This is a genomic window from Solidesulfovibrio sp. DCME (assembly GCF_049995385.1).
Taxonomy (GTDB): Bacteria; Desulfobacterota; Desulfovibrionia; order Desulfovibrionales; family Desulfovibrionaceae; genus Solidesulfovibrio.
This window is the reverse complement of sequence record NZ_CP188261.1, coordinates 111,222-572,594: the sequence shown is the minus strand read 5'-3', so window position 1 is coordinate 572,594 and position 461,373 is coordinate 111,222. Positions and strand designations below refer to the sequence as shown.

Genomic DNA, 461,373 nt, shown 5'->3' with positions numbered 1-461,373 from the left:
TGAGCACGCCGGCCAAGGCGGCCACGTCCTCGGGCGCAACGAGGTAGCCGGTGCGGCCATCCTCCACCAACTCCTCGTTGCCGGCAATGGCCGTGGCGGCCACGGCCAGGCCCGAGGCCATGGCTTCGAGCACGGCGTTGGGCATGCCCTCGTCGCGGGAGGGAAAAACGAAGGCGTCGGCCCGGCGCAGCAGGTCGGGCATGTCGTCCCGCGACGCCCAGCCCAGAAAACGCACGGACCCAGCCAGGCCCAGGCGGGCGGCCATGGCGGTCAACTCCGCCCGCAACGGCCCGTCGCCGATGATGGCGACCTCGAAGCAGGCCTGTCGCGGCAGCCGGGACAGGGCTTCGAGCAGGATATCCAGGCCCTTTTGCCGCACCAATCGGCCGACGAAAACAAAGCGCACCGGGCCTTCCCGAGAAACCGCCTCGGACGGGGAAAAACGCCTGGCGTCGACGCCGTTGGGGATGAGCAGGATGGGCGTTGTGCCGGCGGATTTCGCGGCCAGCCCGGCCAGCCCCCGGCTGTTGGCCACGACATGGGCGGCCTGGTTCCAGAGAAAGCGGATCAGCGGCCCGGTCAGGCGATGGTAGGCGGCCAGGTCGTAGGGCTGGAAGCCCGGCACGTCGCCGCCGCGCAGGGAAACGACGTAGGGCACGCCGCGAAGGGCCTTGAGCGCCCAGGCCGCCGGCCCGCAGGGGATGCCGAAAAAAGCGATGCAGGCGTCGGGCCGCCAGGACCGGGCCAGGGCCGGCAGGGCGACCATGGCGCTGGCCAAAAACGACAGCATCTCCAGGGGTGAGCAGTGGTCGGCGTGGCGCCGCACGGCCGGGATGCGCCGGACCGCGAAGCCGTCCACGCGCTCCCGGCGCGGCAGGTCGCCAAAAGCGGCCGTGACCACGCGCACCTCGTGGCCAAGGCCGGCCAGTTCCCGGGCCAGATTGGCCGTGGCATTGCCCGCCCCGCCGCCGATTGGGGGGTACTCGTAATTGAGCAGAAGAATGCGAGAGAGGAACCCTTTTTGGGAAAAAGGGTTCCTCTCTCGCGCTCTCTCCTCCCCAAAACTTTCAAAGGGGGGTTGTGTCGTCATCACGTCCCCTCGCCTTCCCCCTTCAAGGGGGTCCGGGGGGGATTATCCCCCCCGGTGGAGGGGTCCCGGGGAGGCAAAGCCTCCCCGGGCCGCCGGAGGCACCCCACAAGCGTCACCCGCGTGACGGCGAGCAGTGCCGGGTCGCGGTCGGCGTAGTCGGGGTGCAGGCGGTCGGCCACGGCGGCGAAGGCCTCGGCGTCGGTTTCGTAGGCGGCCACGTCCACGTCGAAGCCGGCGCCGGTCAGGGCGGCGATGTGGTCGTCGCAGCGCCAGGGGCTGGCCTGGGCGCGCAGCGGCGACCATTTCCCGGGCTGGCGCGCAAAAAGCAGCCGATGATAGGGATAGCGCAGCAGCGGCGCCCGGAAATCCGCCTGATGGACGACGAGGCCGCCCGGGGCCAGCAAACGGCGCAAAGCGGCCACCCGGGGCGTCGGGTCGTCCGTGGGGCTGGTGGCGGACAGGCTGGCGTCATAGGCGGCATCGGCCAATTTTTCCAATTGGGCCGCGCGCTTGACAATGGAAAATTTAACCCCTGGGAAACGCGTGGCCAGGCCGGCCAGGTCTTTGGCGTCGCGGCCCACGTCAAAGGCGGCGGTCGCGTCCTGGCAGACGACAAACGCCGCACCCATGGCCGCCAGGGCGTAGCCCAGGCCGTTGGACGGGCCGCAGCCCACGACCAGCAGCCTCGCGCCGGCCACATCCCGGCCGCGACGGGCCAGTGCGGCGGCGGCCCGTCCGGCCGTGGCCCAGGGGTCCGGTTCCTCGGGGACGCGCAACCGGCACTGCGGCACCCACCGGCCCCATTTGGCGAAGCGCTCGTCGCCGGCCAGGCGCCGCAACCGGCACAGGGCGAGGTAGCCGAAAAGCTCGCGATCCATGTCAGGCCCCCGCCAGGTTCATATGGCGCAGCACCCAGAGGTTCCAGAGAAAAAGGCGATGGTCCGCCTCGCCCGCTCGATGCTCCCGGATGCGGGCATCGATGTACCGCCCGTCGAGGGCCCGCTCCAGGGAGGCGGCTTTCCCCATGGCCAAGGCCCCGTCGGCCAGCCAACGGCCCACGGGCACGCCGAAACCCTGCTTTTTGCGATAGATGACCTGCCGGGGCAGTATCCGCTCCAGGGCTTTTTTCAGGATGTACTTGGTGGTCCCGTGACGGAACTTCAGGGCATGGGGGATGGTGCGCACGAAATCCACCAGTTCGATGTCGAGGAAGGGGGCGCGCACTTCCAGGGAGTGCATCATGCCGGCCCGGTCGGTTTTGACCAGGATGTCGTCCTGCATATACAGGCGCGTGTAAAATTCCATGGTCTTGTCCACCAGGTCGCGCGAAGGGCAGGACTCGAAGACGTCGATGGCCTCGCTGTAAAGCTCCTCGGTGTCCACGGGTTCGCCAAAGAGTTCCGCGATGCCGGCCGGGTCCAGGGGACCGAGCCAGACCGGGTTCCACAGCCGGGCCGGATGGGAAAGCCCCCGCAGGAAGCGGTTGATTTTAAAGCTCGCGGCCATGTAGCCGTGGCCGACGGGCAGCCGGGCGGCCAGCAGGCACAGGGCCCGATGCACGGGCCGCGGCGCCCACCGGGCATAGGCCTCGGCCGCCCGCAGGGCCTTGAAGGGATCGTAGCCGGCGAACAGTTCGTCGGCGCCGTCACCGCCCAGGGCCACGGTGACGTGTTTGCGCGTCTCCCGGCACAACAGCGCCGTGGGCACGAGCGACACGTCGCCCATGGGCTCATCCAGGCGGCCGATGATGTCGGGCATCAAGGCCAAGGCTTCGTCCAGGGTCAGGGTCGTGACCGTGTGGGCCACGCCGAGGGCGGCGGCGGCCTCCCGGGCCTTGGCCGACTCGTCGAAGGCCGGATCGGTGAAACCGATGGAAAAGGCGGCCACGTCCGGGGCGCGGCGGGCGGCCAGGGCGGTCACGGCCGAGGAATCGACCCCGCCGGAGAGAAACACCCCCAGCGGCACGTCGCTCATGAGCCGGCGGCAAACGGCCGCGTCGAGCAAGTCCAGGAGCCGCTCGCCCCAGCGTGTTTCGGCATCGGCCGGCACGGCGGCGGTGGGCTCCAGGCAAAACGACCACCAGCGGCGCCGGCGGACAGCCGCCGTGGCCACGTCCACGAAGAGGTTCTCGCCACCGGGCAGCTTGTGCGTGCCGTCGTAGAGGGCGTTGGGCGCGGGAATGAAGCCGTAGGCGAAATATTTGCGCAGGGCCGGGCGCGAGAGGCAGGCGTCGGCCAGGCGCGGATGGGCGATCAGGGCCGCAAGCTCCGAGGCGAAAGCGAAAAAGCCGGGTCGGACGGCGTAGAAAAAGGGCTTTTTGCCGAAACGGTCCCGGGAGCAAAAAAGCAGGCCCCGGGGCTTGTCGTAGAGGGCGAAGGCCCACATGCCGTTGAGCTTGGCGGGCAGGTCCTCGCCCCACTCCCGCCAGCCGTGCAGGAGCACTTCCGTGTCGCTATGGTCGGATAGGAAGCGATGGCCCTTGGCTTCGAGCTCCCGGCGCAAGGCGGCGTGGTTGTAGACCTCGCCGTTGTAGCTGACGACCAGGCCGCCGTCGGCGGTGGCCATGGGCTGGCGGCCGCCTTCCAGGTCGATGATGGCCAGGCGGCGGTGGGCCAGGTGGACGCCGGCCGGGGCGTCGAGGAAAACACCCTCCCCGTCCGGGCCGCGCCGGGACAGGCGGCCGTTCATGGCGGCCAGGGCGGCGGCGTCCCCGGGGCCGACGAAGCCGCAGATGCCGCACATGGGGCTAGCGCTCCGTCCCGGCCGACGGCGCCTGCCGGGAGTTGCGGCGGATGGCGGTCATGGCTGCCCCTTCCCTCACCGCGCGCCGTCGGGTTGGGCCGCAACGCAGGCGTCGGGTTCCTTGCAGTTGCGCGTGCAGTCCACGATATAGGTCGGCTTGTCCTGGGACTCGTGGTAGGTGCGCATGAGGATCTCGGCGATAAGCCCCATGAGGATGGCCATGATGCCGATGAGCATGAACATGACCACGGCCAGGGGCAGCGGGGTTTCGATAAAGCTCTTGCCGAGGAAGAACTTGCAGTAGAGCATGAACAGGAAAAAGCCGATGGAGGCGGCGATGCTGGCCAGGCCGAAGCCGCCGAAGAGGTACATGGGCTTCTGGGCGTACTTGTCCAGGAACTTGACGGTCATGAGGTCGAGGATGACCTTCACGGTCCGCTCGATGCCGTACTTGGACTGGCCGTGGATGCGCGGATGGTGGGTGACGCCGACTTCGGTGACCCGGGCGCCCTGCCAGGCGGCGTGGATGGGGATGAAACGGTGCATCTCGCCGTAGAGCTTGACGCCTTTGATGATCTCGCGGCGGTAGGCCTTGAGCGAACAGCCGTAGTCGTGCAGGTGCACGCCGGAGATGGCGGAGATGAGCCCGTTGGCCACGCGGCTGGGGAAATTGCGCTTGATGGGGTTGTCCTTGCGGTCCTTGCGCCAGCCCGAAACCACGTCGTAGCCTTCGTCGAGCTTGGCCAGAAGCCGCGGGATATCGGCCGGGTCGTTTTGCAGGTCCCCGTCCATGGGGATGAGGATGTCGCCCCGGGCCAGGTCGATGCCGGCCATCATGGCCGCGGTCTGGCCGAAATTGCGGCGCAGGTGGACCACACGCAGCCGCGTGTCCCGGCCGGCCAGGACGTCCAGGCGCTCGCGGGTGTCGTCGCTGGAACCGTCGTTGACGAGGATGACCTCGTAGGGATGGCCCAGGGACGGCAGCACGGCGTCGAGCTTGGCGTAAAGCGGCTCGATGTTGTCCTGCTCGTTAAAAAGCGGAATGATGATGGAGAGCATGTCGGACATGGTTTACGACCTGTGCGGGAGGCGGTTTCGGCGCATGGCCGCCCTTTATGGCGCACCGGCGGGCAGCTTGTCCAAAAGCGGCCGCAGGTCCACCAGACGCACGCCGGGTTCGGGGCTGGTATAGGGGAAAAAGGCGGCGTCGAGAAGGGCGAATTCACCGGGCCGCTCGGCCAGGGCCTTGATGCGGGCGTCCAAGGGCGCAAAAAGCGGCCCCTTGGCCACGGCTTCCGGCGTCAGGTCGGCCTCGCGCACCACCATGTGGCTGACGCCGTAAGCCTTGGCGAATTCCAGCACCGCCAGCGGGTCCTTGGCGTAATAGGCATCGGCCTGGTGGGCCAGGCGCGGGAAATAGCGCTCCCAATAGCCGAGGCTCCAGGGATGGGCCAGCTCGAAGGACGCCAGCACGTTGCGTTGGCCAAACGTCAACACCGTGTCCAGGAGCTCGGGGTTGCCGGCGACCAGCGCATCCTTGGGCAGGGCTCGCACGGCGGCATAGAGCGGTGCGTCGGCGCGGTAGTCGTAGAGCCCGACCCCGCTTAGGCGCCACAGGCCAAGGCCAAGGGCCACGGCCAGCAGCACGAAACGCCCCAGGCGGCGGGAAAGGAGCCCGGCCAGGGCATGGCGCAGCACCACGGCCAGGCACAGGGCGTAGAGCAGGTTCACGGTGTAGGTGATATAGCGGTCGGGCACGAAGAGCTTGAGCGCCACGATGCGGGCCAGGGCGTAGAGGAGCAGCGAACCAGCCAGCAGCATGGCCGCCGGCCGGCCGGCGGTGGCGGCAAGGCCTGGCCAGGGGGCGCGCCGGGCGCCGACGATGACGAACGGCAACAACACGGCCAGGCTGACGATGCCGGCCACAAGGCCGATGTCGAGGAAAAGGCCGATGCTTTCGAAGGGCCAGTAGACCAGATCGAAAAAGGGGTTGGGCAGGGGATAGAGTTCCAGGCGGCCGGCGGCGGAAAATTCCGGCCCGGCGGCCAGGGCGGACCGGCCGACCAGCGGCCCGAAGCCGGCCACGTCGAGGCCATGGCTGAACGACCAGACCAGGCCGGCGGCCAGGACAAGGGCCAGCCCATGCCAGGGCCGGGCGGGAAAGGGGCCGGCCGGGCGATCCACGATGCGGCACAAAAAGGCGTCCAGGCAGGCGCAAACGGCGCACAGCACGGCGATGTAGGGGATAAAAAGCGCCTGGGCCAGCAGGGTAGCGGCCATGGCCCCCCCCGAGCGGCGCAGCCAGGCCAGGAAAAAAAGCGCCAACAGCGGCGGGGCAAAGGAACGCGACAGGCCTCCGGAAATGCTTTTGAGGAAATACGGCAGGCACCAGGCCATGGCCGCGCAGGCATAGCCGAGCACACGGCCCTCGAGGACCGTGCCCAGGCCGAAAAAGGCCAGGGCCAGGGCGACGAACAGCCCGCCGGTCAGGAGCTTGGAGAAAAGGATGGGGTCGCAGCCAAAGCCCTTGGCGGCCGCGAAATAAAGGGCCTTGAGCGCGGCGGGCACGTAGGCGGCGGCGTAGTCACCCAATAGGTCGGGCGGATACAGGCTTGGGTCCAGGAACCGGGCCATCCAGTAGATTTGCTGGCGGACATCGTCGTTGACGACATAGGGCGAGGCCAGGCCCAGGCGATGGGCCACGGCAAAGACACCAGCGGACAACAACCCGACGAAAAGCCAGTCCCGGCCGCCAGCCGGACCGTCAGATGGCCCGGTCATAGAGGCGGAAGACCTTGTAGCGCTCGCCGCCGTAGTCGCGCAGGGTCTTGTTCCACTGTTCCAGGGATTCCGGAATCAGCGAGCAGTCGCAGTATTCCATCCTGGGGTGGTTTTCCAGGAAATTGATCATGATATTGAGGATGATGGCGTGGTGCAGCCGCTTCCACTGGTGGCTCTTGGCCACGCCCATGATGATGGCCCGGCAGTGGGTCAGCGGGCGCACCCGGCAGTACCACAGCAATTGGAGCTTCTGCCACCAGCCGAACTTGCCGTTGAATTTCTTCACCGCCCGGTTCATGTCCGGCGAGACCACGGAAAAGGCCACGATGTCGTCGCCGTCGAGGATCATGCTTTCGAGGTCGGGGCGCACCAGCGGTTGGAGGGTGACGAAGATGTCCTGGAACTGGCGGTCGGTGAGCGGAATATGGCCCCAGTTCTTGCTCCAGATGTCGTTGAAAAGTTCCTTGATCTGGGGGCCGCGCTTGGCGAAATCCTGGCGCTCGATGGGCAGGATTTGGCAGTGCTGGCGCTTGAGGATGCTGTCGCGCATCAGGGCCAGCTTTTTCGGGTCGAGCTCCGTGTTCCAAGGGATCTTGTAGGCGTACCAGTCGTAGGTCTTGCCAAAGCCCCAGGAGGTGACGAGGTCCTCGTAATAGGGCGGATTGTGGGTGTGCATCATGCAGGGCGGGGAATCGAAGCCCTCCACGAGCAGGCCGACCTCGTCGTAGATGGAAAAGGACAGGGGGCCGTGGAGCCGGGTCTTGCCGTGGTCGCGCACCCAGTCGGCGGCGGCGTCGAACAGGGCGTGGGCGGTCTCGCGGTTGTCCTCGCACTCGAAAAAGCCGAAAAACCCGGTCTCGGCGTCGTGATGCTTCTCGTAGAGCCCGTTGACATGGGCGCTGATGCGCCCGACGATGCGTCCGTCCCGCTGGGCCAGGAAATACTGGGCCTGGCCGAACTCGAAAAACGGCCCCTTGTCGGGGTCGAGAATGTCCCGCTGCATGGGCAACAGCGGCGGGACCCACAGGGGGTCGTCGCGGTAGATCTCCCAGGCGTAGCGGATGAAACGCTCCCGTTGGGCCTTGCCGGCCACGGGCGTCACAACGAGGGGGGAAGCGGACATGGCGATGGACGGGCCTTATTTGCCGGGCTGGATGACGATCTGGCCCTTGAGGCCTTCCTTGAGTTCCTGATTGGGGTTGGGGATGGTCAGTTCGATGTCGTAGTACGAAGGCTGCTGCAAGGCGGCCGGGATGGGCGCCCAGGGGATGCGCGATACCGAGGCGGCGAACGGCTTGCCGGGGATGGAATCGAAGGTGACCGTGGCGGACATGCCTTCCTTGAGCTTCTGGGCCTCGATTTCATGGACCTGGGCCCGGATGATCATGGGGTCCAGGGTACCGACCTGGAAGAGCTCGGCTTCCTTGGCCAGCTTGACACCGTTGCGCAGTTCCGGGTTCATCCACAGGACGAAGCCGTCGATGGGGGCCTTGATGATGCCGTCCTTGGGCATTTTACCCACGCCCGCCCCCTTGCCGAAACGGTCCTCGGCCAGTTCCACCCGGTCGCTCAGCAGGTCCCGGGCCAGGGCGAGCTGTTCGGAGACAGCCGTCTTTTCCTTGCGGAACACCTCGATTTCCTTGGCGTTCATGGAAATGGACTGCTGGGAGGCCATGCTGCGCTGGCTCATGGCTTCCAGTTCGCGGGCCTTGGCCGAAAAGCGGTCGATCTCCTTGTCGGCGTTGGCGAGCTTGTGTTCGAGCTCCTTGATGTTGGCCGGCGAGAGCTTGGTCTTCTCGTCCATGCGGGTTTCCAAGGGGATCTCGTAGGTGGCCAGCACTTCACCGCGCTTGACCTTCTGGCCGATGTGGCCGGACAGCGTGGTGATCTTGGCATTGTACGGCAAAAAGACCGACAATTTGACGGGGCTGTAGAGCTTGCCGGAAAAGCTGATGTCCGCCGGCCGAAACGAGGCGCCGGGCTGCGCGGCCGGGGCCGGAGCCGGGGCGGCCTTGTCCTGGGCCGGGCTGGGAGCGGCGGCCAGCACCAGGCCGGCCGCCAGCAACAAGGCGAAAAACCGCATCTAGTTGTTCTCCATGACAGTGGCGTTGATGTAGCGGTCCTGGAAATCGCCGGACAGGCCCCGGACCTTCAACATGGCCACATCGCGATCGTACTGCTTGAGCAGCAGGTTCTGCTTGCTGTCGAGGAACTCGCCCATGCTCTTGACGATGGCGTCGTATTCGGCCTGGCCCGATTCGAACCGGAACTGGGACTGCTGGACGGTCAGCTTTTGCAGCTCCACCGAGGACTCGGCGAATTTCACTTCGGAGTTGGCCGAACGCAGCTTGGCCAGGGACTGCTGGAACTCGCTCATCAGCGAAAACTCGATGTTGCGGCTCTCGACGTTGAGCTGGGCCATCTTCTTGTACTGGCGGCTGACGTCGCGGCCCTTGGTCCACCAGTCGAAGGGGAAATTGAGCGTCAGGTTGGGGTACATAAACGGCAGGGACGAGGTGTCGTCCTTGTAGGCGTTGCTGCTGCTGTTGAGCGTGGAGATCGAGGTGAAGCCGAAGGAGAAGGTCGGCAGGAAGTGGATGTAGGACAAGGCGATGTTCTTGCGCTGCAGCGACTTCTCGTATTCGTGGATGCGCAGCTGGAAGGAGTGCTTGCGCAGGGAATCGTCGGACACGTTGGCCGGGTTGAACTCCTCCAGAACCTGCCGCGAGGCGTTGTCCAGGGTGAGTTCGACCTTCTGGACGAAGGGCACGCCCATGAGGAACTTCATCTCGTCGAGGAGCACGGACTTGGTGGTCCGCATCTTCTCGGCCTCGGCCTTGGCCAGGTTGATCTTGGTCTCGGCGATGCGCACGTCGAGCTGGGCGCCCTGGCCGAGGCCGGCCTTGGTCTTGACGTATTCCAGGTTCTTGACGGCCAGGTCCTCTTTTTCCCGGGCCAGCCGGATGATGGATTCGACCATGCCGAGCTGGAGGAAGGTGGTGCCCAGGCGCTGCAGGCCCTGGTCGATGACCTTGAGGTGCGACAGCACGGCGATGTTGACCATCTCCTTGCGGGCTTGGACCTCGAAGGCGGTCAACAGCGGGTTCCAGGCGCCGGTGGAGAAATTCAGGTCGTATTTCTTGCGGTTGCGGTTGTTGGAGTTGCCGGCGTAGACGGTGTTGGCGGCGGTGATGGAGTTGGCCAGGTTCTGGGTCGGGTCGGACGAGGCGTTGTTGAACACGGACTGGTAGGCGGTGGCGGCGGCCGTGTTCTTGTATTCGGGCAGGCGCAGGTAAAAGGTCGTGCTCAGCACGATGGTGGGGATGTACTGGGAATAGGCATCCCCCACATCCAGGCGCTTGGATTCGATCTCGATGGAGCTTTTGGTCAGGATCGGCGACTGGGCCAGGGCCACGCGCACGCATTCCTGGAAGTCGGCCGGCGAACGCACGGTGGTCGGCCCCAGGGCCATGTTGGAGGCGGCCTTGGCGAAGCTCGGCGCGGGCTCGTCATCCATGGCCTTGCCGGCGGGCTCGGGCGCGGCGGCGGGCGCCGCAACCGGCGCCGCGGCCGGCGCTCCCTTGACCTTATCCTTGGTGTAGCGGTCCGCGGTACCGGCACTGGCCGGCGCGGACACAAGCGTCGCGACAAGCAGGAGCAGCACCGCTACCCAGGCTCGGTTCCCCCCCCGGAACGTGGCCTTCTCGCGGGCGCCCCCCCCGGACGCCTTCCCCCCCAGCCCGTTGGTCGAATTCCTGGCCATGCGCTCCTCCCCGTCGAGCGTTTAACCGTTGAGGTAGCCGTCCGTCAGGACGCATTTTCTCGTGCAATGCTCGGCCGTCATCGCGTCGTGGGTGACCACGACCATGGCCGTGCGGGCTTCTTCCGTGATCTTCGTGAAGTACTCCAATACACGCAGGCTGTTTTCCCGGTCAAGCTGCCCGGTGGGCTCATCCGCCAAAATAAACTCGGGTTCGTTGACCAGGGCCCGGGCGATGGACACACGCTGGCGCTCGCCGCCCGACAGGCGGTTGGAGGGCTGGTGGATCCGGTGTTCCAGGCTGACCATGCGCAGGGCTTCCTTGATGCGCTCGGGCCGATCCCGGCGGCGCACGCCGGCGTAGATGAGCGGCAGCTCGAGGTTTTCGTACACGGTGGAGTTTTCAAGCAGGTCACAGGTCTGAAAAACGAACCCCAGCATCTCCCGGCGGAAAATCGCCTGCTGGTCGCGCGAAAGCGACAGCACGTCCACCCCGGCCACCTTGTAGCCCCCGGTCGACGGCGGCTGGAACAGCCCCAGGATAAAAAGGAGCGTGGATTTGCCCGACCCCGACGGCCCCATGACCGCCACCATCTCGCCCCGCCGCACGTGCAGGTTGACGTCCTTGAGCACCCGGATCGGTTCGAGTCCGGAGTTGTAGGTCTTGGTCAGCCCGTTGATGTCGATGACGAGGGCATTGTCGTCGTAAACGTCCGTCTGGTTACTCATAGCGCATGGCGTCCACGACCTGCATCCGGCTGGCCCGGATGGAGGGATACAGTCCCGCGCCGATGCCGAGCACCGCCGCGAAGGTCAGGCCCAAAAGCAGGCAGAACCAGAAAAGGCCCTCGGGCGGGCTCGAGCCGAGCATGCGGCTCATGTAGGCGATGCCCACCCGGCCGAGGATGACGCCGATCACCGACGAGGACAGGGTGACGCATAGGGCTTCGAACAGGAACTGGTAGAGGATGTCGGTATCGAGGGCGCCCATGGCCTTTTTCAGGCCGATTTCGCGCGTGCGGCTGGTGACCGTGGCCATCATGATGTTCCAGATGCCGAAGCCGCCGAGGATCATGGTGGCCACGATGGAGCTGTAGATGAAAAGCTCCACCCACCAGAAGATGCGCTGCACCTGCTTAAGGGGCTCCCAGGCCACGTTGACCCGCAGCCCCCGGTCGGGCTGGTTGGCCTTGACCACGCCGGGCACGGCCTTGGCCACCGGGGCGACGTCGTCCCAGGTGGCGCAGCGCACGTAGGCGCTGTAGGGCATGGAGATGCCCACCACGCGCGCCCGGGCGGTGGTGATGGGCAAAAACACGAACTGGCTGCGGTCGCCGGCGCGCACGCCGCCCAGGATGCCGACGACGGTGTAGAGGTTGTCGTCGATGGACAGGACCTTGCCCAGGGCCTGCTTGTCATCGCCGAACATCTGGCGGGCCAGGTCGGCGCCGACCACGCACACCCGGGCCCCCTCGGCCACGTCGCGCTCGTCGAAAAGGCGCCCGGCGGCGGCGTTGAAGGAAAACACCCGCCAGTAGTTAGCCTCGCAGCCGACAAGGTTGAAGCCGAAGAGCCGGTCCTGCCAGGTGGTCAGGGCGCTGGTCTTGAGCGCCACCTTGGTGATGTCGGTCACGCCCGGGATGCGCCCCATGGCCTCCAGGGTGCGGTCGCGGAACCATTCCTGGCGCTCAAGCGGCAGCTGCTCGAACATGACGTTCATGATCGTGGCGCCGCCGAGCAGGTCGAGGTCGTTGTTGAAGTTCTTTTTCAGGTCGTTGCCCATGGTGATGATGACGATGAAACCCGCCATGCCCAGGGCAATGGACGCGAGCACGCCGATGTAACGCCGGCGCTTGCGCAAGACCTCGCGCACGCTGACCCGGACGAGGTCAAAGTAGCGCAAAGGACCGGCGCCGCGCCGACGGATACGGTCGAGCTCGGCGACAGTGATTTTTTTCCGTTTTCCTATGGCCATAATAAAGATACCGGGGAGCGTCGCCAGGACGCTCCCGCGCCTATACCGAAGGCGTCGGCGCTTTACAAGTACGACAGCCGGGAGCGGCCGGCAGCCTCGGCCTCCTCGTCGGTGCGGATCGCGTCGGGCACGTCGGGCAGGTCGCACTCGCGCACGCGGAACTCCCGGGCCAGGCGGTCCAGCACCGACAGGACGACGTCGAGCTGGCGGTCCTGGTGGGTGCTCATGTAGGCCGTGCGGATCAGGGCCTGGCCGCGGGGCACGGCCGGGTAGACCGCCGGCAGGGCGAAGATGCCGGCCTCGAAAAGCGCCCGCGAGAACTGGAAGGCCTTCTCGTCCGAGCCGATGATGATGGGGATGATCGGCGAGGCCGACCCGCCGATGCGCAGCCCGATGTCCTTGTAGGCCTGGCGCATGCGCAACGTGACCTCGTGGAGCCGGTCCACGCGCTCGGGCTCGCGCTCGAGGATGTCCAGGCAGGTGAGCACGGCCACGGTGTTGGCGGCCGGCAGGGCGGCGGAGAAAATCTGGGTGCGCGACTGGTAGCGCAGGTAGCGCAGCATGTCCTCGTCGTCGGAGGCGATGAAGCCGCCGATGGAGGCCAGGGACTTGCTGAAGGTGCCCATGATGAAGTCGACCTTGTCCGTGACGCGGAAATGGTCGGCCGCGCCGCGCCCGCCCCGGCCGAACACGCCCAGGCCATGGGCGTCGTCGAGGTAGAAGACCACGTCGGGATGGGCGTCCTTCACGGCGGCCAGTTCGTCGAGGACGGCCAGTTCGCCGGACATGCTGAACACGCCCTCGGTGACGAGGAAGACGTCGCCGTCGGGGCGCGACGCCTTGGCGTCCTCCACGCGCTTTAAGGCCTGGGCGGCGTCGTTGTGGGCGAAGGTGACCTGCCGGGCCTTGGTATTCTTCACGCCTTCGAAGATGCTGGCGTGGTTTTCCCGGTCGCAGATGACGGTGTCGGCCGGTGTGACCAGCACGCCCAGGGCGCCCATGTTGGTGCTAAAGCCCGTGACGTGGACCACGGCCTGCTTCTTGCCGACAAAGGCGGCCAGGCGCTCCTCCAGGCGGTGGTGCAGCACCATGTTGCCGCTTAAAAAGCGCGAGCCGCCGGGGCCGGTGCCCCAGTCGTAGACGGCCCGGGCCGAGGCGTCCATGACCCGGGGGTCGTGGGACAGCCCCAGGTAGTCGTTGGAGCCGATCATGATCAGACGGCGGCCTTCGACCTCGACCTCCGTGCCCCAGGTCTTGGCGATGGGACGGAAGTACGGATTGATGCCCAGGGCCGAGATGCTCGAATGCAGGCTATTGAAGTGCTCGCAGCGTTGGCGAAGTCTCATGGCGTTCGTCATTTCCTCGCGTGGGGTTGGAGAAGGCGGCGGCGCGGACAGGATTGTGCGGTGCGCCGCGCCGACAGCCGTCAGGCCGGGCCGGTCTTCCGGCACATGGCCGGAAAACTCGCCAATACGTCAAAGGCCCGGGGTTTGCAAGCCTTGGGGATTTCGGGCGAAGGCCCGGGTTTCGCGCAGGTGGGAGCGCAGCTGGCCGACAAGCTTGGAAAGCGCCAGCCGGGCCCGCTCGACCTGGCCCGGGAAGGTCCGGGTGAAGTAGAGCTCGTCGTCGGGGGCGGCCAGTTCCAGGCTGTAGTTGCGCAGCCACTGGCCGCGCTTGTTGCTCCACTCCAGGTAGACCCAGTAGAACGTCGTGGCCCCTGCGGCCGTGCGGCAACGGGCCGCGCCCCAGGCATAGGCCTCGCCGCCGCGCTGCACGCTGCGGAATTTCCGGAAGTCCCAGTCCTCGAAGGTCAGCCCGTCGGCGGCGGTCATGCCGCGCACGGCCAGGTCCATGGCCCGGGCCGGATCGCCCTTGGGGATGCCGGCCAGGCCCAGGGCCGGATAGTGCCAGGCCCCGAACCAGATGAGCGCGGCCACGGCCAGGACGACAAGCCCCAGGCCGCTCCACAGGCACACGCGCACGGCCTTGCCCGCCCGGCTCACGGCCTGCCCTCCGCCGCCGGGGGGCAGCCCAGGCCCAGGCGCCAGCCGGCCGCCTCCAGGCGTTTGGCCCGCTCGAGCTTCTCGAAGGCCCGCACCTCGTCGTCCACGGCCCGCTCCCGGGTGGCCTGGTCCTTGCGGATGGCCCGGACCAGGGACTCCTCGGTGATGATCAACCCCGGGGCCGGCTTGTAGACCCCGGCGCGCAGCTCGCTCAGGCGCACGCGCACGGCCTTGTCCGTGGCCTCCAGCACGTCGCGGTGGCGTTCCTTCATGATGGCCGTATTTTCGCCGTCGTTGACCAGGCCCTCGTAGAAGCCGGCGGGCCTAAGCCAGGTGGCGCCCTCGGGGGTCTTGAGAAACCCCTTGTAGATGGTGCCGCCCAGGGCCACGAGGAGCAGCAGGCGCACGAGGTTGTCGCGGGTAGCAAGGCGCTTCACGGTGTCGCCTCCTTGCGCCGCCAGACCTCCAGCTCCTTCTGGGGCGCCTCCACAGGCACGAAGTAGTGGTGGTTGGGGTCGTCGGTGCGGTTGCCGAAGGTCTCGTCCGGGAAGGCCAGGGGCACGCGTTCGTAGTCGCGGGCAAAATCCAGGCTGTCGGTGAATTCCCGGGCACCGAACAGGAAGCGGTCCCGGTTGACCCGCACCACCCGCCGGCGCAGCACCCAGTCGGGCTTGGTGCCCTCGGGCACCGGCCCCTGCAGGCCGCCGATGACGCGCAGGCCATCGACGTAGAAGGCCAGTGGCAGTTCCCCGTATTCGGCCAGGACCGTCTGGCCCGGCTTGGCGTGGGTCCGGAAAAATTCCACGATGGCGGTATTGACGTCGGGATAGCCGCAGACCAGCTCGGTGACGAAGAGCTTGATGGGGAAATTAAGCGAGGTCAGCATGCGGAAATCGTTTTGCCACGGCCGGTTGACGATCTTGAGCCGCTCCATGGGGTAAACGGCCAGCCAGTTGGTCGCGGCCAGCAGGAAAAAAAGCATGGCCGCGGCGGGCCGGGAAAAGCCCCACAACCGGCGCACGCACCAGGCGAGCAGGATGGCGCACAGCGGCAGCAGATGGGCGATGTAGCGGAAAAAACGCTGGGGCACGAGGCCAAGGAAGGCCAGGCTCAGGATGATGAGCACAGCGCAAAACAGCACGAACCGCTCGCCGCCGTCGGCCGGCCGGCGCAGGCGCGTGAAAAAGCCCCGCCAACGCCACACCAGGGCCACGGACACCGGCAGGGGAATACAGAACATGCACAGGTCGGCGAAATAGAGCATCAGGTTTTGCGGCACGAGCAGGATGTCGAACATGCCGCTTTGCCGGCCGATGCGGTAGAGGAGGATGCCCGGGATGACGGCCACCAGCGTGGTCAGCCCGGCCAGCAGGCCCAGGCGCTTGACCGCCAGGCGCTCGGGAAAGACCAGGGCGGCCGCGACCAAGGCGGTTGGGGCGAAGCTCAAAAAGAGCAGGTAGTTGGCATGGAAAAGCAGCACCATGCCGGCAAACATCGCCCACCAGGCCCCCCAGCGGCGCTGCCAGTCGGAAAAAAAGGCGTCGAGCGTCCACAGGACGAACAGCGTGCCCGGGGCGTAGTAGCGGGCCTGGCGGCCGATGAGCAGGTAGGGCACGCTTAGCGTCAGCAGGGTTGCCGCCAAAAGCGCCCAGTTGCGGTCGCCGAAATGGCGGCGCACCAGGCGGTAGGTCCAATAGATGGCCACCAGGGCGGCCAGGGCGAAGGGCACGCGGCCGGCGGCGGTATCGAGCCCGCCGACGGCAAAGCCGCCGGCCTGCATGTAAATTTGAATCCAGGGTGACCAGCGCCAAAGGTAGCCGCCGGTCTTGTCGAATTCGCGCTCCTCTTCCTGGGAGACGACGTTGACGCCGTCAAAGGCGTAGGGGAGGCCCGCTTTGAGGACGTTTTTGGCCAGGCAGGCGGTTTCGGCCTCGTCCTGCCAGAAGGGGCGCTGGCCCAGGTTGTAGAACAGGAGCCAGGCCGCCACGATCAGGATGGCGACGAGCGCCCAGTCCAGGCGGGCGAAAAAGCCCGGGCGCCCGGGCGGCGCGGCCTGGGCGGGGCCGGCGGTCGTCGTGGAAGTGGCGTGATGCATGCTGATTGGGCCGGGCCAACGCCGGCGCTTGGGCGCTTACTATGAACGCTGCCGGAACTCAAGCCGCGCATCGCCCCTTCCGCCTTTCCGGCCGGGCGAGGACGGTTCGTCCGTATCCGCGCCATGGCGGTCCGGAACACCCGTACAACACCTCCTCCGGCTTGACGACCCTATTTGAAAACCATACATTATTCCCCAATAATCGATTTGTTTTTTCGATCATCTTTTTTTCAGGATTTCGTACTGCGCCCCTCGCTTGGGCATCGCCACCAGATGAGACTGGCTGTGCGCCTGCTCCGGTGACGGTATTGCCAAAACGACATGAAGACAAACGACACAGCCGCCGCCACATCACGCCAACCGATCCTTGCGAGACACATCATGCGAAAAATACACCTTGCCGTGCTTGCGCTTGCCATCTCGCTTCTCCACGTAAACGGCAGCCAGGCGGACATCCTCGAATTCATGCCGGCCGTTTTGGCCGGGGCCAATGCCAAGCCTGTGCAAATCAATGTCATCCCCAGCGGCCCAGGCTCCTTTTCCTCGGATTCCATTCTCTCCTACGATTACGACACTGGGGCCGGCATTACGGCAAATGCGTATCAGCAGGATCAGGATAAGCGTATCACCTTGACGGCGCAGCCCAAATCCGGCGCGACCATCATGTCCTGGGAAGGTTGTGAATCGGTTTCCGACGACTTGACCCAGTGCACGGTCCCCTTGCTCCAGGACCGGACCATCCTTGTCCATTTCGCGTCTTCGGCCATAGACTACAAACCGGTCAACTTGGTAGATTTGTCAGAGGCCCGCGTCACGATTTCATACGACAGCACTTATATCGTGTCGGGAGATAAAACCAACACTGCCCTCATGGCGAAGCTTAAAAAGCTCAACTCGGGAGATTACATTATAGGGCACAATAATCCCGCTTTTTTTCGACGAGTCACATCCGTTGTTCATTCTGTGGCTGGCGGCCTCCTGGCCTCGACGGAAGCCTGCACGCTTGAAGATGTCATTGCCTCAGGCACGTTGTACGCTTCCAAAAAAATGACTCATTCCGATTTGGTTTCTTCCGAAGGCACGATAACTACATCAAACGGAAAAAAACTGCGCATCAAGTCCGCTCCATCTGACAGTTCTGTTTTTACAATATATTTCAGCGAACCGACCGACGAGGGCGGGGCTTCCTTCGAGAACTGTTTTTCATACGAAACTGATGCCGGATTGAACGCAAAAATTTGCGGAAAAGTCGAGCTTGAGTTCAATCTTGCCTATTCTGCCGATTTTTCCCTCTTTGGCTTGAAACAGTTTCGATTTATACCGGAAATAACACAGACAAGCGAATTGTCTATTACCGTTGAAGGCACACCGGATGCGCTAACAAAAGAAGTATATATAGGCACATTACAGTTTGGAAAAATTTTTAGCGGGCCATTTTGGGCGGATTGTAATATCGAGATGTGGATAGGTTTCGCAGGTTCTTTCGGAGTGTCCGCGAAATTTGCCGATGTAATACAAGCAAAAAATGCCGCTGGACTGACATATGATGCAGATTGCTCTCCAGCCTGGGCGCTTGTCAATACCTCTCAATATAACAACAATTTCTCGAAACCAGAAGTCAGTGTCGATACCAAAGCAAAAGTCTACTTCAAAGCCACACCAATGCTTAAAATAATGAGCCTAACAGGTCCGGCCATTGACGTACAACCCTACGTTGAAGTGGCAACCCAGTTCGCCTTTGTGGGTGGCTGCAAGGGGCTTACGGGCAAGGCGACATTCGGCATCGACGGCTATTTTACATGGGTCATGCCTGGAAGCATCTTGGGAAACACCCTCGGGAACGATGACCTGAACGATACATTCAAGTTCAAAATCGGAGCACTTTACGAAAATACGCTCTTGACCTGGAGCATCGACGGCACCTGCGCCAATCCGGACAAACTCAAAGTCCAGGGCAAGAACTTTTATATCGCTCAAAACGAAGGGATCGATAAAATCTACAGACAGACATATACATTAACAAACGACGGGGATACCGATGTCAATTGGTCGTTCGACACGAAATCGACACTTATCAACCCATCCCAAGCACAGGGAACGGTGGCAGCACATTCGAATGCAAATGTGGAAGTGACCGTATCGCCTCAAATACTCAAGCAGGGTGTCTACGATAAATCTTTTTCATTCAAAATGGCACAAGAAGAAAAAAATTATTATGCACATATAGACATTTCTGCACCAATACTCGAGTCGCCAAGTATCACAGGTGCCCAGTATAGCTCTTCACACATCACTTTTGACTGGAACTATTATAACGATATTCTTTACAAATACGTTCAGGGCTATGAAATATACCAATCATTGGACGGAATAAACTATACGCAAATCGCCATCATCAGCGACAAGGCCGTACATTCCTATTCGACGAACATTATCCCCCCTGGCGTGGAGCACTGGTATGCCCTCGTCGCCTACGGCACCAACGGACTCCGTTCCGAACGTTCCAGCCCATTGACCATCTTCGGTGAAAATAAATAGCCGCCCCTGGCCAGGCTGGCCCGCATCGCCACTGACTGGGAACGGTGCCTATCACCCGGTTTGAATCACGCTCCTGTTCTTTCCGGCCCGCTTGGCAGCGTACAGGGCATTGTCGGCGACGGCGAACAGGTCCTTGACTTCCGGAGTCGCGCCGCTCACCTGGGCCACGCCCAGGCTCACGGTGTAGCGGACGGCCGTGCCCGCGCCCAGGTTCACGGCACTGGCCGCCACCCGCTCCCGCAGCCGCTCGGCCACGACCAGGGCCGCTACGGCGTCCGTTTCCGGCAGGATCACGGCGAATTCCTCCCCGCCGATGCGGTAGGCCTCGTCCACGGAACGCACCATCGAAAGCGTGAGGCGCCCGAGTTGGCGCAGGACCTCGTCGCCGAGCTGATGGCCGTAGGTGTCGTTGATCCGCTTGAAGTCGTCGATGTCGAACAGCACCAGGGAAAACGGCGTGCCATAGCGCACGAACCGGTCCAGCTCGACCTGCATCTTTTCGTTGAAGCAACGCCGGTTGCGCAGCCCGGTCAGGCAGTCCTGGCTGGCCAGGCGCTCCAGGGCGTCATGGGCCTCGCGCAACTCGCCGACCACCCCGGAAAGCTGGTCACGCTCCCGGCCGAGCGTGGCCATGGCCACGGCCAGGTGTTCGTTTTTCTCGTGCAACGTCCGCGACATGGCCACCAACTGTTCGCCCAGCAGCCCGATCTCGTCGTGGCCGAACCGCGGCGGCAACCGGCAGATCTTGTCTTCGGTCAGGGAGACGGCGAACCCGGCCAGGACTTCCAGCCGTCGCCCGATCCGCCCCCGCCCCAGGACCACCACCAGGCCGACGGCCAGGCACAGGCACACCACGGAAACCCCGGCCGAAACCAGCAGCATGCCCCGGGCCTGGCCCATGGCCGCGGCCACCGGCATGCCGACCAGGATCAGGCCGTAGGGCTTGGTCGCCTCGCCGTCCAGGCGCAGCGGCTTGAAGGCGCGGATCATGGCCAGCCCGTTTTCCTGGCCGGTCTGGGCCACCCCGCCGCCCGGTTCGCCGGCCAGGGCCTGACGGACGAACTCCCGGCGCCAGGCCTCGGCGGGAAAGGCAACCCGCTCGGGAAAGCGGGCCAGGATGTTGCCCCGCGTGTCCAGGGTGGCGACCCGGACGTCGCCGGGCAGCCCGAGCCTGGACAACGAGGCCCCCAGGGCCCGCAGGTCGAGGGAAACCACGGCCACGCCGCGAACCGCCCCGCCCGCCCCCGGAATGGCCAAGGCGAAATGCAGCACGGGATTGCCCGTCACCCGGCCGATGAGATAGTCGCCGGCCACCAGCCCGGCAGCCCCGACGGCATCGCGAAAATAGCGTCGATGGGCGCAATTGAGGCCGGCGAACGGCTTGCGGGCCGAGGCGACCACATCGCCGTTGCGGTCGCACACGAACATATTGCTGACGCTGGGCCTTGTTTCGATCAGCCGCCCCAGGATCGCGTCCAGGGCCGGGACGTCCATGTCCTGGACCTCGGGCATGGCCACGAAATTGCGCAACAGGCGCGTGAGGTCGTGGACCATGGTCTCCTGGGCGCCGGCCGCCTCGTAGGCGATCCGCAACAGCTGTTCACGGCCATGATCCACGGCGCTGTCGCGGACATGCACGTTGAGATAGGCGATCACCACGACAAGAGGCAACAACGCCAGGAGGAAAATGCCAATGATCTTCGTCCCGATGCGGCTGAAAAAAGGAATGCGCTTCATGAAAGAAATTATTTCTTTCTCAAGAAACGCACTGTCACGCACCCACTGACGCGGAGTGCTTCGAGGCAATCCCGAGGTCGTTACACCGACACAAACCCGTCTTTCGATTCGAAGTCTTCCAGGGCAAAGGGCACTCCACCACCATTCCGGGCGATTTCCCGCCAAGAACGGCCTGTATCCATGGGGCCGCAAGGTTGTATGGGAAAAGCCCTAGCGCCATACACAAGTACGGGCCAAAATTCAAGCGGACGACGGATTTTTCTCTTTGCCCCGCCAGCAAGAAGGATTTGGTCGTATGCGCCGGCGCCATCGGCCGCGCCTTCGCCTCCCATCCAAACGGCGTTCGGACCCGGACACCGAGGGAAAGCCCGGCCGAGGCCGTGGCAACCTGGGGAGAAAAGGGCCGCGATTCGCAAGCAGCGCTTCCTTACAAAACTATAACATGAATTCCCGCGAAGGAACGTTCAAAAATGTAATTTTGCAATCCTCGGCACTTCGTCTATTGCAGGCCTGTCGAATTCTCCACACCAGATTTCCCCTCCCGCACATCTTACAGGTCAGCAATCCTATGAAGAGAAAGTATACCCGCATCGACGCGATGTATCTTGCCGTCCTCCTTGTTACTGTCCTGGCCAGCGGCTCCACCTTGACTGCCCTTATCGGCGAAGAGGAGGCCGTCGCCTGCCTGGCCGCGTATGGCGACCTGTTTTCCTATACCGCCCTGAGCCTGGGCCTGTCCCCGCTGGCGGCCGCCCTGCTCGCCTGGCGCATCTGGCTGGTCTGGCGCTACCGGCCCTACGCCGCCCTGCCCGATGCCCGGCTGCCCCTGGCCACCGTGGTCATCCCGGCCTACAACGAGGGGCGCCAGGTGCTCGAAACCGTCCGCTCGGTCATGGCCAGCGACTATCCCGCCGACAAGCTGCATATCCTGTGCGTGGACGACGGCTCGGCCGACGACACCTGGCAATGGATGCGGCTTGCGGCCAGGGAATTCCCCGGCCGCCTGCGGCTGTTGCGCCAGCCCCGCAACATGGGCAAGCGCCATGCCCTGCTGGCCGGGTTCCGCCAGGCCCGGGGCGAGGTGTTCGTCACCATCGATTCGGATTCCCTGGTCCTGCCCGGGACCCTGCGCGAACTGATAAGCCCCTTCGCCGCCAGCCCCCGGGTGGGGGCCGTGGCCGGCAACGTGCGGGTGCTCAACCGCGAGGGCGGCGCCATCCCCAAGATGCTCGACGTGTCCTTCACCATGTCCTTCGATTTCCTGCGCCGCGGACAAGGGGCCTACGGCGGCGTGCTGTGCACGCCCGGGGCCCTGTCCGCCTACCGCCTGGGCGCCCTGGCCCCGGTCATCGAGGGCTGGGCCGAACAGACCTTCATGGGCCAGCCGGCCAACATCGGCGAGGACCGGGCGCTGTCCAACATCATCCTGGGCCAGGGGCTGCGCGTGGCCTATCAGAAGGACGCCATCGTCCTGACCACGGTGCCGACCTCCTACAAGGGGCTGTACCGGATGCTGCTGCGCTGGGCGCGCAGCAACGTGCGCGAATGCCTGGTGATGCTGCGGTTTTTGCCCAGGCGCTTCCGGCGCGGCGACAGCGGGGCGGGCTGGGTGCGCCTGGCCGGGTTTGCGGAACTGCTCCTGCTGCCGGCCACGGAGATCGTCAAGGTCGGCGGCCTGGCCGTCCTGTGCCTGGCGCCGGTTGCGGGCTTGTCCGGCCTGCTTGCCGGCTGCCTGGTGGCCGCGGCCGTGCCGGCCGTGACCTACCAGTTCCGGGAGCGCGGCGCCTTCGGGCTCATCTGGGGCGTGGCCTACTGCTTTTTCTGGGTCTTCGCCCTGTCCTGGATCACCTTGTGGGGGCTGGTCACGGCCGCCCGCTCGGGCTGGCTCACCCGCGACCTGGAAACCCCTGCCGGCGCCGCCCCGGGCCGCGAGGAAAGCCTCGACGCAGCCTGAGGCCTGGCCCGTTCAGGCCGGCTCCTCGAAAAACGGCTCGTGGCCGCCCCGGGCCATCAGCAGGCGGAAGGCCAGGAAATAGAGGTAGTGGCTGGGATTGGCCACAACAGCCAAGGAAAGCCGCTCGGCCAGGTGCGCCGTGGCCGCCGTGGCGCCGTCGACGTCCACCGCGACCGGTGGCAGCGCCGCCTCGATGCGCAGGGTCAGGTGGCCGTTTGCCGCCCGCTCCATGAAGCACGGCAGGACCGCGGCCCCCGTCTTGCCGGCCAGCAGCATGGGGCCGAGGGAAAAAAAGGCCCGCCGGCCCAAAAAAGGCACCGCCGCCCGCCGCTCGCCGCCGCCGCCGTCCACGGCCACGCCCAGGACATGGCCGCCGCGCAGGCAGGCGAAGGCTTCCTTGAGCCCGCCGAAAATATTGACATGGGTGACGGGCAGGGCCTGCTCGTGGGCCCAGCGCAGCTCGCGCGTGCGCCGCACGACCCGCCCCCTGGCCTCGGGCAGCTTCTCGTTGAGCACCGTGGCCGGGGCGGACAGCTGCCACATCCGGTAGCCGGCGTGGCCAATGGCCGCCATGACCATCTGGTTGGCCCCGTAGTGGCCAAAGGCCAGCATGGCCCCTCGGCCGTTCCCCAGGGCGGCGTCCAGGTGTCCCCGGCCGGCGATGGTCACCAGGGCGGCCGTGCGGGCTGGCGTGAGGCGCGGGAAAAGCAGCACCTCCAGGTCGGTCTGGCAAAATTCCACCAGGGCCTTGCGGGCCAAAGCCAGCCGGGCCACCGGATCGTCCGGCACGCCCGGCACGTAGCCCGCCGCCTCGGCCATGCCGGATATCCGGGCATTGGGCACGCGGCCCAGCGCCCGCCCCAGCCACCGGGCCAGCCCGTGGGCCGCCCCGTCCGGCAGCGCCCAGACAAGATGCTTGAACGGATGCCAGTATCCCCAGACCAACGCGTCGCGCAGCATTCGCATGACAAAACCTCGCCCAGGCCCGGGCGGTAGCACGGCTGGCGGGTGTCGGGCAAATGGTGTATGGCCGGGCCACGCGACCCTGTCGCCACCACTCCACATACAAGGACAAACGCATGCGCATTCTCGTCACCGGCGGCTTCGGCTATATCGGCAGCGTGCTCGTGCCCGAACTGCTGGCCCTGGGCCACGAGGTCACGGCCTTCGACATCGGCTGGTTCGGCCGCCACCTCCCCGACCACCCCAAGCTCACGGCCGTTGCCGGCGACACCCGGGACATCGATTCCGTGCCCGTGGCCGGCCACGAGGCCATCATCAGCCTGGCCAACGTGGCCAACGACCCCTGCGGCGACCTCGACGCCAAGCTGACCTGGGAGGTCAACACCCTGGCCATCATGAAGCTGGCCGAAAAAGCCGTGGCCTGCGGGGTGAAGCAATTCCTCCACGCCTCCTCGGGCTCGGTCTACGGCGTCAAGGACGAGCCGCAGGTGACCGAGGACCTGCCCTGCGTGCCCATCTCGGACTACAACAAGACCAAGATGGTCAGCGAGCGCGTCCTTTTGAGCTACGCCGACAAGCTCGCCCTCCAGATCATCCGCCCGGCCACGGTGTGCGGCTACTCGCCGCGCATGCGCCTGGACGTGGCCGTCAACCTCCTGACCATGCAGGCCCTGGCCAAAAAGCACATCACCGTCCTTGGCGGCGACCAGACCCGGCCCAACATCCACATGAAGGACATCGTCCGGGTTTTTCTGCATTTCCTGGAAACCGGCGACAAGTACACCGGCATTTTCAACGCCGGCTTCGAAAACATCTCCATCCTCGACCTGGCCCAAATGATCGTGGAGGTGGCCCCGGCGGAAATCGAGATCAAGCCGTCCAACGACCCCCGGTCCTACCGCCAGAATTCCGACAAGCTCCTGTCCACGGGGTTTACGCCCAAATTCGGCGTGGCCGACGGCATCCGCGACGTGGCCGGGGCCTTCGCCTCGGGCGCGCTTTGCGACGAGGACCGCTGGTACAACATCCGCACCATGAAAACCCTGCCCCGGTTGTAGGCCCGCCCCGGCCCGGGCCGCCAGCAAGTGGCCCGGGCCGGGCGACAAGGAGCATCGCCATGGAAAAAAGGGAGTTCCCCTGGGGACGCGTTGTCACCGCCGGCGTTATGCTCCTCGTGCTCAACCTGGCCGGCGTCGTCTGGCTGAGCCTGTCCCAGGAGCGCCTGCGCACCGACATGGCCGCCCTGGACCGGGACGTGCGGGCCATCCCCCCGGCCGCGCCCTGCGGCGACACCGAAGCCCTGGAATCCGAAATCGCCGCCCTGCGCCAGGCCATCTCGGGGCTGGCCGCCAAGGCCGACAGCCCGCGCCCGCCCAAGGATGACACCAAGGCCCTGGACCGCCTGGCCGGGGAGGTCAAAGGCCTGGCCGCCAAGGTCGACGCCCTGGCCGCCGCCAAGGCACCCCCGCCCAAACCGGCCAAAAACGGCAAAGCGGACCAGGCCACGCCCCGGCCCCAGGCGCCCGCCGCCCCGGGCACGCCCTATTACGGCCCCGGCTATCCGGGCTGGCCGGGGTATTAGGCCCGCGGCCGGCGGCCAGCCATGACGGCCCACGCCCTCGCCCCCCCCCGCCCCTGGCCGGTGGCCCTGGCCCTGGCCGGGCTGGCCGCGGCCGCCACGGTCCTGTTCCAGGACTGGCGGCTGGCCGCCGGCGCCGGGGGGCTGGCCGTATGCGCCGCCCTGTTGCGCTTCCCCTTCGCCGGCCTGTTGTGCACGGCGGCACTGTTGTTCGTCGGCACGCCGTCGCTTAAAATCGTCCACGCCCCGGGCGTGGTCAGCCAGTTCTTCCCGGCCATGCTCATGCTGCCGCCGGTCGTGCTGGGCTTTCTGGCCAAGGCGGCGGACGGTCCACGGCGCACGCCCCTTCGCCGCCAGGGCGTCACGCCCCTGGCCCCGTTCGTCCTGGCCGTGGTGACGCTCCACCTGGCCGGGCTCGCCTGGGCGCCTCACGTCAATTTCGCCCTGGGCCAGGTGGCCACGGTGTGTTTCGACGCCGTGTTCTTCTGGGTCCTCGTGGCCGCCGTGTCCGACGCGCGCCGGCTGCGGGCGCTGTGCTTGGCCATAACCGCCTCGGCCGTGCTCGTGTGCGCCACTATGGTCTGCGGCGCCCTCTACGACTGGGCCGGCACCATCCGTCTGGCCACGGGCATCAGCCTCAATTTCGAGCTTTTTTCCGAAGCCCGCTGGGGCCGCATCGGCGGGCTGTGCTCGGCCAATCAGTCCGGCGGCTTCCTGGTCTTCGCCACCTTCGTGACCATCGGGCTGGCCCTGCTCCACCGCCGGCTGGTGCGCCTGCTGCTGTGCCTGCTGGCCCTTGTCTTCCTCACCTTCGTGGTGGTTTCGGGCTCGCGCGGGGCCATCCTCGGCTTTCTCGGCGCGGCCGGCACCTTCATGGCCCTGCACGAACCCACCCGGCGCCGGCTGCTCAGCCGTTCCACCCTGCTGGCCCTGGCCCTCGTCGCGGCCATCCTGTGCGGCAAGCCGTCGTTTATCGACCGCATGCTGGTCGGTTTCGGCTACGACGGGCCGCTGATTTTCTCCCAGAAAAAAAAATCCGAATCCTCCTCCAACGTCAGCGGCTCGGGGGCGCGCTTTCGCATGTGGAAGCAGGCCCTTTCGGTCATGGCCGACCGGCCCGAACTTTTCGTTCTGGGCCTTGGGCCGGGAGGGTTTATCTGGCACACCCGCGAACCCGAGGTGCACAGCCTCTGGCTGGCCTTTTTCTTCGACCTGGGCCTGCTCGGGGGGCTGGCCGGCCTTCTGGGGCTGGCCGTTTTGGCCGCCTCGGTGGTCATGGCCCTGCGCCGGGCGCCGCCGGGGCCGGTGCGGACGCTTTTTGTGGCCGTAGTCGTGGCCGCCGTGGCGGAAGTTGGCCTGCACAGCCTCATCGACCACGACTTGACCTCGCCCGTGTCGCGTTTCGCCTGGCTCTACGTCGCCGTCCTGGCCGCCGCCCTGCGGGTCGCGCGCACATTGTCCGCGAACCTGCCGCGTTCGCGTGGAGGAAACGCCCATGAGACGCCTTGGCCGCCTGGCCCTCGCCGTCCTGTGCCCGTTGGCGCTCCTGGCCCTTGTGGCGCCACGCCCCTGCCCGGCCCAGCCGGACCCGGAGATGCTGGTCCGCCAAGCCCACCAACTGGCCGCCCGTGAGCGCGCCGAGCCCACCACCGCCGCCAACGCCGCCGCCCGCCTGCGCGAACTCCAAGGCCTGCTCGGGGCCATGCGCTTTTCCGGCGCCTTCACGGGCCTGGAGCAGATCTGCCCGCCGGTGTCGCTGGCGGCCATGATGCGCGAGCAGGCCGCCGGGCGCCTCGACGCCCTGCCGCCGCTGCTCGCCCCCTGCCTGCTGGCCATGGGCAGCCTGGGCCGCCTGGACGCGACGGCCGCGCCACCGCCGACCGAAGCCGCATCCCGGCCCGGCGCCCCGGCCGCCCGACCGGCCGTGCCCGGGCCGGGCATTCCCCCGGCCGCCGGCCTGGGAACACTCCCCGGCCCGGGGGCGGGGACGGCCGTCGCTGCGGGAAGTGCCCCGTCAGGCCCCGGGCCGGCCGCCGTCGCCCCGCGCCCGGCCGTGGCCGTCACCGTGGAACTGCCGAGCACGGCCAAGCGGCTGACCGTCTCCCCGGCCGTCCCCACCCAAACCGACGGCGCCGGGCCGCAATTCCCGGCCACGGCCCTCACACCCCAGGCTGGCCGGCTGCGCCTGACGCTTTCCGACATCCCGGTCTACATCGAGGAAACGCCGCGCGAAGCGCCGCCAAGCCCGGCCGAACGCCTGCGCTCGCCCTTCGGCGCCCATCCGGCCACGTATCGGGGCGAGGACCCGCCCTTTGCCCTGGCCCGGGAACTCGGCCTCGGCTGGCACCGCGGCGTGGCCTGGTGGGTGGATATCCAATCCGACGCGGACCTGGCCGCCGGCCGGTTCGACTTCTCCCGCCTGGACGCCCAGCTCGCGGCCATGGGGCCGGGCCTGCAGGCCATGCTCACCATCATGCTGCCGACCCGGCTGCGCCAGGACACCACGGCTGGACCCGCCGGCCCGGGTCTCCCAGGAGCCGGTCCGGGGCTCGGCCCGGCTGAGGGTGGCGCCGCACCGGGTCTCGGTGCGGCTGTGGCGGGAGCCGGTCCGGGGCTCGGGCCGGCCATCGGACCGGGCGCGGCCCCGACCGCCGGGCCGGGCGGACCGGGATTGCCCGCCCCCCCCGCTGTCAAGGCCGACGGGTCCTGGGCGCTGGGGCCGCCCCTGGCCGCCTACGACGCCTTCATCACGGCCCTGGTGACCCGCTACGGCCTGCGCCCGCCGGCCGGGGTCCCTCGTGTTTCCTGCTGGCAGTTCGAAAACGAGCTGGACCTGTCCCGGGCGCGCAACGACGCCGCCGGCTACGCCGCCCTGCTGTCGCGCACCGCCCGGCGCATCAAATCGGTGGACCCCAAGGCCACGGTCCTGGCGGCCGGGGTTTCGGGCGAGGATTTCGAGCGCAACTTCCAGGCCTCTTACCTGCCCATGCTGCGAGCCCTTGGCGGGCAAGGCTTCGACGCCTTCGACCTGCACGCCTTCGGCCGGGCCGGGGACTACAAGGAACTGGCGGCCATGGCGGCCGTGGCCAGGCAGGCCCTGGACGCCACCGGCTTTGCCCGGACGCCCATCTGGCTGACCGAGACCGCCACCTACAGCGGCGCGCCCACCGCCCCGCCGGGCCTGCCGCCGCAAACCGAGGCCGACCAGGCGGCGGAGCTCGTCCGGCGCGGGGTGTTCGCCCTGTCCCTGGGCATCCGGAAGGTCTTCTGGGCCATGGTGCGCGAGGGTTTCCATTTCCGAAACGGGGTCTTCGACCACGTGGGCCTGACCACCGACGCCCGGGTCAGCCCTAACCGCCCGGACGGCACGCCCAAGGCGGCCTTCTTTACCTATCGCCGGCTTTGCGCCAAACTGGCCGGGTGCGAGCCGAGGCCCGAGCGCCTGGCCCTGGGGCCGGACGTTTACGCCTACCGTTTCCGCGCCCCGGGCGGCCGGGCCGTCATCGTCGCCTGGGCCGATCCCGGGCCGCCCCCGCCAACCCTGTCCCGATGAGCAAAAGGAACCCAGCATGCCCCATTCCGACGCCGGCCTCTTCGATACCGCCGCCTACGCCGAAGCCCTGGCCTTTGCCCGAAGCCTGCGCGACCCGGGCAAACCCCTCGATTTCCCGAGCTATTCCGATTATGTGCGACTGGTTGCCGAACGCGTGGTCATCGACCTCGATGCCTTCGACCCGGATATGGCCGATTTCCACGAGCTGCCCGAGACCTACGAGCTGGCCTACCTGACGGCCCGGCTCGAACGCCTGCGGGCGCGCATCGCCGCCGAGCGCGGCCTGGATGTGAGCGTCCTGTAGCGGCTGTTGCCCGTACTGCCCGGGAAGGCTCGGGCCGGGGTGCCCGCGGCCCGGATGGGCGCGCCCCGCAGCGGTAGCGGGCCTTACGCGGCCACGTTCGGGGCACGCCGGCGGCGCAGGCGGGACAGAATGGCCCGCCACTGCTCCCGGGGCGAGAGGTCGTCGGCCGGCACGCCCGAAAGCACGGCCAGGGGCGCCCGGCCGCAAATCGCGCGGCCGGCCTCGGCCGCCTCGGCCACGGCAGCCGTGCGCGTGCGGCCAAGCCCGGCCACGAGCACGAGCTCCCCGGCCGCCCGGGCCAGGGTCAGGGCGTCGTCGCAGCGCCCAAGCGGCCCGGCCAGGACCAGCACCCGGGGAAAACGCCGGCCAAGGACCCCCAGAACCGCGCCGGGGCCAGGCCCGTCCAGCAGCCGGTCCGCCGCCACCTCCGGCACCCCCCGCCCGGCCGGCAGCACCGTCAGCGCCGCAACCGGCCCCGGGACCAGCACCGCCTCCAGGGCCACTTCCCCGGCCAGAACCTCGGCCAGCCCCGGGCCGGACGGCAGGCCGGCCAGATCGCCCAGGGCCGGAGCGCGCAGGTCCGCGTCGACCACCAGGGTCGGCGCGCCGGACCGGGCCACGACCTCGGCCAACTCCCAGACCAGGGACGGCGTGCCGTCGGCCGGCGCCAGCCCGGCCAGCACCACGACCCGGCCGGCGCCCTCCCCGGCCGACACGGACATGGCCGGCGCGGACGCGGCCGGAGCGGACGCGGCCGGAGCGGGCATGGCCGGAGCGGACGCGGGCGCGAACAGCGTCTCGCGAAGCCGCCGCAAGGCCTGGGCCCGGGTCGTGCCCGAGCGCTCCGGCACGGCCGCCAGCACCGTCATCCCGGCCGCTTCCAGGTGTTCCCGGCAGCGGACCGTATCGTCGGCCCAGGCGGCCACAAGCGCCGCGATCACGGCCAAAAAGAGCCCCCCGGCCAGGCCGACCGCAGCCATGAGCGACCACTTGGGCCGCATGTAGTCGTCGATCTTGCCCGGCCAGATGGCCGGATCCACCAGGTGGGCGATGGACAGGTCCAGGCCTTCGCCGATACGGGCCATGGATTCCAACTGGTTGAGGCTGGCCATGAACGTCTGGTTGGCGTCCACCCGGGCCGAGACCAGGGCCGAGGCGGCGGCCCGGCCGGGAAAGGCGTCGGCCCTTTTCTCGACATCGGCCACAAGCGCGCCGAAGGCCGCGTCCTGGCACTCGTAACCGGCCACCTGGGAGGTGTATTCGGCCGCCCGTTCGCTCAAATAATTGTAGGTCGGGTCCGTGGACACGGTTTCCGAGCCGAAGACCTTTTGGGCTTCGCCCTTGATGATGCGCTTGGCTTCCTCGATCTTGTTCTCGATCTCCCGGACCTGGGGATGTTCGGCGGTCAGCCGGCTCTTGGCCGCGGCCAGATCCATGTAGAGGTCGCGCAGGGTGAGCTTGACGGAATCGATCAGCGACGAGCGCTGGGTGGATTCGGACGTCTTGCGGAACTCCGGCCGCTTGGCCAACTGGGTCTTGACGTTTTGCAGCATGCCCTGTGCCCGGATCAGGCTCAGGCGGTTGGAATCGCGATCCGCCGTCAGGGTATAATAGCGCGAGACGAGCTGCTGGCCTTCGGAGGTGAGGTCCACGATCTTTTCGGCGCGGCGCACCTCGCGCTGGTCGGCCAGGGCCTGTTCGTAGGTGGCCTTGGCCGCGGGCATTTCCCGGGCCACGGCCTCGGCCAGGGAGCGGCACTCGTCCTGGCGCATGGCCGTCTCCCGCTCCACGAAGGATTTGGCCGCCGCGTTGGCCAGGTCCATGGCCAGTTGCATGGACGCCGCCGAGGAGGAAAATTCCAGGATGTCGGAATCCTCCATCATGGCCGCCTTGAGGTACGGCCGCGGAAAGATCAGGTGGACCAGGGACTTGTTGGTCAGCTCCTCGTAGGTCATGGGCCGAAGCCCCAGGCGGGGGGCGAAATGGTCCACGAGCAGGCGGACGAAGGGAATAAATTCCAGCAGTTGCAGCGATTTGCGCTTGCGCTGGAGGTCGAGGCCCTCGATCACCGGCCGCAGCACCGGCACGGTCGCGGCCAGGTCCTCGTAGGTGGCCCGTTCGGTGTCGGTCAGGGAGGCGGAGCTGACCATGGCCGAGTCCAGGGACACCCGGCCAAGCAGCGTGGCCTTGGTGGAGGAATGGTACAGGTAGACCTTGGCCGAGGCCACGTACTGGGTCTCGCACAAAACCGTCAGCAGCACGAGGACGCCGAACACCGAAACGAACGTCCAAGCCGCAAGCGCCCGGTGACGCCACAGGACGGCGAGAAGCTGGCGAAGTTCCACTATTGCACCGTGAACACGCCGCCCTGGCTGTTGCTCAAGACTTCGCCGGCCACGGGCTGGGACTGGTTGACGATGGTCGTCGAGGTGGTGACCGGCCCCTGGAAGAGGTCGTTCACCGCGTCGCGCAACTGGGGCAGGAAGATGACGAAGCGTTCGGCGTTGATGACGGCGTTTAGGGCTGCGGTCAGGTGGCCCATGAATTCCTCCACCGTGGCCCAGGTGCTTTTGGGTACATAGAGGATGTCGCCGCCTTCGAGATAGCGGTTGAACCCCGTCACGCCCTCGCCCACGGACGTGCCCAGGCGCATGTCGAGGATGTAGGCGTGGGGCGTGTCGCCCTCGGGGCGCAGGAGCACCACCGTGGAGCGGCCGGCGTTGTCCGTGAAGCCGCCCGACCGGGCGATGGCCTCGAACAGGTTCATGTCGTGGTCCACGGACACCACGCCCTGGGTCTTGACCTCGCCGAGCACGATGGCCGTCTGGCTGCGCAGCGTGGCCACCGTCACCGTCACCTGGGGGTCGACGACATACTTGGCGTAGGCCCCGGCCACGGCCGCGCGCAACTCCGAGACCGTGCGCCCGCCGGCCTTGACCTCGCCGGCCAGCGGCAGGTGGATGTTGCCGGCCTCGTCCACGCGCACGGCAGTCTTGAGGTCCTCGTTGCGCCACACTGACACCGTGACCTCGTCGCCGTAGCCCAGGGTGGCCCGGCGTGCGGCCAGGGCCCCGGTGGCGTCCCGGGAGGTGGCCACCGGCGGGGGCGACGACGGTTTGGTACAGGCGGCGGCCGCAAGCAAAACGGCGACCGCGACCGCCAGAAGCCCGAAACGGCCACGGGCGCGCGAGGCGAAGGAAACGAGGGCTGCCGGCATGGGGCTCCTTGCGGGGATACCGAAATGTCCTTTCTTAAGGAATTCCGGGTCCGGGTGCAAGACAGGCCCGGGCGCGTTGTGGTCCGGGCCGACATGCGGTAGAAGCGTCCAGGCCGCCCGCCGCAGCAGGCGCCATCCGGCGGCAGCGCCGCCAGCAACCCCACAAGGGCCATCCAGGCAATCTATGACACGTATGAAATCCCTTTGCGGCCTCCTGGCCGTCCTGGTCGTCGGGCTGGCCGCGACCGTGCACGCCGAGACCGTGACCTTCCTCGGCAAAAGCTACTGCCCCATCAAGTACGACATCACCTGGCCCTTCGTCACCAAGGCCGACAAGGGCAGGATGCAGGGCAGCGGCGTGACGGCCAACGTCTACGAACTGCCCAAGGAACAGGCCGTCGAACAGAAATCCGCCATCGAGCTCGGCTCGGACATGAGCCGCCTGCTCATCCTGTCCGCGCCGCTCAAGGTCGGCGACCCGGTCTCCGAAGACCAGATCCTGGTCGCCTACGAGTTGCCGCTGGAAAACCTCATGGCCGAAAAGCAGGCCCTGTCGCGCTCCGAGCTCAACAGCCTGGAGCACGGCCTGTCCATCGTGGAAAACCAGCTGGCCCAGGTGCGACAGCACCAGGCCGACCTGGAAAACATGGCCGCGGACAAGGCCGTGGCCCCCAACGACGTGCGCTACAACGCCCAGGAAATCGAAGCCCTCATGCTCCAGCGCGACTACCTCATGGAGGAGCGCGAACTGGCCAAGCAGCGCCATGACAACGCCGTCATCATCGCCAAATCCAAGTACGGCAAGGACCAGGACATCCACAAGCTGCCGCGCGTGGGCTACATCCGCGCCCCCTCGGCCGGCTACGTCCTGTGGACCAATTCCAGCCTGGTGCCGGGCATGGCCTTCACCAAGCAGGCTTCGCTGATGTCCATCGGCCGCATGGACCCCATGCTGGTGCGGGCCTCGATCCACGAAATCCTCGCCCAGAAGCTCAAGGTCGGCGACCCCGTCACCATCGCCTTCCACGCCCTGCCCGGCAAGACCTTCAAAACCACCATCAGCAAGGTGGATTTCGTGGCCCAGCCGGCCATGCTCCAGCAGCCCTCCTTCTACGAGATCGAAATGAGCCTGCCCAACCCCAACCAGGGCATCAAGGAAGGCATGCGCTGCGACGTGTCCGTGGAGTTGGCCAACTGACCACGGCCCGGGGGGCGGCCGGCTTTTTGCGGGCCGCAGTTTACGGGTTCCCCGGCCCGTGCTACAGGGCGGAGGTGTTTTGCGCCCCGCGCCATACCGAGGCGAGGCCCGCCGCGTGACGCCGCCGCGCCCCTCCCTGGCCCGCAACTTCCTGGCCCTGGCCGTTTCCCGCGCCGTCCAGATCGCCAGCGGGTTTTTCGTGCTTCTGGCCGTGGCCCGGGGACTGCCCCTCGACGCCTACGGCGAATACGCCTCGCTTTCGGCCCTGGCCGGGGCCGTGGCCGCCATGACCTATTTCGGGATCCAGCAGATCATGATCCGGGAAATGGCCGCCAGCCCGGCGGCCGGGGCGGCCCTGGTCGGCCAGGCCCTGGCCTTGCGGCTGGCCATGATCGCCCTGGCTGGGCTTGGGCTGGCCGCTTTTGCCGTTGCCGCCGGCTACGGCCGGCAGGCCCTGATCGGCCTGGCCCTGGCCTTTGCCGTGGAGGCCTGCCGCTCCCTGGCCATGCTCGGCTGCGCCGTGTTCCAGGCCAAGGAGCGCATGGGCTACGAACCGCCCCTGTCCATCGTCGCCGGCCTGGCCGCCATCGCCTTCGTGAGTGCGGCGCTGTGGCTGCGCCTGGGCTACACCGGCGTCCTGGCCGGCCTGGCCCTGGCCTCGGGGCTGCACATGGCCCTGGTGTGGTCCGTGGCCGCCGGGCGGCTGGTGCGCCCGACGTTTCGGTTCGAGAAGGCCGCCCTGTGGCGCATGTGCGCCGCCTCGGCCGTGGTGGGGCTGGGCATTTTCTTTCACCAGAACCTGTTTCGGGCCAACACCCTGGCCCTGTCCTGGTGGGCGGGCCTGGCCGCCGTGGCCGATTTCCAGGCGCCCCACGAATTGATCCTCAAGCTCGAGATCCTGCCCCAGGCGCTGATGCTGGCCGTTTTTCCGGCCCTGTCCCGGCTGGCCCCCATCGACCCCCTGGCGGCGCGGCGGCTTTTCCGCCTGATTTTCCGTCACACCCTGCACGCCATGGCCCTGCCCTCGATCCTGCTGGCCTTTTTCGCCGAGCCGGCCTGCCTGCTGCTTTTCGGGGAGAAGTTCGCCGGGTCGGCCATGGTCCTGCGCCTGCTGGCCCTGGCCCTGGCGCCGCTGGCCCTGGACATGCTCGTCAACAACGTGCTGGTGGCCATCGGCCGGCAGCGCTACGCGCTTTATTACGCGGCGGCCGCCCTGGCCGCCAACGTCGCCGGCAACTGGTACGCCGTGCCGCGCTACGGCGCCGTGGGCTCGGCCGTGGTGGCGCTTTGTTCCTATCTGTGGCTGCTGGTGTTTTCCAGCCGCTTCGCCGCCAGGCACGGCTTCCGGGCCCACGGCCTGGGGGCGCTTTTGCGCGTGTTGTGCGCCGGCGGCGCCTGCCTGGGGGCCTGCTTCCCCCTGCGCCACCTGCCCCTGGCCGGCCTGGCCGCCGGCACCGTGGTCTATTGCGCCGTCCTCGTGGGGCTTAGGGCCTTCGGCCCCCATGACCTGGCGGAACTGCGCTCCGTCATGAAACCCCGCCCCCAGGCGGCGGGACGTCCGGGAGAACAGGCATGAACGCCGCCCGCATCGTGGTTGTCGGCTGGGACGGGGCCACCTTCGACATCATCAAGCCCCTGGTCGCCGCCGGGCGCATGCCCGTCCTGGCGCGGTTCCTCGCGGAAGGCGCCCACGGGCCCCTGTGCTCCACCGTGCCGCCCGTGACCCCGGTTGCCTGGACGAGCTTCGCCACCGGCGCCTCGCCCGGCCGCCACGGCATCTTCGACGCCCTGACCCTGGACCGGGATACCCACGAGGTGCGTTTCGTCTCGGCGGCCATGCGCCGGGCCGCGCCGGCCTGGGCCATCCTGTCCGGGCGCGGCCGGCCGGCCGGCGCGGTCAACGTGCCCGTGACCTGGCCGCCCGACCCCGTGGACGGCTTCGTCATCCCGGGCATGTTCACCCCCACCGACGCCACGGCCTTCGTCCACCCGCCCGAACTCCAGGCCGAAATCGAGGCCCGCTTCGGCGTGTGCCGCGACTCGCCCAAGCTCGACCCCGACCCCGGGCGCTACCTGGACAACCTGCTTGCCGGCGTGGACGCGCGCTGCGAGCTGACCCTGTGGCTCATGGCGCGCCGGCCCCTGGACTACTTCTGCTCGGTATTTATGGAATCCGACCGGGTGCAGCATTTCTTCTGGGCCTACCGCGACCCGGCCCATCCGCTCCACGCCAGGCTCGGGCAGGCCATCGAGGCCGTCTACGAACGCCTGGACGCCGCCCTTGGCCGCATTCTCGACGCCTGCCCGCCGGACACGGCCGTGGCCCTGGTGTCCGACCACGGGGCCGGCCCCCTGCGGCGGGCCATTTTCCTCAACCGCTGGCTCATGGACCAGGGCCTGCTGGTGCTGTCGGGCGACCTGGCCGCTTTGGCCGGGCGCCAGCCCTCCCCCGCCCGCCGGGCCGTGGCCGCCCTGGCCAGGGCGGTGCTGCCCGAATCCGTACTGGATGCCCGGCGGCGGGCCAAGTCCAAGGCCCATGCCCGCATCAACAACCTCTTTTCGGCCATCGTGGACTGGGAGCGCACGGCCTGCGTCTCCGAGGGCATTGCCGGCGGCATCTTCTTCAATCCCCGCGTGGTGACCGACCGGGCGGCCCTGACGGCCCGGCTCAAGGCCGGGCTGCTGGCCATCGTCGACCCCGAAACCGGCCAGCCGCCCTTCATGGCCGTCCATGCCCGGGAGGAGCTTTACGACGGGCCGGCCCTGGGCACGGCCCCGGACGTGGTGACGCTGTGCGGCCCGGGCTATCAGGTGCTCGTGCCCCACGAAATCGCGCTGTACGGCCAGGGCGCGCCGACCGGGCTTTTCGCGCCCCACAAATGGAGCGGCCGCCACGAGCAGCACGGCATCTTCGCCCTGCGCGGCCCGGGCGTGGCCGCCGGACTTGCCCTGGCCGACGCGGCCATGCCCGACGTGACGCCCACGCTGCTCTACGCCCTGGGCGAGGCCGTGCCCGACACCATGGACGGCCGGGTGCTGGCCGCCGCCTTCACCCCCGAAACCCTGGCCGCCCGCCCGCCGGCCGTGGCGCCGGGCGCGGCCACCGAGGCCGCCGCGACCGCTACCGACGGCGAGGCCGCCGCGAGCCTGGCCGACGAACTGTCGGACCTCGGCTACATGTAGGCCGCCCCCAGCCCCTTGCCTCCGGGGCGGTTGGGCCGTAAGTTCGACCGGCGCGTCGCGGCGCGCCCCCTATGGCCGAAGAAGACAAAATTTTCGAACTGTTCGCCGAAAGCTGCCTGGAGCAGTTGCGCGGCATCGAAGCGGCCATCCTCGACCTGGAAACCGCCGGCCCGGGCGTGCTCGACGCCAATGTTGCGGCCGTCTTCCGGGCCGCCCACACCATCAAGGGCGATGCCGGCGCCGTGGGGGCGGCCCCCCTGGCCGAGCTGTGCCATGCCGTGGAGTCGGTCCTCGACACCGTGCGCCAGGGCGGCCGCCCCGTGGGGCCACGGCTCATCGGCGAACTGCTGGCCGTCTTCGACGTCATCCGGGCCATGGCCGAGAACCCCAAGGCCGCCAAGCAGCGCGACATTGCCCCGGAAATGGCCCGCATGGCCGCCCTGCTCGGCCCGTCGCCGCCGGATGGGGGTGCCGTGGATGCCGCGCCGGCCGCCGCCCCTGTCGAAGACGCGCCCCCGGCCGAGGCGAACCCCGACGAACGCATCAAGAAACTCGCCATCCCGGCCCGCGAACTCGACATCCTGGTGGACCGGGTGGGCGAACTCGGCATCGCCCAGGCCAGGCTCGCCTCCCTGTCCCAGCGCCGGGCCGACGTGGAACTGCGCGACGTGGCCGAGGAGGTCGAGCGCCTGGCGGCACTGCTGCGCGACCAGGTCCTGGGGCTGCGGCTTTTACCCATCAAGGTCAGCTTCCCCAAGTACCGCCGGCTGGTGCGCGACGCCAGCGCCGCCCTGGGCAAGGATGTGGAACTGGTCATGGACGGCGAGAACACCGAACTCGACAAGGCCGTCATCGAACAGCTCAACACGCCCTGCATCCATCTGCTGCGCAACGCCGTGGACCACGGCATCGAGGCCCCCGACGTTCGCGAAGCCCTGGGCAAGCCCCGGCGGGGGACCGTGACCCTGTCGGCCCGCCAGGAAGGCAACGACGTGGTCATCGCCATCCGCGACGACGGCGCGGGTATCGACGGCCGCAAACTGTGGCAAAAGGCCGTGGCCCAGGGGCGGCTCGACCCGGCCAGGCCCTACGACCCCGCCGCCGCCCTGGAACTCATCTTCCTGCCGGGCCTGAGCACGGCCGAGGCCGTGGGCGCGGTCTCGGGCCGGGGCGTGGGCATGGACGCCGTGCGCGACGGCATCAGCGCCCTGCGCGGCCGCGTCGACGTGGCCTCGGCCGTGGGCGCGGGCACGGTCTTCACCCTGCGCCTGCCCGTCTCCCTGGCCATCATCGACTGCCTGGAGGTGCGCCTGGGCCAGGAAACCTATTTCCTGCACCTCGACTACGTGGAAGAATGCCTGGAACTGCCGCCGGGCCTGCACCTGCGCCAGGGGCGCGGCGTCATGGAGCTTCGCGGCACGGCCATGCCGCTGGTGTGCCTGCGCCATTTCTTCGGCCTTGACGACACACCGCCCGCCTGTTCCCATGTGGTGACCGTGCGCCGGGAGGAAGGCCGGGCGGGGCTGGTCGTGGACGGCGTGGTCGGCCGGCGCCAGGCCGTGCTCAAGCACCTGGGCCGGGCTCTGGGCAAGGTGCCGGGGGTCCTCGGCGGCACGGTCACCGAGTCCGGCGACATGGCCCTGGTGGTGGATGTTCCGGAATTGCTGCGCGCCGCCAAGGCCACGGACGGCGGCGCCTGATGCCAAAGAGAAGACATGGCGATCGTTTTGTTTTGAAAAAATAATCAAATCAGCATGTTATATAAACGATTCTGCCTTTGAATTTGGATTGGAACGAGACCTCAAGACCTGGAGGGCCGACCATGCCGCGCGCGCTCATCGTCGACGACAGCCGCTATCAGCGCTTCCTCATCATCCAGGCCCTGGAAGGCCTTTTCACCACGGCCGAGGCGGCCAACGGCCGCGAAGCCGTGACCCTTTTCAGCGAAGCCCTCGACCGGGGCGAACCCTTCGACCTCGTCGTCATGGACATCCTCATGCCCGTGCTTTCCGGTCACGACGCCCTGGCCGGCATCCGCCGCGTCGAGGCGGCCAAGGGCCTGGCCGAGGAAAAACGCACGCCGGCCGTCATGCTCTCGAGCCTCGACGACCCCGGCAACATGCTGCGGGCCCAATTCGAGTCCGGCGCCCAGGCCTACGTCACCAAGCCCTTTTCCCCCAAGACCCTCCTGGAAGCCCTGGCCAGCCTGGGCGTGGTCGACAACCCCTTAAGTGACGACACCGCGGACCTGGAATTTTCATGCAAGGCCTTCTAGAACGCTTTCCCGACCATTGCCTGGCCTTTCTCAACGTGGCCCAAGGCGGGCTTTACGAACGGCCGACCATGGCCCACACGGTGCTCGGCTCCTGCGTGGCCGTCACGTTTTTCGCCCCGCGCCACGGCTTGGCCGGCATCTTCCACGCCTTGCTGCCCCGGGCCGCGGAGTACAGGCTCCACTCGCCGGAGCAGACACCCTACAAATTCGTGGACACGGCCATCACCACCTTGGTCCACCGCCTGACCCGCCGGGGCGTGGCCCTCGGCGACATCGAATGCAAGGTCTTCGGCGGCGCCAGCGCCCTGTTTGCCGGGGACATGTCCGTGGGCCGGCGAAACGTCGAAGCGGCCTTCGCCACCCTGGCCGAACTGGGGCTGCGCGTGTCCGCTTCCAACGTGGGCGGCGAACGCGGCCGCAAGATCGTCTACGCCTCGAGTTCGGGCGAAATCTTCGTGCGCATGCTCAACAACAACGTCGCCAACAGAATCGGCGAGACCCCGCGCTGAGCCCATGCCCGGCCGCTTCCGCCGCTGCGCCGTCCCCTGGCTGCTGGGCCTGTCGGCCGCCCTGGCCCCATGGGGGGCCGTCGGGGTCATGGCCGCCCCCTGCCCGGGGCTGCCTGCCGACGCTCCGGCCAAGGACCTGGTGCAAGCGGCCTTCGCCCGTCTGGAAACGCCGTCCGCAACCCCGCAAGCGGCCCGGGAAGCGGCTTTTTGCCTGGAAGCGGCCTTTGCCGCCGGCGACCCGGGCGCGGCCGCCGCGCGCGGCCAGCTGGCCGCCTCGGGCCGCGCGGGACCGGTCGATCCGACCCTGGCCGCCCACTGGTACCTCCAGGCCGCAAAGGCCGGCTCGCCTCAGGGCCACCTCGCCCTGGGACTGGCCCTGGCCAGGGGCGAAGGCCTGCCCCGGGACCCCTACTGGGCCTACTGGCGCCTGGGCCGGGCCATGGCCCTGCCGGGGCTGACCGCCGCCGAACGCGAGCTGGCCGGCCGCGAGGCCGCGGCCGTGGCCGCGCAGCTCAGCCCGGCCGAGCGCACCGCCATCGAGGCCAACCTGGCCCCGCCCGCCGCGCCATGAGCCGTTTTCCCCGCCCCGTCCCCGGGCCGGGCCGGCCGGACCGGCTGGAATGGGCCCTTGTCGGCGCCGTCACCCTCCTCGGCCTTTGCCTGCGCCTTTTCGCCGTGGACGTGGTGGGCCTGTGGTGGGACGAATTCGTGACCCTGGGCCGGGCCGCCTGGCCCCTGGCCGACCTGCTGCCGTCGCTGGCCTTCCAGGGGCCAAGCGACGTGAGCCTCGACTCCTCGCCGCCGCTTTTCCATCTGCTCGTCCACGCGAGCCTGGCGCTTTGCGGCCACAACGACGTGGCGGTCAAGCTGCCGAGCCTCGTGGCCGGCACGCTGACCATCCCGATGGCCTGGCTGCTCGGCCGGCGGCTTTTTTCCCGGGCCACGGGCCTGGCCGGGGCGACCATCACCGCCGTGTCCCTTTTTCATATCCACTACTCCCGCGAGGCCAGGCCCTACGCCCTGTACCTGCTGTGCGCCCTGCTGGGGCTTTATTTCCTGCTGCGGGCCATGGACTCGGGACGGCGCCGGGACTGGCTCGGCTTCGCCCTGGCCAATGCCGCCATGTTCTATGCCTCCTACCTGGCCGCGGCCACGTTTTTCGCCGAAGGCTGCATCGTCTGCGGCCGGGCGGCCCTGAGCTGGCGCCACGATCGGGCCGGGGCTTGGCGCCTGCTCGGCCAGGCCGCCCTGGCCGCCGCCCTGGTGCTACTCGCCTACCTCCCCTGGCTGCCCGGCCACCTCTTCCAAGTGCGCACCATCCACGCCGACGGCCCCACGGGCGACCGCTTCGATTCGGCCGGCTTTTTCGCCGTGCTCAAGGCCTTTACCGCCATGCACGACCAGTCCGGCCAGCCCTGGCCGGCCCTCCTCGGCGGCCTGTCCCTGCTCGGGCTCCTGCGCCATCTGCGCCAGGGCCGCTGGCGGGCCGTGGCCGCCCTGGCCGTCTGGGCGGGCAGCGCCTTGGCCATGGCCGCCGTGTTGCCCACGCAAATCCACGTCTCCATCCGCTACCTGGTCAACCTGTTTTTTTTCTACGCCTACCTGGCGGCCGGCGGCGTCGAGGCCCTGACGGCCGTTGTCCCCCGGCGCCTGCCCCGGGCCGTGCCGGCGGCCCTGGCCGTGCTGGCCGGCCTGGCCTGCGGCTGGCCCATGGTTCAGGCCTTGCCCGTCTACGTCAAGCGCGACAGCCCGAGCATCAAAAGCGTGCTGGCCGACCTGGCCCTTTCGCGCGACAATGTGGATTGGCTTTTGTATTACCGCAACCGCCACCTCAAGATCGTGGCCGACTGGTACCTGGGCGGCACCTTCCGCACGGCCGCGAGGCTCGGCGACCGGGCCTACCGGCGCTTCTACTTCCTGTCCCCGGGCGAGGCGGCCGACAAGCGGCCACTGCCCGGGCTCGTCCCCGTGCGCCGGACCTTCTGGGCCGACATCGACAAGGGCGGCTGCGTCAACCGCGCCCCCCTGCCCCTGGACGTTCCCTACGTAGCGGATTTTTCCGGCCTGACCTTCTACGCCGAGGTGTTCGCCGCCGAGAACATGGCCCCGGACCAGGGCTACGACACCCTGGGCCTGTACGATTGCCGCCGGCCCGGCCGGGCGGTCTTCGCCTTTGCCGTGCCGCCGGGCACGCGGGCCGGCCAGGCCCGGGCGACCGTGAGCCTGGACCTGCGGCCGGGCAAGGGCGGATTGCCCGAATCCAGGGCCACCATCCTGGCCGGGACGTCGCTGGACGCCCTGCGCCCGGTGGCCACGGCCACCGCCCGGGATTTTCCCCCGGGCCAGTCCCGGCTGGACCGCGCGGTCGCCCTGCCGACCCCGGACCCGTCAACGGGGCTGGTATTCCTGGCCGTGGAACTCGTGGCCGGCCGGGTGGACGGCTTTTTGGAAATCGCCGGCCTGCGCCTCGATCCGCCGGCGGACCTGCGCCTGGCCGAAGGCGCCGCGCCCTTGTGGCGGCGCCGGGCGGCGGCCATTGCCGCCAACACCCGTATCCTGCCGGGCCTTGGCCCGGCCGGGCAGGCCCTGGGCGGCACGGCCCTTTACGGGTTCGCCGCAGTGCCCGAGCCTGCCCTCGGCCTGGGCGGCCCGGAAGACCTGGACGCCTACCTGCGCGCCTATCCCGACGATCAACCGGTGGCGGCCGTTGCCGACGCAAGCGGGGCCGTGCGGGCCCGCTACTTCGACCCGGGCCTGCGCCGGCCCTTCACCGGCCTCAAACCCGGGGCCTGCCTGGTTGCGCCGGGATTCCCCGGCCCGGTCACGGCCCGGGGGCTCGTGGCCGCCAGCCCCGTGGCCGGGCAGCACCTGACCGTCGGCCAGGCCACGGTGGCCTTGCCCGTCGGCGGCCCGGACGGCGCCAGGCTGCTCCTTGGCGACGACGGCACGGGCCTGCTCCATTTCGCCCCGACCTTCGACCGCCCCCTGGCCGCCGTCACCGGCGCCACCTTCCTGGCCGACAACCTGGCCGCCGTGCCCGGGGCGCCGGCCGTCACCTGCGCCGGGGACGCCCCCTGCTTCCTCGCCTATGCCGTGACCGCCCCGGCGGACCGCCCGCAGGCCAGCCCCATCACCGGCTTCCGCCTGGCCTGGTATCCCCGGGTGCTCACCGACAACACCGGCCACAACCGGATAACCGCCGCCTATTCCACGGACGGCGCGACTTATAGACCGCTTGGCGAACTACGCAGCGTCGGTGATTTCTTCTGGTACGGCGGGGCCATGCGCATGGTACGGGAAGTGCGGTTGGCGCAGCCGGCCGACAGGCTCTACGTGCGTTTCGCCCTTTCCGGCGGCGGGGCGCAGCTGTGGAGCGCGCCGGGATCGCCCCTGACCCTGGACGTGGACCTGGCCGGCACGGGCTTTGCCGGCCTGGCCCTGCCGGCCGGGGCGATCCCGGCGGCCAGCCCCGACGGGGCGGCCGCGATCTTGCCGACCCTTGCCCCGCCGCCCCTGGCCCACGGCCTGCGGGAGCACCGCTAGTCCGCGCCCCTGAAACCACGGAAGTATTTTCGAGAAAAGCGTTATCCTCAGCTGTCGCACCGGAAAAAGCCCCTCGCTTGTGCAGGGTGCGACAGGCGCCGCCGCATCCGGCCGCGGCCGGGCTGAGCGGCAGGCAACGGTTGACAGACACCCCGATTTCGGGATTAGTGCGACGTTTGGCCGCGCATCCCATCGCGCGGCGCACTCCGCCGGATCGCACACGATCCGGCGATCCCCCTGGAGCAACACGCCCATGATGCACGGAAAAAAAGTGGTGGTGGTCATGCCTGCCTACAACGCGGCCTCCACCCTCGAACGGACCTATGCCGAAGTGCCCAAGGACATCGTGGACGAGGTCATCCTCGTCGACGACTGCAGCCGGGACAACACCATCGAACAGGCGCAACGGCTGGGCCTTCGCTGTTTTCGCCACCACCGCAACTGGGGCTACGGCCGCAACCAGAAGACCTGCTACGCCGAGGCCTTAAAAACCGGCGCCGACGTGGTCATCATGGTCCACCCCGACTACCAGTACACGCCGAAGATCATCCCGGCCATGGCCAACCTGGTGACCTGCGGCGAGTACGACGCGGTGATCGCCTCGCGCATCCTCGGCGGCACGGCCCTGCGCGGCGGCATGCCCCTGTACAAGTACGTGTCCAACCGCTTCCTCACCGCCAGCCAGAACCTGCTGCTCGGGGCCAAGCTGTCGGAATACCACACCGGCTACCGGGCCTTTTCCCGCGAGGTGCTCGAAGCCCTGCCGCTTTGGGAAAATTCCGACGACTTCGTCTTCGACAACCAGATGCTGGCCCAGACCATCTACTTCGGCTACCGCATCGGCGAGGTGTCCTGCCCGACGAAGTACTTCGAGGAAGCCTCGTCCATCAACTTCCGCCGCAGCTGCACCTACGGCATCGGCGTGCTCCAGACCTCGCTGCAGTTCCGCCTCCAGAAATGGGGCCGCAAGCAGTACGCCATCTTCGACGGAAACGGCCGCGGCCTGTCTAGCCCCAATCCCGAGTACTACGCCGACGAGACGCCGAGCTGCGATCCGGCCAATTAAACGCCGGCCCGGCCAGCTCTCCCAGGGTCACCCCCGCCACGTCATAGGTCCGCCGCAGCCAGCCGGCAAAGCGGCGGACCTTTTTCAGGAACGCCTCCACCGCCGCCTGGTCCGGAAAATGCGGGCTGGCCCCGGGCAACAACTCCGAGGAATGCCAGAAAAGCGTCACCACCCGCCCGCCCCGGCGGACATGGGCCCGCACGGCCAGGCGCATGGTGGCTTCAGGCATCCAGACCGGATTGACGCCGAGGACCAGGGTCCGCATGAAGGCGGAAAGCACCGCGTCGCGGGCCTTGGCCGGCAACCGGCCGGCCAGGGCCGCCACAGCCGCGGCCGAGCCGGGGACCAGCGGCACCTGGGTGGTGGGCGCTTCCAGGAGCCTGGCGCCCCCGGCACCGGCCGGGCGCAGCCAGTAGGGATCGGCCGGGGCCAGAAAGTGGTCCGGGCCGCCGGGCACGTGGCGCAGCGGCGCCACGCTCGAATCCACGACGAAGCCCGCCTCGGGCAACACGGCCATGGCCCGCTTGAAGAGGTTCCACCGGCCCATGCGAAACGACACGGCCCGCCGGCCCGCAAAGGCCGCCACGGCCTCCTGGAGGGCCTCCAGCTTGGCCCGGAAGGCATCGAGGGGCATCACGGCCGTGGACACGGGTTCGGGCCAGGGCATGTCCGGAAAGGGCGGCGTGTTCCAGGGGTGCAGGTGGGCGCCGAGTTCCCCACCGTCCGCCGCCAGCAGGCCTTCCAGCACCCCCAGGCTCGGGGCGTGGGTCAGCACCGGATAGTCGCACAGATAGGTCAGCGGCAGGCCGAACTCCCGGGGCAGGAAGGCCAGGCGGCGCAACAGCGGGATGTTGGTCAGGCCGGCGCCGCTTCGCGGGTAGGCGCCGGAAAAAAGCCCCTCTTCTTCCACGTCGAGGCTGACAACCAGGGCAAGTGTGTGTTGCGGCATGCGGCAAACTCCCGGCGGGCATCCTAGCCGTGGCCAAGGAAATGTACAGTGCCGCGTGCCGCACGCGCCCCAAGACCAAGGCACGGACATTGCATTAGAATTTGTACGGCCCCTGTCATGAAACACCTTTGCCTGGTGATTTTCCTCGATTTCCTTGACTGCCTCGTGTAATGCTTATTTTCAGGATACCGCCGGTTGCCCGTGCGTTCCCGGGATCACGATATGAAAAAACGCCTGCCTTATTCACAAGTTACCGCAGGAATGCGGCTGGCCGAGCCCTTGTGCCGCCGCGACGGCGCCCTGCTTTTGCCTGAAGGCGTCGTGTTGACGCAACGCCACCTGCAGCTCTTCCCGGTCTGGAACGTCGACGCGGCCGTGGTGTTCGCCGATGCGCCGGCCCCGGAAAACCTGCCCGAAGCGCCACGGCCCGAACCGGGGTTCACGCCCGGGGACATCGAAGCCGCCCGGGAGGCCTTGCAACCCCGCTTCGCCCATGTGGACCCGACCTTTCCGGCCATGGCCACCCTGATCGACCTGGCCGTGGGCCGGGCCGCGCCGCTGCTGGCGCGCCGGGGGCCGGCCGCCCTGACCCTGCCCGGACCCATTCCCGAAGCGGCCCTGCCGCCCGTGCCGGACACGCCGCCGCCCGGCCCCATGGCGCTGATCGAGGCCGACCCCAAGCTCACCTCCCTGCCCGACGTGTTCGTGCGCATCAACGAAGTCTTAAACGACGCCCACAGCACGGCCAAGGAGGCGGCCGAGGCCATCGGCAAGGACACGAGCCTGTCCACGAAACTCTTGAAACTCGTCAACAGCGCCTTCTACGGCTTTCCGGTCAAGGTCGACACCCTGTCCCGGGCCGTGACCATCGTGGGCAGCCGCCAGCTCACCACCCTGGCCCTGGGCATTTCCGTCATCGCCCTGTTTAGGGACCTGCCCGGGGGGCTGGTGGACATGCGCTCGTTTTGGAAGCACAGCATCGGCTGCGGCGTGTTCGCCTCGACCCTGGCCGACCCGCAGGCCGGCGGCGAGGTGGAACGGCTGTTCGTGGCCGGGCTGCTCCACGACGTGGGCCGGCTGGTGCTCTACCGCAACGTGCCCCGCCACGCCGCCCATGTCCTGGCCGCCGCCCGCCGGGAGCGCATCCTGCTGCGCGAGGCCGAGCGCCGGGTCTTCGGCTTCGACCACGCCACCCTGGCCGGCATGCTCCTGCGCAAGTGGCGGTTCCCCGAAAGCCTGGAAAAGGCCGTGCGCCACCACCACGGCGGCCTGGCCCACCTGTCCATGACCATGCCGGCCACGATCCACGTGGCCGACGCCATCACCGGGGCGCTCGGCATCGGCAGCAGCGGCGAAATCTTCGCCCCGCCCATGTCCCAGGCCGCCTGGGGCGCCGTGGGCTTGCCCCCCGACCGGCTGCCCGACGTGACGGCCGCCTCCATGGTCCATATCGAGGATATCAGCCAGGCCTTTCTGGGCGAAGAGGCCTAGGTCAGGCCGCCGCGCCGTCAAGCGATTCCAGGACGCGTCGGACCCGGTGCCGGTAGGTGTGCCGCGTGGCGATGCACTCCCTCCAGGCGGCGACGAGGCCTGGCCGGTCGCCTTGCACCTCGCGGGCCAGACGGGCGATGTCCCGGGCCCGGGCGTAGGTGACCGGCCGGGTCAGTTCCTCGGGGAAAAGCGACAGCCCCGACGTGGCGTCGGTCAGCAGGCAGCCGCCGGCCGCCCAGACATCGAAATGGCGCTGGGTGAGCCCGCGCGGCAACAGGGGGCTCACCGCCCCGACCACGGCCCGGGCCGAGGCGTACAGGCCGGCCAGGGCCGTTCCGTAGGGCACCGGCGGCAGGTAGGTCACGGCCGGGCCAGCGTATTCCCGCCAGGCCGCGTCGCCGCACACGGCCAGCCGGCCAAAGCGGGCCGCCTCGGCGATGACCAACCGCCGCCAGGAAAGCCCCGCCTCCTCGGCCCCGATGCCCACCCGCCGGGCCGCCTTGCCCGGCCACAACGCCGCGACACCCAACCGGTGCGCCCACCAGCCGTAATCGGGGCGCTGCCCGCGGCCGAGCATGGCCAGGGCCTCGGCCCACAAGGCCGGGTCCGGGCGCAGGCCGGCGAAAAACCGGCCCTTGTCCGCAAAGGCGCTGTGGCCGACGAACAGCAGGCTTTCGGCCAATTCGGGCCGGTCCGGGCGGGCCTCGAAAAACACCGCGTCCGCGGCCAGGGGCAAATGCTCCACCCACCTGGCCCCGTGGGCGCGCAGCGGCCCGACAAACCAGTCGTCCGTGACGAACAGCCGCAGGTCGCGCCAGGCCGGCGTGCGCACGCCCGACAGCACGTGGAAGGGATTGTCCACGCACCAGGCGGCCACGGGTACGCCGGCCCGGGCCAGCAGGGCCTGGACCTGGCCGAAGCGGTCCAGGCCCTGGAAGTTGACGGAAAAAAACAGCCGCGGCCGCTCCCGCTCCAGGCAATCCAGCAGCCCCTCCCGGGAAACGGCCCGCACGGCCAGGCCCTCCAGGGCAAAGGCCCGGGCCAGGGCCGGATAGAGGAGGCTGCCCGGGACGTCGGGCACAAGGACCGTCCCGGCCAAGGCCTCGGCCGGGCGCGGCAGGAGCAGCCCGGCCATGACCGGCGCCCAGAAGTCGGGGAAAAGCTCCAGGGCCTGGCGGTAGGCCAGGATATTGACGCCTTCCAGCGCATCGAAGGACTCCACCCGCCGCCAGGTGGGCGGAATGGCCGCCCGCCAGTCGGCGCCGGCCTGGTCGATGAACGCCGGGCACTCCAGGTACCGGACGGACGCCTCGGCCGGCAGCCGTCCGGCCAGCCCCCGGGGGTCCGGCCCCAGGCCGAGCAGCAGCCAGTCCCGGCCGCCGGGCAGGCAGACCGCCTCGTGGCCGTCGGCCAGGGCCCGCTCGAAGCCCAGGGCGTCAACCAGGCGCGGCCGGGGGCGGCGCGGTTCCATCAAAAGGCCCCCTTGTTGCCTGCTTTTTCTATCATCCGTGGAACGGCGGCCGGCTCAGGGCCGGCACCAACGCGGCACGATGCCACCCACGCGTTCCCGATAGCGGTCGTAGGCCTGGCCGAACACCCGCCTCAACTCGGCCTCCTCGTGGGGAATGCACAGCCGGTAGAGGATCGCGGCCACGACCGGCGCGCCGAGGGTCAGCGGCGTGCCCTGCAGGAGGGCGAAGCCCGGCACGAGGCACCAGACCCAGGCGGCGTAGAGCGGGTGGCGCAGCACGCCGTAGACGCCGCGCGTGGCCAGTTGCCGGGCGTCCACGGCGGCGTAGACCGCGAACACGCCCAGGGTGTACAGGACAAGCCCCAGCAGGACGAGCGTTCCGCCCACGGCCAGGGCCAGCCGCTCGGGGACGAGCCGGTCGCAGAAATGCCCGATAAGGATCGTGTCGTAGAGGATCGCCAACAAGGCGTACAGGATCGTCCCGCGATACAGCATCGTGCCCATGCCCCAGCGGTTCATGGCCCACCTCCTCGGGTCATGGCTCCATGGTGACGGAAAAACGGCCCGTGTCAAGGGCAGGCCTGGCGGGCGCGGCCCGGGGCGCATCGCGGGCCGCATTGACAAGAGGCAACCGGCCGGGCAACCCTTGGCACACGGGAGGCCGCCGCTCGCCACGTTCCTTGACGCCAGCTTCCGGACTTTCCGTCGCGTCCGCGCCACCCACCCCCGACACGCCCGGCCCGGCCGGGAGGAGGCCCGCCATGCCCCTGTCGCCGTTTGCGACCGATGACGCCCTGGCCCTGCACGAAGCCCTGGGCCTGTCCGAGGAGCCCTACGGCATCCGCTATGCCGCCGAGGCGCCGGCCGAGGGCCTTTCGCCCGATCCCGGCCCGGCCCTGTCCCTGGAGCGGGAAAAAGCCGGGGAGATCCCCTGGCCCGAAGTCTGGGAGAAGTTTTCCTGCGTGATGGGCAAGCTGTGGCTGGCCCGCAAGAAACGGACGGCGGCCTTTTTCGAGGCCGCCCGCTACGGCTGCCCCGGCGGTTCCTTCTACCTGGGCTTCCACGCCCCGCAGCTCGATTTCATCACCTGCTACGTGTCCACGGGCATCCCGGGCACGCCGGTTGCCGGCGAACGCTATCTGCCCTCGCCGGCCTCGGCCAGGCGGTTTTTCACCGACATCCCGCCCCGGCCGGCCCCCCAACGCTTTTGCGTCATGGAGCCCCTGTCCCAGGCCACCCAAGGGAATCCGCCGGAACTCGTCACCTTCTTCGCCCGGGGCGAGGTGCTCACGGGCCTGGCCAACCTGGCCGCCTTCGTCACGGACGACGTGGAGGCGGTGGCGGCGCCTTTTGGCGCCGGGTGCGGCTTTCTGGTGAGCTGGCCGCTGTATTACCTGGCCAAGGGCCGGCTGCGGGCGGTGCTTGGCTGCGGCGACCCCTCGGCCCGCAAGTGGATGCGCCCCGACGAGATGACCTTCACCGTGCCGCGCGCCCTCTACGACCTGTTCGTGACACGGTGGCGCGATTCGTTTCTGACCACCGAGACCTGGGGCCGGGTCCGCCAGAAGATCGCGCGCAGCCGCAAGGCCTGGGGCGAGGACTGAACCGGTCGCCACGATACCGGTTTCCGCAAGGCCGGCCGCCTGTTTGTTTGTCTTGTGCGGCCGGCCCCACCGGCCGCCCTGCGGCCATCGCCCAGCGACCTGCCGGCGAGGCCCGGACCGCAAGCGGGATCGCCCCATAACGCCAGGCGCGTCGATGGCCTCACATTGCAGCGCACTGCCCTCTTACTTTCTTCCCACCCAAGCATTCCATTGCCGTTGCCTACGATCCTGTCCGAGATGCGTATGCGCTTCGATAACTATCAATAGTTTTCGCCTCGCTCACCAAGCACACAAGAATTGAATCCCTGCAACACCTAGCGCGAAGCGCATCGGCTACTGCAACCCTGCGGCTGGCTTAAACAACGTCCAAGAAAAACCTTTCCCCGCATACCGTTTCGTCTCTTGCGTTCTCAAACTGGAGAGCGTAATTTTTTTCTTAAAATACCTTTCGCAGAGCGCCTCTGGAATTGTATCCCGATACAGGAGGTTGTATGTCGGCCGGAAGTACGCATTCCGCTGGAGTGACTCCTTGGCTGCGGCAAATTTCCATCACCTGGCGATTCGTGTTGCTGCTCGGTTTGTTCACCGTGTTTATCTTCGGCGTCGTCGCCACCTTCTACTTCGGCCTGGAAAAAATCCTGGATCACAACACCCGGGCCGCACAGGACATTTTGCTGCGCGGCCAGAAGGACAAGCTGATCGTGGCCTCCAACGCCCTGGCCAGCGCCATCGGCGAGGCGGTCAAGGACATCCCCGATCCGGCCGGGCGCATCGCGCTGATCCGCAAGATGGTCGACACCTTCCGCTTCGAAGAAGACAAGTCCGGCTACTATTTCGTCTACGAAAACACGGTCAACGTCGCCCTGCCCATCGCCAAGGAACGGCAAGGCAAGGACCTCGACGGGGCGAAAGACAAAAACGGGGTCTCTTACGTGCGCGAACTGCTGCGCCAGGCCACGGCCGGCGGCGGCTTCGTGGAATACGTCTTCCCCAAGCCCGGCCAGGGCGACCAGCCCAAGCTCGCCTATGCCACCATGATCCCGGGAACGAGCATGTGGCTCGGCACAGGCGTCTACATCGACAACGTCGAACGGGAAAAGGCCACCATCCGCGCCGACAGCCTGTCCCGCGTCCACAGCCTGCTCACGGGCATCCTCACCGGCATCGGCCTCGGGCTCGTGGTGCTCATCGGCCTTTGCCTGCGCATCATCGCCAGCATCACCCGGCCCATCCGCCAGGCCACCGAGGCGGCCGCGCGCTGCGCCGGCGGCGACCTGGACGTGAGCCTCGATGCCGCGGGCAAGGACGAGGCCGCCCGCATGCAGGGCGCGCTCAACACCATGGTCGCCACGCTGCGGGCCAACATGACGGCCATCGAAGCCAAGACCCGGGAGAGCGACGACAAGGCCCGGGCGGCCGAGGCCTCGCGGCAGCAAGCCGAGGCGGCCATGGCCAAGGCCGAGGCGGCCACGGCGGCGGGCCTGCTCCAGGCGGCCGAGCGCCTGGGCGACGTGGTCCAGGCCCTCTCCGGCGCCTCGTCGCGCCTGTCCAACCAGATCGCGGAATCGAGTCAGGGTTCGGAACACCAGTCCCGGCGCATGGCCGAAACGGCCACGGCCATGGAGGAAATGAACGCCACGGTGCTGGAAGTGGCCAAAAACGCCTCCAACGCCGCCACCACCACCGAGGCGGCCCGGGACAAGGCCAATGCCGGCGCAGGCGTGGTCGGCCGCCTGGTGGACAGCATCGGCCGGATCCGCGGCCAGGCCCAGGCGCTCAAGGACGACATGGGCCGCCTCGGCGCCCAGGCCCAGGACATCGGCCGCGTCATGAACGTCATTTCGGACATCGCCGACCAGACCAACCTGCTGGCCTTAAACGCGGCCATCGAGGCGGCCCGGGCCGGCGAGGCCGGGCGCGGCTTCGCCGTGGTCGCCGACGAGGTGCGCAAACTGGCGGAAAAGACCATGACCGCCACCAAGGAAGTGGGCGAGGCCATCACCGGCATCCAGCGGGGCACCCAGCGCAATGTCACCGGCGTGGAACAGGCGGCCGGCTCCGTGGAGGAGGCCAGCGGCCTGGCCGGACAGGCCGGGCAGGCGCTGTCGGAAATCGTGGGCCTGGTGGACAACGCCTCGGACCAGGTCCGCTCCATCGCCTCGGCGGCGCAGCAACAGTCCGCCACCAGCGAAGAGATCAACCGTTCCATCGAGGACGTCAACAGCATCGCCGCCACCACGGCGAAGGCCATGGGCGAGGCCTCCGACGCCGTGGACGGCCTGGCCCGCCAGGCCCGGAACCTGGCCGAACTGACCCGGGAACTCGAGGCCGAAGGCCGTTCGGCCGGCCACAACAGGCTGCCGCGCTCGGGAGCGTCGGTTCAACGCCCCTGATGGCTTGACCGCGCCACTTTGCCCGTGGTGCGGTCAGACCATGACCCGGCGCAGCCAATCGACCGCCCGGCGCGGGTCCTTGAAATCGTCGAGGCTTCGGGCCTGGGCCTCGGGATGCCGTTCCAGAACCATGTGGCTCAGGCTCGCCCCCGGCCCCAATTCCAGAAAGACGCCGCACCCGCGCGCCACGGCCGCCTCGATGGCGTCGCCAAAGCGCACGGTCCGCTCGAGCTGGTCAGCCAGCGCCTTTTTGGCCTCGGCAGGGTTCCACACCGGGCTGGCGGTCACGCCCGAGAGAATGGCCGCCCCGGGCAGGCGGAAGGCAAGGGTGTCCAGCACCGCGCCGAAACACCGGCTCGCCCCGGCCAGAAGGGGCGTGTGCGAGGCCAGGGGCACCCGCAGCCGCACCAGGCGCGTGGCCCCGGCCTGGGCCAGCCCCTGCTCCAGCCCCGGCAGGTCGGCCAGGGCCGCGCCAACGATCACATGCTCCGGGCCGTCGACAATGGCCACATGGCCGCCATGCGCGGCGCAAAGGCCGGCCACGGCCTTTTCCGGCAGCCCGAGCACGGCCGAAAGCCCGGACGGGACCGTGGCCGCCGCATCCATGCAGGCAGCCCGCTTGCCGGCCAGACCGAGCAGCGTTTCGGGCGCAAACACCCCGGCCGCGCCGTAACTGGCCAGCTCGCCCAGGGAATAGCCGGCGAAAAGGCTGGGCTCGGGCAAATCCTCGCCCAAAACGGCCATGGCCAGCATCTGGGCCAGGCACAAAAGCGGCTGGGCCACGGCGTCGGTGAAAAGGCCGGCCGCATCGGGCCGCTCCAACCAGTCCCTGGCCGCCTGGGGCAGGGAGGGCCGGCAGTGGGCCAGCAAGGCGTCGGCGCGCGGGTCGCCGGCGTACCGGTCGAGCATGTCCGGGCGCTGTTCGCCCTGGCCGCTGCACAGGATGGCCAGACCGCTCATGGGGCCTCCTCCAGAAAGTGGCAGAAATACGTGGCCGCCAGCAGATCGGCCGCGCCGCCGGCACTCAGGTTTCGGGCCACGAACACCTGGTGCAGCGCCCGGGCCCGCCCTTTCCAGCCCGGTGCCAGCACGCCGCCCGCGGCCAGGAATTCCCGCGCCCGGGTTCGGGCGAAGTCCTGGCCGGCCAGACCGCCCCGGCGCAGCAGGGTCGTGTCCTCGATGTGGGCCAGAAGGGCGAAGTGGGCCTGCACCCCGGCCGTGACCGCATCGACCCCGGCGGCCAGCGCCGCGCGCAAGGCGGGCAGGCCGTGGGCGACCAGGCAGGGAAAGCCCAAGGCCGCCTCCCGGCGCACGCCGCCGATGCCGTGGGACGTGTGCAGGCGCTCGCCGTGCGTCGTCGGCACGGCGGGATAGGAGGCGAGCAGGGCTGGGCCGAAGGCTTTTGCGACCTGGCCGCACAGGGCCGTGGCCGCGACTGGGCCGCCGGCCGGGGCCAGGGCGGCATGGGCGGCGGCCAGGAGCCCGAGGATGAAGATCGCGCCCTTGTGGGTGTTGACCCCGCCGGTTGCCGCGAGCATCCGCGCCTCGGCCCGAAGCCCGATGCGGCGCAGGTCGGCCAGGCCCGCGCCGGCGGCGGCCGCCCGGCGGATGCGCCCCACGGCCGGGGCCACCACGTCCAGGGAAGCCAGGAACGTGGCCGCGTCCATGTCGCGGTGGCTGCCGCTGTCCACGAAACTGACCAGCCCCGGCTTGGGGTAGACGGCCAGCTCCATAAACAGGGCGGCGCGGGCCGTTCCCGTGACCTCGGCCCGGCCCGGCCCGGCCTCAGGCCGGCAGGGCGCCGACCAGGGCCTGGTGATCGGCCAGAAACACCTCGGTGTCGGTCTTGACCAGGAGCTTTCGCGGCAAGCCGGCATATTCCCTCCAGGAAAACGACGCCCCCCCGGGCAGGCGGACTTCGGCGTCCAGGCGCGGGCAATGGCGGGTTTGATGGGCGCGAAGCAACCCGGCCAGGCGGGTCAGGGCCTCGCGCCGGTCGATGGGAACCACCAGATCGACGTCGGAATCCGGCCCCAGATAGGCCAGCCCGGTCAAATGCTGCCAGGCCAGGCTGCCCACGGCCCGAAACGGCGCGAACCCGCCCGCCCGGGCCTCGGCCACCAGCGCCCCAAGCCCCTCCCGCCAGGCGGCCGGAGCCGCGCCCAGGCAGTCGGCAAGCAGCGGCGGCGGTTCGAGGCCGGCCACGGCCGCCAGGGGCAGTGTCAGGGAAAGCCGCAGCTTGCCGTCGGCCGGCGGCGTGGGCAGCCCGCAGCACAGCCTGCCCGCCGCATCGAGGCACGGCCGGCGCACGATCAGGGGGCGGCCGGCCCCGACCCAGGCCCGCACGTAATCCGCCACCGGGCCGCCGGCCCCTTCCAGGCGCAACGCCCCATCATCGAGGGCGCCCGGCCCCGGCCGGACGATGGCGTGCCGCGTCGGGGGCGTGGCCGGGGTCACGGGGCCGTGGCCACGGCCTCCAGGACGGCCTGGGCCATGGTGCGGCCGTTTCGCTGCCGCCCCAGCCCGGCCCGATTGTCGTCCGTGCCGTGTGCGGCCAGGGCCTTGGCCAGGCAGGCGGCCTGGTCCGCGCCCCAGATCTCGTGGATGCCGCCCATGCGGAAAAAGGGCTCCAGCCCGGGGGCGAACACGGGCAGGGACTTGGCCATTTCCGTGAGCTTTTCCTGGGGGATGTGGGTGACGCGGGCCATGGCCGGCAGGCTCATGACCGAGCAGTTGGCGTCGGCCAGGGCGTAGACGCGGTCGGCGCACAGCCCCCAGGCGATGAACCCGCCGGCAATGGCGTTGCCGTAGAGCACGGCCAGCAGCGCATGCCCCTTGTGCCGGGCCAGGGCGGTCAGGCCGACCAGATGGCCGATGTATTGCGGCAGGGCGAGGAGTTCCTCGCGCAGGGCCATGCGCTGGCCGTTGTTGTCGGCCAGCATGATGACCGGGCGGCCGGGGGTCTTGTCCATGATGTCGATCAGGCGCCGGCCAAGCTCCAGGATTTCCTCCAGGCCGATGAAGGTGGCGTCGGTGGTGCCGAGGATGGCCACCGGGGTTTGGGCCACGGCGGCCTGGCCGAACACGACGTTGCCGGCGCGCTCAAGGGAGGCTCCGCCGGGGAAAAGGGCCGCTGTGGCCTCGTTGAGCTTCATCGCCTGCCTCCGGGGAGTTTGGCGGCCAGCCCGCACAGGGCCGCGACGGAAATTTCCGGGATGCGCTCCGGCTCGGGCAAACCCATGGCCCGCCAGATGTCCACGGCGTCGCCGGCCTGGCCGTAGGCGGCCAGGCGCGCCTCCAGGGCCTTTTGTTCGGTCGGTGCCGTTTCCAGGGGCCGGGTGAAGCCGCCCTCCAGCAGATCGACCAGGGCCTGGCGGAAGGCCGGCAGGTCGTCCGGGACCAGGGTTTCGGCCATGCCGCACAGATAGCGGTTCTTGCCGCCGGTGGTGCGCCACACGAGGGCCCGATCGCGGGAGTCGAAGGCCTCCACGCCCATGGTGGTCTCGATGACCTCGGGGCCGGACACGCCGATGCGGCCCTGCTCGGAGACGACGAGGGCGTCCAGGCAGCCGGCCAGGATGCCGGCCCCGCCGAAACAGCCGCAGGAGCCGCCGATGAGCCCGTAGACCGGGATGCCGGCGGCGCGCGCGTCGAGCACCCCCCGGATGATCTCCGTGGCCCCGATCTCGCCGGCATTGGCTTCCTGGAGCCGCACGCCGCCGGAGTCCAGCAGCAGCACCACGGCCTTGGGGCGCCTGGTCAAGGCCCGGCGCAACAGGCCCGTGACCTTGGCGGCGTGGACCTCGCCGAACGCGCCGCCCATGAATTTCCCTTCCTGGGCGGCCACGGCCACGTCATGGCCGGCCACCCGGGCCACGCCGACCACGGCGCCGTCGTCGAAGGCCGTGGGCAGGTCGAAGGCCGCAAGCGTGGGGCTTTGCAGGCGCTGCCCGGGCCCGGCGAATTCGCGAAAGGTGCCCGGATCGACCAACCCGTCCAGACGATGGCGGGCCGAGGCCTCGAACCAGCTTTTTCTCGGTGTGAACATGCCGCGCCTGTGCCTCCCGTGGCGTTGCGTAAAAATATGGAGATATTTTTACGGAAACACTGCTTGCAAATGATACTCGTCGAAATCCGTGGGCACGAATTCCGGGAACGCGACACTACCCGTCCATGGCGTCCAGGGCCTGGGCCAGGCGCAGGGCGACCACGGCCGGGGGAGCCCCGTTGTCGTGGATGGAAAAAAGAAGGTCCCCGGCCGGGTGCTTGGCCAGGAAGTCCTCGATCACCGCCTGCCAGATCGGGCCGAACCCCTTGGCCGACGTGTCGACCACGAAACGGCACTTGCCGCCCAGGGCAGCCTTTTCCACCAGCACCTCCAGGTTGCTCGAGGTCACCACGCCGACCAGGGCCCAATCCCTGGCGGGCGTCGTGCCCGGGCGGCCCGGCAGTTCGTATTCGAGATGTTCCATGTCGCTCCCCTTGCTCCCGGCGCCTACCAATTGCGGAAACGGCTGGGCGGGTCGTACAGGCCGCCCGACCAGTCCACCAGGTCCTTGATGCTCTTGGCGGCGAGCAGGTCGCGGCTGGCCTGGCTTTCCTTGATGCCGAGGTCTTCGGGCCAGGCCACGGCCCCGCGCTCGCGCAGGGCATCGACCATGGCCCGGTCGCGGGCAAGGCCCACGGGCGTGTAGCCGGCCACGCCCCGGATGGCCTGTTCGCGTTCCTGGGGTGTGCGGCACAGCAGCAGGTTGGCCACGCCCTCCTCGGTGACGATGTGGCTGACGTCGTCGCCGTAGATCATGACCGGCGGGTTGGCGAAAAAGCCCTGCTGGGCGAATTCCCAGGCATCGAGCTTTTCCACGAAGGTCGGCTGCATGCGGCCGTGGTAGGTTTCCACGATCTGGACCACGAGCTTGCGCCCCCTGGGCATGGGGGCGCCGGCGTAGGCCTCCTTGCCGGCGGCCAGCCAGGCCGGGCTGGCGTAGCGCCGGCCCCGGGCGTCGCAGCCGAAGTTGGGCGCGCCGCCGTAGCCCACCAGCCGGCCCGAGGTGACCGTCGAGCTGTTGCCCTGGATGTCGATCTGCAGGGTGGAGCCGATGAACATGTCCGCGGCGTAGTGGCCGCACATCTGGCTGAAAAAGCGGTTGGAGCGCATGGTGCCGTCGAAGCCGATGGGGAAGATGTCGGGCTTGGAATTGACGTAGGCCTCCATGCCGACCTCGCCGCCCACGGGGTAGATGGTTTCGACGAAGCCCGATTCCACGGCCGGGATCATGGTCGGGTGGGGATTGAGCGCCCAGTGGGTGCAGGCCTTGCCCTTGAGCCCCAGCTCCAGGCCGTAGGTGGGGAACAGCAGCTCGATGGCGGCGGTGTTGAAGCCCACGCCGTGGTTGACGGTGCGCGGCAGGTATTTGGCGTAGATGGCCCTCAGCGCCATCATGGCCATGAGCACCTGCAACTCGGTCATTTGCCCGGGGTCCTTGGTGAAAAGGGGCTCGATGTAAAAGGGCCTGGGGCTTTGGACGATGAAATCCACCCAGTCGGCCGGGATGTCCACCCGGGTCAGGGCGTCCACGACCTCGTTGACCTGGACCACCACGATGCCGCCCTTGAACGCCGTGGCCTCGATGAGCGCCGGCGTCTCTTCGGTGCTGAACCCCGTGTAGACGTTGCCGGCCTTGTCGGCCTTCTCGGCCACGAGCAGGCAGACGTCGGGCAGCAGATCGGCGAAGTAGCGGGTATAGAGCTCGACGTAGGTGTGGATGTCGCCGATGACGAGCTTCTTGTCGGCGAGCATACGGAAGAGGCGCTCACCCTGAGGCCCGGCATAGGCGAAATCGATACGGCTGGCGATGCCGCGCTCGAAGAGGTCCAGATGTTCGGGCAAGATGATGGAGGACTGGCACATGTGCAGGTGATGCACCTTGGCCGGGTCCACCCCGAGGAGGCATTTGGCGAGAAAGTCCGCTTGCTTCTGGTTATCGCCCTCGATGATGACCGTATCCGTCGGGGCGATGACGGCTTCGAGGAGTGGGGTCACTGCATCGGGGGCAAGGAATTTTCCCTTGGCGATGGCGTGCGCGGCTTCGAGTTTGCGAGCCCGTTTTTGGGATCGGGCGTCGAAACGGGCGTCAGGGGGCATCGGCGGCTCCTTTGCCGGAACAACGGCAAGGCAATGCGATTCGTTCCGGCGGCATGCGTTGCCTGGCCTTGCCAGGGGCAGAACCTTTCACTCCTTTCATAGTCTTCGCTAACAAAAAAAAACCTCTCGATCAAGGCCTGCTGTTGCGTAAGGACGAAAGCCGCGCGCGGATCCAACGGACAAGCCGTCCGCTGCACAGGAACACCCCTCCTGAGCAGGCGCCCATGGATGCGTTGACATGTTCTTGTTTCCGTGACACACGATATACTATCTTTAAAAAAGCAGACGAGAAACAGGCCCATGCAGCACCGCGCTGAGACGTTTTTTTCGCCGAAAAGGTGTGTTGCACAGGGGAACCGTGAGAAAAATGGCAGGCTTCCGGCTCCCCTTGACGGGGCCGAATCACGGCCGACCGAGATGATCAGTAATACTGTGAACGGGTACTGCAATTCACCTCAATGGAGTGGATCATGATCCGGACAAGACAATGTATCGTGTTGCTGTTGGCCGTCTTCTTCGCGGTGACCGCCGAGTGCTCTGGGCAGAGTAGCGACCTGCTCGAATTCATTCCCGAGATTCTCAGCAATTGCCCCAACTGTGTTCCCCGCCTCACGGTCGTCAATAATTGCACGGACAATGTCGAGCTCCTGTGGAAGGTCACCGACAATAGACAGTGGGACTTCTTGATGGGCCAGGGCGCACAAAAGATTTATACCAACGAAGCCACGAGCAGCGGCGACATGTTCTATCGATTCAAGCTCGGTGGCCAGGGGGCGGCCGACGCCCAAAAGACGTTTCGCATCCCCGAAAAAGGGGCCAGCTCCGGAATCATGTACTTCATGCTGGGCTGTACGCCCACGGCCGGCTCTTCCTGGGATACCTGCAAAATCGGCGGCGTGCCGTTCACGACGTTTTTCAGCGCCGTCCCGGCCTACGAACCCACCTTCGGTTGCAGCGCCGCCATCACCAACAGGGAGAACTGCAACAAGAACCCGGTAAACGACACGCCATTGACGGCCGTTGACTGGTTCGACTTGAGCGCTGTCAACTACTACGCCATTCCGTTCCAGTTGGCCTTGGTCGACAGCACCGGATACAATTGCAATGCCAGCGGCAAGGCCCTTTCCGGCATCGACGCCCATATGCTGGATCTGGCCAGCTGCCCCGGCGAGGACGCCACGACCATGGACATGACCGCAGCCGACCAGACGACGTATGCCAATACCTACAGCGTCATGCAGTCCGGCTTCTCCCTGCTGTCCACGGGAACCGACGGACCGACCAGCTACAACAAGGTCTGCGCCGCGCCCCTGTCCTGGCTCAGCACGCCGGGGATCGGCAATCCCAGCCAGCCCAACGCCCTGACCAGCAGCGACAACCCCATCAACACCTTCGACTGGTACGGCTCCGTCGGGACGATGGGCCAGGCCCTGACGTCCTCGAGTTGCGTCTCTCCCGGCTGCGGTGGCCCCCAGGCGTACAAGGGCATGCGGGGCGACTACACCCACTCCATTCCCCTGACGAATTACGTCAAGCGGCTCAAGGAAATGGGCTATACCGCGGCCTATACATGGCAATACGACGACGCGTCCGGAAACATCAACTGCACCCAGGGCGTCAAAACCATCCTCACCCTGTGTCCCCAGGGCGGCGCGCCCTACTCCCAGTCCAACACCTGGTGGTATGACACCGGCGCCGGCACGAACGCCTGCGTGCCGGTCGATGCCTCCACGCCCTCCGGCGTCACGCATTACGCGTCCCTATTCCTCTGCCAGCAGCAGGGCATCAACCGCTACGCGCTGATCAAGGAAACCCTGACCAGCCCGAACCCGTCCATGCTCAGCCAAGCCATCTATTACTGCACGACGTATCCGGTCACGGACGGCACGACCGTGTACACCTACGCCGACTGCCAGACGAACGTCGCCAACTGCAACAGCGCGAGCACGGGCGGCGGGTCGCTGCCGCCCTATTGCCCGAATTCGTAACCGGCTGCCGGCCCCTCGCGACCCGCGCCGCCATGTCGCCAGCCGACCTGGCGACAGCCGGCCCAGCCGTTTCGATTTCGAGCGTTTCATGGACGGCGGGACGCCCCGGGGCGGCATCTGCGACCAGAGGCAATGGCCTTGCCCCGGCAAGGGAAAGGCGGCCCACCTTCCCCAGGGAAGCAGGCCGCCCCTTTGCTGCTGCACACGCGACAAGGCCCTTTTGGCCGGCGCGGCGTCAGGATTTCCGTGTCATCCACCCGTGTTCGCCGCCAAGGGCCACCGACCCGCTCGCCGGATGCCAACGGCGTGCAATGGACGCAACCGGCCGACTTTGCCCTGGTTGCTGTACGGATTGTCTTGATTTTTTTAGAGTCTATCGGGGGAGAGTCCGTCACATTAATGCGGCATCATTCTTTTATTTATGACTTTTTTAAATATGAAACTTCTGGCTGCCCCCAAAGTTGCCCCCAGCGCGGTTTCGTTAAAACTAATTTGATGCATTGCTTCTCACCTTTCATCCCGCTCGGCAACTATGTGCAACTAAACGGATGAGTGCTGGAGTTGTCAAGTAAAGCGAGTAGTTGCGAACCTCTTTGTGGCTGTGTTTTTACGTGAAGTGAGATATAAAATATCGCAGGTGTTCTGCTCCATTGTTTTTGAAATAATCTGCCAGTGGTAAGAAATCAAAATAAACGAACAAGTATTTTTTTAGTGTCGGAAAATTATTTTTTATTTGCAGAAGTACGTAACATCAATTCTCATTATCCTTGAGTCATATGGGGCACATTGGTTGTGGTCTGCGATTAGTTTCTGAGGTTAAATACTTTTCGTTGCGCTATGATTTTATTGTCTAAGCTGCCCATTGCGCAGACAATGCTTCTGCTTGCTGGAGTACTGTTTGAATAGCTGTGTCTTGAAGGTCAGGCGGATAGCCATGTTTCCGCAAAATCCGTTTCACAAGAATACGCATCCTGGCCCGAGCGCTTTCCCGATGTGCCCAATCGACTGTGATGCTTCCTTTTAAGCTAGTGAGTAGCTCGTGTGCTATGACACGCAATGAAGCGTCACCCATCACTTCAACAGCGCTTTGGTTCTCGGCCAGGGCATCATAGAAGGCAATTTCGTCCTCGGACAGCCCGCTTTCCTCTCCGCGCCGTCGGGCGTCACGGATATCCTTGGCGAGATTAATCAGCTCCTGGATGACCTCGACGGTACTGACGGCGTTGGTATGGTACCTGGCAATAGCTTGCTCAAGACGTTCCGAGAATTTTTTGATTTCCACCACATTGGTCTGGCTCCGGGATCGTATCTCATCGTTGAGGAGCTTTTTGAGCGCCTCCAAGGCAAGATTTTTCTTCTCCATCTTCTGGACGTCAGCCAAAAATTCTTCGGACAAGATGGAGATATCAGGGGTCGCCAAGCCGGCAGCGGCGAGGATGTCCACGATCTCGGTCGAGGCTACTGCCCGGTCGATAATTTGCTGCACCGCGAATTCACGCTCAGTTGAGGTCCTCCCCCCAGCTCCGTTCCCCGTTTTGGTCAATGCGGCCCGAACGGTCTGGAAGAAGGCCACCTCATCTCGGATGTCCCTTGCCGCATCACTGGCCGCTGCCAGGGCAAACGCCTTAGAAAGGGCCAGCACCGCGTCCTGGAACCGTCTGTGGGCCTGCTTCTTGGCCTCGTTTGATGTCTCCTTCGCGGCGGCCTCGTGCTGCCGTTCTAAAATCCAGTTGAGGGCCTCGGCCATGACCTGGAGACGCTCATGGGCTGTGCCGGCGAGTCCACGGCGGTAGTCGAAGCCGTGGAACATCGCCGTCACGATCTCGTATTTTTCCACCATGATGGCGACGGCTTCGGCTTCGTCGATGCCCGCCTGCCGCCTGTCCGAGGCGGAATACTGTCCCAGGGCGTTTTTGAGGTTCTGGCCAATGCCGATGTAGTCGACGATGAGCCCGGCTGGCTTGTCCCGGAAGACTCTGTTGACGCGGGCGATGGCCTGCATGAGGCCATGGCCCTTCATGGGTTTGTCCACGTACATGGTGTGCATGGACGGGGCATCGAAGCCGGTCAACCACATATCCCGGACGATCACCAGCTTGAGCGGGTCGTTAGGGTCCTTGGCCCGCTTGGACAGGAGTTCCCGGCGTGCCTTGTTGCCAATATGCGGCTGCCAGTCGGCCGGATCGGAGGCAGAGCCGGTCATGACGATCTTGACCGCACCGGCATTGTCATCGTCACTGTGCCATTCCGGGCGTAGGGTTCTTATCTCATTGTAGAGGGCGACGCAGATACGACGGCTCATGCAGACCACCATGGCCTTGCCGTCCATGGCCGCCACCCGATCTTCGAAATGCCGGACAAGGTCCCGGGCCACCAGCTTGAGGCGTTTATCTGCCCCCACCAGGGCTTCAACCGTGGCCCACTTTCGTTTCAGGGCCTCTTGCTCCGTGACGGCATCGTCCTCGGTGAGTTCTTCGATCTCGGCGTCGATCCTCGGCTTCTCCTCTGGGGGAAGCTCGATCCGGGCCAAGCGGCTTTCATAGTAAAGGGGCACGGTTGCCCCGTCCTCGACGGCGCGGCTGATGTCATAGATGTCGATGTAGTTTCCGAAAATCGCCGGGGTGTTCACGTCGTCCTTTTCAATCGGCGTCCCAGTGAAACCGATGAAGGAGGCGTTCGGAAACGCGTCACGGAGGTATTTGGCAAAGCCGTAGGCGATTTCGCCCGTCTTCTGGGCAACCCTGGCCTTGAAGCCGTATTGGCTGCGGTGCGCTTCGTCGGCGATGACCACTACGTTGCGGCGATCCGTGAGCACCGGGTATTCGGACTCGCCTTTCTCTGGCGAAAATTTCTGAATGGTCGTGAAGATCACGCCGCCTGCGGCCCGGTGCAGTGCTTGTTGCAAATCCGCCCGGCTGTTGGCTTGGATCGGCGTTTGTCGGATAAGGTCCCGGCACATGGAAAATGTGTTGAAGAGCTGGTCATCCAGGTCGTTGCGGTCGGTGATGACAACAAGTGTCGGATTTTCGAGTTCAGCTCGTCGAACTAGTTGGCCGGCGTAAAAGGCCATGAGCAAGCTTTTTCCCGATCCCTGGGTATGCCAGATGACGCCGACTTTTCGGTCACCCTGCGGCGCGGCGGCCTGGACGGTTTGGGCCACAGCATGTCGCACGGCATGGTACTGATGGTAGCCGGCGATGATCTTTACGATGCCCGAGCCGGTATCCCCAAAGACCGTGAAATCCCGGAGTAGGTCTAGGAAGCGGCGTTTCTCGAAGACGCCCTCAATAAGGACGCCAAGTTCCGGTAACCCCTTGTGCGCGACAGCCTGCCCATTCGTGGTGCGCCAGGGCATGAACCTTTCCTGGTTGGCCGTCAGCGAGCCGATGCGGGCCTGGAGTCCATCGGATGTGACGAGGACGCCGTTGGTGCGAAACAGGGACGGGACCTGAGCCTTGTAGGTCTGGAGCTGGTTGAAGGCGGCTTCCAGGTCGGCCTCTTCGGTGCCTGGGTTCTTGAGTTCGACAACGCCGATGGGTAGGCCATTGACGAAGATGACCACGTCAGGGCGGCGGTTGAACCTGCCCTCGATGGCAGTGAACTGGTTCACGGCCAGCCAGTCGTTGTTGTCCGGGGTGTCAAAGTCGATTAGGCGGACCTTGTCACCGGCAATGGAGCCGTCGTCTCGGGGGAACTCCACGTCCACGCCTTCGACCATCATGCGGTGGATACGGCGGTTTTCCTCGGTCAGGTTAGGAAACACCGTCGCAGTGAGCGCCCGGATGGCGTCCTGCCGGGCTTCGAGGGGGATGTGGGGATTGAGGGCCTCGACGGCGGTCTCCAGGCGTTTTTGGAGGAAGACGTCCGCGTACGCCTCGCGCTCCGGGACGAGCCCGTCGGGACCGATCCGGTTGTCGGAGGCGGTCGCGTACCCGAGTCGGTCCAGGGTCGCGAGAAAGACTGCCTCGACATCCGCTTCGGAGATAAAAGCCATCAATGCGCCCTCGAACCAGGGCCAAGGACGAAGCGTGCCCGTTCCAGCCGGAGCATTTCGTATGGGGTGACGCAGCGTAGCCCCAGGCCCATACAGGCATTGGGGATTTTGATCTTGCGAGTAGAATTTACAGGGACTTCATGCGTGACGACAATCAAACCATGGGCAAGGGCGTGGGCAACCAACCAGTAGTCAGCTACCTGAAGGAATGTCGCAACGGCAGCGGAGTCATACTGTTGGCTTGTTGCCCAAGTGCTCACCCGTGATAATGCCGGCAGTACCGCGTCGTCGGACTTGAGGAAAAAATCGTCGCCACGCGCAGCCGCCCAGATGGCGAGTTCGTCGCGCCCAGCTTGCAATTCATCACCGATCTGCTCGATGCTGCCCACTACCCCATCACGATTCTTGACAATTAACCATTCCCAAAAAGCCGGACAAAAATCAAACCCATAATGCCGGTTCTTCGCTTCAATAAAAGTGTTGGAGTCGAGCAAGTAGTGGGGCATTATTGCAAACCGACCTCCCGAGCAATGTTCATGAATATTTCTGTCTTATTAATTCCAAGCATTCTGAATGCGTCTCGATACAGCGTTTGTCCTTCGAGAGTGCTTTCCGCGAGAGCCCGCGCAAACCGACGGCTTGTTCTCGTCATGGTCGTTTTGTAAAAATCACCACCACCGGAACGTGCCTTTCGGAATCGTCTAATCTCAGCCCCCCATGCGGCATCAAATCGGCTTCGGTCTATTTTCCCCGTGTCAAGAAGACGGCGAAGAACGACAAGGGAACTCACCTTGAAGAAGTTACCGAGCCTTTTCAACGCTTCGTCGAGCAGTTCGTTTGCATCGAATTCGCTGGCCAATGTTTCTGCTGGAACGAGATATTCCGCCGCGACCTTGTTGCACCAGACTTCTTCGATACGTTGTCCTGGACGCGGTGCGGCACCCATGTCGGAAAGCGCGGTGGTCCCCAGCCACAGGTGGGCCAGTTCATGAGCCAAGGTGAACATGCGGGCCGCTTTGGTGTCGTTTCCATTAATGAAGACCAGCGGAGCCAACCGATCCGCCAGGGAGAATCCCCGGAATTCTTCCGGGTCGAGCTTGCGTTTGGTATTGTTTCCGACCACGCCATTCACCATGACCAGCACGCCGGCCTGTTCAGCGTGGATACAAAAATACCGCAGGGATTCTTCCCAGTTTCGGCACGTGCGTCGGTCTTCAAGGTCAAAGTTAAGCGTGCGGCCCATTTGAAGCGCGACAGCCTCGGGCGGCGTATGGACCGTCGCGCTGCCGACGAACGCTACCTCGGCCTGCTTGGTGTACTGAGCGAATTCCCGATACCAAGCTTGTTTTTCTTGACAGGCATGAATGGTGTCCAGCAAGTTTGGGCTTGGCCGCAGGATGCTTTGTCCAGCGGGTGTTCGAAAATCGGGTATGGGTAGACGCTCTTCCGGTGGGGTGGGCAAAAAAAGGTAGCCCACAGGCACATGCACAGCCTGGGCGAAATGTTCCAACTGGCGAAGGGTTGGCTGTTCCTCGCCTTGCTCCCACGCATCGAGTTTCGGAAAGCGCAACAGGAGATCGGCCACCTCCAGGCCTGCTCGTTGTCTTGCCCAGCGCAAGAGCGTGGGGTGAACCGGGGCGCGCAACATAGGGTACCCGTATCCTATATCGCGAGGCTTTTCATCACTCTTTTGCCCAACGAAGCCGGGTGGGAAGGCCAAGCCGGCACTTCGCCAGGGGAGGGCTTCACGGAGTTATAAGGCTCGTTCCACGGCTTTCTCGGCGTCCTTGACCCGGATTTCGCCGGACATAAGCTTGGGAAGGAGCAAGTCGCGGGTTTGGGCGAGGGTGCGGGATTCGTGTCCGTTGAAGGTTGCTCTTTCTCGTAGAGGGAGAGTAATGGGATCAAATGCAGTGATTAATGCGCTGGAGGGCAGTAAAACGTCTAACTGAGCCAATCTGGCGCGCGATAACTCTGTTTGCCCTGTGCTACCTTCGCCAAGCGCTTCGATCTCAGCTTCGCGTCCAGCAAGATTTATCCCGATATAGTTCCATGAAACAAGAGCATTGTTTGCTCTTACAATAGTAACATGAGAGTCGACGATTGTATCCTCTTCAAGTGACATCACCTGCGCTACCCGACCAAGGGTACCGACTCCCGTTGAGTTGACAAGCACATCCCCTTTTTGAACAAACCTCCCGGCAACGGACCTTTTCTTTGGGTTATGCCGACGCCCCATCGATGAATCTACACGTCTATCTCGGATACACTTTTGATTGAGGACCAATACCCCATCAGATTCACTATAATGCGGTGATATCCCTCGGCTCAGATAGTCGCTTATCCATTTGTTCGGATTGCAGGATGACACTCTCGCCGTAACCATGACCGAAGGCCTCGTCAGGAAGAACGAACTGTCCATTGTGCCATCCTATACGGTCTACGCAGCGTACGCGGCCTAAGGGGCGGCACGATGAAAGAAGCATATTTAAACGGACTGGGCCTTTGTTTGGTGCAATGCGCAATCCCATGGAGAGAAGCACCCTACGGCATTCTTCGCCGGAACCTGCAAGCAGTTCCATGGGCATGGCCCATTGATGTGTTCGCCCGTCTGGGTCGGTAACTACAATGAGGCGTCCCCATTCTCGGCCATCGCCATTTCTGGTCAGGGCCAAGACACGCAGGGGAGAGCAGACCCAATCCCACGAGACATTCCCTTGGCTGTCCTCGACGCGGTAGTATATGCCATCGGGTTTGGCCAAAAAGCCAGTCGGCAATATTTCTTCCCTGCCGAGCACAATTGGGGACTTGACTCGCTCGGGACAGCCTTGGCAATATGTATTGCCAAAATTGGCCTTTATGTCGTCGCATGTTCGAGGGCCAGCCTTGGCCAATGCCTGTTGCAACTTTAGGTCAGTCTCTGTTGGATTGTACTTTTTGTGGCCAGCACTCCATTCGTGCGCGATGTTGTATCCATTTTGACATCGTGACAGGATTGAAAGCATGGCGTACCATTCCGGTTCAGGAAGGGAGTCCGCGTGGTCGCGACAATGGCGCATCCAGCTACACCTCGCCACAATCGGGGCAAGGTCCGCGTCTACTTTGTCGTAGCGGGATTCGACTTGTGACGAATTAGTTTGTAACGGGCCTTGGTTAGCTACTGGTTCCGGTTTGGGAGCAATAAGTTCAAGTAGCCACGTTGGGGGCTCAGCAATCTTTGCGCTGTTTTTTTTCCGGTAGCGTCCACGGAGGTGGTGTAAATTCTGAAGTCGTCCAGGCCGGGGGAGAGCCTCCGGCCCGGACGGAATGGGCGAGGTGGCCATCGGGTCAATTGGCTGTAAGGTGAAGTTACGACGCCGCACCTGCAACCAAAGGAGACCACGATGGCCGAGGACAGCATGGCATTAATCGAGCTGATGCAAAAGGCCGACGGCGGCGATTTTCTCCGCTCCCTGGCGGAAGCCGTCCTGCAGCTTCTCATGGAAGCCGATGTGGACGGCCTCATCGGGGCCAGCCGCCACGAGCGAAGCCCCGAGCGAGTCAGCTACCGCAACGGCTACCGTGACCGCAGCCTTGATACCCGCATCGGCTCCTTGCAACTGCGCATCCCCAAGCTGCGCCAGGGCAGCTACTTTCCGCCCTTCCTGGAGCCACGCAAGACCAGCGAACGCGCCTTGGTGGCCGTCATCCAGGAAGCCTGGATCGGCGGCATCTCCACGCGGCGCGTGGATGATCTGGTCCAGGCCATGGGCCTTTCCGGCATCTCCAAGTCCCAGGTGTCCAAGCTGTGCAAGGACATTGATGAACGGGTCCATGCCTTTCTTTCTCGGCCGCTGACCGGCGAATGGCCCTATTTGTGGCTGGACGCAACCTACCTCAAGCAGCGCGAAGGCGGCCGGGTGGTCAGCGTCGCCGCCATAATCGCCGTGGCGGCGAACACCGAAGGCCGCAGAGAAATCGTGGGACTGCACATCGGCCCCAGCGAGGCCGAGCCGTTCTGGTCTTTTTTCCTCAAAAGCCTTCTTCGTCGGGGACTTGGCGGCGTGAGGCTTGTCGTCTCCGACGCCCATGAAGGCCTCAAGGCCGCCATGGCCAAGACGTTCGGGGCCACGTGGCAACGCTGCCGGGTCCACTGGATGCGAAACGCCTTGGCCCGGGTTCCCAAGTCCCAGCACGCCATGGTCTCGGCCGCCCTGCGCCAGGCCTTTTTACAGCCGGATGCGGCCAACGCCAGCCAGACCTGGCGGCATGTCGCCGATCAGCTTCGTGGAAAATGGCCACGGCTCGCCAGCTTCATGGACGAAACCGAGCACGACGTGCTGGCCTACATGACCTTCCCGGCGCAGCATCGGGTCAAGCTGCACAGCACCAATCCGCTGGAAAGGCTCAATAAAGAAGTGAAGCGGCGGGCGGACGTAGTCGGCATCTTCCCCAACGAACAGTCCATCATCCGGCTCATCGGGGCCATCTTACTGGAGCAAAACGACGAGTGGCAGCTGCAAAGCCGCTACATGCAGGTCGAGGCCATGGCCGAACTCAACACCCAACCAAACGAGGCGCAGCCAGCCCAAATTCCACCAAGAGCAGCCTGACCGAGGGCCACCTCAAGCACACCAGAATTTACACCACGTTGACGGACGTGACCTTTTTTCCAGGTATAGTGTCCTCCCGATGGATGGCCGGATGGAGGCACGATGACATAGCCGCCGGCACCTCTGATATCGAGCCCCAGTCCGAGCTTGCCAACACTGTTTCTCACACCGGGGCCAGCTTTCGGCCACTTGAAGAACAATTGACACCCACCACTCCCGGTGGTTTGCTCCAGCGTGGACGGTAACGGGCCGTGTTTGGCTTCAAGGGTAGCGAGGCTATTGGGCCCGTCGGGCAGGTCTATATCCAAGACAAATGCGTCTATATCTGGTCCTGTCGGAATGCCTATGGAAGCATTTGGCCACTTTTCCCACCAAGATCGGATTTGTTCTTCATCCGTAGTTGCAGCATGAAACCCATTTTGCACTAACGGTTTTTTGTCGATTCCGCATGGAAAAACAGGATGGCCTCGGCGTGCATAGTTAAGTGCGTCGTTAAGCATTATATTCCTCCTTCATACTGAGTTTGTTTATTAGGTTTTTAATATCGTCTGATCGCCAAGCAACAGAACGTTTTCCAAGTCGAATGGGACTTGGTGCCTTTCCTTCTTTGACCCATTCCCACCATGTCGATTTTGATACCGGAATGATGGGCTGTATGCCACGTTTATGGTCCCCAATGATTTGATTTAGTCTTAACAGTTTTAATGTTGAAGACGGTATTGCCTCTGACATGTTGTGAATAGCTCCTTTCTGGCAGAAACTTGTCTGCCACTGTTTTCTTGTTTGAGAAGATAGGTCGCGTGATAAATAAAAAAAAGTCTCTGAGACGTACTTAATGCATCTGGAACGTAAAAAAATCCCCTAGCATCGTTTACGATGCCAGGGGATTTCTGACGATCCTGGGTGATATCTGGAGACTGGTTAACGCGTTGGTTTATTTTGGTTTTTGCGATGTCTCGGGTTTGGCGTTAGGCACTATCGGGCGGGCTCCAGCCGTCTTCTTCACCAAATCATCCGGCATGCCCTCTTTGAAGAACTTCAGACGATCCCCTCTGAGAGTGACGCCAAGATCGTTGGCCAACTGGCATACCTCCGCTGTTGTCCAGGGGTTGCCGTTCCCCTTTGGTCCTTGCCGCGCAAGAGCACAGGCTAGCTTTACAGCTCCAACGTAATCAGACTTTAGTTCCTCGTAGTCTTTTTTTGCTTTAGCAAGAGTAGCATTACATGTTCTTGGAGTTGCGTCCTTCTGCACTTTTCTGAGACGCTCATTTTCTAGTTTGAGCTCGTCTATTTTGGTTAGAAGGGCTGCGTTCTCTTCCTTATATAGGAAAATGTTGTTTAAAAGTTCTTCGTTTCTATTTTCAAATCCGTATCCTTTGACGGATGTAATTTTGCCATTGTCGTCTAATGACAAATAAATATTCTTTCTCTCTGCATAACGAAGCAGAGAAACGACGCTAACCCTCGTTTTCTGTATTATTTCTGAAGTAAAATATCTAAACCTTGAGGAGCTATTGTTTTCCTTTTCCCATTTACTGAAAAGCTGTTCGCGTTCCTCTTCCCTGTCTGTTTCGATTTTCCCGCGATCGAGAATGCTACGAAATTCGTATGGAGTTAAGCCCAAGAGTGCTCCGGCCTCACGTGCTGAAATATATTCGGGCCAAATATTATTTGCCATGCCAGAAGCCCTCAATGCTTTTAGTGAGTTCATGAAATAGGTTAGCTACTGGCTTAATCACCTGTAGCGCGCCGCAGCGGAATGGTATCTGTCCCTTCCTTAAGATTATCCAAGTAGTCAGCCCACGCCTGCATCATGCGGCGACGCTCTGGCAAGAACTCGGCGAAGTTGTAGGCGGCCCGTACGGCATTACGTTCGGCATGGGCAAGCTGGCGCTCGATAGCATCCCGGTTCCATCCCATCTCGTTAAGTAAGGTCGAAGCCATGGATCGAAAACCATGGCCGGTCATTTCATCCTTGGTGTAGCCCATGCGGCGTAGGGCGGCTAAAACGGTGTTTTCGGACATGGGTCTTGTCGAGGTCCGAACGGACGGGAACACGTACTTGCCGCTGCCGGTCAGGGGATGCAGTTCCCATAGGATGGCGACTGCTTGCCTGGAAAGAGGGACTATGTGCTGTTCCCGCATTTTCATTTTTTCGGCAGGGATGCGCCATTCTGCCTTGTCTAGGTCAATTTCCGACCATTCGACATGGCGCAGTTCGCCGGGGCGGACAAAGACAAGCGGGGCGAGCCGCAACGCACAAAGGGCCACGAAAGAGCCGCGATAGCCGTCAATGGCCCGCAGAAGTTCGCCTATGGCCTTGGGATCGGTAATGCTCGCGTGATGCCTTTCTCGCGCAGGAGGTAGCGAGCCGCGTAGGTCAGAGGCTATGTCATGGCTGGCCTGCCCTGTGGCAATGGCATAGCGAAAGACTTGCCCACACATTTGTAAAACTCGGCGGGCGCTTTCAACTGCGCCCCGTCCTTCAATGAGACGGATGGCGGCCAAAAGCTCAGGAGCTGTAATCTCACGGATGGGATGGGAGCCAAGCTGGGGAAAGATATTTTTTTCAAGCCGCTGGATTATGTCCAGGGCATGAGAGGCGGACCACTTGGGTTTAAATCGTTCGTACCAATCGCGAGCCACCTTCTCGAAGGTGAGTGTCTCGGCGGTGGCTTCCGCCTTTTGCTCTTGTCGGGCTTTGCTCGGGTCCACGCCCTGGGCAAGGAGCTTGCGGGCGTCATCGCGGCGTTCTCGGGCGTCCTTCAGGCTTACGGTAGGGTAGACGCCAAGGGAAATCCTCTTCTCTTTACCTGTATGACGGTACTTGAGCCGCCACCACTTGCCCCCAGCGGGGGCAACCTCAAGGTAAAGACCGCCGCTGTCGAATAATTTTTGCGTCTTGGGACCGGGCTTTGCGTTGCGTATGGCGGCGTCGGTGAGCATCGGGGGCAACTCCTTCGGCACGTCGAGACGTTGCCCCCATTATTGCCCCCACTTGCCCCCGGATGTCAATGGACGTCATCGGACATCTCTGGACATGAATCTCTGTAATTGTCTTGTCATTATGAGACTTTTTGGATTTGAACGGACTTGATCGGACTAGAATTTGGCGGAGGGAGAGGGATTCGAACCCCCGGACGGGTCGCCCCGTCAATGGTTTTCAAGACCACCGCCTTAAACCGCTCGGCCATCCCTCCACGCAACGCGCTACCTAAAGACCTTTGGCCCCACTGGCAACCTCGAAATCCGCCGGTTCGCAGCCGAGCTGCCGCAGCTCGGCGTCCAGCGCCTCCGGAATGTCCTCAAATGCCAGCCCCACGCCAGGCACGACCCGCCGCGAACCCCACGGTTCGTACCAGGCCACGCGCACCCGCAACGCCTCGGCGCTCACGTCCGGGAATGCGATCCAGGCCGCCTCGCCCTTGGCCCACGGCGTGGACGTGAAGACGAAGCAGCCCAGATAGGAGATGTTGAGCGTGCACGTCTTCTCGCCCGCCCCGCCCTCGTCCGGCCGCCCGCGCCACAGCACCGCCGGCAGGTGCGCCTCCACCCGCTCCCCCCGGCGCAGGCCCCGCGGCAGGAAATCCCGGCAGGCGGCCACGAACACCGACAACCCGTCACTCACACCCGGGCCGGCCTCGGTGCCCAGGGCGTAAATGACATCCGTGGCCGGATCGTATTTGAGGCGCGTCGTGGGATAGATCTCGGCCAAGGCCTGCAGCAGCCGCCGGTCCAGTTCCTTGGCGCGAATGAGGGTCGGTACGTCGAACAGCACCCCGTTGTACCGGGCGTGCCGGGTGGCGGCCAGCAGCTCTTCCGAGGTCCTGGCCACGTCGCAGTCGGCCCCGAGCGCGGCCAAGGCCTCGATGAACCGGTCCTTGGCCCGGCCGTCGCGGGCCACAAGCAGCATGCGCATGGAAAAACGTCCCACCTTGCGCCAGGGTTTGCAAACAACCGACCCCGTGCCGCCCGGGGCAGCCAACGATCCGCGACGCCGGGGCCGCTACTGCCGCCCCGAACGGCACCGCGCCCGGCTTACCGACGCTCCTCGATAAGCTTGCGCGCCCGCTCGGCCAGGGTGCCGACCTCGGGCTTGGTCACCTGGTCGTCGGCCCCCACCGAAAGCCCCTTGTGGTAGAGTTGGTCGTTGATGAGCGAGGAGAACAGCACCACCGGCAACCCTTTGAGCACCGGATCGTCCTTGATGTTCTTGCACAGCGTATGGCCGTCCATGGACGGCATTTCGATGTCGGTGACCACCAGGTTGACGTTGTCCGTCAGCGCCCGCCCGCCCTTGACCACCTCCTCCTTCCAGGCCAGCAGGCGTTCCCAGGCGTTTTGCCCGTTGATGTCCTGCATGACTTCGAAGCCGTCCTTCTCCAGGTAGGAGGCAATCAGCCGCCGGATGGAGTTGGAGTCGTCCACCACGAGCGTCTTGTAGGCCGATCGGTCAGGCTCGGGAATGGAGGCCTCGGCCTGCTCCCGCTGGGTTTTCATGGCCAGGGTGGGGTTTAAGTCCCAGATGATCTGCTCCATGTCGAGCAGGAGCACGATGCGGTCGGAAAATTTCACCACACCCGTGAAATTGTTGGCCGCAAACGAGGCCACGTAGCCCGAGGGCGGCTCGACCTCGGCCCAGCTGAGGCGGTGGATGCGCGTCACGCCCGAGACCATGAAGGCGTTTATCACCTTGTTGAATTCCGAAACGATGACCTTGGTGTTGGCGTCGCGGGCCATGGGCTTGCCGAGCCACAGGCTCAGGTCGATGAGCGGAATGACCCGGGAGCGCAGGTTGAAGGTGCCGATCACGCAGGGGTGCGGCGTCTGCGGCATGCCCGTCACCTTGGGCAGGCGGATGATCTCCAGCACCTTGGCCACGTTGACGCCGTAATGGGCCCGGTACGGCTTGGCGCCCGGTTCGGTCGCCTCATCGATGTAGAATTCGATGATCTCGAGCTCGTTGGTCCCCGTTTCCAGGAGAATGTTGGTCTGCGCCATGGCGTCCTCAGAATGACCCGTTGCGTTTGCGCCCAAAAATCCACCCAACCCCAGCCATCGGCCCGGATACGCCGCGCGCGGCATCTCCCGAGCCTATGCTTAGCCGCAAGCCGGCCGGGGCGCAAGCTGTTTGCCCGAAAGACCGTTCCCGACTTTACAGCCCGCCGCTCCCTGGACTACATAGCCGCCGGTGCCCTTCATCAGCCAAGCCCCCATCAGGCGAGCAAACGATTTGAGCCTTCCCAAGACCGCTTATATCCTGTTGTGGTATCCGCTGCCCTCGGAGACGTTCATCTTCCGGGAAGTGGAAAACGCCAAGGCCGCCGGCATGCCCTTTGCCGTCTACGCCCTGTACGGCGAGGTGGCCAGGAACCTTTCGTCGCCGATGCGCGCCGCTTCCCCTTCCGTCGCCCGCCTGGGCCTGCGGGCCATCCCGCGCATCCTGGCCGACATGGCCTGGTGGGCGTTGCGCCGCCCGGTGGAAACCGCCCGCATCCTGGCCGGCGTGCCCTTCCGTCGCTGGAGCTGCCTGGAGGTGGCCGGGGAAAACGCCTGGGCCATGTGCGCCGGCTTCAGCCTGGCCCGGCGGTTTTTAGCCGACGGCATCCGCCACATCCACGCCGGCTGGGCCAACGGCCCGGCCACGGCCGCCTGGGTGGCCTCGCGCCTGTCCGGCATCCCCTTTTCCTTTTCCGCCCGGGCCGGCGACATCTACCCCCAGGACGGGGCGCTGCCCGACAAGATGCGCGCGGCCGTGGCCATCCATACCAACAACAAGGCCAACATCGCCTACCTGCGCGACGCCTCCCCGGCCGACGCCGGCAAGGTCCGCCAGATCTACAACAGCCTGACGCTTTCCGGCAAAAGCCGTTCCCCGGTCCACATGGAGCCGCCCTACCGCCTGCTGGCCGTGGGGCGTTTTTGCCGCACCAAGGGCTTCGACGTGCTCATCGACGCCTGCGCCATCCTGTCGCGGCGGGGCTTCCCCTTCCAGCTCACCCTGGTCGGGGCCGGCCTGCCCTGGCCCACGGCCGTCATCCGCCGCCGGGTGCGCATCCACGGCCTGCGGGCCCGGGTCTTTCTGCCCGGCTTCGTCAGCCACGACCGCATGGCCGAACTGTATGCCGCCAGCGACATCTTCGTCATGCCAAGCGTCGTCCATCCCTCGGGCGACCGCGACGGCATCCCCAACGTCATCATGGAGGCCCTGGCCCACGGCATCCCCGTGGTGGCAACCGATGTCTGCGGCATCCCCGAAGTGGTGGAAGACGGCCTGACCGGGCGGCTGGTGCGCCAGCGCGACCCCGAGGCCCTGGCCGACGCCATCATGGACCTGGCCGGGGACCGCGGCCGGGCCGTGGCCATGGCCGAAGCCGGCCAGGCCCGCGTGGCCGCCATGTTCGACCCCGAGGCCAACACCCGGTCCATCCTCGAATTTTTCGCCGCGGCCACGGCCAAGGGCGGGCGCTGACATGTGCGGCATCGCCGGGTTCGTCTGGCCGGGGCAGGGCGCCCTTCCGCCCGAGGCCGAGCGCCTGGCCTGGCTTGGCGCCGCAACCGGGGCCCTCAGCCACCGTGGCCCGGACGGCGAGGGGCTCGCCCTCGAAGGCCCCTGCGCCCTGGGCCACCGCCGCCTGTCCATCATCGACCTGGCCGCCGGCTCCCAGCCCATGGAGGACGCGGACTGTCGGGCCGTGGTCACGTTTAACGGCGAGATCTACAACTACCGCGAACTCAAGGCCCGCTACGCCGCCCGGGGATTTAGGTTCCGCACCCACTCCGACACCGAGGCCATCCTGGCCGCCTGGCTCCTCGACGGCCCGGACGGCCTCGACGCCCTGGAAGGCATGTTCGCCTTCGCCCTTTGGGACAAGGCCAGCCGCACCCTTTTCGCCGCCCGGGACCGCTTCGGCAAAAAGCCCTTCTATTACACCATTCAAAACGGCGTGTTCGCCTTCGCCTCGGAACTGACGGCCTTCGAAAAGCTGCCCTTTTTGCGCCTGGAAACGCCGGTTGCGGCGCTGATGCGCTTTGCCGCCTACGAGTACCTGCCCACGCCCGAGACGATCTACAAGGACGTCTTCAAGCTGCGCCCGGGCCACAGCCTACTGTGGCGCGACGGGCAGCTCACGACCGCCCCCTACTGGGACATGCCTCTGCCCGGGCCGCAGCCCAAAGCCTCGGAAGAGGACCTGTGCGCCGAACTGCGCCTGCTTCTGGCCCAGTCCGTCAAGCGCCGGCTCATGGCCGACGTGCCGCTGGGGGTGTTTTTGTCCGGCGGCATCGACTCCTCCACCGTGGCGGCGCTGACGGCCGGCATGGTCAGCCGCATCAAGACCTTCAGCATCGGCTTTTCCGAGGCCTCCTACGACGAGTCGCGCTACGCCCGGCTCGTGGCCCGGCGTTTCGCCACGGACCACCACGAGCGCATCCTCTCGGCCGACGCCTGCGGCGCGCTTCTGCCCGAGATCGTCGCCCGCTTCGACGAGCCCATGGCCGACCCGTCCATCGTGCCGACCTACCTGCTGTCCCAGGTGACCCGCGAAAACGTCACGGTTGCCCTTGGCGGCGACGGCCCGGACGAGCTTTTCTACGGCTACGAATACTATCCGGCCTTCAACCTGGCCGCGGCCTACGACAAGCTGCCGGCCTTCGCCCGCCGCCGGGTCATCGAGCCCCTGGCCCGGCTGCTGCCCCACTCGGCCGGCTACGTGAACCCGCGCTTCGTGGCCGACACCTTCCTGGCCGGGGCCACGGCCCCGCAGTGGCTGCGCGTCCAGACCTGGCTGTCGGCCTTCACGGCCGAGGCCCAGGCCAACCTCTGGCAGCGGCCGGTGCCGCAGCTCCTTTCGCCCCAGGGCCTGTTCGCCCCCACCCGGGAACTCTTCGAGGGCTTCCCGGCCGACGATCCCCTGGCCCGGGTGGGCTACGTCTTCGCCCGGCAGTACATGCTCGACTACATCCTGGTGAAGGTCGACCGCTGCTCCATGATGCATTCCCTGGAGGCCCGGGCACCGTTCCTCGACCGCGACCTGGCCGAGTTCGTCTGCCGGCTGCCGGCGCGCTACAAGCTGCGCGGGGCCAGGCGCAAATACCTGCTCAAGAAAGCCGTGGCCGACCTTTTGCCCAAGGAAATCCTCGGCCGGGGCAAGCGCGGCTTCCTCATCCCCGTGGCCTCGTGGCTGCGCGGCCAGCTGCGGCCCCAGGTGGACGCGCTGCTTGGCGAAAAGCACCTGCGCGAGCAGGGCATCTTCGACCCCAAAGAGGTCGGGCGCCTGGTCGCCGAGCACACTTCTGGCGTGGCCGACCACCGCAAGAAACTCTGGACGCTGCTCGTCCTGCAACTGTGGCTTGCCCGCCACAAACCGAGCCTCATCCCGTGAAACCCCACCTCGATCCGGCCCGGCCGGAATACGGGCTCACCCGCACGGCGCTTCGCGCCTCGGGCCGGGCCGACATTTTGCTTTTTCTGCTGGTCTCCACCATCGCCTCCAACGCCGGCATCCAGGCCTGGCAGACGCTTATCAACAACTTCGCCGTGGAATCGGCCCACCTCGGCGCCGACGCCATCGGCTTCATCCAGTCCATCCGCGAGGTGCCGGGCTTTCTGTCCATGCTCGTCATCTACGTGCTGCTCGTTTTCACCGAGCAGCGCGCCGCCTCCCTGTCCATCCTGGTCCTGGGACTGGGGCTTGCGGCCACGGGCTATTTCCCGAGCTTCTGGGGCCTGACCGCCACCACGCTCATCATGTCCACGGGCTTCCACTACTACGAGCCCCTCAACCAGTCGCTGACCCTCCAGCACTTCAACACCTTCGAGGCCCCGGTGGTGCTCTCGCGCATCCGGGCCGTGGCCGCCCTGGCCAACATCGCCGTGGGCGTGCTCATCTATTTCCTGGCCGACGCCATGGGCTACACGGGCATCTTCGCCCTGGTCGGGCTGCTGGTCGGGCTGGTCGGCCTGTGGGGGCTTTTCAAGAAACCCTGCGAAACGGACGTGGCGCCCCAGAAAAAGAAGATGTATCTGCGCCGGCGCTACTGGCTCTACTACCTGCTCACCTTCCTGGAAGGCTCGCGCCGCCAGATCTTCATCGTCTTCGCCGTCTACCTGCTGGTCAAAAAGTTCGACTACTCCATCCAGGCCGTCACCATCCTTTTCGTCATCAACAACGCCATCAACTACTTCCTCAACCCCATGATCGGCCGGGCCATCAACCGCTTCGGCGAACGCCAGCTCCTGTCCATCGAATACGCCGGCATGATCGCCGTGTTCCTGACCTACGCCTACACCGACTCCCACATCGTGGCCGGCATCATGTTCGTCCTCGACTACCTGCTGTTCAACTTCAACGTGGGCGTGCGCACCTACTACCAAAAAATCGCCGCTCCCGAGGACATGGCCTCGGGCATGGCCATGGGATTCACCATCAACCACATCGCCGCCATCGTCGTGCCCGTGGTCGGGGGCCTTTTGTGGATGGTGGACTACAAGATCCCGTTTTTCATCGGCGTGGGCCTGGGCGTGGCTTCGCTGGCCTTCACCCAGTGCATCCGCCTGCCGGCACCCAAGGCATCGGCGTCGTAGCGGGAGACGCGGACGGGGAAGGAGACGGGGAAGGTCGGGGCGCTGCCCCGAACCCCGCTGGGGCGCCGCCCCAGACCCCGGCAGGGCGCTGCCCTGCACCCGCCGGGGGGCGTGACGCCCCCCAGGCCCCCCCGGCGGCGTCGGTGGGCGATGCTGGCTGCGGTCACCGGAAGGTCGGGCGCGCGCGGCGCGAAGATGCGAGGCCGGAATTGCGCCTTTCGATGCCGTCGCTGCGCTCCAGGCTCGAAAGGCGCAATTCCGGCCTCGCCCAGCCGTCGGCCCTTCGGGCCGAGGTCGTGGAATTTTGCTGACAAGATGAGGGTTTTGCAAAAATCGGTTTTGCTAAATAATCCTGCAAAACCGTATGGATAGGAGTAGAACGGAAGCTGGTTATGTGGTAGTTTGAGTTCACCACAAACCTAAACTAAAACCACACGAGCCAGCTTCCATGAGACTCCTATCACGCATCCTCGGTGCCATACAAGGTTCTTTGATTCCATGTTTAGAAGAAAAGTTTGGTTCTTTGACAGATAAGCAGAAAAGACTCGTTGAGATTATTGAGTTGGTTCGCATAGAAGATCATATTTCGGATTTGCCTCGATTCGGAAGAGGTAGGCCATCATATAGTCGCGCAGCTATTGCCAGAGCGTTTATTGCGAAAGCTGTTTTAAATTTTCCTAACACAAGGGCTCTCGTTGAAGCGTTGCAATTGATGCCAAGTCTTAGACGGATTTGCGGTTTTGAAGAACACAAAACTATTCCGCATGAATCTGTATTTAGTCGTGCATTTTCAGAATTCTCTTTAAAAGGTTTGCCTCAAAATGCCCATGAAAGACTTGTCAGGCTACATTGTAGCGAACGATTGATTGGGCATATTAGTCGTGATTCGACAGAAATTAACGCCAGAGAAAAACCAACTAAAAAAATGAATCCGCCCAAACCCAAAAAACGCCGCCGCAGGGGGCGGCCGATTAATAGCAAGACAAAGCCAAAGACAAAGAAGCTACTTGAGCGACAGATAGAAATGACTAGCGACGAAGCCAGAATGACTCTTCCTATGGCATGTGATATCGGTGCTAAATCTAGCAGTAAGGGGCATTTTCGTCGATGGATTGGATATAAATTACATATTGATTCGGCGGATGGTCAAATTCCTATCAGTTGTATACTTACTTCTGCTTCACTACACGATAGTCAGGCAGCCATACCGTTGGCAAAAATGTCCGCTGAACGAGTAACAAGTCTCTATGACTTGATGGATTCAGCGTACGATTCCAAAACAATTCGCGACTTTAGTCGTTCATTGGGGCACGTTCCGATTATTGATTTTAACAAAAGACGCAATGGAATAAAAAAAGAAATGGAGCCAGCAACTAGCATTCGATACAGAGAAAGAACTAATTCTGAACGTGTTAACAGCCGTCTTAAAGATGATTTTGGCGGAAGAAGTCTTATGGTTCGCGGTGGACCTAAGGTCTTTGCTCATCTTATGTTTGGCATCCTTGCGTTGACAGCAGATCAATTGATTCGTTTGTTGACAGTATAGCAACAATATGATTTTGATACTCATAAATCAGGATATTCGTTTCTGAATTATGTGCAAAATAGAAACACGACAGCATTAAAACACATTAGTGTTTAAAAATGAGCACTCATGCCCGTTGGAATGTGTTAATTCTGTAGCTCGTATTATTTTTGCAAAACCCTCAAGATGTTTTTAAGATGCGGCGCTTCGCCGCTGGCGCCCGTGGTCGCGCAATCGTCCCGGGCGAGCTGGCCGGCTTTGCGGCCTGCACCGCCCGGGGCGATTGCGCGACCACATGGACCGACGCCCCGCCGCTCGACGTTGTCCCCGACGTTCCACTCGCCCCGTCGGGGAGGGTCCGGGAGGGGATCATCCCCTCCCGGCGGGGTACGGGGCAGAGCCCCGATTCCTCTTCCTTAACCTACTAACCGACCAACCTACCGCCTACTGTCCCCGGTTGCCGGTGCCGCAGCCGGAGCGCACGGACTGACAGTAGGCGACGCAGGCCCGGTCGCCGCGGCACTTGGCTACGCAGTCCTGGTACTGCTTGGCGCACATGGCCGGGGTTTCCGGGGCCGGGTTGCCGATGCGCTGGAGCATCTGCTGGGTGACCTGCACGGTGGGCACGCCGGCGGCGACGGACCGGCCGTCCTGGAGCTGGAGCACGGCGCCGCAGGTCAGGTAGCACTGCGGCACCACGGCGTTGCAGATCACGCTCGGGTCGTGCTGGGTGCCGTAGGGCAGCACGATGGCGGCCACGGCGGCGCCGTCGGGTTTGACGCAATACATTTGCGTCTGGGCCGAGGCGGCACTGGCGCCGGCCAGGCACAGGGCCAGGATGGCGAACAGGAACAAACGACGCTTCATGTTTTCCCTCCTTGCGGGCAAAGACTTCCGCTATGACGACCCCTACGGGATTTTTCGGGTGTTGTCATTGGGACAATCACAAAATCGGGAAACCGGCCCGGGAAAAGTCTTGTGGCGGCGGGGTATCGGGCGTAAACGACCGCGTTGCCCGGCCGGCTGGAAGGCGGTTGAAAATGCGCCGGCCCCGTTGACTTTTGCCGGGGGGCCATGCTAGTCCATCGCGACTTGTGAACTTGTGCACGAGCGCCCGCGCCATCGGGACGGGACCCGGCGGGTCCGGACTGTCGCCAAGCGGAGGGGAACGGGGTGTTCGGCAAGCTCATCAAGGACAAAAGCGTTCGCGAGTCCATCGCCTCGGCTTCGGTGGTGGGGCTCAATCTTGTGTCGGCCACCTTTGTCGGGCTTTTCATCGGCTGGTGGCTGGACAAGTGGCTGGATACCAAGCCGTGGCTTCTGCTGACGTTTCTGGTGCTCGGCATCGCGGCCGGCTTCAAGAACGTCATGATCGAGGTCCGGAAGATCCAGAAGGCCGATGCCGGCGAACGCGAGGGGCAGGACGGGGATGATCAAAAACCTGAGGGATAGGCTGGACCGCTGGTTGTTGCGCCGGGGCTACACGCACCCCGAGGTGCGCGAGCTCGTGCGCAACCAGCTCGTGCTGACCGCCCTGGTGCTGGCCGGCACGCTGCCTTTTTCCGGGATATCCACCGCGGCCTGGTCCCTGGCCGCGGGCACGGTCATCATCTCGGCCAATTTTTGTTCCCTGGCCAGGTTCGGCCAGCGGGTTACGGGTTTTTCTGACAGGCGCGAAGCCGTGGCGGCCGTGCTGGCCCGGTTCTACTTCCGGCTGGCCCTCTCGGGAGCGGCGCTTTTCGCCTGCATCGTCTGGTTCGGGGCTGCGCCGTTGCCGCTTCTGGCGGGCATCACGACGGTGGTGGTTAACTTCCTCGTCTGGGGCGCCTGGCGCCACGTCGGCTCCAAGACGCACCAAACGCTTACGGGAAAGGAGGCTTAGGACATGGCTGGTGGGTTGCCGCATCCGATTCTGCTCGTCGACGAGGCTGCGAAGGCTGTCGGGCTGTACAAGCTCAACGACGTCTTCCACGCCCAAGTCATCGATTCCAACGTCATCTACGCCTGGTTCGCCATGATCCTGCTCATCGTCGTGGGCATGCTGGCCACCCGCAAGCTCGAGATGGTGCCCGGCGGCTTCCAGAATTTCTTCGAGGTCGTGGTCGGCGGCCTGGAATCCTTCGTCGTCGAGAACATCGGCGAGAAGGGCCGCAAGGTCTTCCCGTTTCTGTGCGCCCTGTTCCTGTTCATCATCACCGGCAACCTGATCGGCCTGGTCCCGGGCCTCGATTCGCCGACCAACAACGTCAACACCAACGCCGCCATGGCGCTGACCGTGTTCGTGTACTACAACTTCTGGGGCATCCGCATGTGGGGTGCCGGCTACATCAAGCACTTCATGGGCCCGTTCTGGTGGCTGGTGCCCCTGATGCTGCCCATCGAAATCATCTCGCACCTGGCCCGGCCGCTGTCGCTCACCCTGCGTCTTTTCGGCAACGTGCGCGGCGAGGAAATCGTCCTGGTGCTGCTTTTTGCCCTGGCTCCGGTCGTCGGCACCTTCCCGATGTACTTCCTGTTCTCGCTGGCCGACTGCATCCAGGCCTTCGTGTTCTTCATGCTGGCCATGATCTACCTCAAGGGCTCGCTGGAACACGCCCACTAGAATCCGGGGGAAATGGTCCTTAGGACCGTAACTTTAAACACCTGTTCTCAGGAGGATCGACATGCGTAAGGCTTTCATGACCATCTTCTCGACCGCCGCCCTGCTGGCCCTGGCCTCCGTCGCTTTCGCCGCCGACACCGCCGGCGCCATGGGCGCCATCGGCACCATCTCCTGGGCCACCGCCATCGGCATGGGCCTGGCCGCCGCCGGCTGCGGTCTTGGTCAGGGTCTGGGCCTCAAGGCCGCCTGCGAAGGCACCGCCCGCAATCCCGAGGCCGGCGGTAAGATCACCGTTACCCTGATCCTTGGTCTGGCCTTCATCGAATCCCTGGCCATTTATGCCCTGGTCGTCTGCCTGATCCTGCTCTTCGCCCACCCGTTCGCGAAGATGATCACCGGCTAACCACGACAATCCGGAAAGGAGGCCGGGCTTCCGGCCTCCTTTCGTTTAAACGCCAAGAGCACGTACCAAAGGATGCCGCCTTGAAGAGCGAACACATCCCCAAGGCCACCATCAAGCGCCTGGCCATGTACGTGCAAGTCCTCGAAACCCTCAAGCGCGAGGGCTCCCAGGTCGTCTCCTCGGAGCTCCTGGCCCGAGCCTGCAGCGTCAACCCCTCCCAGATCCGCAAGGACCTCGCTTACTTCGGCGAATTCGGCGTGCGCGGCGTGGGCTACCACGTCCAGGACCTCATCTACTCCATCAAGCATTCGCTGGGTGTGGACCGGGTCTGGAAGTGCGCCCTGGTCGGCGTGGGCAACCTGGGCAAGGCGCTGCTGCGCCATCAGGACTTCAAGTTCCGCGGCTTCGACATCGTCGGCGCCTTCGACTGCGACCCCTTCAAGATCGGCGAGGAGGTCTCGGGCCTCGAGGTCGTGTGCACAAGGCGCCTCAAAGACGCCGTCAAGGAACTCGGCATCGAGATCGGGCTGATCACCACGCCCGTCAACCGGGCCCAGCGCGCCGCCAACTTCCTCATCGAGGCCGGCGTCAAGGGCATCATCAACTACTCGCCGGCCATGCTGTCCGTGCCAAACGACGTCTACGTCGAGTACGTCGACTTCTTCCACCACTTCTATTCCGTGGCCTTCTCCATCACCATCGACCGCAATCAGGACCGGCCGGCCTTCGGCGCTGCCGGCGACGACGACTAGCCCTTTCCGCCACTTCCGCGGTGCGGTCATCCGGTACCACCGAGCCATGGGCCATTTTGCCCTTGTCCCGGTTTTGCGCCATCGCCGTGTCGCGGCCATCCGGCGCCCCTTTCGGGGCGTGGTGCTGTTCGCGGGCTAGCGCCCTCCCACGCCGTGAAGGGTGAAGCGTTGGCGCTTGCCTTCCTTGGCCGCTTCCCAGCTCGGTTCGGCCCAGCCCAGGGGGGTGGCGCGGCTTGGCGTGACGCGCACCGGCGAGGCGGGAAAACCGGCCACGTCCACCTGGACATCGCCGGCCGTGGCCATGGCCTTGGGGTTGAAGGAGGCGACGAAGGCGGCGGCATCGGCCACCGTGGCGGCGTCCCAGGCGCTCCCCGGCAGCGGCCGGGCCACACCCAGCGGCCCGGGCAGGTAGCGGACCTTGAAGACGAGGTCGCCCGGGGCCACGGCCCGCTCCAGCCGGGTGTTGTCGGACTGGTTGCGGCCGATGGCCAGCCAGCGCTCGCCGGCCCAGTACTGGCGGCCGATGTTGGCCAGCTCGAAGTCGGCCGGCACGGGCGCGGCTTTGTGCGCAAACAGCGGGAAAAACCGCTTGGCCGAAGGCTCTTCGGTCAGCAGGCAGCCGCCGGCCGGGGTGGGGATTTCGGCCAGGGCGTAGCGGGCGGCCAGGGCCATCTGGTCCTTGCGGCCGCGTCCGCTGATGGCGTGCAGCCGCTCCCGGTCGACCAGCCCCGAGAGCTCGGCGTCGGTTTCCGGCAACCGCTTGGCGCACAGCGGCCGCAGCAGGATGCCCTTGGTGCCGGAGTCGCGGATGATGATGTTGAGCGCGTCCAGGCGCTGGGACATGGGCCGCTGGCCCACGACCTCGCCGGAGATGATGAACGAGGCGCCGTATTCGGCCAGAAGCACCTTGGCCCGGCGCAGCATGAGGATCTTGCAGTCCACGCAGGGGTTGAGGATCTTGCCGAGGCCATGGGTCGGCCCTTGCGCCATCATGGCCACGTAGGCGTCGGCCACGTCGACCGGGATGATGTCGAGGCCATAGATCTCGCGCCAATGGGCGATCTTGCCGGGCTTGCCGAAAAAGGGGCTGGTGAAATGCAGGCACAAGACGGACAGCCCCTGCTCCATGACGGTCTTGGCGGCCAGGATGCTGTCGAGGCCACCGGAAAAAAGGGCCAGGGCGTGGTAGGATGGCATGGGGGGTAGCTAAGGGTTCGCCGGACGGCTGGCAAGGGGTTTGCGCGCCGCCGCCGAAGTTGCCGAGCGGCAAGGATTTTGCTATAGCTCCGCCCTCGCGCCCATACACCTTTTCGCAGGAGCATGGCCAATGGCCCGCAAACCCGCCCAGTCACCCGAGGAATTCCGCAACGAGGCCCTGGCCACGGCGCTGACCACCATCGAGCGCAAACACGGCCAGGGCGCGGTCATGCGCCTGGAAGACTCGGCCCATGTAAAAATTCCGGCCATCCCCACCGGGTCCATCGGCCTGGACCTGGCGCTCGGCATCGGCGGCATCCCCAAGGGACGCATCACCGAAATCTACGGCCCGGAATCCTCGGGCAAAACTACGCTGGCCCTGCACATCATCGCCGAATCGCAAAAGCTCGGCGGCACGGTGGCGTTTATTGACGCCGAACACGCCCTGGACATCAACTACGCCAGGCGTCTTGGCGTCAACACCCCGGAACTGCTGATTTCCCAGCCCGATTTCGGCGAGCAGGCCCTGGACATCGCCGATCTGCTCGTGCGCTCGGGGGCCGTGGACGTGGTGGTCATCGACTCCGTGGCCGCGCTCATCCCCCAGGCCGAACTCGAAGGCGAGATGGGCGAGACGCAGGTCGGCGGCCAGGCCCGGCTCATGTCCCACGCCATGCGCAAGCTGACCGGCACCATTCACAAATCCAATACGTCCGTCATCTTCATCAACCAGATCCGCATGAAGATCGGCATGACCGGCTACGGCAGCCCGGAAACCACCACCGGCGGCAACGCGCTCAAATTCTACGCCAGCGTGCGCCTGGACATCCGCAAGATCCAGACGCTCAAGGACAAGGAAGAGACCTACGGCAGCCGCTGCCGCGTGAAGGTGGTCAAAAACAAGGTCGCGCCCCCGTTTCGCGAGGCCCTTTTCGACATCCTCTACGGCACGGGCGTCTCGCGCGAAGGCGAGCTCATCGACATGGGCGTGGAGGCCGGCATCGTGGACAAGTCCGGGGCCTGGTTCTCGTTTGGCTCGGAACGCCTGGGCCAGGGCCGCGACAACGTCCGGGCCTTCCTCCAGGAACATACCGACATCCGCGACCTGATCGAAACCAAGCTTCGCGAGCACCTGGGATTTCACGACTACGTGCCGCCCGCTTCCCCCGAGGCCATCGAGGAAGAAGACGGGATGTAGGAAAGTCCGGAGGGAAGATGCCTCCGGCGGCCAGGAGGGGATGATCCCCTCCTGGACCTCCCCACTGGTGGGGCCGAAAGGGCGTGGCCGCGTTGCGGCGGCCACGCCCTTTCGGCCAAACAGCAGTGGGCGGGAACCGAATTTATACCCCTAACCCCATCGAGGGGGTTCGGGGGGGATCATCCCCCCCGATGGGGTGGTCCAGGAGGGGCAACGCCCCTCCTGGTTCTTCTCTTGTTACATCGAGGAAGATGCGGGGGATGCGTCCTTTGGTCTTCCATCCCCATGCGGAGGCATACGAGATGATGACGGCCAATGAGATTCGCGCCAAGTTCCTGGACTACTTCGTCGCCAACGGGCACCAGATGGTGTCCTCCTCGCCGCTGGTGCCGCGCGAGGACCCGACACTGCTTTTCACCAACGCCGGCATGGTCCAGTTCAAGAAGGTCTTCCTGGGCCAGGACAAGCCCGGCTACAAGCGGGCCACCACCTCGCAAAAGTGCCTGCGCGTGGGCGGCAAGCACAACGACCTGGAAAACGTCGGCCGCACCGCCCGACACCACACCTTCTTCGAGATGCTCGGCAACTTCTCGTTCGGCGACTACTTCAAGGAAGACGCCATCCGCTTCGCCTGGACCTTCCTCACCGAGGTCATCGGCCTGGACAAATCCCGGCTCTACGCCACGGTCTACCTCGACGACGACGAGGCCCACGAGTTGTGGAAAAAGATCGCCGGCCTGACCGACGACCGCATCTTCCGCCTGGGCGAGAAGGACAACTTCTGGTCCATGGGCGACACCGGCCCCTGCGGCCCCTGCTCGGAGATCATGTACGACCGGGGCGAGGCCATCGCCTGCGGCCCCGACTGCGGCATCGGCACCTGCGACTGCGACCGGTTCCTGGAAATCTGGAACCTGGTCTTCATGCAGTACGACCAGATCGAGCCGGGCAACCGGGTGGGCCTGCCGCGCCCCAGCATCGACACGGGCATGGGCCTGGAGCGCATCGCCGCCGTGGTCCAGGGCGTGCACTCCAATTTCGACATCGACCTGTTCCAGACCATCATCGCCACGGCCGCCGAAATCGCCGGCGTGACCTACGGCGCGGACGAGGAAAGCGACACGGCGCTTCGCGTCATCGGCGACCACAGCCGCTCGGTGGCCTTTCTCCTGGCCGACGGCGTCATGCCCTCCAACGAGGGCCGGGGCTACGTGCTGCGCCGGCTGATCCGCCGGGCCTTGCGGTTCGGGAAACTCATCGGCCTGTCCGATCCGTTCCTCTACAAGACCGCCGGCACGGTGGTGGACGTCATGGGCGAGGCCTATCCGGAACTCGTGGCCAGCCGCGAATTCATGGAGCGGGTGGTGCGCGAGGAAGAGGAGCGCTTCGGCGTGACGCTCGACAAGGGCCTGGCCATCCTGGCCGAGGAGCTCGACCGTATGGCGGCCGCCGGCGAGGCGGTCATCACCGGCGCCTTTGCCTTCAAGCTCTACGACACCTATGGCTTTCCGCTCGACATCGTCAACGACGTGGCTGGCAAGCGCGGCATGGCCGCCGACGAGGACGGCTACCGCGCCTGCATGGCCGAACAGAAGGCCCGGGCGAAAAAAGCCTGGAAGGGCAGCGGCGAGACCGACCCGGCCGTGCTGTTTTTGGAACTGCTTGAATCGGGCATGCAGTCGCGCTTTGTCGGCTACGAGAACCTGACTGCCCAAAGCCGCGTCAATGCGCTCATTTCCGCCGACGGCCAGGCCGTGGAGCGCCTGACCACCGGCCAGACCGGCTATCTGGTCTGCGCCGTCACCCCCTTTTACGGCGAATCCGGCGGCCAGGCCGGCGACGTGGGCACCATTTCGACCCTGACCGGCGACGCGGCCGTCACCGGCACCATCAAGGCCGGCCCGGAACTGACCGCCCACCATATCACGGTGGAAAAGGGCGAGATCCTCCTCGACCAGGAAGCCGACCTGGCCGTGGACGCGGCCGTGCGCCAGGCCACCGCCCGCAACCACACCGCCACCCACCTGCTCCACAAGGCCCTCAAGGAAGTGCTCGGCAACCACGTCAACCAGGCCGGCTCGCTGGTCACCCCCGACCGGCTGCGCTTCGACTTCACCCACGGCGCGGCCATGACCGCCGAGGAACTGGCCAGGGTCGAGGACGCGGTCAACGCGGCCATTTTGCTCGACGCCCCGGTCACGACCGAGGTCCTGGCCATCGAGGCCGCCCGGGCCAAGGGTGCCACGGCGCTTTTCGGCGAGAAATACGGTGATACGGTGCGGGTGGTCGCGGTGCCGGGCGTGTCCATGGAATTTTGCGGCGGCACGCACTTGCGGGCCACGGGCCAGGCCGGCAGCTTCCTGATTCTGTCCGAATCGGGCGTGGCCGCCGGCACGCGCCGCATCGAGGCGGCCACGGGGTTCAATGCCCTGGCCCAGATGCGGGCCATGCGCGGCGAACGCGACGAGGCCCTGCACGCCGTCAAGGCCCGGCCCGGGGAACTGGTTTCGCGCGTGAAAAAGCTCCAGGACGAGATCAAGGCCCTGGGCAAGGAGAAGGAACAGCTGGCCGCCAAGCTGGCCTCGGGCCAGGGCCGCGACCTCATGGCCGGGCTGGAGGAGATCGGCGGCGTGCAGGTCCTGTGCGCCCGGGTGGACGCGCCCAACGTGAAGGCCCTGCGCGAGGCCATGGACGACCTGCGCAGCAAGCTGCCCTCGGGGGTGGTGGCCATCGCCGCCGAGCAGGACGGCGGCAAGGTGAGCCTCATTGTGGCCGTCAGCAAGGACCTGCTCGGTCGTTTCACCGCCCCGACGCTGATCAAGGACGCGGCGGCGGCGGTGGGCGGTTCCGGCGGCGGCCGGCCGGACATGGCCCAGGCCGGCGGCACCAACCCGGCCGGCATCGACGAGGCCTTCGCCAAGGTCAAGGCGGCCGTGGCCGGCTAGGCGACGCCCCTTCGCTCCAAACGTTCAGGGCGGCCCCGCGCGGGGCCGCCCTTTTTTTGCGCCGGTTGCGGCTCTGGCGCATCAGGCGCTGGCCGTGGCGAGCCGGTCAAGCCCCGTTCACCCGGCCGGGGCGGTGTGGCGAGCCGGTCAAGCCCCGTTCATCTGGCCGAGGGCGGTGCGGCCGTGGGCGGCGCGGCAGCGTGACAGCCGCCGTCGCTCCCGCGATGCAAAAAACCAGGCCAGGGCCTGTTCCAAGTCGGACCGTGAACATGGTAGGCATGCGCAAAGACCGCTGCGCCTTCCCGACAGCGGAGCAACACAACGTAACCGCTCACGGGATGTTTGCCATGCCGTATTTGTCGTGTCGTTTCGCTTTGGCCCTTTGCCTTGGCATCGCCGCAACCGCCACGAATGTTGCCGCAACCGCCACCCCAAAGGCCACCGCCCCCCCGGTTTCCGCACAAGCCTTCACCGGCTCGGCCAGTTGCCGCGACTGCCACGAAAAATTCTACAAGCTCTGGTCCACCTCCTTCCACGGACTGGCCATGCGGCCCTACGACGACACCGTGGCCGCAACGCTGCTTGGCCCCCAGGACGCGGACATCGTCATCGGCCAGGCCGCCTACCGCATGCGCCTGGGCGCCGGCGAGGGCTTCATGGAAGAACGCATCGACGGGCAAACCAAAACCTATCCCATCGCCCAGGTCCTGGGCGGCAAAAACGTCTTCTATTTCCTGACCCCCCTGGAAAAAGGCCGGTTGCAGACCATGCCGCTGGCCTACGACGTGCGCCGCAAGGAGTGGTACGACATGGCCGGCAGCGCCATGCGCCATTTCCCCAGCGGCCCAAGCCAGACCCTCCATTGGAAGGAATGGCCCTACACCTTCAATACCGGCTGCTATGGCTGCCACGTCAGCCAGCTTTCCACCAATTACGATCCCCAAACCGACACCTACGCGACCACCTGGACCGAGCCCGGCATCAACTGCGAAACCTGCCACGGCCCGGGCCAGGAACACATCCGCGTCTGCCTGGCCGCGCCCAAGGACAACCCGCCCAAGGACATGAAGCTCATCCGGGGCGGCAGTTCCTTCACCCATGCCCAGCAAAACGACCTGTGCGGCATCTGCCACGCCAAAACCGTGGCCCTGACGACTTCCTTCGGCCCCGGCGACCGCTACTTCGATCACTTCGACCTCATCGGCTACGAAAACCCGGACTTCTATCCCGACGGGCGCGACCTCGGCGAAAACTACACCATGACCTCCTGGGCCCGCAGCCCCTGCGCCCAGTCGGGCAAGCTCGACTGCATGCACTGCCACACCTCCAGCGGCCGCTACAAATTCGCCGACCCGGCCAAGGCCAACGACGCCTGCAAGCCCTGCCACGCCGACCGGGTGGACAACGCCCCAAGCCACACCCACCACCCCGCCGGCAGCCCCGGCAACCGCTGCGTGTCCTGCCACATGCCCGCCACCGAATTCGCCCGCATGCGCCGCAGCGACCACTCCATGCTGCCGCCCACCCCGGGGGCGACCATGGCCCACGGCTCGCCCAACGCCTGCAACCTCTGCCACGCCGACAAGGACGCGGCCTGGGCCGACGGGCAGGTCCGGGCCTGGCACGCAAACGACTACCAGGCCCCGGCCCTGGCCAAGGCCGAACTGGTCGCGGCCGCCCGGCGCGGCGACTGGTCGAACCTTCCGGCCATGCTCGATTTCGTCGCGGACGGCAAAAACGACGCCGTCTACGCCGCCTCGCTCCTGCGCCTGCTGCGGCCCTGCCTGGACGGGCGCAAGTGGCCGGCGGCGGTGGCCGCCACCACCGCCCCCTCGCCCCTGGTGCGGGCGGCGGCGGCCGAGGCGCTCACCGACGGCCCCACGCCCGAGGGCCAGGCGGCCCTGGTGCGGCTTTGCGGCGACGAGTACCGGCTCGTACGCGTGCGGGCGGCGGCGGCCTTGTCCAATGTGCCCCGCGACAGCCTCGACCCGGCCGCCCGGGAGGCCGTGGACCGGGCCACGGCGGAGTTCGTGGCTTCGCTGGATACCCGGCCGGACCTGTGGACCTCGCAGTACAACCTGGGCAACCATGCCCTTGGCCAGGGCCATGCGGACCAGGCCGTGGGGTATTACGAAAAGGCCCGGCTTCTCGACCCCACCGCCATCCCCCCGCTGATCAACCTGTCCATCGCCCTGGGCCGCCTGGAGAGGCCCGAGGCGGCCGAACAGGCCCTCAATGACGCTTTGCGCCTGGCCCCGGACGGTGCGGCGGCTCATTTCAACCTGGGCCTGCTGCTGGCCGAGCGCCACGATCCGGCCGGTGCGGAAAAACACCTGCGCGCGGCCTTTCGGGCCGATCCCAGCCTGGCCGAGGCCGCCTACAACCTCGGCATCCTGCTGGCCGCGACCAACCCCGAGGACGCCTTGCGTTTCGCCCGCAAAGCCAGTGGTCTGCGCCCCGGCAACCCGCGCTACGCCTATGCCCTGGCCTTCCTGCTGGCCCGGTCCGGCCAGTCCGGCGAGGCCTTGGCCGTCCTGGGCCCGGTGGTCGCAGCCCGGCCCGACTACACCGATGCCGTGCGCCTGTACGGACAGTTGCTGCGCCAGGCCGGCCAGAAGCCCTGACGGTGCCCCGACGCCGCGCCGATGCACCGCCGGGGCTGCTCGTGGGGCGAGCCCCTTGACCGCACAAGCGCGGCCTTGGCCGCAGGGCAATCGGGCGGGCGTGTCGGTGGAGCCCCTTGACCGCAAGCGCGCAGCCTTGGCATCATGGCCGCAATCGGCCCGCCCGGAAGTTCGCGTCCTTCGGACACGGCGCGCCATGCACGGCCGCCCCTCGGCCCAAGCCCGGGAGAGACCATGACGACCTGCTTCAAGGCCCGCCTGGAACAGATCGCCGAACGCCTGGACAACATTGGCGAGGCGGAAGTCCTGCAGGACGTCCTGGCCATTCTCGACGCCCCGCGCCTGTCCCTGGATTTCCTGTGCCACCTGCGGCTGTACGCCGAGACCCTGCCCCGGGCCGAGGACTGCCCGCTGACCCCCACCCAGCGCCATTTGCACTTCCTGTGGGATGCCTTCGACAAGCTGCCGCTTTCGCTCATCGTCCCCTTCGCCATTCCCCTGCGCCGGCTCATTGCCCACCGGCTGTTCGGGGCCTGCGGCAGCGCCTTCACCGCCGAGGAGAACCTGCGTTTCAATTTCGGGCCGCTGCTGCGGGTGGGCGCCGGGGTGTTCATCAACCGCAACGTCTTCCTCGACACCAAGGGCGGCGTCAGCCTCGGCGACGGCGTGGCCCTGGCCGAGGACGTGCGGGTGTTTACCCACAGCCACGGCGAGGCCTCGCACATCGAGCGCACCTACGCCCCGGTGGTGGTCGGCGACTATGCCAAGGTCTATTCCGGCGCGGTCCTGCTGCCAGGCGTGACCGTGGGCCGGCAGGCCATCGTGGCCGCCGGGGCGCTGGTTACCCACGACGTGCCGGAAAACATGGTCGTGGCCGGCCGGCCGGCCACGGTCCTGCGCGAACGCCGCAGCGAGGGCCGCCACGGCGAGGAGCTGGAGCACATCTGGCTGTTCTAGGCCGCCTGTGGCCACCCCGGCCCGGGCTTACAGATTGCCCTCGTTGAAGGCGTCGAGCGCCGCCAAACCGCTTCCCGAAGCGACGTAACGGCCGGTCGCCGCGTCGAAGCGGGAGGTCGCGGCAAAGGTGCGCGCCCGCACGGCCGCCTTTCGCCCCCCGCAACCGCTGCACGGCGCAAGCCGCACCCTGGCCGTCACATCCGGGTACGCCGTGCCCGGGCGCGGCGCCGTGCGCCAATCCAGGGTTTCGGTGAAGCACTGGCGGCAGTCGGCCCGCACCGCCAGGGTGAAGACCTCGGCGATACGCCGCAGCCGCCCGGACACCACGTGATAGAGCCCGGTGGAGAGGTAGCTCTGGTTGGAATTGCTGTGGTGGTTGCGGATGAAAAAAGCCTCTCCCGGCCCCAGGGGCAACGTCTTGCCCTGGAGGGCGTCGCAAAAGGCATCGGTTTGCACGGCGACCACGTCGCAGGGTGCCGCCGCGCCCTCGGGAAACAGGGCCAGCACGGCCATCCCGCCCCCGGGCGTGTCCGCCTCCCCTGTAAACGACCACAAGGTGACGCCAAAGGCCTTGCCTTGGCCGCGCACGGCAAAGGCCTCGACCCCGGTCAGCCGCGACCCGGCCGGAAGGGTTGTGCGCTGCCTGGTCCCGGGCTGGCGCAGGACCTGTTCCCGGGTCGTGACCCAGGTCTCGGCCTGGCCCGGCCCATCGATGCCCGCGAAGACCGCCCGGGCGAGCGCGGCGTAGGTCACGGCCGCCCCCGGCCACGCCGCCTGGTCCAGATGGGCCACGTTCACGGCCAAGGCCGGCGCCGGCCAGACGGCCAGGCCAAGCCACAACAACACGACACGCCCCATGGTTCCTCCCCGGCGGTGCCGCACGTGGCCTATTCGGCGGCCGCGCCCAGAAAAAGGCGCGACACCCGGCCCCCCTTGAAGCGGAACATCAGGCCGTCGTAGACGGAGCCGGCAACGAACGCCTCGCCGGCCCTGGACAGCCCCTCTTCGTCCTGGAATCGGCCGTAGGCGGCCCGCACCGCCGCTTCCGTCGCGCCGATGCCCACGCCCCGGCCGGTGGTCAGGGCGCACGGGGCCGTCACCGTGACGGCGGCCACCGTTTTCGGCCCGCCCTTGCGCGGCCCGGCCATTTTGAGCCGCAGCCCGCAACCGGGGAAATCCAGGTCCTGCACGAAATCGCCGGTCGCGGCCTCGAAAAATTCCCGCCCGGGCCGTGGCCGGCAGGAAACCGCCCGCCTGGCCGCCGCCTGGCCAAGCCCCAGGCGCAACGGGCCGATGCGCTCGGCCCGGGTGTCGAAGGGCGCCCCCCGGCGCGCGCCCTGGGCCCAGGCGGTCGCGGCCAGGCCGCACAGCAGCAACACCACCGCCGCCCCCGTAAGGCCCAAGCGTTTTTTCCCCGTCATGTCGCACCTCCCCTTCCTGGCCCGCCCACCCAGGGCGCCGGCACCGTCCGAAACCCGGTCACTCCCGGGTATCACCACAAGCCGGCCCGGCCGTCCAGACGAACTTCCCCGCCAGGGCCAACCGTCCGCCCGTGCCATTGACGCCGGGCGCCCGGCCACATACACGTCCCTGCAACCGCCGCCCGGACTCGGGCGCGGCCCTTGCCGGAGGACAGCCCCAACCATGGCCCGCATTCTCTACGGCGTGCACGGCACCCAGCACGGCCACGCCATCCGCGCCCTCATCCTGGCCCGCCACCTGCGGGCGCAGGGCCACGAATTCCTGTTCGTTTCCAGCGAGGAGGGGGCGGGGCTGCTTTCCCGCGAGTTCCCGGTGGAGCGTTTCGAAAACCCCGGCACGCGCTACAAAAACCAGAAGCTCGACACCCCGGCCACCCTGCGCCTGGCCGGCCGCACCCTGGCCCGGCGCGGCGCGGAGCTGGCCCGCCTGGCCGCGCTCATCGCCGCCTTCAAGCCCGACCGGGCCATTTCCGACTACGAATACTTCGTGCCCATCGCCGCGAAAAAAGCCGGCATCCCCTGCCTGTCCATCGACCACCAGCACGTCGTCTCCTGCTGCGACCACGACGTGCCCTGGCGGCTTTTGCCCGACTACTGGGGCATCCGGGCCTCCATCCGCTTCCTTTTTTCCGCCGCGACCGACTACCTGGCCATCTCCTTCTACCAGCCGCCCCCCAAACCCGGGGCAAGGGCCCGCCTGGCCCCGGCCATCCTGCGCCAAAGCGTCCTGGAGCGCCGCCCCACCGACGGCAGCCATATCCTGGTCTACCAAAGCTGCGGCATCCGCGACGCCTTCGCCCCCTACCTGCGCCGGCTGGACCGGGAGTTTCGCGTCTACGGCTACAAGATGGACAAGGTCGACGGCAACCTGACCTACCGCGACTATTCCGAGGACGGCTTCCTCGACGACCTGGCCTCCTGCGCCTACGTCATCTGCGGCGGCAGCCACAACCTCATGAGCGAGGCCCTTTTCTACGGCAAGCCGGTCCTGTCCTTCCCCGTGGCCGGGGCCTTTGAACAGCAGCTCAACGCCCTGTACCTGGAGCGCCTGGGCTATGGCCGCATGGCCTCCATGGATCGGCTGACGCCCGCACTGCTCCCCGATTTCGAAAAAGGACTGCCCGCCCGGCGCGACCGCATCGCCGGCGGCCATTTTTGCGGCAACGAAACCGTCTTTTCCCTGGTCGAGGATTTCTTGCGCCACGGCCTGCTGCCGGGACGGTCCTGAAATGGCCCGATGCCCCTGGCGCAACGCGCCCGCTTTTTTTACACTGCCCGCACCGAAACGCCCAAAGGAGAACCGCATGCGCCCTGCCCGCTTCCTCCCGGCGATCCTGGCTTTGTGCCTGGCCTTCGCCGCCTCGGCCCTGGCCGCCGAGACGCCCCTGACCTTCGGCTTGCTGTTGGTGGGGCCCTACAACGACAAAGGCTACAGCCAGGCCCAGTACGAGGGCGGCAAATACATCGAGGCCCACCTGCCCGGCGCCAAGATGCTCTACCTCGACAAGGTCAACCCGGCCGACCGGCCCGGCGTGACCATCCCGCAGGTGGTGGACGACCTGGTGGCCAAGGGGGCGACGCTTATTTTCGCCGGCTCCGACGACATGAAGGACGGCATCCGCGAAGCCGCCGAGCAGCATCCGGAACTGACCTTCGTCCACATTTCCGGCGACGACGTGCTCACGGGCAAGGCTCCCAAAAACCTGGGCAACGTCTTCTCCAAGATGGAATACGCCAAGATGATGGCCGGCTTTGCCGCGGCCATGACCACCAAGACCGGCAAGATCGGCTTTCTGGGGCCGCTGATCAACGACGAGACCCGCCGGCTGGCCGACGCCGCCTACCTCGGCGCGCGCTACGCCTGGGAGACGGTCCGCGGCCAGAAACCCGAGGCCTTGTCGTTCAAGGTCACCTGGATCGGCTTCTGGTTCAACATCCCGGGCGTGACCTCCGACCCCAACCAGGTGGCCGGGTCGTTTTTCGACCAGGGCTACGACGTGGTCATTTCCGGCATCGACACTCCCGAGGCCCTGACCGTGGCCTCCACCCGCCGCAAGGCCGGGGCCGACGTCTACGCCCTGCCCTACGACTTCAAGGACGCCTGCGGCGGCGCGCCCGAGGCCTGCCTGGGCGTGCCCTACTTCAACTGGGGCCCGCCGCTGCTCGGCATCGCCAAGGCCGTGGCCGCGGGCAGCTACAAGCCCGCCTTCGAGTGGCTCGCCCCGGATTTCGCCGCCCTAAACGACCCGGACAAGAGCCCGGTCGGCTTCATGCCCGGCCAGGCCCTGGCCGCCGAGAACAAGAAGGCCCTGGACCAGTTCGTGGCCGACCTGGGCTCGGGCAAGGTGAACCTCTTCGCCGGCCCCCTGGCCTACCAGGACGGCACGGTCTTCGTGCCGGCCGGCCGCACGGCCACGGACAAGGAACTGTGGTTCTGCCCGCAGTTGCTCAAGGGCATGGAAGGCGCCAGCGCCTCGAAATAACGCAAGATTCGGAGTCGCCCCGTGGATGTCGTCCTTTCCCATATCGTCAAGCGCTTCGGGTCGCTTACGGCCAACGACGACGTGAGCCTGACCCTGCGGGGCGGGCGCATCCACGGGCTGCTCGGGGAAAACGGCGCCGGCAAGTCCACGCTCATGCGCGTGCTGTGCGGCCAGCATGCCCCGGACGGGGGCGCAATCGTCGTGGGCGGCGTTGCCCGGTCGCGGCTGACCCCGGACGAAGCGGCGGGCCTTGGCATCGGCATGCTGCCCCAGGACCCGCTGGATTTCCCGCCCCTTCGGGTCTGGGAGAACTTCGCCCTGGGCGGCGGCCCGGTGCTCGGGCGGGCCGAGGCCCGCAGCCGGCTCGGGGCGGTCTGCGACCGCATGGGCTTTTGCCTGCGCCCGGAAGCCGCCGTGGCCGACCTGACCGTGGCCGAGCGCCAGCACCTGGAACTGGCCCGGCTGTTCGACCGCGACGTGCGCCTTTTGATCCTCGACGAGCCGACCTCGGGCATCTCCCCGGCCCAGAAGGAAACGCTGTTTGCCGTGCTGCGGGCCTTCGTTTCCGACGGCCAGCGCCTGGTCGCCCTGGTCACCCACAAGCTCAACGAAGCCAAGGAACTGTGCGACGAGGTCTTCATCCTGCGCCACGGCAGGCTTGCCGGCGCCTTTGCCGCGCCCCTGGACGGCCAGGCCATCCTGTCGGCCATGTTCGGGGCCGAGGTCGCCGCCCTGGCCGAGGCCGCCCCGCCCCCGCCGCCCCGGCCCGTGGCCGCGGCCGCGCCCGTGCTGCGCGCCGAGGGCCTGGTCATCGCCGACGACAAGGCCGTGCTGACCGACGTGAGCCTGGAGGTCCTGCCCGGCGAGATCGTGGGCCTGGCCGGCATCTCCGGCGGCGGCCAGGAGGCGCTGCTGCGCGGCCTGGCCGGCATCGCCCCGTGCGTGGCCGGTTCCCTGGAAGTTTCCGGCAAGGCCCTGGCCGGCAAGCCGGCCACCGGTTTCCTCGCCGCCGGCGTCCACTACCTGCCGGCCGCCCGCATGGAGGAAGGGCTTTTTGCCGGGCTGACCCTGCTCGACCACGTGCGCCTGGCCTTTCCCGACCGGCGCAAGGAGGCGCGGACGATTTTCGCCGAGCGCTGCGTGGGCCGCTTTCGCCTCACCAACACCCCGGACGCCCGGGCCGATTCCCTGTCCGGCGGCAACCAGCAGCGCCTGCTGTTGTCGCTGATCCCCGACGACACCAAACTCCTTTTGGCCGACAACCCCACCCGGGGCCTGGACGCCGCCTCCATCGCCCATATCTGGGACCATTTCCGGGAGCGGGCCGCGGCCGGCGCGGCCGTGGTCTTTTTCTCCGAGGACCTCGACGAACTGCTCGCCCATGCCGGCCGGGTGCTGGTCTTCTACAACCGCGACATGGCCGCCGACCTGCCCGCCGCCAGCCTCGACCCGGCCAAGGTGGGCGACCTCATGACCGGCCGGGCCATGGCCGGGGAGCACGCCGCATGACCGCCCGCCTTGGCCTGCTTCCCCGGGCCGGCTTCGCCGCCCTGGCCGCCCTGGGCGTCACGCTGCTCATCCTCGTCGCCGCCGGCGCGCCGCCGCTTTCCACGCTCGCGGTCATGCTGGACGGCGGCCTGGGCTCCCAGGCGGCCCTGCTGCGCACCCTGGCCGCCTTCACGCCGCTGCTGTTGTGCGGCGCGGCCCTGTGCGTCACCTTCGCCGCCAACCTCTGGAACATCGGCGTGGAGGGCCAGATCACGCTGGGGGCCATCTGCTGCCAGGGCTACCTGCGCGCCGCCGACCCCGGCGGCGGGCTGCCGGCCGCCCTGGACCTGGCCCTGGGCCTCGGGTTCGGCGCCCTGGGCGGCCTGGCCTGGGCCCTTGTTTCCGGCGTGCTGCGCACCCATGGCCGGGTCCACGAGATCTTTTCCGGCCTGGGGCTCAATTTCGTGGCCATGGGCGCCTCGCTGTGGCTCATCCTCGGCCCCTGGAAACGGCCGGGCATGGCCTCCATGAGCGGCACCGAGACCCTGCCCGCCGCCGTATGGCTGCCGGCGCTTGGCGGTCGGCCCATGAGCACCGTCGGGCCGATCCTGGCCGCCATCGCCTTCGCCGCCGTGGCCTGGCTGCTTACGCGCACCTTTTTCGGCCTGACCCTGTCCGCCGTGCGCCAAAACCCCCTGGCCGCCACCCGCCTGGGGCTTCGGCCCAAAGCCCGCATCCTGGCGGCCATGGGCCTCTGCGGCGCCCTGGCGGGACTTTCCGGGGCCGTCCTCGTGGCCGGCCTCTACCACCGGCTCATTCCGTCGATTTCCGGCAACTACGGCTACACCGCCATCCTGGCCGTGTTGCTGGCCTCCGGGAGCCTGCCCGCCCTGCCCCTGGCTTGCCTCTTTTTCGCCGTGCTGACGGTCGGCTCCATCCAGCTGCCCCTGTCGCTGACGCTCGATTCCTCCCTGGCCGGCGTCATCCAGGGCGTGCTCGTGCTGACGCTTTTCGCCGCCCGGCGCGCCTGGCCCAGACACGGCGGAGGGGCAAAATGACCTACGACTACGCCGCCGCCCTTTTTGCCGCGGTGCTCTTTGCCGCCGCGCCGCTGATCCTGGCGGCGCTGGGCGAGACCGTGTCCGAGCGGGCCGGGGTCATCAACCTGTCCATGGACGGCACGGTCCTTTTTGCCGCCATGGCCGCCTTTGCCGTGGCCCGGGCCTGCGGCAACCCCTGGATCGGCCTTGTGGCCGGTGCCGGGGCCGGGGCGCTGGTGGCGCTGGTTCTGGCCGTGTTCGGCCTGCTGCTCGGGGCCTCGGAGCTGGCCGTGGGCTTCGTGCTCACGCTTTTTTGCCGGGAGCTGGCCTATTTCATGGGCCACGGCGTGGCCCGCCAGCCCGGGCCGGACCTCGGCAGCCTGTCCCTGCCGGTCATGTCCGACATCCCGTTTGTCGGCCCGGCGGTTTTCGGCCAGAGCCCGGTGGTGCTTTTAAGCCTCGTGGCCGTGGCGGCCGTGTGGTGGCTGCTCATGCGCACCCGGCCGGGGCTGGTGCTGCGGGCCGTGGGCGAATCGCCCAAGGCGGCGGCCAGCCGGGGCGTGAACGTCAAAAAGGTCCAGTTCCTGTGCTGCCTGGCCGGCGGCGCCCTGGCCGGCCTGGCCGGGGGGGTGTATTCGCTGTCGGTCAAGCCCGGCTGGGGCCATCCGCAGGGCTGCGAGGGCGCCGGCTGGATCGCCCTGGCCATCGTCATCTTCGGCGGCTGGAAACCGGTGCGCGTGGCCTTGGGCGCGCTGTTCTTCGCCGCCATCCAGGTGGCCGGCATCGCCCTCCAGGACGCCCTGCCCGGGCTTTCCGGGGCGCTGTTTCAGATCGCGCCCTTCCCGGTCATGATCCTCACCCTGCTCGTGGTCAACCTGCGCCGCTCCACGGCCTTTCGCGAGGCCGCCCGGCGCGTGCCGCTTCTGGGCCACCTCATGCCCAAAACGGCCGGCGGCGCGCCCGGCGCCGTGGTCGGCGCCCTGGACCGGGGATTTTAGCCGCCCGAGGCCTGCGGCGGCTCGCGCGGTTGCCACTGCCGCCTATTTGCGATAACGCAACGCCGAGTCGCGAGCCAAGCGGCCAAAACCCCCGCAAAACGGACCGGAGCGCCATGAGAAAACGACCGTTGACCCCGGGAACGTATTATCGTTTGCCCTGGAACCTGGCCGACAACGCCATCACCTGGCTTGAGCCCACCACCAAGTGCAACCTCTATTGCGAGGGCTGCTACCGGGAAAACGATCCCGACGGGCACCGGCCGCTCAGTGACGTTATCCGGGAACTGGAGACGGTCAAGAAGCTGCGCCGCACGGACAACATCTCCATCGCCGGCGGCGAGCCGCTGATCTACCCCGACATCGTGCCGCTGGTGCGCTACGTCGCCTCCAAGGGCTGGAAGCCGGTCATCAATTCCAACGGCCAGGCGCTGACCCCCGAACTCGTGCGCGAGCTGTACGCCGCCGGCGTGGTCGGCTTCACCATGCACGTGGACTCCCACCAGAAGCGCCCCGGCTGGAAGGGCGCCACGGAAAAGGACCTGTGCGAACTGCGCCTCAAGCTCGCCGAGATGATCCACGAGCACGGCCAGGGCCAGATCGCCTGCTCCTTTAACGCCACCATCTACCGCGACACCCTGGCCGATATCCCCATGCTCACGCGCTTTGCCCACGAGCATATCGATATCATCCAGACCATGGTCTACATCCTGTTCCGCTCGGCCAGGAAGAAGAACAATTTCGACGTCTTCGTCCACGGCAAGCCCGTGGACGTCGGCGACCTCGTCTACCAGCTCGACCATCAGGAAGACCACCAGGACCTGGTCTCCCAGGAGATCGCCGACGCCATCCGCCTGGCCTACCCCGACCACGAGCCCTGCGCCTATTTAAACGGCACCGAGGACCCCCTGTCCATGAAGTGGCTACTGACGCTTCGGGCCGGCACGAAAGACGAGATCCTCGGCTACCTCGACCCGAAATTCGCCGAATGGACGCAGATTTTCCATCACCTCTTCTTCGGCACCTACCTGGCCTACTCGCGGCCGTGCTGGATGCAGTGGCTGCAAAAGCTGGCCCTGGTGGCGCCATTCAACGGCAGCCTGCGCAAGATCTTCGGCAAGCTGCTTACCAGGCCCAAACTGTGGTTCAAGCCCGTCAACATCCAGTCCATCATGGTCATCCAGCCCTGCGACCTCTTCGACGACGGCCGCCAGAACATGTGCGACGGCTGTCCCGACGCCATCCTGCACGACGGCAAGATGGTCTGGAGCTGCCGGGTGGACGAGTTGGAGAAGTTCGGCGCCTTCATCCAGTGCGCCCCGCGCGGCGGCTGCTGCGGCGGCAAGGCCGCCCCGGCGCCCCAGGCCGCGCCGCAGCCGGAACCTGCCCCCGAGCCCGTCAAGGAGCCCGAACCGGCGCCCGCGCCACAGCCCGAGCCGACGCCGGAACCGCAGCCCGTTCCCGAGCCGCAGCCGGAGCCGACGCCCGAACCCGTTGTCGCGCCCCAGCCGGAACCGGTCGCCCAGCCCGAACCCGAACCGCAGCCTGAGCCTGAACCGGTTCCGGCCCCGCAACCAGAGCCGCAGCCCGAGCCCGAGCCGACGCCGGCCCCGCAACCGGAACCGCAGCCCGAGCCGGCTCCGGCCCCCGAGCAGGCCCCGGCGGCCGGAGCCGTGCCGGCCCCGCGCCAGGAAACCGCGCCGGTAGCCAAGGAAATGCATCAGCCGGCCGTGAAGGTCGACCTCCCGCCGGCGGTCGTCACCCCCGAACCGACGGCCGAGGCGCCAAAGCCCGAACCGGTTGCGCAACCGGCCAAGGCCGTCGCGGCCGAACCCGAACCGACCCCGGAACCGGCCAAGGCCGAGGCGCCCAAGCCGGCCGCACAGCCGGCCCCGGCCGCCGAACCGTCCCCCATCCTGACGGCCAAGCCGACCAAGGCCGCCAAGGCCGAGCCCGCCAAAGCCAAGGCCGCGCCGGCCAAAAAAGCCGGCAAGGCCGCCAAGAAGAAAGCCAAGGCCAAATAGCCGGACCGATCCTTCCCTCCCGGCCGCCCAGGCGGCCGGGAGGGGGAATCCCCCATGCCCAAAGACGTATCCCCTCCGCCCGGCAAAGCCGCCCGCCCGTCCTACGGTATCGTTTCCAAATTCGCCCACCTGGCCGGCGCCCAGTGGATTCACGACGCCCTGCACACCTTCTTCCTCATCTACCTGGCCCGGCTGTCCACCAGCGACTACGGCGAATTCATGGTCGCCTTCGGCCTGGCCTCCATCATCCTGTTTCTGGGCGAATTCGGCCTCAACCAGCCCCTTGTCGCCTCGCTGAGCAAGAAATACAGCCACAAGGGCGACATCCTGGCCCAGTATACGCTCTTAAAAAGCGTGCTGCTGGTCAGCGGCTGGCTGGGCGTGGTGGTCTTCATCTACTGGCAGGGCTACACGCCGGGGCTCAAAAACCTGGTCATGGTCATCTCGGCCGGCGTGGGCCTGGAAGCCATCGCCAGCTCCTTTTTCGTGGCCATCCGGGTGGAGGGGAGGCAGGACCTGGAAGGCCGCATCCGTGTGGTTTCCGGCATCCTCGGCTACGGCTACGCCATCTCCCTGCTGGCAATGGGGGCCGCGCCCCACTGGATCGCTCTCTTTAAGGTCATCGAGAACGTCTCCAACCTGGCCGGCGGCGTCTGGATGGCGCTCAAGAAGACCGATTTCGCCGGGCTGACCCTCAAGCGCAAATCCCTGGCCCGCACCTGGGCCACGGCCAAACACGGCACCACCTTCGTGCTCATGGCCCTGGCCGCCATCCTCTACAACAAGGCCAACCTCTACTTCCTGCAAAGCCAGGGCGGCCCGACCAAGGTGGCCCAGTACAGCGTCACCTGGGAGCTGGTGGACGGCATTTCCATCCTGGTCTCCAACCTGCTTTTGCGCAGCATCCTCTATCCGCTGTTCGTGCGGCTGTGGAAAAGCGACCGCCGCGAGTTCCAGCGGCTGGCCAACAATTCCGTGCGCTGGCTCATCGGGGCCTCCATCCCCATCATGTTCGTGCTTTTTATCGAGTCCGACCGCCTCATCGGGCTCATCTACGGCGGTGCCTACAAGGACGCCATGTGGATGCAGAAGTGGCTGGTGGGCACCATCATCTGCGGTTTCGTCCACAACCTGGCCGCCTACCTCATGATGAGCCAGGGCAAACAACGCCTGCTCCTTTTCATCTACATCGGCGGCCTGGCCGTGAACCTGGCCCTGTGCGCCACGCTCATCCCGACAGATCCGCTGCTCGGGACCTGCCTGGCCATGCTCATCACCAAGGCGGCCGTGGCCGTGACCACCACCAGCTACTGCCAGGCCACCATGCGGGTGATCGACGTCAAATCCATGTGGCGCATCGCGGCGGCCTGCGCCTGCGGCGCGGGGCTCTACTGCGCCACGGCGCCGCTGGGCATCCGCGAGATCCCCGAAGCCCTGGCCCTGGTGCCCTTCATCTACCTGGGCTTCCAGTGGAAAAAGGAACTGGCGGCCCAAAAAGCCCAGGCAGGGACGCGCTGAGGGCGCCCTGGCCGCGCTTTTCCGATCTTTCCATTGCACTTCGAAAATGGCCCTATGCTGCGGAAGGGATTGCGAACCTTCCTCCGGACACGGCCCCCAGTCCATGCCGCCCGGGCAACAAAAAAAGGCCTATAAGCCGGCCAAGAAAAAGCACCGTCACGGCCCGCCCGATCAGGCGCCGGCCTGGGACTACCGCAATCAGCAGCAATAGGGCCTGCGCCGGCAAGGCCCGATTTCCCCGGGCGTTCGCCGGCCTTGCCGCCAAACGCCCGAAGCGATGCGCCGGGGAACCGTATCCCCGCCGACCCGATTCCCCGGCCCGGCGCTTCCGGCCACGTAAAAAAGGCCGCTTGCCAGGCAAGCGGCCTTTGTTCGGTTGCCCGTCCTTACGGTCAGGCTACTTCTGGCGGAACACCCGGGTGACCACCCCGCCCCAGCCGACCTTGTAGGCGATCCCGCGCCAGGACATGGTGTTGGTCGTAAAGGTGCGGCCGAAACACCAGGCCAGCATGGCAAAGGTGGCCGCGTAGCCGCGCAGCCAGGGGAGCACCCCGACCCGACGCGGGCATAACCCCCGGTAGGCCAGGCCCAAGCCCAGGAACGCGGCCCAATAGGCCACGGCGCCAAGGGCCGCCAGGGGGCAGGCCAGCCCGCCCAGCCAGGCCGCAAAAAGCCCCAGGGCCAGCACCGGCGGCGCGGACAGCACGAAAACCGCCAGGATGGACACCAGCCAGCCCGGCGGAATGCAGAATTTCAGGTAGAGCAACTGGCGGGTGAGCCAGCCGTCCCAGCGCGACAGGGACATGCCGGCCATGGGCGTGTCCAGGCAGGCCGCGGCCACGGGCCAGGCGGCCACGCCGAAACGGTGCAGGTGCGGCCCCATGGAGAAGTCGTCCACGATGTTTCGGCCCCAGAGTTCCCGCAACCCAAAACGCTCGAAGGCGGCCCGGGAAATGGCCATGGCCCCGCCCCAGGGCTGGGTGATGGCCCGGATGGGCTGGAGCAGGTGCAGGGCCAGACAGGTGATGGCCATGCCGATGGTGCCGGTCGCCCCGTCGCCGGGCACGATCCGGTGGAAGCCGCTGGTCATGGGCGCGTCGCCCCGGATGATGGGCGCGGCCAGGTTGGTGACGAAATGCCGGTCGGCCAGGTGGCTCGAATCGCAGAAGACGAAGATTTCGGCCGTGGCCGCGGCCCGGATGCCGGCCAGGATGTTGTGGTTTTTCTGGCCGCAGCGCTCGGCCGGGCCGGCGGTGACCATACGCGCGCGCGGGTCGTCGCCGGCCACGCTCGCAACGAGCCCGACGGCCGGGTCATCGGCCGTGGCCGTGGCGAAAACCACCAGGAAATCCGGATAGTCCTGGTCGAGCAGCGAGGCGATGGCCTCGCGCATGCCGGGATGGTCGCCGGTGACGGGCACGATAACGGCCAGGCGCGGACAGGTCTCCGGCCTGGGCTCGGGTCCGGCCCCGCCCAGGACATGGGCGCGGCCAAGCAGGTAGAGCGCCGTCAGGACCGCCAGTTGCACGGCCATGACCGCGAAAACGAAATAGAGCACGGCTCCTCCCGGAAAATGGAAAAATCAGCCCGGCCGACGGCCCCCGGCCGCGGCCGCGCCCTCGACCGGCGCGTTGGGTGCCGGCGCCGGCACCACCTTGGTCGCCTCCAGCTCCAGCTTGCTGCCGCCCTTGGTGGTCAGCACGCCCCGCAGGCAGCCGTCGCGGGCATCGCCCTCGAAGACGTGGCCGCTGCCGTGGACCATGTAGACATGGCCGTTAAAGATCGCCCCGACGACATGATAGATATTGGTTTCACCGGTCATGGCCACCACCACCACCTCGCCCTTGAGGTGGTGGCCGTCCTGTTCCAGCCGGGCCTGCAGGTCGGAACCGTAGAGCGAGCCGCGCCACAGCCCCGACATGTCCGGCTCCCCGGCCAGGGCGCCCAGGGCCGGCACGGCCACGAGCAGCAACGCCAGCAGCACCGGTTGCACGAAAAGCATCATCGTCCGCCCCCTCGCCATGACCATCGATCGCCCCCGAGGCCGATCAGGCGCTTTGTTTGCCGTCGGCAAACGGACAGCCGCCCGTCAGCGCCCGGCCGCTTGGGCCAACACGTTTTCGAAAACGGCTTCGTGACGGCGCACCATCGTTTCCATGGAAAAATGTTCCAGCGCGCGGGCCCGGGCCGCCTGGCCGAAGCGGCGGCGCAGCGCCTCGTCGGCCAAAAGCCGGGCCAGGTTCTCGCCCAGGGCCATGGCCTCGCCGGCCGGAGAGAGCAACCCCGTCTCCCCGGCCACGACCAGGTCGGGCACGCCGCCCACGGCCGTGGCCGCAACCGGGATACCCATGCTCATGGCTTCGAGCAGCACGTTGGGCGTGCCCTCGCGCACCGAGGACAGCACCACGACAGAGGCCTGCTGGAAAAAGGGCCTGGGGTCGGGCGCGGCCGGATAGGTGCGGATGGCGCCGCGCGCCGGGCTGCGCGCGGCCAGGGTGCGCACCCGGGTGCGCAGCGGCCCGTCGCCCACCAGCCACAGTTCGGCCCGGGGGCGCTTGGCCACCGTATGGGCGAAGGCCTGGATCAAGGTCTCGTGGTCCTTGTCCTGGCAAAACCGGGCCAGGCACAGCACCACCTCGCGCACGGGGCGCAGGTCGTCCGGCGGCGGGGCGAAATGGGCCGTGTCCACGCCGTTGGCGATGCAGGTGACGGCCGCCTCGGGCCGGCCCAGGCGCACCAGCTCCCGGCGAAGGGGTTCGCTGTTGACGATGTGGTGGGCGGCCAGGCCCTTGAGAAACCGTTCATGCTGCCTTTTTATGGCCCCGCCGCCCCGGCAGGTGCCGATGACGGCCTTGAGGCCGGCCAGGCGGCCGAACACCCGGCCCCAGATGTTGGGCACGGCGGTCAGCGGCACAAGGAGGTCCGGCGGGTCAGCTTTGAGCTTCCCGCGCAGCGCGCCGAGGGAAGCCAGCCCGACCGTGGGCGCCTCGGCCAGCCAGGCAAGCGCAATGCCGGCCGCCGCCGCCCGGGGGGCGAAATCGCGCAGGCCCGTGAGCATCCAGAACTCCGGGGCGAAACGGTCGCGGTCCAGGCGGGCCGCCAGTTCCAGGGCCTGGCGCTGGGTGCCGCCGAAGGCCAGGTCCTGGAGCAGCATGACCAGGCGGGCCGGGCGGCCCGGACGCGGGGACGCGGGCATCAATACCCCATCAGCCCGCAACAGCGGGTGCACGACGGCATGAGCCCCTCGGTGTGCAGGCTCGCCCGGAAGCGGCGGTAGGCCTCGGAGTTCCACAGCTCGGTGATGGTACTCTCCCGCACGTTGCCCACGATGTAGTCGTGGTAGTCGCGGCAGGGCGACATGTCGCCGTTGGAATCGAGCTCCACGGCCTGGTAGATGGAGATGCAGCGGTTGTAGCCGAAGGTGGCCTCGTGGTTGCTGTAGTATTCCTTGAGGTTGTCCAGGCCGGTGACGTTGGGGATGATGGTGACGGCCGGCTTGCCCAGGCCCTTGGAGCGGCGTTTGACTTCCTTGAGCTGCTTGTCGAGGGTCTCGTAATCCTTGATGGTCCAATCGCCGACCCAGCCCCAATGGAGCTTGGGCGTGAAGCCGAAGCGGCGGGTGAAATCCTCGTCGTGGGCCTTGGCGCTTTTTTCGTCGATCCACCAGGACAGGTAGTAGACGAACAGGTCGACCCGGTCCTTGTAGGCCTCGTAGATGTCCACGAGGTGGTTCACGTTGGCGCTGGAAATGGTGGTCAGCGATGCGACCAGGGGCAGCTTGGTCTTGTGGGCCCGCTTGGCTTCCTGGACGGCGGCCAGGGCGTCCTGGATGACCTTGTGGCTGTCGCCGGTGCCACTGGCCGAGGGGCGGGCGGCGTTTTGGACCGCGGCGCTGTGGCCGTCGATGGAGATCTGGAGCAGGAACAGGGGCGCGGCGGCCAGGCGGTCGGCGGCGGCCACGAGCTTGGTGGCGTTGGTGACGATGGAGGTCGGCATCTTCAGTTCGGTGGCCCGTTCGACGATCTCCAGCCAGCCGTCGTACATGGTCGGTTCGCCGCCCCAGAGGTAGACCGAGGGATGGTGGCCGTGGCGGGCTAGGTCCTCGAGCAGGGCCAGGTAGCGCTCGGGCGAAATTTCCTGTTTCTTGAGGTCCTTGAGGTTTTTGCCGTGCAAAAACCCGTGGTCCCCCCACTGGCCGCAGGTGTGGCAGCGCAGGTTGCACATGTCGGTGATGCGAATGGACAGCTGCCGGATGCTGCGGGCATGGCCCAGTTCGGCCTGGGGATTGAGGGCCGAAAAAAATATCTTCTCTTTTTCCAGAGCCGCCAGCCGGCCGGCCATCCAGGGATAGCGGCCCACCTTGACGGCTTGTTTGATGATCGTATCAAGCGCGACGCTGCTGCGTTTGCTCATGAAGCCTCCAGTGCCGAGTCGGCGACCCTGGCCATACGCCGAAAAGCCGCCTCCTTCAAGCCTTGGCCCCCGGCAGCGCCGGCCCCGCCCTTGCCTGCCGGCCCATCCGGGGATAGATTGAAATCACGGCGGAAAACCCACGGAGGAACGCTCCCATGTCGCCCCAGGTCAAGACCATCCTGCTGGCCGTGGATTTCTCGGAAGCGGCCCAGTACCTGGCCGAATACGCAACCCTCTTCGCCAGGGGCCTCGATGCCCGGCTGCTCGTGCTCTACGTCTCGCCGAGCATGAACCGCTACGCCAGCCTGTACGTGCCCACGGAGAACATCAAGGCCCTGGTGGAACAGATCCTCGAAGGGGCCAACCGGGTCATGGGCGAATTCATGGCCGAGCGCTTCGTGGGCGTCGCGGCCGAGGGCCGGGTGGAATACGGCTATGCCCCGGAAAAGATCCTGGAGACCGCCCGCAAGGTGGCGGCGGACATGATCATCATGGGCACCCACGGCCGGCGCGGCGTGGAGCGCATCCCCTTCGGCTCGGTGGCCGAGAAGGTGGTCAAGACGGCCAGGATCCCGGTCTTGACCGTGCGGCCGGCCTGAGGCGGCCCTCCCCCCGCAACCGGCCACGATGTCGCTCGCGGCGATTGCCCCGAGCCCCCGGGTCGGGTATACACCTGAGCATATTCCCGACACGGAAGGCACACCATGGCCGACGACGCTTCGCGACAATACCTGACCTTGACGCTTGGCGGCGAACGTTTCGCCCTGGAATCGTCGGCCATCGCCGAGGTGCTGGACACGCTGCCCGTGACCTGGGTACCGTTTTCCCCCGAACATTTGCGCGGCGTGGTCAACCTGCGCGGCAACGCGGCCTCGGTGGTGGACCTGCGCCGCAAGCTCGAACTGGGCGAAACGGACGCGGCCGCCTCGTGCCTGGTCGTGGTCGAGCGCGACTTCGCCGGCGAGACCCTGGCCATCGCCGCCCTGGCCGACGCCGTGCACGAGGTGGTGGAGATCGCCGACCGCGACATCGCCCCGCCGCCGGACATGGGCCTGTCCGTGCCGGCCCGCTTCGTCAAGGGGCTGGCCCGCCTGCACGACGCCTTCGTCATGGTCCTCGACGCGGACCGGCTGTTCTCCCTGGAGGAGCTGGCCGCCCGTCAGCGGCCGTAGAGCCTCCCGTACATCATGGCATTGGCGTCGATGCGCCGCACGTAGTCCCGAGTCTCGGTGTAGGGGATCAGCTCCGTGAAAAGCTCCTCGCCCAGGCCCCCGAAGCCGCGCATCCAGACCGCCGCCCGGTTCTGTCCGGCGTTGTAGCCGGCCAATGCCGCCGCCAGGCTCCCGGCCGCCTCCACGCGTTCCCGGAAAAAGGCCACCCCGAGCCGGATGTTGACGGCCGGGTCGAACAGCGCCTTGCGGTCGGCCTTGATACCAAGCTTCGCCCCCACGGCCCGGGCCGTCTCGGGCATCAGCTGCATGAGCCCCACCGCCCCGGCCCCGGAGACCACGTCCGGGTCGAAAAAGCTCTCCTGCCGGATCAGCGAATAGACGATGTCCGGGTCGATACCCGAGCCGGCCAGGGCGGCGGTGACCAGGCCAGCGTGGGCGCGCGGGTAGAGGGCCTGGCGCAAGGGCTGCAAATCCTCGGCCGTACCCCGGGTGAGGCAGCCGCCGAAGGTGCGCCAGGCCGTGCGCAGGACCGCGCCGCGCCGGCCCATGGCCTCGGCCATGGCGATATGGGCCATGGCCAGGTCGGCCCGGTCGGGCATGGCCTTGGCCGCGAAGTCGAGCTCCATCTCGCCAAGGGCCGGCAGGCCCGAATCGGCCAGGAGCCGGGCCTTGGCCAGGGCGTCGGCCGCCGCGGCCGACGGCGGTTCGGCCCGGCCCGGGCAGCGCGGCCCCTCGCGCACGGGCGAGGCCACCACCCCCGGCCCCACGGACCGGCCCATGGCGGCCAGGGCGGCCTGGGCCCGGCCGCCGTAATAGCTGTTGGGCCGCCGGGACAGGACGTCCAGGTAGGCCTTGGCCGCCTCCTCGGGCTTGCCCATGGCGGACAAGGTCTTGCCGCGCCAGTAGCGCGCCCCGTCGGCCCAGTCGTCCTCGGGGAAGCGCTCGGCGAAGGCGGCCATATCCGCCGCCGCACCGGGGAGGTCGCCGGTGACGAACCGCAGCAGCGCCGCCAGCGACGCCCCCTGGGCGGCCAGGTCGGCCGTGACGGCCAGGCCCGTCAGTTGGCTGGCGGCGGCCAGGGCCTCGGGGAAACGGCCGCGCTCGACCAGCAGCAAGGCCAGGTGCCGGGCGGCCACCTCGCGCAAGGGGTCGTCGCGCCACGGCCCGGCCAGGACCTGGCGCAGCAGCGCCTCCATGCGGTCGAGGTCGGCAGCCTCGAAGGACCGCCACAGGCAGCGCGCCTCGTGATAGCGCGCCCAGCCGGCCAGGGACGCCGCCGGATCGGCCCCGGCCGCCCGGGCGAAGGCCTCGGCCCCGGCCTTGAACCGGCGCAGGCGGTAGAGGGCCTTGCCCCGCACGTACTCGGCCCGGGCGGCCTGGCCGGCGTCGAAGGGCCATTTGCCCTCCAACAGCTTGAGCGCCGATTCGGGCGCGCCCTTTTCCACCATGGCCTCGGCCCGCAAAAGCACATTGGCCGGCGAATCGGGGTCATAGCAGGCCGTTTCCCCGACGCCCTGCGCCATGGCAACGGCCTTTCCCCCCTTCGGGGAGGTCCAGGAGGGGCCCCGCCCCGCCTGGCCGCCGGAGGCTTCCCCCCGTCCCATCTCCCGCCCCGTCTCCCGCTCCACCTCCCCGCACATCGCCCGGGCCAGGGCGTTGCCGGCCTGGGCGGCCTTGGCGTCGGGCCAGGTCAGGGACAGGTGGCGCAGGAAATCGGCCGCCTTGCGCCGCTTGCCCAGGGCCTGGGCGGCCACGGCGGCCCGCAGCCAGACCTCCGGGGCCAGCCACGGGTCGGCCTCGGTCAGCCAAGCCTCGGCCAGGGCCAGGGCGCGGCCATGATCGCCGGCCCGGGAAGCGGCCTCCAGGGCCAGGTACTGGGCGTCGCGGCCCAGAAACGAGGACCGGGGCGCCTCGGCCAGGCCGGCCAGGGCGGCCAGGGCTCCGGCTGCGTCGCCGGACAGGAAGCGGCCAAGGCCCAGGTAGTAGGCAGCCACATCGGCCCACGGCCCGGCCCGGCCGACCACGGCGGCCAGCCGGGCCGCACCTTCCCTGGTGCGGCCGGCCAGGACTTCGGTGACGCCGCGCACGGTCTCGTAGCCGGTTGCCGCCCCGGCCTCGGCCGGGGCCGCCTGCCCCGCCGTTTTCCCGGTCCGCTCCAGGCTGGCGCCGAACTTGGCCGAGCGCGGCAGGGGGGTGTCGGCCGGGTTGGCCGACGGGCTCCAAGCGGTTGCCGGGACGGCGGCGACAGGTGGCGGCGCCAGGAGCAGGGCCAGGAGCAGGGCCAGGAGCATGCGGGCCGCGCAAACCCAACCAATTTGATCGGAGTAGGGGTTGATTCCCATCCTTCGCATGGCGGAATATCCTACCTTTTCGAGTCATATATGGCGATATTACTAGATCTCTTGAAAGAAGAGAGGCCTTGACTAATCGTGAAATTCGTGACTAACTAGGGGGAGTCACATGGGGTCTCGTTGCAGCAACAGGGCCGTGCGCTCACGCGTGCGGTCCCGCGCGTCTTCCACCCGTCAAGGAGGTCGGTATGTCCGTCGCGCAGTCCTGGGATTTCACGCCAGGCGCCCGCGTCGTCGTGGACGATTTGGGCAAATGTTCGCGTGAATACGAGTGGCTGGAGGAACCTTACGTCTCGCCGGATGGCGAGGCCGTGGCCATGGTCGCCGCTTTGCCGGACGCCGAATTTTCCATGGCGGTCAACGGTGAGGTTTGGGAAGAAACGTTCGACAAGGTCTGGTATCCCCGTTTCTCGCCCGACGGGCGCCTGACGGCGCTGGTCCAGTCGGCCGGGGACTGGACCATGGCCGTGGACGGCGAGGCCTGGGAAACTTCCTACGGCTACATCTGGGGCACGCTTTTTTCCGCCGCCGGAGACGTGATCGCCGCGCCCATCCAGGCCGACGGCCAATACGGCCTGGCCGTGGACGGGCAGGCCTGGGAGACGCTGTACGAAAACGCCAACCAGGTGACCCTGTCCCGGAACGGCAAGGCCACGGCCGCAGTGGTCCAGGCCAAGTCCCTGGCCCAGGCGGACATCGAGACCTTCCAGCAGGGCATCTTCACCGTGGCGGTGGCTGGCGAGGCCTGGGACAACATTTTCGTCAACTGCTGGAATCCCGCCTTCGACGCCACCGGCACGCGCGTGGCCGCCACCGTGCGCCGCACGCTTTACGACTACACCATCGCCGTGGACGGCAAGGCCTGGGAAGGGGCCTATGCCTGCGCCTGGGGGCCGATCTTCAATCCGGCCACGGGACAGGTGGCCGCGCCCGTGCGCAAGGCCGGCGCCTGGGGCATGGCCATCGACGACAAGATGGCCTGGGAGCCCCGCTTCGCCCAGGTGTGGCATCAGGCCTACACGCCTGACGGCTCCAAGCTCGCGGCCATTGTTGCCCCGAAATTCGGCGAATTCACCGTGGCCGTGGACGGCGCACCCTGGGGCGTGACCTTCCCCGTGGTCACGGACCTGGCGGTAAGCCCGGCCGGCGGGCGTGTGGCGGCGCTCGGCAACGACAACAACACCAATTTCGCGATCCTGTGCGACGGCAAGGTCTGGGCCGGCCGCTACGACATGGCCTGGACCCCGGTCTGGAGCCCCGACGGCGCCCACCTGGCCGTGAACGTGGAGCGCGGCGGCAAACACACCGTGGTGTGCGACGGCAAGGCCTACGGCCAGAGCTTCGACAAATGCTTCGCCCCGGCCTTTTCGCCGGACGGCTCCAAGGTCCTCATCCGGGCCATCGCCGACGGCAAGCTGCACCGCATCGTGGCCCCGGTCACGGCCTTCGCGGGTTAGGAGGGAGACTGTCATGCACGCCCTGTACGATCTCGCCGTCGGCCCCCTGGCCTGGCTGGCCTTCGCCGTCTTCATCCTCGGTTCGATTTACCGGCTGCTGTCCATGCGCGCCCTGGCCTTCAAAAAGGACGGCGCCTTCGTGGCCTACATCAGCTGGCCCCACGCCCTCAAATCTTTGGCTCACTGGTTCACGCCCTTCGGCGCCCTGGGTTGGAAGGAAAACCCGGGCGTGACGGCGGCCACCTTCGTGTTTCACATCTGCCTGTTTCTGGTTCCCATCTTCCTCATGGGCCACATCGTGCTCTTCGACACCTTCCGGGGCTGGTCCTGGCCGGCCCTGCCGGGCGGCCTGGCCGACACCCTGGCCATCGTGGTGGTGCTGATTTGCGCCTATTTCCTGTGGCGCCGCCTGAGCGTCCCGGAAGTGCGCTTCGTCACCGGGCCCCAGGACATCTTCGTGGTGTTGCTGGTCGGCCTGACCTTCCTAACGGGCGTTTTGGCCTATCATCGCATCGGCGACAACCTGCTTTTGACCACCCTGCACATCCTGTGCGGCGAGGCCATGCTGGTCGCCATCCCGTTCACCCGGCTCTCGCATATGCTGTTCGCGGTCTTTTCGCGGGGCTACATCGCCTCGGAGTTCGGGTCCGTCAGACACGCCAAGGACTGGTAGCCACCGGAGGATTGCATGAGCACCATTGCCGATCGTTTGATCGAGGATACTGGGCTGCGGCGCGGGGTTTCCCGCCTGACCCCGGAGAAGATAGAAAAAGTCTTTAAGGAGCTCGTCGCCGGCGAATGCGGCGCCAGGCTCAAAACCTACGTCGAGACCTGCGTGCGTTGCGGCATGTGCGCCAAGGCCTGCCATTACTACATGTCGCACAAGGACCCGAGCTACACGCCCGTGGCCAAGGTCAGCCAGACCATGTGGCGGCTTCTGGCCGCCGGCGGCCGGGTCGACCCGCAGGTCATCTATGAATGCGCCCAGGTCGCCTACACCGAGTGCAACCTCTGCCGGCGCTGCATCCACTACTGCCCCCTGGGCATCGACACCGGCTACATCATAAGCGTCGTGCGCCGGCTGTGCCACAAGCTCGGCGTGACACCGCAGTACATCCAGGACACCGCCCACAGCCACTCGGCCACCCTCAACCAGATGTGGGTCAAAGACGACGAGTGGCCCGACACCCTGCAATGGCAGGAGGAAGAGGCCCGCGAAGAATTCCCCGGGCTGCGCATTCCCCTGGACGTCGAGGGCGCGGACTTCATGTATTCGGTCATCGCCCCGGAACCGAAATTCCGCACCCAGCTCATCTACCAGGCCGCGGCCATCTTCAACGCCGCCGGCCTCAACTGGACCATGCCGGCCACGCCCGGCTGGGACAACTCCAACATGGCCATGTTCACCGGCGACGCCGAGATCATGGCCCGGGTGGAGCGGGCCCACTACGAAACCGCCCAGCGCCTTCGCGTCAAGCGCATCGTCATGGGCGAGTGCGGCCACGCCTTCCGCGCCGTCTACGACGTGGGCAACCGCTGGCTCGGCTGGAAATGGACGCCCGTCCCCATGGTCCATTCGATCGAGTTCTTCTGGGAGCTCATCCAGCAAGGCCGCATCAAGATCACCCACAAGTACGCCGACCCGGTCACCATCCACGACCCCTGCAACGTCATCCGCGGCCGCGGTCTCATGGACAAACTGCGCGATGTGACCCACTTCCTGTGCGAAAAGGTGGTTGAGATGTCGCCCAACCGCGAACACAACTACTGCTGCTGCGCCGGCGGCGGCGTCATCAACTGCGGGCCTCCCTTCAAGAATGTCCGCATCGTCGGCAACTCCATCAAGGCCGAGCAGCTCAAGGCCACGGGCGTGCACACCCTGGTCGCCCCCTGCCACAACTGCCACGGCGGCCTGGAGGACATCATCAGCAAGTTTGGCCTCGGCATGCATACCAAGTTCCTGGGCGACCTCATCTACGAGCTCATGGAGAAACCCGAGGCCGAGTAACCCCGGCGCGCAGGAGAACCAGCTATGAAACGACGCACGATACCGCTTGCGCTTGTGGCTCTCGCCGCCGCCCTGCTCCTGGCGGCCCCGGCCATGAGCCAGCAGGACATGACCACGGTCCCGGCCGAGGGGCTGGCCACCAAAACCCGGTTGCCGGCCGTCTTCCCCCACGATACGCACAACGAGAAGGCCGGCATCAGCGAATGCACGGCCTGCCACCACGGCGAAAAGGACGGCAAGCGCGACCCCGAGGCCGACACCGCCGGCATCCCCTGCTCCGACTGCCACACGGCCGCCGGCAAGCCCGGCCGCACGCCGCTGATGCGCGCCTACCACAAGCAGTGCATGGGTTGCCACATGGACAAGAAAAAGGGCCCCGTCAGCTGCGGCGACTGCCACAAGCCCGTCAAGTAGCCAGGCGGACCGCGACCGCTTACTGGGGGCGCGGCCGGGAAACCGGTCGCGCCCTTTCTTATGCCGGGGTAGGCTCGGAAAACCGCGTCACCGTGATCGTGCGCCCACTCGCCGCAGCACTGGCAAAGTCTAACTGCAGTTGCAACCGGAATCGCCTTTTCGGCGAAGAGCCGAAGGCACTGAAAAGGCGAATGGCCCTTTCAGGAGAAACGCCACTCCGACCTCTCAACGGTTCAGAGAGCGCCTTGCGCCTCACGCCAGGCCCTTTTGCCGCGGCGGCAACGGACCGCCCGAAGGGTTCAAGACACTGCGCCCTAATCATCTCCCCCGGATGCGGAGGATTGTGCATCGTACATAACTTTACAAGCTATGTATCGCATTGGCCTTCCAGAGTTCACCCTCGCTGAAACGCCTTGATTCCTCTTTACTCAAGCCAGTGGGCGATGGTATCTGAAAGAATAATGGCAAAGAAATCGTATGCGCTCACAGGGTAACCAGTTCTTTACCGGCAACCCAAATTCGTTCTCGGTCGGTTCAGCCATGAGTTGGCTCATTCTTCGGCATTTGTTCACTCTTTAACTTGATCAGATTACTCGGAGGAAGACAGACGCGTCATAAGAATTCAAATCAACAAGGAGACACGACATGCACCTTTTCATAATGATCATGTCCAGATGCCTCAGCATTCTGCCGCCATCGATTGCTTTCCCCGCATTTGTCGCGGCGCTTCTTATCCCTGTCATATCCCATGAGTCCATGGCCTACAGTCTCACGAAAACCGGTATCTCCACCTGCTACAATAACACGACACAGATCGACTGCCCGTCCCAAGGTCAGGACTTCTACGGCCAGGATGGAACGTATCGTACGGGCAAGGCCTTGTCCTACGCCGTTGACGGCGACACCGTGACGGACAAGGTCACGGGGCTTGTCTGGCAGGCGGCGGACTCGGCCGGGACGCTCGACTGGGATGCCGCCGTCTCCTTTTGCGAGAATCTCGATCTGGCTGGACACACCGACTGGCGGCTTCCCACCCGCAAAGAACTCTTGAGCATCACCGACGACGGCCAGGTGAATCCGGCCATCGATCCGGCCATTCCCAGCGCCCTGGAGCGGTACTGGACCGTATCCAAGGACGGCGATCCGTACACGACATACCGTTATTTCGTGAATTTCAGCGACGGACAGTGGGGAAAGGCAAATTACTCCGAATTGTTGCATGTCCGTTGTGTACGCGGCGGCGCCATCCCTGAATCCACATACGCCGTGAATCCCGACGGCATAACGGTGCGGGACACCACCACGGGCCTTGTCTGGGAACGCGCTGGAAGCGACGCCTTCATGAATTGGAAAGACGCCATGGCCTGGTGCGAAGCCCAGGACACGGCGGGCAAGACGGACTGGCGACTGCCCAACAAGAAGGAACTGGAGACCCTGGTCTACGACGCGGGAGTGCCTCCCCTGGCCATTGCGCCGGAATTCATCGAACCCAGCACCGGCCGCCGCTACTGGAGCGGCTCGCCCTTCGTCGGCCCCCGCAACGAGTCCTGGACGATCCACTTCGATTACGCCAAGGGTGTTTATATCGGCAATCTTCGAGAAAGCAGGTATTATGTGCGCTGCGTTCGCGGCGGGGAAGCGGCGGCCTCTTTCACCCCGGCGAACGCCCTGCTGTTGTACGAAAACTGACCACAGGCGATACTTGGCGACACGTCCCACGCCCGGCGGATCGCACGTGGAAACGGCCGACGATGGACTGGAGCCCGTTGTTGCCATTGGCCGAGGACAACAGGGGGAGATCCAGGGGCAGCGGGCTCGCGCCATCAGGCCAGCACAGGCCGAGCATGTGAAAGCCTTCGAGGACCGGGACACCTCCTGCCGCGGAACGGCTTTTGCTAGCCTCGGCCCAACCAAGGAGCCTGCCATGCGCCGCCTGTTGCCGGTATTGGCCCTGATCTTCGCGCTTTTCCCGTGTCCCCTGCCGGCCCAGGAGCCGTCGGCCGCCGGGCCGCAGTCCGCCGCGCCGGGCACGGCCGATGGCCTGCGGCGTCAGGTTTCCGACGAACGCGTCTTCTCCAAGGCCACCACCTGCTTCTACGGCCCCCACATGGACCAGGCCCAAGCCAAGCGCCTGTGCGCCCAGCAGGCCCGGGGCCGGCTGCTGGACGACGCCGCGGCCGCCCTTGCCCGCGATCCGGCCCTGGGCAACGCCCACCTCTCGCCCGGGGACCTGCGGGCCTTTGTCGACAGTATGCTGGCCGTGGCCGTGGCCGACGAGGAGGTGCGGCAGGTGCCCGACGGCCTGGCCGTGCGCCTGACGCTGCGGGCCAAAACGCCCAATGCCGCCCTGGGCGACCGTTTGATGGCCTTTGCCTCCAACCCGGAGCTGCGCGCCGCCGCCCTGGCCGAGACCGCAACCCGGGACCGGCAGGCGGCCGAGGCCCGCATGGCCGCCATCCCCTTCGGCGCGGACCGGGAGTTCCGGGCCAAGGAAATGGAAAACGAGATGCGCGAGGACGCCGCCTTCGCCGCCCGGCGCGTCGTGCCTGGCATGTCCATGGGCAGCGTCAAGGAACTGCTCGGCGACCCGCCGGCCATCAAGCAGTCGGTGATCGGCCCGGAAACCTACGTCTGCGCCGGGTACGGCCGGGTCTGGGTGGTCTTTCGCGACGGCGTGGTCTCCTGCCTGCGCTCGCGCCTCGACTATGTGGCCCGCTACGCCACGGACTGCCACTGCGCCGGGAACTACGCGACGATACTGAAAAATGATTAGCGGAGACTCGTTCTTGACACAGGTGCCGCCCGGTCAGTAGGGATAGTCGACGTAACTCGAAGCCCTGTTCCGTGATCCAGCAGCAGCCGGAGGCGCCATGCGGGCACTCATTGTCGACGACGACTTCTACAGCCGCAGCTTTCTGGAGTACATCCTCCACCCCTATGCCGCCTGCGACGCGGCGGTCAACGGCGAGGATGCCATCATGGCCTTCAAAAAGGCCCTGGAGGCCGGCGAGCCCTACGCCCTGGTCTTCATGGACCTGCTCATGCCGGTCATTGACGGCCCCCGGGCCCTCCACGAGATCCGTGAAATCGAGAAGGATTTCGGCCTGTCCGAGGATACCTGCTGCAAGATCGTCATCACCTCGGTCCTGGAGGACGGCGAGGACACCCACAACGCCATGTACCTGGGCGGTGCGACCTCCTTTCTGCAAAAACCCGTGGACGAGAAGTCCATCCTGGCCGAACTGACCCGACTGGGCGTCCTCGCACCAGAAGCCTAGCCCGGCGTCCTCGGAAAAAATGCATGCCTGCGCACGCGCAACCCCTGGCCGTCATCGCTTCCCCGTAAAAAGCACGCCCGTATTTTGAAGGGCCAGACACCAGTGTGGCGTTTCAACGACAAAATGAAATTGCTTGTGACTGGAAAGACGCTTGCGCCCACTCTCGTGTTCGCGAAATGCGCAGCCGCGGATTTCGAGAAGGCGACACGCCGCCGTCCCCTCGTGAGCACGCCCGGGCACCCTCCGGCCAGGCGGCGCCCGCTCCCCAGCCACCTTGCCCGGCCGGGCGCCTCCCACGGTTTTCCCTGCTCCGCTTCGTATCCGCTCGAAAACGATTGGAACAAGCACCGTGAACGTTTCTTGGCCCCGAAGGCAGGGAGGGAATAAGCATGTCGGGTAATTCTTCCATGGTTACCATAGAGGGTATTGACGGCACCTACTACAAAACGACCCTCGACTTCACGAAAGGCTCACACTTCGAAGTCGTCCAAGCATATGCTAAAGAAATAGTCAATACATTGCCCACCTACGGGGCCACCATCGACCTCTTTTTGCTCCTGTCCTCGGAAGCCTCCCCGGAGCATCCCGAGTTTGCAACGCTCATAACACGAGCCTACGACCTTATTGCGGGCATGCCGCAAGACTACAAAAACGAACTGGCCGGAATGGCCACCGTTTTTACTTATCCGGTCGACAAACTCGGTGATGGCATATTGTCGACCAACGAACTTCTCGTGTTCGAAGTGTTGCACGATGTCATCGATCCAGGCAGTTGCTCCGCGGCAGCCGTGTATGGGGCCGCATCGGCAACGGGTGCGACCATTGTCGGGCGCAATTTCGACTGGTACGACATGCCCGGCGTCTCGCAGCTCCACAACGTACAACGCTACATCAACGCCGACCCCGCGTACGACATCGTCGGCATCGGCTTTCTTGGCCAACTCTTCCCTGCTTCCGTTTTCAGCGAAAATCACCTCTCCGGAGCGCTCCTCGATAGCGACATGAAAAGAGGCTATTTCACGTCCGCCGGCGCCGACTCCTATCCCGCCGATTTTCGATATGCCTTCGAACATTACGACAACGTCGCCGACGTCGGGTTCTATCTCCTCAATCAGCAGGACACGCACTCCTATATTGGATTTTTGGCCGACACGACTGCCGCCTATGTCCTGGAAAACGACCTGGAGCACCCCGCCGCCCGGGGGCTGCGAACAGACGATTCATTCTTGCGCGAGGGCGTTACGTGGGGAATCCCCAATACGGTTGCCGCCGTGAATTCCTTCCTCCTGCCGGGGACCACTGACGAGTTCTCCGGCGATTTGGCCAATGAAAAGCGCTTTGACAGCTACAAGGCACTCCTCGAGTCGAAACTGGCCGAGGAAAACGTTCTCGGCATGCAGGACATGCAAGACGTCATCGCCTTCACCGGCACGGATGGCATCGCGAAGAATTCCGGCGCCATTTATCGGGCAACCAACGATTACCCGACCTACCAATCCTACACGCTGGATATGGGCTCCCTGGAATTGGTCGCCAATTTCGGGCCGACACAGGGCAACCCTCCCTCCCCGACCTATACGCAGGTTTTCGCGTCCAATCCTTTTTTGTAACGGCCCGCGCCTTCCCCCGGCCGGCCCGTTGCCCTATACGAAAGCATGCGCAGCCATCTCGTCCTTTGCGGCGGCGGCCATGCCCACCTGTTCACCCTGTCGCGGCTCGCGGCCTTCCGTGACGCCGGCATCGACGTCACCTGCCTGGCCCCCGGCCCGTTTCTCGCCTATTCCGGCATGGGGCCGGGCCTGCTTTCCGGCCGCTACGCCCCGGCCGAACTGCGCTTCGATGTGGAAAGGATGGTACGGGGAGCCTCCGGCGGGCAGGGGCGCCGCCCCTGCACCCCGCCGGGGGGGATCATCCCCCCCGGACCCCCTGAAGGGGGGGAAAAGGGAGTAGGGGCGTTCGTGCGGGGGAGCGTGGCCGGGATCGATCCCGAGGCGCGGCGGCTGCGATTGGCGGACGGCCGGGAGATCGGCTACGACGCCGTGAGTTTCGGCCTCGGCAGCCGCGTCATCCCGCCCTTTCCCGTGGAGCCCGCGCCCGGGGTGGGCGTCTATCCGGTCAAGCCCATCGAGAACCTGCTGGCCGCCCGGCTGGCCATCGAGTCCCGGGCCGAGGCCGGCGAACCGGTCCAGGTGCTGGTGGTGGGCGGCGGGGCCTCGGCCTTCGAAATCGCGGGCAACGCCTTGGGGCTGTTGACGGGGTTGGGCGTCAGGAAACCGCTCGTGACCGTGGTTACCGGCCGGGGGCTCCTGTGCGGCTGGCCGCAAAGGGCCAGGCGGCTGGCCCATGCATCCCTTGCCCGGCGCGGGGCGCGCTGCATCGCCGGCCGGGTGACGCGCCTGCGAGGCGACCGGGCGGAACTGGCCGACGGCGGCGGGGTGCGCTGCGACGTCTGCCTGGTGGCCACGGGCACGTCCCCGCCGGAGCTTTTCGCCCAGGCCGGCCTGGCCCTGGGGCCGGACGGCGGGCTTTCGGTCAACGCCTTCCTGCAAAGCCCCCTTCACCCGGAGATCTTCGGCGGCGGCGACTGCATCCATTTCGCGCCTGCCCCCCTGCCCCGGGCCGGGGTCTACGCCGTGCGCCAGGGGCCGGTGCTTGGCGCCAACCTGCTGGCCTTCCTCACCGGCCGGCAACTGTCGCCCTTTGGCAAGACGGGCCGAAACTTCCTGTCCCTGCTCAATTGCGGCGACGGCCGGGCCATCCTGCGCAAGGGGCCGCTCGTCCTCGAAGGCCGCTGGTGCCTGGCCCTCAAGGACGCCATCGACCGGCGGTTCATGCGCCGCTTCGAGGCGCGGGCGACGCCCGCCGCGCCCTGACGGACCGCACCTCCGAGGGCTCCCTCTCCGTCGGGCTCCCCGGTCAGGGGCGAAAGCGAGCCCGGTCCGCCCCTGGCTCCCGGATGGGCAGGATGCCGATCTCCCGGGCCGTTTGGATGTTGATCAGCCCCACCTCGTCCGGGCCGCCTTTTTTCCGCGGCCGCTTGTCGCGCCAACGGATGCGCGGATCGGCCTTGAGCCTGGCCTTGTACTGCTTGTGGATCTTCTCGCCCTCCTCGGCGGCGTCGTCGAAGGAGGAGTCCGAATCGCCCAGAAGCGTGGTCTCCAGATAGAGGTCCTCGTCGCCGTCCTCGTCGAGGTCCACGGCCACGAGCATGTGGTCGGGCAGGTTCACGAGCGAGGCATTGAGCCCCATTTTCGTAAAAACCGAGGCCAGCAGGCAGGCCCCTTCCACGCAATTGGCCTGGCGCGCCGCCAGGGCCTCGCCGAGAAGCCGCACGTGCTGGCTCCAGATGTCGGGCGACTCGGCCGAGGCGGTCTTGATGCTCGAATAGCGGATGCGGCGCCGGGCCAGGGCCGTCCACACGGCCTCGACCTCGTCGCGCACGTCGTCGGCGTCGCCCTGGTAGCCGGCAATGGAATCCACCTGACCCGTGGCCAGGGCCTCCTTGAGGATGGCCTCCACGGCCGGGTGGTTCTCGTTGACGTAGGCGGCGAACAACCAAGACGTGTCGTTGAAGCGGCCATCCTCGTCGTAGCCGTAGACGCAGTCGTTGATCGAGCGCACGGTGACGCGGCCGGTCTTCTCGCCCTGGGGCACGCCGTCGAGGCTCAGTTTGCCCGTGACCGCCTCGGCGAAGGGCTGGCGGATGAGCACCATCTGGTCGGCGTTGTACTTGATGTAGGGATAGACGGCGTAGCGCACGCCCTTCCTGGGCAGGCTGACGCTGATGGAACTGGGCGCGACCAGGCCCGAGGCCGAGGCGATCTCCACCTGCGCCTTGGCCCCGTCGCGGGGGGCGACGACCGAGACGCCGAGCAGGCCGTTGACGTCGCCGAGTTCGCGGGGATCCGGCCCGGTATCCAGGCGCAGGCCGGCCGTGGCCACGGCCAGGGACGGGAAAAAGGTGGCGTCCGGCCCCAGTTCCAGGGCCCAGCCGTCATCCCGGGCCGGGGCGGACGGGGCGGCCGGATACGACGCGGCGGGCAGGCCGAGGCCAAGACAAAGCAGCAACACCACAAGGCGCTTCATGACCAGCCTCCCTTGTTTTTCCGTTAGATGGCCGTCTCCATGGCCTCCTCGGCCGGCTTGGCCGGGCAGGCCGGCATCTCCCGGCCGGGCAGGCCGGCCACCGTCACCAGGTCGTCCAGGATCTTGCGCTTGTAGCTTTGCACCATGGCCTCGTTGTGCATGATCATGTCGAGCTGGCGGGTGTGCATGAGCATGTAGCCGATGACCTTGAGGGCCGTGAGCATCTCCTCTTGCGGGCCGGCGCTTATGCGGGCGAACGAGGCGTCCTCGCTGACCTCCACGGTGAAGCCGCGGATTTCCAGGATCTCGGCCACGAACTCGGCCCGGCGCCGCCGCCGGGAAAATTCCGCCGCCCCGCCCTTGAACTGGAAACTCACGTAGTTCTCCTGCGGCCGGTCGCCGACCAGGGCCTCCACCGTGCAGAAATGGAAGCCGAACCGGGAGCTCAGGCACAGGTAGTTGTGCGAGACCATGAAGTAGTTGCGTTCGGCGAAGGACGAATGGGCGGCCGCCTCCAGGTGCGGGTTGGTCGAGGCCTGGGCGATGATGGACATGAACCCCCGGCCGTCCATGGGCGGCGGCCCCTGCCAGGGGATGGCGATGATGCCGTCCCACAGCGCTCCCACCGGAATGGAGCAGATCTCCTCCAGCTTGACGTACTGGCCCGGCACGTCGTGGGTGAAGCCGTCGTCGAGGTTGATGAACCACCATTTCATGGCCGTGCCCTTGTACTTGAGCTGCTTGGCCGCCCGCTTGGAGAAATGGAACTCCTGGCCGAAGGTGAACATCTCGGTCACGGATTTCTCGTGGCAAAAGCGGGTGATGTCGTGCAGCGTCCGGCAGTTCTCCGGGGCGAACTCCGGCACGTTGGGGTCGATGAGGTGCAGCGGCGTGATCTGGTCCATGACCCGGCGCAGGATGGCGTGCATGGGGGTCTGCCGCTCGGGCGCGGGCTGGCGTTCGGCCTCCCAGGCGTCGAGGAGCTCCTGGAGCCGGCCGGGGTAGACCGCCCGGCCGTCGGCGTCCACCGTGACCTCGGCGTCCTGGGCGAGCAGGGCCGTGGCCCCGGGCACGGCCATCAGCGCCGGCACCCGGAACTCCCGGGCCACGTTGGCCAGATGGCCGGCCGCGCCGCCCTTTTCCGTGACGATGGCCGCCGCCCGGTCGATGACCGAGGCGTAGCGCGGCATGGCCTCGCCGGCCACCAGCACCCCGCCCCGGGGAAACCGCAGCAGGTCGGCCTCCCGGCGCACGACGCACACCGGGCCGCAGCCCACGCCCGGGCTGGCCGTGACCCCGTCGGCCAAAAGCGGCTCCCCGTGCACCCGGCGCGGCCGGTCGGCCGCCCCGCCCGGCAGCTGTACCAGCTCCCGGCACTGCAAAAAGGTGATGTCCCCGGCCGCGTCCACGGCCCACTCCACGTCCACGGGCGCGCCGTACATGGCCTCGAGCTTCACCGCCGCCCGGGCCAGGGAAAGGGCCTGACCGTCGGTGATGCTCGGCGCGCCGGCCCGGTCGCCGGCCGTTTCCGTGCGGCACACGCCCTCGCCCGGCAGGCACACGAACACCTGGTCCTTCTGGCGGATATGGCGCTCGGCCAAAACCGGCGGCTCGCCCCGGCGCACCACGAACTCGTCCGTGGCCACCGACCCGTCCACCACGGACTTGGGCAGGCCCAGGGCGCTGTGGATGCGGATGGCGTCGTCGCGGATGTCCAGGGGGTTGCGGGAATAGATGACCCCGCCGGCGGCCGCCTCGACCATGGCCATGACCCCGACGCACATGGCCACGTCCTCGTCCGGGATGCCCTTGTTGAGGCGGTAGGTCATGGCCTGGGGGCTGTATTTGCTGGCCAGGACTTCCTTGTAGGATTGCAGGATGTCGTCCGGGGCGACGTTGAGCTTGGAGGAGAACTGGCCGGCAAAGGTCTGGCCGGCCTCGTCCTCGCCAAGGGCCGAGGAGCGAAGCGACACCGGCACCGGTCCGCCAAGGGGCGCGCACATGGCCTTGTAGGCCGCCTGGATCGCCTCGGCCACGTCGGCCGGCACGTCGGCGTCGGTGATCCTGTTGCGGATCTGGGAGCTTAAAATCAGCAGGTTGCGCTGGTCGTCGGGGCCGGCGGTCTGGAGCAGGCGGTTGATCTCATCCTTGAGGTCGTTTTCCTCCATCAGCCGGCGGTAGGCCCGGGCCGTGACGGCGAACCCCGGCGGCACGGGCAGGCCGGTGCGGCGCACGATCTCGCCCAGGCCGGCCATCTTGCCGCCGACCTGATCGGCCAGGTCGCGGCCGGCCTGGCCCAGGGGAACGACCAGGGCGCTGGCCTCGTCGTCGCCGCCGTGGTGCCAGCACTCGCCGATGCGGCGCTGGATGTCCTTGATGCTGTTGTAGAGTGCGGCGTACTTGCCCGGGGCGATGGCGTTTAAGTGCTCGACGATCTTGTAGACGTTGACCGAGGCGGCGGTGGAGTGGGCCCGGATGAAGGCCATGCCGAAGGCCCGGCGGCCGTTTAGGGCCTCCTCCATCTCGGACATGATCTCCAGGGCCTTCTTGTTGGCCGTCAGCAACAGCTTGAAATGGTGGTAGCGCTTCTTGAATTCCGTCTGGATCTGCTCTTCGGTCAGCCCCTGGGCCGCGTCGGTATCCTTGCCGGAAAAAAGCCCCGCGATGGCGCGCTTGATGGTGCCGAACACGTCGCCCCCCATGGCCGGCGGACCGGCCGGGTTATGGTCCGCTGTCTGGGATACCTTGTACCGTTGCGATACAAGCTTGGCAACGCACCGCAAGCCCCGCGCAGCGGACCCTGGCCCGGTGAAGCGACGGCCGAGAAGGCCCTGTCGTGGCTATCGCCGGCAGGGCTGGCACTGGCACAGCCGGTTGGTGAGCATGATCGCGTCATTGCACGTGCACAGCTTGATCAGGCTGCCGGCACTGTTTTCGTAGATACGGGAGGCATAGTTCCGGCATCCGGGCAGGCTGGTGTCGACGCCGGCGAAATCCACGTCCACGGAACCGGAGACGCCGCCGGACGGTGCCGCGTCGCGCGACAGTTCGCTGTCCGCCACGGTGACGTAGTCGGCCTGGGCCGTTTCCCCGGCCTTTTGCAGCAGGCGTTGGACACGGTCCGAGGGAATGGCGAAATTGAGGTTTTGCGAATCCGCGCGCTGGGCCACCACCACGCCCACCACCTCCCCCTGCATGGTGAACACCGGCGACCCGCTGGAGCCGGGCGAGACGGCGATGGAAATCTGCATCCGGCCGTCCTTGCGCTTCTGGCTGAGCATGCCGTTGGTGATGGTCTTCTCGTAGCCCTGGGGCGACCCGATGGCGAAGAGTTCGGCCCCCGGGGAAACGCTGTCGTAGTCGCCCAGGCGCACGGGCTTTCCGGGCTTGGCGGCAAGCAGGATGACCAGGTCGTTGGCGGCATCCACGGCCACCACGGACGGTGCGGCCGTGCCGCCGTCCGCGTAATTGCTGTAATACGTGATGGAACGGCTGCCGCGAACGACATGCAGGTTGGTGACGATGAAATGCGGCGCCACATAAAAGCCCGTCCCGATTTTGCTGCCGGCGCGGATGGTGACCACCGAGGCTTCGTTGGCCTGGAACAAGGTGCTCAAATCCGAGGCTTGCAGGCAGCCCGGCCACAGGCACACCACCAGCAACGCTCCCAGCACCTTCCGGATCGCTTTCATGCCCATCCCGATCTCCGCTGGCAAGCGACCAGTTCCAGGCCAGGCGGCTCGCCCTTGCCCGGCCAAGCCGCCCGCGCTTGCGACGCCACGGTCGCCCACCCTTTCCGGCCGGCCAATCACCTTGGCCGGCGGCCCCAAGCGCCTTTCCGTTCTGTCACAGGTGCGCCGGCTTCGCAATCACACCCCGCCCCTGCCCGTCCCCGGCGCCGCGCCGGCAAACCCTCGCCCCGGCCGTGGCCGCCCGTGGCGGCAGGCCCCGCCGGCCACCGCCCCGTGCCGCCACCGGCCGCCTTGGCTTGCCGCAACCGCCGAGGGACAATGCTGCTATTTACATCTAGCTGTATTTTACACTATACATCTTTCGACAGCCGTCAGGAGGCCTTGCCATGGCATCGAAGCACCCTGATCGTTCCCGGCCCGCGCCGGCGTTATGGCCCCTGTCCCCGGCCCCCTGCCCCGGATACGCAGCGGCGCGCGGCATCCGCCCGCCGGCCCTGGCGCCCCAGGCCGGCCAGCGGCAAGCCATCCCCTGCGGGTGCGACTCTTGAGGCCGTTTTCAGGCAACGCCCTGCCACTGCTCAAAAACGAATCCCGAGGCTGCCATGCAACGAACCGCACCCGACACCCCCGGCCGTCCACCGGCCTTCCTTTCCCTGGCCCCGCGCCAGGGCATCGCCCTGGCGGCGATCCTCGCGGCCGGCGTGGCCCTGCCCTTGGTGCCGGCGCCGCCGCAGTCCCTGGCCCGGCCGGCCATCGTCGTCCTTTTGGGCATCGGGCTTTGGACCACGGGCTGGCTGCCGGAGTGGCTGACCGCCCTGGTCTTTTTTTCCCTGTGCATGATGGGCAAGGCGGCCCCACCGGCCGACGTGTTCGCCGGCTTCGCCTCCTCGGCCACCTGGCTGGTGCTTTCCGGCGCGGCCATCGGCCTGGCTATCCAGCACACCGGCCTCGGCGTGCGCCTGGCTTCGGGGCTGGCCCCGCGCATCGGCCGGTCGTTTCCCCGGGCCGTGATCGTGGTGACACTGTTCGGCCTGGCCCTGACCTTCGCCATGCCCTCGGCCATGGGCCGGGTCATGCTGCTGCTCCCCATCCTCACCGCCCTGGCCGACCGGCTCGGCTACCGGCCGGGCAGCAAAGGCCGCCGGGGCGTGCTCCTGGCCGGCATCTTCGGCACCTACCTGCCGGCCTTCGCCGTGCTTCCGGCCAACATCCCCAACACCGTCTTCATGGGCACGGTCGAAGCCGCCTTGGGCGCGCCGCTGCGCTACGGCGCCTACCTGCTCCTGCACTTTCCGGTCCTGGGGCTGGCCAAGGCCGCGCTGCTCGTCCCCCTGCTCATCGCAGCCTACCGCGACACGCCCCAGTTGGAACCGAACCCGGCCGGGGCACCCGTCGGCAAGGCCTCGGCCCGGGAAATCCATCTGGCCGTGGTGTTGGTGCTCGCCGTGGGGCTGTGGGCCACGGACGCCTGGCACGGCATCCCGGCGGCCTGGATCGGCATGCTGGTCGCGGTCTGGTGCCTGTTTCCGGGAAGCGGGCTGACCGGGAAAAACCCCTTCAGCGCCCTGAAGTTCGAGCCGATCTTCTATGTGGCCGGCATTGTCAGCCTGGGCGCGGTGGCCGACCACAGCGGCCTGGGCAGGCGGGTCGCGAACGGAGCCCTGGCCGTGCTGCCCTTTGCCCACGACAGCCCGGCGCGCACCTTCGGCCTGCTTGCCGGGCTGTCCACCCTGGTGGGGCTGGTGGTGACGCTGCCGGGCGTGCCCCCGGTCATGACCTCGCTGACGGGCACCCTGGCCACGGCCACCGGCTGGTCCCCCCAGGCCGTGGCCATGACCCAGGTCCTGGGCTTTTCCACGGTCATCCTGCCTTATCAGGCCCCGCCCCTGGTCGTGGCCATCCAGTCCGGCGGCCTGGCGGCCGGGGACGTGGCCCGGCTGTGCCTGGTCACGGCCGCCCTGACCATGGCCGTGCTGTGGCCGGTCGATTACGCCTGGTGGTCGCTGCTGGGCTGGGCCGGCTGAGGCTCGGGCAGGGAGCCGGCCAGGCGCCAGGCGTTGCGCCCGGCGTTTTTGGCGGCGTACATGGCCGCGTCGGCCAGGCGCAGCAGGTCTCCGGCCCGGCTGGCGTCGTCGGGGAAAAGGGCCACGCCCACGCTCGCCCCCAGAACGGCCCGCTGGCCCTGGACGAGGAACGGCGCACGCATGGCCGCCACCAGCTTGCCGGCGATGAGGCTGGCATTGGCCACGTCGCCCACGCCCGGGGTCAAAGCCACGAATTCGTCGCCGCCGAGCCTGGCCACGGTGTCGCTGCGGCGCACGCAGGCCGACAGCCGCCGGGCCGCCTCCACCAGGACCCGGTCGCCGGCCTCGTGCCCGAAGGCGTCGTTGACCGCCTTGAACCGGTCGAGGTCGATGAAATAGACCGCCGCCTTTTCCCCGGACCGTTCGGCCAGGTGCAGCGTCTGGCGCAGGCGGTCCATGTAGAGGGCCCGGTTGGGCAGGCCGGTGAGGCCGTCGTGCAGCGACATGCGGGTGATGAGCTCCTCGGCCCGCCGCCGCTCGGTGACGTCGTTGATGATGCCGTCGTAGGAGACGACGGCGCCCGAGGCGTCGTGGTGGACGACCGGGGTGTTGCGCACGTAGCGGATGGAGCCGTCCTTGTGGAGGATGCGGTGTTCCAGGGGGGCGGGGTCACCGGCCATGACCCGGGCGGCGTGGGCGACCACGGCCGGCCGGTCCTCTTCCGGGACCATGGCCAGCCACAGCATGGGGTTGTCCCGGTATTCCTCGGCGGCGTAGCCGGTGACGGCCAGGCAGTTGGGGCCGTGGACCGTGGAGGCGGCCAGCCCGTCGCGCACGGCCACGGTGTAGACATAGTCGGTGACGCTTTCCAGGAGCCGGCGGTAGCGGGCTTCGTTGCGGCGCAAGTCCCGCTCCGACTCCAGGCACTGGGCGTGCAGCTCCTCGAGTTCGGCGATGCGGCGGGTAAGCGCCGCGACCTCGGCCGCAAGCCGCTGCTTGGTGCGGGTTTCGCTTGGCATGGGGCACACACCTCGTCCCCAGGCTAGCCCAAAGCGCCCCGGTTGTCATGGCATCCTTGCCTTGCCAAGTGCACAGCCACAGGATACCAGCGGACAGGATCAACCCGAGCCGGGGAGCGAGCCATGGCCGTTGGAAGCGACTACGCCGACGATCTCAAGCAGGAACTGCTGACGGAAATGGCGGACAACTTCTTCTCCCGCCGCCGCCGCCTGGACGAGCGGCTGGAAGCCTTCGCCGCCCAGCGCGACAAGGTCGCCCGCCAGGGCCAGCTGGCCCTGGCCCGGTGGCGGGCCTTCCGGGCGCTTTTGCTGGGGGGGCAGCGGGCCGACGCCTTCCTGGCCGGCCTGGGCTTCGATGTGGCCGCCCTGGCCGCCTTCGCGGACACAGGCGCCTTGCGGCCGCGCATCCGCACCGCCCTTGGCCTGACCACGGCCGGCCGCTACCGACGCACCGTGCGCAACGCCTACGAGGACCTGCGCCGGGAGCTGGAACTCTACAACGACGGGACCTACGTGCCCGATCCCCGCGACCCGCGCCGCAAGGCCCGCGTCCCGGGCTTGGGCCGCCTGCTGGAAACGGTCGCCCAGCTCAACGCCGAGATCGCCTCGGTCAACTCCTGCCAGTGCCCCTCGGACATGCTGCGCTTCACCAAGTCCCTGGACCCCCAACTCCAGGAACAGGAGCACACGTGCGGCGGGGTGGGCGACGCCTGCCGCCTGGACAACGACCTGGCTTATGCCTGCCTGGACGCCTCCTGCCTCGGCGTTCCGATCCTGCCCACGCCGCCGCCTCTGGACGACCTCATCGACCGCCTCGACGAACTGGCCGACGCCCTGTGCCGGGACGATCCGGCCGGCGTCAAAGCGGCCCTGGCGGCGGGAAGCGGGGACGAGGCGACCGCCTGACGCGGCCGCCGCCCCAACCCGGGACGGCGACGCGGCCGGCGGCCGGGAACCGGGGCCGGGCGCCCCGTTACGGCATGCGCAGGTAGCGGGCGTCCATCCAGCCGGTCACGCCGGAATCGGACACCACGATGCGCGCCCAGCCGTTCTGGTATTCGTACACGCGCAGCCCCTGGCCGCGGTAGACCACGGTGCGCACCTCGCACTGGGGCGACGGGCAGACCCGCACGTTGACCGAATCGGCGCCGACAACCCGGATGTAGCCGGCCGGGGGCGGCGGCGTCAGGTCGATGGACACGCTGCACCCCACGACAAGGACGGACAACAGCAGGAGCAGGCCGCAGACGCTTCGCAATGTTCCGTTCATGGTTCCCCCTTGGGCAAGGCTTGGCGAACTTTCCGTTTTCATGCCCGACCAGGCATGCTTTGTCCAGGATTTCCTTGACTTTTTCCCGGTTTATGACCACATGCGGCCATGCGGCTGACCGTTCTCGTGGACAACAACACCCTCACCGACCGCTACCTGCTGGGCGAGCCGGGGCTTTCGCTGCTGCTGCGCGACGGCGGCCGCCGGGTGCTGTTCGATTGCGGCTATTCCGACGTGCTGTGCGTCAACGCCGGCCGCCTGGGCCTGGACCTCGGCGCCCTGGACGTGGTGGCCCTGTCCCACGGCCACCTGGACCACACCTGGGGCCTGGCCCATCTGGTCACCCTTTTCACCAACCGGGCCACCGAAGGCCGCCCGCCCGGCCGGCCGCTGCTGGTGGCCCATCCCGAGGCCTTCGCCCAAAGGCGCTTAAACGGCCTGACCATCGGCTCCATGGTGCGCGAGGCCACACTCGGCGACCATTTCACCCCGCGCCTGACCCGGGAGCCGCTGCGGCTGACGGATTGGCTCTTTTTCCTGGGCGAAATCCCCCGCCAGTTCCCCTTCGAGGAGGCCCCGCCCGTGGGCGTGCGCCTGACCGAACACGGCACCACGCCCGACACCCTGCCCGACGACACCGCCCTGGCCTATCTCGGCGAGGAGGGCCTGGTCATCGTCACGGGCTGCTCCCACGCCGGCATCTGCAACATCGTGGCCCACGCCCGCGAGGTCACGGGCGAAACCCGGCTGGCGGCCATCGTCGGCGGATTGCATCTCCACGACGCCTCCCCGGACCGGGTCCTGGCCGTGACCGACTGGCTGGCCGAGGCCGGCGTGTGCGCCCTCTACCCCTGCCACTGCACGGGGCTGACCGCCAAGCTGTCCCTGGCCGCCAGGCTCCCCGTCCACGAGGTGGGCGTCGGGCTGACCCTGACCTTCTCCTAGCTTGCCGCCCCTTGAAAAGACGCGCGTATTTTCAAATAAAAATTTATTATTCTCGTGCGTTATCTCTGAAAAATGTCTAGGCTCCCTTCGAGGACGCGACACCGGGCGGCATTTGCCCGAAGAAACCCTTTTGATTATGCCTTCCGCCAAGGCCGGCCCGCCAGGCGGCCGGTTCAAGGAGCGCCTGACCATGTGGGACGCCAAGCCACCCCGCCACGACGTATCCAGGCTGACCGAACACGACGTCTACCTCTTCAAGCAGGGCAACCATTTCGACCTGCCCGACAAGCTCGGTTCCCGCCCCATGGCCGTGGAGGGCGAAGACGGCGTGCATTTCGCCGTCTGGGCACCCAACGCCAAGTCCGTGTCCGTGGTGGGGGATTTCAACGACTGGGAGCCCGGCCGCCACCGCCTGGCCGTGCGCCACGACGCCTCGGGCATCCACGAAGGCTTCGTCCCGGGCCTGGGCACCGGCGCGCGCTACAAATACCACATCCACTCGGCCGTGGGCGACTACCGGGCCGACAAGGGCGACCCCTACGCCTTCTACTGGGAGACCTCGCCGAGCACGGCCTCCATCGTCTGGGACCTGGGCTACGACTGGGGAGATGGGGGCTGGATGGCGGCGCGCCACGAAAAAAACGGCTTTTCCGCGCCCATTTCCATCTACGAGGTCCACCTGGGCTCGTTTCGGCGCGTGCACGAGGACCGCTACCGGTCCCTGTCCTACCGCGAACTGGCCGACAGCCTCACCGAGCACGTCTTGCGGGCCGGGTTTACCCACGTGGAATTCCTGCCCGTCATGGAGCACCCCTTCTTCGGCTCCTGGGGCTACCAGACGCTCGGGTATTTCGCCCCGACCAGCCGCTTCGGCACGCCCCAGGACTTCATGGCGCTCATCGACCGGCTGCACCAAAACGGCATCGGCGTGGTCCTCGACTGGGTGCCCTCCCATTTCCCCACCGACGGCCACGGGCTGTCCTTTTTCGACGGCACCCACCTCTACGAGCACGCCGACCCCAAAAAAGGCTACCACCCGGACTGGAACTGCTACATCTTCAACACCGGCCGGTTCGAGGTCCGGGCCTTCCTCATCTCCAGCGCCCTGTTCTGGCTTGGCCGCTACCACGTGGACGCCTTGCGCGTGGATGCCGTGGCCTCCATGCTCTACCTCGACTATTCCCGGCGCGAGGGGGAATGGATTCCCAACATCCACGGCGGGCACGAGAACCTGGACAACATCGACTTCCTGCGGCGGCTCAACGAAATGGTCTACACCCGCTTCCCCGGCACGGAAACCATGGCCGAGGAATCGACCTCCTGGCCCATGGTCTCCCGGCCGCCCTACCTGGGGGGCCTGGGCTTCGGCATGAAATGGAACATGGGCTGGATGCACGACACGCTGCACTATTTTTCCCGCGACCCCATTTTCCGCAAATACCACCACGGCGAACTGACCTTCAGTATCTGGTACGCCTTCTCGGAAAACTTCGTGCTGGCCCTGTCCCACGACGAGGTCGTCTACGGCAAGAAGAGCCTGCTTTCCAAGATGCCCGGCGACGACTGGCGGCGCTTCGCCAACCTGCGCCTTCTTTACGGCTACATGTTCGGCCATCCGGGCAAGAAGCTCCTGTTCATGGGCGGCGAGTTCGGCCAGTGGCAGGAGTGGAACCACGACGCCGAGCCCCAGTGGGAACTGCTCGACAGCCCGCCGCATCAGGGCATCCTCCAGTGGGTGGCCGACCTCAACCACCTCTACCGTGCCCAGACGGCCCTGTGCGAGCGCGATTTCAAGGCCGAGGGCTTCGAGTGGATCGACTACCGCGACGCCGAAGCCAGCGTCCTGGCCTTTTTGCGCCGGGGCAAGCGCCACGACGACGTGGTGCTCGTCGCGCTCAATTTCACGCCCGTGCCCCGCGAAGGCTACCGCATCGGCGTGCCCATCCCGGGCCTGTGGACGGAGCTTTTAAACAGCGACGCCAAGATCTACGGCGGCTCGGGCCTCGGCAACGCCGGCGCGGTCATGGCCGAGGAGATCGAAAGCTTCGACCACCCCTTCTCCCTGACCCTGACCCTGCCCCCCCTGGCCGCCGTCTTTCTGTGCCCGGCGCGGTGACGCTGACGGTAGGGTGAGGGTAAGGGTCAAGGGAAGGGAAAGAAGCAGGGGGAGTGGTAGGGGCAGGGGGAAAAGCCTCCGGCGGGCAGGGCGCTGCCCCTGCACCCCGCCAGGCGGGGCGTTGCCCCTCCTGGACCTCCCCACTGGGGGGCGTCACGCCCCCCAGGCCCCCCGTCCGGCTCAGGCGGGCGGGAGAGGCGCCCGTCACTGGGAGACGGGACGCGCCCGGCGCGAAGATGCGAGGCCGCAATGGCGCCTTCGCTGCCGCCGCTGTCGCGGCAGGCTCGAAGGCGCCATTGCGGCCTCGCCCAGCCGTCGGCCCTTCGGGCCGAGTTCTTGGAATATTGCTTTGAAACCTCTTCAAGAGGCATTCAAAGGACTCTTTTCTTCAAATGCGGCGCTTCGCCGCTGGCGCCCGTGGTCGCGCAATCGTCCCGGGCGAGCTGGCCGGCTTTGCGGCCTGCACCGCCCGGGGCGATTGCGCGACCACCACGGCCGACGCTCCGCCGCCCGCCGTTCCCGACCACGCCTCCACCCGCCTCTGCCCCGTCGGGGGGGACCGGGGGGGATCATCCCCCCCGGCCGCCGGAGGCATTCTTCCCCCACCTCCCCCCGCGCTCCCGCACTCCCGCGTCCCGCTACAGCATCGCCACCAGCGCGCCGACGTCCGGGGCGAGGTAGTCCGGCTGGTGGCCGGCCAGTTCCTCGAGAGAGGTGCGGCCGCTGGCCACGCCGGCCGTACGCGCCCCGGCGGCCCGGCCCGTGGCGATGTCCATGGGATGGTCGCCGACCATGAGCGACCGCTCGGGCCGCGCCCCCAGAACCCGCAGGGCGCCCAGCAGGTGGCGCGGGTCGGGCTTGACGCGGCTGGCGTCGTCGCGGGCGACCAGAACCCCGGCATAGTCGGTCAGGTCGGGAAAGACCGCCAGCACCGCCGCCCGGCAGTTGCGGGTGATGACCCCGACCTTGACGCCGGCCCGGGCCAGGCGGGTGAGCGCCGCGCGCGTGGACGGGAAAAGCCTGGCCTCGGCGGCGGCGGCGATCTCCTGCTCCCGGATGCCCATGGCCACGTCCCGGGTGAAGGCCGCCACCGCCTCGGGGGAAATCGCGGCGATGCGCCCGGCCAGCCGGCCGGCGTATTCCAGGGCCGGCAGGCCGTCGGCCGGCGGCACCTCGGCCAGGTGCCCGGCGGCGAAACGGGCCACCATGTCCTTCATGGCGGAAAAATCGATGACCAGTTCGGCCAGGGTACCGTCGAAATCGAAAACCACGGCGTCGAGGGGGATGCGGTGCGTCACGGGCAACAAGCCTTGGTTGCGCATTGCCCCGGGGGCGGGCAGCGGTTATGGTCCGGGGTATCGTTAGCCGGCAGGCCCCCCGATGGCAACCCGGCGCAACCTCTAGCCGCAACCATTCCTCATGACCGAAACCCATGACGTCGTCATCGTCGGCGCCGGCCCCGCCGGGTCCACCGCCGCTCATGTGCTGGCCCAAAAGGGCGTCTCCGTCCTGGTCCTCGACAAGGCCGCCTTCCCCCGCGACAAGCTGTGCGCCGGTCTGCTCACCTGGAAGGCCGTGGACGTGCTGGAGCGCGTCTTCGCCGAGACCGCCGAGGGCCTGCTGGCCACGGGCGTGTTCAACGCCGCCGTGGCCGGCTACCGCATCCGCTTCCGCGACCGCACCATCGCCGCCGGCGAGACCTTCTACCCTTTCCATTTCACCGCCCGCCGGGTCTTCGACAAGCACCTGCTCGACCGGGCGGTCAAGGCCGGGGCCGACGTGCGCCAAGACGCCCGCGTTGCGGCCGTGGACCCGGCCTCGGGCCTGGTGCGCCTGGCCGACGGCCGGGAATTTCGCGGCCGTTTCGTCATCGGCGCCGACGGCGTGGCCAGCCTCGTGCGCGCCGCCTGCCCCTTCGACCGGACCGCCTGGAAGGCCGGGCTCGGCGGGGCCATGGAGTTCTCCCTGCCCCGCGACGACGCCCTGCTTTCGGGCCGGGTCCACCAGGACCTCCACGCCCCCTGCCCCACGGTCTACGCCGGCTTTCTGCGGGCCGGCTACGGCTGGGTGTTTCCCCACGCGGACAGGCTGGTCATCGGCATCGGCGGCCACATCGCCCGTCATGCCAAGGATTTCAGGGCCATGTTCCGCGAGTTCGTGACCTTTCTGGGGCTGCCCGGGGAACTGGCCGACCGGGCCAAGGGGCACGGCCTGCCCTACGGCAACTATATCGAGCGGCCCTGGCACGGCCGGGTGCTGCTGGCCGGCGACGCGGCCGGGCTGGTGGAGACACTTTTCGGCGAGGGCATCTACTACGCCCTGCGCAGCGGCGAACTGGCCGGCCAGGCCGCCCTGGCGGCGCTTACGCGCGGCGCCGACCCGGCCGCCGTCTACGGCCAGGGGCTAAAGCGCGACATCCTGCCCGAGCTTGTCTGGTCGCGCAAACTGCGGCGCCTGCTTTACGCCAGCCAGTCCTGGGGCTTCATGCCGCTTCTGTGTTTCGTGCGCGGCGGCGGCAGGCTCCTTGGCGAGATGGTCCACGGCGTGCGTTCCTACCGCTTCCTGCTGCGCCGGGCCGCCGGCCCCCGGGCAAACGGCGGCCAGGGCGCCGGGTAGGCCGAGGCGAACGTCATGCGCCGGCTGCCCGTCCTTTTCGCCCTGCTGGCCCTGGTCCTGGCCCTTGGCGCCTGCGCCGGCGCGTCCAGGAAAAAGAGCCCGGCGCCGAAGCCCACGGGCTTCGCCTCGGCCGACGCCAAAAACGTCCACGACTTTCTGGTGAAATACCCGGCCGTGGTCATGGGTGGCGACGTCAAGGCCAATTTGCGCCTGTATGCCGACGGCGCCCGGATCGTGCCCCTGCTCGGCAACGCCGTGCGGCCCATCCGGGGCAGCGAACTGCCCCAGCGCCTGCCCGAGGTGCTGGAGGAGCAGCGCAAGGCCGGGCTGCGCATCCAGTTCCTGGAGCCCATGCAGATCGAGGCCAAAAACGAGAACGCCTCGGCCCATCTGGTGGCCAAGCTCAGCTGGCAGGAGCACGGCAAGCCGCGCCAGGCGGCCATGAACTGCTATTTCGCCCTGGTTCGCGACGAAAACCTGCTGTGGAAGATCAAGGAAGCCCATGCCGAGCCGGTGACGGCCGATTTCAACCTGCCGGCCAAACCGACGGCCAAAAAGCCCCTGCCGCCCCGCGACCCCAAGCTTCGGGGCAAACGCGTCATCAGGGGCGAGCCGCCGCCGTCCCCGCCGCCGGCGAACCCGGCGGAACCGGCGACACCAACAGGGCCGCCCGCCCCCCCAGACACGGACGCAACCGGGCAACCGGCCGGCCCGCCGCCCGAAAAAGGCCCACAACCCCTTTTCTAGCCAGGAAGTCCCGATAATTGCGGGAGTGTTCGGCCCCGGCCAGGCGCTCGGCCAGCCCGACCAGCAGGCCCATGGGCGAGGGGGGAAGCCCGGCCAGGTAGTCGGCCACCAGCACGTGCCCGCCCGGCCGGGTCACCCGGAACAGCTCGCCGAGCACGGCCAGGCGGTCGTCCGGGCCGTTTTCGTGCAGGGCGAAGGTGGTGACGGCCGCGTCGAAGGTCCCGTCGGCAAAGGCCAGCCGCCGGGCGTCCTGGCGGGCGACGGGTATCGGCAAGGACAGCCCGGCCCGACTCGCCCGGGCCAGCATGGCCGGGCTGGCGTCGACCCCCACGGCTTCAAGACCCGACCGGCGCAGCACCCCGACCAGGCGCCCCGTGCCGCAGCACACGTCGCACACCCGGCGCGCCCCGAGCCCGACCAGGGTGTCCCGGACCAGCCGTCGCACCGGATCGAGGAAGGCCGCCGTGACCGGATCGTAGAGCCCGGCCACGGCGGCGTAGGCGTCGCGGCGGGTCAATGGTTGCGGCCGAAAATTTCGGTCAGCCCACGCAACCGCTCGGCCAGGGCGTCCTCGAGCTGCTCGTCCGTCACTCGCCAGCCCCAGTTGCCCGCCGCCACGGACGGCATGTTCATGCGCGCCCCTTCGCCAAGGCCCAGCAGGTCCTGCATGGGGGTCACGGCCGTGGCCGCCGCGCTGCCCATGACCAGGCGGATGAGTTCCCAGGGGGCCTGCTCCGGGGCGACCTCCCGGCCGAGGTAGGCGAACAGCGCCTTGCGCCCCGCCTCGCCGGCCTCGCCCGAGCGCGCCCAGCCCAGGGTGGTGTTGTTGTCGTGGGTGCCGGTGTAGGCCACGCAGTTGCGCTCGTAGTTGTGGGGGGCGTCGCGGTTTTCGGCGATGCCCGGGCCGAAGGCGAACTGGAGGATCTTCATGCCCGGAAAGCCGAAGGCGGCCATGAGCTCGCGCACCTCGGCCGTGATGACGCCCAGGTCCTCGGCAATGAGCGGCAGCGCGGGAAAGCGCCGGCCCATGGCCTTGAACAGGGCCAAGCCCGGGGCCTTGACCCAGGTGCCGCGCACGGCCGTCTCCTCGGCGGCCGCGATCTCCCAATAGGCCTCGAAGCCCCGGAAGTGATCCAACCGGATGACGTCGTAGAGCTCCAGGTTGTGCCCCAGGCGCGTGAGCCACCAGGCAAAGGCGGTGCGCTCGTGGGCCGGCCAGTCGTAGACCGGGTTGCCCCAGCGCTGGCCGGTGCGGCTGAAGTAGTCCGGCGGCACGCCGGCCACGAACACGGGGTTTTTGCGGGCATCGAGCTTGAAGAGTTCCGGGCTGGCCCAGACGTCGGCGCTGTCTTGGGTCACGTAGATGGGCATGTCGCCGATCACCTGGATGTCGTTTTCGCGCAGATGCCGGCGCAGGGCCTGCCACTGGGAAAAGGCCAGGTACTGGGTGAAGCGGATGCGTTCCACCGCGTCGGCCAGGCGTTGCCGGGCGGCGGCCAGGGCCTCGGGCCGGCGGTCGCGCAGCTCGGCCGGCCAGTCGGCGAAGCCCTGGCCGCCGCGCTCGGCCTTGATGGCCCGAAACAGGGCATAGTCGTCGAGCCAGGCGGCCGCGACATGGCAAAAAACCTGAAAACCGGGGTGATCGGCCAGTTTTTCGCGGTTGCCCTCGAAGGCCCGGCGCAGCAGGCCGTCCTTGTAGGCCTCCACGGCCGGGTAATCGACCCGGGAGGGCGAGCCGGCCGGGCGGCCCGCCTCGATGTCCTGCGGCTCGATCCAGCCGTCGGCGGCCAGCTGTTCGGGGCTTATGAGCAGGGGGTTGATGGCAAAAGCCGAATCGGAGCTGTAGGGCGAGCTGCCGATAAACGACGAGGTCGGGGCCAGGGGCAATATCTGCCAGTAGGCCTGGGCGGCCCGGGCCAGGAAACGGGCGAAACGCCGCGCGCCCGGGCCGAAATCGCCGATGCCGCAGGGGGAAGGCAACGAGGTGATGTGCAACAGGACGCCGCTGGCTCTGCGCTGCATGAGGGAGTCTCCTTGACAAAAAAGGATGCCGGGGCCGACAGCCGCTTCCCGACGCGCAACCCGTCCCCGCAAGGCATTGGGACGCGTGCGTCCCCGGGCGGGCCGGCCGCGCCGCGGCCAGGCCGGGAAGATGGCGGACGGCGGGACAGCCCAGCCGTCCGCCTTCCCGGACCGGACCCGACTGTGGCAAACAACCGCCGTGCTGTCCATGCGCCCCGGGCCGCGACCAGGCGCGCCGCAACGGACCGGGCATTGACGCCGGGCGGGCAAACCTGGAACAAGAAGGCCCGACCGTCACCACAAAGGAAGAAACCGCCATGGATGTTTCCGTCGTCCAGCGTGCCCTGGCTTGCCTGGAACTGGCCCCGGACACCGGCCGTGGCCTCGATGGCCTGCTGGCGCGCCTGATGGAGGCCCTTTCCGGCCTGCCGGGCCTGACCTGCGCCGCCGTGGTCCTGGCCGACACGGACCATGCGCCGTCCATCCGGGCCCAGCTCGGCGCGCCGGACGTCGGCCTGCTGCTCGGGGCCGCCCTGGAGCGCGGCGAGGCCGGGGCCTGTCCCCGGGTCCTGCGCCGGGACGGCCGGGCGGACACGGCGGCCATGCTGGCCGCGCCCGTGTGCGCCGGCAGCGACATGCCCTGGGGCTGGCTTTTCGTGGACGGGCCGGTCGGCCCGCTCGATGCAGCGGCGTTGCGCCTGGTGGCCCTTTTGGCCGAAGCGGTGGCGGCCATGGTGCGCGTGGCGGCCCAGGGCCGGGATCGCAACCGCAGCCTGGCCCAGGAAGTCGCCTTCCTGCGCTCCAAGGTGTCGTTGCGCTACCACCATGTCTTTTCGACGGGGATAAGCCCCCTGCTGGACCCGCTGCGCGCCGCCGTGGACCGGGCCGCCCTGGCCGACGGATCGGTGGCCGTTCTGGGCGAGGACGGCAGCGGCCGGGGCGTGCTGGCCCGGCTCATCCACGAGCTTTCCCCCCGGGCGGTGCGGCTTTTCTCGGTCTTCGACGCGGCCGGGGCCCAGCAGGCCGCCTTGCGCCTGTTCGGCGGCTCCCGGGGCCTGGACAAGCCCGGCACGCCGGGGCTGCTCGAGGAGACCGACGGCGGGACGCTGTTGATCGAACAAGCCCACCGGCTGCCGCCCGAGGTCTGCGAACGGCTTTGCCGCTATCTGGCCGACGGCTCCTTCAACCGCCTGGGCGGCGGGCGCAACCGCTCAAGCCGCACCCGCGTCCTGTTCACGGCCCCGCCCCAGGGGCTGGGCTCCGAACTGGCCGCAACGCCAGCCCTGGCCGTCATCCGCGTCCCGAGCCTGCGCGAGCGGCCCGAGGACATCCCGGCCCTGCTCGACGACCTGCTGTCCCAGGAATCGGCCCGGGACGGCCGGCGCCTGTCGCTGACGCCCAAGGCCCTCAAAGCCCTGGAAGCCTACGACTGGCCGGGCAACATCCGCGAGTTGCGCGCTCTGGTCAGCCGCCTGGCCGTGACCGCGCCCGAAGACCGCATCGACATCGCCGACATCCCGACCGAAATGCTGGCCGAGGGCGAGCGGCCCCAGGTGCTGCCCGAGGACGCGGCCGAACTGCGCGACATGGAACGCCAGCAGGTCCTCAGTGCCCTGACGCGCCACAACTGGGTCCAGTCGCGGGCCGCCCGGGAACTCGGGTTGACCCTGCGCCAGATCGGCTACCGCATCCGCAAATACGGCCTGGCCCGGGAAGACGACGAGACCGCCTAGCCCGCGCCCGGCCCCGCATCGTTTGGTAACGGAGAAAGGACATGCCCCAGGGATTCAAGGACGTCGTGGACGTCGCCTGCAAACTGGCCGCCGTCGCCGCCCTGGCCGCGGCGGCCTACGGTTTTCTCGCCAATCGCGGCATCGGCCGCTACCAGTACATCGCCAACGGCGAACTGGAATACGTCATGGACACCACCACGGGCGTCATCTACCAGGGCGGCTTTTCCATGAACCACGTCACCGGCCAGGAAACCGGCGGCAAACCGAAAAAATAACCAGCCATGTCACTATTAACATAAGTTATTTATAATATTTGCGATTGTCTCCCCAAACACCCCCGTGGTATCGGAGCGCTTCGGGCGCGGCATCCCCGCCGACGCCACGGGAGGAACCATGAACGAAACGCGCGACGCCGCCATCCTGTACCTCGGCTTCGACGATACGGACACCAAGGCCTCGCCCAAAGGCACGGGCCGCACCATCCGCGACTTCTGCGCCGCACTGCCCGAAACCTACCGGCTGCGCGCCGTGTTGCGCCACCAGCTGCCCAAGCTTCCGGAGATTCCCTACACCAGCAACAACAGCTCGGCCTGCGCCATCCTGGAAACGGACGACCCGACCCTGGCCAAGCCGCTTTTCGAGGCGGCCGCCGCCTATCTGGCCGAAAACGCCCCCGACGGCAGCGACCCCGGGGTGTGCCTGGCCGTTTCCAGCGCCGTTGACGCCGGACTGGTCGATTTCGCCCTGTCCTGCAATGGCGGCCGGGTGAGCCAGCAGGCGGCCATGACGGCCGCAACCGGCGTGTTCCTGGCCGGCGTCGGCGGCACGAACGACGGCATCATCGGCGCCACGGCCGCCGTTGGCCTCACGCGCCACGGCTGGTGCGGCCGGTTCATCGAACTGGGCGACATGCGCCGCCTGCCCGAGACGGTGGCCGTGGCCGAACTCCAGCGCCGGGGCATCGAAGTGGTGTCCGTGGACCGCGACGCCCTGGTGCCCATGCCCGGTGATGCCATTGCCACGGGCGGCTGGCTGCGGCCGTCGCTGTGGGCCGGCCGGCCCGTGCTCCAGGTGCGCGCCCAGGGCCTGGGCCGCTGGACGGCGGCACTGGGCAAGCGCGACGGCAAGGCCGCCTGACGCGCCCGGACACCCCCTATTCCCGGTCCCGGTAGCGCTTGGCGAAGGCCGTAAGCGCTGCCGCCTGGCGCTCCATGTAGCCTACCCAGGCGTCGAGCACCTCGCGGCCTTCGTCCGTGACGGCGTAGACCCGCTTGGCCGGCCCGGAGCCGGTGGCATCCCACTGCGAGGATACCAAACCCTCCTCCTCCATCTGGCGCAAATGCCGGTAGATCATGCCCGGCGGCGCATCGCCCTTGAGAAATCCATACTCGGCAATATGTTGCAACAGCTCATAGCCATGGGACTTCCCGTCCAGCAAGGCCATGAGGATAGAGGGTTGCATGTAGCGGTCCGGTTTCCCGGGCCCAATTTTATCCGACATCGGGACTTCTCCTTGACATAGATGCTTATAGCACATATGTTTTGATCAACATCAATCAGGGCAAACCGCTCACCATGGAGGTGGACCGTGTCCCAGATTTTCGCGCGCGAGCGCCGCAAGATCGAAAAGGGCGAAAAAAAGCCCCGCTACCGCGTCGTCGCTGCCACGGGCGACATCAAATTCTTTGCCGAGCATATCCGCAAGCGCGAACTGGACGCTATCGCCCAGGCCATCGGCGCGCAAGTCGTCTACCTGCCCACCGACCCGGCCGGTGTCGGCGGCGAGAAGTAGACGCGGCGATAAAGCGGCAGACTGAAGAGGCAAGAGGCCTCCGGCGGCCGGGGGGGATGATCCCCCCCGGTCCCCCCCGACGGGGCGGGTGGAGGCGTGGTCGGGAACGGCGGGCGGCGGAGCGTCGGTCGTTGTGGTCGTGGAAATGGGCCGGCCGACACTGGCCGCAAAGCCGGCCAGCACGGCCGGCCCATTTCCACGACCACGGGCGCCAGCGGCGAAGCGCCGCATTTGAAGAGTGAAATATTCCCTTCCATCAGCCTTTAAAACCATTTCCGGACCTCGGCCCGAAGGGCCGACGGCTGGGCGAGGCCGGAATGGGGCCTTCGAGCCTGCCGCGACAGCGGCGGCATCGAAGGCCCCATCCCGGCCTCGCATCTTCGCACCGCGTACGCCAATCGTCCTGGTGACCGTCGCCGTTCCCGCCCACCTAAGCCGGACGGGGGGCCTGGGGGGCGTGACGCCCCCCAGTAGGGAGGTCCAGGAGGGGCAACGCCCCACCGGCGGGGTGCAGGGGCAGCGCCCCTGCCCGCCGGAGGCATCCCTTCGCCCGTCAATCCTTGTACACCACCGTGCCGACGTGTTCGCCGTCCAGGGCGGCCAGGATGTGTTCCGGGTGGCGCAGGGCGTCGATGATCTGGAACTCCTTGATGGTCTTGGCGTGTTTGAGGAAACGCAGCACGGGCCGTTCCACGATGAGGTCGTCGAGGTTGAGGGCGATGAGTTCGTCCACGGACAAGCGGCTGTAGAAATCGAGAGCCTCGCGGTCCTTGGCCTTTTTGGGGTCGTCGCTGTAGAGGCCCTTTTCGTCCTTGAGGTAGAGCAGCGACTTGGCCCCGATGTTTTCGGCCAAAAGGAAGGCGCCGCAGTCGGTGCGGTGCGGCGGGATGAGCCCTTCCTCGGCCGGGTGCTCGAAGAACCCGTAAGGCGGGATGCCCGGGGTGATGGGCAGGTAGCCGAGCTGGCAGAACATGGTCAGCTGTTCGAGGTGGTCGCCGTGGCCGATGCGCACGCCGCCGTGCTTGGACAGCAGCACGGAGAGGATCTCGGCGTTTTGCGAGGCCACCTTGTCGCCGAGCTTGGACAGCACACCCGTGGGCATGCCCAGTTCCAGGCCGATGTTGTAGATATGGCGGGCGCGCGTGCCGCCGCCGGTCATGAGGATGATCTTGTGTTTTTCCTTGGCCGTAAGCAGCACGTCGATGATCGGCAGCAAAGCCTTGGCCCCGCGGTCCATGATGGACTGCCCGCCGATCTTGAGCACGTTGACGTCGGGATGCATCCGGAAGACTTCCTGTCGCTCCATGCCCGACAGCAGCGCCCGGCTGACCAGCGATTCGCCCATGAGCGGCGAATCGATATGCAGCCGCCCGCCTTCCTGTTGTTCCTTGACCAGCTTGCCCATGGCGTCCCCCAGAAAAGTTTTTGCTAACATAGGTCGATGGGAAAGCTATATGCTCAAAGAGCATATCTGGCAAGAGACACTGACACGTTTTTTCTAAAATTCGTGTGATTACCCACCAAGGGCCATGGCGAACAGCCGGGCCAGCATGGCCGCCGGAAGGCGAGAGTCCCAATATCCCAGCACGTTGGCCGCAACGAACACCGCGCCAAAGACGGCGCAGGCCCCCACGGCCGTGAGCCACCAGGGCGCGCGAAAGCCCAGAAAACGGAACGCCACCGCCCGGGCCGACCGGGGACAGGCCACCACGCACGAGGCGCAGCCCGAGCAGGCCATGGGCCGCGCCCCGGCATCCAGGGGCAGGTCCACGGGGCAGGCCTTGCGGCAACGGCCGCAGCCCGTGCAGGCGGCGGCGTCCCGGGACAGGGCCGTGGGGCCGGCCTTGGCCAAAAGCCCGAGCAGGGCGCCGTAGGGGCACAGCCAGCGGCAAAACGACCCCCGAAACACCAGGCCCAGCATGGCGAGCACAGCCAGGACGACCAGCGCGGTCAGGCCTGGCCGCGTGAAAAAAAGGAGCATCCGGGCGTCGGCCGTGATGTTGTAGGACGAACGGGAGAAGGCGGCCACGGCGGCGGCGTCCATGGCGAAAAAGGTCGTGTAGAGGAAAAAGGCCAGCAGCAGGTATTTCGGCAGGCCCAGGGCGGCGTCGAGCCTGGCCGGCACGGACCGGGCCAGGCCCAGGCGTTGGCCGAACCGGCCCAGGCGCGTGGCCACGAATCCCACCGGGCAAACATGGCCGCAAAAGGCCTTGCGCAGGGCGAAGGCCATGGCCAGCGCCCCCAGGAAGATGGCCAGCCCGGCCGGATGCACCGGGTCCCAGGCGCCGGTCGTTGCGGCCACACGCGCCCCGAGCAGGGCGCTGATGGGCAAAAAGCCCTCCACCGCCGCCGGCCGGGCCGCCTCGGGGCCGGCCCCCAAGGCGTAGCGGCAAAAGCCGTAAAACCGCCAGCCGATGACCAGCGTGGACAGGAAAAAAAACCATTGGGGCAGCCGGGACAGGAACTTCGGATCGGATAAGCGCGACAACATCGGTGAAACTCTGGTGCGAGGCCGGGTTACGGGTTTGGGGAAACGCGTGCGGCAACATGGCCAGGCCTGACAGCGGCAACGGCTGGCGGCCCTTTAACGGGCGGTTTCGACCAGGATGTGCCGGATACGGTCATAGGGAAGGCGGCGCGGCGGGCAAGGCAGGGGCACGGGCACGGGCGAGGCAACGGCGCCTGGGGACCAGGCCTGTCCGGGGGATCGACCGACGAATCGTCTTCGGCGACACCGCGCGGGGGTGACCGGCGGGGTCGGCGAACCGACGCCGAGTGCCCTGGCGCCGGAAGGTGCGTCGGTTGGCCCCGGGTGCCGCTACGCCGCTCGTCCCCCCTGGCCGGGCTCAACCGCCGGCGGCGCCGGGCAGGATCTCCCGGATGGCCCGCCAGAGGTCCTCGGCGGTGAAGGGCTTGACCAGATAGCTGCTGACCCGGGCGGCGTCGGCTTCGGCGATGTTGCTGGCCAGGGCCTCGGCCGTGACCATGATGAACGGCGTATTGGCGTGGGTCGTCCCGCCGCGCACACAGCGCAGCAGATCGATGCCCTTCATGCGCGGCATGTTCCAATCGGAAATGATGCAGTCCACGGCATGGGCCGACAACAGCTCCAACGCCTGGCGGCCGTCGGCCGCCTCGAAGACCTCGGCCCCGTCCTGGGCAAGCATCTTGCGGATTATCCCCCGCATGACCTTGGAATCATCCACGACCAGGACCTTCAAACCGCGCTCCTTTCCCGTTGTCGCCCTCTGACACACCAGTCGCCCGCGTCATGCAACGGCTTTGCTTGAAGCTTTTTCCCTCAAAAAGCAAGCCCGGCCAGGGCCGCATGGCCAGGGGGCCCGGCCGTTGCCGGCAGCCCGCGCAAAGGCCCCGTCGGCAGCGGCGCCTCGCCTCGGCTCCTCGAAAGGAACCTGTGCGTTCCCAGGCCCAGCACCAGCGAATACTTCTTTTCCCTCAATAAATACGTTCGTATTTTTCAGGAATGCCGCATTAGCCGCGCGGCGCCACGGTCACGGTGCACTTTTTCAGGAAACCGGAGGGATTGTAGGACAGCTTCGCCTTGCGCAGCCCCTCGTCGCCCAGGTCCTGTTCGCGGTTGACCAGCGCATAGCCCGCCCCGGCGTCGGCCAAAAACATCTGGTTGATGGCCTGATAGACGCCCTTGAACCCGGGGCGGCCCTTTTCGAAATGGATGACCAGCATCTCCGGGGTCAGCGCCTCGGCCACGGTGTAGGCGATCATCTCGCCGTCCACCCGGATGGCCCCGCCCATGAGCCCGGGCATGCGGTCCCAGTTCTGGAGCACCCGGACGATGGCCTGGTTCTCGGCCAGAAGGGCGCCGGACTCCTCGGGGTCGCGCCAGGAAAACCACTGGCGTTGCAACTCCAGGGTGTCCTCCACGCAATCCGGGGTCAGCGGCTTGTATTCGTAGTCGTAGGTCCGCAGGAACTGGCTGAGGAGGTTCTTTTTCTTGTGAAACTTGTTGCCGCGCAGTTCCACGAGTTCCGGCACGCTGTAGACATAGTCGGCGTGGTCCCGGGAATCGCTGGTGGACACCCGGTCGGGCATGGCGTCGCCCAGGACCTCGCACAGCCGCTCGGGCACGCGGATGAAATCCAGGCCCTGGGACAGGCACGGGCAGGCATTCCAATCCACGTCCAGCCACGGCCCCACCGGCGCCCAGAACACCTCCACCGGCCTGGATTGCAAAATCCAGACATGGCTTTCGCCAAAGCGCCAGGACAGGCCGTATTCCTCGGCCCAGCCCCAGAGGTTGCCGAAGCTGTAGTCCGACACCTTTTGCGGGCAGCGGGCCAGCCGGTCCAGGTACTCTGCCCGGCGCTCGAGGCTGATGGGCTCGAAACCGTCTCGCATCTTACTTCCTTGGTTTACCGCCGCCCATGCCATAGCGCGCCCAGTGCACGTACTGGTAGACGCCAAGGGTGGCCATGGCTTGCACGGCCTGGGAAGCGAACATGGACATCCACACCCCTTCGGCCCGGCCAAAGAGGCTATGCCCCAGATACAGGGCCAAGGGCAACCGCACGAACCAAATGGAGGAGCCGGTCACGCACATGGTCAAAAACGTGGCCCCGGCCCCGGTCAGGGCGCCGATGAGGATCAGGCCGCCGACGGTAAAGGGAATGGCCGCCACGTTGTAGCGCAGATAGGACACGGCCTGGGCGGCCACGGCCGGCTCCGGCGAGAGCAATGCCGCCGCCTGGGGCAGAAACGGCCACAAGGCCAGGCCCAAAAGCGTCACGGACACCACCCCGGCCGCGAAAATGCGGTACCCCACCCGCTTGGCCTCCTCGGGCCGGCCGGCCCCGAGCAGGTTGCCGACCAGGATGGAGGCCGTGAAATTGAAGGCCATGGGCGGCAGAAACAGGATCGATTCCACGCGCATGCCGGCCGACATGCCGGCCAGGGCGTCGACGCTGCCCGTGGGCAGGGAGCCGGTGATGGCGAAAAGCAGCAGGTAGCCCGTGTGCCACACGACCTGCATGAGCCCCGACGGCCAGGCGACCGCAAGCAGGTAGCGGCTGGCGCAGCGTATCCAGCGCCAGGCCGGGAAAAAGGCCCGGCGCAGCATGCCCGCCCGGACAAGTGCGGCGAAGTTGAACAGCATGCCGGCCGTGACCGAGAAAAACGTGCTCCAGGCCACGCCGGCATAGCCGAGGTTGGGCAGGCCGAAGGCGCCGAGCCCGAACCCGAAGTCGCCCAGGGCGTTGAGCACCGCGGCCAGCCCCCAGGCGTACAACGGGACCATGACCAGTCGCCTGGCCCGAAACAGCGCATTGGCGATGACGAAAAACGACTGGATGGGCAAAAGCCACAAGAACACCGTCAGGAAATACCGGGCCGTGGGCAGCATGGGCTCGGGCACCTGCAACAGGGTCAAAAACAGCGGCCGGCTGGCCAGCCCGAAAACCAGGATGGCCAGGGAGGCGGCGACGCCGAGCAGCAGGCACAGCCAGACATAGCGGTCGGCCCGGGCGCTCCGGCCGGCGCCGTCGGACTGGCTGACGGCGGCCACGGCGCCGTTGGCCACGGCCGAGGCCACCACCTGGAAAAAGAACATGGCCTGGGTCAGGACACCGATGGCGGCTTGCGTTTCCCGATCGATGCGGCCGCCGACATAGACGTCGACGATGCCGATCAGGAAATTGAGCAGCATCATGAGAATCTGCGGCCAGGCCAGGGACCAGATTTCGCCGTATCCCGCCACCTGCGCCGCGCCCGTGTCGCGACGTTGCATGAAACCTCCGCCGACGCACGCGCCGACCGCCCCTGTCCGGGGCAGGGGACTGGCGATACGGGAGGCCGGCTTTGCGGTCAACTCCCCCCTTGGCATGGCGGCCCGGCAAAGCTAAGACTTTTTGCGCCGAAGGGAAGACTCGGGTATGAAGCCCAGGGGGGAACGATGCAACAAATCGAGGCCGTCCAACGCCTCCACCTGTGGCTGGAGACCGGAGAAGGCATGCTGCTTGGCCTGGGCCGCATCCAGTTGCTGGAACTGGTGGAGGAACTCGGTTCGCTCAACAAGGCCGCTTCGGCCATGGGCATGTCCTACCGGGCCGCCTGGGGCCGCATGAAGCAGACCGAAACCGTCATCGGCGCGCCGTTGGTGGAGCGCTCGGGGCCCAAGAAAGGCTTTCGGCTTACGCCGCTTGGCCACGACATCGTGCGCCAGTTCCGCACCTGGCACAAGGATGTGGAGGATTTCGCCCTGGCCCGGGCCCGCGAGCTTTTTTCCTGGAACACCAGCCCGTTTTTCGAATCCTCCCCCAGGCACGGCCCGCTGGACTGAGGGCCTGCCTGTGTTTTTGAGCCTGCGCATCGCGCTCAAGTCCCTGGCCACCCACAAATGGCGCACACTTCTGGCCATGCTGGGCGTGTTTCTGGGTGCCTTCGCCCTGACCGGCGTGCTGCACGTCTCCCTGGCCATGGAACGCAAGGCTGTGGAGGAGACGGAAAAACTCGGCCCCAACCTCCTGATGGCCATGACCGGCAACATCCGCTTCCGACGGGGCGACCTGCGCGCGGACGCCGGCAACACCCGCTTCAAGCTCCCCGACGCCGAGGCCCTGTTGCGCGGCCTGCCCTCGGTGGTCGAGGGCGTGCCCTACCTGGCCTTTGCCATGCCCATCCGGGCCGGGGACAGAAAAACCATGTGCCAACTCGTGGCCACCTGGCCGGCCTATCCGCGCATCCGGGGCGGCGCCCCCCAGTTCGGCCAGTTTTTCGACCAGGACGACGAGGACGAAAAGGCCTTTGTCTGCGTGCTCGGCCCGACCATCGCCACGCGGCTGTTCGGTTCGCCCGAGGCGGCCGTGGGCCAGTCCGTCCTCATCTTCCGGGCCAGGCTGCGCGTGGTCGGCGTCATGGAGGAAAAAGGCGCCGACGTCACCGGCGCCAACCAGGACGAGCAGGTCTTCGTGCCGCTGTCCACCTACATGCGCCGGCTGGCCAACCGCAACTACATCCACGGCGTGTACATGCAGATGGCCGACGGCACGGATTTCGAGGCGTCCAAGGACGCGGCCCAGGCCATCCTGCGCCGCCGCCACGACATCAAGGCCGACAAGGGCCAGCCCGACGACTTCCGGGTGCTCACGGCCAAGGACACCATGAACCTCAAGCAGCAGGCCTTGGACCTGGTGCGGACCCTCGGCTACATCAGCTCCTCGCTGTCGTTTGGCATCGGCGGGCTGGGCATCCTGTCCATCATGATCCTGCTGGTGCGGGCACGGCGGCTGGAGATCGGCGTGCGCCGGGCGGTCGGGGCCAGGCGGGCGGACATCGTGCGGCAGTTTTTGCTCGAATCCGGGGCCATGTCCGCGGCCGGTGGCGGGGCCGGGACGGTTGCCGCCTTGTTGCTGTTGGTTGTTGTTTACAGATTGGGGGATTTCCCCGCGGTTTTCAGCCCCTGGCTCATCGGCGGTTCGCTGTTCGGTTCGGCCGCCCTGGGCCTGGTCGCCGGGGCTTATCCGGCCTGGTCGGCGGCCCATGTCGCCGTCTTAAGCGTGCTGCGCGACGAATAGGCACCACCCCGGGCGCAACACGGGCGCGGCCGCGACGTTACGACCATGTCGCGTTACATTTCGCCAGGCACCGCCATCCCTCTTGTGCCACCCGCACCCGCTCGGCTAGAGTCGCATCCGGTCTTTCAAGAGACTCCCCGCCCCTGCCCGGATGCGGTCAGGCAGCGCATACGGCCATTTGTCCACAACCATGCAAGGAGACCTTCATGCGATCACTCCTGAAGAAACTGGGTGTATGTGCCTTTGCGCTCCTGCTCGCTCCCGTTTTCGCCTGGGCAAGCCCCACGACCGCCCAACAAGCCGCCCAGGTGGTGGAAGGCTGGCTGCAGCTTGATAGCGTACCCCTCGGCGCCCGCCTGTCCGCGCCGACGACAACAGTTCAGGCATACAATGACGACAGCGGCCAGGCCGCCTACTACATCGTATCCCTCAGCAGCCAGGGCTACGTCATTGTGCCGGCCGACGACGAGGTCGAACCCATCCTCGGCTTTTCGCCGGACGGCGCCTACGATCCCGTGACCAGCAACCCGCTTTTCACCCTGGTGACGCGGGACGTGGCCGGCCGCCTGGCCCAGGCCCGCGGCTCGGCCGGCAAAAGCGCGGCGGCCGACGGGCCGGGGCTTGCGGCCCAAAGGAAATGGAACGACCTGACCGCGGCGGCCGGGGCCGCGCCGACGGCGAAAAGCGGCGTCGGTTCCGTTTCCGATGTCCGCGTCAGCCCCCTGACCGTGAGCACCTGGAGCCAGTCCAACGACGGTTCCGGCAACCCGCTCTACAACGTCTACACGCCCAACCACTACCTGACCGGCTGCACGGCCACGGCCATGGCCCAGCTCATGCGCTTCCACCAGTTCCCGGTGGCCAGCGTCCCGGTCAACACCTATTCGGTCTGGGTGGACAACATCCCGCAATCCATGATCATCCGGGGCGGAGACGGTTCCGGCGGCCCCTACGCCTGGTCCCAGATGACCCTGAGCCCCGGCTCGTCCACGGCCACGGCCAACCGCCAGGCCATCAGTGCCCTGATGGCCGACGCCGGGGCCTCGGTGAACATGAGCTACACGGCTTCGAGTTCCGGGGCCTGGTTTTCCACGACCTCGTATATGAGCCAGTTCGGCTACGCCTTGGCCAGGGAGGGCTGGAGCTACCCGACCAGCATGCCGAGCGCCTCCTGGATGAAAATGTTCAACCCCAACCTGGACGCCGGCCTGCCCGTCAACCTGGCCATCTTCAACAGCGACCTGAGCTCCGGGCACTCCATCGTCTGCGACGGCTACGGCTACGACACTTCCACCCTGTACCACCACATGAACATGGGCTGGTCCGGTTCGTACAATTTCTGGTACAACCTGCCCACCGTCGATTGCGGCTACAATTTCACCCTCATCAACCAGATCATCTACAACCTCTACCCCTACGGCAGCGGGGAAATCATCAGCGGCCGAGTCGTCGACGCCTCGGCCAACCCCATTTCCGGTGCCCGGGTGACCGCCACTTTGTCCGACGGTGGGCTCTATTATACCACCACAAACTATCGGGGCATCTACTCCATCAAGAACATCCCCTCCGGCGCCACGGCCACCCTCCACGTGACCAAGCCCGGCTACCAGTTCACGGACAGCCAGGCCACGGTCGGCACGTCCGTGGACGGCGGCACCGTCGTCGGCAACACCTGGGGCGGGGCGGCAGACTTCATCGGCACCGCCGTCAATCTCGCCGGCGCCGCCTCGAAGATCGCCGTGGGCGGCAGCCACAGCCTGCTCCTGGCCGCCGACGGCACGGTCTGGGCCATGGGCGAGAACACCTACGGCCAGCTCGGCACGGGCAACACTATCGCCCATACCCTGCCGGTCAAGGTCTCGGGCCTGCCGTCCGGCAGCCCGGCCGCGGACATCGCCGCCGGCAGCAACCATTCCCTGGTCCTTCTGGCCGACGGCACGGTCTGGGCCTTCGGCGCCAACACATTCGGCCAGCTCGGCCTCGGCACGGCCCTGGACGCCACGCCCCACCCCACGCCGACGCAGATCGCCACCCTCAGCGGCATCGCCGGCATCAGCGCCGGCGCCTCGGACTCCTCCCTGGCCCGGTCCAACGGCGGCCTGTGGACCTGGGGCAAAAACGACGCCGGCCAGCTCGGCACCGGTGACACGGCCACCCGGAGCCAGCCGGTCCAGGTGCTCACGACCGCCTCTTCCCCCTACGTCAAGGGCGGGGCCATGGGCCGGGACCATGCCCTGATTTTCCTGTCCAACGGCAAGGCCTGCGGCTGCGGCGACAACAGTCATGGCCAACTCGGCACCGGCGACACCACTGCCGTGCGAGACATCAGCACGGCCTTGGCCGTGAAGGGCCTGACCGGCGTCAAGCAGGTGATGGTCGGCGACGGCTTTTCCCTGGCGCTCAAGACCAATGGCCTGGTCTACGCCTTTGGCGCCAACAACCTGGGCCAGCTCGGCACCGGCTACATGGTCGCGGAGGACCAGACCCAGCCGGTGCTGGTCCCCGACCTGTACCAGGTGGAAACCATAGCCGCCGGCTACGCCTTCGTGCTGGTGCGCCGGGCCGACGGCACGGTGCGAACTTTCGGCGACAACAGCTCGGGCCAGCTCGGCCTGGGAACGATCGGGGCCATCTCGCGCAGGCCGATTGCCGTGTCCGGGCCGTCGGCCATCGTGCAGGCGGCGGCCGGCGGCGCCGCCGCCCTGGTGCCGAGCCAGACCGGGGCCGTCTGGGCAATCGGCGACAACAGCCATGGCCAACTGGGCACGGGCAACACCACAAACCAAAGTACGGCCGTGCGCATCACCTTCAATATCGAGGAACCGAGCGGCCCGAACGGCGTGGCCGCCCCGAACATGCTGCTGTTGCAGAACTGACCGCCACCACGCCAGACACGCAAAAGGGCCCGCATGATCACGGGCCCTTTTTTCATGGCCTTTGCCTGTCATGCCGCGACGGCGGACATGGCGGCAATGGCTCTGGCATTGCGGCAACGTCCGTCAGGCGTTATTGACGATCTCCATTTCCCGCGCGGCAATGGCCGCCCAGTCGAACACGGCGGCGCGCTGCCGGGCGGCAGCCACGGCAACGTCCCGGCGCGCCGGCTCGCCGAGCAGCCCGAGCACCACGTCGGTAAAGGCGCGGATGTCCTCGAAGGGCGTCTTCACCATGCCGGTGGGGAAGATTTCGCGGTAGATGGGCAGATCGTAAGCCACCACCGGCAATCCCGAGGCCATGGCCTCCACGGCCACCTGGCCGAAGCTCTCGTAGTGGCTGGGCATGAGGAAACAGCCGGCCGCCTTCAAAAGGCGCACCTTGTCCGCACCCTGGCGAAACCCGAGCAGGTCGACGACGTCGGTGAGCCCGGCCGCGGCGATCTCCTGCTGGAGCTTGGCGAACCACCAGTCGCTGCCGCCGCCGATGATGCCAAGCTTACTCCCCGGCCGGGCGTCACAGACAAGCCGCCAGATGCGCACCAGGTCGAACAGCCCCTTTTGCGGATGCAACCGGCCCAGGAATAGGCCGTCGTACACGGGTGTGTCGGCGGAAGGCGCCACGCCGTCGAAAAAAGCCATGTCCACGCCCATGGTCACCACATGGACCTTCCCGGCCCTGGCCCCCATGGCCGTGAGGGCGTCCTTGTCGAGGGAATTGAGCACGAGCAGCGTCGCCCCGGCCGCCCTGGCCAGGGCCACCGAAAGCCACTGGGCGGCAAAATAGAGCAGCCCGCGAATCGTAGGCAGCTTGAAGCCCTTGCCCAGCACTTTTTCATAGCCCTTGAAGGGGTTGGGCGCGATGAGGAAGACGCACACCACCAGCTTCGCGTGCGGGTTGCGCCAGCGGCACAAAAGCGCGGGCAGCAAGTCGAACAGAAAGTCCGACGGCGCGTAGATCGCGTCCACCCCCTTGGGATAACGGGCGAAGGGACAGGTCAGGATGCGCCACAGATAAATGGCAAGCACGTTCCACAGCCTGTCGGATTCGCTGGCAAATGGCTCCCAATGCACGCGCCAGTTGGCCCGCACGCCCTGGCTCTCCAGCACCCCGATTTCCCGCCGGGGCAGCAACAACAGCAGCTCCACGCCCTGGGCCAGCCAGCGCCTGGCGATCTCGGCGAAACGAACCTCGCTGCCGTCGCGGTTTTTCGTATTGACCCGCCCCATGGCCGGCACGAATATGCGCATGATGAAGATGCCTCCGGCGGCCGGGGGGGATAATCCCCCCCGGACCCCCTTGTCGGGGGGGCGCGGCGAGCGGGGCTGCAAAGCCAGCCCCGCTCGCCGCGCCCCCCAGGCAAGGGAATCCAGGAGACATTGTCTCTCCCGACACGGCTTTCAGTAGTATTGTTCTTTCTTATGGCCTTAAAGAAGCTTTCAAAGCAAAAATTCCAAACCCCTCGCCCCGACGGGGCGACGGCCCTGCGAGGCCGGAATTTTCCCGGCGAGCCTGGAGCGCAGCGACGGCATCGCCGGGAAAATTCCGGCCTCGCCGACGGACAACCGCCCGCCGACCAAGCCTCCACCCGCCTGCCGCCTCCCCGCGATCCCGCTTCCCCGTCGAGGGGGTCCGGGGGGCATCATGCCCCCCGGTGGGGTCCAGGGGCAACGCCCCTGGCCGCTGGAGGCATCTTCCTCTCCCTTCTCTCCCTTCTCTCGCTTATCCTGCCTAGCCCGCCAGCGTCCGCTCGTAGACCGCTTCCAACCGCGCGGCCACGGCGGGCCAGTTGAGTTCCTCGGCGATGAGCCGCAGGGCGTTGTCGTGTTTGCGTCGGCGGCCGTGTGCATCGGTCAGGGCCGTGACAATGGCCTGGCCGAAGGCGGCCGTATCGGCCACGGGGGCGGTGTAGCCGCAGTCGTGCGTCTCCATGATGCGTTTGATTTCCCCCACGGCATTGGACACGACCGGCACGCCCGAGGCGAGGTAGTCGCCGAAGCGGATGGGGAAGCGGGCCTTTTCGATGGGGTCGTCGTCCATGGGCAAAAGCAGCGCGTCGCTGGCGGCGAGGTAGGTCGGCACTTCGGCGGACGGCTTTTCGCCGACCTTGACGATATCCGGGGCGAAGCGCTCCTCGTAGACGGCCATGCGGGCCTTGAAGTCGTCGGAGATGTGGAGCTTGCCCAGGAAGTAGAGCTTGAGGCCCGGAATGGATTGCCGGGCTTCGGCGTAGGCGTCGAGGAGCGCAAAAAGCGATTCCGTGTAGGTGTGGCCCATGGACAGGGCCATCTTCGCGTCCGGGGCGAGCCCGATGGCGGCGCGGGCCTGGGCCTGGTCGGGCATGGCCGTGGCCAGGGTCGGGCAGTTGGGGATGTAGTGGATTTTGTCCTCGGGCAGGCCGGCGTCGCGGAATTTCCGCATGAGGATGGCGCTGGCCGCCGTGGCCCTGTCGGCCACGGCCGGCAGCCGGTCCTCGGTGAAGTCGTAGACGGCGCGCACGGGCCTGGGATGGTGCAGGGTGAAGCCGCCCTTCCACATGTCGTCGTGGTCGAGGACGATTTTCACCTTGGGCCGGGCGATGGACGTCAGGAACGTCGGGAAGCTGATGGGATGGAGCGGGAAGGCGAAGGCGTGGAGGATGTCCATCTTTTGGGTCAGGCATTCCCGGGCATTGAGGAACATGCGCAGGGTATGGCCGGTGTGGTAGGTGGCCAGGTTCACGCGCGGCAGGATGCGGATGGTGAGGTTGCCTTCAGTGCGGTCGCGGATGGACAGCGTCGGTTCGCGCGAGGCGCAGAGAAGCGTCACTTCGTGGCCGCGCGCGGCGATATGCCGGGCGAGGTGGTAGCAACGGAAATAGGTGCCGTAGCCCTCGGGATTGTGATTGAGGTAGAGGATTTTCATTAGAGATTGGTTCTCACGAAGAGTTTTTCGGGCAGCGCCCGGACCAGGGCCATGATGGGCCGCCAGAACCAGGGGGTATAGACCGTGCCGCCGGCACCGGCGGCGATGGCCTGGCGGATGTCGGCGGCCACCCGGGCCGGGCTGGCGGTCAAGCGCTTGGGCGTGGGCGCGGCGGCGGTCATGCGGGTTTGCGTCCAGCCGGGCAGGACGGTGAGCACGGCCACGCCGGATTTGGCCAGCCGGTGGCGCAGGCCCGAGAGGTAGGCCGTCAGCCCGGCCTTGGCCGTGCCGTAGAGGTAGTTGCTCTTGCGGCCGCGCTCGCCGGCCGGGGAGGACAGGCCGACGATGGCGCCGCCTCCGCGCCGTTCCATGTCCCGGGCGGCGATTTCGAGGATCGAGACCGCGCCGGTCAGGTTCACGTCGAGAATGGCCCTGGCCAGGGCGAAATCGCGTTGCGCTTTCTGCTGGTCGGGATAGAGGCCGAAGGCCACGACCACGATGTCCGGGGGCGTGTCCAGCGAATCGTAGAAAGCCTGGTGGCTGTCGGTTGCGGTGGCGTCGAAGGCGCGCACGGCCACGGGCGTACCGAAGGCGGCCCTGATGTCGGCGGCGGCCTGTTCCAGGCGGGCCAGGTCGCGGGAAGCCAGGGTCAGGCGGGCGGCGTCCTTATGGGCCAGCTCCCGGGCCAGGGCCTGGGCGATGTCCGAGCCTGCGCCGAGGATGAGCACATGGGGCGGTTCGGTGGCGGCGCTTCGGGGCCTCCTGGGCGGCAGGAGGGTATTTTTGAGCAGCCGCAAGCCGAACCGGGCGTAGTTGGCCACGATTTTCGGGTTGCCGCCGGCTTGCAGGAGCTTGCGGCCGATGTAGGCCGGGCGCAGGTGGAAATCGAGGAGTGTTTTTTTGCGGAAGGCCTCGATTTCCTCCATGGAAAGCCGGGTGGTACCCACGGTCGGGGCGTTGAAATAGTCCTTGCCGAGCACGGAGCCGGGCAGGAGCCCCTCTTCCCGGGCGATCTCGTTTAAGCGCGTGCCGTAGTACGGAATGGCGATGTGCAGTTCCAGGAAGTCGTTGTCGAGCTCGAAGATGTGCTGGCGCGTGGCTTCGAGGTGTTCGCGCCCTTCCCAGGGCAGGCCGATGAGAAAGAAGCCGAAGGTCAAAAGCCCGGCTTCCTTGGCCCATTTGGTGGCCTGGAGGTTGTCGGCGACGGTGGTGTGCTTGCGGATGCGCGAAAGCGTCTCCGGGCTGCCGGATTCGTAGCCGAAGGCCACCAGCCAGCAGCCGGCCTTTTTCATGCGAAAAAGCGTGTCGCGGTCCAGGGGCTTGACCTTGGAATTGGCCACCCAGCGGATCTTGCCGGCCAGGGGTGAGGCCAGGATGGCGTCGCACACGGCCCCTGTCCAGTCCCGGTCGAAGGTGAAGGTGTCGGACTTGAAGAAGAAATCCCGGATGCCGTGGGTGAAGTAGCATTCGGACAGTTCGGCCAGGATGTTTTCCGGCGAGCGCAGGCGCAGCTTCTTGCCGGAGATCTTCGGCGTCATGCAGAAGATGCAGGCCGAGGGGCAGCCGCGCGAGGTGGCGATGGTGGCCTGGGGCTCGCCGGTGTCGGGCCGGGCGTAGAGGGCATTGTTGATGAGGCTTCTGTCCGGGAAGGGCAGGCTGTCCAGGTCGGTTTCCCAGGAGGCGAAGTCCGTGGGTGTCCACACACCGTCCTTGTTGTAGAGGATGCCGCGAATGGTGGGCACGGCGGCCGGGTCGCCGAAATGGGCGGCGGCGAGTTTGCCGACGATGAAATCCGATTCCAGGCCGATCAGGTAGGTGACGTCGGCCAGGTCGAGCTGGTCGAGCAACGCCTTATCCGGGGCGAAAAAGATCGCGCCCTTGAGCATGACCAGCAGCCCCGGCTTTTTGGCCGCGAGCTCCCGGATGAGCTTCAGGTCGTCGAAGATGGTGGAATTGGTGATGCTGACGAACACGCCGTCCGGGTTCTCCCGGTCGAAATCGGCCAGCAGCTCGGCCGGGGCGGCCCGTTCGGTCTGGTAGTCGCGCAAAAAAACGGCGAAGCCTTCCTTTTGCAGCGTGGCGGCGGCGTAGCCCAGGTCGTTGGGGGCACGCATGGAGGTGGCCGTGGACTGCTCGACGTTGCCCTGGGAACGGTCCTCGCCGCGCTGGTAGAAGCGGCCCGGCGGGTAGAAGAGCATGATCTTTTTCATGGATGACCGGAACGCTCCATGTAGAGGATGAGGTAGCAGCTGACGATCCACAGGGCGAGCGAGGCCTGGATGAAGCCGTCGCGCAACAGGACCAGGGTCGGCGAGCCGCTTTTGCACTCGACCAGCGTGATCTGCAAGTAGCGCAGCACGCCCATGATGACGAAAATCGCGGTCAGATACAACTTGTCCGAGCCGTGCTTGGCGATCACTTCGGGCGAGACGGTGTAGAGGATGTAGCTGACGATGACCACGGCGGCCATGATCATCATGGCGGCGGACACGAATTCCAGGTTGTAGCCGTCAAGCGACCGGCGGGTTTTCTCGCAGCCGGCGGCGGACAGCAGCAGGTCGTCGCGGCGCTTGGCGAAGCCGAGGAACAGCGCCAGAAGGAAGGTCATCAGCACGATCCAGTGGCTGGGCGTGATGCCCGTGACCACGCCGCCGGCAAAGACCCGCAGCACGAAGCCCACGGCGATGCAGCCAAGGTCAATGAGCGCCCTGTGCTTGAGGCCGAAGCTGTACAGCAGGTTGATGGCGAGATAGACGGCCAGGATGCCGGCAAAGGCCAGGTTGCCCAGGGTCACGGCGAAAACAAACGCCCCAAACAGCAGCAGCCCGGCGAACAGGATGCCTTCGGCCGGGCGCAGCGCCCCGCTGGCCAGAGGGCGGGTGCGCTTGGTGGGATGGGCCCGGTCTTCCTCCACGTCTTTCAGGTCGTTGACGACGTAGACGGCGCTGGCGGTCAGGCAAAAGGCAATAAAGGCCACGATGGCCCGGGCCAGGGCCTCGGGGCCGGCCAGTTTCCAGCCGAAAAAAAGCGGCAGGAAGACAAAGGCGTTCTTGATGTACTGGTGCGGCCTGGCCAGCCGTAGACACGAAACCAGGCGCGACGGGCGTTGTTCCATACTGCTCCGGATGGCCGGCCGTGCTTGGCCGGCGGGCGGCGACACCATAGCCGGGTTGCCCCGACGCATCAATCGTCCTGGCGGCCGTCGCCACGGACTTCGTTGTGGCCGTCGCCACGGCCGTCGTTGTGGCCGTCACCGCGATCGTCGTTGCGGTTGTCGCTACGACCGTGGCCTAGGCCGTCCCTGCGGCCATTGTCGCGGGTGTCGCCATGGCTGTCATTGCGGCCATCGTCGCGGCCATTGTCGCTGCCGGCCACGGGGGCCGCGCCGACGGCTTGGGGCCGTGTCCTCGGCCATGGGACGAGCAGGGCCAGGCAGGCCAGGCCCAGGACGATCCAAGCGCTATGCACCACGGGCAACATCCGGGCCATGATGGCCTGGTCGCGGAAAACGAGTTCGGCCTTGCCCACGGCCCCCGGCGGCAGGGGGAAGGCGTTTAAAAAGCCATACCCCTTGATGGGCGCGACCTCGCGAGCCCCCAGGCGCAGCCGCCAACCCGGGTGGTAGGATTCGGCGAAAACGAGCATTTGCCCGCCGCTGCCCGGGGGCAGATCCAGGTCGTAGCGGCCCGGGTTGACCCGCGTATAGCCCAGGGCCGGCGGCGCCCCCGGCGGCACCGGGCCGGCTGTCAGGGACAGGCGGTCCAGGGCGGCGGTCGGCGGGCCGGAAAGGGCCAGGCGGAGCCGGCCGGCCGCGTCCGTGGCCAGGGGCAGGCCGGTCACGTCCAGGGCACCGTCCCGCTCGAAAACGCGTTTGGCCCCGCCCGGCAGGGTCACGGCGTCGCCGGCCCGGCCGACCAGGCGCAGGGAAGCCGCGTAGGTCCCGGGGACCGGCGCAGCCAGGTCGAAGGCGGCCGGCAGCCGGGCCGCCGCGCCGAAAGACAGGGTCGCCCCGCCCGGCACCGGGGTTTCGGCCACCAGGCGCATGGGGCTGTTGGGGGCGTTGGCCTGGGAGGACAGCTGGGCCTGGCGCATGACGAAGCGCACGGTGACCGTGGTGGCCGGCCCCAGGATACGGTGGACTTCCTTGCGGCCGTAGACATCCTCCCAGCGGCCGTCGGGCCGGCCTTCCACCCGGAAAAGCGGCGCAAACGAGCCGCCGTCCACGGACACCGCGGCGTCGACGTACGACGGCGCGGCCTTGTCGCCAAAAAGCCGGGGATAGGCCTCCAGGGTGACATCCCGGGCCGGCACCGGGAAAGCGGCGGTAAACGAAACGGTGCCCGGAGCGTCGCCTTCCACGGAGACCGTTCCGCCACCCGAAACGTCAACATCGCGCAGGACGGCCCCGGCGTTTTCGACGGCCACGCCGGCCTCGCCAGCCAAAAGCGGCACGGTCAGGCGCGGGGCCATGGGCGAAACCGGCCCGACGACGGCTTCCTCGGCCTCGGCCGCCAGGCGCGCCCCGCCCGAGCCGGCCAGCGCCGCCAGGCGCTCCCGGGCCTCGTCGAAAGCCTCCTCGGGCACGGCCAGCAGGCCCGATACGACCACTCCCCGGCCGGAGGCGGTTACGGTCAGGGCATGGGGCGGGCCGGGCTCGAAGGTGGCCGTGCCGCAGTCGAGCCAGCCCAGACCCTTGCCCAGGGGGCCGGCATCGAGGTGGGCGATGGCCGCGCCGTCCAGGGAGATGGTGGCGCGGCCGGCGAAAGGCCCTGCACCCAGGCGGACAAAGACCCGCCAGGAGCCGTGGCCGATCAGGGGAAATTCGAGGCTGCCCGGCCCCTTGGACACGAGCCCCCCGCCGTCGAGGGCCGCGCCGCCGAAGCGGATGTCATCCAGCACCCTGGCGGACAGGGGTTCGAAATCGCCGCTGCGGCCGGTGCTGGCCGCCGCCTGGAAGGACCCGTCCGGCAGGTACGGCAAGGCCAGTTCCGGCCAGGACCGGCCGAAAGCGACCAGGCCCGCCAGGCCCTGGCCCAGGCGGTCGCGGTCGGCGGCGGGCAGGTCCGCGCCGCCATAAAACACCTGGCCGGCGAAACCGGGATGGTCGCCGGCGGCCAGCGACAGCAGCAGCGGAAAGCCGCCGGCGGCAAGCGCCCCGCCGGAAACCAGGCGCAGGCGGGGCAGATAGTCGGTGTTGGCGTAAACCTCCAGGGGCGGCGCCTGGATGGCGGCATCGGGCCGCAGGTCGGCCTGGGCGGCAACAAAGGGGGCCAGGATGTTCCCGGGGTCGAAGAGCGTTTCCGGGCCGCGCTTGGTGGTCGGCATCCAGCCGAAGGAACCGTAGGACAGGTAGGCCACGCTCGGGTCATACACGACGTTGCGTACGGCCATGAGCCCAAGCAGGCGGCCGAAATCGGCCGTGACCGGCCAGGGCCGCATGAGCACGGACAGCAGGTAGCGGGAGTAGGGTTCGCCGAAAAAGGTCGGGCCCATCACCGCGTCCTTGCCGAGCATGGCGAAGTTGCGGGTGACGGCGTTTGGCGGCGGGGCCGGCACGTCGCCCGTGGGGCCGGCGATGGTCGGCCAGACGGTCAGGCGCCAGTCGCCGGGGTCGGCGGCCAGGGCGGTGACCAGCGCCCGTTCGGCCGGGGAAACCGGCTGGGGCATGAGCGCCATGGTCTGGGTGGTGGCGTTTTTGGCCACGGCCAGGGAACCGCTCAGGTAGGGCCAGAGGTAGACGGACAGGCAGGCGACGGTGAACGCACCGGCGGCAACATCCGGCAGCCGGCTGCCCCGCCAGAAGGTGCGCCGGGAGACCACGGCCAGGCCCATCCCGGCCAGCAGCGCCAGGCCGGTGAAATAGAGCGGCAGCCACCTTGCCGGCCGGGCCATGAGATAGAAAATCATGGGCACCCGGGCCAGGAGCTTTTCGTAAAATACCGCCCCGGCCAGGGTCTTGGCCCCGGCCATGCAGCAAAACCCGGCCAGCAGGCAGGCGGCGGCGTACCATTTGAGCTCCCGCGCCCGGCCCTTGGAGGCCAGGCCCAGCAGGGCCAGGGCGAAAAGCCCGGCCGCGGCGGCGACCCAAACGGGGTTGTCCTTGAAATTGACGGGATAGGCGTATTCCGTGCCCATGCCGTAGTTGTCGGTGTGGCCGAGCATGGCCTGGCGCAGGGGCGTGGAAAAGCGGCGGTACATGCCGAAGTAGTTCTCGCGCACCTCGTCGGCCGTCTGGTGGTATTTGACCGTGGCCCCGCCACCGGCCATGGACACGGCGGCCGGCACGAGCCAGTGGAGGCTTAGGACCACGACCGTGGCCCCGGCCAGGCAGAAGGCGGCCAGGGGCTTGCCGTTTCTGCGCACGGCCGTGGCCGCCAGGGTGAAAAGCCCGGTTGTGGCGGCGAAAAAGACGATGCCAAAGGGCGAGGCCGAGCACACCAGCGCCCCGAGCAGGCCGGCGGCCAGGGCCAGCCCGGCTGTCCGGCGCCAGCCCGGGGCCGCGGCGGCCTTGGCCAGCAGCCAGACGACCCAGGGCAGCAAGGCCAGGGCGAAACCGGTTTCCTGGATGTGGCCGCTGATGGCCAGGGTGTACTGGCGGGGATTGAAGGCATAGAGCGTCGCGGCCAGGCAGGCCGGCCAGGCGCCCAGGCCCAGCAGGCCGCACAAGGCGGCGATGCCGCCGGCGCCGATGACGGCATAGGCCGGGCCCGTGGCCTTGACCAGCACCGTGCCGCCAAGGGGAGCCAGAGACTCCCGCACCACGATGTCGAACCAGCGGTTGATGGCCCCGAAGGCCCCGGGCGCGCCGCCGTCGAACAGTGGGTTCCAGCCGTATTGGGAAATGGAGGCCAGGCGCCGGTTCTCCTCGGGAAAGGGGGGCGTCACGTTGTCCCAGTTCTGGTAGACATGCCCCGGGGCGAAAAGAATCCCCCGGTAGGCGAGAACGGCCAGGGCGGCAACCACGGCCAGGACGAGAAGTTTTTTGCGCATGGCTTGCCGCCGCTACAGGTAGGCGCGCAGGCGCCGCCAGCCCAGCCGCAGGGCCGACAACCACGGGTTGCCCCCTTCCAGGGGTTCCATCAGGCGCACGTAGCGGTGCAGCGAGGCGGCCAGGCCGAACACCCGCTCGGTCAACCCTCCGCCGTGCCGGGCCAGCCAGAAAAGCGGCCGTCGCCATCGCGGCAGGCGCACCATCCAGTAGAAGCAGGCGTTAAAGGCCGTCAGGGCCTCGGTGTCGGGCTGGCGCAGCACGGCCTGGTGGAACAACCCGGCCTGCATGGCCTCGCCGGAAGCCAGGCCGCGTTCCACGATATGGTCGAACACCCGGGTGCCCCGGTAGGGCTGCAAAAGCCCCGACCAGGGGTGGTTGGCCGGCCCCAGGCGCAGGTTGAGGCCCAGGGTCTTCTCGGCCAGGGCCAGGGTCTCGCCGGGCAGGTTGAACATGTTGAAGGTGGAAAAGCGGATGCCGTGGGCGGTGAGCAACTCGGCCGTGCGCAGGATCTGCTCCTCGCTGATCTTTTTGCCCAGCACCTCGTTGCGCAACCGCTCGTCGCCGGATTCCAGGCCAAAGGAGACCACCTTGCAGCCCGAGGCCGAAAGCTCGCGCACCAGGGAGGCGTCGACCAGGTTGGCCCGCACGGCGCAGGTAAACGGCAGGCCGACTTCCGCCCGGTAGCGGGCCAGGAACCCTTCCAGCCAGTCGCGGTCCTGGATGAACAGGTCATCGACGAAGCCGACATAGCGCACGCCGCCGGGCCGGTCGCGCCGCTCGCGGGCGATCTCCTCCAGGAGCCGGTCGTGGCCGTGGCGGCGCACGTAGCGGCCCTTGCCGGCGTAAAGGCGGCGCAGGACGTGGTTGTAGCAAAAAGAGCAGCTAAACGGGCAACCCCGGGCGGCCAGGACCTCCACCCCGCCCCCCTCGACCAGCTCGGGGTAGCGGCGGCGGTAGAGCCCCCGGTCGGGCAACGGAAGGCTGTCCAGGTCGGCGCGCAGCGGATACAGTTCGTTTTTGACCAGGCCCGAAGGGGTCTTGACCCAAAAACCCGGCACGCCCGCGCCGTCGCCGCCGCCGGCCAGGGCCTCAACGAAATCCGGCAAGGCGTCCTCGGCCTCGCCCCGGCAGACGGCATCGAGGCCGGGCTCGGCCACGAACTCCGGGAAAAACGTGGCATGGGGGCCGCCGGCCACGACCGGGCCGTCCCAGGTAGCCTTGACCCGCGAGGCGGCCTGGGCCGCCCAGCCCTCCAGGCCGGTCATGAGGGAAAAGGCCACGACATCGGGCCGCAGTGCCCGGGCCTTGTCGTAAAACGAGGCCTTCTCCTGGGATTCCACCAGCACCTCGGCTTCGTGGCCCCGGGCGGCCAGGGCCGCAGCCAGGTACATGACACCGAAAGACTCGTAGCCGTCGCGCTGGAGGAAAAGGATCTTGGCCATGGGCCGGGGCCGCCTAGCCGGCCGACCGGGAATCGAGGATGTCCCCGGTGTAGACGGCCGCCTCTTTCTTCATGATCTCGCGCCAGTCGAATTCCCGCACCACCAGTTCGCGGCCGGCGTGGCCCAACCGGGCGGCCAGGCCCCGGTCTTCGATGAGGCGCAGGAAGGCCTGGGCAAAGGCGTCCACGTCGCCGCTTTTGGCCACCAGGGCGTTTTCGCCGTCCCGGGCGACCTCGCCGATGGCCTTGAGCCTGGTCACCACCACCGGCTTGCCGCAGCCCCAGTATTCAAAAAGCTTAAACGACAGGTAGTGGTCGTGGTTGAGGGTGGCCCGCAGGGTCATGGCCCCGATGTCGCAGGCGCACAGCACCGCCGGCACTGCGGCGTGGGGGATCCAGCCCGGCAGCACGACATTGTCCGCAAGCCCCAGGCGGGCGATGAGCGGCCGGCAGACCTCGTCGAAATAGGGGCTGCCGCCGCCGAGGACAAGCAGCCGCACGTCGGGGCGCACGGCCGCGACCTTGGCCAGGGCCTCAAGCAGGATGTCCACGCCGTCGTCGTGCTTGATGTCGCCGTGGAAAACCAGCACCGGCGCCTCGGCCGGGATGCCGAGCTTCTCGCGCACGCCGGCCGTGGGCACGTCGGGGCGGAAGGTTTGCGAGTCCGTGCCGTCGGCCACGATGTGGATCTTCGCCTGGGGCAGGCCGTGGACGCGCACGAGGTGTTCCTTGAGCTGGCGGCTGACCACGAAGACATAGCGGGCCTGGCGCAGGACGTAGTTTTCCAGCCAGACGAGGGGCTTGCTCAAAAACGGCATGTCCGTGCGGGCGATGTCGGAATAAAAGTCCGTGAAATCGACGAAAACCGGCCGGCGAATCAGTTTGCCGGCGATGACCGCGGCCAGGCCGGCCAGGGGGTTCCAGGCGTGCAGGGCGGCGAACCCCCGGCCGTAGGACCGGCGGTACCAGACTTCCAGGATGGCCAGGGAGATGATGGAGGCCAGGAAATGCCAGATGCGCACGGGCAGGCGCCAGGAGGAATACAGGTGTTTGGCCCAGCCCGGGAACTGGTTCATCCAGATCCATTCCACGAAATAGGAGCGCCGGCTGGACAGGTCCTTGCTTGGCGAGACCATGTTGACCATGACCCGCTTCTCGGCGATCAGCGCCTTGGCCAGCCAGTACATGCGCAGATTGGCCCGGGACACGGGCGGAATGGTGGTCTCGACCAGGATGCCCACCTTGGGCCGGCTGTCCAGGTCAAAGCCTTCGGGGATGACAGGGGGGGGGCTTTTTCGCAAAAAGAACATGGTTTTCCCTCAGGCTGGCAATAGAGCGGCGCAAGCGGCGCGGCGACTGTAGCGGGAAGGCGGCGCGGAGGCAAGCCAGCGGCCTGACAGCCAGCGACCTGGCCCGGCCGCCGGGGCCGGCCGTGGCCGGCCGCCTTACGAGCGCTCCCGCGCGAACCGGGGCGCGTTCTCGAAACCCATGGCGGCCAGGGTGCGGTCGTAGATGGCATCCCACAGATTGTCACGCGAAGCGGCCACCACCCTGTCGCGCATCTTGAAATACCAATCGTCATCGGTGAGCAGGCGCACGGCGGTTTCGGCCAGGGCGCCGGCCTCGTAGGGAATGACTACGCCCAGCCCCCCGTCGCGGACCTCGCGGTGGGACGGCGGCACGTCCGTGGTGACCACGGGCAGGCCGCAGCCGATGGCCTCGCGAATCTTGATCACGTCGCCGAAACGCTTCACGTTTTCCGGAAAGGGCGCATAGGGGGCCAGGGCGGCCGTGGCGCCCAGGGCGGCCCGCAAAATCCTGTCCCGATCCGTGACGTAGCCGTGCCAGACGATGGCCCGGGATACGCCCAGGGCCTCGGCCCGAGCCCTCAGTTCGGCCAACTGCGGACCGTCGCCGAAGATGTCTATGGTGGCGTCGGGCACGGCGGCCAGGATGGCCGGCAGGGCCTCGACGATCAGCGCCACGCCGTTTTCCCGGCAGATGCCGCCGCTGTAAAAGAGCCGCCGGCGGTTGACGGCCCCGTTTGGCGGGATGACGACGCCGTCGGGGATGAAGCCGAAGGGCACCCACAGCTCGCGGCCCAGGCGCGACATGTCGTAGCCCAGAATGTCGCGCCTGGCGTCGCTGATGGCGTAGGTGAAGTTCCAGATGAAATCCGAGCGCTGGCAGGCGGCCTTGTCGAGCCAGATGTAGAAGTCGTTTAAAAGCTTGTTGTCGAACTTCCAGGGCGACCAGTCGGAGATGTAATAGGCGCTTTCCTTGACCTTGCCCCGGACCTTGAGCGCGCCGCCGCACAGGGCCAGCAGCGATTCGACGCCGACGAACAGGTCGATGGCGCCGGGGGTGGCCGCCGCGGCCCAGAAGCAGGCCACGATGTCGCGAAACTTCAGGCGGAAATAGGTCTTGGGCAGGGCCTTGTCCGGGGCCACGGCAAAGGGGGCGGTCAGCCAGGCCGGCCAGGTGCGCATTTCCCGCAAGGCCCCCCGCTCGAAAAACGAGGCCTGGGGCCGGGAGACCATGCCCGGCCGGGGCACCGAGAGTTCGAGCACCGTCAGGCGCTCGGCCCGGTCGCGAAAATACTCGAGCATGGGCCAGGCCGGGCAGTTGTGGCGCATGCGCTCGCCCGTGGCCGCGTCGGTGATGTCGGAAATGGTGGCCACCAGGACCGAGGACAGCCGCTTCATGGCCTAGGCACCCCCTTCCCGGCGGGCCAGGACCACGTAGTGCTCCTGGCGGAAGACTTCGACGAAACCCGGGATGTCGAGCTCCTCCAGGCTGACGAATTTGGTGCTGACCAGGAAGTGGGTGAGCCCGTAGCGGTCGGCGATCTCGGCCAGAGGCTTTTGCAGGTGGGGCCAGAAATCCACCAGTTCGTAGACGCCCACGGAGTTGTCGGAAAGGAGCGCCTTGCCGTTTTTGAGGAAGTAGGTGACGGCGTCGGCCAGGCCGTGGGGGATGCAGGCGATGCGGACCTCGCCGGGAAAGGCATTTAAGTGCGCGAGCACCGCCCACAGGGCCGGGGTCACGGACTTATCCGGGTTTTTGACCACGAGCTTGACCTGGAAATACAGGATCACGCCCAGGCAGCCGAGCCCCACCAGCCAGGGGGCCGCCTTGACCACCGCCCAGGCGGCCGGGTCGGCGGCGAACTTGAGGATGCAGGCGGCTGCGGCGGCGGCCGCCGCGCCGGTGGCGTATTCGAGGTAGCGCGGCCCTTCGCCGAGGAAGCGCATGTATTTGGTATTGAAGAGAATGCCGAGAACGAACAGAATGACCGCCCATTTGACGACCACGGGAAACCAGGGCGAGGTGGCGGCCAGCTCCCGGTAGTCCGGCAGCAGGAGGGCGGCGAAGGCGTAGAGGGTCCAGGGATTGACGGCCAGAAACGGCAGGACCGGAATCTTCTGGATGAGGTATTCGATGCGGCGCACGAAATCGGTATGCTGTTTTTCCTTGGTGGGCAGGCCGCGAATCTGATGGGCCAGGCGGTTGTGGATGTTGTACATCCAGAAGGCGATCAGAAGCAGCTGGCCGCGCAGGGACTTGAGGTAGGCACCCTTGAAGGCGAAAATGGAAAACAGCACACCGGCCAGGAAGACCAGCAGGCAGCGGGCGTTGTTGTCCACGACGGTGAAGCCGATGATGCCGAAAAAAAGCACCTGCACGGCCATGCGGTGGGTGAAGGTCAAAAGCGTCACCCCGGCCAGGCCCAGGGCGAACGTCCAGGCGTTCGGATGCAGGGCGTAGGCCTGGACGGCGAGCATGGCCCACAGGAAAACGAGGCTGCCGGGCGTGCGCAGGCTCAGGTTGCTGGCCTCCAGGGGCACCACGGGCGTGAGCATGTAGAGGACCTGGGCCAGATGGCCGCCCACGGGCGCGCCGGAAACGGCCCAGCCCAGGGCAAAAACGGTCAGGCTTTGCAGCACGTCGAAGGCCGGGGAAACGAGCCCCTGGTTGCGGTCGAGCCAGTCCTTGGAAAAGCGCGAACAGACAAAGGGCAGAAACGGCGGGTTGTCCACCGAGCCGGGCACGAGGTATTTCTCGGGCACGCTGTCCGGGTAGCGGCCGTGGCGGCGGATGGCGTCGGCCAGAAGCGCGAAACGCCAAGTGTCGATGCCGAAATAGCGGTTTATAAGCCGCGGCCAGACTTCGAGGCCAAACCCGGCCAGGGCGATGGCGACGGCGATCAGAATGTCGGTCATAAGCGCTCTCCTCGGGGGCTTTGCGAATCGGCTGTACCGGCCCCGAAAACGCGGCCGGCCGGAACACCGGTCCCGGCCGCCATCCGAAGGCTCCTTAGCGCCCCCCATCAAAATCCACAACCCCACCCCCTTTCGAGGGGGTCCGGGGGGCATCATGCCCCCCGGCGGGGCCCGGGGCAGCGCCCCGGTCTTCTCTTCTCCCCTACTCCCGGGCGATGCGCTCGCGCAGGACCGAGGCGATGAGGTGCACGAGCATCATGTGCACGTCCTCGATGAACTGGTAGTTGTCGCTGGGCACGATGAAACACTCCTCCACGGCGTCCTTGAGCTTGCCGCCGGAGAAACCGGCCATGCCCACCGTGCGCGCGCCGCGCTCCCGGGCCAGTTCCAGGGCCTTGAGCAAGTTGGGCGACATGCCGCCGCCGGAGATGCCGATGACCACGTCGTGGGGGTTGAGGAGGTTCAACAGCTGGCCGTAGAAGATGTTTTCGAAGCCGGCGTCGTTGCCCCAGGCGGTCATGAGCGGAATGTTGTCGGTCAGCGGCACCACCCGAAAGCCCTTCTTGCCCGGGGTCAGCGTGGTCTTGGACAGGTCGGAGCAGAAATGGGAGGCCGTGGAGGCGCTGCCGCCGTTGCCCATGATGAAGATCTGGCGGTCCTGCTTGCGGGCGTCCCAGATGATGTCGGCGATGCGGCCGATCTGCTCCTTGTCCAGGCGGCTGACCACGGCCCGCATGCCCAGCAGGTAGCCTTCGGGGGTGATGGTGGCGCTGAAGCGGCCGGTGTGGTCCAGTGTCAGCTGGGCGCCGCCGGCCTCGAAGCAGAAGGGCAGGCGCTCCAGGCCCATCTCGGTCATCTGCTCGATGACCGCCTCCTGGTCGTCCACCGGGCAGTAGAGCAGCAGAAAGCCGCCGCCGCCGGCCCCGGCGATCTTGCCGCCGAGCGCCCCCCTGGCCTTGGCCGCGGCGTAGTAGCGGTCGATGGCCGGGTTGCTGATGTTTTTGGCCAGGCTTTTCTTGAAATGCCAGCCTTCGTCCAGGAGGCGCCCGAAACCGTCCAGGTCGCCGACGGCAAGGGCGTCGCGCATGCGGTAGGCCTGTCCCTTGAGGCCGTCCAGGGCGGCGATGACGCCCGTGTCGCTGGCTTCGGTGGATTTCTTCTGGCCGGCCAGGATGGAGGCCGAATCGCGCGAGGCGCCGGTGTGGAACAGCAGCAGCCGGCGCTCCAGGGTGGCGACCAGCCCGGGGTCCAGGCCCAGCGGGGTCACTTCCACGCCGTCCTTGGAGAAGGTCATGAAGTTGAGCCCGCCATAGGCGGCCGCGTACTGGTCCTGCATGCCGATGGGGCGCCTCAGCGCCCCGATCTCGATTTCCGAGGCGATGGAGGCCAGGTCGGCCTTGCCCGGGTTTTCGCCCATGAAGGTGGCCACGGCCTGGACGATGCTGACCGTGACCGTGCCCGAAAGCCCCAGGCCCGAACCGGTGGGCACGTCGCCCTTGAGCGCCATGTACACGCCCCCCGTCACGCCGTAGCGCCGCAGCACCGCCTTGGGGATCTTGAGGGCGTCGCCCAGGTTGGCCTTGGCCATGTTCTGGATGCGCTGGTGGAGCTGGTAGTCCGAGGACACGATCTCCACCGGCCCGTCCTTGGTCGGCTCGATGATGGTGTAGAAGTACTTGTCGATGGTGACGGAAAGCACGGCGCCGCCGTGGCGTTCGTAGTAGGCCGGCAGGTCCGTGCCGCCGCCGCCGAAGCTCAAGCGCACCGGCGCCTTGGAAATGATCATGCGTCCCTCTTTTGCATGGTGCCCCCGGGCGCGGCGTAGTGGAAACGGGAGAAATACGCCTCGGGAACGAATCCGTTTTTCGCGTACATCCGGCAAGCCGGCTGGTTTTCGATCTCGGTAACCACGGTCAGCCGGTCGCAGCCCGCCCGGGCGGCGGCGCCAAGCACCCGGCCCATCAGCGCCGAGCCCAGGCCCCGGCGGTGTTCCAGCACCGAAACCAGGTCCACGGCGGCCGCGCCCCCGGCCAGCTTGAAACTCACGAAGCTCGCCCCGGCGTAAACCTTGCGGATGGCCGGGGAGGCCAGCGTATTGCCGATCCAGGCCGCCTGGAAGCGGTCGCGGCCGGCTTTGGGCGCAAAGGCGTCCAGGCCGAAGCGGTCGTAGCGGAAATTGGCCACATGCCGGGCAATGTCCCCGGGCGAAAGCCTGTTTTCCCCCGTGTCCAGCGGGTCCGGGCCGTCGGCCAGGCGAGGGTCCACGGGCGCGGCGTAGCGCACCTGCACCGTGACCTTGCGAAAGCCCTGGGCCTGGAAAAACCGGTCGGCCGGGAGGTCCTCGGCCGCGATGCGGGCATCGGCCATGACGCGCGCCATGGCCCGCAGGCGCGGCAACTCCTCGGCCAGGACGGCATAGTCGTAGTCCGTCACCCGGTAGAAATCGCAGCCGAACGCCCGCGAATCGAAGTCCTGGCGCACCAGGCAGGTAAAGCTCATGGCTCCCCGCCGCCCCACCGCTTCCCGCCGCCGGCCACGTGGGCATTGGCCTTTTCCAGCTTTTGCGGAGAACCGATGTCCATAACATAGCCGTCCAGCACCTGGCCGTAAAGCGGTTCCCCGGCGGCGAGCAGGGCCGGGAAGACGTCGTGGCCGAAGTCGCAAAAGCCGTCTTCCGGAATATAGTCGAGGACTTTGGGCGACAGGGCGTACACGCCGGCATTGGCCAGGTCGGTGAAGGCCACGGGCGGTTTTTCCACGAAGCGGGTGATGCGGCCGTCCGGGTCGCGGTCCACCAGGCCGCATTCCGTGGGGTTGTCCACCCGGTAGAGCCCCACCGTGGCCACGGCGCCGCTGGCCTCGTGGGCGGCGGCAAAGGCGCGCAAGTCCACGTCGAGGTAGACGTCGCCGTAGAGGACCAGGAAAGGGGCGGTAAAAAAGTCGCGGAAGTTGTTGACCGCCCCGGCCGTGCCGAGAAGCTCGGGCTCCAGGCCGTAAAGCAGACGCGCGCCGAAGGCCCCGCCGTTGCCGCAATGATCCATGACCACATGGGGCAGGTGATGGAGGTTAATGGCCACGTCGGCGATGCCGGCCGCGACGCACAGCCGCACCAGGTGCTCCAGCACCGGCCGGCCGGCCACGGGCACCATGGGCTTGGGCATGACGTCGGTGAGCGGTTTGAGCCGCGTGCCGAGTCCGGCCGAGAGAATGAGCGCTTTGGATATCATGTGGGATGAAGCCTCCGGCGGCCAGGAGAGGCGAGCCCTCTCCTGGACCTCTCCCTTAGGGGGACCATGGGCGCACTCGCCCTGGGTGGGATCACCATAGATTGAGAATCTCTCTCACCCCCGCCGCCGTGTCGTCCCCTAACCCTTTCCCCTCGTCAAGGGGGTCCGGGGGGGATTATCCCCCCCGGCCGCCGGAGGCATCCTAAAAACCCACCTCCAACGGCGGGTTGACCAGGCACGGGCCGGCGTCTGACAGGTCGGCCAGGGCCAGGCCGGCCGGGGCCAGGCGGGTCTTGCGGCCGTCGATGGACAGCCGGCCGGCGGCCAGCCAGGCCACGGCCTGGGGGTAGATGCGGTGTTCCAGGGCCAGGATGCGCGCGGCCAGGCTCGGCCCGTCGTCGCCCGGCAGGGCCGGCACGGCGGCCTGGATGACGATGGGGCCGTTGTCCATCTTCTCGTCCACGAAATGGACCGTGGCCCCGGCGATGGTCACGCCGTAGGCGGCCGCGTCGGCGGCGCCGCGGATGCCGGGAAAGCTCGGCAACAGGGCCGGGTGGATATTGAGGATGCGGTCGCGGAAGGCGGCGATGAACCGCGGCGCGAGCAGGCGCATGAACCCGGCCAGAATGACGGCCCGGGCCCCGCTGTCCCGCACGGCCCCGAGCAGGGCCGCGTCGAAGGCGGCCCGGTCCGGGAAATCGCCGTGGGGCAGGGTCACGGTGGCCAGGCCGTGGCGCCTGGCCCGATCGAGCCCCTGCGCCTCGGCCTTGTTGGACACGACGGCCGTGATGCGGGCGTCGATGCGGCCGGCCTCGATGTGGTCGATGATGGCTTGCAGGTTGGAGCCCGACCCGGAGACGAGGACGGCGACGGGCAGGGTCAAGGGGTGGCCCCCCCGGCGGCGGCCAGGGCGTCGGCGATGACCGCCTCGGCCAGGGCCGGCACGGTGTAGGCGGCGGCGACCACGTCCGGGGTGAAGCCGTACCCGCCGAGCGTCTTGGCCGTGATCGGCCCGATGCAGGCCGTTTTGACCTTGGCCGCCTTGAGCACCTCGGGCGGGATCTTGGCGAAGAAGTTGGTCACGGTGGAGGAACTGGTGAAGGTCACGTAGCGGACCTCGCCGGAGGTGATCGCCGCGACGATCTCGGCCGGGTCCTGGTCCACCGGGCGGGTGTCGTAGACGGGCAGCACGGTCACCTCCGCCCCGGCCGCAGCGAGTTTTTCCGGCAGCACTTCGCGGGCCTCGCGGGCGCGGGGGATGAGGACTTTCGCCCCGGCCACGCCAAGCGCCAGCAGGCCCTCGACCACGGACTCGGCCACGAAGCGCTCGGGGAGAAAATCGGCCCGCAGTCCCCGCGCGGCGAGCCCCTCGGCCGTGGCCGGGCCGATGGCCGCCACGCGGATGCCGGCGAAGGCCCGGGCGTCCAGGCCCTTGGCGTCCAACTCGGCGAAGAAGCACTTGACACCATTGGCCGAGGTGAAAATCACCCAGTCGTAGTCGAAAAGGCGATCGATGGCGGCGCGCACCGGCGCCGGGTCGGCCAGGGGCGCGATTTCGATGGCCGGGAATTCGTAACAGCAGGCGCCCTGGTCGGCCAGCAGCCGGACGAGGTCGCTGGCCTGCTCGCGGCTGCGGGTGACGACCACGCCCTGGCCCAGAAGCGGCCGTTTTTCGTACCAGGACAGCGTGTCGCGCAGGGAAACCACGCCGCCGACCACGAACAGCGACGGCGGGGCGAACCCGTGCCGGGCCGCCTCCTCGGGCATGGTGGCGAGCGTGGCCACCAGGCTCTTGTGGCGGCAGGTGGTGCCCCAGCGCACCAAGGCGGCCGGGGTGTCGCCGGGCATGCCGGCGGTCATGAGGTTTTCCGTGATGTGCGGGAGGTTTTTGACCCCCATGAAAAAGACCAGGGTCGAGCCGGAAGTGGCGAAGGCCTTCCAGTTAAGCGAGCTTTCGGCTTTGGTCGGGTCCTCGTGGCCGGTAATGAACGAGACCGAGGAGCAAAAGGAGCGGTGGGTGATGGGGATGCCGGCATAGGCCGGGGCGGCCACGGCCGAGGTCACGCCCGGCACCACCTCGAAGGGGCAGCCGGCGGCCACCAGCTCCTCGGCTTCCTCGCCGCCGCGCCCGAAAACGTAGGGGTCGCCCCCCTTGAGCCGGGCGACCATCTTGCCGGACTTGGCCATGGCCACGAGGAGTTCATTGATCTTGTCCTGGGGCAGGGTATGGTCGCCGCCCTTCTTGCCGACGTAGTAGATGTCCGCGTCGGGCCGGGCGAAATCGAGGAAGGCCTTGTTGGCCAGGTAGTCGTAGACCACGACGTCGGCGCGCGACAGGATGTCCTTGGCGCGAAGGGTCAGAAGGCCCGGGTCGCCGGGACCGGCCCCGAGGAGATAGACTTTGGACATGGGATCGCCTTTGGCTGAAGTGGGGAGCCGCGAAAGCCGCGACATAGCGGGGAACGCCCCGTCTTTCAAGGGGGGGGGTGGCCGGGGCTTGGGCCTCGCCGTGGGCGAGGCCGGCCGCCCGGTGAAAATGCTGTTTGAGGCCGCGACTTACGGGCCGTCGTGCCAGTCCTTCTGCGCCCCGCACAGGCACAGGTTGGCAACGAGGTCGATGACGCAGTCGCTGGCCAGCCGGCCATTGCCGGCGACGAGCATGGCCGCGCGGCCCTGGTCCGGCACCATGCCGTTGTCGTAGAGGTAGTTTATGACCACGCGCTTGTGGCCGTCGGGCAGGGGGGTGACGGATTCCACCGTGACCTCGTAGAGCCCCAGGGAGTGGCAACGCTGCCAGACCTTGGAAAAAAGGGCCAGGTAGCGGGCCTCGGCGCCGCCGGTGGCCCGTTGGCAGCCCAGGGCCGCACCCACAAGCACCGCCCCGAGGGCCAGGAGGGCCAGCGTCTTTTTTCGCATACGGGTTCCTTCGTCCGTTTTTCGGGAAAAATACATGGATTCCCGAAAACGGCAACCCTGGCCCTTCGCCGGAGCGTGACGCGTCAGCCCTGGCCCATGCCCCGGCCGGCTTTGACTTCGAGCCGCGATCGTTGCACATTACGGCCGTTTTCCCAAGGAGGACCGCCGTGGCGTCGCCGCATCAGACCTGGCGCTTGGCGCTCGTTGCGCTGCTGTTGTGCCTGCTGGCCGTGCCGGCCGCGGCCCAGGACGACTACCGCGCCGTGCTCGGCGACCAGGCCGGCCTGTTTCCGGGGGCGGAGTTCAAAAAGATCTTCCGCTTTCCCAAGGCCACGGTGGTGACCTTCGAGACCGGCGAGCCGCCGGCAGCGGTGAGTGCCTTTTATAAAAAGGACATGACGGCCCGGGGCTGGCAGGTGGAGGTGGATGACGTCAACAACGCGGCCTCCTATCTGCTTTTGACCAAAAAAGGCCGGCGCTGCATCGTGGAAGCCCAGCGCGGCCTGCCCGGCCGCACCGGCTTCAGCCTCAGCCTCTAGCCGACGGGTTGCCCAAGCCTCGCCCCGTCCGACCGCCGAGGCATCCCCTGGCCGCAACCCCAACCTCGCGCCCCAAAAGGGTTCATCCCTAGCGACCCCATGCCGACCACCGCGACCGAGCCGCCGAAAATCGCGGGAAAGCGCCGCCGCCTGCCGCGCCTGATCGCGCTTGCGGCCGTTTGCGCCGTGCTTTTGGTGTTCGTGCTGCCCTTGGCCGCCCGCCAGCTCATCGGCCACGCCCGGCTGCGGGCCATGGCCGAGCAGGCCCTCACCGACGCCCTGGGGCGGCCCGTGGCCATCGAGGGCGAGGTTTCGCTGCTGTTCGCGCCCTGGTTCGGCCTGGCCATGGGCCCGGTCAGCGTGGGCGATGCCCCGGGCTTCGGCGACGGCCCCCTGATCACCATCCGCCGCCTGGAAATGACCATCCGGGTGTTGCCGCTTTTCGCCCGGGTGATCTCGCCGGGCTCGGTGCGGGTGCGCGACCTGACGCTGCACCTGCGCCGCGACGCGTCCGGCCGGGGCAACTGGCAGGGCCTGGCCGCGCCCACGGCCGCGCCGGCGCCCGAAGCCCCGGGCTGGGAGATCGCGCCCGAGCCCGGCGACGTGCTGGTGGAAAACGCCGCCGTGGATTACCGCGACGCGGCCACCGGCCGGACCATGGCCATCCGCGACGTGCGGCTCAAAACCGGCCGGGGCAAACCCTTCCCCTTTTCGCTGTCGTTTCGGGCCGAAGGCTTCACTCCGGGCGGGTTCCTCGAAACCCATGCCCAGGGAAAGGCCGCCCTGGACCCGGCCGGCGGGGGCCTTATCCTGGAAAAAACCCTCGTCGAAACCGGGCTTGTCCTGGAAAATCCTTTGGTTGCCGGCGGCGCCGCGCCGGTGCGCCTGGTTTCGCGCCTGGCCGCCGCCTATGACCCGGCCACGGACAGCCTGGCCCTGACCGAACTGGATGCCCGAGGGGCCGGCGCCCGACTGACCGGGTCGGCCATCGTCACGGCGCCGCTGCATGCACCCAAGGCCCGCACCGACCTGGCCCTGCGCCTGGACATGGACGGCACCTGGCGCGATCTGCTGGGCCTGGCCCCGACCGAGGGCCCGGGCAGCCTGGTGGCCGCGCCAGCCAACCCCCTGCGGGAACCTGCCCCGGCCGCGCCGCCACGGGAGAGCCTCTCGGCCGAGAGGCCGCCGTCCCCGGCGGGCGAGGCGGTGCTGTCGCTGCGCGCGGCGGCCGAGGCCGGGCGCCTGGACGTGGAACGCCTCGACCTGGCCCTGCCCAAGGGGCACCTCACGGGCAAGGGGCATTTCGTCGCCGGCGCCCCGGCCAGCCTGGACGCGGCCTTCGTGGCCGAGGACGTGGATTTCGACGCCCTGCCCCGGCCGGCCGGGCGCGTCGGCTGGCCCTGGCCGGTGGTGCTGCCGACCGATAGCCGTTGCGACGCCAGGCTCGAACTGGCCCGCTGCAGCCTGGCCGGCCAGGCCATCACCGACGGGCACGTCACGGCCCGCAGCCAGGACGGCCTGCTGCGCCTGGCCCCGGCCGCCTTCGTCCTGCCGGGCGGGGTGGTCTCCCTGGACGCCCGCCTGGACGCCGGCCCGGCCCCGACGGCCGGGGGCGAGGCGGACCTGGGCCTTGGCCTGGACATCCGGGCCGCCCTGCAGCCGCTTCGGCCCCAGGGCGGGCCGTCCCAGGCGCCGACCCAGGCCCGGCTGCTTGGCCGGCTGCGCGCCGACGGGGCCAAGGGCAACCTGTCCGCCCAGAGCCCGGACCCGGCCCAGGCCCTGGAGATGCTCGGCCTTGGCGGGCTGGTCCCGGCCCTGGGGGGGATCGAGGCCAAAAGCGCCTTTGCCGTGACCCCGGGCAACGGCCGCGCCGTGGCCAGGGCGACGCTTTCGGGCCTCGAAGTGAAACTGGCCGGGGCGACCCTGCGCGGCCAGGTCGGCTACGACGCCGAGGCGTCCCCCAACCTCGATTTCGACTGCGGCCTGGACAACCTCGACCTCGACCGCCTGGGCGGGTTGACGGCCGTGCTGCCCAGCCCGGGAAACGGGAACAGCCGGTTCGGGGCCGAGGGCAAGGTGCGCATCGAACGCCTGACCGGCCGGGGCGTGGAGGCCCGCAACCTCGGCCTTGGCCTGCGCCTGGGCGACGGGCGGGCCGAGGCGGCCGTCACCGGCGGCGACCTCTTCGGTGGGCGGCTTTCGGGCAAAATCGAGGCCGACACGGCCGGCCACCTCACCGGCAGCCTGCAACTGGCCGGGGCCGAGGCCAAACGCCTGCCCGGCGGCCCGGGCCTTTCCGGGACGTTCGCCGCCAAGGCCACCCTGGAAGGCAGCCTCGGCGGCAAACACCCCCCGGCCGGGCTCGCGGCCACGGTCGAAGCCGAAGCCCCCCAGCTTGGCGGCGCCGGGGCCAAGGGCCCGCCCCTGACCGGGGTCAAGGCCGCCCTGACCGTCAAGGCCAAACGCGCCGGCCCGGAAGGCTTCGACGGCGAGGCCGGCCTGACCGCCTCCCTGGGCACGGGCCTGGGGCTGCGCGAGGTCCGCCTGACCGCCTCCGGCCCCTTTTCCCTGGACGCCTCGGGACGCCTGCGCGACGCCCAGCCTTTCAAGATCGAGGCCTCGGGGCTCGCCCGCCTGGCCGAGGCGGGCAAGCCCGTCAAGCTCTCCCTGGCCGGGCTGGTCACGCCGGAGGCGGGCGGCGGCTTTTCGGCAGGCGAGCTGCGCCTGGACGCCGGCGGCCTGCCGGCCACGCTCAAGCTGGCCAGAAAGGCCGGCGAGGGCGCGCCGACGACGTTTGGCCTGGAGACCGGCGCCGTCGCGCCGCGCAAGGCCCTGGCCGACTGGGGCCTCGCCCTGCCCCAGGACCTGCCCGCCGACCGGCTGACCAAGGCCTCGCTGTCCTTAACCGGCGCCATCGCCGGGGAAAACTGGGACCTCAAGCGCCTGGCCCTGGCCGTGGACGACGTCAACGTCACCGGCTCGGCCAGCCTGCTCGGCGGCGACCCCAAGCGCGGCAAATGGGACCTGCGCGTGGACCGGCTCGACTGGGACGCCTATTTCCCCCACCGGATAAGCCCCGGCCCGCCGCCCCCGGCCGAACGGCGAAAGCCCCTGGACCTGCGCCTTGTGCGCGAGCTGGCCCTGGAGGCCAAGGCCCACTTCGGCTGGCTCAAGAAGGGCAACGTCACCTTCGACGCCACCACGGTGACGGCCAGCGCCAAGGGCGGGCAGTTCACCTACCGCCAGGAATCGCCGCGCTTCTACGGCGGCCGGTTCACGGCCGAACTGCGGGGCGACGCCCGGGACACGGCGCTCAAAACCCTGATCGAACTCAAGCTCGAAAGCATCGAGATCGCCCGGTTCCTGCGGGACTGGGCCGAGGGCGACACCCTCGATTCCGGCGCCTCCACCTTCATCCTGGCCGGGCGCACCAGCGGCGAGAACGAGGAGGAGCTGCGGGCCAACCTGGCCGGCAACGCCAGCCTGCAAGTCACCCTGGGGGCGCTCAAGGTCCGCGAACCGGCCAAGCCCGGCGACCAGCCCACCACCGAACGCCTGCCCTTCGACGTCTTTTCCTCGTCCTGGTTCGCCAAGGGCGGCGTGGCCCATACCGACGACTTCCGCATCGAGAGCCCGCGCATGCGCGTGACCGGCAAGGGCTTCGTGGACCTGCGCGACGAGACCATCAACCTGAGCCTGGCCGCCGCCCTGACCAGCGGCGGCGAAGTGCCGGCCACCATCATCGGCCCCCTGGACGGCCCCAGGCTCAGCATCGACCGCAGCAAGCTGCTGGGCGACCTCGTCTACCGCGTGCTCCAAGGCATCGTCAGCATCCCCGGCAAGGCCGTCACCCGCATCCTGCAAATCCGCTGACCCGCCATGGCCGCCCTGCCCCCGCCCCCGCCCTACGCGGCCACGCCCGTGACCGGAGACGACGGCGCCGTCCGCGACGTGCGCGTCACGGACGGGCAGGGGCGCCAGTGGCACCTGGCCGGCCGGGGCGGCCCGGCGGCCGAGGCGGCCCGGGCGGCCACCGCCCTGGAAGCGGGGGGGATGCCGGTTTTTTGCGGCGCCGGCCTTGGCGCGGGCATCGCCGCCGCCCGAACGTTATGGGCCGGGCCGATCTTCGTGTGCGACCGGCTGGAAACCGTGCGCGCCGCCTCGGGCGTCGAGGCGCGCCTGGCCACCGACGCGGGCATCCATTTCCTGGCCGACGCCGACCCCGAGGCCGTGGTCGGCCGCGTCACCGCCGCCGCCCGCCAGGCGGGTTTCGCGCCCCTGGCCGTCATCACCGACCCCGCCGCCGCCCGCCTCGACCCGCAGTGGTGCCGGGCCGTGCGGGAGGGCCTGGCCGGCTATGCCGCCCTTCGGGAACGGCTGGCCGGGCGCCGCTTCGCCGGGGCGCCGCCCCGGGTGCTGCTGCTGCGCCGGCCGTATTTCCTGTACCGGGAGATCGAGGCGGCCCTGGCCCGCCTGGCGGTGCCGTACCGGGCGGTGGACACGGGCCTGGGGCCGACGGGCCAGGGCGGGGTGGTGGCCGGCATCCTGGCCGCCGTGGCCGATTTCCAGCCGGACATGGCCCTGACCGTCAACCACCTGGGGCTCGACCGGGAAGGCCGGCTGACCGGGCTTCTGGCCGACATCGGCCTGCCCCTGGCCTCCTGGTTCGTGGACAGCCCGCGGCTGATTCTCCACGATTACGGCGGGGTGGTCTCGCCCCTGGTCATGGTCTTTTCCTACGACGCCGACAGCCTGCCCGAACTGCGGGCCTCGGGGTTTTCCCACGCCGCCTGGCTGCCCCTGGCCACGGACCCCGACCGCTTCAAGCCCCTGGCCGACCCGGGTGCGCCCCACCCCTGGCGCGCCCGGGCATCCTTCGTCGGCGCCTCCATGGTCGCCCAGGCGGCCGAGGCCCTGGCGAGGCTCGAACCGTACCCGGCCCTGGCCCGGGAGCTGCCCCGGGCGGCGGCGGCCTTCGTCGCCTCGCCGGAAAAAAGCGCCCGCCATTTCCTTGCGGCCGACCCCGGCTGCGCCGGGCCGCTGGCCGCCCTGCCCACGGCCGAGGCGCGCCTGGACGCCGAACTGGCCCTGACCTGGGAGGCCACCCGGCGCTACCGCCTGGCCTGCGTCAGGGGCCTTGCGCCTTTTTCGCCGCTTCTTGTCGGCGACGCCGGCTGGGAAACGGCCCTGCCGGGGGTCGGCCAGGCCTGGCGCCGCCTGCCGGGCCTCGACTACTACGACGAGCTGCCGGGGTTTTACCCGCGAAGCGCGGTCAACCTCAACACCACCAGCCTGCAGATGAAGGGGGCCGTCAATCAGCGGGTCTTCGACGCCCCGGCCGCCGGGGCCTTTGTCCTGACCGATGCCCGGGAACAGCTCGCCGCCCTGTTCGACCCGGCCCGCGAGGCCGCCGTCTATGCCGATCCGGGCGAAATCCCGGACATGGTGCGCCACTACCTGGCCCGGCCCGGGGAGCGCGCGCGCATCGTCGCCGCCGCCCGGGCCCGGGTCCTGGCCGAGCACACCTACGACAACCGGCTGGCAAGGCTGCTTGCGGCCATGAAAAAGGCCTTCGGCGACTGACCGAAGGCCTTGGGGAAAAGCGGTTGGGAAAAGCGGTTCAGCGGGCCGGGACGACGAGGGACTTGCCGGCGGCGATCTTGTCCGGATCGGTCAGCCCGTTGGCTTCCATGAGGCTTTTTTCGCTCACGCCCAGGCGTTTGGCAATGGAACGCAGGGTGTCGCCCTTGGCCACGACGTAGCGGTCGCCGCCAGGGGCCGGGTTCGTCGCGGCCTCGCCCTCCCGGGGGGCGGCCTTCCTGGGGCTTGCGGCCTCGCCGCGCGGCAGGGCGAAGGGATTGTCCCCGGCCGGCCGGGCGACGGGCACGGCCTTGGGCGGAACGGCCACCATCGTCGAGGCCGTGGCCGGTTTCGCCGGCGCGGTGTCGCTCAAATCCCGGGCCTTGGGCTCGTCGGCGGGGCCGGGAACGGGCGCGGCCTTGCCGGGCGTTTTCACCGCCACGCCCGGCGGCGGGGGCGGCAGCTCGTCGGTCGGCGCCCGCAGGAAGATGCGCCCGGCGGCGCGGCTGTCGCTGCGGTCGAGCAGTTCGTTGTAGACGATGGCATACTGGGTGTAGGCGTCCTGGTAGGCCGTGAACATGCGGTTGTCCGGCTCGCGGCCGCCGCCGGCGGCGCGCCAGGCGCCATGGGCCGCAACCAGGCTGTCCCAGGCCACCTGCGCGTCCTGGCGCAGCAGGTCGTCCGAGACGTACTGCATGTTTCTTTCCAGATGGTCGTATTTGCCGCAGCCCGCGACGAGGGCGGCGGCCAGCAAGGCGGCCCCGAGGGCCAGCGCGAGCCGACGCGGTTTCCAAGGCATCGGGATTCCTCCGCATACGCCGCCGATTTTGCGCGGCGCGGCGATTGTCCTTCGGTAGAAGTTGGCGTTACATGCCCTGTAACACGGATTTCGTCAAACCGGGAGGCCCGGCCCGAACCCGGACCAGGCGCCCCAGACAACGAGCCATGGCCCACCACGCCGCCCCATCCGCCCTGCCGCCCCCGGACGCGTTGCGCCCGGTGCTGCACCTGTGGGCCTTCGGCCTGGAAGGGGGGTGGCTTTCGCGCCACCTCGCCGCCCGCCTGGAGGCGGCCGTCAGCCAGGCCCCGCACCTAGCCGGCCTGCGCGACGCCCTGGCCGCCTGGAACGTGGAGCGCCAGCCCCTGGATCCGGCCTTCGCCGCCGCCGGCCTGGCCGCGGCCCGGCGCCTTGGCGCGTCGCCGCGGCGCCGGGCCCTGTGCGCCGCCCTGGCCAGGGGTGGCGCGCCGCGCGCCGTCGACGCCGCCTGGCCGGCCCTGCGCGACGGCCCGGATCCGGACGCGGCCCTGGCCTTCCTGACCGCCGCCCTGGCCGATCCGGCCGTGGCCCCGGCCTGGCGCGGCCGAGCTTTGGACTTCGCCCTGGCCCGGGGGCGGTCCGGGCTGGCCCGGGCCGTGGCGGCAAGCCTCGCCGCCGACGCGGCCCTGGCCCCGGTCGTTCCGCGCCTTTTGGCCGAGATCGCCCTGGCCTGGGACGGTCCGGAAGCCTGCCTGGAAGCCCTGGCTGGCCTCAACCGGGAACTGTTTCCCCGCTTCCACGCCCTGGCCACCAGCCACTGCCTGGCCGAAACCGGGCACCGCGCCGACGCCCTGGCCGTCCTGGCCGGGCTGTGGCGCACCGAACCCTGGCACCCCGGGCTGACCCTGCGCCTGCACGCCCTGGCCCGGCCCCTGGCCCCGGCCGACCTGGACGCCCTGCCCGGGCGGCTGTTCGTCTTCCTCTATACGTTCAACCGGGCCGCACTCCTGGAAGCGACCCTGGACAGCCTGGCCGCAAGCCGGCTGGGTCCGGCCGTGGTCACGGTCCTCGACAACGGCGGCCGCGACGACACGGCGGCGGTCTGCCGCCGGGCGGCGACGCGGTTTGCCGCCGACCGGTTTGCCGTGCTGCGCCTGCCGGTCAATATCGGCGCGCCGGTCGCCCGCAACTGGCTGGCCGCCGCCCATGGCCTGGGGCCGGGCGACCTGGCCGCCTACGTCGACGACGACGTGCGCCTGCCGCCGGACTGGCTGGCCGTGCTGGCCGGGGCCCTGGCCGCCGATGCGGCCGCCGACGCGGCCGGGGCGCGCATCGTCGCCGCCGCGGCCGGGGCGGCCCGGCTCATCCAGTCGGCCGACGTGCGCCTGCTGGCCCCGGACGCCCGCCACGCCGTGCGGCCGCTGGTCAACCACGGCCCGGGGCCGGACCTGGGGCTTTTGGCCACGGTGCGGCCCTGCGCCTCGGTTTCGGGCTGCTGCCATCTGCTGCGCGGCCAGGCCCTGGCCGGCGGCGCGCCCTTCGACATGCGCTTTTCGCCCAGCCAGTTCGACGACCTGGCCCGGGACCTGACCAGTTGCCTGGCCGGCCGGCGGGCCGTCTACGCCGGCGGGCTGGCCGTCGCCCACCACCAGCACGCCGGCCCGGCCCAGGCCCGGGACCGGGCGGCCGTGGGCCAGCTGGCCGGGGCGCGGGCCAAGCTCGACGGCCTGTTCGACCCGGCCCGGATGGCAGTCGTGGCCAAACGGGATTTGGATACGGCCTGGGAGGAACTGACCGGCAAATGGCGGGAGCTGCGCGAGACGCGCCTGCCCGCGACCTAGTCGAGCATGTACTGGCGCGGATTGATGGGCGTGCCGGCGGCCCGGACCTCGTAGTGCAGATGGGCGCCGGTGGTGCGGCCGGAATTGCCCGACAGCCCGATGCGCTGGCCGCGCTTGACCTCCTGGCCGGGCTTCACCTCGATCTTCTGAAGGTGGGCGTAGACGGTTTCCAGGCCGAAGTCGTGGGCGACCACGATGCGCAGGCCGTAGCCGGACATGGTGCCGGCCTCGGTCACCCGCCCGGCCCCGGCGGCGCTGACCGGGCTGCCGCTTGGCACCTTGATGTCCACGCCGTTGTGGTAGTCGCCGCCCCGGCCGAAGGGGGAGCTGCGGGCGCCGAAGCCCGAGGTGATGTAACCCCGGGCCGGCCACAGGGACGGCTTGGCCAGAAAGGCCAGCTTGCGTTCGGAAAGCAGGTGGAAAAGCTCCTGCTGCATGGCTTCCTGGGCGGCCAGCCGCGTGCCCAGGGCGCCCAGGAAATCCCCCAGCCCCCGGCCCAGGCCGTCTTCGGAAAAAGCCGGCGGCAGCCGGTCGGGAAAGGCCGCGCCGTCCTGGCCCTCGCGCGGCGCGTCCACCATCACGGCCAGTTTGCCGTTAAAGGCCGCGATGCGGGCGGCCTCGCCGACCAGCCTCCCCGCCCGGTCCCGCAGGGCCAGCCCGGCCGCCTTGAGGTCGGCCAGCCTGGCCAGGGCCGCCCGCCGCCGCGCCTCGACGCCCTCCTGCCCGGCCCGGTAGGGCCACAGGACGGCCGCCGTGGCCAAAAGCCCGCACAGCCCGGCCACCAGCCCGAAAAACATCCAGCGCCGATAGGTGAAGATGCGCCGGACGCCTTGGCCGTCGCGCACGAAGATGTCGAGTTCGCGTTCAAGCATGCCGCAAGACCCGGCCCTCGGGTCGGCAACAAACCCCGTGTGGCCGGGTCGGCGCCGGCGGGATCGCCGGGAGGCGCGTTACCCGAAAAGCCAGCTGAAGAGGTTGGTCCAGTCGAAGGCTCCGGAATATTCCTGGCCGTTGACCGTGGCCGAGCCCGTGACGGTCTTGGCCCCGGTGTCCAGGCTGGCGCTCCAGTCCACGGTAGTCGTGCCGGCGCTTACCGACCCGCTGGTCGACCCCGAGCTCGTGCCGTCCCCCGAAACCGAACCGCTCGTCCAGGGCGTGCTCCAGGAAAACGAGGCCGCCCCGGCCACGGTCGGCCCCAGGCAAAGCGTCGCCAGGACAAGCAACACAGCCATGCGTTTCATATCGACCTCCTCTGGGGCCGGAGGCCAGTGACGCCGCCCGGCCTCGAATCAGGCGATGGGGGCTGCGGCCGCGGCAACCGGGCCAGATGCCCCTTCCTTCATGGCTATAGGACGCCCTTCGCGCCTGTCAACTGTCCCAGGCCGGCGCGCCACGTCGCCAAACGTGGCCCGGATCGGATTTACACCACGCCCCGACTGGTTTACGGTCGCTGGGCTTTGCCCCTGCATCGAAACGACGGGAGCCTCCATGCCTCAAGCCGACATCCTTCTCGAAACGGGTACCAACGAACTTGAGGTCATCGAGTTTTTCATCGACGAAGGACCCGAACGCGGCCATTGCACCTTTGGCATCAATGTGGCCAAGGTGCTGGAAGTCATCGAGAGCCCGGGGCTGGCCCCCCAGCCCGGGGCGCCCCATCCCTGCTTCATGGGGGCCATTCCCCTGCGGGGGCTGGTGCTGCCCGTGCTCGACCTGGCCGTCTGGCTGGACATCCCCCGGGTCCCCCGCAAAAACGAAATCATCCTGGTCACCCGCTTCAACGAACGCACCACCGGCTTCCTGGCCACGGGGGTGACGCTCATCCACCGCGTCCACTGGCGCGAGGTGGAACCGCCCCACCAGGCCCTGGCCAACCTGGCCGGCAACTGCATCACCGGCCTCATCCGCCTGGAAAACCGGTTCATCCAGCTGCTCGACCTGGAAAAGATCATCCTCGAACTGGACGCCGACCTGTCGGCCGGCCCCAGGCCGGTTCCGCAGGACAGGCGGTTGCGGGCGCTGATCGTGGAGGATTCGGGCGTCATGCGCCAGATGCTGCGCGACCGCCTGGAAGAGGCCAACTTCGAGGTGACCCTGGCCCGAAACGGCCAGCAGGCCCTGGACATCCTGCGCGATTCCGGTCTGGCCACGCCGGACATCGTCATTTCCGACATCGAGATGCCGCTGATGGACGGCTATACGCTGACCAAGACCATCAAGGCCGATCCGCACCTGGCCGCGACACCCGTAGTGCTTTTCTCGTCCCTGATCACCGACGAGTTGCGCCACCGCGGCGTCGCGGTCGGTGCCGACGGGCAAATTACCAAGCCCCAGTTCGCCAACCTGGCCGACCTCGCCCGGTCGCTGATCGCCTCCCATGAGCGACGGAGGCCAGACCATGCCTGATGCCGACCGGCTCCGCAGCCTCGACACCTCACCCCAAAGGCGGTTCGGTTCATGAAGCTTCGCCCCGACATCCCGGACGTCCTCTACAAACGCACGCTTTTTTCCTGGGTGTGGACCAGCAACCTCAAGCTCCAGGGGCTGCTGTTGGCCATCATCGTCGTGACGGTGGCCGTGCGGGTGCTGCCGCTGGAGATGCAAAAAAAGATCATCAACCAGGCCATCGGGCTCAAGCGCCTGGATTTGCTGCTCATGTACTGCGGCTACTACCTGGCCTGCGTGGTGGCGGCCTCGGGGCTCAAGCTGGCCATAAACGCCCTGCAGAACTACATCGGCCAGGAGTCGCTCACCGACCTGCGCAAGAAGCTCTACGCCCACATCCTGACCCTGCCCATGTCCTTTTTCCGCAAGGCCTCGCCGGGCATGGTCGTGTCGTCGCTGATCGCCGAGGTGGCCAACACCGGCGAATTCGTGGGCCAGGCCGTGGCCGTGCCCGTGACCAACCTGCTGACCCTGCTGGCCTTCGCCGGCTACCTGTTCTACCTAAACCCCCTCATGGCGATCATCAGCATGGCGCTGTACCCCATCGCCATCCTGGTCATCCCGGCCCTGCAAAAACGGGCCAACGCCGCCAACAAGGAGCGGGTGGACACCGGGCGCAAACTGTCCACGCTCATCGGCGAAACCATCTCCGGCATCCACGAGATCCACGCCAACGCCAGCTTCCGCCTGGAAAACAAGCGTTTCGGCGCCTGGGCCGACAAGCTGTTCCGGGTGCGCGTTGTCTGGAACCTCTACAAGTTCGCCATCAAGGTCTCCAACAACTTCTTCCAGAACCTGGGGCCGTTCGTGCTGTTCCTCGTGGGCGGCTACCTGGCGATAAACGGCCGCTTCGACCTGGGCGCCCTGGTGGCCTTCCTCTCGGCCAACGAGAAGCTCTACGACCCCTGGAAGGAGTTGATGGACTTCTACCAGACCTGGCAGGACGCCTCGGTCAGCTACGGCCGGATCATGGAGTATTTCCAGGGCGACCCCGAGTTCCGGGAAGAGCCCGAGGAGCGCCGGCCGCCCGTGGCCCTGGACGGCAGCGTAACGGCCAAGGACCTGGTGCTGGAGGTGCCGGGCGGCATTCAGCTGCTCAAGGGCGTCTCCGTGGACTTCAATCCCGGCGAACTGGTGGCCCTGGTGGGCTTTTCCGGCTCGGGCAAGTCCACCCTGGCCCTGTGCCTGTGCCAGATCCTCAAGTACACCGCCGGCACGGCCACGCTCTCGGGAATGGACATCGACGCCATGCCCAAGTCCGACATCGCGGACAACGTCGGCGTGGTCTCCCAGCATCCCTTCATCTTCGAGGGCTCCATCAAGGACAACCTGCTCTATTCCATCAACGCCCGGCGCGAGGCCCATGGCGCAAGCGGCGAGGACGGGATGCCGAGCCTGGACGAGATCATCGCCGTGGTGCAGCAGGTGGGGCTTTTCGCCGACATCCTGCGGTTCGCCCTCAATTCCGTCTTCAAGGAGGGAAAAAAGGAGCACCTGGTCAAGAAGGTGGTGCGGGTCCGCGAGGCCTACCTGGCCGGGCACGGCGAATCGTTGGCCGAGTACGTGGAGTTTTTCGACCCCACCCGCTACCTGTACTACAGTTCCGTGGCCGAGAACCTCATTTTCGGCACGCCCACCCGGGCCGACCTGGCCCCGGAGAACCTGACGGCCAACGCCTTCTTCATCAACTTCCTCCACGAGGCCGGCCTCAAGATGCTGCTGGTGCAGACCGGCGCCGAACTGGCCACCCGCACGGTGGACATCCTCAAGGACGTGCCCTCCCTGGACCCCATCTTCTTCGAGCAAACACCGATACTGACGGATGAATTCGAAACCTACCGCGATCTGGCCGCACGGCTTGGCCGGGTGCGGCTGCACAAACTCTCGGCCGAGGACGAACAGCTGCTTTTGACCCTGGCCCTGCGCTTCACCCCGGGCACCCACGGCATCGTGACCCTCTCGCCCATTCTGGAGGGGCTGCTGCTCTCGGGCCGGGCCATGTTCGCCGACCGGGTGGCCACGGACATGCCGGGCGCGGTGACGTTTTTCCGGCGCGACGACTACCTGTATTCCATGACCGTCATGGACAACATTCTGTTTGGCCGCGTGAAGACCACCAGCCCCAAGGTGCTGGACCAGATCCAGAAGACCATCGTCAGCCTGCTTATCGAGGAGGACATGCTGGAGCGCATCCTGGAGATCGGGCTGGAGTTCCAGGTGGGGTCCAGCGGCGACCGGCTCTCGGGCGGCCAGCGCCAGAAGGTGGCCCTGGCCCGGGCCTTCCTCAAGGAACCGCCCATCCTCATCCTGGACGAGGCCACGGCCGCCCTGGACAACGCCTCCCAGGCGCGCATCCAGAACCTGCTGGAATCCAAGTGGAAGGGCAGCTCCACGGTCATCGCCGTGGTGCACCGGCTGGACACCATCAAGAACTACGACAAGGTTGCCGTCATGAAGGCCGGCCGCATCGTCGAGGCCGGTTCCTATGCGGCGCTTATGGAAAAAAAGGGGATGCTCTATGAGCTTGTCCACGGATCGGCCGCTCGGGCTTAAGGGCTGCGGCTTCAACGACTGTCTGGACATTTTGCGCGAACTGCCGATTTTCAGCGGCGTCCCCCTGGACGTGATCAAGGTGCTGGCCTACCTGTCGGGCCGGGAATCCTTCGTGGCGGGCGAGACGCTGTGCGAGCAGGGCGAGCCGCTGGACCGGTGCTTCTACGTGCTTTCCGGCGAACTGGAGATGTCGCGCCAGGTGGGGGATTGCCCGGTGGTGCTGCCGCGCCGGGGGCAGGGCTCGTTTTTCGGCGGCCTGGGCCTTTTGGCGCCGGCCAAGGCCCTGTTCGCCGTCAAGGCGGTCGCGGACGCGGAGTGCCTGGTGCTGACCAAGGAGAAGTTCCAGAAGACGGCCGAGCGCTTCCCGGAGATCTGGCCGAAGGTCCTCGGCAACGTGGTGGACCACGTCTTCCGCTGGGAAGAAACGTTTCTGGCCGCCCACGCCGAGGAATGCGCCACCAGCGGGGAAATGGGGCTGAGCCTGTTCTAGGCCGCCGCGCCCGGCTTTTGCGTCACGAAGACCACCGAGTTGTACCGCAAAAAGCTCGCCTTTTCCCCGGCCTTGTAGGCCGCCTCGTACAGGGCGTGGACGTCGCCCTCGATGATGCCCGGCATCTCCGACGGCTTGTAGAAGGCCACGTGTACGGCCACGATGGTCGGCTGGCCGCGGGCCGTGAGCAGCCTGCGCAGGTCGTCGCCGAAATCCGTAACCACCAGCGACCCACCCTGGCGCACCGGATCGCCGTGGTGCACCGGCGGCAGCACGTCCTGCCGCGTGCCGCCCGAATAGCGCACGCGCGTCGTGGTCGCATGCCCCTCGTGCATGGGCACGGTGAAGACATGGCGCCCACCCGGGGCCAGCACCCGCCAGATTTCGTCGAAGGCCTGCCAGGGATCGGCCACGTGCTCGAAAACATCCTGGGTGACCACCAGGTCGAAGGCGGCGTCGGCAAAGCTCAGGCGCTCCAGGTCCTCGCAGCGAAGCCCGGCCTGGGTGCAGGCGCCCGGCGCGGCCAGTTCCGGCACGTATTCCGAGCAGACGTAACGCGGCAGGCAGCGCAGCCGGTCGTGGAGCGGCCCGGCGGCTTGCGCCTCGAACACCCGCCAGTCGGCCATGGCCGGCAGGGCCTCGGGCAGCGTCCGGCACTCGGGGCCGGCGGCCAGATGGGCCAGCACCCGGGCCAGGTCGCGGCTGCGCCGGCTGGCCTTGCACGACGAGCAGCGCGTCTCGCGCAGGCTATGCCCGGGCCGTATGGGCGCGAACACGGCCGTCTGGCCGCACACCCGGCAAACCCCGTCGTCCTCGAACACGTCCCAACCCCTGCACTTGGCTTCGTCCATCGTCAGCCTCCCTGGCCTTGACTGCCCTCACATACCTCTTTCCCGCCGAGGGGGTCCGGGGGGAATCATTCCCCCCGGCGGGTCCAGGGCAGCGCCCTGGTCGGGAGGGCTCGGGAGGGGCGACGCCCCTCCCGATCATATCGCCGCGTCGAGGAGCAGGTTGTCGCGGTGCACGGCCTCGGCATAGGTGGCCTCGCCGAGGACTTGGGCGATGCGCGAGCTTTTAAGCCCCATGATCTTGCGCAGGTCGCCGGCGGCGTAGTTGGACAGCCCCACCCCCAGGCTCTCGCCCCCGACCGTGGCCAGGCGCACCATGGCCCCCACGGCGAAATCGCCGGCCACGTCCACGATGCCGGCCGGCAGCAGGCTCCTGCCCTTCTCGCGCAGCGCCCGCACCGCCCCGTCGTCGATGCACAGCGTGCCCTGCGGTTCGTGGTGGTAGGCCAGCCAGAACTTGCGCCGGGGAATGGGCTTGCAGCCGGCGAACACGAAGGTGCCGACGTTTTCTCCGGAAAGCGCCCGGGTCAGCGCCCCGGGCTCGCGGCCGGCCAGGATCAGCGTGGGCACGCCGAGCTGGGCCACGCGCCTGGCGGCCAGGAGCTTGGAATACATGCCGCCAGTGCCCAGCGTCGTTTTCGCGCCGCACATGGCGTCGAGGTCGAGCCCGGCGATGTCCTCGATGACCTCCATGGGGGCGGCGCCGGGGTGGTCGTCGGGGTTTTCGGCGAAAACGCCCCGGGCCGAGGTCAGGTTGACGAACAGTTCCGCCCCGATGGCCCCGACGAGCAGGCCACCCAGGCAGTCGTTGTCGCCGTAGACCAGCTCCGAGACGGCCACCGAATCGTTCTCGTTGACCACGGGCACGGCCCCGAGGTCAAAAAGCGTGGCCAGGGTGTTGCGCAAATTGAGGTAGCGCTCGCGGTTGTCCAGGTCGTCGCGGGTTAAAAGCACCTGGGCGGCGATGCGGCCGTGGCGGGCGAATTCCTGGTCATAGGCGTGCATGAGCCGGCTTTGGCCGATGGCCGAGGCGGCCTGGCGGTGAGGCAGCAGGCTGCGGTCGTACTTTTCGCCCAGCACCTCGCGGCCGGCGGCCACGGCGCCGCTGGACACCAGCAGCACCTGCCGGCCGGCGGCCACCAGCCCGGCGATCTGCTCGGACAGCCCGGCCACCACGGCCCCGTCCACGCCCTTGGGGCCGGCCAGCACGGCGCTGCCGACCTTGACCACGATGCGCCTGGCATCGGACATGACCTGCCGGCGCCGCTGGCGCCAGTCACACTCGGCCATGAGGCCTCCTCGAAAAACGGTGTTCGGTTACGCGGCTGCGGGGCTAGGCCGTTTCGTCGGCAATGCCGCCCCGGGGGTTTTCCGGCGTCGCCCCGGCCACCCCGGCGGTCATGGCGCCCTCCCGGCCGGCGAAGGCGCCATCGGCCCGGGCGGCATCGGCCGCCGCCCCGTCCCGGGCCTTGTCGAGCCAGGGCACGTATTCGGGGATGACGGGCAAAAGGGGTGGCAAGGCATCGGTTTTGGCGGCCATGGCGGCTCCCGGCGGCGTATGGCCGCCCGCTTTCCATACGACCTGGGGCCGCTCCTGGCAAGACGCGGCCATCCTCCTTGAAACCCACGCTTTTCAAAGCCGCCCACCGCTGCTATGGCTGTGGCAGGGAGGGAGTTGCCGTGCGCATCCGGATGTTAGAGCTTTTAAGCGGCGCGGCCGCGGCCAGCGGCACGGCCGTGGTCATCGACGTGTTCCGGGCCTGTTCCCTGGCCTGCTATGCCTTTGCCGGCGGCGTTTCCCGCATACTGCCCGTGGACACGGTGGAGGAGGCCTTTGCCCTGCGCCAGGCCCATCCCGGCTCCCGCATCGCCGGCGAGCGGGAATGCCTCAAGGTATCGGGCTTCGACTACGGCAACTCGCCCAGCGAAATCATGGCCGCCGACCTGGCCGGCCGGACGCTTGTCCACTGCACCTCGGCCGGCACGCGCGGGCTTTTCGCGGCCATGGGCACGGCCGACCGGGTGCTGACCTGCTCGTTTCCCAATATCGCGGCCACGGCCCGGGCCATCCTGGCCGCCGAACCGGAGACCGTGTCCATCGTGGCCATGGGCAAGGCCGGCATCGCCCATGCCCCGGAGGACAAGCTGTGCGCCATGTACCTGGCCAACCTGCTCCAGGGCGTGCCCAACGCCTTCGAGGCCATCCCGAAGTTTCTGCGCCAGGCACCCACGGCCGCCATCTTCTTCGGCGAAACCCGCATCGTGCCCGAGGAGGACTTCGATCTGTGCCTGGCCCTGGACGCCTTCGACTTCTCCCTGGAAGCCGAACGGCTGCCGGACGGCCAGACGGCCCTTATCCGCAAGGCGCCCCCCGAGGGGGATACCGCCCCCGCGCCGCAGCAAGCCTCAAGTTTGTAGGAATCCGACCGAAACCGATGGTATCACGAGGTTTCGACCGGGGCATCACCGGCGCGGGGGAGTTTTGGCAATGAAAGGCAAGGCGATGGCGACCATGCGGGAAGAAATGTTTTTTGCGGTCTCGCCCCTGATGATCTTTCCCCAGACCCTGGGGAAATTCCGGGTCTATATCCGCCAGGCCGGCAATTTCGTGCTCTACGCCGCGGAAAACGAACAGTTCAGCCCGCGCCACCGGCAAAAGCTCCACGACGCCGGCGTGACCGAGGTCTACATCCGGGCCGAGCAGCGGCCGGACTACGACCGCTACATCGAAAAGCACCTGCCGCAGATCTTAAACGACAGCGGCATTCCCGTGGAGGAGCGGGCCAAGGTCCTCTACACCGCTGCCGATGCCGTGGTGCGCGACGTCTTCGACACGCGCCTGCCCAAGGGCCTGGGCAAGCGCGAATACGCCCGCGTCGCCGGCCTGGTGGAAAAAAGCCTCAACTTCCTGGCCATGGACGAATCGCTCAAGCGCATCGCCGCCCTGGCCTCCCACGACTACAGCGTCCACACCCACAACGTGCACGTGTTCGTCTTCACCTCGGCCATCCTCAACACCATGAAGGCCGACGAATACACGCAAGTCCAGGCCGGCATCGGGGCGCTTTTGCACGATATCGGCAAGACCCACATCCCGGGCGAGATCCTGTCCAAGCCCGGCCCCCTGACCCCGAACGAACGCCAGGTCATCAACACCCATCCGGCCAAGGGCATGGCCCTGTGCCAGGAAGTGCCGCTGACCCAGACCGCCGCCCACTGCATCCTCATGCACCACGAGCGCATGGACGGCGCCGGCTATCCCGGGGGACTCACGGGAGAACTCATCCCGCCCTATGTCCGTGCCCTGGCCGTGGCCGACATCTACGACGCCCTGACCACCAACCGGGCCTACGCCGAGGCCATGCCGCCGTTTATGGCCCTGCGGCTGATGCGCGACGAGATGATGGACGCCATCGACCCGGATGCCTTCAAGCGCCTGGTCATGATCCTCAGCGGCGCCAACATGGTGTAAGGAGTTTCCATGGCTTTTTTTTCCCGCGTCCGTTTCACCCCGGCCACGGCCAAGGCCGCCTGCCCCCAGTGCGGCCAGCGCCTGACCTACGAGCGCTCCTGCCTGCGCATTATGCTCACCTGCCACGCCTGCGGCCGGGAGTTCGACCCGGCCCGCTTCGTGGACGAACTCGACGACGACTTCGACGAGGCCTACGCCAACGTGCCGTTGGACCGCATGTAAGAGGAAGAGAAGACAAGAGAAGATTGGGGCGCTGCCCCAAGCCCCGCCGGGGGGCATGATGCCCCCCGGTCCCCCTCGAAGGGGGGATGGGGGAAGAGTGGCACGGTGGGGTTGGGCGGAGCGCCTCCGGCCGGTGGCTTCTACGATTGGGCCTTGGGGCGGCAGGCGCCCTGGCAGCAGCCGCCGGAGAGGAATTCGCTGTAGGCAAACAGGATGCGCCGCTCGCGGGCAAGCGCCTCCTCGGGCAGGTCCGGCACCGGCGCGCCCAGGCCCATGGCGGCCTCCCAGCCGGGCACGGCCCGCATGCCCCGGCCGAGTTCGCGGCCCGTGGCCGCTTCGAGCAGCACGGCGTCGCGGGTGTCGGTGACCAGCACCAGGGGCACCCCGCCCGGCTGCCCCTCGGCCCGGTAGACTCGGGCGGCGGCCAGGGCCTCGCGCACGTAGGAACCCGGCTCACCCGAGCAGAAGATCACGAACAGCAGCGTCCGCCCCTGGGCGTCCGCGGCGGCCAAGTCGATCATGCGCGTGTACTGCGCCCCGTCCACCGGAAAGCAGACCCCGACCTTGGCTGTGAGCCGCTCCCGGGGATAGCCTTTTTCCTCCACCAACATCCTGGCCAGGGCCTGGCGGAACTCCTCGTAGGAGGTCTCGGCGATTTCCTCGCCGGTCAGGTAGTCGCGGATGACGTTACCCAGCGATTCCTCATGCATGGCGGACTCCTTGCCAGGGGGTGACGGCTGGCGGCCCCGGGCGCCCGGGAACGAACCTACACGTGAAAAAGGGACCCATGGCCGGCCGGCGACGGCCTCGGGCGCCTGCGGGCAAACCAGCCCACGGCGGCCGTGAGGGCGGCGAAGGCGGCCAGGGCGGCGACACCGAGCGGCCCCCGGTGGCTGTCGTCGGCGACGATGACCACTGGGCGCGCGGCGGCCGTGGTCTCCACAATAGTCCCCTCCCCCGCCCCGTCGTCAACCGGCCTGGCCCCGAGGAAGCGGTACTGGCCGGCTGCGTCCCGGGGCAGCCAGGGCAGGCGGATGCGATCGCCGGCCGCGCCCGGCGGGGTGACGACGATCCGGTTGGGCGTGACGGTGATGGGCAGGCGGGTGTCCCCCGACAGGGCGACGATCCGGTCGCCGAAAAATTCCTCAAGGGAAAAATCCCCGTAGAAATTGGGGTTTTCCGTCAGATACGGCATCAGTTCGCGGTTGCGGCCCCAAAACGTCAGGCAGGTCAGGGCGATCAGGCCGTAGAGCAGCCCCAGCCGGACCCGTCCGGCCAGGCCCGCCGGCCAGGCGCCAAGGCGGTCCACAATAAAGAAGACCGCGAATTGGTAGGCGATGAACAGAAAGCGGAAGGGGTAGATTTCCGAGGACGGCAGGCGCAAGGCCAGACACAGCTCCCGCCAGACCGTGCCCCAGCCCAGGACCAGAAACACCAGGGCCGCCAGCAGGCAGGCCGCGTCCGGCACGGGCATGCCCGGCGCCGGCCGGCGGCGCCGGAGGGCGGCCCACAAAAAGCCGCCGGCCAGCACGGCCAGCAGGGCCAGGAAGGCCGGCCCGACCAGCAGCGAGCCGTCGTAGAAGGCCACGTTGTGGTGGGAATAGGTCTCCGGGAAGAGGAACATGGGGAAGACGTCGTCGGTGAGCAGCCCCCACAGGTCCGAAAACGAAGCATACCCCCCGCCCGGGATGCGCTGCCAGGCACCGTAGACCTTGCGCACGGCATAGGCCTTGGGCGCGACCAGCACGGCCGTGGCCAGGGCGAAAAAGGCCCCCCGCCACAGCAACGCCAGGCGGCGGCGCAGCAGGGCGTCGAAGGCCAGGTACAGGCCCACGGCCATGAAAAGCCACACGAACAAATGCAGCGCCCCCTGGTAGAAGATCAAGGCGGCCAGCAGGCTGGCCCCGGCCCATTCCAGGGGACGAAACTCCCGTGCGGCCATGAGGGCGACGAGGCCCGGGACTAGGCACAGGCTCACTTGGGGCGAGTAGCCGATGGCCAGGTGCTGCACCAGCCAGGGGTTGCCCAGAAAAAGGACAAGCAACACCAGGGCCTGGCCCAGGCCGAAGCCGCACCGCCGGGCCAGGACGCGCACGCCCCAGGCCCCGGCCAGGAGGTGCAGGCCGAAGAACGCCTTCAGAAAGGCCATAAACGGCAAGACATAGGCCAAGGGCAACAGCGGCGAGATGCTTACCACTTCGGGATTGGACCAGTAGGACAGGTTTTGCAGGGTGGAAAACCAGGTGATGGCCTCGGGGATGGCCAGAAACGACACGGGCAATTGGCCGAAGCTGCGCAGGCTGTCGTAGAGGAAGGCGAAATAGAAGAGGTCCTTGCCCCAGTCGAGGATGCCGACGCGGTCGGAGAGGATAAACTCGCCGTAAAAAAGGAGCAGCGCCGCCAGGGCCACGCCCCAATAGACGACGGCCTCCCGGCGCAAGCGTCCGCCGACGGGGCGGGGGGAAGGGTTGGCGGCATCGCCTGGCGGCATGGTGGTCCTTGGCGGCCCGGCCGCCGGGTTTGGGCGGCAGCTGTGCCGCGTTACGGTGGCACGACCGCCGCGTTTGCGTGGCTTCCCTGCCGCGTTGCGGCGGCACATCCGCCGGGTCTGGGCGCCATCCGCGCCGGGTAAAGGCGTCTTCTCCGCCCCATTGGGGCGGGCTGTTCACCCAATTTGGCCGGAATGTCCGCCGGGACCAGGCGGCCTCCGCGCCGCGCCTGGCCGGCATGCCCGCCGGCTCGCCAGGGGATAGCGGCTAGGCCGGGGCCGGGGCAAGGGGTTTGGCCCGGCAAAAATCGCTCCAACCGGGCGCCGGCCGGGCCGGCCGTCTCGACGAAGCTCGAATTATTGGATAGATAGGGCCATTCTTGACCGGCGGGGGGGCGCATGGAAGACGGCAGACTGAGCGACAGGCTGGCCAGCCTGAAGGAACACCTGCAACTGGAAAATCCGCTCCTGGTGGAAGCGGTGGGCAGCTTCGGCAAGCTGGACAAGGTCTGCCGGGGCCTGGGGCTTTTGCGCAACGACCAATCCACCATTTCCCAGATCGCCTGGTGGCCGCTTATCTCCATCCTGGGGCCTTTTTCCGCCGGCAAATCCACCTTCATCAATTACTATCTGGGCACCCCGGTGCAGCAGACCGGCTCCCACGCCGTGGACGACAAGTTCACGGTCATCTGTTTCAACGCCGCCGGCGAATCCCGGGTGCTGCCCGGCACGGCGCTCAACGCCGACCTGCGCTTTCCCTTCTACAAGATGAGCGAGGAACTGGAAAAGGTCGAACCCGGCGAGGGCGGGCGCATCGATTCCTACATCCGCCTCAAGACCAGCCCCAGCGACAAGCTGCGCGGGCTGATCCTCATCGACTCCCCGGGCTTCGACGCCGACGCCCAGCGCACCTCGACGCTGCGCATCACCAACTACATCATGGACCTCTCGGACCTGGTGCTGGTGCTGTTCGACGCCCGCCGGCCCGAACCCGGGGCCATGCGCGACACGCTGACCCACCTGGTCGCCGCCACCATCAACCGCCGCGACTCCAACAAATTCGTCTACATCCTCAACCAGATGGACATCGCCGCCCGGGAGGACAATCCCGAGGAGGTGGTGGGCGCCTGGCAGCGGGCCTTGGCCCAGCAGGGGCTCACGGCCGGCAAGTTCTACCGCATCTATTCGCCCTCGGCCGCCCTGCCCATCGCCGACGAATCCCTGCGCCAGCGCTTCGAGGCCAAACGCGACGCGGACATGGCCGCCATCCACAACCGCATGAACCAGGTGCGGGTGGAGCGGGCCTATCGCATCGTCGGGGAGCTGGAGAAGCTGGCCCGCGAGGTGGAGGACGTGCGCGTGCCCGAGGTGCGGGGGATGCTGTCGCGCTGGCGCACGGGCACGTTTCGCCGCGACGCCGTGCTGTTCGGGCTGCTGGGGCTCATCCTGGCCGCCTGCTACATCCTGACCGGGCATCCGTTCACCAACGGGTTGCTGCCCCAGTGGCTGGAGTGGGTGTTCGCCGAGTCCTGGCGCACGATTCCCTTTCTGGTGCTGTGCGCCGGGGGCGGCCTGTGGCTGCACTTTTTGGCCCGCAAGTGGTCGGCTGCGGCCGTGGCCCGGGTGGTGGAGCGGGCCTATCCCCACGGCCCGATCCGCGAGGGGTTGCTGAGTGCCCTGGCCAAAAACACTTCGGCCTGGCGCTCGGTCTTCTGTTCCGAGCCGGCCGGCTGGGGCCAGAAATACCGCAGGATCCTGTCGTCGGTCATCGCCGACAGCGAGAAATTCATCCAGACCTTAAACGACCGCTACGCCCACCCGTCGGGGGTCTGGCAGCAGCAGCCGGCGCCGGAGCAGCCCCGGGAACCGGCCCCGGAAGCTGCTCCCGGGCCGGGCAAGGCCTGCGACTGACCGCAGGTAGGCTTCCACAGCCCGGGAACCTTTCCGCTTCGGGTGCGCGGCCTTGCACCCCGGCCCTTTGGTTTTATGCTTTCGCCCCATCGGGATTGATGACCCTAAATCCCGTATAGTTGACCGACTCCGCCGTTTTGATTGGCGTCGCCGATGCCAAGAGATGCTCACGCAGTTGCGCCGGCGTGTCACACGGTGTCGTGCTCACGGGCTTATAATCCCGATGCCTGGCCAAGACGAGGGCCGCGATCCCGGTCACAAAGGGGCAGGCCATGGATGTCCCTGAAAGCTTGGCATAGATGCCGAGAGGAAAGGTGGAATAGATCTCCTCCCCCGGGGCCAACAGATCGAGCCGGTTGCCAACGGAACTGGTCGGGCTGAGCTTTCTGTTGCGATCGACGGACCCCACGCACAAAACGCCTCGGTACTTGGCGGGATAACAGATAAAATCCTGATAATTCCCTTCATTGCCCGCGGCGGCCACAATGGCGACGTTGGCTTCCACAGCCCGTTCGACCGCTTCCTCCAAGGCGTCCGAACCATCATACAGCGCCAGGCTGATGTTGATGATATCGACGCCCTTTTCCACACACCAATCGATGGCTTCGGCGATGACGTCGGCATCGAGGTCTTCCTCGCAGTCCAGCACCTTGGCGATATACAGCTTCGACCTCGGGGCGACGCCGATGATGCCCTGATTGTTGTCCCGCGCCGCGATGATGCCGCAGACGTGGGTGCCGTGCCCGATATGGTCCCATGCCTCTGCACCGTCGCGCACGCCGAACGTCCGCGAATCCGCGATGGCCCCGACCAAGTCCGTGTGCTTGAGGTCGGCGCCGGTATCGATCACCCCGATTTTGATGCCTTCGCCCCGGGTCATGCTCCACAGCCCCGGCACGCCCAAGGCCTCGAGGCCCCAATCGACGACCTCGTTGGCGGGCACAGCAGCGACAGGATTTTTCACTAATTTACGGAGAGTAGCGCTGCAGTCTTTTGTCATAACGTCTTCCTCATGAAATGATTAAAAGAAAGCATTACAGTAAACCTTTCCCCATTCGAAGGATTGCGTATTTACTATTTTCTATGTACGATGCTATCAACATTGTCAACCAATTTATCGGAACGGAGACTGGCATGCGAAAATCAACTTGCCTTTTCATTCTTCTTGCCTTTGTGAGCGGGTGTGGGCCCATCGTCAAAACCGTGCCTCTCAGCAAGGCGATAAGCCAGGGTAAAGACAACGGGGTGCCCACGACATATGGAGGGCTCCCGTATTTTCTCCCCAAAACCGTTTTCCATATCGTCAGCAAACCTCTCGATGACACGAATGCTAATGGCAACCAAACAACAGATACATCAAAGAAACAAGCTGTAGCTTCGAAAACCGCAAAATCAAAATCTAAAAAATCGGGATCTGGCCAGGATGAATCGGAGAATGCCGCAGCCGCGAAACCCTCAACCAAAAAACCGGACAAAGCAACAGACAATCCAGAAGCTTCTGCTCCCACCACACCTGAAAATAAAGATGACGATACGGAGAAAAAACAAGTCGCCGCTGTCTCGGCCAGTCATGACATAGAATTTTCCTACTACAACAGTGAGTTAGGAAAACAATGCCAGTTCACCCTGGACCTCGTGACGGTTCCAGACCCTAACTACATGTTTTTTCTCCGCTTAACGCCACATCCGGCCTCGGAAGACACGTTAACGATAGCGGTCAAGGACGGGTTCCTGTCGACAGTCACCACCTCGACAAAGGACGAATCCGCCGAGATTATCAAAAAATCCGTTGAGATCGTAAAACAGGCGGTGCTGCTCGGCGCCGGTGTTCCCGGACCGGCCTCCGTCGGTGGCCCCGCGGCTGCGAAGGGTACAACCCTCGCCGCCACGCTGGACCTCCTGGTGGAACCGGCGGATCTCATGGACTCTGACTTTGCTAAGAGGTTACCCTCAGAAATCTCCCTTTCCCTCGCCAAATTGGGGAACCCGCCTGCGAAACCCGCAGGCGATTCCGATTCCAACACCCCACCCGAAAACAGTGGCATATGCTACAGGGCAGCACTCCCCTACAAACTCGAAGTACAAGTTCGTGAAGTCATCCCAAGCGACAGAAATATAAGCAGCAATACCGCCAGCGCACAAAACAAGAAAAATAAGAAAGGCAAAATTGAAAAAACAGCTCATGCTGCGCTCAAAGGCAAGACAGATGCGAAAGTTGACAACAAAGAAAGCACCCCTCCCTCTCCGAAGAAATCATTCAGTTTCAACATACAGCGATATGTCATGATGCCAAACGACTCCCCTGTATTCACATTCGACATTGAAAGGGCAGCTTTTGTCAAAAACACTTACGATTTAAAACTGAACGACGGATTTTTAACCAGCGTCAACATGACCAAACCCAGTCAAGTCCTGGCTGGCCTCAGCCTTCCCCTCGACATCATCAAAAGCATCGCTTCCATCCCCACCGAAATCATACAGCTTAAGTTCAACTACAGCTCAAAGCAGGAAGCCCTCCTCGAACTGCAGCAAAAACGGTTTGAAACGCTCCAGGCTTTCAACCAAGCCATACTCGCCATGTACCAGGAGAATGCAACCAACACGCAGGCCATCATAGAAAAAGTCAACAGCATGAAGCAGTAAATGATCTGACCGGCGGCCGGGGGTTGCGCCCATCCCCGGCCGCCTTGCCCCGGGCCGGGCGATGCGCTACACCCGACTTTCCCCGCAATCCCAACAGGAAAGACGCGCCATGAACCCCGCCTGCAAGGACATTACCTCGTTTCTCGTCATGGACATCCTGGAACGCGCCCAGGCCATCGAAGCTCAAGGGCACCGCGTCATCCACCTGGAAATCGGCGAGCCCGACTTCGATACGCCCGCATGCGTCAAGGACGCGGCCCAGAAAGCCGTGGCCGACGGCCGCACCCACTACACCCACAGCCTGGGCATCCTCGAATTGCGCCAGGCCATCTGCCGGTTGTTCGCCGACGAATACGGCGTAACCATCACCCCGGACCGCATCCTGGTCACGGGCGGCACCTCGCCGGCCATGCTGCTGGCCTTCGGCGTGCTGGCCCGGCCCGGCGCCCACATCCTGCTGACCGACCCGGCCTATGCCTGCTATCCCAATTTCCTGCGCTTCACCGGGCTGATCCCCCACTACGTGCCCGTGGCCGAGGAGGACGGCTTCCAGTTCACGCCGCGCTCCATCATGGACAACGTGGACGGCATGACGGCCGGCATCCTGCTCAATTCACCGGCCAACCCCACCGGCACCCTCACCCCGGACGAAACCTACGAGGCGGCCTGCGCCACGGGAGTGCCGGTCATTTCCGACGAAATCTACCACGGCCTGACCTATGGCGGCCGGGCGCGCTGCGCCCTGGAATTTTCCGACGACGCCTGGGTGTTAAACGGCTTTTCCAAGCGCTTCGCCATGACCGGGCTGCGGCTGGGCTATCTGGTCGCGCCCAAACCGATGATGGGAATCCTGCAGAAGCTGCAGCAGAACCTTTTCATCTGCGCCTCGTCCGTGGCCCAGTGGGCGGGCGTGGCGGCGCTGTCCAAGGACGGCCTGGCGGCGGCCGAGGCCATGCGGCAAACCTACGACACCCGGCGCAAGGCGCTGCTGGCCGGGCTGACGAAACTGGGACTGGCGCCGCGCACCGAGCCCACGGGCGCGTTTTACGTGTTCGTGCGGGCCGACCACCTGCACCCCAATTCCCTGGCCCTGGCCTACGACATCCTGGAGAAGGCCCACGTGGGCGTCACCCCGGGCATCGACTTCGGCCCGGGCGGCGAAGGGCATCTGCGCTTTTCCTACGCCAACTCCCTGGAGAACATCGAGGAAGGCCTCGACCGCCTGGGCCGCTACATCGCCACGCACTGCGGCTAGCCGCCTTTTTCTCGACGCCAGCCAAACCCGGGGGACTCCCGGCCGTTGCGAACACCCCCAACAAGCCCGCCTCTCCCCCCGCGGCGCTTCGCCGCTGGCGCCTGTGGAGCCGGGAATGGGCTTGGCGTGCCGGCCGGCCTTGCGGCCGGTGTCGCCGGGGCCATTCCCGGCTCCACCACGGCCGAGGCCCCGCCGTCCCCCGTTCCCGACCGCGTTTCCGCTCGCCCCGTCGGGGAGGTCCAGGAGGGGATCATCCCCTCCTGGCCGCCGGAGGCATCTTCCCCTTCCCTTTCACCTTCACCTTTTCCTTCCCTACCGCTCTCCCGCTTCCACCCCATCCCAGAACCCCGGCCAAGCCGCGACCAGCTTGGCCAAGGCCTGGCCGCGATGGCTGCGGGCGTTTTTTTCTTCGGGCGAAAGCTCGGCCGCCGTTTTGCCGGCCGTGGGGTCGAAAAACAGCGGATCGTAGCCGAAACCGCCCTCGCCTGCCGGCGTCAAGGCCACCCGGCCTTCCCAGGCGCCTTCCGTGGCCAGTTCCCGGCCGTCGGGACAGGCGGCCACCACCACGGACACGAACCGGCAGGTCCGGTCGGCCTGGCGCACATGGGCCAGGGCGGCCAGAAGCTTGGCGTTGTTGGCCTCGTCCGTGGCGCCCTCCCCGGAAAATCGGGCCGAAGAGACGCCCGGCGCGCCGGACAGCGCGTCCACGCACAGGCCCGAATCGTCGGCCAGGCTGACCAGCCCCGTGGCCGCGCACACGGCCCGGGCCTTGATACGGGCGTTTTCCAGAAACGTTTCGCCGGTCTCGGGAATGTCCCCGATGCCGGGATAGGCATCGAGGCCGAGCACGCCCACGCCGAGCGGCGCGAGCAGCGCCTGCAATTCCCTGACCTTGCCGGCGTTGCGGGTGGCCAGCACCACCCGGTCCGGCCCGGTCCCTTGTCGGTGATCCATCATGTCTCCTCTTCGATCAATTCCAGGGAGGACGGCAGCAGCAGCCTGACCGTGGCCCCTTCGCCGGGCCGGCTGGCCAGTTCCACCGTACCGCCCAGGTCTTCCAGGATCTTTTTCGTCATGGCCAGGCCCAAGCCGGCCCGTTTGTCCCGGGTGGTGAAAAACGGGTTGAAGACATTGGGCAGCACCTCGGCCGGGATGCCCGGCCCGTCGTCGCGCACGGACAGATAGGCCCGCCCGTCTTCCAGGCCCGTGGCCACCACGACATGGCCGCCCTCCGGCATGGCTTCCATGGCGTTTTTGAGGCAATTGATCAGGCATTGGGTCAGCGTCTCGGGATCGCCTCGGGCCATGGGCGTTTCGGGGGAAATGTCCAGGGTCACGGCGATGCCTTGGCCTTCCAGGGCGTGGCGCATCAGCGCCGTGGTGCGCCGGGCCACTTCGCCAAGGTCGACCTCGCCGGGATTGGAGGTGGTCGGCCGGGAAAAATTGATGATGTCCTTGAGGATGTCATCGAGCCGCTTGGATTCCTTGAGAATGATCGAGGCCTTCTCCCGGCTGGCCTCGCCCAGGTCCTTGGCCCGCAGCAGGGCGTTGGCGAAGCCGGCGATGGCAAACAGGGGATTGCGGATCTCGTGGGAAATAAACATGGACAACTCGCCGATGGCGGCCAGGCGCTCGGATTTCTGCAACCGGCGTTCGAGGAACACGTCCTGGGTGATGTCGCGGCGCACCACGGCCACATGGTCCAGAAGGCCCTCCTGGCCGGGCACCGGGTAGAAGGCGGTGCGGAAATAGCGCAACCGGCCCCGACCGTCGAGGCGCGAGCTTTGGCGGCGGGCCTTGTGCCCCCCGTCCAGGGCCTGGCGCACCGACGGCCGGCCGTCCACGCCCGGTGCATCGAGGTCCGGGAAATCCGGAAAAACCTCACTCGCCGCCAGGCCGGCCAGGGCTTCGCGGGGCTGGCCCAGCCGCGCCGCGAGCTTGGCGTTGGCATCGAGGACGCGGCCGCCTGGCCCAAGCAGGGCGATCTCATCGTCCAGGCGGTCGAGCACGCCGGACAAAAGCCGCCTGGCCCGGGCCAGGTCCGGCCGGCAGGCGGCCGGGCAGGCGGCCCGCACCAGCATGCCCCAAAAAACGCGCGCCTCGCCCGCTGCGAAAAGCCGCCATCCCCCCGGCAAAGGGCACGGCAAAACAGCCCCCGGCGTCATGACGAGCACCAGCCCGGCCTCGCCGCCGGCCAGCATCCCGGCCGGGTCGTCGTGCCAGTCGATGCCCAGTTGCCGGGCTTCGCTGGCGGCCAGGCCGCTATGTGCCGGTGTTTGCGCTTCATCGAGGGGCGCGGCGGCCAGACTCGCCCCGGCCAGGGAGCCGCCCCGGGCCGGGGCGCCGGCCTGGCGAATCTGTTCGAAACAATCGAGGAGCGCGTGGCCGTCGCCGAAAAGACACAGGCGGGTCGGCAGGTCGCGGTCGTGGTCCATGGCCCCTCCGGGCCGGCCCAGGCCGGCGGTTTTGCCATTACTGCCCGGGCATGGTAGCCCGGGGCGAGATTGCCCGCAAGGATGGACGACGATTGATGACCAAGACCTACCGGGTGCACGCCATAAGCCTTGGCTGCCCCAAAAACCGCGTGGACACCGAAGTCGCCCTGGGCGGCCTGCCCTTTGCCCACGTCATGGTGGATGACCCGGCTGCGGCCGACCTGGTGGTCATCAACACCTGTTCGTTTATCACCCCGGCCGTGGAAGAGTCCCTGGCCGTGATCCTGCAAACGGCCGAAACCCTGCGCGGGCTTTCCCCGCGGCCCAAGCTCGCCGTCATGGGCTGCCTGCCGGCCCGTTTCGGCGACGACCTGAAAAAAGGCCTGCCCGAGGTCGACGTCTGGGGCCTGCCCACGGGGCTCGACATCCTCCCCGGCCGGCTGGCCGAGGCCCTGGGCGCGGCCGCCGATGCGCCCACGGGCCGCCGCGCCAGCACGCCGCCATCGTATGCCTACCTCAAGATCGCCGAGGGCTGCGACCACGCCTGCCGCTACTGCACCATCCCGTCCATTCGCGGCAAGCTCGTCAGCCGCGCCCCGGACGGGCTCGTGGACGAGGCCCGCCGGCTTCTCGATGGCGGCGCCTCGGAACTGGTGGTCGTGGCCCAGGACGTCACGGCCTACGGTCGCGACCTGGGCCTGGCCGACGGCCTCAAGCGGCTGCTCGACAGGCTTTTTCCCTTGTCCGGCCTCAAATGGCTGCGCCTGCTCTACCTTTACCCTTCGGGCGTGACCGACTCCCTGCTGTCCTTTCTGGCCGAAGCGGGGAAGCCTTTCGTGCCGTATTTCGACATCCCCTTCCAGCACGTGCATCCGGACATGCTCGCGGCCATGGCCCGGCCCAAGGCAGCCGACGCGGATACCATCGTCGCGCGGGTGCGCGGCCATTTTCCGGATGCGGCCCTGCGCTCCACCTTCATCGTGGGCCTTCCCGGCGAGACCAAGGCCCATTTCCAGGCCGTGCTCGATTTCGTGGGCCGCACCCGGCTGCACCATGTGGGCGTTTTCCCCTACCACCGCGAGGACGGCACCCCGGCCGCGACCATGCCGGGCCAGGTGCGCCGCGACGTCAAGGAGCGCCGCGTGGCGGCGGTCATGGCCGCCCAACGGGAAGTCAGCGCCGACATCCTGGACGGCTACGTCGGCACGGAGCAGGACATACTCGTGGACGCGCCCCACGGCGAATGGCCAGGGCTGCATGTGGGGCGCTCGTGGTTCCAGGCGCCGGAGATCGACGGCGTCACCTACGTCAGCGGGCCGGGTGTGACACCCGGGGCCATGGTGACGGCGACCATCGAGGAATCGAAAGACTATGATTTGGTGGCCTTGGCCTAGACTCTTGGAGCCGCCCTTTTTAGTTGTGCCCTGGCTGGCTTTTTGCTACGACCAAAAATCCTTTTCACAGGGACAGATCGCGTTGGAGGTCAACTCATGGACAAAACCACGGAAATGAAAAACAACCCTAACTCGGAGATGGAAGTCAACTTCGAAGCGGCGCTGGAAAACTACCTCAACGAGGATTTCGGCGACCTGGAAGAAGGTTCCATCACCCAGGGTATCGTGGTCCGCATCGGCAAGGAACACGTCCTGGTGGACGTCAACTTCAAGTCCGAGGGCCAGATTCCCATCGCCGAATTCCAGGACGCCGGCGGCGAACTGGAAGTGGCCGTCGGCGACCAGATCGACGTGTACGTCGTCTCCAAGAACGAATCCGAAGGCACCATCCACTTGTCCCGCGAACGGGCCAAGCGCATGCAGCTTTTTGATAAGCTCGAGGAAATCCAGGAGAAAGATGACGTCATCTCCGGGCGGATCGTGCGCCGCATCAAGGGCGGCTACACGGTGGACCTGGGTGGCGTCGAAGCCTTCCTGCCCGGCTCCCACGTCGACCTGCGGCCCGTGCCTGACATGGACGCCCTGGTCGGCCAGGAGTTCGAATTCCGCGTGCTCAAAATCAACCGCCGCCGCAGCAACGTCATCGTTTCGCGGCGCGTGCTCCTCGAGGAACGGCGCGACTCCATGCGCAAGGATCTCCTCAAGACCCTCGAGGAAGGCCAGACCGTCACCGGCCGGGTGAAAAACATCACCGAGTACGGCGTGTTCGTCGACCTCGGCGGCCTCGATGGCCTGATGCACATCACCGACATGTCCTGGAAGCGCATCAAGCATCCCAAGGAACTGGTGCACCTGGGCGACGAGCTGGAACTGAAGGTGCTGTCCTTCGATCAGGAGAAGCAGAAAGTTTCGCTCGGCATGAAGCAGCTGGTCTCCGATCCCTGGGAGAACATCGCTGGCAAGTACCCCGAGGGCACCCGCCTGTCCGGCAAGGTGACCAACCTCGTGGACTACGGCGCCTTCGTCGAGCTCGAGGCCGGCGTCGAGGGCCTGGTCCACATCTCCGAGATGTCCTGGACCCGCAAGCTGCGCCACCCGAGCCAGATGGTGCACGTGGGCGACGAGGTCGAGGTGGTGGTGCTGTCCGTGGACCCGGACAAGAAGCGCATTTCGCTGGGCATGAAGCAGGTGCGCCCCAACCCCTGGGATATCGTGGCCGAGAAGTACCCCGAGGGCACCATCCTTGAGGGCTCGGTGAAAAACATCACCGAATTCGGCATCTTCATCGGTATCGAGGACGGCATCGACGGCCTGATCCACGTTTCGGACATCTCCTGGACCAAGAAGGTCCGCCATCCGGGCGAGATGTTCAAAAGCGGCGACATCGTCATGGCCAAGGTCCTGACCGTGGACAAGGAAAACGAGAAGTTCACCCTCGGCATCAAGCAGCTGTCCGAAGACCCCTGGACCCGCGTGCCCGATACCTACCCTGTCGGCACCATGGTCAAGGGCACGGTGACCAACATCACCGACTTCGGCCTGTTCGTCGAGGTTGAGGAAGGCATCGAAGGCCTGGTCCACGTCTCGGAAATCAGCCGCAAGAAGGTCAAGACCCCGGCCGAGCTGTACAAGGAAGGGGACGAGATCGAAGCCAAGGTCATCCACGTCAGCGCCGACGAGCGCCGCCTGGGCCTTTCCATCAAGTCCATCAAGGACGAGGAGGAAAAGCGCAAGTCCAAGGAATTCCGCACCGCCGGGCCTTCGGACACGGGCAGCAACCTCGGCGAACTGCTGCGCCAGAAGTTGGAAGAGGATGCCCAGCGCTAACGATTGCTTTGCCTCACGACGCCCGGGGCTGTTCGGGCTTGTCATAGCCGTGGCGGCCGTGATCCTGGTTATTGGGATCACGGCCGCTTTCGGCCTTGGCGGCGGCGACGAGGGCGAACGGGTTTTCGGCAAGGCCCAGGCTCGCCTGGGGCTGGTGCGCATCGAGGGAACCATTGCCGACGCCGAAAAGATCGTGGAATTCCTCCGCAAACTGCGCGAGGACGACTCGGTCAAGGGTGTCGTCTTGCGCATCAATTCGCCTGGCGGCGCCTTTGGCCCGTCCCAGGAGATCTACATGGCCGTCAAGAAGCTTGAGGCGCGCAAGCCCGTGATCGCTTCCTTCTCGGCCGTTGCCGCCTCCGGCGGCTATTACGCCGCCTGTCCGGCCGAGCGTATCTTCTCCAATCCCGGCACCATCACCGGCAGCATCGGCGTCATGACCCAACTGGCCAACGTGGCCGACCTGATGCAAAAGCTCGGGGTCAGCTTCGAATCCCTGACCACGGGCAAGCTCAAGGATGCCGGCAGCCCGTTTAGGCCCCTGTCCGCCGAGCAGCGCGCCTACCTGGAAAACCTGATCAAGGACCTCAACAAGCAGTTTTCCGGCGACGTGGCCAAGGAACGCAAGCTTACGCCCGATGCCATCGCGGCCATTGCCGACGGCCGGGCCATGACCGGCGCCCGGGCCATGGAACTGGGGCTGGTGGACGAACTGGGCGGCCAGGAAGACGCTGTGGACTACCTGAAGAAACTGGTCGACCTGACCGGCGATGTGCCCCTTTACAAAGGCCCCAAAAAGAAATCCGGCCTGTCCGAGCTTTTTTCCTCCGATTCCCGCACCATGGTCGATGTGAAAGGTGCTGTTCTCTCCTGGCTGCTCTCCGGCCTCGTCTCCGGTAGCGAAGTGCCGCAAACGCCCTAGCTGCCTTTTCCTCCCTTTTGACGTTTTCGCCTCCTCCGGTGTGTACGAGAAAGCGCCTTTCCCGAAGCCGGCCATCTCTTTTTCGAGTATCACCCACGGGCAGGTGCATTGCGCGGCCCACCCTCTTTTCCTTTTGCCCTCTACCGCCCCCCGTGTGTTGTTTCCAGCGGAAACGGTCTTGACGATCTCCATTGTCCGCCACTACTGTATGCTTACCATAAAGGAGGTCGCATGCGCCTTGTCACCTTCCTCCACGCCTCCGGTCCGCGCCTGGGCGTGCGCCTGGGCGATGTCCTTGTCGACTTGTCCCTGGCCGCTCCCGATCTCCCTGCGGATATGAAAACGCTTTTGTCCCTGGGGGATGCCGGGCTCCAGGCCGCCCGGGATGCGGCCCAGGCGGCCGGCCCCGAGGCCCAATGCCGCTTTTCCTCGGTCCGCTTGCTGCCCCCTGTCCCCAACCCGGACAAGATCCTCTGCGTGGGCCTCAACTACGTGGACCACGCCATCGAGGTCGATCCGCGCATGCTGCCCGAGCATCCCGTGTTTTTCGGGCGCTACGCCGCCACGCTCATCGCCCACGACCAGCCGCTTATCCGGCCCGTGGTTTCCCAAAAGCTCGACTACGAAGGCGAGGTGGCCGTGGTCATCGGCATTGGCGGCCGCAACATTCCGCGCGATTGCGCCCTGGCCAGCGTGGCCGGCTTTGCCCTGTTCAACGAGGGCACCATCCGCGACTACCAGTTTCGAGGCAGTCAGTGGTTTCTGGGCAAGAATTTCGAAGGGACCGGCGCCTTTGGGCCGGAGCTGTGCACCATCGACGAATTGCCCCCAGGCGGCAAGGGGCTGCGCCTGACCACGGCGGTCAACGGCGAAATCATGCAGGAAGCTTGTACCTCGGATATGCTTTTCGGCATCGATGCCCTTATTGCCACGGCTTCCGAAGCCATGACCCTGGTACCCGGGGACGTGATCGTCACCGGCACCCCCTCCGGCGTCGGTTTCGCCCGCATACCGCCGCGTTTTTTGCGCCCCGGGGACATGGTGGAAGTGGAACTGGAAGGGTACGGCATCTTGCGCAATCCGGTCATCGACGCCGCGTCATGACACATTCGCCGCTCGGCCACGAAGCTGCTTAAACTCGTCTCCCGTTGCCGTGGCTCCTGGCCATTGGGCCGGCGGCAAACGAGCCTTTCGGCACAAAACCGAAGAGCGACAAGGTCCGTGCCTCTTCACCATTGGACCGGCGAGGCCAGTGGTATCTGCATCCATCCGACTACGTTGTGCAGGTCGGCTGACCTCCCGGACGCATGCCTTTGCCGGGCATCGCTCCTTCGCCTCCCTGGCGTCACCAAGGACGAAGGATGCTCCCTTGGCTACCTGACTTTGGTACGCATGCCGCCGCTCATGAGGACGCGCTGGCATTGACCACAAAAAAAAGCCTCCCCCGTTGCCGGAGGAGGCTTGGCATTACCGTGTGGCACGCGCTTAGCGCCAGGCCTTGTTCTTGGCCGAATAGCTGAAAATCTCGCGGATGGCCTCGTCCTTGGACGTGAACGGGCCGGCCAGGGCGGCCTGCTTGGTCGGGGCGACGCAGGTGTACACCCGCTGCAGGTAGGTGATGTGGCCGACATAGGGCGTGTGGTCGTACTCCACCCGCTTGACCTCGGCACCCAGGGATTCGCGGATGATGACCCGGTAGGAAGCTTCCCACTGGCCGTCGACCATCTTGATCTTCTTGTTGGTCACGGTGCCGACGCCCAGCCGGTCGAGTTCGTCGACCCACTTCTTGGCGTAGACCAGGAATTCGTCGCGGATGTTCTGGGGCACATTGGTGGTATTGCTGATGACGCCGGTCTTGCCGAAGGACGCCCGCATTTTCTCGTCCACTTCGACGGTGGGGCTGGCCACGGGTTCGGGCTCGAACTTGCCCTTTTTGCCCTTCTTGCCCTTGATCGGCGTGGAGTCGTCCACGCCCGGATCGACTATTTCGCCCCGCTTGGCGGCCTTTTGAGCCGTGGCGTCGGCTTTTTCCACCACGGGCTTGGCTGCGGCAACGGCTTTCGGTTCCGGTGCGGCCTTGGCCGGCGCGGCGGGAGCGGCGGCAACGGCCTTGGCCTCCGGCGCGGCCTTGGCGGCAGGTGCCCCCGGGGCGGCGGCGACGGCCTTGGCATCGGGCACCGGAGCGGACTTGCCCGGGATCTTCACGGTCTGCCCGGCCTTGAGCTTTTTGGCATCGGCCAGGCCGTTGGCATCCATGAGTTCCTTGGCGGTAATGGAAAATTTCTTGGCGATGACGGCTACGGAATCGCCCTTTTGGACTTTGTATTCCAGCGGCTTGGGCTGTTCGACGTTCAGGACCGGGGCCGGTCCGTCCGCGCGGTAGACGTTGAGACCCGCCCAGGCGGAAGCCGGGGTGGCGAACAGCAGGATGGCGAACGCGACGAGGGTTTTAGCGCTAGGCATCAGGGCACTCCGTGCAAAAGACAAGGCCAGACGCCCCGAAGGGCGTCTGGCCAGGGAGACGGCGAACCGTCCCGCTTACATGCTCTTGAACTTGATCACGCACCGGCGGTTCAGGGCGCGGCCCTGAGCGGTCTTGTTGGTGGCGACCGGATCGGACTTGCCGAAGCTGATGGTCTCGATGCGGTTGGGGTCGATGCCCTTCTTCACGAAGAAGGACTTGACGGAGTCGGCGCGGCGCTGGCCGAGCTTCATGTTGTACTGCTCGGAACCGATGCTATCGGTGTGACCTTCGAGGATCACCTTCATGCCGGGCTTGGACTTGATGATGGCGGTGCCTTCCTCAAGGACGGGCACGAATTCGGGCTTAATGTTGTACTTGTCGAAGTCGAAGTAGATGCTGCGGAAGACGACGATTTCGTCTTCGATCCACTCGTACAGGGCGCACTCGAGAAACTTCTCGCGGGCGGCCTCGTTGCGGAGCAGCTCTTCGCCGAGCTCGATGCAGTTGCACTTGCCCAGGGCGGCGATGGCCTTGAGCACCTGCTGGCCATGCTTGCTGTCGGACAGGTCAACGATGAAGAAGCACAGGTTGTCGCCGTACTTGGCCTTCAGGGACTGGGCCACGGCCACGGGGTCGACGCCGCAGTTGGAGTCGCCGTCGGAGAAGATGAAGACGCCGGTCTTTCCGGACAGGGTGGACAGGGGCAGCTTATCCAGATCTTCCAGGCCCTTGCCCATGGGGGTCATGCGGCCGTAGACGCTGTAGTCTGTCTGGATCTTTTCGATGGCGGCGGCCATGGTGGCCTGGCTGTACGGAGCCATCGCAGCGTACTCCTTGTACGGGGCGAAGGTGTACAGGCCAGCCTTGTAGCCGAGTTCCGGGGTCATCTTGTTGAGTTCACGGGCCAGGGATTTGGCCATCATGATCTTGGACACGCCGCCGAACTGGACATAGCGCTGTCCCTTGTACGAGAAAGCCATGGAGCTCGAATGGTCGATGAAGTAAATGAAATTGTCGACCTTCGGCACCTGCTTCTTCGCCATGGCCGGGCCGCTGAAGCCCAGCAGCAAGGCGACCACAGCCACCAGCAACACTTGCAGTTTCTTGTTCATAACTCCCTCCTCGGAGCAGTGAATGAGATTCACCCTTGCCAAAAAAGCACCCTCTTTACTCGTCGAACGGCGGCCCGCCCCCAGGGGGGATGGCTGCCCACCTCGCGGCAACCCTCTCAAATCACTAGGAATTTCAAGGATTCTCGCAAGGTCCCTCTGTTCTCCGGATATAGATATAGTGCCTTTTGCAAGCAAGCGCAAGCGATTGCGCCCCATTTCCCCTGCCAAGCCGGCCGGGACCCGTGGCCGGACACAACTCCCCTATAGCAAATTTCGCCTAAATGTGTAGAAAAAATTTGGTCAGGCAAAAATTGCGCCACGACACGGAAAACCACAGGAGTCACGATGTCCCGAAATTCCGGTTTCACCGTCCTGCGGGACGAGGACCTCGCCGAATACGCCGCCAGGGCCATCCTGTGCCGCCACGACAAGACCGGCGCCCAGGTCCTCTCCCTCGTCCTCGACGACGCCAACAAGGCCTTCGGCATCACCTTCCGCACGCCGCCGGCCAATTCCACCGGCGTCCCCCACATCCTCGAACACTCGGTCTTGTGCGGCTCGCGCAAATACCCCGTCAAGGAACCCTTCGTGGAGCTGCTCAAGGGCTCCCTGCAAACCTTCCTCAACGCCTTCACCTATCCCGACAAGACCTGCTATCCCGTGGCCTCCACCAACCTGCGCGATTTTTACAACCTGGTCGATGTCTACCTCGACGCCGTGTTCTTCCCGCGCATCCCGCCCCACATCTTTGCCCAGGAAGGCTGGCACTTCGAGTGGAGCGGCGAAGGGGAACTCATCCGCTCCGGCGTGGTCTTCAACGAGATGAAGGGCGTCTATTCCTCGCCCGATGCCGTGCTCGGCGAATTCTCCCAGCGCCTGCTGTTCCCGGACACCACCTACGGCGTCGACTCCGGCGGCGACCCCAAGGTCATACCGAGCCTGACCTACGAAGCCTTCAAGGGCTTCCACGAAACCTACTACCACCCGTCCAATGCCCGGGCCTTTTTCTCCGGCGACGACGACCACCACGAACGCCTGCGCCTCCTGGCCGACTACTTCGACCGCTTCGCGGCCCGGCCCGTGGATTCCCAGGTCGCCCTGCAAAAGCCCTTCGTGGCCCCGGTCGAACGCGAAATGCCCTACGCCGCCGCGCCGGGCCAAGCCGAACGCGGATTTATCACCTGCAACTGGCTGCTCCCGGACACCCTGGACCAGGACCGGGTGCTGCTCCTCGACGTCCTCGAACACGTGCTCATCGGGCTGCCCACCTCGCCCCTGCGCAAGGCCCTCCTCGACAGCGGCCTGGGCGAGGACCTGGCCGGCGCGGGCCTGGAGAGCGAACTGCGCCAGATGTTTTTCTCGGTGGGCCTCAAGGGCATCAAACCGGGCACGGCCCGCGATGTGGAACGCCTGATCCAGGGGACGCTGACCTGGCTGGCCGATTCGGGCCTGCCCCCCGACGCCGTGGAGGCCGGGGTCAACGCCCTGGAATTTTCGCTACGGGAAAACAACACCGGCTCCTTCCCGCGCGGCCTGTCGCTCATGCTGCGCGCCCTGACCACCTGGCTGCACGACGGCGACCCCCTGGCGCCGCTGCGCTTTTCCGGTCCGCTTGACCGCCTCAAGGAAAAACTCGCCGCCGGTGAGCGCGTGCTCGAGGAGGCCATCAAGGCCTATCTCCTCGACAACCCCCACCGCGTCACCCTCGTGCTGGTGCCGGACACGGAACTGCAAGCCAAAATCGCGGCCGAGGAAAAACAGGAATTGGCCACCGTGGCCGCCGGCCTCGACGAGGAAGGGAAAATAGCCATAACCGACGAACAGGAGAAACTGCGCCGGCTCCAGGAAACCCCGGATACGCCCGAAGCCCTGGCCTCCATCCCCAGCCTGACCCTGGCCGACCTGCCCCGCGACGAAACGCCCATCCCCCAACGGGCCTACAAAAACGCCCAGACCGCCCTCTACTGCCATCCCCTGGAAACGGCCGGCATCGTCTACCTGGACCTGGCCTTTCCCCTGACCGGCGTGCCTGATGCGCTCGTGCCGCTGGTGCCGCTTTTCGGCAAGGCGCTGCTGGAACTGGGCACCGAGGCCACCGACGCCGTGACGCTCACCCGGCGCATCGCGGCCAAAACAGGCGGCATCTCCCGCGAGGCCCTGGTCTCCTCCTGCTTCGGCCAGGGACCGGACGGCACGGCCGCCCGGCTGGTGCTGCGCGGCAAGGCCACGGTGGATAAAAACGCCGAATTCTACGACATCCTCCACGAACTGCTCACGTCCACGGATTTCGGCAACAAGACCCGCTTCGCCCAGATGGCCGTCGAAGCCGCCTCGCGCCTGGAACGCCGGCTGGTGCCGGCCGGCCATGCCACGGCCGGCTCGCGGCTGCGGGCCCGCTACACGCTCGCCGGCAATGTCAACGAGCGCCTGCGCGGCATTTCCCAGCTCTTTTACCTGCGCGACCTCCTCAAACGCATCGAGGCCGACTACGACGGCGTGCGCCGCGACCTGGAAACCCTGCGCGACGTGGTGCTGACCCGGGCCGGAGCCGCCGTGGGGCTGACCGCCTCGCCGGCCGACCTGGACCCACTCGAAACCGCCGTGGCCGGGCTCCTCGACCGCCTGCCCGACACGGCAACCGCCCCGGCCGCCTGGAACCGCCTGGACATCCCCGCCGCCGAGGGCATCGCCATTCCGGCCCAGGTGCATTACGTGGGCCTGGGCTGCGACCTGGCCGCCACGGGCTGGGCCTTCGACGGCGCCGACCTGGTGGCCGCCCGCTACCTGCGCATGGCCTACCTCTGGGACCGGGTGCGCGTGCGCGGCGGGGCCTACGGCGCGTTCTGCTCCCTGGACCGCATCGCCGGGCAGGCCGTGTTCGTCTCCTACCGCGACCCCAATACCCAGGCCACCCTCGACGCCTTCCGCGAAGCCGGCCGCTACCTCATGGACGCGAGCCTGTCCGAGGCCGAAATGACCCGGGCCGTCATCGGTGCCATCGGCGATATCGACAGCCACCTGCTGCCCGACGCCAAGGGGCACGTGGCCATGGTGCGCCGGCTCATCGGCGATACGCCCGAACGGCGTGCCGCCATGCGCGCCCAGGTGCTGGCCGCCGACCCGAAACGCTTCCGGCAGTTCGGCGAAGCCCTCGACGCGGCGGCCCGCGACGCGGCCGTGGTCGTACTGGGGCCCGAGGCCTCGCTGGAGGGACTGGACGTCGCGGGAATGGTGCGCACCGAGGTGCTGTAGATGGATGGAAGGAAGGAAGGAAGGAGAAGGGTACGGACTGGTGAGGGGGGTAACGTCACGGGGGAAGAGTGAAGATGCCTCCGGCGGCCAGGAGGGGATGATCCCCTCCTGGACCTCCCCGACGGGGCGGATGGAGGCGTGGTCAGGAATGGCAAGCGGCGGGGCGTCGGTCGTCGTGGAGCCGGAAAGGGGCCTTGCGACACTGGCCGCAAAGCCGGCCAGCACGCAAGGCCCCTTTCCGGCTCCACGGGCGCCAGCGGCGAAGCGCCGCAAGGGGAAAAATCCCTTAAATATGGAGTTTGAGGCCACCGATTTTCTCTGCCAACTCCCCTTTTATGCTGTCATGCCAAGATCGCCGATTGGCACCTTGTGCATGAGGATAATTTAACCACGACAAGTTTATCATTGAATCTACACTGCTATCGCGCTTACTTTTGAATCAACAATGAGGTTATGGGAGCCAGGTTTTGCGGTGAACCGCTAGAAAATCCTGAAAAAACAAGAACGCGGTTGTTTATTGAGTCAGCTACATAAACTTTCCCATGGGCATCCGACGCCATCCCAAAGGGCTTTTCAAATTGCCAATCATCTACTCCCAGTGACCCCCACTGTTGCAATAACTCTCCTGTCAAGGCCTGCGACTGAATACATGCATAGTAAGGGCTAGAAATCGCACTATAAAAAACATTATTACTATCAATAGTTACGCCGAAAGCACTAGTGTATCCATCACGTGCCGTTGACCATTCCTCAACATAGCTACCATTACTATCATATATTTCCACCCGAGCATTATCGGCAACTACATATACTTTTTGATTTTTGCCAACTGCCAGGCCTCCCATAAACAAAAATTGTCCTTTACTCCATCCTACACTACCAAATTGCCTGACAAAAGTTCCTGTAGATGAGAATTTTTGAACACGATTATTGTTTATGTCAGAAATATACACATTATTATTCGCGTCCACCCCCATTCCAATAAACTCCCAAACGTCATTTATATTAAACTGACCCGCCAAACTTCCCTTACTTCCCCACTGTGTAATATATTTTCCATTCGAATCAAATTTTTCGATACGATTATTACCAGAATCTGCGACATACAGGTCGCCTTGGTTATCCAACACAATGTTACCGGGACAGTTAAATTGCCCGTTATTTGTTCCGCTAGACCCAAAAGCGACAATAAAACTGCCGGAAGAACTGAATTTTTGAATCCTATTGTTTTTGCACTCTGCGATGTATATATTACCTTGCGTATCAACTGCTACACCTGTAGGCTGATAAAGCTGTCCGGCAACTGCACGGCTCCATTGCGTTAAATACCTGCCAACATTTGAAAATTTCTGTATATTTTTATTGGCAGCGTCTGCAACATAGACATTATCATCCGAGTCAACGGACAGAGCGCATGGCATAGTGAATTGACCATTCGCGGTCCCAAGACTTCCCCATGATGTCACAAAGGCACCAGAAGAATCGAACTTCTGCACATTTCTATGTCCCCAGTCTGACACAAAAATATTGTTTTGCGAATCGATCGCGACGGCGTTTGGAAATGAAAATTGCCCGTCCTCATCGCCCCTGCTTCCAAATGACATTAAATAATTTCCATTCGAATCAAACTTCAGAATACGCCAGTTGGAACCATCAACGACAAATACATTATTTTCACTATCAATGGCTATGCTATTCGGACCATTCAATTCGGTATTACCAGACCCTTGTGTCCCCCATTTCTTCAAAAAGAAACCTGTACTATCAAATTTTTCAATGCGATTATTGCCGTAATCTGCAACATAAATATTATCGTTTGAATCTATTGCTATTGCTGATGGAGCCGAGAACTTTCCTGTACTTGAGCCATTTGAACCCCATCCTGTAATATAATTACCTTGACTATCGAACTTCTGAACATTGCAATTGATATAATCAACAACATATACATTGCCTTGACTATCTAAGGCTACGCCTTGAGGAGTCTGAAAATTACCCGCTTCCGAACCAGTTGCACCCCACTGCAAAATACCTGAGCCGTCTGAATTAATTACTTTTATTTTACTATAATGGGATCCTTGATCTGCAATGTACAATTTTCCAAATTTATCCGTTGCGACTGCGTACGGAGTTTCAATATTATAATTAACAAACGGCACTTGTAAAACTTGTTGAGGAGCGGCAAATAACTCTTGAATGCTGAAACAAGTTAACATGCTTGCAAATACGGCACATAAAAGTTTCGAACTCATGGCCATCTCCTCCTTTAATTGATTAATCCGATCAAGACAAAAAACCACGGCTCTACACTTAACGAACCAATAGAATTTCATCCTGTCAGTATTAATCACTCACACTGTAGACAATTTTGAGGTTACCTCGCCAAAGCATACTGCTATTTTTGTAACTTTTTCTTATGCTAATACTTTAAAAGATCAACAGTCTATAGTATCTTTAAAATTTTCAAAATTGAAATTTAGATATTTTCACACTCGTTATACTGTGATGTGGTCCGGGTAGGTTGGACAGGTTGGCGGCGCAGTTAAGCTATAGTCCGGTTGGTGCTCATGCCGCCTTGGAGGCCGAGTGGCCATCCCGGTATACGTCCATGGGGCGGCGACCGTCAAAAGCCGTATGCGGCCGCTGCTCGTTGTAGAAGCGGAACCAGTCTCCAAGCGCTTGGCGAGCCTGACTGCCGGTTTCGAATTCCCGCAGGTAGACGCATTCCCATTTCACCGAGCGCCACAGGCGTTCAATGAAGACGTTGTCCATCCACCGGCCTTTGCCATCCATGGAGATGGCGACGCCGGCATCCTTGAGCGCCTGGGTGAAGTCCTGGCCAGTGAACTGCGAGCCTTGGTCCGTGTTGAAGATCTCCGGTACCCCGTAACGATTCATGGCCTCTTCCAAGGCGGCAACGCAGAAATCGGCATCCAGGGTGTTGGATAGCCGCCAGGACAGCACCGCCCGGCTGTGCCAGTCCATGACCGCCACCAGATACAGAAAGCCCCGCTTCATGCGGACATACGTGATGTCGGCGCACCACACCTGATCCGGCCGTTTGATCGCAAGATCTCGCAGCAGATACGGATAGATCTTGTGCCCGGGATGTGGCTGGCTGGTCTTGGGCTTCTGGTAGATCGCCATCAGTCCCATTTTGCGCATCAACCGCCGCACGCGGCCACGTCCGATCTCGATGCCCTGATGCCGCAAGTGCCGTCGCATCTGGCGCGAACCGTAAAACGGCGTCTCCAGAAACTGCTCGTCGATGCGCCGCATCAGGTCCAGATTCATGGCCGACTCGCCTTTAGGGCGATGGTACCAAGTCGACCTGGCCAGTCCGAGGATGTTGCACTGCCGGCAAATACTGAGTCGGGGATGCTCGCGTTCGACCATCCCACGCCTTCGCCCGCGACTCACCGTTTGGCGAAGGCTCGCTCTAAAAAATCCTTTTCCACGGTCAATTGGCCGATCTTGGCGTGGAGTTCCCGGATTTCGGCGGCGGCATCCTTCTGCACGGTCGCAGCCCTCCCCGAAAAGGCAGCAACCATACCTTCCTTGGCCTGACGCTTCCAACCCGCAATCTGCGTCGGATGCACGTCGTACTTGCTGGCCAACTCGGCCAAGGTCAACTCGCCGGACAGGGCCTCGAGCGCCACTTTGGCCTTAAACTCCGCTGAAAACTTGCGTCGATGGGACATCGAAAACCGTCCTCCTCGTTTGAGGACTATAGCTTAGCAGACTGTCCAATTTTCCGCGACCAGCTCACTGTAGCAAATCCCACTTAAATTATTGACTGCGATCTGCAATATATGTTACCTTATCCTAAAGTTTAAGCAACTTGCGTTGCGTTACTAATCTTTGCAGAATGAAAAGACGAGAAGCATGCATACATCTTGATAAACACAAAGGCTGCCGTTATGTTGGCAGCCTTTTGTTCTTAATTTACACGCAATTCATGCAAAAATAGCAACGACAATCACTATTGCATTCATGGATTTTAATATATACAGCTGATTATTCTGGGATCATAGGCAATCTCCAGAACAAATAGCCACTGCCACGACCATCACTCCGCTCTAACCTATTTGCATCGCGCAAAGTGATTCATACCCAACAACAGAAGCAGCATCTTCCTCACCGGCCTCACACAATCGCTCAATGCATCGCTGCCCGCTTCCCTACCTTGCAGGCCTCTCTGCGTACACGCGTCCCTAGGCGCAGGCTTCCTGCGCCCTCACGCCGTCCGTACCGTTTACCCCTTCCAGGCCAGCCCCAGCCCCGCCCGCATGGTAGGCCGTGAAGGCGGCCAGCCCGTCCTTGCCCATGTAGCGTTCGAGCTGGCGGCGGTCGGCTTGCAGGAGGTCCACGACGATGAGGCCGTCGAGGCAGTCGGCGAACCCCTTGTCCACGTTGAAGGCCAGGACCTTGCCGCCGAGTTTGAGGTATTGGCGCAGCAGCACCGGGATGCCCTTGCGGTCGGCCTCGATGTCGTCGATGAGCGCGAGCAGATCGTCGAAATCGTCGACCAGGGTCTTGGCTGCCCGAGCCAGCCAGGTCTGGCCGCGAAGGGGCGTCTTGGGCCGCACCAGCCGGGCCAGGTTGGGGTTGGTGACGTTGTCTTCGAAGTAGCTGGCCATAAGCCGCCTCGAGGCGTGCTTGTAGTCGTTGGTGATGCTCACCGGCCCGAACAGCACCCGGTAGCGCGGCTCGCGCACGACCATCTGGGCCAGGCCCTTCCACAGGAGCAAAAGCGGCGAGTAGCTTTTCTGGTATTCCGGCCGCACGAAGGAGCGGCCCATTTCCAGCGCCGGGCTGATGCGGCTGAAAAAGGCGGCCTTGAGCACGAACAGCGTGCTGGTGTAGAGGCCCTGCGGCCCCTTGGCCGCAAGCAGCTCGTCGGTGCGGCCTACGCGGTAGGCGCCGGCGATTTCCCGCTTTTCGGTATTCCACAAAAACAGGTGGCGGTAGAAGGGATCGAAGCCGTCGAGGTCGCAGGACTTGCCCGTGCCCTCGCCCACGCGGCGAAACGTCAGTTCGCGCAGCCGGCCGATCTCGCGCAGGGCCAGGGGAATCTGCCCGGCCTTGGCCTCGATGACGGCGAATTCGCCACTGCGGTACAGCACGGCCCCTTGGGGCAGCTGGTCGATCTCGTCGGCCAGGAGACGGGGCGAGGCGGCGGCGATGAGCGCCTCCTGGCGGCTGACCCCTTTCTGGGGGAAAAGCGGCGGCCGGCGGCGGGGGCGGTCGGGCCGGTCGCGCAGCAGTTCCGTGCGCAGGCGCAGATAGCGGGTGATGCAGGTGTCCGCCTCGGCCTCGCAGGCCGAAACCCGGGCCAGGCGTTTGGGCGTGATGGGGTTGCCGATGCGGGCTTCCACGGTGCGCCCGGCCTTGTTGGCGAATTCCCGGGGCAGCATGGCCGTGCGCAGCAGGGGGTGGACCAGGCCCAGGACCTGGAAGAGCGCGCTGTTGCGGCCCTTGAAATGGACGGGCACGACCGTGGCCTCGGTTTTGCGGGCAAGCCTGGCCACGGTGGTGCTCCAGGCCGGGTCGGCCACGGCCGGCCGGCCGTTTTGCAGGCAGGGATGGGCCACGGCCCCGGCCGGAAAGATGCCGAGCAGGCCGCCCCCGCGCAGCACGCGCAGGCTTTCCTTGAGCGGCCGGACATTGCCGCCCGTGGCCCCGAGGCCGCCGAAGGGATCGACGAACACGAACAACTCCCGCAGCTCCGGAAGGCGCGACAGCAGGAAATTGGCCATGATCCGGGCATCGGGCCGCACGGCCAGGAGCATCCTGGCCAAAATGAGCCCTTCCAGGCCGCCGAACGGATGGTTGGCCACCACCATCACGGGGCCCGTGCGGGGAATGCGCGCCAGTTCCTCGGCCGACACCCGCACCCGGACGTGCATGGCCTCCAAGACGGCGTCGATGAACTCCCCGCCGGCAAGGTCCCGGGGAAGCGACTGGTACAGGTCCACAATGGGCCGCAGCGACAGCAGCCGCCCCAGGAACGGTTCGGCCAGGGCCACGGCCTTTCGGACGATAGGGCCGCCAAAGGGCGGATTGAGGGCAAACACGCGGGAGCGGTCGACGATTTCCATGGCATCACCTCGGGGGACGGCGTCTTGGCTCGACGGGAAAGCCTTCCATCGAACCTGCCAGGTTCTAGCCAACTCCGGTTACGGCTCCGTGGAGGTTGTGCGGCGCTGGCAGACGATTGCGCGCGCGGGCGTCACGCGGTGGACGGATTCGTAACATCCCTGGTCCCCTACGCCCTTGGCGGCAGCCGGACAAGGCGGCTGCGGCTTGACACCCCGCCGGGGCCGCCCCTAGGTTGACACGGCCCCGGTTCCGGCCTGCCGGCGCGGGGCGGACCGCCCAGTGCCCGAGGGGGACCATTCGTGGCCGATACACGCCTCTATTCCGTGGCCGCCTTGGCCAAACTGCTTGATATTCCAGAATCTACCCTGCATTATTGGAAAAACCGTTTCGACGACGTGCTGCCGAGTGTCGGGGTGGGACGCGGCAAACGCTTCCGGGCCGAGGCGGTGGACATTTTCCGCAGCATCGGCCGGCTGCTCGGCCAGGGCCTGTCCGCGGCCGACGTGCGGGCCGAACTGGCCCGCAACCACCCCATCAACATCACCCCCCGGCCCCGCCAGCTCAACGACCCCACGCCGCCCCTTCCCGCCGCCGGCGATGCCGCGCTTCTGGCTGCCCCAACCGGCGAGGCCGCCCTGGTCATGGCCGCCCATATCGGCTCGGAAATCGCCCGGTCCCTGGTCAGCCACCTGAACCAGCACCTTTCCCCTGCCCGGCCGGCCCTGCCCGACGAGGCGGCCGAGGCCCTGCGCCGGGAACTGACCGCCGTGCGGGCCGAAAACGAGGCCTTGACCGAGAAGATGCAGCTTCTGGAAACGGAGCTGGTGCGGTTGCGCAAGGATCGGCGGGAGCTCGAGCACTATCTCGTGGACAAGATCAACGCCCTGCGCCGTCCCGATCCGGCTTCCTAGCGCCGTCACCAGAGCAAGAGGGTCGCTGGGAAAGCCTCCGGCGGCCAAAGGGCTCGCAACCTTTGGATTCCCGTTGCGCTTCCAGGCCGTCGTCCTCACGGCCGGCGTTCCTGTCTCGCAAGGCCCGGATGCGTGCCTATCGTCCCTGTCCGCTCTGGACGCGGCACCTGCGCCGCGCCCGAGGCAAAACCAGCCGCATGGCACCAAACAGAGGCCTGGTTTCACGGTGTTGCCCGCACAAGCCAGGCCTTTTCCCTCGATGCCGGGCACGGGGCGAGCCCGTTATCCCTTGCCGCCGGGACCGGGCACGGAAAAACCCCTTGACGCTCTAGACCGACCAGTCTATTAGACAGCCATGAACAACGCCGCGCGGGAGCGCATTCTCCGGGCCGGAGCCGCCATCATGCACGTCAAGGGCTTCCAGGGGACGGGGCTGGCGGAGGTGCTGGCCGCAGCCCACGCGCCGAAGGGATCGTTTTATCATTATTTTCCCAGCAAGGAAGCCTTTGGCCTGGCGGTGTTGGCCCATTTTGAAGAGGGCCTTGGCGCCATGGGCCAGGAGGTCCTGGCCTTGCCGGGGTTGTCGGCCCAGGCACGGCTGGACGCGCTGGTGGAGCGGTTTCGGGAATTTTTCGCCGGCCGGGGCTACACCCTGGGCTGCCCCATCGGCAAACTGGCCCAGGAGATGGGTGACCTTTCCGAGGCGTTTCAGCAACATTTGGCCGCCCGCCCCACCCCCCTGACCCGAATCATGGCCGCCATCATCGCCCAGGGCCAGGCCGAGGGCGATTTCGACCCCGGCCTCGAGGCCGAGGAAGCGGCCCGGTTTCTGGCCGGCGCCTGGCAGGGGGCGCTTATCCGCATGAAAGTGGAACGCGGCCCCGGCCCTTTGACGCTGTTTACACGCTACGCCAAACGCCTCCTCGCAACGTCCGGCGAAACACCGACACCTTAATGCGGGCTCGGCGCGTTCGCGCGCCTTTTTTTCGCACATACTAGTAGACGACCGGTCTACTACAAACACCGAGGATGCAGACATGACCGACATCGGTATCCTGACCTGTTCCAACACGACGCAAGACGTGGGTTGCAGCGCCTTTGGCTGCCTCAAGGCCGCCGCTGCGGGCGAAGGCGTGTTCGCCGCCTATCCCGACGGGGCGCGGGTGGTGGGGTTGATCAATTGCGCCGGCTGCCCGGGGTCCCATGCCCACGACAAGATCCTGCGCCGGGTGGGGGCGCTGGTGGCCTCGGGGGTGGAAGCCATCCACTTCGCCTATTGCATGGTCAAGGGCTGCCCGTTTTTGGGGAAATACGAGCGTACGATACGGGAGGCCTTTCCGGGGCTGACGCTGGTGCGCGGCAGCCATCCGGCCCCGCCGCCGCAGGTCGAGGAACCGCTGTTGCAGGAAATCGGTCAGTGGATGGTCGCCCCGCGCAAGAGCATTCCGGAAATAGGCCGCGACCTGCGCCAGGCCATGGCCCAGGCCGACGCGGCCAAGTAAGGGGAGGCCAGGCGCCCGGTTGCCCTCCCGGACGCCCAGCCTCCCACTCCTCGAGGACTGGCGAATGCCCGGGACCGCCCCGACGTCGCGGAAACGTCGGTCCGCCTTCCGGTGGCGGTGGCGGTCCCGGGCCGCACGTATCTTCCCACGACCCCGACGGCCGAGGAACCGCCCGGGCCGCCGTTTGGAGGACGTCCCTAGACGTCCATGATCTCCAGGTAGACCAGGGTCTGGTTGAGCAACTGGTAGGCGATTTCGCCGAAGGTCACCGGCCCGGTGAAGGGGTCGGTCTTCTTGCCTTCCAGCTCGGAATACAAGTAGTTAAGGATGCAGTTGCAGGAGAAGGCCACGCGAGTGGACTCGATGGAGCACTCCTTGCAGAGGCGGTCGTTGAACGTCTTGACGTAATCGGCCACCGGCCGGGCGTGCTTGTAGCGGATGCCGGTAAAGACCGGGGCGTAGAACTTCACCTGGCCTTCCACCTCGTCCACGTCCTGGAAGCTGATGTTGACCATGGCCCCGTAGTAGTCGGCCACGAGCGGCAGCTTGGTGTCGAGCTTGTTCTTGACGATGTAGGCGGCGAAGTTGCGTTTCTCGCCGTTGACCATCACGTCCTTGGCGGCGAAGCCGTCCGAGGCGAAGGTGAGGATGTCGCCGTCGCCCTGCTCGAAGAGGTTGACGATGCCGATCTCGGCCACCTTGCCTTCGGGCAGCTGGGCCTGGAGCACCAAGGCGCCTTCTTCCAGGACCTCGCCGGTGCGGCCGTTGATGACCTTGGGTGTCTTCTTGCCCAGGTCGCTCAAATGCACGCCGGCGATCCAGCCGATGAGGGGACGGACACCGAAATCCTTGTAGTTCGGCCCATTGAGCGCGAACGACAGGTGGGTCTTGCTGGCCGCCGGAATGATGATGAAGCTGAAGCCGTGCTTGGGCCCTTCGGCGTAGACACGAGCCAGGCTAGCCTCGGTATAGGCGACGATATCCATGGCGGCGACGATTTCGGTGATGTCCGTGGCGCAGATCATGTCGCGGCTGACCATGCCGCCCTTTTCGGCGGAAATGAAGTAGGGGATGGTGCCGCCGAGCCAGTCCCCCTTGGGCAGTTGACGCAGGGCTTCTTCGTCACCGGCCAGGAGGAGCTTGCGTCCCGCCTCGATCATCTGCTTGATGTCCGCCACGCTGGAAATGGTCTGTCGCATATCGACCTCCTAGCCGAAGATAGTTTTCAGATCGTCCTGGACACTAGGCATATTCACATTGTTGGCGAAGATCGCATAGAGCTGGTCTACGCTGGCACTGATATTTTCCGGAGAAGGATCTTCCTTGACCGCCCGTGTCAGGCGGCCAAGCAGGATCTTGGCGGCAAGGAACTTGAGCTGGTACGTCTTTTTTCCGGTGACGATGTCTTGCCATGCCTTATTGCTCTTGCTCGGTACATCCATATTCGCCTCCTTCGTTATGCGGCAGCGCGATCTTGCTCTTCGGAAAATTTCTCGCCACACCTCCGGCCGAGCCCGCCGATGGCCAAGGTTGGCGATGTCGCTTGGCGTATCACGGAAAAAAACCGTGAAGATGTTTCCGACAAACAGCAAGGATCGCACCATGGAAAAAAGCCAGCGAAACCCACGAGTTATTAGGAAGATACGAGAAACAACCGACAAATACAAGACAAAATCGCGCGCGATGGGACGCTCCGCCGGGGCGTTTGCCACGCCGGACTGCTAAAAAATCAAAAATTCAAGCAAGATACTCCAATTGTGGAGAATTGGGGCAAGAAATCGGCGTCACGGGTCAAAAATAAACAGTGTGACCAAGGGCCGGAAAGCACCAGCCAAAGGAATCTTGTTTTCCCGTAACACCCAGGCAGGACGCGACCGGCTAGCGGCCCAGACGCCGCTGCAACAGCACCATGTCGGCCAGCGTCAGCAGGGCCATGGCCCGCAGCACCGGCACCACGCGCGGGATGGCGCTGCGGTCGTGGCGGCCGCCCACCACGATTTCGGCCGGGTTGCCGCGCACGTCCATGGTCCGCTGCGGCACGGCGATGGAGGGGATGGGCTTGACCGCCGCCCGGGCTATCACCGGCTGGCCGTTGGCGATGCCGCCCAGGATGCCGCCGGCATTGTTCGATGCGGCCGGGGCGACGATGGGGTCGTTATTGGCCGAGCCGGTCAGCCTGGCCGCGGCGAAGCCGTTGCCGATCTCCACGCCCTTGACCGCACCCACGCCCATGAGCGCATAGGCGAGCCTGGCGTCGAGCTTGTCGAAGACCGGTTCACCCAGGCCGGCCGGCACGCCCGTGGCCGCGACCTCCACGATGCCGCCCAGGCTGTCGCCCGAGGCCATGGCCGCCTTGGCCCGGGCTTCCCAGGCCGCCACGATGTCCGGGTCGGCGGCGCAAAAGGGCCGAGTGGCCGCGCCGGGGGCGTCGGTCACGGCGCAGGGGATGCCGCCGAATTCCACGGTGTAGGCGTTCACCTCGATGCCCAGGGAGGACAGCAGGACCCCGGCCACGGCCCCGCCGGCGACCCTCGCCGCCGTCTCCCGGGCCGAGGCCCGCCCGCCACCCCGGTAGTCGCGCCGGCCGTACTTGGCCAGGTAGGTGCCGTCGGCATGGCCGGGGCGCAGCAGGTTCTTGGCCGCCTCGTAGTCCCGGGAGCGCTGGTCGGTGTTCTCGATGACGAACCCGATGGGCGTACCGGTGGTCTGGCCCTCGAAGACGCCGGAAACGAGGCGCACGGCATCGGGCTCCTTGCGGGCCGTGCCGGTCAGCCCCCCGGCGCCCGGGCGGCGGCGGTCCAGGTCGCGCTGGATGTCGGCCTCGGCAAGCGCCAGCCCCGGCGGGCAGCCGTCGACCACGCCGCCAAGGGCCGGCCCGTGGGACTCGCCGAAGGTGGTCAGCCGAAACAGGACGCCGAAGGTGTTGCCGCTCATGCGTTGGCTCTCCAAGACAAGTTCACCGGGCGCACAAAACGGCCCGGGGCGATGGTGTTCCTCACAGCCCCCATCGTTATCCGACGCGGCCTTCCTTGGCCACGTCGCGCACGGCCTCGATGACGTAGTCGATCTGGGCGTCCGTGAGTTTCGGGTACAGGGGCAGGGTGATAGTCGAACGGCCGATGCGGTCGGCCTCGGGGAAGTCCTCGGGCGCGTGGCCCAGGGCCTGGCGCAAAAAGGTCAGGTTGTGGATGGCCCGGTAGTTGACGGCCACGCCCACGCCGCGCGCCTTGAGCGCGTGCAGGATGGCGTCGCGGCGGTCGGGATCGACCCAGAGCGTATAGAGGTGGTGGGCCGACACGCCCGGCACGCGCGGCCGGACGATGCCCGGCGCGCCGGCGAAACCGGCGTCGTAGCGGGCCACGATCTCCAGCCGGCGGGCGTGCAAGCCGTTTAAACGGTCGAGCTGGTCCACCAGCAGGGCCGCCCGGATGTCGTCGAGGTTGTACTTCCAGCCCTCGGCCACCATGTCCCAGTGCTCGTACTTGCCGTGGTAGCGGCCCGAGGCGTTCTTGCTCATGCCGTGGTTGGCCAGCTGGCGCGACAACCTGGCCAGTTCCCCGTCGTGGCAGGCGATGGCCCCGCCCTCGCCGCAGGTCAGGTTTTTCGTGGCGTAGAAGCTGTAGCAGGCCGCCTGGGACAGCTCGCCCGGCCGCACGCCGTCGCGCGAGCACTCGATGGCGTGGGCGCAGTCCTCGACGATGAAAAGCTTGTGGGCCTCGGCGATGGCGGCCAGGGCCTTCATGTCGCACATGGCCCCGTAGAGGTGCACCGGCAGGATGCCCTTGGTGCGCGGCGTGACGGCGGCGGCGACCCTGGACGCGTCGAGCAGCCCCGTGTTGGGCTCCACGTCGACGTACACGGGCTTCGCCCCGCAGTGCATGATGACCGTGGAGGTGGCGATGAAGGTCATGGGCGTGGTGATGACCTCGTCGCCCGGGGCCAGGCCCAGGGCCAGAAGGGCCAGGTGCATGGCCCCGGAACAGGACGACAGGCCCACCACGTGGGCCAGGCCGGTGTAGGCGGCGAATTTCGACTCGAACGTGGCCCCGACCGGCCCGGAGGTCAGAAAGACCGAGCGCAGGACGGACAAGACGTTGTCGAGGTCTTGTTGTTCCAAGCTGTGGCGGTAGAATTCAACCTGCATGGGAGACTTCCTTGGTTTTGCGGGCCCGCACCCGGACGACGAGCCAGCCGAGTGAGCCCAGAAGCATGACGGCGATGCCGGAAAAAAGCAGCCAGGCCACGGTCATGGGAGTGTCGTGATACACCGTGACCAGCCCCAGGAAAAGCCCCACCCCGGCCACCTGGAACCAGACGAAGCCGAATTCCGAGCGGGCCTGGAAGTAGACGAACAAGATGTTGGCCACGGCCAGCAAGGCCATGGCGGCGCTGATGACGGCCAAAAGCGGCCCGGCGGCGGTGTAGCTGGCGCCAAAAAGGATCTTCACCACGAAGGAGGAGGCAACCAGGCAAAAAAGCGCGAACCCGCCGCCGAGAAGCGCCGTGAGCCCCATGGAGGTCCACAGCGACGCCAGGTCGTTGCGCCCCGATTCCTTGGCCGAGGCCGCCTCGGTGAAAAGCACGCTCATCAGCACCGAGGGCAGGTAGAAGGCGATGCGGCCGAGGATGGCCGCCGTGGCGTAGAGCCCCGCCCCCTCGGCGTCACAGTAGTGGCGCACGAGCACCAGGTCGAGGTTGCCGAGGATCATGACGATGACCGAGGAGACGAGCATGCCCACGGAGTAGGTGCCGACCTCCTTGAGAAGCCCCTTTGGCAGCGGGCTTTTTGACAGGGCGAAGACGTCGCGCAGGAAATAGCAGTTGACGCCGATGGCCGCGGCGATGCCGGCCAGGCTGGCCAGCAGCGCGCCGTTGACGCCCCAGCCCAGGGCCATGACGAAGGCCAGCGCGCCGAGCAGCCGGAAAAAGGCGTTGGACGCCCCGGCCAGGCCGTAACCGGTAAAGCGCTGCAAGCCCTGCAACATGCCCCAGGGCACGGGCAGCACGAAGGAGCCGGCCATGACGCCGAGCATCAGCAGAATGGGCGCGGCGGAATCGATGTGCAAAAAGGACCGCAACAGCGGCAGGCAGGCCGCGCCCAGGCCGTAGGCAACGATGGCCAGGCCCGTGGCGTAGAGCCCGGCCCGGGACAGCAGCGTGCGCACCAGGCCCATGTCGTTGATTGCGAAGCGGGCCGTGAACCGGGCCATGACCAGGGGCACGATGGCCAGCGGCGCGGCGAAGATGACCATGGTGGAGTTGAGCGCGTTGAAGCCGCCGAAATCGGCCGGGCTCATGGACCGGCCCACCACCAGTTGGAAGAGGTAATTGAACAGGTTGCCGGAGTTGAGCAGGATCAGGATGATGATGTTTTGCTTGAGGAAGCGTTTCACGCGTGGACGTCCTTCGAAGGGGCGCGACCGGGCGAATGACCGGCGTCAGGGAGCATCGCCCGGCTGGGTGTTGGCGCGCGGGCAGTCCCCGGCGGCGTCCCGGACCGGGACGACTTCCAGATACAGTCCGGCCAGGAAGGCATAGAGGCCCGCCTGGACGCAAAATTCCGACAACCGGGCCAGGCCGAGGCCGCGCAAGCCGGCGGCCAGGAACAGGGACAGGGCAAAGCCCAGGAAGTAGCGCCGGCCGGGATCGGCGGCCAGCCACGGCCCAAGCGCTGCCACCCGGCGCCCCAGCCGAACGCCCAGGCCCGGCCCGACGGCCCGCCATACCGGAACCAGGGACACGGCGGCAAGCCCCTGGGCCAGCCGGCCGGTCGGACCGGCCAGGACGAAGCTCGCGGCCGCCAAGGCGCAGCAGGCGCCAAGGCCCCACCACAACTGGCGGCCCCGCTCCTCCCCGGGCTGCGGGACCCGGGCCAGCCAGCGGGCCGGACGCACGGCGAGGCCCCGCAATCGGCCACCGGCCAGCCGCAGGCCGGCCACGGCCGCAGCCAGCACGGCCAGGGCGGCCAGGGCGCGGCCGAGGGTGCCCGCGCCACCGCCCCCTGGCCCGCTTCGCGCCGGGGCGGCGAACCGGGCCAGGTCGATACCGCTTTGTGTCTCGAAGCACAGGGCGCTCACACCATACCAGGGATGGGCGAAAAAGCGGGCCGAACCGCCCTTGGCGGCCAGGCGGGCCGCGCCGAGGCCCAGCCAATCGTCGGCCTCGTGGATGCGCCGGGCCGTTGCCGCATCGACCAGGCCCGGGGCATGGTCGCGGCCGTCCAGGCGCACCAGGGGCGCGGCGGCGAAAAACTCCCGCCAGTTGGCCTCGGCCAGGCCCGAAAAGGCGGCCTCGGCCAGTTCGAGGCTGCCCGGGGCCTGGCCGCCCACACCGGTTACCGTCAGGACGGCCTGCCCGCCGCCCTCCCCGAGCCGGCCGGCCAGGAGGCCCGAGCGGGTGTCGGGCACGGCCGGCGCGCCGCCGTTGACCGAAACGGCCACGGGGTCGCCCACCAGGCCGAAGGCAGTCGTCAGCCAGGAAAGGCGGCCAAAGGGAGTTACCGGCGAAAACGCCGGGGTTTTGCCGTCCCCGCCGGCGGCCCGAGCGGCCGTGGTCACGGGCCAGGGCAGGCGGGCGTCGTAGAGGCCTTCCCGGGCCTTGCCCCGGGGCACGGACACGAGTTCGGCCCGACTAAGCGGCAGGGAAAACTCCCGGCCGGTAAAGGCGAAGCGCAGCATCGCGCCGGTTGCGGCGGCCGGCGCATCGGGCAACGGGGTCGGCGCCCCCGGGCGCAGGGCATAGGACTTGACCGCCCCGCCGCCGGCCGGGGCGACGTCCAGGAACACGGCGGACAGGCCGGGCGAGGGGCCGATATCCAGGCGGAAATACAGGTCGCCGTCCCCGGGGCGGGTAAAGGCCGTCACGGGGATGGCCAGTTGCGCCGCCCGGCCCTCGACCACCAGGCCCGACGGGGCACGGTAGAGGCGCACGCCACCCTGCGCCTGAAAAAGCCCCTGGTCCCCGGACAAAAAGACCGGCGTATCCGCGCCGGCACCGCCCAGGCCCCGGCGCCCGGACACGGCCTCGAAGGGCGGGCCGAGGCGCCACAGGGACGTGACGGTCAGGCCGCCGTCGGCCCGGTCGATGTCCGGGGCGGCGCCGAGGCTGGTGGCCAGTTCGTCGGCGGCGGCCAGAAAGGCCGGCGTGTCGCGGCGCGGCGAGACCAGGGCCAGGGCGGCGCTTTCCAGGCTGCCGCCGCCGGGCAGGCCCGGGGCCATGGGCGCAAGGGCCATGTCGGCCGTGGCCGTGGCGCCGGGCGCCTGGCCCAGGGCCGCGGCGGCCGGGGTCACGTTAACGAAGACCCGGCGCATGCCGGCGAAAGGTTCGCGCACCCGGGTCGGCAGCCGCCCGGGCAGGCCATTGGCCGCAAGCACCGACGCCGCAAGGCCGGAAGGAATGAAGGCCAGCCGCTCCACCACCTTGTCCCGGGTCACCTCGGCGGCTCCCTGGCGGAAAAACATGAGGCTTATTTCCTTGAGCCTGGCCGCCCGAAGCCCCGGGTATTGCGCCCGCAGGTAGCGGCCGACGTAGACACGCAGCACCGTGCGGCCGTCGGGCAGCTCGAAGGTGCGCTTGGCCAGGGCGTACCAGTCGAGGACCGTACGCTCCCGGGGCCGCGACGGGTCCAGGGCCACGACCAGGTTGACCTGGACCGGGGCCGGCCGGCGCAGCACCAGGTCCACGGCGCCGAGGTCCAGGGCGTCGCGGTCGAACCGGCGCTGGAGGAAGGTCGACGGCCCGTCCTCGGAGACGCGCCAGGTGTCGTCAAAGGGCAGGTCGAGGAGCCGGCGGGCGAGATAGAGCGGCGTCTTGTCGGCCCAGGGCGCCCGGGCCACGGGCACGGCGGCGTCCCTACCGGCGATGCTTTCGAGGTAGGCGCTGCCCAGGCGCTCCACGCACTCCAGAGGGTCGCTGGCGAACACCCGGCCGCCCGGCGTGCGCACGGTCAGCGTGGCCAGGGTCGGATTGCCGGGGTCGGCGTCGCGCACGTCAAAGGCCACTTCGTTGAAACGGCCGAAGGCGATCCCGCGCCCGCCCCGGGGCGTGGTCAGGGCCAGGCCGGCCTGCGGGCCGGGGGCGGCTTCCCAGGCCAGGGGGGCTGTTTCGAGGACGCGGGAGTACTTGACCTTTTTGGTGAAAAGCCTGGCCCGCAACAGGCCGTCCACCGGGCCTATTTCGGCGAAAAGCCCGTCAGGCAGGCGCACCGGGGCGCGTTCGGGCCTGGGGTCCAGGTTCAGGGCCGCCGCCGGCCCCCCGCAACACAGCAAGCCCAAAAGCCCGGCCAGGGCGCAAAGCCTAGGGAGCCGGCGCACGCTCGCCTCCCTCGGCCGGCGCGGGCGCGGGAATTACCGTGGCTTCCTTGTGGCGGCGGGACCGGCGTTCGCGTTTGGGCGCGGCCTCGGCCGGGGGGACGCCCTCGCCCTGGACGGCACCGTTGCCGCCGGCATCGGGCGCAAAAGCGCCCTCCACGGGCGCCTCCTGGCCACGGGAGCGGCGGGGCTTTTTGGCCGGGGCCTCGGGTACGGCCTGGCCGTCGGCCGGGGGCACGGACACGGCGCCGCTGTCCGTACCGGGTACGGCACCCACCGCCGGGGCGGGGGCGGTATCGCCCGGAGCAACGGCCGGAGCCTCGCGACGGCGGGAGCGACGCTCCTTTTTCGGCGCCGCCTCGGGCACGGCCGGGGCCTCGCCCTGGGGCGCGGTCAGCGTGCCGGCCTCGGGCGCGGCCGGGACGACCCCGGCCGGGCTTTCCACGGCCGGAAGTTCGTGTCGCCGCGAACGTTTCCGGGCCGGCGCGCCTTGGCCTTCGGTCGGGCCGGCCTCGGGCGCGGGCGCGGCCTCGACCGCCGGGGCGGGCTGTCCCTCTGGGGCGGGGGCCGGCGCGGGCTTGGCTTTCTTGGCCGGATAATTGGACGGAAAACGGTCCAGGACTTCGACTTCGATTTCCCCGGCCCCGGGCGCGGCTGGCTGGGCACCGGGCGTCCCGGGAACGGGCCGAGACGGCTGGCCGGCCGGGACGGACGAGGCGGCTGGGGCAGCCACCGGAGCTGTCGGTGTCGGCGACGGCGCACCTGGTTGACCAGGGCTGACCGGCGTCGGCGCCGTCACGCCGGGCTGGCCGGGGCTCCCCGGCGTCGGCGCGGGCGGCAGGCCGGGCGTTGTCGGCGTACCCGGCGCAACGGGGCTTTCGGGCGCAGCCGCCGGGGAGGCCGCCGCCCCCTCGGCCGGCGCGGCCGGGGCCGCCGGCGGCGTCGCCACGGGATGCGGCCGGCGCAGGACGAGAAAGCCGCCCTGGTCGTAGACCGTTTCCAGGTCCTGGCGGGCGCGGATGACCAGGGTGTTGAACTCCCGGGCCACGTCCTCGTCACGGCAGGCCCCGGACACGAATTCGCAGCCCTGGTCCAGGACGAACCAGGGCCTGGTGAGGTCGAGGATCACATACTGGGCCTGCCAGGAGCGCACCGGCAGGTCGGGCATCCGGCCGCTGCGCACGAAGCGCCAGAAATCGGCCCAGGTGGCCGTGGTGAGGTCGCGCACCGGATGGGGCTCGAACACGCCCAGGGGAAAGCTGTTGTAGTCCAGGCGCTCGGCCAGGGCGCCCCAGTTGAGGGTGTTTTGCGACACCACGGCCATGGCCGGGTCGCGGGGCACGGATTTGAGCATCTCGGCCAGGATGGCCGCGTCCCGGGCCGTGGGCTCGTAGGCGTCCACGGAGAAGGCGAAGCTGTCGCTGGCCCAGAACAGCCGGGAGACCGGCGACGGGGCCAGGGCCACGTGGATCAGGCCCAGGGCGCCGAGAAGCGCCAGGCCGAACAGCCGCGCCCCCACCCCCGACTGGCGAGCCAGGATGCGCACCGGCCCGAGCACCTCGCAGTAGGCGAAAAAAAGCACCCCGGCCGCGCCGGCCGTGTAGTGGTTGGCCCAGCCATAATAGCTCGGGTGGGTGGACAGCAGGGAGAGGGCCAAGGCGGGCAAGGCCGGCACCAGGAGCTTAGGCCGGAAAAACGGAAAGAAAAGCACCGCCCCGAATACAAAGCCCAGGTACTTCCATTTGCCCGGGACCCCGAAGATCTCGGCCAGCACCGTCAGCGGATGGCTGGCCATGGTGACCAGGGCCGCGCCCGGCCCCCCGCCGAGCCAGGCATAGGCGCCGCTTTGGGCGCCCAGGCCGCCGTCGACGGTGCAAAAGGGCACGATATAGGTGGTCGCGGCGTAAAAATAGAGCGCACCGATGGCCACCAGCCCCCAGCCCGCCCGCTTGCCGCCGCCGAAAAGCAGCAGGTAGAGGCCGCAAAAGACCGTGGTCAGGGCGTAGGGTTCCTTGACCAGGGCCGGCAGGAGCCCCAGGGCGAAGGCCAGCAGGATGCGGCCGGAAGTGGCGGCGGCCAGAAAGGCGAACAGGATCGGGATGAGCAGATGGTCGAGGTGGAAATCGAACAGGCCGTTGGTCCACACCGGAAAATACAGGGCGTAGCTCATGGCCGCCAGCAGGCCGTAGCGTCGCCCGGCCCACACCGCCGGCAGGGCCAGAACCAGGGCCTGGGTCGTCAGCAGCACCAGCGGCGCGGCCTGGTCGGGCACCAGGCGGTAGACCTGGGCGTAGACGGCCAAAAGGGGCTGGGCATGGCCGAGGAAGGCCCGCCACCACTGGCCGTAGGCGTGCAGCGAATAGAGGTTGGACAAGAACACGCCCAGATCGAAGACCGTGGAGTGCAGGGCCAGGTATTTGAGGCTGGCCATGATGGCCAGCACGGCGAAAAGCCCAAGGAAAACCGCCCCGCCGAATCCCCGGTTGCCGGTGGCCACTGGCAGGGAAACGGGGGCGTGGATGTCAGGCATGGGGTTTCTCCCGACGATTTCCGAAAAGCGGCCCCAGGCACAGGACCGCCAGGCAGGCGGCGAACACGGCGGCGCTGCTTCCAAGGCCGATCCAGTACGAGGTTTGGGGGGCAAAGGAAAGGAGCACTTCGTAGTCCAGGCGGCCGTCGGGCCGGCGGGCGAAATAGCCCGGCCGGTCGGGGCCGGCCTCGGGCAAAAGCGCCAGCAAGGCCGGGTCGAGCCACCAGGCGTTGGCGAAGCCGTAGGCCTCCAGGTGCAAGGCATCGGGCCAGGCCACGGGCTTTTGGCCGTCGGCCCCGTCCGGGCGCCAGCCGGCCGGGTCCAGCGGCCTGGCCAGAGTGGCGGCGTCCTTCGGGGCGATGGCCCCGGGGAAAAAGCTTTCGGTCAGGCGCGCCCCGGGCAGGTTGTCGTTTTGGACCGCCCCGGCCCGCGGCCGCGAGACGTAGGCCACGGCCTCGGTGGTTTCCGTGCGCCCGACCACGGCCCCGCCCGGGCCGTAGACGAAGCCGCCATGGGCCTTGGGGCGGCCGTCGCCCAGGGTCGAGACCGTGCCCCGGGCGATCAGGCCGGCCAATGCCGCGGGATCGGCCGCGTCGCCGGCCTGGATGGGCGCCGGGGCATATTGTTCGAGCAGATGCGACAGGCCCTCGGGATCGCCGGCCAGTTCCCCGGCCCGACGCGGCACGAGGAGCGCCTTCCAGCCGGCGTGGAAGGTCTCCTGGAACACCAGCGGAAAAGCGGCCCCCGCCCCGTGGACGCGCAGGCGCACGAGCGTCGGGCCAAGGCGCCGAAATTCCACGGTCGGGGCGTCGATGCGCCGCTCGGGGCGCTCCACCGCCAGCTTGCGGTCGCTGGCCCGATCCACCAGCAGCCGGCTTTTTTTCGGCCCGTCGCCCATGATGGCGGACAGGAACTCCAGGAAGACGGCGTCATGGCCGGCGCGCAGGTAGACCGTGCCCGGGTCGTAGCCCGGCAGGGCCACCTCCTCGGCCAGGGCGGCGACCACGGGATTGGCCAGTCCGGCGGCGCCCACGTTCTCCACGGCCGCCACCCGGTCGCCCGGGCGCACCAGCGGCAGGAAGGCCTCGTTCTCGTAGAGGTCGACGCCGGTAAAAAGCGGCTTTTTCACCAGTTCCCGCTGCATGGCCAGGTTGGCGTCGAAAACGGGCTTGTAGTCCTTGTAGCCGTCCACCACGGCCGGGGCGGCGTAGGCCGGCTGGAAATCGTCGTAGGTGTAGGCGTGGCCGTAGTGCGGGTAGACCAGGAACCGGCAGGAGGCCAGGGCGGCCAGCCGGGCCACGGCCGTGGTCGGGTGCTCGGCGTAGAGCCCGGCGAAAATCGGTTCGGCCAGGGGATGGGTCTTAAAGGCCATGAAAAAGGGCTTGGGCGAATAGGCCGAGGTCCACTCGAAGGTATATTCCGTGTCCCCGGGCCAGGTGATGCCGATGGGCGGCAGGTAGGCCACGCGGAACTGGTCGCGCCGGGCGCGCAGGTAGGCATAGACCGCGCCGTCCTCGGCGCCGATGGGCGTGATTTTGAGCGTCAGCGGCTGGATGTCGCGGTCCGGGTCGAAGGGCCGGCTCAGGCCGCCGGCGAGAAAAGGCGAGACGAAGACCAGCACCGTGGCCAGGCTCGCCCCGGCAACGAGCCTCGGCCGGCCGGCGGCGGCCAGGTCGGCGGCGGCCCGGGCGAACAGGATGGCATAGGGCAGCACCACCAGCGGCAGCCAACGGGTGGTGTTGGAAAAGGCGGCAAAAAGGATGGGCAGGGCCTTTTTGAGCCCGAGCTGGTAGAAGGCCATGCCCGGCAGGGTGCGCGAGCCGGAAACCAGCAGCACCCCGACCACGGCCGTCACGAACAGGGCCGTGAGCTCCGGCTCCTTGCGCGCGCGAAAGGCGTAGGCGAACACGCCAAGGGCCACGAGCACGGCGGCCAGGTGCCAGGGAATGCCCAAACCCTCGGGGATGGGATAGACGTATTCCGTGTCCATGCCCGGGCGCAGGCGCAGCAGCGCCGTGGCGTCGATGGGCTGGCTGGTGGAGTCGTGGTAGGCCTCGCGCCGGGGCAGTTCCGAGTCCACGGTCACGTCGCCCTCGGCCGAAACCGACAGCCCCCAGCCGTGGCGGATGGCGCCCTTGCCGAAGTAGTCGCCAACGAACGGGGCCATGAAGTGGATGTTCATGGCCACGGCCACCAGGCCCAGGCCGCAAAAGGCGGCGACGAGGACCCGCTTGCGCCGGGCGGCCACCAGCCGCCAGGCAAACGCGATGGTCAGCATGGCCGCCGCGCTCATGCCCACACCGGGGTGCAGCGAGGTCAGGCCGAGGAGAAAGCCCGTCAACACCGTGAAATAGAAGACGCCGCCACGGCGGGATTCCACCCGCTCCACGAGGACCTGGGCCGACAGGACGACCAGGGGCAACAGGGCGTAGCCGGCCAGCATGGGCATGTGCCCGGCCACGATGCGGGAGAGGGCATAGGGCGAGAAGGCGTAGAAGATGGCGGCCAGGCCGGCGAAAAGCGGCGGCAGGCCCTGGCGCCGGGCCAGGGGCCACAGGGCGGCCCCGGCGCAGAAGGTCAGCACAAGGGGCAGCCCCTTGGACACGGCCTCGCCGCCGGCCGTGGAAAACGGCCACAGCAGCCACCAATAGAGGAGTTCCAGCTTGAAATAGTGGTAGCGGCCGGTCTCGAAATAGGCGTCCCAGGTGGACAGGTGGCGCCAGGCCATGTCGCGGAACTGTTCGGCAAAGGCCGGCACGCCCCAGTCCCAGGTATGGCCGACCATGCCCGGCCGGGCCAGCACCCCGGCAAAGGCGAGAAGGGCCAGGGCCGCCAAGGCGGCCATGGCCACAAGCAGGGCTGCCGTTTTCCGTCCCATCATGTGTTCTCAGCGCCCCGCTCGACCCGGCCCGCCCCGCACCGCGCTCCTGCCGCATGCCTGCGGGCCAGGGCCGCTGGGCACCCGTGTCGCGCCCTCGAAGAGGGCCTTTGCCGTTTCAAGGACAACACCGGAAAATACTTGCGCCTCGTTAAAACGCACTGCCGCATGCGGGTGTTGCAACAATCCGAAACACCCAAAGGCAGCCCTCGTGCCGCAAGGGCAACAAACCGGGATCGTCACGGGATTTCACAGGGGATTTTAAAGGGCGGGAGCCCGTTGGCCGCCGGAGGCTTCTCCCCTGACCCTTTTTGCATACCCTCACGTTCACTCGAGGGCGCAACCCTAGGCCCCCTGCCGAGGAAAGCCGAAAGGCCCCTCGCCGCGCCGGCCCGTCCCGGGCAGGGCCTGCTCGAAGGAGGCGTCGAAAATGGCCGACCAGCGGTAGCGCTCCATGGAGGCCACGGCCGCCCGGCGCATGGCCGCCCAGGCCTCGGGGCGTTCCACCATGGCCGCCACGGCCGCTTCCACGGCCTCGGCCGTGTAGGCCGCCACCAGGCCCGCGCCCACAGCCGCCACGTCCTTGGCGATTTCCGGCACGTCGGTGATGACCACCGGCACGCCGCAGGCCAGATAGTCCTTGACCCGGCTGGGATCGGCCCAGCGCGACAGGTTGTTGTCCGTGGGCCGGTACAGGGCCAGGCTGATGTCGCAGTCCGGCAGCATGGCCAGGACCTTGTCGTGGTTGACGACCCCGTGCAGCACCACCGAATCGCCCAGTTCGCGCAGCCGCGGCTCGTAGGGCGCGTAGACCACCCCGTCCTCCACGGCGTTGTTGGGCGTCTTGCCGATGACGTGCAGGCGCAGTTCGGGGAACCGGGCGCGCAGGCGCGGCCAGGCCTCGATGACCAGGTCCACGCCCTTGGAGGGGCTTAAGGCCCCCAGCAGCACCAGGTCGCGCGGGATGTGGCCGGTTTTGTCCGGCAGGGCGATCTTTTCCAGGTCCACGCCCACGGGCACGAGCACGTTTTTGGCGTCGGGCAGGCCCTGGGAACGCCGGACCTCCACGATGCGCGGCGAGATGTTCCAGGCGGCGTCGCAGTGGCGCACGCAGAAACGGTCCAGGGCGTGGTACACGGCATTGAGGGCCTTATTGGCGAAGCGCTCGGGCATCCAGTCGATGGTGTAGAAGATGACCCGGTCGATGCGGCCGCATTTTTTAAGGAAAATGGCGACCACGGCGTTAAGGGGGTCGCAGGCCACGCAGTCGTCGTAGCGCCCGCCGAGCAGGAAGAAAAAGAGCAGCGAAAAAAACGCGTCCTTGACGTAGGTCAAAAGGCTCGGCAGGGCCCAGCCGCAACGCCGCTTGTCCAGGGCCAGCCGGCCGGCGACGTATTTGCGGGCCAGGGACCGGCGGTCCGAGCAGTAGTGGAAGGGGTGGTAGATGACGCCCAGGGTATCGCTGCGGTAGCGCAGATAGTTTTCCAGGGCTTCGGAAGGGCCGGCCAGATCGGTGATGTGGCTTATAAGGAGGGCTTTGGCAAAGCGCATGGTGTTCCCGTGGGGAGGATTTTGGCGGACGCGCCGGCCACAGGGCCGGCCGGGCTTGAGGTAGCCGTAACGCCCGGGGAAATCAAGGCGGCCGCCCCCCTTCCCGCTTGCGGCCGGCGGCGTTGCCAAGGGGGGCCGCCTGGGCTAGCCTTGGCCCATACCAAAGGAAGGCGGCATGGACTACCCACGGGCGCGGCACGACCTGGAATTTATTCCCATCGACCACGAAGGCAGGCGGATGATCCTGGTGCGCGACCGGCTCGGGCTCGTGCCCTACGGCACGGGCGTGCCGTCGGGGCTGTTGCCGGTGCTGGCGCTCATGGACGGCCTGCGCTCCCTCGATGACCTGGCCCGGGAGGTCACGGCCCTGCAGGGCGGCCGGCGCGTGACCCCCGAGGACATCGCCCCGGTTCTGGCCGAACTCGACGCGGCCGGCCTGCTCGATACCGAACGCTACCGGGAGGCCAAGGCCACGGCGGCGGCGGATTTCGCCGCGAGCCCCGTGCGGGCGGCGGTTTTCGCCGGCCCGGCCTATCCCGACAGCCCGCAACTGCTCGGGCCGTACCTCGACGCCATCCTGGCGCTGGCCCCCGAAGCGCCCGCCCCGCCGGCCGGGGCGAAGCTCCTTGGCCTCATCGCCCCCCACATCGACCCCGAATCGGGCAAGGCCGCCTACGGCGCCGCCTACGCCCCCCTGCGCGGGAGCTCGCCCAGGCGGGTGGTGGTCCTTGGCGTGGGGCATCAAATCATAAACGGCCTCTACAGCCTCACGGACAAAACCTTTGCCACGCCCCTTGGCGCCGTCGCCAGCGACGCGGCGGCGGTGGCCAGGCTGCGCCGGGCCGGCGGGGCCGTGGTCGACCCCAGCGACCTGCAGCACCGCGACGAGCATTCCGTGGAGTTCCAGGCCGTGTTCCTGCGCCATGCCCTGGGTGAGGACAGGCCCTTTTCGCTGGTGCCGGTCCTGTGCGGCTCGCCGGCGGGCACCCTGCCCGAGCCTTCCCGCCGGGCCTTTCTGGAGGCGGCCGGGCCGTTCCTGGCGGCGCTTCGGGAACTGGCCGCCGAACCGGACACCCTGGTCGTGGCCGGGGTGGATTTCTGCCACATCGGACCCAAGTTCGGCCACGACAAACCGGCCGACCTGCTGGAGGAGGCGGCCCTGGCCCATGACGCCGCCCTGCTCGCGGCGCTGTCGCGCGGCGACGCCGAAGCCTTCTGGGCGGAGTCGGCCCGGGTCGCGGACGGCTACAACGTCTGCGGCCTGACCGCCCTGGCCACCCTGGCCGAGATCCTGCCGCCGGCGACCCTGACGGTGCTATGCCGCGACATCATGCGCGAAAAGGAAACCGCCTCGGCCGTGACCTTCGCCGCGGCGGCCTATACCGCCCCATGAACCGGCCGCCCGTCATCCTCGACCTCCTCCACGTCGAGGCCTCCTCGCGCAGCCGGGCCGAAACCGGCTTCACCATCCGGGCCGGGCACAAAAAACACTGGCTCGACCACGACCTGCCCCTGGAGCTTTTCCGCAAAGCCCTGACCGCCATCGACGCCGTGGCCACGGTGCGCTTCCACGGCTGGGGCGATCCCCTGGCCAACCCCGACATCCTGGCCATGGTCGCCGCCGCCGGCAAAAAAGGCGCCGCAACCGTGCTCGTCACGGACGCCGCCCGCTTCACCGACAGCCACGCCAACGCCCTGGTGCGCGACGGCCTGACCGCCATCGTCTTTCCCCTGGCCGGGCTGACCGAGGAAACCAATTTCCGCCGGCGCGGCACGAGCCTTTTCGCCGTCCTGGCCGCCATCGACAAGCTCGGCACCGTGCGGGCCGTGCACGAATCGAACCTGCCCCGCCTCCAGGTGCGCTATACGCTCACCCGCACGGGCCTGGCCGCCGGCGAACTGCGGCTGTTGCCGCGATTCCTGCAAGGCCTGGGCGTGACGGCAGCGGCGGTGCGCCCGCTGTCCTACGCCACGAGCCCCCAAACCGAATACGACGTCCTCGTGCCCGAGGACCAGGCGGCCTACGACACCGTGGCCGCCGCCATGGCCGAAGCCCGGCGCGACGCGGCCGGGCGCGGCATCGACCTGGACTGCAAGCTGGTGCACGGCGGCGCGCGGCGCTTCCGCTGCCCCGACACGCCGGGCTCGAGCCTTTTTCTGGCCGCCGACGGCGCGATCAGCCCCTGCCCCCTGCGCAACGTCCCCCTGCCCGACCCGGCCAGCTACCGCTTCCACGGCCGCGACCTCCCCTTTCCCCGCGACGTGCGCGGCAACCTCCACACCGACGCCCTGGCCGCCGTCTGGAACGCCGCCGCCTACCGCGACTTCCGCTACGCCCACGACACCGACACCGCCCCGGCCGGCTGCGCCGGCTGCTGGCGGTCGTTTCTCACGGCGGTAGCAGAGGGGGGAGCGTCAGGAGCGGGCGTTGGCGAAGCGGCGGCGGGGCGCAGCGAAGAGGCCTCCGGCGGCCGGGGGGGATGATCCCCCCCGGTCCCCCCCGATGGGGCGGGTGGAGAGGCGAACGGGCACGTCGGGCGGCGTGACGGCGGACCGTTTGTTGACGCAACGTGGCCTGCCGACACTGGCCGCAAGGCCGGCCAGCACGGCAGGCCACGTTGCGCCAACAAGGGCGCCAGCGGCGAAGCGCCGCGGGGGGAAAAATAATCAGGAGCGGAGAAACGCCATGACCAAGTCGTATCTGCTGTACAAATGCGGCGGCGAGGGGCGGATGCCGTTGGTTTTTTTCACGGCCGAAGGCGAAAAGGAAGCCCGGGAAGCGCCGACCTGGCTCAAACGCAAACACCCCGACCACCCGGGGCTGCGCCTGGCCGCAGGCGAATTCTACGAGATCATCGAAAAAGACCTCTGCCCCCCCGACGAATGGGAAGCGGCGCTGGCCGCGCTCGGCAACCCCGCTCCCACAACGAACCACAAATAGGCAACAGCAACCACCTCCCCCCTTTGAAAGTTTTTAGGGGAAGTGGGGGGGGGCTCGGGGGGGGCGAAACCCCCTTTTTCCCAAAAGGGGGTTTCGCCCCCCCCGATTCCCTATCCGATTTCCCGCAACAGTTCGCGGGCGGCGGCGGCCGGGTCCGGGGCCTTGGTGATGGGCCGGCCGACGATGATATGGTTGGCGCCGGCGGCCACGGCGGCCCTGGGCGTGGCGGTGCGGATCTGGTCGTCGCGGGTGCTGTCCAGGGGCCGGATGCCCGGGGTGGCGATGAGGGGCTTGGCGCCGAGGTTTTTGCGCAACAGAGCCGTTTCCAGGGGCGAGCAGACGATGCCGTCGGCCCCGGCGGCCAGCGACGTCACCGCCCGCAGCCGCACCAGGTCGGCCAGGCTCCCGGCGAACCCGGTTTGTTGGAGTTCGTCGGCCCCGAGGCTCGTGAGCACCGTGACGGCCAGTATCTTCGTATTCCCCTTGGTTTTCGCCGCCGCTTCCACCACTTGCGGATAGCCGTGGACCGTGGCCAGGGCGATGTCGTGGTCGGCGAACTGGGCCGTGGCCAGGGCCACGGTTTGCGGGATGTCGTGGAACTTGAGGTCCAGCATGACCTTGAAGCCCTTGGCGGCCAGCGCGTCGCAAATGGAGAATCCCGCCGCCAGGAACAGTTGCAGGCCGACCTTGAAAAAGCCCACCTGCGGGGCCAGCCTGTCGGCCAGTTCCAGGGCTTGAGCGGCGGTCGGCACGTCCAGGGCGACGATGAGGCGTTCGTCGAAGGTTGCGGCTGCGGTCATGGGGACACCTCCGGCTAGAGGTTGGCGTAGCGTTCGATGCGTTTCTTGTAGGCCACGATGCCGTCGGCCATGCCTTGGGCCAGGTCGCGCAGGTAGGCGTCGGCAGTGAGCCGCTTGGCCTCGTCGGCATTGGTGATGTAGCCGAGTTCCACGAGCACGGCCGGCATGTTGGCCCCGATGAGCACGAAAAAGGGCGCCTCGTGGGGGCCGCGGTCCCGGGTGCGCCAGGCGCCGCGCAAGCCGGAAAGCGACCGCTTCTGCACGAGCCTGGCCAGGTCCTTGGACTCGGCCGTCTTGGCCGAGAGCATGAGGTCGGTGAGGATCGCCTGGAGGTCGCTGACTTTTTTCTGGGAAACGGCGTTTTCCCGGGCGGCCACCCGCACGGCGTCCCGGGAGTTGGCCAGGTTCAGGGAATAGGTTTCCAGGCCCTGGGACTCGGGGTTGCCGTGGGAGTTGCAGTGGACGGAGACAAACAGGTCCGCGCCCTTGGTGTTGGCCATTTCCGTGCGCGTCTCCAGGGGAATGAAGACGTCGGTGGTGCGGGTGTAGAGGACGTTGAAGCCCTTTTTGCGCAGCAGCTCGCCGAGCATCTGGGCGAAGCGCAGGTTCACGTCCTTTTCCGTGAGCCCATGCAGGCCCTGAGCGCCGGGGTCCTTGCCGCCGTGGCCCGGGTCGATCATGATCGTGCGCACGGACAGGCCGAGTTGTTCGATGAGGCTGCCGGCCCGTTTCCTGGCGTCGGCCGGGGGGACGAGGGAAGGTTTTTCGCCGTCGGCCCTGGCGGAAGCGGTCGGCCCGGGCTTGGTTTGGCCCGTGGCGGCGGCCGGTTCGCCACCCTTTTTGGCGGGCGCGGCCGGCGTTTCGTCGCGCTTGGCGGCCTGCGCCCGGTATTCCCCGGCCTTGCCGGCCTCGCCGCCCGTCAGGTCGACCACGATGCGAAAGGGATCGTTTTCGCTGCGGATCTCGTACTGGCGCACATCGGCCAGCTCCAGCACCACGCGCACGGTTTCCGGGGTGAAGTAGCCGGCCCGCAGCCGTGAGACCGCCCCCTTGGCGTAGCGTTTCTCCGAGGCGATGCCTTGGCCGGTGCGGGTGTTGTCCAGGTCGAGGTAGAGGAGTTTGGCCGTTTCGCCGTTGGTGCGCTTCTGTTCCAGGAGCTGGTAGCGGTAGGTGGTTTCCCGGCTCAGGTTCAGGGTCAGCTGGCCGCCGTTGGCGCTGCCGGCAACCTGCGCCTTGGTGAGCACGGCCGGGCGGGCGGCCGTGGCCGGGGCCGGGCCGGCCTTCCGGCCGGGCGCGGCGGCCTTGGGCTTGGCGGCGGGGGCCTCGGCCGCCGTGGTGGCCGCCTTGGCCGGGGCGGGCTCGGGCGCGGCGGCGCCGCCCAGCTCGGCCAGCATGGCCTTGGCCCGGGCGGCCATGTCGCCCTTGGCATGCCGCTTGAGCAGCAGTTCCAGGTCGGCCTTGGCCTCGTCGGGCTTTTTGAGCGGCCCCTTGAGGAGGTCGGCCCGGCGCAGCAGGGCGTCGTCGGCCCAGGCGTGTTTGGGGTAGGCCTCGGCCATGCGCTTATAGAGGGCCGCCGCGGCGGCAAAATCGGCCTCGAGGTAGGAGCGCGCCCCGAGCTCGGCCTCGGTCCAGGCCTGGTAATAGAGTATCTTGGCCCCCAGGGGGGCCTTGCCGGCGGCCTTGGCCAGGGCGGCGAAGCGGGCGTCGAGTTCCTTCCACAGGTCGCGCCGGCCGCCCGAGGCCGGGTCCTGGCGCAGTTTGGCGAAGTCCCTGACCGCCGCCTGGTAGCCGCTGGCCACATCGGCGGCCGGGGCGGCCATGGCCGGCCACAGCACGCAACACAAGGCCGCCGCCCAAAACGCCGCCCAAAGCGGCCTGCACACGCCTGCCCGTCCCGCCACGCCCCGGGCCTACTCCACGGTGACGGACTTGGCCAGGTTGCGCGGCTGGTCCACGTCCTTGCCCAGGTAGTCGGCCATTTCGTAGGCGAAAAGCTGGAGGGCCGGCAGCATGAGGAAGGTGGACAGCGGCCCCCAGGCGGCCGGGATCTCCCAGGGATGGTCCACGTCCAGGTCGGCCCCGGGCTGGGTCAGGGCGATGATCTTGCCGCCGCGCGCCTGGACTTCCTGGAGGTTGGACTTGACCTTGGGGTAGAGCCCGTCCAGGGGGGCCAGGGCGAAGGTGGGGAACTTGGGGTCAATGAGCGCGATGGGGCCGTGCTTCATCTCGCCGGCGGCATAGCCCTCGGCGTGGATGTAGGAGATTTCCTTGAGCTTGAGCGCGCCTTCCAAAGCCAGGGGGAAGCACAGGCCCCGCCCCAGGAACAGGAAGCTGCGGGCTTCGGCGTAGACGCGGCACAGTTCGCGGGCCCGCTGGCGCAGCCCCGGCAGGATGCCGTCGAGCAGGGCCGGCAGGCCGTCCAGGGCGGCGGCGCATTTCGCGTCCGCCTCGGGCGGCAGCACACCCTTGCGCCGGCCGAAGGACAGGGCCATGAGCGTCAGAAGCGTCAACTGGGAGCACATGGCCTTGGTGGAGGCCACGGAGATTTCCGGTCCGGCTTGCGTGTAGACCACGGCGTCGGCCTCGCGGGCCACGCTCGAGCCGACCACGTTGCACAGCCCGATGACCCGGGCGCCGCGGGCTTTGGCCAAGTGCATGCCGGCCAGGGTGTCGGCGGTCTCGCCGGACTGGCTGATGGCCAGCACGGTGTCGCCGGGGCCGAGGAGGGGCTCGCGGTAGCGCAGCTCCGAGGCGATCTCCACCCGGGTCGGGATGCCGGCCCACTGCTCCAGGAGGTACATGCCCCACAGCCCGGCGTGGTAGGAGGTGCCGCAGGCGACGATGTAGAGGCGCTCGGGCACCGGGGCGGCGTCGAGCTCGGGCAGGACGACCTTGCCCGTGGCCCGGTCCAGCCGGCCGGCCAGGCAGTCGGCGATGACCTTGGGCTGCTCGAAGATCTCCTTGAGCATGAAATGCTTAAACCCGCCCTTTTGCGCCGCCGCGACGTCCCAATTGATGTGACGCACCTCTTTCTGGATGGGAGCCAGGGTCAGGGCGTCCATGACCTGCCAGGAGCCGGCGTCGATGCGGGCCATCTCGCCGTCGTCGAGGAAGACCACCTCGCGGGTGTAGGGCAGAAAGGCCGGAATGTCCGAGGCCAGGAAGTTCTCGCCCACGCCCACGCCCATGACCAGGGGCGACTGCTTGCGGGCGGCGTAGAGCATGCCCGGGTTGTCGCGACTGACCACCACGATGGCGTAGGACCCCTCCACCCGGGCCAGGGCCCTGGAGATGGCCTCGGCCAGGGAACCCTTTTCCTTGTAATAGTATCCCACGAGCTGGGAGAGCACCTCGGTGTCGGTGTCCGAGACGCAGCGCACGCCCACGGCGGCCAGTTCCTTTTTGAGCTCCTGGTAATTCTCGATGATGCCGTTGTGGACCAGGGCGATGGAACGGGCGGCGTCCAGGTGGGGGTGGGCGTTTTTCTCGGTGGGCAGGCCGTGGGTGGCCCAGCGGGTGTGGCCCACACCCGAGGTGGCCAGGTAGACGTTCTGGGCGGCCAGCTTGTTTTCCAGGTTGGCGAGCTTGCCCTCGGCCCGGACCGTGAGGAGGTCCTTGCCCTGCAGGAAGGCCACGCCGGCCGAATCATAGCCCCGGTATTCCAGGCGGCGCAGGCCCTCGATGATGACCGGCACGGCCGGCCGGTGTCCGCAATACCCGATGATGCCGCACATACGTTCTCCCCGGCGCGCCTTGGCGCATGCCGCTTTCCGGCCGCGCTCCCGGGGATGCCCGTGCATCCGCTCCAGGCCGCAGGCCGTGTTGTGGGCTTTTGTAGCCCGGCTGGCCTGGGGTTGCAACACGTGGCTGCGCCCGCTGTCCGGGTCGGTGTTTTCGATTTTCCTGCCGTGTCATATTTACACAGCACTCCGGGAGAGGAAATTTTGACCCATCATCGGTGGCCATATGGACAAAAGTTCCTAACACTCCAACGCGCTCATTTTCAAGGGAAAAAATAAAAAGCTCGTCCTCGTGACACGCAGGGGCCTGTCAAAACTGTGTGTCAAAGTCCCACCACTTGTCCCCGACTCGCCACACTTTCTGCCAATATGCTGAAAATAAATACTTTTCAATTCGGTTCGGTATTTGCCATAAGCGACCCATCCCGAGGAACACGCCGCGTTTTGCGCGGCGGGTCCACAAGCGGCCGACGGAACGTGGGCGGCTCCCGTTTCGTGTCGGCCCTTTCCTGGGGAGTGGGCGGTATGCTGTCGCGACGGCCCGCGTCGGGACGGTATTTTGGTGTAAACGCGCAATCCGGCAGGAGGAGTCAAGAAGATTCAACCAGAACAGGTGGGGGGATGTGATGACGCTGGCTATCTTGATCGCTATTTCCTTGATGTGGTTACCAGTTGCCTTGCTTTTCCTCGGTTACGGCGAGGCCAAGGGAACGGGCGCCATCTGTGCGTTCGTGGGTATTTGCGTCGTTCTTGGCGCATTCGTTAACGCCATACAAAACGATGCGTTCACGGCAGGGCTGCTCTTTGCCCATGGTCTGCTGTATTGCACCGTCGCCTATGCCTTGCTCGCCGGGCTTGACAGCATGAAATCCGTTGGTAATGTCAGCTTGACCGTGGCCATAGTGTCGTTTATCTACATGTTGCTCTACTACCACGTTAAGGGAAGCAACTATTTCACGCTGGCCTGCGCCGGTTACACGGTCCTGACAATCGAGGTTTGGCTCAACGCCTATGGCAAGCTCTCGGGCAAGCTTCTGGCATGGTCGTTGATCCTTTGGGTCCCGGTCGGGCTTTACATCCCGGCTTTTCTGCTGCTTTCGGGCAAGCCCCTGCCTTTCTAGGCAAGGCCGGCCCCTGGCCCGGATCGGTCCGCGATCCGGGCCGTATCGGTTTTTTTCGAGCGTCGGTTGCGTTTTGGGGAACAATCGCCATGGAGGAGGGAATCATGAAACGTTTGCTGACTGTCTTCGCCGCCGTGCTTGTTCTGGCGGCCGCCGTCTGCGCCCAGGCAGCCACCGAGGTGCGGATGACGGGCGATGCGCTGGTGTACGGCAACTTTTTCCAGAACCGTAACTTCACCGGCTGGAACGCCGCCAAATGGACCAGCGAGGCCGGCACCATCCAGCACGCCGGCACCAAGACCGCGGATACTTTTGAAATCTGGGAACGCTTTCGCCTGCGCTCGGACTTCATCGCCAACGAGGCCGTGAAGTTCCGTCTGGGCATCAAGGTGGAAGACACCTGGGGTCACGGCACCCTCACCGCCGCCAACCCCACCGTGGCCGTGGAAGTCTACCAGGCCTACCTGATGTTCAAGTGGCCCGGCTGTGACATCCAGATTTCCGCCGGCCTCCAGCCCGCGTCCATTCCGCAGTCCTCGTTCTTCGCCGGCAGCATCGTGTTCGACGAAGACGTCTCCTCGCTGATCATCGTCGCGCCGCTGATCCAGGACCACCTGAACATGATCCTGGCCTACGTGCGCACCATTTCCAGCGACCGCACCTACGCCCCGACCACCCAGGACGTCTACGCCAACGAAGAAGGCTACATGCTGGCCCTGCCCATCACGGTGGACGGCTTCAAGGCCACCCCGTGGGCCCTTTTTGGCGTCGGCGGCAAGGGCGGCCACTACCTGACCGAGGCCGGCTGGGCCGAAGGCCTCATTTCCTCGGGCCTGTTCACCGTGGCGCCCGTGGGCTGGAAGAACAACTTCATCACCGCCCTGTGGGCCGGCACCACCCTGGAACTCACCGTGGCCGACCCGTTCAAGTTCTACGCTGACGTCATCTGGGGTCAGCACGGCATGAACGAGTACCGCAAGAACGTGCGCAACGGCTGGTTCATCGACGCCGCCGCCGAATACACCGGGCTGACCTACCTGACTCCCCAGGCCTTCGGCTTCTGGTCCACGGGCGAGGACAGCTCCACCCGCAACGGTTCCGAGCGCATGCCGAACTTCTTCCCCGGCTCCGGCCGCGGCGGCGAGCACAACGGCGGCACCCAGAACTGGAACGCCGGCAACAGCTTCCTGTTCGACGGCGGCCAGGAACTGGTCAAGGGCTCCAACATGGGCATCTCGCCCCTGGGCGCCTACGGCTTCGGCGCGTCGCTCAACAACGCCAGCTTCATCGAGAAGCTGACCAGCCGTTTGACCTTCGCCTACGTCCACGGCACCAACTCGTCCAAGGCCATCCGCTACGCCAACTTCGTCCTGGGCAGCAACCCGATCTTCCAGATGGGCCGCGACCTGACGGACAAGGAATGGGTCATGGGCATGAACTTCGACTCCAAGTACATGCTGTACGAAAACCTGGCCCTGATCCTCGAGACCGGCTGGGCCCATCCCAGCGAGTTCCAGAGGAGCGTCTGGGGCCGCCGGCTGGCCAACAAGGCCGCCGACGCCTGGAAGGTCTCCTTCGGCCTCAAGTACACCTTCTAGTTACCGCCACGCTACCGTTGACACCGCAGCCGGCGCGGGCCGGGCCCCCTCCCCAGGGGCCCGGCCCTTTTTTTCGGCAACACGGCCATGGGCCTTGGCCCGGCGCGGATGCGCTGTACCCGACGGCGGCAGCGGCGAGGTGTCACGGCCGCACGGCCCGGTCGGACGGCCAGCGACGGCGCGCCGGACTCCCCCGGAGCAGGAATTCTCTTTAGGCGGTGCATACGAGACCGCCGGCGCCCTTTTCGGGGGCGCGGCACTGGGGCCGAACGGGGCGGCGGCGCCCACGGCCGGCTGCCACCCGCCGAGGCCGGGATCGCCGGGCGCTACAGGATGGGCGAAAGCAGGCGGCTGAGCATGACGCCGATCTTGAACACGAAGGACCGGTCCTCGTAGTCGTCGGCGCTGGCCCGCTGGCACTGGGCGAAGTCCTCAAGCAGCATGGCCTCCACCGCGGCGATGAAGCCCGGATCGGCCACGGCCAGGGTGATCTCGAAATTGAGCCGGAAGGACCGGTTGTCGCAGTTGGCCGTGCCCACCGAGGCCAGGGCGTCGTCGACCAGGATGACCTTCTGGTGCAAAAAGCCGTTGCCGTAGCGGTAGAACTTGACGCCAAGGGTCTCCAGGTCCGGCAGGTAGGAGAACGAGGCCAGGTAGACCATCTTGTGGTCCGGCTTTTTGGGCAGCATGACCCGCACGTCCACGCCGCGCAGCACGGCCAGTTGCAGGGCCGAGACGATCTCCCGGTCCGGCACGAAATAGGGGCTGACGATCCACAGCCGCTTCTTGGCGGCGGTGATGGCCTGGAAGAAAAACAGGTCGCAGGACTCGATGTCGTCGGCCGGGCCGGTGGGCAGCACCAGCACCGGCATGTTCCCGGTGGCGGCCGGTCGCAGTTCCCAGTCCAGGCGCAGGGTCTGGCGGGTGGCCCAGTACCAGTCCTCGGCGAAGGACAGTTGCACCAGGGTCGCGGCCGGGCCGTCGCAGCGCACGTGGGTGTCGCGCCAATGCCCCAGGCGGGGGTTTTCGCCCAGGTACTCCACGCCGACGTTGTGCCCGCCGACAAAGGCCGTGCGGCCGTCGGCCACCACGATCTTGCGGTGGTTGCGGAAATTGAGCTGGAGGCGGTTGCGCCAGCCGAGCGTGGTGTTAAACGCCGAGACCCGGGCGCCGGCTTGGCGCAGTTCGTCGAAAAAGGCCTCGGGCAGTTCGTGGCTGCCGATCTCGTCGTAGAGCAGGTACACGGCCACGCCTGCGCGGGCCTTGGCCGTCAGCCGCTCCTTGAGGGCGCGGCCCAGGCTGTCGTCGCGGATGATGTAGAACTGGACCAGGACATAGGCCTCGGCCGCGTCGATGGCGGCGAAGATGGCGGCAAAGGTGGCCCGGCCGTCGACGAGCAGGCGGACGTCGTTTCCCGTGGTGAACGGCAGTTCGGCCAGACGTTCGAGCACGGCGAAAAGCCCCGGCAACCCCGGGGCGTGGACGTCGGGGAAGGCGCGCAAATGGTCGAGCTCCGGGGCAAGCTCGCCCACCACCCGGTCGCCGGCCCGGCGCGAGGCCACATAGCCCTGGAAACGGTTGCGGCCGAGCACCCAGTACAGCGGCACGGCCACGTAGGGAAAGGTGATCATGGCCATGACCCAGGCCATGGCCCCCTGGGGCGAGCGGGCCGTAAAAAGGGCCCTGGCGGCCGAGGCCACACCCACGGCATGGCAGCAGGCCAAGATGAAGACGAGCATGGACCTTCCTCCTTGGGCCGCAAACCGCGCCCGGCGGCCTGGCCCCACGCCTTGACCCTCGTTGGCTTTCGTTTATACCCTCGACAGGAATACGGCAAGAATGTCGCAACAATCCCGCAACTTCCCGCCCCCGGAGAGGCCGACCATGCCAGACGCCGCCCTCGATCTGACCCTTACCGCGCCAGTCCAGGCCACCGACGCCGCCATCGGGCGCGTGGAACACATCATCATCGATCCGCACCTGGGCAAAGCCACCCATATCGTGGTGCGCGAGGACGCCCTGCCCAACACCTTGCGCCTGGTGGCCGAGAAATACATCGCCAGCGCCAGCCCGCAGGGCGTGCACCTCAACATCCCGCACAAGCGCGTCGGCGCCCTCAAGGAATACATCCAGACCGAGTATTTTTCCCCCGCCTATTTCCTGACCCTGGCCAAGGCCGAGGAGGTCAAGCTGCCCATGGCCCCGGCCAGTTGGACCGTGGAGCGCCCGGCCACGCCCGAGGGGTCGGTGGCCCTGGCCGGGCACGAGCCCGTGCGGGCCAGCGATGGCAAGGTCGGCCGGGTGGACGGCGTGCTGTGCGACCGGCATACCGGCCGGGTGACGCATCTGCTGCTGCGCCAGGGCCATTTGTGGGGCACGCGCGAGGTGCAGGTGCCGGCCGGGCTCGTGGCCGGCTACGAGGACGGCGAGGTGGTGCTTTCGGCCACCAAGGCCGCGATCGGCGCCCTGCCCGACATCCACGAAGGCTAGCGCCGCGCCCGCGAAGGGCGACAGGCGCCTTGTGGCGGGGCCGCATGCCCCCTTGCCTGACCAAGGCCGGCCTCGCCAGCCCATGCCGGCGCAGTCTCCTGGGGCGTACGCGTGAGCCCTTGCCTCTCGACGGCCACCTGAATCTCTGAACCTGGCGCCGTCTCCTGGGGCGTACGCGTGAGCCCTTGCCCAGGCCTTGACGGGCCCCCGGCGACGCGCCGCTCGGCGCGCAGGCGCGCGCCCTGCCGCAAACACCCACCGCCAGGGAAACCGGGCGCCTAGGCCGTATGGCCGTCGTTTTCTTCGGGTTCGAGGTCGAGCACTTCCTCGCCGCCCACATAGGGCATGAGGATGGGGTTTTCCACGGCCTTGAGCAGGTTGGCGATGGCCACGCGCAGGCGGTTGACGTTCTCAACGATGAGGTTGACGTACTGCATCTTCTTTTCGACCTCGAGCCGTTCCACGGCCAGGCCGAAGAGGTGGCGCATGGCCGCCGGGGCCAGGGGCGGCCAGGGGCCGGGCACCAGGTGCAGGGCCTCCTGGATGAGGTCGGTGGCGATGTCGTCCTCGTTGTCGAGGAATTCCTCGAAATCCTCCAGGATCAGTTCCGCGCCGTTTTTCATGATGGCCAGCACGTTGTTGCCCACATGGGCCATGCCGCCGGCCGCCTTGGCCAGGGTATCGCGGCCCAGTTCCAGGCGCCGGCCCACGGTCAGCGACACGACGCGGTCGCAGTCGGCCAAAAAATCCGTCTCGTAGCGGTCGAAGAACCGGGGCTTTTTGGAATAGAGCATGATCAGGCCAAAGGCCTTGCCCGCCGGCTCGCGCAAAAAAAACGACAGCCGGCAACGGAACCCCTCCAGGTACGGCACGCAATCGATGGATTCCCCGCCGCGCTCGGGGCCTTGCAGGTTGTTGGACACCACGAACAGCATCCGCGTGTTGCCCACCGCCCGCATGACCGGGTGCAGGGGCAGGTTTTCCTCCATGGCCCGCACGAAGATGGGCGTGGCCCGGCCGGTGTGGGTGTTGGCCGCGATGTTGAGCCAGTTGCCGCCATCGTCGCGCAGGCGGCAGACGTAGAGGTCGGCCTTGAGCTCCTTGAGCAGGATCTCGGCGCTCTGTTCGAGGATCTCGCCGGCGGTCTGGAAGTCCTGGCCGGCGTTGATGAGCTCGTAGAGGATCTCCAGCATCAGCGTGGCCTTGTCATGGGCCTTTTTCAGCTGGCCGTGGCGGTATTCCAGGTGGGCAAAGCCCGGGTTGGCCCGCATGAGCTCCTCGATCTTGAGCGTCTTGACCGCGTCGATCTCCCGGCGCACCCCGGTCAGGGTGGTCAGCAGCGTTTCCCAGTCCCCCACCGGCGTGTCCGGCGCCCGCAGCACCGGCCGGTCCTCCAGGACGTCCAGGGAGGTCTTGATGGATTGCATGAGGTCGACGATGGCCGCTCGCACGGCCGCCGGCGCGGAGCCGACCATGTTGAGCAAGCGTTCGCGGATGTCGAAACCCGTCAAGAGAAGCGGCGTGGCCAGGGGGCAGCAGTCGTATTTGAGCGGCATGTCGCGTCCTTGCAAAAAAGGCCGGCCCATGCCGCGCCTTGCCCGGTATGTACCGCGTCCCGGGCGGCCTGTCGATGGGGCCTAGAACGTGACCGTGTCGAAACGCATGGCCTCCAGGTCGGCCACCAGGGCCTTGCCGGCCAGGGCCGGGGCGCGGCCGGCCAAAAGGCGCACCACCTCGGCGGCCATCAGCGACGCGGCGGCCACAACCGCCGGGGCCGGACAGCCCAGGACCTCCTCGGCGGCCGTGCCCCCGCCGCCGGCCAGAAGCTCCACCGGCGAGGCGGCCCCCGGCGCCACCGTGGCCACGATGACCGTGTAGCCGGCCACGGCCCCGGTCACCAGCGGGATGCCCCGGTCCCGGGCGGCCGCGGCCAGGGCCGGCCGATCCGTAAGCCCCCCCAGGGCGTCCACGGCCACGTCCGCCCCGGCAAGCAGGGCGGCCATGCCGGGTGCGTCCAGGAAGCGGGCCTGGGCCGTGAAATCCACCGACGGATTGACGGCCGCCGCCCGGGCCGCGGCCAGCGCGGCCTTGGGCGCGCCCAGGGAGGCGCAGTCCGACAGGAGCTGGCGGTTGAGGTTGGTCTCCTCGAACACGTCGCCGTCGGCGGCGCGGATGGTGCCCACGCCCGAACGGGCCAGGCATTCGAGCAGGCCGCCGCCAAGGCCGCCCAGGCCGACCATGGCTGCCGTGGAGGCGAGCAGCCGGGCCTGCTCGGCCATGGAAAAGGCGCGCAGGTTGCGGGCGTAGCGCAGGGGGCAAATACCCAGGCCCAGGGCTTCGATCTCCACCTGGCGCGGGGGGATACCCAGTTCCCGGCAAAGCGCGGTGACGGCGGCGGCCGTCAGGAACCGGCCGGCCCGGCCGTCGGGATAGGCGGCCTCGTGGGCCGCGGCCGCAATGGCCTGGCTGGCGGATTGGGGCATGGGTCAGCCTCCGGTGATGGGCGGGATGCACACGAGGGTGTCCCCCGGGGCCAGCCGCGTGCCCGGCTCGGCCGGGCGGTCGTTGAGAAGGACCGTGCCGACCAGGGACAGGTCGAGGCCGAGCCGGGCGGCGACCCGGCCCACGGTGTCGTCCGGCCCGATATCCAGCCGGCCGCCCGGCGGGGCGAAGCCGGCCAGGGTGGCCAGGGCGCGCACGGTGATGGCCCCGCTCACGCCTCGCCTTCGGGCACGTCGATCCAGCCGGACAGGGCGTCCACGATCTTTTTGGCCTGGTCCCGGCTGGAGATGGCGAACTTGGACTGGACGCGGTAGGTGTCGCCGGATTTCTTGTAGCGGCGGATGGCGTAGCGGTCCGGGCCGTAGGCCTCCTTTTTGACATCCCACTGGCTGAAGCGGAAAATGATGGTGGTCCAGGCGCCGCGCGTGAGGATCACCTTGTCCAGCTCCTTGGTCAAAAGCACGCCGTCCTCTTCGTAGTTGACGGTCAAATCGTCGATGGTCTCGGCCACGATATACCTCGGTTGGGGATTATTCGGACTGGCCCTGGCGCTGGGAGGCGCGCTCGCGGCGCCGCTCGTGGAGCCGGGCTTCGCGCCGGGCCGCGGCCTCGCGGTTGCGGCGGCGGTCGTCCTCGTTTTCCAGCACCAGCGGCGGCACGCCGTGGGGCCGGCGCTCGGCGTCCAGGGCGACGTAGGTCAGGTAGGCCGACCCGGCGTGGCGGCTCTCGCCGGTAATGGGGTTTTCGCACTCCACGCGCACCCCGACCTCCATGGAGGTGGAACCCACCAGGTTGACCGAGGCGAAAAACGTCACCACCTCGCCGATGTAGGCGGGTTTGAGGAAATCCATGCGGTCGATGGAGGCGGTGACCACGGCCGAGCGGGCGTGGCGGATGGCGGCGATGCCGCCGGCGGTGTCGATGTACTTGAGGATGACGCCGCCGTGGACGTTGCCGGCCGGGTTGGCGTCGGAGGGCAGCATGCGCTGGGGCATGACCACCCGGCTGGCGGACACGGGCTTGGGGTCGAGGGAGCGTTTTTCGGGCGGCGTCATTTTACGGAATACCCCTTTTCCTTCATGCAGGCGTCGATGATCTGCTCCTGCTGCTCCGTGGCTTCGCCCGGCGACTTGATCAGCGCCGTGGACACATAGCCCCGGATCTCGCAATCATGGTAGTCGGCGTCGAGGGTTTCCTTGGCCACATTGTCCGATTTGGGCTCGGTCCCGGCGCAGCCCAGGCAGCACACGGTCAGGGCCAGGCAGAACGCGGCGGCGAGTCGCAGCATGGAAGCCTCCTTGGGGTGGGCGAAAGCAGGCCGGCGGCCGGGATGGCCGCGCCAAATCCTTAGCGTTGCTTGGGGCGCCGGGTCAATGCGCAGACTGGACATCGGCCGGCCTTCATGATCGAAAGAGGCTTCCATTCCAACAGCACCGTGCCGGCCAGCCGGCCGCCCAGTAAAAGGGGGAAACGCGCACGCCTCGCGGCAAGAGCCACCATCCCGCCGGACTTCAAACCCAAAGGACCACCGGACCATGTCACGCAACACGCTCTTGTCCACCCTGCTGTGCCTGGCTGTTTTCGCTATCTTCCCCGCACTCTCCCGGGCCCAGGCCCCTGCCGCCCCCGATGATCCGGACAAGCTCCAGAAGCTGACCCAGGAATCGAGCAACCCCATCGGCAGCCTGTGGATGATCACCAACCAGTTCAACTGCAACGTCCTGCAATCGCCCAAGGGGCACCTGTTCGGCGAACCCCGCACGCAGTTCAACTACAATTTCCAGCCGGTCATGACCTTCGACCTGTCCAAGGACCTGCGCCTGATCACCCGGCCCCTGCTTCCGGTTTTCAACACGCCCTACGCCGCCGGCCTGCACACGGTGGATGACAAGTTCGGCCTGGGCGACGCCGAATTCCTGGCCATGGTGTCCCCGGCCGGCGACTCGAAATTCCTCCTTGGCGCCGGCCCCACGGCCGTTTTCCCCACAGCCACGGACAAGCACCTGGGCGACGGCAAATGGCAGCTTGGCGGGGCGCTGGCCGCCGTGTACATGGACGAGAAGTGGGTGGCCGGCATTTTCCCCCAGCAGTGGTGGTCCGTCGGGGGGGATTCCTCGCGCAAGGAGGTCAGCTTCACCAAGGCGCAGTATTTCCTCTGGTATTCGCCGGCCAACACCTGGCAGGTGGGCATGTCGCCGGAAGTGCTCATCGACTGGACCCAAAAGAAGGCGGAAAACGCCCTGACCCTGCCCGTGGGCCTGGGCGTGGCCAAGCTGGTCACGCTCGGCAAGCTCCCGGTCAAGCTCTCGGCCGAGGCCGACTATTCGGTCATCCGGCCGCGGACCGCCGGGACGGAGTGGACGTTCAAATTCACCATAACGCCCATCATCCCCAAGCTGTTCTAACCACGCAAGGAGGACACATGCCGTACCGCCCGTTGGCCGTTCTGGCCGCCTGCCTGCTGTCTCTGGCCTGCCTCGGCCCGGCCGAGGCCTGTACCAGCATCCGCATCAAGACCACGGACGGGGCCGTCATCTACGCCCGGACCATGGAATACGCCGAAGACATGCATTCCAGCGTATTCGTCGTGCCCAAAGGCAGCCCGCTTGTCGGCACCCTGCCCGACGGCTCGGCCAAGGGCCTGTCCTTTCCGGCCAAATACGGCTTCGTGGGCATGAACGCCTTTCACCAGCCGATCAGTTGCGACGGCATCAACGAAAAGGGCCTCGTGGTCGGCGCGCTGCTTTTTCCCGGCTACGCCGGCTACCAGACGTTCGAGCCGGCCGAGGCCGGCAAGACCATCGCCCAGTTCGACATGGCCAACTGGCTGCTGTCCCAGTTCGCCACCGTGGCCGAGGTGCGCCAGGGCCTGGCCGGCATACGCGTGTGCCAGGGGCCGTCCGCCCTGCGCGGCGTGACCTTCGGCCCCCTGCCCGTGCACGTCGCCGTGCATGACGCCGCGGGAAACAGCATCGTCATCGAGTACACCGACGGCAAGCTCAAGGTGTACGACAACCCGCTCGGCGTGCTGACCAACTCCCCGGATTTCGACTGGATGCGCATCTACCTCAGCAACTCCGTCAACCTTTCGGCGGTCAACGCCTCGCCCAAGGACCTCTCGGGCTTCAAGATCGACCCCACCGGCCAGGGCTCGGGCATGCTCGGGCTGCCCGGCGACTTCACCCCGCCCAACCGCTTCCTGCGCATGGTCGCCCTGACCCAGTCGGCCTCGCCCGTCAGCGGCGCCCAGGCCGGCGTCACCCTGGCCATGACCATCATCAACAACGTGGACATTCCCCTGGGCGCCGTGCGCGACGTCTCCCCGGCCGGCGTGGAGCGCGACGTCACCCAGTGGGTGGCCGTGGCCGACACGGCCGGCGGCCGCTACTACTTCCGCAACTACGACAACAAGAACTGGCGCGTCGTGGACGTCAAGGCCGCCCTGGCCAAGGCCGGCTCGACGCTCATGATCATCCCCACGACCGGCCCGGCCGACTACCCCGACGTGACGGCCACGGCCAAACCCATGCCCTAACCACCCGCACCGGGGCGGGAACCGGTTCCCGCCCCGGGCGTTCACCCCCAACCCCAGGAACGCCGCCCATGCACCACCACCCCCGTCCCGCACTGCGCCACCCCGCCGCCCTGTTCCTGTGCCTCGCCCTGCTGCTGTGCGCCGCCGCCCGGCCGGCCCTGGCCGTCGAAGGCGGGGCCAGCCATTACATCCAGGGCGCCTACGGCGACTTCCTCATGGGCCTGATCCCGGCCGCCGGTTTCTACGCGCGAAACGATACCTTCTACCAGTCCGGCCACATGGGCGGCACGGCCAAGGGCGGCAAGGTCTACGCCGGCCTCGACGAGTCCATGGTGATGAACATCACCAAGCTGTCCTACGTCTTCGACGTGCCGGCCATGGGCGGCTTCCTGGGCCTGGGCCTGGGGGTGCCGATCATCATCAACGAGCACATCACCGGCGACGTGGCCGCCAACTATTCCCGCAAATCCCGGGCCACGGGCCTGGACACCCCCCACCACCTGGAATACGGCGGCGGCGGCGATCGGGGCGGCCTGTCCGACCTCTTCCTCATGCCGGTCATCGCCGGCTGGAACTTCGGCGAATGCCACCTGGCCGTCATGCCCATCGTCTTTTTGCCCACGGGCTACTACGACAAGAACAAGCTGACCAACCTGGGCATGAACTACACGACCTTCGACGGCAACGTGGCCTTCACGTGGCTTGGCAAGGCCGGCTTCGAGCTTTCCGTCAACGCCGGCTACATGATCAACACGGAAAACATCACCACCAAATATGTCAGCGGCAACCAGCTCCACGTGGACTGGACGGCCGCCTACCACGTCAACGAACGCCTGGCCCTGGGCGCCGTGGGCTACCTCCTGGCCCAGACCACCCCGGACACCGGCAGCGGCGCCAACCTGGGCTCGTTCTACTCCTCGGGCACGGGCATCGGCCCGGCCGTCACCTACACCGTGCCCGTGGCCGGCAAGGACGTGATGCTCATCGCCAAATGGCTGCACGGCATCGGCGCCAGCCACAGCTTCCTCGGCGATTCGGTCTTCGCCTCCTTCGCCCTCAAATTCTAGCGGCCACGGGAAACGGCCCACCAGGAGAGCACCGATGCGTGCAGCATACCCGTCCCGGACACCAGCCACGGTCCGCCTCCTGCTTTGCTGGCTGCCGGGCCTGTGGAGCCTGTGCCTGGCCACGTCGTGCCTGGCCGGCCCCCTGGCCTGGCCCATCAACTGCCTGCCCGGCGGCGACTGCCTGGCCTCCATCGGCTACCCGGACCTGGTGGGCAACGGCCAAGCCTACGATTGCAGTCCGGCGGGCTATCCTGGGCATGTGGGCACGGACATCCGCGTCACCCAGGCGACCATGGACACCGGCCTGGATGTCCTGGCGGCCGAGGCCGGTACCGTCCTTTGGGTTTTCGACGGCTGGAAGGACCATTGTTCCACAACCGACGCAAATGACGCCCAATGCCAGGCACCGACCGGACCGGATGAACCGAATACCAGCAGCGGCTATAGACGGTGTACCGCGCTCGGCCCGTACTGCGAGGATGGCATCGGCCAATGCTTCTGGTGTTTCTACGGCGGCAACGTGGTCGTCATCAAACACGACGCATCCCTCGGCGTCTTCGCCACAGGTTACCAGCACCTCAAAACGAATTCCATCGTCGTCGTCCCCGGTCAAGTCGTCAAGAAGGGACAGAAAATCGCCCAGGTCGGCGATGCCGGCAATTCCACCGGGCCACACCTCCATTTCGACGTCTGGGAGAAAACCTATGCCGACCCCATCGACCCCTGGATGGGGCCCTGCGGCAGGACCACCGGCAGCGTGCTCTGGGCGCGGCTCCCTCCCTGGGGCGTAGCCGACCCCCTTGGCCCGGCCGGCCTGCTGCTGCTCCAAGGAAATGAATGATGCCTTCCTGTTGCATTCGCAATTAGTTTCTTTAAAAAATAGTTTCTACAAGACAGGTCTTGACCTCTTCCGCCTCTCCGGCTATCCCGCTGCCTCGCGCCGCCGGATGACCGGCGGCATGCCTGACAACCCCCTATGAGCAGCCCGCCCCAAGACCGCATTTTCACCTTCGAGTTCATCGGGCTGTGCCTGATGATCTTTTTGGCCTATTGCAACATCACGGTCTTCTACAGCCTCTACGTCTACCTCGAGGCCCTTTCCGTCCCCGAGTCCTGGCGGGGGCTTCTCATCGGCGCCTCGTCCCTGGCCACCATGATCGGCTACCTGTTCGCGAGCCCCTTTTTAAACGTACGCAACGCCGCCTGGGCGGCCGCGGCCGGCATCCTGCTGCTGACGGGCTGCGGCGCGGCCTATCTTTTCGCCGTCTCGGCCCCGGCCCTTTTGGCCGTGCGCCTGGCCAACGGCCTGGCCGTGGCGCTTGTATCCGCCGGGGCCATGACCATGCTCGTGGCCGTCATCCCGCCCGCGCGCACGGGCCAGGCCTTTGGCCTGTATTCCATCGCCATGCTGTTGCCCTATTCCATCGTGCCACCGGTCTTCGACTGGCTCTCCCCGGCCATCGTGACCTATCCCCAGGGCTATGCCGTCATGGCCATGGCCCTGGTGCCGGCCCTGGCGGCCGTGGCCGTGCTGGGGCGCCGGGTGGCCGGGCGACGGGAACTGGCCCCGGGCTCGCGGCCGACGCTGGCCCAGATGGCCAAAAACGCGGCCAAGGGCCCCGTGGCCCAGCTTTTGGCCGTCAACGCCGTCTATTACTTAAGCTTCGCCTCGCTTTTTTTCCTGACCAAAAGCCTGTTCCTGTCGCGGGGCTTGGGCCACGCGGGCGCGTTTTTCTCCATCCAGATGAGCTGCATGATCTGCATCCGCATCTTCGCCAACCGCGTCTTCGACGTGGTGGCCAAAATCAAGCTCATCCGCTTCTGCTATCTGGTCACGGCCGGCGCCTTCCTGCTGCTTTATTACGTCCACGGCCAGGCCATGACCTTCGTGGCGGCCGTGCTGCTCGGCATCGGCATGGGCGTGGGCTCGCCGTCGCTCAATGCCTTCATGTACGAGCTGTCCGAGCCGGCCTACCGGGGGCTCAACGCCAACCTGATGATGCTTTCGCTGCAAGCGGGCAGCTTCCTGGGGCCGATCCTCGGCGGCGCGGCCGTGGCCGCCTGGGGCTACGGCGGCTTTTTGCTGGTGGGCGCGGCGGCCTGCCTAGCCGGCACGGCCATGAGCCTGGGCCTTGGCCGTCCCCGGGTCAAAAGCGTTTACCCGGAAGGCAAAGACCGGTAACAGGCGGCCAAAAGGAGGAAGCCCATGCACGGATGGTACGAATACGGAAGCTTCAGCGGCGGCCTGCTCTCTTTATTGGTCACGCTGCTCGTGTTGGCCGTGATCTTTCTGGTGTGCCGGGAGATCGTGTGCTGGTACTGGAAGATCAACAAGGCCATGGAACTGCTGGAGCGGCAAACCGTGCTGCTGGAGCGCATCGAAGCCAGGCTTTCGGCCGGCCACATCCCGCCGGCCGGCCCCACGGCCTAAGGCCGCGTCCTCGAAACGGCAAAACGCCTTTGGGCCGGCACACGGGAAGATTCTTTTTTTTCTGAAAACCGTCGTTTTTTTCAAGGGACGGGCCACTCCAGCCGCGCTCTTGAAAAAACGCGCCCTCGGGCAGGGTCGCCCGGCGAGGCCGGCTACTTCTTGGCCCCGACCAGCCCCATGACGGCGGCGAAGGTCTCGTCCAGGGTCGAGCTTTCGGCCACGTCCTGGCGCAGGAAGGTGTTTATCGGGCCGATCATGTCGATGGCCCGGTCGATGTCGGCGTTGGCCCCCCGGGCGTAGGCCCCGATGTTGACCATGTCCTCCACCCGGCGGTAGGTGGCCAAAAGCCGGATCAGCTCCCGGCCGGCGGCCAGTTCGTCCTTGGGCGTCACGTCCGAGCGCAGGCGGCTGATCGAGCGCAGCACGTCGATGGACGGATAATGGCCCTGGTCGGCCAGGTCGCGGGTCAGCACGATATGGCCGTCGAGGATGGAGCGCACGGCGTCGGCGATGGGCTCGTTGAAGTCGTCGCCGTCCACGAGCACGGTGTAGATGCCGGTGATGCTGCCCTTGCCGTTCTTGCCCGCCCGCTCCAGCAGTTTGGGCAGCTGGGCGAAGACCGAGGGCGTGTAGCCCCGGGTGGTGGGCGGCTCGCCGGCGGCCAGGCCCACCTCGCGGCCGGCCATGGCGAAACGGGTGACGGAATCCATCATGAGGATGACGTCGTTGCCGGCGTCGCGGAAAAATTCGGCCATGGCCGTGGCGGCGTAGGCGGCCCGCATGCGGATCAGCGGGCTTTTGTCCGAGGTGGCCACCACCAGCACCGAGCGGGCCATGCCCTCGGGGCCAAGGTCCTTTTCAATAAATTCCCGAAGCTCCCGGCCACGCTCGCCCACCAGGCCGATGACGTTGATGTCGGCCTTGGTGTTGCGCGCGATCATGCCCATCAGCGTCGATTTCCCGACACCCGAACCGGCCATGATGCCCACGCGCTGGCCCTTGCCCAGGGTCAAAAGGCCGTTTATCGCCCGCACGCCCACATCCATGGGCTCGCTGATGCGCGGCCGGTCCATGGGGGCCGGGGCCGGGGCGAACACGGGGTTGAAGCCGGCCGGCACGATGGGCTCGCCGCCGTCCAGGGGATTGCCGAAGGCGTCCACCACCCGGCCGAGGAACCCCCGGCCCACGGGAAACAGCGGCGGCGTGGAGGTGTTGCGGATCAGCGTCCCGGGCGCGATGCCGCGCAGGTCGTCGTAGGGCATGAACAGGCAGGCCCCGTCGCGAAACCCGACCACCTCGGCCGGCACCTCGCGCACGTTTTGCCCGTCCTCGGAGAGCAGCTGGCAGACCGAACCGACCGGGGCGCGGATGCCCCGGCCCTCGGCGATGAGCCCCACGACCTTGGACACCTTGCCGTAGGTCCGGGCCGGCCGCAGGGTTTCCAGCCGGGCCATGGCCCCGGCGGTATCAAGCCCCGCCGCCACCACCGTCCCCGGCCGCGGCCAGCTGGTTGAAGATCTCCTCCACCGCGGCGAAGCGGCTGCCGATGGAATTGTCCACAAGGCCGTCGGCGCACTCGAGGATCACACTGCCCGGCAACAGCGCCGGGTCGGGGCGGACCATGAACCGGTCCAGGCCGCCGCGCTCCGTCGCCGCCCGGGCGATGAGCTCGCGCACCAACGCCTCGTCGTCGGGATGCACGACCAGGGTCAGGGCGGCCTTGGCCTCCATGAGGTCCAGGGATTCGTTTAAAATGTTGCGCAGGATCTCCTCGCGCCGGCCGTCGATGGCGGCCAGGGTGGTGCGCTCCAGGGCCAGGCGCAGCAGGGCGACGAATTCCTGACGGTGGGCGTCCCAGAGCTTCTGGCGCTCGGCGCCCAGGGATTGCAGGATGGAGCCCAGCGAAGTGGACATCTGGGACAGCTCGGCCTGGATCTGCTCCCCGGCGGCGGCCACCCCGGCGGCATAGCCGGCTTCGTGGGCCTTGGCCTTGAGGCGCTCGCCCTCGGCCATGGCTTCGGCGATAATGGCCGAGGCCTTGGCCGTGGCCTTGGCCCGCACGCGTTCCCAGAACTGGGCCTCGACCTCCTCGAAATGCAGGGGCGAACGGCGCGATTCCAGCTCCGAGACCGTGGTTTCGGCCTCGGCCCCGCCGCCCGGGCCGAGGATGACCCGGCCGGTGAGCGCGCCCGGCGCGTTGTCAGATAAAGACATCCCCGCCTCCGCGGCCGATGGCGATCTTGCCCTCGGCTTCCAGGCGCCGCACGGTCTTGACCACGTTCTGCTGGGCGGCCTCCACCTCGGCCAGGCGGATGGGGCCCATGATCTCCAGGTCTTCCTGGATCATGGTGGCGGCCCGTTCGGAGAGGTTCTTGAAGAACTTGTCGCGCAGGTCCTCGGAGGCGCCCTTGAGGGCCTGGGTGAGCTCCTCGTTGGAGACTTCCTTGAGCAGTTCGCGGATGGCCCGGTCGTCGAGGGCCTTGATGTCCTCGAAGACGAACATGAGGTTTCTTATGTCCTCGGCCATCTGGGCCGATTCCTCTTCGATCTCGGACAGGACCTCCTCTTCGGTGGCCCGGTCCACGGCGTTTAAGATTTCGGCCACGGCCGTGATGCCGCCGACCTTCTTGCCTTCCTTGCCGCCCATGGCGATGAGCTGGTTTTGCAGGACCTTGTCCACTTCCAGCAGCATGTCCTCGGCCACGGCCTCCAGGCGCGACAGGCGCATAAGCACCTCGGCCCGCACGCCCGAGGGCAGGTTCTGGAGCAGCTCGGCCGCCATGTCGGGATGCAGGTGGCCAAGGATGAGCGCCAGGGTCTGGGGGTGCTCGTTGCGCAGGATCTGGGCCAGGATGCGCGGCGAGACGTTGCCGAGCTCCTGGAAGGGCGTGGGCCCGGTATCGAGTTCCAACGTCTCCATGATGTACTTGGCCGTGTCCGTGTCCAGGGTCTTGGCCAGCATCTTGCGCACCTGCTCCGGGCCGCCCGTGACCATGTCCTTGCTCACCTGCATGGAGTCGTTGAATTCCCGGACCACGTCCTCGACCTGCTCCTTGGGCACGGTCTCCATCTCCATCATGGCCTTGGAGATGCGGGCGATTTCCTTGCGGTCCAGGCGCTTGAACACCTCTCCGGTGAACTTCTCGCCAAGCGCCAGGCACAGCACGGCGGTCTTCTGCGGTCCGGTCATGGCCATGGGCGCCTAGGCCTCCTGCTTGAGCCAGGTTTTGAGCAGGGTCATGGACTGTTCCATGTTCTCCTCGAAGAGTTGCAAGGCCAGGTTCTTGGCCAGCTCGAACTGCTTGGCGCTCTCCAGCATGGGCATCTCCTCGCCATCCTCGCCCACGGCCTCGGCCAGGGCCAGCCGGGCCTCGCCCTCGGGCAGGCGCTCCAGGGTCTCGATCTCCTCTTCCGTGACCCGCGGGCGGATCAGGGCCAGCACCACCGGCCGCACCACCAGGATCAGGAACAGGAACAGCAGCAGGCCGTTGAGAAACGGCTTGCCCAGCCGCTGGGCGTACTCGAGCATGGTCTGCATCAGGCTCGGTTCGCCCGATCCGTCCGGCGCGCCGAACTCGAAGCTCGACACCTGGATCTCGTCGCCGCGGGCCGGGTCCAGGCCGGCCGCCCGGGCCACCACCTGCTTGATGCGCTCCAGGTCCTCGGCCTTTCTGGGCACGAAGGTGAAGGTGTTCTTGCCCTCGACCTTCTCGTAGGTCCCGTCCACGATAACCGCGATGGACTGCCGCTTCAAGTCGCCGACAGGGGTGATGACGTTTTGTTCTTCCTTGTTGATCTCGTAGTTGGTGGTGCTGTTGGAGCGGTTGGACTTCTGGGTGGATTCGGTGCCGGTGTAGCCCTCGCCCCGGAAGTTGGTGTTGGGCACGGCCGCGCCGCCGCCGCGCGGGGTGGTGGTCACGCCGGTGCCGTCCACGGCCGCCGAGCCGGAGGTCGATTCCTCGCTTTTCTGCTCGCTGCGCACCACGGTGGCGTTGGGGTCGTAGAGCTCCTTGCGGATGGTGCGCTGGCTGAAATCCAGGTCCACGTTGGCCTTGACGATGGCCCGGCCGGGCCCGACGATGGGCGTGAGCATCTGTTCGATGCGGTTTTCCAGGTTGGACTCGAAGGTGTTTTTAAATTCGAACTGGGTGGTGGACATGCCGCCCATGCCGCTGTCGCCCCGGGGCTGGTACAGGGACTGGCCGGTGGTGTCGGTGATGGTGATGTGTTCGGGGGTCAGCCCCTCCACGGACATGGACACCAGGTTGACGATGCCCTGGAGCTGCTTGGCGTCAAGTTTTTGGCCGCGCTTGAGGGTCAGGACCACCGAGGCCGAGGCCTGCTTCTGCTCCTCGATAAAAAGGCTCTTCTGGGGCAGCACCAGGTGCACCCGGGCCTTTTCCACCTGGGGGAATTCCGTGATCGTGCGCGACAGCTCGCCCTGCAGGGCCCGGGCGTAGTTGATGCGCTGCACGAAGTCCGTCTGGCCGACTTTCAGCTGGTCAAAGAGTTCGAAGCCCACGCCCTGGCCGTGCATGACGCCTTCGCCGGCGACCTTGAGGCGCTGCTCGTAGACGGCCTCGGCCGGCACGAGCACCGTGGTGCCGTTGTCGCGCAGCTCGTAGGGCGTCTTGGAGGCCTTGAGCAGTTCGACGACCCGAGCGGCGTCCTCGGGGGCCAAATTGGTGTAAAGGATGCGCATTTCCGGCTGGTTGAGGAAATAGATCATGACCAGGAAAGCCGCGGCCGTGGAGACGGCCAGCCCGGCCAGCAGCATGCGCTGGGTGCTCGTGCGGTTGGACCAGTACTGGATGAGCTTCTCGAAACTCTGCTTGAGGAAAGGGGGCATGGCGTTTCTCCGGGCAGGCGTCCGTTACGGGGGAAAACCCTAGAACTGCATCTTCACCAGTTCTTTGTAGGCCTCAAGCACCTTGCCGCGCACGGTGGTGGTCATCTGCATGGCCAGCCCGGCCTTTTGCAGGTTGATCATCAGCTCGTGCACGTTCTCGGTCTGGCCCGAGGCAAAGGACTGGACCATGTCGGCCTTCTGGTTTTGCATGTCGTTGACGGTCTTGAGGGAGTCCATGAGCTTGCTGCCAAAACCTTCGCTGGGCGCGGCCGGCTTGGCCAGGGAGCGGGAGACCTTGGCGTCGATGGAGCCGGCGCCGACCATGGCGTTTTGGTAGGCAGCCAGGGCGATGGGGGACATGACCATGGGAAACCTCCGTTAGCGCCCGATTTCCAGGGCCTTGTTGAACATGCTCTTGACGGTGCCGACGGTGGAGCTCGACGCCTCGTAGCTGCGCATGGCCGTGATCATGTTGGCCATCTCCTCCACCACGTTGATGTCGGGGTAGGCCACGTAGCCGTCGGCGTTGGCGTCGGGGTGGCCGGGCTCGTACTGCATGCGGAACGGCCGGTTGTCGTTGACCAGGCCCGTGACCTTGACCCCGGCCAGCTGCCGGTCCTGGGCCGTGCGCATGGCCTCGGAAAAAGGGGCGTCGACGGGGGTAGACTCGAGCATCACGGACTTGCGCACGTAGGGGCCGCCGCCGCCCACGGTGCGCGTGGTCCGGATGTTGGCCAGGTTCATGGAGATGGTGTTCATGAGGGTGCGCTGGGCGGACATGCCCGACGACCCGATATCCATGGCGGTAAAGAGGTCCATACTACTTGCCTCCGTCCATGATGACCTTTTGCAGGCCTTCGAAATCCTTTTTGGTGATGTCGGTCAGGGCGTTATACATCAGGGTGTTCTTGGCCATGATCGACATTTCCTGTTCCATGTTCACGCTGTCCAGGCCGGCCACCACCCGGGGCTTCCAGCCCATCTCCAGGTTTCCCTGGAAGCCGGCGGCATTAAAAACCGAAGGCAGATGGTCGGCGGCGGTGCGCGTCATCTTGCCGCGCTCGTCGATATTGAGTGCCCCCTGCAGTTCCTTTTCGAACTCGAGGCGCCGGGCCTTGAAGGAGGGGACGTCCTGGTTGGCCAGGTTGGTCATGACAACATTCTGACGCTCCATACGCAGGTCCAAAACCTTGCCCAGGAGCCCTATGTTACTGGAAAACATCGTTTTCATGCCGTGCGTCCTCGCTTTGCCGCCCCTTTCGCGGCGGGCTTCGCCGGACAGATGGGCAAAAACCGTTCCAGTCAACCGGCCGCAGGCGGCGGGCAGGCATTTTTTTCCGGGGGACCCTGTTTCATTTTCTCATAAAACCATGCGCCGCCGACGGGCAAAACACACTGGCCAAGCCCCCCGGGACGGCTTCGCGAGCACCGCCACGCGCCTGGCACGAGGTTTGCTTCCTTCCTCGTGCCCGGCAGGACGCGCCGCCAGGGCCGGCCCAGAGCCGCGAACACAAAAAAACGGCGCAGGGATCGCGCGCCAACCGGCGACGCCGCCGCAAACATGGGCGTCGAGAACGGAGGGGAAGTCATGAGTGGGCATCTGGATTACGAAATCAACAAGGAACTCGGCGAATGCTACCTGTTCATGGGCGACCTGGACAAGGCCGAGGAGTACTACACCAAGGCCATGAGCAATAACGGGATCCATCCCGACCCGTACCTCGGCCTGGCCACCATCGCCGTGCAGCGCGGCCAGCTCGAAGCGGCCATGAACCTCTACCGCAAGGCCTCCACCATCGAGCCCGACGACCGGGCCCTGTCCGGCATGGCGCTGATCGAGATGGAACGCGGCGACCGGGCCGAGGCCTTCACCCACTTCAAGGGGGCGCTCACCCGCAACCCCGAGAACCTGGTGGCCCTGTTCGGCCTGGTGCGCCTGGCCCACGCCGAAGCGCGCATCGACGAGGCCCTGCCCTACCTGCGGGACTACCTCACCGTGGACCCGGCCAAGCACGAGGTGCGCTTCACCCTGGCCGGCTGCCTGGTGAGCCTGGGCCGCCACGCCGAGGCCGGCACCGAGCTCGAGGCCATCCTGGTCCAGGACCCCCGCCACGCCGCGGCCCGGGACCTGGTCGAGGAACTCAAGCGCGTGGCCGCCTAAGCCCCCGGTCCGAAGAATTTCCCCCCCTCCGCGCCGTCCGGCCGCGCCCCCAAGGACGCGGCCGGACGCCCGGCAGACCGCCCAGGCTTGCCTTGGACGGCCGAGTGTGGCACCTCGCCCGAAAAACAAGCGAGGTCCGCCCATGGAATTCCTGCCGATCAAACGGGCGCTGTTAAGCGTCACCGACAAGTCCGGCCTGCCCGAACTGGCCCGGTTCCTCTCCGCCGCCGGCGTCGAACTCGTCTCCACGGGCGGCACCCGCAAGGCCCTGCTCGACGCCGGGCTGCCCGTCACCTCCGTCAGCGACGTGACAGGCTTCCCGGAAATCATGGGCGGCCGTGTCAAAACCCTGCACCCGGCCATCCACGGCGGCATCCTGGCCGACAAGGACAACCCCGACCACCTGGCCACCATCGAAAAACACGGCATCGCCGCCTTCGACATGGTCGTGGTCAACCTCTACGCCTTCGGCAAGGCCCTGGAAAAAGGCTTGAGCCTGCCCGAGATGATCGAGCAGATCGACATCGGCGGCCCGACCCTGCTGCGGGCCTCGGCCAAGAATTTCTCGAGCATCCTCGTCGTGCCCGACCCGGCCTTCTACCCCGAGGTCATGGACGCCCTGGCCCAAAACACCATGCGCGCCCCCCTGCCCCTGCGCCAGAAAACCGCCGCCGCCACCTTCCGCGCCACCAGCACCTACGACGACGCCATCGCCACGTACCTGGCCAACGCCTAGGGAGGGAATGGGGACGGGGAGAGCGGGAGAGGAAGATGCCTCCGGCGGCCGGGGGGCATGATGCCCCCCGGACCCCCCCGGCGGGAAAGCCCGTAACGGGCGCAGGCATGGCCGGTTGGCCGTTGTCCGTCGGCGAGGCCGGAATGGGGCCTTTCGATGCCGTCGCTGCGCTCCCGGCTCGAAAGGCCCCATTCCGGCCTCGCAGGGCCGTCGCCCCTTCGGGGCGAGGTCTTGGAATTTTGCTTTGAAAGCCTCTTAAAGACCTTTTCCGCGCTTCAAGGCCTTTTTCTTCACCTGCGGCGCGGCAAAGCTTTTCTCACCTGCGGCGCTGCAAAGCTTTTCTCACCTGCGGCACTTCAAGGCTTTTTCTTCACCTGCGGCGCTTCGCCGCTGGCGCCCGTGGCCGCGCAATGGGGCCTGCCGTGCTGGCCGGCTTTGCGGCCAGCACGGCAGGCCCCATTGCGCGGCCACAACGACCGACGCCCCACCACCCGACGTTCCCGACCGCCGTACCACCCGCCCCGTCGGGGAGGTCCAGGAGGGGATCATCCCCTCCTGGCCGCCGGAGGCATCTTCTCCTCCTGCTGCTGTCGCGGCTGCCTAGCCGCGCCCCGTCAACGCCCTCGTCTTCGCCTTCGCCCTGGCCGGACCGGCGGAATCGCCGCGCATTTCGGCGATCAGGCGCGTGAGCACCGACGATTGTTCGGCCATTTCGGCGATGGCCTGGGCCGACTGGCGCATGCCTTCGGAGGCCTCCTGGGAGATGCGGTTGATCTCCTCGATGCTGCGGTTGATTTCCTCGCTGGTGGCCGACTGCTGCTCCGAGGCCGTGGCGATGGATTGGATCTGGCTGGCCACCATGTCGGCCAGGGAAACGATCTCGCCCAGCGATTCGCCGGACTGGTTGGCCAGGCGCGTGGTGCCGGCGATGGTCTCCACGGTCCGTTTGACCTTGTCCGCGTTGCCGGCCGTGCCTTGCTGGATGCCGGTCACGGCCTGCCCCACTTCCTTGGTGGCGTTCATGGTTTTCTCGGCCAGTTTGCGGACCTCGTCGGCCACCACGGCGAACCCCCGGCCGGCCTCGCCGGCCCGGGCCGCCTCGATGGCGGCATTTAAGGCCAGCAGGTTGGTCTGGTCGGCGATGTCGGAGATGACATCCATGACCGCGCCGATGCCCTTGGCCCGTTCGCCCAGGTCTTCCATGTCCCGTTGCAATTCCTGGGCGTGGGACTGGACCGTGCCGATGCCGCGGATGACCTCGTCCACGACGGCCTTGCCGCCCATGGCCTTCTCCTTGGCCTGATCGGCCGTACCGGCGGCCATGGAGGCGTTCTTGGCCACTTCGAGCACGGTGGAGTTCATTTCCTCCATGGCCGTGGCGGTTTCGCCGGCGCTTTGGGACTGCCGGACCGCGCCTTGGCTGGCCTGTTCGATCTGGGCCGAGAGTTCCTCCGAGGCCGTGGCCGTGGCCTGGGCCACTTCCTGCAGGGTCACGGCGGCGGTGAGCATGGCGTCACGCTGGGTGGTGGCCTCGGCCTGGGCCACTTCGGCCTGGGCCATGGCTTCCCTGGCTTTTTGGGCTTCGGCGGCGGCTTCGGCCGAGCGGGTGTCGGCTTCGCGGATGCGTTCCTTGAGCCGCTCGACCATGGTGCGCAGGCTGTCGGCCAATTTGCCCACCTCGTCGCCCTGGTGCACGTCGAGCAGACCGTCGAGGTCGCCGCCGGCCACCCGGTCGGCGAAGGTCACGCTGGTCAGGATCGGCCGGGTGACGATCCGGGTCAGGAAGACGGCGATGCCCACGCCCATCAAGACCGCGACCACAAGTCCCGCCTCCATGACCAGGCTGGCCAAGTCCAGTTCCGCCACGGCCGCATCCGCCAGGCGCTGGGTGTTGTCCATGCCCGCCTTGGCCATATCCTTGGCCAGCTCCTCGATCTTTTGCGCCGCCTCGTTGCGTTTGCCGCCGAGCTCGGTCAGGGTCGTCATGTCGGCGTCGAACGTGGTCATGGCGCTCTTGTACCGGGCCATGGCCTGTTCGACATCGGCGACTTCCTTTTTGTTCTCCACCTTGCGCGTGATCGAGGCGAGATGCTTGACCGTGGCCTCCACCTTGGGGAACAGTTGCAGGGCCTGGGCCCGGATGCCCTTGTCGTTGAGCGCCTGGGCCTTGAAGTTCCTGACCCGGATGTCGAAGCCGTGCTCGATGATCTCGGCGATGTCGGCCAACTTGGTCAGGCGCTCCGCAAGCTTCTCGCTCTCCGCCCCCTGCGTGATTTCCTCGGCGAACTGCTTTCGCTGGCTGGCGGAGAGGATATCCACGCTTTCGACGAAATCGGCGGCGGCCGCGTCCATGGCCTGGCGCGAGGCGGCCAGGGCCTTGATGCGCGTTTCCGTCTCCCCGGCCAGGGCGAAATAGGCTTCGGACGCCTCCTCGGCCTTGGGCAGGTCGATCTTGAGCCGCACCAGGCCGGGATATTTGGCCGAGAGGGCTTTGGCCTGGGCCAGGGCCTTGCGCACGGCCTCGATCTCCGTCTTGGCCTGCTCCCGGTAGGCTTGGTCCATGCTCAGGGCGTAGCCGCGCATGGCGTACATGGTCAGCATGGACGTCCGTTCGATCTCGTTGGCGATGCCCGTTTCCGGGATATACTGCTGCGAAAGGGCGGCAGAAGTCGTTTCCACGCGTTGCATGTACCACACGCCGAGAAGGCCGAGGCTGGCGGCAAGCACGATCAAGCAACCGAAGCCCATACCGATTTTGCGACCCAGGCTGATGTTCTTCATATGAGACCCCAGATGAAATAGATGAACAGATAGATCTGTACGCCAGCTCCTGCCGCCACATCTCGGACTACTTGGATCATAATTATCCAAGGCTCGCAACCCACGCGACGTGTTTGTGGGAATTTTCACGATCGCGCGACACCGGCTCGCCACGGGCTCATGCCGATCGGCACAAACCGGCGCGTCCCATCGCTGAGGACCCGGGTTCCTCCCAATTTTGACGCGTTAGCCCAGGCGGCGCAAAAAAGAAAGCGGCCCGCAGCGGTCATTTCGCAAAGAAAGTATTTGCGATGGTGAACCGGGGGTGCGAGGAAGGCTCCCCGGGCCGCCCGGTCAGTCGCCCGGCGGCTGGCCCGGGGAGGCGGTCGGCCCGGCGCAACCGCCCTGGCCGAACATGCGCTCGGCGTCCTCGCGGCACACCGGCCGGGAGAACAGAAAGCCCTGGCCGGCCTCGCAGGCGAAGGCGCTCAGGACGTCGGACTGGGCCTCCAGCTCCACGCCCTCGGCCACCACGTCGAGCCCCAGGCTGTGGGCCAGGGCCACCACCGCGCCGACGATCTTGCGGTTCTCGCTGGCCTCGAGCTCGCTGACGAAGGCCCGGTCCACCTTGAGGGTGTCGATGGGAAAACGCTGCAGATAGGACAGCGAGGAATAACCCGTGCCGAAATCGTCCACGGACAGGCGCACCCCGAGCTCCTTGAGGCGTTTGAGGCGCAGGATCGACACCTCGGGGTTGTCCATGATGACGGTTTCCGTGATTTCGAGCTTGAGCGACCGCGGATCGAGGCCGGTGGCCCGCAGGATGCGCTCCACCTCCTCCACCAGCATGGGCTGGGCCAACTGCTTGGCCGACAGGTTGACGCTCATGGACATGCCGTGGGCCTCGGGAAAGATCGCCTGCCAGGCGGCCATGGTCCGGCAGGCCTCCTCCAGCACCCAGGCCCCCAGGGGCACGATAAGCCCGGTGTCCTCGGCCACGGGGATGAACTCCATGGGCGAGGCCACGCCCTTGCCCGGGCGCTGCCAGCGCACCAGGGCCTCGAAGCCCGTGAGCCGGCGGTCGCGCAGGGCCAGGATGGGCTGGTAGTCCAGGTAGAACTCGCCGCGTTTCAGCGCCAGGCGCAGGTCGCTTTCCAGGTCCATGAGCCGGATGGCGTCCTCGAGCATGCGGGTGTTGAAAACCTTGAAGCGGTTGCGGCCCTCGGCCTTGGCCCGGTGCAGGGCGATGTTGGCGTTGCGCAACAGCTCCTCGGGCTTGTCGTAGAGGCAGGGGCTCATGACCACGCCCATGGAGCAGGTGACGTGGACGTCGTGGCCGCACAGCTCGAAGATCTCGCCGATGGTGGTCCGGATGCGCTTGACGATGCGGGCGATCTCGCGGGAGGAGCCTGTTTCCTCGAGCAGCACCACGAATTCGTCGCCGCCGAGGCGCGCCACGGTGTCGAGGCTGCGCACGCATTCGCGCAGCCGCCGGGACACGCCCTCCAGGAGCCGGTCGCCCATGTGGTGGCCCAGGCTGTCGTTGATGACCTTGAAGCGGTCGAGGTCCAGGAAGATGACGGCGTACTGGTAATTGTCGCGCCGCTTGGAGCGCTCGATGGCCTGGCGGATGCGGTCGAGGCACAGGCTGCGGTTGGGCAGGCCGGTGAGGGGGTCGTGGAAGGCCATGTGGGCCAGCTGGCTTTCCAGGAGCTTGCGGTCGGTGATGTCCGTGACCAGCCCCCCGGCCAGGCGGCTGGCCTCGTCGTGGCCCATGGGAAACAGGCTCACCAGCAGCGTCTTGTCCACGTCGCCGAAGGAGACGGTCATTTCCTTGCGCACGGCTTCGTTCCAGGCGATCACCCGGGCGGCGTCGCGCGACAGCGCCGTGGCCAGCTCCTCGGGCAGCACCGCCGCCAGGGGCGTGCCGTCGGCAGGGGCCTGGCACAGGCCGAACACCTGGCCGGCGGCGGTATTGACCAGGCGCAGGCGGTCCGCGGCGTCCACGACGAAAAACCCCTCCGGCGCGGCGGCCAGATCGGTTTCCGGCTGATCGGGCCGGGCGCCGGGGAGCTTGGCCGGCCGGGCCTCCAGCAGCCGCCGGGGGTCGTCGTCGCCGAGGCCCGGCACGAGCGTCAGCTCCACCGGAAAGGCCGGGCCGTCGCAGCGCGCCGCCAGGCAGCCGGCCCGCCCGGTTTCCTGGCGCGCGGCGGCCATAAGGAGCGCCTCCACGGCGTCGCCTTGCCCAGGCGCCAGCAGCCCGGCCAGGGGCAGCCCGGCCAGCCCCTGCGACCCCGCCCCGAAAAGGGCCAGGGCGGCGGGGTTGGCGTCGGCGACCGTGCCGTCGGCGGCAAGCAGCAGCAAGGCCGTGGGCGTGGCGGCGAAAATGGCCCGGTGGCGGGCTTCCAGGCGTTTGCGCGCGGCCTCCAGCCGGCTGCGGGCCAGGGCCTTTTCAATGGCGGTGACGAGCCCCAGGCTGTCGGGCGGATTGGGCAGCAGGCAGGTCACGGCCGCCTGCCGGGCCCGCTCCAGGCGGGAGGCATCGCCGTCGGCGCCCAGCAGGATGACGGGGATGTCGTGGCCCTCGCGCAGCAAGGTCGCGGCGTCCAGGCCGTCGCAGGCCCCTTCGAGGACGCAGTCCAGGACGGCCAGGTCGGGGCGATGGGCCTCGGCGGCCTCCAGGGCCTCGCGGCAGGTGGCGACCGGCCCCAGGGATTGGTAGCCATGGGCGTCGAGCAGGCCGGCCAGCGTGGCGGCCCGGGCCATGTCCTTTTCAACCAGCAGGATGCGGGGCGCGGTCATGGAACCCCCCTGTCGCCGAAAACGGATCCGGCGGGAGGCGCGCGGCGCGTCCCAGCCCGGCGGCCATTGAAACGGCAGCGCTTTATAGCCTGGGCCGACCTGGCAAGGCAATACCAATGGCGGCCGGGCGTTTGGTGCGGACATCAGGGCGGAAGTGTTCCGCCCGGTGGCCGAACCGTTGGCCAAGGGGTATCCCCCGGGAAACGCTCTTGACTTTTCCCGCTCTCCGTGGGCAGGAACAAGACATGACGCTCCTGTTCGACGACACCAAAAAGCTGGAACGGGTCCTTGGCGAGGAAGCCGCCGGGGTGCGTATCGGCATTCTGGAGAAGCAGGACGAGGCGGCCAAGAGGGAACTCGCCACCAAGCAAGACCTTCGGGAGATCGAGCTTCGCTTACTGGCGGAACTGGCTAAGATGAAGAACGATCTGACCGTGCGCATGGGAACGCTTTTGGCCGCGACCGTGGCGGTCATCGCCGCGTTGAAACTTTTTTCGTAGCCCTTCCCCTGTTTCAACGTAAGCCCCTCAGGAAACCGGGGTTTACCGTCATTTGGTGGGATTGCCAGCCGGGCTGTCGCTTGCCTGAAAATTCCACGCCAAGACCCCACGCAATGGCCGCCGCCTGCGCCGGCCTCAGTTGGTGGGGTACCACAGTTTGATGGCCGAGCCCTTGTCGCCCTTGACCTCGGGCATGCGGAACTCGTAACGGGCCGTGCCCTCGGGCAGGCGGAACAGCGCCGTGCCCACGTTGCCCTTGACCATGCTCTCGAACTTGAGCGACTGGCACTCCTCTTCGAGCCGCTGGTCCTTGTCGTCGAAGGGCACCATGCAGACCTTGAGCAGCGGCTGCCCCTCGGCGCCGGAAAACATGGTGTCCATGCTGGACGGCGGCTTCTGGCGCAACTCGCCCGTGACCACCACTTCCTTGTAGGGCACCTTGGCCAGGGTCACCTTGCCGCCGGCGGGCACGTAGCGTTCCTCGACCCGCTCCCGCTCGCGGATGTCGGTCACCTTGACGAAGTCGTTGCGCAGGTCCTTGTAGCGCCCGAGGTCCAGGCCGGCGGCCAGCCCGGCCGCGGGCGAAGCGGCCCACAGCACGGCCCAAAGCAGGATGGGGAAAACGCCGGAACGGGTCATGGTACGGCTCCCTCCGTTGGCTTGGCCGTCCCCGCGCGCGGTCACTCGCCGCGCTTGGGGGCGATGGGGAAAATGGCGAGTTTGAGGAAATCGGTTTCCGTGATGATGCCCACCAGTTCGCCGTCCTCCACCACGGGCAGGCAGCCGAACTTGTTGTAGATCATGGTTTCGGCCGCGGTGCGCAGGGGCGTGTCCGGGGCCACGGTGACAAGCCCCGTGCGCATGACGTCGCGCAACGGCGTCACGGGCTCCTTTTTGTGCTCCAGCGACAGCAGGTCCCGCTGGGTGACCAACCCCACGAGCTGGCCGGCCTCGTCCACGACCGGGATGTGGCGGATGAAAAGCTCCTGCATGGCGGCCATGGCCTCGGCCAGGCTGTCGGTCTCGCGCAGGCAGCGCAACTGGCTGGTCATCAGGTCGGCGACGCGCATGGGGATTCTCCAAAAAGGCGGCGTGGCGGCAACTTCCGCCATGAACCGACATCCTTGCCGATGCCTGCCGCCAAGTCAAGCCGCCCCGGGCCACCCGAACGGGAAACCGCCAGGCGCCCAGCCCGCGAAGCCGCCGCAGGCGCGCCCTCCCGCCCGAAGGGGGCACCCAGGCCCCGGCCATGCAAAAAGGGGGCGAACCGACTGTTTCGCCCCCTTTCCCGCCGCCCCGTGGGGCGTTTTGCAGCAGATTTCCCCGCAGGTCAGCAGATTTCCCCGTAGGTCAGCCGTTCGGCGTACTCGGCCTGCTTGCCCTTGTTCCACAGCGACACCGGCCGGTAATAGCCGACAATGCGCGTGAACACTTCCGAGGGCGCGCCGCACTGCGGGCATTCGTGGTGCTCGCCCTTGATGTAGCCATGGGACTTGCACACGGAAAACGTGGGCGTGATCGACAGGTAGGGGATCTTCGTCATGGTAAACGCCTTGACGATAAACGACTTGAGGGCCTCGGTGTCGGCCACGGCCTCGCCCAGGTAGGTATGGAAGACCGTGCCGCCGGTATAGAGCGGCTGGAGCTTGTTCTGGTGCTCCAGGGCGTAGAAGACGTCGCGGGAAAGCCCCACGGGCAGGGTGGTGGAGTTGGTGTAGTACGGCGTGCCGTTGCCCGAGGCCCGGATGTCGGCATACAGCGCCTTGTCGATTTTGGCCAGCCGGTAGCTCGTGCCCTCGGCCGGAGTGGCCTCCAGGTTGTAGAGGTTGCCGGTCTCCTCCTGGAAGCGGGAGGTGACGGCCCGCAGGTGGTTGAGGACCCGGGTCATGAGGCGCAGGCCCGATTCGGTCTCGATGCCCTTGCCGAGCAGGTTGACGCAGGCCTCGTGGCCGCCGACCAGGCCGATGGTCGAGAAGTGGCCCTTAAAGCCGTTTTTGAGGTAGCGCCGGGTCCAGGGGAAAAGCCCGCGCTCCAGGTTGTCGCCGATCATCTTGCGCTTGAATTCCAGGGCGTCCTTGGCCAGCTCGGCGTATTCGGCGATGAGGTCGAGGAAGTCCTCCTCGCCCTGGGCCAGGTAGGCCAGCTTGGGCAGGTTGAGCGTCACCACGCCCACCGACCCGGTCAGGTCGCCGGCCCCGAAAAGCCCGCCCACCTTGTTGCGCAACTGCCGCAGGTCCATCTGCAACCGGCAGCACATGGAGCGCACGTCCTCGGGCGAGAGGTCGGAATTGATGAAATTCTGGAAGTACGGCGCGCCGTACTTGGCCGTGAGCTCCAGAAGCAATGTGCCGATGTCCGAATCCCAGGGGAAATCGGCCGTGATGTTGTAGGTCGGGATGGGGAAGGAAAAAATGCGGCCGTGGTAGTCGCCCTCGCCCATGACCTCGAGGAAGGCCTTGTTGATCATGGCCATTTCCTCGCCGAAGTCGCCGTAGGTGGCGTCGCGCATGACCCCGCCGACGATGACCCCTTCCTTGGCCAGGTGCTTGGGCGGGGCCAGGTCGAAGGTCAGGTTGGTAAAGGGGCTCTGGCCGCCCCAGCGCGAGGTGGTGTTCAAGTTGAAGACGAACTTCTGCATGGCCTGCTTGACTTCGCGGTAGGAGAGGTTGTCCTCGCGCACGAAGGGGGCCAGGTAGGTGTCGACGTTGTTGAAGGCCTGGGCGCCGGCCCACTCGTTTTGCAGCGTGCCCAGGAAATTGACCATCTGGCCGAGCACGGCGTCGAAGTGCTTGGCCGGCCCGGCGCAGGACCGCCCGGGCAGGTTGAAGCCTTCGAGCAGCAAATCGCGCAGGCTCCAGCCGGCGCAGTAGCCGGCCAGGCCGAACGACAGGTCGTGGATGTGGAAATAGCCGTGGTCGTGGGCCTCGCGCACCTCCTGGGGATACTTGCCGAGCGCGTAGCGGGCCTGGACCGTGCCCGAGAGGTGCAGCATGAGCCCCTGAAAGGAGTGGGTCATGTTGGCGTTTTCGGCCACCCGCCAGTCGGTCTTGGCGATGTAGTTGTCGATGACGTCGGCGATGTCCAGGTAGGCGGCCTTCTGCTCGCGCAGCTCCCGGCGCTTCTCGCGGTAGACGATGTAGCGCCGGGCCACGGCGTAAAGCCGCGACTCCATGAGGACGAGTTCCACGGCGTCCTGGACCGTCTCCTGCTCGGGGATGTCGCTGTCGGCAAGCTTGGCTTCGACCTTATGGGCCAGGCGCGTGGACAGCAGCGGGTCCTGGATGCCGCTGGCCTTGAGGGCCTTCAAGATCGCCTGGGCGATGCGCTGGGTGGACCAGGTCTCCAGACATCCGTCGCGCTTGCGAATCTGCTTGGGCATGCCTTCCTTCCTCCCCCTTGGGTACGGGCTTTCGAAACGGTTGTTCGGTGAGGGTATGTCCCGGCGGCAGGGCCTCCCTGATTTCCCTGACGTCGGCGGCCGACAGTTCCGGCACGAGCGTGGTGCGAAAGGCGAAGCGGCCGGGATGGCGGGCGGCCAGGACGAAGACCGCGCCCAGGCGCGCGGCGGCCGCCTCGGCCGTGACGGCCCCGCCCGTGACCGGGCCGTACTTGGCAAAGGGCGCCTTGACGTCCACGGCGAAGCGGACCTCGGGATGGCGGGCGAGCACGGCCTCCAGGACATCGGGGCGCATGCCGTTGGTGTCGATCTTCACGGCCGGCCCCAGGGCGGCCAGCTCGGCCACGAAGGCGGACAGCCCCGGGGCCAGGGTCGGCTCGCCGCCGGTGACCACGAAGCCGTCCACCCATTTGGCGTGGGAAGCGGCGAACGAACGCACCGAGGCCCCCGGCAGGGCCGCGCCCGCGGCAAAGGCCAGGGCGGCGTTGTGGCAGTGCGGGCAGCGCAGGTTGCAGCCGCCGAAAAAAAGCACGGCGGTCAAGCGCCCCGGCCAATCGCAAAAGGACATGGGCTCGATGCCGCGCACGAGCTCCCAGGCTGGAGAAAAACTCATTTTGTAATAAAACCGGATGGATACAAGTTCAAAACAGGCCCGGCCGCTCCCCAACGGACCAGGATGGAAGCCCCCCGAAAACGCCCCCGAAATCGCCTACCTTCATACGCCCGCCCGTGGCGAATGCAAGGGGCGGCCGGCTCCGCTCCCGGCGCCGGCCGCCCCAAGGCCGCGCCGGGCCGGGCATTTGAGGCCGCGATTTTTTTTAGGCCGCCGCCTGGGGCAAACCGCCCTGCGGTTCCTCCAGAACGATGGGCATGATCATAAAGGGCAAACCCATGCGGTAGAGCTGGCGCTGGAGGGTGAAGACGACATAATTGTGCAACAGGCGCGTGAGGAACGTCTCCTTGGCGAACACGAGCTGGCCGCCGAAGAAGGTGGCCTTGGGGAAGCGCTCGTGCAGCGCCGGGGCCAGTTCGGTCAGCTCGTGGACGATGTCCGTGCCCACGGCCCAGTGGGCCTCGGCATGGTAGCCCCGGTCGCGCATGATGCCGACGTAGGTGGCGAGGTCGCGCTCCATGGAGGCCTTGAGCCGGGAAAGCTCGGAAGCGCCGCGAAACACGGCCGCGTCCACCACGCCGATCTGCACGAAGACGTAGTTGCGGATATCCTTGCCGAACAGCCGGACCACGGACATCAGGGTATGCACGCCCAGGCCGTTGTAGCCGTTCACGAAGATGACGGCCGTGGGCGCGTCGTCGTCCGCGGCGGTTTCGGGCTCGGCGTTTTCGGGGATGGCCGGGGTGTAGGGGTTTTGCGGGTCGATGACGGCCCGCAGGACGTCGAGCTTTTTGATCTGCGCCCCGACCTGGTTGTAGTGCCGCTTGATGCCGCAGGCCGCGGCGGCCAGGGCGCCGGTGATGAGCAGGGTCACCCAGCCGCCCTCGAAGAATTTCACGCAGGTCACCATGACCAGGATAAACGCCGTCAGGACCAGGCCCAGGCCGTTTAGGAGCAGCCCCTTGCGCCAGGGCACGCGCTGGCCGCGCACCTCCCACCAGTGGCGCACCATGCCGAGCTGGGACAGCACGAAGGTAATAAAGACGTTGATGCTGTAGAGCACGATCAGCAGGTCCACCGAGCCGTGGGAGGCGAGCATGAGGACAAGGGCGGCCGCGCCCATGAGCAGGATGCCGTTCTGGGTGACCAGCCGGTCGGACAGCAGGGCGAAGCGGGCCGGCAGCCAGCGGTCGATGGCCATGTTGGACAGCACCCGCGGCCCGTCGACGAAGCCGGCCTGGGCGGCCACGAACAGCAGCAAGGCCTCGGAGATCAGCGTCACCAGCACGAAGCCGCCGCCGAAATCGGCGCCCCAGGCGGCCGTGACGGCCTCGAACAGCACGGCGTTGAGGGTCTTGCCGTCCTGGGGCCGGACCTGGAAAAGCAGGTAGCAGACGATGAGCCCGACCACGGTCACGGACAGGGAGAGCGCCATGTAGAGCATGGTGCGCTTGCCGGTTTTCTCGCGCGGCTCGCGCAGGATGGGCAGGCCATTGGACACGGCCTCGATGCCGGTATAGGTGCCGGCGCCCATGCTGTAGGCGTGCAGCACCAGCAGGAACATGCCCATCATGCCGAGTTCCCCCCGGGCGGCGGAAACGTCCTGGGTCAGGCGGCCGGCCAGGGCCGGCATGTCCGAGACGTGGGCGAAGACGCCGTAGCCGATGGCGATGGCGTGGGTGACCACGAAGGTCATGAAAATCGGCACCAGGGTCATGACCGATTCCTTGACCCCACGCAGGTTGAGCATAATGAGCAGCACCACGCCGGCCACGGCGGCATAGAGCCGGTAGGGCAGCCAGTCGTCGGGCAGGAAGCTGAACACGGCGTCCGCGCCGCTGGCCACGGACAAGGTGATGGTCAGGGCATAGTCGATGAGAAGGGCGCAGCCCGACACCATGCCGACCTTGGGCGAGAGCAGCTTGGAGGCGACCACGTAGCCGCCGCCGCCGGTGGGGAACAGCTCGATGATCTGGGAATAGGCGGCGCTGATGACGAAAATGGTGACCGCCGTGCCGAGGGCCACGAACACGGCCAAAAAGGTGTGCTTGCCCAGGGCCAGATAGGCCTCGGCCGGGCCGTAGCAGGACGAGGACAGACCGTCGGCGCCAAGGCCCACCCAGGCGAAAAAGGCGATCAGCGAGAGGTTATGGAAAATCGACTGGTCGGCCAGGTTGATGGAGTCGCCGATGACGGCGCGGCGCAGCCGCCGCGAGACGGAAACGGGCTTGTCGTGGTGCATGGTCGGTTCCTTGGGTCGGCCCCGGGCGTGGGCCTGGGGCCGGGAAGCGGGGAAAACGGGCAAACGGGCCGCCGCCTCGTGCCGCGCTCCTTAAAAACATGGTCCTGGGAGTGCCCCACGAACAAGCCGGCACATCCTTGGCGGACGCGACGTCAGGGCGCGGCCAGGTCCGGCACGGGCCAGTGGGCGCGCGCGCGGCGACGCGGGCAGGGAGCGGTACGGGCGGGCACGGTGGAACAGGCGTTACGGGCCGCGCCACGGCGCGGGCGGAGACGGGGCATGGGGCATCCCTCCGGACGACCGGTTGCGGGAAACCAGCGGCAGTGCGGAGGTTTCCCCTTCGACGTCTACGAGGTTAGCTGACGGGCTCGGGCCGAAGAGGTTGCCCTACGCCTTGCGGCGATACGCCCCGGGAAATGGGTCCCCCGCTCCCGCCCCAGGCGAGACTCGACGTTTCGAGCCGAGTAACGCCGAAGCGCCCCGGCGTCAACGGGAAGCTGTGGGGGGGAAGCTGTGGGCGGCAAGCTGCGGGCGGCAAGCCGCGGGGCCGGCCCGGGTAGCGGGGCGAAAGCCCTTTGGCCGCCGGAGGCTTCTCCCCTGCCCCTGTTGGCAACCCGCACCTCGTGTCGCGTCCTCGAAGAGGACATTTGCTTGTTCAAATACAACACCAAGGAATAATTATTTTTTCTTAAAAAATACGATCGTATTTTTTAAGGGACGCAACACTAGGCAATGCGGCGTTCCTGGCCGGGCAGCAAGCCGTGGCTGGCCAGGAACTGTTCGGGGCTGTCGGGATGGGTCAGCATCTTGTGGACGAAGACCGCGTCGAAGCGTTCGGCAAAGGTGGCGTCGCGGCCTTCCTGGGCGAGGATGCTCTCGATGAGCCGGATGAAGTCCTGGCGCATGCCCCGGATGCGCACCAGGGTGCGCAGGCGGACTTCGCGCGGGGGGATGCGGCGGGCGATGAGCTCGGCCACGGCATTGGCCACGGCCGTGGCCTTGGGCGGGACGATGCGGCTGATTTCCGGGTCGAGGAAGACGTCGCGGCCGCCCTGGCTCGGGGTGGAGACCACCGGCAGGCCGCTTAACATGTATTCCGTGGTGGCGTAGTTGCCGCCTTCGTTTTCCGACAGGCAAAGCCCCACCCGGGCCGCGTTGTAGGCCTTGTTGACCTCTTCGGCGCCGAGGTGGCGGTAGCGGCCGGTGCGAGGGTCGTCGTTGAGCGGCCGCATGCCGGGCATGGCCCGGCGCAGTTCCCGCAGATAGTTTTCCTGCTGCTCCCGGGCCCCCGGCAGGTAGTAGTAGACCAGCCCCCAGGAAGGGACGCGCCGGGCCAGGGCATGGCGCTTGAAGAGGCTGAGCCGGGCCGTGTACACGGCGTCCATGGTCTTGGCCTGGCCGGGGAGGGGCCGGAAGAGGCGTTCGTCGAGAAAGGCGTTGTGGTGGCAGACGTAGTGCGGCAGGCCGTACTGTTCGAGCAGCCGGGCCTCCTGGCCGTCGTTGACCAGGAAAATGTAGCGGTGCAGCGGGTACATGTCCGTCATCAGGGCATAGAGCTGCCTGGTCTGGGCCAGCAGGCGCGCATCGCAAAACGACCACCAGTTGCCCATGAGGAAATAGGCCTTGCGGTCGGCCAGGAGGTGGCCGAGCTGGATGGGCGCGCCGAGCGGCGCCCCATACGAGATGATGACGAGCGGATCGTGGCTGACGAGGTGGCAGCGCAGGGTTTCCTTGATGGAAAACCGGTAGGTCAACACGGGCGTGCCGGTCATGGCCACTCCTCCTTGCCGCGGGGCGGAGCGGCAGGACTTGCCGCCTCCCGGGGAGCAAGCAAAACAGGGGCCAAAACCGGAAGGCCGGCGGCAATCCCCGGTCGCCGCGCCTGGGCCGTTGCCCCCGTGGCGGGCCTCGGCTACTCTTCCCCCATGGACCGCCCCGGCTTTACCTTCCTGGCCTGCCCGGACCCCGAGATCATCCGGGCCCGCATCGACAAGCTCCTTACCGAGTCCGGCACCGCCTTCGGCAAGGACGTCTTCTGGGGCGACGAGGAGCTCGGCCCGGCCTTCTGGAACGCCCTGACCGTGGGCAGCCTGCTTGGCGGGGCCAAGGCCGTGGTGGTGCGGCGGGCCGAGGCCTGCCCGGCGGAACTCTGGCCCAAACTGGCCCCGGCCCTGCGGGGGTTCAACCCGTCGGTGTGGCCTTTTTTCTGCCTGGAGGGCGCCTTTGACCGCAAGGGCCCGAAAATCCCCAAGGCCCTGGCCGAGCAGCCGTATTACAAGGTGGCCGAGAAGCGCGGCTGGCTGTTCGCCTCGCCGGGGCTGACCCCCCGGGACATGGGGCCGCTTTTGGCCGACTGGGCCGCCGGCCGGGGGCTGGCCTTCGAGCCGGGCGCGGCCGAACGGCTGGCCGCCGCGCTGCCCCTGGACCTGGCCCGGGCCGACAACGAACTGGCCCGGCTCGAACTGTCGCTAGGCGACCGGACCACGGTGGAAGCGGCCGACGCGGCCCAGTGCGGCGGCCACGAGGCCCTGGACGGCTTCGCCTTCCTCGACGCCATCTCCAGTTCCCGGGACCCGGCCGCGGTGTGGCGCGAGATCTTCGACAAGCAACTGGCCGGCGAGGAGATGGTCTTTCCCCTGATCGGGCTTTTGCTCTACGAGGCCCGCACCATGTGGCGCATCGCCAGCGGCGACGACGCGGACATCCGGCTGCCGCCGTCGGTGCTGCAAAAAAAACGGGCCATGGCCCGGCGGCTCGGGGCGGCCGGCCTGGCCCGCCTGTTCGAGGCGGCCTTCGCGGCCGAGGCCGGGATCAAATCCGGCAGCCGGCGGACGGACCAGGCGCTGGAAGCGCTCACGGCCGAGCTTTTTCGCATTTTCGGCGGGGCAAACCGGGCAGCCGGCCGCGCTTCGCCATGATCCAGGGGGGTTTTCGGGCCGACTGCCCGGTTTTCGTCCGCCTATCCCCCGCCTTTTCCATCAAACGCCTTGCCCGGGCCGGGAAACATGCTTACTAAGAAAGAACCTCCGCACTATCTGGGCCATCGTCGCCGCCTCAAGGACCGGTTGATGGAGAATTCCCGGGCGTTGGCCGATTACGAGGTGCTGGAGTTGCTTTTGGGCTATGTCAACGTGCGCCGCGACAACAAGCCCCTGGCCAAGGAGCTCATCGCCCGCTTCGGCGGGGTGCGGGGAGCGCTTCTGGCCCGCGAGGAGGAGTTGCGCGCCGTGCCGGGCATCGGCCCGGGAGCCATGGAATTCGTGACCTTGTGGCGCGAGGTCTGGGCCCGGTTCCACGAACAGCCCCTGCGGGACCGGGCGTCGCTCAACCACCCCGAGCTGGTGGCCGAAATGGCCCGGTCGCGGCTGGGGGCCAAGGAACGCGAGGAACTCTGGATGGCCCTGGTGGACGCGAAAAACCGGCTGCTTGCCTGGGAGCAGGTCAGCCAGGGCACCGTGGACCAGGCGGCCATCTATCCCCGCGAGATCCTCGGCGCCGCCCTGCGCCACAAGGCCTGCGGCATCATCCTCGTGCACAACCACCCCAGCGGCGACCCCAGGCCGTCGCCCGAGGACAAGGCCATCACCCGGCGCATCGCCAGCGCGGCCCGGGAAATGGACCTGCGGGTCCTCGACCACGTGATCGTGACGGCCGGCGGCTATTTCAGCTTCCAGGTCGAAGGCCTGGTCTAACAAGGAGGCTTCCCATGACACCGAGTCTGCATGCCACCGTGACCGGCAAGGTGCAGGGCGTGTATTTCCGGGCCTGGGTGTTCGACCAGGCCAAGAGCCTGGGCCTGACCGGCTGGGTCCGCAACCTGGCGGACGGCACGGTCGAGATCCTGGCCCAGGGCGAGGAAGCGGCCCTGGACGCCTTCAAGGAGCGGCTGCCCATGGGCTCGCCCCTGGCCCAGGTCGCGTCCGTGACGGCCAAACGCATCGAATACGACAAGGCCCACACGGATTTCGCCATCCGCTAGGGCGTCGCCAGGCGCTCTTGCGCAACGGACGTGCCAGCGCCCGTGTCCCGGCCCGCCGGGGGCGCGGGCGATCCATCATAACGCTTATGCGGCTTCCGGCGACCCGCCGGAGCTTTCCAGGAGTAGGGCAGGCATGGACAACGAATTCGACCCCAAGCAACAACCCGAGAAGATCGCGGACGGGCCCCAGGAAGCCCCCGTGGCCAGCGAGGGCGAGGACAAGACCCAGCCCGACATCCCGTCGCAGCTGCCGGTGCTGCCCGTGCGCGACATCGTGGTCTTCAACTACATGATCCTGCCGCTGTTCGTCGGCCGCGACAAGTCCGTCCAGGCCGTGGACGCGGCCATCAACGGCTCGCGCTACATCCTCGTGCTCACCCAGAAGGACGAGAAGGTCGACGAGCCCGGGCCGGAAGACCTCTACCGCGTGGGCACGGTGGGCATGATCATGCGCATGCTGAAAATGCCCGACGGCCGGCTCAAGGTCCTGGTCCAGGGCCTGACCCGGGCCAGGGTCAAGGACTTCGTGTCCAGCGACCCCTTCCACCTGGCCGAGGTGGAGGTCCTGGCCGAGCGCGACGCCAAGGAAGTGACCCTGGAACAGGAAGCCATGATGCGCGCCGCCAGGGAGCAGAGCGAAAAGATCCTGTCGCTGCGCGGCATGGCCTCGGCCGACATCATGGCCGTTTTAAACAGCGTCAACGAGCCCGGCCGCCTGGCCGACCTGGTGGCCTCCAACCTGCGCATGCGCGTGGAAGAGGCCCAGCGCCTGCTCGAATGCGAGGACCCCATCGAACGCCTGCGGCTGGTCAACGAGCAGCTGGTCAAGGAGGCCGAGGTGGCGGCCATGCAGGCCAAGATCCAGAACATGGCCAAGGAGGGCATGGACAAGGCCCAGAAGGACTTCTTCCTGCGCGAGCAGATGAAGGCCATCCGCCGGGAGCTCGGCGAGGCCGGCGAGGAGTCCGACGAGCTCGACGAGCTCAAGGAGGCCCTGGACAAGGCCGGCATGCCCAAGGAGGTGAAAAAGGAGTCGGACAAGCAGCTCAAGCGGCTGGTCTCCATGCACCCCGATTCCTCCGAGGCCGGCGTCATCCGCACCTACCTCGACTGGCTGGTGGACCTGCCCTGGAAGAAGCTGTCCAAGGACCGCCTGGACATCAAGGAAGCCAAGCGCATCCTGGACGAGGACCACTTCGACCTGGAAAAGGTCAAGGAGCGCATCCTCGAATACCTGTCCGTGCGCAAACTTAACCCCGGCATGAAGGGCCCCATCCTGTGCTTCGTCGGCCCCCCCGGCGTGGGCAAGACCTCCCTTGGCCGCTCCATCGCCCGGGCGCTGGGCCGCAAGTTCGTGCGCATGTCCCTGGGCGGCATGCGCGACGAGGCCGAGATCCGCGGCCACCGGCGCACCTACATCGGCTCCATGCCCGGCCGGGTCGTCCAGAGCATCAAGCAGGCCGGCACGCGCAACCCGGTCATCATGCTGGACGAGATCGACAAGGTCGGCTCGGACTTCCGGGGCGACCCGTCCTCGGCCCTGCTGGAAGTGCTCGATCCGGAACAGAACTTCTCGTTCTCGGACCATTACTTGAACGTCCCCTTCGACCTGTCCAAGGTGATGTTCATCTGCACGGCCAACATCCTGGACACCATTCCGCCGCCGCTTTTGGACCGCATGGAACTCATCCGCCTGCCCGGCTACACCGAGCAGGAGAAGATCAAGATCGCCCGGCGCTACATCCTGCCCCGCCAGATCAAGGAAAACGGGCTGGAGGACGGCGACATGGTCATCTCCGACCAGGTGCTGTCGCGGGTCATCCGCGACTACACGCGCGAGGCGGGGCTGCGCAACCTCGAACGCGAGGTCGGCTCCGTGGCCCGCAAGCTCGCCCGCAAGAAGGCCGAGGGCGAAACCCCGCCCTTCCGGGTGACCGTGGCCTCGCTGCAAAAGCTGCTCGGGCCGGCCCAGTTCATGGACGACGAGCGCGAGGCCGAACTGCCGCCCGGCGTGGCGGTCGGCCTGGCCTGGACGCCGGTCGGCGGCGCCATCCTGCACATCGAGGCGGCCACGCTCCCGGGCAAGGGCGGCCTGCAGTTGACGGGCAAGCTCGGCGACGTCATGAAGGAATCGGCCCAGGCGGCCCTGACCTACGCCAAGTCCCGGGCCAAGGAGCTGGGCATCGCGCCGGATGCCTTCGAGAAAAACGACATCCACATCCACGTGCCGGCCGGGGCCACGCCCAAGGACGGCCCGTCGGCCGGCGTGACCCTGGTCACGGCGCTGATCTCGGTGCTGACCAACACGCCGGTTGCCAACGACCTGGCCATGACCGGCGAGATCACCCTGCGCGGCCGGGTGCTGCCGGTTGGCGGCATCAAGGAAAAGGTCCTGGCCGCCGTGGCCGCCGGCCTGAAGCGGGTGATCATCCCGGCCCACAACATGAAGGACCTGCGCGACATCCCCCGCGACCTGCGCGGCCGGGTCAAGGTCTACCCGGTGGAGCGCATCGACGAGGTCTGGCCCATCGCCCGGGCCGACGCGCCCCACAAGGAAGGCGCGGCCGTGGAACCGGCGAGCGCGGATGCCGACACCAAGTAACGCACGAAAAAAACAATGCAGAAAGGCCGGAACTCGGGTTCCGGCCTTTTTTTGTGCCGGCGTGTCCCGGACAATTTTCGCAGCAATCCGGCGACGCCCGCCCGAGTTGCGCAAATTACGGCGGGCAGAGCCTTGCCTTGTCCCCGTATTGCCTTATTTCCTCCGGGATGACCCTGCGATGGACCGATCGTTGCATGGATTTTCCGCAGCCCAGCCGAAGCCGAAACCCCGATGCCGGTTTAGGCCAGGACAATACACGCCGCAAAGGACGCCCCATGACCGGACGACCCGCCTCCCGCCTCGGCCGCCTGGCCCGCATCGCCCTCCTCGCCCTGGCCCTGGCCGCCCTGGCCGGACCAACCCCGTCGGCCCCGGCCGCGACTTTTTCCAAGCGCATCATCGGCTATTTCGTGCAATGGGCCGTCTATGCCCGCGACTACGAACCGGCCGACATCCCGGCCGACAAGCTCACCCACGTCAATTACGCCTTCCTGGCCGTCAACGCCGCCACCGGCCAACTGTTTTCCATCGACGCCTACGCCGACTTCCAGAAGGCCTTCCCGGCCAAAAACGGCCTGCCGGCCCAGACCTGGGACCAGTCCGCCGCCAACGCGGCCGGCAACTTCGGCCGGCTGCGCGACCTCAAGGCCCTCTACCCGGACCTCAAGGTCCTGGTGTCCGTGGGCGGCTGGACGCTCTCCACCCCCTTCCCCACCGTGGCCGGGAGTGAAACGCTGCGGGCGGCCTTCGCCGCCTCGTGCGCCGACTGGGTCTCGGCCCAGGGCCTGGACGGCATCGACATCGACTGGGAATACCCGGGCACGGACGATAAGGCGAATTTCACCGCCCTGGTCGCGGCCACGCGCGCGGCCCTGGACGCCAAGGGACAGGCCGACGGCAAGGCCTACCTGCTGACCCTGGCCGCGCCGGCCGCCGCGTCGCGCATCGCGGCCTGGGACCTGCCGGCCCTGGCCGCCGCCGTGGACGGCATCAACCTCATGACCTACGACTACAACGGCGGCTGGCAGGACGTGACCGGCCACGTCGCCCCGCTTTACGACAACCCCGCCGGCCCCTGCCTCGACCCCTGCACCAGCACCGCCACCTGGAACGTGGACTGGGCCGTGGGCGCCTACCTGGAGGCCGGCGTGCCGGCGGCCAAGCTCGCCATGGGCATCCCCTTCTACGGCCGGTCCTGGGAAACCGTGCCGGCCACGGACAACGGCCTCTTCCAGCCCGGCGTGGCCGGGCCAAGCCAGGGCACGGGCGGCAACTGGGAATCCGGCGTGTTCGACTACTGGAAGGTGGTGGAACTGGCCGCGGCCAGCGGCTACACGGCCTCCACCGACCCCCTTTCCCAGGCCCCCTCCCTCTACGGGCCCAACATCACCTCGGGGCGCACCACGGGCGGGCTTTTCGTCACCTACGAAAGCACGGCCTCCCTGGCCAAAAAGCTGGCCCAGGTCCAGGGCCGCGGCCTCGGCGGGGTCATGTTCTGGGAGTTGTCCGGAGATGTGCGCGATGCCGCCGACGCCTCGAGCCTGCTGGGGCTGATGGCCAGGACCTTCGGCGGCGGCTCCGCGTCCGGTAAGGCGCAGCCCTGGCAGCTCCTACTGCTTGCCCCCGCCTCTTAGGTCGCGCCCTCAAATACGGGCGTAGGCCACGGCGGCGGGGCCTCGGCCAGCAAGGCTTCCATCCTGTCGATGCACCCGGCCGCGCCGGGCCTGTCAGGAGCCGGTGGGGGCCGACGGGTCGATATCGCAGGCCAGGCGCGGGCCCGCCCGGGAGGCCCCCGCGGCATGCTCGACGGCGAACCGGATCAATTCCGCCGAGCTTTTGAGCCCCAGGGACTCGATCATCGTGTATTTGTGGAATTCCACGGTCCGGGCCGAAATCCCGAGGATGGCGGCCGACTCCTTGACGGAAAACCCTTCGGCGATGAGCTGGAGGACTTCGCGCTGCCTGGTGGTCAGCTTGGAAAAGGCGTCCGCGGCCACGGCGGGTTTTTCCCGCTGAAACTGCAGCAATTCGCCGGCGAGCAGGGGCGTGATGTAGGTCTTGCCCTTGAGCCCGCAACCGATGGCCGTGAGCAGTTCCGACGAGGCGGAATGCTTGAGCACGTAGCCCGAGGCCCCGGCCTCGAAGGCGCTGGCCGCGTAATTGACGTCCACATGCATGGTCAGGAAGATGACGGCCACGGATTTGTGCCGTTTCTTGATCTGCCGCACCGCCTCGATGCCGTTGAGCAGCGGCATGGAGATGTCCGCCACCACGGCGTCCGGGCGCAACCTGTCCACGGCCTCGAGCAGGGCCCGGCCGTCCTCGACGATGCCCACCAGTTCGTAGGCCGGTTCGAGCAGCCCGCGCACGCCCTCGGCCACCATGCGGTGGTCATCGGCCAGCAGGATTCTCGGCTTGCGCATGCCGTTCCTCCCCCACGGGCACCGAGACGTGGATCACGGTGCCTTGGCCCGGTTCCGACTGGATGGCGAAATCCCCCGAAGCGTATTGGACCCGCTCCCGCATGCTGGCCAGGCCGATGCCCGGGGTAAGCCTGGCGCACAGCGGCTTGAAGCCCTTGCCGTCATCCCGGACCACCAGGACAAGGCGATCGTCCGTGCCTTCCAGGGAAATGTCAACATGGCGGGCCTGGGCGTGCTTGACGATATTGCGCAGGCCCTCCTGGATGACCCGATACAGGCACAAAGCGGTGTCCAGGGGGATGTCCGTAAACGCGCCCTGGAAGGCGCAGGCCACGTCGAGCCCCTCCCGGTCGGTGAAGTTGCGGCAAAGCGCGGCAACCGCCCGGACCAGGCCGAAATCCTTCAGAATGGAGGGGTGCAGCTCCCGGGACAGCGCGTGCATGTCTTCGGAGAGGTTGATGATCTTTTCCTTGGCGTCCACGAGGCCGGCCCGCGCCCGCTCATCCGAGGGCCGGGTGTGGAGTTCGATGGTGCCGATCTCGATGGCCACGGCGGCCAGGCGCTGGACGAAATCGTCGTGGAATTCCCGCGACAGGCGGCTGAGCTCCCCTTCCTGGGAGGAAATCAGGCGGCCGGCCAGGGTTTGCAGCTCCCGCTGGCTTTCCCGCAGGGCGATTTCCGCCTTCTTGCGTTGCCGCAGGTTGACGAACAGGCCGATGACCAGCGCCGACTGCAAGGTGAACAGGATGGCGGCGCCGATGATGTAGTACCGGTAGCGGCCCCAGAGGGTGGCTTCCCGGTAGACCACGGTGGCGTCGGGCGGCAGGGCGTTTTCGTCGAGATGGAAACGGTCGAGTTGCCGCCAGTCGTAGACGGTGACCTTGGTGTCCAGCCCGTCGTTGAACGGGATTTCCCCGGCCGGCCGGCCGGACAGGATGCGCAGGGCGATTTTTCCGGCCGCAAGCCCCTGGAGCCGCATGCTGACCATGGGGCCGCCCACGACGCCGCTGCCGAAGTAGGAATCGTACAGGCCCCAGATCGGGCAGCCGGAGTAGTTCGCCAGGGAAGGGATCACCTCCCTGGGCACGAAAAAACGGCCCTTGGCATCCACGAAAAGCGTCGAGAAAAAAATCAAGGAATCCGGGGGGAGCTTCTGGCAGCGGTCGAGGATTTCCCCGATGGAAAGACCGCCGAGCTCCAGGAGTTCGACACGCGGGTACAGCGCCGTGATGGCCTGGCGCAACACGATGGCCCGGACCGCGTCGTTTTCGAAGGCCCCGTAGATCAGCACGGCATGCCGGGCCTGCGGCTTCAGGCGAAAGGCCGAGGTCACGAGCTCGCGGGCCACCTGGGCCGGCTCCAGGACGCCGCTGACCCGCTTGCCGAAGGAGGAGGCCAGGATGTTTTCCTTGTCGGGTTCCGGAATGTCGCAGACCACCACCGGGATGCCGGGAAAGACGTCCTGCGCGTGCTCGATGAGGAAATGCGTGGCCGGCACGTCGACGGCGATGACCAGATCGATCTGGGCGGCCCCATAGCGCTGGCGCAGCAGGTCGGCCAGGGCCTGGCGCTGGGACTCGTGGCGAAACCGCGACAGGTCCAGGTACTCGGAAAAGGCCTGGACGGCGAAGGGGGTTTTCTCGGAAAGCGCTTCCCGCAAGCCCTGTTCCACCAGTTGCGTGGCCGGAAAATCCAGGGGCATGGAATAGAGGATCGCCACCCGCTTTTCGTTGCCCACCCCGGCCGGGCCGTCGGCAGCCGCGGCGCCCGGGGCGTGGAGGCAGCTTAACAGGGCCAGCAGGCTCCCCAGGCACAAAAAGCGCAGCAGGACGGCGAAGCGGCGTGTCGTGGAAAACATGGTTAGCCTTGTCCGGGCGGCGGGCCGGGTAGCCTGGCACCGGCCCGGGCGTTTCCATCGTCTCCGACAGGGCGCGGCAACGTCAAGCCTCCCCGGCCCGGGCGGGCGCCGCCGCCGGCCAGGCCGGCGGCGGGTTTGGCTGCGCAAGCCGGGGCAGGCGCCAAGCCCTCCCCCGGCCTTCACGCCGGTCGCCACGGCGGCCACCTATTCGATTTCCTCCAGGCTCTTGCCGCCGGTCCGCTTGCCCCACAGCAGCAGCGGGATGACGGGCACCAGGTACAGGGCGCCCACGGCGTCGAAGACGCCGGCGAAGCCGTAGGCCTGGTGGATCAGCGGAATCAGCGGCTGGGAGGCGGAAACCGACAGCCGGGCCAGGCCGTTGTGGAAGCCGGTGGCGGTGTTGCGCATCTTGGTCGGGTAGGATTCGGCCGTGTAGGAGAACAGGATGAAGTTCACGGCCATGTTCACCACGGTCACGGCGAAGCCGGCGCAGACAAGCCCGGCCAGGCCGTCCATGAAGGCAAAGGCGATGGCGCTTGCGCCCGTGGCCACGCTCAGGATCGCCAGGGGGATCTTGCGGCCGCCGCGGTCCGAGACCAGGGAGGCCAGAAAACAGCCGATGGGCACGCCGATGCTGATGATGGTGGCGGCGGTGAGGCTTTCCGTCACGGTGAAGCCCTTCATCTTGAGCAGCTGCGTGGTCCAGGTGGTCAGCAGGAAGCCGGCCGGGGTGATGGTGATAAACAGCAGGATCAGAAGCGAGGTCCGCAGCAGGTAGCGCCGCGTGAACATGCCGGTGAGGACGCTTGCGACATTGACCTTGGGTTCGACTTTCCTGCTCGCCTCGGACAGGTCGATGTCGCGGTGGGTCATGAAGGCGACCACGGCCTCGGCTTCGGCCACCCGGCCCCTGGAGACGAGCCAGCGCGGCGATTCCTTGAGGTATTTGAGGCCGAAGGCAAAGGCGACCAGGCCGGCGCCGCCGGCGTAGAAGATGATGCGCCAGGCCTCGGGGCTGATGGGGATGATCAGGCGGCACAGGAAGGCGACCACGGGCACGGCGCAAAACCCCACGGCGGCCACGTTGCCCTGCCATTTGCCCCGGCTTTCGCAGGGCGACATTTCCGCGATGTAGGCCTGGGAAGTGACCATCATGCAAAAGACGCCAAAGCCGGTGAGCGCCCGGAAAATGGTGAACACCGCGAAGCTGTCCGTGAAGCCGGTAATGATGGAGGAGATGGAGAACACCAGGATGGAGCACAGAAACGTCTTGCGCCGGCCGATCAGGTCGGAAATGACGCCGCCGAGGAACCCGCCCGAGGTCATGCCGATGAAATACCAGAACACGATCGTGGCGATATCGGTCATGGCCAGGTTCCAGGACTGGGACAGGGCCGGGGCCACGAACCCGAAATTCCAGTTGTCGAGCTGCTCGAAGAAATAGGCGGCCATAATGATGAAAAACAGGAACTTGTGCACGCTGCTGACGGGAATGCCGTCGAAATAGTTGTTGGCGAAGCGCTGCGTCGGCAGCCGCCCGGCGGCGTCCCGGGCCGGGGCGCAGGCCCCGTCCGGCCCCGGGGCCGTGGCGTCGCCAATGGTTTCGAGGGCTTTCCCCATGCTGTATTCGGCCATGATGTCTTGCGCTCCTTTGCTCGGTAACAGGCTGTCGGTTGTGGGCGATGCGGCCGCCGGCCGCCCCGGCCCGGGCTTGCGGCCCGTTGCCGGGGCGCGGGGCGAGACCCCGGGGAAACGGCCGGCTGGCCCGCTTCCCCGGCCTGGCGCCGGTTTTTCGCGGCCAGGCCCGCGACGCGCGCCGGGCCTGGCCGTCCCTGTTGCCTGGGCCAGCCACCGGCCGGTTGCCGGCGGCCCTGGGGTCACACCCTCGAAGGAAACGGCTGTCCTCTCGAGGGCAACAGTTGATAATAATTACTTTTTCTTAAACAACACTGGCAGGGTTCCCAAGGGGACCACCCTAGGGCTTGGCCGCCGGGGCCGAAGCGTAGACGGTGCGGAATTGCGGGCAGCCCGGGGCCAGGGGGGCCTTGGGGCTCAGGTCGCGCCCGGCAAGGCCGGGATAGTCCGGGCCGTAGCGGTAGGCCCGGTGGATGGCGTTGCTCATCATCTTGTGATGGCCGGGCAGGGAGTCGTGGTCCTCGTCGAGGGCGCACTTGGCCTGGGCCAGGGCGATGGGGCTGACGTAGTCCCAGACGACCTTCTTGTCCGGCGTCACCTCGAAGAGGTGGCCGTGGTGGGTGGAGGTCACGAGCACGTTGCCGTTGGGGAGCTTCTGCACGCCGCCCTGGCGGTAGCTGAAAAAGCTGTTGATATCCCTGGTGGCGTATTCCCAGACGACCTTGCCGGTCTTGGGGTCCATCTCCACCACCCGGGAGCGGTTGCCCTGGGGCCTTTCGGAGCCGTTGTCGAACAGGAGGATGTGGCCGTTGTCCAGGGGGGTGACGCAGTGTTCGCCGAAGACCTGCTGATCGCCGTCGTCGTACCAGGACGGCGCCTTGCCGGCGCCGTAGGCGGCCGGATTGCCCCAGCGGTATTCGATTTCGCCGGTCTTGTGGTCGATGAGGTAGAATTCGCTGAAATTGCGCGAATTGAGCAGGATCTGGTCGGTTTGCGGCAGGTAGCCCACGGTGTTGTAGTGGGTCCAGTCGAAGTTGGGGTAGACGTCGCCCGTGGGCTGGGGCAGGTGGTAGTTGATATCGAGCTTTTTCGGCCCCTGGCCGATGTGGTCCCAGGCGTGCCATTCCCAGACGGTCTTGCCGTCCCTGTCCACCTCGCGCACGAAATCCACCCAGAAGTCGTTGTGGGCCACGTCGTCGCTGACCACCGGTTGGGCCGGGATGGTCTTGGGGTCGCGGCCCTTGGCCCGGGCCTCTTCCTTGGACTTGCGCTCCCAGGCCAGGATGAGGGTATTGCCGCTTGGCATGCGGTGGAAGGTGTGGTGCTGGTAGTGGTCCTTGTCGGCCAGCTTGTATTCCCAGACCACCTTGCCGTCCCAGTCGATCTCCTGGACGATGCCGCCGATGCCGCCGAAGCCGTTGTCTTTTTGCTCGAGCTTGCCGCCGCGCAGCAGGTTGCCGTTGGGGAGCAGCTCGGCGTACAGCCCAGCCGGATACTGGCACTGCCACTCGTGGACGACGTTGCCGTCCATGTCGATCAGGTAGGTGACCGTGCTTTTGACCGTGGGCGAAAGCACGGTGTAGCCGGCGAAGGCCTTGTCCTTGTCGTAGAGCAGCACGCCCGTGGGGCCGACCATGGCCTCGTAGGCGAAGGCCGCGCCGGCAGCCGCCAGCAGGCCCGAAAGCGCCAGTGCCGATACGATGGTCTTCAGTCGCAGTGTCACGTCGCATTCTCCCATGGGTTGCGGGTTGACGAGGCCGAAGCCCCGGCCGTCTCCCTTGCCGTGGCGGCCCTTCCGGGCCGATGGTGCCTGGTTTGCCCGCCTTGGGCCGTGCCCGGCTGGGCGATTCCCCTGGCCGGTTCCCTCCAACAACACCCGTATCCTCCGACAACGCCGGGCTAGCGGCCGCGCAGGTACCGTTCGGCCGACAGGGCGGCCACGGTGCCGTCGGCCACGGCCGTGGTGATCTGGCGGAAGGGCTTGTCCACGATGTCCCCGGCGGCGAAGACGCCGGGCAGGCTCGTGGACAGGTCCGGCTTGGCCGGGACGTAGCCGGCGGCGGTCAGTTCGATCTGGTCCGTAAACAGGGCGTTGTTGGGGTTCTGGCCCAGGAAGACGAACACCCCGTCCACGGGTTCGCGCCAGGTCCGGCCGGTGGCGGTATTTTCAAGCAACGCCGCCGTCAGCCGGCCGTTGGTAACCTCCAGGTCGACCACCCGCGTTTCGGTGTGGCCTTCGGCCTTGCCCGAGGCGAAAAGCGCCTCCTGGGTGGCGGCGGCGGCGAAGAACCGGGGCATGACCTCGACGATGGTGACGTGGGCCACGCCCAGGGACAGGAGGTAGAGGCTCTCGTCGAAGGCGCTGTTGCCGCCGCCGGCCACCAGGACCCGCTTGCCGGCGTAGGGCGCGCCGTCGCAGATGGCGCAGTGGTGCACCTGATCGCACTCGGTGGGGGTTTGCAGGGGTACGGGCCTGCGGCCGGTGGCCAGGATGATGGCCGGGGCGCGGTAGACGGCCTCGTCGGACACGGCGACCTTCTCCTCGCCGGCCAGGTCCAGGCGCTCCAGGGCGCAGATTTCCTCCACCGGCACACCCAGGGCGTCGACGTGCTCCCGCATCCGCTCCATGAGCTCCATGCCGTGGATGGAGGGGTAGGAGGGAAAGTTCTCCACGATATAGGTGGAATTGACCAGGCCGCCGGTGATGTTGGATTCGAGCACGATGGCGGAAAGCTTGGCCCGGGCGGCGTAGATGGCGGCGGTCATGCCGGCCGGCCCGCCGCCGAGGATCAGGCAGTCGTAGTGGTATTGCGGTTTCATGGCGCGCCCTAGCCGGCCTGGTACAGGGCCAGGAGTTCCCTGGGGTTCATGAGCCCGGTCTTTTGCTGCCTGACCACCCCCGCTTTGATGATGCACAGGGTCGGGGCCCATTCGGCGCCAAGCGCAGCCGCGGCTTCGGGGTTTTTCTGGATGTCGAGGCCAAGCAGCACGGCGTCGGGCACCAGCTGGCCGAACTTCTCCATGACCTTTTCCATGTTCTTGCAGTGGGGGCACAGTTCCTTGAAGACGATGCACACGCCCCCCGGGGTCGCCGCGATGGCTTCCCGGTAGTCGGCCTGGGTGATTTCCTTGATCATGGCGTTTCCTCGACCGGGGCGGCGCCGCTGGTCGGCGCCGCCCCCGTGGCGTTAAAGGGTCTTGAGTTCGCCGATATACAGCTTGATCTTTTGCAACAGATCGGCGGCCAGGTCCTTGTTGTCGGCAATGATGTTGCTCAGCTGGAAGGGGTCGGACCGGCGGTCGTAGAGTTCGTCGCTGTCGGGCACTTCCTGCTTGGCCCCGGCGGTGCAGGACCACATGGCCTCGTTTTTCATGATCTCCTTGCCCGGGCTGTTGGCATTGGCGTAGTCGCGCTGGCTGCAGTTTTTGAGCAGCCAATGGATGTAGGTGTGGTCCTCGGTGATGATGGACCAGGACATGCCGAAGTAGCCGGCGATGGCGAAATCGCGGACCGTGTCGACCTCGCCGCGCAGCATGGGGAGCAGGTCCTTGCCCTGCATGTCGATGCAGCCGTAGACCGGGAAACCGACATCTACAACGGCAGCGTGATCTACAGCGACCTGATGGCCGCCCTGGCGATCCAGGCGCCGCTGATCCCGGACACGTTGTCCGTGATCGCCGGGTACGGGCGGCTTTTTGACAGCAACCGGACCTACGACACGACCACAACCCAGGTCAGCGACGAATTCGACGCCTATTTCCTGGCCCTGCCCGTGACCGTCAAAGGCTTCAAGGCCACCCCCTGGGCCTCCCTCGCCGTGGCCGGCCGCGACGCCGTCTACAGCTACAAGAACACCGCCGACGTCCCGGAGATCGGCAACAGCTTCAACAATGCCCTGTTCTCGGCGGCCAGCGCGGCCAACATGACCGCATCGAGCGGCATGGGCCACTGGAAGCATGCCCAGAACCCGTATTTCTGGGCCGGGGGCGCCTTCGAGGTCTCGGCTCTGGATCCGCTGCGCTTCTCCGCCGACGTCGTCTACGGCCAAGGGGCGGTCAACGACACCAAGGCGGCCAAACGCCAGGGCTGGATGGTGGATTTCGCCGCCCAGTACACGGGCCTGGCCGCCATGACGCCCCAGGTGTTCGCCTTCTGGTCCACCGGCGAGGACGGCTCCACCCGCAACGGCTCCGAGCGCCTGCCCTACATGCGCTCCCAGTGGGGGCCGGGCCAAAGCTTCCTGTTCGAATGCGGCCAGGACCTTCCCCGCGACACCACCACCTACACCACGCCCGTGGGCATCTATGGCTTCGGCGCCTCCCTGGCCAACATCTCCTTTGTCGAGAAACTCGCCAACCGCCTGACCTTCATCTACGTGCACGGCAACAACAGCCCCCGGGCCATCCGCGAGGCCCGGCTGCTCAACGCCTCCTACATGACCATGGGCCACGACCTGTCCCAAAACGAATACGTGACCGGCCTCAACTTCGATACGAAGTACAGCCTCTACGAAAGCCTCGACCTGATCCTGCAGACCGGCTGGGCCCACGGCCAGTTCCAGGAGAGCGTCTGGGGCCACCGCCTGGTCAGCCAGGCGCAAGGCAACGGCAACAACACCTGGCTGGCGGCCTTTGGACTGGTCTACAAGTTCTGATCGCGGTCGCGCCGAGGGCAGGGGCGAGGCCAGGGCCTGACCCAAGCGCCCGGGCCGCCTCCCCGCCCGCCTGGCGGTGCGACTTCCCGCGCGCGACCAGCGCTCCGTCCGAGGGGTTGCCGAGAAATCGGCGGCCCCTTTTGCTGGGGCACACCCCCAGGGAGAAAACGCCCCCCGAGCCGGGCGCCAGGGCCGGGCGGGAGCCGGCCCTGCCGACCAACTTTCTCAACTACTGCGCCCGAACGGGAAAAAGCGTCACGCGTAGTTCCGTCACCGGCAGGGAGATTTTCAACAACGACGGTTATTTCGTCTCCAAGGCCACCAAATCCGCCATGGCCCTGCCCTTGATCCATTCCGGCTCCCTCAAGGGCATGCTCTACCTGGAAAACGACCTCGTCGAGGAGGCCTTCACCCCCAGGCACCAGCAGGTCCTCGGCCTGCTGTCCTCCCAGATCGCCATCTCCATCGAAAACGCCAAGTTCTACAAAGAGCTCGAACAGATGGTCGCCCACAGGACGGCCGAGCTGCTTTCGGTCAACCAGCAACTCCAGGACGCCAACGCCCAGTTGGAAAGGCTTTCCAACATCGACGGCCTCACCGGGATTTTCAACCGGCGCTCCCTGGACGATTTCGCCGAGCGGGAATGGAAGCGCCACCAGCGGCAGGGCTCGCCTTTCTCGCTGATCATGTGCGATATCGACTTCTTCAAGCGGTTCAACGACGCCTATGGCCATATCCAGGGCGACCAATGCCTGCGCCGGGTGGCCCAGGCCCTGGAGCAGGCCGTCCAGCGGCCGGGGGACTTCGTGGCCCGCTACGGCGGGGAGGAGTTCGCCATCATCCTGCCGGAGACGGACCTGCCCGGCCTCACCAGCATCCTGGAAAAGCTCCGGGCCGGCATCCTGGCCTTGGCCATACCCCACGCCGCCTCCCAAGCCGGCTCTCAGGTCTCGCTCAGCTTTGGGGCGTGCAGCATCCGCCCCGCCGGCGGGCAGCGCCTGGAAGACACCTTTTTCACCGCCGACCGCGCCCTCTACGCAGCCAAGGCCCAGGGCCGCAACCGTTACGTCATTGCCCGTGAGATCGTCGCCTGCGTCCTCGGCCAGGGGGAACCAGGCGGCCGCACCAGCTGACCCCCCACCACCCCGCGCCAGCCCTGGCCTGACGCCCGGCGGCGGGGATTGCGGCCCCGACAGGGTGGATCACGGCCGCAGCACTTATCTCTTCCCTAGAAATACCAACATGTTACATGCTCTTCCCGTGGTGTTGCCGCACCGTTCGTGTTTACAAGGAGAGGCTCTTTCGTCACACAATGGCGGTGTGGTTTCACGGCCATCGCCGTAGGGTTGGAGGCCGCCCGGACACCGGGCCGGCATCGATGGCGCGACGGGCCGGCGACAGTTCGGGCCGGCCCGCCGTGGGCATGCCATGCCCCGGCGGGCGACGCGCCCGGGGGGCGCCGGGCACCCGGCGTAGCGTGTTCACTTGTCACAGCCAAGGAGGACAGCCCATGCCGCAAGGCGTCATGATCATCGGCACCGAGCGCGACTGCGGCATGGCCGTGGCCGGGCTGGGCTTGGCCGGCCTGCTGGCGGCGAAGGCGCCCCGGATGGCCGTGTTTCGGCCCATCGGACCTGGGCCGGACCGCGAGGACCATCTCGCACACCTGCTCTCCAGCCATTTCGGCCTGGACGCCGTGGACGTCCCGGACGTGAACCTGCCGGCCCTCCTCGAACGGGCCGGCAGCGGGCCAGACGACGCCTTCGACAAGATCATGGCCCGGTTCAAGGGCCTCCAGGCAACCTACGACTGCCTCCTGTGCCTGGGCACGGACATGGAAGAGGACCCGTCGTTCGAGTTCGACTGCAACGCCCAGGTGGCCGCCAACCTGGCCTGCCCGGTCGTGCTGGCCTTCGGGGCCGCCGGGCGCCGGCCCGAGGAGCTGGCCGGGGAAGTCGCCGCCGCGGTCAAGGCCCTGGCCGGACGGGGCGTGGCCGTGGCCGCCGTGGCCGTCAGCCGCTACACAGGGACGGATGCCGACGGCTTCGCCCGGAAAACGGCCGCCCTGCTGCCGCCGGAGCAGCAGACCCGGGTCATGGTCCTGCCCGAGACGCCCCGCCTGGCCAGCCCCTCCCTGGCCGACGTCCGCTCCTGGCTCGGGGCCGAGGTCCTGTCCGGGGAAAAGGCCCTGGACACGGCCGTAAGCGGCTTTCTGGTGGCCGCCATGCAGGCGGAGCATTTTTTGGAATACCTCAGCCAGGACTGCCTGGTCATCACCCCGGGCGACCGTTCGGACATCGCCCTGGCCACGGTGGTGTCGCGCCACGCCCCGGATTTTCCTCGGCCGGCCGGGCTGCTGCTCACGGGCGGCTTCCGGCCGTCGGCCAAGGTGACCCGGCTTTTCGGGACGCCCCAGGACGCGCCCTTGCCGGTGCTGGCTACCGACGGCCACACCTATGCGACCACCAGCCGCCTGGAGGCGTTGCGGCCGCGCATCCACCCCGAGGATACGGCCAAGATCGACATCGCCCTGGCCCTGTTCGACGCGGCCACGGACCGGGAGGCCCTGCGCGCGAGCCTGCTGTCGCGCCGGGCCGAGGCCGTCACCCCGCGCATGTTCGAATTCGGAATTCTGGAGCGGGCCAAGGCGGCCGGGAAACGCATCGTCCTGGCCGAGGGCGGCGAGGAACGCGTTCAACGGGCGGCGGAAACCCTCCTGCGCCGCCGGATCATGGAGGTCGTGCTGCTCGGCGACCCCGAGGCCATCAAGGCCCAGGCCCAGGCCCGGGGCATCGACCTGTCCGGCGCGGACATCCGCTGCCTGGCCACGGACCCCCAGCGCGAGGACTTCGCCGCCACCCTCTACGGCCTGCGCAAACACAAGGGCCTGACCCTGGAGGCGGCCCGGGACCTCGTGGCCGACAAGACCTATTTCGGGACCCTGATGGTCTACGCGGGCCAGGCCCACGGCATGGTTTCGGGCGCGACCACGACCACGGCCGAGACCATCCGCCCGGCCTTGCAGTGCATCAAGACCCGGCCCGGCGTCGGGCTGGTGTCCAGCGTCTTTTTCATGTGCCTGGCCGACCGGGTGCTGCTCTACGGCGACTGCGCCGTCAATCCGGACCCCACGGCCGAGGAACTGGCCCAGATCGCCTGGAGTGCGGCCGCAACGGCCCGGTCCTTCGGCATCGAGCCCCGGGTGGCCATGCTGTCCTATTCCAGCGGGGCGTCCGGCAAGGGGCCGGACGTGGACAAGGTCCGCCAGGCCACCAGCCTTCTGCGCCAGCGCGCCCCGGACCTGCCGGTGGAAGGGCCCATCCAGTACGACGCCGCCGTGGACCCGGCCACGGCCAGGGAAAAGCTCCCGGACAGCGCCGTGGCCGGCAAGGCCACGGTCTGCATCTTCCCGGATCTGGACACGGGCAACATCGCCTACAAGGCCGTCCAGCGCTCCTCCGGGGCCGTGGCCATGGGGCCGGTGCTGCAAGGGCTCAACAAACCGGTCAACGACCTCAGCCGGGGCTGCACCGTGACCGACATCGTCTACACGGCGGCCATCACCGCCATCCAAGCCGCGGAGGCCCCATGAACGTTCTCGTGCTCAACGCCGGCAGTTCCTCGCTCAAGTACAAGCTGCTCGACATGGCCACGGACACGGCCCTGGCCTCGGGGCTGGCCGAACGCATCGGCCAGGGCAACGGCCGGCTGACCCATGAGACGGCCTCGGGCAAGGTCGTGGAGGACCTGCCCCTGCCCGACCACCGCGCGGCCCTGGCCCGGGCCGTGGCCCTGCTCACCGATCCCGGCCAGGGGGTCATGCAGGGCCCGGCCGCGGTGGGCGCCGTCGGCCACCGGGTGGTCCACGGCGGCGAGCGCTTCAGCGCCCCGGCCGTCATCGACCGGGCCGTGCGCGACGGCATCGAAGCGGCCGTGCCCCTGGCGCCGCTGCACAACCCGGCCAACCTCCAGGGCATCGACACGGCCATGGCGCTTTTCCCCGGCTGCCCCCACGTGGCCGTGTTCGACACGGCCTTTCACCAGACCATGCCGCCCAAGGCCTTCCTGTACGCCCTGCCCTACGCCTGGTACGAGCAATACGGCGTGCGGCGCTACGGCTTCCACGGCACCTCCCACCGCTACATCGCCACGGAGACCGCCCGGTTTCTGGGCAAGCCCCTGTCCGCCTGCGACCTGGTGACCGTGCACCTCGGCGGCGGCGACTCGGTGTGCGCCATCAAGGGCGGCCAGAGCGTGGACACCTCCATGGGCATGACCCCCCTGGCCGGGACCATGATGGGGACGCGCTCGGGCGACATCGACCCGGAAATCATCTTCTACCTGCGCCGCACCGCCAAACTGGAAAACGCCGCCATCGACGCGGCCCTCAACACCCAAAGCGGGCTCTACGGCATCTGCGGCTCCAGCGACCTGCGCGACATCCATGCCCGGCGCCAGGCCGGCGATGCCCGGGCCGAACTGGCCTTCGAGATGTTCGCCCTGAGCATCCGCAAGTACATCGGCGCCTACATCGCCACCCTTGGCCGGGTGGACGCCGTGACGTTCACGGCCGGCATCGGCGAGCACGACCCGGCCACGCGGGAACTGTGCCTCAAGGGCCTGGCCGGGCGCGGCATCGTCCTCGATCCGGAGAAAAACCGGGCGGCCATGGGCCAGGCCATGGAGATCGGCACGCCCGAAAGCCCGGTGCGCATCTTCGCCATCCCCACGGACGAGGAACGGGAGATCGCCCGGGAAAGCCTGGCCGTGCTGGGCCGGTAACCGCCGGGCGCAACGGCCCGGCCCAGGGGGGGGTCGCGAAGGAAGGGCTACTGAGGCAGCTTTTCCCGGATGAGGGTCTCCTTGGACAGGCTCCAGTAGGGCACGCCGTCGCGGGTGCGGCGGCACTTGAAAACGTAGGCCCCGTTGACCCGCAGCTTGGCCACCAGGAAGACCGTCTGGCCGCCCACGTCGGCAAAGGCGCCCCGGATCTTGAGCCGATCGCCGGGGCTTACGGTGTAGGTCAGGAGTTTGGCGAAGGCCGAAGGCCCGGCCTGGGCCTCGACCACGGTGCCGTCCGTGGTCCGCACGGTCAGCACCGGCCCCGGGGCCATGCCCGGCAGGGGGGCGGCCTCGCGGATGCCGACCAGGCGGCCGGTCAGAGTGGTCGCGGCCTCGGGCCTGTAGAGCCGGTCATAGGCCCCGCCCCGCTCCCAGCCGGCCAGGCCCGTCTGGGCCAGACCCGGGAACGGGGCCAGCACACACCAGGCGACAACGGCCAAGGCCACTCGCCACCCCAGACGCGTCGTCATGCTCCCGGCCATGGTCCCGTCCTTCTCGTTAGCGCGACGGCCCGCAGGCGCCAGCCGCCCCCGGGTCGCCGCAGGGTTGCCCGAGCCCGCTGCCCGGCTCGAACCGCGACAGGAGCTGCCGGTACTGGGCCAAATCCAGCAGCGAAACGCCCTTGGCGGCCAGGGCCTGGAATTCCGGCTGGGTCGGAAAGGAGAAATACCGGCGCGCGGCCGGGTCCTGGGGCGTCGCCGGCACCGGCTCGCCGGCCTCGATGCGCGGCAGGATATCGCGAAACAGGGCGATGCCCAGGGGATAGAGGCCGACGGTGACGTCGAAGATGGAGCGGCCGGGGGTGAAGGGCAGGCGGCGGATGTCCACGATGGGGCCGGTATCCAGGCCCCGGTCGATGACGTGCAGGGTGACGGCGGCCTGGGGTTCGCCGGCCAGGGCCGCCCGAAACGGGGCCAGGACCCCGCCGTAGCCCGGCAGCTCCCCGGGGTGGACGTTGTAGAGGCCACACCTGGGGATGGCCAGGACCGCGTCCTTGAAAATCCATTCGTAGCGCACGGACAGGATGACGTCCGGGGCCAGGGCCCGGATTTCCGCCACGGTTTGGGGCTGGTTGACGTCGCCGCGCAGGCGCACCGGGATGCCCAGGTGGCGCGTCAGCCCGGCCACGGTGTGGCACTCGGGCGCGGCCCCGGGGGCAAACGGGGCGCGGTCCAGGGCCGGGAAGAGGTGTTCCACCGGCAGGTCGCGCTCGAAAAACAGCAGCTCGGCCAGGCCCGGGTCACGGCGTTCGAGGGCGGTGACCCGGTCGGAGAGCAGAAAATGCAGCTCGTGGCCGGCCAGCAGCCTGGCCGCCGCGTTGAGGGCCACCACGCCGGCCAGATCCAGCTTGGAACAGACGAGGATGCGCATGGTTCGGGTTCCTGGCGGTTAGGGGGCCTTGGCCGGGGCGGGCTCGATTTCCTGGTAGATCTCGTCGGAGGCGGCGATGATGTCCACGGGCGGGTCGTAGCCGATGATCTGGGCTTCCTGGAGGTTGATGGCGATTTTCGGCGGGTCCTCGAAGAGCTGGGGCAGCTGCCGGGGCTTGGCGCCATGGAAGACCCCGGCCATGGTTTCGGCGTGGAAGCGGCCCACGTATTTGAAGCCGGCCAGGGCCAGGCTCAGCAGCGCCCCCTGGCGCACCTCGTCGGAGCCGTTCTGGGAAAAGGTCGGGACGTTGTTGCCGTTGAGGGCTTCCATGACCTGGGGCAGGCTGCGGGGGGTCAGGCCCTTCTGGATGGTCAGGTACATGGCGTCGATGTTCGGGGCCAGTTGCCGGGCGCATTGGATCACCGAGGCCTCGGCCTCGGCCGTGTCCGGGGTGGAGGCCTTGGTGAAGCAGGGCACCACGGTGAAGCCCCGCTCGGCGGCCACCTGTTCGATGGCCGGCAGGGCGGCGTAGCTCTTGCCGGCCACGGAGTCCTCGTAGGCCACGCCCAGTTTCTTGAAGCCGATGATGTCGTGAAACAGCCGCAGCTGGCGTTCGTGGATGGTCGGGTCGAGCCGGGCGTTGATGTTGTCGCGGCCGGAGTCCCCGACGCTTTTGACGATGCCGGCGGCGATGGGGTCGGTGGAGGAAAACACCAGGGTGGGCACGGTGTTGCGGTCGTTGGCCAGGTCCTGCCCGGCCCAGGTGCCCATGGCGATCATCAGGTCGATATCCTTGGCCGTGGCCAGGCGGGTGAGCGCCGCCTCCTTGGTCTTGGCCCGGCTGGCCTCGTCCCAGCGCGAGGTGTAGAAGGCGTCGGCCGGAAATTCCAGGTAGTCGCTTTTGACGTTGGCCCCGATCCACTTCCAGAGGTTGGCCGGGACGTTTACGTCCTTGTCCTGGGGAAAGGCCACCGGCTCCAGCCAGCCCAGGGCGGCCAGGCCGTTGATCACGGACTTGAGCACCTGGGGATAATTGGCGTAGGGGCCGCCTTCCAGATAGCCGATACGCCATTTTTTCCCCTGATTGAGCGTCGGCTGGAGGTTCGCCGGGGCGTCGGCGGCGGCCCGGGCGGTGGCCAGGGGCAGGGAAAGAAGCAGCAACAACACCGCGATCCATCGGCAATGCTTGGTCATATCCCTTGGTCCTGCTTCGGGCGGTATCGGCCCCATTAGCTTCATGATACGACTGGCGTCCTCATGGCGTCAAGCCATCCGGTCACTTGTAAAAATGCCGGCACTCATGCAAGTTCGCCCCCACATGGCCCGCATTCCGTTCTCATTCTACAGCGTCCTGGGCAACACCTTCGCCCTTGTGGACGAGGCCGCCGGCCCTGGGCCGAGCGAGGCGGAAAAATCGCGTTTCGCCCACCTGGCCTGCCGCGACGGCCACGGCATCGGCGCCGACAACCTGCTGGCCTTGCAGCGGGCCGTCCCCGCGGTCCTGGCCGACATCCGCCGCCATCGGGGCTATCCGCCGCAGGCCCCGACCGCCGGAAACGGCGGGCCGACGCCCTTCGTCTTTCGCATGTTCGAGCCCGACGGCAGCGAGGCCCTGTGCTGCGGCAACGGCCTGTTGGCCATGGCCCGGCACCTGGACCTCTTCTACGGCCTGGCGGCGGCCTCCATCCTGACCGAGTTGCCGGCCGGCGAACCGGTGGCCCGGGCCATCGGCCGGGGCGAGGCGCCCGGATGCTACAGCGCCGACATGGACGCCCCAAGGGCCATGCCCGAGGGCTTCCTGCCGCCGGGGTTCATTGCCCGGGACGCGGGCGTGTTCGGCCGGTTCCGGAATTTCTCCGCCCCGGACCCGGCCGACGGCCGGGGCGAAGCGGCACTGCACCTGTCCGGCTACGCGGTCTACACGGGCGAGCCGCATCTCGTGTTCCTGGAACAGGCAGCCGGTACCGCCGATGCCCCTGATGCCCCCGATGCCCCCGATACCAAGGACGCGCGGCGCATTTTCGCCCAACTCTTCGATTCTCCGTCGCGGCCCTGCCCGGGCCCCGATCCGTCGCGCTGCCGGCGCGAAAGCGTCGCCTTGCTGCGCGCCCTGGGCCTGGCGGCCAATAGCCGGTCGCCGGGACTGTTTCCCCGGGGCATCAACCTGGTCTTCGCCCGGGTGACCGATACCGCCGGCGTCCTGGAATACCGCTGCTTCGAGCGCGGCATCCGCAAGGAAACCCTGGCCTGCGGCACGGGCGCGGTGGCGGCGGCCGCCCTGGCCCACCATCTGGGCCTGGTGGCCGGGCCGCGCGTCACGGCCCGCCCCGTCCGGTGCGCCTGGGCCAATCCCGGGCCGGACACGGCCCTGACCCTGACCCGCCGGCCGGGCGGCGCCTGGACCCTGACCGGCCGGCCCGTGCTCGTCTACCGGGCCTGGGCCGACCAACCGGCCGGCCCCGTCGCCTGACGGCCCGCCCCCCCCTTCTCCCGGCTCTCCCACCCAGGCCGGGCCGAAACGGCAACCATGGCACGGAGAGCGTTGTAGCGTAGGGAAACCCTGGCGGCTGTCCTTTCTTCCTTTTGCCCTTACCCGGCCTGCGGGCCCTGGTAGAGGACCAGCATGACGGTGATGTCGTCGGATTGGGGTTCCTCGCCGGCAAAGGCGCGCACTTCGGCCATGACGTTGGCCACGGCGACCTCGATGGGGGCGTCCCGGTCCTTTTCCACCTCTTCGAGCAAGCGCTGCGACCCGAACAGGGCATGCTCGGTGTTCATGGCCTCGGTCACGCCGTCGGAATAGAGGAACAGGGCCTCGCCCGGCTCCAGGGTCATGGTGTTGACCGGGAAGCGCAGGTCCGGGATGGCCCCGACGATGGCGCCTTTTTTCCCGCCCAGGTACTGGGCGGCCTGGCCGTGGCGCAGGAGCACGGGCGGGTTGTGGCCGCCGTTGGCGTAGAGCAGCTCTCCGGTGCGTACGTCGAGCAGGCCGCAAAAAAGCGTCACGAACATGCTGGAGGGGTTGTCCCGGCTGAGGTCCTTGTTGACGGCCTCCAGGATGCTCCCGGGCGAGGGCGTGCGCAGGGCCACGGCCTTGATCAGGGTGATGGTGACAGCCATGAACAGCGCGGCCGGCACGCCCTTGCCGGCCACGTCCCCGACCACGAAGCACAGCCGGTGCTCGTCGATGTAAAAGAAGTCGTAGAGGTCGCCGCCCACTTCCTTGGCCGCTTCCATGATGGCGTAGATGTCCGCCTCGCCCTTGTCCGGAAAGGGCGGGAAGATCTTGGGCAGGATGCCCATCTGGATGTCCCGGGCGATGGACAGTTCCTGCTCGATGCGCTCCTTGGCCGCCCTGGTCTCCATGAGCCGCTGGATGTTGCCGTGCAGTTCCCGCTCCATGAACGCAAGCGCCTCGGCCAGGCGGCCGACCTCGTCGCGGAACCGGCCGGCCATGGTCGTAACCACCGAATCCGCGGCCGGCGCGGCGGCGAAGTCGTGGGTGGGCAGTTCCTTGGCGTAGCCGGCCAGCCGGTTGAGGGGACGGGCGATGCCCCCGGCCAACGGCAGGGCCAGGGCCAGGCCCAGGATGAAAATGGCGGCGATGATCAGGGACTGCCGGGTCACCAACGCCGTGGCCGGGGCCTCGATCTCGTTCAGCGGCGCCTGGGAGGCCACGTACCAGTCCAGGCCCTTGAGCCGCTTGGCCCGCAATTCCCGGACACGGCCGGCGGCGTCGGTATAAAGCACGAGGCCGTCGTCGGTTGCGGCCGCGGCCTTGAGCCGGACAAGCAAATCCCCCAAGGCGGCCTTGTCCGGCAACACGGCACCCTCGGGCACGGCCAGCAGGGCATCGGCCGCGTTGAACACGAACAGGAAGCCGGTCTTGGCGATGTGGACCTGGCCCAGGCTTAAGCGCAGGGCATCGACGAGCTGGCGCAGCTTGGCGTCGGCCTGGCTTTCGATGTCGCCGATGTCCACCACGGCGGCCAGCATCCAGTCGAAGCCGGGCACGGCCACGAAATGGCCGAGTTTCTTGCCGCGCGGCGCGCCGTCCGGGCCGGGCCAGGGGAAGACCGCCAGCCCGCCGCCGTAGGCCGCCGCCTCCCCGCGCATGGAGGGAAGGACCAAACGGCCCTTGAAGTCGCGCAGCAAGGACAGGTCCCGGCCGAGGAAAGCGGCATCGGGATGGAAAAGGAGCCGGCCCGCCCGGTCGTAGAGGAAGAATTCCTCGCCGGCCATGTCCTGGCCGGCCAGCCATTTGAGGGCTTCGTCCTTGGCCTCGGCCTGGGGCACGAGCCCCCGGCGGGCCAGGTCGGCGAAGGTGGCCAGGCCCTTTTGGACGATGGCGGCCTCGGCGGCCAGCCGGGCCTTGCGCTCGGTGACGGCCTCGACCTTCTCGCGCAGCAAATGCTGGTATTCCCCACGGATATGCAGGGTCACCAGATCGAGGACGTTGTTGACGGAGCGCTCCTCCGCCGCGAGCATGGCCGTACCCACGTCGGACTTGGTGAAATACAAAATGGGCAGGGCCGTGGCCGCGAGGATGGCCAGGACCAGGAGCACGATCTTGGTGCGAAGGGATGTGAACATGGGCGTTCGCCGTGCCGGAACCGATCCGGTCGTAACAGATTGCGCATGCGGCCAACGGACCGCGACGCCGGAGGCGGTGCCCCGTGTCGCGCCCTTTTGTAGGGATACATGGTTTTCCGAAGACAACACTTCGGCATACTTCTTTTTCTAAAAAACCGCCTCTCTCAGGGGATGCGGCACTAGCCGTCATCCCCCGCGCCCAGGCTCGTTTCTTTTCTGGCGACGAGCCAAAAAAGGAGCGTTACGGCGAGAAACCCCACCCCGGCCAGGGCCACGCCGCGCTCCATGCCGGCCACGGCGATGAGCTGGCCGAAAACCAGCGGCCCGAGCATCTGGCCGCTGCGCTCCAGGGCCCGGAACCAGCCCGTGGCCTGGCCCGGTCCCAGGCGGCGGGAAACCCGGGCGTTGAAGGCATAGATGGCCTGGGCCGCGAATCCCAGGCTGCCGGCCAAGCTTAGCAACAAAATGGCGCCGAGTACGGCCGTAAAGCCCTGGTACACGAAAAAAAGGGCCAACCCCAGCGAGGCCGACAGCCCGCAGGCCACGATGAAGCCCTTTTTCTCCCTGGCCCTGTCCACCAGACGGCTGACCCGCGGGGCGAGCGTCACCATGAACAGCCCGTACACCATCAGCACCCGGCCGATGTCGGACTGGCTCACGCCCAGGCGGCGAAGGTACAGGGTGCTGAAATAAAACATGAACCCGACCAGGGCGATGGAAAAGGGAATGCTCGCCAGCAGCAGCAGGGCCATCATGTCGCGGTCGGCCAGGAAGGTTGCCAGCGAGCGCAGGCGCACCGTGCCCATGCGCCGCACCCCGTGCGCCTCGGCCGGGGCCTGCAAGGCGCGCGGGAGGCAGCAGGCGGTAAAGAGCCCCGAGGCCAGGGTGAAGCCCACGGCCACCAGAAAAACCGGTGCATAGCCGAGCCGGTCGGCCAGGATGGCACCCATGGCCGTGCCGCACAGGCTGCCGGCGTAGATGCCGGCCACCAGATGGGAAAAGCCCCTGGCCCGGGAGTCCGGGTCGGTGTGGGAAAACACGAAATGCTGCATGGCCATCCAGGTCAGGCCGTAGCCCAGGCCGACCACGGCCCTGGCCCCGAGCAGCCAGCCCGGCCCCGTGGCCTGGTAGCACAGAAACGACCCCAGGGCCGTGGCCGCCAGGCCCGTGTAGAAGGGCTCGCGCCAGTCCCGGGCGTCGAGCCACACCCCGCAGGGGATGATGCTCAGGCCCGTGAAAAGCATCTCCGCCGAGATGGGCAGCCCCAGCACCATGTCCTTGGACAGCCCGGCCATGGGCTTGTAGAGCGCCTCCATGAACAGGGGCAAAAACGACACCGACAGGCCCATGGCGAAAATAAACAGGAAGGCGGCCGGGCGGATGACGGCGGCGGCCTCGCCAAGCCTGCCGTCGGCCCCGCTCGGGGCGCCCGAAAGCCGCAGCCGCATGGAGGCCGTCAGGAACTGGGCCATTTCCGACAGCAGCAAGAAGGAAACCACGGCCACGGTCAGGGCGTCCAGGAGCCCGCCGCGCAGGCGCGCCTCGAGGAAGTCCCGGGACGGAAACACCCGCACCGCGCCCAGGGCCTCGCCCGCGCGGCCGCCCAGGGGCCTGGCCTGGACCGCATCCGGAACCGTGGGCGCCGCCGCCGTGGTGTAGACGACATCGCCGCCGGCGTCCTGGACGTCGATGGCCGCCACTTCCGGGTTGCCGGCCAGGAGGCGGCCGAAGACCTTGTCGATGCCCACCAGCTTGTCCAGGCGCAGGCCCTTGGCGAGCAGGGCGTCGAGGTCCTGTTGCAGGAAGGTGGCGATGGAGGCGGCTTGGCTTTCGACCAACTGGCGGTATTGCGCGCCGAGCAGCCGGGCGTTTTGCAGGCTGTAGGCGGCCTGGGCCAGGCCCAGGGCCAGGATGAGCCCGGCCAGCAGCCGGCCCGGGCCTTTGGGGCCGTCCGCGCGGCCAAGCCGGGAAAATAGCAGCACCGCCAGGATGCCGGCCGCCCCGGCCAGGGTCAGCCCCAGGTCCCGCAGGCTGGCCACGAGCACCGCCCCGACCCCGGCCCGCTCCACCGCCTGATCCAGGTACAGGGACAGGGTCCCGGCCACGGCCTTGCCGCGCTCGCGCAGGGGAAAGGACAGGCGGTACCAGCCGTTAACGGGCCGGGCGCTGACGGCGACCTGTTCGCCGCCGACGTCCTTGTCGGCCTGGGGCACCGAGGACCAGTCCCGGGCAGCCGAGCCCAGGTCGGGCCGGGCGGCGAACAGGTCCCGGCCGTCCGGCAGGGCCACCACGATGTCGCCGATGTCGGGCTGGCGGGCCAGGGCGGCGGCGGCCAGGCGGTCCAGGCCCAGCATCTTGTCCAGGGGCTTGCCGAAGCGCAGGTCGTTTTCCAGGGCGGCGCGCATCTGGCGCCCTTCGAGGCCAATGCGGGAGAGCAGGGACTGCAGGTAGATTTTTTCGAAGCCGTGCAGGCTCAATCCGGCATTGAAGGCCAGGGCGGTGGCGAGTATCGAAAGCGACAGGAGAAAGACACGGAGCCTGGGCACGGGGGTCTGGCGCATGGGGCATCCCTATCCCATGGCCCAGCCTATTGTACAGGCCGCGCCCGGGGAGGGGCCGCCGCGCAATGCACATCCATGTCGATTCGGAAACCGGGCGGCTTACGCGCGTGCTCATGGCGCGTATGAACGATTTCGTGCTCCACGAGCCCATGAACGAGGTGCAGCAACGGTACTATGCCGTCGATGCGCCGCGCCCGGACCGGCTCAAGGCCCAGCACCAGGCCTTTGCCGCCGCCCTGGCTGCGGCCGGCGTGGACATCGTCTGGGCCGAACAGCGCACCGACACGCTCCACCAGGTCTTCGTGCGCGACATCGCCGTCGTCATCCTCGACACGCTGGTGGTGTGCGCCCTGCGCCAGCCCCTGCGCCGCAACGAGCCCAGGGCCCTCGACGGGCTTCTGGAACGGCTCGACGCGCCGGTTGCCCGCGTGACCGAGGGTTTTGTGGAAGCCGGGGACGTCATGGTCCACGGGGGCTGCCTGTACGTCGGCCAAAGCCCGCGCACCGACGCCCGGGCGCTCGACTGGCTGCGGCGGCGCTTCGGGGACAGGCTGGCCGTCACCCCGCTGGCCCTGGCCCCGCCGTTTATCCATCTGGACGTGGTCTTTTGCCCGGTTGGCCGCGACCAGGCCATCGTCCATGCCCCGGCCTTCGCGCCCGAGGCGTTGGCCTTGTTGCGCGGCCGTTTCCGCTGCCTCGAGGTCGACCGGCGGGAGCAGTTCGGGCTGGCGACCAACGTGCTGTCCCTGTCCCCGGAGGTGGTCGTCTCGCCGGCCCACCAGGCGCGGGTCAACGGTGCGCTGCGGGCCATGGGGTTGCATGTGGTGGAGGTGGCCTACGACGAGGTCGCCAAGCTTGGCGGCGCCCTGCGCTGCGCCACCTGTCCCCTGTGCCGGGAGCCGGTCCCGGCAGCGGCGGGACAGGGGACAATACCCTAGTGGCGCTTACGCGATGCGGAGCGTTGCTTGTTCGAATGCAACGGCAAGGAATAATAATTTTTCTTAAAAAATACTCTCGTATGAGGGTTTTGCAAAAATCGGTTTTGCTAAATAATCCTGCAAAACCGTATGGATAGGAGTAGAACGGAAGCTGGTTATGTGGTAGTTTGAGTTCACCACAAACCTAAACTAAAACCACACGAGCCAGCTTCCATGAGACTCCTATCACGCATCCTCGGTGCCATACAAGGTTCTTTGATTCCATGTTTAGAAGAAAAGTTTGGTTCTTTGACAGATAAGCAGAAAAGACTCGTTGAGATTATTGAGTTGGTTCGCATAGAAGATCATATTTCGGATTTGCCTCGATTCGGAAGAGGTAGGCCATCATATAGTCGCGCAGCTATTGCCAGAGCGTTTATTGCGAAAGCTGTTTTAAATTTTCCTAACACAAGGGCTCTCGTTGAAGCGTTGCAATTGATGCCAAGTCTTAGACGGATTTGCGGTTTTGAAGAACACAAAACTATTCCGCATGAATCTGTATTTAGTCGTGCATTTTCAGAATTCTCTTTAAAAGGTTTGCCTCAAAATGCCCATGAAAGACTTGTCAGGCTACATTGTAGCGAACGATTGATTGGGCATATTAGTCGTGATTCGACAGAAATTAACGCCAGAGAAAAACCAACTAAAAAAATGAATCCGCCCAAACCCAAAAAACGCCGCCGCAGGGGGCGGCCGATTAATAGCAAGACAAAGCCAAAGACAAAGAAGCTACTTGAGCGACAGATAGAAATGACTAGCGACGAAGCCAGAATGACTCTTCCTATGGCATGTGATATCGGTGCTAAATCTAGCAGTAAGGGGCATTTTCGTCGATGGATTGGATATAAATTACATATTGATTCGGCGGATGGTCAAATTCCTATCAGTTGTATACTTACTTCTGCTTCACTACACGATAGTCAGGCAGCCATACCGTTGGCAAAAATGTCCGCTGAACGAGTAACAAGTCTCTATGACTTGATGGATTCAGCGTACGATTCCAAAACAATTCGCGACTTTAGTCGTTCATTGGGGCACGTTCCGATTATTGATTTTAACAAAAGACGCAATGGAATAAAAAAAGAAATGGAGCCAGCAACTAGCATTCGATACAGAGAAAGAACTAATTCTGAACGTGTTAACAGCCGTCTTAAAGATGATTTTGGCGGAAGAAGTCTTATGGTTCGCGGTGGACCTAAGGTCTTTGCTCATCTTATGTTTGGCATCCTTGCGTTGACAGCAGATCAATTGATTCGTTTGTTGACAGTATAGCAACAATATGATTTTGATACTCATAAATCAGGATATTCGTTTCTGAATTATGTGCAAAATAGAAACACGACAGCATTAAAACACATTAGTGTTTAAAAATGAGCACTCATGCCCGTTGGAATGTGTTAATTCTGTAGCTCGTATTATTTTTGCAAAACCCTCGTATTTTTTAAGGGCGCACTACTAGCCCAGATAGGCCTTGGTGACCCGGGGATCGTGGAGGAGCTCCTCCGACGGGCCGGACAGGACGATGGCGCCGGCTTCCACCACATAGGTGCGCGCCGCCACCCGCATGGCCTGGAAGGCGTTTTGCTCCACGAGCAGGATGGTCGTGCCCATGGCCCCGAGCCCGGCGATGATCTCGAAGATTTCCGCCACCAGCAGCGGCGCCAACCCCAGGCTGGGTTCGTCGAGAAGCAGCAGCCGGGGCCGGCTCATGAGCGAGCGGGCCATGGCCAGCATCTGCTGCTCGCCGCCGGACAGGGTGCCGGCCAGTTGGCGCCGGCGCTCGGCCAGGCGGGGAAAGACCGAGAAAAGCCGCGCCTTGTCCGCGGCGATGCCGGCGCGGTCATGGCGCACGTAGGCCCCGAGCTCCAGGTTGTCGTCCACGGTCAGGCGCGAGAGCACCTGGCGCCCCTCGGGGCAATGGGCCATGCCCAGGCGCACCAGCGCCTCGGGCGCCAGTGCCGTGACGTCGCGGCCGTCGAAGCGGATGGTGCCGGCGCGCGGCGTGACCAGCCTGGAGACGGCCCGCAGGATGGTGGTCTTGCCCGCGCCGTTGGCGCCGATGAGCGTGACGATCTCGCCCGGGGCGATTTCCAGGCTGATGTCGCGCACGGCCACCACCGCCCCGTACTCCACGCGCAGTCCGGCGACCTCAAGCAGGGCCATGCCCCACCCCCCCGAGATAGGCCTCGATCACGTCCGGGTCCCGCTGCACGTCCTCGGGCGCGCCCAGGGCGATGGTCAGGCCGAAATGCAGCACCATCACCCGGTCGCACAGGCCCATGACCATGGGCACGTTGTGTTCGATGAGAAAGACCGTCAGCTGGAAGCGCTCCCGGATGTCGCGGATAAAACCGGCCAGGCCGGCCTTCTCGGCCGGGTTGAGCCCGGCGGCCGGCTCGTCGAGGAGCAGGAGCCGGGGAGACAGGGCCAGGGCCCGGGCGATTTCCAGGCGCCGGCGGTCGCCGTAGGGCAGGGAGGCGGCGAGGTCGCCGGCCCGGTCGGCCAGGCGCACCAGGGCGAGCAGCTCCATGGCCCGCTCGGTGATTGCGCACTCCTCGCGCCGGCTCCCCGGCGTGCCGGCCAGGGCGCGCAACAGGCCGCAACGCGCCTTGACGCGCCCGGCCACGCGCACGTTGTCCAGCAGCGACAGCCCCTCGAACAGGCGGATGTTCTGGAAGGTGCGGGCCAGGCCCAGGCCGGCGATGGCTTCGGGCCTGGCCCGGGTGATGTCGTGGCCGTCGAAGGTGACCGTGCCGCAATCGGGGCGCGTCAGGCCCGTGAGCATGTTGAAAAGCGTGCTCTTGCCGGCGCCGTTGGGGCCGATAAGCCCCATGATTTCCCCTGGGCGGACGTCGAGGGAGACATCGCACACGGCGGTTAAGCCGCCGAAGCTGCGCCGCAGGTCCCTGGCCGCAAGCAGCGCGCTCATGCCGCCCCGCTCCGCGCCGGCCGCAGCTTTCTGCCGAGGCTCCCCAGGGCGCCCATGACGCCCCGGGGCAGGTAGACGCAGGCCACGACCAGCACCAGGCCGTTTAAAATCATGCGCGAGTCCTGGAGGGGCCGCAGCAGCTCGGGCAACCCGACCAGCAAGGCCGCGCCGCAAAGCGGCCCCCAGATGGAGCGCGAGCCGCCGATGAGCACGTAGGCCAGGCAGGTGACCGAGGCGTCGAAGGTGCCCTGCCGGGCGTTCCAGGTGTTGAGGAAGGGGGCGGACATGGCCCCGGTGACCGTGGCCAGGGCGCAGCCCAGGACAAAGGCCATGACCTTGTTGCCGGTGGTGGCCACGCCCATGGCCCCGGCGGCCAGCTCGTCCTCGCGGATGGCGAACAGGGACAGGCCCCGGCCCACCGTGCCCAGGCGATGGACCAGGAGCATGGCCACAACAAACAGCGGCCCGAAAAACCACAGGTAGGCCAACCGGCTGGTGAAGGGCTGGGGGATGCCGAAGATGCCCACGGCCCCGCCGGCGATGGGCAGGTTGAGCACGGCCACGCCCACCACCTGGACAAAGGCAATGGTGGCCAGGGCCAGGTAGATGCCGCGCAGCCGCAGGGCCGGATAGCCCACGGCCAGGCCCAGGACCACCCCGAGGGCCAGGGCCGCCAGCCATTCGACCGGGTACAGGAGAAAGCCCAGGCTGTCCCGCCAGGGGGCGAACCAGGGATGGGTGCCCATGACGGCCGCCACGTAGCCGCCCAGGGAGTAGAATCCCAGGCTGGCCAGGGACAGCTGGCCGGCCATGAGCGGCAGGTAGAGGCTCAGGCCCAACAGCGCCTGCTGGACGATGGTGACGAGGAGAAAGCCGTAGTTTTCGAGCAGGCCGGACATGGCTCAGACCTTCTGTTCCAGGCTGCCGCCGAGCAGCCCCTGGGGGCGGATCAACAGGATGGCGAACAACAGCACGAAGGCCACGGCCTCCTTGCTGGCGCTTAAGTCCGCCGGCAAAAACGCCTCGCCCAGGCCGATGACGAAGCCGCCGACCACGGCCCCGGGAATGCTGCCGAGCCCGCCGAGCACCATGACGGCCAGGCCCTTGAGGCCGTAGGCCACGCCGAAATAGGGGCCGGCCAGGCCGAAGGAGGCGCCGATGAGCGTGCCGGACAGGCCGCCGAGCAGGCCCGAGAAAAAAAACGTGCCCCGGATGAAATGGTTGACGCCGATGCCGAGCAGCCGGGCCGTGTCGGCGTTTTCGGCCGTGGCTAAAAGCGCCTTGCCGGTGCGGGTGCGGTTGATGCCCCACCACAGCCCCAGCAACATGACCAGGCAGGCGGCGAAGATGATGACCTGCACCGTGCGCACGGCCACGGGCCGGCCGCCCACGGAAAAGATCACGGCCATGGGCAGGCTGCCGAAGATGTTGGCCGGAAAGGAATAGATCTCGGCGCCGACCAGGTACTGGATGCAGTTGACGATGATCAGCGCCACGCCCAGGCTGCTGACCAGGGCCAGGAGCGGGTCGGCCCCGCGCCGGCGCAGCGGCCGAAAGGCCAGCTGCTCCACGGCCATGCCGGCCAGGCCCGACAGCAGCGCCCCGACGATCAGGGCCGGAAAAAAAGGCAGGGTCACCGGCAGGGTCAGCCCGGACAGCAGGCCGTTGATGCCGAAACGGCCCACGGTCAGGGCGTAGGTGAGGTAGGCCCCCAGGGTAAACACCGCGCCGTGGGCGAAATTGATGATGCCGAGGATGGAAAAGACCAGGGTATAACCCAGGGCGAAGACGGCATAGACCGAGCCGATGCTCAGGCCATTGAGGAGGCTTTGGGTCAGCCAGGCGAAATCCATGGGGCTCCCAGCGCCTCGCCCGGCCGGAAGGGCTGCTCCCGGCCGGGGCCAAGGCCTTCGGGATTATTCGGTGACCAGGACGAAGGCGCCCGTGGTGCCGTCGGGTTGCATGACGATTTTGGAGACGTAGAAATCCTTCTGGTCGATTTCGCCGGAGGGCAGGATGGCGATCTCGCCCACGGGGGTGAGCGTGGGGCCGGTGCGCAGGGCGGCGTTTAGGGCCTCGCGCAGCTGCGGCAGCTCGAACGAGGTGATCTTCTTGCCGCTGTCGCGCTCCACCTTGGCCAGGGCCTCGGCCACGACCTGCACGGCGGCGTAGGCCTGGGCCGAAAACTGGGCCGGGGCCTTCTTGTAGGCCTGCTCGAAGGCCGCGACAAAGGCCTTGTTGACCGGGTTGTGCTCCACGGCGGCCGGGCTGTAGGCCTGGGCCACCAGGGTGTCGGCGCAAAGGGCGCCGCACACCGGGAACATGTTGGGCGAATTGAGGCCGTTGCCGCCGACGATCTGGCCCTTGTAGCCGAGCTGGCGCAACTGCTTGACCAGGTTGCCGGAATCGGCGGCCAGGCCCGAGATGACCACCAGGTCGACATTGGCCCCGAGCACCGTGGTGACCTGGGTGGTGAAATCGGTGTCCGTGGTCTGGAACTTCTGCACGGTGACGGTCTCCAGGCCCAGGTCCTTGACGGCCTGCTGGAAGACCTCGGTCTCGGAGGCCGAGAAGGCGTCGTTTTGGGCGTAGAGCACGGCCACCCGCTTGATGCCGGGGTTTTGCCGCAGGGCCTGCTTGAGGGAATGGGGGGCGACTTGCGTCATGGGCGCCGAGACGCGCGACACGAAGGGCCCGATCTGGGGGATGCCCTTGGCCGTGTTGGACGGGGCGATGACCGGGACCTTGGCCTGGTTGGCCAGGGGGTCGGCGGCGAAGGCCTGCTGGGACAGGGTGGGGCCGATGATGGCCACGACCTTGTCGCGGTTGATGAGGTTCTGGAAGGCGTTGACGGCTCCGGCCTCGTCGCCGCCGGTATCCTGGAAGGCCAGGGCGATCTTCGTGCCGTTGATGCCGCCAGCGGCGTTGATGCGCGCTTCGGCGACCTTGGCGCCGTTGACCTGTTCCTGGCCGAAAAGGGCGATGTTGCTGGTCTGGGCCACGGCGATGCCGATGGGGATGGGGTCGGCCACGGTTTGCGCCCGGGCCGGGACGATCCCGCACAACACGAGCAACAGGGCGGTCGCAAGACGTTTCATGGTCCCTCCGGGCCAGGCGCTTGGCGCGAAATGACAACGTTGTTCATGAAAAGGGTTATCCTGAACGACGGGGGTTTTCCTGTCAAGGTTCGGGCGGAATTGCCTGCGTCCCTCCAGGCAGGGGCACGGCGGAGGCCGGCGTTTGCCCCTGGGGGATGCAACGGCGCGTCGGCCGGACGCCGGCCCGGCAAGGCTTCGGGGCAGGCCAAGGGAGGCCGCCCCACCGGGCCGCCTCCCTCGTCTTCGAGGGCAGGCTCAGGCCTTGGACCGGCCACGGGGCTTGCCCAGGCCGATTTCCATCAGGTCCTCGCCCACGACCAGCGTGCCGGAAAAATTCCGCTGGGCCAGGCGCAGGCGCGCAACCGGCGCGTTGGCCGGGGCGATGTGGCTGAGCACGAGCTTTTTGACGCCGCACAGCTGGGCCACCCGGCCGACGTCGGCCGTGCTCGTGTGGGCGGTGACGACATGGTGGTACAGCGGCCAGGCCGGGTCCCCTTCCTTGACGCCCTGGTAGCAGGCCTTGATCCAGAAATCGTCGATGACTTCGTGGACGAGCACGTCCGCCCCCTTGGCCAGCTTCTGGAGGTTGCCCCGGGTGTCGGGGCCGGTGTCGCCGGAGATGACCACGGAACCGTCGGCGGTGTCGCAGCGGAAGGCGAAGGCGGGATAGACCTCGAAGTGGTCGACCAGGATGGCCGTGACGCGCAGCCGGTCGTCCCGGTAGACCTCGAAGGGCTCCATGGCCGGGCAGGTGATGTCCGCCGTCCAGGGCTTGGCCGGATCGGGGATGACGAAGCCCGGCGGCCAGGGCAGGGCCGCCGGGTCGCCGATCTCCTTGACGACGATGCTTTTGGGGATGTCCGGATAGCCCTCGTCCTGGGCGCAGTCGTTGAAGGTCTGGGCGAAGGCTTGCAGGATGTGGTCCGTCATCAGCCTGGTGCCGGGGGTCGGCGTGGTCAGGGCCGGGTCGCTTTGCCGGGCCTGGATGACCGTGCCGGCGTAGCCGGACCGGTTGTCGTCGAGCCGGCCCCGGTCGCCGGGGCCGATGACGGTCAGGGGCTGTTTCTGGGCATAGCCGGCCCGGGCGCCGATTTCCAGGAAGGTCGGGTAGTCGCCCAGATGGTCCATGTGCAGGTGGGTGAAAAAGACCGCCCGCATGTCGGCCAGGAACATGGACAGTTCCAGTTGGGTGCGCTGTCCGTCGCGGACGACGAAATGGCCGCAGTTGAAGCCTTCGGCCAGGCGGGCGCAGGCGCCGGCGCCCAGGTCGAAGAGGTACATGGCCTCCCCGACCAGCAGGACCTGGGAATTGCTGGCCCGGTTCGAGCCCGGCCACCAGGTCATGCCGCCGGTGGTGCCGAGCAGGACGAGCCGGGTATTGTATTTGCTTGTGCCGAGCAAGGACTTGTCGCCCGGCTGGGCGGCGAAGGCCTGTTTGAGGCCACAGCCCACGAGCAGCGGGGCCAGCGCCAGGGCGCCGGCTCCCTTGAGCACGGTGCGGCGCAACATCTTGGGTCCGAGTCCTTTTCTGGAGACCATGGCAACCTCCGCCGCAAGCGCCTGCGCCCTGCAAGGGATTCATCGATCGTTACAACATGCCACCCCTGTTTCCGTACAAGCCTGGCCGCGTCGCCGCCGGGCGGGCCCGCCGCCAGCGCCGGGCACGCCCGGCGAAGGGGATGCGCGCCCGGCCCAGGCCGTACGAAGGACCATCCGCGATTCGCGGCGCCTGGTCAACGGTTTGCACCGTTGCGGTAGTGACATCCAAGGGCTTGCGGGAGGCCTTTTGGGCGCGGTTTCCGCCCGGGCGGCCATCACGCCGTTTGCCGCATGTCGCCGATGAGTTTTTTCAAGTGATTGGCCTGGTCCGAAAGCGAGGTCACGGAACAGGAGGATTTCTGCATGGCGCCGGATGTCTCGGTGCAGATTTGATGCACGACCTCGATGCTGCTCGTAATCTGTTCACTTGCCGTGGACTGCTCTTCGGCGGCTGTTGCGATGGCCTGAATCTGCGAAGAGGCATCGCCGATCAGGGAGACGATATCGCCAAGCGCCGTCCCTGCCGACTGGGAAAGGACCGTTACGGTATCGATGGCGCCCACGGTGGTATCCACGGACTTGATGTTCTGCTGCGCCCCTTCCCGGATGCCCCGAATGACTTCCTCAACCTCATGCGTCGCGTGCATGGTCTTTTCGGCCAATTTGCGCACCTCGTCGGCGACGACGGCAAAGCCCCGCCCCGCTTCGCCGGCCCTGGCCGCTTCGATGGCGGCATTGAGGGCGAGCAGGTTGGTCTGGTCCGCGATGTCGGAAATCATGTTCATGATTTGCCCGATGCCCTTCGTCTGCTGCTCCAATTCGGACATGGCCGTTTTGAGGCGAAGGGACTGCTGCTGCACCTGGGCAATGCCGTCTACGACCCGCAACACGACTTCGGCGCCGTTTTGGGCCTGCTGTTTGGCCTGTTCCGCCGTTTCCGCGGCCCTGGAAGCGTTGCCCGCGACTTCGAGGACCGTGGCGTTCATTTGCTCCATGGCCGTGGCGGCTTCGCCGACCAAGCCGGCCTGCTGGGCGGCGCCCGTGTGTGCCTGCTCGATACAGGCCGACAAGTCCTGGACCTGGGACAGCACGGTTTCCGAAACCGTATCGGAACTGTTGGCGGCATTGGCCAACAATTCGTTTTGGGCCGTGATCACCCGTTCGCGTTGCGTCGCCTCGGTGATGTCCAGGTAGGAGGCGGCCACGCCGAGCATGGCGCCGCCGAGGTCCTTGATCGGCGAGAGGTTGCTCACCAGCACCCGGGTGCCGCCGTCGTCGGCCGGCACCTCGAATTGCCGGGAAGAGGGGATGCCTGTGCGCATGACCTCCATGACGCGGCTTTCCCGGGTCCGGTCGCGGTAGGCGAATTCGCTGATGGGCTTGCCGAGGTAGTCCGCCACCGCGCCGCTGCGGCCGAAAGCCTGGAGGGTGGCCGGCGTCAAGGATTGCAACGTCCCGTCGACGCCGATGATGGCGAAGGGCGTCGCGATCCCTTGGAGCACGCCCTGGGCCAACCCGAGTTTTTCCTTGAGCGTCTCCGTCATGTGCGCGACGCGTCCAGCCATGTCCGCGAATTCGGCGGCATAGTCCTTCACGTCGAGGCGGCGGCCATACTCGCCCTGGCTGACGGCCTGGACGTAGGCACCGACTTCCCGGGTGGGCCGGCCGACGCGGCGCCAGATGAGCAGCAGCAGCGCATTGGCCAGCACGAGCACCACCCCGGCCGCCGTCAGGGACAACTGGCGCGAGGCGTCCACCGCCGCGCCCTTGACGAGGATGCCTTGCGCAATCCTGGCCGATTCCGTGGCGATGGCGTCCTTGACCCCGGCCTTGACCTCGCGCCACAGCGGCGTTTCCTCCTTGTTGATGAGCTGGGTCGCCTCGGCCACCTTGCCTTCCCTGCCGCGTTCCTGAGCCATTGCCCGCAGCCTGTGGGCCTTGTCCCACAGGGCCCCCAGGCTGTTGGCCAAGGGCCCGAACTGCGGGTCCACCTGCCGCAACGCCTCCAGCGAGGCCCGGAAATCCGCGTCGGCCGCGGCGTAATTCTCCCAGGCTTTCTGGTCGGCCGGGTTGAGGATGATGTTGCGTGTGGCCTGCTCCGTTTGCAGGCCATGGGCCCATAACTCGTGCAGGCGCACCAATGCCGGGATATCGCGCTCCTTGACCGTGTAGAACTGGCTGGTGGCCAGGCTGCCCGCCCGATACGCGATAGCCATGTTGAGCACCAGGGCGGCCGTCAGGCTGATGGACATGAGGAGGAAAAACGATTTGAGCGAGATATTGCGCATGCTGCCTCCTTTTCAAAACGGTTTGTCTTTTACGAAGCCGCCTGGTTGCCCGCAGGGTCGGTCGCCCCGGCCTCGCGCGACGCGGGTGCGCCTTGGGAGAGCGCGGCTTCCAGTTGCTGCATGGCGGCCTCCAGCAGGGTCGCGAGATGGATGAGGAATTCGCGCGGGGATGCGGCTTGCAGCGCCTGCCGGAGGGACTCGGCCAGCGTTTCGATCACGCGCGCGCCGACAGCGCGGGCCTGGTCCGACAGCGACTGCAACAGGCCGTGCACGTCCCCAAACTCCCCCGCTAAAACGGCCCGATGGATCGCTGTTGCCAGGCCGCGCTACGTCCGTATGAATTGCGGCAGCCGGCCCCTGTACAGGGCGATATCCCCTCGGCATGGGCCAGCCCCTCGTCAATGCGAAGCCCCGGCACCTCCGTGTGGGCCGCAATCCAGTCATCGGGTGTACGGCCGAAACGTTGCCGCTGCGTGACGCCCCGCGCCAGGTGTTGGCGCAGGGTGGCGTACAACTGTCTGATGGCGAACGGCTTGGTCAAAAAATCGTCCATGCCCGCCGCCAGCGCCCGCTCCTTGTCGGAGGCGAACGCCAGCGCGGCAGCCCTGGCCCCCTGCCGCTCCAGGACGGCCGTGAGCACCTGCCGCAAAACCGGCATTCCCACGGGCTTTTGCAGGAACGCGGCAAACAGGCTCGGGCCGTAGGCGGGAAGCTGCTTGAGGGTTTCGGCATCATGCCCGGTACACAGGACAAAAGCCGGCGTCGGGGTGAAGCGCGGGGCGTCTTGGATGTTGCGCGCCAAGGCGAACCCGCTGCCCTCGGCCAACTCGCAGTCGCGGATGCCCTGGATGCGCGTTTGCAGGGATCGCGGGGAAAAGGGCTGCCGGTCGCCGGGAATTCCGCAGCGACCTGCTTTACCGCCTCAACATCGTGGAAATCCGGCTCCCTGCCTTGCGGGAACGCCTGTCCGACATCCCGCTGCTCACGGACTTCATCCTGGGCCGCCGCAAAGGCCCGCCCCCCGTCGCCTCGGCGGAATTCCTGGAGGCCCTGGCCTGTTACGATTGGCCAGGGAACGTGCGCGAGCTGACCAACGCCTTGGAGACGGCGGTGATCAGTTGCGAAGGGACAAAGACGCTCTATCCCAAGTACTTGCCCAGTCACATACGCCAACAATTGGCGCGGCGCGCCGTAACGTCCCGGCATCCCCAGGCCCAGGTCGGCAGGGCTTCCGAGGAACAGGAGCCCTTGCGCACCTGGAAGGAAGAACGGAATGCGGCGATAGAGGCTGCGGCCAAAAAGTATTTCATCGAACTGTTGCGCCACGCCTCCGGCGATATCGGATTGGCCTGCCGGCATGCCGCCTTGAGCCACCAGCACTTTTACGCCACCCTCAAGAAATACAACATCAAACCAGGGACCGGGCGCACAGGCTGAAGACCAAGGGAGAAGAGGAAATGCGCAAGGATGTCAAACAAGCCGCAAATACGTTTCTCTTGGAGACATACAACTTTCCCGAAGAGACAAGGGCACGGCTCCTGGAAAAGGCCACCCGTGAAATCCTGCTCAATTGCCAGCAACTCCTGTCAGCCATTTCTTCCGGGGAAAAAGCCGCTCCAACCAAGTGCGCCCATCGGCTCAAAAGCAACCTCAATGCCCTGGGGTTAGTGGCCTTGGTGCAAGAGGCAAAAAGCATCGAGGCCAATACGTTTTGCAGCGGCAAGGCCTTGCTGGGTGCAGCCATGAACTTGCGCGATAAAATCACGGACAAGCCTTGCAGCACCCCAACATAGCGGGGGTCGCGTTTGCTTGGGCAGGCCGGCGGCGCGGGGGAATGGCCGGGGAACGGCAACGGTCCGGCGGCACGGCATTGCGGTCCCCCAGACAGGGCGCGGCCCTTTTCCGGCGATGGGCTGGGCGCCATTGGCCCGTGGGCAACGCGGTTTCGTGCCCGCGCCGGTGCGTGGCTGTCACAGCGCGGCAACAGGCGGCATTGTCCCCGGAAGGCGCACGGCACCCCCAAAAAACGAAGGATTGAGCGGTCCGAGTGCCTGCCCTTGCCCACGAGGGGCCAACCGGCGGCGGCGCAATGCCTTGCGCATGGCCGCGACCCGCCTGGCGAGGGCATCGCCTGACCAAGGCACTTTTTCCTTGCCGTAGAGGCAGGCTTCCAGGGCGGCAAACTGCCGCTGGAGTTCCGGGTCGCCAAACACGTCGATGCATTCCGAGAGGCCGCCCATGCCCTGCGAAGGGTCTGCCGCATCGAACCACCGGGTCAAGGCCCGCATGCTTTCCGGCGCGTTCTGGGAAGCGGCGGCCCGCTGGAATTGTCGAAAAAGCGCTTTCTCCGTTGCTGCGTCGGCCCGTGCCCGGGGCCTGTGCCTGTTGCGCAGCAGCCACACTCCCCCGGTCCCCGCCCCGACGAAAAACACGGCCGCGGCGGCCCACCACCACGCGGAAGCCCTGCCGTGACCGCCGGCAACGCCCGGGGGGGCGCCCGCATCCAGCAACGGGTTCGGGGCCACCTGGAGCGTGACGGGAGGCAGTTTCACCTGCCGCAGGGCCGCCGTGGCCGGGTTCCACCACTGGATCCGCATTTCCGGCAGGGTATACGTCCCGGCCTTCTGGCACACCAAAGAGAACACCTCCACGCGTTTGCCGATGTAATCCCCGCGTGCGGTGTCGGTTGCGACCCGCGGCTGTCGGGCATACACGGCCAGGCCGTCGCTCGACGGCAGCCGCAAGGGGGGCAGCGCCAGGCCGGGCAGCCCCGTTGCCCGCATGGTGATGGTCCGGGTAAAGGCATCCCCCACCGCCGCCTTGCCCGGATTGGGGTCCCATTGGTCGGCGATGTTCAGGTCCGTTGCGGTCACGAACGGGAGTTTCGGGTCGGCGCCGGGCACGTCGAGGACCGTGATTGGCGCGGCCGTGGTGGTCAGGCTTGTGTCCACTTCCTGTCCCGCGTCCCCAAGGTACCCGAATTCCACCGCGAAGGCGGGCAGGGTGAGCGTGCCGGAGCGCAGGGGAAAAAGGGAAATGTCGTACTGCTTGGACATGTAGGCGACGCCGTCGATGGTCGTGGTGCCCAGGATCGGCTGGGCATCGTCCGCCATGATCGCCAGCCCGGCATCCTTGGGCAGATCGAAGCGCGGCACCCCGGCAAAGGAACTGGTCGTCAACAGGGTGACAAGCAGGTCCAGCCGCTGGCCGACCCAGATCTTGTCCGGTTGCCGCAATTCGCTTTGCAACAGGACCGGCTGGCCGGCCGCGGGGCACTGGCGCGTCGCCGCCAGCACGGCGGCCACCAGGAACAGGCCAAGGAGGGCGATGCGCCGGCTCATTGTTTCCCCTCCCGTTCCTGACTCCCCGGTTCTTGCTGCGTCGCCTGGTAGGCGAATTTGGCCCGCAGGAAATCCGCCGGCCGGGTCTGCACCTGGCGCAGCCACATGGCGCGCAGTTCCGCATCCGAAAGCCGCTGCTGGCCGCCGGCCACCGTCTCCTTCTGGTCCTGGGGCGCGTTGGCCGCCTGCTTGTCGAAAACGATCTTGTCCGGCGGCAGGTATGCGCCGCGCCAGCTCCGCGACATCCGCGTCATCAACGGTCACGACCGTCAGATCGGCCCCGACCGTGGCGGCGGCCTGTTTCCAGGCCTCGGGGTTAAGCGGCGGGGCCGGCGGACTGTCCGCCGGGACGCGCACGCCCTTGGGCGCGGCCATGGCGTAGAAGTGCACCGCAATGCCCGTGTCGCGGCGCACTTGCCCCATTTTGGCCAGTTGCGACGGCGGCAGGGAATCGGCCACGAGCAGGATCGAGCCGCCGAGGCCCGCCTTTTGAAACAGCGCGGCGGCCTGGGTCAGCGCCGCCAGCGGGTCGTCCCCGGCACCCGGCATGACGTCCGGGTCAAGCGCCTGGCTGAACATGTCGATGATGTTGGGGTCGACGGTAAAGGGCATGACCAGGTGGCTCGAGCCGGCGTAGGCAACAAGCGCGGCCTTGGCGCCGGGGCGCAGCTTGAGCAGGTCATGGATTTTCTGCGTCGCCCGCACGAGGCGGGAGGGCTGGATATCCTTGGCCAGCATCGTGGGCGTGACCTTGAGGACGATCACCAGGGCGGCGGCATCCTGGGTAAACGGCGTGGGTTCCCTTTTCCAGGTCGGGCCGGACACGGCCAGGATGCCGATGGCCCAGAAGGCGGCCAGCAACAGGACCGGGGAGCGCTGCTGCCGCCGGCCCGCGCCGAGGAGCAAATGCGCCAGCAGATGCTTGGCAATAAGGGCCTGCATGCCGCACCGGCTGTCCCTTCGCAGGGAATACCCGATGAGCCCGGCGGCCGGGACAAACAGCAGCAACAGCCAGGGGCGCAGGAAATGAAAATGGCGAAGCACCTCCATCAGGCCGCCCCCCGCGTCCGCACGATCCGCCCGGCAAGCAGCAGCATGCTCAGCACCAGCACCGCCGCCAGGGGCCAGTCGTACAGGTCCACCTTGGGCCGATAACGGATGGTCTCGATCTGATGCGTGCTCAAGGCGTCGATTTGCGTGTAGATCTTCTCCAGGCCCGGGCCGTCGCCGGCCCAGTAATACGCGCCGCCCGTGGCCGCGGCCACGCCCTGGAGGGTTTTGACGTCCAGCTTTTGTTCGCCCACGGCCGTCGGGTCGCCCACGGCCACGGTGTCGATGACGATGCCGTCGTCCTTGGCGATGGCGGCGGCCTTTTGGGGCTCCAGCTTGGAACTGCTGTCGTTGCCGTCGGTGAGCAGGATCAGGAGCTTGTCCTTGACCGTGCTGTCCTTGAACATGGTGATGGCCAGGCCGATGGCGTCGCCGATGGCCGTTTTGGGGCCGGCCATGCCCACCTGGGCCTCGCGCATGAGTTCCCGGCAGGTCTCGAGGTCCTCGGTGAACGGGGCCTGGATGAAGGGGGCCGTGCCGAAAAAGATCAGGCCCACCCGGTCGCCCTTGCGCCGTTTGAGAAAGTCGTCGAGCACCCCCTTGACCGCGTCCAGCCGGCTGCTTTTTGTGCCGTCGGCGGTGGTGAAGTCCTCGGTGTCCATGGAACTGGACAGGTCCACGCCAAGGAGCACGTCCCGGGAGGGAACCTCCTTGACGACGGGCGGCTCGACCCACTGGGGCCTGGCCATGGCGGCGACCAGCAGGACCCAGCACAGCCCGGCCACGATCTGGCGCGCAAGCGGCTGGGCGCGCACCACGGCCCCATCCCCCGGCGACTGGCCGGACAGCGCGGCCAGTTCATCGAAAAACGGCACCAGCACCGCCGGCCGCTCTTCCCTATAGGGACGGGCGAGCCGCCGAAACACCAGCGGCAGGGGCAAGAGGACAAACAGCCAGATGTTGGCGAAGATAAACATGGATCAGGCCGCATCCTCGGGTACCGCAACGGTTGCGACAGGGGACGCCCCGCCGCCCGGACGGGGATGGCCCAGGACGCGGGCCGGTTCGGGCGGTTGCGGGGACGTTTCCCCAACTGCGCGGTGGCCGGCCAGCCAGGCCCGCACCGCCTGGCACAGGTTGCGGACCTGGGCCGGGCTGATGCCCGCAAGCTGTGTTTCGGGAGCGTACGGACCCAGCAACAGCAGCCGGCCGTTTTCCCCGGCGAAAAGCGGCCGGCCGTAGCGGCTGTCCAGAAAATCGAGCCACGGTTGGCCGCTCAACGAGGCGGCCTGGGCGCGGCCATAGGCGGCCAGGGCCGTGCGTTTGAGAAGTTCGGACAAGCGCGGCAGCAGGAGGTGGGCGGCCGTGTCCGTGGCCAGGCCGCTTGTGAGCCCCGCCAACTCGGCCAAGGCCTGTCGCCGGTAGGCATTGCGCCGCCAGCGCCGATACGCGACCACCCCGCCCCAGACCAGGAAAAGCAGCGCCGTCAGCCCCAGCGCATACCAGCCAGGGGCCGGCGGCAACCATGGCACAGGCGTTGGCACGACGATGTCGTGCAGGTTTTGCAAATCGATGGAACTTGGCATCTAGTCGTTACCCATCCGAGATCACGGCACAATTCCCTCTTCGCAAGCCTGCATCACTCGCCTGGGGCCACAACCCAAAAGCCTCTTGGGATTCCAAGGGGCAACGCCCTTTGGCTGCCGGAGGCGTCCGCTCCTGACCCTATGGGACACTCCGCCGCGCGCAGGGCCAGCCGGCCCGACTCAGCGGGACCCTTCCACGGGTACCGCCACGGCCGGGGCCGGCTTGCCCGGAACAAACCCGAGGGTGGCCCGTACCTGTTCGGCCACGTCGCCCACCGTGTTTAAGGGCAGCACCGGGACGCCCAGCCGGTGCAGCGCGTCGGACAGGGTGCCCAGGCGCCCCTGGAGGAATTCCGGGAAGCGTTTGCGCAATTGCCGGTTGTGGCCGTCGAGGCGGATCTGGCTTGTGCCGTCGCTTATGACCAGAAAGCCCTTTTCCGGCAGTTTCCGGGCCAGGGGATCGTACACCGGCGCCAGGAGCAGGTCGTTGTGACGGGTCAGCGTCGTCGCCAGGCGCAGGGTGGCCTCGCCCAGGCCGAAAAAATCGCTGATGACGCAGACAAGGAAATCATGCCCGGCCAGGGACACGGCCCGCTCAAGGGCCTGGTCGAGCATGTTCGGCGCGGGGACGATGCCCCGGTCGACGCCAAGCCGGTTGTTTTGCTCCACGAGGATCTGGAGGATCCGCATCACGGTTTTTTTCGACCGCTGGCACCGCACCACCCGGATGTCGCTGTCGTCAAAAAGGACCGCGCCCACGCGGTCGCCGGCGGCCACCACCCGCCAGGCGGCCAGGGCGGCGGCCTGGGCGGCCGTAACCGACTTCATGTTGACCCGCGAGCCGAAAAACATGGACAGGCGCTGGTCCACCACGAGCAGGACCGGCCGCTCCCGGTCCTCGGCATAGACCCGGACCTGGGGCTCCCCGGTGCGCCGGGTCGCCTTCCAGTCCATGGCGCGGATGTCGTCCCCGGGGCGGTATTGCCGCAGTTCCTCGAAATCGAGCCCCCGGCCGCGCAGCCGCGAGGCGTGCCGGCCGGCAAGCAGGCTGTGCACCGGCTGCCTGGGAAGGAAGCTGAACCCGGCCGCCTTGTGCTGGAGGCGGATCAACTCCTCCAAGGTCACGTAGACACCGGGGCTATTTTCGCCGTGCTTGGAGCGCATATTGCCCTTCCCGGCCGCCGTCAGGCCACGGCCACCTGCTTGACGATGGCGTCGATGACCGCATCGGCGCTCACCCCGGCGGCGTTGGCGTCGTAGCTGAGAATCAAGCGGTGGCGCAGGCAGTCATGGACCACGGCCCGCACGTCATCCGGCACGACATGGTCCCGGCCGCCCAGCCAGGCCTGCACCCGGGAGCACTTGTCCAGGGCCAGGCTGCCCCGGGGGCTGGCCCCGACTTCCAGCCAGCCGGCCAGCTGCTTGTCGTATTTCTCGGGGTGGCGGGTGGCGCTGATAAGCGCGACGATATAGCGGTCGATGGCCTGCGAGGAATAGACGGCGCGGATTGCGTCGCGGGCGGCGAAGACGGTTTCCTGGGCGATGGCGTCTTTCGTGGGCGCGGGCTGCGCCCCCTGTTCGCCGCGCACCAGGCGGATGATTTCCAGCTCGTCGGCATCGGCCGGGTAGCCGATCCGGACATGCATGAGGAACCGGTCCATCTGGGCTTCGGGCAGGGGATAGGTGCCTTCCTGCTCGATGGGGTTCTGGGTGGCCAGGACCATGAAGAATTTTTCCAGCTTATGGGTCTTGCCGGCCACCGTCACCTGCCGCTCTTCCATGGCCTCCAGCAGGGCGGACTGCACCTTGGCCGGGGCCCGGTTGATTTCGTCGGCCAGGACCAGGTTGGAGAAGATGGGGCCGGCCTGGAAAGCGAACACATCCTTGCCGCCGGAGGCGTAATACATCTCCGTGCCGGTGATGTCCGACGGCAGCAGGTCCGGGGTGAACTGGATGCGGGAAAATTGGACGGCCAAATTGGCGGCCAGGCTTTTGACCGCCCTGGTCTTGGCCAGCCCGGGCAAGCCTTCGAGCAGCAGGTTGCCGTCGGCCAAAAGGCAAACGATCAACCGCTCGACGACCTCTTTCTGGCCGATGATGGATTGCTCCATTCGCGTTTGCAGTTCTTTTATCGTATCCAGTGTAGACATGCTGTTTTCCTGAGCGCGTACCTGCGCCTTGCGTTCGGCAATCCAGCCCCGGACATCATGCTGTTGCAACCGTGAGCGAACGGCATCCGCAGCGCATCTTGCCGTTCCCGAAAAGCCCTCGTGGCCGCGCCGCGAGGGCTTTTCGGGCTGTCGCTTCGGACTAATGTCCGCCGTTCGTCATCTTCTCGAGTTGGAACAGCGCTTTTTTTACGCCGTCAATGGTGAAGCTTCCGGGCAGTTGCACCGGAGGATACTCCTTAAAGGTGTCCATGAATTGACCAAGGACATCCTGCAGGGGATAGAGCAGGAAGATATGATCAAATGTCCAGTCCCAATAGGTGTTGGACGTAATGGGAGCGCGCTCGAACGGATCGAGCCGCAGGTTGATGATGAGCGGGAAGCGCAGGTTGCGGAACTCGCGCTGCCAGATGTCCAGGGTGCCGGGGGAGTCCTGGACCATGAAGTGGATTTTATAGTTTCCGTAGCGCAAGGCCAGCAGGTCGAGGTCGTCGGAGAAGTACCAAAGGATCTTGCGCCGGCTCTTGTCTTCCTGGCCGGTCAGGTAGGGAAGCTGGTTGTAGCCGTCCAGGTAGTTCTTGAAGGTGCGCCCGGCCGCGCTGTAGCCCTTCTTGAGTTCGTCGGCGATGTTGGGGTCACCGGCCGCCGCGACCAGGGTGGGGAACCAGTCCAGGCCGGAAACGATCTCGTTGGAGACCTGCCCCGCCTTGATGTGCCCGGGCCAGCGAACCAGGGCCGGAACCCTAAACCCGCCTTCCCAGCCGGAGTCCTTCTCGTTGCGGAACGGCGTCATGGCGGCGTCGGGCCAGGTGTTCATGTGCGGGCCGTTGTCCGTGGTGTAGATGACGATGGTGTTGTCGGCGATGCCCAGCTTGTCGATGGTGTCCAGGATGGCGCCCACGTTCTTGTCGTGGTCGATCATGACGTCGTCATAGATGCCCTGGTTCTCGCCCGCCTGGCCGACGCTTGACGGCTTGGCATGGGTGCGCAGGTGCATGTGGGTGTAGCACGTCCACAGGAAAAACGGCTTCTTGGCCTTGACCTGGCGTTCGATGAAATCCTGGGAGCGGGCCTGGATGTCGTCGTCGATGGTCTCCATCCGCTTCTTGGTCAGGGGGCCGGTGTCCTCGATGCGGCCGTCGGCAAAGGAGTGGAGCACGCCACGGGGGCCGTATTTTTTCTTGAACTCGGGGTTTTTCGGATAATCGGGCAGTTCCGGCTCTTCTTCGGCATTGAGGTGGTAGAGGTTGCCGTAGAACTCGTCGAAGCCGTGGTTGGTCGGCAGCATCTCGTCCCGGTCGCCCAGGTGGTTCTTGCCGAACTGGGCCGTGGCGTAGCCGAGGTTTTTAAACACCTGGGCCATGGTGATGGTCGCATCCTGCAAGCCTTGGGGAGCGCCCGGCATGCCGACCTTGGACAGCCCCGTGCGCGCCACGCTCTGGCCGGTGATGAAGGTCGAGCGGCCGGCGGTGCAGCTCTGTTCGGCATAGTAATCGGTAAAAAGCAGCCCTTCATGGGCCAGCCGGTCGATGTTGGGCGTCCGGAAACCCAGCAGCCCCTGGGAATAGGCGCTGATGTCGGTGATGCCGATGTCGTCGCCGAAGATAACCACGATATTGGGTTTTTCCGCTTGAACCTTGGGCTTTTCCGTTTGGGCCAGGGCCGTTGCCGCCACGAGGGCCAGTAAAATGGCCATGGCGAACGCTAGGGTACACTTCCATTTTCGCATCATGTCCCCCCGTGTCTCATTGTTGCGCGGTCATGTCGCACACACCATCGACCCGATTGCCTCGGCGTACGGTTTTTCGGCAATACAACGGAACATGCCGGTGTGCCGCGGAATCGCTCTGCCTCTCTCGCGCGGAATTGCTCTGCCTCTCTCTCACTGAATGGACAGTGCCCATATTTCGGCAAACAAGACAACTCTTTTTTTAGCGCCTGCGGGGAGCACCCTTGCCAGCATGACAACAGGCCGGCCCTTATTTGCCACACATAGGAAACCGATCGCCATCTGTCCAATGCGATTTTATTTTCGGCTTGATAATCTTTGGTTATACACCCACCAACAGGAGCGGCCCTGCGACCGGGAGAGGAACACCGTACCTGCGGCCTGCGGGAGGGGCGGCCTCTTGGGGCTTTGCAGGCCCGAGCGGTCACGAGGCCGCTCTTTGGCGGCATGTCGACGCACGTCACGAGGGGCAATACGCCAAAGCCCATGGAACAGATCGAGGCGCTCCACCCTGGAGCCACCGCCTTCGGCCAGGGACGCCGTCAGCCCGTATTCCCCGGATTGTTCGGCACGGGTCCGGGGTTACCGGCCGGGGCAGGCGGAGGTTCCCTTTCGGGCCGGGCTGGTGTAGGGTCGCATCCTGTTGGGGACCAGCCGCTTCCGTCTTTGCTGTCATTGCAACAGCTTTGAATAATTTACTATACCAAAGCAGCCGCCGGTGCGGCCGCCCTTTTTTTGCGACACCGCAGCCCGAGGAACTTCCGCCCATGACCAGCCTGCCCATGCCCGCCGATCTGCCCGAAGCCAATGTCAACGCCAACGCCCAGGTGGTCCTGGCCAAGCGCTACCTGCAAAAAGGCCCGGACGGCGCGCCGCTCGAGGACGCACGCAGCCTTTTCTGGCGCGTGGCCGCGGCCATCGCCGCCGAGGAAGCCAAATACGGCGCCTCGCCCTTCGCGCCCGAAGCGCTGGCCCGCAAATTCTACGACCTCATGGTCGGCATGCGCTTTTTGCCCAACTCGCCCACGCTCATGAATGCCGGCGCGCCGCTGGGGCAGTTGGCCGCCTGTTTCGTGCTGCCGGTCGGCGATTCCATGGAGGAGATCTTCGACGCCGTGAAGTTCGCGGCGCTCATCCACAAGTCCGGCGGCGGCACGGGTTTTTCGTTTTCGCGGCTGCGCCCGAAAAAAAGCCGGGTGGGTTCGACGGGCGGGGTGGCCTCGGGGCCGGTATCGTTCATGCGCATCTTCAACACCGCCACCGAACAGGTCAAACAGGGCGGCACCCGGCGCGGGGCCAACATGGGCATCCTGCGGGTGGACCACCCCGACATCCTGGAATTCATTACCTGCAAGGAACGCGAAAACGAGCTGCAAAACTTCAACATTTCGGTGGCGCTGACCGAACGCTTCATGCAGGCCGTGGAAAAGGGCGAGGACTACGACCTCGTCGATCCCCGCGACGGCAGGGTCGTCGGCCAAAAAAGCGCGGCCGAGGTCTTTGCGCTGCTCGTGCGCAAGGCCTGGGAATCCGGCGACCCGGGCATCGTGTTCATCGACCGCATCAACCGCGACAACCCCACCCCGGCCCTGGGGGCCATCGAATCGACCAACCCCTGCGTGACCGGCGACACCTGGGTCATGACCGCCCACGGCCCCCGCCAGGCCCGGGAACTCGTCGGCGCCACGGTCCCCCTGGTCCTCGACGGCGAGGTGCATGCCTCCACGCCGCAGGGCTTTTTCGAAACCGGCGTCAAGCCGGTCTACCGGCTGCACACCCGCGAGGGGTATTCCCTGCGCCTGACCGCCGACCACAAGGTCCGCCGGGCCGTCTCGGAAACGAGCGCCAAGGGTGCGGCCTGGTGCGAAGTGCGCGACCTGCGGCCGGGCGACCGGGTCGTGCTTGGCGACCAGCGCGCCCTGGCGACCTGGCCCGGCCGGTACGGGCTGGCCGAAGGCTACCTCGTGGGCCTGCTCCTGGGGGACGGGACCCTCAAGCAGGACAAGGCCGTCCTGTCCTTCTGGACCCGGGCCCAGGCGGCCAACGGCGACCCCTTTCCCCAAAGCGGCGTCATGGAGGCGGCCTTCGCCTTCGCCAAGGCCCAGCCCCACCGCAGCGACTTCACCGGCTGGGTGAGCGTGGCCGGCCGCGACGAATGGCGCCTGAGCCTGGGCGCGCTCAAAACCATCTGCCACGACCTCGGCATGGCGCCCGGCCACAAGCGGATCACGCCCGAGGTCGAGCGCTGCTCCGGCGAATTCTCGCGCGGGCTGCTCGGCGGACTGTTCGATGCCGACGGCTCGGTCCAGGGCTCGCGGCAAAAAGGCGTGAGCATCCGCCTGGCCCAGTCCGACCTGGCCACGCTGGAGGCCGTGCAACGCATGCTGCTGCGCCACGGCATCGCTGCGACCATCTACCGCAACCGCCGCGAGGCCGGCGAAAGCCTTTTGCCCGACGGACGGGGCGGCCGGCGGCCGTATGCCGTCAAAAGCCAGCACGAGCTGGTCGTTTCGGGCGAGAACATGGCCCGCTTCCGCGAGGTGGTGGGGTTTCGCGACGAGGACAAGGCCGCCCGCCTGGAGACGCTCCTTGGCGGCTACACCCGCCGGCTTAACCGCGAAACCTTCCTGGCCACCTTCGAGTCCCTGGAGGCCGCTGGCGAGGAAATGGTCTACGACGTCCAGGTGCCGGGCGAAAACCGCTTCGACGCCTGCGGCTTCGTGGCCCACAACTGCGGCGAACAGCCACTTTTGCCCTACGAGGCCTGCAACCTGGGCTCGGTCAACCTGTCGGTCTTTTACGATCCGGCCGCCCCGGACGGCATCGACTGGCCGGGCCTGACCGAGACCGTGCACCTGGCCGTGCGCTTTCTCGACAACGTCATCGACGCCTCCATCTATCCCCTGGACCAGATCACGGAGATGGTGCGCACCAACCGCAAGATCGGCCTGGGGCTCATGGGATTTGCCGACCTGCTCTATCTCCTGGGCGTACCCTACGACAGCACCGAAGCGCTTTCGCTGGCCGAAAAGATCATGGCCACCATCCAGGCCGAGGCCCGCAGCGCCTCCAAGACCCTGGCCGCCGAACGCGGCCCCTTCCCGGCCTACGCCGATTCCGTCTACGGCAAACGCAACCTCGGCCCCTACCGCAACGCCACCACCACCACCATCGCCCCAACCGGCACCCTGTCCATCATCGCCGGCTGCTCCTCGGGCATCGAGCCGCTTTTCGCCCTGGCCTTTTCCCGCAACGTCATGGACGGCGAGAAGCTCGTCGAGGCCAACCCCCATTTCGTGGCCGCCATGAAAACCGCCGGCGCCTATTCCGAAAGCCTCATGGAGGAGGTCACGCGCAAGGGCTCCATCGCCCACATCGGCCTGCTGCCCGACGACCTGCGCCAGGTCTTCGTCACGGCCATGGACATCGAGCCGGTCTGGCACCTCAAGATGCAGGCCGCCTTCCAGAAATTCACGGACAACGCCGTGTCCAAGACCGTCAACCTCCCGGGTGCCGCCACCAAGGAGGACATCCGGGAGATCTACTGGCTGGCCTACGAACTGGGCTGCAAGGGCGTGACCGTCTACCGCGACGGCTGCAAATCCAACCAGGTGCTGTGCACGGGCGACGGCGCCCCGGCCGACCCGGCCAAGCCCCAGAGCAAGGTCCGCATGCGCCCGGACATCGTCTTCGGCTTCACCCAGAAGGTCAAAACGGGCCTTGGCGAGCTCTACCTCACGGTCAACGAGATCGACGGCAAGCCCTTCGAGGTCTTCGCCACCATCGGCAAGTCCGGCCGCTCGGTCACGGCCAAGGCCGAGGCCATCGGCCGGCTGGTGTCGCTGGCTTTGCGCTCGGGCGTGGACGTGGCCGACATCGTGGGGCAGCTTAAGGGCATCGGCGGCGAAAACCCGGTCTTCCAGAAAAAGGGCCTGCTGCTGTCCATCCCCGACGCCGTGTCCTGGGTGCTGGAAAACCGCTACCTGCAAGGCAGGAAGATCCTCGACGACACCGGCAATCTGGGCCATCCCCTGTGCCCGGACTGCGGCGGCGAACTGACCTTCGAGGAAGGCTGCCACGTCTGCAAGGGCTGCGGCTACACCAAGTGCGGCTAGGCCCGCGCCGGCCTCCGGGCCGAGTCCTTACGCCTCCACAGGGGCGCGCCGGCCGTGTTGCGGCCGACGCGCCCCTGGCGTTTCGGCCTCCAGGCGGCACAGGCCGCATTTGAGCGGCTCGGCCCCGCAGTCGGGGTCGAAATGCTCGTGACCGAAAAGCAGGTTGGCGCAGCTTTCCTTCCAGCCGTGTTCCGGCCCGGGCGCGCCGGGATTCCACCAGCCATGGTCGGCCGCGACCACGTCCGGGGCCAGGCCGTCGTCGGCGGCGGCAAAAAAGCGCGCCCGGCCATGGGGCGTGACCACGGCGACCGCATCGCCGTCGGCAAGCCCGAGCCCGGCCAGGGTGCCGGGATGCACGGCCACCAGGGGCCGGGGGCGCAGCCTGGCCAGGGAGGCGATCTGCCGCCCCTCGGAGTGGAAATAGGGCAGGGTCTTGCAGCCGGTCATGAGGATGAGCGGAAAAGCGGCGGCCGCCTGCGGGCTCGAAACCGGGGAAAGGGGCGGCTCGACATAGACCGGCAGCGGCGGCCGTCCGGCCCGGGCCATGACCGAACTGACCAGTTCCACCCGGCCGCTGGGCGTGTGAAACCCGTGCCCCTCGTATTTGCGGTAGCGCATCTTGCCGAGGACAATGCCGCGCGCGGCAAAATCCGCGAAGGTCATGCCCGAGGGCTCAAGAAGCCAGGCGAGGTAGGCCTGCCAGTCGGGCCAAGGAAAGGCCGCCTCCAGGCCCAGGCGGTGGGCCAGCTCCAGCATGACCGCCCGATCGTCGCGGGCCTCGCCGGCCTGCATGACCTTGCGCCGGGCCAGCACGCACCACAGCTTGTGGAAATTGACCACGTCGTCCTGTTCCAGCCAATGCGCCGCCGGCAGGATCAGGTCGGCCAGCTCGGCCGCCGGGGTCATGAAAAAATCCGAAACCACCGTGAATTCGATATGGTCGCGAAGGGCCTGCGCCACGATATCGCCCCGGGTGGCCGTGAGCATGGGGTTCGTGCCGACCAGCCATACGGCGCGCGGCCGATAGGGCACGCCCGAGCGGCAAGCCTCCCAGAAGGTCGGCTGATGGCAGCCCGGCACGAAGGGGAAGCGCCCGGCGCCGATCATGCGGGCCTTCTGCTCCGGGGAAAGGAACTGTTCACCGAGGACGTCGTGGTCATCCAGGGGCGACTTGGACCGCAGGCCTTCGGGCGCGACCCATTGCACCATGCCGCCAGGGACGTCGAGGTTGCCGGTGACGGCAATGAGCAAAAGCAGTGCCCGGCCCGTCTGGAAGGCGTTCACACTCGTGTCGATACCGTTGCCCCACAGCAGGCAGGCGGGTTTGGCCCGGGCAAAGGCCCGCGCGGCCTGGCGGATGGCCGCGGCCGGCACGCGCGTGACGGGCGCGGCCCAGTCCGGGGAAAAGGGGGCCACATGGGCGGCCAGCTCCTCGAAGCCGACGCACCAGTCCCGCACGAACGCGGCATCGTAAAGCCCCTCGCCGAGGATGACATGCAGCATGGCCAGGACCAGGGCGCATTCCGAACCGGGCCGCAGTTGCAGGTGCAGGTTCGCGGCCCTGGCCGTGCGGGTGCGCCTGGGGTCGGCCACGATGACCGTCGCGGCCGCGTCAAGGGCCCGCTTGACCATGGCCCCGCACATGCCGTCGGCGGCGCCGGTCTCGGGCGTGTTGCAGCCGAAAACCAGCACGCCCTGCGGAGACGCCCCGCCCTGGCCGTAGATGTCGGCCACGGGCAGAAAGCCCATGGTGATGGCGGAGGATATCACCCGCGGCAGGAAGCAGTTGTGGCCGGGGGAGACGAAATGGGGCGAGCCCAGGGCGTGGATGAAGCGGCCGGTGAATTCGGTGTAGGGCCGGCCCGTGCCCTGGCACAGGGCGATATACTGCGGCCCCGACTCCCGGCGCACGGTATCGAAGGTCGCGGCCAGAAGCGACAGCGCCTCTTCCCAGCCGATGCGCGCGTACCGGCCGCTGCCGCGCGGGCCGGTGCGGCGCAGGGGGTAGAGCAGCCGGTCGGGATGGCGGGCCGTCTCGATGGCGGCCGCGCCCTTGGGGCAGATGTAGCCCCGGCTTGTCGGGCTTTGCCGGTCGCCGGTGATCTTCACGGGGCGCCCGTCGCCATCGAGATGCACCAGGACCTGGCAGACGCCGTGGCAACCCCGGCAGGACGTGCGGACGATGCGGGACGCTTCCATGGCCGTACCCCCTTGCTTCGTTGTGTCTACAACTACCTGGCCCGGCCGCGGCATCATTCGGCCAGGTTGTCGATGATGCGCAGCAACAGTGCCCGGCAGGCCCGGCGCTCCCCGGCGTCCATGCCGTGCTGGGCTTCCTCCAGGACCTCCCGGGCGATGGCGGCGCAAGGCTCCAGCATGGCCGTGGCCTGGGGTGTAAGTACGACCAGTTTTTGCCGGCCGTCGTCCGGGTCCGGGGCCCGGCTGATGAACCCCCGCCGCTCCAGCCCGTCCACCAGCCGGCTGACGCTCGATTTCTCCAGGAACAGCCTGGCCCCGAGCTGTTGCTGGGTCATGGCCTCGCCGCTGGCCAGCACCAGGGCCGCGCCCCATTGCTCGGCCGTCATGCCCATGCCCGCTTCCCGAAAGCGCCGCCCGAGCCGGTTGCTGCACAGCCGGCTGGCCAGGGCCGTCAGATGGCCCAGGGATTCCTTGCGGGCATAGGAAAACACCATGGATTTGTTGTGTACACAACTTTTTTGCCCCGTCAAGGCTCCCCCGGCCCGCCGCCCACGCCCCGGGCTGGGGGCCGGGGCCGCCTGACGCGCCCTCAATCCATTTCGATGCAGTCGTGGGGGCAAAAGGCCATGGCTTCCTCGATGGCCGCGGCCGGTGCCTCGTCACGGAGCAGCACGGGTTTTTCGGCGGCCTCGTCCATGGCGAAAAGCTCCGGCACCATGCTGGCGCAGGCGCCGCAGCCGTTGCAGCAAACGAGGTTGACGCTGTAGCCGTGCAGGGTCGTGTCCGTATCCATGGGCGCTCCTCGGTTTCGGTGGCGGTCGGGCGTTTTTCCATCTAAGCTTCGGGCCTGTCCTGTCAACGAGGAGTGGGCCCCCGGCCATGCGCTGCAACAAATGCGGAACGGAAAGCCCCGACGAAACGCGGTTTTGCCCGGTATGCGGGCACAAGCTCCAATCCGATCGCCCGCCCGGGGAGACCGACCAAGGCTCGGAGCACGGCACGGCCGGGCGCCGGGAGGGGTCGCGGCTGCTCGATTTCCAGGGCTGGACCAACCCCGGGCGGGGGATCGGGCCGTACGTCGAGGCGTGCGCCCTGGCCGTCATCCTGGCCGGCGGGGCGGCGGCCTGCCTGTACGCCGGGGTCCTGTGGCCGCTGTACCCGCTGGCGGCGGCCTGCGCCCTGGCCATCTGGCTGCGGCGGCTGTGACGGCCGCCCCCTACGCACGGCCGCCGGCTACGAGCTGCCGCAGCAGCGCGCCGAACTGAAGCTCGAACACGGCAGGGCATCGACCAGCACGTTGACGCAACCGCCGTTGTAGTCCTTGACGATGCGGCCCGAGGGCATGCGGCCGTGCCAGACCCGGCTGGTGAAAACGGCCAGGTCGCCGTTGACCTGCACGTAGAATTCCGCGAATTCCTTGCCGAAAAAGCTGTTGAAAATGTAGACGCCCTCGCGCACGCCGACAAAGCTGTATTTGTCCGGCTGCTTGCAGGTCAAAATGGCCAGCGCCCGCTTGAAGGAGCAGATCAGGACGGCCTGTTCGTCGAAGGCCGCGGCCGGGCGGGCCGAACAGACGGCACCGGCCACGGCCAGCGCCAGGACAAGCCTTGCCACGCGTTTCATGCACGCCTCCCGGGCGACACCCTGCCACCCCTTTGCGCCTCATCGTCCCTTGGCCCGTATCCTTTAGCCCAATGCGCGTGCGCCGGGCAGGCAAGGCCACGGCCGTCCGCCAGGCCGACACGGCAACCGGTTCACGGCCGCGACAACCAGCATACGGCCTTTTGCCGCGAACCTTCAAGGCCGGCGGGCACGCATTCCCACTGGCGGCCGCGGCCGCGAGGACGGCTGGCGACGTGCCCGCCCCGCGCCCACGGGCCGGCGCGGCCGGGCCGCCGGCGGACCGGCCGCGCCGTCGAACCCACCGGCCGCAAAAACGGAACCCGGCCGCGCGGACGACGCCGCACGGCCGGGTGCTTACCCTCGGGTCGCCCGGGCCGGTCGGTTGGGCGACCCGGGTTCCTCTCGCCGGCCCTGCGGCCCGGCCGTCAATTCCCGTTGCCCAGCAACAGGCCCACCTCGGGCGCGACCTGTCCCAGGGGCGAGAGGGTCATGTCGACCCCCCCCACGGCCTGCCCGCTGGCCACAGGCACGGCCACGGCCTGGCCGCAGGTCGACGCGCCGTGTTTGCCGTCCCAGTACTTGTCCAGGAAGGGCCGCTTGGTCAGGGCCACGTCGGTGCGGATGGCGTTGTTGCCGGTCGGGACGCCGTAGATCGCATAGGCGCCGTCGTAATCGGAATAGACCAGCCGCGTGTAGGGCCCCGAACAGGCCGGGCCGGCCGTGTCCTTGACGGCCACGCAGGAGGCGGGAGCGCCGGTGGCGGTTGTAAGCGAGCCGGCGATCGTGCCGCCCGGCTGCATGGTCATGTCGCCGGTGGCCGTGGTCTGGCCGGCCACGATGGTGACCGCCTGGGCATTGGCGCAATTGCCCGTTCCGGTGCCGCCGTTCCACCACAGCGGGGCCAGGCTTGTACGCCGCGGCGCGGCATTGCCGACGATGGTGATGGTGCCGGGCGGCAGGTTCGACAGGGTAAAAACACCGGCCGTGTTGGTCGTCTGCTGGGCGAACGACGTGGTGACGTCGCAGGCGCCGCCGGCCAGGGCGCTGACCATGATGCCCCGCAGCGGATTGCCGTCGCTGTCCTTGATGGTCCCGGTTACGCTGCCGCCCGGGCTCAGTTTGATCCCCAGGCCCGACACGGTCTGGCCGGGATTGACCGAAACCGTGCCCGACTTGCTGTATGTGACGGTCCCATTGGCCCCACCCCACCACTTCCGGTAATACCCCGCCCCGGAGGCGGCGATGTGGACCTTGCCCGTGGGGATGCGGGACAGGCTGAAGGAGCCGTCGGCGCCGGTGGTGGCCTGGGAGGCGTTGGTCGACAGGCAGGAAGTTTCAACCTCGGCGGTCACCGTGACGCCGGCCAGCCCCATGCCGGAAGTGTCGGTGATGGTACCGGTGAGCGTGCCGCCCTGGGGCAGTTGCATAATCACGCCCGAGGCCGTGCCCCCCGCCGGAACGGAGACGGGCCTGGCCTTGATGGGTTCGAACACGCCACCGGAGCCGTCCCACCACTGGGAGACGGAGTTGCCGCCGGCCGTGTAGGAAGCGTAGACGAACACCGTGGCCGGCATGCTCTTGAAGGAGAAGTCGCCGTTTTGATCGGTGGAGGTGCCGTTGAGGGAGACGGTCAATGCCGTTGGCGCATAGAGAATGGCGTTGACGGAGGCGCCGCTTATCGCCGTGCCGTTTTGGTCGGTGATGCGCCCGCGGAGGGTGCCGCCGGGTTCCAGGGAAAAGTTCCTGCCGGCGGCGGTGGCCCCGGCGGCGACCACGGTCCCCTGGGACTGGTAGAAGTTGAGGGAACCGGTGCCGCCGTCCCACCATTTGCCCACGAAGTTGAGGGAGCCGTTGCCGCCGTAGGCGTAGAGCGTGTAGGTGTCGGCGGCCAGGCCGGACAAGGTGTACTGGCCCTGGCTGTCGGTGGTGGTCATGGCGGCGGAGGTGCCGTCCAGCCTGTAGGCGTAGATGCTGACATTGGCCAGGCTCGGGCCCAGGGAGCTGTGCACCGCCCCGCTGATGGCCCCGCCGGCCGGCAGGGTCATATCGAGCCCGGAGACGGTCTGCTCGGCCACGACCGACAGCGTTTGCGCCGTGGCGCAGTTGTTGTTCCCGCTGACACCGTCCCACCAGACCGGAATCTGGCCCTGATCCGAGGTCGCCTGGACCACCACATTGCCGGGGGGCACGCCGTAGAGCGTATAGCTTCCGGTGTTGGTGTAGATGGAAGCCACCTGCTTGCGGCTGCCGCAGGCAGACCCCGTGTAGGCCCGGACCGTGGCCGAGGTGATGGCCGCCCCCTGGGAGTCGGTCAACTGGCCGGAGAGCATGGCCCCTGGGGACAAGGTGAAATCCACGCCAGGCGTGTCGTTGCCCTGGGTCACGTTCACCGTGCTGGCCGTGGAGCAATCATTGGACCCGCCGGAGCTGTTCCACCACGAGGGCACCAGGTTGATGCCGCTCCAGGTCCCGTCGGCAAAGGGGTAATACGGGCCGCCGACCGGGGCGCTTATGGTATAATTGCCATTGCTGTCGGTGCCGGTTCCGGCGACGAACGTATACTGCCCGCACGGCGAGCCGGTATACAGGCGCGTGTTGACATAGCGCACCGGATTGCCGTGGTTGTCGACGACCCGGCCGCTGACCGTTCCCGCCGGGGAGATGAGAAAATGCAATGGCCCCGTGCTCTGGCCGGCGGTGATGAACAACGGCGTTGCCGCGTTGCAGTCCCTGTTGCCTGAGCTGCCATCCCACCAGGTCATGAGATACTGAGGCGACGCGGCGGAACTCACATAGACGTTTCCGGACGGCACCCCGTAGAGTGTAAAATCGCCGCTCGCATCGCTGCCCGTCTGGTTTCCGACCTGGGCGGAGTAGCCCGAGCAGACGGGGGCGAGCTTGATCTGGGCGGTCATGCCGGCGATGGGATTGCCCTGGAGATCGGCGAAATTCCCGGTAATGACACCGCCGGGGGACAGGATCAGGTCCACGGAGGCGGTTTGCCCGGAGACGACGGTCACCGGCTGGGCATTGGAGCAGACCGGATTGGCGATATTGCCTTGGTGCCACCAGCCGGAAACGTAGTTGGAGGAGGCGGTGGGCGTTCCCCAGGCTTGGAGGAACACCTCCCCTTCCGGCAGGGCATCGATGGTGCAATTGCCGTTGGCGTCCGTGGTCCCACCGCTCACGAATGGGCCCACGCAGGTCATTCCCGAGAAAACCCGGATCGCATAGGCGGCCATGGGCCCACCATCCGCCTTGGTCAGGTGGACGGAAACACTGCCGGTCCCGGCCCGGGCCTGCGTCGGCAGCCCGAGGGCCAGGCCAAAGGCGAACAACAAGATGATCGTCCATTGCCTCATTTGCTTTCTCCTTTGCGCCCGCGCCCGACGCCGGCTCCTGCATGGGGTTCACCGGGTGCCGCGGTGCCCGCAGCCTGCCCGGCACGTTTTTCCACAACCCGTCCTCCCGCCGGCGCATGGGCTCGCCCAGTCCCTGCGGCCTGCCCTGGCCGGCCGGAAACCGCCCGGTGCCGGTGCCCACACCCCTTTTGCAACAGACCGGCCGCAGGCCACGGGGGCTGCCCCGACCGGCTACACTTCCCGGCGCCCAGTCCCAGGCCCCGACCCGCGTGCGAGGCCTGGTTGGGGACGCCCTGCGCAACGGGGACCACCAGCCAGCCTCCCCCACGGTCGGCACGACGGCAGCCCAGTCGCGGCACAGAAACACGGCACATTCGCGCCTGGCCTAGGCCCCCTGCCCCATCGGCCCGGCCGCTCCCCCCGGCCCGGCCTCCAGGCGCCGCAACACCAGCCGCGAGGCGGCCTCCAGCAAATCCCCATGGCGCAACGGCTTGGCGAGGACTTCGCCCCCTTCCCGGCGGATGGACTCCAAGGCCGCCAACCGGCCCGAGCTGTCCGTGGACACGAGCAGGCAGCCCCAGCACTCCCGGGCCTCGGGCGCCGACAATCTGGCCAGCCGCGCGGTTTCGTCCTCGCCCAGATCGCAAAACAGCAAATCGAATTGCCGGGCCGTGAAAAGCGCCCAGGCGGCCTCGAAACCGTCCGGCCCCACGGCCTCGAACCCGGCGCGGGACAGCGTCGCCTTGACCGCCGCCCGAAACAGCGGGTCGTCGCACATGATGAGGACCCTTTGGGACATGGTCGTTTCCTTCACGGGTGCGTCGCAAACCGGGGCACCGGCATGCAACGGCAGGGACTTTCAAACCGTATGGGCCGAAAGCCCCGATCATGGCTATCGGGGGAAAGCGGATTTCGCCTCAGGATTTTGCGCAGCAGAAAGCGGCTGGCCTAGGGATTTTCCCTAGATCGTGTCGCGTTCTTCAATGGCCGCCTGCATCATTCTTGCTGCTGGAACGGCAACTCAACCATTTTAATTTACGCAATATTTTCGAGAGCCCCGTGTGGCGGCCTCGAATAAAGAACCATTATAGCATTGCTTGTGTAGTGTGCGCACGAAGAGCGGCGAAGTCACGTGGCGGCAAGAGATTATCTGCGTCCAAGGTGAGGTTTTTTAACTGAAAATAACTCACATAACTCTCTTGCGCTGTATCGCCAACATGACCTAAAGTTAACTAAAAATAGAAACAATTTAATGCGAACAACAAGCTTTATCTTAAGACAGCATCAATGCAATTCAAACCAAAACCGGCATATGCACAACTAAGACTGTCAATATAAAATAATAGCAATTAAGCAATACTATGCGAATTTAGAACGCCAGATGACAAGCAACCCGTAAATACTCATGGCCTTGGCCGAGGAAGAAACAATTATGGGAAAATCATCCCGCAGAGCAAAAAAAGCACACCTCCTTAGCCTAATCACTTTCGTCTTGTTGCAATGCGCATTATGTACTTTTGCCTTGGAATCCTGCCTATACGCAAAAGAGATACTATTGCCAGAAGCAAATGGAGTTCCATTTGCTTTTAAGGACAATCACGATGGTACAATCAGCGACCTCAACACCGGCATAATGTGGGAAAAGAGATCAGAGTCAATAAATGAAGACTGGGATGATGCAACAAAATATTGCGCCAGCCTATCGACAGGAGGATATTCCGACTGGAGGCTGCCGACGCTTTTCGAAATAAGTACTTTATACGCTTACTTCAAGGCCATTACAGCAAGATACGAGGTTCTAACTCATTATTTCCCGTCTTTCTCTGGCGGCTGGACGAAGGAGAAGCGCGACAACAACAATCCTTTGTTTTTCAAGTACGACGGGACATTTTTTCCTATGCAATACCACATTCAATCTGAAAACAGCAATTTATGCGCAAGAGGGGCAGAGCAATATTCAGCCCCATCGTTGTACGAATGGTATTGGGATTATTTCGACAGAGGGCTATATTCTTACACCGAGGTTGTGGACAAGTGGGCTCATAACTATGCACTTCAAGGCGGTTGGGGCATACCTGACCCCCACCAGCTATTGTCTTCAGGCGAAAATTTTACTGGCCGCGGAATGTGGGCATGCGCTTGGAGCGGCAGTCGTCATTGGCAGTACTCAGCGAACAGAAAAGAATCACAATTTATGCCGGATTCGAATTTGTGGTTCATAACAAACCAAGTGCCAATGGGCTTTGTCGTATGGAGAGGGGGAAACACTTGTTCGTATTCCGTCTCCGAAGTCAATAAAAATATAACCGCCAACGAAGATACGTATTGTGTAAAACTATCCATGACTTCTTATGAATATTGCAACTGGAGCGTGTTCAGCAAGACTGCATGGGCGACCATAACGAGCGACGAGGCCGGGACAGGTGCGGCTGACATTTGTTTTCACATGGAGGCGAACACATCCGGGACAAGTCGAACGGCCAAGCTCAACATCGCCGGCTTTCTCTATGAATTTACACAGCCAGGTGCCTCGGCCTGTACGTTTTCAGTTTCATCTCTTTCAAATTTTTCCGATAACGGCGGCACACAGCCGCTCAGCCTCACAGCCTCCGGCTCGGATTGCACCTGGACGGCCTCCACGAACAGCCTCTCCTGGGTTCACCTCTCCGCGGCCAGTGGAACCGGGAGCGGCTCGCTGCATGTGACTGTTGACCGCAACAATACCACGGACACCCGAAGCGGCACCATCACCGTCGCCGGCCAGTCGGTGACAGTCACCCAGGCCGGAGCTGCAGCCTGTACCTATACGGTTTCCTCGTTGACCAACTTCTCCAGCGGCAGCGGAAGCCAGACGCTTAACATCACGGCTTCGTCTTCCAACTGCGCCTGGGCAGCATCCACCAATAGCCTCTCCTGGGCTCATCTCTCCGCGACGGGTGGCACCGGCAGCGGTCAAGTCACCGTATCCGTAGACCAGAACACGGATATCGCCTCGCGAAGCGGCACGATCATCGTCGCCGGGAAGTCGGTAACCGTCAATCAGGCCGGTGCGTCCTGCTCGTTTACGGTTTCCTCGATCAACAATTTTGTCAGCGCCGCCAGCAGCCAGACAGCCACCGTCACCGCCTCCAACCCCGGTTGCACCTGGACAGCCTCCGAAAGCCTCGACTGGGTGAGCCTCTCCTCCACGGGTGGCACTGGCAACGGATCCGTCACCGTGAGCGTCACCCAGAACAACACGGCGTCCACCCGAAGCGGCACCGTCTCCATCGCCGGGCAAACCATCACGGTCACCCAGGCGGCAGTTCAATCCTGCTCCGTGACGCTTTCCGCTCTTCACGAATTCTACAACACGGCCAATAGCCAGGCGATCAGCATCACCGCATCCGGCTCGACCTGCACCTGGGCTGCTTCGGGAAGTCTCGACTGGGTCAGCTTCTACCCCACGAGCGGCACAGGCAGCGGCACGGTGGTAGTTTCCGTCAAGAAAAACACCAGCACCTCTCGGCGAATCGGCGTTGTCACCATCGCCGGCCAGTCGGTAACGATCACGCAGGCGGCGTATTCGCCGCGCAAGGTCACCCTGCCCGATACCGGGCAAACCAAATGTTTCAATAATTCAGCTGAAATTACCTGTCCCGCGCGAGGTGCCGACTTCTACGGCCAGGACGGCAACTACCGGGGCACGCAGCCTTCCTACAAAGGAAACGGCGATACGGTCACGGACTTGGTGACTGGACTCATGTGGCAGCAGGCTGATGACGGAGTGGCGCGGAACTGGGTCGATGCCGTGAACTATTGTAAAAATTTAAATCTGGGAAATTCGACAACCTGGCGGTTGCCATCGAGTCGAGAACTGTCCACCATTGTGGATTCTGGACAAAACAATCCAGCCATTAATCCAAGTTTTAGTTGTTCTGGAATTCGTTATTGGTCGAGCACGTCATACTTTGCCGAACCGTCTGTGGCATGGGCATACTCATTTAAGGCAGGAGACTTTGAATACAGGAGCAAGTCTATCCTAACAAACGTTCGTTGCGTTAGCGGTGCGCCTTTACAAGAATCAGTGTATATTGATAATAGCGATGGCACAGTCGCCGATCAGGTCACGGGACTGGTCTGGGAAAAGGCAGGCACCGCTTCGCCCATGACTTGGGAACAGGCCCTGGCTTGGTGCGAGCAGGCCACGACCGGAGGATATTCGGACTGGCGTCTGCCCAACCAGCAAGAATTACGATCCTTGCTGGATCTATCGCGATCACAGCCAACAATCGACACCGCCTTTACAGGGCCTGAAAATGAATATTGGTCCGGCACAACTTACGCCGGCCATTCGAACGCCGCTTCGTACGTGTACTTCCACGTCGGCTACTCGTATGGCTACGTCAAGAGTGGTACATATAACGTTCGCTGTGTTCGCGGCGGACATGGGGCCTCTGGTCCTTTTGTTCAAAGTATATTCAACATTTTGCTCACGGATACACATTAATACATTGCTGCCCTGGATTGAAACTATTTCCCGGACTGTAAAATGTTATTGCTTGCAACGCTACCTAAAAGCGACTATGTTATATTTTGTACAGGCTGGCGCAATACTTACAGACGGCATTCTGCTCTTGAATAACTGTAAAAGTTTGTTCGCTACAAGGATGAGTCTCTGGATTCTTGAAAATACAAATCGAAAATCCTTTTCATTAATGAGCCAACTCCACACTATCAGACTGCATATCGTACAGCATGGAGGCTAAAAATGGTACCTGCTTCTCATCACAAGTCACGCGTGCGTAATATTCGCTTTAATTCGCAAACAATGAATATTGGTATTTTGTGTATCCAAGTAATAATTGCAAGTATTTATATTGCAATTGCACCTGACAAGTGTTTTTCAGCCTCCGGCGACCTTGACCCTTCATTTGGCAACAAAGGGATAGTTATTACAAAATTTGACAAATACGAAGACATAATCAAAGCAATTGCCGTACAGCAGGATGGAAAGATTGTCGTTACCGGCCAAATGTACACATTAAGCACTAAAAATCATGTTAAGCACATGACAACGGCACGTTACAATGCAGATGGCACACTGGATACGACATTCGGAGACCAGGGAAAGATAATCGAGACTATTGATAAAGATTCTCATGGCACCGCTGTCGCATTGCAGCAAAATGGGAATATTGTTGTTGCTGGATATGCCAGCAATGTCGACACCGAATACGACACTATTTTTACTGTCTATGACACGAACGGGGTCAACCTTGTCAGCAAGTCTGGACATTATATGCCAGCCATACGGAGAACGCTTTCCCTCCGTTGGGATGGGGCTGCTTCTGTTTTAATACAAAATGGCAATATTGTGCTGACTGGAAGCAGAGCATGGATTTTGGCAAATCAAGTTTTGCACAACACGCCCTTTGCAATACGTTACAAAGCGGATTGGTCGCAAGACGCATCCTTCGGATCCTCAAATGATCAAGACCTGCACAAAGGTGTAGCATATATTGATCTCCAATACAAAGACACATCTCAATTTTACCTTAACGCCTCTGTGCTGCAGCCCGATGGAAAGATTGTCAGTGTTGGAACTCAAGAGTTTGACATTGGCGGCTCAAGATCTTTTCTGTTGCGGTTTACTGCTGATGGATTCCCAGACACATCGTTCAATGCAAGCGGCGCAACTTATGGTTCTGCCGCAAGCGGTTGCAATCGCGGCGACAGCGTCGCGTTGCAAGCCGATGGTAAAATTATTATCGCGGGGAGATATCCACTCAACACAGGCAATAACACAACTGGCCTCTGCTTGTGTCGATACAATGTTGACGGCTCCCTGGATACGACTTTTGGCGATGATGGCGTTACAAAGATCGGCAACCCCGAAGTATCGTTTGAAGGAGGACCTCAAATCGCTATTAAATCAGATGCATCTATCATTGTTGCGGCGCATGTAAATGGTAAATTTTCTGCTCACAAATTTAATTCGGACGGATCTCGAGACACATCTTTTGGCACAGATGGAAGTGTAATTACAAGCATTGGCACGAATGTCAACAAAGTTTACGCCATTGCCATTCAACAAGATGGCAACATTCTCGTTGGCGGCACCGCATTTAAAGCAATAAAAGATAGCTTTTATAATTTTGCATTGGTTCGCTATTTTGACCCCTACACCGCGGAAGCCTGCAAATTTGCTGTCTCGCCGACCGTCACGAATTACGACAGCACGGGTGGCAGCCAAGCGGTCACCATAACCGCCTCTGCATCGGATTGTGCCTGGACAGCCTCATCGAATCTCTCCTGGGTCCACCTCTCAGCCTACAGTGGCAGCGGCAGCAGTGCGGTCACGGTCACCGTGGACCCAAACGCTTCTTCCTCCTCAAGAACCGGCACAATCTCCATCGCGGGGAAATCCGTCAGCATCACCCAGGCCGCAGCGGCTGCCTGCACATACGCGGTTTCCTCCTTAACGAGCTTCCCCAGTGATGGCGCCACGCAGACCCTCGCCGTCACGGCTTCGTCCTCCAACTGCGCCTGGACGGCTTCCGTCAATGGCCTTTCCTGGGTCCACCTGTCCGCCGCGAGCGGAACGGGAAGCGGCTCGCTTACTGTTACGGCGGATCGCAACAACACATCGAATACGCGATCCGCAACGATTACCATCGCAGGAGTGGACGTGACGGTCACGCAAGCTGGGGCCGCGTCCTGCTCTTATTCGCTCTCCTCCCTAAGCAACTTTACCGCAGCCGGGGGGAGTCAGAACGTGACCGTCACCGCCTCTGCGTCGAATTGTTCCTGGACTGCTTCGGCCAATTCGCTTTCGTGGGCTCACCTGTCCACCACTTCCGGCACCGGCAGCGGCACGCTTACCGTATCCGTGGACGAAAATACCGGGACATCCTCGCGCAACGGGACCATCTCCATTGCCGGCCAGTCCCTCGCCATCACGCAAAATGGCGCGTCCGCATGCTTGGCCACGCTTTCCGCGCTGGCCGATTTTCCAGGGGCGTCGAGTTATCAGGCACTGGATCTGACGGTCTCGACCGCCACATGCAATTGGACTGCAACGACAGATACGGACTGGATAACTATCTATCCTGCGAGCGGGACAGGGGATGGAACGCTTGTCGTGTCTGTAAAGACAAACCCGGACAGCACCTCTCGAAGTGGGACATTCGCTGTAGCGAATAAAACGGTGACCATAACACAGGAGAAGTTTACGCAACAACGAACAAAACTTCCTGATACCGGCCAGTCGAAATGTTACAATGCCACGAACGAAATTCCTTGCCCTTCAGCCAATGAAGCATTTTACGGGCAAGATGGAAATTATAGCGGCAAGCAAAAATCTTATCAAACGGATTCTGGCATGGTAAGTGATCTGGTCACTGGGTTGATGTGGCAACAATCCGATGACGGCGTGAAGCGTGACTGGCTAGAGGCTTGTGTTTACTGTAAGAATTTAACTCTTGGGAATTATGCAGATTGGCGGCTCCCCTCCCGCAAAGAACTTCTCACGATCATCGATGAAGGGCGTATTGGGCCATCGACTAATCCTGTTTTTGGGCATACATCAGCCGGCATGTTCTACTGGTCGAGTACATCGTATGGACAAAACAAGACATTCTCTTGGTATGTAGGCAATAATTATGGGAATGCCTACTTTGCATCCAAAACGAATAAAAATTATTCACTGTGTGTGCGTGGAGCGTATTTTGATTGAATTCCTGGCAACACCAAAATTTACGGGAAATATTATGCAATACTTCATATCCCTTGCCGTTTTTATTTGCCTGTCACTCAATTTCATTATGGATGCCGAGGCCGGCCATTTAACGTCTACAACAAATACTGTGACAGATCTCACAACGGGCCTCATTTGGGAGAAGACAAGCACCGCCTCGGCCATGACGTGGGAACAGGCTCTTGCCTGGTGTGAAAAATCTACAACAGGAGGAATATCGAATTGGCACTTACCCAACAAGTTCGAACTAGAAACGTTGGTCGACGATTCCCAGTATAATCCGGCGATTGATTCGAGTTTATCCGGTTTTGCCAAAGCGTATTGGGCAAGTACCACCGATCCAGGTTATGGCGATTACGCTTGGGCAATTAATTTTTACGATGGGAACTCTGATACGTATTCAAAGGCTGGCTTGCATTATGTGCGATGTGTTTCCAGCATGAGCCCGGGGAATAAGATTGTACAGCCAAGTATAATGCTACTCGTCCATGAAAATTAATTTGCCTATTACCGCTAACCTTAAAACATACATGCAGCCATTTTCACAGTGCTGTGCCACTTTTACATGATTACATTGCTTCCCCGCCCTGGCGAGGACATCGAGCCGCAAATCCGCTTTCATGACTGGCCAAGGCGCCAGCCACAACCCTGTGGCTGAAAACATCCAAAACCATTGCGAGAAAGAGGAAACCTTGCCACAGCGGAATATACGTGATGCCAACTCCCCGGAGGCGGTTCTGGGCCGATGCGGCAAACGCCCATTGTCGTAGGCCAGGGACTGGGCGCTTTTTTCCTGGCGCACCGTTGTACGTGAACCACTCCGTCTCAAAGGAGTATCTGTCCCCGAAATCGAGTCCACCCCAGTCCACGGTGGACCTTTCTTGCTCGCCTTGACTGCATGTTAGAGGTTCTGGCGCACCCAGGCCACGAGGTCGGCGGCGCCGCGCGCGCCGGAGATGCGGGCCTTTTCCTTGCCCGCCACGAACAGGACCATGGTCGGCACGCCCTGGATGCGCATGCGGTCGGCGATGGCCAACTCTTCCTGGGTGTCGCACTTGGCCAGGATCACGCGCGGATGCAGCATGGCCGCCGCCTGGTCGAAGGCCGGGGCCATGGACCGGCAAGGCGCGCACCACGGCGCCCAGAAATCGACCAGCACCGGCAGGTCGCTTTTGGCCAGGAACGTGTCGAAGTTGGCTGCCGTGAGCGTCACCGGATGGGGTTCCAGGATGGGGGCGCGGCATTTGCCGCACACCGGGCCGCTGTCCAAACGGCCGGTCAGGACGCGGTTGACGGCGAGGCACTTGGGGCAGACCGCATGGATGGCATCGGGCATGGCGCACTTCCTTCCGTTTTGGGGCGGTTCGTCGGGGTCGCGGGCCGCGTTTGTCCTGGAACACATAGCCACGGTTGGCCAAAAGGCAATCCCGCCACGCCCTTGGGGCGCCCTACGCCTCCTCGGCCGGCGCTTCGGCGTCGCTTAAGGCGAAATCCACCCGGATCTTGAACAGCCGGTCGGCCGGCAGGTTGAGGATGGGAATGCCGGTTTGCCGGGTGATCTCAGCCAGCCCCTCGGCGATGGCCTCCCGGGAGGCGCCGATCATGGTGAACCAGATGTTGAGGGGATGGTCGCGCAGGTAGTTGTGGGTCACGCCCGGGTGGGCGTTGACCGCGGCTATAAAGGCCTCGCGCTTGTCCTCGGGGGCCGAGGCGGCGCACAGCGTGGAAAAAAAGCCGATCTTGGCCGACTGGAAGTTGGCGCCGACGCGGCGGATGATGCCCTTGCCCCGAAGCGCCCGCACCCGGGCCAGGGCCTCGGCTTCGGTCAACCCCACCATTGCGCCGACCGCGGCATAGGGGCGCGGCGCGATGGGGAAACCCGTCTGGATGATGTCGAGAATGCGCTTGTCGATGGCGTCCATTAGATACCCGCTTACACTGTTCCGTTTGAGGGCGAAGCCTCGGGCTCCACCCGGTTTCTCCCGTGTTCCTTGGCCCGGTACAGGGCCTTGTCGGCCCGCGACAGCACCGCCTCCGGGGCCTCGCCCGGCACGAACGCGGCCACGCCGAAACTGGCCGTCACCACCCCGGCGGCGGCAAAGGCCTCGCCGGCCACGGCCTGGCGCAGCCGCTCGGCCAGCTCCACGCCCTGCCCGAGGGCGATGCCCGGCGCCACGACCACGAATTCCTCGCCGCCGAACCGGGCCAGCCGGTCCACCTTGCGCAGCCCGGACCGCAGCCGGGCGGCGAGTTCGACCAGCACCGCGTCGCCCGCGTCGTGGCCGCGGCTATCGTTTATGGCCTTGAAGTGGTCGATGTCCAGCAGCACGACGGCAAGGGGCGTGCCGTAGCGCGAGGCCCGGGACGCCTCGTCGCCCAGGACCTCGGCCAGCTTGCGCCGGTTGAGCGTCCGGGTCAGGGGATCGAGGTTGGCCAGGTCGAGGAGTTCGCGGCGCTCCAGTTCGAGTTCCGTCACGTCGGCCAGGGTCAGCAGGCAGCGGTCGACCCCGGGCAGGCGCGAGGCGGCGGCCTGGAACACCTGCGGCGGCTGGCCCGGCCGGTCGGGATGGGTCAGGCGCAGATGGTGCTGGCGGTCGAGGGCATCGTCGGCCAGCCGGCAGGCCCAGGCGGCCAGCCCCTGCTCGGGCGGCCCATCGGCCAAAAACTGCTCCAGGGCATAGCCCCGGGACTTGAATTCCTGCATGGAACCCAGCCCCAGGAAGCGCAGCCAGGCCCGGTTGATGGCCAGCACCCGATCGCCCTGCAAGATGGCCGACGGATGGGGCATGTCGTCGAGCAACCGCCGGGCCAGCTCCCAGGCCTCCTCCAGCCGCTCGGCCAGGCCCGACGCGGCCAGGGCCTCGTCAAAGGCCTCGCCCAGGGCCGCCGGGTCGAAGGGTTTCTGGGCCACCCGCACCCCGGGCAGGGAAACCGTCTCCAGCACCCGGCGGATGTCCTCGGCCGCCCCGGTGAGAAAAACCGGCACCCGACGGCCCGGCTCCCGCAGCGCCGCCGCCAGCACCGCCGCCCCACCCGGCAGGCCGGCGGCCACCACGGCCAGGTCCGGCGCCTGGCGTTCCAGGCAACCCAAGGCCTCCGCCAGGTTCTCGGCCTCGAGCAGCCGGGAACAGCGGCCGCGCAAAAGCCCGACCAGGACCTCCCGGGCCCATGGATCCGCCTCGGCCACCAAGGCACAGCCACCCTTGCCGTACGCCTCCATCCCCACCTCCGACCTGTCCGGTCCCGTCAACGATAAAACCTCCCGGCCCCCTTGTCATCGTCGCGGCAATGGGTATCGTCAGTTTATGGGCGGGACGCCCAACACGCCCCGTCCCGGAGGCGGCCATGAAACGCATTTGGCCCTTTGTCGGCATCCTGTCGCTGTGTCTCGTCGCCCTGGCGGCCCTGGCGCCCCTGGGCCTGGCCCAGCCCGGCCCCATCGGCCCCCGGGGCATCGGCCCGGTCGGCCCCGTGGGCGGACCCCGCCCCATCGGCCCCATAGGACCCGTGGTCGGCCCGCGCCCCGTGGGTCCGGGCTTCGTCGGCCCGGGTCCCTGGCGCGGCCCCGGGCGCTACCCGGGACCCGGCCCCTGGCCCCTGGCCGTGACGGTCGGGCCGGGCTATCCGTACCCGGCCTACCCCTATCCCTACCCGGGCTATCCCTACCCAGGCTACCCGTATCCGGGCTATCCGTACCCGGGCTACCCGTATCCGGGCTATTACGGGCCGGACGTGGTGGTCGGCGTCGGGCCGTGGGTCGGGCCGGGGCCGTATGCCGGTCCCGGACCGGTTGTCGTCGCCCCCGGCCCGGGCGTGGTGGTGGCCGGGCCGCGTCCCGGCGTGGTCGGGCCGGGCGTGGTCGGCCCTGGCCCTGGCGTGGTCGGCCCTGGGCCGGGGTTTGCCCCGGGCGTGGCTCCCGGCGTGCCGCGACAGCCCGGGCCCAACTTCGGCGTGGCCCAGCCGGGTCCCGTGGCCGTGCGCCAACCGGGTCCGAATTTCGGGCCGGCCCAGCCGGGCCTGGGCGCCGTCCGCCAGCCGGGGCCGAATTTCGGGGTAGCCCAGCCCGGCCCGGGCGTCGCCCGCCAGCCCGGACCCAATTTCGGGCCGGCCCGGCCGGGTCCCGGCCGCTAGTGTTTCGTCCTGGAAAGCACGCTGCTTACGGCTCTTCCCTCAAGGAGGTCAGGGCGTGGCGGCATGCATTGCAACCAAAGCCGGATGCCTGCTCCCAGCTTACAGCCGAGGCAGGTAGCCGCAAGCCGCTCGTGGCAAGGAGCAAGCCTTCGGCACTGGGCGACTTCCGCGCGGAGAGGGGCGGAAGAACAACTTCCGCCTCTCCCGCTGCCCCGGACGCCAAAATCCGGTTGGTCCCATGCGCTCTGTCAGCTACAACCGCGCTGTTTTTTTGTTTCTGCAAATCTACGCCATCGTTTGTGGATGGAGTTGACTGTAGCGGTCTAGGGTCTCTTGGACAGTTTCGCCCTGAAGTTCAGGCAGCTTTGGCGACCTCGGCTTTCTGCTTTTCCCTGACCTGAGCCGGCGATCTGTAGCCATGCCGACCGATCCGCCACTGGCGGTTGTAGGTTTCCTTGAAGGCCAGAAGCGCCAACCGGAGTTCCTCGACGGTTCGGAAGCTGCGCACCCACAAAAAATTTTCCTTGAGGATGCGGACAAAGCGTTCGGCAAAGCCGTTGCCCTGAGGCTCGCGCACGTAGGACGCCGAGTCCCTGATGCCGAGAAAGGCGATCTCCTGCTGAAAATCCTCGGCGATGAACTGGCTGCCATGGTCGTGTCGCAAGGTCAGCCCCCGAGCCACATCCAGGCCGAAAACCCCAAAACTGTTGCGTATGCCCTGTCGGATCGGCTCCAAGGCCTCGAACCGCGTGCCGCGCTTGGCGGCATGGATGCCGACCAATTCCAGCGAACAAAGATCGATAGCGAAGAATATGGCGGCGTTGCCTTCCGCGACGGTAAGCGTTGAGGTCATGTCCGTGCCCCACATCTCGTCCACGAGCTGGGTCTTGATCGTCCCGTCATGGGCCATGGGGCCGGCCAGGACGCTTGTAGGCCGAGAGCGCGTTTTCGCGCATGAGGCGCAATGTCCGCGCCGGGGAAGTCCTGATGCCTTTGTCCCGAAGGCCAGCCCAGACCTTCCGATACCCCTCCCCGTGAAAAGTGCTTTCCCGAATCTTGGCCTTGATGTGCTCCACTAAAACCGCATCGCTATGCGCGCCTTGAGGGCCACGTCGTTTGGCTGGAGCAGCCTCGACCGCGCGCCGACGTTGCCAGAATACCGTGGAACGAGGGAGCGCTCAGACACGGCAGACCAGCGCCAGCCCGTAGTTCTTCCCAGTGGAGGCCGAGGCGGCTTGGCTCATTTCCTCGACCTCCCTCGGGCCAAAGGGCGGTTTTGCTCCAGCCGCGCGATCTTCTCGCGAAGCAACTCGTTTTCCATGGCCTGCTCGCCGATCTTCTCACGGAGCCGGCCGACTTCAACGGATTCCTTTGCCGGTTGCTGCTTCAGGCCCGATTCCCCGGCCTCCAGGAAGGTGTCGCGCCACTGGGACAGCGTCGCGGCGGTCAACCATGTATGAAACCTTTTCCGTATTTTCAACCGCTTTAATCTCCAGTCCTTCAGGCACTGTCACCCCTTCCTCCTTGAGCACTTTCGTGGCATCCTTGAGAAGACGCTGCTTGTAAACGGCATCTTCCCAGGCCTTGGCGATGATCTGCCCCAGTTTCTTGTCTTGCGATTCCTTTGTCATGATCGAGATCCTTTTTCGTCAGCATGTTACTTGTTCAATGTATATCACTACCAGTTCGGCCTCTGCTATTGCCTGGTGTTCGTTCCCAAGGACTTGCTGCTTAACGGAATCCATATTCCGCGGATGTGATTCCCTGCATCCGGTCACTGAATGGACAGAGATAACCACCTGTTTTGACCGCCATTTGAGCAGGACGCTCTTCTGCAATGAATCCAGGCCATCGTCTAGAGCAGACTCCTAGCATCGATTTTGGTCATGCCCGCACTGATCGTATGGACAGCACCCAATACCTCCAAATATCGAGGAGATATCCTCGGCTGACAACTTCTTTGGTACGGTCTTCAATGGAATTACCAGATAATGCACTTTGTCAGTATTCTCAATGATCTTGATTTCCATCCCCTCAGGGATCATAAAACCTTCCTCTTTAAGCACTTCTGTCGCATCAGCCAATAGACGCTATTTGAAAGTTTCGTCTTCCCACGTCTTGGTGATGATCTGCCCCAGCTTCTTGCTTTGCTCTTCCTTTGTCATGGTGATTTTCCTATCCTCCTGGGTTTTAAGATAGCGCGAAAACGGCATGAAGCATGTCGAGACCGCTGCGTAATTCTCTCGAGTCGCTGCTTGCCCGGTTTGTCAGGTTCTCTAACTGGTAGTCGTGGCAGTGTTTTTCCCGGTCCCGGAAGTTTTTTCCCCGTTGACGGCTTTTGCCAGCCAAGGGGGGCACGTCCGCTCAGCAGGCGACCCGCAGGACCGCTTTTTTCAGATTGAAGGCCATGGCATTGAGCAGAAACTCCAGTTCGACCTTGGCCAAACCGAGGTAACGGGCTCGAAAGAAGCCGTAGCCACGCTTGCTCGCGTAAGCATGCTCATTTCTCCGAAGAGCAGGAAGGCGTTAAACCAAGCCGCCATGAAACCGAAATAGACGATCCCGGAAGTCGCGACAAAAACGCCGCCAATGAGAAGAATCCGTCCCCGGTTCCTGGCGTGGCCTACCAAACTCAACAGGAAGAGAAGCACGAAAAAGGCACACGGATTGAAAGCGTCGAGGAAACCGATGAGCAGTGTCAAGGCCGGGAGCGAAAGTCTTTGAGCGTCAAGCCGGCCGAGGATGGGCACATCGAGAAACGTTTTGGTTGACGGTTCTCCGCCATCGTCCCCGCGCGCTCGCTGGATTGCCCTGACAATTTCTGCCCCTTTCCCTTGCTCGTTATCGTACCCAACGATCATCTCTTTTCCGACGAAGAAAGCCGGAACGGCCATGGGCTCCTGGCCGAACACCGCGGCCATCTCCCGGTAAAGTTCGAAATACTGGAGGTCTTCATGCATGTTGTAGGACCGGATCGTGAGACCTGTGTCCTCTCGCGCCAACTTTTCCTGGAACGGGCGCGCGTTATGACAATGCGGGCATTCGCTGCTCCAAAAAAAGTCAATTCGATGCGCTGGGCAGCGCTTTTTGTGGCCATGGCGAGGGAGGTCGAAACAAGCAAAGCCAGGAGGAGAAGCAAACGGCCTGAAACGAGGCGTTTCATTTTTTGGTCCCCCATCAAAATGTTCCTGGATTGCCGCGCCAGGAATCGCGGAGGCCTCGGCCAGGAGTGTGCCCTTGATACAAGCCATGCCCTTGCCTGGTCTGGATACATGAAGAGGGTTGTGCGCTACATGAAGGGCTTTTTCCGTTCCTTATCTCGTTCCACACGCCTGGTCCTTCGTCAATCGATCTGCCAGGCGGGGGTTTAATTTTGCTCAAATGAGAGAAAAAACGCCAACCGCCTTGACTCCGGCCAGCGATGCACTATTTGCTCTTTTGAGCGAAACAAGGAGTCTCGAATGCCACGACCTCGTTTGCGCCGGTGGGTAGCCGCCATCCCCAAGGCAACCTATTTTAAGCCGCAAGGTATCCCCCTGCGCGAGCTTGAGGAAATCCGACTTCCCATAGAGGGGTTGGAGGCATTGCGCCTGGCTGACCTGGAAGGGCTGACCGCCGAGGCCGCTGCGGCGGGCATGGGGGTTTCCCGGCACACGTTTGGCCGGGTGCTGGCCGAGGCCAGGACCAGTGTGGCCCGGGCCTTGGTTGGCGGCGCGGCGCTGCGCATTGAGGGCGGACATTACGGTTTGGCGCAAGCCCAGGGTATCCTGGAAAGCCAGGATGCCCAATCAGGCGAAAAAGGGGCGGTTGTGGCCATACCAAGCCAAGGGGACACCTTGGATTCCCTGGTGGAACCCCGCGTGGATCAAGCGGTGAGCTTTGCACTGGTCGATTTGGACAACCGGTCCACGCGGCATCTGCAAAACGGCTGGCGGACCGGACGCGGGCGGGGAGGCTGGAGGCATATCCTGCGCTCCCTGCGCGCCGCCGGAGCACATGTGCTTCTGGCTGGCCCTTCCTTCCCCGGATTTGCCGAAATGGCGTCTCGCGCCGGCCTCCGAGTCTTTGAATATGTGCCGTTGTCCTCGGAGGAAACCGTTGGGGAAGCCGTCGACCGACTGGCTGGCGAGATGTCCTGAGTTGAGGCTGTTGGTTTTTGACAATTGATGCGGGAGCCTTCCGTGGCGGCGGGAAACAACCGCGAATACGAATGTTCCCGGAAAATCAGGAGGTTTTCTCCATGCGACAAGGTTTCGTGACACAAGGCGGAGGGAGTGGCCAGGGCCGGTGTGGTCAGGGCCAAGGCAAGGGGCAAGGGGCGGGCGGCCGGGGCGGCGGTGGCCGTTGCGGCCAAGGCCAGGGACGCGGCCTGGGTCAGGCCGGCCGATCAAGTAACGCGCCTGGCGTTTCGAGCGGGTCGCAGCCAGCAACGGACGTATGCGTCTGCCCGCAGTGCGGCCAGACAGCGCCGCATACGCCGGGAATCGCTTGCACCACCATGCGTTGCCCCGCCTGCGGGGCGGCCATGACAAGGCAATAATCCTCAAACCGAAAGGAGATGCATTATGCCACGCGGTGATGGAACAGGACCCAGTGGAATGGGCTCCGGTACGGGACGGGCCTTGGGTTATTGCTCGGGCACGAATGCCCCTGGGTTTGCCAGTGCTCCGGGCTGGGGCGAACAAAAACTCGGCTTCGGCCAGGGCGGCTTTGGCCGGGGATGTCGCGGCGGCTTCGGCCGGGGTGGCTTTCGCGGTGTTTGGCGTTCGAATTTCATGGGGGCCGCACCGGTCGGGCCCGTCGCGGGCGCGGCCACGCCGGAGATGGAACGGCAATATCTGCGGCAGCAAGCCACGGCCCTGGAAAGCTCCCTGGCGGCCATCAAGGCACGCCTGGCCAAGATGGACGATGAAGCCACGCAGGGCTGACGGCGTACGGCCATGACGCGAGACTCCCGCCACCCGTTTCGGGTGACGGGAGTTCCGTCGAGAGGGAAAAGCACATGGTCAGCATCGGTATTATCATCTGCGCCCGGTACGGAAATTGTGGGGCCGGCAAGTGTTTTCGGGCTCTGCGGGAACGCCGGGGCGGATTCGCCCGCTACGCGGCGGAACAAAGCGCATCCATTGTCGGTTTCGCCTCCTGCGGCGGCTGCCCTGGGGGAAACGTAGAATATGTTCCGGCGGAATTTATCAAAAACGGCGCGACGGTTGTCCATCTGGCCACCGGCTTGGTCGTCGGCTACCCGCCATGCCCCCACCTGAGCCATTTCAAGACGTTTATCGAATCCCAATACAACGTTCCCGTGGTGGTCGGGACACATCCCATCCCGCTCAATTATTGTAATGCGCATCGGAAACTGCCGTTTTGGGCGGACAGCAACATGGCCGCGGCAGCCGAAGCCCTCCTACGGGAGGCTCCGGACGTCATGGCCGCTTACGACTGAAAGCGTATGGAACTCGAACATTGGATGTTGCCTTCCTGTACACACCAAAGGAGTGATGCCATGCAACCTGGAACGCTTGAACTTGTCCGCCGCAAGGCCCTGGCCTTGTGGGAGGAACACGATCTGCTTCGTGAACCCATCACGGTCACGGCCAGAACGCTGACCGTCCATGAGGCCATAGGCGATCCCGAAGGCGAGGATTTCCCCCTGCAAAAAGGCAAGGAACGGCTCATGGAAGCCGAGTTCCGGGGTGCCAAGGGACAGGCCTTCACTGATCGCTTCGGGGATTTTTCCGGAACATTGGCCGATGTCGCCGCGATGCCGCTGGAAAACAACTTCCGCCGGGCGGTGTTCGTGGCTTCGGTCAACGCCACGGTTCGGGGACTTGGGCTGTGCGACCGCACCATCCATTGCCGCGACAAGGAACCTAATGAATGCGCCGCGAAATTCAGCAGCTACATCAGCGAGCGTTTTGGCGACGTTCGTATCACGCAGGTCGGCTTCCAGCCCAAGATCATCCAGGCCTTAAGCGAACGGTTTGCCCTGAAGGTGCTTGATCTCGACCCGGACAACATCGGCACGGTCCAATACGACACCGAGATTCTCGGGCCGGACCGGAAGGACGAGGCCCTGGCTCGGGCCGATCTGCTCGTGGTCACGGGATCCACCCTGGCCAACGATACCGTGGGTGCGTTTCTCGATGACCGCCCGATCATCTTTTACGGCACGACCATCGCCGGCGCGGCGGCGCTCATGGGCTGGGAGCGGTTTTGCGCCAAGGCCCTTTGAGTTTGGCCCCCCTCCGTGAACAAACAAGCACAAGGAACGTTCATGACATTGCTTGAAGAACTCACACGCGTGCTCGACTACGATTGTCCGGTCATGGATATTCGTCAGGGCGTCTTTCATACCGCAGTGGTCACCCGGCGTTGCGGGCTGGCCGCGACGCTGCCCAAGGATGCCTTGCGCCAAGAGCCGCCCCTTGTGGCGGAACCGGGTTTCCTTCTGGAAAAAAACGCCGAGGAACTTGTCTCCCTGGTGCATTCGCCAAGCCTGCTGGAAGCGGCCATTGGCATGGCCACCATCAATTCCCTCCTGCCCGTGGACGAGTCCGCCATGGTGGAGCGCAATGCCGGAGACATCCTCCTGGAACAAGGGACCGGGAAAAACGTGGCAGTCATCGGCCATTTTCCCTTCCTTCCCAAGGTCCGACAACAGGCCGCCAACCTCTGGGTTCTGGAAAACAATCCCCGTGAAGGCGATTTCGGCCCTGAACAGGCTGAAGAGTTCCTGCCACAGGCCGATGTCGTGGCCATTACCGGCACTTCCATCACCAACCATACGTTTGACGGGCTCATCCGTCTGTGCCGGCCCGACGCATTCGTGCTCATGCTGGGAGATTCGGTGCCGTTCACGGCGCTGCTGTTCGATCACAGGGTGGATGCCTTGTGCGGAACCGTGGTTTCTGAACCTGATACGGTACTTCGCTGCGTCAGCCAGGGTGGAAATTACAGACAGATACAAGGCGTCAAGAGGCTGACCATTTTCAAGAACGGACAATAGGTTGAAAACAACACCCGACAATCGCCGTTGATTGCAAGGAGTTCGGCCATGACCAAAATCGGCTTGATTCGATGCGAGAAAAATGAAGCCACGTGCCCGCTTACCGGCTGCCTTTCCTGTCTTGCCGCTGGTTCCGAAGGGTTCGCAGGAACCGGCAACCCTGAGTTGGTCGGCGTCATGACATGCCGCTGCCCTGGCGACCGCGCCGTGGCATCGGCAAAGGTCCTAAAAGCCAAGGGAGCGGAAATTCTGCACTGGTGCACCTGCACGTTCGCGCACAAGGAAGAAGGGAAATGGGTCAATGGAAACGGGTTCTGTGCGGACAGCGATAGCTTGTTGTCTCGAATCGCCTGTGAAGCCGGTATCCCTTGCGTAAAAGGGACCGCACATCTTCCTCATGAATACAGGCCAAAACAAGTTATGCCCGAAATTGATGCCTAAGCCAGGCATGATTTATGGCACTGTCATAGGTGCACGGGACAGTTTGAATGTGTCGGCGAATCCGGTTTCCTGAAAATGAGTGCAAAGTTCGTGGAAGAAAAATCGAACAGGCAAGAGGGATGCCGGAATTTGGAGGATGTCATGAGCACGTTTGTGATCCATCCCATCGTGTTGGGAACCAAGGAATTCGACAAGGGAATGATGACTTACCAATTCGAGTACGGGAAGCCGTACACCATTCCCATCTACGGTTGGTATCTGGAAGGAGGGGATAAGCGTATCCTGGTGGATACCGGGGAAATGCGCCCCGTGGTTTCCGGAGCCCGAGAGGCGGCCATCGGGGGGGCGATCCATGGCTTTGCTGCGGGACTGGCCCGCTTCGGCCTGACACCCGCCGACGTTGATGTGGTAGTGCACACCCATCTTCACAACGATCATTGTGAAAATGACAGTTTGTGCGAGAACGCCCTGTTTTATGTCCACGAAAGGGAGCTGGCGCACGCACGGAACCCGCACCCCTTGGATTACCGCTATAACGAGGAATACATCGAAGACGTGGTGGAAGCCGGGCAGATGGTGTCCCTAACCGAAGACACCGAAATTGTTCCCGGTCTGCGCATGGTCCATACCCCGGCCCATACGGAAGGCGGCATGTCCGTGTTCGTGGACACTCCGGCTGGATTAGCCGTCATCACCGGCTTTTGCGTCATCCGCGAAAACCTTTTTCCGCCAACATCCGTGACCGCTCGGGAAATGGAAGTCATCCCGCCAGGCACCAGCGTCAATACCTATGCCGCCTATGACATCTTGCGGCGAATTCGGGACGCGGCGGACATCGTTCTCCCGCTTCATGAGCCGTCGTTTGCCTCAGGCGCTCCTATCGGCCTTAAATGATCGCCGCAGGCCTGCTCCGCCTTTTCCGATAACATTGCGCCCATGCCGGTCCCCTGGTCATACGTAAACCATCTTAGGCTTCGCGCCACAGACCTATCAGGGACGGCGGCAGGCCAGACCTGTGGCCGCGAGTTGGCTTGCCGGGATCATGCCGAGCCTCGGGTGTGGCGTCACCTCGACACCTGCCAGTTCAAGACCTTCCTCCATGCCCGGGTTCCGCGCGTGGAGTGTCCGGAACACGGCGTCCTTCAGGTCAAAGTGCCTTGGGCCGAGGCCAAAGGGCGCTTCTCCTTGCTCATGGAGCGCTTGATTATCAACGTGTTGCGTGAATGCGTCACCGTGGCCGGCACCTGTCGATTGTTGCGGATCAGCTGGGATGAGGCCTGGAACGTCATGGACAGAGCCGTCCGGCGGGGACAGGCCAGGAAGAAGGCCAACCCCGCGCGCTATCTTGGCATCGATGAAAAGGCCTTCCGCAAGGGGCACGACTACATGACCGTAGTCTGCGACCTGCTTGGCGGCACAGTGGAGTTTGTGGCCCAGGATCGTAAGACCGAAAGCCTCGAGGACTATTACCGGCAATTCACGACGCAGCAACTCGAGCGCATTCGGGCCGTGGCCATGGATATGTGGGAACCGTACTTCAAGGCCACGATCAAGCATGTGCCTGGGGCGGCGCACAAGATCGTCCACGACCGCTTCCTCATCATGCAGCACGTGGGCCAGGCCGTGGACAGGGTCCGCCGGCAGGAGCACCGCGAGTTGCTCCGCCAGGAAGATGAGCGCCTCAAGGGGACCACGTACATCTGGCTTTACCGGGAAGGGAACCTGCCGGACAAGCATCGACCGACCTTGGAAGCCCTGAAGGCCACGAACCTGAAGGTGGCCAAGGCCTGGGCCATGAAGGAAAGCCTGTCTGGGTTGTGGAATTACCTCAGCGTTGGCTGGGCCAAACGGTTCATGAAACGCTGGCTGACCTGGGTGAGGAAGTCAGACCTGACTCCGATGCGCAAGGTCGGGGAGATGCTCTCCCGGCGCCTGGACAACATCCTGACCTTTTGTCGGCATCGGATCACCAACGGCGCTGCCAAGGGACTCAACAGCAAGATCATGGTCATCAAGCGCAGGGCCTGCGGTTACCGCAACCGGGAGCACTTCAAGACCGCCATCAACTTCTTCTGTGGCGGCTTGGATCTCTATCCCAAGAATGCCTGAGCGCCGGTACCCACGGAAAACCCGGAAGGACCTCAAGTTAAAGTCTATCCAATGTGCAAGCGGCTTGGGCTGGATCGCACCACGATCATTCGCAAGCTCAAGCGCGCGGGTAGCGTCCACGGAGGTGGTGTAAATTCTGAAGTCGTCCAGGCCGGGGGAGAGCCTCCGGCCCGGACGGAATGGGCGAGGTGGCCATCGGGTCAATTGGCTGTAAGGTGAAGTTACGACGCCGCACCTGCAACCAAAGGAGACCACGATGGCCGAGGACAGCATGGCATTAATCGAGCTGATGCAAAAGGCCGACGGCGGCGATTTTCTCCGCTCCCTGGCGGAAGCCGTCCTGCAGCTTCTCATGGAAGCCGATGTGGACGGCCTCATCGGGGCCAGCCGCCACGAGCGAAGCCCCGAGCGAGTCAGCTACCGCAACGGCTACCGTGACCGCAGCCTTGATACCCGCATCGGCTCCTTGCAACTGCGCATCCCCAAGCTGCGCCAGGGCAGCTACTTTCCGCCCTTCCTGGAGCCACGCAAGACCAGCGAACGCGCCTTGGTGGCCGTCATCCAGGAAGCCTGGATCGGCGGCATCTCCACGCGGCGCGTGGATGATCTGGTCCAGGCCATGGGCCTTTCCGGCATCTCCAAGTCCCAGGTGTCCAAGCTGTGCAAGGACATTGATGAACGGGTCCATGCCTTTCTTTCTCGGCCGCTGACCGGCGAATGGCCCTATTTGTGGCTGGACGCAACCTACCTCAAGCAGCGCGAAGGCGGCCGGGTGGTCAGCGTCGCCGCCATAATCGCCGTGGCGGCGAACACCGAAGGCCGCAGAGAAATCGTGGGACTGCACATCGGCCCCAGCGAGGCCGAGCCGTTCTGGTCTTTTTTCCTCAAAAGCCTTCTTCGTCGGGGACTTGGCGGCGTGAGGCTTGTCGTCTCCGACGCCCATGAAGGCCTCAAGGCCGCCATGGCCAAGACGTTCGGGGCCACGTGGCAACGCTGCCGGGTCCACTGGATGCGAAACGCCTTGGCCCGGGTTCCCAAGTCCCAGCACGCCATGGTCTCGGCCGCCCTGCGCCAGGCCTTTTTACAGCCGGATGCGGCCAACGCCAGCCAGACCTGGCGGCATGTCGCCGATCAGCTTCGTGGAAAATGGCCACGGCTCGCCAGCTTCATGGACGAAACCGAGCACGACGTGCTGGCCTACATGACCTTCCCGGCGCAGCATCGGGTCAAGCTGCACAGCACCAATCCGCTGGAAAGGCTCAATAAAGAAGTGAAGCGGCGGGCGGACGTAGTCGGCATCTTCCCCAACGAACAGTCCATCATCCGGCTCATCGGGGCCATCTTACTGGAGCAAAACGACGAGTGGCAGCTGCAAAGCCGCTACATGCAGGTCGAGGCCATGGCCGAACTCAACACCCAACCAAACGAGGCGCAGCCAGCCCAAATTCCACCAAGAGCAGCCTGACCGAGGGCCACCTCAAGCACACCAGAATTTACACCACGTTGACGGACGTGACCAGCGCGCGGGCGGCGAATAGAGCGTTTTCCCCAGTGACCAGACGGCGCGACAGCCGGCCCGGTTTTACCCCGTGGCCTTCGTTGCCACGACTTCCGACCGCGCAGCCAATCCGCAAGCCCCCTCCCCTACGCCACGCAAAAAGGGCCAGGAACATGCTCCTGGCCCTTGGTTATTGTCGAGAGGCGCGAGTGGAGTCCTCGGGGACTACCAGCGGCTGCCGCTGCGGTTGCCACCGCCAGAGCGGGGCTTGTCCTCGGCTTCGTTGACCTTCAGATTGCGGCCGCCGAGGTCCTGGCCATCCATGCCGGCGATGGCCGCACGGGCACCTTCGTCGTCCATCTCGACGAAACCGAAACCGCGCAGACGGCCGGTTTCACGATCAGTGATGAGATTGACGCTGATGACTTCGCCGTAGTTGGAGAACTGGGTGCGGATGTCGTCTTCGGTGGAATTGAAAGACAAGTTGCCGACATAGAGTTTCTTGGACATGGGTTGCTCCTGTTTTTAGCATTTCTTTTCGCATCGATTGGAGCTGAACATCAGAACGCCAAAGATCCAAAAAATCCATGCTCGTTGAAATAGACTGAACCCGAAAAAGATACACCCTTCGCGGAAAATGTAAAGAGACTAGCCTGAAAATAATTTTATAATTGTCATTATTTTAGTGTTTCATGCTCTTACCGGGGCCGTTTCATGGCGTTGCATAAACTGTCCCCCCGACAATAAAGAGCAAAGTAGCGTGGCGTGTTACGTTGTATTTTGCGAATCGATGAGCTGGAGGGAATCGAACCCGCGACCTCTTGAATGCCATTTGAATGCCATGCCAGCAGAAAATCATAATATAGCGAAATATTTGATTTTTTAGCAGAAAACCCAGTGAGCCACGGCGCTTTTGTTGGCTCCTGCCACCAGTCACTAGTAGGCCTGTGGTGCATCAGCCAACATACCGCCAACAGGGTGCCAACGGGTAGCCAAAGCGTTTGTGGCTCCCCTGCCAAAGGACATGTTGGCCATCAGCCTTTATCTGGCTGAAAACATTGATGACTCGTCGAGAGGATTTTGATTTCGCGGGGCCACCATCATGTCACCACTGCCGCGTAACGTCGCGTTGAAGAGCCAGGGTCAAGGGACTGAAAAAAGCTGTTGACGTTTTAGAACGACCGGTCTAATTGGTCGGCCATGAAACGCATTCACAGCAAAGAGGCGCTCCTCCAGGTTGGGCTCGATCTCGTATGGAGCAGAGGGTTCAACGGCACCGGGGTTGAGGCGATCTTGAAGGAAGCAAAAATTCCAAAGGGTTCATTTTACAATTTTTTCTCAAGCAAAGAAGAATTTTCCCTCGCGGTGATCGACAAATTCGTTGCTGGCAGGAGTGAGGTGCTTTCCCCTATTCTCAGCGACGCGACTTTACCACCGCTTGCGCGTGTCAAAAAAAGTTTCGAAGCCCTCACTACCGCATTTGAGGGCAATGCCTGCTACAAGGGCTGTCTTCTCGGAAACTTGGGGCAGGAGATGTCCGATCAATATGAAAAGATACGCCAGCGCCTCGAACAGTCCTTGCAGCTTTGGGAGAAATGCCTAGCCGATGTGCTCATGGAGGCACAAAATGCGAACTCCATCTCCCCACATATAAACGTAACAATGCTCGCCGAGAGCATGATTGCATCATTTCAAGGCGCAGTACTTCGCTCCAAGATCAAGAAGTCGCCAGAACCGTTAAGGAATTTTATTCATTTATATTTCGATGTGTTCCTGGCTCAATGAGCATAATGCGAGCACTTTTTTTGGGCTATGATTACGTAGACCGGTCTATTAAAAGCGCTGCCGCAGCCTGCCTATCGGCTTGGGGGCAGCAACCAGAGATGGTCGACCGGGTTTTGAACGCAGCGGCGCGCACGCGGCGCGCGGTCCTGACGAGACCTCGGGCGTGCGCTTCTCCGCCCTCCCCGTCTGTTTCGCGGTCGCCGGGGTCTTGGCGAAACTGCCGCGCAACGTCACGCCGGACGGCAAACCACGCCTGCCAGGAGTAACCCATGGTTCAAATTGACGCATCTCATCGGCCTGCTCCAGACAATTCCCCGACCTGTGGGCCGAAGCAGCTCAACGCCACGGATCTGCGCCGGCTTTGCCTGGAGGCCGGCGCTGACGACGTCGGTTTCGTGGATATCGGCAGACCGGCCCTGGATCAGGAACGAAACGACATCCTCGCCGCCTATCCCCGGACGCGCACGATCATCTGTCTGGTCATCCGCCTCAACCCCGAGAACATACGCAGCCAGGCCCGGCACATCTCCTCCGACGAGTTCCACCACGCCACGAGCGCCGTGGCCACGGTCGGCCGGAGCATTTTGCGCAGCCTCAATGCCTTGGGGGTGCGGGGCACGATCGAGCCGGCGGATTTCCCCATGGACATGGGGCGGTTCCCCGGCAAAATTTGGAACGTGAGCCATAAGATCATGGCCGTCGAAGGCGGACTTGGGCATATGGGACTTAATCGCCTGGTCATCCACCCGCAATTCGGCAACTTCATCCGGTTGACGTCCCTGCTCATCGATACGGCTCTCGATGTCTATGGCTCCCCTCTTGAACAGTCACTCTGCGACCGATGCGGCTTGTGCCTGTCCGCATGCCCGGTCGGGGCCATCCAGCGCAAGGCACCCTTTGATTTCATGGCCTGCATGACCCACGCCTACCGAGACAATTTCATCGGATTCATGGACATGCTCGACAGCCTGCTGCGCTCTCCAGACATGGACGTCTTTCGTCAACGCTTCAGCGACAGGGAGACCGCTTCCATGTGGCAATCCCTCATGTACAAAATGAACTACCGCTGCGGCTACTGCATGGCCGTGTGCCCGGCCGGTCAAGCCGGGCATTTCTGCGGATCCAAAAAGGACTTCCTTCAGGAAGTGCTCCTGCCACTCAAAAACAGAAAGGAGCAAGTCTACGTCATGGCCGACACCGACGCTGAAAAACATGCACGGACCAATCCGCACAAGGAGATTCGAAGGATCGGCTTCAGCATACGCCGGTAACAAACTGTATTTCAAATAGTATGTATAGGTACGTAAGCAGCGACAGCTTTTGCCTTGACGAGGCAGCCTGCGGTGCGTCTTGAACGGGCCGTAGCGTACAACAAAACATGGCAATGCTCACAAGAAGGAGAACAGTATGGCCAGTATCACCGTCGACAGAACAGCCTGCACGCGGGATGGATTTTGTATTGAAACATGCCCTTTCGTGGTCCTGACCAACGATGCCGACGGGTATCCCATCACCAGCCCGGAAAGCGAAAAACACTGCATCAACTGCGGGCACTGCGTGGCCGTCTGCCCAACGGCCGCCTTGAAGCATGCCAACCTCCCGCCAAGTGATTTTCTCCCGGCCCAGCCTGGACAGGCGACGCCGGAAGCCCTCGACGCCCTGATCCGCAACCGGCGCTCCATACGGAAATTCAAGAGAACGCCCCTGCCCCAGGCAACCTTGGACGACATCTTTCAGGTCGCGCGGTACGCGCCAACGGCGAAGAACATGAACCACATCGCCTGGCATGTGACGCGCACGTACGAGGCCACCAGGCATTTGGCCGGGTTGACCGCTGCCTGGATAAGCCAGGTGGGGTATCTGCCGACCGCCGTGGAAGCCTTCAACGCCGGCGGCGACCTCGTTTTGCATGGCGCGCCGCACGTCGCCTATTGCGTCTCGCCCATGAACGACCTGATGCCTTGGACGGACGGCGCCATCGCCGCGACAATGGTTGACCTCATCGCCACGGCCCGGGGCATAGGCACCTGCTGGGCGGGCATTTTCATGAAAGCCGCCGGCGCGCACGCGCCCTTGCAGCAGGCCTTGCGCCTGCCCGAAGGGACCGGAGTCGTTGGTGCCCTGATGCTCGGACTTCCGGCCGAGCGCTTTCGCCGCACGCCGCCCCACATCGGCCAGGCCGACGTCACCTGGATCGATTGATCGCAACCGACCGGGCCAGGACCAGACGGTCGGCTCGGGCCCGGTCCTTTTTCAAATTTGAACACGCAACGGCTTCGCAGGCCAAGGGAATCCAGATGAACGCAATCAAGGCCGCCAACGACTCGTGGGTGCTCATCACCGGCGCATCAAGCGGGTTCGGCGAGGAGTTCGCCCGTCACTATGCCGCCCTAGGCCATTGCCTGGTCCTCGTGGCCCGCCGCCTGGACAGGCTTGAAGCTCTCGCCTCCGCCCTGCGCCAGCAACACCACGTCAACGTCGTTGTGGAACAAGTCGATCTCTCAGCGGTTGCAGCCGTTATTGCCTTGTATAAACGCCTCACTGAGCGAGATATTTTTATCGATATTCTTATAAATAACGTTGGCCATGGACTGCAAGGCCCGTTTCTGGATGCCAATCTGGATGCTGCCCAGGCAATGGTGCAGCTCGATATTGCGAGTCTGACTGCCGTCACCCATGTCTTTGCACAAGACATGCGCAGACGGGGACGAGGGAAGATCCTGCTCGTCGCCAGCGTGCCGGCCTACCTGGGCATGGAGAACTTCGCGGTCTATTCGGCCGCGAAGGCCTATGTCTTGCGCTTGGGCGAAGCCCTGCATCGCGAACTCAAACCGCATGGAATCACCGTGACGACGCTTTGCCCCGGCATGTCGGACACCGGGTTCGCCGCAGCGGCCAAACAGAAGATCACGCCCGCTTTGAAGCTCCTGATGATGCAGCCGGCGCCCGTCGTGCGCTCCGGTATCCGCGCGCTCGAATCCGGACGCAAAAGCGTCGTGCCGGGCTGGGCCAACAAGGCAATCGTTTGCTTTGTATGGGCAACGCCACGCTGGCTGCATCAGGCTGTGTTTTCTCGCATCATGAACGCATGATTCTGGCCGGCCTGAAACTTTCCGTCCTCTCGACCAGAAGATCGAGGGCCGTCATGCTCTCGAGTCGATCCGTTTGAAGCTCTAACAGCAGGGACATGATCAACCATGCTTATCCACGCCAAGAACTTCCGCCCCGGACACCCGATGCTCTTTTGTCAGGCATTGCTTCTCGCAACAGCCTTATGCCTTCTTCTCTCCGGGTGTCAGGAAGCAAAATCGAGCCCACCGATCCATCCCGTGGTGAAGGCCATGCGGATCAGCCTGGATATGGGGGCGGATATCGGATCGAAATCGGCGGCGCCCAGGAGGAAAGCAGCAAGGCCAATCGCTCCATTGTCGTCCTCCTCCCGCTGATGACCGGCATCATGCTGTTGTTGTTGATGTTCCAGTTGCAAAGCTTCCCGAGCCTCTTCCTTGTCCTGGCCACGGCCCCCTTGGGCTTGATCGGCGCGGTTGGGGCACTATTGGTCTTCCGCCAACCCTTCGGCTTTGTCGCCTTGCTTGGCGTCCTGGCGCTTGCCGGCATGATCATGCGCAACAGCGTCATCCTCGTGGACCAGATCTCGCTGGACAGGCAGGAGGGCCATCCGGCCTGGGAAGCCGTCATTGACGCCACCATTCGGCGGACGCGCCCCGTGGTGCTGACGGCGTTGGCGGCCATCCTGGCCATGATCCCCCTGACGCGCAACGTCTTCTGGGGGCCCATGGCCGTGGCCATCATGGGCGGACTGCTTGTGGCGACAGTACTGACATTGCTTTTTACCCCAGCCCTCTATGCGATGATTTTTCGAATACGTTGCCCAGGAAAGGATTAGCGTCTTAGCCTTTCTCGTTCGTCCTGGTCGTCGGAGAGTGGATTGCCGCAGCGGACGGCGCCACGCTTCCTCCTTTCCATTCCGCTTAGGAGAGAAGCCATGTCCAATCAGAACGATCATCCGACAGTTATACGCTATCAAGAGACCGCTTCGTAATTCTCTCGAGTCGCTGCTTGCCCGGTTTGTCAGGTTCTCTAACTGGTAGTCGTGGCTCTTTTTTTCCAGGTCCCGGAAGTTTTTGCCCCGTTGACGGCTTTTGCCGGCCAAGGGGGGCACGTCCGCTCAGCAGGCGACCCGCAGGACCGCTTTTTTCAGATTGAAGGCCATGGCATTGAGCAGAAACTCCAGTTCGACCTTGGCCAAACCGAGGTAAGCCGCGTCGGCATCGTCAGAATAGCTGATGGTCACATCCGGCGCGTCACCGGAATCTTCCTCGCGATCCTTGGGCAGCACATCGAGAACCTTGAGCGGACGACGTGCGGAAGAAACGATGCTGGCGTCGACAATGGCCCCTTCGCGCACCAGAAGTCCCCGGCGCTCAAGCTGATGGTTGAGTTTGTCCAGCAGTCGTTTGAAGATATTGCGCTCCACCAGGCTCTGGCGGAAACGGCAGATCGTGGTGGCGTCCGGCACCTCGTCATGGTCCAGGGAAAGGCCCACGAACCGAACAAAGGAAAAGCGGTCGCACAAGGCCTCTTCCACCGCCGCATCGCTTAAGTTGTACCAGCGCTGGAGTGCCTTGGTTTGCCCCCGAGAACGCCTGTACGGTTCGTTTAGACAGGCATAAGGGCGGCTTGTCTGCTTCGGTCGGGGCATACAGTCGGGGTATACTTACAAAGGGCAGGTGCACAGGGAGGGAGGAGTTGGCCCTACTCGACGCAGGTCGCGGATTCTACTCAGGAAAAAAAGTTGATGAAAACTCGTTGTCGAATGGCAAAAATATGCTATTGTTAAACTCAAATCTGATAATTCTGACATTAAAAGAGGAGGCTACGAACGATGAAGCATTACAGGCACTCCTCTTTATTGAGTCTTCAGGAGACAATTCGCATATCATGCCAAGTGGTTAAAAGTGTTTGACTATCTTGGACAACCTTCAAGCAATGGAGAGCACCATGAGCGAAAACCTGAAACGCTTCATATGCCTGGGGTGCGGGTTCTTGTATGACGAAGCCCTGGGATTGCCCGAGCACGGCATCGCACCGGGCACACGCTGGGCGGATATCCCTGAGAACTGGGCCTGTCCGGACTGCTTCACGGCCAAGCACCTCTTTGAAATGATCGAGATCCCCTATGCCGTGGGTGAGCCCCATCTGCCGCAGCTGAGCCCCGCCGCGCCGCCTCAACCCCCGCATGCCATCTAGAGGAGAGCCGCCATGAATACGTCCTTCGTCCTGCGCGCCGGGGCGCGCGGCTACAACAAGTTACGATCCACAGGGCCGCTGGCGAGCTACATCTCGGGGCATCCCGAGGCGGTTCTGCTGCGCCACTCGAGCTTCAACTTCGGCTCGTATCAGACTGGCCACGCCGGATTCGGCCGCATGCGGGTGTTCGGCGACGAGGTCTTTAGCGGACCAGGCTGCGGCTACAACATGCACCGGCACCACAATTTCATCATCTGCGCTTTCGTCCTGGAGGGTGAACTTGCGCACATCAACACGGTAGGCAACATCGATCGGCTGACACCTGGCGATTACTACGTCTTCTCTGCCGGCTCCGGGGGCAAGCATTGCGAGGTGAACCTGAGAAGCGACGACATGCATGCCATCTATATCTGGTTCCTGCCCGATCAACTTCTGCTTCCCCCATCGTACCACAGGAATCATTTCGACGCCTTAGCCAATCGCAATCAGCTCGTGACGCTGGTGGGTAATGCGGACGGGGCGCTTCGCGTCTCGCAGGATGTCAGGGTATCTCGCCTGTCGAGCGACACCGCCATGGCACTCGACTACACGCCACAATCGGCCGAGCACGGCGTCTACGTTTTTGTGTTGGATGGTGAAGTCCATTGCAACGACGTCAGCCTCGCCCGACGCGACAGCAACGGAATCTGGGGTGCGAAGCGGATCAAGCTCCAGACAGGACCACAGGAAACCGACCTGATGCTCGTTGAAACGGCCCCATAACGTGGCGAAATGGCGAGCCCATACCCAGGACCCCTCAATCGGCAAGGAGACGACCTCGACCGGCGAGGCCGCCAGGGAGAACGCATATGCCCATCATGCACGTCTATTATCCCCAAGGATCGCTGCCCGGCGAGCGCAAGGCGGCGCTCGCCCAAAAATTAACCGGCGTCTTGCTGCAGATGGAGGGCAATGCCAGGACGGCTGGCGGTCTCGGCTTTGCCTCGGTTCTGTTCACCGAGGTCGCGCCATCGGACTGGTGGGTCGGTGGCCGCAACGACGCCACCTACGTCGCGCCCCCGGGCAAGTTCCTGGTTCGCGTGTCCATCCCCGAGGGCTACATGAATCAGGCGCACAAGACCGAGGTTCATGTCGCCGTCACGGCCGCCATCGTGGCCGTCGCCGGCAACCCCGAGGATCCCAAGCAAGGCGGGAGCGTGCAGGTCATCATCGACGAGGTGACGGAGGGGAACTGGGCCTCCCATGGCCGGACAATCAGTCTGGCCAGCATCGCCGACACGGTCGGGCTGCCCAAAGACGGGGAACGCTTCCAATGGGTCCGGGCCTATTTCGACGCCAAGGCAAGGCAGTTCGCGGCGGCGGGATATCCTGCGGACGTTGGCGGACTTCTGAAAGATTCGAAATGATGCGGCGAAGCGCCCCGGTCAGGAGACGCGGCCGAGAATCCGGAGCAGGTGGTCGTCGAGGGTCTTCCAATCGCCCGGGGCGGCGACCACGGCCACATACCCGTCCGGCCTGACCAGGGTGAGGGCTCCGGTTTCACCGAGGGCCGAACACGTGTGGCAAACCGCCCCGAACCGCGCTTCGAAGCGCTCCCGGGCCTGGGTGGCCGGGGCCGCCTTGCCGACCGCCAGGAAATGCCCCGCTGCCAGGCGGCCGTAGAGGGTGTCCGGCTCCCCGGGAGCCGCCTCCAGGCGGACGTCCGGGGCTCGCAAGCCGGGACGGGCCAGCCCGCCCGCCCGGTTTTCGTTGGCGGTGGTCCCCGTCAGGAGGCTGTCGTGGTAGGCGATGGCGGTCTCGGCCAATCTGTTGGCGAAGCCGCGTTGCACCGGCGGCAGGCCCGAGACGAGGGAAACGAGGGTGTCGCGCAGGATCCGGCCCAGAGGCTGGCGTATGATGGCAAGTCGCGTGCCCAGGGTCGCGGCCCGGATGACCGTTGCCGCCACGGGGCGGCGTTCCCTCTCGTAACTGGCCAGAAGCAGGCCGTCGGCAGCCTGGCCGCGGCAGACCAGGGCCAGCTTCCAGGCGAGATTGAAAGCGTCCTGCATGCCGGTATTCATGCCCTGGCCGCCGGCCGGGCTGTGGATGTGGGCGGCATCGCCGGCCAGGAACACCCGGCCGATGCGGTAATGGTCGACTTGGCGTTCGTTTATCCGGAAGGAGGAAAGCCAGGCGGGATCGGTGGCGCGCCATCGACCCGGGCCGCGCCGGTCCATGACCTCCTGGATGTCCACGAGGCTGGGATCGGGGCGTCTGCCCTCGCCCCGGGCCGGACCGACGTCGGCCGCCACCCGGTAACGGTCTTCGCCGAGGGGGAAAAAGATGAGCACCCCTTCGGCATGCCAGAAAATGTTGAGGGCGGTCCGGGTCAGGACCGGTTCCCCGGCTTGACCCTGGTCGATGCGGACGTCGCCCAGAATCCAGTCGCTGTCCTCGGTCTCCCCGGCAAAGGCGAGGCCCAGGGCATGGCGCGTGGTGCTGTGCGCGCCGTCGCAGCCCACGAGCCAGGAGGCGGCGAGCTGCTCCTCGCGGCCGTCGGCCTGGACGAGGGAGGCTATGACCGCGTCCGCTTCCTGGCGCAGGCCGGCCAGGGCCACCGAGCGCTCCACCGTGACGCCGCGTTGGGTCAAATGCTCTTCCAGCAACCGCTCGGTTTCGCTTTGGGGCAACAACAGGCCGAAATTAAAAGCGCTGTCGATCAGGCCCAGGGGCATGGCCACAAGCTTGCGGCTGCCGGCGAAGATCCGGGCCTCGCCCACCCGCAGCCCCGCAGCCAGGAAGCGGTCGGCCAAGCCGGCGGCCTGGAGCAACTCCAAGGTTCTGGACCAGACCACCAAGGCCTTGGATTTGTCCGAGCGGGCGGCGGCCTGATCGATGATCCGGGGCCGCACCCCGTGGCGCGCCAGTTCCATGGCCAGGGTGAGTCCCACTGGCCCGGCTCCCACGATCAGCACCTGTTCTTGGGTGGTCATGTCTTCTCCTTGCGCACGGCAACCGCAGCCCATGTCGAACGCATGTCGCGCAGCACCCAGGTGAGCGCCTCGTCGGGGATCAGGTAGCCACCGATGCCGTCGGTGAACAGCATGTCGTAAACCCGGCGGCTCGCCGCATCGATGTCCGCCGCATTCGGTTTGCGCGCGGCCGGCGGTGCCGGCAGTACGATGGTGATCGTATCCGGCTCCTGCGGCACCACCTCGATCCGGTAGTCACCGTCGGGGACCGAGCCAAAATACTCCTTCAGGCCGGCAACCGGATCATCGATCAGCCGACGACGCGCGGCGGGATCGCGGCGGAGCAGGCAATAGTGGTCGGTGAACAAATCGTGCTGGTCGCTCATGGATTGTTTTTCCGGAAGCTCTGGCGCATGCGCAGCAGCTCCAGTTTCAGTGCCTGTGGCATGATCCAGCAGAACAGGTCGCCGCTTTGCCACAGATCCATCTGGTTGATCACCTTCTCTGCATCCTCGGGGGGCGCCGCGAGCGGTGGAATCACGAAATAAAGCGTGTCGCGCCGCTGCTGCCGGACGTCGATGGTGACGCCTGGCGAGACCTCCACGCCGATACTGGCCAGCGCTTGCCGCGGATCCTTCCGGAGGAGCGCGGCAAAGGCTGGATCCGTCCAGGCGAGTTCGACCAGACGCCGCTCCAACGAGGCATTCCCTGAACCTTTCGTTTCGTTGCGCACTGTACTGTCCTTTCCGTCAGCATGCAAAGCCAGTCCTTGTCCTCTTTTGTGTCTGTGCTGCCGCAGGAACCTCGACGACGTTCACGGCTCGCGGTCGATAATCAGAAAACTCGGCCCCGGATGCGCGACCGCTCGCGCAAGAACCTCTCCGACAGTCTCAAGAGTTTCAATTTTTTCCGTGCGCGCGCCGAAGCCTTCGGCAATGCGCCGCAAGTCAACGCTTGGATCATCGAAATCCATCCCGACGAAATGGGTGCTCTCCATCGCCGTCCCCATCGCGGTGCACCACAGATCCTTCAGCAAGCGGTATTCGTGATTCACGAAACAGACGAATATGGATGGAATGGAATACTTGGCCGCGGTCCAAAGAGTATGAATCGAAAACAGACTGCCCCCGTCGCCCACGAAGCAGACAGCGGGCTTGCCCGTCGCCAGCCCGATCCCGACGCCAAGCGGCATGGCCCAGCCCAATCCTCCGCCGCGGGGCGAGAAATGGACGTTGCGAAAGCCAAGGCGAACGGCCATGTCCTGCACGATCGCGTCTTCGGAAGATCCCTCGGTGACGATATGCGTCGCCCGGTCGAGCTGGCGCAACACACCGAGAATGAGCGCGTCGCTCGGTCGCTTGCCGGACGGTGGTGAGCTCGCTTCCAGGGCCCTCACATCGACGGTCCGCTCTTCGGCCGATGCGGCCGGAGCTCCGATCGCCGTCGCCAGGGCTTCCAATGTCGCTTTGATTTCGCCGAGCACCGCCATGTCGCAGGGATAATCGAACCCAAGCTGACTGGCCGCGGGCGCGATCTGAATCACCTGCAATTTCCCCGGGAGCGCGGAGAGGCCATTATACGTGAAGCTATCGACCTTCTCGCCGAGCAACAGCATCGTGTGGTAGCGACTGAGCGTCTCGTGAATTTCCCTTGTGGTCGGCGGAAGCTGGCCACGGAAGTTCGGATGGAGGGGATCGACCGTGCCCTGCACATGGAATGGCGCGGCGTAGATGTCCGCGGCGAGGGCGGTCGCGATACGGCCCACAGCGTCAACGCCGTGCGCGGCCCCGACCGCATAATCGGCCACGATGGCAAGTTTGCCCGCCGGAACGGTCTGCAAGGCACGGCAAACCTCATTGATGGAGCGCGTCACCGCATCCTCGATGACCCGGGTCTTTTTAAATGTCGTGTGTTCGGTCCGCTCCAGCAGGAAGTTCATGGGCAGAGACAGAAACACCGGTCCCGCCGGCTGCAGCCGTGCCTGCAAGTAGCATCGCTGCAGCGCCACGGCGAGATCGTCCGTACGGCTCACCTCGTAAGCGTATTTGGTGGCGGTTTCGGCCAGCCGCGCATTCGGCGCGCCAAGGACAGGATTGTGAATGAGAAAGCGCGAATCCTGCTGTCCGTTGATCACGAGCAGCGGCACACCGGACATCAAGGCGTTTCGCATGTTGAACATGCCGTTGGCCAGGCCCGGATAGGTATGCAGGCTGACGATGGACGGCTTGCCCGTGATCAGCGCGTAGCCGGCGGCAATGCCCACAGCGCTGGATTCGTGCAACGACAGTACGTAGGTGGCCGTCGATGCCGCCACGGCTGCGAGAAAGGTCGTTTCCGTCGTCCCCGGATTGCCGAATACGAAGGGAATTTCATAGGTCGCGAGAAAATCCTGAATGAGTTCGCCGCCTGTTCGACCTGTCATCGTTCCCTCCCAGCAAAAATGACGATGTGAAAGGTGGTCTCCATGGTGATCATTTCCATATTCCGGACGGCATGTCCACATGTCGCAAAACCGGGAGCAACGCGGCTGTTGCGCATTGAAGCGACGCACGAGAATGCCTCGCTCGATGTCGGGTCCCGACTTGCCTAGGGTCTGTTCAGGCAATGAGTCGTTAGCCTCTTGAAAACCGTCATCGAGTCCCTATTGGAGAAAAATAAAGAGGCAAGATGATGGGATCTTCGATCTTACGGACAAGGAATGGCAGCGTATCGGGCCGATTTGTCTAAGTGGTAGAGGAAAAAATGGACATCCCTCCGACACCCGTCTCTTTGTGGATGCGGTCTTGTACATACTCGGCGGTGGGACACCCTGGCGAGATTTGCCGTCGGACTATGGAAACTGGCACACGATCTATGTTCGATACATGGACTGGTGTCGTCGCGGGATCTGGATGGGGAAAACGATTTGCTGAACAGACCCTAAGAAGTCTGATAGATTTCAGGAGGCAAGCAACGCGTTGGAAATGTCCAAAAGTCCATCCCGATAGACAGCCAAAAGACGGTTACTGGAATTGTTTCCAGGGAACCGTTTGAACATTCCACAGATGCAAGACGGAATCTCTCCCTGAATATGCCTCGATGACAGAGGCCACGCGACCTGAAGATGGAGGGCATAGCTACCATACGCCCAACTCCCGGATATCCTGTCGATCCATCGTTTACAAGGGCCTGTGATCGAAGCTTGTAAAACCTTCCAAGGTGCCGCTTCCTCGGGCGGCTTGCGAGAGTCAATGCATCCTGCTACCCCTGCCGCCAAATGCCGAGCAGGGTCAAGGCTTATGATTATCCTTCATGCCGCCCAATCCGATGTCGGGTTGCTCCTCTGGGGGGAAGCGCCCTTTGATGCCGCCGCCAGCCCCAGCCCTTTGAAGGGGAAAAAATCTCCTCCACGTCCGTCGCCCAGTGCCGTCCGCGCAGAATCACTTGATGCGCTGCTGAAAAAACGACTTCCCTTGGCCAAGGCTGCAGCATTGCCCATTGATGCCGCCGCTTGGCTGCCCTCCCATGCGAAAGCCCCCCTTCCCTCAAGCCATCTTCTTGGAGATACGGAAGCACCCACATCGCCTACGACCTTGACCCCGTGGTTGGTTCCTGCGTTGCTTCTGGAAGGTGATGCGCTTTTGGCCATTCTTTCAGTTTGTTGGCAGAAAAGGACACTCGCCAGCGGCGTCGTCTTGGGGGCCGATCTCGCCTACTGGGCGGAGATGCTCCGATTCGCGGGGGCGCTGGTGGCCAAACAGCAATTTCTTCCCGGCATTCGTCCTGTCGGCGGCGAACTGCATGCCGTGTGGGAGCCTGCGCTCGACGCCGGGGATCAAGGGCGCTTGGCGACGTTCGCGGGGCGGATGCCGCCTTCGGCTCGCGCCCTGGCTGATCCCAACCAAAAACAATCGCCATCGATACCGGCGCAGCAAGTCCTGCGGTCATTCCTCGTCGAGGCGGTTGATGCCCTGGTTCGATCAGCCATCACGTCGGAAAGGAAATCCGGCCGACGTTCACGGCAATCGCTTGCACCGGAAAGCGTCCATGATGCCTGGATGGGCGCATTACGTGCTCCAGAAGGGCTGATCGAATGGGCAAAAAAGGACGTCTCCGCGCTCCACAAGGATATCATGCGCTGGAAGCGCCCCGTCACTGTGACGGCAGCGTCTCCGGTCCGCCTCTGCTTCAGACTGGAAGAACCGGGCGAGGAGGCACCGCCAGGGAAAGAGACATGGAGGGTGTCGTATTTGTTGCAGCCGCATAGCGACCGCAGTTTACTGGTCCCCTTGGCTGAACTCTGGAAGACAAAAGCAGCAAAGCGTGAAGCACTTAAGCCCCTTGGCCCCAATCCCAAGGAATACGTGCTGCTGTCCCTGGGGCAAGCGTCCGTCCTCTCTGCGCCTATTGCCGCCAGTCTGAAAGGGCCGGCCCCAACCGGGTTTCCCTGCGACACCAAGGCTGCCCACGAGTTCCTGACGTTGACAGCCCCCGCGCTCGAACAAGCCGGTTTCGGCGTCATGCTCCCGGCCTGGTGGACCCGCACAGGGACGAAACTGCGCCCTGCCGTACGGGCGCATGTGGAGAGTCCCCAATTTGCAACGTCAGGCGGCTTGTCCCTGGACGCCATCGCGGATTTTCAGTGGGAAGTCTCGCTCGGGGATGCCCGCATGAGTCTTAAGGAACTCACGGCCCTGGCCAAACTCAAGGCTCCATTGGTCCAGGTTCGGGGACAATGGGTCGAGGTCAATGCCGAAGCGATCGCCTCCGCCGTGGCCTATTGGAAGAAAAAGGCGAACGAAACGGCTTCGGTGCGCGAGATCATCCACATGGCGCTTGGAGGCCAGGAAACGCATCATGGATTTGCTTTTGGCGGCATCGAGGCGACCGGTTGGATCAAAGACCTCCTGGAACAGCTTGAGGGGCAGGCGAATTTCCAGGAGCTTTCCTCTCCAGGGGCACTCGCCGCCAGGCTGCGCCCCTATCAAATTCGCGGATTTTCCTGGCTGTCTTTTTTACGGCACTGGGGTCTCGGAGCCTGCCTTGCAGACGACATGGGACTCGGCAAAACCATGCAGACTCTGGCGCTGCTCCTTTCGCTGCGGGACGGCGGAGAGAAGAAACCCAGCCTGCTGATCTGCCCGACTTCCGTGGTCAACAACTGGGTCCAGGAAGCCGCCCGATTCGCTCCCGGGTTGCCGGTCATGGTGCATCATGGCCTGGGCCGGAAAAAGGATGCAGCTTTTGAAGAAACAGCATCCGAGCATGCCTTGGTCATTTCGAGCTACGGGCTTTTGCAGCGTGATGTCTCCGTTTTTCAAAAAATCGCCTGGGGCGGAGTGATTCTGGACGAGGCGCAAAACATCAAGAATCCTGAGACAAAGCAAGCCAAGGCGGCCCGCGGTATCCCGGCGGATTTTCGAATCGCTCTGACCGGCACGCCTGTGGAGAACAATGTCGGTGATCTGTGGTCGATCATGGAGTTTCTCAACCCGGGATTTCTGGGAACTCAGGCGGAATTTCGCCGACGATTTTTCGTTCCCATACAGACCGGTCGCGATCCCGAGGCATCGGAAAAGCTCAAGCGCCTAACCGGCCCCTTTATTTTGCGTCGCGTCAAGACAGACAAGACCGTCATCGCCGACCTGCCCGACAAGGTGGAACGCAGGGAACGCTGCCATCTGACGAAGGAACAGGCCTCCCTGTACGCCGCCGTACTCAAGGATTTGGAAAAGACTCTGGCTGAGGCCGAAGGCATAAAGCGGAAAGGGATCATACTGGCCACCCTGTCCAAGCTCAAGCAGGTGTGCAACCACCCGGCCCAATTCCTCGGCGACAATTCGGCCATCCCCGATCGGTCCGGCAAGCTGTCCCGCCTGACGGAAATGCTCGACGAGGTGGTCGAAGCCGGCGACAGGGCACTGGTTTTTACCCAATTCAAAGAGATGGGGGACCTCCTCAAAACCCACCTCCAGGAAACGTTTGGTCAGGAACTCCTCTTCCTGCACGGCGGCGTGACGAAAAACCTTCGCGACAAGATGGTCGCGCGTTTCCAGTCGTCCACCGGGGCTCCCCCGGTATTCATCCTTTCGCTTAAAGCTGGCGGAACCGGGCTCAACTTGACCAATGCCAACCACGTCTTCCACTATGACCGCTGGTGGAATCCGGCAGTGGAAAATCAGGCCACGGACCGGGCCTTTCGCATCGGTCAGCGCAAAAATGTCCTGGTGCACAAATTCCTGTGCGTCGGAACCTTGGAAGACAAAATAGACGCCATGATCGAACAGAAGCAGAATTTGGCCAATGCCGTGGTGGGCACTGGCGAAGCATGGCTTACGGAGCTGTCCAACGCCGAGATCAAAGACCTCTTTGCACTGCGCAAGGAAGCGCTTGGAGCATAGTATGTCTCCATATTACGGATATTTTCCCCCATCCAAGCCAAAAGAGGCAAAGGGCGGCATCAAGGCGCAAAGCAAACGCGGTGCTTTCGGCGAGAGCTGGTGGGCCAAGCGTTGGATCGAGGTGCTCTCCGGATTCAACCTTGGGGCCAGACTGACCCGGGGGCGCAGTTATGCTCGGAGTGGACAGGTCCTCGCCGTAGAAATCGGCGTTGGTGCCATTTCCGCCAAAGTGCAGGGCTCTCGTTCCAAGCCCTATAGCGTTACCATACGTGTCAAAACGCTGTCTCCAGCGGAATGGTCCACGGTCGCCACCGTTCTTTCTCACGAGGCAGGCCATGTTGCTGCCCTGCTCGCGGGGCAAATGCCGCAGGCCCTGGAGGACGTTTTCAAAAAGGCCAAGGTGTCGCTTTTTCCCTCCCGTTACGAAGACTTGATGACGGAGTGCTCCTGCCCGGACTGGTCGAATCCCTGCAAACATATCGCCGCCGTCTATTTTCTTGTGGCCGAAGAGTTCGACCGAGATCCGTTTTTGCTTTTCAAGCTCAGGGGGATGACGCGGGCGGGTCTGATTGAGATGCTACAGGACGTACAGGTGGAAGATGATGCGCCTCAGGCCGAGGCGCATGCGCAAAAGTCAGGCAGCGCGAGTAGTGCACGTGAACCGCTGCCCGTCGATTGCGGCGCGTTCTGGGGCCAAAGAGCGCAAGAGGACTTGGCGCTGGGGGAAGTATCTGTGCCGGCGGTTAAAGCGTCGTTAGTCTGCCGGCTGGGTGCATTTCCATTTTGGCGGGGTCAGGAGGAATTTTTGCCGGCACTTGAGGCGTTGTATGAGGCGGCATCAAAAAGGGGGCTGGCGGCAATACTTGAGGAGTAAGGGAGAGCTGGCTTTGTAGTCGAACGACAAAACATGACTTTTGAACGCTTCAAAGATCCTCCGGATTGCCGGATCGACAGGCAGCAATGCCTCGATGTTGTCCAGGGCGTCCACCTGCAGGTACGCGTTGCCCCGGACGGATTGGCGCAGGAATGCGAGTTGCAAAACGAGGGACCCAGGTCCTCCGCTCGCGGTATCGGAAGAAGCCCGGCCAGGGGATCGAGGCTGGGCGCGGATCGATCCGATAACCGTTTCCAAGGCGCTTGCCAGGGTTTCCAGACCATCCTCCGGGGACAGTCCCTGCCGCAGTCGGCCTCCAGCTTCGCGGCGAGCGAGGCAACCTCGGCCGCGCCGAGATTCGCGGCAACCCCTTTGAGGGTATGCAGGGAACGAACCGCCTCCTCGCTGCGTCCATCGGCGAAAAATTGCCCGAGCTTCTCCTTGTAGGTCCTTCCGACTTTTCCGTGGGTAGATGACCGGCTATGGTCTTCCCAGGAGGGAGGCCATGAAGGACACGGACCTGTATTCTCGGATTCTGGGGCTGAGCGACCCGTGGTTTGTTGCCGACGTCGAGTTGGACACGGCGGGAGGCCGCGTGGACGTCCATGTTGATCATGCTGCCGGTGTCCGCTGGCGCTGTCCGACCTGTGGTTGCGAACTGGCTTGTCGGGATCATGCCGAGCCTCGGGTAACCTCACAGACCGCCCTGGCCACGAGCCCATTTGCAACAAGCTGCCCGGCTTGTCGGCAGACTTTTTTCGCACGCGTCTGATATTTTTTTAGCAATTTAAATCAGTATATTAGATGACGCGGCGGGCGAGGGGGCCGGTTTTCTTAGTTGACAAAAAAATGATGAAAATTAAAATTCATCACAAAATTAATTTCACAAAACGGGGAGGCCTTTCGCCCCTCCCCATCAAAGGCGGAAATATGGGACGCAAACAAACCCCAACGCAAGATGTTGCTGCAACAAGATCCCGTATCATCGACGCGGCGGAGAATCTCTTTCGGGACGTCGGATACGCAAAGACCACCGTATCTGACATTGCCAAAGTCCTCGGAATGAGCCCGGCCAATGTTTATCGATATTTCCCAACCAAAGCCAGTATCAATGAATCGATTTGCGATCGGCTCGTTCGCAACATCGAATCCCAATGTTTTGAGTCACTCATCGAAGACGGCACATCGACTCAAAGACTGACGCGTTTCATATTCAAATACTTCAGAGTCATAAAGAACAATATAATCAAGGAAAAACGTCTACACGATATGATTTCCATCGCTGTTGATGAGCATTGGTCTGTCATACGAAGCCATAGTGAGCGCGTCAGGGATTTGTTGAGAATTATCATCGAGCAAGGAATTGACTCAGGCGAGTTCAGAACTGTGAACAGCGCCAAGGCGGCAACAGCAGTTCATCAGGCAATAGCTTTTTTTGCATACCCCTCTCTCGTTGAACATTTGGTGAAGGATGCCGAAAACAACGGCAACGACATGGAAGAGGAACTCACGCAATTACTTGATCTCATCCTTTGCGGGCTGAGGTCGAATTGCGAGTAATACTTTTCTTCATGACGAATAAGGCCGGGAGGACCTGCCATGATACTTCATTTCGAGAATTGGTTGCTTAAGGGGAAATCAAGCTCCCTTGTCGCGCTCGTTGTTACAATGGCGCTTTGTCTCTGTCTCGTCGGTTGTCACGAGACGAAGTCCAGTCCTCCGTTCCGCCCCGTGGTCAACACCATGCAGCTCAGCTTGGATAGGGGATCGGAACAACGCACGTACTCCGGCGTCATCGTGGCGCGCCACGAAGTGCAGGAATCCTTCCGCGTCGGCGGGCGCATCGAGAAACGCCTGGTGGATGTGGGGGATCATGTCAAGGAAGGCCAGGTCTTGGCGACGCTTGACGAAAAAGACCTCCGCCTCTCCGTGGAAAGCGCCCAGGCGGAACTGAGAGCCGCGCTCTCCAACAGGGCGCAGGCGATAAGCGATGAAAAGCGCTATGCCACCTTGCTGTCCAAGCAGGTGGTCAGCCAGTCCGAATACGACCTCAAGCACCTGTCGGCCGACGAAGCCAGGTCACGCGTGGAGAGAGCCACCAGCTCCCTCAAGCTGGCCCAAAGTCAGCTCGGCTATGCCAAACTGCTTTGCAGCGCCGACGGCGTGGTCACCAAGACGAGCGCCGAGCCCGGACAAGTCGTGTCCCAGAGCCAAAACGTCGTCACCGTGGCCCAGAAAGGGGCCTTGGAAGTCCTGGTCGACATTCCCGAACGACGCCTCCGGGACATCAAGGACACGAAAGCGGACATCTCCCTCTGGTCAAACCGCGACGTCCGTTACCGGGCCGTGTTGCGAGAGACGGCCCCGTCGGCCGACCCGGCCACCAGAACCTATGCCGTGCGGTATTCGCTACCCGACGCCGATAGCGCCGTGCGTCTGGGCATGACGGCCACCCTCCACCTCTCCGAGGCCGCCGGCACTCCGGCCGCCCGCATCCCGGCCAGCGCGCTGCTCAACCAGGGGGAAGGCCCGGGCATCTGGCTCGTGAATGCGCAGACCGGGCAACTGACGTTTACGCCGGTCACGGTGGACCATTACACGGAAGGCGACGCCTTTGTGCGGGGCCAGTTCGCCAGCGGCGACCGCATCGTCACTTCCGGCGTCCAAAAACTTGACAAGGGCCTGACCGTTCGCCTGGCTGATGCAGCCAAGGCCGACACGACGAGGGAGGACCTCCGGTGAAAGGCCTCAATCTGTCCGAGTGGGCCGTCACCCACCGCCCGCTCACCTTATTTCTCATTATCCTCGTCTCGGTGTCGGGCGTCTGGTCCTACACCCATCTCGGGCGAGCTGAAGATCCCGATTTCACTGTGAAATCGATGATCATAAGCGCGGCCTGGCCCGGTGCAACGGCCGACGAGATGCAGCGCCTGGTGGCCGATCCCATTGAGAAGAAACTCCAGGAAGTCCCCCACTTCGACAAGGTGAAAACCTATTCCCGGCCGGGCAGTGTGGTCATGCAACTCTATCTCTTGGATTCCACGCCCCCGTCCGAGGTGCGGGAATGCTGGTACCAGGCCCGAAAACGCGTGGGCGACATCAAGGCCAACCTGCCCTCCGGCGTTCTCGGCCCTTTTTTCAACGACGAGTTCGGTGACGTGGACTCGGTCCTCTATGTCCTGACCGGCCCGGATTTCACCATGCGCCAGCTCAAGGATGAGGCCGAAATCATCCGGCAGGCGCTGCTCAAGGTGCCCTCCGTGACCAAGGTGCGCTTTTACGGCGACCAGACGGAATGCATCTTCGTGGAGTTCAACAACGCCAAGCTGGCCACACTTGGCATCGCGCCCCAGGACATCATGAACTCCATCGCCAAGCAAAACGAAGTGACGCCGGCCGGAGACCTGGAGACGGCCACCGACGCCGTCTTTGTCCGCGTGAGCGGTGCCCTCAAGGGCGTCGAGGCCCTGGCCGAAGTGCCTGTGGAGAGCGGCGGCAAGCTGTTCCGCCTGGGGGACATCGCCACGTTTCACCGTGGTCCGCAGGACCCTCCGACCTTCGTGGCCCGGCACGAGGGCAAGCCCGGCATCGCCCTGGGCGTGGTCATGGCCAAGGGAGGCAACATCCTGGAACTGGGGCGCGACCTGGACGCCGCCATGGACCGCATCAAGGAGAACCTGCCGCTGGGCTTCGAGATCAGCCGGGTGGCCGACCAGCCGCAAGTGGTGGACGAATCCGTGTTCGAGTTCGTCCGGTCGTTCGTCGAAGCGCTGGTCATCGTGCTGGCCGTGAGCTTCCTGTCGCTGGGCTGGCGCACGGGCATCGTCGTGGCCCTGGCCGTGCCGCTGGTGCTGGCCATGGTCATGACCATCATGAGCGCGCTTGGCATCAGTCTCGAACGCATTTCCCTGGGCGCGCTGATCATCGCCCTTGGGCTTTTGGTCGACGACGCCATCATTTCCGTGGAAATGATGGTGGTCAAAATGGAGCAGGGGTTCGACCGGGTCAAGGCCGCCACCTTTGCCTGGACCGCCACGGCCTTCCCCATGCTTACCGGCACCCTGGTCACGGCCGCGGGCTTCCTGCCGGTTGGCTTCGCGAAATCCGCGTCAGGCGAATACGCGGGCGGCATCTTCTGGGTGGTGGCCATCTCCCTGGTGACGTCCTGGCTGGTGGCCGTGATCTTCACGCCCTACCTGGGCCTCAAACTACTGCCGGATTTTCACGGCGTCGGCCACGAAGACCCGAATGCCATCTACCGGACGCCGATCTATCGCCGGCTGCGCGGCTGCGTCACTTGGTGCGTGGAACACCGCCTGACGGTCGTCTGCATCACCGTGGCCCTCTTTTCCCTTTCGATTTTCGGCTTCTCGCACGTGTCGCGCCAGTTCTTTCCGTCCTCCGCCCGTCCGGAGCTCATGGTCGAAGTGCGGCTGCCGGCCGGGTCGGCCTTCAAGACCACGGCCAAGGCCGTGGAAGCAATGGAAGCCTTTTGCAAGGCGGATAAGGAAGTCAAGACCTACACCAGTTATATCGGTTCGGGCGTGCCGCGCTGGTTTTTGCCGCTGGCCCCGGAACTCCCCAACACGAGCTACGGCGTCATCGTCCTCAATACGGCCGACGCCGAGGCCCGCGACCGGGTCAAGGCCCGCATCGAGGCTTTTGCCGAACAGGGCGGACTGCCCGAGGGCAGGGTACGCGTGACGACCCTCACCTTGGGCCCGCCGGTCGGCTATCCCGTCCAATTTCGCGTCATCGGTCCCGACCCGAAGCAGGTGCGGGAAATCGCCTATCAGGTCCGCGACATCGTACGGGCCAACCCCAACACCTTCGACGTGAACCTGGATTGGAACGAACAGGCCAGGGCGATCCGGTTGGTTGTGGACCAGTCCCGGGCCAGGGTCCTTGGCCTCACACCCCAGGACATCGCCGAGGCGCTCCAGGGGCTTCTTTCCGGCATCACCATCACCCAGGTCCGCGACGGCATCGAGCTGGTCAATGTCGTGGCCCGGGCGGTTCCCGAGGAACGGCTGCGCCCGGAAGCCCTGGCCGATCTGACCATCAGCGCCCGCAACGGGAAAATCGTTCCCCTCTCCCAGGTGGCAAGGCTGGAATATGTCTACGAAGAGCCCGTCCTCTGGCGGCAAAGCCGGGACCTGACCATCACCGTGCGGGCCGAAGTCGTCAAAGGGGTGCAGGCGCCCGATGTCACCATGCAGATTCTGCCTAAGCTGACATCCATCGAAAAGGCGCTGCCGCCGAATTGCCGGATCGAGATCGGCGGGGCTTACGAGGAAAGCGGCAAGGCCAACAGTTCCATTGTCGCCCTGTTGCCCGTGGCGGGCGGCATCATGCTCCTTTTGCTGATGTTCCAGGTGCAAAGCTTTTCAAGCTTGTTTTTGGTGTTGGCAACGGCTCCCCTGGGGATGATCGGCGCGGTGGGCTCGCTCCTGCTCTTCAACCGCCCATTCGGTTTCGTGGCCATGCTCGGGGTTCTCGCGCTTGCCGGCATGATCATGCGCAACACCGTCATCCTGGTGGACCAGATCGGGAAGGACAGGGAGGAGGGCATGGCGGCTTGGGATGCCGTGATCGACGCGACCATCAAACGGACGCGTCCCGTGGTGCTGACGGCCCTGGCCGCGATCCTGGCCATGATTCCCCTGTCGCGCAACGTGTTCTGGGGACCGATGGCCGTGGCCATCATGGGCGGCCTTTTTGTGGCCACGGTACTTACGTTGCTGTTCACGCCGGCACTGTACGCCATGATCTTCAAAATCAAGCGCCCTTCTCCTGCGGAGTAACAGCATGGTTCTCTATAACTCTGCCCGCCTGCGGCGCGACATTGGCGAACTGATCCTTTCAGGGCTGGACTCCCTGGAGACGCCTTATGTCCTGTTCGACGAAGCTGGCCGTCTGAAATACGGCAATCCGCAGTTTTTTTTCGATGTTCGGCGAAGAAGTCGCGCACGCCAACATCTTCCTGTTGTTGAACGACAAACTCGGAATACGCGATTTCTCCAAATCATACTCAGAGAAAGGTGTTGAATCACTATGTATTGGAGTGATGCATACGCCTGGACATCTCCCCGCAACGGTCCGCGTACTTGGATCAAAAATCAAACAGAAAGGTGAAACGCTTTTCCAGGCTGTCATTTCCCAGATAAGGCCATTAATGGCCCTACAGTTGGGAGTCTGCGAGTATGAATTTCAGGACGTTGAAAAACTGGCGAAATTCATCGGGGCGATCGCCGTGGAAGTGGACCCCCAGGAAACCGGGGCGCATCTCGTGAGAACGAGCCGGCATTTGGGATGCCTTTGTGTGGCCATGCGAAACGAGGGGATATTCGACGCTTCCGATAAAGACATACGCATGGCTGTGGCGTGCAGCATCATGCATGATGTGGGCAAGATGTATGTTTCTCCCCAAATTCTTCACAAGACAGACCGCCTGACGGAGATGGAATGGGGCGTCATCAAGGGGCATGTGACGGCAGGACTTGGCATCGCAGACACGTTAAAGCTTCCCAAGACGGCAACGGACCTCATCGCCTATCACCATTGTCGCTGGGATTGGCTACAGGACCGGTGGGATGACGCGCTTCAGGCCCGGGATCCTGCCAGAGGGGGTTACCCCTTCTGCGCAAGGGGGGATGACATCCCGATTTGGGCAAGGGCTTTCGCCTATGTGGACATCTTTGACGCCCTGATCACGCACAGAAGCTACAAACCCGCCTGGAGTATCCGGGAGGCGGTAGATTATATGCGCGACAATCTCGTGGGCACCCATCTCGACCCGGGCTTTTACCGAGCGTTTATCAAGTCATTGGGGAAACTTGTCATCGGCAAGGAAGATCGCACCATCGAAGCGCGGCCTTGAACGAGGAGAGCGTGAAGCTCTTCGCATTTCGCAGGCAAGGTTGGCGTTTACGGAAATACTCATTCGTCGCGTCCGATGAACAATCATATCAATATATAGACAATCAGCCATTACGATATATCACCTCGGAGATCGATCAATGCCTAATAATTTTTTATATGTCAGAAACGCACTGGTTATGCGGCATGTTGCGCGCAACTCGCCCTGCAGACGCGACACGACGATCATTCTAAAAATAATTTTCACACGCCTTGCGTCATCATATGATTCAGCCCATGCAGCGCCCCCGTCAAGCATTGCGCCAATACTGGCCATGCTGGCGGATTATATAGTAGCTTGCCACACTGCTTCCTCCCCCTCTGTGCGTAGCCCACCTCCTCCCCTACATGCAGCCCCGACAGTGATGGCAAGAGGACAGCACCGCCGGACAGGGGCGCTATTTGTAATATTGTATTATTGCAATATATGAAATTTAATCTTCTCGATTTATGTATCTAAAACACAAGTCACTCGCTTGAGGTCACGTCCGTCAACGTGGTGTAAATTCTGGTGTGCTTGAGGTGGCCCTCGGTCAGGCTGCTCTTGGTGGAATTTGGGCTGGCTGCGCCTCGTTTGGTTGGGTGTTGAGTTCGGCCATGGCCTCGACCTGCATGTAGCGGCTTTGCAGCTGCCACTCGTCGTTTTGCTCCAGTAAGATGGCCCCGATGAGCCGGATGATGGACTGTTCGTTGGGGAAGATGCCGACTACGTCCGCCCGCCGCTTCACTTCTTTATTGAGCCTTTCCAGCGGATTGGTGCTGTGCAGCTTGACCCGATGCTGCGCCGGGAAGGTCATGTAGGCCAGCACGTCGTGCTCGGTTTCGTCCATGAAGCTGGCGAGCCGTGGCCATTTTCCACGAAGCTGATCGGCGACATGCCGCCAGGTCTGGCTGGCGTTGGCCGCATCCGGCTGTAAAAAGGCCTGGCGCAGGGCGGCCGAGACCATGGCGTGCTGGGACTTGGGAACCCGGGCCAAGGCGTTTCGCATCCAGTGGACCCGGCAGCGTTGCCACGTGGCCCCGAACGTCTTGGCCATGGCGGCCTTGAGGCCTTCATGGGCGTCGGAGACGACAAGCCTCACGCCGCCAAGTCCCCGACGAAGAAGGCTTTTGAGGAAAAAAGACCAGAACGGCTCGGCCTCGCTGGGGCCGATGTGCAGTCCCACGATTTCTCTGCGGCCTTCGGTGTTCGCCGCCACGGCGATTATGGCGGCGACGCTGACCACCCGGCCGCCTTCGCGCTGCTTGAGGTAGGTTGCGTCCAGCCACAAATAGGGCCATTCGCCGGTCAGCGGCCGAGAAAGAAAGGCATGGACCCGTTCATCAATGTCCTTGCACAGCTTGGACACCTGGGACTTGGAGATGCCGGAAAGGCCCATGGCCTGGACCAGATCATCCACGCGCCGCGTGGAGATGCCGCCGATCCAGGCTTCCTGGATGACGGCCACCAAGGCGCGTTCGCTGGTCTTGCGTGGCTCCAGGAAGGGCGGAAAGTAGCTGCCCTGGCGCAGCTTGGGGATGCGCAGTTGCAAGGAGCCGATGCGGGTATCAAGGCTGCGGTCACGGTAGCCGTTGCGGTAGCTGACTCGCTCGGGGCTTCGCTCGTGGCGGCTGGCCCCGATGAGGCCGTCCACATCGGCTTCCATGAGAAGCTGCAGGACGGCTTCCGCCAGGGAGCGGAGAAAATCGCCGCCGTCGGCCTTTTGCATCAGCTCGATTAATGCCATGCTGTCCTCGGCCATCGTGGTCTCCTTTGGTTGCAGGTGCGGCGTCGTAACTTCACCTTACAGCCAATTGACCCGATGGCCACCTCGCCCATTCCGTCCGGGCCGGAGGCTCTCCCCCGGCCTGGACGACTTCAGAATTTACACCACCTCCGTGGACGCTACCGAAAAATCTGCCAAACGCCCATCATCCTCCCGCCTCGTACACCGCTGCGGAAAAGTCCTGAAAAAATCGTTTCTAAAGCAAAAAGTCGAAGGGTGGGGTGGGCTCTTAACAAACCAAAGTGGTCATCTTCGAGATGATCAGGCTGGATTGATGGTGCGAAACACCATGCAGCCCCGCCCGGGTCCGCCAACGGGGCCGGGTTGCGCGGGTGATTGTCCAAAAGAAAAAGGGGCCACCGATTTCCCCGACAATATTCAATAGGCTAATTATATTGCCAAACTAACCTACTAATTGATTTCTCTCGATCTTGACTGTAAAGCATCTTACACTCTAGTCAAAACGGAGGATACAGATGGGCGAACCTAATTTAATCAATGAATCAGACCGTGGAATTTTTATCGTAGCAGCCGCGTACATTGAAAACATCCTTGATAATATATTAAAATCACAAATAAACAAAATTAATCCCTCGAAAGAGTTCGTAAAAAATTTATTTGATCTATCCGGGCCTCTTTCAAGTTTTTCATCAAAGAGTGCTATTTGCCATGCATTTGGATTAATTTCGAAAGAGTCATACTCTGACATATGCATTATTAGAAAAATCAGAAATATCGTCGCGCACTGTTACAACGAAATAGATATTAGCTCTTGCGAAATAGAGTCGAGAATACTATCTCTTAGCTGTGTGAAACCTGCTGTAAACTCTTTCAAAGGAAAGAGGTACAGCCTCAAAACACAAAGTAGCAAAACAACCAGCACCGAAGAACCAGGAAAGACAGGGTTGAGTGGCAAAAAGCGCGAAGAATATCATGCCAGATTAAATGGATATGTAAAATACCATAAATCTATTTTTGCACTTGGTGTTCAACGACTTGCATACAATATTGAATTTGAATCATACGACCCTACAGACAAACAAAGATCAAAAATCATTGAGAAAAAACCTTCAATATGACCTAACAAGGACTTTAGAACTAACCTTATGCAAGAAGGCATCAAATCTAGCTTTTAGCGATAAATTCATAGAAAATATTCGTCCTCTTGAAGAAATTTAAGCTACCCCGAAATAGTTTCTTGGTCGAATAAGTGGACTGCTCTTGCTCTCGGCCAATGGCCCGAACTTTTTTTCGATGATTCAGCCCGAAGTTCCAATACAATTTTTTGGAAGGCCATTCCTTCGCGTAGAAACGGACCTCGCTGCGGGGCTGTCGCTCAGGTGGGAGAGCGCTTGAATCATTTCATTTCACGTGGAGTCGAAGGAAAAAATAGAGGGGGTCGCCCCCGGGGTGGGGAAGGAGATGAGCCAGCCGGCCGGGGCCTGGGCTGTCAGAGCCAACGGGAGCGTTGGCGGTGAGTTGGCACGGGGCCAAAGAAAAAGGGGTCACCGATTTCTCGGTAACCCCTTGGCATGCTTCGTGGTGGAGCTGGAGGGAATCGAACCCACGACCTCTTGAATGCCATGCCAACTGAAAAGATAATATATTGAAAATATTATATTTTTTGCAAATTAACTCCAGAGAGGCACAACGCCTTTGTTGGCTCCAGCCAACAGTCACCAGTAGATCTGTGGCGCTTCAGCCAACATACCGCCAACGGACAGCCAACAGAATGCCAAAGCGTCTGTGGCGCGTATGCCAACGACCAAGCGGCAAGGCAGCAATTTGCAGCAACGCCAACTTCCGTTCCAGACTAGACATAATCTCAAGAAATCTCACCATATTGAGTCCATTAAATTTAAATTGATTTATCGCATGTTTAAGATTATCGCCGTGTTACATATAACGAGGTGCTGTATCAATGTCAGCATTTTTCATATCGCGACGTCTTCCGGATTTTTCCTGGAATCAATGGCTGATCTGCGCAATAGCCGCTACAGGGTTTGCTTTTGATACGTATGAATTGTTGATGCTGCCCTTGATCGTAAAGCCGGCGCTTCTCGAACTCGGAGGAATTCAGCCGGGTTCACCCTCGTATAGCCTGTGGTTCGGCCTGCTGTTCTACATCCCCGCCTTGGCCGGAGGAGCATTTGGTCTCCTGGGAGGCTACCTGACGGACTGCTATGGACGAAAGAAAGTCCTGACCATCAGCATCCTTCTCTATGCCTTCGCCGCTTTTGTTGCCGGATTCTCGATCTCCTTGCCGATGCTCCTGGTGTTGCGCTGCCTGGTCTTCATCGGCGTCAGCGTGGAATTCGTGGCGGCGGTAGCCTGGCTCGCAGAACTCTTTCCCGAACAACAACGGGAGGGAATATTGGGGATAACGCAGGTTTTTTCTTCACTGGGGGGCGTTATGGTCGCCGTGGCCAACGGCATCGTGACAGCCTGGTCCACAAACAGCCCCGCCCCGCTATTACTCGGTTTCCATCTTCCGGCCCTGCAATTGCCGGCCATTGCCACACCCCCTGTCCTCGACCTGTTTGGCTCCATTGCCAACCCGCACGCGCATTGGCGCTACACGCTGATGTCCGGCCTCCTTCCGGCTATTCCGTTGCTTCTGGTCAGGCCGTTTCTCCCGGAATCGCCGCTGTGGATGGAGAAACGGAAAACGGGACAGCTACAACGTCCAAATATCACTGAACTTTTCAGCCAGAGTCTACGCAAGACCACCCTTGTCGTCACCCTGATGTTCATGCTGAGCTACGCGGCATTTTATGGCGCCATCGCGCAGGCAACACAGATCATACCCGGTCTGCCGGAGGTGCAGGCGGATGTCGCCGCCGCGTTGCGGCAGCGATTGCCGGATTCTCTGCGGGACAAATTCGTCGCGCAATGGCGTGGCGCGGGAAAAACCGGAGCGGAAACAGCGCAGTTGCTCAGAGCCGAAGAGCGCCGCATCGCTTCGGCTGTCGAACAGGCGCACGCCGCGCAGATAATGAAGGCCCCGGAATTCGGCGGACTCCTGGGGCGTTTTGCCCTGGCCGCCCTGGCCGTCATTGTCGTCAGTCGACGTCGGCTGCTGCGCATGTTCCTCCTGCCGGGCCTTGTCGTGATGCCTCTGACATTCGCCTGGGCCGGGGTGACCAGCATCTCCTGGCTGGAATACGGCATTTTCCTGGCTGGATTCCTGACCGTTGGCCAATTCAGCTTTTGGGGCAACTATCTGCCGCAGGCGTTTCCACTCCATTTGCGGGGCACAGGGGAAAGCTTCGCCGCCAACATCGGCGGGCGCATGATCGGCACATCCTTCGCCGCCCTCACGCAATGGATTGCCTATTGGCTGCCGGGAAGCGCCGCAAATCCCACCAGGATCGCTTATGCGGCTGCCGCAATAGCCTTCTCCTGCTATCTCCTCAACATCGTGGCCTCTTTTTGGCTGCCGGAACCGGGCGTCCGCGACCTGTCAAAATGAACCAGACTTGAGGTTTGCCACAAAACGGTCGCCCCTGCGCCTTGGCGTCAATTCGTCTGGCTCCTGGCCTGGGCAATACGGATAAGGCCTGCCCGGTCGACCTTGCCCCGTTGGGACAGGGGCCATTGGGCAATCCGGTGAAAGGACGCCGGAATGGATTCGGGATCGACCCGGGCGGCCACCAAAGCGCGAAGGGTTGCCTCTCCAGGGTCGTCGCACCTCTGCTTGAGACAATAGAACGCCACGGGAACCTGGCCGGCGATGACGTCGGGCACGCCCACAAGGACAGCCTCCGCAACGGCGGGATGTTCGAGCAGCACATCCGTCACAAGCGCGGAAGCGACGTTGATGGCGTTGCGGACGATCACATCCTGGACCCGGCCCCGGAACCAATAGTAGCCGTCTTCGTCCATGCAGACGAGGTCCTGGGTATCAAACCACCCCGAACCGATGGCTTGATGGGTACGCAACGTGTCGTTCCAATATCCAACCATCCAGTTTTTCGTACGCACCAGCAGGCGGCCGGTTTCTCCCTGTTTGACATCGCGTCCGGCCGCATCCACCAGACACGTGTCAACGCCGCAAAGGGGCTTGCCCATGGCCCCCATTTTTCGAGGACCATTGAGGGGATGGGCGACGACGAGCCCGGTCTCCGTCAACCCGTACAGATTGAGCATGGGCTTTCCCGTCGTCTGCTCCGCCTTTCGAACCAATTCTGGCCCTGGATGATCCCCCGTCGTTATCCAGAACCGGACGTGGGAATGGTCAACCGAGGCGGCGGCCGGATGCTCGAAAAGCCGGCGGGCCAAGGCGGGCATGACGACGGTGTATGTCGGTCGTGCCTGGGCGTAGCGCTTCCAAAACATGTCGCTGTCCGGCTGCCCGGCCAGGACCACGGTTCCCCCGACGCGCAACATGGCCAACAACTGATAGACGAGACAGGGTGTCCGCATGGGGGAAAACACCAGGAGCGTTTTGTCCTTGTCCGTCAGCATCAGTGTGTTGACGAGGTGTTCAGCCCGCTCCACAAGACGAGCTTGCGTGTGCACTATCCCTTTGGGGCGTCCGGTCGTGCCGGAGCTGAAAACGAGCAATCCGAGGGGATCCTTGCAGAGGGTGTTTCCTTTTGGGGAATTATTCGGCTCAAGGCCCATGAGATGGGCATAATCCGTGCTCCCGGGGGCTTGCCCTGCCGTGAGAACAACAGCCTCAACTTGCGAGAGCGACGCCTCAGGCAAGGTCGAAAGCAACGTATGGTCCGTCACGAGAGCTTTTGGACAGGCATCTGACAAATATAAACCATGCAATGAAGGAGGGGCATCAAGCGGCAAGGGGACTACAATCAATGAAGCACGGCTTGCGGCGAGAAACGCCATGACGAGTTCAATGCCGCTTGGAAGCAATAAAGCGATCCTGTCACCAGATTGCAGCCCTAAAGCACAAAAACCAGCCGCCAACCGATTCACATCCATGGCAAGGCGGCGATACGTCACTTCCTGATCGTCGGTGGCCACAGCGATGTGGTCAGGCATGAGGGCGGCGGTGCGCTCAACAATATCCCAGATCAGCATGCCAACCTCCCAAACGCTCAAAGGAGAATGGCAGGGAACTTGTACACGACAAACCATGGCAAGTTCCCTGCTTTTCGAAGTGCATAGAGAAAAATGCACGTCGAAGACTTTTCGCGGCAGCCAAGGCCAAAAGCCTCGTCAACCCCAAAGCCGCCTAACTAGTTGTCATATTGGCCAATCGGATCCTTCTTGAGATTCTTGGCAAGCTGCGCACGCAATTTTGTACTATACGTTGCGCTCTTAACCTCGCCAGTGCGATCATTGCATTTTATCTTAAGTTTTATATCATCAGACACATTGACGCTATATACAGTCCAGACTCCATGGTTCTTGATCTTTACATCAGGGCCAAAGGTAGCCCTCATTCTATTCAAAGTGTCTTGTTTGTTTCTGTCGGATACCCGGATTATTCTGGCATAATACTGCCCATCGACAAAAGCATAGGAGATGGCCGGACATGCGTCTTTATGCACCTGAAGGCGACAATTTCCAACGTAGTTATAATATGAAATGCCATCCGCTTGTTTGTATAGAACAAAATTTCCATCATCTATGTCTGTGAGCTTTGCGCCAAAATCGAGCTTGGTGCAATCAAACGCATAAGAGATGTTACAAGTGCAAATTGACAAAAGGAACAGGCAGGCAATGACAACCACTCGCATAGCATTCTCCTTTTTAGCAATTTAGACTTTATTGAATAAAATTCAAGATATGACTAATATCGCTCACAGTGCCAAGCACTGTCAAGCGAGAAGGTTTCGGCAACGAGTGTACCTGGGGCAGATTTTATGCGGCGGATGATGCTGGCCGCGATCCTATCCATGACGGCATGTCCAGCGCATGGCTATCATACTTGCCAGTGACTATGATTATCACGGCTCTTGTGCCAAGTTTTGTCTTGTCTGGCTGCCCGCATGGCACTATTCCGAATCATCAAACAAATAAATAACTTTATTTCTACCCATATTTTTGGCGGAATATAGTGCCTTATCCACTCGGATCAGCATATCTTCAAATGAAGTATCACAAATACTTATCGCAGCAACACCAATACTAACAGTAAAATTCACAACACAATTGTTGTCTGACGCCACGGAAATTGAGTTTTGAATGATCTCCCGCAACCGCTCAGCATTTGCAACAGCACCTTTCCCGCTGGTCTCAGCGAGGACCACCACGAATTCCTCACCACCCAGGCGGCCAACTGTGTCTTGCTCCCGTGCGTTGGCAGTCATGGTGTCAGCCAGGGCCTTGATGACGCGGTCACCAGTGGGATGGCCCCATTGATCATTGATGGCTTTGAACTTATCAATGTCGACCATGATCAGAGACATCCGCTTTCTGTAGCGAAGACTCCGAGAAAACTCCTGATTCCCTACCTGGACGATGTGCCTACGATTGGCCACCCCCGTCAGCGGGTCTGTAGTCGCCAGTTCGCGCATCTTATCCCGTTGACTTACAGTCACCAGATGAGTGCGCAGCGCAAACGAGTATAATATTATTAACCCAAGAAATCCTGCTGAAAGTTGCCATGCGCGCCTCGTCCATTCGCTCAAACTGTTCGCGAGGTCGAAGCCTACCACGAATACGAGCGGAATGTTTTCTATCTTGCTCAGACCATAAATTCGCGTCCTTCCATCCAGAGGGGAAACAGCGACAAAGCTAACGCTGGACCTCTGCTCTGCCATACTTATTGGCCCTCTCAACCCTGGTAATTGCTTGCCGATCTCCGAGGGTAGGGGCGGATTGCGAGCCAAGAGAAGGTCGTCGCCATCCGCTATCGCCAATATGTCATTTGCAGAAACGGGAAAGGACATTAACCACTTCTGTGCTTCGCTGAGATCGAACGCGGCCAAAGCTCCGTAAAGGAGGTGCCCGTTCGGAGAGACATACGGCCTTGAAACGAGAATAGCAGGACTTTTCGACACAGATCTGCCCATGGGAACATATTGAACGTAGGCACGATCTTCGGGTATTATCGAGGGGTCGACGCAGAAGGAAAGGTTGCTTTTTATATTGACCTTAGTCCGGTCCGCCGCCGCCCTAAAAATACAATTCTGGTCGTATAGAGCTAGGCCAATAACGCCCGGCACAGTCGCACGTTTTCCATCCAGCCAAAGAGACAGACGTGCAGAATTTTGCAACTCCCCATTGGGTTCGTTGATTTCTTCGGGAGTCACTTTGTCGAGAATATCGCGAAGAACATACTCTGCAGAGATGATTGTGGTACCGAACCATTGGCTCATAAATTGGCTTTTCTGAACCGCGAGGTCCAATCTTTCAGCAACTATCCTGGAGCGCCCTTCAGCAAGATCGATGCCCAGCCAGACCCCGACAACGGCGAGAAGAACGAACATGGTTCCGTAGATACCCAGTGTCGACGGCAAAAAATACTTTGCCGATTTCTGCACTCTTTTGTCCACACTTCATCCTATTCCGGCTATTCCTTCCAGATGCTCTTTCTTTAACAGTTAGCAAACATCGCATCTTGCGACAATGGCTAACATTCCTATCCGACCCGCTGTTGTCCCCTGTTCAATTTTGGGGTGGGTATCCAGGGCAACGGCCAAGCGGGATGAATGGACAGGACTAGGTTGTGTAGACATTTACCGTAGCCAGACAGCTATCGCCGCCACATGGAGAAACGACAAGTATGCGATGGCCAGCTTGTCATATCGTGTGGCAATTCTCCTAAACTGTTTGATCTTATTGAACATGCGTTCGATCGCATTTCTTTCCTTGTAGATATGGCGGTCATAATCGCGAGGCATCTTCCGAAGAGAACGGGGCGGGATAACAGGCTCGGCCCCTTTCGATCTGATGGCATCAACGATAGCCTGCGAGTCATATCCCTTGTCTGCAAGCACAAAATCAGCTTGTTGATCTTCTATTAAAGGCAAAGCTTGATTATAATCCGATTCATTGCCACCTGTAAGGATAAATTTTGTTGGACAACCTAATGAATCAGTTGTAGCATGGACTTTCGTGGAGAACCCACCTTTTGATCTACCGAATTCCTGAAACTGCTGCCCCCTTTGCGCCAGCGGCATGTTGATGTGCCCGAACAATGGTGCTGTCAATCATAAGCCATTCCGTATCCGCATCAGCTGCTAAGGTGTTGAAGATCATTTGCCAGACGCCATTTTTTGACCATCGAATAAATCGTTTGTGTACTGTTGACCACTTGCCATAACAAGTAGGCAAGTCGCGCCATGGTACTCCGGTCTTGGCCATCCACATCACCGCGTTAAGGAAAAGCCGATTGTCTTCCGCCGTTCTTCCTCTATCACCGGCTTTTCCGGGAAGAGCGTCCTTTATCTTGTCCCATTGCTCATCAGTAATGGTGTGTCGTAGCTCCATTGTATCCCTCCTGTAGAGAGGAATAGCATGGGACAGATCAAATGTCTACACGGCCTAGGAAGACCGACCGGCTCCGGGTAAATACCAGCCCCTGTGACTCCTTAGGCCCAATCCCATCCTCATGCCACTGCCGCGTCAAGTCGCAGCGAATAGCCAGAACCAAGGGACGAAATAGATGTTGACTCTTTAGAACGACCGGTCTAATTAGTCAGCCATGAAACGCATTCACAGTAAAGACACGCTCCTCCAGGTTGGGCTCGATCTCGTATGGAGCAGAGGGTTCAACGGCACCGGTGTTGAGGCGATTCTGAAGGAAGCAAAAATTCCAAAGGGTTCATTTTACAACTTTTTCTCAAGCAAGGAAGAATTTTCCCTTGCGGTTATCGACAAGTTTGTTGCAGGCAGGGCTGAAGTGCTCTCCCCTATTCTTAACGATGCGTCTTTACCACCGATTGAGCGTGTCAAAAACAGTTTTGAAACCATCATTGAGACCGATGCACGGCAATTTACGATAAAATCTTGTAAATATATGCAGTTGGTGTATATTTTCTCCATCGAAATTGATGGAGGCGAGCATGAGCGAACGCACTTCTTCCAAGCCCGGCATTGCCGACTACGTTGTTGCCCGTCGCAAACGCAAAGAGTGCTTTCTCGACGAGATTGATCGCCTCATCGACTGGAACCCGCTGGAAAAGCTTTTGCGTAAAACGCTCAAGCGGGTAGTCAACGCCGTGGGCAATCCGGCTTATCCGCCGCTTCCCATGTTCAAGATCCTTCTGCTGCAGCGGTGGTACAACCTCAGCGACACGGCGGTGGAAGAGGCTCTGTACGATCGTTTCTCCTTCGTCCGGTTCGTGGGCCTTTCCCTGGATCACGACGAGGTGCCCGACGCCACCACGATCTGTCGCTTCCGCCAGAGCCTCGTTGAGCGCAATGTGCAAAAACGTTTGCTGGACAAACTCAACCACCAGTTGCAGCGACGCGGCCTCCTGGTACGTGAAGGAGCCATCGTCGACGCCAGTGTCGTGTCATCCGCGCGCCGGCCGCTCAAGGTGCTCGATGTCCTCCCGCAGGATCGCCAAGAAGACAACGATGACGGAACGGATGTGACGATCAGCTATTCCGATGATGCCGAGGCGGCCTGGCTTCGCAAAGGCAACCGAGCGTTTTACGGATACAAAATCCACGCCGCCACGGACAACCGGGACGGCTTTGTCCTCGGCGGCCATGCCACGCCGGCAAACCGGTCCGACACGGAGGAATTTGTCGCCGTCCTGGATGAGGTCGACGCGAAAGCCGGCGAGAGCATTTTTGCGGACAAGGGATACAGCAGCCAACTCAACCGCTATGTGCTCCAGGTTCGAGGCCTTGCCGACGGCATCATGTACAAGGCTGCTCGCAATAGGGCGCTGACCCCTGCGGAAAAATTTGCCAATCGTCAAATCAGCAGCGTCCGGGCGAAAGTCGAGCGCGCCTTCGGCACACTCAAGCGCGGCTATGGATTTCACCGCGCAAGGTACCTCGGACGGGCCAAGGTCGAGCTGGAGTTTCTCCTCAACGCCATGGCTTTCAACCTGAAAAAAGCCGTTCTAAAGGCAGCCTGCTGAGGATAGATGTCTCCTTTGGCGGCGGAAGCGGCCAAAGGAGGCGGGAAACAGCTTTGTCGCTGCGGAAAAGCACGGGAAACCGCCGGTTTTACGCTCAAAAAAGTCCCGAAAGGCGGATAGCAGAGACCTCAAAGAATTTGTGCAGCGGTCTCTTGTAAGCCATATCAAATAATTCATTTATTTCTACGCTAAAATATTCATTCCCCGGACTATTCTCTAGGTTGTGTAGACATTTACCGTAGCCAGACAGCTATCGCCGCCACATGGAGAAACGACAAGTATGCGATGGCCAGCTTGTCATATCGTGTGGCAATTCTCCTAAACTGTTTGATCTTATTGAACATGCGTTCGATCGCATTTCTTTCCTTGTAGATATGGCGGTCATAATCGCGAGGCATCTTCCGAAGAGAACGGGGCGGGATAACAGGCTCGGCCCCTTTCGATCTGATGGCATCAACGATAGCCTGCGAGTCATATCCCTTGTCTGCAAGCACAAAATCAGCTTGTTGATCTTCTATTAAAGGCAAAGCTTGATTATAATCCGATTCATTGCCACCTGTAAGGATAAATTTTGTTGGACAACCTAATGAATCAGTTGTAGCATGGACTTTCGTGGAGAACCCACCTTTTGATCTACCGAATTCCTGAAACTGCTGCCCCCTTTGCGCCAGCGGCATGTTGATGTGCCCGAACAATGGTGCTGTCAATCATAAGCCATTCCGTATCCGCATCAGCTGCTAAGGTGTTGAAGATCATTTGCCAGACGCCATTTTTTGACCATCGAATAAATCGTTTGTGTACTGTTGACCACTTGCCATAACAAGTAGGCAAGTCGCGCCATGGTGCTCCGGTCTTGGCCATCCACATCACCGCGTTAAGGAAAAGCCGATTGTCTTCCGCCGTTCTTCCTCTATCACCGGCTTTTCCGGGAAGAGCGTCCTTTATCTTGTCCCATTGCTCATCAGTAATGGTGTGTCGTAGCTCCATTGTATCCCTCCTGTAGAGAGGAATAGCATGGGACAGATCAAATGTCTACACGGCCTAGTTCAGAATCAAAAACTCCTTCACCTTGGTAGAATTTTTCGGCGTACGATTCAAAACTTAATAAATTCGATTGCAAAATGCCTTCTATTTTTTTAATATCTATGCCAGATTTTTTCAGGTTATTTGCAAGATTTGCTAAATTGTCAAATTTAAAGTCTGAGAATTCATTGTCTATTTGCATCACTTGCCTTTGCTCTTCCAATGCATTTGTTTCATATTTTGACCCAAAGCATTCTTCACTATGATTATTTATCACACTATTTTCAATAAAATTTTCGAGCATAGCGTTGCAAATATGTTCGATTTCCCGGACATTCCCAGGCCAATTATATGAAAGCAAAGACAAGACCGCTCCTTTTGTAAGGTTTCTAATTGTTCCTGGGTTGATATGGTTAATGTAATAAAGTATGTCACGCCTCCTTTCATGTATTGGAGGTATGAAAAAAGTATTGAATCTGTATATGAAGTCGTTTCTAAACTTTTTCTTGTCGGCGTTAGATGTTGCTACTATTTGTGCCTTAAAAGGAATGTTTGTAGTTGATCCAAGTCTAGAAAATATTTTATTCTCAATCACCATTAGTAACTTAGCCTGGAGATGCTTTGCCATTTCACCGATTTCTTCAAGAACAATTACTCCATCTCCAATTATTTCAAAGTACCCCAGTTTAACATTAAAAGCCGTGCTGTGCGCCCCTCTTTCAAAACCAAATAGTTCTGATTCGAGAAGCGTATCTGGTAAGGCAGCACAATTTACGAATAGTACGTTCTTATTTGTAGTAATTTTTTGAAACTCGTATACAAAAAACTCACTAAACAAACTTTTCCCAACCCCAGTTGGGCCATGAATTAGTAATGGTCGGCTTTTACATTCTAAGAAGTCTCTTATGATTAGCTGGCAGCGAATAGAAAATCGATTAAGCGAATTATATAGGTCTGGAGGAACTACCCATTTCCGAGGTTTCCATTCTGCATTTGTAATCTTCCCCTGTTTTTTGCTCATAGTATACCCTTTTGAACGTTTTTTATGAGATTAGGTTCAATTTCAATAGTGGTCAAGTACAAGAGTTGTACTCGTATATACTTACAAAAAAAACCATCGTTGAATAGGTTCGCTCGCGGAATCCTAAGAAGTCAGATGGTTATCCGGAATAATTGGAAATTTATCAACCAATTTATTCCAACTCACAGGGGGGGGTGTCCGGGGCGAGCGGAGAGGGGGATAGGGTAGGACCAGGAGACTAAAAGGGCCGAGTAGCAATCAAGCCCTATATGCCTCATCCATCCAGTTCCTGCGGCATTCTGGATGAATCACGTGCAGCCATGCCTTCTCATAGTCAGAAATACAAACGCGGGAGAGGGTCAAAAAGGCAACCAATGATCTTGCCGATCAAGCAGAAGAATTTATTGACTAAGAATACATAAATGAGACCTAATCTTTCTGCAAAAAAATAAAATATTTTGTCAAACTTAAAGATCCTTTTAAAAAATCACCAGAAGAAAATTTCAAATTAATGGCCAAACATGTCAGCAAACATCACGCTTCGACGCAATAAAAACAATGCAATTTAACGCAAAAAGAAACCAATACTGACAACACCCACAACAATACGTCGGTCGGCAAAGCCAGCCTACGAAATTTTTAAAGCAGCTAACTCATGCTACTCAAAACCATCCAAAAGTTAGTGTTAATAATTTTTGCAGCAAGAAATTTTAAGCGCTTCTTATATTTGACTTGACGAGCATCGAACAAACGCTACTATCTCCAGAAATAGATATCGTTTGGAGGTCAAGACATGCCTATTGCAAAAGGCCAAAAGATCGAAGCCAAATATGACGGAGAAAAGCTCTACGGCCTTATCAAGGCTGGCAGCAATGAAGCCCAAATAATGGCCGAGCTTGGCATTCAGTCGAAGCCGACTTTAAAGAATCACCTGCTTAAACTCATGCAGGAGAAAAAGGAGTACCTGGAAATTGCTGGCGCTTCGACCCGGACCAGAAGCAGCTCTCCGGTTTATCGCGGCGGGAAGATCGTGTTGACCGCTAACATGCTCGCTGGGGTCGAGTTCGAAGAAGGGCAGAAGTTTCGGATCGAGAAGAGCGACGCCGGATTGATGCTGATCCCGGTATAGCTGGCATCGGACACATTAGGAAGAAGGAGAGGGCCGGCCCGGGCGAACCATGGGCCAGCGCAGCTCTTGGACTCGATTTCAGCGCTGACTGTCGCCCGGATCGATCACAACCTGCTGGAATCGCACACCCGGCCTGCTGACGCCGCTTGTCGTCTGATTTTCTCAGCCCACACACCCGAAATGTCCGAAAGTCCATCCCAGACCGACATTCGGGTATTCCTTCAGCTCTCACACCGCAAAAAAAAAGGCCCCGACTGAACAAGCCGGGGCCAGTAAGGTTATTTTACTTTAAAAGACTTATGGGTTGACGATTGCGCCTCGACTATGAACGTAGAGCTTGTGTTTGCCACACATGCAGCTTGCCAGATTTTATTTATAACTGGCCTTCAAGTGCTCTACTGCGAGGGAAACTCTCCGACAATTGATTCACCCAATGGCATCTCCTCCGTTAGGGTTGCTAACAACCTTCACTAGGGACACGACTAACATATAGGCTCGCGGCCCAACGCTGTCTAGTGCTTTTTTTGAGGTGAATTCAGGCAGGCTGAAAAAAGCTCAGCAAGTTCGCTGAGGAATCTGTGCGCATTTCCCTGACGATGGGGCAAGCCCTAGAGAAATCGGTCATTCACCCTAGGGGGTCCACCCTGGAGCGGGGATGGGACCGGGGAGACTAATCCTCCAGGCCCAAGGGAAAAGCCCAGGAAGGGGGCCTACCGCGCGATTCCAGGGGGTGTCTGGGGCGGCGGCCGGGGACGAGGATGGGGCAGGACCAGGAAGACTGACAGGGACGGGTAGAAACCGTGGCCCTGTGGTCCAGCGGGCGACACGGGACAGGCCTAGGAAGACCAACCGGCCCCGGTAAAATCCCAGACCCTGTGCCTTACTCGGCCAGTTCCTGCGGCTTTTCCTGATGCCGGGTCAGTCAAAACCACCGTCAGCAGCAAAACGGGGTCAGAAATTTTTCAGAGGATGCACCCGAAAAGTCCAAATGTCCAAATGTCCAAAATGGGGGGGGAGGGGGCGACCTCTTGAAAATCCCACAAGCAGCTGTGGTCTTTTTGCTTGTGTAACTATAGGTAAAATTAGAGAATATTTTTGGCAGGAGCGAAAAAGACGGAGGGGGGGGGCGACCTCTTGAAAAAAATTCAAGCGACCGGCGAATAGTTTCTTGGTCTAACAGGTGGGCTGGCAAATGGTTCTGCCCTGATACATACCCGCCAAAACCTTGAGTTGGCGCGCGTTGGCACGGGGCCAAAGAAAAAGGGGTCACCGATTTCTCGGTAACCCCTTGGCATTCTTCTTGGTGGAGCTGGAGGGAATCGAACCCACGACCTCTTGAATGCCATGCCAGCAGCCCATTGAAATTATTACCTTTTTTAAAAAAATTGCAAAAGAGCCACACAGCCTTTGTTGGCTCCTGCCAACAGTCACCAGTAGGTCTGTGGCGCATCAGCCAACGGACAGCCAACAGGCTGCCAACGGTAGCCAAAGCGTCTGTGGCTCGCCTGCCAACGGTCATGTTGGCGCGTTAGTGGCTGTGACGTAGTGCGCCTCGTACCGAAGATTGACCCTTTCTGCAATCCATCCTATTCAGCAGTCCTGAGTTGTAAAGCCCCCTCTTCCTTGACAAGTTTATGAAATAAAATCGTTGCCTTAGCTAGAATAGGCACGCTTAAATGCATAACAACCCAGGAATGTTGAACTTTTTCGAATAAAATGTGAGTTGTAATGACTTGGAAAAGCCGATTTCAGAAATTATTCCCCCCCGACATACAACGGCGAGGCGAGAGCTACTTTCGACGGCATGCCGTTGGTCTCGACAAGGCCACTGATTCGGAAATTTCTTCTATTGTAACAGGCTCACAAGATTATTTTGTCGAACTAATTGATGAGAGCAAGTCTGGCACCTCTGCACAGGCGCTGTGCGAATGTCCCCATTTTAAGCGTGGATATCCTTGTAAACATCTTTGGGCGACCATCCTTGCTGCTGATGCATTCCTTGCAAAGGAAAAGACCGTCATAGCCAATGTTGCCCAGAGCAAGCCCAGTACTCCTTGGCGCTCCCTCCTATTTCCAGGCCAAATCGACAAATCAAATCGCCGAAACAGGTGGGAAGGTGTACCGGGCGAGTTCATGCTTCGCTACGAGCTTGCCATCACTCGCTCTAAGATCACATTCTCTGCCCTTAAGCATAAGGTTCTGAAGGATGGTGGATTAGGCAGACAAGTCCAACCGGCTTCCCATGACATTCTGAACGAACAAGACCTGCCGCGAGCAGACCGGTCTGTCCTTGAAATGCTTCTATCCCTCTATTACCGTAGCATGTATGACGGGAACCACTGGTCGAGAAGCTATTCTACGCGTAAATTCGACAGTTACAACTTAGAGCCAGTCTCTATGAAAATGTTGCTCCCTAATATAGCAGCAACTGGTCGTTGTGTTGTCTTGCTAGACGGGCAAAAGATAGCTGACCCTTTGCGTCTTGGCGAACCGTTCGAAGGTAAATTAGAGTTTACACTTGAGCCAGATTCTCAGAGCAATCGCAAAAAATACCTCGTCTATGAACCACAAGTTCACATTGGAGATTCAACTGTTCCATGTGCGCAAATTCCTATTTTTCTGAATACCGATCCTCTGTTTTTCATTTTCAAAGAACACCTGCAATCTCTCCCGGGCCCATCCATAGAATGGGTGAAACAGATACGCAGCCATAAGCACAAAGTTAAAGTACCAAAAGATGAAATAAAAGAGCTCTTCCAAGCTGTTGATGCGACCGACGCCCCTACTGACTTGGTTGTCCCTAAAGAATTGGAACCAAAGGCAGTGCTCGGAATTGAACCGCAACCATGCTTGGAAATTGAGTTTACCAATGATGAACATGTCGCGCGACTTTGGCTGGACTATGATGGTTCCGAGATTCTTTTTGACGATGCCCGGTCCGCAATTTTAGATATTGAAAAATGGACCCGCACTGAACGCCACTCAGAAATTGAAAAGACCTTTTTCAAGCGCATAACTCAGTTGGGATTCGATTCCAATGGAGCCGGGTTCACCTTGCCACAGGCTTCGTCATGGCAGGTTCTAAATAGCCTAACACCCCTTGTGGAAGATGGTTGGGCCATCCGCAGTCGGGACAAACGCAAACTTCACGCCGGTAAAATTTCTGGAATGCGCGTCACCAGCGGCCTAGACTGGTTTGAGCTGGAAGGAAGTGTTGCTTTTGGTGATGTAATTGTGCCACTGCCAACGGCGATGCGCGCATTTCTGCGCGGTGAACAAACTCTGCCCCTACCCAATGGCGAAACGGGTATTCTGCCACAAGAGTGGCTCGCCGCCAATGCTCCCGCCTTGTCTATGGCTGACACAACCCGTGCTAAGGATCTCAACCTACGCTTCCATTCAGCCCATGCATTGCTCTTGGATGGCTTGTTAGCCGAGTCCGGGGCGGTGTCCATGGACAACGGGTTTGCCGAAAAAATACGGCGCATGAAGGACTTCTCCAGCATCTCGCGCTTCACACCACCAGCAAAATTCCAAGGGGTATTGCGTCCCTATCAACTCGAATCTCTGGGCTGGCTTGATTTCCTGAAGACCTTCGGCTTCGGTGGCATCTTGGCTGATGATATGGGCCTAGGCAAGACTGTCCAGGTTCTCTCATGGATTGCCCTGGAAAAGGAACGCGGGGAATCGGGTCCGAGTTTGGTCGTTGCACCCACCTCGCTGCTTTTTAACTGGCGAGACGAGGCAGCACGATTCACGCCCGACATCCGTGTCCTTACCTACGCCGGCTTGGACCGATCCATCCACATTGATTCCCTCGAAAAACACGACCTGATTTTAACTACATATGGTCTGTTGCGGCGCGACGTGGCGATCCTGCGAAAGGTGCCCTGGCGGTGGCTAATCCTCGACGAGAGCCAAGCTATAAAAAATCCTGATTCCCAGACTGCCAAAGCCGCGCAAGTGGTTTCTGCGGAGCACCGACTTTGCATGACTGGCACCCCCCTGGAGAACAAGCTCGATGAGCTATGGTCACAACTCCATTTCTTGAATCCTAATATGCTGGGGTCAAGAACTGGTTTCGACAACCGATTTTCTAAACCCATCAGCCAGGGTGACGAGGCTACTAAGAACTTACTTCTTCGCGTCATCAAGCCTTTTGTACTTCGACGGACAAAAGAAATGGTGGCAGCAGACCTGCCGGAGAAACAAGAGTCTATAATCCACTGCGAAATGACCACGCCTCAAGCTGCGGTCTATGCTCGACTGCGTGATCACTATCGAGCTGAAATCCTCAGCGCCGTGGATGAGTCAGGGTTGAATCGTTCGAAAATGAAAGTGCTGGAGGGCCTTCTCCGGCTGCGTCAGGTTGCCTGTCATCCCGGTCTCGTCGGCGAGGAAGCTGCTGGTTCGGGGAAGCTGGAAGAGCTCATTCGCTTAATTCACGAAGTCGTAGAGGAAGGACACAAGGCCCTTATATTCTCCCAGTTCACGAAATTCTTGGCGATTATCCGCAAGCGGTTAGAAAGCGAGGGGATAGCCTACGAGTACCTTGATGGCCGGACCCCTCCCAAAGCAAGAGAATCACGGGTGGCTGCTTTCCAAGATCCATCAGGTCCGCCTGTCTTCTGTATTAGCCTTAAGGCAGGGGGCGTTGGCCTCAATCTGACGGCAGCCGACTATGTGTTTATCATGGACCCCTGGTGGAATCCCGCTGTAGAGAACCAAGCTGTGGATCGTACTCATCGTATTGGCCAAGACAAAAAGGTGTTCGCCTACCGGCTCATCTCTGGGAGTACCATCGATGAAAAAGTTCTCAATCTACAGCAGGACAAGCGTGAACTGGCAGAAATGCTGGAAGATGGAGCAACATCAATAATAAGCTCATTGACCCGAGAAAACTTAGAGCTACTACTCTCTTGATACATGAGATACTCTAGTCACCGCTCGCTTGAAATCCTTTCAAGCAATCCCCCCTCAAATTTACAAAATTTTTCAAATAAAAACATATAGATAAAAACAAAACAGGGGATCGCTTGAATTTTAGTCAAGAGGTCGGGGGTGGGCGAAGGATCGCTTGAATAAAACATCAAGTGTCCGAAAACGCGTCTTTTTCAAGCATCTGATATGACTAACGATTAGTCAGGAGCGCTCCTGAATGCCATGCCAACAAAAAAGCATAACATATTGAAAATATTATATTTTTTTGCACAAAATCCTGGGAGCCACAGTGCTTTTGTTGGCTCCAGCCAACAGTCACAAGTAGGTCTGTGGCGCATCAGCCAACATACCGCCAACGGACAGCCAACACGTCTGTGGCGCGCCTGCCAACGGTATTTTAATATCATTACCGACTGCTAATAGTGGTAGTATGATCCTAAATATTTATCTTTTTGATCCAAGACGGATGGTGGACTCTTGGTTAAAGGATCAAGCCGATCAGCTTGTTGTAGAGCCCATGCGAGCCAGCTTTCTGCATTTATTTTCACGGCAAATTCCTCATCCTGTTTTGCCTTTTCCATAACGGCCGCAATATATTGGCGTAGGTCTTGGCTTTTCTTCCATAAAGCCGCCTTTCGTTCTAATTGGGCGACTTTGATCTCTTCGTTCCGAATTTTTTCCAACATTTCATAGCGCTTTTGTTCGAATACAGCTTGCTCTTCTCTTTGTTTTTCCAGGTCCAATCTTCTGGTTTTGACGGCTACTGCAGCTTTGATAAGTCCAGAAACAAAAGAGCCTACCTGACTTTCAACACGCTGCGTTGCTGTATCTGACCAAAGTCTGCGTGTATGAACATATTCAATGTTTACTATTTTCAGGACTAGCTCGCCTGTAGGATTGAATATGTACTCATATTCTGGTCCCCATCGAAATCTTTTCTTAAGTTCATCCTTGCTGAGAATCCTTTTAGTACGGGAAGTTTTCTCTTCTATTCTAAACGAGAGTTTTTCATCTTCTACAGAAGCTATTGTGTCGCATCCATTTTCAGCTTTATCTAGTGTGACTTTGTATTTTCGATTCTCTAACGTTAAAATGACTGAGCTCATAATCGCTAAGGCTCGGTCCAATTGAGCTGGAGATACACGAATGGCGAGGCAATCCCTGTCTGGAGCTGAAAGTAATCCTTTTTCGTTTGTTTTGATCTTCTCAAGAATTATTTTAGCCTTTCTGGCCAAGGAATGAGGACTAGCAATGTCCGCTATGTTAATAAAATTTTTATTATAGATTTTTTAAGCATAGCGGTCATCGTTCAGAGACGCTATGCTCTTTGCATCTTTCTTTAACATTTCGCTACGCAAATCTCGTATTGAGATATGACTATTTCCGCTAAAGTCGGTCAGTGGTTCGGATTGTACGCCCTTCCCTGCCTTTAGTTTCTGCCAATACCCTCGACCAGGAATGGGTATTTTCATTTTTTTGCAAATTTTTGCCAAAGCTACATCTGAAATACCATATTCGACCGCGAGTTTGGACTTCGGAGTTTTCCAGACTGCTTCATACAGTTCGCGTCGGGTGAGGTGGTTAATTCTCATCTCCAAGCGACCTCCATCCGTTGTTCCCTATAGGGCATGTATGCCGTCTCTGATTTCTCAGAAGAGACACGGAAACGGTAACCCATCGTGCAGTTTCTCGGGTGTCCCGCATGCAACCCTCTGTGTCCTTCGTGACCGAGGACTATGCGGGTGGGTCGCAGCCAACGCACAGGCAAATCTCAAATCGGGGCGGAGTGCGGCTTTATCTTGTACAACGTTTTGGATAGCGAGTGCATCAAGAATGTCCTAATGCCCATGTCAAAAAAAGGACACAATGGGTACCAGAGGATGGAGCGTAAAAGTGCTTTGTACAGAAGACATACTTTGTCGAAACTATTGGAAAAGATTTATCTATCTCGCCAGATTTCCTATCGTTCCCGACGAAGTTGCAGCCACTGTCGCCCTTTCTCCGTGATTTGATATCGCTGCAGGGGGCTATTGGGCTTGTCAGGGATGGTCATTTCAATGAATTCATCTGCCAGGGCTGGTCTGAGATAGCGGGCTCGAAATGATTTCCGGTCTTGCAAATGAAGTAAATCTTGCAATGCTTCCCGGGACATTTCGCCGTCCATGACCAGTAATAGCTGGCCGACTTGGGGGGTGACTGGAGGGGTGACTTGGGGGGCAGAGGTAACAACCGCGTCGAAAATCATCGTGAGCATAAACTCGATAAAGGGAGAACAGTCCGTTTTTTGCGTGCTTTCCTGCAAGGCTTGATAATACTCGGATTGATGCTCAAAGACCAGATTTTCCACCGGGAGATCGGCAAATAAGGTATTCCAACGGGCTAAAATGAGGCTCTGCCACAACCGCCCCATGCGACCATTTCCATCGGCGAAGGGGTGGATGAACTCAAACTCGTAGTGGAACACAGAACTGGCGATCAGTGGATGCGCATCACTTGTAGCCAGCCAGTGAAAAAGATCTCCCATCAGCGCTGGGACGCGATCCGCCGGCGGAGCCATGTGGATGACATGGGAACCTTCCATCACGCCGACCCCACCACGGCGATAGGTTCCGGCCTCATCGATAAGACCGGACATCAGGATGCGATGCGCTTCCAACAAATTCTTTTCAGCATCAGGATTCCAATCTTCAAAGCGCTCATAGGCAGCAAGAGCATTACGCACTTCCTGGACTTCCCGAGGTGGCGCAATGACCCGTTTCCCGTCCAGGATGGCCGTAACCTGCGCTTCGGTGAGAGTATTCCCTTCGATAGCCAGCGACCCGCGTATGGTGCGCACACGGTTGATGCGCCGCAACCGGAGCGATATTGCCTGTTCACGGAGGATAGTTAACCGCCCGACGGCTTCGCTGATCTTACCGACAAGGGTGACTATGGCTGGCGCGATGGAGAAAGGCGGCTGATACTGCTGGCTCATGGAGCGCCCTCTTACGTGGCTGGCTTTCAGGATTTCCTATCATACCTGAATTCATTGAGAAAAGCCACTTTGCTCTGGGCCGAGAAATAATCTGATGTGCGAAAACCCATGTCTATCCAGGACAGACGGACCAAAGCGAGTCTAGCGCAATGACAGCAGGGTAAAGGTTAGAGGTTTTCCTCAGCACCGGCAACGGATTTTGGAGACCAGGGCCGGTGAGGAGGATTGCTTGAATATCTTTCAAGCGATCCCCCCTTAAAACAGTCGGAATTTATTTAAATTTATTTAATGAAAACAAATAGATATCTGGTCTATGGAAATAAAAAAGGGATCGTTGGAATTTCAGTCAAGAGGTCAGGGTTGGTCGAAGGACCGCTTGAATAGAGCATCAAGTGTCCGAAAACGTGGCTTTTCAAGCACCTGATATGATTGTTTAATAGTCGTCAGCACGCATGAATGCCATGCCAGCATCCCATTGAAATTATTACCTTTTTTAAAAAAATTGAAGGAGAGCCACAGAGCCTTTGTTGGCTCCTGCCAACAGTCACCAGTAGGCCTGTGGCGCATCAGCCAACAGACCGCCAACGGACAGCCAACACGTCTGTGGCGCGCCTGCCAACGGTCATGTTGGCGCGTCAGCCACTCGGACCCCAATCTTCTTGGGGGCATCCGAGCCGCCCTTGAAGGTGGAGTAGCCGCCTTCGCATGGGAACATCACGCCAGACCCATGGAAATCGTATTGTTTGCCCCCCTACAGAGGTTCACTGGCTAATTGTTGGGCTCTGCGGAATAAAGCTTCGCCGTATGATCTGAAAGAATAATTGCCTTTGATCCGGGGTCAGTACCTGCTTTACTTGTAGAATGTGAGTGAACACATTTTCCTGCAATATTGACTGAAGTCCCAAAATTTCTTGTCTAACCTGACTGGCTAAAACCATATCAACGGCGTCACAATCTATAATTGAAATCATATCATCGCGTTTTACATGAATGTCAGCAGATAGTTTTTCTATGTTCGAATGGAACTTTTCAGCTAAAGGCTTTATCGAGGCGAGCTGATCCGGGGTAAGCCCAAGCATAGTGTACAAGCGTTCATCATTCGAAACAAACGGGCATGCTTTCGAGTTGCCGTCGTTTTTTGTCTGAATAAGTCTCAGACCGAACATGGCGGCAACACCCAAATTCATGGCCAAAGAAGCCGCCAAAACAGAGATCAATATTTTGTTCTTCATTGTTTCACCCGTGTGGCTTCGCTCGCCAGCACAAAATAGCCCTGGGCCAGAGAGCCTCTCGGGGTTGGCGCAAAAACATCCAGAGCGTCCAGTGTTGCGGCTTGCCCCGGTGCGCTGGCCACTATGGCCTCGGGATTGATGCCCTCTCCCCAAAGCGTCCGTCCCATCCAGCCCCCCATCATGAGCCCGAACAGGACCATGGCGGCTATGGCGGCAGGAGCGGGAAACAAGTTCGCCACGGCAACCTTCCAGTCAAAGATCCGGGGACGTGATGCCTCCGAAACCTTCCGCATGACCTCCTGCGTAAATCCGGGTCGTGTCTGGACCCGCATGGGAGTATCAAGCTGAAGCCAAAGGCGTCGGAACTCTGCCAGGGCTTGCCGACAGTCCGGGCAGGTCTCCAGATGCGCTTCGATCTTCAAGCACCACTCGGAAGATACTTCACCGTCCGCAAATGCTGAAAGCTTCTTACGAATCGCAGCGCAGTCCCTTTGCGGGGTGGTCGGCTCGTTCATGATCCTCGCTCCATTTGTCGCGGACATTCAATGCACTTCATGGGTGATCCGGCCATCACGAACTTCAAATATCCTGTCGAACCCCTCAACCATGCGGTGGTCGTGGGTGACCACCAGGATGGCCGAGCGGTTCTCCACGGCCAGCTTTTTAAGAAGGGCCATGACGTTGTGGCCGTTTTCCGTGTCCAGGGCGGCGGTGGGTTCGTCGGCCAGGATCACTTTGGGCCGGTTGGCCAGCGCCCGGGCAATGGCCACGCGTTGCGACTCGCCGCCCGAGAGGGCCGTTGGGTAGTTGCTGAGCCGATGGCCCAGATTCAGCGCCGACAACAATTCCGCAGCCCGCTCTTTGGCTTCTTTGCGGCTGATGTGATTGATTTCGAGCGCCACCATCACGTTTTCCATGGCGGTCAAAAAAGGGATCAAGTTGTGCGACTGAAAGATGAACCCAAGTTTCTCCCGCCGGATACGCTTGAGATCCTGCCCCGGCGTCCAACCATTCTCGGCAACGACTGTCCCGTCAATGACTACCCTGCCACGGGTGGGTTCATTGATAAGTCCAATAGCGGTCAGAAGCGTGGTTTTCCCAGAGCCAGACGGACCAAGAATGGCCACCAGTTCTCCGGGCGCGACCTGGAACGTGGCGTCCGCGATAGCCGTCACCTCTGTCTCGCCCTTGCCGTAGATTTTCGTCAGATTTTCGATCTCGACCGCGAACATGGGCTAGCCTCCCAGGGCTTCCGCCGGTTCGACCCGCATGGCCTTGCGGATGCCGACCAAGCTTGAAATGGTGCAGATGGCCAGGATGAGGACGAAGAGTCCTTGGAGGTCAGAAGCATCCAGAACGATGCGGCGCGGGAATTTTTCATAGGTCAAGGTGATCAGGGCATAGCCGATGCCGTAGGCCAGTACCCCCATGAGCAGGGACTGCTCCAGGATCATACCCACAATCACCCCATTGGGAGAACCAATAAGCTTGAGTGTGGCGATGACCCGAATTTTGTCGATGGTCGAGGTGTAGATGATAAGCGAAATAATGACCGCCGAGATAACCAGCAGGATAATCCGAAAGAGACCCAGCTGCATTCGCGCCTTTTCGATCAGGCCCATCGTCAGGATGCGGGTTTGTTCGGCTTCGGACATGGCCCGGTAGTGATTCCAGCGACTGATCCGTTCCTGCACGACTTCGAGATTCGCCCCCGGGGCAAGTCGAGCCACAACAGTGTTCACCACGTGGGTTGATCCGGTGATGCCGGAAATAACCGAGGCCATAGCTTCAGCCTGCGGAGGAGAAAGTGTTTTAATGTCGCTTAAGGTAGCCGCGTTCCTGGCCCGATCATTGCGAATGGCATTGTTGTCTTTTTTAAATTGAATATCCTGGGCATCAGCCAAGCTCACGTAAGCGAGAGGGTCTCCACCGGAAGAGACCATTTTCCCAGTTATGCCCACCACCGTATAGTCATGCAAGCCGAGATGGATGGTATCACCCAGCTTCATCTGCATCCCCTGAGCAACCACCATCTCGTAATGCTTCTGTCGAATGCCCCGGCCAGCCAGGATAGCCGGAGGGCCGCCAAGGCCTTGCAAGTCGTAGCCGACCAGGAAGAACCGGAACAACTTGCCCTGGCGATCAACCTGAATGGTCTGGAAGGATAAAGGCGAAGCCTCAGCCACGCCGGGCACGGCGGCAATGCGGTATTTCAGGTCTTCTGGAACGCGGGAATTTTCAGCGAACGGGCCATTAGTGTCCTGCTGCACCACCCAGATGTCCGCTGCGGTGGCCTCGCTGATGGACATGGCGTCGGCAAACAGGCCGCGATAGATGCCGCCCATGCTCATCACTACGCCGATGAGCAGCCCGAGCCCCAGAGACGTCAGGATGAAACGCCCCTTGTTGTAGCGGATGTCGCGTACGGCCAGATTCATGGCAACACCTTGGCCCGCTGCCCTTCTGCAAACGCATTCATGGCCTGCGTTGGAGCGACAACGATTTGCTCACCCTCCTCAAGGCCGTTTCGCACCTCCACGAAATCCCGCCGATCCTCAATGCCTATGTCCACGGTCTTGAAATTAAGCCGACCGTCCTTGAGAACCCATACCCCGCGTGTCTTACCGCGTGAGGCAACCGCTACGGAGGGAAGCGAGGGGACGCCGTTTTTCGCGCCCGTCACAATGAACACGTCGGCCTGCTCTCCCAGTCGGAAGTGTTCAATGGGTGGTTCAAAGATCACATCCACTTCGGATTCCTCGGTGACCCGGTCGCTTTGCCGGCCAATCCGGGCGACCCGTCCTGGAAACTGTTCGCCAGGGGCGCTCCGCAATGTGATGACAGCGGTGTTTCCGACCAGCACCCCCGCCATGTGCGATTCATCGACATTGGCTTTGATCCATACCGTTCTGGGGTCTGTGAACTGAAAGATGGTCTGTCCCGGGGTCACGATGGCCCCCTGTTCCAAGTCCCTGGACAGAATCAATCCATCACTGGGGGCGTATATCCGGGCATCTGCGAGTTTCGCTTGAGCAAACCGCTGACTGGCTGTTCCCAGTTTCTCGTCCATCCGGGCCGATTCAAGGGCGGCCTTTGCCCGGCTGACTTCCTCTTTCGCTACATGGAAAGCGACTTGAAGTTCTTCTGTATCTTTTTTGGGGACATAATCCTTCTCCAGGAGGCGTTCGAAGCGCTCGGCGTTTTTTTTCGCCAACTCCACATTGGCCAGAGCCTTTTGCAAGGTGGCTTCCTCGACGTTCTGGGCTGCCCGGGCCTTGAGCACAGAGGCCTCGGCTTGGCGCACCTGCTCGGACAAATCGTCGTTTTCCAACCGGGCCAGCAGCGAGCCCTGCTTGACCAGATCACCCTGGTCCGCCTGGAGTTCGACAATCTTCCCCGTGATCTTGCTGGAAATCCCCACGACAATCTTGGCCTCGACCGTTCCATTACCATAAACCTGTGCCGTCAGATCACGGCTGGCAAGCTTGGTGACCTTTACGGAAACGGGCGCAAAAAAGGTTGTCTTCGCCAAAACAGCCGCTGCTACAAGAGCGGCCGCCGCAATCCAATACTTTTTGCCGGGTCGTTGCATGGGTACGATTCCTCAAACCGGTTGGTCAGGCAGCAGCCTGAACGCCAAGGACAGAAAGGGGCATGACCGCGCCAAGCCCGATGCCAAAGGAGCCACTACCATTGGCCGGGACTGACTTTTGGCCGCTCCTAAAAAGTGGAACCGGCGAAAGAGAAAAAACCTGCGGTTTATTTGTGGTGGGCGGCCAATTTTTTCAAAAGACTGGCTTTGGCCCTGGCCAGGAGGGCATCCACGGCAGGGACCGAGCAGCCCAGAATTGCCGCAATTTCCTGGTAGGACAATTCTTCATATCGCTTGAGCACCAGGGCCAGTCGCTGGTTGTTGGGCAAGGACCGGATGGCGGCCAGGACCAGCTGGCTTTGCTCTGCCTGGAGGAGCGCGTCTTCTGGCGAGGGCGTCGGGGCGATGGGTTCGGGGAATTCCGGAGCGGCAGCGTCGCCGGCAGTCCAGAATGATCCGATGAGCCGGATATTACGTCGCCATAGCGATTGCGCTTCGCTACGGCAACAATTCGCGGTCACCGTGTATAGCCATGTGGTGAATTTGGCTGCCGGGACGTATTTCCCGCAATGACGCCAAACCCGTAGAAAGACTTCCTGGGCCAGATCATTGGCCACGTCTTCTTTTCCGAAAAATCGATAGATGATTCTGAAAACGGAGGTCTCATGGCGACGGATCAGGCAGGTGAAAGCCATCCTGTCGCCATCCTGCACCAAGGACATGAGTTCTTCGCTGGACAGGCCAGTGCAATCTCTTTTCACGATGTTCTACATGTGCTCGCATCGCTGCATAACATCAATGGCTCAAAATAGGACCAGGGACAGGCCCGTTCCGGTCAAGACCACCCAGAGCACGTCGACATTGCGCCGCAGGGCCGCAAACGCGGCTGCACCGAGCAAGGCGGCAGGGACTGTCCAGGGGACGGCAAGGCACAGTGTGCCGGTAACGGCGGCCATCAGTCCCGCCAGCGTAGCCAAGCTTGCCCGCAGGCCACGTCGGAAATATCGTGAGCCCAATAGACGGTCGCAAAATGGGATGCTCCAAAGCAACAACAAGAAAGAGGGCGTAAAGATGGCTACAGCGCCAACAAACGCACCCAACACTCCCCACAACCCATACCCGACAAAAGCAGCAGTAAGAACGATGGGGCCAGGGGTGACCTGTCCCAGAGCGATGCCGTCTAGAAAGACTCGCTCCGTGAGCCAGCCCATGTGTACGACCACTTCATGCAACATGATGGGCAACGCGGCAAAACCGCCGCCGAAGGCCAGGATATCGACGCCCATCATAATGATCGCCAGTTGATATAATTCTTGATGATACAGCCACAAAAAGAGAATTGCCAGGGGGAGCAGCAGCGTAAGGACCACGAGGGCGTCGCGTTGGCGTGCATCCTCTCGTCTTCTGATTTTTACAGTTTTCGGTTCGACATCCTTGCGAAACGTGGCAATACCGAGAGTCGCCGCCACCAGGATGACCAAGGCCGGATGCATATTTCCTAAAAAGGCTATCGCTGCGCCTAGGCCCAAGAATTTATCGGGCAGCCCATGGATGTATTTGCCGACGAAATCGATGGAGGCACTGAGCAGAATTGCCAGCACGATGACCTTGAGTCCGGCAAAAGCGGCCAAAAGGGCAGGGAGATTATGGAATCGAAAATATATGGCAGATAAGCCTGTTATGAGGGCAAACGCCGGGAGCCCAAAACCACAAAAGGCACTTAACGCCCCAGCGATGCCTCTCGCCCGGAAACCGATATAACCAGCAAGCTGCATGACCGTGGCCCCTGGAATTGCCTGACAAAGGGCCAGACCGACCCGAAAATCATCCTCATCAATCCAATGGCATCGAGTGACAGCCATTTTTCGGAGATAGGGAATCATGGCCGGGCCGCCAAAGGCAGTTAAACCGAGTCGGATGAAATTAAGAAATAATGTTACCAGACTTTCCGGATGTGTGGATTCATCATTTTCATGGCAATTTATTGGACTATTCATCGGTTGCCCCTTCACTCGTCTGGCTTCGCAAGTCTTCAATCACCGGACTTGTGCCATGAGCGGCACAACAACATTCCCCGGCCGAAGAACTCTTCCTGCAGGTCCCTTCCGGATTCCGTGTTTTTGCAGCCATGCTCGATAATTCTCGTGTAATATCAAGCAGTTTCTGAGTATTGACAGAATAATGCGTCCAATAGCCGCGTTTTTCCCCGGTTACGAGGCCACATTCCCGCAATTTCTTGAGGTGCTGGGAGACCGCCGGTTCGCTTATCTTTAATTCGCGGGCCAGCCCTCCGACACATAAGTCATTAGATAGCAGTAGGTTAATCACCGCGAATCTTCCTTCGTCCGCTAACGCCTTGAAAACCTGGACAGCGGATTGCATTATCGCCACCTCATTTAATTTAGATAATTTTTATTTATTTAATGTTTCTTGCATTTACTGTCAATGGCGGGAGGCATTCCCGAGCGAGAAGTCGCCATGATTGTAACTTGTGTCACTAGGCACGACTAGGCAAAGCGACTGAATCGCTGGAATAAAATTTTTCAATTATTCCAAGGAACTGTTTTAAGTGGGCCGGCCTTTTGATGATAGATTTGGCCCATGGGGCTTTTGCTGGTCATCGGTACGATCAATGCGAATGGATGCGACGAGCGGCGCGCCACGTGGTCCTGGGACCAGGGAATTTTGACTGGCGGGAAAGAAGTGACCAAGGAACCGGTTCAACCCCTACTTTCTGGGCGGCGGGGAAATGCGTTACAAGACAAAGCGTTATCGGTCTTTAATGTTGACTAGCCAGCATTCTGTATCGTTCGACAAGTTCAAATAGCGAAGAAAGGTCAAATGCAATTTCTGTCATCAACTGACTTAGTCTAATCTTTCCCTGACACGAGATAGAATAGACCCTCCTCGGTTTATTTGGACCTTCGGTTTTCCATTGCGATATGAGCAAGCTCTCGTCTTCCATTTTGCGAAGATGTGAATATATTTTGCTGGATTTTGACCCTGGCCTTTCTTCTGATCCACCGCTAAAAAGACTCATTCCATGAAGATTCTGTGCAATTTCATAGCCGTGCATGTTTCTATCAAAGAGAATAATTAGAATAGCCGCCTGGGCATATCTTTCATTTCCGAGTCTATTGTGCTTCGACGACATAGCTTGTGCGGACCTTTCGTTATTGAAAAAAATCAAACGCATACTTTGTCGCGGTTGACAGGATGACGCATGCAAGCATCCATTTGATTGTCTTGGCAGGGACGTGCTTTTGGCACCGCGCACCAAAATACATGCCAACCATTCCCCCAATGCCGAAGAGAATTCCGAGTCCCCAATCGGGAGCAACAGACATCGTCGGGTAGAATGGCGCAATAGCTTGGTAGAAAGTCACCCCGGCGATTGAAGTTACAAATGTGCCCATCAAAGCCGCCCCAGCAACCGTGTAAATCGGAAGCCCAAAAACAGAGACAAAAAAAGGGGCTATAATGGCTCCTCCTCCAATTCCATAGACACCGCCAACGATACCGACCACAAAGCTTAAAGTGAAAATACCGATTGTTGAGACGTCGAACACTTCACCATGAAATTCATACACTAATCTCGTCACATTAAATTGGATCACTTTGGCGCAAGATTCATTCGCGTCAGTCCCGCACCCTCTTTTCGCAGCATCTTGGAACTTACGCTCAGCAACCGCAGTGTTACCCGTGGTCTTCTTTAGCAATCCCTGAACAAGACGCAGTCCAATATATGCAAGGACACACGCCACAAACAGTTTGAATGTCCTGGCGTTGGGCAAATAGGCAACCCGGATGATGGCACCGATGAACACCCCGGGAAGAGTACCCACTATCACGGCCCACGCCAGAGGCCAGACCATACGCCCCTCTTTGACGTAGCGATAAACTCCGCTGGGAATAGCAACCACGTTAAAGACTTGGTTTGTGGCACTGACGGAAGGGTTCACGTAGCCTAGTATGCTCATCTGAAAGGGGAGCAGGAGAAAAGCACCGGAAATTCCGCCCATTGAGGCAAAAAAAGATACTCCGAAAGCCACCAGAGGAGGAACCCAGAAGGATACTTCAATGCCGGCGGTGGGGAAGAACATGGCGACCTCCGGAAGGGAAAATGGCTCACACGTATTTTATTTTTTACGTGTGAGTTAAACGAAACATATCGAATCCGCTTGGGATGTCAATCGAGGGGTCAAAGATTTGTGTGATCGGTGACTCGCGGGGCGAATCTGGATGGGCAGGCATGGCCTTGATGGCTTGGCTCTCGGCCCAAGAGGGGATATGTTGGCCTATGATTGGGATACGATGCCCCGTACGAAACGTTGACGGACACGACCGTTTGGTCTGCACGAGATGCCTTGAAGCTATCGGTCGGGAGATCGACTTATGGATTCCGGGATACTGCCCAATTATTACTCAATCACAGGGCCATCTTCCTCGAGCTTCCGAGATAAACTTATTTTCAATCGGCCTGCAGGAAACAAGACGTTCCCTTTGTGCCGTAAGGCCTTGCCCCACTTGGTCTGAGCAAAAAGCAAGGCGGCCTCCCGAGCGACCTCATCATGCGCGGAATATGTGATTTGCTTTCCCGTGTCGCGGATTGTCCCTCCGCTGGCCAAACGGATGAACACCGTCCCCTTGGTGTCAATTGTCGAACTCGTGAAGTCTGAAACAAACTGTTTTCATCCCATTGAAGCCTCCAACTCTGCTAATTCGCAGGCTCTAGCCTCGGCTAGGAGTCCCCGCCGCGTCTGTGAACTCAGGCCAGTGGAAGTCGGAATGCACAATTGTTCTTTGGCCAAGCTGACTGACCTCGGAGTTTGTACATTCCCAGCCCAGCCCATCCCATCCTTGGACGTACAAAGGACCGTGTCCATCAACTTCAGTAAATTGCGGGAAGCACTTTGCTCTGTAATACTGGTGAGAATGGCCGATGTGTTGCATCAAAGCGAGACTGCCTTCATCTTATCTCCTTCATCACGGCCACAACACAGTCATCTCATCGTAAAAAAATGGTGAACTTCCCAGCCAGAGAAGTTCACCATCGATATACAAAAGGTCAAATTTAACCACTCAATATTGCTTGTATTGATATTTGCACAAATACAACTAGCGCTACTACGACTCACGTTTCAGAAAATATTCAAATGATAACATTATTCACACATCTAATTTCAAGATAGCCATCTTTGCAATCACTTTAGTATAGTAACTTTCTGTCGCAACAACGTACTTATGACCTTTTTTGATTGCCTTTATATCTGAAAGAAAATCAGTCAACGACATCGTCTTTTGGTATACGCCTTTGTAAACATTATGATAACAAGTCGGACAAAGCGGACGGCTAACGCCGTCGTCTGGTGATTCAAAAACATGAGAGCTGTCCCATAAACATTTCTGCGTAGCCATAAAAACCCCACTTTATGTTAGACATTAAACCACAAAACAACAAAAAACCAACCACAGCAACAGCTTCTTGCCAATATACCCCCTCATTCTAAACGCTTTCTAAAACAGGCAAGAGTTCAACGGCCCGTTCTTTTTCTCCTTCAAGGTAGTGGTAGTAGACATCGGCGGTCATCTTCACCGTCGAGTGTCCCATCAGCTTCGACACCGCCGCCAAGTCAGCGCCATTGGCCAGCATGGTCGTGGCGAAGAGATGCCGCAGATCGTACATCCTGGCATCCACCGTGATCCCTGCTCGCTCGCAGGCTTTGCCGAATCCCTTCCTAATCGTCGTCACCGGCTTCCCCTTGTACTCGACGATAAACCCGGAGGTCGAAGTTTCACGCACCTCCTTAAGGCGCGTCAGAAATGCCGCCGTCACGGGTACCGTCCGGTAGGTCTTCGTTTTCGTCGCATAAATCCGCACCGTGCCATCGTCAAAGTCAACGTGTTCCCAGCGCAGGGCGAAGAGCTCCGACGGGCCGGGGCGCGTTCCCAGGTTGAAGCAAACCTCCATGGCCCACTTGATGTGCGGTTCCGCGTGTTCCATGAGTCACTAAGAATCTTCTTGATGCTCTTCACACTTTTCAGATCAATGATCGGTTCAACCTTCATTTCCCCCTCCAATTCCCTGTTCTCTTCCAGGGAGTTGAAAATCGTACTTACAAATCAGCTCCTCAAGGGAAGCCCTTGGGAGACTCGACAATAACCCTCTAAAATTCTTCCAGAAAACCATTTCAAAAATCCCAATGTACGTTATTACATATAAACGTACTTTCCCCTCATTGATTATTTCTGTATAATTTTAGACAAATAAACATAACCTTGCGCCGAATAGCGAAAAAATAGCCACATCTTTCGATATGACTATGTTAAAGACCAAACGAATTAGACCTTCGTCAAAATGATCTTTCCATCTTCAGCGAGAACCGAGAACTCATCACCGTCGCTGACGATAAGTCCTTGAAGGTCAAGATTCTTCAGATAAATCTTGAGCTCCAATTTGTTGTTCACCTTCGGCCGCCGCGAGTTCTTGAGGTAAAGCCCCTTGACCTCATAGTAGGTCTTGTCATCACTCATCAACTTGAGGACGTATTGCTTCAGAGTCTGGCGGTGTTTGATTTCCATTCTTGCCAGAATTGCCGAAGCATCCATGCCATTGAAGATGCACTCGCGAAGCATCGAAGGATTGTACTTCGATTCGATCTTCTTCTTTTCAGGAACTTCCTGTTCATCCGCAGACGAGTTATCGTTCTTCTTGCTCATACAAGCTCCTTTGTTTGGTTTGATTGATAATTTCTGTATTGGCTGGAAGATAGTTCAAGAATTTAGGCTCAATAATGCTTTTTGCATTATCTTGCGCAGGATGAGCTTGCTCTCCCCGGGGCCAAAACGTGAATTGGCCCCAGGATCAATTTTCCGGGGTTTTCGGTCACGGGGGAGGGTAAGTCATGGGTCAATCCCCAAACGGCCCAGGACGGGGAGTATAGAGGGTCGGTTTTGGGGTCTGCCGGGCAGGAGATTTCCCGGGCATGGGTGGAGAGCTGTCCCTGATCATTTTCTGAAACAAAAAAAGGACCCGGCCCGAAGGCGAGGTCCTCTGAATAGATTTACGTAGTCCTGCCGCCGCCCTGGTGTTCATGATGCACCAGGGAAGACAGCAGTTTCAGGATCGAATGATTCGTCGCCGGATCAAGCGCCCTTCACAACCGAACAGACGGTTTGCCCGTATTCGGCTATAGCAAGAGATGTTTTTGCTCTTATTGAATTACTTCGTCGACCATGATTGTAAGTTTTCACTAGCAGTCACGCCTTGAACAATCGCGGTTGCGTAAATTTTCTTTTAACCTTCAAATAATTTACAAATATTACATCTCTTGCCGTATCCCTTACAGATACGCAGCCATCCTCCTTAAAAACTAGCGACTCCAACGCTTTTGCCCTAAGGCTTTTAAAGAGGACTTCCCTTGGTCTCAAGTCAGGTCTTTCAAAACCGTCCCGAACCTAATCACACATATGGCCAGAAGGCATTATACCTATCTATGTCTTCAGAACTGAATATAATCAGTAAACTTCAGTTTGCCATGAACTTCGTTCATCATATGCGCCACCGTGGTTTCTTCATGAAAATCATGAATACGGGCCAATCTTTCGGTCTCAATCCCTTTCACAACTGAATCGCTTCATATTGTTTAGATAACTCTCAAGAATTCCTGTTCGATGGAGCCGACAGGTAATTTTGACCTTGAGTCATTTTTATTTCTTGACCGCGAAAGATTCTTAGGTTGAATCTCTCGTTTGCACTTTCAGCAACACTTGACCGACAACTTAATGCAAGGCACCCATGACACTTTAACTACGCTTAATATTTGTTAAATTATTTGAATACGTTAAAAATCAATTCAGCTTGCGCATAATGTTTCATCAAGACTTGATTGCTGGTTATTTTTTAAAAACGTCCAGATCGTCTATTATATCCAATAATATAGTCTTTTATTTCTGTCTGTAGAAAGAGAATGTTGCCAAATATTAATAGTAGCTACTTCCAAGCGCCCCTCTGTGTGTTAAAGTTTTGTTGAGATTAAATAACTTAATAATGTCAGACAATATTCTCAAGCAGAATGATCTGAATGATTTTGTATTACACTATCTCCAATCCAAAATGATTTGGATGGAGCCAATAAAAGTATACCTAGGGATCGCATATCCAAATCCACGCGGAACACATCTTAAATATTGTCACAACTCAAAAACACACATCTTTTGCTTGTTTTTCAGGACAATGCATCATATTTAATAGGGAGGGGAAACAAAAAGTTTCCCCCTATAAATATTAAGCGTTTTGGATTTTGGATTTCAAATTATATTAACATGTTACACGATCCAAGGGATTTCTGGATTGGATTGGATCGCAGCGGTAACATATTATTTTTATTTCAGTTTTCAATCCAAAATGAATCCAGTCCAATCCAAAAAGGATTATTTGGATTACAAATAATTCCAAATGGTTAGCTGCATAACACAATCCTCTGCATAGTATCAGCATCCTCAATTCGTATTGCCGAATGCTCAATCGCATTTTTTATCCATTTGATCGCAGTATTTCTAGAAATTGATTTTTCACCTTTTCCTGGCACTAATTCACATATCTTTTCGGCGAGTGTCTTTTGATTGACAGGCGTATTTTCAAACTCATTTAGGGCTTTCAAAACGATTTTGTCATGACTATCTAGGTCAATTCCAGCTATCTCATAGAGTTTAAATTCGAGACTTTCAGTTCTACGAAGGATGATGCTACCAAATTCTTTAAAATCTCTGGACTTTCGATGAACTAATTCGTAAATATCGCTACTTTTGTCCTTAACCTTCAGTTCGATGCTACTCGAAGCCCAATCGCCGATGCTACTTGCTCCACGGCCTCCCGAATTATTGTTGCCAAGATTTGATTTGCCAGAATGATGAATTATCAAGATAGATGTTTTTGTCTCTTGTCCTAAGATCTTGATCCTGTCGAGTACTCGACGCATTTGCGTATTAGCGTTCTCGTCTTCATTGTGAAAGCTGATCAGCGGATCTATGACAAGTACGTCCTGATCATTTTCAGTTAATATTTTCTTGATACTTTCGAAAAACTTGTCGTTGTTAAAATCTCCCGAAGTCATGATGTCGTCAGAATATGCCACCATTTTGATATTCTCTCTTACTTCAATCGGCAATATTTTGTTCCCGTATATTTTTTTGACTCGATCATTAAACCCAGCTATACTTACTTCTGACTGCAGCATAAGGACTTTGCACTTCTTTTTCACCGGGAACTTGCCCATGAATGACGTGATAGACGGATCAGTCAGAGCAATCGCCAAGTTCAGCGCGAAAAGTGACTTGCCGGTGCCCCCAGCACCGAAAAGCATCAGCGTATCATTAACAGTCCATAGTCCTTCGACAAGATATTCTAATTTCAGGTTCCTATCATATATCGACCCGAGAGACATGAGCTTCAATTCTTTCGGCGCAGATTCTACAGCAACAATATTTTTAGCTTTTTCAATTTGACTGTGTAATCTTTCATGCCGATGCTGCCCCGATTCTCTATGCTTTTCTCCGATTGGGTAAGTAGCATCTTCGAAAATTGCGGAGACAGTGTCTTCATCAATACTTGCGCGCACCAAACTACAGATGACAGACATTTCAGCTTCGGATCGAGTTCCAACGGGATATTGCTTTAAGATGTTGATTTTTTGTTCAGCCGGGATTGGCAAATCGAAAATATTTACTTTCTGCAATACTTTATTTTCTGTTTCGACACTCTTCTTAACATCTACCTTCATAGCCCTTCTCTTGTTGTCACGCCTAGCCATTTCTAGTATCCACTGAGGCGCTTCTTTTATGGGCATATTCTTCAAGATGGAGTACATGCAGCCACTTGGATGAATTGATCCAGGCGCAACTACTTGACCACCCCATCCTTTAATATCAAAAATTGTTGTTTTACTTTCAGTCTTGACGCTTTTACACCCGTAGACAACTCCCCTTTCTCCAGGATATTGGTAATAAAGGTGCAGACTTTTACCGCCAGATCGTACTGTAAATGTCTCTGGCGGATACGATTCAACACCATGAGCTTTAAGCCACAGAGGGAATTCGTCATGTTCATCGATATCAAGAACAATAACCCGGCTTGCTATCCCACAAGCGATACCGGCATTTCTGTCCCTAAAATCTTCATAAGCAAAAGTCCTCTTGTTGGAACAATAGCGCTGCCAGCCATCTTCTATGGGCGATTTGAGCCTTTTGGGGTCGACGTGCTTCATATGTAATGGCATTACTGAAAACACTCGCGCCAACATTGAAAACTTCGACAATCGTTCATTCTCTGTGCAATTCTCTTTATTAATAAACTCGACATCTTCATCGTCAAATAGTAATTCAGACATAAATTTCTCCATTTCCAAAAAAAAGGGGAGACAACGCCTATTGCCTCCCCTCTACCCATTTTCTTTCTAACGCTTAACTTCTAAAAGCACCGTACAAAGCTGCTTGTATGAGCTAGGTCCAATATCCAGTTTGGAGCATTGAGCATTGGAATATTTTTTTCGATAAAGTACATATTGCCGTTTGGGTGAATTGATCCAGGGGCAACGACATAGCCGCCGATTCCCATAACTTCAAATATAGCTTTGCCATGATCGTTTTTAACACATTTACAGACATAAGAAGTTTGGCTATTTGGATATTGATAATACAAATGATGACCTTTCCCGCCAGTTTTGGCAGTAAATGTTTCTAATGTTCTTTTTGAAACAGCATTCTCTTGGCACCACAATTTAAATTCGCGCGGATTATCTACATCAACTACAATCAACCGGCTTGCATGCCCACAAGTAATTCCTGCATTCCTATTAACAAAATCTTTAATTTCAAATACTCTCTTATATGCACAGTAAACAAGCCACCCTGACTCGGCTGGACATTTTAACATTTTTCGATTCTCATGCGCGAGATAAAGAGGGATAAGCGAAAACTCTCTCGCCAGTATCGAAAACTTCAAAATTCTTTCGTCCGCGCCACAATTCACTTTATTAATTAAGGCAGCTTCTTCTTCATTAAACAGCAGTTTATTCATATTTTTTCTCCGATCTTTTCAACAAGACAGACGCGAGTGAGTCTCTTCTGTTTTGCTCGATTTGTTTTTCTTTCTATTTTCATAATCATTTTGCAATTCTACTCGACTACTTTCCGATCTCAAGTTCCATCTATTAAGGTAATAATATATCACCTGCGGCGACATATCTATTTTGCGAGCGGCTAAGTCATAAGACAATGTGTAAGGACTGCTCGATGGCGACTTAATTATTTCTGCAATCAACTTTCTGAGGCACTTAGATTTTGATTCTCTTTTTTGCATAATTTTACACCTGTATCTTGCAATTCATTGTAAACAATACCATCTAATGTTCTTCCAAATCGCTTGGCGTTTACTTTGTCCCATTTTGAAAAATAGAATGGAATATTTTGATTTGTACAAACGTCTCTGATGGTTCGAACCCAGCCGATATCCATTAATCTGGAATTTTTTGCAGTTTCACCTCCAACGATAACCCAGTGTATTTGGGCTAGATCAAATTCTGTAATTGGACCGATGAGCGGCTCGAAAACAACAAATCGATGTGCGGCTGGCACTTCTCTTAATTTGTCAATCCGCCACACATAATCTTGATTTTCAACCGACACCCCGGCCCATATGTTGTCACTCCATTTTAAATCAAGAGCGATTTCAACCATCCTGTCGGCATATTTTGTGAGCAATTGAAATGTATGTTGCGAAGCTTGGTTCATCACAGAAAAAACATCGACGATAAACGACAGCGGCACTTCAGGATGAAATAAGTCACCCATCGAATTCACAAGTATCTTCTTCGACTTCTTCCAGTTGAGCGGCTGATATAATTTGTGCTGATGAGTCTTAACACTGAAAACATCTTCATACTCTTTAAAACCTATTCCGTGCAACTTTCTGGCTGTTGACTCTGCATAACAATTGTCACAGCCAAGACTTATTTTTGTGCAACCTGTTGTCGGATTCCAAGACGCATCTGTCCAGCTAATTTTTGAAATGCTAGACATCCATTATCCTCCTGTTAAAAGTGAACCAAAACAAAAATTGTCTTTCTATAACAATTATTTCTGTATATTTTATGACAAAAGACAATAGCCTTGAGCCAAAATATTCCAAATCGAACCAACGCGCTTCTTTTGCGTTATTATAATTTAACATCTAACTTTACTGCGACCATCCCAAGATATTACACTCGAAGAAGATGCTCTTGACCGTCAATGCTTTTTCGACGCTGCATCGACCTCGCTAGCGCATCCCCCTATTCCCACCTTGCCATGTCTTCTGAGGTATGAGTGCTCAAAATTCCGGCTCATAACTTTTCAATTTACCATTTTGACTCGAATTTGCCTTCGTATGGACTGCTTTCCCTCCACTTTGCGCAAAGCGGGATTTGAGCGCCACGCAGCAATTTCATCGTAATTTCGTATAGAATTCGTGCGTGTCATTTTAAAACCATCCATCAGGTATCTTTGAACAATCAGTCGTCTTCTGGCAGCATGATCGTCATGACCGGCTCGCCCTGGTCGCCGGGGCCGATGACCGCCACGACATGGGCCGTGTCCCAACGTCCCGGTGCCATGAGGAACAGGACGTCGAATTCGACGCGGTCGCTGTCCCTGATAGCCTTCGCTGCGAGCAGGGTGCGGAAGAGGAGATCGTGAAGCCGGCCCTCAATGGATTGCCCTTCCCCTTCCAACCCGGCCGGCGGCACAATGTAATCCCCATAGAGGTGGTCGGTGACCACCGTATTCACCTTGAAGCCCATCTCGGCGGCTTTGGCGGTGACGTCGATCAAAACACCGTCGGCGATAGCCTGGGCGCGGGTGTAGCTGAAAATGATTGGCCAGTCGTCCATAGCAGGTTCTCCTCGGGGCAAGTTCGCTGTTACTCGTAGAACTTCGGGTCGTCTTCGGTGACTTTCAAGTTGTCGAATCGTCCACGAAGATTCCGTTCTTCTTTTTTAATTGCATTTCGAATGTTGTCCCGACCAACAATGACACCGCCACCACTAGTAATCATCTTGAGGACTCCACCAGCTACAGCACCAAAGACAATACCGGCGATTAATTCAAGAAGCTTCATACTTTCAACCTCCGTGAACTTAATTTAATGACCAGGACTTCAGTCGTCCTTCCTGGACGTTGCGACGATCTGGTCGAGGTATTCCCGAAAGCTTGTGGCGAGCTGCATGCCTATTTCCGCCCAACGGCGCACAAAGACACCTTGGACGCCAGAGTCCGCCGCGCCCATGACGTCGAAGAGCTGTTCGATGGGGCGAAAACGTTGGACGATGTCCTCGACCAGTTCGGGCGTCTTGTCGTTGGATTCAGCATTGGGCGGCATGCTCACCTCGTGATCTTGAGAATCGGGGCCAAGAGAGGATACCCTCGGGGCAAAGCCGAGGTCACGGGCATGGGCCGGGGCAAAGGCCGTGGCCGGGGCATGTGCAAGGGGCAGGGGCGGGGGCACGCTCGTCATGTTGCTGACGGACGCCTTGGCAGCAGCACCCAGTCACCGGAAGCGGCTTATTTCGGGCAGGTACAGGAAATGTCCAAAAGTCCAGGATCAGGCTGGGATGGCTCACCCCTAGGATTTACGGTTTTGCCCCAGCGGCAGATGGCGCATCAGTGTCCCGTCAGTCAGGCAGATGTGAGAGCCAGACATACAGGCCAGCATGACCAGCCAAGGGAAGACACCGTAAGCGCAAAGGCATGGAGAAGCGGACAGGCAGGAGCGTCGTTTTCGCAACAGGCGCTGGAAAAGTCCAAAAGTCCAGAATCAGCGTGGAGTCATTGTCGTTCTATGCCTCGCGGTCCTTGTTCGGCAGCGCAGTGCGTACTGGGAGGCCCATCACGGGACCGGGCTGCCTGGACAACCAGCCACGATGACCGCCGGCCGGGACGCGACAGAAAGAAGGCCCCTTGCGGGGCCTCCACGCGCGGGGGAGGATCACCTCCCCCTACGTCGACGTGGCTTGGCTGGTCGATGACGATCAGGCCTTCAGCCAAATAACGGAGCTTCCATCGCCGCGAAAGCCCTCCCCGTCTTCGTAGACGAGGATTTTCAGCAGGGCTTTGAGTCCCATGCCGGCCGCCGCCGTATTCAGCGTCCCAATCAGCCTAGCGGTATAGCCTGCATGCGCCCGCTGCCCCCGGATGAACCTGACTTCGTTCGCGACACTGAGATACCCGGCAGCTACCAAGGCATCCTGGCACAGGTGGAGTCCAGGACCGCGCGGGTTTACCGGCTCGGCCCAGATCGCTACCGGCTCGAAAGGCTGAACCATTGCCAGCATCTCTGCCAGGTCCTCCTGTCGATCCGCCACGCCCGGCAGGCAGGGACAAAGCATTCCGAAGACAGGCACTTTGGCTTCGTGGGCGGCCTTGAGAGCGTCCAAGCGTTCCTGGATGGAGGACGTCCTCGGCTCCAACACCTCGATGATTTTTGCTTTGGAAAGCGGAGCAGTGATGCTCAGCCCCAAATCAACGCGGTCCCGAAACTCGGCCAGCAAATCCAGTTCGTTCGCCACGGCGGCATTTTTCGTCAGGATACGCACCCGGGCCTTCGACTCACGCAGGAGCTTCTCCAAGCACTTCCGGCCGAGGCCGTATGCTTGCGCCTCCGGGCTCCAGGCGTCGGTGAGCGTGCTCAGCATCACGGTATCTGTCGGTTTCAACGCCGCGAGTTGGCGGCTAAGCCGATCCGGCGTCGTGGGATCGACAACGGCCGCACCGGCAGCGAAGGCCTTGAACGCTGAACCATCGTATTCCTTGAACAGACTCGACTTCAGCCTCAAGGTGGCAGGGGTGAAGCAGTACAGGCAGCCATGGCCGCACAGGACCCCAACGTTGAGCGCGTGGGTCGCCAACTGCTTTTTCTCGAATTCCGGCGACCGGGTGAGCGCACACTTCCGTTCAACTATTTTGAACATGGGGTATTTCCTCATGATATATTCTGACCGACGAAGGTAGCAGAGGCCGCGGGCGCCTACCTCAGGTCGTCCGGGAACCTGATCTTGCGGATGTTGGCCTGGATCAGCTCATCCAGCCCAGCCCGGGAGTGGCCATTAACGAACCAGCGGTGGAACTCGTAGGTGATCGCCACGTTCCGCATGATCGAGTCGCACAAGTGAGCTGTGAACAGCGCTGGACAGGTTCTTGCCAGTGTCCCCAGGACGCTCCTAAAATGGCCGTTGATTTTGGTCAGACTCCATTCCTGGAAGAAGACCTCCGCGAGGCCATGCGCGGCGACCACGTGCTCGAAGAAACGGTTCACCTGCCGGTGGCTGTAGATGTTGAGGGGCCCAAGTGAGCTTGCGTTTTTGAGGTCTCCCCCTGCCCGGCGACGGGCAATTTCTTCCTGGACGAAACCGATGAGCTTTGGCTCAAGGATGCAGCACTCGTCCAGGAAGCTTTGAACGGTATCCATCTCGGCACGGTAGGCGGCACAGGCGTCCACGACGCACTGGGGCTTGACCAATTTCTCGCGCTCCTGCCAACGGAGAAAGCCTTGAACGGCCCAGGCCAGAATTCCGTCGATCTTGTCTTTCAACTTTTTGGGGAGGTCTCCGTCCATGGTGGCTTCGAAATTGCCCTCGAAGGGGATCACGACGAGGCGGCGATAAATCCCGTTGTCCGCCCCCGTAATCTTGGGCAACGTATTGACAGACAAGAAGAACTTAGCGCTGGGATGGAAGTCGAAGTATTCCTTCCCGATGAAGCGGGCAGTCATGATGTCGCCGCCCGTAGCGCGTTTTACCATGGACTCGTCGAGGCTCATGCCGGTGTTGACCTCAGCACAGGGTGCGAACCGCACTCCAGGAAGCCGGGCCATGTCATTGCGGATCGCCCGCGAATTGGACTTCAGGAATGCGTGCGAAGGCATCCCAATACCGTATTCGCCGAGCAGATACAGGAAGGCTTCCACGAGGGTCGATTTCCCGTTTGCGCCGGTCCCCACCAGGAGAAAGAAGGCGTGCTCCGTGACGAGCCCGGACAGGGAATAACCGAGAACTTCCTGGATAAAGTCCACGAGATCCTGGCGGCCTAAGCAAATCTCGTCCATGAAACGCCGGAAGATAGGTGCGTCAGCATCCTTGTGATACGCAGCATTGGCATAGCGGGTGATGCGCAGATCAGGGCGATTCTCAATCAGAGTTCCGGTCCGCAAATCAAGGACGCCGTTCGTTACGCCAAGCAGGTAGGGGTCCCGATCAAGTTCTGCCTTGGAAACCCGCACACCCGGCAGGTCACGGACCAAGTCCAGCATGGCCTTTTGGCGACCCTTCTGCGAGGTGGACTTTGCCCAGCCCAGTGCCTCTTCCGGCGTCACCGTCTCCCCGTTGCGGGTGCGCAGGGGGTGGCGGGACTTGGCTTGACGGTACAGTTCGGTTACCAGCTTTTTGATGAGCCGCATCAACACTTTGTGGGCCAACTTGCCAGTGAGCCAACGTTTCCTGTCGACGTCCCACCCGATCCATTGCCCGCGTTCCTGGTCATAGAGGAAGGACTTGTTGAAAAGACGGAAGAACATCTGGGAGTTCCCCAAATCCGTCATGGGGTAAACGAACTTCGGTTTCGGCTCCTCAGCAGGAGTTTGCATCCCAAAAGTCCAAATGTCCGAAGCGGGCACGTGGGGAGGCGTAGAGGCGTCACTGTCGCACTTGGCGGAACCAATGGGCTTCGTGCGTTTTTGCCCCTTGCTGCGGTTCGACCGCTTGCCAGGAGAAGCCTTCGTCTCCGACTTTTCCGGCTCATTGCCCTGGTTTTCCGAAGAAGTGGGCTGTACGTCCATGACGGGCTGTTGCTCATCATCGGCAGACTGTTGTTCGTCCACGGCAGACGACGCGTGATCCTGGCTTTGCTCTTGCGCAGTATCCGGCGTGGCGTTAGTTTCGGGGAACGGTTCAGGCTTTTCCGTTTCCGAGGGTTCCAAATTGTCTTCGAGGGCCTTTTCCATATATGGTGCTCCTCATGTGGATTGGTTTGGATGGCGAGTAGCGCCTCCTCCACAAACCCAGCGGGCCGAAGGGCGGGCTGGTGAGCTACCCATTACGCGGGCCGCCTTGCGGGCACGAAATTGAAAAAAGGCTTTTCCAAAAATCGAGGGGAAAGCCGGTTTTCGTCGTTTTCTAAGCCAGGCCACAGTCTAACTACCAGAGACTACAGATAATTCAAAAAGTCATGGGCGCGTCAGCTAGATAGGGTTTAAAGCAACGAGGACGAATCGACCAACTTTTCGTTGATTTCCCGGAGCAGAGAGGCTCTTCAGATCCACCCGCTTGGCGGTATAAAAGAGATACTGTGAGGCTGGTAAGTGGCTTCGGATTTTCGTCAGGTATTTAGAAGGCTAAACACTTCGCAATATTTATTTTGGGTTTACCATAGGCATCTAATATATGAAAAATGCAACTTTCCCTTTCTATCTTGGTGAACCAGGCTATCGAGTGTCAAGTTTCAGAGCTGTAGACTCAAAAATTTTCAAAATGTTCCTGTCTGACCGGAAATCTCACCTCAGAGAAGAATCTTTTCCTATCGTCGATGCCTACAAAGTGTTCATGCTGACACTTAAGAAAAATTTGGAAGACAATCCTGTCGATCGCTTCTCAAATATTTGCAACGAACTCTTTCAAGATTTTGGCAATCCAATTGACAAGAAGAGCGGCAGAGACATGAGCCAGGTATTAATTTTAATCAAAAACAACATACTAAACGAAGTGCCCGTTGCAGAAGAAGACGCCAACCTGTTATATGATTTTTTGTTTGAAGAAGAAGATGAAAACTTCGAAAAGCAAATGCATTTATTGAGGTGGATTGGATTTGACCTTGAAGTTTGGGATAATTGCTTCTTGAAGATAAACCTGAGTAACGACTCCGGAAAAATCAAACAATGTTTTTCTGACATTGCCATTAGTGGCATGAGAGGGCTCACAAATTATATTATACTGAATTTCGACAACGAGATTCCAATATCCGGCGTCCGGTATTTTCGAATAGTCGGCGAAAGATTTTGCATCTACATCGAACTTGCCACCCACTTGTCACCAGAATACAGCAAAACATCACGATTCTATTTAATGTCAACCTTAATGGAAGCGGCTTATCTTGATGGGAAAATTGTCAGAGAAAGCGAGATGTATCTTTATACATCACTTAAAGCCATGCAGTCTCGGGGAATAAGGGAAGGTTCCACGCTAAATTCGGAACGAAAGAAGGAGTGGCTTGGCGCAGTCGAAGAGTTTGTTGACACAGAATATGCCAATGGGTCTCTTTTTACTACAAAGCAAATGGTTGAATATGTCATGACAATAGATGCGTTTCGTGGGCTGCGAAAAAGTCCAATTGAAGGGATGGTAAGATCTGTTAAGAAGAAATACGGTATAGATGACAGAAAAAACAATAGAATCATAAGACAAAAAGACAAACAAAAAAACGAAGATTGAGAGCCCCTGCCGCAAGTTATCCAACTCTAGCAACTCATCGACTGAATCCCGAAGCCTTTAGGCTGTGCCATTCGAAACCTTCTTAAACAAGCATTAATCATTTTTGCAGCAACATATTTTAAGCGCCCCTTATCTTTGACTTGACTAGCATCGAAGAAACGATACTATCTCCAAAAATAAATATCGTTTGGAGGTCAAGACATGCCTATTGCAAAAGGCCAAAGGATCGAAGCCAAATACGACGGGGAAAAGCTTTACGCCCTTATCAAGGCTGGCAGCAATGAAGCCCAAATCATGGCCGAGCTTGGCATCCAGTCGAAACCGACTTTGAAGAACCACCTGCTTAAGCTCATGCAGGAAAAAAAAGAATACTTGGAAATCACAGGCTCTTCGACCCGGACCAGAAGTAGCTCTCCGGTTTATCGCGGTGGCAAGATCGTGCTGACCGCCAACATGCTCGCTGGAATCGAGTTCGAAGAAGGGCAGAAATTTCGGCTGGAGAAGAACGACGCCGGGTTGATGCTGATCACGGTGTAGCTCGCGTCGTATTCATAAGATGAAAGAGACGGGCCAGGGGGGGGGCTCCTCCTTGGCCCGTTTTTATCTCACCATCACTGTTTAGGCTGCGGCATACAGGCACCTGCCGGCAGCTAGTGTCACGTTCCGCAAATAGCTATGCATTATATCGCAGTCGTAACTGCCAAAAAATGGCTTGAATGCACATTTTTGAGGCGAAATAAACACATGCTTATTTGTGGAACGCCACACTAGAAGATGATCGAAAACTCAAAATAGATCTATCCGTCCAAAGCTGAAAATATTGGCACCAAAGTCCGAGCCAAAAGCGACAACAGCTCCACTACCAACTTAGTTTTAAATAAAAAAATATAAACCTCCACTCTCTAATCAAACCCGGGACTGTTATGACAACGCCTTCGTACTTTCTAATCAAAGCGAAATACTGAATTCACTACAAACAGGGCTCAAACGCGTGAGAACGCGTAATTGTTTTTAATATACTGATGAAAGAACTGCCCCTTAGAAGAGGCCTCCATCATCTTTTCATAAATAATAAGCGGAACATTATAGTATTGATAAACTCCATTTTTAAATTCAATCTCAAGCGTTTCAGAAGACGCATCATAACCAATTGACATAATGCTGGATGACTCTACAAACTCGCGTTCCATAAGTTTCATCTCCTTGTCTGGGAGCGGGGCACGCTCTGGACGAATGGCCGCCCACCTGGGGTTCTGGGATCGCCATGAGGCAGCAACCCGGGCATAGTCTTCTTTTGGCAGTGGAGTTTGCCACCTTTTTGAAACTTCAGGGTCTTCACTGTTTGGGCGATGCTCTTCTGCTGGCAATGTAATCCGACATCGTATAGGCAAGCGGGCTGCTTCACCAGTGATGATAGCCTCCCCGGTGCGTAAAACTGGGAGGCCATCTACAACTCCAGCAAGACTATCCGGAAGAGCAGTCTGAATTTTGCTGCGATCACTTGAGTTTGAAATGCGCAGTGATACAAATGTTCCACATTGAGAAAGAACGGTCTCATCTACTTCTGATGGGCGTTGACTGATAATCATTGCCCCAATTCCAAATTTCCTCCCTTCTTTGACAACACGCTGGACCAACAATTTTGCTGGTCCGTCAGAATCCTTGGAGAGGTAACGATGTGCTTCTTCCATGACAATCAAGACAGGCCGACAAATTCCCCCTTCGCTTTTCTCCCGTCCCCAAAACAGACTATCACAAATGATTTTAAGGATCGCTCCGATCAGTCTCATAAGTACTAGACTAGGAATCCCTGACAGATCAAGAATTGTTACACACCTTTCATGACCTAGCCATGTTGCCAAGAGGTCAGGAATGTCTTTTGCCACATTTCCATCTAAATCAGGCTCCCACGGGCCGGGGTGCAAAAGGAAGTCATATTGACGGTCTAGGAGGCGTGACCGCATTAGACCCAACTGTCGGCGTATGCCAAGGACTCCAACAGAATTGATAAATGGAGCAGAGTTGCCTGTACTATGGGGTTTGTATTTCGGGAGTTTAAGTGTCGCTGCGTCTCCTTGTTCAACAAGAGCAGGGATCGTTCGATCTTTATCATCCCATGTCTTGACTTCTGGATCTACAAGCTCAAACCACAATTTTTTTAAGCTATATGGAATCGGTGTATCAACCGTCATAGATGTCAGGTCAACACCTTCAACCGCAGATGCTTCACATCGCTTTGTCATGTAGTCAAATATTTTATCTAAAATTTGAGTATTTGTTTTGTCTTCAATATTCCCCATTAGGAATGACATAAGGTCAGCGGGATCAAGCGCCCAGTAAGGAACGTGAAGGGGCTCTTCACCATCGCTTGGGTTAATGCGAAATACCGTCGATATTGACTTCAACGCCCGCCCATACTCACCATGAATGTCGATCAATACAATTCTTGCGCCCGGAAATATTTTCTCGACTTGATCGGCTCCACCAGAAACTATTGAACGAATAAGGCTAGCAACTGTTGTTGACTTACCTGCCCCTGTAGCACCAAGGACTGCACTGTGTCTGGTTATCAACTTATCTAAGTCAATCCGCACAGGAATACCTTCTGCGCTCGAAAGCCTACCAATTACGATTTGACCAGAGTCGTACGCCCCGTATATGTGAGCTAAATCCTCTTCTGTAACGAGATGAACTTCATCATTTATATTTGGATATTGGCTGATGCCACGTTCAAAAGAAACATCAACAATTTCGCCAACAAGCTGCACTGTCATCCAGCGTTCACTTTGGTCATGCGGCCCTCTCACAGCTACTGGGGTCGCATTTGCCCCTACCTCGGCAACGATTCCATACAAATCATGATATCCTTGAGGAATTCGTACGAAACTACCAACCTGACCGACTCGATAGCTTTTCCCCCCAATAATCGAAATGCCCGAGGCTACACCTTGGGCCTGCTTGACGCTCACCGCTGCTCCCGTTACCGCGCCTACATAACCAAGCAGTGTGGGCTTAGCAGTCATGCTAGCGACTCCACACTTGAAATAGGCGAAGCAGTTGGGAGTCGTCGATCTGAACGTGAGGATGCAAAAAAACGTGCTAACCTGTCAAACCGTCCCAACAAAAATTGCTCGACATCATTTCCATCTTCAATACCCCAGTAGCCTGCTCGGATAGATCCCCAGTCCCGTGTCGGAAGATCACCAGGGACCCATGTTCCAACGACACCATTGATCATAGCTTTATCTGGTGAATATACTGACATATTTGCACGACGGCCTGCAATGTCGCAAGCGAAAGTCTCATCATCCAATAATTTAAACTGAAAGGCGAATACGCTAGCAGAAGGATTGGCAGATAGGCACTCATCTATCCTCGCTGAAATATGTGCATCGGCAAATGAAAACCCAGAAGCTATTAGCAATGTATCAGGTGTCATTAAGAAAGAACGCAATCTGTCAAAAAGAGCAGCGTAAGGAGCCTTCTGTGTTTGATCATATTTTAGATGCTCAGGAAATACGAGGTGAGTTGCGTTGCATTTCCCAACACGTACGACCTCACCTTGATCGTTACCCTTCCAGCATAGTGAGCCATGCAACTTCCACAAACGAGTCCAACGCGAGGGAAGATCATTGTTCGCCACTGAAGACGGATCAAAAAACGGTTCACTAGCGCCTGTGAATCCGTCAAAAAACGGAGCCTTTGCACGTTCGAGCGCTTCTTCAAAAAGCAGATCATAATTTGTTGTAAAAATTTCGACAGCGTGTTCCCTTGCTGTCCCACTAATCCATGTAACAAGCTCTGAGTAAGGCCCATATACCGCCGGAAGCCTTTTGCTGACAATTTTTCCAATTTCATCGCATATTGAATCACCTAATTTCTTGTAATCAGAACCGTTCAAGCCATATACTTGGGTTTCTCCTATAACATTCGCGAGACTACGAATGCGAGATAGGATGTTCTCGATATTTGGACTACTTAAATCTTTCATAATTGAGGTGAACACACTATTATAATTCTCCGACAACGCCTCAAGTACCTTTGATGTAAGCCCAGCAACAGCGGGAATTAGAGGCTCATTGGTGCCAGGCACACAAATTCCTGCTGGGGCACCAGCGCCGACAATTAACCCGATACGCTTTCTTCCTTGTGCAATAATTTGCCTCAAGCTTGCCATGTACTGATCGGGATTGTGAGTGTGCAAAATCATATCCAACCCTGTCCCTTAACCATTGATTATTCCCCCAAAGGCTACGCAGAAAAACATACCTTTATCATCCACTTCTTCAGGAATTTTCGCAAAATTAGTTGACATCTGCAAGAGACAATCACGGGAGGACGGAATAGAGGTTGTTTGTGAATAGAGCGGCTTGAGATATCTTTCGACGAATCACTGCTCGGCCCATACAAAATGGCGGCGGGCGCGCATTTTCTCGGCCAAGATGAGCATGGGTAGGCGCAGAAAGTCGGAATGGGGGGGGGGGCAGCCCGGCAACAGCGGAGGCTGTCAGGGCCACAGCGAAGTGAACTTTATGTCGGAGATGTCACAAACGTCACCGTCGATGAATCCCCGAAAAATTAGTATATTAACTTAAAATGACCAACCCTCCGCATGACAATTGGGCATAGGCGCGAGTCAGCCACCTCCACCCTGGCGATGCCGCAAAGATACACCTCCCGCAATCCCCGACTTTTTTTGCACTGACAACTGTCCCTGGAAATTTAAACAAATAATTTTCTTGTATTACGGATAAACCAGCGAGGACATGGTGACATTTCGCCCAGGCAAGACCGAGTCGACCCGCCAGCAAATCGTACATCCCCCCATACGGCCCCATTCCTGGGCGAGAGAGGGCCAGGGGAACAAACCCCGGGCGGGCCAGGGGAAAACCCCAGGACGGGGGTGTACCGAGCGCACCCGGGGGACAGGGGAAGGGTGCAGCCGGGAACAAGGGGGGGCCGGGTTGCCCATGGGCCGGCGCGGCTGTTGGGCTCGATTTCGGCGCTGATAGCCGCCTAGGCCGTCGATAACATCCTGGAATTGCTGACTCGGCCCGGTGACGCGATGTGGCGTGCAATCTTGCGCCGCCAACGCACCCGAAAAGTCCTAATGTCCAAATCGAGACAGGAAATTGGGAGGACTATTGGAATTTTTTCCAGGTAACCTGTTGAAAATTTTCAAGAGGTCTCCCCCGGGGTGGGGAAGGAGATGAGTCAACCGGCCGGGGCCTTGGCTGTCAGAGCCAACGGGAGCGTTGGCGGTTAGTTGGCACGGGGCCAAAGAAAAAGGGGTCACCGATTTCTCGGTAACCCCTTGGCATGCTTCGTGGTGGAGCTGGAGGGAATCGAACCCACGACCTCTTGAATGCCATTCAAGCGCTCTCCCAACTGAGCTACAGCCCCGCAGCGAGAAGAGAATTTACGCTCGGCCCGAAAAAAGTCAAGCGCTTTTACCAAGCCCGCTCACTTTTTTTCGCCCGCTTTCCTTCCAACCCCGTTTCCCGTACATATCCGCCCAGGCTGAGACCACGTCAAAGCCACCAAGGAGTCCCACAATCGTGCTCGCCCTGGCCACTCGCTTGCTGCGAAAAACCCTCTGGGTCGCCGCCATATTCCTCGGCATCACCCTCATTTCCTTCGCCGTCATCCACCTGGCCCCGGGCTCGCCCACCGACATGCAAACCACCCTCAACCCCCTGGCCACCGCCGAAACCCGCGCCCGGCTCGAAAAACTCTACGGCCTCGACCGGCCACTCTACGTCCAATACGCCGACTGGCTCGGCAAGCTCGTCCGCTTCGATTTCGGCCAATCCCTTTCCGGCGATCACAGGCCCGTCTGGAAAAAAATCCGCGAACGCCTGCCCCTGACCTTCTCCATGAACATCGTCTCCCTGGCCCTCACCCTGGCCGTGGCCGTCCCCATCGGCGTGGCCTCGGCAAGGCGCCAGGGCGGCCTTTTCGACCGGGCCGCCACCGTCTTCGTCTTCATCGGCTTCGCCATGCCCGGCTTCTGGCTGGCACTGCTCCTCATGCTCCTTTTGGGCATCGTCTGGCCCGTGCTGCCCATCTCGGGGCTCACGTCCATGGATTACGCCGCCCTCTCCCCCGCCGGCAAACTCCTCGACCTGGCCAGGCACCTCGTCTTGCCCATTTTCATCTACACCTTCGGCAGCCTGGCCGGCATGTCCCGCTTCCTGCGCTCGGCCATGCTCGAGGTCCTGCGCCAGGACTACATCCTCACCGCCCGGGCCAAGGGCCTGCCCGAGTATGTGGTCATCTACAAGCACGCCCTGCGAAACGCTTTGCTCCCGGTCATCACCATCCTCGGGTTGTCCGTGCCCGGGCTCATCGGCGGCTCGGTCATCATCGAGTCCATCTTCGCCCTGCCGGGCCTGGGGCAGCTTTTCTACCAGTCGGTCATGGCCAGGGATTACCCACTGATCATGGGCAACCTGGTGCTCGGGGCCATCCTGACGCTCGCCGGCAACCTGCTGGCCGACGTGGGCTACGCCCTGGCCGACCCGCGCATCCGGTTGGGGGGCCGCACCCGTGCGTGAGGCGCTTTTTTCCCGCCTGCGCCGCTTCCTGCCGCGCCACGGCATGCTCTGGTCGGGCCTGCTGCTCGTCGGCGGCATCTCCCTGGCCGCACTGCTCGCCCCCTCCCTCACCGGCCACAACCCCACGACCCTGGACGTCAACGCCATCCTGTCCCCGCCCGGCCCCCAGCACATCCTCGGCACCGACGCCCTGGGCCGCGATGTCCTGGCCCGACTGCTCTATGGCGGCCGGGTGTCGCTGTGGGTCGGTTTCGTGGCTGTGGGCCTGTCCGTGTCCATCGGCCTGGTCCTTGGCCTGTGCGCCGGCTACTTCGGGGGCCTGGTCGACGAGGGCATCATGCGCGGCGTGGACGTCATGCTGTGCTTTCCCTCGTTTTTCCTCATCCTGGCCGTCATCGCCTTTCTCACGCCTTCGCTTTCCAATATCATGATCGTCATCGGGCTGACGTCCTGGATGGGCGTGGCCAGGCTCGTGCGGGCCGAGACGCTGACACTTCGCGGCCGCGAATTCGTCCTGGCCGCCCGGGTCTCGGGCATGGGCGCGCCGGGCATCCTTTTTTTCCACATCCTGCCCAACGCCGCCGCGCCGGTCCTGGTTTCGGCCACCCTCGGCGTCGCCGGCGCCATCCTGACGGAATCGTCCTTGAGCTTCCTGGGCCTTGGCGTACAACCGCCCATGCCGAGCTGGGGCAACATGCTCATGGAAGGCAAGGAAGTGCTGGAAGTGGCCCCGTGGCTGTCCATCTTCCCGGGTCTGGCCATTTTGCTCACCGTGCTCGGCTACAATCTCATCGGCGAAAGCCTGCGCGACATCCTGGACCCCAGGCTGCGGCAATAGGCGGAGCGGCGCGTATGATCGAAGTCCTGCGCATCAAGAACCTGGCGCTCATCGACGACCTGGAGCTGGAATTCGGCCCCGGGCTCAATGTCCTGACCGGCGAGACCGGCGCCGGCAAGAGCTTCATCATCTCGGCCGTCAATTTTCTCACCGGCGAGAAGATGCACCCGGACCTCGTGCGCGGGGGCTGCGAAAAAGCCGTGGTCGAGGCGCTGTTTTGCATCGACGGCGAGGACGTCATCCTGCGCCGGGAACTGGCCGCCGAATCCGGCCGCAGCCGCATCTATGTCGGCGATGCCCTGGCCTCGCGGGAAACCCTGGCCGCCCTGCGCCCCAAACTGCTCCTCCACGCCTCCCAGCACGGCCAGCAGCGCCTGCTCCAGCCGGGTTTCCAGGCCGCCCTGCTCGACGGTTTCCTGGCCGATCCCGCCCCCCTGGCCGCCCGCAACCGGCTGGCCAGGGAGCTGGCCGCGCTTGGCGCCGGCATCCGCGATCTCGACGCCAAGGCCGCCAGGCTGGAAGAAAAACGCCAGTTCCTGGAATTCCAGCACGCCGAGATCCAGAAGGTCGCGCCCCTGCCCGGCGAGGAGGACGCGCTCATCGCCCGCCGGGCCGCCTTGGCCGAATCGCGCAAGGCTTCCGAAGCCCTCTCGCGGGCCAAGGACGCCATCGAGCGCGAGCCGAAAGTCCTCGACGTGCTGGCCGACCTGCACCGCGAACTGCTTCATGCCGGCACCATCTTTCCGGAATTTACCGACGATGCCGAGGCCGTGGCCGCGTTGCGCCACCAGGTCAAGGACGTGGCCGCGCGGCTTCGCAAGAAACCCGCCGCCGCCTTTTCCGCCGACGACGCCGAGGCCGTGGAAAAACGCCTGTTTACGCTGGCGACCTTGCGGCGCAAGCTCAAAAAGACCCTGGCCGAAATCGTGGACATGGACGCCGAGATCACGGCCAACCTCGATTTCCTCGACGCCTGCGCCCTGGACCGCAAGCAGCTGGCCCGCCAGGAGGAGGCGCTCGTAACCGAGCTGGCCCAGGCCCTGGCCGCGCTCGGCCAGGCCCGGCGACAAGCCGCCGACACCCTGGCCGCCGCCCTGGAGGGCATCCTGCGGGGGCTCGGGTTTTCCAAGGACGTGCGCGTGCTCTTCGAATTTTCCCCGGCCGAGGTTTACGCCCCCGTGGCCGCGCCGGGCGGGGCGCTCACCGAGGACCGGGCCCGCATCCTCTGGCGGCCCAACCCCGGCCAGCCGCCCCAGCCCCTGGACAAGATCGCCTCGGGCGGCGAGCTGTCCCGCTTTCTGTTGGCGCTCATGTCCCTGTCCGCCGAACCCGGCGGCCCCACACTCATTTTCGACGAGATCGACGCCGGCATCGGCGGCCTGACGCTCGGCAGCGTCGGCGCCTATGTCAAAAAGCTCGCCGCGACCTCGCAGATCCTGCTGATCACCCACTGGCCGCAACTGGCCAGCCTGGCCGACCGGCATTTCCAGGTCCAAAAGACCGTGGAGGACGGCCAGACCAGCACCCGCTGCCGGCGCCTGGCCGGCGACGACGTGGCCGCCGAACTGGCCCGCATGGCCGGCGGCGGCGAAGCCGGCTCGGAAATGGCCCGCCGCTTGCTCGAAGCCGGGGCCTGAAAGGGGTGGGAAGAGGAAAGATGCCTCCGGCGGCCAGGAGGGGGTAACCCCCTCCTGGACCTCCCTATCCGGTAATACATGGACTCGAACAACACGTTTCCGAGCATTGGATGATGCTGCGCGTCGAGGGACTGAACCACGATTTCGGCGACCGACGGGTGCTTGCCGATGTGTCCTTGGCCCTGCCCGAGGGGGGCTTCGCCTTTTTGACCGGCCCCTCGGGCTCGGGCAAGACCACGCTGCTGCGCCTGCTCCACGGCAGCCTGGCGCTCCAAGCCGGCCAGGCCGTCATCGCCGGCCACGACCTGGCCGCCGCCACCCCGCGCAGCCTGCATCGGCTGCGCCGCGACGTGTCCATGGTCTTCCAGGATTTCCGCATCCTTCCCGACAGCACGGTTTTCGACAACGTGGCCCTGCCGCTCGTCGTTCGCGGCGCCCCGCGCGAGGTGCTCACCCGGCGGGTGGGCGCGGCGCTGCTCGCCCTGGGCCTCGACGCCGAGGCCGACCGCCCGGCGGCCGAACTGCCCGGGGGCGGCCAGCAGCGCGTGGCCATCGCCCGGGCCGTGGTCGCCGGCCCGAAAATCATGCTGGCCGACGAGCCCACCGGCAACCTCGACGGCGCCCTCTCGCTCAAGGTCCTCGGCATCCTGCGCCAGTTCGCCGCCCACGGCACGGCCGTGCTCATGGCCACCCACAACCGGGACCTCGTCGCCGCCGCCAAGGACGCCACGGTGTTCGCCCTGCCCGAGCCGGGAGGCAAACCATGACCGCCTGGCGGCTGGTCGTTTCCGGCGCCCGCGACGCCCTGCGCCGCCCCGGCGCCCTGGTCGCCGCCGTGCTCGGCGTGGCCGCGACCCTGTACCTGGGCGGCCTGTTCGCCCTGGCCGGCGTCAACCTGGAGACGGCCGCCGCCCGCAACCAGGGCCGCGTGCGCTTCCAGGTCTACTGGAAACCTGGGGCCGACCCGCGCCTGGTCGCCCGGCAGATGGACTGGATGCGCGCCCTGCCCGGCCTGGTCGACACCCGGGCCTTCAACCCGGACCAGGCCCTGGCCGTCATGGCCCAGGACCTCGGCCCGGAAGTCGACCTGTCCCCCCTTTCCGGGCGCAACCCCCTGCCCTACACCATGCTGCTCACCTTCCGGCCGCCCGTGGCCGAGGAAGGCTTCGCCCGGGACGTCCACGACCGGCTCAAGGCCGTCGAGGGCGTGGCCGAGGTGCGCTTCGACCCCCGGGAACTCGACGCGGCCACGGCCCTGGGGCTCGTCGCCCGCCGGGCCGCCTTGCCCCTGGCCGGGGTGCTCACGCTCCTTTTGGGGCTCACGGTCGGCGCCATGGTGCGCCTGATCCTGCTGCGCCGGCGCGACGAGCTCGCCATCCTGCGCCTCGTCGGCGCCTCGGAAGGCTATATCCGCTGGCCGCTGGTGGCCGGGGCCGGCCTTGCGGGCGCGGCCGGCGCGGTGCTGGCCCTGGGGCTGCTCAAGCTCACCCAGTTGGCCCTTCTCGCGGCCCTGGACGTGCCGCCGCTTTTTTTGCGCCTGTCCTTCCTGCCCCCCTGGCTGTGCCTCGCCGTCGTGGCTGCGGCCATGGCCATCGCCGCCCTGGCCGGCCTGGCCGCGGCCATGGAGTCCCGGGCCTGATGCCGACCGGCATTGTCCTGGCCGCCCACGGCTCGCGCCATCCCGGGGCCATGGCCGCCCTGGCCGCCTTTGGCGCGCGGCTTTCCCGGGAACTCCCGGACACGCAGGTGGAAATCGCCCGCACCGTCGGCCGCAAGCACGGCGGACGCCACGATTTCGGCGGCGCCCGGCGCGTGGCCGACGTCCTGGCCGCCCTGGCCGGGCAGGGCCTGCGGCGCGTGGTTGTCCAGTCCCTGCACGTGGTGCCGGGCGAGGAATACCACGAGATGCTTTCGGGGCTTGGCCGCTCCCTGGAAGGCCACGACGCCGGCCTGACCGTTTCGGTTGGCGCGCCGCTTTTGGCCAGCCTGGCCGATGTGGGCCGGGTGGCCGAGGCCGTTTTGGCCAACCTGCCCGCCGCGCGCCGGCCGGGCGAGGCCGTGGTGGTCATGGGCCACGGCGCGCCGCCGCCCGGGGCCGGCTTCTACGACGCCCTGGCCGAGGCCCTCGGCCAGCGCGACCCCCTGGCTCATTTTGGCACCATGCCCCGGGAAAAGGGTGCCCCCTGCCCGGACATCGGCCGCATCCGCGACAGGCTCGTCCGCGACGGCCTGGGCGCCGCCTGGCTGCTCCCCTTTTTCACCGTGGCCGGCGCCCATGCCTGCTGCGACCTGGCCGGCGACGGCCCGGCCTCCTGGCGCGCCGTCCTGGAAGCGGCCGGCATCCGCTGCACGTCGCTGCTCTCCGGGCTCATCGAGCAACCGGCCATGACGGCCATCTGGCGCGAGCACCTCGACGCCGCCCTGGCCCGGCTCCCGTAGCCCTGGCAAGGAGGGCCGGGGCATCCAGCCCCCGGCAGGAACGCCCAGGCAGGACCCTGCCCCTTTGGGGATCGGTGTGGCCCGTGCTGGTACCCCGGTTCCTTTCGTCGCCTTGCCCCCCTTCGCGCGCATTGACGCGGCCAGGGCCTTGTGAAAATATCGGTGGGATTTCGCGCATGGGTGCGCGGCCGAAAACCGCCCGAGGTTTCTTCACATGAACTGGCCCCACAAGGATCTGCTCGACGTTTCCCAGCTGTCCCGGGAAGACGTGGACGTGGTCATGCGCACCGCCGCCTCCTTCCGGGAAATCAACACCCGCCCCGTCAAGAAGGTCCCGACGCTCAAGGGCAAAAGCGTCGTGCTGTTTTTCGCCGAGCCGAGCACCCGCACCAAGACCTCCTTCGACATCGCCGGCAAGCGCCTCTCGGCCGACACCTTCGGCCTGGCCAAGACCGGCAGCTCCCTGCAAAAGGGCGAAACCCTCAAGGACACGGTGCTCACGCTGGAGGCCATGAACCCCGACGCCATCGTCATCCGCCACGCCTCGTCCGGCGCGGCCGATTTCGTGGCCAAGCGCGTGTCCTGCGCCGTCATAAACGCCGGCGACGGCTGGCACGCTCACCCGACCCAGGCCCTGCTCGACCTGTTCACCCTCCTGGAAGTCTGGGACAGCCTAGCCGGCAAGACCATCGTCATCCTGGGCGATGTGGCTCACAGCCGGGTGGCCCGCTCCAACTGCCGCCTTTTGCCCATGCTCGGCGCCCGGGTGCGCATCTGCGCCCCGCGCACGCTCCTGCCCAGGGACGCCAAGGCCCTCGACGCCGAAATCTTTCACGATCCGGCCGAAGCCCTCGCCGGCGCCGACGCCGTCATGTGCCTGCGCCTGCAACTCGAACGCCAGGAAGCCGGGCTGCTGCCGGACCTGCGCGAATACGCCCGGCGGTTTTGCCTCACCACCGAGCGGCTCGGGCGCGCCAACCCCGGCGTCAAGGTGCTCCACCCCGGCCCCATCAACCGGGGCGTGGAAATCGCCTCGGACCTGGCCGATGCCGGCAATTCGCTCATCCTCGACCAGGTCTCCTCGGGCGTGGCCGTGCGCATGGCCATCCTCTACCTGCACATCACCCGCAAGGACAAAGGGGGACCGGCATGACCGCCCAAGCCCTGGCCGTGACCAACGTCAACGTCCCCGGCCGCGACGACGCCTGCGACCTGTTCGTCGAAGGCGGCAAGGTCCGGGAACTTTCCCCCCACGGCCAAACGGCCGATGACGACGGCTACCGGCGCATCGACGGCCGGGGCCTCCTTCTCCTGCCGGCCCTGACCGACGCCCACACCCACCTGCGCGAGCCCGGCCAGGAATGGAAGGAAGACATCGCCTCGGGGCTGGCCGCCGCGGCCGCCGGCGGGTTTTCCAACATCCTGTGCATGGCCAACACCGACCCGGTCAACGACAACGCCGCCATCACCCGGTTCATGCTGCGCCGGGCCAAGGACGCCTGGCCCAACGGGCCCCGCCTTTTTCCCATCGGCGCCCTGACCGTCGGCCTCAAGGGCCGCGAACTGGCGCCCATGGCCGAACTGCGCGACGCCGGTTGCGTGGCCTTTTCCAACGACGGCGAGCCCGTGGCCGACACCGAGATCTTCCGCCGGGCCATGGAATACGCCGCCGACCTGGCCCCGGTCATCGACCACTGCGAGGACCCGTTCATGGCCAAGGGCGCCGGGGCCAACGAAGGGGCCATGAGCGCCCGCCTGGGGCTTCGCGGCCAGCCCGACGCCGCCGAGGCCATCCAGGTCGCCCGCGACATCCTGCTGGCCGAATACCTGAACGTCCCCATCCACCTGGCCCACGTCTCCTGCCGCCGGGCCGTGGAACTCATCAGTGCCGCCAAAAAACGCGGCGCCCCGGTCACGGCCGAAACCTGCCCACACTACCTGCTCATGACCGACGCGGCGCTGCTGGGCTACGACACCATGGCCAAGGTCAATCCGCCGCTGCGCACCGACGCCGACCGCCTGGCCCTCATCGACGCCCTGCGCGCGGGCGTCATCGACATCCTGGCCACGGACCACGCCCCCCACGCCGCCCACGAAAAGGAAACCCCCTTCGAGGACGCCAAAAACGGCATTTCCGGCCTGGACACCGCCCTGGCCGCCCTGTGGGAACTGGTGCGCCAGGGCAGGCTCAGCCCCGAGGACATCGTCACCCGCTTCGCCTGGCGGCCGGCCGAAATATTCGGCCTGCCGGCCAACCGCTTCGCCCCGGGCGACCCGGCCGACTTCCTGCTCTTCGACCCGGAAGACTCCTGGGTCGTCACGCCGGACTCCCTGCGCTCCAAAGGCAAGAACACCCCGCTCCTGGGCCAGCCGCTCACCGGCCGCGTGGTCCTGACCGCCGTCGACGGCGTCGTGGTCCACGACCGCACGGCCGCCCGGGACTGACCCCATCCAACGAGACGACCCGAAAACGCCCCCGGAGGAATCCATGGCGCAACCCTTCAAGGACGCCACCGCCATCTGCAAGACCATCATGCGCAACGGCTACGACGCCTACGTCGTAAACGCCGTGCTGCAGGAAAAAGCCCTGGACCCGGCCGCGCCGGAACTCGACCTGGCCACCGACGCGCCCCTGGCCGAACTGCAAAAGCTTTTTCCGGATACGGAAGCCGCCACCGCCAGCGGCGCCTTCGCCCGTGTCCTTCAGGGGGACACCCTCTTCCATTTCCACCCGGCCGATACCGCCGACGCCTCCCACCCCGAGGAAACCGTGGCCCGGCTCACCCCGCGCCTCATCGACCGCCTCGACGCACTGGGCATCCTGCCGCCGCACCAGGCCTGCCCCTACCTGCCCCACCAGCGCGACGACCATGACGGCTTCGCCGACCTGGCCTCGGGCGAAGTGCGCCTGGTCGGCATCCCCGACGAATGCATCCGCCAGAACTACCTGCGGGCCGTGCGGGCCCTGCGCTTCTCGGCCAACTACAACATCCCCGTCGAGGCCAATACGCTCATGGCCATCCTGCGGGCCTCGCGCCGCATCCTCGACTACGTGTCCGTCAAGGACGTCATGGACGAATGGCGCCGCGTCGAGGCCGAAAACATGGCCACCTTCGTGGAACTGCTCTACGACACCATGATCCTGCACTGGTTTTTGCCGGAAGTGGCGACGCTCGCCCGCATCAAGCAGAAAACCGAGGAAGGCGTCGAATACACGCTCTTCGAACAGACGCTCGCCGTCATGCGCCACTACCCCGAGGAACTGCCCTACGACTGGTACGGCACCCTGGCCTGCCTGTTCCACGACGTGGGCAAGCTCCACACCGCCGAATACGCCGGCGGCGAACTGCGCTTCTACCAGCACCATCAGGTCGGCGCCAAAGTCGCCCGCAAGATCCTCTCGCGCCTGGGGTTCCCGCCCGACGAAACCGACCTCGTCTGCAACCTCGTGCGCAACCACATGCGCTTCCACTTCATGCTCACCGACCGGGGCATCCGCCGCTTCAAGGCCCTGGACCAGTACCCGCGCCTGATCGAAATGGCCCGGGCCGACATCAAGGCCGTCAGCGGCACCTACAAGGAATTCAACCACAACAAGAAAATGCTCGAGCGCACCGAAACGCCCGAGGAAATGCTCGAACCCCTGCTCAACGGCGCCCAGATCATGCAACTGCTCGGCCTCAAGCCCGGGCCGGCCGTCGGCCTCATCCGCGACGCCCTGCTCAAGGCCCAAATCAGCGGCGACGTCACGAGCCTCGCCGAGGCCGAAGGCTTCGTGCGGGCCTATTGGGACAAGCAGGAACTGCATTAGACCAGAGGCGAGAGGCGAGTGAAGCGAGCAGAGAGGCGGGAGACGGCAGGAAGAGGAAGACTGGGGCGCTGCCCCAGGCCCCGCCGGGGGGGATGATCCCCCCCGGCCCCCCTCGTCGGGGCGGCGGGAACGGTTGCGGGAACGTTGGGCGGCGGGACGTCGGTCGTTGTGGTCGGGGAATTCGGGCCGGCGACACTGGCCGCAAAGCCGGCCAGCACGCCGGCCCGAATTCCCCGACCACGGGCGCCAGCGGCGAAGCGCCGCATTTGAAGAAAAGGCCGATCAGAAGGCTTTCAAAGTAAAATTCCAAGAACTCGGCCCGAAGGGCCGACGGCTCGCGGTGCCGGAATGTGGCCGTCGAGCCTGCCGCGAAAGCGGCGGCAGCGACGGCCACATTCCGGCACCGCATCTTCCGGCCGCCCCGGTGACCGCAGCCTCGCCGCCAACCGACGCCGGACGGGGGGCCTGGGGGGCGTGACGCCCCCCAGTGGGGTGGTCCAGGAGGGGCTTTGCCCCTCCTGGCGGGTGCAGGGCAGCGCCCTGCCCGCCGGAGGCATTCCCCTCGCCGCCCCGCATTGCCCGGCCCCCCAACCCCCAACCAGCAACCACCAACCCCCGACCACCGACCCTGACCACCAACCTGCAACCGCCAACCGCCACCCAGCAACCACCAACCCGCAAACGCACCAGCCCCAACCGTATGACCAATCTCACCGACCTGACTTTCCATGAACTTGAGGCCCTGATCGTGTCCCTGGGCGAGCCGCCGTACCGGGCGCGCCAGGTCTGGCAGTGGCTGTGGCAGAAGGGCTGCCGCGACATAAGCGAGATGACCGACGTGTCCAAGGCCTTGCGGACGCGGCTGGCCGAGCGAGCTACCATTGCCTGGCCGCGCGTCGTACGCGTGCGCGAGAGCGGCGACGGCACGGTGAAGTTCCTGTTGGGGCTAACCGACGGCGAGGCGGTCGAGTGCGTGCTCATTCCCGAGAAGGACCATTATACGGCCTGTTTGTCGACGCAGGTCGGCTGCGCCATGGGTTGCGGGTTTTGCGCCACGGGCATGCTGGGGTTTCGGCGCAACATGACGCCGGGCGAGATGCTGGGCCAGGTATTGGTGGCCCGGCAGTACCTGCTGGACAGGGGTGAGGCGCTGTCCTTGCGCAACCTCGTCTTCATGGGCATGGGCGAGCCGTTGCTCAATTACGAGAATCTGCTCAAGACGTTGGAGGCCTTGCATCATCCCCAGGGGCTCGATTTTTCCAGCCGGCGCATCACGGTGTCCACGGCCGGGGTGAAGCGGCATCTGCTGGATTTGGGGAAAACGGGCTTGTGCGCGCTTGCGATTTCGCTGCACGCGCCGACCCAGGAAAAGCGCGAGCAGATCATGCCGGCCGCGGCCAGGCTGCCTCTTGGCGAACTTATGGAAATCTTGCGGCAGTATCCGCTCAAGTCCCGGGAATCGCTGACCTTCGAATATCTGCTGTTGGCCGGGGTCAATGACGCGGACGCCGACGCCCGGGAGCTCGTGCGGCTGCTTTCCCACGTGAAGGCCAAGGTGAATCTGATCGTCTACAATGCCACGCCGGGTTTGCCTTTTCGCCAACCGCGCCCCGAGCGGGTCTTGGCGTTTCAAAATATCCTGAAGGACAAGGGGATTGTCGCCACGATCCGCAAGAGCAAGGGCACGGACATCGCGGCCGCCTGCGGCCAGTTGCGGGCCGAGGCGGACTGCCAGGCCGAGGGCGGCGCATAAAATTCGGCTGGCGACGCGGAGCTTGTCACCCATTTGGCGTTTATGTAAGCTAGCTCTCCTTTTTCGCGCAAATAACGGCCAAAGGAACCCTTCCATGAAACGACCCGATTTCGCGAAGTGCGGCGGCCTCGTCCCCGCCATCGCCCAGGAAGCCTGCACCGGCGAGGTGCTCATGATGGCCTACATGAACGAAGAGGCCTACGACAAAACCCTCGAAACCGGCGAGGTCCATTATTTCAGCCGCAGCCGCCAGAAACTCTGGCACAAGGGCGGCACCTCCGGCCATGTGCAAAAGGTCAAATCCGTGCGCCTGGACTGCGATAACGACACCATCCTGGTGCTCGTGGAACAGATCGGCGGCGCGGCCTGCCATACCGGCCGCAAATCCTGCTTTTTCACCGAACTCACAAGCGACGGGCAGGAACGTACCTGCTCGCCCATGGTCTTCGATCCCAAGGAGGTCTATAAATAAATGTCCGGCAACAACATGCTCAAACTCGGCATCCCCAAAGGCTCGCTCCAGGACGCCACCATCGCGCTGTTCGAGAAATCCGGCTGGAAAATCCGGATGCACCACCGCAACTACTTCCCCGAGATAAACGACCCCGAAATCACCTGCTCCATGTGCCGCGCCCAGGAGATGTCCCGCTACGTCGAATCCGGCACCCTCGACTGCGGCCTGACCGGCAAGGACTGGATCCTGGAAAACGAGTCCGACGTGGTTATCGTCTCCGACCTCGTCTATTCCAAGGTCAGCAACCGGCCGGCCCGCTGGGTCCTGGCCGTGGCCGCCGACGCCCCCTACAAGCGGCCCGAGGACCTGGCCGGCAAGAAGATCGCCACCGAACTCGTCAACTTCACCAAGCAGTACTTCGCCGGCGCCGGCGTGCCCGTGGACGTGGAATTCTCCTGGGGCGCCACCGAAGCCAAGGTCGTCGAGGGCCTGGCCGACGCCATCGTGGAAGTGACCGAAACCGGCACCACGATAAAGGCCCACGGCCTGCGCATCATCTCCGAGCTGCTTTTGACCAACACCCAGCTTATTGCCAACAAGAAGGCCTGGGAAGACCCGTTCAAGCGCCGCAAGATCGAGGTGCTCAACATGCTGCTGCAGGGCGCGCTGTGCGCCGAAGGGCTGGTCGGGCTCAAGATGAACGTGCCCGAGGAAAAAATGCCCGAGATCATGGCCCTGCTGCCGAGCCTGACCTCGCCCACCGTGGCGGGCCTCTACAACAAGAACTGGCTGTCCATCGAAATCGTCGTGGCCGAGGGCACCGTGCGCGACCTCATCCCCAAGCTCCACGACCTGGGCGCCGAAGGCATCATCGAATACGCGCTCAACAAGGTCATCTAGGGAACACATCGCCACAAGGCGCGCAAAGCCCCGGGCCTCGGTTCGGGGCTTTTTCTTGCCCGCCGCCGTCAGCGCCCGGCCATGGCCCCACGGCCGGGCCTTGACGGCGGCGGGCGGGTTGCGCACATTCGAAGGCCAAAAACGCCCGCGCGCGGCTTTCCCTCGCCGGGGCGCCAGGTGCCGCTTCCCCTATGAAAAAACTCCTCCCCTGGCTGCTGTTCCTGAGCGTTTTCTGCCTGGCCCTCGGCGCGGCGGAAATCGTGCTGCGCCTGGTGGACTACACGCCGCCCGGCATGCTCGTGCCCCGCTTCCAGACGGACACCCCGGGCGACCTCGAGCCCAACCTGCGCGCCCGCGACGCCGTCAACGCGGCGCTGTCCTACACCCTGTCCAGCGACGGCCGAGGCTTTCGGGACAGCAAGGCACAAGCCGCTCCCGGCCGGGCCGAGCCCATCCGCATCCTGTGCCTGGGCGACTCCTACACCTTCGGCTACGGCGTGGACGACCCCTACACCTATCCGGCCCAGTTGCAGGCCATGCTGGCCACCGCCCGGCCCGACCTGGCCTTCGACGTCATGAACGCCGGGTACCCCCGCTACGGCATCGACGACGAAGCCTCCTTTTTCGAGCGAAAAGGCAAGGCCTGCCGGCCCGACCTGGTCATCCTGCAATTTTTCCTCAACGACATCCAGGACATGGTCCGGCGGCAGCCCTTCGGCCTGTTCCTGCTCGGCCAGGCCAAGCCGGCGCCGCGCGGCGACCTGGAGCGGGCGCTTTGCCGCACCGAGCTCTACCGCTTCGCCCAAAAGCTCCATATCGCCTGGGCCGGGGCGCATCCCGCCTATGCCTCGGCCCAGGAGCGCGAGGTGCTGCTCTCGGGCGGCCCCTACCGCGCCTCCCTGTCCGAGGCCCAACAGCGCCTGGTCGCCACCTACGAAGGCATCGTCTCCGACGACTCGTTGTCGGTCCTGGCCCCGCTGTGGCAGGAATACATCGACAAGGCCCTGGCCTTGCGGGCCAAGGTCGAGCAGGCCGGCGGCCGGTTCCTGTTCCTGATCGTGCCCGACGCCAACCAGCTCGACAACGCCCGCACGGCGGCCAGCCGCGCCCTGGTCGCCCCGCTCGTCGCCCGGGGCGTGGACGTGCTCGACCTGACCTTCGCCTTCATGGCCCGGCGTTTCGATCAAGGGGAACCGCTGTATCTGCACGACGACCCGCACTGCTCGCCGGCCGGCAACGCCTTTATCGCCCGCCGCCTGGCCGATGGCCTGACCTTCGACGGCAACCGCCCCCGCTGGACGGGCGGCCGGCTGCCGGTGCGCGATTTCGCCGGCCTGCGCACGGCCGGCCTGCGCTTCGACCCCCGGGCCAATGCCCCGGTGCCGGTCGGCGACCCCCACGCCATCCTGGGCGAGCGCCTGCGGGACAACCTGGCCCTGACACCCGACGGCGCCCTCGGCCTGACCGCCCTGGCCCAGGTCGACCCGGCCCGGCCGGGCGTGCTGGAGGTGCGGGCCGCGCCCGGCTGCCCGGCCGCCGTGCTGGACCTGGCCTTCCGCTACAGCCTGCCCCGGCCCGAATCCACGGTCAGCGTCTTCGCCTCCCAGGATGGCGGCCCCTTCGTGCCCGTCAAGCACCTGGCCCGCCTGGAACCCGTGCCTGGCGACGGCAATGAAACGCGCACCGCCTTTGCCGCCATCCCGCTGCGCCCCACGCCCGACCTGCGCCTTGCCCTGCGTTTCGTGCTGGCCGCCAAGGCTTCGCTGCTGACGGAAACGCCCGGGGAAAACCGAGCGGCGCCACGGCCGTTTTCCCTGTCCTTCTACCCCTCCCTGGAGGCGGCGGCGCCGCTGCCGGCCGTGGTGCCGACGCCCTTTCCCGCACCGGAGCCGGGGGATCTGCTCAGCCCCAACACCCTGCGCCCCGACCTGGCGCTTTCGGGCCTGGGCGGCATCGAACACGACACCATCGGCACCTGGCGCTGGGGTTTCGGGCCGCAATCGACTGTTGCCTTCACCCTTGCCCGGGACACCCCCCTGACCCTGGAAGCGCGTTTGACCAACGGCATACCGGGCCAGGACGTGATCATCCTCGTCAACGGCCAGGAAAAGGCCCGCCTGGCCGGGCTTGGCCGCCAGGCCTGGCTGACCGAGGGAACGGATGTGCGCCTGCCCATCGCCGCCAAGGCCGGGGCCAATACCATCACCGTGCGCTACGGCAAATGGAACGGCCACGGCACGGAAGCCCCGCCCGGCGACGCCAGCCCCTACGCGGTGGCCTTCACCCGGTTCGCCATCCTGGGGCTGCCCGTGGCTACGGCCGGGGCGCCCTAGGGAGCGTCCCGTTACAGGCTGTTGCGCGTGGACAAGCCGCTGTCCGCTTCAAGGACGCGACACGGGCCGGCAGTGCCGGCGCGGCGTGCCCCGGGGCCGCGCCCAGGCCCGGTGCGCCGTTAGCGGTTGGGCAGGTTGGGCAGGATGTCGTTGGCGGCACCGACCAGGCTCTTGCGCAGGGTCGGCTCGCTGTTGAGGAATTCGGCCACGGCCGTGGCCAGGGGTTCGGGGATGCCCGTCAGGTCGCGCACGCCCAGCCGGGCATCCACGGCCCGTCGGGACTTTTTGTCGATGCGCACCACCGGGGCCAGGTGGAAGCGGACGTTGACGGGATCGCCGCCGGCGGTCAGCCGGCAGCGCACTTCCTGCTGGGGCAGGGCCACGTCGCCACCGGCCCGCACCCGGCCAAGGACGTCCGAACGGTTGGCCGTGAGGTCGGCGGCGCAGGCCAGATCGGAAATGAGGCCGAAGGACGAGGATTCGAGCTTGGCCCGCGTGGCTTCGTCCAGGCGAAAACCGGTGCGGCAGGCGATGTGCTCGGCCCTTGGATTGTCGAAAACCTGGCGGCAGGTGTCCCCATCGAGGGTCACTCCGGCCGGGGCGGCAACGGCCCAGGCCAGGGCCGCCCAAAAAACGGCGATCGAAAGCGAAAACGGACGCGACATGGCTTGGCTCCTGCGGCGGCGGTCTGGCAACGGCCGTGGCCTACGCCCCGACCCGGCGCCGCGCAAGTGAAGGCTGGTTTATTTTTTCTCGCGGCCGCGTTTGCCGGCCTCGAACACCAGCTTGCCGATGCGCCGGCCCAGATCGGTCTGGCGCGCCCGCACCAGCGCCTCGGCCGCCTCGGGGTTGCCCTGGGAGTTGAGCAGGCTCGCCGACTCCAGGTCGCGCAGATGGCGGGCGCACTCCTTGATGAGACTGGCCAGGTCGATGGTTTCGATTTCCGGCGGAACCCGCACGGAACGGACCTTGTTTTGCATGCCCTGCTCCCGTTTTCGCGACGAAACACGAAAAGGCGACGGATTGTCAACGCATCCGGCCCGGTTGCCGGGAAAGTCCTGCCCCTTGAGGGAATCGCCAAGCTCGGGTAGCGTGGCCGCCCGAAGCCGGAACCGAAAGTGCGGCGACGATTCGGGAGAAAACACATGGCCCTGACGCGCGGCGACAAAATGATCATCATCGGCGCGGTGGCGCTGGCCGCGACCGTGGTGGTGGGATTGGCGATCCTCAAGAAACCGAGGCTGTTTTCCGGCGGCGCGGCCGAGCAGGTCGCGGCCATCCCCCCGGCCCCCACCGCTGCCGCCCCCGTGCCCACGGTACAGGCACCCATCGGCGCCGTGGGCCAGGCTTCCGCCCCCATCCCGGCCGCGCCCGCCACGGCCGGCCCGGCAACGGGCCTGCCTGCGGCTGTCGCACCGGCGCCGACACCGCCAGTACCGGCCCCGGTCGCGGCCAACCCGGCACCGACCGCCAATGGCGTCACGCCGACGCCCGCCAAACCGGCCGGGGGCACGCCACCCACTGCCAAGCCGGCGCCCCTGCCCACGGTGGCCGGCGACGACACCCTGGAAAAAATGTTCGCGGAAATCACCAGCGACACCCCGGCCAAGGGCAAACAGGCCAAGACCGGCGACAAGGCCGCTCCCCACGCGCCGGCCGAACCCGCGCCAGCGCCTCCCCTGGCCACCACCCCGGCTGAGCCCATGGCCGCCCCGGCACCGACCGAGACACCCCCGGCCATGGACACGGCCACGCCTGCGGCCGTGGAGCCCGTGCCGGCGGCCCCGGCCCCACCGGCCAAGGGCAAGGAAAAAAGCAAGGACAAAGCCAAACCCGCCGCCACGGCCGCCGTCCCGCCAGCCACCCCGGCACCGAAACCGGCAGCCAAGGCCGAAGCCAAACCCGCGGCCAAAACCGAAGCCAAGCCAGTGGCCAAGGTGGAAACGCCACCCACGGCCGCCTCCGGCACCGTCATCCGCATCGTGGCCGAGGAAAAGCCCGGCCAGTACGAGCTCCTCATCCAGACCAGCAAGGCCCCGGGGACGTTCACCAAGATGTTCCTGACCGATCCCCCCCGCCTGGTCGTGGACGTGGCCGGCGCCTGGAACTACACCGGCCCCGCGGCCAGCGACACCGGCGACGCCTTTATCCGTCACATCCGCGTGGGCAGGCACCCGGACATGTTCCGCGTGGTCCTCGACATGTCGCCCGAGGCCACGGCCAAGCTGCGCGGCGCACCGACGCTCGAACGGGTGCCCGAGGGCGTGCTCCTGCGCATCCCCAAATAACCCCAAGCGCCAAAGGAACGACCAGCGGTGAAACGGTTCTTCGCAACGGCCGTCAAAACAATCAAATGGGGTATCATCGGCGTGCTGTGCCTGGAGGCGCTGTCCTTCGCCGTCATCACCACCACCAACTGGGTCATCTACGGCAACCTGCGCGAGGGGCCCAAGGCCGTCTACGACCCCTACGCGCTGTTTCTGATGGGAAACGGCGTGTGGCCCACGGCCAATATCGCCGTGGCCGAGGGGTATCCGGAACTGTCCAAGGTCCTCTGGTTTTTCGGCGGTTCCACCATGCGGGCCAGTGCCGCGCCCTATGCCCACTCCATCCCCAGCCTGGTGGCCAAGGCCTTGAACGAAACGGGAAAACCCTACGCCTTCAACTGCTTCAATTTCGGCGTCAACTCCTTCAATTCGCTGCTCGAGTCCAAGTACCTGGAGAAGCAGTTCATCGAATTCCCCATCCGGCCAAACCTGGTGGTTTTTTACGACGGGGCCAATGACGCCAACTACTTCGCCGTGCAAAAGACCCCCTACGCCCACGAAGGCCGCGAACGCGTCCAGGGCGTCATCGAAAGCTACTACAAATCCGGCTACGGCATCCTCAAACCCTTAAACGCCGCCTACTTCGCCTCTTTCACCCGGGAGCTGCTCCAGAAACTCCTGTACACGGCCAAGCCCGTGGACCCGGATTCCCCGGAACTGGCCACCTTCGTGGAACTGACGGTCAAGCGCTACGACTTCATCAACCGCCTGTGCGCCGCCGAGGGCGCGGCCTTTCTGCTGGCCCTGCAACCGCTCTATTGGGTCGAGACCTGCCCGGGCCTTGACGCCGGCGTCGGCCAGAAGGAAAAGGATGCCATCCTCGGGCGCAAAACCTTCCCCCACGTGCGGGAGAACTTCATGACCGTCTATGCCGCCCTGGAACGGGGGCTGGCCGGCAAACCCTATTTCGTCAACCTGCGCGACGCCTTGTGCGGGCGTAACGCCCCGGCCTACACCGCCGACGGTGTCCACAACACCGACGCCGGGCGCGAGGCCATCACGGCAGCCCTGCTGCCGGCCATCCGCGCCCGGCTCGCCCTCAAACCGGAACACGACGACGGAGGTCCGCAATGACGCGCCAAACGGTCGCCTTCGCCCTGGCCCTGCTCGTTTCCCTGCTTGCCGGGACA

General features: G+C 64.4%; 376 protein-coding genes, 2 tRNA genes, 4 pseudogenes and 1 riboswitch (2 of these 383 running past the window's edge). Of the genes and pseudogenes, 170 read left to right on the top strand and 212 right to left on the bottom strand.

The window, feature by feature from the left end; translation table 11 throughout:
• From ACP59X_RS02450 to ACP59X_RS02385, 14 genes are all read right to left on the bottom strand, one after another.
• Positions 1 to 1,090, bottom strand: partial view of a glycosyltransferase family 4 protein gene (locus ACP59X_RS02450; protein WP_428564570.1) — the 5' portion only. It extends 131 nt beyond the left edge of the window; only the first 1,090 of its 1,221 coding nucleotides appear in the window; it begins with the start codon at positions 1,088 to 1,090; its stop codon lies off the left edge, out of view.
• Positions 1,090 to 1,968 (bottom strand): class I SAM-dependent methyltransferase, encoded by an 879-nt coding sequence (locus ACP59X_RS02445; protein ID WP_428564567.1) that lies wholly within the window; start codon positions 1,966 to 1,968, stop codon positions 1,090 to 1,092. The genes ACP59X_RS02450 and ACP59X_RS02445 overlap by 1 nt, the downstream gene beginning before the upstream one ends.
• 1 nt (position 1,969) lies before the next feature.
• The gene (gene asnB, locus ACP59X_RS02440) at positions 1,970 to 3,832 is read right to left on the bottom strand and encodes an asparagine synthase (glutamine-hydrolyzing) (RefSeq protein ID WP_428564564.1); all 1,863 of its coding nucleotides are present in this window, start codon (positions 3,830 to 3,832) and stop codon (positions 1,970 to 1,972) included.
• Positions 3,833 to 3,907: 75 nt separating this feature from the next.
• Positions 3,908 to 4,900 (bottom strand): glycosyltransferase family 2 protein, encoded by a 993-nt coding sequence (locus ACP59X_RS02435; RefSeq protein WP_428564561.1) that lies wholly within the window; start codon positions 4,898 to 4,900, stop codon positions 3,908 to 3,910.
• Between the two features lie 45 nt (positions 4,901 to 4,945).
• The gene (locus ACP59X_RS02430; protein WP_428564558.1) at positions 4,946 to 6,613 is read right to left on the bottom strand and encodes a hypothetical protein; all 1,668 of its coding nucleotides are present in this window, start codon (positions 6,611 to 6,613) and stop codon (positions 4,946 to 4,948) included.
• Positions 6,597 to 7,736: a hypothetical protein gene (locus tag ACP59X_RS02425; RefSeq protein ID WP_428564555.1), complete on the bottom strand. Its 1,140-nt coding sequence runs from the start codon at positions 7,734 to 7,736 to the stop codon at positions 6,597 to 6,599. The genes ACP59X_RS02430 and ACP59X_RS02425 overlap by 17 nt, the downstream gene beginning before the upstream one ends.
• A 15-nt stretch (positions 7,737 to 7,751) precedes the next feature.
• The gene (locus ACP59X_RS02420) at positions 7,752 to 8,696 is read right to left on the bottom strand and encodes an efflux RND transporter periplasmic adaptor subunit (protein ID WP_428564552.1); all 945 of its coding nucleotides are present in this window, start codon (positions 8,694 to 8,696) and stop codon (positions 7,752 to 7,754) included.
• Positions 8,697 to 10,376 carry a TolC family protein gene (locus tag ACP59X_RS02415; protein ID WP_428564549.1) on the bottom strand — a complete coding sequence of 560 codons (1,680 nt, stop codon included), beginning with the start codon at positions 10,374 to 10,376 and terminating at the stop codon, positions 8,697 to 8,699. It lies immediately after the preceding gene.
• Positions 10,377 to 10,397: 21 nt separating this feature from the next.
• A complete protein-coding gene (locus ACP59X_RS02410; protein WP_428564546.1) occupies positions 10,398 to 11,102 on the bottom strand; it encodes an ABC transporter ATP-binding protein in 705 nt (234 codons plus the stop codon).
• On the bottom strand, positions 11,095 to 12,276 hold the full coding sequence (locus ACP59X_RS02405) for an ABC transporter permease (protein WP_428564543.1): 1,182 nt from the start codon (positions 12,274 to 12,276) through the stop codon (positions 11,095 to 11,097). Before ACP59X_RS02405 ends, ACP59X_RS02410 begins: the two co-directional genes overlap by 8 nt.
• Before the next feature lie 134 nt (positions 12,277 to 12,410).
• Positions 12,411 to 13,694 (bottom strand): aminotransferase class I/II-fold pyridoxal phosphate-dependent enzyme, encoded by a 1,284-nt coding sequence (locus tag ACP59X_RS02400; protein WP_428564540.1) that lies wholly within the window; start codon positions 13,692 to 13,694, stop codon positions 12,411 to 12,413.
• A 129-nt stretch (positions 13,695 to 13,823) separates the two neighbouring features.
• Positions 13,824 to 14,351 (bottom strand): hypothetical protein, encoded by a 528-nt coding sequence (locus ACP59X_RS02395; RefSeq protein WP_428564537.1) that lies wholly within the window; start codon positions 14,349 to 14,351, stop codon positions 13,824 to 13,826.
• Positions 14,348 to 14,788: a hypothetical protein gene (locus tag ACP59X_RS02390; RefSeq protein ID WP_428564534.1), complete on the bottom strand. Its 441-nt coding sequence runs from the start codon at positions 14,786 to 14,788 to the stop codon at positions 14,348 to 14,350. The genes ACP59X_RS02395 and ACP59X_RS02390 overlap by 4 nt, the downstream gene beginning before the upstream one ends.
• Positions 14,785 to 16,446, bottom strand: a complete 1,662-nt coding sequence (locus ACP59X_RS02385) for an ArnT family glycosyltransferase (RefSeq protein WP_428564531.1) — start codon at positions 16,444 to 16,446, stop codon at positions 14,785 to 14,787. Before ACP59X_RS02385 ends, ACP59X_RS02390 begins: the two co-directional genes overlap by 4 nt.
• Positions 16,447 to 16,827: 381 nt before the next feature.
• Between ACP59X_RS02385 and ACP59X_RS02380 the strand changes: the two genes are divergently transcribed.
• Positions 16,828 to 18,984 carry a hypothetical protein gene (locus tag ACP59X_RS02380; protein WP_428564528.1) on the top strand — a complete coding sequence of 719 codons (2,157 nt, stop codon included), beginning with the start codon at positions 16,828 to 16,830 and terminating at the stop codon, positions 18,982 to 18,984.
• Positions 18,985 to 19,035: 51 nt separating this feature from the next.
• Here the strand turns inward: ACP59X_RS02380 and ACP59X_RS02375 are convergent, their stop codons facing one another.
• Positions 19,036 to 20,721, bottom strand: a complete 1,686-nt coding sequence (locus ACP59X_RS02375; protein ID WP_428564525.1) for a sensor domain-containing diguanylate cyclase — start codon at positions 20,719 to 20,721, stop codon at positions 19,036 to 19,038.
• A gap of 568 nt (positions 20,722 to 21,289) precedes the next feature.
• Between ACP59X_RS02375 and ACP59X_RS02370 the strand changes: the two genes are divergently transcribed.
• Entirely contained in the window at positions 21,290 to 22,675 is a 1,386-nt protein-coding gene (locus ACP59X_RS02370) for a glycosyltransferase family 2 protein (protein ID WP_428564522.1), read from the top strand.
• Positions 22,676 to 22,687: 12 nt separating this feature from the next.
• Here the strand turns inward: ACP59X_RS02370 and ACP59X_RS02365 are convergent, their stop codons facing one another.
• Positions 22,688 to 23,641, bottom strand: a complete 954-nt coding sequence (locus ACP59X_RS02365; protein WP_428564519.1) for a lysophospholipid acyltransferase family protein — start codon at positions 23,639 to 23,641, stop codon at positions 22,688 to 22,690.
• Positions 23,642 to 23,754: 113 nt separating this feature from the next.
• Between ACP59X_RS02365 and ACP59X_RS02360 the strand changes: the two genes are divergently transcribed.
• The 4 genes from ACP59X_RS02360 (at position 23,755) to ACP59X_RS02345 (ending at position 29,074) form a co-directional block, all read left to right on the top strand.
• Positions 23,755 to 24,696: an NAD-dependent epimerase/dehydratase family protein gene (locus ACP59X_RS02360; RefSeq protein WP_428564516.1), complete on the top strand. Its 942-nt coding sequence runs from the start codon at positions 23,755 to 23,757 to the stop codon at positions 24,694 to 24,696.
• 59 nt (positions 24,697 to 24,755) lie between these two features.
• Positions 24,756 to 25,220 carry a hypothetical protein gene (locus tag ACP59X_RS02355; protein WP_428564513.1) on the top strand — a complete coding sequence of 155 codons (465 nt, stop codon included), beginning with the start codon at positions 24,756 to 24,758 and terminating at the stop codon, positions 25,218 to 25,220.
• A gap of 21 nt (positions 25,221 to 25,241) precedes the next feature.
• Complete coding sequence (locus ACP59X_RS02350; RefSeq protein ID WP_428564510.1) at positions 25,242 to 26,849, top strand: O-antigen ligase family protein; 1,608 nt, start codon at positions 25,242 to 25,244, stop codon at positions 26,847 to 26,849.
• 1,937 nt (positions 26,850 to 28,786) lie between these two features.
• Positions 28,787 to 29,074 carry an exonuclease V subunit alpha gene (locus ACP59X_RS02345; protein WP_428564507.1) on the top strand — a complete coding sequence of 96 codons (288 nt, stop codon included), beginning with the start codon at positions 28,787 to 28,789 and terminating at the stop codon, positions 29,072 to 29,074.
• Positions 29,075 to 29,157: 83 nt separating this feature from the next.
• Here ACP59X_RS02345 and ACP59X_RS02340 read toward each other — a convergent pair whose 3' ends face one another.
• A complete protein-coding gene (locus ACP59X_RS02340) occupies positions 29,158 to 31,419 on the bottom strand; it encodes a GumC family protein (RefSeq protein WP_428564504.1) in 2,262 nt (753 codons plus the stop codon).
• Positions 31,419 to 32,291: a polysaccharide biosynthesis/export family protein gene (locus ACP59X_RS02335; RefSeq protein WP_428564501.1), complete on the bottom strand. Its 873-nt coding sequence runs from the start codon at positions 32,289 to 32,291 to the stop codon at positions 31,419 to 31,421. Before ACP59X_RS02335 ends, ACP59X_RS02340 begins: the two co-directional genes overlap by 1 nt.
• A gap of 184 nt (positions 32,292 to 32,475) precedes the next feature.
• Here ACP59X_RS02335 and ACP59X_RS02330 point away from each other — a divergent pair, with 184 nt between their 5' ends.
• From ACP59X_RS02330 to ACP59X_RS02290, 9 genes are all read left to right on the top strand, one after another.
• Entirely contained in the window at positions 32,476 to 33,489 is a 1,014-nt protein-coding gene (locus tag ACP59X_RS02330) for an efflux RND transporter periplasmic adaptor subunit (protein ID WP_428564497.1), read from the top strand.
• Between the two features lie 115 nt (positions 33,490 to 33,604).
• Positions 33,605 to 35,065 carry an oligosaccharide flippase family protein gene (locus ACP59X_RS02325; RefSeq protein ID WP_428564494.1) on the top strand — a complete coding sequence of 487 codons (1,461 nt, stop codon included), beginning with the start codon at positions 33,605 to 33,607 and terminating at the stop codon, positions 35,063 to 35,065.
• Positions 35,062 to 36,672, top strand: coding sequence for an alkaline phosphatase family protein (locus tag ACP59X_RS02320; RefSeq protein WP_428564491.1), 1,611 nt, complete (start codon positions 35,062 to 35,064; stop codon positions 36,670 to 36,672). Before ACP59X_RS02325 ends, ACP59X_RS02320 begins: the two co-directional genes overlap by 4 nt.
• A 71-nt stretch (positions 36,673 to 36,743) precedes the next feature.
• Entirely contained in the window at positions 36,744 to 38,372 is a 1,629-nt protein-coding gene (locus tag ACP59X_RS02315) for a chemotaxis protein CheA (RefSeq protein WP_428564488.1), read from the top strand.
• A gap of 122 nt (positions 38,373 to 38,494) precedes the next feature.
• Complete coding sequence (locus tag ACP59X_RS02310) at positions 38,495 to 38,947, top strand: response regulator (RefSeq protein ID WP_428564485.1); 453 nt, start codon at positions 38,495 to 38,497, stop codon at positions 38,945 to 38,947.
• On the top strand, positions 38,932 to 39,456 hold the full coding sequence (locus tag ACP59X_RS02305) for a chemotaxis protein CheD (protein WP_428564482.1): 525 nt from the start codon (positions 38,932 to 38,934) through the stop codon (positions 39,454 to 39,456). The genes ACP59X_RS02310 and ACP59X_RS02305 overlap by 16 nt, the downstream gene beginning before the upstream one ends.
• Positions 39,457 to 39,460: 4 nt before the next feature.
• Positions 39,461 to 40,027: an SEL1-like repeat protein gene (locus ACP59X_RS02300; RefSeq protein ID WP_428564479.1), complete on the top strand. Its 567-nt coding sequence runs from the start codon at positions 39,461 to 39,463 to the stop codon at positions 40,025 to 40,027.
• On the top strand, positions 40,024 to 42,999 hold the full coding sequence (locus tag ACP59X_RS02295) for a glycosyltransferase family 39 protein (protein WP_428564476.1): 2,976 nt from the start codon (positions 40,024 to 40,026) through the stop codon (positions 42,997 to 42,999). The genes ACP59X_RS02300 and ACP59X_RS02295 overlap by 4 nt, the downstream gene beginning before the upstream one ends.
• Before the next feature lie 253 nt (positions 43,000 to 43,252).
• Positions 43,253 to 44,065, top strand: coding sequence for a glycosyltransferase family 2 protein (locus ACP59X_RS02290; RefSeq protein ID WP_428564473.1), 813 nt, complete (start codon positions 43,253 to 43,255; stop codon positions 44,063 to 44,065).
• Here ACP59X_RS02290 and ACP59X_RS02285 read toward each other — a convergent pair.
• Positions 44,007 to 45,014, bottom strand: coding sequence for a polysaccharide deacetylase family protein (locus ACP59X_RS02285; protein ID WP_428564470.1), 1,008 nt, complete (start codon positions 45,012 to 45,014; stop codon positions 44,007 to 44,009). The genes ACP59X_RS02290 and ACP59X_RS02285 overlap by 59 nt on opposite strands.
• Positions 45,015 to 45,275: 261 nt before the next feature.
• Between ACP59X_RS02285 and ACP59X_RS02280 the strand changes: the two genes are divergently transcribed.
• Positions 45,276 to 46,505 carry an HDOD domain-containing protein gene (locus ACP59X_RS02280; RefSeq protein WP_428564467.1) on the top strand — a complete coding sequence of 410 codons (1,230 nt, stop codon included), beginning with the start codon at positions 45,276 to 45,278 and terminating at the stop codon, positions 46,503 to 46,505.
• Position 46,506: 1 nt separating this feature from the next.
• Here the strand turns inward: ACP59X_RS02280 and ACP59X_RS02275 are convergent, their stop codons facing one another.
• Both ACP59X_RS02275 and ACP59X_RS02270 read right to left on the bottom strand, forming a co-directional pair.
• Complete coding sequence (locus ACP59X_RS02275) at positions 46,507 to 47,976, bottom strand: glycosyltransferase family protein (protein ID WP_428564464.1); 1,470 nt, start codon at positions 47,974 to 47,976, stop codon at positions 46,507 to 46,509.
• A 54-nt stretch (positions 47,977 to 48,030) separates the two neighbouring features.
• Positions 48,031 to 48,495, bottom strand: coding sequence for a methyltransferase family protein (locus tag ACP59X_RS02270; protein ID WP_428564461.1), 465 nt, complete (start codon positions 48,493 to 48,495; stop codon positions 48,031 to 48,033).
• Between the two features lie 242 nt (positions 48,496 to 48,737).
• Here ACP59X_RS02270 and ACP59X_RS02265 point away from each other — a divergent pair, with 242 nt between their 5' ends.
• Positions 48,738 to 49,580, top strand: a complete 843-nt coding sequence (locus ACP59X_RS02265; RefSeq protein ID WP_428564458.1) for a DUF169 domain-containing protein — start codon at positions 48,738 to 48,740, stop codon at positions 49,578 to 49,580.
• Positions 49,581 to 50,071: 491 nt separating this feature from the next.
• The gene (locus ACP59X_RS02260; RefSeq protein ID WP_428564455.1) at positions 50,072 to 51,973 is read left to right on the top strand and encodes a methyl-accepting chemotaxis protein; all 1,902 of its coding nucleotides are present in this window, start codon (positions 50,072 to 50,074) and stop codon (positions 51,971 to 51,973) included.
• A gap of 33 nt (positions 51,974 to 52,006) precedes the next feature.
• Here ACP59X_RS02260 and ACP59X_RS02255 read toward each other — a convergent pair whose 3' ends face one another.
• The 7 genes from ACP59X_RS02255 to mdcA form a co-directional block, all read right to left on the bottom strand.
• Complete coding sequence (locus ACP59X_RS02255) at positions 52,007 to 52,933, bottom strand: acyltransferase domain-containing protein (protein ID WP_428564452.1); 927 nt, start codon at positions 52,931 to 52,933, stop codon at positions 52,007 to 52,009.
• Positions 52,930 to 53,850 (bottom strand): triphosphoribosyl-dephospho-CoA synthase, encoded by a 921-nt coding sequence (locus ACP59X_RS02250; RefSeq protein WP_428564449.1) that lies wholly within the window; start codon positions 53,848 to 53,850, stop codon positions 52,930 to 52,932. The genes ACP59X_RS02255 and ACP59X_RS02250 overlap by 4 nt, the downstream gene beginning before the upstream one ends.
• On the bottom strand, positions 53,759 to 54,430 hold the full coding sequence (gene mdcG, locus ACP59X_RS02245; RefSeq protein WP_428564446.1) for a malonate decarboxylase holo-[acyl-carrier-protein] synthase: 672 nt from the start codon (positions 54,428 to 54,430) through the stop codon (positions 53,759 to 53,761). Before mdcG ends, ACP59X_RS02250 begins: the two co-directional genes overlap by 92 nt.
• Positions 54,427 to 55,128, bottom strand: coding sequence for a biotin-independent malonate decarboxylase subunit gamma (locus ACP59X_RS02240; protein ID WP_428564443.1), 702 nt, complete (start codon positions 55,126 to 55,128; stop codon positions 54,427 to 54,429). The genes mdcG and ACP59X_RS02240 overlap by 4 nt, the downstream gene beginning before the upstream one ends.
• Positions 55,125 to 56,021: a biotin-independent malonate decarboxylase subunit beta gene (locus tag ACP59X_RS02235; RefSeq protein WP_428564440.1), complete on the bottom strand. Its 897-nt coding sequence runs from the start codon at positions 56,019 to 56,021 to the stop codon at positions 55,125 to 55,127. The genes ACP59X_RS02240 and ACP59X_RS02235 overlap by 4 nt, the downstream gene beginning before the upstream one ends.
• 115 nt (positions 56,022 to 56,136) lie before the next feature.
• Complete coding sequence (gene mdcC / locus ACP59X_RS02230; RefSeq protein WP_428564437.1) at positions 56,137 to 56,445, bottom strand: malonate decarboxylase acyl carrier protein; 309 nt, start codon at positions 56,443 to 56,445, stop codon at positions 56,137 to 56,139.
• A 23-nt stretch (positions 56,446 to 56,468) separates the two neighbouring features.
• Entirely contained in the window at positions 56,469 to 58,118 is a 1,650-nt protein-coding gene (gene mdcA, locus ACP59X_RS02225; protein ID WP_428564434.1) for a malonate decarboxylase subunit alpha, read from the bottom strand.
• A gap of 470 nt (positions 58,119 to 58,588) precedes the next feature.
• Between mdcA and ACP59X_RS02220 the strand changes: the two genes are divergently transcribed.
• Both ACP59X_RS02220 and ACP59X_RS02215 read left to right on the top strand, forming a co-directional pair.
• Positions 58,589 to 60,106: a hypothetical protein gene (locus ACP59X_RS02220; RefSeq protein ID WP_428564431.1), complete on the top strand. Its 1,518-nt coding sequence runs from the start codon at positions 58,589 to 58,591 to the stop codon at positions 60,104 to 60,106.
• 192 nt (positions 60,107 to 60,298) lie between these two features.
• Positions 60,299 to 60,658: a hypothetical protein gene (locus ACP59X_RS02215; protein WP_428564428.1), complete on the top strand. Its 360-nt coding sequence runs from the start codon at positions 60,299 to 60,301 to the stop codon at positions 60,656 to 60,658.
• A gap of 298 nt (positions 60,659 to 60,956) precedes the next feature.
• On the opposite strand, the gene ACP59X_RS02210 is transcribed toward ACP59X_RS02215, so the two are convergent.
• From ACP59X_RS02210 to ACP59X_RS02190, 5 genes are all read right to left on the bottom strand, one after another.
• Positions 60,957 to 64,100 (bottom strand): type I restriction endonuclease subunit R, encoded by a 3,144-nt coding sequence (locus tag ACP59X_RS02210; RefSeq protein WP_428564425.1) that lies wholly within the window; start codon positions 64,098 to 64,100, stop codon positions 60,957 to 60,959.
• A complete protein-coding gene (locus ACP59X_RS02205; protein ID WP_428564422.1) occupies positions 64,100 to 64,606 on the bottom strand; it encodes a DUF4411 family protein in 507 nt (168 codons plus the stop codon). Before ACP59X_RS02205 ends, ACP59X_RS02210 begins: the two co-directional genes overlap by 1 nt.
• On the bottom strand, positions 64,606 to 65,685 hold the full coding sequence (locus tag ACP59X_RS02200) for an ImmA/IrrE family metallo-endopeptidase (protein WP_428564419.1): 1,080 nt from the start codon (positions 65,683 to 65,685) through the stop codon (positions 64,606 to 64,608). Before ACP59X_RS02200 ends, ACP59X_RS02205 begins: the two co-directional genes overlap by 1 nt.
• 168 nt (positions 65,686 to 65,853) lie before the next feature.
• Positions 65,854 to 66,522 carry a restriction endonuclease subunit S gene (locus ACP59X_RS02195; RefSeq protein ID WP_428570027.1) on the bottom strand — a complete coding sequence of 223 codons (669 nt, stop codon included), beginning with the start codon at positions 66,520 to 66,522 and terminating at the stop codon, positions 65,854 to 65,856.
• The gene (locus ACP59X_RS02190; RefSeq protein WP_428564416.1) at positions 66,404 to 67,105 is read right to left on the bottom strand and encodes a DUF927 domain-containing protein; all 702 of its coding nucleotides are present in this window, start codon (positions 67,103 to 67,105) and stop codon (positions 66,404 to 66,406) included. Before ACP59X_RS02190 ends, ACP59X_RS02195 begins: the two co-directional genes overlap by 119 nt.
• Before the next feature lie 378 nt (positions 67,106 to 67,483).
• Between ACP59X_RS02190 and ACP59X_RS02185 the strand changes: the two genes are divergently transcribed.
• Positions 67,484 to 68,692 carry an IS256 family transposase gene (locus ACP59X_RS02185; protein ID WP_428558936.1) on the top strand — a complete coding sequence of 403 codons (1,209 nt, stop codon included), beginning with the start codon at positions 67,484 to 67,486 and terminating at the stop codon, positions 68,690 to 68,692.
• Here ACP59X_RS02185 and ACP59X_RS02180 read toward each other — a convergent pair.
• The 7 genes from ACP59X_RS02180 to ACP59X_RS02150 all read right to left on the bottom strand — a co-directional run bounded on the left by ACP59X_RS02180 (position 68,608) and on the right by ACP59X_RS02150 (position 73,693).
• Positions 68,608 to 69,192, bottom strand: a complete 585-nt coding sequence (locus tag ACP59X_RS02180) for a bifunctional DNA primase/polymerase (RefSeq protein WP_428564413.1) — start codon at positions 69,190 to 69,192, stop codon at positions 68,608 to 68,610. The genes ACP59X_RS02185 and ACP59X_RS02180 overlap by 85 nt on opposite strands.
• Positions 69,185 to 69,424, bottom strand: coding sequence for a helix-turn-helix transcriptional regulator (locus ACP59X_RS02175; protein WP_428564410.1), 240 nt, complete (start codon positions 69,422 to 69,424; stop codon positions 69,185 to 69,187). The genes ACP59X_RS02180 and ACP59X_RS02175 overlap by 8 nt, the downstream gene beginning before the upstream one ends.
• 202 nt (positions 69,425 to 69,626) lie before the next feature.
• A complete protein-coding gene (locus tag ACP59X_RS02170; RefSeq protein ID WP_428564407.1) occupies positions 69,627 to 70,403 on the bottom strand; it encodes a hypothetical protein in 777 nt (258 codons plus the stop codon).
• Between the two features lie 20 nt (positions 70,404 to 70,423).
• A complete protein-coding gene (locus tag ACP59X_RS02165; RefSeq protein ID WP_428564404.1) occupies positions 70,424 to 71,638 on the bottom strand; it encodes a tyrosine-type recombinase/integrase in 1,215 nt (404 codons plus the stop codon).
• Between the two features lie 164 nt (positions 71,639 to 71,802).
• A tRNA-Ser gene (locus tag ACP59X_RS02160) sits at positions 71,803 to 71,892 on the bottom strand.
• A gap of 14 nt (positions 71,893 to 71,906) precedes the next feature.
• A complete protein-coding gene (locus tag ACP59X_RS02155; protein WP_428564401.1) occupies positions 71,907 to 72,611 on the bottom strand; it encodes a PilZ domain-containing protein in 705 nt (234 codons plus the stop codon).
• Between the two features lie 119 nt (positions 72,612 to 72,730).
• Complete coding sequence (locus tag ACP59X_RS02150; protein WP_428564398.1) at positions 72,731 to 73,693, bottom strand: chemotaxis protein; 963 nt, start codon at positions 73,691 to 73,693, stop codon at positions 72,731 to 72,733.
• Between the two features lie 232 nt (positions 73,694 to 73,925).
• Between ACP59X_RS02150 and ACP59X_RS02145 the strand changes: the two genes are divergently transcribed.
• From ACP59X_RS02145 to ACP59X_RS02130, 4 genes are all read left to right on the top strand, one after another.
• Positions 73,926 to 75,164, top strand: coding sequence for a glycosyltransferase family 4 protein (locus ACP59X_RS02145; protein ID WP_428564395.1), 1,239 nt, complete (start codon positions 73,926 to 73,928; stop codon positions 75,162 to 75,164).
• Between the two features lies 1 nt (position 75,165).
• On the top strand, positions 75,166 to 77,076 hold the full coding sequence (gene asnB / locus ACP59X_RS02140) for an asparagine synthase (glutamine-hydrolyzing) (protein WP_428564392.1): 1,911 nt from the start codon (positions 75,166 to 75,168) through the stop codon (positions 77,074 to 77,076).
• Complete coding sequence (locus ACP59X_RS02135) at positions 77,073 to 78,278, top strand: MFS transporter (protein WP_428564389.1); 1,206 nt, start codon at positions 77,073 to 77,075, stop codon at positions 78,276 to 78,278. Before asnB (ACP59X_RS02140) ends, ACP59X_RS02135 begins: the two co-directional genes overlap by 4 nt.
• Before the next feature lie 448 nt (positions 78,279 to 78,726).
• On the top strand, positions 78,727 to 79,824 hold the full coding sequence (locus tag ACP59X_RS02130; RefSeq protein ID WP_428559722.1) for a transposase: 1,098 nt from the start codon (positions 78,727 to 78,729) through the stop codon (positions 79,822 to 79,824).
• Between the two features lie 423 nt (positions 79,825 to 80,247).
• Here ACP59X_RS02130 and ACP59X_RS02125 read toward each other — a convergent pair whose 3' ends face one another.
• Positions 80,248 to 80,670: a hypothetical protein gene (locus ACP59X_RS02125; RefSeq protein ID WP_428564386.1), complete on the bottom strand. Its 423-nt coding sequence runs from the start codon at positions 80,668 to 80,670 to the stop codon at positions 80,248 to 80,250.
• 306 nt (positions 80,671 to 80,976) lie between these two features.
• Here ACP59X_RS02125 and ACP59X_RS02120 point away from each other — a divergent pair, with 306 nt between their 5' ends.
• From ACP59X_RS02120 to ACP59X_RS02100, 5 genes and pseudogenes are all read left to right on the top strand, one after another.
• Positions 80,977 to 81,255 carry an AtpZ/AtpI family protein gene (locus tag ACP59X_RS02120; RefSeq protein WP_428564383.1) on the top strand — a complete coding sequence of 93 codons (279 nt, stop codon included), beginning with the start codon at positions 80,977 to 80,979 and terminating at the stop codon, positions 81,253 to 81,255.
• Positions 81,233 to 81,685: an ATP synthase subunit I gene (locus ACP59X_RS02115; protein ID WP_428564380.1), complete on the top strand. Its 453-nt coding sequence runs from the start codon at positions 81,233 to 81,235 to the stop codon at positions 81,683 to 81,685. Before ACP59X_RS02120 ends, ACP59X_RS02115 begins: the two co-directional genes overlap by 23 nt.
• Positions 81,686 to 81,688: 3 nt before the next feature.
• Entirely contained in the window at positions 81,689 to 82,405 is a 717-nt protein-coding gene (atpB, locus tag ACP59X_RS02110; RefSeq protein ID WP_323427116.1) for a F0F1 ATP synthase subunit A, read from the top strand.
• Positions 82,406 to 82,466: 61 nt separating this feature from the next.
• Entirely contained in the window at positions 82,467 to 82,808 is a 342-nt protein-coding gene (atpE, locus tag ACP59X_RS02105; RefSeq protein WP_428564377.1) for an ATP synthase F0 subunit C, read from the top strand.
• 77 nt (positions 82,809 to 82,885) lie between these two features.
• Positions 82,886 to 83,560: pseudogene (locus tag ACP59X_RS02100) on the top strand (redox-sensing transcriptional repressor Rex); the annotation flags it as partial.
• A 135-nt stretch (positions 83,561 to 83,695) separates the two neighbouring features.
• Here the strand turns inward: ACP59X_RS02100 and ACP59X_RS02095 are convergent.
• Complete coding sequence (locus ACP59X_RS02095) at positions 83,696 to 84,757, bottom strand: adenine nucleotide alpha hydrolase family protein (RefSeq protein WP_428564374.1); 1,062 nt, start codon at positions 84,755 to 84,757, stop codon at positions 83,696 to 83,698.
• Positions 84,758 to 84,887: 130 nt separating this feature from the next.
• Between ACP59X_RS02095 and recA the strand changes: the two genes are divergently transcribed.
• The 4 genes from recA (at position 84,888) to ACP59X_RS02075 (ending at position 92,481) form a co-directional block, all read left to right on the top strand.
• Positions 84,888 to 85,955, top strand: coding sequence for a recombinase RecA (gene recA, locus ACP59X_RS02090; protein WP_428564371.1), 1,068 nt, complete (start codon positions 84,888 to 84,890; stop codon positions 85,953 to 85,955).
• A 302-nt stretch (positions 85,956 to 86,257) separates the two neighbouring features.
• Positions 86,258 to 88,900: an alanine--tRNA ligase gene (alaS, locus tag ACP59X_RS02085; protein ID WP_428564368.1), complete on the top strand. Its 2,643-nt coding sequence runs from the start codon at positions 86,258 to 86,260 to the stop codon at positions 88,898 to 88,900.
• Positions 88,901 to 89,247: 347 nt separating this feature from the next.
• Positions 89,248 to 91,524: a tetratricopeptide repeat protein gene (locus ACP59X_RS02080; RefSeq protein WP_428564365.1), complete on the top strand. Its 2,277-nt coding sequence runs from the start codon at positions 89,248 to 89,250 to the stop codon at positions 91,522 to 91,524.
• A 234-nt stretch (positions 91,525 to 91,758) separates the two neighbouring features.
• The gene (locus tag ACP59X_RS02075) at positions 91,759 to 92,481 is read left to right on the top strand and encodes an acyltransferase (RefSeq protein ID WP_428564362.1); all 723 of its coding nucleotides are present in this window, start codon (positions 91,759 to 91,761) and stop codon (positions 92,479 to 92,481) included.
• Positions 92,482 to 92,508: 27 nt separating this feature from the next.
• Here the strand turns inward: ACP59X_RS02075 and ACP59X_RS02070 are convergent, their stop codons facing one another.
• Both ACP59X_RS02070 and ACP59X_RS02065 read right to left on the bottom strand, forming a co-directional pair.
• Complete coding sequence (locus ACP59X_RS02070; RefSeq protein WP_428564359.1) at positions 92,509 to 93,339, bottom strand: hypothetical protein; 831 nt, start codon at positions 93,337 to 93,339, stop codon at positions 92,509 to 92,511.
• Positions 93,340 to 93,368: 29 nt separating this feature from the next.
• Entirely contained in the window at positions 93,369 to 93,902 is a 534-nt protein-coding gene (locus ACP59X_RS02065) for a hypothetical protein (protein ID WP_428564356.1), read from the bottom strand.
• Positions 93,903 to 94,125: 223 nt separating this feature from the next.
• Between ACP59X_RS02065 and ACP59X_RS02060 the strand changes: the two genes are divergently transcribed.
• The 7 genes from ACP59X_RS02060 (at position 94,126) to ACP59X_RS02030 (ending at position 103,510) form a co-directional block, all read left to right on the top strand.
• Positions 94,126 to 95,190, top strand: a complete 1,065-nt coding sequence (locus ACP59X_RS02060; protein WP_428564353.1) for a glycosyltransferase family protein — start codon at positions 94,126 to 94,128, stop codon at positions 95,188 to 95,190.
• A gap of 76 nt (positions 95,191 to 95,266) precedes the next feature.
• A complete protein-coding gene (locus ACP59X_RS02055) occupies positions 95,267 to 96,445 on the top strand; it encodes a BMP family lipoprotein (RefSeq protein ID WP_428564350.1) in 1,179 nt (392 codons plus the stop codon).
• Positions 96,446 to 96,466: 21 nt separating this feature from the next.
• A complete protein-coding gene (locus tag ACP59X_RS02050) occupies positions 96,467 to 97,954 on the top strand; it encodes an ATP-binding cassette domain-containing protein (RefSeq protein WP_428564347.1) in 1,488 nt (495 codons plus the stop codon).
• The gene (locus ACP59X_RS02045) at positions 97,951 to 98,991 is read left to right on the top strand and encodes an ABC transporter permease (RefSeq protein WP_428564344.1); all 1,041 of its coding nucleotides are present in this window, start codon (positions 97,951 to 97,953) and stop codon (positions 98,989 to 98,991) included. Before ACP59X_RS02050 ends, ACP59X_RS02045 begins: the two co-directional genes overlap by 4 nt.
• Positions 98,988 to 99,971, top strand: coding sequence for an ABC transporter permease (locus tag ACP59X_RS02040; protein ID WP_428564341.1), 984 nt, complete (start codon positions 98,988 to 98,990; stop codon positions 99,969 to 99,971). The genes ACP59X_RS02045 and ACP59X_RS02040 overlap by 4 nt, the downstream gene beginning before the upstream one ends.
• A gap of 113 nt (positions 99,972 to 100,084) precedes the next feature.
• Positions 100,085 to 101,992 carry a radical SAM protein gene (locus ACP59X_RS02035; RefSeq protein ID WP_428564338.1) on the top strand — a complete coding sequence of 636 codons (1,908 nt, stop codon included), beginning with the start codon at positions 100,085 to 100,087 and terminating at the stop codon, positions 101,990 to 101,992.
• A 54-nt stretch (positions 101,993 to 102,046) separates the two neighbouring features.
• On the top strand, positions 102,047 to 103,510 hold the full coding sequence (locus ACP59X_RS02030; RefSeq protein ID WP_428564335.1) for an oligosaccharide flippase family protein: 1,464 nt from the start codon (positions 102,047 to 102,049) through the stop codon (positions 103,508 to 103,510).
• A gap of 397 nt (positions 103,511 to 103,907) precedes the next feature.
• Here ACP59X_RS02030 and ACP59X_RS02025 read toward each other — a convergent pair whose 3' ends face one another.
• From ACP59X_RS02025 to ACP59X_RS02010, 4 genes are all read right to left on the bottom strand, one after another.
• Positions 103,908 to 105,068: a glycosyltransferase gene (locus ACP59X_RS02025; protein ID WP_428564332.1), complete on the bottom strand. Its 1,161-nt coding sequence runs from the start codon at positions 105,066 to 105,068 to the stop codon at positions 103,908 to 103,910.
• 24 nt (positions 105,069 to 105,092) lie between these two features.
• A complete protein-coding gene (locus ACP59X_RS02020; protein WP_428564329.1) occupies positions 105,093 to 105,515 on the bottom strand; it encodes a hypothetical protein in 423 nt (140 codons plus the stop codon).
• Positions 105,516 to 105,599: 84 nt separating this feature from the next.
• Positions 105,600 to 106,706, bottom strand: coding sequence for a glycosyltransferase (locus tag ACP59X_RS02015; protein ID WP_428564326.1), 1,107 nt, complete (start codon positions 106,704 to 106,706; stop codon positions 105,600 to 105,602).
• Positions 106,706 to 107,923 carry a radical SAM protein gene (locus tag ACP59X_RS02010; RefSeq protein ID WP_428564323.1) on the bottom strand — a complete coding sequence of 406 codons (1,218 nt, stop codon included), beginning with the start codon at positions 107,921 to 107,923 and terminating at the stop codon, positions 106,706 to 106,708. The genes ACP59X_RS02015 and ACP59X_RS02010 overlap by 1 nt, the downstream gene beginning before the upstream one ends.
• A 155-nt stretch (positions 107,924 to 108,078) precedes the next feature.
• Between ACP59X_RS02010 and ACP59X_RS02005 the strand changes: the two genes are divergently transcribed.
• Together ACP59X_RS02005 and ACP59X_RS02000 are read left to right on the top strand one after the other, a co-directional pair.
• The gene (locus ACP59X_RS02005; RefSeq protein ID WP_428564320.1) at positions 108,079 to 108,522 is read left to right on the top strand and encodes a universal stress protein; all 444 of its coding nucleotides are present in this window, start codon (positions 108,079 to 108,081) and stop codon (positions 108,520 to 108,522) included.
• A 105-nt stretch (positions 108,523 to 108,627) separates the two neighbouring features.
• Positions 108,628 to 109,095 (top strand): chemotaxis protein CheW, encoded by a 468-nt coding sequence (locus ACP59X_RS02000; RefSeq protein ID WP_428564318.1) that lies wholly within the window; start codon positions 108,628 to 108,630, stop codon positions 109,093 to 109,095.
• Here the strand turns inward: ACP59X_RS02000 and ACP59X_RS01995 are convergent.
• The gene (locus ACP59X_RS01995) at positions 109,083 to 111,446 is read right to left on the bottom strand and encodes a lytic transglycosylase domain-containing protein (RefSeq protein ID WP_428564316.1); all 2,364 of its coding nucleotides are present in this window, start codon (positions 111,444 to 111,446) and stop codon (positions 109,083 to 109,085) included. The genes ACP59X_RS02000 and ACP59X_RS01995 overlap by 13 nt on opposite strands.
• A 188-nt stretch (positions 111,447 to 111,634) precedes the next feature.
• Between ACP59X_RS01995 and tmcD the strand changes: the two genes are divergently transcribed.
• From tmcD to tmcA, 4 genes are read left to right on the top strand one after another with little or no spacing between them, the layout of a single operon-like run.
• Positions 111,635 to 112,903, top strand: coding sequence for an electron transfer complex subunit TmcD (gene tmcD, locus ACP59X_RS01990; RefSeq protein ID WP_428564313.1), 1,269 nt, complete (start codon positions 111,635 to 111,637; stop codon positions 112,901 to 112,903).
• Positions 112,904 to 112,916: 13 nt separating this feature from the next.
• Entirely contained in the window at positions 112,917 to 113,576 is a 660-nt protein-coding gene (gene tmcC, locus ACP59X_RS01985; RefSeq protein ID WP_428564310.1) for a TmcC family electron transfer complex membrane anchor subunit, read from the top strand.
• Positions 113,577 to 113,591: 15 nt separating this feature from the next.
• Positions 113,592 to 114,911, top strand: a complete 1,320-nt coding sequence (tmcB, locus tag ACP59X_RS01980) for an electron transfer complex ferredoxin TmcB (protein ID WP_428564307.1) — start codon at positions 113,592 to 113,594, stop codon at positions 114,909 to 114,911.
• Between the two features lie 24 nt (positions 114,912 to 114,935).
• Positions 114,936 to 115,325: an acidic tetraheme cytochrome c3 TmcA gene (gene tmcA, locus ACP59X_RS01975; RefSeq protein ID WP_428564304.1), complete on the top strand. Its 390-nt coding sequence runs from the start codon at positions 114,936 to 114,938 to the stop codon at positions 115,323 to 115,325.
• A gap of 58 nt (positions 115,326 to 115,383) precedes the next feature.
• Here the strand turns inward: tmcA and ACP59X_RS01970 are convergent, their stop codons facing one another.
• A complete protein-coding gene (locus ACP59X_RS01970) occupies positions 115,384 to 115,674 on the bottom strand; it encodes a HigA family addiction module antitoxin (protein WP_428564301.1) in 291 nt (96 codons plus the stop codon).
• Between the two features lie 296 nt (positions 115,675 to 115,970).
• On the opposite strand from ACP59X_RS01970, the gene ACP59X_RS01965 reads away from it, so the two are divergent.
• The 5 genes from ACP59X_RS01965 to ACP59X_RS01945 all read left to right on the top strand — a co-directional run bounded on the left by ACP59X_RS01965 (position 115,971) and on the right by ACP59X_RS01945 (position 121,476).
• Entirely contained in the window at positions 115,971 to 117,014 is a 1,044-nt protein-coding gene (locus tag ACP59X_RS01965; protein WP_428564298.1) for an Lcl C-terminal domain-containing protein, read from the top strand.
• 235 nt (positions 117,015 to 117,249) lie between these two features.
• A complete protein-coding gene (locus tag ACP59X_RS01960) occupies positions 117,250 to 118,098 on the top strand; it encodes a hypothetical protein (RefSeq protein ID WP_428564295.1) in 849 nt (282 codons plus the stop codon).
• A 97-nt stretch (positions 118,099 to 118,195) separates the two neighbouring features.
• Positions 118,196 to 118,603, top strand: a complete 408-nt coding sequence (locus ACP59X_RS01955; RefSeq protein WP_428564292.1) for a response regulator — start codon at positions 118,196 to 118,198, stop codon at positions 118,601 to 118,603.
• A gap of 407 nt (positions 118,604 to 119,010) precedes the next feature.
• The gene (locus ACP59X_RS01950; RefSeq protein ID WP_428564289.1) at positions 119,011 to 120,213 is read left to right on the top strand and encodes a C45 family autoproteolytic acyltransferase/hydolase; all 1,203 of its coding nucleotides are present in this window, start codon (positions 119,011 to 119,013) and stop codon (positions 120,211 to 120,213) included.
• Positions 120,214 to 120,258: 45 nt separating this feature from the next.
• Positions 120,259 to 121,476: an FAD-dependent oxidoreductase gene (locus ACP59X_RS01945; RefSeq protein ID WP_428564286.1), complete on the top strand. Its 1,218-nt coding sequence runs from the start codon at positions 120,259 to 120,261 to the stop codon at positions 121,474 to 121,476.
• Positions 121,477 to 121,519: 43 nt separating this feature from the next.
• On the opposite strand, the gene ACP59X_RS01940 is transcribed toward ACP59X_RS01945, so the two are convergent.
• The 3 genes from ACP59X_RS01940 to ACP59X_RS01930 all read right to left on the bottom strand — a co-directional run bounded on the left by ACP59X_RS01940 (position 121,520) and on the right by ACP59X_RS01930 (position 126,381).
• Positions 121,520 to 122,689 (bottom strand): hypothetical protein, encoded by a 1,170-nt coding sequence (locus ACP59X_RS01940; protein WP_428564283.1) that lies wholly within the window; start codon positions 122,687 to 122,689, stop codon positions 121,520 to 121,522.
• A gap of 23 nt (positions 122,690 to 122,712) precedes the next feature.
• Complete coding sequence (locus ACP59X_RS01935) at positions 122,713 to 125,379, bottom strand: PEP/pyruvate-binding domain-containing protein (RefSeq protein ID WP_428564281.1); 2,667 nt, start codon at positions 125,377 to 125,379, stop codon at positions 122,713 to 122,715.
• A gap of 150 nt (positions 125,380 to 125,529) precedes the next feature.
• The gene (locus ACP59X_RS01930; protein ID WP_428564278.1) at positions 125,530 to 126,381 is read right to left on the bottom strand and encodes a S1C family serine protease; all 852 of its coding nucleotides are present in this window, start codon (positions 126,379 to 126,381) and stop codon (positions 125,530 to 125,532) included.
• 602 nt (positions 126,382 to 126,983) lie between these two features.
• Here ACP59X_RS01930 and ACP59X_RS01925 point away from each other — a divergent pair.
• Positions 126,984 to 128,405, top strand: coding sequence for an SLC13 family permease (locus tag ACP59X_RS01925; RefSeq protein WP_428564275.1), 1,422 nt, complete (start codon positions 126,984 to 126,986; stop codon positions 128,403 to 128,405).
• On the opposite strand, the gene ACP59X_RS01920 is transcribed toward ACP59X_RS01925, so the two are convergent.
• Positions 128,369 to 129,424: a diguanylate cyclase domain-containing protein gene (locus ACP59X_RS01920; protein ID WP_428564270.1), complete on the bottom strand. Its 1,056-nt coding sequence runs from the start codon at positions 129,422 to 129,424 to the stop codon at positions 128,369 to 128,371. The two genes, ACP59X_RS01925 and ACP59X_RS01920, sit on opposite strands and share 37 nt — an antisense overlap.
• A gap of 123 nt (positions 129,425 to 129,547) precedes the next feature.
• Here ACP59X_RS01920 and ACP59X_RS01915 point away from each other — a divergent pair, with 123 nt between their 5' ends.
• A complete protein-coding gene (locus tag ACP59X_RS01915) occupies positions 129,548 to 130,330 on the top strand; it encodes a hypothetical protein (protein ID WP_428564267.1) in 783 nt (260 codons plus the stop codon).
• A 67-nt stretch (positions 130,331 to 130,397) separates the two neighbouring features.
• Here ACP59X_RS01915 and ACP59X_RS01910 read toward each other — a convergent pair whose 3' ends face one another.
• Entirely contained in the window at positions 130,398 to 130,694 is a 297-nt protein-coding gene (locus tag ACP59X_RS01910; protein WP_428564264.1) for an SH3 domain-containing protein, read from the bottom strand.
• A 108-nt stretch (positions 130,695 to 130,802) separates the two neighbouring features.
• Here ACP59X_RS01910 and ACP59X_RS01905 point away from each other — a divergent pair, with 108 nt between their 5' ends.
• Together ACP59X_RS01905 and glgB are read left to right on the top strand one after the other, a co-directional pair.
• Positions 130,803 to 131,639 carry an MBL fold metallo-hydrolase gene (locus tag ACP59X_RS01905; RefSeq protein ID WP_428564261.1) on the top strand — a complete coding sequence of 279 codons (837 nt, stop codon included), beginning with the start codon at positions 130,803 to 130,805 and terminating at the stop codon, positions 131,637 to 131,639.
• Between the two features lie 190 nt (positions 131,640 to 131,829).
• A complete protein-coding gene (gene glgB, locus ACP59X_RS01900; RefSeq protein ID WP_428569788.1) occupies positions 131,830 to 133,755 on the top strand; it encodes a 1,4-alpha-glucan branching protein GlgB in 1,926 nt (641 codons plus the stop codon).
• 638 nt (positions 133,756 to 134,393) lie between these two features.
• Here the strand turns inward: glgB and ACP59X_RS01895 are convergent.
• Positions 134,394 to 135,053: an HAD family hydrolase gene (locus ACP59X_RS01895; protein ID WP_428564258.1), complete on the bottom strand. Its 660-nt coding sequence runs from the start codon at positions 135,051 to 135,053 to the stop codon at positions 134,394 to 134,396.
• 121 nt (positions 135,054 to 135,174) lie between these two features.
• Between ACP59X_RS01895 and ACP59X_RS01890 the strand changes: the two genes are divergently transcribed.
• Positions 135,175 to 136,371 carry a geranylgeranyl reductase family protein gene (locus ACP59X_RS01890; RefSeq protein ID WP_428564255.1) on the top strand — a complete coding sequence of 399 codons (1,197 nt, stop codon included), beginning with the start codon at positions 135,175 to 135,177 and terminating at the stop codon, positions 136,369 to 136,371.
• 601 nt (positions 136,372 to 136,972) lie between these two features.
• On the opposite strand, the gene ACP59X_RS01885 is transcribed toward ACP59X_RS01890, so the two are convergent.
• Together ACP59X_RS01885 and malQ are read right to left on the bottom strand one after the other, a co-directional pair.
• Positions 136,973 to 137,635, bottom strand: a complete 663-nt coding sequence (locus ACP59X_RS01885) for a class I SAM-dependent methyltransferase (RefSeq protein ID WP_428564252.1) — start codon at positions 137,633 to 137,635, stop codon at positions 136,973 to 136,975.
• Positions 137,632 to 139,140 carry a 4-alpha-glucanotransferase gene (gene malQ / locus ACP59X_RS01880; RefSeq protein WP_428564249.1) on the bottom strand — a complete coding sequence of 503 codons (1,509 nt, stop codon included), beginning with the start codon at positions 139,138 to 139,140 and terminating at the stop codon, positions 137,632 to 137,634. The genes ACP59X_RS01885 and malQ overlap by 4 nt, the downstream gene beginning before the upstream one ends.
• A gap of 317 nt (positions 139,141 to 139,457) precedes the next feature.
• On the opposite strand from malQ, the gene ACP59X_RS01875 reads away from it, so the two are divergent.
• The 3 genes from ACP59X_RS01875 to ACP59X_RS01865 all read left to right on the top strand — a co-directional run bounded on the left by ACP59X_RS01875 (position 139,458) and on the right by ACP59X_RS01865 (position 142,010).
• The gene (locus ACP59X_RS01875; protein WP_428564246.1) at positions 139,458 to 140,873 is read left to right on the top strand and encodes an AAA-type ATPase lid domain-containing protein; all 1,416 of its coding nucleotides are present in this window, start codon (positions 139,458 to 139,460) and stop codon (positions 140,871 to 140,873) included.
• A 41-nt stretch (positions 140,874 to 140,914) separates the two neighbouring features.
• Positions 140,915 to 141,148 (top strand): hypothetical protein, encoded by a 234-nt coding sequence (locus ACP59X_RS01870; RefSeq protein WP_428564243.1) that lies wholly within the window; start codon positions 140,915 to 140,917, stop codon positions 141,146 to 141,148.
• Positions 141,149 to 141,266: 118 nt separating this feature from the next.
• Entirely contained in the window at positions 141,267 to 142,010 is a 744-nt protein-coding gene (locus tag ACP59X_RS01865) for a hypothetical protein (protein ID WP_428564240.1), read from the top strand.
• Positions 142,011 to 142,026: 16 nt separating this feature from the next.
• Here the strand turns inward: ACP59X_RS01865 and ACP59X_RS01860 are convergent, their stop codons facing one another.
• A complete protein-coding gene (locus ACP59X_RS01860; RefSeq protein WP_428564237.1) occupies positions 142,027 to 142,374 on the bottom strand; it encodes a helix-turn-helix transcriptional regulator in 348 nt (115 codons plus the stop codon).
• 87 nt (positions 142,375 to 142,461) lie between these two features.
• Between ACP59X_RS01860 and ACP59X_RS01855 the strand changes: the two genes are divergently transcribed.
• Entirely contained in the window at positions 142,462 to 142,665 is a 204-nt protein-coding gene (locus ACP59X_RS01855; protein ID WP_342465397.1) for a hypothetical protein, read from the top strand.
• Between the two features lie 553 nt (positions 142,666 to 143,218).
• Here the strand turns inward: ACP59X_RS01855 and ACP59X_RS01850 are convergent.
• The 5 genes from ACP59X_RS01850 to ACP59X_RS01830 all read right to left on the bottom strand — a co-directional run bounded on the left by ACP59X_RS01850 (position 143,219) and on the right by ACP59X_RS01830 (position 148,426).
• Positions 143,219 to 144,070 carry an amino acid kinase family protein gene (locus ACP59X_RS01850; protein WP_428569785.1) on the bottom strand — a complete coding sequence of 284 codons (852 nt, stop codon included), beginning with the start codon at positions 144,068 to 144,070 and terminating at the stop codon, positions 143,219 to 143,221.
• Positions 144,071 to 144,178: 108 nt separating this feature from the next.
• Positions 144,179 to 145,156, bottom strand: coding sequence for a 4Fe-4S binding protein (locus ACP59X_RS01845; protein ID WP_428564233.1), 978 nt, complete (start codon positions 145,154 to 145,156; stop codon positions 144,179 to 144,181).
• 355 nt (positions 145,157 to 145,511) lie between these two features.
• A complete protein-coding gene (locus ACP59X_RS01840; protein WP_428564230.1) occupies positions 145,512 to 145,886 on the bottom strand; it encodes a response regulator in 375 nt (124 codons plus the stop codon).
• 271 nt (positions 145,887 to 146,157) lie between these two features.
• The gene (locus tag ACP59X_RS01835; RefSeq protein ID WP_428564227.1) at positions 146,158 to 147,042 is read right to left on the bottom strand and encodes a DUF2156 domain-containing protein; all 885 of its coding nucleotides are present in this window, start codon (positions 147,040 to 147,042) and stop codon (positions 146,158 to 146,160) included.
• A 1-nt stretch (position 147,043) separates the two neighbouring features.
• Positions 147,044 to 148,426 (bottom strand): MATE family efflux transporter, encoded by a 1,383-nt coding sequence (locus tag ACP59X_RS01830; RefSeq protein WP_428564224.1) that lies wholly within the window; start codon positions 148,424 to 148,426, stop codon positions 147,044 to 147,046.
• Between the two features lie 165 nt (positions 148,427 to 148,591).
• Here ACP59X_RS01830 and ACP59X_RS01825 point away from each other — a divergent pair, with 165 nt between their 5' ends.
• The 3 genes from ACP59X_RS01825 to ACP59X_RS01815 all read left to right on the top strand — a co-directional run bounded on the left by ACP59X_RS01825 (position 148,592) and on the right by ACP59X_RS01815 (position 153,088).
• The gene (locus ACP59X_RS01825) at positions 148,592 to 148,978 is read left to right on the top strand and encodes a winged helix-turn-helix domain-containing protein (protein WP_428564221.1); all 387 of its coding nucleotides are present in this window, start codon (positions 148,592 to 148,594) and stop codon (positions 148,976 to 148,978) included.
• A gap of 10 nt (positions 148,979 to 148,988) precedes the next feature.
• Positions 148,989 to 150,212, top strand: a complete 1,224-nt coding sequence (locus ACP59X_RS01820) for an ABC transporter permease (protein ID WP_428564218.1) — start codon at positions 148,989 to 148,991, stop codon at positions 150,210 to 150,212.
• A 206-nt stretch (positions 150,213 to 150,418) separates the two neighbouring features.
• Positions 150,419 to 153,088 (top strand): RCC1 domain-containing protein, encoded by a 2,670-nt coding sequence (locus ACP59X_RS01815; protein ID WP_428564215.1) that lies wholly within the window; start codon positions 150,419 to 150,421, stop codon positions 153,086 to 153,088.
• A 123-nt stretch (positions 153,089 to 153,211) separates the two neighbouring features.
• Here ACP59X_RS01815 and ACP59X_RS01810 read toward each other — a convergent pair whose 3' ends face one another.
• From ACP59X_RS01810 to ACP59X_RS01740, 15 genes are all read right to left on the bottom strand, one after another.
• On the bottom strand, positions 153,212 to 154,396 hold the full coding sequence (locus ACP59X_RS01810; protein WP_428564212.1) for a glycosyltransferase family 4 protein: 1,185 nt from the start codon (positions 154,394 to 154,396) through the stop codon (positions 153,212 to 153,214).
• A 481-nt stretch (positions 154,397 to 154,877) separates the two neighbouring features.
• The gene (locus ACP59X_RS01805; protein ID WP_428564209.1) at positions 154,878 to 156,050 is read right to left on the bottom strand and encodes a glycosyltransferase family 4 protein; all 1,173 of its coding nucleotides are present in this window, start codon (positions 156,048 to 156,050) and stop codon (positions 154,878 to 154,880) included.
• Positions 156,050 to 158,260, bottom strand: a complete 2,211-nt coding sequence (locus ACP59X_RS01800) for an SDR family oxidoreductase (protein ID WP_428564206.1) — start codon at positions 158,258 to 158,260, stop codon at positions 156,050 to 156,052. The genes ACP59X_RS01805 and ACP59X_RS01800 overlap by 1 nt, the downstream gene beginning before the upstream one ends.
• Positions 158,257 to 159,165 carry a decaprenyl-phosphate phosphoribosyltransferase gene (locus tag ACP59X_RS01795; RefSeq protein ID WP_428564203.1) on the bottom strand — a complete coding sequence of 303 codons (909 nt, stop codon included), beginning with the start codon at positions 159,163 to 159,165 and terminating at the stop codon, positions 158,257 to 158,259. Before ACP59X_RS01795 ends, ACP59X_RS01800 begins: the two co-directional genes overlap by 4 nt.
• Before the next feature lie 68 nt (positions 159,166 to 159,233).
• Entirely contained in the window at positions 159,234 to 163,040 is a 3,807-nt protein-coding gene (locus tag ACP59X_RS01790) for a hypothetical protein (protein WP_428564200.1), read from the bottom strand.
• Positions 163,041 to 163,052: 12 nt separating this feature from the next.
• A complete protein-coding gene (locus tag ACP59X_RS01785) occupies positions 163,053 to 164,483 on the bottom strand; it encodes a B12-binding domain-containing radical SAM protein (RefSeq protein ID WP_428564197.1) in 1,431 nt (476 codons plus the stop codon).
• A gap of 13 nt (positions 164,484 to 164,496) precedes the next feature.
• A complete protein-coding gene (locus ACP59X_RS01780; RefSeq protein WP_428564194.1) occupies positions 164,497 to 165,792 on the bottom strand; it encodes a glycosyltransferase family 4 protein in 1,296 nt (431 codons plus the stop codon).
• A gap of 135 nt (positions 165,793 to 165,927) precedes the next feature.
• Positions 165,928 to 167,187 (bottom strand): glycosyltransferase, encoded by a 1,260-nt coding sequence (locus ACP59X_RS01775; protein ID WP_428564191.1) that lies wholly within the window; start codon positions 167,185 to 167,187, stop codon positions 165,928 to 165,930.
• A 3-nt stretch (positions 167,188 to 167,190) separates the two neighbouring features.
• Positions 167,191 to 168,705 carry a hypothetical protein gene (locus ACP59X_RS01770; protein WP_428564188.1) on the bottom strand — a complete coding sequence of 505 codons (1,515 nt, stop codon included), beginning with the start codon at positions 168,703 to 168,705 and terminating at the stop codon, positions 167,191 to 167,193.
• 202 nt (positions 168,706 to 168,907) lie between these two features.
• On the bottom strand, positions 168,908 to 170,491 hold the full coding sequence (locus tag ACP59X_RS01765; protein WP_428564185.1) for a GHMP family kinase ATP-binding protein: 1,584 nt from the start codon (positions 170,489 to 170,491) through the stop codon (positions 168,908 to 168,910).
• Positions 170,488 to 171,204 (bottom strand): GNAT family N-acetyltransferase, encoded by a 717-nt coding sequence (locus tag ACP59X_RS01760; RefSeq protein WP_428564182.1) that lies wholly within the window; start codon positions 171,202 to 171,204, stop codon positions 170,488 to 170,490. The genes ACP59X_RS01765 and ACP59X_RS01760 overlap by 4 nt, the downstream gene beginning before the upstream one ends.
• Positions 171,201 to 171,932 (bottom strand): nucleotidyltransferase family protein, encoded by a 732-nt coding sequence (locus ACP59X_RS01755; RefSeq protein WP_428564179.1) that lies wholly within the window; start codon positions 171,930 to 171,932, stop codon positions 171,201 to 171,203. Before ACP59X_RS01755 ends, ACP59X_RS01760 begins: the two co-directional genes overlap by 4 nt.
• 202 nt (positions 171,933 to 172,134) lie before the next feature.
• Positions 172,135 to 172,815, bottom strand: a complete 681-nt coding sequence (purN, locus tag ACP59X_RS01750) for a phosphoribosylglycinamide formyltransferase (protein ID WP_428564176.1) — start codon at positions 172,813 to 172,815, stop codon at positions 172,135 to 172,137.
• Positions 172,812 to 174,341, bottom strand: coding sequence for a uroporphyrinogen-III C-methyltransferase (gene cobA / locus ACP59X_RS01745; protein WP_428564173.1), 1,530 nt, complete (start codon positions 174,339 to 174,341; stop codon positions 172,812 to 172,814). Before cobA ends, purN begins: the two co-directional genes overlap by 4 nt.
• A 147-nt stretch (positions 174,342 to 174,488) precedes the next feature.
• Positions 174,489 to 174,848, bottom strand: a complete 360-nt coding sequence (locus ACP59X_RS01740) for a hypothetical protein (protein ID WP_428564170.1) — start codon at positions 174,846 to 174,848, stop codon at positions 174,489 to 174,491.
• Between the two features lie 167 nt (positions 174,849 to 175,015).
• Between ACP59X_RS01740 and ACP59X_RS01735 the strand changes: the two genes are divergently transcribed.
• The 3 genes from ACP59X_RS01735 (at position 175,016) to ACP59X_RS01725 (ending at position 180,970) form a co-directional block, all read left to right on the top strand.
• Positions 175,016 to 175,387 (top strand): hypothetical protein, encoded by a 372-nt coding sequence (locus ACP59X_RS01735; RefSeq protein WP_428564167.1) that lies wholly within the window; start codon positions 175,016 to 175,018, stop codon positions 175,385 to 175,387.
• A 99-nt stretch (positions 175,388 to 175,486) separates the two neighbouring features.
• Entirely contained in the window at positions 175,487 to 179,260 is a 3,774-nt protein-coding gene (locus tag ACP59X_RS01730; RefSeq protein ID WP_428564164.1) for an AsmA family protein, read from the top strand.
• 6 nt (positions 179,261 to 179,266) lie between these two features.
• Entirely contained in the window at positions 179,267 to 180,970 is a 1,704-nt protein-coding gene (locus tag ACP59X_RS01725) for a glycosyltransferase family protein (RefSeq protein ID WP_428564161.1), read from the top strand.
• A 37-nt stretch (positions 180,971 to 181,007) separates the two neighbouring features.
• Here ACP59X_RS01725 and ACP59X_RS01720 read toward each other — a convergent pair whose 3' ends face one another.
• Complete coding sequence (locus ACP59X_RS01720) at positions 181,008 to 181,766, bottom strand: LysM peptidoglycan-binding domain-containing protein (RefSeq protein WP_428564158.1); 759 nt, start codon at positions 181,764 to 181,766, stop codon at positions 181,008 to 181,010.
• Between the two features lie 146 nt (positions 181,767 to 181,912).
• Between ACP59X_RS01720 and ACP59X_RS01715 the strand changes: the two genes are divergently transcribed.
• On the top strand, positions 181,913 to 183,565 hold the full coding sequence (locus ACP59X_RS01715) for a glycosyltransferase (RefSeq protein ID WP_428564155.1): 1,653 nt from the start codon (positions 181,913 to 181,915) through the stop codon (positions 183,563 to 183,565).
• On the opposite strand, the gene ACP59X_RS01710 is transcribed toward ACP59X_RS01715, so the two are convergent.
• Entirely contained in the window at positions 183,562 to 184,437 is an 876-nt protein-coding gene (locus tag ACP59X_RS01710) for a M23 family metallopeptidase (RefSeq protein WP_428564152.1), read from the bottom strand. The two genes, ACP59X_RS01715 and ACP59X_RS01710, sit on opposite strands and share 4 nt — an antisense overlap.
• Positions 184,438 to 184,515: 78 nt before the next feature.
• Entirely contained in the window at positions 184,516 to 184,806 is a 291-nt protein-coding gene (locus tag ACP59X_RS01705) for a hypothetical protein (RefSeq protein WP_428564149.1), read from the bottom strand.
• A 247-nt stretch (positions 184,807 to 185,053) separates the two neighbouring features.
• Between ACP59X_RS01705 and ACP59X_RS01700 the strand changes: the two genes are divergently transcribed.
• Genes ACP59X_RS01700 through ACP59X_RS01690 form a run of 3 tightly spaced genes read left to right on the top strand, consistent with a single transcriptional unit; the run spans position 185,054 to position 189,053 of the window.
• Positions 185,054 to 185,971 (top strand): chemotaxis protein CheV, encoded by a 918-nt coding sequence (locus tag ACP59X_RS01700; RefSeq protein ID WP_428564146.1) that lies wholly within the window; start codon positions 185,054 to 185,056, stop codon positions 185,969 to 185,971.
• A gap of 51 nt (positions 185,972 to 186,022) precedes the next feature.
• A complete protein-coding gene (locus ACP59X_RS01695; RefSeq protein ID WP_428564143.1) occupies positions 186,023 to 188,563 on the top strand; it encodes an ABC transporter transmembrane domain-containing protein in 2,541 nt (846 codons plus the stop codon).
• Complete coding sequence (locus ACP59X_RS01690; RefSeq protein ID WP_428564140.1) at positions 188,529 to 189,053, top strand: cyclic nucleotide-binding domain-containing protein; 525 nt, start codon at positions 188,529 to 188,531, stop codon at positions 189,051 to 189,053. The genes ACP59X_RS01695 and ACP59X_RS01690 overlap by 35 nt, the downstream gene beginning before the upstream one ends.
• Here the strand turns inward: ACP59X_RS01690 and ACP59X_RS01685 are convergent.
• The 3 genes from ACP59X_RS01685 to ACP59X_RS01675 form a co-directional block, all read right to left on the bottom strand.
• Complete coding sequence (locus ACP59X_RS01685; RefSeq protein WP_428564137.1) at positions 189,050 to 189,904, bottom strand: class I SAM-dependent methyltransferase; 855 nt, start codon at positions 189,902 to 189,904, stop codon at positions 189,050 to 189,052. The two genes, ACP59X_RS01690 and ACP59X_RS01685, sit on opposite strands and share 4 nt — an antisense overlap.
• A gap of 135 nt (positions 189,905 to 190,039) precedes the next feature.
• A complete protein-coding gene (gene proB, locus ACP59X_RS01680) occupies positions 190,040 to 191,191 on the bottom strand; it encodes a glutamate 5-kinase (protein ID WP_428564134.1) in 1,152 nt (383 codons plus the stop codon).
• Between the two features lie 43 nt (positions 191,192 to 191,234).
• Positions 191,235 to 191,441, bottom strand: a complete 207-nt coding sequence (locus ACP59X_RS01675) for a hypothetical protein (protein WP_428564131.1) — start codon at positions 191,439 to 191,441, stop codon at positions 191,235 to 191,237.
• Positions 191,442 to 191,581: 140 nt separating this feature from the next.
• On the opposite strand from ACP59X_RS01675, the gene ACP59X_RS01670 reads away from it, so the two are divergent.
• From ACP59X_RS01670 to ACP59X_RS01660, 3 genes are all read left to right on the top strand, one after another.
• Positions 191,582 to 192,319 (top strand): 2-phosphosulfolactate phosphatase, encoded by a 738-nt coding sequence (locus tag ACP59X_RS01670; protein ID WP_428564129.1) that lies wholly within the window; start codon positions 191,582 to 191,584, stop codon positions 192,317 to 192,319.
• Between the two features lie 70 nt (positions 192,320 to 192,389).
• Entirely contained in the window at positions 192,390 to 193,373 is a 984-nt protein-coding gene (locus ACP59X_RS01665) for an HD-GYP domain-containing protein (protein ID WP_428564126.1), read from the top strand.
• 9 nt (positions 193,374 to 193,382) lie between these two features.
• Complete coding sequence (locus ACP59X_RS01660; protein ID WP_428564123.1) at positions 193,383 to 193,595, top strand: dual CXXC motif small (seleno)protein; 213 nt, start codon at positions 193,383 to 193,385, stop codon at positions 193,593 to 193,595.
• Positions 193,596 to 193,735: 140 nt separating this feature from the next.
• Here the strand turns inward: ACP59X_RS01660 and ACP59X_RS01655 are convergent, their stop codons facing one another.
• Both ACP59X_RS01655 and ACP59X_RS01650 read right to left on the bottom strand, forming a co-directional pair.
• The gene (locus ACP59X_RS01655) at positions 193,736 to 194,305 is read right to left on the bottom strand and encodes a type I restriction enzyme HsdR N-terminal domain-containing protein (RefSeq protein ID WP_428564120.1); all 570 of its coding nucleotides are present in this window, start codon (positions 194,303 to 194,305) and stop codon (positions 193,736 to 193,738) included.
• A 56-nt stretch (positions 194,306 to 194,361) separates the two neighbouring features.
• Positions 194,362 to 196,086 (bottom strand): hypothetical protein, encoded by a 1,725-nt coding sequence (locus tag ACP59X_RS01650; protein WP_428564117.1) that lies wholly within the window; start codon positions 196,084 to 196,086, stop codon positions 194,362 to 194,364.
• A gap of 396 nt (positions 196,087 to 196,482) precedes the next feature.
• Between ACP59X_RS01650 and ACP59X_RS01645 the strand changes: the two genes are divergently transcribed.
• The gene (locus tag ACP59X_RS01645) at positions 196,483 to 197,994 is read left to right on the top strand and encodes a dynamin family protein (protein ID WP_428564114.1); all 1,512 of its coding nucleotides are present in this window, start codon (positions 196,483 to 196,485) and stop codon (positions 197,992 to 197,994) included.
• A gap of 73 nt (positions 197,995 to 198,067) precedes the next feature.
• Here the strand turns inward: ACP59X_RS01645 and ACP59X_RS01640 are convergent, their stop codons facing one another.
• Positions 198,068 to 198,994, bottom strand: a complete 927-nt coding sequence (locus ACP59X_RS01640; protein WP_428564111.1) for a S8 family peptidase — start codon at positions 198,992 to 198,994, stop codon at positions 198,068 to 198,070.
• A gap of 134 nt (positions 198,995 to 199,128) precedes the next feature.
• On the opposite strand from ACP59X_RS01640, the gene ACP59X_RS01635 reads away from it, so the two are divergent.
• Together ACP59X_RS01635 and ACP59X_RS01630 are read left to right on the top strand one after the other, a co-directional pair.
• Positions 199,129 to 200,637 carry a hypothetical protein gene (locus tag ACP59X_RS01635; protein ID WP_428564108.1) on the top strand — a complete coding sequence of 503 codons (1,509 nt, stop codon included), beginning with the start codon at positions 199,129 to 199,131 and terminating at the stop codon, positions 200,635 to 200,637.
• Positions 200,638 to 200,746: 109 nt separating this feature from the next.
• Positions 200,747 to 201,892 (top strand): pyridoxal phosphate-dependent aminotransferase, encoded by a 1,146-nt coding sequence (locus ACP59X_RS01630; protein ID WP_428564105.1) that lies wholly within the window; start codon positions 200,747 to 200,749, stop codon positions 201,890 to 201,892.
• 312 nt (positions 201,893 to 202,204) lie between these two features.
• Here ACP59X_RS01630 and rdgB read toward each other — a convergent pair whose 3' ends face one another.
• Positions 202,205 to 202,846: an RdgB/HAM1 family non-canonical purine NTP pyrophosphatase gene (rdgB, locus tag ACP59X_RS01625; RefSeq protein ID WP_428569782.1), complete on the bottom strand. Its 642-nt coding sequence runs from the start codon at positions 202,844 to 202,846 to the stop codon at positions 202,205 to 202,207.
• Positions 202,846 to 204,327 (bottom strand): two-component system sensor histidine kinase NtrB, encoded by a 1,482-nt coding sequence (locus ACP59X_RS01620; protein ID WP_428564102.1) that lies wholly within the window; start codon positions 204,325 to 204,327, stop codon positions 202,846 to 202,848. The genes rdgB and ACP59X_RS01620 overlap by 1 nt, the downstream gene beginning before the upstream one ends.
• Before the next feature lie 95 nt (positions 204,328 to 204,422).
• Here ACP59X_RS01620 and rimO point away from each other — a divergent pair, with 95 nt between their 5' ends.
• The 4 genes from rimO (at position 204,423) to ACP59X_RS01600 (ending at position 209,574) form a co-directional block, all read left to right on the top strand.
• Positions 204,423 to 205,721 (top strand): 30S ribosomal protein S12 methylthiotransferase RimO, encoded by a 1,299-nt coding sequence (rimO, locus tag ACP59X_RS01615; protein WP_428564099.1) that lies wholly within the window; start codon positions 204,423 to 204,425, stop codon positions 205,719 to 205,721.
• Between the two features lie 96 nt (positions 205,722 to 205,817).
• Positions 205,818 to 207,548 carry a 30S ribosomal protein S1 gene (locus tag ACP59X_RS01610; protein ID WP_428564096.1) on the top strand — a complete coding sequence of 577 codons (1,731 nt, stop codon included), beginning with the start codon at positions 205,818 to 205,820 and terminating at the stop codon, positions 207,546 to 207,548.
• A complete protein-coding gene (gene sppA / locus ACP59X_RS01605) occupies positions 207,535 to 208,470 on the top strand; it encodes a signal peptide peptidase SppA (protein ID WP_428564093.1) in 936 nt (311 codons plus the stop codon). The genes ACP59X_RS01610 and sppA overlap by 14 nt, the downstream gene beginning before the upstream one ends.
• A 231-nt stretch (positions 208,471 to 208,701) precedes the next feature.
• A complete protein-coding gene (locus ACP59X_RS01600; protein WP_428564090.1) occupies positions 208,702 to 209,574 on the top strand; it encodes a fumarylacetoacetate hydrolase family protein in 873 nt (290 codons plus the stop codon).
• A 381-nt stretch (positions 209,575 to 209,955) separates the two neighbouring features.
• Here the strand turns inward: ACP59X_RS01600 and ACP59X_RS01595 are convergent, their stop codons facing one another.
• Both ACP59X_RS01595 and ACP59X_RS01590 read right to left on the bottom strand, forming a co-directional pair.
• Positions 209,956 to 210,933, bottom strand: a complete 978-nt coding sequence (locus ACP59X_RS01595; RefSeq protein ID WP_428564087.1) for a LysM peptidoglycan-binding domain-containing protein — start codon at positions 210,931 to 210,933, stop codon at positions 209,956 to 209,958.
• A 75-nt stretch (positions 210,934 to 211,008) separates the two neighbouring features.
• Positions 211,009 to 212,046 (bottom strand): OmpA family protein, encoded by a 1,038-nt coding sequence (locus ACP59X_RS01590; RefSeq protein WP_428564084.1) that lies wholly within the window; start codon positions 212,044 to 212,046, stop codon positions 211,009 to 211,011.
• A gap of 345 nt (positions 212,047 to 212,391) precedes the next feature.
• Here ACP59X_RS01590 and ACP59X_RS01585 point away from each other — a divergent pair, with 345 nt between their 5' ends.
• Positions 212,392 to 215,298, top strand: coding sequence for an insulinase family protein (locus ACP59X_RS01585; protein ID WP_428564081.1), 2,907 nt, complete (start codon positions 212,392 to 212,394; stop codon positions 215,296 to 215,298).
• 428 nt (positions 215,299 to 215,726) lie between these two features.
• On the opposite strand, the gene ACP59X_RS01580 is transcribed toward ACP59X_RS01585, so the two are convergent.
• From ACP59X_RS01580 to ACP59X_RS01570, 3 genes are all read right to left on the bottom strand, one after another.
• On the bottom strand, positions 215,727 to 217,550 hold the full coding sequence (locus ACP59X_RS01580; protein ID WP_428564078.1) for a 6-bladed beta-propeller: 1,824 nt from the start codon (positions 217,548 to 217,550) through the stop codon (positions 215,727 to 215,729).
• Between the two features lie 313 nt (positions 217,551 to 217,863).
• Positions 217,864 to 218,999, bottom strand: a protein-coding gene (locus ACP59X_RS01575) for an IS3 family transposase (protein ID WP_428561456.1) whose coding sequence is annotated in 2 segments (ribosomal slippage) — positions 217,864 to 218,721 and positions 218,724 to 218,999 — 1,134 coding nt in all. Because the reading frame shifts where the segments join, the coding sequence is not laid out codon by codon here.
• A gap of 513 nt (positions 219,000 to 219,512) precedes the next feature.
• Complete coding sequence (locus tag ACP59X_RS01570; protein ID WP_428564075.1) at positions 219,513 to 221,399, bottom strand: lysophospholipid acyltransferase family protein; 1,887 nt, start codon at positions 221,397 to 221,399, stop codon at positions 219,513 to 219,515.
• 300 nt (positions 221,400 to 221,699) lie between these two features.
• On the opposite strand from ACP59X_RS01570, the gene ACP59X_RS01565 reads away from it, so the two are divergent.
• The 3 genes from ACP59X_RS01565 (at position 221,700) to ACP59X_RS01555 (ending at position 223,813) form a co-directional block, all read left to right on the top strand.
• Entirely contained in the window at positions 221,700 to 222,311 is a 612-nt protein-coding gene (locus ACP59X_RS01565) for a MerR family transcriptional regulator (RefSeq protein ID WP_428564072.1), read from the top strand.
• Between the two features lie 355 nt (positions 222,312 to 222,666).
• A complete protein-coding gene (locus tag ACP59X_RS01560) occupies positions 222,667 to 223,266 on the top strand; it encodes a TetR/AcrR family transcriptional regulator (RefSeq protein ID WP_428564069.1) in 600 nt (199 codons plus the stop codon).
• A gap of 82 nt (positions 223,267 to 223,348) precedes the next feature.
• A complete protein-coding gene (locus tag ACP59X_RS01555) occupies positions 223,349 to 223,813 on the top strand; it encodes a CGGC domain-containing protein (RefSeq protein WP_428564066.1) in 465 nt (154 codons plus the stop codon).
• Positions 223,814 to 224,010: 197 nt separating this feature from the next.
• Here ACP59X_RS01555 and ACP59X_RS01550 read toward each other — a convergent pair whose 3' ends face one another.
• From ACP59X_RS01550 to ACP59X_RS01510, 9 genes are all read right to left on the bottom strand, one after another.
• Entirely contained in the window at positions 224,011 to 225,012 is a 1,002-nt protein-coding gene (locus tag ACP59X_RS01550; protein ID WP_428564063.1) for a DUF6976 family protein, read from the bottom strand.
• A gap of 9 nt (positions 225,013 to 225,021) precedes the next feature.
• A complete protein-coding gene (locus tag ACP59X_RS01545) occupies positions 225,022 to 225,255 on the bottom strand; it encodes a hypothetical protein (RefSeq protein WP_428569780.1) in 234 nt (77 codons plus the stop codon).
• A 436-nt stretch (positions 225,256 to 225,691) separates the two neighbouring features.
• Positions 225,692 to 226,747, bottom strand: a complete 1,056-nt coding sequence (gene aroC, locus ACP59X_RS01540; RefSeq protein ID WP_428564060.1) for a chorismate synthase — start codon at positions 226,745 to 226,747, stop codon at positions 225,692 to 225,694.
• A 76-nt stretch (positions 226,748 to 226,823) separates the two neighbouring features.
• Positions 226,824 to 227,957: a DegT/DnrJ/EryC1/StrS family aminotransferase gene (locus ACP59X_RS01535; RefSeq protein ID WP_428564056.1), complete on the bottom strand. Its 1,134-nt coding sequence runs from the start codon at positions 227,955 to 227,957 to the stop codon at positions 226,824 to 226,826.
• Entirely contained in the window at positions 227,947 to 229,206 is a 1,260-nt protein-coding gene (locus tag ACP59X_RS01530) for an MATE family efflux transporter (protein ID WP_428564053.1), read from the bottom strand. The genes ACP59X_RS01535 and ACP59X_RS01530 overlap by 11 nt, the downstream gene beginning before the upstream one ends.
• 45 nt (positions 229,207 to 229,251) lie before the next feature.
• Positions 229,252 to 232,125, bottom strand: coding sequence for a hypothetical protein (locus ACP59X_RS01525; RefSeq protein ID WP_428564050.1), 2,874 nt, complete (start codon positions 232,123 to 232,125; stop codon positions 229,252 to 229,254).
• Positions 232,109 to 234,652: a DUF2079 domain-containing protein gene (locus tag ACP59X_RS01520; protein ID WP_428564047.1), complete on the bottom strand. Its 2,544-nt coding sequence runs from the start codon at positions 234,650 to 234,652 to the stop codon at positions 232,109 to 232,111. Before ACP59X_RS01520 ends, ACP59X_RS01525 begins: the two co-directional genes overlap by 17 nt.
• Entirely contained in the window at positions 234,645 to 237,533 is a 2,889-nt protein-coding gene (locus ACP59X_RS01515) for a hypothetical protein (protein ID WP_428564044.1), read from the bottom strand. Before ACP59X_RS01515 ends, ACP59X_RS01520 begins: the two co-directional genes overlap by 8 nt.
• Before the next feature lie 342 nt (positions 237,534 to 237,875).
• Positions 237,876 to 239,081 carry a glycosyltransferase gene (locus ACP59X_RS01510; RefSeq protein ID WP_428564041.1) on the bottom strand — a complete coding sequence of 402 codons (1,206 nt, stop codon included), beginning with the start codon at positions 239,079 to 239,081 and terminating at the stop codon, positions 237,876 to 237,878.
• A 175-nt stretch (positions 239,082 to 239,256) separates the two neighbouring features.
• On the opposite strand from ACP59X_RS01510, the gene amrB reads away from it, so the two are divergent.
• From amrB to ACP59X_RS01495, 3 genes are all read left to right on the top strand, one after another.
• Entirely contained in the window at positions 239,257 to 240,474 is a 1,218-nt protein-coding gene (gene amrB, locus ACP59X_RS01505) for an AmmeMemoRadiSam system protein B (RefSeq protein WP_428564039.1), read from the top strand.
• The gene (locus tag ACP59X_RS01500) at positions 240,471 to 241,565 is read left to right on the top strand and encodes an SPASM domain-containing protein (RefSeq protein WP_428564037.1); all 1,095 of its coding nucleotides are present in this window, start codon (positions 240,471 to 240,473) and stop codon (positions 241,563 to 241,565) included. Before amrB ends, ACP59X_RS01500 begins: the two co-directional genes overlap by 4 nt.
• A 202-nt stretch (positions 241,566 to 241,767) precedes the next feature.
• Entirely contained in the window at positions 241,768 to 242,022 is a 255-nt protein-coding gene (locus ACP59X_RS01495; protein WP_428564035.1) for a hypothetical protein, read from the top strand.
• A 110-nt stretch (positions 242,023 to 242,132) separates the two neighbouring features.
• Here ACP59X_RS01495 and pyrF read toward each other — a convergent pair whose 3' ends face one another.
• From pyrF to glmS, 3 genes are read right to left on the bottom strand one after another with little or no spacing between them, the layout of a single operon-like run.
• Positions 242,133 to 242,822 (bottom strand): orotidine-5'-phosphate decarboxylase, encoded by a 690-nt coding sequence (gene pyrF, locus ACP59X_RS01490; RefSeq protein WP_428564032.1) that lies wholly within the window; start codon positions 242,820 to 242,822, stop codon positions 242,133 to 242,135.
• A gap of 14 nt (positions 242,823 to 242,836) precedes the next feature.
• Positions 242,837 to 244,705 (bottom strand): N-acetylmuramoyl-L-alanine amidase, encoded by a 1,869-nt coding sequence (locus tag ACP59X_RS01485; RefSeq protein WP_428564029.1) that lies wholly within the window; start codon positions 244,703 to 244,705, stop codon positions 242,837 to 242,839.
• Positions 244,706 to 244,732: 27 nt separating this feature from the next.
• Positions 244,733 to 246,556: a glutamine--fructose-6-phosphate transaminase (isomerizing) gene (gene glmS, locus ACP59X_RS01480; protein ID WP_428564026.1), complete on the bottom strand. Its 1,824-nt coding sequence runs from the start codon at positions 246,554 to 246,556 to the stop codon at positions 244,733 to 244,735.
• Positions 246,557 to 247,188: 632 nt separating this feature from the next.
• On the opposite strand from glmS, the gene ACP59X_RS01475 reads away from it, so the two are divergent.
• Together ACP59X_RS01475 and ACP59X_RS01470 are read left to right on the top strand one after the other, a co-directional pair.
• The gene (locus ACP59X_RS01475) at positions 247,189 to 247,683 is read left to right on the top strand and encodes an AmiS/UreI family transporter (RefSeq protein ID WP_428564023.1); all 495 of its coding nucleotides are present in this window, start codon (positions 247,189 to 247,191) and stop codon (positions 247,681 to 247,683) included.
• Positions 247,684 to 247,787: 104 nt separating this feature from the next.
• Positions 247,788 to 249,281, top strand: a complete 1,494-nt coding sequence (locus ACP59X_RS01470; protein ID WP_428564020.1) for an outer membrane homotrimeric porin — start codon at positions 247,788 to 247,790, stop codon at positions 249,279 to 249,281.
• Between the two features lie 326 nt (positions 249,282 to 249,607).
• Here the strand turns inward: ACP59X_RS01470 and cls are convergent, their stop codons facing one another.
• Positions 249,608 to 251,020, bottom strand: a complete 1,413-nt coding sequence (gene cls, locus ACP59X_RS01465; RefSeq protein ID WP_428564017.1) for a cardiolipin synthase — start codon at positions 251,018 to 251,020, stop codon at positions 249,608 to 249,610.
• Positions 251,021 to 251,165: 145 nt separating this feature from the next.
• Here cls and ACP59X_RS01460 point away from each other — a divergent pair, with 145 nt between their 5' ends.
• Positions 251,166 to 251,771, top strand: coding sequence for a hypothetical protein (locus ACP59X_RS01460; protein WP_428564014.1), 606 nt, complete (start codon positions 251,166 to 251,168; stop codon positions 251,769 to 251,771).
• A 278-nt stretch (positions 251,772 to 252,049) separates the two neighbouring features.
• Here the strand turns inward: ACP59X_RS01460 and ACP59X_RS01455 are convergent, their stop codons facing one another.
• The 6 genes from ACP59X_RS01455 to ACP59X_RS01430 all read right to left on the bottom strand — a co-directional run bounded on the left by ACP59X_RS01455 (position 252,050) and on the right by ACP59X_RS01430 (position 255,561).
• The gene (locus tag ACP59X_RS01455) at positions 252,050 to 253,327 is read right to left on the bottom strand and encodes a GAF domain-containing protein (RefSeq protein ID WP_428564011.1); all 1,278 of its coding nucleotides are present in this window, start codon (positions 253,325 to 253,327) and stop codon (positions 252,050 to 252,052) included.
• A gap of 81 nt (positions 253,328 to 253,408) precedes the next feature.
• A complete protein-coding gene (locus ACP59X_RS01450; protein ID WP_428564008.1) occupies positions 253,409 to 254,254 on the bottom strand; it encodes a HesA/MoeB/ThiF family protein in 846 nt (281 codons plus the stop codon).
• Positions 254,255 to 254,257: 3 nt separating this feature from the next.
• On the bottom strand, positions 254,258 to 254,488 hold the full coding sequence (locus tag ACP59X_RS01445; protein ID WP_428564004.1) for a MoaD/ThiS family protein: 231 nt from the start codon (positions 254,486 to 254,488) through the stop codon (positions 254,258 to 254,260).
• Positions 254,485 to 254,784: a hypothetical protein gene (locus tag ACP59X_RS01440; protein WP_428564001.1), complete on the bottom strand. Its 300-nt coding sequence runs from the start codon at positions 254,782 to 254,784 to the stop codon at positions 254,485 to 254,487. The genes ACP59X_RS01445 and ACP59X_RS01440 overlap by 4 nt, the downstream gene beginning before the upstream one ends.
• Before the next feature lie 19 nt (positions 254,785 to 254,803).
• Entirely contained in the window at positions 254,804 to 255,328 is a 525-nt protein-coding gene (locus ACP59X_RS01435) for an acyl-CoA thioesterase (protein WP_428563998.1), read from the bottom strand.
• The gene (locus ACP59X_RS01430; RefSeq protein WP_428563995.1) at positions 255,325 to 255,561 is read right to left on the bottom strand and encodes a hypothetical protein; all 237 of its coding nucleotides are present in this window, start codon (positions 255,559 to 255,561) and stop codon (positions 255,325 to 255,327) included. Before ACP59X_RS01430 ends, ACP59X_RS01435 begins: the two co-directional genes overlap by 4 nt.
• Before the next feature lie 247 nt (positions 255,562 to 255,808).
• Between ACP59X_RS01430 and ACP59X_RS01425 the strand changes: the two genes are divergently transcribed.
• The 6 genes from ACP59X_RS01425 (at position 255,809) to ACP59X_RS01400 (ending at position 261,306) form a co-directional block, all read left to right on the top strand.
• Positions 255,809 to 256,678: a hypothetical protein gene (locus ACP59X_RS01425; protein WP_428563992.1), complete on the top strand. Its 870-nt coding sequence runs from the start codon at positions 255,809 to 255,811 to the stop codon at positions 256,676 to 256,678.
• 17 nt (positions 256,679 to 256,695) lie between these two features.
• On the top strand, positions 256,696 to 257,808 hold the full coding sequence (locus ACP59X_RS01420; RefSeq protein WP_428563989.1) for a linear amide C-N hydrolase: 1,113 nt from the start codon (positions 256,696 to 256,698) through the stop codon (positions 257,806 to 257,808).
• A gap of 68 nt (positions 257,809 to 257,876) precedes the next feature.
• Complete coding sequence (locus ACP59X_RS01415; protein ID WP_428563986.1) at positions 257,877 to 258,875, top strand: SphA family protein; 999 nt, start codon at positions 257,877 to 257,879, stop codon at positions 258,873 to 258,875.
• Positions 258,876 to 258,909: 34 nt separating this feature from the next.
• Positions 258,910 to 259,716 (top strand): M23 family metallopeptidase, encoded by an 807-nt coding sequence (locus ACP59X_RS01410; RefSeq protein WP_428563983.1) that lies wholly within the window; start codon positions 258,910 to 258,912, stop codon positions 259,714 to 259,716.
• Positions 259,717 to 259,851: 135 nt separating this feature from the next.
• Entirely contained in the window at positions 259,852 to 261,057 is a 1,206-nt protein-coding gene (locus ACP59X_RS01405) for an MFS transporter (protein ID WP_428563980.1), read from the top strand.
• Positions 261,058 to 261,081: 24 nt separating this feature from the next.
• A complete protein-coding gene (locus tag ACP59X_RS01400) occupies positions 261,082 to 261,306 on the top strand; it encodes a hypothetical protein (RefSeq protein WP_428563977.1) in 225 nt (74 codons plus the stop codon).
• 152 nt (positions 261,307 to 261,458) lie between these two features.
• On the opposite strand, the gene ACP59X_RS01395 is transcribed toward ACP59X_RS01400, so the two are convergent.
• The 7 genes from ACP59X_RS01395 to flgB are packed head-to-tail and all read right to left on the bottom strand — an operon-like array spanning position 261,459 to position 267,386.
• A complete protein-coding gene (locus ACP59X_RS01395) occupies positions 261,459 to 262,760 on the bottom strand; it encodes a FliI/YscN family ATPase (RefSeq protein WP_428569778.1) in 1,302 nt (433 codons plus the stop codon).
• 13 nt (positions 262,761 to 262,773) lie between these two features.
• Positions 262,774 to 263,520, bottom strand: a complete 747-nt coding sequence (locus ACP59X_RS01390; RefSeq protein ID WP_428563974.1) for a FliH/SctL family protein — start codon at positions 263,518 to 263,520, stop codon at positions 262,774 to 262,776.
• Positions 263,507 to 264,496 carry a flagellar motor switch protein FliG gene (gene fliG, locus ACP59X_RS01385; protein WP_428569775.1) on the bottom strand — a complete coding sequence of 330 codons (990 nt, stop codon included), beginning with the start codon at positions 264,494 to 264,496 and terminating at the stop codon, positions 263,507 to 263,509. Before fliG ends, ACP59X_RS01390 begins: the two co-directional genes overlap by 14 nt.
• Before the next feature lie 12 nt (positions 264,497 to 264,508).
• Positions 264,509 to 266,155, bottom strand: coding sequence for a flagellar basal-body MS-ring/collar protein FliF (gene fliF / locus ACP59X_RS01380; RefSeq protein ID WP_428563971.1), 1,647 nt, complete (start codon positions 266,153 to 266,155; stop codon positions 264,509 to 264,511).
• Between the two features lie 39 nt (positions 266,156 to 266,194).
• A complete protein-coding gene (fliE, locus tag ACP59X_RS01375; protein ID WP_428563968.1) occupies positions 266,195 to 266,521 on the bottom strand; it encodes a flagellar hook-basal body complex protein FliE in 327 nt (108 codons plus the stop codon).
• Between the two features lie 12 nt (positions 266,522 to 266,533).
• On the bottom strand, positions 266,534 to 266,974 hold the full coding sequence (flgC, locus tag ACP59X_RS01370; RefSeq protein WP_428563965.1) for a flagellar basal body rod protein FlgC: 441 nt from the start codon (positions 266,972 to 266,974) through the stop codon (positions 266,534 to 266,536).
• A gap of 1 nt (position 266,975) precedes the next feature.
• On the bottom strand, positions 266,976 to 267,386 hold the full coding sequence (gene flgB, locus ACP59X_RS01365; protein WP_428563962.1) for a flagellar basal body rod protein FlgB: 411 nt from the start codon (positions 267,384 to 267,386) through the stop codon (positions 266,976 to 266,978).
• Between the two features lie 357 nt (positions 267,387 to 267,743).
• On the opposite strand from flgB, the gene ACP59X_RS01360 reads away from it, so the two are divergent.
• Positions 267,744 to 268,316 carry a tetratricopeptide repeat protein gene (locus tag ACP59X_RS01360; protein ID WP_428563959.1) on the top strand — a complete coding sequence of 191 codons (573 nt, stop codon included), beginning with the start codon at positions 267,744 to 267,746 and terminating at the stop codon, positions 268,314 to 268,316.
• Positions 268,317 to 268,458: 142 nt separating this feature from the next.
• Positions 268,459 to 269,052, top strand: coding sequence for an IMP cyclohydrolase (locus tag ACP59X_RS01355; RefSeq protein ID WP_428563956.1), 594 nt, complete (start codon positions 268,459 to 268,461; stop codon positions 269,050 to 269,052).
• A 600-nt stretch (positions 269,053 to 269,652) separates the two neighbouring features.
• Here the strand turns inward: ACP59X_RS01355 and ACP59X_RS01350 are convergent.
• Both ACP59X_RS01350 and ACP59X_RS01345 read right to left on the bottom strand, forming a co-directional pair.
• Complete coding sequence (locus tag ACP59X_RS01350; protein WP_428563953.1) at positions 269,653 to 271,833, bottom strand: HAMP domain-containing methyl-accepting chemotaxis protein; 2,181 nt, start codon at positions 271,831 to 271,833, stop codon at positions 269,653 to 269,655.
• 333 nt (positions 271,834 to 272,166) lie between these two features.
• Positions 272,167 to 274,614 (bottom strand): EAL domain-containing protein, encoded by a 2,448-nt coding sequence (locus ACP59X_RS01345; RefSeq protein ID WP_428563950.1) that lies wholly within the window; start codon positions 274,612 to 274,614, stop codon positions 272,167 to 272,169.
• Between the two features lie 245 nt (positions 274,615 to 274,859).
• On the opposite strand from ACP59X_RS01345, the gene ACP59X_RS01340 reads away from it, so the two are divergent.
• Positions 274,860 to 275,114, top strand: coding sequence for a hypothetical protein (locus ACP59X_RS01340; protein ID WP_428563947.1), 255 nt, complete (start codon positions 274,860 to 274,862; stop codon positions 275,112 to 275,114).
• A gap of 135 nt (positions 275,115 to 275,249) precedes the next feature.
• On the opposite strand, the gene ACP59X_RS01335 is transcribed toward ACP59X_RS01340, so the two are convergent.
• From ACP59X_RS01335 to ACP59X_RS01310, 6 genes are all read right to left on the bottom strand, one after another.
• Positions 275,250 to 275,753, bottom strand: coding sequence for a hypothetical protein (locus ACP59X_RS01335; RefSeq protein WP_428563944.1), 504 nt, complete (start codon positions 275,751 to 275,753; stop codon positions 275,250 to 275,252).
• 41 nt (positions 275,754 to 275,794) lie between these two features.
• Positions 275,795 to 276,184 (bottom strand): CBS domain-containing protein, encoded by a 390-nt coding sequence (locus tag ACP59X_RS01330; protein ID WP_428563941.1) that lies wholly within the window; start codon positions 276,182 to 276,184, stop codon positions 275,795 to 275,797.
• 260 nt (positions 276,185 to 276,444) lie between these two features.
• The gene (locus ACP59X_RS01325; RefSeq protein WP_428569772.1) at positions 276,445 to 278,436 is read right to left on the bottom strand and encodes a ribonucleoside triphosphate reductase; all 1,992 of its coding nucleotides are present in this window, start codon (positions 278,434 to 278,436) and stop codon (positions 276,445 to 276,447) included.
• Positions 278,360 to 279,124 (bottom strand): anaerobic ribonucleoside-triphosphate reductase activating protein, encoded by a 765-nt coding sequence (locus ACP59X_RS01320; protein WP_428563938.1) that lies wholly within the window; start codon positions 279,122 to 279,124, stop codon positions 278,360 to 278,362. Before ACP59X_RS01320 ends, ACP59X_RS01325 begins: the two co-directional genes overlap by 77 nt.
• A gap of 205 nt (positions 279,125 to 279,329) precedes the next feature.
• Positions 279,330 to 281,366: an APC family permease gene (locus tag ACP59X_RS01315; RefSeq protein ID WP_428563934.1), complete on the bottom strand. Its 2,037-nt coding sequence runs from the start codon at positions 281,364 to 281,366 to the stop codon at positions 279,330 to 279,332.
• Positions 281,367 to 281,695: 329 nt separating this feature from the next.
• Positions 281,696 to 281,829, bottom strand: a riboswitch (cyclic di-AMP (ydaO/yuaA leader).
• A gap of 262 nt (positions 281,830 to 282,091) precedes the next feature.
• Positions 282,092 to 283,138: a glycosyltransferase gene (locus tag ACP59X_RS01310; protein ID WP_428563931.1), complete on the bottom strand. Its 1,047-nt coding sequence runs from the start codon at positions 283,136 to 283,138 to the stop codon at positions 282,092 to 282,094.
• 153 nt (positions 283,139 to 283,291) lie between these two features.
• Here ACP59X_RS01310 and ACP59X_RS01305 point away from each other — a divergent pair, with 153 nt between their 5' ends.
• The 5 genes from ACP59X_RS01305 to ACP59X_RS01285 all read left to right on the top strand — a co-directional run bounded on the left by ACP59X_RS01305 (position 283,292) and on the right by ACP59X_RS01285 (position 289,581).
• Positions 283,292 to 284,284, top strand: coding sequence for a DNA polymerase III subunit delta (locus ACP59X_RS01305; protein WP_428563928.1), 993 nt, complete (start codon positions 283,292 to 283,294; stop codon positions 284,282 to 284,284).
• 87 nt (positions 284,285 to 284,371) lie between these two features.
• Entirely contained in the window at positions 284,372 to 285,058 is a 687-nt protein-coding gene (gene radC, locus ACP59X_RS01300; RefSeq protein WP_428563925.1) for a RadC family protein, read from the top strand.
• Between the two features lie 14 nt (positions 285,059 to 285,072).
• Positions 285,073 to 285,345 carry an acylphosphatase gene (locus ACP59X_RS01295; protein WP_428563922.1) on the top strand — a complete coding sequence of 91 codons (273 nt, stop codon included), beginning with the start codon at positions 285,073 to 285,075 and terminating at the stop codon, positions 285,343 to 285,345.
• A 133-nt stretch (positions 285,346 to 285,478) separates the two neighbouring features.
• Positions 285,479 to 287,947 carry an endopeptidase La gene (lon, locus tag ACP59X_RS01290; RefSeq protein WP_428563919.1) on the top strand — a complete coding sequence of 823 codons (2,469 nt, stop codon included), beginning with the start codon at positions 285,479 to 285,481 and terminating at the stop codon, positions 287,945 to 287,947.
• Between the two features lie 275 nt (positions 287,948 to 288,222).
• Complete coding sequence (locus tag ACP59X_RS01285; RefSeq protein ID WP_428563916.1) at positions 288,223 to 289,581, top strand: glycoside hydrolase family 18 protein; 1,359 nt, start codon at positions 288,223 to 288,225, stop codon at positions 289,579 to 289,581.
• Positions 289,582 to 289,674: 93 nt separating this feature from the next.
• On the opposite strand, the gene ACP59X_RS01280 is transcribed toward ACP59X_RS01285, so the two are convergent.
• From ACP59X_RS01280 to ACP59X_RS01250, 7 genes are all read right to left on the bottom strand, one after another.
• Positions 289,675 to 290,370: a response regulator gene (locus ACP59X_RS01280; RefSeq protein WP_428563913.1), complete on the bottom strand. Its 696-nt coding sequence runs from the start codon at positions 290,368 to 290,370 to the stop codon at positions 289,675 to 289,677.
• On the bottom strand, positions 290,339 to 292,228 hold the full coding sequence (locus ACP59X_RS01275) for a sensor histidine kinase (RefSeq protein ID WP_428563910.1): 1,890 nt from the start codon (positions 292,226 to 292,228) through the stop codon (positions 290,339 to 290,341). Before ACP59X_RS01275 ends, ACP59X_RS01280 begins: the two co-directional genes overlap by 32 nt.
• A gap of 204 nt (positions 292,229 to 292,432) precedes the next feature.
• Positions 292,433 to 293,863, bottom strand: a complete 1,431-nt coding sequence (locus tag ACP59X_RS01270; RefSeq protein ID WP_428563907.1) for an MFS transporter — start codon at positions 293,861 to 293,863, stop codon at positions 292,433 to 292,435.
• A 340-nt stretch (positions 293,864 to 294,203) separates the two neighbouring features.
• On the bottom strand, positions 294,204 to 295,586 hold the full coding sequence (locus tag ACP59X_RS01265; RefSeq protein ID WP_428563904.1) for an aryl-sulfate sulfotransferase: 1,383 nt from the start codon (positions 295,584 to 295,586) through the stop codon (positions 294,204 to 294,206).
• A 176-nt stretch (positions 295,587 to 295,762) separates the two neighbouring features.
• Complete coding sequence (locus ACP59X_RS01260) at positions 295,763 to 296,683, bottom strand: NAD(P)/FAD-dependent oxidoreductase (protein ID WP_428563901.1); 921 nt, start codon at positions 296,681 to 296,683, stop codon at positions 295,763 to 295,765.
• Between the two features lie 8 nt (positions 296,684 to 296,691).
• Entirely contained in the window at positions 296,692 to 297,000 is a 309-nt protein-coding gene (locus ACP59X_RS01255; RefSeq protein ID WP_428563898.1) for a thioredoxin family protein, read from the bottom strand.
• Positions 297,001 to 297,051: 51 nt separating this feature from the next.
• Positions 297,052 to 297,423, bottom strand: coding sequence for a hypothetical protein (locus tag ACP59X_RS01250; protein WP_428563895.1), 372 nt, complete (start codon positions 297,421 to 297,423; stop codon positions 297,052 to 297,054).
• Between the two features lie 45 nt (positions 297,424 to 297,468).
• Here ACP59X_RS01250 and ACP59X_RS01245 point away from each other — a divergent pair, with 45 nt between their 5' ends.
• The 4 genes from ACP59X_RS01245 to ACP59X_RS01230 all read left to right on the top strand — a co-directional run bounded on the left by ACP59X_RS01245 (position 297,469) and on the right by ACP59X_RS01230 (position 303,300).
• The gene (locus ACP59X_RS01245; protein ID WP_428563892.1) at positions 297,469 to 298,518 is read left to right on the top strand and encodes an alginate export family protein; all 1,050 of its coding nucleotides are present in this window, start codon (positions 297,469 to 297,471) and stop codon (positions 298,516 to 298,518) included.
• A gap of 140 nt (positions 298,519 to 298,658) precedes the next feature.
• The gene (locus ACP59X_RS01240; RefSeq protein WP_428563889.1) at positions 298,659 to 299,651 is read left to right on the top strand and encodes a diguanylate cyclase domain-containing protein; all 993 of its coding nucleotides are present in this window, start codon (positions 298,659 to 298,661) and stop codon (positions 299,649 to 299,651) included.
• A gap of 377 nt (positions 299,652 to 300,028) precedes the next feature.
• Entirely contained in the window at positions 300,029 to 302,110 is a 2,082-nt protein-coding gene (gene pta, locus ACP59X_RS01235; protein ID WP_428563886.1) for a phosphate acetyltransferase, read from the top strand.
• Positions 302,107 to 303,300, top strand: a complete 1,194-nt coding sequence (locus tag ACP59X_RS01230; protein ID WP_428563883.1) for an acetate/propionate family kinase — start codon at positions 302,107 to 302,109, stop codon at positions 303,298 to 303,300. Before pta ends, ACP59X_RS01230 begins: the two co-directional genes overlap by 4 nt.
• Before the next feature lie 47 nt (positions 303,301 to 303,347).
• On the opposite strand, the gene ACP59X_RS01225 is transcribed toward ACP59X_RS01230, so the two are convergent.
• Genes ACP59X_RS01225 through ACP59X_RS01215 form a run of 3 tightly spaced genes read right to left on the bottom strand, consistent with a single transcriptional unit; the run spans position 303,348 to position 305,925 of the window.
• A complete protein-coding gene (locus ACP59X_RS01225) occupies positions 303,348 to 303,842 on the bottom strand; it encodes a MamS/MamX family magnetosome protein (RefSeq protein ID WP_428563880.1) in 495 nt (164 codons plus the stop codon).
• A gap of 16 nt (positions 303,843 to 303,858) precedes the next feature.
• On the bottom strand, positions 303,859 to 304,731 hold the full coding sequence (locus ACP59X_RS01220; RefSeq protein WP_428563877.1) for a formyltransferase family protein: 873 nt from the start codon (positions 304,729 to 304,731) through the stop codon (positions 303,859 to 303,861).
• 18 nt (positions 304,732 to 304,749) lie between these two features.
• On the bottom strand, positions 304,750 to 305,925 hold the full coding sequence (locus tag ACP59X_RS01215; RefSeq protein WP_428563874.1) for an ABC transporter substrate-binding protein: 1,176 nt from the start codon (positions 305,923 to 305,925) through the stop codon (positions 304,750 to 304,752).
• 106 nt (positions 305,926 to 306,031) lie between these two features.
• Here ACP59X_RS01215 and ACP59X_RS01210 point away from each other — a divergent pair, with 106 nt between their 5' ends.
• Positions 306,032 to 307,201: a diaminopimelate epimerase gene (locus ACP59X_RS01210; protein WP_428563871.1), complete on the top strand. Its 1,170-nt coding sequence runs from the start codon at positions 306,032 to 306,034 to the stop codon at positions 307,199 to 307,201.
• A gap of 119 nt (positions 307,202 to 307,320) precedes the next feature.
• On the opposite strand, the gene ACP59X_RS01205 is transcribed toward ACP59X_RS01210, so the two are convergent.
• Both ACP59X_RS01205 and ACP59X_RS01200 read right to left on the bottom strand, forming a co-directional pair.
• On the bottom strand, positions 307,321 to 309,324 hold the full coding sequence (locus ACP59X_RS01205) for a SpoIIE family protein phosphatase (RefSeq protein ID WP_428563868.1): 2,004 nt from the start codon (positions 309,322 to 309,324) through the stop codon (positions 307,321 to 307,323).
• A gap of 179 nt (positions 309,325 to 309,503) precedes the next feature.
• The gene (locus ACP59X_RS01200; RefSeq protein ID WP_428563865.1) at positions 309,504 to 311,885 is read right to left on the bottom strand and encodes an MFS transporter; all 2,382 of its coding nucleotides are present in this window, start codon (positions 311,883 to 311,885) and stop codon (positions 309,504 to 309,506) included.
• A gap of 65 nt (positions 311,886 to 311,950) precedes the next feature.
• Between ACP59X_RS01200 and ACP59X_RS01195 the strand changes: the two genes are divergently transcribed.
• Together ACP59X_RS01195 and ACP59X_RS01190 are read left to right on the top strand one after the other, a co-directional pair.
• Positions 311,951 to 312,823 (top strand): dimethylarginine dimethylaminohydrolase family protein, encoded by an 873-nt coding sequence (locus ACP59X_RS01195; RefSeq protein WP_428563861.1) that lies wholly within the window; start codon positions 311,951 to 311,953, stop codon positions 312,821 to 312,823.
• Between the two features lie 213 nt (positions 312,824 to 313,036).
• Positions 313,037 to 314,134 (top strand): transposase, encoded by a 1,098-nt coding sequence (locus ACP59X_RS01190; RefSeq protein WP_428559722.1) that lies wholly within the window; start codon positions 313,037 to 313,039, stop codon positions 314,132 to 314,134.
• A 183-nt stretch (positions 314,135 to 314,317) separates the two neighbouring features.
• Here ACP59X_RS01190 and ACP59X_RS01185 read toward each other — a convergent pair whose 3' ends face one another.
• The 9 genes from ACP59X_RS01185 to ACP59X_RS01145 all read right to left on the bottom strand — a co-directional run bounded on the left by ACP59X_RS01185 (position 314,318) and on the right by ACP59X_RS01145 (position 323,518).
• Entirely contained in the window at positions 314,318 to 315,025 is a 708-nt protein-coding gene (locus tag ACP59X_RS01185) for an ABC transporter ATP-binding protein (protein ID WP_428563858.1), read from the bottom strand.
• On the bottom strand, positions 315,012 to 315,791 hold the full coding sequence (locus ACP59X_RS01180; RefSeq protein WP_428563855.1) for an ABC transporter ATP-binding protein: 780 nt from the start codon (positions 315,789 to 315,791) through the stop codon (positions 315,012 to 315,014). Before ACP59X_RS01180 ends, ACP59X_RS01185 begins: the two co-directional genes overlap by 14 nt.
• Positions 315,788 to 316,690, bottom strand: coding sequence for a branched-chain amino acid ABC transporter permease (locus tag ACP59X_RS01175; protein ID WP_428563852.1), 903 nt, complete (start codon positions 316,688 to 316,690; stop codon positions 315,788 to 315,790). The genes ACP59X_RS01180 and ACP59X_RS01175 overlap by 4 nt, the downstream gene beginning before the upstream one ends.
• 3 nt (positions 316,691 to 316,693) lie before the next feature.
• Positions 316,694 to 317,644: a branched-chain amino acid ABC transporter permease gene (locus tag ACP59X_RS01170; protein ID WP_428563848.1), complete on the bottom strand. Its 951-nt coding sequence runs from the start codon at positions 317,642 to 317,644 to the stop codon at positions 316,694 to 316,696.
• A gap of 63 nt (positions 317,645 to 317,707) precedes the next feature.
• On the bottom strand, positions 317,708 to 318,889 hold the full coding sequence (locus tag ACP59X_RS01165) for an ABC transporter substrate-binding protein (RefSeq protein WP_428563845.1): 1,182 nt from the start codon (positions 318,887 to 318,889) through the stop codon (positions 317,708 to 317,710).
• Positions 318,890 to 319,144: 255 nt separating this feature from the next.
• Positions 319,145 to 320,428: an MBL fold metallo-hydrolase gene (locus ACP59X_RS01160; RefSeq protein ID WP_428563842.1), complete on the bottom strand. Its 1,284-nt coding sequence runs from the start codon at positions 320,426 to 320,428 to the stop codon at positions 319,145 to 319,147.
• Positions 320,429 to 320,703: 275 nt separating this feature from the next.
• On the bottom strand, positions 320,704 to 322,716 hold the full coding sequence (locus ACP59X_RS01155; protein ID WP_428563839.1) for a methyl-accepting chemotaxis protein: 2,013 nt from the start codon (positions 322,714 to 322,716) through the stop codon (positions 320,704 to 320,706).
• 29 nt (positions 322,717 to 322,745) lie between these two features.
• Positions 322,746 to 322,988: a hypothetical protein gene (locus ACP59X_RS01150; protein ID WP_428563836.1), complete on the bottom strand. Its 243-nt coding sequence runs from the start codon at positions 322,986 to 322,988 to the stop codon at positions 322,746 to 322,748.
• 17 nt (positions 322,989 to 323,005) lie between these two features.
• On the bottom strand, positions 323,006 to 323,518 hold the full coding sequence (locus ACP59X_RS01145; protein ID WP_428563833.1) for a hypothetical protein: 513 nt from the start codon (positions 323,516 to 323,518) through the stop codon (positions 323,006 to 323,008).
• 128 nt (positions 323,519 to 323,646) lie between these two features.
• Between ACP59X_RS01145 and ACP59X_RS01140 the strand changes: the two genes are divergently transcribed.
• Both ACP59X_RS01140 and ACP59X_RS01135 read left to right on the top strand, forming a co-directional pair.
• Entirely contained in the window at positions 323,647 to 324,153 is a 507-nt protein-coding gene (locus ACP59X_RS01140; protein WP_428563830.1) for an AAA-type ATPase lid domain-containing protein, read from the top strand.
• 20 nt (positions 324,154 to 324,173) lie between these two features.
• A complete protein-coding gene (locus ACP59X_RS01135) occupies positions 324,174 to 324,509 on the top strand; it encodes a hypothetical protein (RefSeq protein ID WP_428563827.1) in 336 nt (111 codons plus the stop codon).
• Between the two features lie 177 nt (positions 324,510 to 324,686).
• On the opposite strand, the gene ACP59X_RS01130 is transcribed toward ACP59X_RS01135, so the two are convergent.
• From ACP59X_RS01130 to ACP59X_RS01105, 6 genes are all read right to left on the bottom strand, one after another.
• Positions 324,687 to 326,918 (bottom strand): BatD family protein, encoded by a 2,232-nt coding sequence (locus tag ACP59X_RS01130; protein ID WP_428563824.1) that lies wholly within the window; start codon positions 326,916 to 326,918, stop codon positions 324,687 to 324,689.
• A 188-nt stretch (positions 326,919 to 327,106) separates the two neighbouring features.
• A complete protein-coding gene (locus ACP59X_RS01125) occupies positions 327,107 to 328,084 on the bottom strand; it encodes a VWA domain-containing protein (protein WP_428563821.1) in 978 nt (325 codons plus the stop codon).
• Between the two features lie 3 nt (positions 328,085 to 328,087).
• A complete protein-coding gene (locus ACP59X_RS01120; RefSeq protein WP_428563818.1) occupies positions 328,088 to 328,693 on the bottom strand; it encodes a DUF4381 domain-containing protein in 606 nt (201 codons plus the stop codon).
• 180 nt (positions 328,694 to 328,873) lie between these two features.
• Positions 328,874 to 329,857, bottom strand: a complete 984-nt coding sequence (locus tag ACP59X_RS01115; protein WP_428563815.1) for a DUF58 domain-containing protein — start codon at positions 329,855 to 329,857, stop codon at positions 328,874 to 328,876.
• Between the two features lie 20 nt (positions 329,858 to 329,877).
• The gene (locus tag ACP59X_RS01110) at positions 329,878 to 330,843 is read right to left on the bottom strand and encodes an AAA family ATPase (RefSeq protein ID WP_428563812.1); all 966 of its coding nucleotides are present in this window, start codon (positions 330,841 to 330,843) and stop codon (positions 329,878 to 329,880) included.
• A gap of 160 nt (positions 330,844 to 331,003) precedes the next feature.
• Positions 331,004 to 332,557 carry an arylsulfatase gene (locus ACP59X_RS01105; RefSeq protein WP_428563809.1) on the bottom strand — a complete coding sequence of 518 codons (1,554 nt, stop codon included), beginning with the start codon at positions 332,555 to 332,557 and terminating at the stop codon, positions 331,004 to 331,006.
• Between the two features lie 800 nt (positions 332,558 to 333,357).
• On the opposite strand from ACP59X_RS01105, the gene ACP59X_RS01100 reads away from it, so the two are divergent.
• Entirely contained in the window at positions 333,358 to 336,705 is a 3,348-nt protein-coding gene (locus tag ACP59X_RS01100; RefSeq protein ID WP_428563806.1) for a TSCPD domain-containing protein, read from the top strand.
• Between the two features lie 27 nt (positions 336,706 to 336,732).
• Here the strand turns inward: ACP59X_RS01100 and ACP59X_RS01095 are convergent, their stop codons facing one another.
• The 3 genes from ACP59X_RS01095 to ACP59X_RS01085 form a co-directional block, all read right to left on the bottom strand.
• The gene (locus tag ACP59X_RS01095; RefSeq protein WP_428563803.1) at positions 336,733 to 338,904 is read right to left on the bottom strand and encodes a molybdopterin-containing oxidoreductase family protein; all 2,172 of its coding nucleotides are present in this window, start codon (positions 338,902 to 338,904) and stop codon (positions 336,733 to 336,735) included.
• 53 nt (positions 338,905 to 338,957) lie between these two features.
• Entirely contained in the window at positions 338,958 to 339,398 is a 441-nt protein-coding gene (locus ACP59X_RS01090) for a MarR family winged helix-turn-helix transcriptional regulator (protein WP_428563800.1), read from the bottom strand.
• Between the two features lie 95 nt (positions 339,399 to 339,493).
• Positions 339,494 to 339,697, bottom strand: a complete 204-nt coding sequence (locus ACP59X_RS01085) for a 4Fe-4S domain-containing protein (protein WP_428563797.1) — start codon at positions 339,695 to 339,697, stop codon at positions 339,494 to 339,496.
• Positions 339,698 to 339,783: 86 nt separating this feature from the next.
• On the opposite strand from ACP59X_RS01085, the gene ACP59X_RS01080 reads away from it, so the two are divergent.
• On the top strand, positions 339,784 to 340,110 hold the full coding sequence (locus ACP59X_RS01080) for a zinc-ribbon domain-containing protein (RefSeq protein WP_428563794.1): 327 nt from the start codon (positions 339,784 to 339,786) through the stop codon (positions 340,108 to 340,110).
• 27 nt (positions 340,111 to 340,137) lie between these two features.
• Here ACP59X_RS01080 and ACP59X_RS01075 read toward each other — a convergent pair whose 3' ends face one another.
• The 3 genes from ACP59X_RS01075 to ACP59X_RS01065 form a co-directional block, all read right to left on the bottom strand.
• On the bottom strand, positions 340,138 to 340,527 hold the full coding sequence (locus tag ACP59X_RS01075; protein WP_428563791.1) for a hypothetical protein: 390 nt from the start codon (positions 340,525 to 340,527) through the stop codon (positions 340,138 to 340,140).
• 425 nt (positions 340,528 to 340,952) lie between these two features.
• On the bottom strand, positions 340,953 to 343,889 hold the full coding sequence (locus tag ACP59X_RS01070) for a carboxypeptidase regulatory-like domain-containing protein (protein ID WP_428563788.1): 2,937 nt from the start codon (positions 343,887 to 343,889) through the stop codon (positions 340,953 to 340,955).
• Positions 343,890 to 344,274: 385 nt separating this feature from the next.
• Positions 344,275 to 344,688 carry a DNA-binding transcriptional response regulator gene (locus ACP59X_RS01065; RefSeq protein ID WP_428563785.1) on the bottom strand — a complete coding sequence of 138 codons (414 nt, stop codon included), beginning with the start codon at positions 344,686 to 344,688 and terminating at the stop codon, positions 344,275 to 344,277.
• A 606-nt stretch (positions 344,689 to 345,294) separates the two neighbouring features.
• Between ACP59X_RS01065 and ACP59X_RS01060 the strand changes: the two genes are divergently transcribed.
• From ACP59X_RS01060 to ACP59X_RS01050, 3 genes are all read left to right on the top strand, one after another.
• A complete protein-coding gene (locus ACP59X_RS01060; protein WP_428563782.1) occupies positions 345,295 to 348,378 on the top strand; it encodes an Lcl domain-containing protein in 3,084 nt (1,027 codons plus the stop codon).
• A 261-nt stretch (positions 348,379 to 348,639) separates the two neighbouring features.
• Entirely contained in the window at positions 348,640 to 351,606 is a 2,967-nt protein-coding gene (locus ACP59X_RS01055; RefSeq protein ID WP_428563779.1) for a BACON domain-containing protein, read from the top strand.
• Entirely contained in the window at positions 351,599 to 352,126 is a 528-nt protein-coding gene (locus tag ACP59X_RS01050) for an Lcl C-terminal domain-containing protein (protein ID WP_428563776.1), read from the top strand. The genes ACP59X_RS01055 and ACP59X_RS01050 overlap by 8 nt, the downstream gene beginning before the upstream one ends.
• A 402-nt stretch (positions 352,127 to 352,528) precedes the next feature.
• Here ACP59X_RS01050 and ACP59X_RS01045 read toward each other — a convergent pair whose 3' ends face one another.
• The 3 genes from ACP59X_RS01045 to ACP59X_RS01035 all read right to left on the bottom strand — a co-directional run bounded on the left by ACP59X_RS01045 (position 352,529) and on the right by ACP59X_RS01035 (position 354,847).
• Positions 352,529 to 352,963, bottom strand: coding sequence for a thioredoxin family protein (locus ACP59X_RS01045; RefSeq protein ID WP_428563773.1), 435 nt, complete (start codon positions 352,961 to 352,963; stop codon positions 352,529 to 352,531).
• Positions 352,964 to 353,075: 112 nt separating this feature from the next.
• The gene (gene ahbA / locus ACP59X_RS01040; protein ID WP_428563770.1) at positions 353,076 to 353,549 is read right to left on the bottom strand and encodes a siroheme decarboxylase subunit alpha; all 474 of its coding nucleotides are present in this window, start codon (positions 353,547 to 353,549) and stop codon (positions 353,076 to 353,078) included.
• 11 nt (positions 353,550 to 353,560) lie between these two features.
• A complete protein-coding gene (locus ACP59X_RS01035; protein WP_428563767.1) occupies positions 353,561 to 354,847 on the bottom strand; it encodes a GGDEF domain-containing protein in 1,287 nt (428 codons plus the stop codon).
• A 125-nt stretch (positions 354,848 to 354,972) separates the two neighbouring features.
• On the opposite strand from ACP59X_RS01035, the gene ACP59X_RS01030 reads away from it, so the two are divergent.
• The gene (locus ACP59X_RS01030) at positions 354,973 to 355,758 is read left to right on the top strand and encodes a hypothetical protein (protein ID WP_428563764.1); all 786 of its coding nucleotides are present in this window, start codon (positions 354,973 to 354,975) and stop codon (positions 355,756 to 355,758) included.
• A 355-nt stretch (positions 355,759 to 356,113) separates the two neighbouring features.
• On the opposite strand, the gene ACP59X_RS01025 is transcribed toward ACP59X_RS01030, so the two are convergent.
• The 4 genes from ACP59X_RS01025 to ACP59X_RS01010 all read right to left on the bottom strand — a co-directional run bounded on the left by ACP59X_RS01025 (position 356,114) and on the right by ACP59X_RS01010 (position 358,203).
• Complete coding sequence (locus ACP59X_RS01025) at positions 356,114 to 356,668, bottom strand: transposase (RefSeq protein ID WP_428563761.1); 555 nt, start codon at positions 356,666 to 356,668, stop codon at positions 356,114 to 356,116.
• Positions 356,658 to 356,834: an IS3 family transposase gene (locus tag ACP59X_RS01020; protein WP_428563758.1), complete on the bottom strand. Its 177-nt coding sequence runs from the start codon at positions 356,832 to 356,834 to the stop codon at positions 356,658 to 356,660. The genes ACP59X_RS01025 and ACP59X_RS01020 overlap by 11 nt, the downstream gene beginning before the upstream one ends.
• A gap of 282 nt (positions 356,835 to 357,116) precedes the next feature.
• Positions 357,117 to 357,389 (bottom strand): NHLP leader peptide family RiPP precursor, encoded by a 273-nt coding sequence (locus ACP59X_RS01015; protein ID WP_428563755.1) that lies wholly within the window; start codon positions 357,387 to 357,389, stop codon positions 357,117 to 357,119.
• Positions 357,390 to 358,122: 733 nt separating this feature from the next.
• The gene (locus ACP59X_RS01010; protein WP_428570024.1) at positions 358,123 to 358,203 is read right to left on the bottom strand and encodes a hypothetical protein; all 81 of its coding nucleotides are present in this window, start codon (positions 358,201 to 358,203) and stop codon (positions 358,123 to 358,125) included.
• Between the two features lie 1,016 nt (positions 358,204 to 359,219).
• Here ACP59X_RS01010 and ACP59X_RS01005 point away from each other — a divergent pair.
• The 9 genes from ACP59X_RS01005 to ACP59X_RS00965 all read left to right on the top strand — a co-directional run bounded on the left by ACP59X_RS01005 (position 359,220) and on the right by ACP59X_RS00965 (position 366,782).
• Positions 359,220 to 359,897, top strand: coding sequence for a DUF134 domain-containing protein (locus ACP59X_RS01005; RefSeq protein ID WP_428563752.1), 678 nt, complete (start codon positions 359,220 to 359,222; stop codon positions 359,895 to 359,897).
• 426 nt (positions 359,898 to 360,323) lie between these two features.
• Entirely contained in the window at positions 360,324 to 360,686 is a 363-nt protein-coding gene (locus ACP59X_RS01000) for a DUF5320 domain-containing protein (protein WP_428563749.1), read from the top strand.
• 74 nt (positions 360,687 to 360,760) lie between these two features.
• Positions 360,761 to 361,204, top strand: coding sequence for a CGGC domain-containing protein (locus ACP59X_RS00995; RefSeq protein ID WP_428563746.1), 444 nt, complete (start codon positions 360,761 to 360,763; stop codon positions 361,202 to 361,204).
• A gap of 60 nt (positions 361,205 to 361,264) precedes the next feature.
• Positions 361,265 to 361,993, top strand: coding sequence for a Rossmann-like domain-containing protein (locus ACP59X_RS00990; RefSeq protein ID WP_428563743.1), 729 nt, complete (start codon positions 361,265 to 361,267; stop codon positions 361,991 to 361,993).
• A 42-nt stretch (positions 361,994 to 362,035) separates the two neighbouring features.
• Positions 362,036 to 362,767: a Rossmann-like domain-containing protein gene (locus tag ACP59X_RS00985; protein WP_428563740.1), complete on the top strand. Its 732-nt coding sequence runs from the start codon at positions 362,036 to 362,038 to the stop codon at positions 362,765 to 362,767.
• Between the two features lie 48 nt (positions 362,768 to 362,815).
• On the top strand, positions 362,816 to 363,208 hold the full coding sequence (locus ACP59X_RS00980) for a CGGC domain-containing protein (RefSeq protein ID WP_428563737.1): 393 nt from the start codon (positions 362,816 to 362,818) through the stop codon (positions 363,206 to 363,208).
• A gap of 141 nt (positions 363,209 to 363,349) precedes the next feature.
• Positions 363,350 to 364,102, top strand: a complete 753-nt coding sequence (locus ACP59X_RS00975) for an N-acyl homoserine lactonase family protein (RefSeq protein ID WP_428563734.1) — start codon at positions 363,350 to 363,352, stop codon at positions 364,100 to 364,102.
• Positions 364,103 to 364,144: 42 nt separating this feature from the next.
• A complete protein-coding gene (locus tag ACP59X_RS00970) occupies positions 364,145 to 365,317 on the top strand; it encodes an ISL3 family transposase (RefSeq protein ID WP_428563731.1) in 1,173 nt (390 codons plus the stop codon).
• Positions 365,318 to 365,573: 256 nt separating this feature from the next.
• Positions 365,574 to 366,782, top strand: a complete 1,209-nt coding sequence (locus ACP59X_RS00965) for an IS256 family transposase (RefSeq protein WP_428558936.1) — start codon at positions 365,574 to 365,576, stop codon at positions 366,780 to 366,782.
• A gap of 258 nt (positions 366,783 to 367,040) precedes the next feature.
• Here ACP59X_RS00965 and ACP59X_RS00960 read toward each other — a convergent pair whose 3' ends face one another.
• The gene (locus ACP59X_RS00960; RefSeq protein ID WP_428563728.1) at positions 367,041 to 367,325 is read right to left on the bottom strand and encodes an RNA recognition motif domain-containing protein; all 285 of its coding nucleotides are present in this window, start codon (positions 367,323 to 367,325) and stop codon (positions 367,041 to 367,043) included.
• 690 nt (positions 367,326 to 368,015) lie between these two features.
• On the opposite strand from ACP59X_RS00960, the gene ACP59X_RS00955 reads away from it, so the two are divergent.
• From ACP59X_RS00955 to ACP59X_RS00935, 5 genes are all read left to right on the top strand, one after another.
• Positions 368,016 to 368,600: a TetR/AcrR family transcriptional regulator gene (locus ACP59X_RS00955; protein ID WP_428563725.1), complete on the top strand. Its 585-nt coding sequence runs from the start codon at positions 368,016 to 368,018 to the stop codon at positions 368,598 to 368,600.
• 269 nt (positions 368,601 to 368,869) lie between these two features.
• Positions 368,870 to 369,871, top strand: coding sequence for a 4Fe-4S binding protein (locus ACP59X_RS00950; RefSeq protein ID WP_428563722.1), 1,002 nt, complete (start codon positions 368,870 to 368,872; stop codon positions 369,869 to 369,871).
• Between the two features lie 136 nt (positions 369,872 to 370,007).
• Positions 370,008 to 370,802 (top strand): nitroreductase family protein, encoded by a 795-nt coding sequence (locus ACP59X_RS00945; protein ID WP_428563719.1) that lies wholly within the window; start codon positions 370,008 to 370,010, stop codon positions 370,800 to 370,802.
• Positions 370,803 to 370,897: 95 nt separating this feature from the next.
• Positions 370,898 to 371,692, top strand: coding sequence for an SDR family NAD(P)-dependent oxidoreductase (locus ACP59X_RS00940; protein WP_428563716.1), 795 nt, complete (start codon positions 370,898 to 370,900; stop codon positions 371,690 to 371,692).
• A gap of 95 nt (positions 371,693 to 371,787) precedes the next feature.
• Positions 371,788 to 372,507, top strand: coding sequence for an efflux RND transporter permease subunit (locus tag ACP59X_RS00935; protein WP_428563713.1), 720 nt, complete (start codon positions 371,788 to 371,790; stop codon positions 372,505 to 372,507).
• Positions 372,508 to 372,789: 282 nt separating this feature from the next.
• On the opposite strand, the gene ACP59X_RS00930 is transcribed toward ACP59X_RS00935, so the two are convergent.
• Positions 372,790 to 373,323, bottom strand: coding sequence for a transposase (locus ACP59X_RS00930; protein WP_428563710.1), 534 nt, complete (start codon positions 373,321 to 373,323; stop codon positions 372,790 to 372,792).
• A gap of 47 nt (positions 373,324 to 373,370) precedes the next feature.
• Between ACP59X_RS00930 and ACP59X_RS00925 the strand changes: the two genes are divergently transcribed.
• The 4 genes from ACP59X_RS00925 (at position 373,371) to ACP59X_RS00910 (ending at position 375,277) form a co-directional block, all read left to right on the top strand.
• Positions 373,371 to 373,577: a hypothetical protein gene (locus ACP59X_RS00925; protein WP_428563707.1), complete on the top strand. Its 207-nt coding sequence runs from the start codon at positions 373,371 to 373,373 to the stop codon at positions 373,575 to 373,577.
• 45 nt (positions 373,578 to 373,622) lie between these two features.
• A complete protein-coding gene (locus ACP59X_RS00920) occupies positions 373,623 to 373,871 on the top strand; it encodes a rubredoxin (protein ID WP_342464197.1) in 249 nt (82 codons plus the stop codon).
• Between the two features lie 12 nt (positions 373,872 to 373,883).
• Positions 373,884 to 374,633 carry a pirin family protein gene (locus ACP59X_RS00915; protein ID WP_428563703.1) on the top strand — a complete coding sequence of 250 codons (750 nt, stop codon included), beginning with the start codon at positions 373,884 to 373,886 and terminating at the stop codon, positions 374,631 to 374,633.
• Between the two features lie 86 nt (positions 374,634 to 374,719).
• Complete coding sequence (locus ACP59X_RS00910) at positions 374,720 to 375,277, top strand: tautomerase family protein (protein WP_428563700.1); 558 nt, start codon at positions 374,720 to 374,722, stop codon at positions 375,275 to 375,277.
• Positions 375,278 to 375,295: 18 nt separating this feature from the next.
• On the opposite strand, the gene ACP59X_RS00905 is transcribed toward ACP59X_RS00910, so the two are convergent.
• From ACP59X_RS00905 to ACP59X_RS00890, 4 genes are all read right to left on the bottom strand, one after another.
• Complete coding sequence (locus ACP59X_RS00905) at positions 375,296 to 376,843, bottom strand: FAD-dependent monooxygenase (RefSeq protein ID WP_428563697.1); 1,548 nt, start codon at positions 376,841 to 376,843, stop codon at positions 375,296 to 375,298.
• Positions 376,840 to 377,208 (bottom strand): hypothetical protein, encoded by a 369-nt coding sequence (locus tag ACP59X_RS00900; RefSeq protein ID WP_428563694.1) that lies wholly within the window; start codon positions 377,206 to 377,208, stop codon positions 376,840 to 376,842. The genes ACP59X_RS00905 and ACP59X_RS00900 overlap by 4 nt, the downstream gene beginning before the upstream one ends.
• Entirely contained in the window at positions 377,205 to 377,555 is a 351-nt protein-coding gene (locus ACP59X_RS00895; RefSeq protein ID WP_428563692.1) for a nitrile hydratase, read from the bottom strand. The genes ACP59X_RS00900 and ACP59X_RS00895 overlap by 4 nt, the downstream gene beginning before the upstream one ends.
• 81 nt (positions 377,556 to 377,636) lie before the next feature.
• Complete coding sequence (locus ACP59X_RS00890; RefSeq protein ID WP_428563689.1) at positions 377,637 to 379,244, bottom strand: thiamine pyrophosphate-binding protein; 1,608 nt, start codon at positions 379,242 to 379,244, stop codon at positions 377,637 to 377,639.
• 232 nt (positions 379,245 to 379,476) lie between these two features.
• Here ACP59X_RS00890 and ACP59X_RS00885 point away from each other — a divergent pair, with 232 nt between their 5' ends.
• The 3 genes from ACP59X_RS00885 to ACP59X_RS00875 all read left to right on the top strand — a co-directional run bounded on the left by ACP59X_RS00885 (position 379,477) and on the right by ACP59X_RS00875 (position 384,076).
• Positions 379,477 to 379,734: a transposase gene (locus ACP59X_RS00885; RefSeq protein ID WP_428570021.1), complete on the top strand. Its 258-nt coding sequence runs from the start codon at positions 379,477 to 379,479 to the stop codon at positions 379,732 to 379,734.
• Positions 379,735 to 380,100: 366 nt separating this feature from the next.
• The gene (locus ACP59X_RS00880; RefSeq protein ID WP_428563686.1) at positions 380,101 to 383,202 is read left to right on the top strand and encodes a DEAD/DEAH box helicase; all 3,102 of its coding nucleotides are present in this window, start codon (positions 380,101 to 380,103) and stop codon (positions 383,200 to 383,202) included.
• A gap of 1 nt (position 383,203) precedes the next feature.
• On the top strand, positions 383,204 to 384,076 hold the full coding sequence (locus ACP59X_RS00875; RefSeq protein WP_428563682.1) for an SWIM zinc finger family protein: 873 nt from the start codon (positions 383,204 to 383,206) through the stop codon (positions 384,074 to 384,076).
• On the opposite strand, the pseudogene ACP59X_RS00870 reads toward ACP59X_RS00875, so the two are convergent.
• Positions 383,995 to 384,513 (bottom strand): annotated as a pseudogene (locus ACP59X_RS00870) (Hpt domain-containing protein); the annotation flags it as partial. The gene ACP59X_RS00875 and the pseudogene ACP59X_RS00870 sit on opposite strands and share 82 nt — an antisense overlap.
• 68 nt (positions 384,514 to 384,581) lie before the next feature.
• Here ACP59X_RS00870 and ACP59X_RS00865 point away from each other — a divergent pair.
• The 5 genes and pseudogenes from ACP59X_RS00865 to ACP59X_RS00845 form a co-directional block, all read left to right on the top strand.
• A pseudogene (locus ACP59X_RS00865) lies at positions 384,582 to 384,767 on the top strand (ISL3 family transposase); the annotation flags it as partial.
• A gap of 239 nt (positions 384,768 to 385,006) precedes the next feature.
• On the top strand, positions 385,007 to 385,636 hold the full coding sequence (locus ACP59X_RS00860) for a TetR/AcrR family transcriptional regulator (protein ID WP_428563679.1): 630 nt from the start codon (positions 385,007 to 385,009) through the stop codon (positions 385,634 to 385,636).
• Between the two features lie 183 nt (positions 385,637 to 385,819).
• Entirely contained in the window at positions 385,820 to 386,818 is a 999-nt protein-coding gene (locus ACP59X_RS00855) for an efflux RND transporter periplasmic adaptor subunit (protein ID WP_428563676.1), read from the top strand.
• Entirely contained in the window at positions 386,815 to 389,880 is a 3,066-nt protein-coding gene (locus ACP59X_RS00850) for an efflux RND transporter permease subunit (RefSeq protein WP_428563673.1), read from the top strand. Before ACP59X_RS00855 ends, ACP59X_RS00850 begins: the two co-directional genes overlap by 4 nt.
• A 143-nt stretch (positions 389,881 to 390,023) precedes the next feature.
• Complete coding sequence (locus ACP59X_RS00845; protein WP_428563670.1) at positions 390,024 to 390,956, top strand: HD-GYP domain-containing protein; 933 nt, start codon at positions 390,024 to 390,026, stop codon at positions 390,954 to 390,956.
• A 571-nt stretch (positions 390,957 to 391,527) separates the two neighbouring features.
• Here the strand turns inward: ACP59X_RS00845 and ACP59X_RS00840 are convergent.
• On the bottom strand, positions 391,528 to 392,736 hold the full coding sequence (locus tag ACP59X_RS00840; protein WP_428558936.1) for an IS256 family transposase: 1,209 nt from the start codon (positions 392,734 to 392,736) through the stop codon (positions 391,528 to 391,530).
• A gap of 500 nt (positions 392,737 to 393,236) precedes the next feature.
• On the opposite strand from ACP59X_RS00840, the gene ACP59X_RS00835 reads away from it, so the two are divergent.
• Both ACP59X_RS00835 and ACP59X_RS00830 read left to right on the top strand, forming a co-directional pair.
• A complete protein-coding gene (locus tag ACP59X_RS00835) occupies positions 393,237 to 393,839 on the top strand; it encodes an MltR family transcriptional regulator (protein ID WP_428563667.1) in 603 nt (200 codons plus the stop codon).
• Between the two features lie 842 nt (positions 393,840 to 394,681).
• On the top strand, positions 394,682 to 396,232 hold the full coding sequence (locus ACP59X_RS00830; protein WP_428563664.1) for an MFS transporter: 1,551 nt from the start codon (positions 394,682 to 394,684) through the stop codon (positions 396,230 to 396,232).
• 47 nt (positions 396,233 to 396,279) lie between these two features.
• On the opposite strand, the gene ACP59X_RS00825 is transcribed toward ACP59X_RS00830, so the two are convergent.
• The 4 genes from ACP59X_RS00825 to ACP59X_RS00810 all read right to left on the bottom strand — a co-directional run bounded on the left by ACP59X_RS00825 (position 396,280) and on the right by ACP59X_RS00810 (position 401,163).
• The gene (locus tag ACP59X_RS00825) at positions 396,280 to 397,803 is read right to left on the bottom strand and encodes a class I adenylate-forming enzyme family protein (RefSeq protein WP_428563661.1); all 1,524 of its coding nucleotides are present in this window, start codon (positions 397,801 to 397,803) and stop codon (positions 396,280 to 396,282) included.
• 158 nt (positions 397,804 to 397,961) lie between these two features.
• The gene (locus tag ACP59X_RS00820) at positions 397,962 to 398,465 is read right to left on the bottom strand and encodes a hypothetical protein (protein WP_428563658.1); all 504 of its coding nucleotides are present in this window, start codon (positions 398,463 to 398,465) and stop codon (positions 397,962 to 397,964) included.
• Positions 398,466 to 398,723: 258 nt separating this feature from the next.
• Complete coding sequence (locus ACP59X_RS00815) at positions 398,724 to 400,226, bottom strand: GGDEF domain-containing protein (RefSeq protein WP_428563656.1); 1,503 nt, start codon at positions 400,224 to 400,226, stop codon at positions 398,724 to 398,726.
• 183 nt (positions 400,227 to 400,409) lie between these two features.
• Positions 400,410 to 401,163 (bottom strand): IS5 family transposase gene (locus ACP59X_RS00810; protein ID WP_428560910.1). Its coding sequence is split into 2 segments (ribosomal slippage): positions 400,410 to 400,836 and positions 400,835 to 401,163, totalling 756 coding nucleotides; the frame shifts between segments, so codons are not numbered across the junction.
• Positions 401,164 to 401,377: 214 nt separating this feature from the next.
• Between ACP59X_RS00810 and ACP59X_RS00805 the strand changes: the two genes are divergently transcribed.
• Together ACP59X_RS00805 and ACP59X_RS00800 are read left to right on the top strand one after the other, a co-directional pair.
• Positions 401,378 to 401,827 carry a TetR/AcrR family transcriptional regulator gene (locus ACP59X_RS00805; RefSeq protein WP_428560908.1) on the top strand — a complete coding sequence of 150 codons (450 nt, stop codon included), beginning with the start codon at positions 401,378 to 401,380 and terminating at the stop codon, positions 401,825 to 401,827.
• Positions 401,739 to 402,770, top strand: coding sequence for an IS5 family transposase (locus ACP59X_RS00800; protein WP_428560906.1), 1,032 nt, complete (start codon positions 401,739 to 401,741; stop codon positions 402,768 to 402,770). Before ACP59X_RS00805 ends, ACP59X_RS00800 begins: the two co-directional genes overlap by 89 nt.
• 233 nt (positions 402,771 to 403,003) lie before the next feature.
• Here the strand turns inward: ACP59X_RS00800 and ACP59X_RS00795 are convergent.
• Positions 403,004 to 403,757 (bottom strand): IS5 family transposase gene (locus tag ACP59X_RS00795; protein WP_428558424.1). Its coding sequence is split into 2 segments (ribosomal slippage): positions 403,004 to 403,430 and positions 403,429 to 403,757, totalling 756 coding nucleotides; the frame shifts between segments, so codons are not numbered across the junction.
• Between the two features lie 37 nt (positions 403,758 to 403,794).
• Positions 403,795 to 404,814, bottom strand: coding sequence for a sigma 54-interacting transcriptional regulator (locus tag ACP59X_RS00790; RefSeq protein ID WP_428563654.1), 1,020 nt, complete (start codon positions 404,812 to 404,814; stop codon positions 403,795 to 403,797).
• Between the two features lie 793 nt (positions 404,815 to 405,607).
• Between ACP59X_RS00790 and ACP59X_RS00785 the strand changes: the two genes are divergently transcribed.
• Positions 405,608 to 405,943, top strand: coding sequence for a hypothetical protein (locus tag ACP59X_RS00785; protein WP_428563652.1), 336 nt, complete (start codon positions 405,608 to 405,610; stop codon positions 405,941 to 405,943).
• 1,728 nt (positions 405,944 to 407,671) lie between these two features.
• Entirely contained in the window at positions 407,672 to 410,866 is a 3,195-nt protein-coding gene (locus tag ACP59X_RS00780; protein ID WP_428563650.1) for a DEAD/DEAH box helicase, read from the top strand.
• A 434-nt stretch (positions 410,867 to 411,300) separates the two neighbouring features.
• On the opposite strand, the gene ACP59X_RS00775 is transcribed toward ACP59X_RS00780, so the two are convergent.
• The 24 genes and pseudogenes from ACP59X_RS00775 to ACP59X_RS00660 form a co-directional block, all read right to left on the bottom strand.
• Positions 411,301 to 411,990 (bottom strand): hypothetical protein, encoded by a 690-nt coding sequence (locus tag ACP59X_RS00775; RefSeq protein WP_428563648.1) that lies wholly within the window; start codon positions 411,988 to 411,990, stop codon positions 411,301 to 411,303.
• Between the two features lie 183 nt (positions 411,991 to 412,173).
• Positions 412,174 to 412,476, bottom strand: a complete 303-nt coding sequence (locus ACP59X_RS00770; protein WP_428563646.1) for a hypothetical protein — start codon at positions 412,474 to 412,476, stop codon at positions 412,174 to 412,176.
• Positions 412,477 to 412,844: 368 nt separating this feature from the next.
• On the bottom strand, positions 412,845 to 413,858 hold the full coding sequence (locus tag ACP59X_RS00765) for a Fic family protein (protein WP_428563644.1): 1,014 nt from the start codon (positions 413,856 to 413,858) through the stop codon (positions 412,845 to 412,847).
• Between the two features lie 761 nt (positions 413,859 to 414,619).
• Positions 414,620 to 415,090: a Spy/CpxP family protein refolding chaperone gene (locus tag ACP59X_RS00760; protein ID WP_428563642.1), complete on the bottom strand. Its 471-nt coding sequence runs from the start codon at positions 415,088 to 415,090 to the stop codon at positions 414,620 to 414,622.
• Positions 415,087 to 415,605: an anti-sigma factor family protein gene (locus tag ACP59X_RS00755; RefSeq protein WP_428563640.1), complete on the bottom strand. Its 519-nt coding sequence runs from the start codon at positions 415,603 to 415,605 to the stop codon at positions 415,087 to 415,089. Before ACP59X_RS00755 ends, ACP59X_RS00760 begins: the two co-directional genes overlap by 4 nt.
• Positions 415,606 to 415,632: 27 nt before the next feature.
• Positions 415,633 to 416,322 (bottom strand): ABC transporter ATP-binding protein, encoded by a 690-nt coding sequence (locus ACP59X_RS00750; RefSeq protein ID WP_428563638.1) that lies wholly within the window; start codon positions 416,320 to 416,322, stop codon positions 415,633 to 415,635.
• A gap of 3 nt (positions 416,323 to 416,325) precedes the next feature.
• The gene (locus tag ACP59X_RS00745) at positions 416,326 to 417,528 is read right to left on the bottom strand and encodes an ABC transporter permease (protein ID WP_428563636.1); all 1,203 of its coding nucleotides are present in this window, start codon (positions 417,526 to 417,528) and stop codon (positions 416,326 to 416,328) included.
• The gene (locus ACP59X_RS00740) at positions 417,525 to 418,682 is read right to left on the bottom strand and encodes an efflux RND transporter periplasmic adaptor subunit (RefSeq protein ID WP_428563634.1); all 1,158 of its coding nucleotides are present in this window, start codon (positions 418,680 to 418,682) and stop codon (positions 417,525 to 417,527) included. Before ACP59X_RS00740 ends, ACP59X_RS00745 begins: the two co-directional genes overlap by 4 nt.
• 167 nt (positions 418,683 to 418,849) lie before the next feature.
• Entirely contained in the window at positions 418,850 to 419,404 is a 555-nt protein-coding gene (locus tag ACP59X_RS00735) for an RNA polymerase sigma factor (protein WP_428563632.1), read from the bottom strand.
• Positions 419,405 to 419,485: 81 nt separating this feature from the next.
• The gene (gene chrA / locus ACP59X_RS00730) at positions 419,486 to 420,679 is read right to left on the bottom strand and encodes a chromate efflux transporter (protein ID WP_428563630.1); all 1,194 of its coding nucleotides are present in this window, start codon (positions 420,677 to 420,679) and stop codon (positions 419,486 to 419,488) included.
• The gene (locus ACP59X_RS00725; protein ID WP_428563628.1) at positions 420,672 to 421,064 is read right to left on the bottom strand and encodes an ArsR/SmtB family transcription factor; all 393 of its coding nucleotides are present in this window, start codon (positions 421,062 to 421,064) and stop codon (positions 420,672 to 420,674) included. Before ACP59X_RS00725 ends, chrA begins: the two co-directional genes overlap by 8 nt.
• A gap of 397 nt (positions 421,065 to 421,461) precedes the next feature.
• Positions 421,462 to 421,836, bottom strand: coding sequence for a PadR family transcriptional regulator (locus ACP59X_RS00720; protein WP_428570018.1), 375 nt, complete (start codon positions 421,834 to 421,836; stop codon positions 421,462 to 421,464).
• 19 nt (positions 421,837 to 421,855) lie between these two features.
• On the bottom strand, positions 421,856 to 422,785 hold the full coding sequence (locus ACP59X_RS00715; protein ID WP_428563626.1) for a sulfite exporter TauE/SafE family protein: 930 nt from the start codon (positions 422,783 to 422,785) through the stop codon (positions 421,856 to 421,858).
• Between the two features lie 318 nt (positions 422,786 to 423,103).
• Positions 423,104 to 423,340, bottom strand: a complete 237-nt coding sequence (locus ACP59X_RS00710; protein WP_428570014.1) for an LPD7 domain-containing protein — start codon at positions 423,338 to 423,340, stop codon at positions 423,104 to 423,106.
• A gap of 848 nt (positions 423,341 to 424,188) precedes the next feature.
• A pseudogene (locus ACP59X_RS00705) lies at positions 424,189 to 424,689 on the bottom strand (tyrosine-type recombinase/integrase); the annotation flags it as partial.
• 335 nt (positions 424,690 to 425,024) lie between these two features.
• Entirely contained in the window at positions 425,025 to 425,402 is a 378-nt protein-coding gene (locus ACP59X_RS00700; protein WP_428563624.1) for a hypothetical protein, read from the bottom strand.
• A gap of 1,742 nt (positions 425,403 to 427,144) precedes the next feature.
• A complete protein-coding gene (locus ACP59X_RS00695) occupies positions 427,145 to 429,070 on the bottom strand; it encodes an AAA family ATPase (protein ID WP_428563622.1) in 1,926 nt (641 codons plus the stop codon).
• Between the two features lie 80 nt (positions 429,071 to 429,150).
• A complete protein-coding gene (locus ACP59X_RS00690) occupies positions 429,151 to 429,759 on the bottom strand; it encodes a bifunctional DNA primase/polymerase (RefSeq protein ID WP_428563620.1) in 609 nt (202 codons plus the stop codon).
• A gap of 239 nt (positions 429,760 to 429,998) precedes the next feature.
• Complete coding sequence (locus ACP59X_RS00685; RefSeq protein WP_428563618.1) at positions 429,999 to 430,760, bottom strand: DUF5131 family protein; 762 nt, start codon at positions 430,758 to 430,760, stop codon at positions 429,999 to 430,001.
• Between the two features lie 470 nt (positions 430,761 to 431,230).
• Complete coding sequence (locus ACP59X_RS00680) at positions 431,231 to 431,608, bottom strand: DUF6573 family protein (RefSeq protein ID WP_428563616.1); 378 nt, start codon at positions 431,606 to 431,608, stop codon at positions 431,231 to 431,233.
• A 29-nt stretch (positions 431,609 to 431,637) separates the two neighbouring features.
• Complete coding sequence (locus ACP59X_RS00675) at positions 431,638 to 431,835, bottom strand: hypothetical protein (protein WP_428563614.1); 198 nt, start codon at positions 431,833 to 431,835, stop codon at positions 431,638 to 431,640.
• Positions 431,836 to 431,874: 39 nt separating this feature from the next.
• Entirely contained in the window at positions 431,875 to 432,096 is a 222-nt protein-coding gene (locus ACP59X_RS00670) for a hypothetical protein (RefSeq protein ID WP_428563612.1), read from the bottom strand.
• 649 nt (positions 432,097 to 432,745) lie between these two features.
• The gene (locus ACP59X_RS00665; RefSeq protein WP_428563610.1) at positions 432,746 to 433,684 is read right to left on the bottom strand and encodes an SPL family radical SAM protein; all 939 of its coding nucleotides are present in this window, start codon (positions 433,682 to 433,684) and stop codon (positions 432,746 to 432,748) included.
• Between the two features lie 56 nt (positions 433,685 to 433,740).
• Positions 433,741 to 435,711 (bottom strand): DNA primase family protein, encoded by a 1,971-nt coding sequence (locus ACP59X_RS00660; protein WP_428563608.1) that lies wholly within the window; start codon positions 435,709 to 435,711, stop codon positions 433,741 to 433,743.
• A 439-nt stretch (positions 435,712 to 436,150) separates the two neighbouring features.
• On the opposite strand from ACP59X_RS00660, the gene ACP59X_RS00655 reads away from it, so the two are divergent.
• Positions 436,151 to 437,194, top strand: coding sequence for a hypothetical protein (locus ACP59X_RS00655; RefSeq protein WP_428563606.1), 1,044 nt, complete (start codon positions 436,151 to 436,153; stop codon positions 437,192 to 437,194).
• Positions 437,195 to 437,395: 201 nt separating this feature from the next.
• Complete coding sequence (locus ACP59X_RS00650) at positions 437,396 to 437,731, top strand: hypothetical protein (protein WP_428563604.1); 336 nt, start codon at positions 437,396 to 437,398, stop codon at positions 437,729 to 437,731.
• Between the two features lie 446 nt (positions 437,732 to 438,177).
• Here ACP59X_RS00650 and ACP59X_RS00645 read toward each other — a convergent pair whose 3' ends face one another.
• From ACP59X_RS00645 to ACP59X_RS00635, 3 genes are all read right to left on the bottom strand, one after another.
• The gene (locus ACP59X_RS00645; protein ID WP_428563602.1) at positions 438,178 to 440,217 is read right to left on the bottom strand and encodes a helicase HerA domain-containing protein; all 2,040 of its coding nucleotides are present in this window, start codon (positions 440,215 to 440,217) and stop codon (positions 438,178 to 438,180) included.
• Positions 440,214 to 441,404, bottom strand: a complete 1,191-nt coding sequence (locus tag ACP59X_RS00640; RefSeq protein ID WP_428563600.1) for an SIR2 family NAD-dependent protein deacylase — start codon at positions 441,402 to 441,404, stop codon at positions 440,214 to 440,216. The genes ACP59X_RS00645 and ACP59X_RS00640 overlap by 4 nt, the downstream gene beginning before the upstream one ends.
• 1,117 nt (positions 441,405 to 442,521) lie before the next feature.
• Positions 442,522 to 442,597 (bottom strand) — tRNA-Ala (locus ACP59X_RS00635).
• A 155-nt stretch (positions 442,598 to 442,752) separates the two neighbouring features.
• Between ACP59X_RS00635 and ACP59X_RS00630 the strand changes: the two genes are divergently transcribed.
• From ACP59X_RS00630 to ACP59X_RS00570, 13 genes are all read left to right on the top strand, one after another.
• Positions 442,753 to 443,751: an ABC transporter permease gene (locus ACP59X_RS00630; RefSeq protein ID WP_428563598.1), complete on the top strand. Its 999-nt coding sequence runs from the start codon at positions 442,753 to 442,755 to the stop codon at positions 443,749 to 443,751.
• Between the two features lie 43 nt (positions 443,752 to 443,794).
• Positions 443,795 to 444,589, top strand: a complete 795-nt coding sequence (locus ACP59X_RS00625) for an ABC transporter permease (protein ID WP_428570011.1) — start codon at positions 443,795 to 443,797, stop codon at positions 444,587 to 444,589.
• Between the two features lie 14 nt (positions 444,590 to 444,603).
• Positions 444,604 to 446,226, top strand: a complete 1,623-nt coding sequence (locus ACP59X_RS00620) for a DNA repair protein RecN (RefSeq protein ID WP_428563596.1) — start codon at positions 444,604 to 444,606, stop codon at positions 446,224 to 446,226.
• A 110-nt stretch (positions 446,227 to 446,336) separates the two neighbouring features.
• Positions 446,337 to 446,993 (top strand): cell division ATP-binding protein FtsE, encoded by a 657-nt coding sequence (locus ACP59X_RS00615; RefSeq protein ID WP_428563594.1) that lies wholly within the window; start codon positions 446,337 to 446,339, stop codon positions 446,991 to 446,993.
• Positions 446,990 to 447,865, top strand: coding sequence for a cell division protein FtsX (locus ACP59X_RS00610; protein ID WP_428563592.1), 876 nt, complete (start codon positions 446,990 to 446,992; stop codon positions 447,863 to 447,865). The genes ACP59X_RS00615 and ACP59X_RS00610 overlap by 4 nt, the downstream gene beginning before the upstream one ends.
• Entirely contained in the window at positions 447,865 to 448,665 is an 801-nt protein-coding gene (locus ACP59X_RS00605; RefSeq protein ID WP_428563590.1) for a sirohydrochlorin cobaltochelatase, read from the top strand. The genes ACP59X_RS00610 and ACP59X_RS00605 overlap by 1 nt, the downstream gene beginning before the upstream one ends.
• A 214-nt stretch (positions 448,666 to 448,879) precedes the next feature.
• The gene (locus ACP59X_RS00600; RefSeq protein ID WP_428563588.1) at positions 448,880 to 449,818 is read left to right on the top strand and encodes an aspartate carbamoyltransferase catalytic subunit; all 939 of its coding nucleotides are present in this window, start codon (positions 448,880 to 448,882) and stop codon (positions 449,816 to 449,818) included.
• Positions 449,815 to 451,110 carry a dihydroorotase gene (locus ACP59X_RS00595; protein WP_428563586.1) on the top strand — a complete coding sequence of 432 codons (1,296 nt, stop codon included), beginning with the start codon at positions 449,815 to 449,817 and terminating at the stop codon, positions 451,108 to 451,110. Before ACP59X_RS00600 ends, ACP59X_RS00595 begins: the two co-directional genes overlap by 4 nt.
• A 43-nt stretch (positions 451,111 to 451,153) precedes the next feature.
• Positions 451,154 to 452,476, top strand: a complete 1,323-nt coding sequence (locus ACP59X_RS00590) for an HD domain-containing protein (protein ID WP_428563584.1) — start codon at positions 451,154 to 451,156, stop codon at positions 452,474 to 452,476.
• A 700-nt stretch (positions 452,477 to 453,176) separates the two neighbouring features.
• Positions 453,177 to 454,229 carry a dual-specificity RNA methyltransferase RlmN gene (rlmN, locus tag ACP59X_RS00585; protein ID WP_428563582.1) on the top strand — a complete coding sequence of 351 codons (1,053 nt, stop codon included), beginning with the start codon at positions 453,177 to 453,179 and terminating at the stop codon, positions 454,227 to 454,229.
• A 94-nt stretch (positions 454,230 to 454,323) separates the two neighbouring features.
• Positions 454,324 to 454,701, top strand: coding sequence for a phosphoribosyl-AMP cyclohydrolase (hisI, locus tag ACP59X_RS00580; RefSeq protein WP_428563580.1), 378 nt, complete (start codon positions 454,324 to 454,326; stop codon positions 454,699 to 454,701).
• Positions 454,702 to 455,583 (top strand): ATP phosphoribosyltransferase, encoded by an 882-nt coding sequence (hisG, locus tag ACP59X_RS00575; protein WP_428563578.1) that lies wholly within the window; start codon positions 454,702 to 454,704, stop codon positions 455,581 to 455,583.
• Between the two features lie 191 nt (positions 455,584 to 455,774).
• Entirely contained in the window at positions 455,775 to 457,916 is a 2,142-nt protein-coding gene (locus tag ACP59X_RS00570; RefSeq protein ID WP_428563576.1) for an SGNH/GDSL hydrolase family protein, read from the top strand.
• A gap of 119 nt (positions 457,917 to 458,035) precedes the next feature.
• Here the strand turns inward: ACP59X_RS00570 and ACP59X_RS00565 are convergent, their stop codons facing one another.
• Both ACP59X_RS00565 and ACP59X_RS00560 read right to left on the bottom strand, forming a co-directional pair.
• Positions 458,036 to 458,581, bottom strand: coding sequence for a hypothetical protein (locus tag ACP59X_RS00565; protein ID WP_428563574.1), 546 nt, complete (start codon positions 458,579 to 458,581; stop codon positions 458,036 to 458,038).
• 78 nt (positions 458,582 to 458,659) lie between these two features.
• Complete coding sequence (locus ACP59X_RS00560; RefSeq protein WP_428563572.1) at positions 458,660 to 458,896, bottom strand: hypothetical protein; 237 nt, start codon at positions 458,894 to 458,896, stop codon at positions 458,660 to 458,662.
• A gap of 165 nt (positions 458,897 to 459,061) precedes the next feature.
• Here ACP59X_RS00560 and ACP59X_RS00555 point away from each other — a divergent pair, with 165 nt between their 5' ends.
• The 3 genes in view from ACP59X_RS00555 to ACP59X_RS00545 are tightly spaced (at most 27 nt apart) and all read left to right on the top strand, a layout consistent with a single transcriptional unit that may run on beyond the window.
• Complete coding sequence (locus ACP59X_RS00555) at positions 459,062 to 460,204, top strand: AMIN domain-containing protein (RefSeq protein WP_428563570.1); 1,143 nt, start codon at positions 459,062 to 459,064, stop codon at positions 460,202 to 460,204.
• Between the two features lie 27 nt (positions 460,205 to 460,231).
• Positions 460,232 to 461,317, top strand: coding sequence for an SGNH/GDSL hydrolase family protein (locus ACP59X_RS00550; RefSeq protein ID WP_428563568.1), 1,086 nt, complete (start codon positions 460,232 to 460,234; stop codon positions 461,315 to 461,317).
• Positions 461,314 to 461,373: the start of an EipA family protein gene (locus tag ACP59X_RS00545; protein WP_428563566.1), read on the top strand. 936 nt of this gene lie beyond the right edge of the window; 60 of the gene's 996 nt are visible here — the first part of the coding sequence; it begins with the start codon at positions 461,314 to 461,316; its stop codon lies beyond the right edge, outside the window. The genes ACP59X_RS00550 and ACP59X_RS00545 overlap by 4 nt, the downstream gene beginning before the upstream one ends.

Excerpts from the sequence above, each read along its gene's own strand:
- ACP59X_RS01160 (WP_428563842.1), bottom strand. The coding sequence starts at position 320,428 with ATGGTCTCCAGAAAAGGACTCGGACCCAAGATGTTGCGCCGCACCGTG.
- ACP59X_RS02235 (WP_428564440.1), bottom strand. The coding sequence starts at position 56,021 with ATGTTCACACCGAGAAAAAGCTGGTTCGAGGCCTCGGCCCGCCATCGT.
- ACP59X_RS01080 (WP_428563794.1), top strand. The coding sequence starts at position 339,784 with ATGCGCTGCAACAAATGCGGAACGGAAAGCCCCGACGAAACGCGGTTT.
- ACP59X_RS00780 (WP_428563650.1), top strand. The coding sequence starts at position 407,672 with ATGACTTGGAAAAGCCGATTTCAGAAATTATTCCCCCCCGACATACAA.
- ACP59X_RS01035 (WP_428563767.1), bottom strand. The coding sequence starts at position 354,847 with ATGGAGGCGTACGGCAAGGGTGGCTGTGCCTTGGTGGCCGAGGCGGAT.
- ACP59X_RS01695 (WP_428564143.1), top strand. The coding sequence starts at position 186,023 with ATGAAGCTTCGCCCCGACATCCCGGACGTCCTCTACAAACGCACGCTT.
- ACP59X_RS00945 (WP_428563719.1), top strand. The coding sequence starts at position 370,008 with ATGGCCAGTATCACCGTCGACAGAACAGCCTGCACGCGGGATGGATTT.
- ACP59X_RS01775 (WP_428564191.1), bottom strand. The coding sequence starts at position 167,187 with ATGAAGCGGCTGTCCTCGGTCCTGGTGGCCACCATTTCCGACATCACC.
- ACP59X_RS02370 (WP_428564522.1), top strand. The coding sequence starts at position 21,290 with ATGAAGAGAAAGTATACCCGCATCGACGCGATGTATCTTGCCGTCCTC.
- ACP59X_RS02065 (WP_428564356.1), bottom strand. The coding sequence starts at position 93,902 with ATGACGGGGAAAAAACGCTTGGGCCTTACGGGGGCGGCGGTGGTGTTG.
- ACP59X_RS00960 (WP_428563728.1), bottom strand. The coding sequence starts at position 367,325 with ATGTCCAAGAAACTCTATGTCGGCAACTTGTCTTTCAATTCCACCGAA.
- ACP59X_RS02040 (WP_428564341.1), top strand. The coding sequence starts at position 98,988 with ATGACCTACGACTACGCCGCCGCCCTTTTTGCCGCGGTGCTCTTTGCC.
- ACP59X_RS01800 (WP_428564206.1), bottom strand. The coding sequence starts at position 158,260 with ATGAAAAAGATCATGCTCTTCTACCCGCCGGGCCGCTTCTACCAGCGC.
- ACP59X_RS02080 (WP_428564365.1), top strand. The coding sequence starts at position 89,248 with ATGCCGTATTTGTCGTGTCGTTTCGCTTTGGCCCTTTGCCTTGGCATC.
- ACP59X_RS00905 (WP_428563697.1), bottom strand. The coding sequence starts at position 376,843 with ATGACCACCCAAGAACAGGTGCTGATCGTGGGAGCCGGGCCAGTGGGA.
- ACP59X_RS01520 (WP_428564047.1), bottom strand. The coding sequence starts at position 234,652 with ATGCCTGACATCCACGCCCCCGTTTCCCTGCCAGTGGCCACCGGCAAC.
- ACP59X_RS01025 (WP_428563761.1), bottom strand. The coding sequence starts at position 356,668 with ATGGCCCATGACGGGACGATCAAGACCCAGCTCGTGGACGAGATGTGG.
- ACP59X_RS01345 (WP_428563950.1), bottom strand. The coding sequence starts at position 274,614 with ATGACCGCGCCCCGCATCCTGCTGGTTGAAAAGGACATGGCCCGGGCC.
- ACP59X_RS01720 (WP_428564158.1), bottom strand. The coding sequence starts at position 181,766 with ATGCCTTGGAAACCGCGTCGGCTCGCGCTGGCCCTCGGGGCCGCCTTG.
- ACP59X_RS02420 (WP_428564552.1), bottom strand. The coding sequence starts at position 8,696 with ATGCGGTTTTTCGCCTTGTTGCTGGCGGCCGGCCTGGTGCTGGCCGCC.
- ACP59X_RS02280 (WP_428564467.1), top strand. The coding sequence starts at position 45,276 with ATGCGGCTGGCCGAGCCCTTGTGCCGCCGCGACGGCGCCCTGCTTTTG.
- ACP59X_RS01045 (WP_428563773.1), bottom strand. The coding sequence starts at position 352,963 with ATGCCCGATGCCATCCATGCGGTCTGCCCCAAGTGCCTCGCCGTCAAC.
- ACP59X_RS02055 (WP_428564350.1), top strand. The coding sequence starts at position 95,267 with ATGCGCCCTGCCCGCTTCCTCCCGGCGATCCTGGCTTTGTGCCTGGCC.
- ACP59X_RS01660 (WP_428564123.1), top strand. The coding sequence starts at position 193,383 with ATGGCTTTTTTTTCCCGCGTCCGTTTCACCCCGGCCACGGCCAAGGCC.
- ACP59X_RS02365 (WP_428564519.1), bottom strand. The coding sequence starts at position 23,641 with ATGCGAATGCTGCGCGACGCGTTGGTCTGGGGATACTGGCATCCGTTC.
- ACP59X_RS00660 (WP_428563608.1), bottom strand. The coding sequence starts at position 435,711 with ATGGAAAAGGCCCTCGAAGACAATTTGGAACCCTCGGAAACGGAAAAG.
- ACP59X_RS02345 (WP_428564507.1), top strand. The coding sequence starts at position 28,787 with ATGCCCCATTCCGACGCCGGCCTCTTCGATACCGCCGCCTACGCCGAA.
- ACP59X_RS02270 (WP_428564461.1), bottom strand. The coding sequence starts at position 48,495 with ATGAACCGCTGGGGCATGGGCACGATGCTGTATCGCGGGACGATCCTG.
- mdcC (WP_428564437.1), bottom strand. The coding sequence starts at position 56,445 with ATGGAACATCTCGAATACGAACTGCCGGGCCGCCCGGGCACGACGCCC.
- ACP59X_RS01950 (WP_428564289.1), top strand. The coding sequence starts at position 119,011 with ATGGTTACCATAGAGGGTATTGACGGCACCTACTACAAAACGACCCTC.
- ACP59X_RS02360 (WP_428564516.1), top strand. The coding sequence starts at position 23,755 with ATGCGCATTCTCGTCACCGGCGGCTTCGGCTATATCGGCAGCGTGCTC.
- ACP59X_RS01005 (WP_428563752.1), top strand. The coding sequence starts at position 359,220 with ATGCCACGACCTCGTTTGCGCCGGTGGGTAGCCGCCATCCCCAAGGCA.
- ACP59X_RS01905 (WP_428564261.1), top strand. The coding sequence starts at position 130,803 with ATGCGGCTGACCGTTCTCGTGGACAACAACACCCTCACCGACCGCTAC.
- ACP59X_RS02115 (WP_428564380.1), top strand. The coding sequence starts at position 81,233 with ATGATCAAAAACCTGAGGGATAGGCTGGACCGCTGGTTGTTGCGCCGG.
- ACP59X_RS01195 (WP_428563861.1), top strand. The coding sequence starts at position 311,951 with ATGCACATCCATGTCGATTCGGAAACCGGGCGGCTTACGCGCGTGCTC.
- amrB (WP_428564039.1), top strand. The coding sequence starts at position 239,257 with ATGGACTACCCACGGGCGCGGCACGACCTGGAATTTATTCCCATCGAC.
- ACP59X_RS02295 (WP_428564476.1), top strand. The coding sequence starts at position 40,024 with ATGAGCCGTTTTCCCCGCCCCGTCCCCGGGCCGGGCCGGCCGGACCGG.
- ACP59X_RS01270 (WP_428563907.1), bottom strand. The coding sequence starts at position 293,863 with ATGGCCGAATACAGCATGGGGAAAGCCCTCGAAACCATTGGCGACGCC.
- ACP59X_RS00670 (WP_428563612.1), bottom strand. The coding sequence starts at position 432,096 with ATGCCGCCCAATGCTGAATCCAACGACAAGACGCCCGAACTGGTCGAG.
- ACP59X_RS00830 (WP_428563664.1), top strand. The coding sequence starts at position 394,682 with ATGTCAGCATTTTTCATATCGCGACGTCTTCCGGATTTTTCCTGGAAT.
- ACP59X_RS01790 (WP_428564200.1), bottom strand. The coding sequence starts at position 163,040 with ATGCGCAAAAAACTTCTCGTCCTGGCCGTGGTTGCCGCCCTGGCCGTT.
- ACP59X_RS01835 (WP_428564227.1), bottom strand. The coding sequence starts at position 147,042 with ATGCGAGACGGTTTCGAGCCCATCAGCCTCGAGCGCCGGGCAGAGTAC.
- ACP59X_RS00920 (WP_342464197.1), top strand. The coding sequence starts at position 373,623 with ATGAGCGAAAACCTGAAACGCTTCATATGCCTGGGGTGCGGGTTCTTG.
- ACP59X_RS01085 (WP_428563797.1), bottom strand. The coding sequence starts at position 339,697 with ATGGATACGGACACGACCCTGCACGGCTACAGCGTCAACCTCGTTTGC.
- cobA (WP_428564173.1), bottom strand. The coding sequence starts at position 174,341 with ATGTCCAAAGTCTATCTCCTCGGGGCCGGTCCCGGCGACCCGGGCCTT.
- ACP59X_RS02070 (WP_428564359.1), bottom strand. The coding sequence starts at position 93,339 with ATGGGGCGTGTCGTGTTGTTGTGGCTTGGCCTGGCCGTCTGGCCGGCG.
- radC (WP_428563925.1), top strand. The coding sequence starts at position 284,372 with ATGCTTACTAAGAAAGAACCTCCGCACTATCTGGGCCATCGTCGCCGC.
- rdgB (WP_428569782.1), bottom strand. The coding sequence starts at position 202,846 with ATGGATCACCGACAAGGGACCGGGCCGGACCGGGTGGTGCTGGCCACC.
- ACP59X_RS01255 (WP_428563898.1), bottom strand. The coding sequence starts at position 297,000 with ATGATCAAGGAAATCACCCAGGCCGACTACCGGGAAGCCATCGCGGCG.
- ACP59X_RS00560 (WP_428563572.1), bottom strand. The coding sequence starts at position 458,896 with ATGCAAAACAAGGTCCGTTCCGTGCGGGTTCCGCCGGAAATCGAAACC.
- ACP59X_RS01165 (WP_428563845.1), bottom strand. The coding sequence starts at position 318,889 with ATGAAACGTCTTGCGACCGCCCTGTTGCTCGTGTTGTGCGGGATCGTC.
- ACP59X_RS01115 (WP_428563815.1), bottom strand. The coding sequence starts at position 329,857 with ATGCGCTCCAAGCACGGCGAAAATAGCCCCGGTGTCTACGTGACCTTG.
- ACP59X_RS01955 (WP_428564292.1), top strand. The coding sequence starts at position 118,196 with ATGCGGGCACTCATTGTCGACGACGACTTCTACAGCCGCAGCTTTCTG.
- recA (WP_428564371.1), top strand. The coding sequence starts at position 84,888 with ATGGCCCGCAAACCCGCCCAGTCACCCGAGGAATTCCGCAACGAGGCC.
- ACP59X_RS01250 (WP_428563895.1), bottom strand. The coding sequence starts at position 297,423 with ATGCAGGGCAAGGACCTGCTCCCCATGCTGCGCGGCGAGGTCGACACG.
- ACP59X_RS01810 (WP_428564212.1), bottom strand. The coding sequence starts at position 154,396 with ATGCGCATATTCGTGCCGGCCATGGGGCGGGTCAATACGAAAAACCGC.
- ACP59X_RS01755 (WP_428564179.1), bottom strand. The coding sequence starts at position 171,932 with ATGATATCCAAAGCGCTCATTCTCTCGGCCGGACTCGGCACGCGGCTC.
- ACP59X_RS01610 (WP_428564096.1), top strand. The coding sequence starts at position 205,818 with ATGGACAAAACCACGGAAATGAAAAACAACCCTAACTCGGAGATGGAA.
- ACP59X_RS01335 (WP_428563944.1), bottom strand. The coding sequence starts at position 275,753 with ATGACCCGTTCCGGCGTTTTCCCCATCCTGCTTTGGGCCGTGCTGTGG.
- ACP59X_RS02030 (WP_428564335.1), top strand. The coding sequence starts at position 102,047 with ATGCCCAAAGACGTATCCCCTCCGCCCGGCAAAGCCGCCCGCCCGTCC.
- ACP59X_RS01995 (WP_428564316.1), bottom strand. The coding sequence starts at position 111,446 with ATGCGAAGGATGGGAATCAACCCCTACTCCGATCAAATTGGTTGGGTT.
- ACP59X_RS00940 (WP_428563716.1), top strand. The coding sequence starts at position 370,898 with ATGAACGCAATCAAGGCCGCCAACGACTCGTGGGTGCTCATCACCGGC.
- ACP59X_RS00570 (WP_428563576.1), top strand. The coding sequence starts at position 455,775 with ATGAAAAAACTCCTCCCCTGGCTGCTGTTCCTGAGCGTTTTCTGCCTG.
- ACP59X_RS00760 (WP_428563642.1), bottom strand. The coding sequence starts at position 415,090 with ATGAAGAACAAAATATTGATCTCTGTTTTGGCGGCTTCTTTGGCCATG.
- ACP59X_RS01070 (WP_428563788.1), bottom strand. The coding sequence starts at position 343,889 with ATGAGGCAATGGACGATCATCTTGTTGTTCGCCTTTGGCCTGGCCCTC.
- ACP59X_RS01830 (WP_428564224.1), bottom strand. The coding sequence starts at position 148,426 with ATGCAACGTCGCGACACGGGCGCGGCGCAGGTGGCGGGATACGGCGAA.
- ACP59X_RS02220 (WP_428564431.1), top strand. The coding sequence starts at position 58,589 with ATGATCCGGACAAGACAATGTATCGTGTTGCTGTTGGCCGTCTTCTTC.
- ACP59X_RS01180 (WP_428563855.1), bottom strand. The coding sequence starts at position 315,791 with ATGAGCGCGCTGCTTGCGGCCAGGGACCTGCGGCGCAGCTTCGGCGGC.
- ACP59X_RS01075 (WP_428563791.1), bottom strand. The coding sequence starts at position 340,527 with ATGAAACGCGTGGCAAGGCTTGTCCTGGCGCTGGCCGTGGCCGGTGCC.
- ACP59X_RS02185 (WP_428558936.1), top strand. The coding sequence starts at position 67,484 with ATGGCCGAGGACAGCATGGCATTAATCGAGCTGATGCAAAAGGCCGAC.
- ACP59X_RS01015 (WP_428563755.1), bottom strand. The coding sequence starts at position 357,389 with ATGACAAAGGAATCGCAAGACAAGAAACTGGGGCAGATCATCGCCAAG.
- ACP59X_RS02015 (WP_428564326.1), bottom strand. The coding sequence starts at position 106,706 with ATGCCCGCGTCCCCGCGTCCGGGCCGCCCGGCCCGCCTGGTCATGCTG.
- ACP59X_RS02240 (WP_428564443.1), bottom strand. The coding sequence starts at position 55,128 with ATGAAGCTCAACGAGGCCACAGCGGCCCTTTTCCCCGGCGGAGCCTCC.
- ACP59X_RS01475 (WP_428564023.1), top strand. The coding sequence starts at position 247,189 with ATGACGCTGGCTATCTTGATCGCTATTTCCTTGATGTGGTTACCAGTT.
- alaS (WP_428564368.1), top strand. The coding sequence starts at position 86,258 with ATGATGACGGCCAATGAGATTCGCGCCAAGTTCCTGGACTACTTCGTC.
- asnB (WP_428564392.1), top strand. The coding sequence starts at position 75,166 with ATGTGCGGCATCGCCGGGTTCGTCTGGCCGGGGCAGGGCGCCCTTCCG.
- ACP59X_RS01795 (WP_428564203.1), bottom strand. The coding sequence starts at position 159,165 with ATGGAACAACGCCCGTCGCGCCTGGTTTCGTGTCTACGGCTGGCCAGG.
- aroC (WP_428564060.1), bottom strand. The coding sequence starts at position 226,747 with ATGAGCGGCAACACCTTCGGCGTCCTGTTTCGGCTGACCACCTTCGGC.
- ACP59X_RS01155 (WP_428563839.1), bottom strand. The coding sequence starts at position 322,716 with ATGCGCAATATCTCGCTCAAATCGTTTTTCCTCCTCATGTCCATCAGC.
- ACP59X_RS01920 (WP_428564270.1), bottom strand. The coding sequence starts at position 129,424 with ATGCCAAGCGAAACCCGCACCAAGCAGCGGCTTGCGGCCGAGGTCGCG.
- pta (WP_428563886.1), top strand. The coding sequence starts at position 300,029 with ATGCCGCAAGGCGTCATGATCATCGGCACCGAGCGCGACTGCGGCATG.
- ACP59X_RS01430 (WP_428563995.1), bottom strand. The coding sequence starts at position 255,561 with ATGCTGCGACTCGCCGCCGCGTTCTGCCTGGCCCTGACCGTGTGCTGC.
- ACP59X_RS00955 (WP_428563725.1), top strand. The coding sequence starts at position 368,016 with ATGAAACGCATTCACAGCAAAGAGGCGCTCCTCCAGGTTGGGCTCGAT.
- ACP59X_RS02350 (WP_428564510.1), top strand. The coding sequence starts at position 25,242 with ATGACGGCCCACGCCCTCGCCCCCCCCCGCCCCTGGCCGGTGGCCCTG.
- ACP59X_RS00800 (WP_428560906.1), top strand. The coding sequence starts at position 401,739 with ATGAGCGAACGCACTTCTTCCAAGCCCGGCATTGCCGACTACGTTGTT.
- ACP59X_RS01850 (WP_428569785.1), bottom strand. The coding sequence starts at position 144,070 with ATGGGCAAGCTGGTCAAGGAACAACAGGAAGGCGGGCGGCTGCATATC.
- ACP59X_RS01700 (WP_428564146.1), top strand. The coding sequence starts at position 185,054 with ATGCCTCAAGCCGACATCCTTCTCGAAACGGGTACCAACGAACTTGAG.
- ACP59X_RS00650 (WP_428563604.1), top strand. The coding sequence starts at position 437,396 with ATGCCTATTGCAAAAGGCCAAAGGATCGAAGCCAAATACGACGGGGAA.
- ACP59X_RS01710 (WP_428564152.1), bottom strand. The coding sequence starts at position 184,437 with ATGCTTGAACGCGAACTCGACATCTTCGTGCGCGACGGCCAAGGCGTC.
- ACP59X_RS01390 (WP_428563974.1), bottom strand. The coding sequence starts at position 263,520 with ATGTCTTTATCTGACAACGCGCCGGGCGCGCTCACCGGCCGGGTCATC.
- ACP59X_RS01355 (WP_428563956.1), top strand. The coding sequence starts at position 268,459 with ATGGAATTCCTGCCGATCAAACGGGCGCTGTTAAGCGTCACCGACAAG.
- ACP59X_RS00605 (WP_428563590.1), top strand. The coding sequence starts at position 447,865 with ATGCCGACCGGCATTGTCCTGGCCGCCCACGGCTCGCGCCATCCCGGG.
- flgB (WP_428563962.1), bottom strand. The coding sequence starts at position 267,386 with ATGAAAACGATGTTTTCCAGTAACATAGGGCTCCTGGGCAAGGTTTTG.
- ACP59X_RS02010 (WP_428564323.1), bottom strand. The coding sequence starts at position 107,923 with ATGAGCAAACGCAGCAGCGTCGCGCTTGATACGATCATCAAACAAGCC.
- ACP59X_RS02150 (WP_428564398.1), bottom strand. The coding sequence starts at position 73,693 with ATGGCGCAGACCAACATTCTCCTGGAAACGGGGACCAACGAGCTCGAG.
- ACP59X_RS00765 (WP_428563644.1), bottom strand. The coding sequence starts at position 413,858 with ATGAGCCAGCAGTATCAGCCGCCTTTCTCCATCGCGCCAGCCATAGTC.
- ACP59X_RS02175 (WP_428564410.1), bottom strand. The coding sequence starts at position 69,424 with ATGTCAGAGGCAATACCGTCTTCAACATTAAAACTGTTAAGACTAAAT.
- ACP59X_RS01420 (WP_428563989.1), top strand. The coding sequence starts at position 256,696 with ATGCCGTACCGCCCGTTGGCCGTTCTGGCCGCCTGCCTGCTGTCTCTG.
- ACP59X_RS00720 (WP_428570018.1), bottom strand. The coding sequence starts at position 421,836 with ATGTCGTCGAAGCACAATAGACTCGGAAATGAAAGATATGCCCAGGCG.
- ACP59X_RS02125 (WP_428564386.1), bottom strand. The coding sequence starts at position 80,670 with ATGAAGCGTCGTTTGTTCCTGTTCGCCATCCTGGCCCTGTGCCTGGCC.
- ACP59X_RS01590 (WP_428564084.1), bottom strand. The coding sequence starts at position 212,046 with ATGAACAAGAAACTGCAAGTGTTGCTGGTGGCTGTGGTCGCCTTGCTG.
- ACP59X_RS01890 (WP_428564255.1), top strand. The coding sequence starts at position 135,175 with ATGACCGAAACCCATGACGTCGTCATCGTCGGCGCCGGCCCCGCCGGG.
- ACP59X_RS01715 (WP_428564155.1), top strand. The coding sequence starts at position 181,913 with ATGGCCCACCACGCCGCCCCATCCGCCCTGCCGCCCCCGGACGCGTTG.
- ACP59X_RS01215 (WP_428563874.1), bottom strand. The coding sequence starts at position 305,925 with ATGACCAAGCATTGCCGATGGATCGCGGTGTTGTTGCTGCTTCTTTCC.
- ACP59X_RS01655 (WP_428564120.1), bottom strand. The coding sequence starts at position 194,305 with ATGCATGAGGAATCGCTGGGTAACGTCATCCGCGACTACCTGACCGGC.
- ACP59X_RS00900 (WP_428563694.1), bottom strand. The coding sequence starts at position 377,208 with ATGAGCGACCAGCACGATTTGTTCACCGACCACTATTGCCTGCTCCGC.
- ACP59X_RS00700 (WP_428563624.1), bottom strand. The coding sequence starts at position 425,402 with ATGAGCAAGAAGAACGATAACTCGTCTGCGGATGAACAGGAAGTTCCT.
- ACP59X_RS02180 (WP_428564413.1), bottom strand. The coding sequence starts at position 69,192 with ATGCTTAACGACGCACTTAACTATGCACGCCGAGGCCATCCTGTTTTT.
- rlmN (WP_428563582.1), top strand. The coding sequence starts at position 453,177 with ATGACCAATCTCACCGACCTGACTTTCCATGAACTTGAGGCCCTGATC.
- ACP59X_RS00655 (WP_428563606.1), top strand. The coding sequence starts at position 436,151 with ATGAAAAATGCAACTTTCCCTTTCTATCTTGGTGAACCAGGCTATCGA.
- ACP59X_RS01805 (WP_428564209.1), bottom strand. The coding sequence starts at position 156,050 with ATGAAAATCCTCTACCTCAATCACAATCCCGAGGGCTACGGCACCTAT.
- ACP59X_RS02170 (WP_428564407.1), bottom strand. The coding sequence starts at position 70,403 with ATGAACTCACTAAAAGCATTGAGGGCTTCTGGCATGGCAAATAATATT.
- ACP59X_RS01770 (WP_428564188.1), bottom strand. The coding sequence starts at position 168,705 with ATGACCGACATTCTGATCGCCGTCGCCATCGCCCTGGCCGGGTTTGGC.
- ACP59X_RS01940 (WP_428564283.1), bottom strand. The coding sequence starts at position 122,689 with ATGAAGCGCCTTGTGGTGTTGCTGCTTTGTCTTGGCCTCGGCCTGCCC.
- ACP59X_RS01865 (WP_428564240.1), top strand. The coding sequence starts at position 141,267 with ATGAACGAAACGCGCGACGCCGCCATCCTGTACCTCGGCTTCGACGAT.
- ACP59X_RS02260 (WP_428564455.1), top strand. The coding sequence starts at position 50,072 with ATGTCGGCCGGAAGTACGCATTCCGCTGGAGTGACTCCTTGGCTGCGG.
- ACP59X_RS00620 (WP_428563596.1), top strand. The coding sequence starts at position 444,604 with ATGATCGAAGTCCTGCGCATCAAGAACCTGGCGCTCATCGACGACCTG.
- ACP59X_RS01765 (WP_428564185.1), bottom strand. The coding sequence starts at position 170,491 with ATGATCATTTCCAAGGCGCCGGTGCGCTTGAGCTTCGGCGGCGGCGGC.
- ACP59X_RS01815 (WP_428564215.1), top strand. The coding sequence starts at position 150,419 with ATGCGATCACTCCTGAAGAAACTGGGTGTATGTGCCTTTGCGCTCCTG.
- ACP59X_RS00590 (WP_428563584.1), top strand. The coding sequence starts at position 451,154 with ATGGCGCAACCCTTCAAGGACGCCACCGCCATCTGCAAGACCATCATG.
- ACP59X_RS02095 (WP_428564374.1), bottom strand. The coding sequence starts at position 84,757 with ATGCCATCCTACCACGCCCTGGCCCTTTTTTCCGGTGGCCTCGACAGC.
- ACP59X_RS00615 (WP_428563594.1), top strand. The coding sequence starts at position 446,337 with ATGATGCTGCGCGTCGAGGGACTGAACCACGATTTCGGCGACCGACGG.
- ACP59X_RS01725 (WP_428564161.1), top strand. The coding sequence starts at position 179,267 with ATGGCCGCCCTGCCCCCGCCCCCGCCCTACGCGGCCACGCCCGTGACC.
- ACP59X_RS01595 (WP_428564087.1), bottom strand. The coding sequence starts at position 210,933 with ATGCCTAGCGCTAAAACCCTCGTCGCGTTCGCCATCCTGCTGTTCGCC.
- ACP59X_RS00790 (WP_428563654.1), bottom strand. The coding sequence starts at position 404,814 with ATGAGCAAAAAACAGGGGAAGATTACAAATGCAGAATGGAAACCTCGG.
- ACP59X_RS02375 (WP_428564525.1), bottom strand. The coding sequence starts at position 20,721 with ATGAAGCGCATTCCTTTTTTCAGCCGCATCGGGACGAAGATCATTGGC.
- ACP59X_RS01000 (WP_428563749.1), top strand. The coding sequence starts at position 360,324 with ATGCCACGCGGTGATGGAACAGGACCCAGTGGAATGGGCTCCGGTACG.
- ACP59X_RS01740 (WP_428564170.1), bottom strand. The coding sequence starts at position 174,848 with ATGCGAAAAAAGACGCTGGCCCTCCTGGCCCTCGGGGCGGTGCTTGTG.
- proB (WP_428564134.1), bottom strand. The coding sequence starts at position 191,191 with ATGGCCGAGTGTGACTGGCGCCAGCGGCGCCGGCAGGTCATGTCCGAT.
- ACP59X_RS01280 (WP_428563913.1), bottom strand. The coding sequence starts at position 290,370 with ATGCGCAAGCCGAGAATCCTGCTGGCCGATGACCACCGCATGGTGGCC.
- ACP59X_RS02300 (WP_428564479.1), top strand. The coding sequence starts at position 39,461 with ATGCCCGGCCGCTTCCGCCGCTGCGCCGTCCCCTGGCTGCTGGGCCTG.
- ACP59X_RS01450 (WP_428564008.1), bottom strand. The coding sequence starts at position 254,254 with ATGCCCCAATCCGCCAGCCAGGCCATTGCGGCCGCGGCCCACGAGGCC.
- ACP59X_RS00860 (WP_428563679.1), top strand. The coding sequence starts at position 385,007 with ATGGGACGCAAACAAACCCCAACGCAAGATGTTGCTGCAACAAGATCC.
- ACP59X_RS02355 (WP_428564513.1), top strand. The coding sequence starts at position 24,756 with ATGGAAAAAAGGGAGTTCCCCTGGGGACGCGTTGTCACCGCCGGCGTT.
- ACP59X_RS01315 (WP_428563934.1), bottom strand. The coding sequence starts at position 281,366 with ATGCACCACGACAAGCCCGTTTCCGTCTCGCGGCGGCTGCGCCGCGCC.
- tmcD (WP_428564313.1), top strand. The coding sequence starts at position 111,635 with ATGTCCGTCGCGCAGTCCTGGGATTTCACGCCAGGCGCCCGCGTCGTC.
- ACP59X_RS02285 (WP_428564470.1), bottom strand. The coding sequence starts at position 45,014 with ATGCCGCAACACACACTTGCCCTGGTTGTCAGCCTCGACGTGGAAGAA.
- ACP59X_RS01600 (WP_428564090.1), top strand. The coding sequence starts at position 208,702 with ATGCGCCTTGTCACCTTCCTCCACGCCTCCGGTCCGCGCCTGGGCGTG.
- ACP59X_RS00595 (WP_428563586.1), top strand. The coding sequence starts at position 449,815 with ATGACCGCCCAAGCCCTGGCCGTGACCAACGTCAACGTCCCCGGCCGC.
- ACP59X_RS01210 (WP_428563871.1), top strand. The coding sequence starts at position 306,032 with ATGCAAGTTCGCCCCCACATGGCCCGCATTCCGTTCTCATTCTACAGC.
- ACP59X_RS00880 (WP_428563686.1), top strand. The coding sequence starts at position 380,101 with ATGATTATCCTTCATGCCGCCCAATCCGATGTCGGGTTGCTCCTCTGG.
- ACP59X_RS01675 (WP_428564131.1), bottom strand. The coding sequence starts at position 191,441 with ATGGCCGCCAAAACCGATGCCTTGCCACCCCTTTTGCCCGTCATCCCC.
- mdcA (WP_428564434.1), bottom strand. The coding sequence starts at position 58,118 with ATGCCCCCTGACGCCCGTTTCGACGCCCGATCCCAAAAACGGGCTCGC.
- ACP59X_RS02310 (WP_428564485.1), top strand. The coding sequence starts at position 38,495 with ATGCCGCGCGCGCTCATCGTCGACGACAGCCGCTATCAGCGCTTCCTC.
- ACP59X_RS02315 (WP_428564488.1), top strand. The coding sequence starts at position 36,744 with ATGGCCGAAGAAGACAAAATTTTCGAACTGTTCGCCGAAAGCTGCCTG.
- ACP59X_RS02250 (WP_428564449.1), bottom strand. The coding sequence starts at position 53,850 with ATGCCGGCTTGCCGCGAAAGCTCCTGGTCAAGACCGACACCGAGGTGT.
- ACP59X_RS01780 (WP_428564194.1), bottom strand. The coding sequence starts at position 165,792 with ATGTTCTTTTTGCGAAAAAGCCCCCCCCCTGTCATCCCCGAAGGCTTT.
- ACP59X_RS01470 (WP_428564020.1), top strand. The coding sequence starts at position 247,788 with ATGAAACGTTTGCTGACTGTCTTCGCCGCCGTGCTTGTTCTGGCGGCC.
- ACP59X_RS00755 (WP_428563640.1), bottom strand. The coding sequence starts at position 415,605 with ATGAACGAGCCGACCACCCCGCAAAGGGACTGCGCTGCGATTCGTAAG.
- ACP59X_RS01175 (WP_428563852.1), bottom strand. The coding sequence starts at position 316,690 with ATGTCCGGCCTGCTCGAAAACTACGGCTTTCTCCTCGTCACCATCGTC.
- ACP59X_RS00930 (WP_428563710.1), bottom strand. The coding sequence starts at position 373,323 with ATGCCCCGACCGAAGCAGACAAGCCGCCCTTATGCCTGTCTAAACGAA.
- ACP59X_RS01690 (WP_428564140.1), top strand. The coding sequence starts at position 188,529 with ATGAGCTTGTCCACGGATCGGCCGCTCGGGCTTAAGGGCTGCGGCTTC.
- ACP59X_RS01925 (WP_428564275.1), top strand. The coding sequence starts at position 126,984 with ATGCAACGAACCGCACCCGACACCCCCGGCCGTCCACCGGCCTTCCTT.
- ACP59X_RS01635 (WP_428564108.1), top strand. The coding sequence starts at position 199,129 with ATGCGAAAATCAACTTGCCTTTTCATTCTTCTTGCCTTTGTGAGCGGG.
- ACP59X_RS01875 (WP_428564246.1), top strand. The coding sequence starts at position 139,458 with ATGGATGTTTCCGTCGTCCAGCGTGCCCTGGCTTGCCTGGAACTGGCC.
- ACP59X_RS02130 (WP_428559722.1), top strand. The coding sequence starts at position 78,727 with ATGAGACTCCTATCACGCATCCTCGGTGCCATACAAGGTTCTTTGATT.
- ACP59X_RS00835 (WP_428563667.1), top strand. The coding sequence starts at position 393,237 with ATGGGCGAACCTAATTTAATCAATGAATCAGACCGTGGAATTTTTATC.
- ACP59X_RS01350 (WP_428563953.1), bottom strand. The coding sequence starts at position 271,833 with ATGAAGAACATCAGCCTGGGTCGCAAAATCGGTATGGGCTTCGGTTGC.
- ACP59X_RS00735 (WP_428563632.1), bottom strand. The coding sequence starts at position 419,404 with ATGTCCTTGGTGCAGGATGGCGACAGGATGGCTTTCACCTGCCTGATC.
- ACP59X_RS00745 (WP_428563636.1), bottom strand. The coding sequence starts at position 417,528 with ATGAATCTGGCCGTACGCGACATCCGCTACAACAAGGGGCGTTTCATC.
- ACP59X_RS01435 (WP_428563998.1), bottom strand. The coding sequence starts at position 255,328 with ATGACGCCGCCCGAAAAACGCTCCCTCGACCCCAAGCCCGTGTCCGCC.
- ACP59X_RS01425 (WP_428563992.1), top strand. The coding sequence starts at position 255,809 with ATGTCACGCAACACGCTCTTGTCCACCCTGCTGTGCCTGGCTGTTTTC.
- ACP59X_RS01550 (WP_428564063.1), bottom strand. The coding sequence starts at position 225,012 with ATGCGACAGACCATTTCCAGCGTGGCGGACATCAAGCAGATGATCGAG.
- ACP59X_RS02330 (WP_428564497.1), top strand. The coding sequence starts at position 32,476 with ATGACACGTATGAAATCCCTTTGCGGCCTCCTGGCCGTCCTGGTCGTC.
- ACP59X_RS01460 (WP_428564014.1), top strand. The coding sequence starts at position 251,166 with ATGCCAGACGCCGCCCTCGATCTGACCCTTACCGCGCCAGTCCAGGCC.
- ACP59X_RS01545 (WP_428569780.1), bottom strand. The coding sequence starts at position 225,255 with ATGGATGTACCGAGCAAGAGCAATAAGGCATGGCAAGACATCGTCACC.
- chrA (WP_428563630.1), bottom strand. The coding sequence starts at position 420,679 with ATGAATAGTCCAATAAATTGCCATGAAAATGATGAATCCACACATCCG.
- ACP59X_RS01285 (WP_428563916.1), top strand. The coding sequence starts at position 288,223 with ATGACCGGACGACCCGCCTCCCGCCTCGGCCGCCTGGCCCGCATCGCC.
- ACP59X_RS01495 (WP_428564035.1), top strand. The coding sequence starts at position 241,768 with ATGACCAAGTCGTATCTGCTGTACAAATGCGGCGGCGAGGGGCGGATG.
- ACP59X_RS00665 (WP_428563610.1), bottom strand. The coding sequence starts at position 433,684 with ATGTTCAAAATAGTTGAACGGAAGTGTGCGCTCACCCGGTCGCCGGAA.
- ACP59X_RS00970 (WP_428563731.1), top strand. The coding sequence starts at position 364,145 with ATGCCGGTCCCCTGGTCATACGTAAACCATCTTAGGCTTCGCGCCACA.
- ACP59X_RS01965 (WP_428564298.1), top strand. The coding sequence starts at position 115,971 with ATGCACCTTTTCATAATGATCATGTCCAGATGCCTCAGCATTCTGCCG.
- ACP59X_RS02415 (WP_428564549.1), bottom strand. The coding sequence starts at position 10,376 with ATGGCCAGGAATTCGACCAACGGGCTGGGGGGGAAGGCGTCCGGGGGG.
- ACP59X_RS01135 (WP_428563827.1), top strand. The coding sequence starts at position 324,174 with ATGCGCAAGGATGTCAAACAAGCCGCAAATACGTTTCTCTTGGAGACA.
- asnB (WP_428564564.1), bottom strand. The coding sequence starts at position 3,832 with ATGTGCGGCATCTGCGGCTTCGTCGGCCCCGGGGACGCCGCCGCCCTG.
- ACP59X_RS01640 (WP_428564111.1), bottom strand. The coding sequence starts at position 198,994 with ATGACAAAAGACTGCAGCGCTACTCTCCGTAAATTAGTGAAAAATCCT.
- ACP59X_RS01930 (WP_428564278.1), bottom strand. The coding sequence starts at position 126,381 with ATGAAAGCGATCCGGAAGGTGCTGGGAGCGTTGCTGGTGGTGTGCCTG.
- ACP59X_RS01095 (WP_428563803.1), bottom strand. The coding sequence starts at position 338,904 with ATGGAAGCGTCCCGCATCGTCCGCACGTCCTGCCGGGGTTGCCACGGC.
- ACP59X_RS00640 (WP_428563600.1), bottom strand. The coding sequence starts at position 441,404 with ATGATTTTGCACACTCACAATCCCGATCAGTACATGGCAAGCTTGAGG.
- tmcB (WP_428564307.1), top strand. The coding sequence starts at position 113,592 with ATGAGCACCATTGCCGATCGTTTGATCGAGGATACTGGGCTGCGGCGC.
- ACP59X_RS01225 (WP_428563880.1), bottom strand. The coding sequence starts at position 303,842 with ATGGCCGGGAGCATGACGACGCGTCTGGGGTGGCGAGTGGCCTTGGCC.
- ACP59X_RS02430 (WP_428564558.1), bottom strand. The coding sequence starts at position 6,613 with ATGACCGGGCCATCTGACGGTCCGGCTGGCGGCCGGGACTGGCTTTTC.
- ACP59X_RS01705 (WP_428564149.1), bottom strand. The coding sequence starts at position 184,806 with ATGAAACGCATGGCTGTGTTGCTTGTCCTGGCGACGCTTTGCCTGGGG.
- ACP59X_RS01170 (WP_428563848.1), bottom strand. The coding sequence starts at position 317,644 with ATGGATTTCGCCTGGCTGACCCAAAGCCTCCTCAATGGCCTGAGCATC.
- ACP59X_RS00750 (WP_428563638.1), bottom strand. The coding sequence starts at position 416,322 with ATGTTCGCGGTCGAGATCGAAAATCTGACGAAAATCTACGGCAAGGGC.
- ACP59X_RS02190 (WP_428564416.1), bottom strand. The coding sequence starts at position 67,105 with ATGCTTTCAATCCTGTCACGATGTCAAAATGGATACAACATCGCGCAC.
- ACP59X_RS02205 (WP_428564422.1), bottom strand. The coding sequence starts at position 64,606 with ATGCCCCACTACTTGCTCGACTCCAACACTTTTATTGAAGCGAAGAAC.
- ACP59X_RS01295 (WP_428563922.1), top strand. The coding sequence starts at position 285,073 with ATGACACCGAGTCTGCATGCCACCGTGACCGGCAAGGTGCAGGGCGTG.
- ACP59X_RS02445 (WP_428564567.1), bottom strand. The coding sequence starts at position 1,968 with ATGGATCGCGAGCTTTTCGGCTACCTCGCCCTGTGCCGGTTGCGGCGC.
- ACP59X_RS00685 (WP_428563618.1), bottom strand. The coding sequence starts at position 430,760 with ATGTCTAGCATTTCAAAAATTAGCTGGACAGATGCGTCTTGGAATCCG.
- ACP59X_RS01410 (WP_428563983.1), top strand. The coding sequence starts at position 258,910 with ATGCGTGCAGCATACCCGTCCCGGACACCAGCCACGGTCCGCCTCCTG.
- ACP59X_RS01200 (WP_428563865.1), bottom strand. The coding sequence starts at position 311,885 with ATGCGCCAGACCCCCGTGCCCAGGCTCCGTGTCTTTCTCCTGTCGCTT.
- ACP59X_RS00600 (WP_428563588.1), top strand. The coding sequence starts at position 448,880 with ATGAACTGGCCCCACAAGGATCTGCTCGACGTTTCCCAGCTGTCCCGG.
- ACP59X_RS02435 (WP_428564561.1), bottom strand. The coding sequence starts at position 4,900 with ATGTCCGACATGCTCTCCATCATCATTCCGCTTTTTAACGAGCAGGAC.
- ACP59X_RS00975 (WP_428563734.1), top strand. The coding sequence starts at position 363,350 with ATGAGCACGTTTGTGATCCATCCCATCGTGTTGGGAACCAAGGAATTC.
- ACP59X_RS01870 (WP_428564243.1), top strand. The coding sequence starts at position 140,915 with ATGCCCCAGGGATTCAAGGACGTCGTGGACGTCGCCTGCAAACTGGCC.
- malQ (WP_428564249.1), bottom strand. The coding sequence starts at position 139,140 with ATGCAGCGCAGAGCCAGCGGCGTCCTGTTGCACATCACCTCGTTGCCT.
- ACP59X_RS02255 (WP_428564452.1), bottom strand. The coding sequence starts at position 52,933 with ATGAGCGGTCTGGCCATCCTGTGCAGCGGCCAGGGCGAACAGCGCCCG.
- ACP59X_RS02275 (WP_428564464.1), bottom strand. The coding sequence starts at position 47,976 with ATGGAACCGCGCCGCCCCCGGCCGCGCCTGGTTGACGCCCTGGGCTTC.
- fliG (WP_428569775.1), bottom strand. The coding sequence starts at position 264,496 with ATGACCGGACCGCAGAAGACCGCCGTGCTGTGCCTGGCGCTTGGCGAG.
- ACP59X_RS01110 (WP_428563812.1), bottom strand. The coding sequence starts at position 330,843 with ATGTCTACACTGGATACGATAAAAGAACTGCAAACGCGAATGGAGCAA.
- ACP59X_RS02400 (WP_428564540.1), bottom strand. The coding sequence starts at position 13,694 with ATGAGACTTCGCCAACGCTGCGAGCACTTCAATAGCCTGCATTCGAGC.
- ACP59X_RS00875 (WP_428563682.1), top strand. The coding sequence starts at position 383,204 with ATGTCTCCATATTACGGATATTTTCCCCCATCCAAGCCAAAAGAGGCA.
- ACP59X_RS00725 (WP_428563628.1), bottom strand. The coding sequence starts at position 421,064 with ATGCAATCCGCTGTCCAGGTTTTCAAGGCGTTAGCGGACGAAGGAAGA.
- ACP59X_RS00675 (WP_428563614.1), bottom strand. The coding sequence starts at position 431,835 with ATGAAGCTTCTTGAATTAATCGCCGGTATTGTCTTTGGTGCTGTAGCT.
- ACP59X_RS02380 (WP_428564528.1), top strand. The coding sequence starts at position 16,828 with ATGCGAAAAATACACCTTGCCGTGCTTGCGCTTGCCATCTCGCTTCTC.
- ACP59X_RS01310 (WP_428563931.1), bottom strand. The coding sequence starts at position 283,138 with ATGACCGGCACGCCCGTGTTGACCTACCGGTTTTCCATCAAGGAAACC.
- fliE (WP_428563968.1), bottom strand. The coding sequence starts at position 266,521 with ATGGTCATGTCCCCCATCGCCCTGGCTGCCTACCAAAACGCCATGGTC.
- glmS (WP_428564026.1), bottom strand. The coding sequence starts at position 246,556 with ATGTGCGGCATCATCGGGTATTGCGGACACCGGCCGGCCGTGCCGGTC.
- atpB (WP_323427116.1), top strand. The coding sequence starts at position 81,689 with ATGGCTGGTGGGTTGCCGCATCCGATTCTGCTCGTCGACGAGGCTGCG.
- ACP59X_RS00935 (WP_428563713.1), top strand. The coding sequence starts at position 371,788 with ATGATCAACCATGCTTATCCACGCCAAGAACTTCCGCCCCGGACACCC.
- ACP59X_RS02320 (WP_428564491.1), top strand. The coding sequence starts at position 35,062 with ATGAACGCCGCCCGCATCGTGGTTGTCGGCTGGGACGGGGCCACCTTC.
- tmcC (WP_428564310.1), top strand. The coding sequence starts at position 112,917 with ATGCACGCCCTGTACGATCTCGCCGTCGGCCCCCTGGCCTGGCTGGCC.
- ACP59X_RS02005 (WP_428564320.1), top strand. The coding sequence starts at position 108,079 with ATGTCGCCCCAGGTCAAGACCATCCTGCTGGCCGTGGATTTCTCGGAA.
- ACP59X_RS01580 (WP_428564078.1), bottom strand. The coding sequence starts at position 217,550 with ATGAGTTCGAAACTTTTATGTGCCGTATTTGCAAGCATGTTAACTTGT.
- ACP59X_RS01185 (WP_428563858.1), bottom strand. The coding sequence starts at position 315,025 with ATGGCCCTGCTTGAGGTCGCCGGACTGCGCGTGGAGTACGGGGCGGTG.
- ACP59X_RS01500 (WP_428564037.1), top strand. The coding sequence starts at position 240,471 with ATGAACCGGCCGCCCGTCATCCTCGACCTCCTCCACGTCGAGGCCTCC.
- ACP59X_RS01305 (WP_428563928.1), top strand. The coding sequence starts at position 283,292 with ATGGACCGCCCCGGCTTTACCTTCCTGGCCTGCCCGGACCCCGAGATC.
- ACP59X_RS02060 (WP_428564353.1), top strand. The coding sequence starts at position 94,126 with ATGGCCCGCATTCTCTACGGCGTGCACGGCACCCAGCACGGCCACGCC.
- ACP59X_RS01970 (WP_428564301.1), bottom strand. The coding sequence starts at position 115,674 with ATGCACAATCCTCCGCATCCGGGGGAGATGATTAGGGCGCAGTGTCTT.
- ACP59X_RS02335 (WP_428564501.1), bottom strand. The coding sequence starts at position 32,291 with ATGCCGGCAGCCCTCGTTTCCTTCGCCTCGCGCGCCCGTGGCCGTTTC.
- ACP59X_RS01620 (WP_428564102.1), bottom strand. The coding sequence starts at position 204,327 with ATGGACCACGACCGCGACCTGCCGACCCGCCTGTGTCTTTTCGGCGAC.
- ACP59X_RS00690 (WP_428563620.1), bottom strand. The coding sequence starts at position 429,759 with ATGAATAAACTGCTGTTTAATGAAGAAGAAGCTGCCTTAATTAATAAA.
- ACP59X_RS00770 (WP_428563646.1), bottom strand. The coding sequence starts at position 412,476 with ATGAGAATTAACCACCTCACCCGACGCGAACTGTATGAAGCAGTCTGG.
- ACP59X_RS01945 (WP_428564286.1), top strand. The coding sequence starts at position 120,259 with ATGCGCAGCCATCTCGTCCTTTGCGGCGGCGGCCATGCCCACCTGTTC.
- ACP59X_RS01060 (WP_428563782.1), top strand. The coding sequence starts at position 345,295 with ATGGCCTTGGCCGAGGAAGAAACAATTATGGGAAAATCATCCCGCAGA.
- ACP59X_RS01455 (WP_428564011.1), bottom strand. The coding sequence starts at position 253,327 with ATGCCGCTCAAATACGACTGCTGCCCCCTGGCCACGCCGCTTCTCTTG.
- ACP59X_RS00625 (WP_428570011.1), top strand. The coding sequence starts at position 443,795 with ATGCTCTGGTCGGGCCTGCTGCTCGTCGGCGGCATCTCCCTGGCCGCA.
- ACP59X_RS01190 (WP_428559722.1), top strand. The coding sequence starts at position 313,037 with ATGAGACTCCTATCACGCATCCTCGGTGCCATACAAGGTTCTTTGATT.
- ACP59X_RS01560 (WP_428564069.1), top strand. The coding sequence starts at position 222,667 with ATGAACAACGCCGCGCGGGAGCGCATTCTCCGGGCCGGAGCCGCCATC.
- ACP59X_RS01555 (WP_428564066.1), top strand. The coding sequence starts at position 223,349 with ATGACCGACATCGGTATCCTGACCTGTTCCAACACGACGCAAGACGTG.
- pyrF (WP_428564032.1), bottom strand. The coding sequence starts at position 242,822 with ATGACCGCAGCCGCAACCTTCGACGAACGCCTCATCGTCGCCCTGGAC.
- ACP59X_RS00985 (WP_428563740.1), top strand. The coding sequence starts at position 362,036 with ATGACATTGCTTGAAGAACTCACACGCGTGCTCGACTACGATTGTCCG.
- ACP59X_RS00555 (WP_428563570.1), top strand. The coding sequence starts at position 459,062 with ATGGCCCTGACGCGCGGCGACAAAATGATCATCATCGGCGCGGTGGCG.
- ACP59X_RS00610 (WP_428563592.1), top strand. The coding sequence starts at position 446,990 with ATGACCGCCTGGCGGCTGGTCGTTTCCGGCGCCCGCGACGCCCTGCGC.
- ACP59X_RS01915 (WP_428564267.1), top strand. The coding sequence starts at position 129,548 with ATGGCCGTTGGAAGCGACTACGCCGACGATCTCAAGCAGGAACTGCTG.
- ACP59X_RS02425 (WP_428564555.1), bottom strand. The coding sequence starts at position 7,736 with ATGTCCGCTTCCCCCCTCGTTGTGACGCCCGTGGCCGGCAAGGCCCAA.
- ACP59X_RS00950 (WP_428563722.1), top strand. The coding sequence starts at position 368,870 with ATGGTTCAAATTGACGCATCTCATCGGCCTGCTCCAGACAATTCCCCG.
- ahbA (WP_428563770.1), bottom strand. The coding sequence starts at position 353,549 with ATGGACGCCATCGACAAGCGCATTCTCGACATCATCCAGACGGGTTTC.
- ACP59X_RS02305 (WP_428564482.1), top strand. The coding sequence starts at position 38,932 with ATGCAAGGCCTTCTAGAACGCTTTCCCGACCATTGCCTGGCCTTTCTC.
- ACP59X_RS01220 (WP_428563877.1), bottom strand. The coding sequence starts at position 304,731 with ATGCGCATCCTCGTCTGTTCCAAGCTGGATCTGGCCGGCGTGGTGGCC.
- ACP59X_RS00840 (WP_428558936.1), bottom strand. The coding sequence starts at position 392,736 with ATGGCCGAGGACAGCATGGCATTAATCGAGCTGATGCAAAAGGCCGAC.
- ACP59X_RS01515 (WP_428564044.1), bottom strand. The coding sequence starts at position 237,533 with ATGATGGGACGGAAAACGGCAGCCCTGCTTGTGGCCATGGCCGCCTTG.
- ACP59X_RS02265 (WP_428564458.1), top strand. The coding sequence starts at position 48,738 with ATGCCCCTGTCGCCGTTTGCGACCGATGACGCCCTGGCCCTGCACGAA.
- ACP59X_RS01760 (WP_428564182.1), bottom strand. The coding sequence starts at position 171,204 with ATGAGCTTTACCTGCCTGGTGCGCCAGGACTTCGATTCGCGGGCGTTC.
- ACP59X_RS01105 (WP_428563809.1), bottom strand. The coding sequence starts at position 332,557 with ATGGCCATTTTACTGGCCCTCGTGGCGGCAACGGCCCTGGCCCAAACG.
- ACP59X_RS01330 (WP_428563941.1), bottom strand. The coding sequence starts at position 276,184 with ATGCGCGTCGCCGACCTGATGACCAGCCAGTTGCGCTGCCTGCGCGAG.
- ACP59X_RS02290 (WP_428564473.1), top strand. The coding sequence starts at position 43,253 with ATGATGCACGGAAAAAAAGTGGTGGTGGTCATGCCTGCCTACAACGCG.
- ACP59X_RS01510 (WP_428564041.1), bottom strand. The coding sequence starts at position 239,081 with ATGCGCTTTGCCAAAGCCCTCCTTATAAGCCACATCACCGATCTGGCC.
- ACP59X_RS01125 (WP_428563821.1), bottom strand. The coding sequence starts at position 328,084 with ATGTTTATCTTCGCCAACATCTGGCTGTTTGTCCTCTTGCCCCTGCCG.
- ACP59X_RS02155 (WP_428564401.1), bottom strand. The coding sequence starts at position 72,611 with ATGCGCATGCTGCTTGTGGCCCGCGACGGCCGGGCCAAGGACCGGTTC.
- ACP59X_RS01645 (WP_428564114.1), top strand. The coding sequence starts at position 196,483 with ATGGAAGACGGCAGACTGAGCGACAGGCTGGCCAGCCTGAAGGAACAC.
- ACP59X_RS01395 (WP_428569778.1), bottom strand. The coding sequence starts at position 262,760 with ATGGCCCGGCTGGAAACCCTGCGGCCGGCCCGGACCTACGGCAAGGTG.
- ACP59X_RS00845 (WP_428563670.1), top strand. The coding sequence starts at position 390,024 with ATGTTCGGCGAAGAAGTCGCGCACGCCAACATCTTCCTGTTGTTGAAC.
- ACP59X_RS01650 (WP_428564117.1), bottom strand. The coding sequence starts at position 196,086 with ATGCCGCCAGGCGATGCCGCCAACCCTTCCCCCCGCCCCGTCGGCGGA.
- lon (WP_428563919.1), top strand. The coding sequence starts at position 285,479 with ATGGACAACGAATTCGACCCCAAGCAACAACCCGAGAAGATCGCGGAC.
- ACP59X_RS01405 (WP_428563980.1), top strand. The coding sequence starts at position 259,852 with ATGAGCAGCCCGCCCCAAGACCGCATTTTCACCTTCGAGTTCATCGGG.
- ACP59X_RS00965 (WP_428558936.1), top strand. The coding sequence starts at position 365,574 with ATGGCCGAGGACAGCATGGCATTAATCGAGCTGATGCAAAAGGCCGAC.
- ACP59X_RS01100 (WP_428563806.1), top strand. The coding sequence starts at position 333,358 with ATGACCAGCCTGCCCATGCCCGCCGATCTGCCCGAAGCCAATGTCAAC.
- ACP59X_RS02000 (WP_428564318.1), top strand. The coding sequence starts at position 108,628 with ATGGCCGACGACGCTTCGCGACAATACCTGACCTTGACGCTTGGCGGC.
- ACP59X_RS01845 (WP_428564233.1), bottom strand. The coding sequence starts at position 145,156 with ATGTTGTCGCGCTTATCCGATCCGAAGTTCCTGTCCCGGCTGCCCCAA.
- ACP59X_RS01630 (WP_428564105.1), top strand. The coding sequence starts at position 200,747 with ATGAACCCCGCCTGCAAGGACATTACCTCGTTTCTCGTCATGGACATC.
- ACP59X_RS01585 (WP_428564081.1), top strand. The coding sequence starts at position 212,392 with ATGTCCCGAAATTCCGGTTTCACCGTCCTGCGGGACGAGGACCTCGCC.
- ACP59X_RS02210 (WP_428564425.1), bottom strand. The coding sequence starts at position 64,100 with ATGGCTTTTATCTCCGAAGCGGATGTCGAGGCAGTCTTTCTCGCGACC.
- ACP59X_RS01960 (WP_428564295.1), top strand. The coding sequence starts at position 117,250 with ATGCGCCGCCTGTTGCCGGTATTGGCCCTGATCTTCGCGCTTTTCCCG.
- ACP59X_RS02195 (WP_428570027.1), bottom strand. The coding sequence starts at position 66,522 with ATGGACAGTTCGTTCTTCCTGACGAGGCCTTCGGTCATGGTTACGGCG.
- ACP59X_RS01785 (WP_428564197.1), bottom strand. The coding sequence starts at position 164,483 with ATGGCCAAGATCCTTTTCCTCCAGCGCGACGGCTACGAGTCTTTCGGT.
- hisG (WP_428563578.1), top strand. The coding sequence starts at position 454,702 with ATGTCCGGCAACAACATGCTCAAACTCGGCATCCCCAAAGGCTCGCTC.
- tmcA (WP_428564304.1), top strand. The coding sequence starts at position 114,936 with ATGAAACGACGCACGATACCGCTTGCGCTTGTGGCTCTCGCCGCCGCC.
- atpE (WP_428564377.1), top strand. The coding sequence starts at position 82,467 with ATGCGTAAGGCTTTCATGACCATCTTCTCGACCGCCGCCCTGCTGGCC.
- ACP59X_RS00805 (WP_428560908.1), top strand. The coding sequence starts at position 401,378 with ATGAAACGCATTCACAGTAAAGACACGCTCCTCCAGGTTGGGCTCGAT.
- ACP59X_RS01090 (WP_428563800.1), bottom strand. The coding sequence starts at position 339,398 with ATGGTGTTTTCCTATGCCCGCAAGGAATCCCTGGGCCATCTGACGGCC.
- ACP59X_RS00825 (WP_428563661.1), bottom strand. The coding sequence starts at position 397,803 with ATGCTGATCTGGGATATTGTTGAGCGCACCGCCGCCCTCATGCCTGAC.
- ACP59X_RS00855 (WP_428563676.1), top strand. The coding sequence starts at position 385,820 with ATGCAGCTCAGCTTGGATAGGGGATCGGAACAACGCACGTACTCCGGC.
- ACP59X_RS00915 (WP_428563703.1), top strand. The coding sequence starts at position 373,884 with ATGAATACGTCCTTCGTCCTGCGCGCCGGGGCGCGCGGCTACAACAAG.
- ACP59X_RS01685 (WP_428564137.1), bottom strand. The coding sequence starts at position 189,904 with ATGGACGAAGCCAAGTGCAGGGGTTGGGACGTGTTCGAGGACGACGGG.
- fliF (WP_428563971.1), bottom strand. The coding sequence starts at position 266,155 with ATGCCCCCTTTCCTCAAGCAGAGTTTCGAGAAGCTCATCCAGTACTGG.
- ACP59X_RS01730 (WP_428564164.1), top strand. The coding sequence starts at position 175,487 with ATGCCGACCACCGCGACCGAGCCGCCGAAAATCGCGGGAAAGCGCCGC.
- ACP59X_RS01665 (WP_428564126.1), top strand. The coding sequence starts at position 192,390 with ATGAAAGGCAAGGCGATGGCGACCATGCGGGAAGAAATGTTTTTTGCG.
- ACP59X_RS00820 (WP_428563658.1), bottom strand. The coding sequence starts at position 398,465 with ATGCGAGTGGTTGTCATTGCCTGCCTGTTCCTTTTGTCAATTTGCACT.
- ACP59X_RS02020 (WP_428564329.1), bottom strand. The coding sequence starts at position 105,515 with ATGATGCTTTTCGTGCAACCGGTGCTGCTGGCGTTGCTGCTCGTGGCC.
- sppA (WP_428564093.1), top strand. The coding sequence starts at position 207,535 with ATGCCCAGCGCTAACGATTGCTTTGCCTCACGACGCCCGGGGCTGTTC.
- ACP59X_RS01275 (WP_428563910.1), bottom strand. The coding sequence starts at position 292,228 with ATGTTTTCCACGACACGCCGCTTCGCCGTCCTGCTGCGCTTTTTGTGC.
- cls (WP_428564017.1), bottom strand. The coding sequence starts at position 251,020 with ATGCTCGTCTTCATCTTGGCCTGCTGCCATGCCGTGGGTGTGGCCTCG.
- ACP59X_RS00980 (WP_428563737.1), top strand. The coding sequence starts at position 362,816 with ATGACCAAAATCGGCTTGATTCGATGCGAGAAAAATGAAGCCACGTGC.
- ACP59X_RS01415 (WP_428563986.1), top strand. The coding sequence starts at position 257,877 with ATGCACCACCACCCCCGTCCCGCACTGCGCCACCCCGCCGCCCTGTTC.
- ACP59X_RS00645 (WP_428563602.1), bottom strand. The coding sequence starts at position 440,217 with ATGACTGCTAAGCCCACACTGCTTGGTTATGTAGGCGCGGTAACGGGA.
- ACP59X_RS00785 (WP_428563652.1), top strand. The coding sequence starts at position 405,608 with ATGCCTATTGCAAAAGGCCAAAAGATCGAAGCCAAATATGACGGAGAA.
- ACP59X_RS01230 (WP_428563883.1), top strand. The coding sequence starts at position 302,107 with ATGAACGTTCTCGTGCTCAACGCCGGCAGTTCCTCGCTCAAGTACAAG.
- ACP59X_RS01340 (WP_428563947.1), top strand. The coding sequence starts at position 274,860 with ATGACGCTCCTGTTCGACGACACCAAAAAGCTGGAACGGGTCCTTGGC.
- ACP59X_RS01205 (WP_428563868.1), bottom strand. The coding sequence starts at position 309,324 with ATGTTCACATCCCTTCGCACCAAGATCGTGCTCCTGGTCCTGGCCATC.
- ACP59X_RS00565 (WP_428563574.1), bottom strand. The coding sequence starts at position 458,581 with ATGTCGCGTCCGTTTTCGCTTTCGATCGCCGTTTTTTGGGCGGCCCTG.
- ACP59X_RS02075 (WP_428564362.1), top strand. The coding sequence starts at position 91,759 with ATGACGACCTGCTTCAAGGCCCGCCTGGAACAGATCGCCGAACGCCTG.
- ACP59X_RS01260 (WP_428563901.1), bottom strand. The coding sequence starts at position 296,683 with ATGAAACCGCAATACCACTACGACTGCCTGATCCTCGGCGGCGGGCCG.
- glgB (WP_428569788.1), top strand. The coding sequence starts at position 131,830 with ATGTGGGACGCCAAGCCACCCCGCCACGACGTATCCAGGCTGACCGAA.
- ACP59X_RS02035 (WP_428564338.1), top strand. The coding sequence starts at position 100,085 with ATGAGAAAACGACCGTTGACCCCGGGAACGTATTATCGTTTGCCCTGG.
- ACP59X_RS01570 (WP_428564075.1), bottom strand. The coding sequence starts at position 221,399 with ATGGAAATCGTCGACCGCTCCCGCGTGTTTGCCCTCAATCCGCCCTTT.
- ACP59X_RS00910 (WP_428563700.1), top strand. The coding sequence starts at position 374,720 with ATGCCCATCATGCACGTCTATTATCCCCAAGGATCGCTGCCCGGCGAG.
- ACP59X_RS01910 (WP_428564264.1), bottom strand. The coding sequence starts at position 130,694 with ATGAACGGAACATTGCGAAGCGTCTGCGGCCTGCTCCTGCTGTTGTCC.
- ACP59X_RS00680 (WP_428563616.1), bottom strand. The coding sequence starts at position 431,608 with ATGGACGACTGGCCAATCATTTTCAGCTACACCCGCGCCCAGGCTATC.
- rimO (WP_428564099.1), top strand. The coding sequence starts at position 204,423 with ATGACCAAGACCTACCGGGTGCACGCCATAAGCCTTGGCTGCCCCAAA.
- ACP59X_RS01825 (WP_428564221.1), top strand. The coding sequence starts at position 148,592 with ATGCAACAAATCGAGGCCGTCCAACGCCTCCACCTGTGGCTGGAGACC.
- hisI (WP_428563580.1), top strand. The coding sequence starts at position 454,324 with ATGAAACGACCCGATTTCGCGAAGTGCGGCGGCCTCGTCCCCGCCATC.
- ACP59X_RS01055 (WP_428563779.1), top strand. The coding sequence starts at position 348,640 with ATGGTACCTGCTTCTCATCACAAGTCACGCGTGCGTAATATTCGCTTT.
- ACP59X_RS01535 (WP_428564056.1), bottom strand. The coding sequence starts at position 227,957 with ATGCAGGTTGAATTCTACCGCCACAGCTTGGAACAACAAGACCTCGAC.
- ACP59X_RS01320 (WP_428563938.1), bottom strand. The coding sequence starts at position 279,124 with ATGAGTTTTTCTCCAGCCTGGGAGCTCGTGCGCGGCATCGAGCCCATG.
- ACP59X_RS00740 (WP_428563634.1), bottom strand. The coding sequence starts at position 418,682 with ATGCAACGACCCGGCAAAAAGTATTGGATTGCGGCGGCCGCTCTTGTA.
- ACP59X_RS00695 (WP_428563622.1), bottom strand. The coding sequence starts at position 429,070 with ATGTCTGAATTACTATTTGACGATGAAGATGTCGAGTTTATTAATAAA.
- ACP59X_RS02410 (WP_428564546.1), bottom strand. The coding sequence starts at position 11,102 with ATGAGTAACCAGACGGACGTTTACGACGACAATGCCCTCGTCATCGAC.
- flgC (WP_428563965.1), bottom strand. The coding sequence starts at position 266,974 with ATGGACCTCTTTACCGCCATGGATATCGGGTCGTCGGGCATGTCCGCC.
- ACP59X_RS00990 (WP_428563743.1), top strand. The coding sequence starts at position 361,265 with ATGCAACCTGGAACGCTTGAACTTGTCCGCCGCAAGGCCCTGGCCTTG.
- ACP59X_RS01120 (WP_428563818.1), bottom strand. The coding sequence starts at position 328,693 with ATGCCAAGTTCCATCGATTTGCAAAACCTGCACGACATCGTCGTGCCA.
- ACP59X_RS02165 (WP_428564404.1), bottom strand. The coding sequence starts at position 71,638 with ATGCTCACCGACGCCGCCATACGCAACGCAAAGCCCGGTCCCAAGACG.
- ACP59X_RS00775 (WP_428563648.1), bottom strand. The coding sequence starts at position 411,990 with ATGAGCTCAGTCATTTTAACGTTAGAGAATCGAAAATACAAAGTCACA.
- ACP59X_RS01065 (WP_428563785.1), bottom strand. The coding sequence starts at position 344,688 with ATGTCCCAAAGGGTCCTCATCATGTGCGACGACCCGCTGTTTCGGGCG.
- ACP59X_RS01400 (WP_428563977.1), top strand. The coding sequence starts at position 261,082 with ATGCACGGATGGTACGAATACGGAAGCTTCAGCGGCGGCCTGCTCTCT.
- ACP59X_RS02385 (WP_428564531.1), bottom strand. The coding sequence starts at position 16,446 with ATGCATCACGCCACTTCCACGACGACCGCCGGCCCCGCCCAGGCCGCG.
- ACP59X_RS01360 (WP_428563959.1), top strand. The coding sequence starts at position 267,744 with ATGAGTGGGCATCTGGATTACGAAATCAACAAGGAACTCGGCGAATGC.
- ACP59X_RS02045 (WP_428564344.1), top strand. The coding sequence starts at position 97,951 with ATGACCGCCCGCCTTGGCCTGCTTCCCCGGGCCGGCTTCGCCGCCCTG.
- ACP59X_RS00995 (WP_428563746.1), top strand. The coding sequence starts at position 360,761 with ATGGTCAGCATCGGTATTATCATCTGCGCCCGGTACGGAAATTGTGGG.
- ACP59X_RS01030 (WP_428563764.1), top strand. The coding sequence starts at position 354,973 with ATGAAACGCATTTGGCCCTTTGTCGGCATCCTGTCGCTGTGTCTCGTC.
- ACP59X_RS00715 (WP_428563626.1), bottom strand. The coding sequence starts at position 422,785 with ATGTTCTTCCCCACCGCCGGCATTGAAGTATCCTTCTGGGTTCCTCCT.
- ACP59X_RS00890 (WP_428563689.1), bottom strand. The coding sequence starts at position 379,244 with ATGACAGGTCGAACAGGCGGCGAACTCATTCAGGATTTTCTCGCGACC.
- ACP59X_RS01860 (WP_428564237.1), bottom strand. The coding sequence starts at position 142,374 with ATGTCGGATAAAATTGGGCCCGGGAAACCGGACCGCTACATGCAACCC.